Source organism: Pseudomonas sp. AC193 (genome assembly GCF_979258075.1).
Genome location: NZ_OZ409832.1, coordinates 3,105,075 through 3,566,447, shown reverse-complemented (window position 1 = coordinate 3,566,447; position 461,373 = coordinate 3,105,075). Strand labels below are relative to the sequence as shown.

The window sequence follows — 461,373 nt, the reverse complement described above, 5'->3', positions numbered from 1 at the left end:
ATCGCTCAGCTGGCTGACCTGCGTACCCGCATCGCCAACGTGAAGATCAACGATAAGTCGCAGGCGTTCAACACTGCGCGTATCGAAGCGCTGGAACTGCAAAACCTGCTGGAAGTGGCTGAAGCTACTGCCATCGCTGCCGAGGTTCGTAAAGAGTCGCGCGGTGCTCACGCCCGTGAAGACTTCGAAGACCGTGACGACGAAAACTGGCTGTGCCACACCCTGTACTTCCCGGGTGACAAGCGCGTCACCAAGCGTGCCGTGAACTTCTCGCCGAAGACTGTTCCGACTTTTGAACCTAAGATTCGGACTTATTAAGGGTGGCCGCCATGTTGCAAGTCAGCGTATATCGTTACAACCCTGATCAGGACGCCGCGCCGTTCATGCAGGAATTCCAGGTCGATACCGGTGGTAAAGACCTGATGGTGCTGGACGTACTGGCCCTGATCAAAGAGCAGGACGAAGGTTTCTCCTATCGTCGCTCTTGCCGTGAAGGCGTTTGTGGTTCCGACGGCATGAACATCAACGGCAAAAACGGCTTGGCATGCATCACGCCGCTGTCTGCTGTTGTAAAAGGTAACAAGTTGATCGTTCGTCCGCTGCCAGGTTTGCCGGTTATCCGTGACCTGGTTGTCGATATGAGCATCTTCTACAAGCAATACGAGAAGGTGAAGCCTTACCTGCAGAACGACACGCCGGCTCCGGCCATCGAGCGTCTGCAGTCGCCAGAAGAGCGCGAAAAGCTCGACGGTCTGTACGAGTGCATCCTGTGCGCTTGCTGCTCGACCTCTTGCCCGTCCTTCTGGTGGAACCCGGACAAGTTCCTGGGTCCAGCTGCACTGCTGCAAGCTTATCGCTTCCTGGCAGACAGCCGTGACACCAAGACCACCGAGCGTCTGGCTTCGCTCGATGACCCGTTCAGCGTATTCCGCTGCCGGGGCATCATGAACTGCGTCAACGTATGTCCGAAAGGCCTGAACCCGACTAAGGCCATCGGTCACATCCGTAACATGTTGCTCTCGAGCGGCGTGTGATTCAGCTGATGTAACCGCTGTACCGTAGAGGCTGTGGCGCGGGCTTCAACCCGCGTCATGGCTATAACCAGAGCAGTAGCCACAAGCTGCGGCTCTTATTTTGAAGAAATGAGACAAGCAGGGGCATCCGGGCTGGTACCCGGACTATCAGCGTGATCCTAGGTGGCTTGTTTTAGTCGCTGCATTCGGACTTCTGCAAGTTTGCTCGGTGTCGTCGCCGATGGTGTTCCCCTAACCGAGGGTGACCAAGCATGCAAGAAAGCGTGATGCAGCGCATGTGGAACAGCGCCTACCTTTCAGGTGGAAACGCTGCCTATGTGGAAGAGCTTTATGAGCTCTACCTGCACGACCCTAACGCTGTGCCAGAAGAGTGGCGCACCTACTTTCAGAAGTTGCCCGCCGACGGCAACTCTGCCACTGATGTTTCGCACTCCACAATTCGCGATCATTTCGTGCTGCTGGCAAAGAACCAGCGCCGCGCCCAACCGGTTTCCGCCGGGAGCGTGAGCAGTGAGCACGAGAAGAAGCAAGTTGAAGTGCTGCGATTGATCCAGGCCTACCGTATGCGTGGCCACCAGGCAGCCCAGCTTGACCCGCTGGGGCTGTGGCAGCGTCCTGCACCTGCAGACCTGTCGATCAATCATTACGGCTTGACCAATGCCGATCTTGATACGACCTTCCGTGCCGGCGACCTGTTCATCGGCAAAGAGGAAGCGAGCCTACGCGAAATTCACGAAGCGTTGCAGCAGACATATTGCCGCACCATCGGCGCTGAATTTACGCACATCACCGATTCCGAGCAGCGCCAGTGGTTCCAGCAGCGTCTGGAAAGCGTGCGTGGTCGTCCGACGTACTCCGCCGACATCAAGAGCCACCTGCTTGAGCGCGTGACTGCCGGTGAAGGCCTGGAAAAATACCTGGGCACCAAATACCCGGGCACCAAGCGTTTCGGTCTGGAAGGCGGCGAAAGCCTGATTCCGATGCTCGACGAATTGATCCAGCGTTCCGGTTCCTACGGCACCAAGGAAGTCGTCATCGGCATGGCCCACCGTGGTCGTCTGAACGTACTGGTCAACACCTTCGGCAAGAACCCGCGCGAGCTGTTCGACGAGTTTGAAGGCAAGAAGAAGGTCGAGTTGGGTTCCGGTGACGTTAAGTATCACCAGGGCTTCTCGTCCAACGTGATGACCGCCGGCGGTGAAGTTCACCTGGCCATGGCGTTCAACCCGTCCCACCTGGAAATCGTTTCCCCGGTGGTAGAAGGTTCGGTTCGCGCCCGTCAGGATCGTCGTAACGACCCGACCGGTGAGAAGGTTCTGCCGATCTCCATCCACGGTGATGCTGCTTTTGCAGGTCAGGGCGTGGTCATGGAAACCTTCCAGATGTCGCAGACCCGCGGTTTCAAAACCGGCGGTACCGTGCACATCGTGATCAACAACCAGGTTGGTTTCACCATCAGCAACCCGCTGGACTCGCGTTCCACCGAGTACGCCACCGACGTTGCCAAGATGATCCAGGCGCCGATCCTCCATGTGAATGGTGATGATCCGGAAGCCGTGCTGTTCGTGACCCAGCTGGCCATCGATTACCGCATGCAGTTCAAGCGTGACGTGGTGATCGACCTGGTCTGCTACCGTCGTCGCGGCCACAACGAAGCTGACGAGCCAAGCGGCACCCAGCCTCTGATGTATCAGCAGATCACCAAACAGCGCACCACCCGTGAGCTGTACGCTGATCGTCTGACCCAGGGCGGTGTGCTCGACGCAGAGCGTGTTCAGGCGAAAGTCGACGAATACCGCAACGCGCTGGACAACGGTCTGCACGTCGTGAAGTCGCTGGTCAAAGAGCCGAACAAAGAGTTGTTCGTGGACTGGCGTCCGTATCTGGGCCACGCCTGGACTGCGCGTCACGACACGCGTTTCGATCTGAAAACCCTGCAAGAACTGTCCGCCAAGCTGCTGGAAATTCCGGACGGCTTCGTGGTGCAGCGTCAGGTCGCGAAGATCTACGAAGACCGTCAGAAGATGCAAGCCGGCGGCCTGCCGATCAACTGGGGTTACGCCGAAACCATGGCGTACGCAACCCTGGCGTTCGAAGGTCACCCGATTCGCATGACTGGTCAGGACATCGGCCGCGGTACGTTCTCGCACCGTCACGCTGTGCTGCACAACCAGAAAGACGCGGGCACCTACATTCCGCTGGCGCACTTGTACGACGGTCAGCCACGCTTTGACCTGTACGACTCGTTCCTGTCGGAAGAAGCGGTACTGGCATTCGAATACGGTTACTCGACCACCACGCCAGACGCGCTGGTGATCTGGGAAGCCCAGTTCGGTGACTTCGCCAACGGTGCACAGGTTGTTATCGACCAGTTCATCACCAGCGGCGAGCACAAGTGGGGCCGTCTCTGCGGTCTGACCATGTTGCTGCCACACGGTTACGAAGGTCAGGGCCCTGAGCACAGCTCGGCACGTCTTGAGCGTTACCTGCAACTGTGCGCCGAGCACAACATTCAGGTGGCTGTACCGACCACGCCAGCACAGATCTACCACTTGCTGCGTCGTCAGGTGATTCGTCCGCTGCGCAAACCGTTGATCGTGCTGACGCCGAAGTCGCTGCTGCGCCACAAGCTGGCCATCTCGACTCTGGAAGATCTGGCCGAAGGTTCGTTCCAGACCGTGATCCCGGAAATCGATACTCTGGACCCGAAAAAGGTCGAGCGTGTTGTTCTGTGTAGCGGCAAGGTCTACTACGACCTGCTGGAAAAACGCCGTGCCGAAGGCCGTGAAGATATCGCCATCGTGCGTATCGAGCAGCTGTATCCATTCCCTGAGGACGACTTGAAAGAAGTCCTGGCTCCGTACACCAACGTCAAAAATGCCGTTTGGTGTCAGGAAGAGCCGATGAACCAGGGCGCCTGGTACTGCAGCCAGCACCACTTGCGTCGCAGCATCGGTAACCTCGACAAGTCTCTCGTACTTGAGTACGCGGGCCGTGAGGCTTCTGCTGCCCCCGCTTGTGGTTACGCATCGATGCACGCCGAGCAGCAGGAAAAACTCCTGCAAGCCGCGTTTACCATTTAATGCCTTCGCGCACCTGAAACCGAATTTAAGGAACTACAGATAATGGCTATCGAGATCAAAGCCCCCACTTTCCCGGAATCGGTTGCCGATGGCACCGTTGCCACCTGGCACAAACAACCGGGCGACGCCGTCAAGCGTGACGACCTGATCGTCGACATCGAGACTGACAAAGTCGTACTGGAAGTTCTGGCTACCGCCGACGGCGTGCTGGGCGCAATCGTCAAGAACGAAGGCGACACCGTTCTGTCCGACGAAGTGCTGGGCTCCATCGAAGCGGGCGGCGCTGCTGCCGCTGCTCCAGCCGCCGCCGCTGCTCCAGCCGCTGCTGCCGCTGCACCGGCTGCTGCCGAAGGCGAAGACGATCCTGTTGCTGCACCGGCTGCGCGCAAGCTGGCTGAAGAAAACGGCATCAACATCGCCTCCGTTGCCGGCACCGGCAAGGGCGGTCGTGTGACCAAGGAAGACGTAGTCGCTGCTGTTGCTGCCAAGAAAGCCGCTCCGGCTGCCGCGCCTGCCAAGGCTGCTGCGCCTTCGGCTGCCGCTCCGGTGTTCGCTGCTGGCGACCGCATCGAGAAGCGCGTACCGATGACCCGCGTGCGTGCCACCGTGGCCAAGCGTCTGGTTGAAGCTCAGTCGAACATGGCGATGCTGACCACTTTCAACGAAGTCGACATGACTGAAGTCATGGCCCTGCGTTCGAAGTACAAGGATCTGTTCGAGAAGTCCCACAACGGCGTACGCCTGGGCTTCATGTCGTTCTTCGTTAAAGCAGCCACCGAAGCGCTGAAACGCTTCCCGGCTGTTAACGCATCGATCGACGGCGCGGACATCGTTTACCACGGCTACGCTGACATCGGCGTTGCCGTTTCCAGCGACCGCGGTCTGGTTGTTCCGGTTCTGCGTAACGCCGAACTGATGAGCCTGGCTGAAATCGAAGGCGGCATCGCAACATTCGGCAAAAAAGCCCGTGACGGCAAACTGTCGATGGACGAGATGACCGGTGGTACCTTCACCATCACCAACGGTGGTACCTTCGGTTCGATGATGTCGACCCCGATCGTCAACCCGCCGCAGGCAGCGATTCTGGGCATGCACAACATCATCCAGCGTCCTATGGCCATCAACGGTCAGGTCGTTATCCGTCCGATGATGTACCTGGCACTGTCCTACGATCACCGTCTGATCGATGGCAAAGAAGCTGTGACCTTCCTGGTGACCATCAAGAACCTGCTGGAAGATCCGGCGCGTCTGTTGCTGGATATCTAAAAACAGCGGCAAGCTTCAAGTTTCAAGCCACAAGCTCAAAGCGAGCGGGGTGGGCTTGGAGCTTTTTGCTTGCGGCTTGTAGCTTTATTGCTAAAGAGGATTTTTTGAATGTCGCAGAAATTTGACGTAGTAGTGATCGGTGCTGGCCCTGGTGGCTACGTGGCTGCCATCAAGGCGGCGCAGCTGGGTCTGACCACTGCCTGCATCGAGAAGTACACCGACGCTGAAGGCAAGCAAGCCCTGGGCGGCACCTGCCTGAACGTAGGCTGCATTCCTTCCAAAGCGCTGCTCGACAGCTCCTGGAAATACAAGGAAGCGAAAGAAAGCTTCAACGTTCACGGTATCTCGACCGGCGAAGTCAAAATGGACGTCGCTGCGATGGTTGGCCGCAAGGCTGGCATCGTCAAGAACCTGACCGGCGGCGTTGCCACTCTGTTCAAGGCGAACGGCGTTACTTCGATCCAGGGCCACGGCAAACTGCTGGCTGGCAAGAAAGTCGAAGTCACCAAGCCAGACGGCTCGGTTGAAGTCATCGAAGCTGAAAACGTGATCCTGGCTCCAGGCTCGCGTCCAATCGACATTCCACCGGCTCCGGTTGATCAGAACGTCATCGTCGATTCGACTGGCGCTCTGGAATTCCAAACCGTACCTAAGCGTCTGGGCGTGATCGGCGCTGGCGTGATCGGTCTGGAACTGGGTTCGGTATGGTCGCGTCTGGGTTCGGAAGTGGTTGTCCTCGAAGCACTGGACACCTTCCTGATGGCAGCGGACACCGCTGTTTCCAAGGAAGCGCTGAAAACCCTGACCAAACAAGGTCTGGACATCAAACTGGGCGCTCGCGTGACCGGCTCGAAAGTGAATGGCGACGAAGTCGTTGTGAACTACACCGATGCCAACGGCGAACAGACCATTACTTTCGACAAGCTGATCGTAGCCGTTGGTCGCCGTCCGGTGACCACTGATCTGCTGGCTTCCGACAGCGGCGTGACCCTCGACGAGCGCGGTTTCGTGCACGTTGACGATCACTGCGCGACCACCGTACCGGGCGTTTTCGCCATCGGTGACGTGGTGCGCGGCATGATGCTGGCGCACAAGGCATCGGAAGAAGGCATCATGGTTGTCGAGCGCATCAAGGGCCACAAAGCCCAGATGAACTATGACCTGATCCCTTCGGTTATTTATACTCACCCGGAAATCGCGTGGGTGGGTAAAACCGAGCAGGCCTTGAAAGCTGAAGGCGTTGAAGTTAACGTCGGCACCTTCCCGTTCGCCGCTTCCGGCCGTGCCATGGCCGCCAACGATACCGGTGGTTTCGTCAAGGTCATCGCTGATGCCAAGACTGACCGCGTATTGGGCGTGCACGTGATTGGCCCGAGCGCTGCAGAACTGGTTCAGCAGGGCGCGATCGGTATGGAATTCGGCACCAGCGCTGAAGATCTGGGCATGATGGTTTTCTCCCATCCGACCCTGTCTGAAGCCTTGCACGAAGCTGCTTTGGCGGTGAATGGCGGCGCCATCCACATTGCCAACCGCAAAAAGCGTTAACAGACAATAAGAAACCACGGCGGTAACGGCCCGTCGTGAGCCTTGCGAGCAAGTCTCACCGCGGAATGTCCGCTGGACGCAGTCTTGCGTAGTTGCACCGGGTATCCGGAAAGGCTACGCAAGCAGCAGTCACAGGTGGCGCGGCACTCATATGAGCGCAGCGCCGAATGCGCAGTACCTAACGAAGACGGTAAAAAGCATGAATCTTCACGAGTATCAGGGTAAGCAGCTGTTCGCTGAATACGGCCTGCCAGTTTCCACTGGTTACGCAGTAGACACCCCGGAAGCAGCAGCAGAAGCTTGCGACAAAATCGGCGGCAGTGAGTGGGTTGTCAAAGCCCAGGTCCACGCTGGTGGTCGCGGTAAAGCGGGCGGCGTTAAGCTGGTTCGCAGCAAAGAAGACGCCAAAGCCTTCGCACAGCAGTGGCTGGGCAAGCGTCTGGTGACTTACCAGACTGACGCCAATGGCCAGCCAGTCACCAAGATCCTGGTTGAATCGTGCACTGATATCGCTAAAGAGCTGTACCTGGGCGCTGTCGTTGACCGTTCGAGCCGTCGTATCGTGTTCATGGCTTCCACCGAAGGTGGCGTGGACATCGAGAAAATCGCTCACGACACTCCAGAAAAAATTCTGAAAGCCACTATCGATCCACTGGTTGGCGCTCAGCCATTCCAGGGTCGCGAGCTGGCATTCCAGCTGGGTCTGGAAGGCAAGCAGGTTGCTCAGTTCGCCAAGATCTTCGTAGGTCTGGCCAAGCTGTTCAAGGATCACGACCTGGCTCTGCTGGAAGTGAACCCGCTGGTGATCAAGGCTGATGGCGATCTGCACTGCCTGGACGCCAAGATCAACATCGACGCCAACGCAATGTACCGTCAGCCTAAGCTGAAGACTTTCCACGATCCGTCGCAAGACGATCCGCGCGAAGCGCACGCTGCCAAGTTCGAACTGAACTACGTAGCACTGGAAGGCAACATCGGCTGCATGGTCAACGGTGCTGGCCTGGCCATGGGTACCATGGACATCGTCAACCTGCATGGCGGCAAGCCAGCCAACTTCCTCGACGTAGGTGGTGGCGCTACCAAAGAACGCGTAACTGAAGCGTTCAAGATCATCCTGTCCGACACCAACGTCGCTGCAGTACTGGTCAACATCTTCGGCGGCATCGTTCGCTGCGACATGATTGCCGAAGGCATCATCGGCGCTGTGAAAGAAGTCGGCGTGAAAATCCCGGTTGTTGTTCGCCTTGAAGGCAACAACGCTGAGCTGGGCGCTAAAGTACTGGCAGAAAGCGGTTTGAACATCATCGCTGCTACCAGCCTGACCGACGCTGCTCAACAAGTTGTCAAAGCTGCGGAGGGCAAATAATGAGCGTCCTGATCAATAAAGACACCAAAGTTATCTGCCAGGGTATTACCGGTTCGCAAGGTAGTTTCCACACCCAGCAAGCCATCGAATACGGCACCAAGATGGTTGGTGGCGTTACTCCTGGCAAAGGCGGCACCGAGCACCTGGGTCTGCCAGTGTTCAACACTGTTAAAGACGCAGTAGAAGCCACTGGTGCTACCGCTTCCGTGATCTACGTTCCGGCTCCTTTCTGCAAAGATTCGATCCTGGAAGCGGCATTCGGCGGCATCAAGCTGATCGTTTGCATCACCGAAGGCATTCCTACCCTGGACATGCTGGACGCTAAAGTTAAGTGCGACGAGCTGGGCGTAGTCCTGATCGGCCCTAACTGCCCAGGCGTTATCACTCCGGGCGAGTGCAAGATCGGCATCATGCCAGGTCACATTCACTTGCCAGGCAAGGTCGGTATCGTTTCGCGTTCCGGCACCCTGACCTACGAAGCTGTCAAGCAGACTACTGACGCCGGTTTCGGTCAGTCGACTTGCGTCGGCATCGGTGGTGACCCGATCCCGGGTTCGAACTTCATCGACATCCTGAAGCTGTTCCAGGAAGACCCGAAGACCGAAGCGATCGTGATGATCGGTGAGATCGGCGGTTCGGCTGAAGAAGAAGCGGCTGCCTACATCAAGGCACACGTGACCAAGCCGGTTGTTTCCTACATCGCTGGTGTGACTGCTCCTCCGGGCAAGCGCATGGGCCATGCTGGCGCAATCATCTCTGGCGGCAAAGGCACTGCAGACGAGAAATTCGCTGCACTGCAAGACGCAGGCGTTAAAACCGTGCGTTCGCTGGCAGACATCGGCAAGGCCCTGGCCGAGCTGACCGGTTGGGCTGTCAAGTAAGCCTCGCGCTTAGCTGACGCTCCACCAAACAAAGGCCACCTTCGGGTGGCCTTTGTCGTTTCTGCAATTTGGAAGATCAAAAGATCGCAGCCTTCGGCAGCTCCTACATTGAAATACTTCCATCCTCATGTAGGAGCTGCCGAAGGCTGCGATCTTTTGATCTTTGCCGTACCAACGAAAAATAGATACGTAAACGCGACACAGAAACGTCGCGTATCGGATAGTTCGCCCTCTAACAGTGCGTTTGCAGGCCAAATTCGTTAGGCTAGCAGCCATTTTTGCGTCTGCCGCCCACAAGGCATGCAACGCGCTTTAAGGGTCAGTCCCATACGGATCGACAGCATTTCCCTAATTACACAGGGCAATCCCCCTCTAAATTCCGATTCAGTAGTGTGGTATTACCTTAATGAAAGTTTTGAAAGGTCAGGACATCCTGGCACTTGGCTTTATGACATTTGCCCTGTTCGTTGGGGCCGGCAACATTATCTTCCCGCCTATCGTTGGCCTGCAGGCCGGACCTCACGTCTGGATGGCTGCGCTGGGTTTTCTGATCACCGCAGTGGGTTTGCCGGTGATCACCGTTGTTGCACTGGCCAAGGTCGGTGGATCGATGGATGCGCTGAGCAGCCCGATCGGTAAAGTCGCGGGCGGCATTCTTGCCGCTGCGTGCTATCTGGCCGTCGGCCCGCTGTTTGCCACTCCGCGTACCGCCACCGTGTCCTTCGAAGTCGGTTTGGCGCCGTTGACCGGCGAAAGCCCGCTGGCGCTGTTCCTCTACAGCTCGGTGTACTTCCTGCTGGTGTTCTTCATCTCGCTCTACCCGGGCCGTTTGCTGGACACTGTTGGCCGTTTCCTCGCGCCGCTGAAGATCATCGCGCTGGCCGTGCTCGGTATCGCTGCATTCGCCTTGCCGGCGGGTGACGTCGGCCACGGCACGCCGGAATACGTGGCGGCACCGTTTTCCCAAGGCTTCATCAATGGTTACCTGACCATGGATACCCTTGGCGCGCTGGTGTTCGGCATCGTCATCGTCAACGCGATCCGCTCCCGTGGCGTCGAGTCGCCTAAGTTGATCACCCGTTACGCGATCATCGCCGGTTTGATTGCCGGTGTCGGTCTGGCGCTGGTGTACATCAGCCTGTTCCGTCTGGGTTCCGGCAGCCATGAAGTGGCCGTCGGTGCAACCAACGGCGCGGCGGTCTTGCACGCATACGTGCAACACACCTTCGGTTCGCTGGGTAGCGGCTTCCTCGCGGTACTGATCTCGCTGGCGTGTCTGGTGACGGCAGTAGGTCTGACCTGCGCCTGTGCCGAGTACTTCAGTCGTGTGCTGCCACTGTCGTACAAGACCCTGGTGATCATTCTGGCGGCGTTTTCGCTGCTGGTGTCCAACCTCGGTCTGACCAAGTTGATCGCGTTCTCCATTCCGGTGCTCACCGCGATCTACCCGCCGTGCATCGTGTTGGTGGCGCTGAGCTTCTGCAAAGACTTCTGGCATGAACACGGTCGTATCCTCGGCCCGGTGATGCTGGTGTCGTTCTTGTTCGGCAGCATCGACGCACTGAAAGGCGCTGGTCTGGCTGACTGGATGCCGACGCAGCTGTCGCACCTGCCGCTGAGCGAGCAAGGTCTGGCGTGGTTGGTGCCGTGTGTGATGACTTTGGTGGTTGCAGTGGTTTGCGATCGCCTGCTGGGCAAGCGCAGCGAAGCGGTTGCCTGAGGTTGGCTGACCCGCCATAAGCGGGTCTTCAACGCTTAAACAGAAATGCCCCGTATCAATCGATACGGGGCATTTTTTATGGGCGTCAGGCAGTGTCTTTTTCCCCGATGCAGCGTCGAAGCACTGCACAGCTTTTGGTGGGAGCGGGCTTGCTCGCGAATGCGCCGTGTCATTCAGTATTTAGATATCTGAGAGACCGCTTTCGCGAGCAAGCCCGCTCCCACAATGGGTCCGCATCAACATCACAGGAAAGCGAATGTCGTTCATCCAGGCCAATCTGATCCACTTGCTCGCCGCGTGCTGGTTTGTCATCTGCTGGGGCGGTTACACCCGTTATGCCACGTGGAAGGGCCGCGACACCGCGTGCCTGGCCAGCGTGCTGCACTTGTACCGAGAAGACTGGATGCGCCGCATGCTGTTGCGCGACAACCGCATCGCCGACGCCAGCGTGATCGGCAATCTGGAGCGCAACGCCTCGTTTTTCGCCTCCAGCACGCTGATCATCCTCGCCGGTATTCTCACCGTGCTCGGCGCCTCCGAGCGGGCGGTGTCGTTGCTGGCGGACATCCCGATGGTGCAGCAAGCGTCGCAAGGCATGTCGGAAATCAAATTGCTGTGCCTGGCGATGGTGTTCGTCTACGCCTTCTTTACCTTCAGTTGGTGCATGCGCCAGTACAACTTCGCGGCGGTGCTGGTCGGTTCGGCGCCGATGATCGGCGAGCGTCATGTCTCCGAACAGGAGCGTAAAGCGTTCGCGGCACGGGCGGCGCGGGTGATTTCGATGGCGGCCAACCAGTTCAACTTCGGTCTGCGCTCTTACTACTTCGGCATGACCATGCTCGCGTGGTTCGTCAGCCCGTGGCTGTTCATGTTGTTGAGCACTGGCGTGGTACTGGTCTTGTACCGTCGCGAGTTTCATTCCGACGTTCTCGACGTAATGGTCTATACCCCTACAGAGGCGCCCATTCCCGAGGCGAACAAAGAGGCCGCTTGATGAGTATTCCGTTCTGGTGTGTGTTTATCAGCGCTTTGCTGATTTATGTGGCGCGTATGCCGGTGGCCAAGGCGATGAAAGAGCAGGGCGGTTACAACAACCACTTGCCGCGCCAACAACAGGCGCAACTGACCGGTTACGGCGCGAGGGCGCTGGCGGCGCATCAGAACAGTATCGAAGCGTTCATGTTATTTGCCGTGGGTGTGTTGATGGCGCACACCACGCAAACGGTAGGATGGCTGATCGATACATTGGCGATCATCTTCGTCATCGCCCGCATCGTCTATTTGTGGTTCTACCTAGCTGATCTGCCAGCACTACGTAGCCTGGTCTGGTTCATCGGCTTAGTGTGTTCACTGCTGCTGATGATTAGTCCGACTTTTAGAACTGTCTTGTTTTAAGCGCCATTGCCATTAAATCCCAGACAAAAGAAAACCCGCACTAGGCGGGTTTCCTTTTTCAGCGGTAAAAAGCAGATTATTGCTTTTTAGCAGCTTCGTCTTGCGCGGCAGCGTTCGATTCAGCCTGAGCTTTGGCAGCTTCGGCGTTTTCTTTCGCAGCGTCGTTCACTTTATCCTGAGCTTTGTTCATGTCTTGCTGAGCTTGTTCAGCATGTTGGTTGGCATCTTGAGCTTTGTCCTCGGATTTTTTATCGCAGGCAGCGAGACCGAGGGAAGCGGTCAACATCAAGGCAATAGCAAAAGTCTTACGCATGGGGTGTTTCTCCTTATGGAAAATAACTACTGGCCTTAAGAGCTTTGCGCTACAGGTTAAGTTCCTCATTTGTTTCAGATATATAAGTTTGTTTTGCCACGGAACTTTTGGCCTGTTGGCTACTACTGGCCAATGGCTTTAACGAGAGTAATTATCATATGGCTGAAAACCCCGTTTTTGAGCGCGCGACGCGATTTCTTTCAGCGTTAAGACACTGTCAGGTACTGGGTTTGCGGGTACATGAAGCCTCCAGCGAAGGGCTTACGGTGATCCTGCCTTACAGCTCACGAATTGTCGGAAATCCGCAGACCGGAGTGATCCACGGCGGGGCAATCACCTCGTTGATGGACACCGCTTGCGGGATGTCGACATTGTGCGTGTTGCCGGAATTCGAAGTCTGCCCGACCCTCGATTTGCGCATCGACTATATGCACGCCGCCGAACCGAACAAAGACGTCTATGGCTTCGCCCAGTGCTACCGGGTGACCACTGACGTGATCTTTGCTCGCGGTTTCGCCTACCAGGACGATCCTGCACAACCCATCGCCCACGTCGTCGGCACTTTTATGCGCATGGGCAAGGGTTTGAAAGGCACCAAAGACTTCGGCGGCGTGATCAAGGGAGCAGGGCAATGAGCGATGATCTGAAACAGCAGCTGCAACTCGCTCACGCTCAAGGTGATTACGCGCCACTGTTGAAGCTGATTCCCTACGCGGGTTTGATCGGCGTCGAATGTTCGCGGGTCGGCGATGAACTGCTGTTCAAGTTGCCAGCGAACAAGGACAACATTGGTAACCCTTTACTGCCCGCGATCCACGGCGGCGTGATTGCCGGGTTCATGGAACTGGCTGCGGCGCTGCACCTGTTGATCTTCACCGAAGCACCGGGCGTGCCGAAGATTATCGATTTCTCCCTCGATTACCTGCGCGCCGGGCAATTCCGCGACACGTGGGCCAAATGTCAGGTGTGCCGGCAGGGGCGTCGCGTCGCCAATGTCGCAATCACGGCGTGGCAAAGCACCGAAGGCGAGCCGATTGCCACCGCTCGCGCGCACTTCAAAATTGATGAGCCCTTGAAATCCTGAACAGCGCCCCAAACTCACAAGACAACCCGCCGTCGACCATTTCGGGTCGCGGCCACTGCCATCTGATTGGAGTTTGATGACCATGAGTGTGGAAACTCAAAAGGAAACCCTGGGCTTCCAGACCGAGGTGAAGCAACTGCTGCACCTCATGATCCATTCGCTGTATTCCAACAAGGAAATTTTCCTTCGCGAATTGACCTCGAACGCCTCTGACGCTGTCGACAAGCTGCGCTTCGAAGCCCTGGCCAAGCCAGAGTTGCTCGAAGGTGGCGCTGATCTGAAAATCCGTGTGAGCTTCGACAAAGACGCCAAGACCGTCACCCTCGAAGACAACGGTATCGGCATGAACCGTGACGATGTGATCACCCACCTGGGTACCATCGCCAAATCCGGCACTGCCGATTTCATGAAAAACCTTTCCGGCGATCAGAAGAAGGATTCGCACCTGATCGGTCAGTTCGGTGTCGGTTTCTACTCCGCGTTCATCGTTGCCGACCAGGTTGACGTGTACTCCCGTCGCGCCGGCACTCCAGCCAGCGAAGGCGTGCACTGGTCGTCGAAAGGCGAGGGCGAGTTCGAAGTTGCGAACATCGACAAGCCAGAGCGCGGCACCCGTATCGTTCTGCACCTCAAAGCTGCTGAAGACGAATTCGCCGATGGCTGGCGTCTGCGCAACATCATCAAGAAGTACTCCGATCACATCGCGCTGCCAATCGAGCTGCCGAAAGAAGTGGCACCTGCTGAAGGTGAGGAAACACCAGCGGCCGAGTGGGAAACCGTCAACCGCGCCAGCGCCCTGTGGACTCGCCCTCGCACTGAAGTGAAGGACGAGGAATACCAGGAGTTCTACAAACACATCGCTCACGACTTTGAAAACCCGCTGGCCTGGAGCCACAACAAAGTCGAAGGCAAGCTCGAATACAGCTCGCTGTTGTATGTGCCGGCCCGCGCACCGTTCGACCTGTACCAGCGTGAAGCGCCGAAAGGCCTGAAGTTGTACGTGCAACGCGTGTTTGTCATGGATCAGGCCGAGTCGTTCCTGCCGCTGTACCTGCGCTTCATCAAAGGCGTGGTCGATTCCAACGACCTGTCGCTGAACGTGTCGCGTGAGATCCTGCAGAAAGACCCGATCATCGATTCGATGAAAACTGCGCTGACCAAGCGCGTGCTGGACATGCTGGAAAAACTGGCGAAAAACGAGCCTGAGCAATACAAAGGCTTCTGGAAGAACTTCGGTCAGGTCATGAAAGAAGGCCCGGCAGAAGACTTCGCCAACAAAGAGAAAATTGCCGGTCTGCTGCGTTTCGCATCGACCAACGGCGACGACGGCGAGCAGATCGTCGGTCTGGCCGACTACCTGGCCCGCGCCAAGGAAGGTCAGGACAAGATCTACTACCTCACCGGCGAAACCTACGCGCAGGTCAAGAACAGCCCGCACCTGGAAGTCTTCCGCAAGAAAGGCATCGAAGTGTTGCTGCTGACCGACCGCATCGACGAGTGGTTGATGAGCTACCTCAGCGAGTTCGACGGCAAGACGTTTGTTGACGTGGCACGCGGTGACCTCGATCTGGGAAATCTGGACTCGGAAGAGGACAAGAAAGCTGCAGAAGAAGTCGCCAAGTCCAAAGAAGGTCTTGTTGAGCGTCTGAAAACCGCGCTGGGCGATTCCGTGGCGGAAGTCCGGGTATCCCATCGTCTGACTGATTCGCCGGCCATTCTGGCCATCGGCGAGCAGGATCTGGGTCTGCAAATGCGTCAGATCCTCGAAGCCAGCGGTCAGAAGGTTCCGGATTCGAAGCCGATCTTCGAATTCAACCCAAGCCACCCGCTGATCGAGAAACTCGATGGCGAGCAGAGCGAAGAGCGTTTTGGCGACCTGTCGCACATCCTCTTCGATCAGGCAGCCCTGGCTGCCGGCGACAGCTTGAAGGATCCGGCCGCTTATGTGCGCCGTCTGAACAAGCTGCTGGTTGAGCTGTCGGTTTAACCAAGTCGTAGAAAAACCCGCTTCGGCGGGTTTTTTCATTCTGGTGTTTAGCAAATCAGGAGTCAGAAATGAGCCAAGTCACAGTACGTTCCGTGGTCTATCAGATTGACGGCCAGCCTTATGAAGGTCGTCTGGCGTTCGACGCCGAGCACAAAGGCGCGCGTCCGGGTTTGTTGATGGCGCCGAACTGGATGGGCGTCAACGCGGGCGCGGAAGAAATCGCCAAGTCGGTGGCGGCCAAGGGCTACGTGGTGTTGATTGCTGACGTCTATGGTCAGGCCGTGCGTCCACAGAACGCTGATCAGGCGGGTGCGGCGATGATGCCGTTGAAGAATGATCGCGCACTGCTGCGTACGCGGATGCAGGCGGCGTTCGAGCAGTTGCAGAAGCAGGGCGAGGCGGCGGTTGATACCTCGAAACTGGCGGTGTTCGGTTTCTGCTTTGGCGGTTGCTGTGCACTGGATCTGGCGCGCACCGGTGCGCCGGTGAAAGCGGCGGTGTCGTTCCATGGCACGCTCGATTCGCCGAACCCGGCGGATGCGCAGAACATCAAAGGCTCGGTGCTAGTGCTGCACGGTGCTTCCGACCCGTTGGTGCCGAAGGAACAATTGCCGGCGTTTGAAGATGAGATGAACGCGGCGAATGTCGATTGGCAGTTGCTCAGCTACGGCGGTGCGGTGCACTCGTTTACTGACCCGCATGCGAACGTGCCGGGCAAGATGATGTACGACGAGAAAACGGCCAAGCGCGCGTTCAAGTCGATGCATGATTTGCTGGATGAAGTGTTCAAAGGCTGATTATTCGGCGTCTGCACTGGCCTCTTCGCGAGCAAGCCCGCTCCCACATGAAATTTGTGGTGGATTTAAAAACTCACAAACACCACCGATCCAATGTGGGAGCGGGCTTGCTCGCGAAGGCTGCTCATCAGGCGGTACAAATCTCAGGGTAATTCAATCCGTTCGACTTCCCCCGGCACCGTCGGCCAATCCCCGGCCGCCCATTTACGCCGCGCTTGATCAATCGCCGCCGGATCGCTCGCGACAAAATTCCAGTTGATCCGCCGAGGCCCGTCCAGTGGCGCGCCGCCAAACACCACGGCGTGCACATCACTCTCGGCAAACAAACTCATCTCTTCCCCCGCCGGCAACACCACCAACGCATGCGGCTCAATCGCTTCGCCGTTCAACTGCGCATCACCACGCAGCACATACACCGCCCGTTCTTCATGCTCGGTCGGAATCAGCAGTGTGGTCGCCGTTTGCATCTGCACTTCGGCATACAACGTAGGAGAAAGCACCGGCACCGGTGATTCCAGGCAAAAGCCTGACCCGGCAATCATGCGAATCTGCACACCAAGGTTATCGCTGACCGGCAACGTCGCCGCGGGGTGATGGCTGTAATGCCCCGGGCCTTGTTCGTGATCCTTGGGCGAGGCTAGCCAGATCTGCAAACCGTGCATCGTGAAGCTCTGTTCCCACAACGGCTCCGGCGTGCGCTCAACGTGAGCGATTGCGCTGCCGGCGGTCATCCAGCTGACATCGCCGGCGCTGACCACCTGGTCGGAGCCGAGGCTGTCCTTGTGCTGGATCTGCCCCTGGAACAGGTAGGTGAGGGTCGACAGACCGATGTGCGGGTGCTGTCGGATGTTCATGCCTTTGCCCGTCGGATAAACCGTCTCGAGCATGTGATCAAAAAACACGAAAGGCCCGACGCTGCGGCATTTGGCTGACGGCAACGGGCGCAGAATCGGCTGGCCTTCGACGTCTTCGGCGCGCGGGCGGATGATCAGAGGTTGCGTGTCCATGGTGCATTCCAGGCTGAGCGGGTGATGCCAGAAGCATAACCCGCCGCTGGCATCAGGAGGATTACTGGCTGTCGAAGCCTTGTGGTGCGTGGGTTTCGATGGTGACGTCGCTGGTGGTCATCAGCTTGTGAATCGGGCAGCGGTCGGCGACGCGCAGCAGTTCTTCACGTTGAGCATCGGTGAGCACGCCTTTGAGGGTGAGGGTGACGTGCAGGACGTATTTGCCTTTCTGCTCTTCGCTGTTGTCGCGTTTGACGTCGACGCCCACACCGGTCAGCGGGATGTCTTTCTTTTTTGCGTACATTTTCAGGGTCAGGGCTTTGCAGGCGCCCAGCGCAGCGTCGAAATAATCGTGCGGCTCTGGCGCCGTGCCTTCACCGCCGGCAGCAGCCGGGACGTCGGTGAACAATTCGAGATCATCGATTTTTACGGAGTGACGGAAACCTTCGGCAGAGACGGTATTGACGGTGATGGTCATGTGAACCTCGCTATCGGTGGGAAATAGTACTTCGATCAAAAAGGATCTTGCAGTTATAGAGCATTGTCGCCGCTGAACGTTTCACTTTCCGGCTGGCTGAACCCCGGTGGCTGCGCTGGGGTCTAGTCTGTGCCTACCTGCCGGAGATTACTTGTGTCCTTGTTTCGTTTGAGTCTTGCCAGCCTGTTGCTGATTGCCGGTGCCGTCCACGCGCGGGATTACACCTACAGCGATGCGCACCTGCATTACGTGGATTTTTTCCAGGAAACCGCTGGCATGCCGAAATTGCTGACAGCGATGAAAGACAATTCCGTCGAGCACGTGATGATTTCCGGCATTCCGGTGGCGAAGAAATGGCACGAAGATGAACCGAAACGTCCACGCTATTACGCCGGTGATGACGCCGATGCCTATTGGTACAGCGCCACTGATGTGATCGTCGCCGATGCCGTGCAAAAACTGCCTGCTGAGCAGCGGCCGTACTTTCATCCGTTCCTCTCCGGCTTCAATCCGAACGACAAGAACTCCGCCGCGCACATTCAGCGCATGCTCGATCTGTACCCGGGGCTGTGGCAGGGCATTGGCGAAGTGTTTACCCGTCATGATGACCTGACGGCGCTGACCTCCGGCGACACCCCGCGCGCCAACAATGAGGCGATGACCAAGATCTATCACTTGGCCGCCGAGAACGATTTGCCGGTGATGTTGCACTCGAACATCACCTCCAAGCGTGAGAAAAATCCGCTTTATCTGTCGGAAGTCGAAGAGCCGCTGCGCAACCATCCGCACACCCGGTTTATCTGGGCGCACGCCGGCACCAGCGCCGAGATTCATCGGCATCAGACACAGATGGATTTCTTGCTGCCAACGCTGACGCGCATGCTGGAGGCCTATCCGAATCTGTACATCGACCTGTCGTGGAGCATGCTCACCCCGTATCTGCTGGATGAGCAAGGCAAGCCGCGCAAAGAGTGGCTGGCGCTGGTCGAGCGCTACCCTGAGCGCTTCATGCTGGGCTCGGACGTCGTAGGTCGATTCAACAAGCTGGGTAAGGAAATGCACAGCTTCAATCCGTTCCTCGACGCATTGCCTACAGAGGTCGCGCATAAAGTCGCGCGGGATAACTTCCTGGCGATCTTGCCGAAAACTTCGCCCAAGTCAGGTATTGATCGCTGAAACGTTATTGCCAAGTGTTCGAAGTATTAAGGCGTTTTGATATCACCATTTCGTCTTACGCAAATTCGCAAAGGTCCGATACCTTCTGAAACAACCAGCTGCAGGGTTGATGCAGCGCTTTTGGAAGGAACCAGAGCAATGAGTATCCGTAGTCTCAATATTGCCCCGCGCGCTGGCCTGGGTTTTGGCCTGTTGGCGCTGATGGTGTTTGCCCTTGGGGCGTTCGCCCTGCTGCAAATGGCGAACATGCGTGCGCAATCCGACGAGGTCGATAACAACTGGCTGCCCAGTGTGATGGCGGTCGGCGAGATGAGTCAGGACATGCTGCGCCTGCGTGCGCTGACCATGCGCCTGCTGCTCAATCGCGATCCGCAGGCGCTTGAGCAGAACGTCGCCAAGCTCAATGAGCTGCGCGGCGTGCTCAGCGAAGCCCAGCAAACTTATGACGTGCTGATTGTTCTGCCGGAGGAGCGCGCGTTGTTTGATCGCTTCAAGGTCGCCGAACACAAATACCTGGAATATCAGGCGCAAGTCATGCAGCTGTCCGCGCAGAACCGCGTGGAAGACGCGGCGAGCATTCTCAACGGCCAGATGAGTCCATTGGCCGATGAAATCGCAGTCATTCTGCGCGAGCTGGTCGAGCTGAATAAGCACAACGCCAATCTCGCCACCGAGGCCGCTCGGCTGGTGTTCACCAATTCGCGGGTGTGGGTCGGGGTGATGATCGGCATTACCGCGCTGATCACCATCGGTCTCGCGGTGATGCTGACACGCAGCATCGTGCTGCCGCTGGCGCAATCGCTTGGAGTGGCGGAAGTGGTCGCTGCTGGCGACCTGACCGGCGACATCACTGTCAGCGGCAAGGATGAACCGGCGCGGCTGCTGCAAGCGTTGCAAAGCATGCAGCACAACTTGCGCGACACGATCCGGCGAATTTCCGAATCCTCCAGCCAACTCGCCTCGGCCTCGGAAGAGCTGAGCTGCGTCACGGAAGACGCTACGCGCGGGTTGCATCAGCAGAGTCTGGAAATCGAACAGGCGGCGACGGCGGTGAATCAGATGACGGCAGCGGTTGAGGAGGTTGCCAGCAATGCGGTGGCGACGTCCGAAGCTTCGCGTGAATCGGATCGCATTGCTCAGCATGGACGTGAACAGGTGCAGCAGACCGTGTCATCGATTGAGTTTCTCGCTGAAGACGTGACCAACAATGCCACGCAGGTCGAGAATCTGGCGGACAAGGTGCATGGCATCAGCAAGGTGCTGGACGTGATTCGCTCGATTGCCGAGCAGACCAATTTGCTCGCGCTGAACGCGGCGATTGAAGCAGCGCGGGCCGGTGATGCCGGGCGAGGGTTTGCGGTGGTGGCGGATGAAGTACGAGCACTGGCGCATCGCACGCAGCAATCGACGCACGAGATCGAGCAGATGATCAGCGGGATTCAGCAAGGCACCGATTCGGCGGTTAATTCGATGCAGCAGAGTAATGTCCGGGCGCGATCGACACTGGAGCTGGCGAAAGCTGCCGGGGTAGCGCTGGAGGAGATTGCCTCGGCGTTTACGCTGATCAACGAACGCAATCTGGTCATCGCCAGTGCGTCGGAGGAGCAGGCGGCGGTGGCGCGGGAGGTGGATCGTAATCTGATGAATATCCGTGATCTGGCGATGCAGACCTCGGCGGGGGCGAATCAGACGAGCGCGGCGAGTCAGGAGTTGTCGCGGTTGGCAGTGGATTTGAACAGCATGGTGGCGAAGTTTTCTGTCTGAATGTGGGGTGAGTCTGGGGTTGCCCTCACCCTAACCCTCTCCCAGAGGGAGAGGGGACTGACCGTGGGATGTTGGAGAGTTACACCGACTTGATCTTGCTTGGGTGAATCCATAATCGACTCGATCTTTCAGGTCGATGTACAGCGCCAGACATCTCGGTCGGCTCCCTCTTCCTCGGGAGAGGGGACTGACCGGGGGATATTGGAGAGATACACCGACCTGATCCTGCTTGGTTGAATCCATAATCGACTCGATCTTTCAGGTCGATGTACAGCGCCAGACATCTCGGTCGGCTCCCTCTCCCTCGGGAGAGGGCTGGGGTGAGGGGCGAGCCAGGCACAAATCCCCAAGCCAACCCGCAGGCAAAAAAAAGCCCCGCATCGCGGGGCTCTTTCATCGTGCGTCGAATCAGCTGCCTTTAACGGCTTTGCCGTTGACCGTGCCGTCGAGGAGCATGATGTTGTACTCCTTGCCGTCGGTTTCAACCTGTTGCAGGCGAACCAGCAGGTAATCCCAATCCTTGGCGAACCACAGGACGGTGATGCGCTTGCTTTGTGTCGGATCGCGAACGCGCTCGACCTTGATCGCATCGATCTGGCCAGCCTTGGTTTCGACTTTCTCCGAACCCAGCACGCGGAAGTCGTAGGTATCGACTTCGCCATCATCGACTACCTGATAGCTCATGCTTTTCTTGCCGGCAGCCACATCATGCTGCAGCGCCAGTTGGTAGGTGGATTTGTCGACCATGCCACGGTTCAGCGGGATCTTCACCGCGTCGCCGCGATCAGTGCCGGTCACCAGTTTGTTGGCCCAGTCGAAGTCCAGATCAGCTTTTTTCGCTTTGCCCAGACCGCCACGTTCGAAGTGGTAGGACTGTGGCAGCAAGGTGTCCTTGTCCAGGGTCAGGGTGCTTTCTTCGCTCAGGCTGGCGATCATCATCGATGCCTTGAAGCTGAGTTTCCAGACGCCGTTGGCTTCCTTGGTCAAACTGCGCGAGGCGGTGCCGCTCATCGGCAGCTGTTTCCAGTCGGCGGTGTAGCTGGCGGAGAACGGTTGAAGGTCTGCTGCCTGTGCGAAGGGCAGGGCAAACAAGGCGCAAGCGAGAAGCAGGGCGCGACGCATAAAATCTCCTAGTGTCGAATCAAGTGGCCGCTGGCCGCGAGTAACTGGCCATCCAGTAAAGCACCGTCCGTACCGAGGGCCAGCCGGCCTTCAGCAAACCAGCGTATGGCCATCGGGTAGATCAGGTGTTCCTGAACGTGTACCCGCTGCGCCAGACTCTGCGGCGAATCGTGCAACTCTACCGGTATTACTGCCTGTACGACCAGTGGTGCGCCATCGAGTTCCTCGGTGACGAAGTGCACGGAGCAGCCGTGCTCCGTGTCGCCGGCTTCCAGCGCGCGCTGATGAGTGTGTAACCCTTTGTATTTGGGTAGCAGCGACGGATGGATGTTGAGCAGGCGTCCTTGGTAATGGCGAACGAAATCAGCGCTGAGAATGCGCATGAAACCGGCCAGTACCACGAGTTTGGGTTGGAATTCGTCGATCAGTTTGATCAGGGCAGCATCGAAGGCCTCACGACCTTCGAATGCCTTGTGATCCAGCGAGCGGGTAGCAATACCCGCGTCTCTGGCGCGTTGCAGGCCGTACGCGTCGGCGCGGTTGGAAATCACCGCAGCGATGCGAACCGGGCTGTCGCCGGCTCGCGTGCTGTCGATCAAAGCCTGCAAGTTACTGCCGGTGCCGGACAACAGCACCACGACATCACAGGGTGCGGACATTAATGAGCCTTAAGATTCTGCAGATCAACCTGAGCTGCGCCTTCGGCGGCAGCAGCGATCTGACCGATCACCCAAGGCTGCTCGCCAGCGTCACGCAGGGTGTTCAGGGCGACTTCAACGTGCTCCTGAGCCACACAGATGACCATGCCAACGCCGCAGTTCAGTACGCGGTGCATCTCGGTTTCGTCAACGTTGCCTTGCTCTTGCAGCCAGTCGAACACGGCCGGGCGAGTCCAGCTGGCGACGTCAACAACAGCCTGAGCGCCTTTTGGCAGAACGCGCGGGATGTTGTCGAGCAGGCCGCCACCGGTGATGTGGGCCATGGCTTTGACGGCGCCGGTGTCTTTGATCAGCTTGAGCAGCGGCTTCACGTAGATGCGGGTCGGGGCCATCAGCAGGTCGGTCAACGGTTTGCCGTCGAGCTGGATGTTTTCGATGTCAGCACCGGAGACTTCGATGATCTTGCGGATCAGCGAGTAGCCGTTCGAGTGCGGGCCGGACGATGGCAGCGCGATCAGTGCGTCACCGGTGGCGACTTTCGAACCGTCGATGATTTCAGCTTTTTCCACAACGCCGACGCAGAAGCCGGCCAGGTCGTAGTCTTCGCCTTCGTACATGCCTGGCATTTCAGCGGTTTCGCCGCCAACCAGCGAGCAACCCGACAGTTCGCAGCCAGCGCCGATGCCGGTTACCACTTGGGTCGCGGTCTCGACATTGAGTTTGCCGGTGGCGTAGTAGTCGAGGAAGAACAGTGGCTCAGCGCCGCACACCACCAAGTCGTTGACGCACATGGCGACCAGGTCGATGCCGATGCTGTCGTGCTTGTTCAGGTTCAGTGCCAGACGCAGCTTGGTGCCGACGCCGTCGGTGCCGGAAACCAGCACTGGCTGCTTGTAGCCGGCCGGGATTTCGCAGAGGGCGCCGAAACCGCCCAGGCCGCCCATGACTTCCGGGCGCGCAGTGCGCTTGGCGACGCTCTTGATGCGTTCGACCAATGCTTCACCGGCGTCGATGTCTACACCGGCGTCCTTGTAGCTCAGGGAGGGTTGCTTGCTCATGATCCAGGCCTTTAGGGGAGGGGATTCAGGGGTAACGACCGAGTTCAGCGGGAACATCGAAATCGAGGGGGCGAGTGCCTCACGCGAGTTTCGAGGGGCCCGGCTGTTGCCGGTCTGCGAAGGCGCGCGATTTTATCAGGCTTGAGGGGCAGCGGCCATCCTCGCACCGACGGGCAGGGCCATTATCTCGGGAAATTTTTTGCAATTAAGGCGTATCACTGCCTGTATAAGGTGTGGCAATTAACCGTCTATCGTTATCACTACGTAAAAACTTACCGCCGCCGTGTGAATGTTTTGCGAGGGTCAAGGGTCACAGCCTTGCTTAACCGGTTCACGCGGCCTGTTCCAGCCGCTCCTGTCGACGGGAATTTTCCATGCTTTTTCGTAAATTGTTGGTTGTGGGTTGTTTGTCTGTGGTCAGCCTGGCGAGTCATGCCGAAAACCTCAAAGGTCTCTATCAAGTCAGTCAGCCGGTCACCAGCCAGGCGCCGGAGGAGCGTGATCGCGCCACTCAAGCCGCACTGGACACGTTGGTGTTGCGCCTGACCGGTGACCCGAAAGCTGCGCAAAATCCCGGGCTGGCGGATATTCGCAAGAATCCGCAGCAGATCATCACTCAGTTCGGCTTCGACGCCGGGCCGCCGGAGGTGCTCAAGGTCAACTTCGATCCGAACGCTACCGAGCAGGCCTTGCGCCGCGCCGGGCTGTCGATGTGGGGCGCCAGTCGGCCGTCGATCCTGAGCTGGTGGCTGAACGAGTCAGCTGACGGCACGTATCTGGTGGGTGATGGTCAATCGACTGCCGGGCCGTTGCGTGTGGCGGCTCAGCATCGTGGTTTGCCGCTGCGTTTGCCGTTGGCGGATCTGAGTGAACAACTGGTCGCGACTGCGCCGGCGCTGGAAGGTACGGATCCGGGGCCGTTGCGCGGGGTTTCCGAACGCTACAACGCCGATGCCTTGCTGGCCGTGCATGCGCGCGAAGAAGGCGGGCAGTGGCAGGCGAAATGGCATTTGTGGCTGGGTGAGCAGAAAGAGGCCGGCACGGTGCAGGGCGCCGATCAGGCTGCTGTGGCCGATGCGGTGATGCTGGCGGTGGCTGAGCGTCTGGCGCCACGTTTTGTTGCCAAGCCTGGTGCGTCGGGGCAGCAGACTCTGGAAGTGCAGGGCATGAATCTTGAGCATTATGCGGCGCTGTTGCGGTTACTCGAACCGTTTGGCGTGCGTCTGCAGAGTGTCGATGGCGATCGCATCGTCTATCGGGTCAATGGCAGTGCCGACCAGATGCGCGCGCAGTTGTCGCTGGCGAAGTTGCAGGAATTGCCGGCCGAAGCGCCTGCGCCGGTCGCGCCGCCGCAGCCTGCGGTGGCAGGTGCAGCACCGGTCGCGGCTCCGGCCCCGACACCGGCAGCACCGTCGTTACGGTTTCGCTGGTAAGTCTTTCCTTATATAGAAGCAGGAGTGGTTCATGGCCGATACGCGGCGTTGGTTCTGGCTCGGTGGGGTTGTCCTGCTTTGCGCGTTTGTATGGTTGCTGCACCCGATCCTCACGCCGTTTCTGGTGGCGCTGCTGCTCGCGTATCTGTTCGATCCGCTGGTGGATCGCCTGGAGAAGCTTGGGCTGTCGCGTACGTGGGGCGTGATCGCGGTGTTTGCTTTGTTCACCCTGATCGTCACCACGCTGTTGCTGGTGCTGGTACCGATGCTCGCCAAGCAGTTGCTGCGTTTGTACGAACTGGCGCCGCAAATGCTCGACTGGCTGCAACACACGGCGCTGCCGTGGGCACAGGCGAAGCTTGGGCTGTCGGACGGTTTCTGGAAGTTCGACAAGGTCAAAGCGGCCATCAGCGAACACATGGGACAGACCACCGACATCGTCAGTGTAGTGCTGAGTCAGGCCACGGCGTCGAGTCTGGCGTTGATCGGTCTGTTGGCGAATCTGGTGCTGATCCCGGTGGTGAGTTTCTACTTGCTGCGCGACTGGGACGTGATGATGGCCAAGATCCGCAGCCTGCTGCCACGTGATCGCGAAGAGCGCGTGGTAGCGTTGGCCGGTGAATGTCATGAGGTGCTGGGCGCGTTTGTGCGTGGTCAGTTGCTGGTGATGCTCGCGCTGGGCGTGATCTATGCGGCGGGCCTGATGATCGTCGGTCTGGAGCTGGGGCTGTTGATCGGCCTGATCGCGGGTCTGGCGGCGATCGTGCCTTATATGGGCTTCGTGATTGGTATCGGTGCGGCGCTGATTGCCGGTTTGTTCCAGTTTGGTGGCGATTTGTACCCGATGGTCGGCATCGTTGCGGTGTTCATGGTCGGTCAGGCGCTGGAAGGCATGGTGCTGACACCGTTGCTGGTCGGCGACCGCATCGGCCTGCACCCGGTGGCGGTGATCTTCGCGATTCTGGCCGGTGGCGAGCTGTTTGGTTTTACCGGTGTACTGCTGGCGCTGCCGGTGGCAGCGGTGATCATGGTCTTGGTGCGCCATATGCACGATTTGTATAAAGACTCTGATATGTACAGCGGAGTGGATGAGCCGGAGTTGTAATCACGACGGACAGCCCGGCGGTGCGCCGGGTTGGCCCGTGTCATGCAGGTGATTGCGTCAGAGAAACTGTCATAAAACCAGTGTGTTAACGCAAACCTTTGATTTTGCTTGGGGTCTGCTGCATTGTGCGCTCCGCCTCACGGGTATAAACTTCGCAAACTTTACACAGAGGCCACTAACGGTTCCTTGAGAACTGTTCAGTCAGCATGAAACCGATTCAGCTGCCCCTAGGTGTACGTCTGCGTGACGACGCCACCTTTATCAACTACTACCCAGGCGCCAATGCCGCTGCACTCGGCTATGTCGAGCGCCTATGCGAAGCCGACGCCGGCTGAACCGAAAGCCTGATTTATCTTTGGGGCAAGCACGGGGTAGGGCGTACGCATCTGTTGCAGGCTGCGTGTCTGCGCTTCGAACAGATGGGCGAACCGGCGGTGTACCTGCCGTTGGCCGAGTTGATGGATCGCGGTGTGGAAATCCTCGACAACCTTGAACAGTACGAACTGGTTTGCCTGGATGATTTGCAGGTGATTGCCGGCAAGGCTGACTGGGAAGAGGCGATGTTTCACCTGTTCAACCGCTTGCGTGACAGCGGTCGACGGTTGTTGATTGCGGCGGCAACCTCGCCGCGTGAATTGCCGGTCAAACTGGCCGACCTCAAATCGCGCCTGACGCTGGCGCTGATTTTCCAGATGCGCCCCCTCTCCGATGAAGACAAGTTGCGTGCTCTGCAATTGCGCGCGTCACGTCGCGGTCTGCACCTGACCGATGAAGTCGGGCATTTCATTCTGACTCGCGGTACCCGCAGCATGAGCGCGTTGTTTGATCTGCTCGAACAGCTCGATCAGGCCTCGCTGCAAGCTCAGCGCAAGCTGACAATTCCCTTCCTTAAAGAAACTCTCGGTTGGTAGCCAGCCCTTTGTCTCTGCGGCTTTTAGCACGTTTCGGCATATTTCAGGCGTCAGAAAAAGCGCTTTCCTGCACCGGGTGCAGGCCGCGTAACGAGTGAAATGGGCTTAAGCGCTTAGATGTAAACGAGAAACCGAGAAGTCACAAAAAGATCGATTGAATTTGCAAATGAGGTTGATAGCGGGCATAGTCTCGGCTTCTTTACAACTATCAGCCACGGTCGTGCCCATGCTAAAGCGCTTCGCACCCCTCGTGCCTCTCGCACTCGTCACCCTGTTGTACGGTTGCGCTGCTCATTCTCCAGTTCAAGAGCAGCCTCAACAGGTTAAAAATTCTTCCACTGCTCAGTCTTCCGTTATTTATCAGGAAGAGCTGGCTACCGAAAAAGAACTCGCAGACTTCAGCGGCAGCAAGCCGTATGAATTGCCGGTTCTGGCCGACAGCATTCTCGAACGCGGCATGTCCCTGATCGGTACCCGTTACCGTTTCGGCGGTACCTCTGAAGCCGGTTTCGACTGCAGCGGTTTCATCGGTTACCTGTTCCGCGAAGAAGCCGGCATGAATCTGCCGCGCTCCACCCGCGAAATGATCAACGTAGACGCACCACTGGTCTCGCGTAGCGATCTGGAACCGGGCGATCTGCTGTTCTTCGCCACCAATGGTCGTCGCGGTCGTGTCAGTCACGCCGGGATCTACCTGGGCGACAACCAGTTCATTCACTCCAGCAGTCGTCGTAGCGGCGGTGTTCGCATCGACAACCTCGGTGACAGCTACTGGAGCAAGACCTTCATCGAAGCCAAGCGTGCACTCGCCATGGCCCCGACCGTGTTCACCGCTCGCAAGTAATTCCCCCGTTGTCGCCGCGTTCGCGGCGACAAAACGGTTCCCGGCAAGGGAGTAGACCTATACTTTACAAGGTGAAGTTAAAGTCTTACTTGAAGTTTGCCGCGTAGCCGCTAGAATCCTGAATCTATATTGATGGCAAACCGCCTGCGTGCGTACGCAGGCGGTTTTGTTTTCTGCCCAATCGGCAGAATTAGCCGCAGCCAGATCAGGATGTTCTGCTTATGACCACGTCGGCCCGCCTCGTTTTGATCGCCTTCGCAGCGCTGCTCAGCGCTTGCGCCAGTCGCACACCGCCGCCTGCGCCGGTGGTTCGCGCCCCGATCGTGTTCGCCCCCTCAGAATCTTTTTCGCCTGCTGCTGAAGACGTGCTGTTTCGCGCGCTCGGCCTGGTTGGCACGCCGTATCGCTGGGGCGGCAATACGCCGGATTCGGGATTTGATTGTAGTGGCCTGATCGGCTTTGTTTACCGCGACGCGGCGGGTATCAACCTGCCACGCACCACGCGCGACCTGATCGTGATGCAGGCACCGAATGTCGGTAAGGAAGGCTTGCAGACCGGCGACCTGATCTTCTTCGCCACCAATGGTGGTTCGCAGGTCAGTCATGCGGGGATTTACGTTGGCGAAGGACGCTTCGTGCATGCGCCGGCAACGGGTGGGACGGTGAAGCTGGACAGTCTGTCGAAAGCGTATTGGCAGAAGGCTTATCTGAGTGCGAAGCGTGTGTTGCAGCCGGAGCATCTGGCGCGTAACCCGTAATCAGGCCAACACAAAACCCAATGTGGGAGCGAGCCTGCTCGCGAATGCGTAGTTTCAGTCACCCTTGAGTCGACTGATAGACCGCTTTCGCGAGCAGGCTCGCTCCCACATTTGTTATGTGTACGGCGCTAAGTTATTTGGTAGAAGATACTCGCCAAACCTTGTTGCCCACATCATCCGCCACCAGCAAGCCACCTTGCTGATCGATCACCACGCCCACCGGGCGACCCAGCGCGTTCTCATCTTTGTCGAGAAAACCGGTCAACACATCCACCGGTGTCCCACTCGGTTTGCCGCCGGCAAACGGCACGAAAATCACTTTATAACCACTGTGCGGTTTACGGTTCCACGAGCCGTGCTGGCCGATAAACGCGCCTTCCTTGAACTGCGCCGGCAAGGTGTTGCCTTCGGCGAAGGTCAGGCCCAAAGACGCCGTGTGCGGGCCGACCGCGTAATCCGGGGCGATGGCTTTGGCCACCAGATCCAGATTCTGCGGATTCACTCGAACATCGACATGCTGGCCGTAATAACTGAACGGCCAGCCGTAAAAGCCGCCGTCCTTCACCGAGGTGATGTAGTCCGGCACCAGATCGCTGCCAATCTCGTCACGCTCATTCACCGCCGTCCACAGCGCGCCGCTGGTAGGCTCCCACGCTAAGCCATTGGGGTTGCGGATGCCTGAAGCGAAGATCCGGTGATTACCGGTCGCGCGATCCACTTCCCAGATCGCCGCGCGGCCTTCTTCTTGATCCAGACCATTTTCGCCGACGTTGCTGTTCGAGCCGACGGTGACGTACAGCTTGCTGCCGTCCTTGCTGGCGATGACGTTTTTCGTCCAGTGATGGTTGAGCGTGCCGCCGGGCAAGTCAGTCACTTTGATCGGCTGCGTTTTGATCTCGGTCGCGCCGGGCTCGTAGTTGAAGCGCAGCAAACGATCGGTGTCAGCGACGTACAAGTCATTGCCAACCAGTGTCATGCCAAACGGCGAATTGAGGTTCTGCAAAAACACCGTGCGCGTTTCGGCGACGCCATCGTGGTCAGCGTCGCGCAGCAAAGTGATGCGATTCGGGCTCGGTACGCCGGCGCCGGCCTTGCCCATGACTTTCTTCATCACCCAGCCTTTTATGCCTTTGCTGTCGTCCGGTTTCGGCGGGGCATTGGTTTCTGCCACCAGCACATCGCCGTTGGGTAGCACGTACATCCAGCGCGGATGATCGAGGCCTTCGGCAAACGCTGCGACTTGCGTACCGGCCGCCGCTGTCGGTTTGCCACCTTCGGGCCAGCCAATCGCCGGGGCGATGTTCACGGTGGGGATCAGGGTTTTGTTCGGTTCGGGCAGTTTCGGCGAAGGGCCGGTGCCGTCGGAGACTTGCAGGCTGGAGGTTTCACCACACGCGGCGAGCCCTCCGGCCAGAGCGATGACAAAAACGAGCTGGGGCTTGCGCATGACTGATCTTCCCTATGAATGCGTTCTTAATCATAGAGGAGGGCGCAAGCCCGATGGTTCAACCTCAGCCGCGAGCCTCTTTGAACAGCACGGCGATGCCGGGGTGATAGTTGCCGGCCTCGCTGCGCAATTTGCGGTAGGCGTAGGGGAAATACCAGGCGACCGCGCAAGTATGTTCCTTTTGCAAGTCGTCGACCATGTCCTGCAGTTCTTCGGGGCTGGCACTCTGCTGGGCTTTTTGCGGGGCGACGAACAGACAGCCGAGCTTGAGATCGCTGGCGAAGCTGATGCGTTTGGCATCGCTGGTGATGTCGAGAAGTGCCTGAGTCAGGTTGAGGTTGTTCACTCGCGGCCAGCGCTGCGTGGCCTGAAGGTAAGCGCGGTCTTCTGGCCCTGCGATGAACAGATCGGCGCGGGCATTGCGCTCGCCGTCTTCGTTTTGCTTGCGCGTGGCGGTGTCGTTGAGGGTGACCAGTTCGGCCATCCAGGCCGCCGCGGTCAGCAAGCCGAGATTGGCTTTCTCGTCATGCCAGTACGGCGTGTCGCTGTCGCCGCGCACGGCGTTGTAACGGTCGATACAGTCAAACCAGCGTTCAAGCATCGGGCGCAGGAATTCCAGGCGCGGGTTGCTGATGATCATGCCTTGCATCGTCATCATCCTTATTCTTGTGAGTTGCTTTTATGGAAAAGCATGGCTCTTTGATATCATTTGTAACAGCCTTGCACAAGATTGCCGCCCGATAATTGATCAACGGCAGATAATCGTCCGTCAGCCCCCTCTTTAATTGACGCTCCACCCCCAACCCTCTAACCTTCGCGGCTTGTTTCAGGTGCTCTGTGACCCGCGTCGACAGAGTGAAACAGGGAAGCCGGTGAGGGTTGCCTTCAAGCGAAGAATGATCACGATCCCGGCGCTGCCCCCGCAACGGTAAATGAGTAAAAGCTGCGCCATGAGCCACTGCCTCGACAGAAGCGGGAAGGCGCGCAGCCAGGCCAATGCCGCTCATGAGCCCGGAGACCGGCCTGATCCATCCAGCGGCATCACGGTGGGCGATGCCAGGCTTTTTGCCGTCTATTCTTGTGCCTGCCCGCCGTTATCCAGCCTCAACGGAGAGCTCCCCATGACTGATTCCCCCGAGCGCGACGAACGCCATCTGGCGCGTATGCAGCGCAAAAAAGCCGTGATCGACGAACGCATCGCCAACTCGCCCGACGAGTGCGGCCTGGTGCTGGTGCTCACCGGCAATGGCAAAGGCAAAAGCAGCTCGGCGTTCGGCATGCTGGCCCGTGCCATGGGCCACGGCATGCAGTGCGGCGTGGTGCAATTCATCAAGGGCCGCAACAGCACCGGCGAAGAATTGTTTTTCCGCCGCTTCCCCGAACAAGTGCGCTTCCACGTGATGGGCGAGGGCTTCACCTGGGAAACCCAGGATCGTCAGCGCGACATCGCCGCCGCCGAAGCTGCGTGGGCCGTGTCCCGCGAACTGCTGCGCGATCCGTCGATCGGTCTCGTAGTGCTTGATGAACTGAACATCGCCCTCAAACACGGCTACCTCGATCTCGACCAGGTGCTCAGCGATTTGCAGGCACGTCCGCCGATGCAGCACGTGATCGTCACCGGTCGTGCGGCCAAGCCGGAAATGATCGAAATGGGCGACACGGTCACCGAAATGGGCATGCTTAAACACGCCTTCCAGGCCGGCATCAAAGCGCAGAAAGGCGTCGAACTTTGAATCAACCACGTCACTGCCCGGCGGTACTCATCGCCGCGCCGGCCTCCGGTCAGGGCAAGACCACCGTCACCGCCGCGCTCGCCCGTTTGCATCGCAATCAGGGGCGCAAGGTGCGCGTGTTCAAATGCGGCCCGGACTTTCTCGACCCGATGATCCTCGAGCGCGCCAGCGGTGCGCCGGTGTATCAACTGGACATGTGGATGGTCGGCGAGCAGGAAAGTCGTCGGCTGTTGTGGGAAGCCGCCGCCGAGGCGGATCTGATTTTGATCGAAGGCGTGATGGGGCTGTTCGATGGCACGCCCTCCAGCGCTGATCTGGCGCGGCATTTTGGTGTGCCGGTGCTCGGCGTGATCGACGGCACAGCGATGGCGCAGACCTTTGGTGCGCTGGCGCTGGGACTGGCCAAGTATCAGCCGGATCTGCCATTTGCCGGCGTGCTGGCCAATCGTGTTGGCACCTTGCGCCATGCGCAGTTGCTCGAAGGCAGTCTCACTGAAGGTTTGCGTTGGTACGGCGCGTTGTCGCGCGAGACCGGTATCGAACTGCCGAGCCGGCATCTTGGTCTGGTGCAGGCCAGCGAATTGAATGACCTTGATGTGCGTCTCGACGCCGCCGCCGAAGCGCTCGCCAGCAGTTGCGAGGTAGCGCTGCCACCGGCCGTGGAATTTGCCGCGCCTGACGTGATTGCTGTCGAGCCGTTGCTGAAAAATGTGCGCATTGCCGTCGCCCGTGATGAGGCGTTCGCCTTTACTTATGGCGCGAGTCTGGATCTATTGCGTGCGATGGGCGCCGAGTTGAGCTTCTTCTCGCCGATCCGCGATACGCAATTGCCTGAGGCGGATAGCGTGTATCTACCGGGTGGTTATCCGGAATTGCATCACGTCGCGCTGTCGCAGAACACCGCGATGGTTGCGGCGATCCGTGCGCATCATGCGGCGGGGAAACCGTTGCTCGCTGAGTGTGGCGGGATGTTGTATTTGCTCGATTCGTTGACTGATGTTGAAGGCATACGCGCGGAATTGGTCGGGTTGCTCAAGGGCGACGCGGTGATGCAAAAGCGTCTGGCCGCGTTGGCGTTGCAAGCGGTAGATCTGCCGGAAGGCTCGTTGCGTGGGCACACGTATCATCATTCGTTGACCACGACTGAACTGACGCCGATTGCTCGAGGTTTGAGTCCAAATGGAGGGCGAGGGGCTGAGGCGGTTTATCGTGAGGGGCGGATGACGGCTTCTTATGTGCACTTTTATTTTCCGTCGAATCCGACTGCGATTGCCGCATTGTTTGCGCCAGATCGTGAGGCCGCCTTCGCGAGCAAGCCCGCTCCCACAGTTGAAACGGTGGTGACTGAAGCAATGCAATCCCCTGTGGGAGCGGGCTTGCTCGCGAAAGGGCCATGACAGACAACGCATTTTCAGAGGCGGAACGCGAAGCGGTGTATCGGGCAATAGCCGAACGCCGCGACATGCGCCATTTCACCGGCGGCAGCGTCGAACCGGATCTGCTACGCCGACTTCTGGAAGCCGCCCACCAAGCCCCAAGCGTCGGCCTGATGCAGCCCTGGCGCTTCATCCGCATCAGCGACCGCACTTTGCGCAGCCAAATCCAGCACCTCGTCGAAGAAGAACGCATCCGCACCGCCGAGGCCCTCGGTGAGCGCAGCGACGAGTTCATGAAGCTCAAAGTCGAAGGCATCAACGACTGCGCCGAAGTGTTGGTCGCGGCGCTGATGGATGATCGCGAAAAACACATCTTCGGCCGTCGTACGTTGCCGGAAATGGACATGGCCTCGTTGTCCTGCGCGATTCAGAATCTGTGGCTGGCCTCGCGCGCCGAGGGTTTGGGCATGGGCTGGGTCTCGCTGTTCGAACCGCAAGCGCTGGCGGATTTGTTGAAACTGCCGGCAGGCGCCAAGCCGCTGGCGGTTTTGTGTCTGGGCCCGGTCAAGGAATTCTATCCGGCGCCGATGCTGGTACTCGAAGGGTGGGCGCAGGCGCGGCCGCTGAATGAGTTGCTGTATGAAAATTATTGGGGAGTGAGTCAATGAGTGTGGCGTTGTTGAGTGTCGCCGCGGTGGCGCTGGATGCGCTGCTCGGTGAACCGAAACGCTGGCATCCGCTGGTGGCGTTCGGCAATTTCGCCGGGCGCATCGAGCAACGTTTCAACGGTGAAGGGCGCGGCTGGCGCAGTCATGGCGTCACCGCGTGGGTGATCGCCGTGCTGCCGCTGACACTGCTGGCGACGGCGTTTTCCTGGGCGCCTTATGTCGGTTGGATCGTCGAGATTCTCGCGTTGTATTGCGCCCTCGGCATGCGCAGCCTCGGCGAGCATGTCGCGCCGGTCGCTGCGGCGTTGCGCGCGGATGATCTGGACGAGGCGCGCACGCGAGTCGGCTATCTGGTCAGTCGTCAGACCGATGAACTCGACAGCACTGCGGTCGCCCGTGCCGCCACCGAATCAGTGCTGGAAAACGGCAGCGACGCGGTGTTCGCCGCACTGTTCTGGTTTGTCGTGGCCGGTGCGCCCGGCGTGGTGCTCTATCGCTTGAGCAATACGCTCGACGCGATGTGGGGCTATCGCAACGAACGTTTCGAACGCTTCGGCTGGGCGGCGGCAAAAATCGACGACGTGTTGAACTACATTCCTGCGCGTCTGGTGGCATTGACCTACGCAGTGCTCGGCAAAACCCGACTCGCCTTGAAGTGCTGGCGCACACAGGCGCCGAAGTGGGACAGCCCCAACGCCGGCCCGGTGATGGCCGCAGGCGCCGGTGCGCTCGGTGTGGAGCTGGGTGGCCCGGCGATTTACCACGGCGAACTGCACGAGCGTCCGCAACTGGGCGAAGGCGCTCCCGCCAACGCCGATTCCATCGACCGTGGCTGGCAATTGGTGCAGCGCGGGGTATGGTTATGGTTGCTGATTCTCTGCGTGGGGGCTGAATTCTATGCTTGAGCACGGTGGCCGGCTGCGCAAGGCTGCACTCGATTACGGTATCGCCGAAGCCGACTGGCTCGACCTGTCCAGCGGACTCGCGCCGTGGCCATTTCCGATCCCGGAAATCCCCTTGCGTGCCTGGGCCCGTTTGCCGGAAACCGATGACGGTCTGGAACAAGCCGCGTGCGATTACTACGGAGCAAACCAGGTACTGCCGGTGGCCGGTTCGCAGATGGCCATTCAGTTGCTGCCGCGTTTGCGTCGCGCCGGCAAGGTCGGCGTGTTATCGCCGTGCTATGCCGAACACGCTGAAGCCTGGCGCCGCAACGGTTACATCGTGCGCGAAGTGCAGGAGCAGGAAGTCGAGTTCTATCTGGACAACCTCGACGTGCTGGTGGTGGTCAATCCGAACAATCCAACCGGCCTGAGCCTGACCCCGGCGAAGTTGCTCGACTGGCATGCGCGACTGGCGCAGCGCGGCGGCTGGCTGGTGGTCGATGAAGCGTTCATGGACAACACGCCGCAGTTGAGCCTGGCGGCGCACGCGCATCAGGTCGGACTGATCGTGTTGCGTTCGTTCGGCAAGTTTTTCGGCTTGGCCGGTGTACGTTTGGGCTTTGTATTGGCCGAGCGCAAATTGCTCCGTTTGCTCGCCGAACAGGTCGGGCCGTGGGTCGTCAGCGGGCCGACGCGGGTGCTCGGTCAAGCCTGTCTGCAAGACACTGAAAATCACAAACGCCAACGCATTCGCAGCGATGAAGCGAGCGAACGGCTGGCGACGCTGCTTGAGCGCTACGGCTTCAAACCGCAGGGCGGCTGCGCGTTGTTTCAGTGGCTGATCACTGATCAAGCGCAAACGCTGTACGAATTCATGGCCCGACGCGGCATTCTTCTGCGCCTCTTCACGCACAACAGCAGCCTGCGTTTCGGCTTGCCTGCCGACGCGGCGGAAGAGGCGCGTCTCGAACAGGCTTTCATCGCTTTTACCAAGGACAAACCATGACCACCCTGATGGTGCAGGGCACCACATCCGACGCCGGCAAAAGCACGCTGGTGACGGCGCTGTGCCGCTGGGCGACGCGTCAAGGCGTCGCGGTTGTGCCGTTCAAACCGCAGAACATGGCGCTCAACAGCGCCGTGACGGCGGACGGTGGCGAGATCGGTCGCGCGCAAGCGGTGCAGGCGCAAGCGGCGTTTCTCGAACCGCACACCGACATGAACCCGGTGCTGCTCAAACCGAACAGCGACACCGGCGCGCAAGTGATCATTCATGGTCGTGCGGTGACGTCGATGAACGCCGTGGCCTATCACGACTACAAAGCCATCGCGATGAAAGCAGTTTTGGCTTCTCACGAGCGACTCAGCGCCGCGTATCCGCTAGTGATGGTTGAGGGCGCGGGCTCGCCGGCCGAGATCAATCTGCGTGCCGGCGACATTGCCAACATGGGTTTCGCCGAAGCGGTGGATTGCCCGGTGCTGCTGATTGCCGACATCAATCGCGGCGGGGTGTTTGCCCATCTGGTCGGCACGCTGGAGTTGCTCTCGCCGAGCGAACAGGTGCGGGTCAAAGGCTTCATCATCAACCGTTTTCGCGGCGACATCGCCTTGCTGCAACCGGGCCTTGATTGGCTGGAGGAGCGCACCGGCAAACCGGTGGTGGGCGTGTTGCCGTACGTGATGGATCTGCATCTAGAAGCTGAAGACGGTATCGATCAGCGCCAGACCGACAAGGCTGAGCAAGTGCTGAAAGTGCTGGTGCCGGTGTTGCCGCGCATCAGCAACCACACCGATTTTGATCCGCTGCGTTTGCATCCGCAGGTCGACCTGCAATTTGTCGGACCGGGGCAGGCGATTCCTGCGGCCGATCTGATCATCCTGCCGGGCTCGAAAAGCGTGCGCAGCGATCTGGCGTATTTGCGCGCCAATGGCTGGGACACGGCGATCAATCGGCACTTGCGCTACGGCGGCAAAGTGCTGGGGATTTGTGGTGGTCTGCAGATGCTCGGTGAGCAGGTGCATGATCCGCTCGGTCTCGAAGGCGCGCCCGGTTCGAGTGCGGGTCTAAGTTTGCTGGCGTTTGCAACGACGCTTGAAGCCGAGAAGCAATTGCGCAATGTGCGTGGGCGGCTGGCGTTGGAAGATGCCGAAGTCAGTGGTTATGAAATTCATGCTGGCGTGACGACCGGGGCGGCGCTGGAGAATGCGGCGGTGCATCTGGATGATGGTCGTTGCGACGGTGCGCAGAGCGTTGATGGGCAGGTGTTTGGCACGTATCTGCATGGCTTGTTTGAGTCGCCGGCGGCGAGTGCGGCGCTGTTGCGTTGGGCCGGGTTGAGCGATGTGCAGGAAGTGGATTACCACGGGTTGCGCGAACGCGATATCGAGCGCTTGGCGGATTTGGTCGAGAAGCATTTGGATACCGATCTGTTGCGTCAGCTCTGTGGGATTTGAGCTGCCTGTGCCGGCCTATTCGCGAGCAAGCCCGCTCCCACATTTGGAATGCGGTCACCTGTGGGGAGGCGTGCGGGCCTCATCGCTGGCAAGCCAGCTCCCACAGGTTTTGATGCCGGCAGCCTATTTTGTGAACACCCTTGAACCCTGTGGGAGCGGGCTTGCTCGCGAAAGCGTCAGCCGCCCCAACACATAAAATTCAGGATGCCTCCATGCTCCAACTAATCCTCGGCGGCGCCCGCTCCGGCAAAAGCCGTCTGGCGGAAAAACTCGCCACCGACAGCAACCTCTCGGTCACCTACATCGCCACCAGCCAACCGCTCGATGGTGAGATGAACGATCGCGTTGCCCACCATCGCGCCCGTCGCCCAGCCGAATGGGAGCTCGTCGAAGAGCCCCTGGAACTGGCTCGCGTCCTGCGCGAATCCGCCCGCGCCGAGCGTTGCTTGCTGGTCGATTGCCTAACCCTGTGGCTGACCAATCTGCTGATGCTGGAAGACGCCGAACGCCTCGTCGCCGAACGCGAAGCCTTGCTCAACTGCCTGGCCACGCTGCCGGGGGAAATCATTTTTGTCAGCAACGAGACCGGAATGGGTGTCGTGCCGCTGGGCGAATTGACTCGCCGCTACGTCGATGAAGCCGGTTGGCTGCATCAAGCTCTGGCTGAGCGCTGTCAGCGTGTTGTCCTGACCGTCGCCGGCCTGCCCCTGACTCTGAAAGGATCTGCGCTATGACCCACACCTGGTGGCTGAACCCGTGCAAACCGGTGAACGCCGATATCGTTGAGCAAGCCGCCGCGCGCCAACAACAACTGACCAAACCGGCCGGTTCGCTGGGGCAGCTGGAAGCAGTGGCGGTGCAATTGGCCGGTCTGCAAGGCCAGGTCAAACCGACACTGGAGCAGATCTGGATCGCGATTTTTGCCGGCGACCACGGCGTGGTCGCTGAAGGGGTTTCGGCGTTCCCGCAGGAAGTCACCGGGCAAATGCTGCTCAACTTCGTCAGCGGCGGCGCGGCGATCAGCGTGCTGGCGCGTCAGCTCGGCGCGCAGCTGGAAGTGGTCGATCTGGGCACCGTTAATCCCGCGCTGAACCTGGCGGGTGTGCGTCACTTGAATATCGGTGCGGGCACAGCGAATTTCGCTCAGGGCGCGGCGATGACCCAAGCCCAAGGTGAACTGGCGTTGCAGGCCGGTCGTGACAGCGTGCTGCGAGCGAGAGCGGCCGGCGCGCAGTTGTTCATCGGCGGCGAAATGGGCATCGGCAACACCACGGCCGCCAGCGCGCTGGCCTGTGCTTTGCTCGATTGCCCGGTGGTGCACCTGACGGGCCCCGGCACCGGGTTGAATGCCGAAGGTGTCAGCCATAAAGCCCAAGTCATCGAACGCGCACTGGCGTTGCACGCGGCCCAGCGCGGAGATGCGTTGCAGACGCTGTTCAATCTTGGCGGTTTCGAAATCGCGGCGCTGGTCGGTGCGTATCTGGCGTGCGCGCAGGAAGGCGTTGCGGTGCTGGTCGACGGCTTTATCTGCACGGTCGCGGCGCTGGTCGCGGTACGCCTGAATGCGGCGTGTCGCGAGTGGCTGCTGTTCGGTCATCGCGGTGCTGAACCAGGCCATCGTCATGTGCTGGAAACCCTCGGCGCCGAGCCATTGCTGGAACTCGGTCTGCGTCTGGGCGAAGGCAGCGGTGCGGCGCTGGCGGTGCCCCTGTTGCGTCTGGCCTGCGACCTGCACGGGCAGATGGCGACATTCGCCGAAGCGGCGGTGGCGGATCGCCCGGCATGACCTTGCGCCTTGATCTGCTGCGTCACGGTGAAACCGAATTGGGTGGCGGCTTGCGCGGCAGTCTTGATGATGCGCTGACCGAAAAAGGCTGGACGCAGATGCGCGCGGCGGTGGTCGAGGGCGGGCCTTGGGATCGTTTGGTCAGCTCGCCGTTGCAGCGTTGCGCGCGGTTTGCCGCTGAGTTGGGTGAGCAATTGAATCTGCCGGTGCACCTCGACAAAGATCTGCAGGAGCTGCATTTCGGCGCGTGGGAAGGGCAGAGCGCGGCGGCGTTGATGGAGACGGATGCTGACGCGTTGGGCCTGTTTTGGGCCGATCCATATTCATTCACGCCGCCGCAGGGTGAACCGGTTAGCGACTTTTCTACGCGAGTGTTGGCAGCAGTGGCTCGGCTGCACAGCGCATATGCCGGTGAGCGAATTTTGCTGATCAGCCACGGCGGCGTCATGCGTTTATTGTTGGCGCAGGCGCGAGGTTTGCCGCGTGAGCAATTGCTCAATGTTGAAGTAGGGCACGGCGCATTGTTTGCGCTGACGGTCGAGGCCGACGGTTTACTCAAGGAAGGTCACTGACATGTTGCCGCTGTGGATCGCCCTGCAATTTCTCAGCAGCCTGCCGATTCGTCTGCCGGGGATGCCTGAGCCGGAACAGCTTGGGCGTTCGCTGCTGTTTTATCCGCTGGTGGGATTGTTGTTTGGTGTGATCCTGTGGGCGCTGAATCTGGCATTGGCGGGGGCGCCGTTGTTGCTGCATGCGGCGTTGCTGCTGACGGTTTGGGTGTTACTCAGCGGCGCGTTGCACCTTGATGGTCTGGCGGATAGCGCCGATGCCTGGCTCGGTGGGTTTGGTGATCGCGAGCGCACGCTGACGATCATGAAAGATCCGCGCAGCGGGCCGATTGCCGTGGTCACGCTGGTGCTGGTGTTGTTGCTCAAGTTTGCCGCGTTGCTGGCGTTGATCGAGCAAGGGCATGGGCTGGTGTTGATCATCGTGCCGGTGCTTGGGCGGGCGGCGCTGCTGGGGTTGTTTTTGACCACGCCGTATGTGCGTGCGGGTGGGTTGGGGCAGGCCTTGGCAGATCATTTACCGCGTCGGGCCGGGTGGTGGGTGCTGGGCTTCAGTGCGTTGGTCTGTGTGCTGATTGCCGGGTTCAGCGCCGTTGTTGCGGTGGTGATTTCTGTCGCGGTGTTTGTCTGGCTGCGGCGGGTGATGATGCGGCGGTTGGGCGGGACGACGGGCGATACGGCGGGGGCGTTGTTGGAGTTGTTGGAGGTGGGGGTGTTGGTGGGATTGGCGTTGGCCTGATAGATTTTTATCGTTCATGCCGGCCCCATCGCGAGCAGGCTCACTCCTACAGGGGAGCGCGGTCAACTGTAGGAGTGAGCCTGCTCGCGATAGCAATTTTCCAGGCACTAAAAATGTTCAGGGTAAACTCATCTGTAACTTGATTTAACACAGTCGCGGGTATATACACGCATCATGCTTACCTCTCAGTGTTTGTGCACCAACCTGCGTCGCGCCGCGCGTGGCGTCAGCAGGCATTACGACGGCGCTCTCGACGGCTTCGGGATCAACGTTGCGCAGTATTCTTTGCTGTGCAACCTGCAACGTCTCGATCAACCGAGCATCTCGGAACTCGCCGAAGCCATGGGGCTGGATCGCAGCACCCTCGGGCGCAATCTGCGCGTGCTCGAAGGTGAAGGCCTGGTGGCGCTGGCCGAGGGCGAAGACATGCGTAACCGCATCGTCCGGCTCACGGAAATCGGTGCGCAACGTCTGGCAGATGCACTGCCGGCCTGGGAGGCGGCGCAGCAGCGCTTGATCGATCGACTGGGTGCCGAGAAGCGTGAAATTCTGCTCAAATTGCTGGATGAACTGGCCTAATCGCCGGTTTTTCCGACCTCAAGCGGGTATATACCCGCGACTGGAGAATAATAATGACATCGATGTGGCGTACGTGCGGTTGGGTGTTGGTCGGCAGTGCGCTGATTCTTGCGTTGTCATTGGGCGTGCGGCACGGCTTCGGTCTGTTTCTGTCGCCGATGAGCGCGCAGTTCGGCTGGGGCCGCGAGGTGTTCGCCTTCGCTATCGCTTTGCAGAACCTGATCTGGGGTTTGGCGCAGCCATTCACCGGCGCGCTGGCTGACCGTTTCGGCGCGGCGAAAGTGGTGCTGGTCGGCGGCGTGCTCTACGCCGTGGGCCTGATCTGCATGGGCTTGTCGGATTCGGCGGTGACGCTGTCGCTGAGTGCTGGTTTGCTGATTGGCATCGGCCTGTCCGGCACCTCGTTCTCGGTCATCCTCGGCGTCGTCGGTCGTGCAGTGCCGCCGGAGAAACGCAGCATGGGCATGGGCATCGCCAGTGCTGCCGGCTCGTTCGGCCAGTTCGCGATGTTGCCCGGTACCCTCGGCCTGATCGGCTGGCTCGGTTGGTCGGCGGCGCTGCTGGTGTTGGGCCTTCTGGTGGCGCTGATTGTGCCGCTGGTGAGCATGCTCAAGGACAAACCGCTGCCGGTGCTCGGTCATGAGCAAACTCTGTCTGAAGCCTTGCGTGAGGCCTGTTCGCATTCGGGTTTTTGGTTGCTGGCGTTCGGCTTTTTTGTCTGTGGTTTTCAGGTGGTGTTTATCGGCGTGCATCTGCCGGCGTATCTGGTTGATCAGCATCTCCCGGCCAGCGTCGGTACTACGGTGCTGGCGCTGATCGGGCTGTTCAATATCTTCGGCACTTACACGGCTGGTTGGCTTGGCGGGCGCATGTCGAAACCGCGTTTGCTCACGGCGTTGTATCTGTTGCGCGCAGTGGTGATCGTGCTGTTCCTCTGGATGCCGGTGACGACCACCTCGGCCTATCTGTTCGGCATGGCGATGGGCTTCTTGTGGCTGTCGACGGTGCCGTTGACCAACGGTACGGTGGCGACCTTGTTTGGTGTGCGCAATCTGTCCATGCTCGGCGGCATCGTGTTCCTGTTCCATCAGCTCGGCTCGTTCCTCGGCGGCTGGCTGGGCGGGGTGGTGTATGACCGAACCGGGAGTTATGACTTGATTTGGCAAGTGGCGATTCTGTTGAGTCTGTTGGCGGCCGCACTGAACTGGCCGGTGCGCGAGCGTCCGGTGGCCCGCCTGCAAGCCGCAGCGGGCGCCGCATGAGCCGATTCTGGCCACGTCTCCTCTTTGCCGCACTCGGCGCCGCATTGTTGGCGCTGGTGTGGTGGGGCTGGCATCAGGGCGGTCTGGCGTTGATGCAACTGGGCATGAGCATTTGCTAGAAGCAGGCGTGGCGAGTAACGTCGAAGTCTGACGACTTCTCAAGGATGTACGACATGCTGATGCGCTGGTGTGCGGTTCCCGCGTTGCTGATGGCGTTGACTGGCGTGGCCCAGGCCGCTGACTGTCCGGAATTGCTGCAAGGCTCGCTGCCCAAATTGCGCGCCAAGGATTCCATCGACCTGTGCAAACAATACGCAGACAAACCGCTGGTGGTGGTCAACACCGCCAGTTTCTGCGGTTTCGCGCCGCAGTTCGAAGGCCTTGAGGCGCTGCATAAGCGTTATGAGGGGCAGGGGCTGGAAATGCTCGGCGTGCCGTCCAATGACTTCAAACAAGAGTCCAAGGACAGCGCTGAGACCGCCAAGGTCTGCTACGCCAACTACGGCGTGACGTTCGCCATGACCGAACCGCAGAAAGTCCGTGGCGATGACGCTACGCATATGTTCCAGGTATTGGCTGCGCAGAGCAGCGCGCCGAAGTGGAATTTCTACAAATACGTGGTCGATCGACAGGGCAAAGTGATCGCCAATTTCTCTAGCCTGACCAAACCGGATGATCCGGAATTCATCGCCGCGATCGAAAAAGCCATCGCCTCAAAACCCCTGAAACCCTGACCTTCAGCGGGTTTACCCAAATCCTGTAGGAGCTGCGGCACGCTGCGATCTTTTGATCTTAAAGGTCAAATCAAAAGATCGCAGCGTGCCGCAGCTCCTACAAAGTTTTGCTCGCAGGCACAAAAAAGCCCCGCTTTCTGTAAAGAGAGCGGGGCTTTTCAGTGGGCGAGGGGTTAACCCCGCCCGGCAGCATCAGAAGCGATAAGTCGCGCCAACACCGAAACCGTTTGCCGAGTTTTCATACTTGGCGTCGTAGGTCTGGCCACGATCGTTTTCGTTGCGGATCTTGATCGACTCTTCTTTCAGGTACGAGTAAGCGACGTCGATGGTCAGGTCTTCGGTCGGGCTCCAGCCAGCACCGATGCTGAAAATCGTACGGTCGCCAGTCGGAATACGTGGCGAACGGTCGACGTTGTTGGTCGGCGACTGGTCGAAGGTCAGACCGGTACGCAGTACCCATTCCTTGTTCAACTGGTACGAAGTACCCACGGCGTAAGCCCAGGAGTCGTGCCAGTTCTGGTCTTCGGTGATTTCACCGAACTGACCGGCCAGTGCAGGCTGCACGCCCGAGTTCTCGACGGTGATTTTCTTCAGCTGGCTCCAACGGGTGAAGGTCGAACCGGCGTAGACATTCCACTGATCGTTGATCGCCTGGGTCACCGAGAAGTCCAGGGATTCAGGCGTAGTGATCTTCAGCGAAGCGTCGTACTTCTGGTTCGGGTTCGCGCCGATCAGGCCGAGCACGCCGTAGTTGACCTTGGTGTTGCCTTCGAGCTTGTAGTCGACTTTCGAGTGGTAGGTCATGCCCAGGCGCGTAGTGTCGGTGGCTTGAACCAGCACGCCGATGTTGTAGCCCAGTGCGGTGTCGTCACCCTTGATCTTGACCTTGCCATCTGGCGCGGCCTGAGTGATCGACAGGTTGGATTCCAGCGAGCCGTCGATACGGTTGATGGTCGGGCCGAAGCCGATCGACACCACGTCGTTGAACTTGTAGCTCACGGTTGGCTGGAAGGTGATGACTTGTACTTCGGACTTGCTGCCGAAGTAACGGCCGGCAAAGCCGTTTTCGTAATCGGTGATCAGGCCGAACGGCACGTAAACGCCGAGGCCGAATGCCCAATGATCATCGATTGGTTTGACGTAGAAGCCCATAGGTACGGAGGTGAAGGGCACCATGTCGCCTTTGTTGCTGCCGCCGTTAGGGCTGGAGCTGGCGTCGCTGATATCGGTTTTTGCGTCGAGGAATGCAACACCGCCAGTGACTTGTTCGCGCGTGATGCGCGACATGCCGGCAGGGTTACCATAAACAGTGCTTGCGTCGTCGGCAGAAGAAGATCGCCCGGCGTACCCAGTCCCCATCCCGCTGATGCTGTGTTCGTTGATGGCAAAGCCAGCTGCGAAAATCTGGGTGGATGCCATGGTAACGGCGAGGCTAAGGGTGGTTTTGAGCATTACTTTTTTCATTATTAGAACTCCTGGTGATCACCGGGGCGAAAATTACCAACATTTTCGCTCCGGCGCTATAGTCCGTATGCCTTGAGTTAGAGCGGTTTTGTAGGACAATCCGACCAGATTCGCGACCCGTTACACGATCTTGCGAAACCGGTGGGTCAACAAGCGACCTGATTCATCGGTGAAACACAGGTCTGCCAGGCGTAGGTGAAATCGCGCAGACGACCCTGAGGCTGAAACGTCTGACGCCAGATGCGCGCCATTCCGAGTAAATCAGCCGGGTCGGGGAGGGTGGGGTTTTGTTCTTCTACCAACAGCCAGGCGATGGCGGTGGCGTAACGCAGATTAACGGTTAATTCCAGGTGCGGCCCGCTGAGGAAAGCATGCTGACTGGCAAGGCCGCGAACCAGGCTTGCGCGCTCCGGATCGAGTGCCAGGTAATCATCCCAAAGGGCTTGATGACGATGCTCGGCAATGCGGTAGAGGCCGTGGCCACGGCGGTCATGCAGGGCAGAACCCAGGGCTGACTGACTGGCGGCGATGCCCAGCAACAGGGCTTCGGCAGTTGCGCAGTGGCGTCCCAGGTAGATCAACGTAGGACGGATCACATAGCGGCACAGTTCGCTGGCAGCGATACCCATAAATCCCTCGGTTCTTGTTATTAATGGCGAGTCCTGAAGGGGGGCTTGGCAGCTGTGGATCGGTTCAGGCTCGCCGCAAGCGGATCACGCCGCTTGAGTTGAAGTGTAGTGTCATATTCGCGACGTAAAGGCCTGTTTTTAAAATATTTCCGGCTGCGCGGAATATCCGTTATATCCGATGGTGCTTAGCCGCTGAGGGGTAAAAGCGAAACATCGGGCAATAAAAAGCCCCGCATTTTGTGCGGGGCTTTTGCTTTTGCAGCCTTTTCGGCTTTCAGGCAACCAGTGCCTGACGGGTACGATCGATCACGGCCTGCAGCGGTTCAGCGCTGGAGTACTGATCGGGGTAAAGACGCTCGCTGTGGCGGGCGATACCGTGTTCGTTGACCAGTGTGAAGCTGAAGCAGCCTTTGCGAGCGGCCATGATCAGGCAGTTCATCGGAGCAAAAGCGTTGGTTAGGGTGCGAATGGCATCCTGAGTATGGATTTGAGTAGACATAGTTATTAGGTGTTCCTACAAATGACACGGATAAGAACCGTGCAACGTTAAAACGTTCCAGTGACGACGACCACCATTGGTCGAACGAAGAACCCGACTGGAACAAAGCAGCCAGTTTGAAGCGCTGATAAGTTGGCGCGCTTGGGCTGGCAGGTAGGTACTTAGGAGGGCAGGCAACACATCAAGGGCAAAGGTTCTGGGCCCGGGGTGAAGATCCTGATCAATTTGCAGGTTGGTTCGGTCAGAGTAAGTGGCCTTCGCAACACCCTTTGCATCATTCAAAGGCTGTGTTGTCGCAAGATTTACCTGGAAACCATCGAGGGGTCGCTCCCGCTTTTTTCGGCGATTGGCTTCTTGGTAGAAGGTTGACCGTGGGGATGTGTTCGACCGGAATTGACTTTCAGCTTGGTACTAACGCCGCGGATACTAACGGATAGAAAAGTACAAAGCAAACCCAATGCTGAAAAAGATTGCAGGCGGCTACGGATTCTGCTTGTCGATCCGGCGGATCGCCCCGTATTGGCCCACATTAAGACCGTCGGTCGGTGAAACAATTTTCATCAAGCGCCGCGCCAGACAGCCTTATCCCCAGGGAAGGGTGGAAAACGACCCGAAAAAGCGCACCCCTATAACCGGGTAACAGGTACTTGTGCACATTAGTTGCGCGGACTGTCACAGCACTGTCACATCAATCCTGACCCCGATGGCTGCCTGCATCGAAAGTTTAAGTCAATGAAAAACATCGGTTTTTTTTGTTGGTGAAAAAATCGTCAGTTTGACTGCGAGCCCCATTCCACAAGGGTTTGCGAGGGTTCAAGGGCGGTTGTCCACTGAGTTATCCACAGCTTCTGTGGATTGTCCCGAGCGCTTGCTCTAGCACGGGCGTGCCGGGTTTTTTTCGGACTTTACCTGTAAGAAAAAGAGAGTAGAGTGGCGCGCCTTCCGATCTGTCCCACAGTGCTTTATGAAGTTTCGCTCAGTATCAGACTCTGTCACCTCAGAACCCCCTCGTGTTACCCCGCCCAAGCGATTTTCTGTGCGCGTGGCCGAATGGCTGCTCGACAGCCCGCGCCTGAGCGACAGCCACAACGCCAAACACCTTGCCGGCCGCCTGCTCAAGCAGCCTGCGCGCGAAGGCGTGGTCGCTGCGCAAAGCCGTCTCGGCCAATTGATGTGCCGCGAGTGCGGTAACGCCCGCGACCGCCGCATCGGCCAGGATCTGTTGCGTTCGGCTGCCCGTGCCGGCGACCGGCGTGCGCAGCAGGAACTCGGTCTCATCGAAGACTGAGCTGTCCAAGACCTGACACCTTGGTTAACCTTCAGGCTTTATTGGATGGGCAGGAATCTCTATGGCGATGGACTTGACCAGCGTATTGCTCGGTCTCGCGGCAGCGGGGTTGCCATTGCTGGCGCTGGCCTGGCAACTGCAGCGCCGGGCGAGCAACGGCCAAGCCGACGTGGCCCTGCTCGAAGAGCGGCTGGCCATGGCGCAACTGGCGCAGGACGGCCTCAACGCTCAGCTTGAGGCGAGCCGCGATGAAGTCGCTGATCTGGGCCAGGCCAACGCCGCGAAACAGGCGGAACTGGCGGCCCTGCGCCGTGAAGTCGAGTTGCTGCAGATCGAGCGCGACGACGCCCGCGATGCGTCCCACGCCTGGAATATCGAACGTGCCAGCAAAGAAGCCGAACTGCGCCGTCTCGACGCGCAAGCCGCTTCGTTGAACGCCGAGCTGCGTGAGCAACAGGAAAGCCATCAACAACGCCTCAGCGACCTGCAAGGTTCGCGCGATGAGCTGCGCGCGCAGTTCGCCGAACTGGCCGGCAAGATCTTCGATGAGCGCGAGCAGCGTTTTGCCGAAACCAGTCAACAGCGCCTCGGCCAGTTGCTCGATCCACTGAAAGAACGCATTCAATCCTTCGAAAAACGTGTGGAAGAAAGCTATCAGGCTGAAGCCCGCGAGCGCTTTTCGCTGGCCAAGGAGCTGGAACGTTTGCAGGCGCTCAACCTGCGTCTGAGCGACGAAGCGACCAACCTGACCCGTGCCCTCAAGGGCCAGAAAACCCAAGGCAACTGGGGCGAGCTGATTCTCGAACGGGTGCTCGAACACGCTGGTCTGGAGAAGGGCCGCGAGTATCAGACACAGGTGAATTTGAAAGGCCCGGACGGCGAGCGTTTCCAGCCCGACGTGGTGATTTATCTGCCGGGCGACAAGCAGGTGGTGGTCGACTCGAAAGTCAGTCTGACCGCGTATCAGCAATACGTCGCCGCCGAAGACGACACCCTCGGCCAGATCGCGATCAAGCAGCACGTACTGTCCCTGCGCAATCACGTCAAAGGTCTGGCCGGCAAGGATTACAAGCGTCTGGAAGGCCTGCACAGCCTCGATTTTGTTTTGCTGTTCGTGCCGATCGAAGCAGCGTTCTCGGCGGCGTTGCAGGCTGAACCGTCGCTGTTTCAAGAGGCGTTCGACCGCAACATCGTGATTGTCAGCCCGACCACATTGCTGGCGACATTGCGGGTCATCGACAGTCTGTGGAAGCAGGAGCGCCAGAGCCAGAACGCCCGGGAAATCGCCGAGCGTGCCGGATGGCTGTACGACAAGTTCGTGCTGTTTATTCAGGATCTGGACGAGGTCGGCAATCGTCTGCAGCAACTGGACAAAGCCTACAGCTCAGCGCGCAACAAACTGACAGAAGGGCGCGGCAATCTGGTCAGCCGCAGTGAGCAGCTCAAACTGCTCGGGGCGCGAGCGAGCAAGAGCTTGCCGGCGGATCTGCTGGAGCGGGCGATGACCGATGTTGATGGCTTGGTCGAACTTCCCGAGTAACCTCAAAAGCTTCGCGAGCAGGCTCGCTCCCTCTATTTGTAATGCATTCCAATGTGGGAGCGAGCCTGCTCGCGAAGAGGCCAGTGCAGCGCATACATATTTAGAGCGGCACATACCGACTCAACAACGCCCGCAACGCCGCCGGTTTCACCGGTTTCGCCAGATAATCCAGACCCGCCGCATGCACCTGCGCCACCGTTTCCGGCCGCCCATCCGCACTGATCACCACCCCCGGCACCGGCTCGCCCAACGTCGTGCGCAACCACGCCATCAACTCTGTCCCGGTGTCGCCGTGATCGAGGTGGTAATCCACCAGCGCCAGTTGCGGCCGCACGCCATCCTTAAGCAACGCCGCACATTCCTCGCGATTGCGCGCCGTCCACACCTGACAACCCCAGCGGCTGAGCAAACTGTTCATGCCAATCAAAATGCTGTCTTCATTGTCGATACACAGCACCTGCGCGCCGCCCAGCAACTTGCCGTTCAACTCGACAGCGGCGCTGGCCGGCACGGTTTGCGTCGGGGCCAATGGCACGCTGACGCTGAACACACTGCCGCGCCCCGGCCACGAACGCACACGCAACGTATGGCCGAGCACGCGGCACAAGCCATCGGCAATCGCCAAGCCAAGCCCCAAACCTTTTTCGGCGCGGGTCTGGTGGCTGTCGAGGCGTTTGAATTCTTCGAAAATCACCTGCAGCTTGTCCTCCGGAATCCCCGGCCCGCGATCCCACACTTCCAGCGACAATTCTCCCCCGCGCCGACGCACGCCGAGCAGCACCGGGCCTTTGGCATAGCGGAACGCATTGGTGAGGAAGTTCTGCAAAATCCGCCGCAGCAATTTGCTGTCGCTGTCGATGCGCAGGTGACTGCCACGCACGCGGAAGGTCAGGCCCTGTTCTTGCGCCAGTGCCTTGAATTCGGCGCCGAGAATATCGAACAGCTCATTGAGCGCAAACGGCTTGCGATCCGGGTTGATCTTGCCATTTTCCAGGCGCGAGATATCCAGCAGATCGCTGATCAAGTCTTCGGCTGAACGCAGCGAACTGTCGAGGTGCTGCACCAGTTTCTGCGCCTCGCTGCTCAAGCCATCGTCCTGGTGGGAGAGGGCGGCGGAGAACAGGCGGGCGGCGTTCAACGGTTGCATCAAGTCATGGCTGACCGCCGCGAGGAAGCGGGTTTTCGACTGGTTCGCCGCTTCGGCGGTGCCCTTGGCTTCGGTCAGCGCGACGTTGAGTTGCGACAGTTCCTGCGTACGCTCGCTGACCCGTTGCTCCAGCCCCTCGTTGGCCTCGGTCAGCGCCTGCTCAGCTTCGCGGAACGCAGTAATGTCGGTGAAACTCATGACGAAACCGCCGCCCGGCATCGGGTTGCCGATCAACTCGATCACCCGACCGTTGGGGAACAACCGTTCAGAGGTGTGCGCGCGGCCCTGACGCATCCAGTGCAAGCGACGGGCAACGTGTACTTCGGCTTCGCCGGGGCCGCACAAGCCGCGCTCGGCGTTGTAGCGAATGATGTCGGCAATCGGCCGGCCAACGCTGATCAAACCGTCCGGGTAGTTGAACAGCTCCAGATAGCGTCGATTCCACGCCACCAGTTTCAGCGATTGGTCGACCACGCTGATGCCTTGGGTGATGTTCTCGATCGCGCCTTGCAGCAGGGCGCGGTTGAACTGCAACACTTCCGACGCTTCGTCGGCGATCCGGACTACGTCCTCCAACTGCATTTCCCGACCTTCGATAGCGGCTTTTACTACAGCGCGGGTCGAAGAAGCGCCAAGCACACCGGCCAACAAGCGCTCGGTGTGGGCGATCCATTCGCCATCGGCGTTCTGGTTCGGGTTGAAGCCTTTGCCCTGACGGTAGGCGAAACGAATAAAGCTCTGCCGCGCGCGTTCTTCACCGACAAACCGCGCCGCCAGTTGCAACAGATCGTCGATTTGCACCGCCAGCATCGAGCGTGCGCTCGGCCGCGCGCTGATCTCCTGACCGATAAAACGCCCGGCCTGCCAGTGTTCCGATACCCGCGTGCGCGACAGCACCGAGACCCACGCGAACAGGGTGAAGTTACCGGCCAGCGACAGCACCACGCCTTGTGTCAGTGGGGTGATTGGCAAATTCAGCGGATTGCTGTGCAACCATGCCAGCCCCGGAAAACTGCTCAGGGACAAGCCCAGGCTGTGCGCGGCAATCGGCAGAATCAGCGTGTAAAACCACAGGAAAGTACCGGCAGCGAGACCGGCAAAAACCCCGCGCCGGTTAGCCTGTTTCCAGTACAGCGCGCCCAACATGGCCGGGGCCAATTGGGTGACAGCGGCGAAGGCAATCTGGCCGATGGTCGCCAGGCTCGCGGTGGAACCGAGCAGGCGATAGCTGACATACGCCAGCAACAGAATCACCACGATGCTGACGCGGCGCACCGAGAGCATCCACTGACGGAACACTTCGAACGGGCGCTCGGCGTTATTTCGGCGCAGCAACCACGGCAACAGCATGTCGTTGGAGACCATGGTCGACAACGCTACGCTGGCGACAATCACCATGCCGGTCGCCGCCGAAGCACCACCGATAAACGCCAGCAGTGCTAGCGCCGGATGGGCTTGAGCCAACGGCAAACTGATCACGAAGGAGTCGGGGAGTACGTCGCTCGGTAACAACATCTGACCGGCGAGGGCGATCGGGACTACAAACAGCGCGGCCAGTGCGAGGTAGGCCGGGAACACCCATTTGGCCAGTCGCAGATCCTGCGGGTCGATGTTCTCCACCACGGTGACGTGAAACTGCCGGGGCAGGCAAATGATCGCCATCATCGCCACGCCGGTCTGCACCACCATCGACGGCCAGTTAATGGTTTCTTTCCAGTATTCCTCGAGGCGCGGGGCGAGCATTGCCTGGTTGAACAGGTCATCGAAACCGTCGTACAGACCGAAAGTGACGAAGGCGCCGACCGCGAGAAAGGCAAACAGTTTGACCAGCGATTCGAAGGCAATCGCCAGCACCATGCCGCGGTGGTGCTCGGTGGCGTCGAGGTTGCGCGTACCGAAGACGATGGTGAACAGCGCCAGCACCAGCGACACGATCAGCGCGGTGTCCTGGGCGCGGGTGCCCATGGCGTCGGCGCCGGCGCCGATCAACAGGTTCACGCCGAGGACGATGCCTTTGAGTTGCAGGGCGATGTAGGGGAGGACGCCGACCAGGCAGATCAGCGCGACGACTACCGCCAGCGATTGCGATTTGCCGTAACGCGCGGCGATGAAGTCAGCGATGGAGGTGATGTTCTCCTGTTTGCTGATCATCACCATTTTCTGCAGCACCCATGGCGCGCCGAGCAGCAGCAGGATCGGCCCGAGGTAAATCGGCAGGAACGACCACAATTGTTCGGCAGCCTGACCGACCGCGCCGAAGAATGTCCAGCTGGTGCAATAAACCGCCAGCGACAGGCTGTACACCCAGGCACGCATCCGCGGCGGCAAAGGCGCGCTGCGACGGTCGCCGTAGAAGGCGATAGCGAACATGATGGCCATATAGGCGAGGGCGACGGCGGCGATCAGCCCGGTGGACAACGACATGCAACACTCCCGACAGAGACTCCCCGGCAACCCTGTCCGGGCCAACAGTCTCGCATGAGTGCGGCGGTTAGTCAGTGTCGACCAAGGTCGTGGCGTGGCGGGGTGTCGCAGGGGTGGAACCCGTCAGTATTAGCGGTGACCGGGCGGGCCTCTTCGCGAGCAAGCCCGCTCCCACAAGGGGAATGCATTCCAAATGTGGGAGCGGGCTTGCTCGCGAAGGCGTCAGTCCAGACGCAGCGCAATATCGATCAGATAATGCAGCTCATCCACTTCAAGCGCCGCCGCCGAAAACAGTATCCGGAACACCACCGGCGCCACCACCAGGTTGATCAGCCGATCAACACTCGGCGCGGTTTCATCGGGATGCCGCGCAATGATCGTCTGCAACTGCGCACCAATGATCGTCACGCAATACCCCGGCGTCGCGCTCGCTTGCACGTCGCGCATCATGTTGCGGCCGGGCTCGGAGCTCATCTCGTCGAGATACTGTTCAGCCCACGCCCGAATATCACTGCGCAAACTGCCCGTTTCTGCCGGCTCGCTGTCCGGGCGCATGCGGGCGAGGGCGACGTCTGCGAGCAACGCCGCCAGATCCCCCCAGCGTCGATAAATCGTCGACGGCGTCACGCCTGCACGTGCGGCGATTTGCGGCACGGTCACGGTCGAGCGCTCCTGCTCTTGCAGAAGCGCGTGGACTGCCGAATGAATCGACTCTTGCACCCGGGCACTGCGGCCGCCGGGGCGTAAACCTTCTTTAATAGCCATGCGGCAGACCTTAACACAAAGAATTTGCTTTAAGCGCGAGGCGGTAGCACACTCCGCAAAAGCAAAAAATTAGCTTTTGCGGAGTGTGCCCATGATTAGCCCCTTGAATAACGTCGTTTCAAACCGCTCCAGCCTGTGGTTTCTGGCGATCACCTTACTCAGTTTTCTCGCCGCTTCCACCGCGCCGACGCCGTTGTATCACCTGTATCAGGATCAACTGCATTTCTCGGCGGTGGTGCTGACGCTGATCTTCGGCGTCTATGCGCTCAGTCTGTTGGCGGCGCTATTAACAGTGGGTTCGCTGTCCGATCACGTCGGGCGCAAACCGGTGATTTTTACCGCCGTGCTGCTCAATGCCTTGGCGATGCTGCTGTTTATCTATGCCGACAGCGTCACGTGGCTGATCAGCGCGCGCGTCCTGCAAGGTTTCGCCACCGGCATGGCCACTGCGGTGTTGAGCGCGACGTTGCTCGATACGGATCGCCAACAAGGGCCGTTGATCAACAGCGTCGCGCCGCTGTTGGGAATGGCGTTGGGCGGTTTGGGTTGCGGTTTGCTCGCGGAATTTGCTCCGGCGCCGTTGCAGTTGACCTATTGGTTGTTGCTCGGATTGTTTGTATTGCAGGGGATTTATGTCTGGCGCCTGCCGGAAAGCGTCTCGCCGCAAGCCGGGGCCTGGGCGTCATTAAAGCCGACGCTGCACGTGCCGGCTCAGGCCCGTTCAACATTGTGGCGAGTGCTGCCGTTAAACACCGCGACATGGGCGCTTGGTGGTTTTTACGCCTCGCTGGCTCCGTCATTGGTACGCACGGCCACCGGTTCGACGTCCAACCTGATCGGCGGCTCGACCGTAGCGGCATTGACCCTGACCGGTGCGTTGATGATTTTCACCTTGCGCAATCGCAGCGCCAAACAAGCCTTGCGGCTGGGCGCGAGTTTGCTGCCGATCGGTCTGGTGCTGATCTTGCTCGGCGTGCACAGCGCGAGTCTTTCGCTGTTCTTCCTCGGCACGCTGGTCGCCGGTTGTGGGTTTGGCTCGGGCTTCCTTGGCGCAGTGCGCAGCCTGGTTCCGCTGGCATTGCCTCACGAACGGGCCGGTTTGATGTCGGCGTATTACGTGCTCAGCTACCTCGCGTTCTGCCTGCCGGCATTGTTGGCCGGTTATCTGGCTCGCACCTATGGCTTGCTGGCGACCACAGATGGTTACGGCGCAGTGCTGATCGTGTTGGCGGTGGGGGCTTTGTTGCTCAGCCTGCGCGCTAACGCAGTCAAGGTGTGCAGCGCTCCCTGAGTTTCGGTTAGCCTTGCTTGGCCATTCTTCTCTCGGATCGATTCATGAAGATTATCCGCAGCAAAACCTTTACCGCCGACCGCGCCTGGGGCGCGCTGGATATCGCCAATATGAACGGCATCACCACGCGCCTGCACTGGACGGATCAGCCGTACAAATGGCACGTCAACGATGGCGAAGAAGTGTTCGTGGTGCTCGATGGCCAGGTGCAGATGCACTACCGCGAAAATGGCGAAGAAAAACAGGTGCAGCTCGACGTTGGCGACATCTTTTACGCCTCGGTCGGCACCGAGCATGTCGCGCATCCACAAGGCGCGGCGCGGATTCTGGTGATCGAAAGCGAAGGCAGCGTCTGACTGCTTATTGGTAAAACAGATAACAGTTAGAGATATTACCCGTTATATAGATATTCGATTTGGATCTACCATGAATTCCACCTCACCTGAGGACAGGAGTTCATGATGATTTGCCCCAACAGCGCCAAACCCGGCATCAAGCCGTTCAGCCAACTTCAGCATCCGCGTGAAGTGATCCGCCAATTCACACCGAACTGGTTCGCCGCGACCATGGGTACCGGTGTGCTGGCATTGGCGTTGGCGCAACTGCCGGTGGCGATCCCCGGTTTGCACGCCGTGGCCGAAGGGCTGTGGTTGTTCAACATTCTGTTGTTCACGTTGTTTACCCTGGCTTATGCCGCTCGCTGGATTCTGTTCTTCGATGAAGCGCGGCGGATTTTCGGGCATTCCACGGTATCGATGTTCTTCGGCACCATCCCAATGGGCCTGGCGACGATCATCAACGGCTTTTTGGTGTTCGGCCTGCCGCGCTGGGGCGACGGGGTGATTCATCTCGCCGAAGTGCTGTGGTGGATCGACGTGGCGATGTCGCTGGCCTGCGGCGTGTTGATTCCGTACATGATGTTTACCCGTCAGGAACACAGCATTGATCAGATGACCGCCGTTTGGCTGTTGCCCGTAGTCGCCGCAGAAGTGGCGGCGGCCAGCGGTGGTTTGCTCGCACCGCATCTGACCGATGCCCACTCGCAACTGGTGATGCTGACCACCAGCTACGTGCTTTGGGCATTTTCCCTACCGGTGGCGTTCAGCATTCTGACAATCCTTCTGCTGCGCATGGCCCTGCACAAACTGCCTCACGAAAACATGGCCGCTTCGAGCTGGCTGGCCCTTGGCCCGATCGGCACCGGTGCGCTGGGCATGTTGCTGTTGGGCGCTGATGCACCGGCGATCTTCGCTGCCAACGGTCTGCCGGGCATCGGCGAAATCGCATCGGGCATTGGCCTGGTCGCCGGCATCACGCTGTGGGGCTTCGGGTTGTGGTGGATGTTGATGGCGCTGCTGATCACCGTGCGTTATCTGCGTGACGGCATCCCGTTCAATCTTGGCTGGTGGGGCTTCACCTTCCCGTTGGGCGTTTATTCGCTGGCAACGTTGAAGCTGGCGAGCACCTTGAATCTCGGCTTTTTCAGCGTGGTTGGCTGTGTGTTGGTGACGTTGCTCGCGATCATGTGGCTGATCGTCGGTAAACGCACCGTGCAAGGCGCGTGGCGTGGCGAGCTGTTTGTTTCACCGTGCATCGCCGGTTTGAAGAAATAACCTGAAATATTTAGCTAAGGTGTGGCCTGGATTGCGGTTTGTGAATCCAATAGACAGTATCCAGACCACCCCCCAGCAAAATCAGGGAAACACGGAAGATGAGTCACTCCTCACAGTTCAACCTGCTGCGCACGCGACGGTTTTTACCGTTCTTCATCACGCAATCGCTCGGCGCGTTTAACGACAACGTGTTTAAACAGTCGTTGATCCTCGCCATTCTCTATCGGCTGACCATCGAAGGTGACCGCTCGATTTGGGTCAACCTCTGTGCGCTGCTGTTTATTCTGCCGTTCTTCCTGTTCTCGGCGCTGGCCGGGCAGTTTGGCGAAAAGTTCGCCAAGGACGCGTTGATCCGTCTGATCAAACTGGCGGAAATCGCCATCATGGCGGTGGGATCCGTCGGATTCTTGTTCGATCATCTGTCGCTGATGCTGGTGGCGTTGTTCGCCATGGGCACGCACTCGGCGTTATTCGGGCCGGTGAAGTATTCGATCCTGCCGCAGGCATTGCGCGAGGATGAACTGGTCGGCGGCAATGGCCTGGTGGAGATGGGCACGTTTCTGGCGATCCTCGCCGGCACTATCGGCGCCGGGGTCATCATGTCTTCGACGCACTACGCGCCACTGGTGTCCGGCGCCATCGTCGGCATTGCCGTGCTGGGTTATCTCGCCAGCCGCAGCATTCCACGGGCGGCGGCGTCCTCGCCGGAAATGCGCCTGAACTGGAACATCTTCAGCCAATCGTGGGCGACGCTGAAACTCGGCTTGGGCCAGACCCCAGCGGTGTCGCGTTCGATCGTCGGCAACTCGTGGTTCTGGTTTGTCGGGGCGATTTATCTGACGCAGATTCCGGCGTATGCCAAGGAATGGATGCACGGCGATGAGACCGTGGTCACCTTGATTCTGACGGTGTTCTCGGTCGGTATCGCCCTCGGTTCAATGCTCTGCGAGAAGCTTTCCGGGCGTAAAGTCGAGATCGGTCTGGTGCCGTTCGGCTCGTTTGGTCTGACCGTGTTCGGGCTGCTGCTGTGGTGGCATTCCGGCGGGATTCCGGACAGCGTCACTGGCCATAGCTGGGTTGAAGTGCTGGGCTTTGTGCACACGTGGGCGGTGTTGATCGACATTCTCGGTCTGGGCATTTTCGGCGGCTTCTATATCGTGCCGCTGTACGCATTGATCCAGTCGCGCACCGCCGAGAACGAGCGCGCGCGGGTAATCGCAGCGAACAACATTCTCAACGCACTGTTTATGGTGGTCTCGGCCATCGTTTCGATCATGTTGTTGAGCGTGGTCAAACTGTCGATTCCGCAGCTGTTCTTGGTGGTGTCGCTGCTGAACATCGGCGTTAACGCCTACATCTTCAAAATCGTCCCCGAGTTCAGTATGCGTTTCATGATCTGGCTGCTCAGCCATTCCATGTACCGCGTCGAGCATCGCAACCTTGAGGCGATTCCTGATGAGGGCGCGGCGTTGTTGGTGTGTAACCACGTGTCGTTCGTCGATGCCTTGCTGATTGGCGGCGCAGTTCGTAGGCCGATTCGCTTTGTCATGTACTACAAAATCTACAACCTGCCGGTGCTGAACTTTATCTTCCGCACGGCGGGGGCCATTCCTATCGCTGGGCGGCAGGAAGATATCCAGATCTACGAAAAGGCCTTCACGCGGATTGCTCAGTATCTGAAGAACGGTGAACTGGTGTGCATCTTCCCGGAAGGCAAATTGACCGCTGATGGCGAGATGAATGAATTCAGGGGCGGGCTGACGCGGATTCTCGAAGAGACGCCGGTACCGGTGATTCCGCTGGCGTTGCAGGGGTTGTGGGGGAGCTTCTTCAGTCGCGATCCGAACAAGGGGTTTTTTCACCGGTTGTGGTCGCGGGTGACGTTGGTGGCGGGTTCGGCGGTAACTGTGGAAGCGGCGGAGCCGGCGAAGTTGCAGGTGTTGGTGGGGGAGTTGCGTGGGGCGGTTAGATAGTCGCTGATTTTTAGGGCCTCTTCGCGAGCAAGCCCGCTCCCACAGTTGACCGTATTCCCATGATGGAACGCGGTCTAATGTGGGAGCAACTGTCTTGATACCCTTTATTTTGAATGCAGGGTGATAGGCAGCTGATCTCCCACAGCCCATAGCCGTGCATTTTTTCCCAGAAACACCGCTCTATTTCAAGCCAACTGTTCCTTCCATGGCGTTCGATCCCGGATCATTGCGTTCAGTCTTATCAACAGCACACGCATGCAGGCGATCAGCGCTACTTTTGCGCATTTTCCTTTGTCGCGTAGGGTTTGATATCGAGCCTGAAACTCGGGCTGGCGCATAATCACGACCCAACTTGCCATGTACAGCGCGCGGCGAGCGGAAAATCTTCCCCCCTCAATGTGTCGAAGTCCTTTGTGTTTCCCGCTGTCGTCGTTGTAAGGGGCTATACCTGCCAAAGCTGCTATTTCGTGGCGTCCAATCTCACCCAGCTCAGGTAAATAGGCCATTAAACTGGCAGCCGTCACGAGCCCGATACCCTTGACCGAGCACAAGCGTGCAGCTTTATCACTGTCCAGTTTTTTCGCACTTTGACGGATCAGCTTTTCTATCGACTTTATTGCCTGGGTTAGATAATCGATATGGCTCTGCAACAAGGGTTTCACCAAATCTGCTGAAGCCGTTTTGATGCGTCGCAAATCGTCACTTTGTTGCTGAACAAAGTTTTCACGCTGCTGTACGAGCGCACGCAAATTATCCTGCTCAGGGCTAGAGACTCGACTGTTTGGCGACTTTATGACTTCTGCAAACTGCGCAAGAAGTCGTGCATCAATCGGGTCGGTTTTAGCGCGTTGGCCCATTGCACTGGCAAAGCTCTTGGCGCGGCGAGGATTGATTCGTATAACGTCGAACCCCCCGGCCTGAAGCGCTTTCATGACCTCTCGCTCATAACCACCTGTGGCTTCAAGCAACACGCGATTGACCTTATAGCAATTAAACCAATCAATAAGCTTGGGGAAGTCACTGATGCTATTGGAAAAACTCGCACCTACGTCTTGCGGGTTAATCCGAATCTCAAGAGTATCTTTGGCGACATCGATACCGGCGCAGGAAAACATGGCGGAATCCTCTTACACTCAAAGGTGAGAGCACTCTGGTTGGGCACCACGCTTGTACTGTTCGAGGTCGGCTCGTTCAACTGTTCGGGCTCAATAACCAGAGCGAGAGATGATTGGCAGCTTGGGCTCCCACACGTGCTTTAAGCACCCCGGGCATTCAGCTTGCCAACCATCCCTCTCATCCCGATTCTAACTCCTATGCAAGACACAAGCGGGCTTGCTCGCGAAAGCGGTAGAGGCCTAAGCGCTGACCTTAAGCCCAATCAACCCGGTAATGATCAACGCCACACTCGCCAGCCGAATCAACGCCATCGATTCGCCAAACAGTATGATCCCGGCAATCACCGTGCCCACAGCACCGACGCCCGTCCAGATCGCATACGCCGTGCCCAACGGCAATTCCTTCATCGCAAGGCCGAGCAGGCCAAGGCTGATGGCCATGGCCGCAACGGTCAGCGCAGTAGGAAGTGGACGGCTGAAGCCATCGGTGTATTTCAGGCCAACGGCCCAGCCGACTTCGAACAGGCCGGCGAAAAACAGAATGATCCAGGACATGAGAGACCTCCATCGATTGACGGGGTCGTCCCCAGATTAATGACTCGATCGAGCCGCGAGGTCGTCCTCGCGTTGCGCGATAGTTTGACCAGCATTAACCCGGGGATCAAGTTTCAGCTCAGTCGGCAGCCTGTTGCGCCAGCGCCTCGCGATCTTCCTTCTCGCTCATGCGGCGGAAGTAGGTCGACAGCAGCGCCCCGGAAATATTGTGCCAGACACTGAACAACGCGCTCGGCACTGCCGCCAGTGGCGAGAAGTGCGCACTGGCCAACGCAGCGCCCAATCCCGAGTTCTGCATGCCGACTTCCAGCGCCAGCGATTTGCGCTGAGCCAACGGCAGCTTGAACAGGCGACCGGTGAAGTAACCCAGCAGATAACCGAAGCTGTTGTGCAGTATCACCACGGCCATGATCAGCAGACCGGATTCGGCAATTTTTGCCTGGCTGGCGGCGACCACGGCAGTGACGATAATCACGATGCTGACCACCGACACCAGCGGCAACACATCCACCGCATGACGAACCTTGTCGCCAAGCAGACGCTGGGCAACCACGCCGAGAATGATCGGCAACAGCACCACTTGCAGGATCGACCAGAACAGCTCCATGAACGACACCGGCAACCACGCCGAAGCCAGTAGCCAGATCAGCGCCGGGGTCAGCAGCGGAGCGAGGAGGGTGGTAACGGCGGCGATGGCTACCGACAACGCCAGATCCCCACGGGCCAGCCAGGTCATCACGTTGGAGGAGGTGCCGCTCGGGCAGCAACCGACCAGAATCACCCCGACGGCGATTTCCGGCGGCAGGTGAAACACCTGGCAAAGCAACCACGCCACGCCGGGCATGATCACGAAGTGTGCAACCACGCCCAGCGCCACGCGCCACGGATGGCGGGCAACGGCAGCGAAGTCGTCGAGTTTGAGGGTCAGGCCCATGCCGAACATCACCAGCCCGAGCAACGGCACGATCGCGCTTTTCAGGCCGAGGAACCACGCCGGTTGCAGGAACGCGATGACCGCGAAAATCAGAACCCAGTAAGCGAAGGTATTGCCGACAAAGCGGCTGAGTGCAGCCAGTGCGCGCATGGCTTGTTCCTTATTGTTAGTTACACCACAAAACCAATTGTGGGAGCGAGCCTGCTCGCGATGGCGGTCGTTCAGTCAACATTGATGTTGAATGTCAGTCCCTCATCGCGAGCAGGCTCACTCCTACAGTTTGGACATCACAAGGGTTTAGATCCCCTGCGGAGTCTCTTCACCACCCAACGCTTCAACCAGCGCCGGCAGGAAGTCGCCGAAGGTCAGCATCATCAGGGTGAAGCTGGCGTCCAGTTGACCCAGTGCCTCGTCGCCACCGTCCTGTTCCGCTTGATCCTGCAACAGATCTTCGAACTTAAGACGTTTAACCGTCATCTTGTCGTCAAGCATGAACGACAACTTGTCCTGCCACGCCAGCGACAGCTGCGTGACGACTTTGCCGGTGCTCAGGTGCAGCTGGATTTCTTCGCTGGTCAGATCCTGACGTTTGCAACGAACGATGCCGCCGTCTTCGTGGGTGTCGCGCAGTTCGCACTCGTCCAGCACATAGAAGTCGTCGGCAGCTTTCTGCGTGGTGACCCATTCGGTCATGGTCGCGGTTGGCGACATTTTCACGCTCAGCGGACGGACGGGCAGGGTGCCGATCACTTCGCGCAGGGTCGACAGCAAGTCTTCAGCGCGTTTCGGGCTGGCCGAGTTGACCAGAATCAGGCCTTGTTTCGGCGCGATGGCGGCGAAGGTCGACGAGCGACGGATAAAGGCGCGCGGCAGGAAGGCCTGGATGATTTCATCCTTGATCTGATCGCGTTCCTTCTTATAGACCTTGCGCATCTGCTCGGCTTCGATCTCTTCGACCTTTTCCTTTACCGCGTCGCGCACGACGCTGCCCGGCAGAATGCGTTCTTCTTTACGCGCGGAAATCAGCAGGAAGTCACCGCTGACGTGTACCAATGGAGCATCTTCGCCTTTGCCGAACGGCGCGACGAAACCGTAGGTGGTCAACTCCTGGCTTGCACATGGACGCGCCAGTTTGGTGGCCAGTGCAGTTTCCAGCGCCTCGGCATCGACAGGCAGGTCTTGGGTCAGGCGATAGATAAGCAGGTTCTTGAACCACATGGGGTGAGTCTCTCCTTTATACAAAGGGGGGCATTATTGTCCTCGCCGTCTCATAGGCCAACCCTTCTGTAAGCCTTTGGAAGGCCTGAGAAAATTATTTAAAAAAGTGCTTGCCAGAGGTTGGGTCGCTCCGTAGAATGCGCGCCACACCGAAGCGAAGGGTGATTAGCTCAGCTGGGAGAGCGTCTGCCTTACAAGCAGAATGTCGGCGGTTCGATCCCGTCATCACCCACCATTCGTTTCTAGTGTTTAGCGCAGCGGTAGTTCAGTCGGTTAGAATACCGGCCTGTCACGCCGGGGGTCGCGGGTTCGAGTCCCGTCCGCTGCGCCATATTCGGTAACCTGGACCACTGAACGCCAGGTCACCACGGAAGAACCCGCCCAAGCGGGTTTTTTTCTGCCTCAAAGTTTGTACAGTTGTACCCGCGGGATGTGTCGTTTTACCGGTTTTCGGATTTATTTGAAAAAAACTTCAATTAAATCAACACTTTATGAAAACTTGTGGCATAATGCGTCCCGTAACGAAGCGAAGGGTGATTAGCTCAGCTGGGAGAGCGTCTGCCTTACAAGCAGAATGTCGGCGGTTCGATCCCGTCATCACCCACCATTCGTTTCAAGCGTTTCGCGCAGCGGTAGTTCAGTCGGTTAGAATACCGGCCTGTCACGCCGGGGGTCGCGGGTTCGAGTCCCGTCCGCTGCGCCATATTCGGAATCTGGAACACTGAACGCCAGAGTCCACAGAAAGCCCGCCTAGTGCGGGCTTTCTGCTGTCTGGGGTTTATGAAATCTCAGATTTGATGCTGACCTGTGGCGAGGGGATTTATCCCCGTTGGCTTGCGCAGCGGGCCCAGATTTTAAAAGCGGGGCCGCTTCGCAGCCCAACGGGGATAAATCCCCTCGCCACAGGTTATGTGCATATCTTTTTTAATGCGCGGCATTCTGGCTGTGGCGATAGTCGCTCACCGCTTCATACACCGCTTTACGCAGACGATTGATCCCGCCAATCGGCCGATGCGCTTCGATACCAAACCACGGATTGAACGACAGGTTGTCGCACGCCAGATTCAGCGCTGGGGTATCGAAGTCCTGCGCCGGCAAAGTAATCCGCGCCACCGTCTCGAAAGGCGAGTCCTGCTCACGCCATTCAATGCTGGTGTCTTCGATCGGCATGTACTTGTTGGCATCCTGACGCTGAATCTGCAGGACAAAACACGTTGGCACCCGATCCGTCGATAACTGCTGACTCAAAGCACTGCGCAGAAAGTTCGGCAGATCGTGATTCTGTTGAGGCAACGCGTACGCCGGGCAACTGTCCGGATCCGGCATCACCCGAAATTTCGCATTGGCCTCACCGAATTTGTACGGCGAGACCGAAAAATAAGTCGTCTGCGTCGGGCTGTCCGGCGGCGGTGCCAGCGTGGCCAGAGCAATAAACAGATGACGGATCTGCCAGGTGCGCGGATCCCACCCCGGAAAAAACGCCATGATCTTCTTGCCGTCAGCCTGCGCCGCCACATTCTGACGGTACTCGGCGACATCGCTGACAAAGAAGTTCGCATGACTGAACATCACGAAATCCTGTTCGCCTTGCGCCGGTCGATCGTCGAGCAAGGGTTTACCCGACACATCGAACAGCTTGATCGCCATACCGCGAGCATCGCGCAGGCTGTCGAATTGCGGATAAGCGTTGCCATTCGACAGACGAATCATCGCCTGCCAGGTTTTCCCCGGCTCACTGAACACGCCTTGGCGCAATTGTTGCGCCAATTCCGGCAATACTTTGACTTCAGCTTTCACGCAACCATGCGCTTTGGCATGGGCGTCGCGCAGATAACGCGTGGGCTCGCGGTGTTGATCGACGATGCGCACGGCGGTCTGGATCACGTCTTGCGTCATCGCGGCTTCGCCGGGTGGAATCTGCTCCAGCGCCGACACCGGCCCGCGGTGCTGCCAGGCAACCCACGCCGTCGCGATCGCCCAGCCGAGCAAGCCAATCACCAGCAGGATTAACACGGTTTTGCCAAGCAAGCGCCCCAGCCACAACCAGATTCGGGCGAGCAACGGCAATTTTTTCTTGAATGTCGGCATCGTCATGGCAATTGCGCCTCCAGTGGGCCGCCCAGCACTTTCAGGTATTCAAGCAAGGCCCAGCGTTCTTCGGGCTGCAACAGTCGGCCAATCACACCATTGCCACGTTCGCCGGCGCGGAATTCATGACCGCTGTTGTGGTTGCCACTGATGCGCGTATCAAACAGGAAGCCATTGGTGAACGCTTCGGTGCGATAACCCAGATGGCGAGGATCGTATTCGAAGGTGCCTTTATAGAAGGTGGTCGCGCGCTCATCCTGCGGCGAGAGCAATTGATAAACGCTTGGCACCGAACCGTTGTGCAGAAAGGGTGGGGTCGCCCAGACGCCAGCCAATGGCCGCGCCTTGTAAGCGACTTTTTCGCGCACGCCGATCGGCAGGCCGAAACCGTCCAGTCGAGGTTTTTCTTCCGGAGTGACGTTGGCTTCGCGGTAGGCGCGGTTTTCGACGAAAGCGGTGACGTAGGCCAGTCCCTTGGCGACTGACAGCTGGCTCAGATCCAGCGGTTCGGTGGGCGTCGGATGCAGTTTGACGTCCATTTTCTCAAGTTCTTTCAAATCCCATTGCAGCGCTGTCAGGTCGAAGCGGTGGGTGGCGATGTTGGTGGCGGCGTTAGGGTCAGTACCGATCACATCGAGCGGCAGCACGTGCAAATGCTGCACCCAACGCTCGCCTTCCTGAGAGACGCGCGGGACATGGCAACCGGCGCAGTTTTCCGCAAACAGCGCGCGGCCCTTGGCGGCCAGAGGTTGGTCGACGGCGCCAAGTATCTCTTCCGGCCAGGCCGTTGGCTGAAGTTTTTGCAGGGTTTCTTCGATCGTGTGCAGATCGCGCACGCGAACGCTGGAGGCGTAGCGCTCGTCGCCTTGCAGCGGTTGGCCGTTGGCATCGAAGAAATTCAAAGTGGCGCCAACGCCCAGCGCTTCGCCGATATTGCGCGCCATCGGCTGCTGCGCCGAGCCGTTCCACTGCACCCAATCGAACGTCCACATGTCCCACAACTGCGGGTAATCCACCGGCGCATTGGCCACGCGATAGTTGGCGGGGGAAATCGCATCGCCGAAGGTCGCGTTGGCGATTCGACCGAATGCATCGGCGCGCCCCGGGCCTTCTTCGGTGGGGTAGAGGCCGCGATGGGTGTCGTTCCAGGCGACTTTCAGGAACGTATCCAGCGAGGTTTTGAAGTCTTTGCGCAGTTGCTCGTGGCGCACGTCGTATTTATCGCCGAGCACGCTTCGGGCGAAGCGTTCGAATTTCCACGGGTTGTAGTAAGTCGCCGTCAGACTCGCGACCAATGCTTGTCCGAAACTGCCGCCGCGCAATGTAGGAACACTGGAAGGCAACACATGCTGCGCGGTGCCGCCGTCAATGCGCACGGCCTGGCCTTTGAAACGCAATTCGCCGGTGTGGCAAGCGGCACAAGTTATGTCGAGATATTGCTCGGAAGTAGCGGGGTTTTGATGCCGGGCGAAACCCACGGGCAGGTTGCCGGGATTGTTCGGCGTGGCTTGCTGTTTGGGATCGACCAGAAAACCGAAGCGCGCGAGGTATTCCGCAGAGGCGAAACGCTGCTCGGAGAAGGGCAGCTCCAGCGCTTGAAACCACTCATAGCGCAGGCCTTTGACCTGTGTGCCCTGAGGCGTGAAGTAATAGGTTTGCCGCTGTTCTTCCGACCATTGATTCAGGTAATGCACCTGCTCGGCCGGGGTGTAGAACGGTAATTTCGGGTTGGCGACGTAATACAAAACCACGGCGAGGACGAGGCCGAGCAGCACGATGATCAGGGTCAAAACACGGAATAAGCGGCGCAAGTTAAACATCCTTGTCGAATTATTGCGCTGTTATGCCTGAGGCTATGAGGGTGGGCAAGTGGCCATTACGCCAACTGTTGTGAGAAGTGGCATCAATCGTTGTAGGGCGTAGATGACAGAAGCTTCATCGTGCCTTTAGCCGAATGCGTTTCAATACCTGAACTTATCGCCGCTTTACTGCTCTCATGCCGGTAGCCATTGGTCGTGGCGGCCTGATAAGCTCGCGGCTTTACTCGATTGCCCTTTCGGCGCATGAACAAGGAAATAGCATGAAACAGCATCGGTTGGCGGCGGCGGTAGCCCTGGTTAGCCTGGTACTTGCGGGTTGTGATTCGCAAACCAGCGTAGAGCTGAAAACCCCGGCGCAAAAAGCTTCCTACGGTATCGGCCTGAACATGGGCAAGAGCCTGGCTCAGGAAGGCATGGATGATCTGGACTCCAAAGCAGTAGCCCAGGGCATCGAAGATGCCGTCGGCAAGAAAGAACAGAAGCTGAAAGACGAAGAACTGGTTGAAGCTTTCGCCGCGCTGCAAAAGCGTGCCGAAGAGCGTATGGCCAAGATGAGCGAAGAGTCGGCAACCGCTGGCAAGAAATTCCTCGAAGAAAACGGCAAGAAAGCAGGCGTGACAACAACTGCTTCCGGCCTGCAATACGAAGTCATCAAAAAGGCCGACGGCCCACAGCCTAAGCCGACCGACGTAGTGACTGTTCACTACACCGGCAAGCTGACCAACGGCACCGTATTCGACAGCTCCGTCGAGCGCGGCAGCCCGATCGATCTGCCAGTAAGCGGCGTGATCCCGGGTTGGGTTGAAGGTCTGCAACTGATGCACGTTGGCGAGAAGTACAAACTGTACATCCCTAGCGATCTGGCTTACGGCGCGCAATCGCCAAGCCCGGCAATCCCGGCCAACTCGGTTCTGGTTTTCGACCTGGAACTGCTGGCCATCAAGGATCCAGCCAAAGAAGACGCTGCTGCTGCCAAGTAAGCAGCTTCGGCTTCAACAACAACGCCTCGCTTAAGCGGGGCGTTGTTGCATCTGCAGGTTGGCGGGCGTAAACAGAGCGAACCGATGCCGGTCAGGGGAGTCATAGCTTTGAGGCTGCCCGCGCTAGACGCCCTGAGCCGCCAAGTCAATGAAATATTGGGGTTTTTTATGTGAGTAAAAAACGCCCGATCTGAGCGCGGCCCTTATAAACCGGGGCTCTCAGCGCCGAAATGCAGCTCTGTTCACAAGGTTATCCACAATTTGTGTGGATAACATTTCAACGGGAGGAATAGATGAAAGCTCCGTGGAATTTCGCTCGATTCCTGCCCCTGGCTGGCCGTTTGCTGGCCCGTGGTCGCCTGCCGACTTTATTGTTCGCCGTGGCCAGCAAAGGTGCCGCGCAAGGCAATCGCCTCGGCAAGCTCAAAGATGACCTGCGTTTGCTGCAGGCGCTGTGCCTGGCTTACTGGCGTGGCGAGTACCGCGCAATCAGTGGCAAGGCGTTGGTCTCGGTGGTGGCGGGGTTGATGTACTTCCTCAGTCCGGTCGATGCCATTCCGGATTTTATCCCGGTCTTTGGCATGCTCGATGACATCGCCGTGCTCGCCTGGCTGATGAAGACCCTCGACGAAGAACTCAACGCGTTCCGCCTGTGGCGCAGTCGTCAGCGTCCGGAAAAACTCGCGGTTGCCGAACGTCTGCCCGATACACCTGAACAACTGCAACTGGAAGGCCCGAAAAAGCCCTGAATAACCAAGACCTGCGATAGATAGATCGCCCCCGCGACCTTAGCCGCTGTTAGGATTACACTTCTAAGGAAAAGTGCCGACTCGCTAAGTGTTGTTGTCCTACGGGGTAGTCATGGATATTCAGATAATTGCACGCGATGGCGAACCCGAATACGCGGTTCTGCCATGGGCTCAATATCAGGCGTTACTCAAAGCAGCAGGTCTCAACGAAACACCGTCGCGTCCGGCCCCAGCGCCTGTCGCGGCCACTTCAGACCCGATTCTTCCAGGTCTGGATCAACTCCGCAGTTTGCGCGAAGGGAAGGGCATCGCCATCGAGGCGCTGGCCCGCACGGTAGGCATCAGCCCGTCTTATCTGGCCATGATCGAAAGTGGTGAGCGTGCGCCCGACGCCGCAATCCGCCGCAGCCTGGCCTGGGAATTGACGGTGCCAGGTTGGAGGGATGAATCGTGAGCGTACGCATCAGTCGACAACATTGGGACGGGTTGCTGGGGGAGCTGGATCAGGCGCGCCGACAGCGTCATCTGCTGACGTATCGCGCCTTGCTTGAGCGTCTGCAACTGCCGACACCGGCCATGCAAACCCTGACCGCTGCACTTGAACATCTCGCCGCGCTGGATGCCAAGGCTGAGCAACCGCTGCGCAGTTCACTAGTAATCAGCCAAGGCGCGAGCCGTCTACCGCGCACCGGTTTTTTTGAATGTGTTGAACGTCTGGGGCGTTTTTCCGGGCCGTCCGACGGAGTTGCCGCCGCGTCGTGGCACGCTTCCGAAGTGGTCAGAGTGTTCGAATACGAGTACCCGGAATCGGCGGAGGCCTGAGTGTTTTTACGCCTCAAGGCGCGGGCCAGTTACTGGCTGGCCCGTAGGCTGTTTCATTGGTCGTGGTGTGTTCGCCAGCCGCCCGTCTGGCGCTGGATGGAAGGGCAATTTGCGCGCATGGCCAACCTCGGCGATGTCGGCGCGCAAAGCTTTTACGGGCACATTCTGACCTTTCGCGGTGTGGGTCTGGGCGCGCGTGAAGAGGGCGTGCGACTGCTGCGTCTGGCGGCACTGGCCGGCGATGGCAAAGCGGCCTATCAGGTCGGCGTGATCAGCCTTGCCGGTACGCCGAGCAAGGCGCCGGATCCAGAGGAGGCTGCGCGCTGGTGGAGCATGGCCGCCAAGGCTGGGCACCCATTGGCCGAGCACAAACTGCAAGAATTGAGTTCGCGCGATTCCAGGCAGTAAATCTCGTCATTAATAAACAGGGCGTGAGGGAAACCTCACGCCCTGTTTGCGTTTTGGCTTCTTTTGTTTAGCTGTGGGTAAGCGTTTACAGATTAGTCCTACAACCATCGCCTACTTGGCCGACTTCTTTCCTGATTGATCCCCCGCACAGTTCCCGCGCCTATTTTTTTGCGCGAGGGAACGCTCATGTTCGACCCGATTAACCCGTCCAATTCGCGCTCTGACGTGCGCTGATGGACGCCATCGCTCGCATCGAGCAAGAACTCGACAGTTTTCCCGCCAGCCTCAGTCTCTACCGCGAACAGCTCAAGCACTGGGCCAGCCGTGCTGCGGACAAGGTCAGCCACGCGGCGGATCTGCCGTCGCTGATGGGCATGGAGCGGATCATCCGCTTCGGCGAAAACAGCACCGTTGTCAGCAGCACCGATAACGAGTTTTTCTCCGGCGTCGTCCAGTGCCCGAAGGACGGGCCGATGTTGATCGAGAGCAAGTTCGAGTCGGTGTACGACATTGCGCTCGGCAATATCACCGTCGATGTGATCGCCATGGACAGTGGCGAAGTCACCCCCGTAACCCTTGATGCGCAAGGCAAAGGCTTGTTCAAGGGCACAGCGGGCAAGTTCTATCGGGTGCTGGTGCACAGCGAGGTCACCACGGACCAGGTTGATGACCTGTTTAAAGCCTACGACGGCCTGACCCGTGAACTCGACGGCTGGCTGCGCGGTGAGTGGCAGGGTTTTAAACCGCAGTGGTCGCAGTCGGTGGCGACATCGGCAAGCAACGGCATGCTGGCCGGAAGTTGGGCTGCGATCGAGGGAGTGTGGGACAGCATCGGTTTGCTCTCGGACATTCTCAAGGATCCCGGGGCCTTTGCCGAGCGGTTGGGGGCTGGGGCCACGCAGTTAAAGGAGCTGGCGGAGACGGCTCCCGATGTCATGGAAAAGCTGCAACTGCTGATGAGCGATGAAGCGGCGCTGTGTTTGCTGCTGCGTACCGCCAGCCTTTGGCTGGAGATGCTGCCGCCCAGCGAAATCGCCGGCAAAACCGCCGAAGCGGCGTCAATGATGATCGTGCAGGTGCTGATCGATGTGCTGATCGGCGTCGTGCTGACGTTTGTCGGTGCGGGTGCCGGCATCGCTTATCTGACGCTGCGTCTGGCTGACCGCGCCGCGCAGTTGTTGTCAGCGTTGACGCGGTTGCTGAAGGCGATGTTTGCCATCGTCGAAGGCTTCATCAAGTACGTCGACAAATACAAAAAAGTCGCTGCACGCGGGATTGCCGCCGGGGTGAAAAAAGGCCGGATGCAGTTGCGTTGGGACGCCAAGCGCAACGCCTTGCTGAAGAAAGACGAGCACCACGATGACGCTCCGGATCAGGCGAAAAATCCCAACGGGGACAGCGCTGATTGTGTACCGCGTACCTGCACCAACGGCTGTCCGGTATCGATGGTCACTGGCGAGGAACTGCTGACGCTGACGGATGCTGTGCTCGACGGCGTGTTGCCGTTTGAATTCACTCGGTTGTATCGCACCAGTGCCGTGGAAATCGATGTCGGGCTGGGGTTCGGCTGGAGCCATTCGCTGGCGCATCGGCTGGAATTTGATGGCGACTCGGTTGTTTGGGTCGATCACGAGAATAGGCGCACGACGTTTCCGCTGCCGAGTGTTGAGCGGCCGGCGATTCACAACAGCCTGTCGCGGGCGGCGATTTTTCTTGGGGATGAGCCGGAGGAGCTGATTGTTGCGCTGGCCGGGGAAACGGCGCGGTTTTATCACTTTCGTGCCGGGCGTCTGACAGCGATCAGCGATGCGTACGACAACCGTTTACGCATCAGCCGCGATCGTCAGGATCGCATCAGTCGTCTCGACAATGGCGCGGGGCGGGCGCTGCAGTTGCGTTACGACCGTGCACAACTGATCGCGATCGACTATCAGAGTTTTCATCCAGCCGATTGCCTTGAAGAGGCGTGGCGTACCGAGCAAACCCTCGTCAGTTATTGCTATGACGCGCGTCAGCGTTTGCTCGCGGCGACCAATGCCGCAGGTGAAAGCGAGCGCTACGACTACGACGATGCGCACGTCATCCTGCAGCGACAGCTGACCGGTGGCGCGAGTTTTTTCTGGGAATGGGAGCGGGCTGGCAAGGCTGCGCGTTGCGTAAGGCATTGGGCTTCGTTTTCGCAGATGGACACGCGGTATGTCTGGGATGACGACGGCAGTGTGGCGGTGCATTACGTCGATGGCACCGAAGAGGTTTATGTCCACGATGACCGTGCGCGACTGGTGCGCAAGGTTGAGGCCGATGGCGGTGAGCAACTCAAGGCGTACGACGATCAGGGACGGTTGATCGCAGAACAGGATGCTTTGGGGTCTGTCACCGAGTACCGCTATGACGATGTTGGACGACTGATCGCGCTGATTCCTGCGGCGGATGCGCCGACTTCCTACGAGTATCGCAACGGTTTCCTGCATCGGCGTTCGCGTGGCGATGCGGTTTGGATTTATCGGCGCAATGCCGAGGGCGACATCACCGAGGCCGTCGATCCTGACGGGCAGGTGACTCATTACTACTACAGCGTGCGTGGGCAACTGGTGTCGATCCGGTATCCGGACACTAGTCGGCATTTGCTGGCGTGGAATGATCTTGGCCAACTGGTTGAAGAGACGTTGCCTGAGGGTGGCGTACGGCGTTTTTCCTACGATGCTTTGGGACGGCGGACGACCACGGTTGATCAACATGGCGCCGTTACGCGACAGCAGTGGGACGCCGTTGGCCGACTGGTTCAGACGACTTTTCCTACGGGCGCCACGCGTGCTTATAGCTACGGCGCTTACGGGCAAGTCACCGCCGAGCGTGATGAGCTGGGGCATGTCACCCGGTATGAATACGACGATGACCTGCATCTGGTCTCCCGCCGCATTAACCACGACGGCACGCGGGTTCAGTATCGCTACGACCATGCGCAACTGTTGCTCACGGAAATTGAGAACGAGTCCGGCGAAAAATATCGGCTGGACTACACGCCGACCGGATTGATCCGACAGGAAACCGGTTTCGATGGGCGCCGTACCGCTTACGTGTATGACCTCAACGGTCACCTGCTGGAAAAGACCGAGTTTGGCGATGACGACTCACGTTTAGTCACCGCATACGAACGCGATGGCGCTGGGCGTCTGCTGGTTAAAACCCTGCCGGACGGAGTGAAGGTCAGCTACCAGTACGACAGTCTCGGTCGCTTGATCGGTGTCGATAATGGCCAGAACCATCCGCTGGCCTTCGAATACGACCGACAGGATCGGCTGATCACCGAGCACCAAGGCTGGGGCACTCTGCGCTATGCCTACGACGCTTGCGGCCAGCTCAAGCGCATGCGTCTGCCGGACAACAGCAAACTCGATTACCACCATGCCAAGGGCGGCGCGCTGACCGCGATCGACCTCAACGGCGCACGCCTGACCACCCATCAGTTTGAATTCGGTCGCGAGCAAACCCGTCAGCAAGGTTTGCTGCACAGCCACTATCACTACGACGAACAGGGCCGCCTTCAGGCCCACGCCGTCAATCAACAATCCAGCCCACTGTACCTGCGCCACTACAGCTACGCGGTCAACGGCAACCTGGCGAGCATCGCCGATAGCCGCCACGGTCAGCGCAGCTATTACTACGACGCCCTCGACCGACTGACCCTCGTCCGCCACTCCCGCGACGAACTCCCGGAAACCTACGCCCACGACCCGGCCGGCAACCTGCTCATGCAGGATCGCCCCGGCCCGAGCCAGATCACAGGCAACCGCCTGTTGATGCAGGGCGACCGCCATTACGACTACGACGCCTTCGGCAACCTGATCCGCGAAAGTCGCGGCACCGCGCACAAACTCGTCACCGAATACCACTACGACTGCCAGCACCGCCTGATCGGCCTGACTCGCCCTGACGGTAAAACCGCGTCTTACCGTTACGACGCCTTCGGCAGACGCATCAGCAAAACCGTCGACGGCGCCACCACCGAATTCTTCTGGCAAGGCGACAACCTCGTCGCCGAAAGCAGCCAGAGCGAATACCGCAGCTACGTCTACGAACCCGGCACCTTCCGTCCGTTAGCACTGCTCGACGGCAAAGGCCCGAAAAAAGCCTGCCCGTTTTACTACCAGAACGACCACCTCGGCACGCCACTGGAACTGACCGATTACAGCGGGGAAATCGTTTGGTCGGCGCAGTACGACGCCTATGGAAAAGTCGCAGCGGTGACGTTGGCGGCTGAAGAGTATCTGGATCAGCCGCTGCGGTTTCAGGGGCAGTATTTCGATACGGAGAGTGGGCTGCACTACAACCGACATCGTTATTACGACCCGAGGTTGGGGCGGTATCTGACGCCGGATCCGGTGAAGCTCGCGGGTGGGTTGAATCAGTACCAGTACACGCCGAATCCCACGGGGTGGGTGGATCCGTTGGGGTTGAGTTGTAGCTGCCCCGGAGGCATTCCTGCTGATGGACCTTATAGCGAAATTGTTCCAGGTGGAGGATTAGAAGCCCATGAGACTCGCGGTGGACATGCTATTGCGAGACATGTAGATAGATCGGAGGCTCAACTCAGAGCTAGGCTAGTGGCCGAGCCGAACATACCTATTGCATCAACATTTCTAAATAGGTCAGAAGCTGAAGCTGCACTCTCGAATGTTATTAGAAACAATAAGGTGACAATTGATAATTTTGTGCAGGGTAATGCAAGAAAACTTGTAATTAATGAACAGGTGTCAGCTCCTGCAGGGGTGGGTGTAGTGAGGCAGAGCGGAAGGTTGGAGCCTTTGTCTAGCATTAGATTGGTGTTGCGGCGAGATGCAACTTCACCGCTTGGATACTTTATTTTGACGGGATTTGTAAATGACAATTGAAGATTTTCCTAGCCTGTTTCAGTTTCTCGGGGCCTATTTTCATGAGGACTGGATGTGTGAGTTTGACTCAGCAGATGAAGTCGTTAAATCTTTCATAGCGGACTCGGAATCTCGCATTCTTGAGAAGGTGGTAAAGGAAATCGACTCTCTTTTGGCGATGAAATTTTCAGAAAATGAAACTCGAGATTTTTTGCTGAAAAAAAATGGTTGTTGCTATTGCTATTGGAATGAGTGGCAAGACGGAAATTCGTGGTTGAAGCACATTTCTGTACTGTTTAGTGAGGCTTCGCATAATGATATTTAAGTGTTTCTAGGGTTGTTAGTGTTATTTGTAATTCATTGAATAAGAAAGTGGCTTTAAGAGGAGTGGGTAATTGTGGTTGAGCAGAGTCGTAAAGTTGGTTTGTTATCAAGGATTTTGTTTTGTTGTAAAGGTATAGGCTTGTTTGTGATGCAAAGGTCGAAGCTTCAGTTTCAGGAAGTTGAAGAGTCAGCTAGCCATGAGCGAGCATTAAATGAGGGGCCTGTTGCTAAAGTTAAAAAATTCCGAGGAGTTCATAGTTCTCGCTTTTTGAGTCACAGAGCACAAATGAATGCATATAACGAGGCGATGACGAGAGAGTCCAGAAAAATGCCTTGCTTCACGGGAGAGGACAGTATGGGAAATCTGGTAGTGCGAATGGAGACTGAAAATATTGGTGAAGGATATGAGCCAAATCCCGCAGATCCATCTGATCCACGCTACATCTCTGAAATGTATGGTTTTGAAATGAGATTTGATTTCGAGACGCAGGAGCCTTGGGCTCTTTATCCGATAGAGAAAGCATAATGTTGATGCATCCTTATCTTGATATTCCTTATCGTCCAAGGTTGTCTCACTTTCTCGGTGGGTTTGATACGTATGATCGCGAAGAAAGCTTGGGGGAGACGCTGTCTGCGTACGATCCTGAAAATCCATCAGACAGGAGTATTTTAATATCCAGGTACGTAATCAAGCGGTTTTCAAAACTGAGCTATCGTCATAAGTTCGTTTTGTTTGCTGTGTTGGGAGAGGCGCTTGAAGAAAGCGGTGATGTCTTTCAAGAGGTGCTGGAGCATGATCCATACTCTCACTCCTTGCTACCAGACGGCTGGGATGAGATGAGTGATCCAAAGGCATTTTTCGAAAGCATGTATTTTCAGTTGTCCGAAGCATGGATGGACGAGCTTTACAAAGCCATCCAGGAAGACTCATCAACTTGGTAACCGCGACTTGGTGCTCGCTGCAATTTTGTAAGTTTTGGGGGCATTCATAGGGTGAAGATGCTGGTTGCACGAATTCGGTTATGTCGAATCACCGATGTCCGAGTGTAAGTGCTTCTGCAGGTGGCTGTGGTAACAGGCTATCAATCAAATGCACGCTATACCCCGGAACATTCTTCGCATGATGCTTCGCTTGCGAAGCCATTTCCGCAAGCTGACTGGCATCAAGCTGTGCGCAGGCCTCGGGGTGTAGATGCACGACGCCAATGGATAGCGACAACAGCGGAAACTCCTGCCGCACGCCTTGGCGATTCGGCGCGATGAAGCAGCCTGCTTCAAGGTGTTCGGGGCGATAGAAGCGGCGGCATTGGCTTTGGAAGTCGTCGAGCAGTTGATTGAGTCGCTTGCGCCAGTCTTCAGGGCCGAGGACTAATAGGAAGTCGTCGCCACCAATGTGGCCAACGAAATCTCGGGTGGGGTCGACGCGTTCATTCAGGCATTGAGCCAAACACAACAACACTTCGTCTCCGCGTCCGTACCCGTAGATATCGTTGAAGGGTTTGAAGCTGTCGATGTCGACGTAGCAGATGACTGATTCTCGACCCTGTTGCAGCAAGCGGGTGAGGCACTGCTGAATCGGCACATTGCCAGGCAGCAAGGTCAGCGGGTTGGCGTAGCGTGCCTGTTGGATTTTCAGTTCGGTGATGAGTTTGAGCACGTCGATCACCCGGCCGAGACCGAGGTAGCTGCCGTTGAGGGTGATGATGAAATCTTCTTCGATCCGCTGACGGGCGCGGCTGGTGATGAGGCGGCTCACTTGCTGCAACGACTGACTCATTTCCACCGCGAGAAAGTCGTCATTCATCAATCGGCTAATCGGTTTACGCGCAAACAAGTCAGTGGCAAACGGTTTGAGCAGCGCATCCGATAAGGAATGTCGATGGACGATGCCACACGGCTGACCCTGTTCATCGAGCACGGCCAGTGAGTTGAGGTTGGCCTGGCGGCGGAAGGCTTCCAGCACGGTGGCGGTCGGTGTGTCACGCGCTACGGCGGGTTGGTCGTTGAGCAGTGCGCTGAGGTCGCTGCCTTCGTCGTTCAGCGCAACGCTGTTGCTGTCGTGTTTGGGCATCAACGTGCGGGCGTCGCGCGGTGGGTGTTCTTGTGGGCGGCCGAGCAAATAGCCTTGCACCAGGTCGACGCCCATTTCGGTGAGCACCGCGAGTTCTTCCGGCAGTTCGATGCCTTCGGCGATGACTTGCGCGCGGGAGGCTTTGGCGATTTGCAGGATCGAGCCGACGAATTCGCGTTTCAGCGCATCCTGATGAATGCCGTCGATGAAGTGCCGATCGATCTTCACGTAATCCGGGCGCAGCTCCGACCACAGGCGCAGGCTCGAATAACCGGCGCCAAGATCATCCAGCGCGATGGAGAAGCCCATCGCGCGGTAGTGATGCAGTGCGGTTTGCAGCAGCTGGAAGTCGTCGATGGGTGTTTGTTCGGTCAGTTCAATGACGACCTGGCTGGGTGGAATGCCGAAGTCCTGCAGTAGTTGCAGTGTGCGTCCCGGTTGATGCGCTGCTTCGAGTAATGACTCGGGCGAGACGTTGAGAAACAGTTTGCCCGACAGTTGCTGTTCATTGAAACGACGGCAAGCGCTTTGGCGGCAGGCGATTTCCAGCTCACTCAAACGTCCGGCCTGTCGCGCCACGGCGAACAAGGCAATCGGCGAGTGAAGAGGGCTGTTGGACGGGCCGCGTGTCAGCGCTTCGTAGCCGAGAATGCGGCGCTCGGAGAGGCAGATGATCGGCTGGAACAGGCTGTGCAATCCGCTTTGAGTCAGGATCGAGCTCAAGGCACTCAGCTGTTCGGTCGTGGTCATGGCAATCTCTGGCGATAAAAAAGGACTGGGAGCGCTCTCGTTGGAGAGTGGCTCCCAGTCCTTTATTGCACGACAGAATGATGACTGTTTGATGACGATCCGGGGATCGTCAGCATTAAATTGCCATCACTTACTTCTTCGCCACCTGATTGCTCAGCTTCAGGTAATCCAGCAGCACGCGCCCGGTTTCGCTCAGGTAGGCATCGTCTTCTGGTTTGACCTTGTCCGGCTCGGCGGCCGTGAGGGCGTCGTCGTCTTCTTTCTTCAGCTCTTTGAGCGGCTCTTCGCCTTTGGCTTTGCGACGGATGTTTTCCATCGCCAGTTGCTTGGCGTCGATGTCGGTGTGTTGCGCGCGACGCTCGGCTTCATTGAGGCTGACGGTTTTTTCTTCCATCAGTTTCTGCGCGAGTGCCAGCTTGTCACGGATGAACACGAACTCCGCGTCTTTCGCCGTGCGGGCGTCATGCTCGGATTTGAGCTGAGCCAGATACGGTTTGAACGGATCGGCCGCCGGTTTGATGGCCGCGCGGATGGTGTCCCACGGCATGGCTTCCGGCAGAGCGCTTTCGCCAATTTCCTTGGTGTCGATCAGCGACGGGTAGTCGATGTCCGGCAGCACGCCCTGATGCTGGGTGCTCTGACCGGAGACCCGGTAGAACTTGGCCAGGGTCAGTTTCAGTTCGCCATGGTTCAGCGGCTGAATGGTCTGCACGGTGCCTTTACCGAAGGTCTGGCCACCGATGATCAGCGCGCGATGGTAGTCCTGCATGGCGCCGGCGAAAATCTCCGAAGCCGAGGCGGACAAGCGGTTGACCAGCAGCGCCATCGGGCCTTTGTAGAACGCGCCCGGGTTTTCATCTTCGAGCACGTCGACACGGCCATCGGCATTACGCACCAGTACGGTCGGGCCTTTGTCGATGAACAGACTGGTCAGCTCGGTGGCTTCCTGCAGGGAGCCGCCGCCGTTGTTGCGCAGGTCGATGACCACACCGTCGACTTTTTCTTTCTGCAGTTCAGTCAGCAGTTTTTTAACGTCGCGGGTGGTGCTCTTGTAGTCCGGATCACCGGCGCGGAACGCTTTGAAGTCGAGGTAGAAGGCCGGAATCTCGATGACGCCGAGCTTGTAGTCCTTACCGTCCTGTTTCAGGTTGAGGATGGACTTCTTCACCGCCTGGTCTTCGAGCTTCACCGCTTCACGGGTGATCGGCACGATCTTGGTGGTCTGGTCGTTCGGCGCATTGCTCGCCGGAATCACTTCCAGACGCACGACGGTGCCTTTCGGGCCACGAATCAGTTTGACCACTTCGTCCAGACGCCAGCCAACCACGTCGACCATCTCTTTGTTGCCTTGGGCAACGCCGATGATCTTGTCCGCCGGGGCGACTTGCTTGGTCTTGTCGGCCGGGCCTGCCGGCACCAGACGCACGACTTTCACCTGGTCGTTGTCGCTCTGCAACACGGCGCCGATACCCTCGAGGGACAGGCTCATGTTGATGTCGAAGTTTTCCGCGTTATCCGGCGACAGATAGTTGGTGTGCGGGTCGTACGACATGGCGAAGGTGTTGATGTACGCCTGGAAGATGTCTTCCGGACGGGTCTGATCCAGACGCGCCAACTGGTTCTTGTAGCGCTTGGTCAGGGTTTCCTGAATCTGCTTCGGATCTTTGCCGGCGATCTTCTGGCGCAGGACTTCGTCCTTGACGCGTTTGCGCCACAGGTCATCAAGTTCTGCAGTGGATTTCAGCCAAGGAGCGTCCTTGCGATCGATCAGCAAGGTTTCCTTGGTGTTGAAGTCCATCTTGTCGACGCCTTTGTTCAGCTCGGCGATGGCGAAGTCCAGACGCGATTTGACGCGATCCAGATAGCGCTTGTAGATGGTGAAGCCGGCGTTGAGGTCGCCGCTTTTGAGGAAGTCGTCGAACTGCGTCTTCCACTTGTCGAATTCGGCGATGTCGCTGGCCATGAAATAGCTGCGCGACGGATCCAGCAGCTTGATGTAGCTGTCGTAGATGATCACCGAGCGCGCATCGTCGAGCGGCGGCTTGCTGTAGTGGTGACGCTTGAGCAACTCGACGACGTTCAGACTGGCGATGACTTCATCGCGATCAGGCTGCAATTTGTCCCAGCTGTTGGCAGCGAAGGTATTGCCCGACATCGGCAAAATACCGATACCGATGAATAGAGCGAGGGCGGTGCTTGGGAGCAGATGCTTCATGCTGATTCGACGCGGGGACAATTGATAACGCATATTAGGCCGTCTTTGAAGTCGCCGGTTCTACGAGAGCCGGTCGCATAATGCAAAAAGCCCGGCGCTACAGCTTCGGGCTCAGTCCAGACTCACTATGGAGGCACTGTGAAGGCATTGCAAGGCGTGGAAGGTCAAGTGGCGTGGGTTGAGACCCCGAGTCCTACATGTGATGTAGGACAAGTTCGCATTCGAGTGGCGGCAGCCGGCCTCAATCGCGCCGATTTATTACAGAAAGCTGGTCTCTATCCGCCACCACCGGGGGCGAGCGAGGTGCTCGGTCTGGAGTGTTCCGGGGTGATCAGCGAGGTCGGTGCGGGCAGTTCGTGGCAGGTCGGCGACCGGGTCTGCGCCTTGCTGGCCGGGGGCGGCATGGCCGAAGAAGTGGTGGTTGACGGGCGGCACGTGCTGCCGGTTCCCGAAGGCGTTTCGTTGATTGAAGCGGCGGCATTGCCCGAGGTTTACGCAACAGTCTGGCTGAATGTGTTTCAACTTGCGGCGCTCAAACCGGGTGAGAAAGTTCTCTTGCACGCCGGGGCAAGTGGAATCGGTTCAGCCGCCATTCAGCTGTGCAAGGCGTTTGGCAATCCGTGCTGGGTCAGCGTCGGTGCAGCCGAGCGTTTGGCTTATTGCGAGGCGCTGGGGGCTCAGGGCGGGGTGCTGCGCACTGACGATCTGGAGAGCCTGCGCGACTTCGGGCCGTTCGATGTGATTCTCGATCCGGTGGGCGGTAATTATTCGGCGCTGAATCTGAAGCTGATGGCGCTGGACGGGCGTTGGGTGCTGATCGGTTTGATGGGTGGCCGCGAGGCGAAACTGGATCTGGCGCAGGTGTTGGGTAAGCGCGTGCAGTTGCTGGGCTCGACGTTGCGTAGCCGTGATGATCAGTTCAAGGCGGATCTGTTGAGTGATCTGGGCCAACAGGTGTGGCCATTGTTTGCTGAGGGGCGATTGAGTCCGCAGTTGGCCAAGGCGTTTGCGGTGAAGGATGCCGAGGCGGCGTTTGCCGAGCTGGCGAGTAATACGGTGGCGGGGAAACTGGTGTTGGTGATTGACGAAAGTTTGAGCTGAGATCAGAGCAACGTCAAAAGATCGCAGCCTTCGGCAGCTCCTACAGGGGGATTGCATTCCAAATGTAGGAGCTGCCGAAGGCTGCGATCTTTTGCTTTTATTTCCAGAGATGGATGGGCCAGCCGGCTTTTTCGGCGTGCTCAAGCAGTACGGGATCAGGATTCACTACGTGCGGGAAATCCACTTTCAGCAGCAACGGCAGGTCATTGCGTGAGTCGGAATAGAAACTTGCGCCTTCGAGGTTCTCTTCTTCAGCATCCAGCCACTCCAGCAAGCGAGTGATCTTGCCTTCACGGTAGGTCAACGTGCCCACGGTTTGGCCGCTGTAAACGCCGTGTGCGACTTCCAGTTCAATCCCCAGAATCTCGTCGATGCCGAGTCGATCGGCAATCGGTCTGACCAGGTGCGTGCCCGACGCCGAGATCACCAGAATCCGGTCGCCGGCCTTGCGGTGCGCGGCGATGGTTTTGGTCGCGTCGCTGAAGATGATCGGTTCGATAAAGTCTTCAACCCACGGCCCGACCAGGTGCTCGACTTCTTCAGGCGTACGGCCGATCAGCGGTTCGAGGCTGAACGCCATGTACTCTTCCATGCGTAATTTGCCATGGCTGTAGGCGTCCATCAGTTCGTTGTTCTTGCGCATGAACGACTCGGGATCGACCCAGCCCAGGCGCCCCATTTGTTCGCTCCAGAGGGTGGCGCAGTCGCCGTGGATCAACGTTTCGTCCAGATCAAAAATTGCCAGGGCCATCAGTTCTCTCCGAGAACAGCTGCGAGCTACAAGCGTCGAGCTGCAAGAATTGGAATCAGCTGCGCCGCAGTCTACAACTTGAAGCTTGTAGCTCGAAGCGTGCAGCTGCTTTTAAGCGACTTCACACAGGGCCGTCGGATCGATGGAAAGCGCCAGACGCTGACCATCGGGATGCAGATCAGCCGCCGAGCGATTGAGCACATCCACCACCAATTCCACGCCGCGCGCTTCGATGCGATAGCGAATGACATTGCCGAGCAGGCTGTGGCTGCGGATCTGCGCGTCGAGTTCGCCGTTGAGGCTCAGTTCGATGGCTTCCGGGCGAATGGCGATGCGATGGTTGATCGGGCGCTGCAACAGCTTTGAGGCGGCTTCGGCGTCGAGCAGGTTGTAGTTGCCGATAAAGCCTGCGGCGAACACGTCGACTGGCGCGGTGTACAAGGTTTCGGCGTCGCCGCTCTGTACGATTTTTCCCTGATTCATCAGGAAAATGCGATCAGACATGGTCAGCGCTTCTTCCTGATCGTGTGTGACGAAGATCGTGGTCAGGCCGAGTTCGCGCTGGATCTGACGGATCTGTTCGCGCAGGTGTTTGCGAATTCGTGCATCGAGGGCCGACAGCGGTTCATCCAATAGCAACAAACGTGGGCGCGTGACCAGCGAACGGGCGAGGGCGACACGCTGGCATTGGCCACCGGAAAGTTGATGCGGGTAGCGGCTGGCGAAGTCGTTGAGTTCAACCAGTTTCAAAACTTCCGACACGCGTTTATGGCTGTCGTCGGCGTTGACCTTTTGCATGCGCAAACCGAATGCGACGTTCTGCTCGACGGTCATGTTGGGGAACAGCGCGTAGCTCTGGAAGACCATGCCGATCCCGCGTTTTTGCGGTGTCAGCGGCACAATGTCGACGCCATCCAGCAGGATCTGGCCGCCATCGACAGGCGTCAGGCCGGCGATGCAGCGCAGCAGCGTAGATTTGCCGCAACCGGACGGGCCGAGCAGGGTGACGAATTCGCCTTTGTTGATCTCGCAGTTAATGTCGCTGAACACCGGGGTGCCCGCGTAATTTTTCTGCAGGTGTTGGACGCTGACATAGCTCATTCGCTTTTGTCCTTGTTCAAGATGTTGGCGATCCAGGTCAGGACCAGCACGAAAAAGAAATACGAGATGACCAGCGCACTGGTGAAGTGGCCGCTGCTGTTGCGCATGTTGTTCAGATAAACCTGCAAGGTTTCGTAGCGCGTGCCGACGAGGATGTTGGCGAAAACGAACTCACCGAACAGGAACGAGAACGACAGCAGCAACGCGACCATCAGGCCTTTGCGCAAGTTGGGCAGCACCACCAGAATCGCTGCCTGAAAGGTGCTGGCGCCGAGCAGTTGCGCGGCGTCCATCAGGTCGCGCAGGTTGATCGCTTGCAGGTTGTTGGTGATCGCGCGGTACATGAACGGCAGGGCCACGGTGAAGTAGCAGCCGATCAGAATCCACGGCGTGCCGACCATCGCCATCGGCCCGGAACCGTAGAGCTGCAACAGGCCCACCGACGACACCACCGGCGGCACCGCGAAGGGCAGCAGGATCAGGATGTTCATCAGCGCATCGAGTTTCGGAAAGTGGTAATGCACGACGAACAGCAGCGGCAGAATCAACACCACTGACAGCACCAGCGCGCCGACGCAGACCAGCAATGACTGGCCGAACGCGTGAAGGAAGCGCGGGTCGCTCCACAACTGGATGTACCACTTGAAAGTGAAACCGCTGGGCAAAATGGTCGCCGACCAACTGCTGGCGATCGAGTAGACCAGCGTGCCTGCCAGCGGCAGCAAGAGGATCGCAAACAGCAGATAAACCACGACGCGGTGGTAGAGGCCGGCCGGGCCGGATTCAGCGCGAGACATGGTAGCTCCTCTTCAACAGCAGTTGATGCACGACGGTGACGATGGTCATCAGCGCCACCAGCACCACGGCCAGAGCGCTGGCCAGATTCGGGTCGAGGGAAATGTCGCCGGAGACCATCGCTGCAATCCGGATCGGCAGGACGTTGAAGTTGCCCGTCGTCAGTGCATACACCGTGGCGTAGGCGCCGAGGGCGTTGGCCAGCAGAATCACAAACGTACCGAGCAAAGCAGGTGTCAGCACTGGCAAACCGATGTGCCGCCAGAACTGCCAGCCGTTGGCGCCGAGCAACGCTGCGGATTCGCGCCAGTCTTCGCGCAAGGCGTCGAAGGCCGGGTAGAGCAGCAGCACGCCGAGGGGAATCTGGAAATAGGTGTAGAGGATGATCAAGCCGGTTTTCGAGTACAGGTTGAAATCCTGAATGATCCCGGCCTGCTTGAGCATGATGGTGATGCTGCCGTTGAAACCGAGCAGGATGATGAAGGCGAACGCCAACGGCACGCCGGCAAAGTTGCTGGTCATGTTGGCGAAGGCATTCACGAAGTTGCGCAGTTTTGAATCAACGCGGCGCAGGGAATACGCACCGAGCACGGCAATGATGATGCCGAACACACTCGACCAGAAACTGATTTCCAGGCTGTACTGGATCGCCTGCAAGTAGAACTTCGAACTGAAGATCTTGGTGAAGTTTTCGATGCCCCAACCGAACTCTTCCGATTGCAGGCTGTTGATCATTACCCAGACCAGCGGGGCGATTTCGAAGACGATAAAGAACAGCGCGAAGGGCACCAGGCACAGTGCCGCCAGCCATTTGCCGCGAGTCATGGCATTCACTTGAGCAGCTCCCGGCACACAGGTTTGTCGTGGGGCACGCCGAGCAGTTCGCAGACAGTGCCGCAGATTTCCGTCTGCTTCGGCGCGGCATCAGCGCTGAAGCTGAACGCGTCGCCGAGGACGAACAGCGGCACTTGGCGTTCTTCCGGCAGCAGGCCGTTGTGCGAGCGGTCGTTGTTCATGCCGTGGTCGGCGGTCACCAGCACTTGATAACCAGCGTCGAGCCAGCTCTGCAAATAGTCGGCGAGGATGATGTCGGCCGACCGCGCACTGTTGCGGTATTGCGAACTGTCGAGGCCGTGTTTGTGCCCGGCGTCGTCGATGTTCATCGGGTGGATCAGCAGGAAGTTCGGATCATGGCGCAGGCGCAGGTTTTCGGCGTCGGCGAACAGGTGCGAATCCGGATAGTGATCGTTCCAGTAGAAATGCCCGTGCTGGATCGGCAGCGACAGATTGTCGGTGTGCCGGTCGCGGGCAGCCACGAACGGTGAGCGGTTGTACAACTCGCTGACCCAGTGATACGCCGCGGCAGCGGTTTTCAGACCGGCATCGCGGGCGTAGTGATAAATGCTGCGCTGATTGGACAGGCGCGAGACGTTGTTGTGGACGATGCCGCTGTCGATCGGCGGCACGCCGGTGAGGATGCATTCATAAAGCGGTCGGGACAGGGCCGGCAGCTCGCACTCCAACTGGTAGAGCGCGGCGCGTCCTGCGCCAACATAAGCCTGCAGATGCCCCATGGCGTGGCGCGCGACCTCGTAGTTGAGACCGTCGAGCACGACAAGGATGACGTTGTGCTTCATAGGGGCAAAAACTCCGAAAACAAAACTGGAACCAACCCCTGTAGGAGCTGCCGCAGGCTGCGATCTTTTGATGTTGCTTTTAAAGGGCAAGATCAAAAGATCGCAGCCTGCGGCAGCTCCTACAGATGAAGGATTACTTCATCTCTACGATGACTTCTTCATTCCACTGCTGTGGCAGGGCTTTGGAGGTCTTTTCCCAGGCGTCGGCGTCTTTGATCGGGGTGACCTTTTTGTACTGCTCGTTTGGCAGCAGTTTGGCCTTCACGTCTTCCGGCAGTTGCAGGTGTTCGGCGCGGATCGGGCGGGCGTTGCCGCGGGCAAGGTTGGTCTGGCCGGCGTCGCTGAAGATGTATTCGCGGGTCAGCTTGGCGGCGTTCGGGTTTTTCGCGTACTTGTTGATGATCGTGGTGTAGCCGGAAATCACCGAACCATCCGACGGGATCAGCACGACGTAGTCATCCGGGTTGGCCATCTTGGCTTTGTAGCTCAGGCCGTTGAAGTCCCAGACCACACCGACTTCGATCTCGCCTTTTTCCATGGTGGCGATGGTCGGGTTGGCCATCGACAGGCGACCTTGCTTGGCGATGTCGGCAAACAGCAGCAGGGCAGGCTTGATGTTTTTCTCGTCGCCGCCATTAGCCAGTGCCGCAGCCAGAACGCCGTTGGCAGCTTGCGCGGCGGTGCTCACGTCACCGATCGAGACCTTGTATTTGCCGCCCTTGAGGTCAGCCCATTTGGTCGGCACTTCGGAGCCGTGCAGGAGCTTCTTGTTGACGATGAACGCAATGGTGCCGGTGTACGCCAGTGCCCAGTTGCCGTCCTTGTCCTTGGCCCAGTCCGGGACTTGATCCCAGGTGCTTGGCTTGTACGGTTGCACCACGCCTTGCTTGACCGCGATCGGGCCGAACGCGGCGCCGACGTCGCCGATGTCAGCGGTGGCGTTGTCTTTTCCGCCGCAAACTTGGCGATTTCCTGAGCCGAGCTCATGTCGGTGTCGATGTGTTTCAGGCCGTAGGTTTTGGCCAGGTCTTCCCAGGTGCCTTTCCAGTTGGCCCAGTCATCGGGCATGCCGACGCTGTTGACGGCGCCTTCCGCTTTCGCAGCGGCTTCGAGGGTTTTCAGATCGGTGCCGGCCGCCATGGCGGAGGTGCACAGTGCAATGGTCGAGCCTAACAGTGTTGCCAGGAAAAGCTGTTTCATTCCGAAGCTCCTTGGTCGTGTTCAACGCTGCGATTGCGGTGGTTGTTGGTCTAGGTCAGCAATACCTGAGCCAATTTAAGGGGGCTGGATGACACTTTGATGTCGGTGGCCTCGCGCCAGGCCTTTTATCTGGCCGATATCGGCAGGTGCCCGATAAGCGTAGACCATGCGCAAAGGCCCGGAGGGCAAGGGACTTGGCCGATGTATTGCAAGCCGTGAGGATGACCGTTCGGTAGTTTTGTCATCTATCGGTCATCTGTACTGCCTAGGCTTGCATCACTACAAAACGGTTTGATCGCCGTGCGGTTTTGCCCCGAAACAGTGCTGGTCTAGTCCAGATAGGTAACGTTGATGCGTGATGAGGCAACAAAAGCGGTGACAGCCATTGGCCAGGTGTTGCAGGAGCAGCTCGACCACGGTTTGTTGGCGGCGGGCAGTAAGTTGCCGGCCGAACGCAAGCTCAGTGAGCTGTTTGGCACCACGCGGATTACTGTGCGTGAGGCGTTGTTGCAGTTGGAGGCACAGGGGCAGATTTATCGTGAGGAGCGGCGCGGCTGGTTCGTTTCGCCGCCGCGTCTGGCCTATAACCTGATGCAACGCAGTCACTTTCACGCGATGGTCAGTGCGCAGGGGCGGGTGCCTTCGACCGAGGTGATTTCGGCGCGGCTGCAACCGGCGTCAGCGGCGGTGTGTGCGTGGTTGCAGTTGCCGGCGCTGTCCAGCGTGATTCAGATTTGCCGGTCGCGGCGGATTGACGGGCGGTTGGTGTTGTATGTGGAGCACTATTTGAATCCGCAGTTTTTTCCGGGGATTCTTGAGTTTGATTTGAATCAGTCGATTACTGAGTTGTATGCGCGGCATTACGATTTGCACTATGGGCGGGTGCGCTTTGAGATTGTGCCGACGTCTTTGTCGGTGGATGCGGCGGCGGCTTTGCGGGTGTCGGTGGGGAGTCCGGGGTTACGGATTGCTCGGGTTAATTATGATCAGCATGAGCGGTTGATTGATTGTGATCTGGAGTTTTGGCGGCATGATGCGATTCATGTGGGGGTTGATGTGGTTTGATCGTTTTGTGTGAATATCCGATTCTTCGGGGGTTGCTGATTATGGTTTCGCCCTTACGGCGAGTCCCTTTGGCAAACGCCCCAAAGGAACCAAAGGTCTGTGCCCTGACGTCCGGCCCTCGCTAAGGCTTGGGTTCCTTCGCTCCGGGTTCATCCGGGGGCATCGCCTACGGTTTGCTTCGCTGCACCTCCTCTCGATGCTTTCCCCGTATGAATCCCTCCACTCAGCCTCCCGACGGGCTCTAAGATCAAGATCAAAAGCAGGCGAGCTGACACTCGGCCTAATGGTTGGCGCGGTCAATGTGGGAGCGAGCTTGCTCGCGAAAGCGGCCTGACAGCCGACCAGTTTCTGCCCGGATGCACACGATCCAATTGTAGGAGTGAGCCTGCTCGCGATGACGACCTGACAGCCGACCAATCTCTCCCTGATTCAACACCATCCAATTGTGGGAGCGGGCTTGCTCGCGAAAGCGGCCTGACAGCCGACCAATCTCTACCTGATTCAACACCATCCAATTGTAGGAGCGAGCCCGCTCGCGAAAGCGCCCCCACAGTCACCGTCTCTTTACTTGTCTGTCTGCGCGTTGGCATACAAATAATCCGTCGCCAACGAGGCCAGTGTCCTCACGCCAACCACCAACGCCGACTCATCGACAAAGAACCCCGGATTATGATTCGGCGCGGCTTTGCTCATGTCTTGATCCCGCGGCGTCACCCCCAAAAACACGAACAACCCCGGCGCTTCTTTGGCAAAGAACGAGAAGTCCTCGGCCCCGCCCACCAGCGGCCCTTGCACCACGTCATCCTTGGCCGCCCACTTCAACGTCGGCAGCATTTTTTCGGTGAGTGCCGGGTTGTTGATGGTCGGGTCGTATTTTTCGATGATGGTGACGTCCGCTTTGGCACCGCCGCTTTCGGCGATTTTTTCGACGGTCTGGCGTACGTCGGCGTGGAGTTTCTGGCGGATGCCGTAGTCGTATGAGCGGATCGTCCCGGTCATGTCGACCGATTCGGGAATGATGTTGTAGCGCGTCCCGCCGTTGATGGTGCCGATGCTGACCACCGATGGAAACGACGAGATGTCGGTGCGGCGGCTGACCACGGTTTGCAGGCCGACGATGGTTTGTGCGCCGACGGTGATCGGGTCGATGCCGTCCCATGGGCGGCCGGCGTGGGTTTGTTTGCCGAGGATTTTGATGCGCAGGTCGTCGGAGCTGGCGAGGGTCGGGCCGGGGCGGTAGGTGATCTGGCCGGCGGGGACGCCGGCCCAGACGTGCAGACCGAAGACGGCGTCGGGTTTCGGTGATTTCATCACGCCTTCCTCGACCATCATTTTCGCGCCCCAGGTATTTTTGCCGTCGGGGATGAAGTCGCTCGGGCCTTCTTCGGCGGGCTGGAAGTAGAACACCACGGTGCCGGGCAGGGTGTCGCGCATGCCGGTCAGAATTTTCGCCGTGCTGAGCAGGATCGCGGTGTGGGCGTCGTGGCCGCAGGCGTGCATCACGTCGACTTCTTTGTCGAGGTAGGTGCCTTTGGCTTTCGAGGCGAATGGCAGGTCGGAGACTTCCTTGACCGGCAGCGCGTCCATGTCGGCGCGCAGGGCAACAGTCGGGCCGGGCAGGGCGCCTTTGAGGACGGCGACCACGCCCGTGCGCGCCACGCCGGTTTTGACTTCCAGACCCATGGCTTTGAGTTGTTTGGCGACCAGTTCCGACGTGCGCTTTTCAGTGTTGCCGAGTTCGGGGTGGGCGTGGATGTCGCGGCGGGTTTCCAGCAGTTCCGGTTCGAGTTTTTGCGCCTGCTCGGCGATCTGCGTGCGCGTGCTTTCCATGGTGGCGGCGCCGGCGTGACAGGCGAACAGGGTGAGTAGAACGGCCTGGGCGATACGCGTCAGTTGCATCGGTTTCTCCTTAATTGTTGTTGTTCGGGCTTCCCTGCCTGTGACTGCAACTGCGCGCCTGAGTGCTATTCCTTAGGCTCGCCACCGCCGGCAGTGATCACTTGTACGCTCATGCGTGGGGTGGCCAGATCCAGTCCGGCTTCATCCAGATGCCGCTTCAGCGACAAGTTGAACGCGCGCGACACTTCCCACTGTTTGATCGGCGCCGTCTTGAACCGTGCACGCAAAATCGCGCTGCCGGACTCAAAACTCTCGACACCCTGAATCTCCAGCGGCGACCAGATATTGCGGCGTTGCAGGGGATCGGTGCGCATTTTCTGGCCGACTTCGCGCATCAGTTTGATCGCGTCGTCGATTTCCATGTTGTACGGCACCGCGACGCGGAAGATCGCGTAGCCGAACTCCCGGGAGTAGTTTTTGATGCTTTTGATTTCACTGAACGGGATCGTGTGGACAATGCCGTCGATGTCGCGCAGGCGCACGGTGCGGATGGTCAGGCCTTCGACGGTACCGAGGTGGCCGCCGACGTCGACGTAGTCATCGATGGCCAGTGAGTCTTCGATGATGATGAACAGGCCGGTGATCAAGTCGGCAACCAGCGACTGCGCACCGAAACCGATGGCCAGACCGATCACACCGGCACCGGCCAGCAGTGGCGTAACGTTCATGCCCATGTTCGCCAGCGCGACGATCAGCGCGATGATGAAAATCGCCACAAACAGCACGTTGCGGATCAGCGGCATCATCGTTTGCGCGCGGGCATTGGCCAGGCCTTTGCGCGAGCGGGTGAGGGCGTGGTGCACAGCCGTATCAGAAAGAATCCAGATCAGCCAGGCAAACAGCAGCGTGCCAGCGAGGCTGAACAGTTTGACGCTGACGTCATGCCCGTCGCCTTCTGCGAAAGTGATCAGCGACTTGCCCCAGACCCGCAGACCCAACTCGATAAACGCCAGCCACACCAGCAGATGGGCGAGGGTGTAGAAGAAGTTTTTCAGTCGTTCCGAATACAGCGCATGGCGTTTAGCCCCGCGCTGCGGTTTCAGCGAGTGGCGACGCACCAGGCCGTTGATCACCATGCACAACACCAGCAACACCGTGCAGATCATCGATTGGCGCAAAGCAGTGCTGGTGTCGCCGGCGGAGAAGAACGTCGCGAACAGCGAAATCCCCACCAGCACCAGCGCCGGGACGTACCAGAAGGTGCCAAGGATATCGATGGTGTCGCTGAGGGCGCGGCGGGTCAGGCGTCGCGACAGTGGCTGGTTGCGGATCAGGTGCGCAATCGGTCGGCGGAACCGCAGAATGAACAGGCCGGTTGAAATTGCCGCGAGGACGTTGGCGACGGTCGCGGCGGTGTGGGCCAGATGCACGCCGAGGCTTTCGATCAGACGCGGATCATTCAGCGCCTCACCGAACGCGGCGAAGCTGCCGATCAGCCACAACGGCCGGAACGCCTGATGACGCAGGATGTACAGCGCGCGATGGCGATGTGGGCCGTCGAGCAGGGAGAAAGCAATCACGCAGATTGCCGAGAAACAGGTGCCGACCACCAATGCGTACGCCAACACCATCGCCAGGCTCTTACCCAGCGAGGACGGCAAGGCGTAACTCATGTAAACGGTGATGACCAAAGCGATCAGCCACGGCCCGAGTTTGCGCAGGGCGAAGCGCAACATGTCGAGGGCTTTGGGATGTTGCGGCAGTTCTTCGGTCAGACCAAAACGCATGCGCACGCGGTGACTGAGCCAGATCAGCGCAGCGGCGAGCAGGCTCCAGACCATCAGAATCATGGCGAAACCGAAGATTACCGGCAGCCATTCGCTGGCCGGCATCATCAAGGCGCTGAATTCATCTTTGGCCAGATCGAACTCGGCAGACCAGCGATTGAGCGGGCTGTCAGCGCCGGTGAATTGTTTTTCGAAATTGGCGAGGGTGCCGCCGATCAGGCCGAGTACGCCTTCTTCAGGTGTGGTCTGGGCTTTTTTCGTGGCGTCGCGCAGTTTTTTCAGGTCGGTGAGCAGTTGCGCGCGTTGCTTGTCGTTTTCCAGCGACTTGATGACTTCGTCGAGGGATTGACCGAGGGGTTCCTGCGCTTCGGGCTGGGCCTTGTTGGTGTTGAGCAGGCCGGGCAGACCGACCGCCTGGGCAGGCGCCAGCGGCAGCAGCGTCATCAGGCAGACGAGGAACAGGCTGGGTAAAGCAAAAAGACGAGCAAACACTAGGCGGTCAACCTCGCAATGGGCGGATCGAACGAGTGTACGAGCCCGCCTGCTGCAATGCGAGCCGGTGCGCGGTTATTCGTTGAGTTTGGCGAGGATCTTGTAAACCACGGTGGCGAGGATCAACAGCATGCCGACCCACATGGCGAAAACACCGGCATTCTTGTCGCGGAAGTTGAAGCCGATGGCCAGCAGGAGCATTCCGCACAGGATCGGAATGAGCATGGCGTGAAACGAAGACATCGTGATCATGGAGACAGCCTTGTCGAAAGGGATGATTAAAGTCTAGGTGGCTTTTGTTTGGGAGGTGCTGATGTGTATCAGAGTTGAGCCGGTTTCAGGATGAAATTTTGTCGTCAGTACCACCGCTTTCGCGAGCAAGCCCGCTCCCACATTTGAAATGCATTGCAATGTGGGAGCGGGCTTGCTCGCGAAGCTTTTAAGGCAAATCGCGGCAGGCGTAAAACGCGCTCAGCACTTTCACCAGATGCGCCAGGTCGTGGCTGCCGCACAGTTCGCGGATCGAGTGCATGGCGAAGGTCGGCAAGCCGATATCGACGGTGCGCACACCGAGGTGGCTGGCGGTGATCGGGCCGATGGTCGAGCCGCAGCCCATGTCGCTGCGCACTACGAAGCTTTGCACCGGCACTTCTTCGGCCATGCACAGATGGCGGAAGAAACCGGCGGTTTCGCTGTTGGTGGCGTAGCGCTGGTTGCTGTTGACCTTGATCACCGGGCCGGCGTTGAGTTTCGGGCCGTGGTTGGCGTCGTGCTTGTCGGCGTAGTTGGGGTGCACGCCGTGGGCGTTGTCGGCCGAGACCAGCAGGGATTTCTGGATGGTGCGAACGAACTCGTCACCTTCCGGCAGCAGACGGCGCAGGGTTTGTTCGAGCATCGGGCCGTCAGCGCCGCAGGCCGAGCAGGAGCCGACTTCTTCGTGATCGTTGCAGACCAGCACGCAAGTTTCGTCGGTTTCGGCGGTCAGCAGCGCTTGCAGACCGGCATAGCACGACAACAGATTGTCGAGACGCGCGCCGGCAATGAAGTCGCCGTTCAGGCCAATCACTGCAGCACTTTGTGTGTCGTAGAAGCTCAGCTCGTAATCGAGCACGACATCGGCGTTCAAGCCGTGTTCGCGGGCCAGTTGATCGGTGAGCACGGCGCGGAAATCGACGCGTTCGTCCCCAGCGAATTGCGCAAGGATCGGCGGCAGCTCGGTCTGCGCGTTGATCGCCCAGCCCTGATTGGCTTCACGGTTGAGGTGAATGGCCAGGTTGGGAATGATCGCGATCGGCGCCTTGAAGTCGATCAGTTGGCTTTCGACCCTGCCGTCGCGGCGGAAGGTGACGCGGCCGGCCAGCGACAGATCGCGGTCGAACCACGGCGCCAGCAGTGCGCCGCCATACACTTCGACGCCCAGTTGCCAGAAGCCCTGACGCTGCAGTTCCGGCTGCGGTTTGACGCGCAGGCACGGGCTGTCGGTGTGCGCGCCAACCAGACGGATGCCACCGTGCAGCGGCGAGGTGCGGCCCATCTTGATCGCGACGATCGAGGAGTCATTACGAGTAACGTAATAGCGGCCGTTAGGCTCGGTGGTCCACGGCTCGCGTTCGTCGAGGCGCACAAAACCGGCGGCCTCCAGACGTTGCACAAGACTGGCGGTGGCGTGGAACGGGGTAGGGGAGGCCTTGAGAAAGTCGATCAGGCCTTGGTTCAACTCTTCGCGCATAACAAGCTCCAGACAGCAATGGCCGGGAGTTTAACGCATCGGGAGGGGAATTCGATCCCTGTAGGAGCTGCGGCACGCTGCGATCTTTTGATTTTGATTTCCAAAAGCGGAATCAAAAGATCGCAGCGTGCCGCAGCTCCTACAGAGGGTGGGGTTGGTTAGCTCGGGCTGAACACGCGTTTTTTCAGGTAGCGCATGATGACTTTCTCGTCTTCCGGCTTGTCCGGGCGCGGTAGCTGTTTTGGCCAGCGGCTCTGGCTCAGGAGCTTTTTCTGCCGGCTCTCGTCCCAGCGCAGAATCTCCCGCGACGCACATTCCCACCACTCATGGCGACAGGCGCTGTAGTACGGATCATCCGGTGCGGCGCTGCCATACAACAAGTCTCGACCGACCTTGCGCAAGGCGCCGCTCTGGTTGCGCAGTTTCCATTTGATTTTCAGGCGCTGCCAGGCCGACGGGAACGGTTTGACTCGCGGCACATCGCGGCACAGATCCACCAGTCGCTGACTGAACGTTTCGCCATGCTGGGAGAAGAAGTACGTCTGCATCGCATGGAAAAAACGCTTTTCGGCGAAGTAGTGGTAGACGTGTTTCCGCGCTTCCACGACCCGGCGTTCACGCAGGGCATACGACAAGGCGATCTGCTCGATGGTGTGGATCTCGAAACCGCCGACCGTGCACTGGTCGATCATGCGGATCGATTCTTCGAACAGATCCAGATCGTTTTCGGTGACACCGCACAGGCCGCTGTTGTAGAGCTTGAAGCCGTTGTCCGGGGTCACGCCATACGCACTGAGGTCGCGCGCAAGCTTCAGATAGTCACTGCGCTGGTGCACGTCTTTCCAGTCGTACTCGAAGCGATCCATGACCGAGCAATCCTCTCCGATGGCATCGAGCAGACGGCTGGGATGATCAGTGAACAGCGTGTCGGTGTCGACGAACAGCGTCTTCTCCGCCCACTGCATGCCGGCGGCGATGGCGCAGGCCTTACGGCGATGGTGGTAGCCGTTTTTGCCTTGCCAGCGCGTCAGCGTCGCTTCGTCGAGGAACACCGTGTCGACCGGCCAGCCGGCGTAATCTTGCGGGCGATCAGTGAGAATCCTGATCGCCGGGAGCTGGCCGTTTTTCGCCTGGGACAACACCGTGAGGATGCTGAACTTGGCCTCGCGGCGGTAGACATCCTGATTGCCATAAATCAGGTACAACAACTGCTGGCGGGTTTTTTTCAGGGGTGTGGCGAGGGAATCAATACAACTCATCCGAAACAAAAATCCTTAAAAGCAGGACTGCTGATCAAGCAGTCCTTAAAACGGTGCCGGGCATTCGAAGCGCAAGCGTTCGCCGGTCTGGGGATGGGTGAAGCTCAACATACTCGCGTGCAGACACAAACGCGGCCAGGCGGCCAAGGCTTGTTCATGGGCGTAGAGTCCGTCACCCAGCAGCGGATGACCGATCGACAGCATGTGTACGCGCAACTGGTGCGAGCGGCCGGTGATCGGCGTCAGCTCGACGCGGCACCAGTCGCCGCAACGCTCGAGCACGCGCCAGAAGGTCAGCGCATGTTTGCCGAATTCGTGATCGACCACATGGCGCGGCTTGGTCGGCGGATCGTAGCGCAGGGGCAAATCGATGCTGCCACTGTCCAGTTCCGGCTGACCCCAGGCCAACGCGGTGTAGGCCTTTTCGGTTTCACGGTCATGAAACTGGCGCGACAGTTCACGATGCGTGTCGGCGTCACGGGCCAGCAGAATGATGCCGGAGGTTTCCCAGTCCAGACGATGGACGATGCGCGCTTCCGGGTAGCCGTTTTCCTGCAGACGGGTAATCAGGCAATCCTTGTTGTCGTCGGCGCGACCGGGCACCGAGAGCAGCAACGTCGGTTTGTTCACCACCAGTACAGCGGCGTCCTGATGGATGATGTGGATGTTGGACAACGGCATTAAAACAGCCTCGTAACAAATGCCAACGGCGGCTCGGGACTGCTGATAACCCTGTAGGAGCTGCCGAAGGCTGCGATCTTTTGACGTTGAAATATCAAAAGATCGCAGCCTTCGGCAGCTCCTACACGAGCATCAACAGCCCGAGCCGCCGCAGCGACTACCTGATCGACTCAGCGATCGGGCAGGGTGATGTTGAGTTCCAGAATCGAGCAACTGCCCTGGCTTTCCAGTGCAACATGTACGTCGTCGTTGCCGATGTTGACGTACTTGCGGATCACGTCGACCAGTTCCTTCTGCAAGGCTGGCAGGTAATCCGGCGTGCTGCGCTGGCCGCGCTCATGCGCCACGATGATCTGTAGACGCTCTTTCGCTACCGAGGCGGTACTTGGCTTTTTGTTGGCACGAAAGAAGTCAAAAAGGTTCATTACCTACCTCCAAACAGGCGCTCGAAGAATCCCTTCTTCTCGACATCGAGGAAACGGTGGGCTTTTTCTTTGCCCAGCAAACGGTCGACGGTATCGCTGTAAGCCTGACCGGCATCGCTCTGGTCGTCGAGAATCACCGGTACGCCCTGGTTGGATGCCTTGAGCACCGCCTGGGATTCCGGGATCACGCCGAGCAGGGTGACCGAGAGGATTTCCTTGACGTCTTCAACGCCCAGCATCTCGCCCTTTTCCACACGCTCTGGATGGTAGCGAGTGATCAGCAGGTGTTCCTTGATCGGGTCTTCGCCACGTTCGGCGCGACGCGATTTGCTCGCCAGCAGGCCGAGCATGCGGTTCCGAATCTCGTACCGAGGACACTTCCGGGTTGGTCACGACAATCGCTTCATCAGCGAAGTACATGGCCAGGTGCGCGCCTTTTTCGATGCCCGCCGGGGAGTCGCAGACGACGAACTCAAATTGTTCCTTGAGCTCCATCAGGACTTTTTCCACGCCTTCGACGGTCAGCGCGTCTTTGTCGCGGGTCTGGCTGGCGGCCAGCACGTAGAGGTTTTCCAGGCGCTTGTCTTTGATCAGCGCCTGTTGCAGGTTGGCTTCGCCATTGACCACGTTGACGAAGTCATACACCACGCGGCGCTCGCAACCCATGATCAAGTCAAGGTTACGCAAGCCCACGTCGAAGTCGACGATCACTGTTTTGTGGCCGCGCAGAGCGAGGCCGGTACCGATAGCGGCGCTGGTGGTGGTCTTACCCACACCACCCTTGCCGGATGTAACCACGAGAATCTTGGCCAAGGTGTTTCACCCCTAAGGAAGAAGGACTTTTTAGCCCCTGAAAAACATCTCTTGAAAACTACTGCAGTCGGACAGCCTTGGCTGGAATTCGGCTTTAGGCCTTTTTCCTACTTCGTTTGAGCCGTTTTCGCTACGTTTTAGAGATGCTTGGAAAATGCGGCAGTATCCGTTAAAGCCGAATGATGTTCAACACGTCGCCCGACAGGCTGACCTGTACGCCCGAGCCCCACATTGGATCGCGGCGCAAATCCTCGGAAACCTTGTAATGACCGGCGATGGAGATCAGTTCAGCGCTCAATTGCTGACAGAAAATCCGTGCCTTGGTGTCACCCTTCACGCCGGCCAGCGCACGGCCACGCATCGGGCCGTATACATGGATGTTGCCATCGGCAAGAAGTTCCGCCCCCGGACTGACCGAGGAGACCACGACCAAATCGCCACCCTGCGCGTATATCTGTTGACCACCACGTACTGGCGTGGTGATGACGCGGGTCTGTTTGACGGTCGGTTCTGGCGGCTTTTCCGGCTTCTTTTTGACTTCGGCTTCGGGCATCTCCAGCGGGCGTTCACGGGCACCGGACGGCGGCAGCACCGGAATGTCGATGGCGATGGCGGCGGCGATGTCTTCGATGCGGCTGGCGCGAATCGCCAAGGTGCGCAGGCCATGTTGGCGGCACACACGCATCAAACCTGGCAGGTCGACCGCGCCTTCGCTCGGCGGCAGTTTGTCCAGGGCCAGAACCAGCGGCGCGTTGCTGAAGAAATTCGGCGCCTGCGCAACTTTGGCGGCCAATTGCCGATCGAGGCTGTCGAGGTCGTTACGGGCCAGTTCCAGCACGGTAATGGCCAGCATGCTGCCCTTTAGCTGGAACACGGGATCTTGGTTTAACGGTTCGGTTTTGCTCATGTCGGCATACAACGGCTTGTCACTAAAAGTGCCGAGACTTATAACGAGAACGCCCGCAGGCCGCAAGCCGGGTCGAACGATGTAGAATGCGCGGCCACTGTATTTACGGAAGCTTTAATGGATCGCCCGCGTTTTCGAAAAGCATTTCTTGCTCCACGCTTCTGGCCGCTCTGGTGCGGCTTGGGGCTTTTGTGGCTGATCGTGCAGCTGCCGTATCCGGCGTTGCTGACCATCGGTCGATTTTTGGGTGCGTTGATGTATCGCTTCGCCGGCGACCGGCGGCGCATCGCCAAGCGCAATCTTGAACTGTGCTTCCCGGAAAAATCCGCGGCGGAGCGCAAACGCCTGCTCAAAGAAAATTTCGCTTCGACCGGCATCGCTTTTTTTGAAATGGCGATGAGCTGGTGGTGGTCGCGTGAGCGTCTGGCCAAACTGGCCCACGTCGAAGGGCTAGAGCATTTGCAGAAAGCCCAGCGCGAAGGCAAAGGCGTGATCCTGATGGCGGTGCATTTCACCACCCTGGAAATCGGCGCGGCGTTGCTCGGCCAACAGCACACCATCGACGGCATGTACCGCGAACACAAAAATCCGTTGTTCGACTTCATCCAGCGTCAGGGCCGTGAGCGGCACAATCTTGATTCGCTGGCGGTGGAGCGCGACGACGTGCGCGGCATGCTCAAGCTGCTGCGTTCCGGTCGGGCGATCTGGTACGCGCCGGATCAGGACTACGGCGCCAAGCAAAGCATCTTCGTGCCGCTGTTCGGCATTCAGGCAGCGACGGTGACGGCGACGACCAAATTTGCGCGGCTGGGTAAGGCGCTGGTGGTGCCGTTCACTCAGGAGCGTCTGGCGGACGGCAGCGGGTATCGGCTGGTGGTGCATCCGCCGTTGGAAGATTTCCCCGGTGAGACCGAAGAAGCCGATTGCCTGCGCATCAACCAATGGGTCGAAGGCGTATTGCGCGATTGCCCGGAGCAATACTTGTGGGCGCATCGTCGCTTCAAGAGCCGGCCACCGGGCGAGCCGAAGTTGTACGCCAAACGCGGTTGATTCACCCCATCCCCTAAGCACCACGGAGTGTTGCGATGAGCCCAGCGGAACCGGTCACAGGTTTGATTCTTTCCGGCGGCGGGGCTCGGGCGGCGTATCAAGTGGGTGTGCTGGCGGCGATTGCCGAATTGTTGCCGGTGGGCGCGGACAATCCGTTCCCGGTGATTGTCGGCACCTCGGCCGGCGCGATCAACGCGGTCAGCCTCGCCAGCGGCGCCAGCGATTTCCGCGCGGCGATCGAGCGGCTGACGCTGTTCTGGCAAGGCTTTCGCAGCCATCGCGTGCTGCGCAGTGACTGGCCCGGCGTGATCCGTCAGGCCAGCCGTTTTGTCAGCCACAGCCTGCTTGGCCTCGGTCGGCATCTGCCGGTTGCGCTGCTCAACAGTTCGCCGCTGCGCGACCTGCTCAACGAAAAACTGCACCTGCCCGGCATCGCCGAATCCATCGCACGCAAGCAATTGCATGCGGTGGCGGTGACGGCGTTCGGCTACGAATCGGGGCAGGCGGTGACGTTCTATCAGGGCGGCGGCACGATTGATTCGTGGCTACGGCATCGGCGCATTGGTGTGCCGACGCAATTGTCGGTCGATCACTTGCTCGCCAGCTCGGCGATTCCGTTGCTGTTCGCGCCGGTGAAAATCGGTGATGAATATTTCGGCGACGGCGCGGTGCGGCAATCGGCGCCGATCAGTCCGGCGTTGCACTTGGGCGCCAGTCGCGTGCTGGTGGTCGGGGTCAGCGGCAACCCGCGTGGCTTTGATCCGCAGCAGCCGCTGGAACGCACCTACACCGGGCAACAGCCGACACTCGCGCAGATCGGCGGGCACATGCTCAACAGCACGTTCATTGACAGCCTGGAAAGCGACATTGAGTTGCTGCAGCGGCTCAACCAGTTCAGTCATCTGATGCCCGCCGGCACGCCGACACGCGAGTTGGGCGTGGCGCCGGTGGAAGTGCTGGTGATTTCACCGAGTCAGCCGATTGATGAGATCGCGGCGCGGCATCGCCAGGAATTGCCGGCGGCGTTGCGCTTGTTTTTACGTGGGCCGGGGGCGACGAAGACGAGTGGGGCGGGGGTGCTGAGTTATCTGCTGTTTGAGGCGGGGTATTGCAGCGAGTTGATTGATTTGGGGCGAAGGGATGCGTTGGCCAAGCGTGAGGAGTTGTGCCGGTTTTTGGGGATATCTGAGGCGGTGGCTCCCGCCTGAAATCGGCGGTGAGGCATTCGCGAGCAGGCTCGCTCCCACATTGGAACTCGGTCGAATATGGGGAAGCTTTTAAAGCAAAAGATCGCAGCCTGCGGCAGCTCCTACATTGGAATGCGCTATCCCTGTAGGAGCTGGCGAAGCCTGCGATCTTTTGATTTTTATCAGAAGTGGAACTTCACCAGGAAGCTGGTCACGTTCTGATTGGTGGTGAACGCACGGGTGTCGTCGATCCCGTACTTGTCTTTCCAGTAGTCGTACTCAACACCGACGTACAGTTGCTTCTCGCCGAAATTCAGCGCCTTGCCCAGGTCGTATTTGACCTGTGGGTTGAAGTGCAGGTTGGCGTGGTATTCGCCACGGTTGTTTTCGTCGTTGTCGACGACCCAGTCCATGTAACCGTCGATCAGCACGTTCGAGTCGCCGACCGGGATGGTGTACGGCCAGACCGGGGTGATCTGCCAGACGTTGTCACCCGGGCGCGAGCCTTCGGTGTGGCGCTGGTAGAAGTTCAGCTGGAAGTAGTCGAAGCCCGGGATGGCCAGGTCGAAACCTCGACCGATCAGGTAGGACTCGGTGTCACCCTCGCCGAACTCGTAGGTCATCGCCAACAGGACGTCTTTGATCGGGCCGAATTCGATCTTCTGGTCGAGTACCTTGCCCAGCGAGATGCGTGGCTGGAACTCGCCGTAGTAGGTGTTTGGGCCGTTGTTGAAGTCCTTGTCACCGTTGTAGAAGATCTTGTCGACGAACAGGAAGTTGTCCCCATACTTCCACGCATCGGCGTGCTCGAAGGTGACGGTCTGCTGGATCGCAGGGTTGACCTTGAAGTCCTTACCGTAGAGGTAGGTCAGGCTGTTGTTCTGCCACTGCAGCAGGCCATCGGCCATGGCCTGGCCGCCGGCCAGCATCGATCCCGCAAGCATCAGGCTGGTGCACGTACGTTTCATTCGGTTGCTCCCAAAGTAGGTGTTCCACGTTTATTTTTTTTAAGATCGGCGCTCTGGTGTGGCGCCTTTTTTCGTTACTGCAAAAGTCATCCAATCGGTCAGCTTTGCTGGTGTTAGCAAGAGCTGGGCCAAGGCTTTTCGAAAAGCAAAAAAACGCCCGTCGGCTGCTGCAAAACAGTCGATTGAGCGTGTTTTCGGGATGCCTCGGTACTGGCCGGGGCCGGGATAAGTTGGCCCGTCGGTCAGGAATTAAATCCGGGCTTTTTTTTAGACCGAATTCATGAGGCCGCGGAGAATACTGACTCCTCGGCCAGCTCTCAAGTGCCCCGCAACAGAGCACCGACGACAGGTATGGGGCACGGTTGCGGGTCATCTTAAAAATGCACCTTCACCAGCAGGCTGGCGGTGTTCTGATTGGTGTCGAGGTTGTGGCTGCTTTCGACGCCGTATTTGTTCTTCCAGTAGCTGTATTCGGTGCCGACGTACAGCTGCTTCTGACTCCAGCCCAGGGCTTTGCCGAGGTCATATTTGATCTGCGGATTGATGTGCAGGTTGGCGTGGTAGGTGCCGCGCGAGTTCTCGTCGTTGTCGACCACCCAATCCAGATAGCCATCGATCAGCACGTCGGAATTGCCCACGGGAATGCTGTAAGACCAGCCGGGGGTGATCTGCCACACGCCGTCGCCGGGGCGCGGGCCTTCGGTCTGGCGGCGGAAGATGTTGAGGGTGACGTAGTTGAAGCCGGGCACCTTGAGGTCGAAGCCCGGGCCGATCAGGTAGGCCTCGCTTTCACCTTCGCCGTACTCGTAGGTCATCGCCAGCAGCACGTCTTTGATCGGGCCGAACTCGATCTTCTGGTCGAAAATCTTGCCGAACGAGAAGCGTGGGGTGAATTCGCCGTAAAAGGTGTGCGGGCCTTTGTTGCGGTCTTCTTCGCCGTTGTAGAAGATTTTGTCGACGAAGAGAAAGTTGTCGCCGTATTTCCACTTGTCGGCGTGCTCGAACGTGACCGTCTGCTGGATCGACGGGTTGATCGCGAAATTCTTGCCGTACAGGTAGCTGAGGCTGTTGGTTTGCCACAGCAGTAAATCGCCAGCCATGGCTTGACTCGCGGCCAGCAGGCCACCACCCAACAGCATGTTTGTCTGTGTACGAATCATCTGTTGCTCCCTCTTGTTTTTATTGTTTGAGGCGCAGAGCTGTTGCTTGCCCTTGTAGGAGCGGGCTTGCTCGCGAATGCGTTCTTCCAGTCAACGGATGGGTTGAATGTCATACCGCTTTCGCGAGCAAGCCCGCTCCCACATGGGGATATCTTTGTTGCGTTTAGTGCTGGTGTGCGTGGCAGTCGTTGATGGCCGCGCGCTCTTTGCCGCCGAGAATATTGAACAGCAGGTTCAGCGTCAGCGCGCTGAGCGTTGCCATGGCGATGCCGCTGTGAGTAATCGGGCTCATCCACATCGGCAGGTGCGCGAAGAACTCAGGACGCACCACCGGGATCAGGCCCATGCCGATGCTCACCGCCACCAGCAACTGGTTGCGACGGTCACCGATGTCGGCTTCTTGCAGAATCTTGATACCGGTCGCGGCGACCATGCCGAACATCGCAATCGCTGCGCCGCCGAGTACTGCCGGTGGAATCGATGCCACCAGGAACGCGGCTTTCGGCAGCAGGCTCAGCACGATCAGCAAGCCACCGGCAACGATGGTCACCGAGCGGCAGCGCACGCCGGTCATCTGCACCAGGCCGATGTTTTGCGCGAACGAGGAGTGGGTGAAGGTGTTGAAGAAACCGGCGACAAACGAGGCGCCGGCATCACACAGCAAGCCGCGACGCAGCATGCGCGGGCAGACTTCCTGGCCGGTGATCTTGCCCAGCGCGAGGAACATCCCGGTGGACTCGACGAAGATGATCACCACCACCAGACACATTGACAGGATCGGCGCGAGTTCGAATTTCGGCATGCCGAAATGCAGCGGGGTAACGAACTGAATCCATGGCGCATTGGCCATGCCGCTGAGGTCGACCATACCGATCAAGCCGCACAGGATGTAGCCGAAGCACATGCCGATCAGTACGGAAATGTTGACCCAGAAACCGCGCATGAAACGGTGCACCAGCAGAATGGTGCCCAACACCAGGGCGGCGATGGCCAGATAAATCGGTGAACCGAATTGCGTAGCGCCTGCACCGCCGCCCGCCCAATTCACGGCGACGGGGAACAGCGACAAACCGATCGAGGTGATGACCGTGCCGGTCACCAGAGGCGGGAAGAAGCGTACGACCTTGGACATGAATGGCGCGATGATCATGCCGAAGAAACCAGCGGCGATCGTTGCGCCGAAGATGCCTTGCAGGCCGATACCGGGCATGCCGGCCATGGCGACCATGCTGCCGACCGCGGCAAAACTGGCGCCCATCATCACCGGCATGCGAATGCCCATCGGGCCGATGCCCATGGATTGCACGATGGTGGCGACACCGGCGACCAGCAGGTCGGCGTTGATCAGGAAGGCAATTTCTTCACGACTCAGGCCAGCGGCCTGTCCAATGATCAGCGGCACCGCGATGGCACCACCGTACATCAGCAGAACATGTTGCAAACCGACCAGGATCAGTTGCAAAAGGGGCAATCGCTGAATGGCGGGTGCGTCGGGGATGCGCGCTTTGGACAGCTCGGACATGCAACACCTCAGATCTTTTTATTCTTGTGATTGAACAGCTGCCGGGTTGCTCGCAGCTGTTTCTTTGCATCAGGTAAAACCGCGTTGCGGCTATTCGCGGGCAAGCCTTGCTCCTACAGGATTCAGGTGATCCTGGTAGGAGCAAGGCTTGCCCGCGAAGCTTTTGCTTAGTTGGTCTGGGCTCCCTGCACAATCCAGGCGCCGATCAGGTCACGTTCCTGCTGGGTCATCTGTGTGATGTTGCCCAGTGGCATGATCTGACTGGTGACCGCTTGTGCCTGAATCCGCGCCGCGTTCTGGCGGATCTGCTCAGGGGTGTCGAACATCACACCCGCTGGCGCTGCGCTGAACAACGGACTGGTCGGCTTGGCCGAGTGGCAAACCGCGCAGCGTTCTTGAATCACGCTGTGCACTTTGTCAAAGCCAGGGCCGGCGTTGGAGGCTTGTGCCGGTGCAGCAGGTTCGGCAGGGGCTGCCGGTGCCGCTTCAGCCGGTTTCGCGCCACCACCCAAAGCCGTTTCCGGCAGCGGTTGGTACTCGATTTTTGCTGGAGCCTTGGCCACTTCCGGAGCGGTCGACATCGGCGTTGGGCCGGTGACGTACGCCAGCGTGATCATGCCCACCGCTGCCACTGGCAGAGTCCAGGCAAACTTGTGGCTGTCGTGACGGGTGTTGAAGTAGTGACGCACCAACACGGCCAACACCGCGATCCCGGCCAGGATCAACCAGTTGTACTGGCTGCCATAGGTGCTCGGGAAGTGGTTGCTGATCATGATGAACAGCACCGGCAGGGTGAAGTAGTTGTTGTGACGCGAACGCAGCAAGCCTTTCGCCGGCAGCGCCGGATCCGGCGTGCGGTTCTCGGCAATTGCCGCCACCAGTGCGCGTTGCGCCGGCATGATGATGCGGAACACGTTACCGACCATGATGGTGCCGATGATCGCGCCGACGTGCAGGTACGCACCACGACCGCTGAACACTTTGCTGAAGCCATACGCCGCGCCGATGATCAGCACGAACAGAATGAAGCCGAGCAGAGCAGGGCGTTTGCCCAAGGCCGAGTCGCACAGGAAGGAGTAGATGAACCAGCCGAGGAACAGCGAGCCGATACCGATGGCCACGCCTTCAGGGCCGCTCAGTGTGCTGCCCGGAGCCAGCAGGTAGAGCGTCGGATTGGAGTAGAACACCACGCACAGCAGCGCGATACCCGACATCCAGGTGAAGTAGGCTTCCCATTTGAACCAGTGCAGGTTCTCCGGCATTGCCGGCGGGGCCAGTTTGTATTTTTCGAGGTGATAGATACCGCCACCGTGGATCGCCCACAGGTCACCGGCCAGACCGGTTTTCGGGTTGACGCGGTTGAGGTTGTTCTCCAGCCAGACGAAGTAGAACGACGCGCCGATCCAGGCCACGCCAGTAATCATGTGAACCCAGCGCACGCTCAGGTTCAGCCATTCCAACAGATGTGCTTCCACAGTCTTTACCTCTCGCCTGTCACTCTTGTTGTCGAGTGATCAGACCTTCTCTTATTGGTGGGGGGCGAGGAACAGACGCTCTTCCTCTTTGAAAAAATGCTCATCGCAGTTATTGCCTGTGCCACTGCGATCAACCACCAGGAAGTCATCCCGCTTTTCGATCGTCAGCACCGGATGGTGCCAAACGCCGCGATGGTAATTAATGCCCTGCCTGCCGTTGGTGACGAAGGCGCGGACCAAGCCTGATACAGGTTCATCGCCAACTGGCGCGACCACGATCAGAAAGGGGTTGCCGAGCAGCGGTATGAAAGCCTGGCTGCCCAGCGGATGGCGTTCCAGCATGCAAACGGTCAGCGGCATGTCCTGCGCGTCGGCGCGGAAGATGCTGATGATCGCGTTGTCCTCAGGCTGAGCGGTTTCGACCGTCGCCAGTTTATGGAAGCGCATGGTCGAACCGTTGTTGATCATGAAGTGATCGCTGCCGTCGGTTTCGATCACGTCACCGAAAGGGGCGAAGGCTTCTTTGGTCAGCGGTTCAATCGTTAGTGTGCGCATGCTGTTCTTCTTATCCGAATTCTGTGTTGACTGTTCTGACGCTTTCGCGAGCAGGCTCGCTCCCACCTTTGGAATGCAATCCCTTGTGGGAGCGAGCCTGCTCGCGAATGGCTTCACTGCTTATTTAGCGACCTTGCCGAGAACGCGCAGGCGGCTCACGCCACCGTCCGGGAACACGTTCAGGCGGATGTGGGTAATCGGGCCCAGTGCTTTGATCTGCTCGACGAAGGTGTGCTCGGCGTGCATTTCCAGCTTTTGGCTTGGCAGCAGATCGCGCCAGAACAGCGACTGGGTTTCGATCTGGCTGTCAGTACCGCCTTTCACGAACGCGCCCTGGATCGAGCAAGTGTCCGGGTAGTTGCCTTTGAAGTGCAGGGTGTCGACGACGATCTTCTCGATCTCGCCCGGGTGACCCAGCGCGACGATGACCCAGTCATTGCCCGGCGTACGACGACGTGCAGTTTCCCAGCCGTCGCCCATGTTGATGCCACGGCCCGGGTTGAGGATGTTGCTCATGCGGCCGAAGTGTTCGTCGGAGCAGGCGAGGGCGCGGCCACCGTTGAGGGCTGCTGCCAGATCGACTTGCTCGTTGTCGCCAACGGCCGACCAGTCGCGATGCGGCACACCGTACACGCGCAGACGGGCAACACCGCCGTCCGGGTAGATGTTGAAGCGCAGGTGGCTGAACGCTTGGTCGTTGCTGATTTCGTGGTAGTGGTGGCTGTTGCCCTGCAGCTCGACGGCCGACAGCACTTCAGTCCACTGGGTGTTTTCGTCAGGCTCGCCCGAGGCCAGGAAGCACGCTTCCAGCGAGGCCGATGGCGGGAAGTTGCCGGTGAAGAATGAAGTGTCGATGTCCACGCCTTTGATCGAGCCCGGTACGCCCAGACGGATCACTGCGCTGTCGAAGCCTTCGAAGCGCTTGCGGCGCGATTCCCAGCCGTCCATCCACTTGCCGTTGTCATCGAACACGCCCTCCTTCCATACGGCCGGGGTCGGTTGGAACAGACGATTGGCGTCTGCGAACCAGTCATCGGTGACCGAGATGATTTTGGTGCCCAGACGGGCATCGGCCAGGTTGACGAACTTCTCGAAAGGTACGGCGTAAGCTTTCATTCTTCTTGTCTGCCTTTAAATAAGTGGCTGGGGATGCTTGCAGGGCCCTGGGAAACACAAGCGTTCTAGAGGTTTCTCGGGCCAGGCTCGCTATAGGGTCAGTAAACGGAACAGGGCAATCTTGTTGATCTCCGCCAGCGCGCATTTGAACTCGGTGTCTTGCGAGTTGTGAATGCGCGTTTCGAACGCCGCGAGGATCTGATGCCGGTTGCTGCCTTTTACCGCCATGATGAAGGGAAACTTGAACTTGGCTTTGTAGGCGTCGTTCAGCTCGGTGAAGCGCTGGAACTCTTCGGCCGTGCATTGGTGAATACCGGCGCCAGCTTGTTCATTGGTGCTGGCTTCGGTCAGTTGGCCCTGGACGGCAGCTTTGCCGGCCAGGTCCGGGTGAGCGTTGATCAGGGCCAGTTGACTGGCGTGATCGGCGCTCAACAGGATGTCGCTCATGCGCTGGTGCAGGGTTTCGATCTCGTCGATCGAAGCGTCCACGCCCAGGTCGTAGGCCTTCTCGGCCACCCATGGCGAATGTTCGTAGATGTCGGCGAAAGCTTTGACGAAAGCGTCGCGGCTCAGGGTCGACGGTTGCAGGGTTTGAAAGCGGCTCATTTGGCGGCCCCTTGGTACGGCTGGGTTTCGTGCCAGTGACGCGCGATGTCGACGCGACGGCTGAACCACACCTGTTCATGACTTTTGGCGTATTCGATAAAGCGCTTGAGCGAAGCGATGCGACCCGGACGGCCGATCAAGCGGCAGTGCAGACCGATCGAGAGCATTTTCGGTGCTTCAGCGCCTTCGGCGTAGAGCACGTCGAACGCGTCTTTGAGGTATTCGAAGAAGTCGTCACCCTTGTTGAAACCCTGCACTTGCGTGAAGCGCATGTCGTTGGTGTCGAGGGTGTACGGGATCACCAGATGCGGCTTGCCCGTCGGGTTGTTCGGTTCCCAGTAGGGCAGGTCATCGTCGTAGGTGTCGCAGTCGTAGAGGAAACCGCCTTCTTCCATGACCAGGCGACGGGTGTTCGGGCCCGTGCGGCCGGTGTACCAGCCCAGTGGGCGCTCGCCGGTGATTTCGGTGAGGATGCGGATCGCTTCGAGCATGTGCTCGCGTTCCTGCGCTTCGTCCATGTACTGATAGTCGATCCAGCGGTAGCCGTGGCTGCAGATCTCGTGGCCGGCATCGACCATCGCGCGGATCACGTCCGGGTGGCGCTGGGCGGCCATGGCGACGGCGAAGATGGTCAGCGGAATGTCGAATTCCTTGAACAGTTTCAGGATCCGCCAGACGCCGGCACGGCTGCCATACTCGTAAAGCGATTCCATGCTCATGTTGCGCGCGCCTTGCAGCGGCTGAGCAGCAACCATTTCAGACAGGAAGGCTTCGGATTCTTTGTCGCCGTGCAGAATGTTGCGCTCGCCGCCTTCTTCGTAATTGAGTACGAAGGACAGGGCGATGCGGGCATTGCCCGGCCAGTGTGGGTGAGGAGGGTTACTGCCGTAACCGATCAGGTCGCGTGGGTAGTCAGCGCTCACTGCAGTCTTCCTTCTTATTCATGACTTGTTCAAAGTCGGGATTTTGTGGCGGCCTGGCGGTGAGTGAACAGGCTGGCGTCACAGCGATGGGCTGATTGTATACAACTTTAATCGCAATTTGTAAGCCTGAATTTTCGCATTTTTCACCGACTGTCATCTTTTACTGCTGTTGGCGTGAGCCTGCAAGAAACCTGCCTGACCCGTCAGCTTATGGATAGGAGGTTCAATGAATAGGCGCGTTGCTGGCAGATCAAGGGGAAACGCCCGAATGGCGGGGGTGATGTGAAAAATGTCGTTTTTATTGTGTACAATTTTTTTGAAAAGTGTCTTAATCAGTCGCTCGCCGCAGCTTTTCGTGCTCCGAATCGGTGCGGTCTCCTTTTCAACTGACTTCGGGAGGCGCGAAGTCTGACTGCTTCCACGCAGGCAGGCGCGCAGAATCAATGGGACGTTTGACAACACACGTTTTGGACGCTGCACACGGTTGCCCGGGCAGTTCGATCAAGGTCGAGCTGTACCGCGTTGAAGGTTCGCAACTGGAATTGGTCGCCAGTGCGATTACCAACAGCGATGGCCGGGTCGATGCACCGCTGCTGCAAGGCGATGATTATCGAACCGGCGTTTATCAGGTTCAGTTCCACGCGGGCGATTACTACCGTGCCCGTGGTGTTCAGTTGCCGGAACCGGCCTTTCTGGACGTGGTTGTGCTGCGCTTCGGCATCTCTGCCGAACAGGATCACTACCATGTTCCGTTGCTGATTTCGCCGTACAGCTATTCCACGTACCGGGGCAGCTGACCCCCAAGCAGCTGCCCCCACCGGGAAGCGACTGCGCATATAGCTTCTTTGGTCTTTCGCCCGCCCACACTGCGGGCTTTTTTTCGTCCTTGAGAAAGTGGTGTCTGGTCTGACGCCTTCGCGAGCAAGCCCGCTCCCACAGGTGGAACGCATTCCAAATGTGGGAGCGGGCTTGCTCGCGAAGCTTTTGCTGTTAGCGGCTCAACAGGGACGCAGCACCCGCACCACTGAACAACCCGGCACTGATCCGGTTAAACCAACTCTGCCCCTTGCCACTGCGCAGATACCGCGCCGCCCCATGCGCACCCAGCCCGTAAGCCAGTTTGCAGCACAGATCAAGCACCACCCAGGTGGCAATCATGATCAGCAACTGCGGCAGGAACGGTTGCTGCGCGCTGAGGAACTGCGGCAGAAACGCGGCGAAGAACAGGATGTCCTTCGGATTGCTCGCGCCCAGCACAAACGCGCGCCCGAACAAGGTGCGAAAGCGCGGAGTCGGTGCAGCCTGAGGCACTTCTGCGCCTACCGATGGCTGACGCGATTGCTGCCAGCTCTGCCAGGCGAGGTAGAACAGGTACAGCGCACCGACGATTTTCAGCGCACTGAACAATTGCTCCGACGCCAATAGCAGGGCGCCCAGTCCCAAAGCCGAAGCACTGAGCAAACAGATCGATGCAATCACGCCACCCAAAAACGCCGGGTAAGAACGGCGCAAACCGTAATTCAGACTGTTGCTGATCATCAGCAATGACAGTGGCCCCGGAATCAGGATCACCACCAACGCAGCGCCGCTGAACAGCAGCCAGGTTTCCAGACTCATCACTTTCCTCCTTTTTTGTTGTACTGAAAAATGCACAAAAGCCCCACCCGTGAGGGTGAGGCCGTTTTGAAGCCTGAACCGCGTAGCGCTTACAGGAAGATGAACTTGGCGATGAAGATCGCGCAGAGCACCCACAGGCTCACGGAGATTTCCTTGTACTTGCCGGTACCGGCCTTCAGCGCCACGTAGGTGATGAAGCCCAGTGCGATACCATCGGCGACCGAAAAGGTCAGCGGCATCATGATGGCGGTGACGATTGCCGGGATGGCATCAGTGGCTTCGTCCCACTCGATGTGGGCCATGCCGCCCATCATCAGCATTGCTACGTAGATCAATGCACCGGCGGTGGCGTAAGCGGGAATCATGCCGGCCAGCGGTGCGAAAAACATTGCCGCTATAAATAGCACACCTACGGTCACTGCGGTAAGACCAGTCCGACCACCAGCGGCCACACCGGCAGCACTTTCTACATAACTTGTGACGGGCGGAACGCCGACTACCGCACCGAATACGCTGGAAGCACTGTCGGCTTTCATCGCGCGGGAGAGGTTTTCGATGCGACCGTCCGGGCCGACCAGATTGGCGCGTTGGGCAACGCCCATCAGCGTGCCGGCAGTGTCGAACATGTGTACAAAGAGGAAGGCCAACACCACGCTGATCATGCTGACGTTAAACACGCCGGCCACGTTCATGGCCATGAAGGTCGGCGCCAGGCTTGGCGGCGTCGACATGATCCCTTCGTAATGCACAATGCCCAGACCCCAACCGGCGAGGGTTACGGTGATGATGCTGATGAGGATCGCGCCGAAGATTTTGTGGTAGCTGAGGATCGCAATCATCAGGAAGCAGATGGCGGCGAGCAGCGGGCCGGGCTCACGCAGGGAGCCAAGCTTGATCAGGGTTGCCGGGCTGTCGACGACAATGCCAGCGGTTTTCAGGCCGATCAGACCGAGGAACAAGCCCACACCGGCACCCATCGCATAGCGCAGGCTGACCGGAATACTGTTGAGCAGCCACTCACGGATCCGCGAGAAGGTCAGGATCATGAACAACACGCCGGAAACAAACACCGCACCCAGCGCGGTTTCCCAGTTGTAGCCCATGGTGCCGACCACGGTGTACGTGAAGAACGCGTTGAGGCCCATGCCCGGCGCCAGGCCGACTGGCCAGTTGGCGTACAGGCCCATCAACAGGCAGCCCAGTGCGGCGGCGATACAGGTGGCGACGAACGCCGCACCGTGGTCAATCCCGGCATCGGCCATGATGTTCGGGTTGACGAAGATGATGTAAGCCATGGTGATGAAGGTTGTCAGACCGGCAATCAGCTCGGTCTTCACCGTGGTGCCATGCAAGCTGAGTTTGAACAAGCGCTCCAGCAGGCCAGTGCGTAATGGCGGCGAGAGATCCAGCGTCGATGCTTCGGATTTGCGGCTTTCCACAGCGAGTACTCCTCAAGAGTTTTATTGTTATTTCCAGGGCCGGACCCATGAGGGGTGGCAGCGGCCCTTTGAGGCACTTGCGAATTTGTTGACCATGCGGTCAGGAACTCGCACGCTGTGGATTATGCTTTTGTGTACAAATAAAGCAAATATTGTTTTTGGTTTTGTTTACGAAAGTTCCATTGATAGGGATATATCGTCTGTTCGGACGTCTTCGCGAGCAAGCCCAGTCCCACATTTGAAATGCGTTCCCCTGCGGGAGCGGGCTTGCCCGCGAAGAGGCCGGCCCATTCAATCGAAAACTGTCTGACTTTCCCCAAGGGCCAGATTCACCGCCAACCACCCATTCACCGCCGCCTCCCCAGCCTCGGCAAACACCCGCTCCAGCAGCTTCACCTGCTCCCACATTTGAAATGCGTTCCCCTGTGGGAGCGGGCTTGTCCGCGAAGAGGCCGGCCCATTCAATCGAGAACTGTCTGACTGTTCCCCAGCGCCAGATTCACCGCCAACCACCCGTTCACCGCCGCCTCCCCGGCCTCGGCAAACACCCGCTCCAGCAGCTTCACCTGCTCACGCCGCAACGCCTGCTCAAACTTCGCGCCTTCCGCCGTCAACTCCAGCAGCCGTTTTCGCTTGTCTGCCTCCGACGCCACGCTGTCGACCAGGTGCATTTCCTGCAACTGCCGCAACGGCATGTTCAGCGCCTGCTTGCTCACGCCGAGCAAGCCAAGCAATTCCTTCACGCTCAAATTCGGATAACGCGCGATGAAAAACACGATGCGCTGATGCACCCGCGACAACCCGCGGCGCTCAAGCATTTCGTCAGCCTTGGCGGTGAACGCCTGATAACCGAAGAAAAACGCTTCCATCGCCTGCTGCTGGCTCGCTGGGTTTTTAAGGTCAAGCATGTTGACGTACTCGCTCAAGCTGTCGTAATTTCAGTCAACCAGTTTGACTCATTTTAAACCACCCTCGCTACCGGTGACCTCCATGGCTTTTTCCGAACGTGTCTCGCGCCTTAAAAGTTCTTTGATCCGTGAAATCCTCGCCGCCGCCCAGCGTCCTGAGGTGATGTCGTTCGCCGGTGGCTTGCCCGCCGAAGCCATGTTGCCGAAAGTCGAATGGGCGGACATGCCGCTGGCGCTCGGCCAATACGGCATGAGCGAAGGCGAACCGGCGTTGCGCGAAGCGTTGGCGGCGGAGGCGAGGGCGCTCGGTCTGGAATGCGAGGCGAGTCAGGTATTGGTGGTCAGCGGCTCCCAGCAAACCCTCGATCTGGCGGCCAAGCTGTACATCGACAAAGGCACGGAGATTCTGCTCGAAGCGCCGACCTATCTGGCCGCACTGCAAATCTTCCAGTTGTTCGGCGCCGATTGCCTGACCGTGCCACAAGAGTCCGACGGCCCGAACCTGGTGCAATTGCGCAATCGACTGGAGCAGCATCGTCCGGCGTTCATCTACCTGATCCCGACTTTTCAGAATCCATCAGCCGTGCGCTACAGCGAAGCCAAACGCGCAGCAGTCGCCGCATTGCTCGATGAATTCGGCGTGACCTTGATCGAAGACGAGCCCTACCGCGAACTGACCTTCGACGGCGGCAGCGCCAAACCGATTGCCGGACGCTTGCAGAAATCCAGCTGGATCTACACCGGCACCGTGTCGAAAACCCTGCTGCCGGGTTTGCGCGTTGGCTACTTGATCGCCAGCCCGGATCTGTTTCCGCACCTGCTTAAACTCAAGCAATCGGCGGATCTGCACACCAATCGCATCGGCCAGTGGCAGGCGCTGCAATGGATCGGCACAGAGAAATATCAGCAGCATTTGAGTGAGTTGCGTGGGTTCTATCGCCAGCGACGCGATGCGTTTCAATCGGCACTGGAAACGCACTTTGCCGATTTGGCAGATTGGAACATGCCGCAGGGCGGGCTGTTTTTCTGGCTTACGTTGAAGCAACCGCTGGATACGCGAACGCTATTGAATGAGGCGTTGGCCAATGATGTGGCGTTTATGCCGGGCGAGCCGTTCTTCCCGGAGCCGGATAATCATCATGGGCACTTGCGTTTGAATTTCAGCCATATCGATCCGGCGCGACTGGATGAAGGGTTGAAGCGGCTGGCGGCGGTGGTGCGGCAGGCGCAGATAAATAAAGCGGCGTGATAAAAACAAATAAACCGGCTCAAGGGCCGGTTTATTTTTGTCTGGGATTTGCTGTGTCTGTGCGGGCCTCTTCGCGAGCAAGCCCGCTCCCACAGGGGAATGCATTTCAAATTGTGGGAGCGGGCTTGCTCGCGAAGGCGTCAATCAGCCCACCACATAACCATCAGACCGCAGCAAATCGCTTATCCAGATAATCAATAATCACCTTCGACTCATACATCCACGTCGTCTGCCCATTCTCTTCAATGCGCAGGCAAGGCACTTTGATCCGGCCGCCCTGTTCCAGCAGCGCCTGGCGATCCTGTTCATTATTCTTCGCATCCTTCAGCGCCACCGGCACATTCAGACGACGCAACGTACGGCGGGTTTTCACGCAGAACGGGCAGGCGTGAAACTGATACAGGGTCAGATCTTTCGCGGCGGCATCTACCTGAGCCTGAGCAGCGGCGGGGCGCTTTTTCTTGCCCGGACGGGTGAGGAAGTCGATGAAGATAACCAGTTGGCCGAGGCCGACACGAAGCGCTTTGACGAACACGTTGAAAGCCTCACGGTGCAGATTGAGAAAGGCGCGCAGCTTACCCGATTTTTCACGGGCGAAAAAAAACCGGCGATGAATGCCGGTTTTTTTCGTGCGGCGCGTTACTTGATCAGGCTGAGAAACTCGCTGCGGGTGGCAGCGTTCTCACGGAACTCACCGAGCATCACCGAAGTGATCATCGACGAATTCTGCTTCTCGACACCGCGCATCATCATGCACATGTGCTTGGCCTCGATCACTACGGCAACGCCCAGTGCGCCGGTTACTTGCATGATGGCGTCGGCGATCTGGCGGCTGAGGTTTTCCTGAATCTGCAGACGACGCGCGTACATGTCGACGATGCGCGCAACCTTCGACAGGCCCAGCACTTTGCCGCTCGGGATGTACGCAACGTGCGCCTTGCCGATGAACGGCAGCATGTGGTGTTCGCACAACGAGTACAGCTCGATGTCCTTGACCAGCACCATTTCGCTGTTGTCGGAGCTGAACAGGGCACCGTTGGTGACCTCTTCAAGCGTTTGTTCATAACCGCGGCAGAGGTACTGCATGGCTTTGGCGGCACGCTTCGGCGTGTCGAGCAGGCCCTCGCGGGAGACGTCCTCGCCCAGTTGGCCGAGAATCGCGGTGTAATTCTGTTCCAGGGACATGAAACTACCTGTGGGGGATTTTCGCAAAGGGCAAGGGTACGGTGGCGGACACGACCCTGCAAGTTCGGTGTAACGGGATTATTCGTCGCGACCTTCCATCATCGTGCGCTTGAGCATCACGTACACCGCACCCGCGCCGCCATGTTTGGCCTGACACGAGCAGAACCCGAGCACCTGTGCATGCTGACGCAGCCAGGTGTTGACGTGGCTTTTGATCATCGGGCGTTTGCCGTCAAGCCGCACGGCTTTGCCATGAGTGACGCGGACGCAGCGGATTTCAAATTTGGTCGCTTCTGCAAGAAACGCCCAAAGGGTTTCGCGAGCCTTTTCGACGCTCATGCCATGCAGATCGAGGCTGCCTTCAAACGGAATCTGACCGACCTTGAGCTTGCGCATCTGACTTTCCTGCACGCCGTCGCGCGACCACATCAGCTCGTCTTCCGGGCCGACGTCGATCACGAACTGATCGGACAGACCATCAACAGTGGTGGCGTCGGTGCGCACGGTGGCGGATTGGCGCAGCTTGGCGATTTGCGCGCGGTCAGTCTTGGGCTTGCCGGTGTCGGCGCGGTCGTGCTTGATCGGCTTGACGCCGCGCAGCTCGTTTTTGAACAGGGAAAAATCGTCGTCTTGCATGTCAGCCTCCGCGAAGGGCGGCCAGTTTACCCAAGTCGAAACAAAACGGCCCGGCAAAAAGCCAGGCCATTGTTCAATCGTGTTTTTTCATCAGGTGCGGGGACATGTTCAGTTCCCGCGATTGCCGTGCGCGACGGCGGCAGCGGCGCCACAGGGCGACACCGAAATACAGAAACAGCAAACCGACCGCCAGAATGATTGCCGAACCCATCGGCGTGGCATTCAAATCACCGAGCGCCGGCGGGCGCCCCAGCAGGCTGGCGGCACCGGCCATCGCCAGCAGCACCCCGAACGTCGCCAGAATGGCAGCGATCGCAGCGCCGAATCGAAAACGCCAGTTACTTTGGCCTTTGGGCCGCAAGCGGCGAGCGTCAAATCCATCGGATAACTTCATTCCGACCTTCCTCAATGGTATCGGCCCTTCGACCGGGAGTTGACGATGTTGTTCCTGAGGCTAAGGCAATTGCGGCAAATGAGAGGGTTTTGCGGATGAGCGGCCATGCGCGCCGCTCATCTGAGCTCGAATCAGATCAGATCCTGAGTCAAGGCGAGGGTGGCGAAGTTGTCGGCCATGATCGCCATTTCGGCTTCCTGTACCAGTTCGGCACTGAGCACACGGCCCTTGAACGGCAGGTCACGGGTGGCGCAGGCATCTTCAACCAAAGTGCAGCGGAAACCCAGGTTCTTCGCGGCGCGCACCGTGGTGCTGACGCTGGAGTGGCTCATGAAACCGCAAACGATCAGATCCAGCGAACCAAGGTTTTGCAGGCGATCGAGCAACTCGGTGCCGTGGAACGCGCTCGGCAGCAGTTTGCCGATGATGGTTTCGTCGCCCTGCGGTTCGAGGCCCGGGATGAACTCACCGCGCTCGCCTTGCGGGTCGAACAGACCACCAACGGTGCCGAGGTGACGCACGTGCACGATCGGCCGACCGGCTGCACGGGCTGCGGCAACCACTTGTTTGATGTTCGCGACGGCCGCGTCCATGCCTTTCAGGGCCAGCGGGCCACTGAGGTATTCCTTCTGGGCATCGATGATGACCACGGTGGCATGGCTCAGAGTGGCCGCTGCGTAACCGCGGCCGCTGAGTTGAAACATCGTTTTTGGAACGGACATTCTGGGGCTCCTTGGGGTGGGGCTTTTGCGGCATTGTCCTCTGGCTGAGCGATTCTGTGAATCGCTACCATCGTAGGCACCGTCGATTGTGGCCTGCAGCCCCGTCACGTTACACGTTCTGTTCAGTGGCTGATGCAAAAAAAAGAAAACTCCTACCGTCGCTCGAAGTTTTTCCTGCGTCGTTGTTACGCGTTTTGGCTGGTAGAATCGCCAGTCGTTTTTTCTGGAGTTCTGCCCCGTGATCACTTCCCGACTTCGTACCCTGCGCGACCACATCCGTTGGGCCGTCAGCCGCTTCCATGGGGAGGATCTGTTTTTCGGCCATGGCACCGACAATGCGTGGGACGAAGCACGCCAGTTAGTACTCGGTGCCTTGCACCTGCCATGGGAAATCGCCGACAGCTACCTCGATTGCGCGCTGGAAGACGACGAACTGGTCAACCTGCAGCGCCTGCTCAAGCGCCGCATCGAAGAACGCATTCCGACCGCGTACCTGTTGGGCGAAGCGTGGTTCTGCGGCATGTCGTTCATTGTCGACGAGCGTGTGTTGATTCCGCGTTCACCGATTGGCGAGCTGATCGAAAACCGCTTCGCGCCGTGGATCGGCACCGAGCCTGCGCGCATTCTCGACCTGTGCACCGGCTCCGGTTGCATCGGCATCGCTTGCGCCTACGAGTTCCAGAACGCCGAAGTGGTGTTGGCGGATCTGTCGTTCGAAGCGCTCGAAGTGGCCAATCAGAACATCGAGCGCCACGGCGTCGATGAGCGTGTGTACACGGTGCAGGGCGATGGTTTTGATGGCTTGCCGGGTCAGCGTTTCGACCTGATCGTGTCGAACCCGCCTTATGTCGATGCGGAAGATTTCGCCGACATGCCGGATGAATATCAGCATGAGCCTGAGCTAGGTCTGGCCTGCGGTGATGATGGCTTGAATCTGGTTCGGCGGATGCTGGCTGAAGCGGCGGATCACCTGACCGAGAAGGGCTTGCTGATCGTTGAAGTGGGCAACAGCCAGGTGCACGTTGATGCGTTGTACCCGGAAGTCGACTTCGCCTGGCTGGACTTCCAGCGCGGCGGGCATGGCGTGTTCATGCTGACCGCAGAGCAGTGCCGCAACCACCAGGCCCTGTTCGCTTCCCGCGTCTGACCCTTAAAAGCTTCGCGAGCAGGCTCGCTCCCACCTTTGGAATGCACTTCCTTGTGGGAGCGAGCCTGCTCGCGAATGGCCGCGACTCGGTCTCAAGTCGTTATCGGTGCGTCGCAATCCAGATCAACAACCCCGCCTGAAACACCGCAAACGCCACCAGACAAGTAATCGTAAAGCGCAACCCGGCGTCTTCACGCTTGAACTTGCCGACTTTCTCTTCCTGCTTCTTCAGCTTCACTTCCTGCTCAGCCAGATTCTGCTCAGCCTGCTGGAGCATCTGCGCCGCTTCAAGAATCTCGACGATCTGCAGCTTCTCGCTGTTCCAGTCACCGAGCAAATCGCCGACCTGCACTTCCTTGACGCTGCCCTTCAAATGCTGGGCATCGGCGTAGACCACATCAAAGCCGTGCACGCGCAGGAAATGATCGCGACGCAGGCGCGTGTCTTCGTTCAGCGCGTCCTTGTTGTTCAAATCCATGCCGTTGACGGTGTAGGTCGGCCAGCGCTTCTTCGCCCAATTGATGCCTTGCGCGGCCATGTAACGGCCAATGCCACGGTTCAACGGTTCGATCTGCAAACCGCTGTCCGGGCCGAAATGCACACGCTTGGTCGCGTGATCAACCCACACATCCAGTTGGTTCTGCTCTTTGCGCACCCGCTGGCCCGGCAGCTTGATCGCCATGCGCATCAGGCTGGTTTCTTTGCTGTTGCGCTCGGCGTAACCGAATTCGACAAAGCGCAGTGGCCGCCCGCCGGTGTTGCGGTCGGTCTGCAGCGGGGCCAGGCGGAGCATCTTGTGGTGCTCGACGTGGACGTCCGCCCACGGCAGCTCGGCCGCTGGCGGTGCGTCTTTTTCAGCGGCGGTGTCGGGTGAAGTCTGGGTATCAGTCATAACGGCGAGATCCTGTCCAAGCCCTGCTTGTCGCCAGCCGTTGCGCTGGCGACAAAGGCTTATCGGCCGTTTTTTGCGGTACTGGAGGGCAAAAGCGTTTAACGGGTGCGAAGTCCGTCAATAAAACTGAGGATTGTCGCGCCTAACTCGGCCGCGAGTGGCAAGTTTGGATCCTTGTAGGAGGCCAATTGCCGCTTCATGTCGTTATGCACAATGCGCAACACGTGGTTCATGCCCTCGATCACCACCAGTTCGGCATCCGGTTTGGCAGCCTTGAGCCGCTTGGCGTCGTCAACGCTGACCTGAATATCGTTCGTGCCCTGAATGATCAGCGCCGGCATTTTCAATTGCGCGAAGTCTTGCGCCGGATCCTGACGGAACAGCGAAATCAGATAGGGCTGCACGCTCGGGCGGAAGATCACCTGCAACGGCTGCGGCACGTTGTCATCGGTGCGACCGGCCTTGAGGCTGTCGAGCAGTTCGTTACTGCGCAGCATCAACGCGGGCGGCAGGCTCCGTGCCAGTTGTTCACGAATCACTTGATCGACCGGTCGGGCACTCCCCGACAGAGAGATCACCGCCGCCGCATCGACTTTCGGCGCGGCGAGACTGGCGATCAACGCGCCTTCACTGTGACCGAGCAGAATCAGCGGGCCGAAGCGCGGATCAGCCTTGAGCTTCTGTCCCCACGCCACGGCATCGGCGGCATAAGATTCGATCGACAAATTGCGCTCGTCGGGCGTCGCCGGCAGGCTCGCGGCCACTCCACGTTTGTCGTAACGCACGCTGGCGATGTTGTGTTTGGCCAGCACCCACGCCAGCCGTTTAAGGCTGTCGTTGCGGCCGCCGTCGGGGTTGTTTCCGTCGCGGTCTGTAGGGCCGGAGCCGGAAATGATCAGGACAACCGGCACAGGCTTGTCGGACTTTGGCAGCAACAGCGAGCCGAAAAGTTCGCCGCTGCCGGTATCCAGAGTGACCGGGCGTTGTAAGACCGTCGCTTGGGCAAAGCCCGTAAACAAGGTAAGACTCAAGAGCAAAACTCGCAGCATCATCACGCCATCATTGGTCAAGGTGCCGGTTGGACTCGCCAACACCGCTAAGGTTCGAGGATGAACTACTCGGTTAGCCTGCGTATACTGGCGCGCATCACGAATTTGGGTTTGATTTCACGGAGCGTCCTGCATGTCCGGCAATACCTACGGCAAGTTGTTCACTGTCACCACCGCTGGCGAAAGCCATGGTCCGGCGTTGGTCGCCATTGTCGACGGCTGCCCGCCGGGCCTGGAGATCTCCCTCGAAGACCTGCAGCGCGACCTCGATCGCCGCAAGCCCGGCACCAGCCGCCACACCACCCAGCGTCAGGAAGCCGACGAAGTCGAAATCCTTTCCGGCGTGTTCGAAGGGCGCACCACCGGTTGCTCGATCGGCCTGCTGATCCGCAACACCGACCAGAAGTCCAAGGACTACTCGGCGATCAAGGATCTGTTCCGCCCGGCCCACGCCGACTACACCTATCACCATAAATACGGCGAGCGCGACTACCGTGGCGGTGGCCGCAGCTCGGCGCGCGAAACCGCGATGCGCGTGGCGGCCGGTGCAATCGCGAAGAAATACCTGGCCAGCCAAGGCATCGTTATCCGTGGCTACATGAGTCAGCTCGGCCCGATCGAAATCCCGTTCAAGACCTGGGATTCGGTGGAGGAGAACGCCTTCTTCAGCCCCGATCCGGACAAAGTCCCGGAGCTGGAAGCCTACATGGATCAATTGCGCCGCGACCAGGACTCGGTCGGGGCGAAGATCACCGTCGTTGCCGAAGGCGTGATGCCGGGTCTGGGCGAGCCGATTTTCGATCGTCTCGACGCCGAACTGGCCCATGCGCTGATGAGCATCAACGCCGTCAAAGGCGTGGAAATCGGCGCGGGTTTCGCCTCGGTCGCCCAACGCGGCACCGAACACCGCGATGAAATGACCCCGCAAGGTTTCCTCAGCAACAATGCCGGCGGCATTCTCGGTGGTATTTCTTCCGGTCAGCCGATCGTTGCGCATCTGGCGTTGAAACCGACGTCGAGCATCACCACCCCGGGCCGTTCGATCGACATCCACGGCAACCCCGTCGACGTCATCACCAAGGGCCGTCACGACCCGTGCGTCGGCATCCGCGCCACGCCGATTGCCGAAGCAATGATGGCCATCGTGTTGATGGATCATCTGCTGCGCCACCGTGGCCAGAACGCCGATGTGCGCGTGAGCACGCCGGTGCTGGGTCAGCTTTGATGGCAGGCTCTAAAGCCGTCGCGGCATAACTGGCGTGGCGGCGCTCCCTTACTGGCGGCTGTCCAGTTTCTATCTGTTCTATTTCGCCTTGCTGGGTTCGACAGCGCCGTTTCTGGCGCTGTACTTCGATCACCTCGGTTTCAGTCCGGCGCGAATCGGTGAACTGGTCGCGATCCCTATGTTGATGCGCTGCGTAGCGCCAAACATCTGGGGCTGGCTCGGCGACTACACCGGCAAGCGCCTGGCCATCGTGCGCTTCGGCGCCGTGTGTACGCTGCTGACCTTCTCGTTGATTTTCGTCAGCAAAACCTACGCCTGGCTGGCAATGGTCATGGCGCTGCACGCATTCTTCTGGCACGCGGTGCTGCCGCAGTTCGAAGTCATCACCCTCGCGCATTTGCAGGGGCAGACCTCGCGGTACAGCCAGATTCGCCTGTGGGGTTCGATCGGTTTCATCATCACCGTGGTGGTGCTCGGTCGTCTGTTCGAATGGCTCAGCCTCGACATCTACCCGGCGGCGCTGGTGTTGATCATGGCCGGCATCGTCCTCAGCAGCTTGTGGGTGCCGAACGCGCAACCGCCGCAAGGCAATCGGCCGAGCGGCGAGGGTTTCCTCAAGCAGCTGCGCAATCCCGGCGTGCTGGCGTTTTATGGCTGCGTGGCGCTGATGCAGATGAGCCACGGCCCGTATTACACCTTTCTGACCTTGCACCTCGAACGACTTGGTTACACGCGCGGCACGATCGGCATGCTCTGGGCCGTGGGCGTGGTCGCCGAAGTGCTGATGTTTATGGCGATGAGCCGGATTCTCGCGCGGTTTTCTCTGCGCCGCGTATTGCTGGCGAGTTTTCTGCTGGCGGCGCTGCGCTGGTTGCTGCTAGGTTCGTTCGCTGAATTTCTCTGGGTGCTGTTGTTCGCGCAGGTTCTGCATGCGGCGACCTTTGGCAGTTTTCACGCTGCTGCCATCGCTTTCGTGCAACGTAGCTTCGGCGCGCGCCAGCAAGGGCAGGGCCAGGCACTGTACGCGGCACTGGCCGGCACCGGCGGCGCGATGGGCGCGTTGTATTCCGGTTACAGCTGGAATGCCCTCGGCGCGACATTGACCTTTAGTATTGCCAGTCTCGCGGCGCTCGCCGCTGCCGTTATCATTGCCACACGTATGCAAGAGGACAGGCCATGAGCCTTACGCGTGAACAGCTCGCCCAGCAAATCGTCGACGCCGGGCGTTTTCTTTATGGTCGCGGCTGGTCGCCGGCCACCAGCAGCAATTACTCGACGCGTCTGTCGCCGAGTGAAGCGCTGCTGACGGTGTCGGGCAAGCACAAGGGCCAGTTGGGTCTGGACGATGTGCTCGCCACCGACCTTTCCGGCAATAGCCTGGAGCCGGGCAAAAAACCGTCCGCCGAAACCCTGCTGCACACTCAGCTGTATAGCTGGCGGCCGGAGATCGGCGCGGTGTTGCACACCCATTCGGTCAACGCCACGGTGTTGTCGCGCCTGACGCCGGAAGACTTTATCGAGTTCGAAGATTACGAACTGCAAAAAGCCTTCAGCGGTGTTTCGACCCATGAATCGCGGGTGCGTGTGCCGATTTTCGACAACGATCAGGACATTGCGCGCCTCGCCGCCAAGGTGCAGCCTTGGCTCGACGCCCACCCTGATTGCGTCGGCTATCTGATTCGCGGCCACGGCCTCTACACCTGGGGCGCGCAGATGAACGACGCGCTGCGCCAGATCGAGGCCTTTGAATTTCTGTTTGAGTGCGAGTTGAAAACCCGCAGCGTCATGAACCGCCAAGGCTGACTTCACCAGAAGTAGCCCATTTGCCTGATGAAATGCTGTGCCCGACCGGTCTGCAAGAACCGGACGGCAAGGCCGATACCGAGGAATTGCCCCAATGAGCAGCCTGTCCGTCTATCACGTCTCCAGCCCCGACACTCCCAACAAAGTGCTGACCCACTTTGAAGACATCGCCTCGACCCTGGCCGAGCAGGGCGTGCGCTTCGACCGCTGGCAAGCCGCCGCCAAGATCCAGCCCGGCGCTACCCAGGAAGAAGTGATCAGCGCTTATAAAGAGCAGATTGACCGACTGATGACCGAGCGCGGTTACATCACCGTCGACGTGATCAGCCTGAACAGCGATCACCCGCAAAAAGCCGAATTGCGCGCCAAGTTCCTCGAAGAACATCGCCATGGCGAAGACGAAGTACGATTTTTCGTCGCCGGCCGTGGGCTGTTTACCCTGCACATCGACGATTACGTCTACGCCGTACTCTGCGAGAAGAATGATCTGATCTCGGTACCGGCCGGCACCAAGCACTGGTTTGATATGGGCGAGCATCCGCACTTTGTCGCGATCCGCCTGTTCAACAACCCTGAAGGCTGGGTTGCCAACTTCACCGGCGAAGACATCGCTGGCCGTTTCCCGCGACTGGAGGACTGATTCGATGTCGATCAAAGCCATTGTCACTGACATCGAAGGCACCACCAGCGCGGTGAGTTTCGTCTTCGACGTGCTGTTTCCGTACGCGGCCAAACACCTGCCTGACTTTGTGCGGCAGAACGCCGATCGTGCCGATGTCGCCGAGCAACTCGACGCAGTGCGCCGTGACAGCAATGCGCCGCAGGCCGATGTTGAGCGGGTTGTTGAAATTCTGCTGAGCTGGATCGAGGAAGACCGCAAGGCCACGCCGCTCAAGGCTTTGCAAGGCATGGTCTGGGCCCAGGGTTATCACGCCGGGCAGTTGAAAGGGCACGTTTACCCGGACGCGGTTGAAGCGCTGCAACGCTGGCACGCGGCGGGTTATCAACTGTTTGTGTATTCGTCGGGTTCGATTCAGGCGCAGAAGCTGATTTTCGGTTGTTCCGAGGCGGGGGATTTGACGCCGCTGTTCAGCGGGTATTTCGACACCACGTCGGGCCCCAAGCGTGAGGCGCAGTCGTACACCAACATTCAGCAAGCCATTGGCGTAGAGCCCGAGGAAATTCTATTCCTCTCGGACATCGTCGAAGAACTCGATGCCGCACAAGCAGCCGGCCTGCAAACCTGCGGCCTCGCCCGCGAAGGCGGCGAGCTGGGCAACCACATCACCGTCGACACCTTCACCGGCATAGAACCCGAAGCCTTCTAACCACACAAAACCCCTGTAGGAGCTGCGGAACGCTGCGATCTTTTGATCTTGTTTTTAGAATCAGGATCAAAAGATCGCAGCGTTCCGCAGCTCCTACAAAGAGTTAGCGATCGTAGTTGAGATCGCGATCGCAATAGAGTGCGCGATGGCAGTAGGGATCGCGCACAAAAAACAGGCCGTGAAGCGAGAGCTCCACGGCCTGTTTTGTTTAAAGCGTTTTACAAATTACAGCGAGTGATACGTCGGCAGGGCAAAACGCTGTTGGCTTTGCAGCATTCCGATTTGTGGCAGCTCACTGGCTTGTTCAGCCAAGTCACGACGGATCGCGCTGATCGCCCACGACAGTTGGTCGCCGGCATGCAGTTGTTGATAAGTCAGTGCGCGTTTGAACACTTTGCCGTCGCTGCTGCGCAGGGTCAGCAGGATCCCGCCATCAGGACGTGGCGCAGTGGTGACGTCGAAGTTGGAGAACAGGGAGGTAAATTTCTCTTGGATCAGGCTCATGTCTTTCAGCTCCGTATGCACTTGAATGGCAAGCATGCAGAGGAGGTTGCAGAGTTTGTGCCAGCATTTGATTAAAAAAATATCGTTATAAATCAATAGTTTGAAAATTATAATTTTTGAAGGCGTCGTGCAATCTGCATGAGTGGCCATCGTGCATCCTGCATTTTGCGGGATCGTGATCATTTCTACGGAACCAAACGTTGACCCGGAGATCAGCTCCGCGCTCGCCACGTCAGCGGATACAAAACATTGCAAAAACCGCGTGTACAGCCTGAGAAGCGCTGACGTATTTTCGATCTCGACTGGCGCCCGAATGCGTCGGTTGCTTCAAGGCACAGCCCGAAAAATAAAAACATCGACCTGCACGCCAAGGTCGAACGGGGAGCTTCCATGCGTCACGCGCCAAGCGACACGATTACCTGGAGCATGATGCTCCGCAAACTGCCGATGATTGCCAAAGCCATCCCGCGGGTGGTCAAAGGCATGAAGGTGGCCAACGTCACGGATCCGACCCAAAGCTGTGGCCTTGGCTGGACGTTCGAACAAGCAACCCTGCGCAACCCCGACGGCCCGGCGTTACTGCACGGCGACGTGGCGCTGACGTACTCACAAGTCAACCAGTGGGCGAACCGCATCGCTCACTATCTGAGCGGGCAGGGCATCGGTAAGGGCGACGTGGTCGCGGTGTTTATCGAGAACCGTCCGGAGTTGCTGGTGACGATTTTGGCGTTGGCCAAGGTCGGCGCCGTCAGTGCGCTGCTGAACACGTCGCAGACCCGCGACACGCTGATCCACAGCATTAATCTGGTAGCGCCGGTAGCGATTGTCGTTGGCGAAGAGCTGGTTGCGGCTTATTCAGCGGTGCGCGAGCAAGTGGCAATCACCTCGCCACGCACCTGGTTTGTCGCCGATCAGGACACTTACAGCCATCCGGGCATTGCGCCCGACGGCTTCGTCAATCTGATCAGCGCCAGTGCCGACGCCTCCAGCGAAAATCCGCCGAGCAGCCAGCAGATCTTCTTCGACGACCCGTGTTTCTACATCTACACCTCCGGCACCACCGGGCTGCCGAAGGCCGGGGTGTTCAAGCACGGGCGCTGGATGCGCAGCTCCGCCAGCTTCGGCATGATCGCCCTCAACATGGGCCCCGACGACGTCGTCTATTGCACCTTGCCGCTGTACCACGCCACCGGCCTCTGCGTGTGTTGGGGCTCAGCGGTAAACGGCGCTTCAGGCTTCGCGATCCGGCGTAAATTCAGCGCCAGTCAGTTCTGGAACGACGTGCGCCGCTATCGCGCGACCACCATCGGATACGTCGGCGAATTGTGCCGTTATCTGGTCGATCAACCGGCCAGCGCCGACGACAACCGCCACGAGGTGCGCAAGATGATCGGCAACGGTTTGCGCCCCGGCGCCTGGGCCGAGTTCAAAACGCGCTTTGCGGTGGATCACATCTGTGAGCTGTACGCGGCCAGCGACGGCAACATCGGCTTCACCAATATTCTCAACTTCGACAACACCATCGGTTTTTCGCTGATGGCCTGGGAGTTGGTGGCTTACGACCACGACAGCGGCGAGCCTCTGCGCAGCGACAACGGCTTTATGCGCAAGGTCGACAAAGGCGAACAGGGCCTGTTGCTGGCGCGGATCGACGAGAAAGCGCCGCTGGACGGTTACACCGATCCACAGAAAACCGCGAAAGTTGTACTGCAGGATGTGTTCGCCAAAGGTGACCGATTCTTCAATACCGGCGATCTGCTGCGCAACATTGGTTTCGGTCATGCGCAATTTGTTGATCGACTCGGTGACACCTATCGCTGGAAGGGCGAAAACGTCTCGACCACCGAGGTTGAAAACCTGCTGCTGCAACATCCGCATATCTCCGAGGCGGTGGCCTATGGCGTGGAAATCCGCAACACCAACGGCCGTGCCGGCATGGCCGCGATCACGCCAGCGGAATCCCTCGCGACCCTGGATTTCGCCGAGTTACTGACTTTTGCTCGGGAGCGCATGCCGGCGTACGCGGTGCCGTTGTTCCTGCGGGTGAAGGTGAAGATGGAAACCACGGGGACGTTCAAATACCAGAAAACCCGCCTGAAGAATGAAGGCTTCGACCCCGGCCAGACGGGCGATGACCCGATCTACGCATGGCTGCCCGGTACGCAGACTTACGTTCGCGTGACCGATGAAATATTGGCGGGCATTTATCAGGGCAAGCATCGTTATTGAATCTGGCTATAGGCCGACTTGAGAAAAAGGGGGTGACAGTTTTCCTCGCGCTCGGGAAACTGTCGGCTTTCCGATTGACCGAAAGTGGAGTTGCCCATGTCCGAACAAAGCCGCCAGATGACCCCTGAAGAAGCCGCCGAATTCACCGAGCAGGTTTTCAACAAGGCGCGCGACGGTGATGCAGAGATGCTTGATCGCCTGGTCAGCGCCGGTTTGCCGGTCAACCTGAAGAACAGCAAGGGCGACACGCTGCTGATGCTCGCCAGCTACTACGGCCATATCGACGCGGTGAATGTGCTGCTTAAACACAAAGCCGACCCGGAAATGCGCAATGGCAACGGCCAGAGCCCGATTGCCGGAGCGGCATTCAAAGGTGATCTGGCGGTGGTCAAGGCGTTGGTCGAGGCGGGTGCCGAGATCGAAGGTTCGTCGTTTGATGGCCGGACGGCGCTGATGATGGCGGCGATGTTCAACCGCGTTGAAATCGTCGATTACTTGCTCGGCAAAGGCGCCGACGCGCAGGCCAAGGACGCCAACGGCGCAACGGCGCTGGACGCGGCGCGCACCATGGGTGCGGTCGATACCACGGCGCAGCTGGAAAAATTGTTGGGTTGATAAAGTCAAAAGATCGCAGCCTGCGGCAGCTCCTACACTGATCCCTCTGTAGGAACTGCCGCAGGCTGCGATCTTTTGCGTTGTGCGCTATCCTCCGCGCCCTCAAATTTCACCTTCCACAGGATCCGCCCTCATGAAAGCCGCACTCGTCGAACTCATCAGCAAAATCAGCTCCGGCTGCATGGCCGAGGACGAGATCCTGAAAGTGGCCGATGAAGCGGCGCAAGCCTACGCCGATGCCGACGCCTTCCTGGCAGCCAACCCGGACATCAACTACGACGACACTTTCCCGATCCCGTTGGGCGAGTGGGTCGTCGTCGGCAGCCTGCCGGAAACCGTGTTGTTCCAGGCCGACACCTACGTTGACCTGTTCGCGCAGATCGTCGCCTCGTTCGGCCCGGGCGTGGATTTCAATCTCAAGCCCAAGCAACTGGCGAAAACCGAAGCCCTGACCGCGCTCAACCGCATTCAGGTGCAGATGAGCAGCATGAACAAGGAAAACGGCGGTTACACGCTGATGAACTTCAGTCAGTTGCTCGACGATGAGCTGCAAATGGTGCTGGTCTTCGGCAACGACGTGCCGCGCGTGCTGGAGTTGTGCGCCGAAGTCGGCATCACGACTGCACCCGCGCTGGAGGCGTTGAAGATCGCCGTTCACGTCTGAGTGCAATAAAAGGGAACCCTGCGCGTGACCGTCTATCCTAAAAGTGCATGCCACTATTCTGGAGCGACACCATGGGTTCCACGTTCAACGGTCTGATCGGCCTGATCATCCTCGCCCTCGACATCTGGGCCATCATCAATGTGCTGAAAAGCGGCGCGACCACCGGGATGAAAATCGTCTGGGTGCTGCTGATCATCCTCCTGCCAGTGCTGGGCCTGATCATCTGGGCAATCGCCGGGCCACGCGGTAACGTCCGGATCTGAATCAGCTAACACCGCAATACCCCTGTAGGAGCTGCCGAAGCCTGCGATCTTTTGATGTTGATTGTAAAAAACAAGATCAAAAGATCGCAGCCTTCGGCAGCTCCTACAGGGATTGTGGTTGTGAGGTTCGACCTGTCATCTTCGGCAACGTAGAATGCGCGCCTTTCCCGGGCAATCGTCCCCACGATTGGCGCCCGCGCATTCATCGGAGCACTTGACCATGACCGTCACCAAAACCAGCGAGTACCTGGAAACCCTCTACGAAGGCTACGGCCAGCGTTTTCGCATGGAAAAACTGCTGCACGAAGTGCGCACCGAACACCAGCATCTGGTGATCTTCCAGAACCCGCGCATGGGCCGCGTGATGGCGCTGGACGGCGTGATCCAGACCACCGAAGCCGACGAATTCATCTACCACGAAATGCTCACCCACGTGCCGATCCTCGCCCACGGCAGCGCCAAGCGCGTGCTGATCATCGGCGGCGGTGACGGCGGCATGTTGCGCGAAGTGACCAAACACGCTGGCGTTGAACACATCACCATGGTCGAGATCGACGGCACCGTGGTCGACATGTGCAAAGAATTCCTGCCGAACCACTCCAGCGGCGCTTACGACGATCCACGTCTGAACCTGGTGATCGACGACGGCATGCGTTTCGTCGCCACCACCACGGAAAAATTCGACGTGATCATCTCCGACTCCACCGACCCGATCGGCCCGGGCGAAGTGCTGTTCTCGGAGAACTTCTATCAGGCCTGCCACCGCTGCCTGAACGAGGGCGGCATCCTCGTGACCCAGAACGGCACACCGTTCATGCAGATCGACGAAGTGAAAACCACCGCCGGTCGCCTGAAGAGCCTGTTCCCGGACTGGCACTTCTATCAAGCGGCCGTACCGACCTACATCGGCGGTTCGATGACCTTCGCTTGGGGCTCGACCAACCCGGCCTACCGCAAACTGAGCCGTGAAACCCTGCAACAGCGCTTCATCGGCAGCGGCATCGTCACCCGCTATTACAACCCGGAAATCCACATCGGCGCATTCGCCTTGCCGCAGTACGTGCTGCAAGCGATCAACAAGCCAAGCAACGACTAAAAGAACACTGCAAAACCCCTGTGGGAGCGGGCTTGCTCGCGAAAGCGGACTGTCAGCCAACAAATTTGTTGGATGACAAATCGCATTCGCGAGCAAGCCCGCTCCCACATTTGTTTGCCCCGCACGGTAGATGTCGTTTTTTTCATCTTCGCCCGCTGTAATCCTTTTGAACCAACTTTCTGCGTAAACAGTCGAGATAGTTGTAAGCCCATTTGCGGGTTTGATCGAGGAGGCACCGATGCAAAAGTGGAAAGTCACTTTCGTGGACGATCATGGTGAAATTGTCGATGAGGTGTTCGAACGTGCGGAATGCCCCAGTGACGATGAGGCCGCACAACTGATCAAGGCACGGCTCCTGCCCGTGGCCGCCGAGCTGGATCTCAACGATCTGGAAGGGCGCACCGCCGATGCTGGCGTGAAAAGTCTGAAAACCCAGAACAGCATCGAAATCCGCAGCATCACCCCTATCTGACATTCTTCTTGTCACCTTCACCACCAGGCCTTGGCAGCAGCTCTATCTTGGGGCTACTCTGCAAGCGAGATCAGCGAACGGATCGCTAAGGTCTGGTCTTGTCAGCTACATGCTTGTTTCCCGCGTTCAACGACGTTGTCGCAGTACTTTGGCCAAAGGCCCGGGGCGGGAATACGGAAAGTCTATCCATCTATGCGAGGGGGACGATTCATGAGCACAGCCTATCAAGAAGACATCAGCAGCAATGTTCTGCGCCGCATGAAAGAAGGCGGTTTCGATTTTTCCCGATTCCATCCCATCGAGTTCTACGCGATTTTCCCGGACGAGGAGCGGGCGCGCAGGGCAGCAGGCAAATTTCGCGGTGAATCCATCAATGCCCAGGTCAGCGTGCGTGATGACGGTGCGTGGGCGCTGGAATTAAGCAAAGTGATGTACGCGACGTATGACGATATCGGCGACTTTGAACAGGGCTTTTCGGCGGTGGTCGAGCCTCTGGGCGGAATAATCGAAGGGTGGGGCGTGAAACAGGAGGTGCGTAGCCGCCACCGGTTGAATTGAATATTTATAGATAGAAGATCAAAAGATCGCAGCCTTCGGCAGCTCCTACACAGATTCATGTAGGAGCTGCCGAAGGCTGCGATCTTTTGCTTTTGCTTTCAAAACATTTCCAAAAGGCAAAAAAAAGCCACCGGAGAGGGTGGCTAAAAGGGAAGACCGATAAGGAGAGGAAACCGGTCAGGGTTAAGGCTGGGCGGGCTGCCGGGGCAATCCCAATCAATTGAGCTGACCACTTCGCGGTGCGGGGAGCGGCGAAGTTTTGCAGCGAATGCGCGGATTATCCGCAGCCGATCCCGGGCAGTGAAATCAACTCTGACTATGCTGCTAATAGGCGATGCAGTGCGTCGCAATGAAGCGGGGGCAATCAGGTTGGGGCATTTGCCGCACAGGAATGGTGCGGCGCCTGCGGCGTGAATATCCAACCGATTGAAATCAAAGCGTTTATGCCGATGGCACGGGCCTTGCGAAGGCCTGTATGTCCGGGTGACAAGGAGTACGGCATGATCCGCACCTATTTTGATGAGATGTACGATGCCGGCGGCCAGGTTCGCCCGCATTATCGGGAGTTCGCCCGATGGCTGGCCGACACGCCTGACGAGCTGCTGGCCCAACGGCGACGCGAGGCCGATCTGCTGTTCCATCGCGCCGGGATTACTTTCACGCTCTATGGGGACGAGCAGGGCACCGAGCGCCTGATTCCTTTCGACACCATTCCGCGCAGCATCCCCGCCAGCGAGTGGCGGATCGTCGAGCGCGGCTGCATCCAGCGGGTCAAGGCGTTGAACATGTTCCTCGCCGACCTTTATCACGAGCAGCGCATCATCAAGGCCGGGATCATTCCCGCCGAACAGGTGCTGGCCAACGAGCAATACCAGTTGGCGATGCAAGGCCTGGATCTGCACCGCGATATCTATTCGCACATTTCCGGCGTCGATCTGGTGCGCGATGGCGACGGCACGTATTACGTGCTCGAAGACAACCTGCGTACGCCGAGCGGCGTCAGCTACATGCTCGAAGATCGCAAAATGATGATGCGATTGTTCCCGGAGTTGTTCGCCGCGCAACGCATCGCCCCGATCGATCACTACCCGAACCTGTTGCTCGACACGCTGAAAAGCTCCAGCCCGATTGATGACCCGAGTGTGGTGGTGCTGACGCCGGGGCGCTTCAACAGTGCTTTCTTTGAGCACGCGTTTCTTGCCCGGGAAATGGGCGTGGAACTGGTCGAGGGTGCGGATCTGTTCGTGCGTGACGACAAAGTCTTCATGCGCACCACCGACGGCCCGAAAGCAGTGGACGTGATTTACCGCCGCCTCGACGACGCTTTCCTCGATCCATTGGCGTTCAACCCGGACTCAATGCTCGGCGTGCCGGGGCTGCTGTCGTCCTATCGCTCCGGCAACGTCGTGTTGGCCAATGCCATCGGCACCGGCGTGGCGGACGACAAATCGGTGTACCCGTTTGTCACCGACATGATCCGTTTCTATCTCGACGAAGAACCGATCCTGAAAAACGTGCCGACCTGGCAATGCCGCAACCCGTCTGAACTTTCCCACGTGCTGGCCAATCTTCCAGATCTGGTGGTCAAGGAAACCCAAGGCTCCGGCGGTTACGGAATGCTGGTGGGGCCGGCGTCAACGAAAGCGGAAATCGATGCTTTCCGCGAACGCATCAAGGCCAAACCCCACGCGTACATCGCGCAACCGACGTTGTCGCTGTCGACCTGTCCGACCTTTGTCGAAAACGGCATTGCGCCGCGCCATATCGATTTGCGCCCGTTTGTCTTGTCCGGTCGCGAAACCCGTGTGGTGCCCGGCGGTTTGACCCGTGTGGCGCTGCGCGAAGGCTCGCTGGTGGTGAACTCATCACAGGGCGGCGGAACCAAGGACACCTGGGTGGTCGAGGATTGAAGGAAGCTTGCCATGTTAAGTAGAACTGCCTCGGATCTGTATTGGATGTCGCGTTACCTGGAGCGGGCGGAAAACCTCGCGCGGATGCTCGATATCAGTTATTCGCTATCACTGATGCCGCAGGACGGACGCGGCGACGGTTTGCACGAACTAGCCATGCCGCTGTTGATCACCGGCACCCTTGAGGATTATCTGGAGCGTCACGGCGCATTGCATGCCGAACGTCTGCTGCATTTTTTTGCCCTCGATGCGGCCAACCCGGCGAGCATCTACAGTTGCCTCGGCGCCGCACGGGCCAGTGCCCATGCAGTGCGCGGACGCATCACGGCGGACATGTGGGAGAACATCAACTCGACGTGGCTGGAGATTCGCGGGATCGCTGAACAGGGCCTCAGCCGCTACGGCATGAGTCGCTTCTGCGAGTGGATCAAGGAGCGTTCGCACCTGTTTCGTGGCGCGTCCTACGGCACGATCATGCGCAACGATGCATTTCGTTTTATTCGTCTCGGCACCTTTATCGAACGCGCGGACAACACCCTGCGCTTGCTCGATGCCCGCTACGAAATGGCTGGCGATCAAGCCGAAGCGGTCAGCGACGGCACGGCCCACGCCTATTACCAGTGGAGTGCATTGCTGCGTGCGCTGTCGTCCTTCGAGGCCTACACCGAAATCTATCGCGACGCGCCCGGCGCCCGGCATGTTGCCGAGTTGCTGCTGTTGCGCGCCGACGTGCCGCGCTCACTGCGCGCCTGCACCGAAGAGATCGACCAGATTCTTGCGCAACTGCCCGGTGCCAACGGTCGTCCCGCGCAACGCTTGGCCGCCGAGATGGACGCGCGCCTGCGCTACACCGGCATCAACGAAATCCTCGAGGAAGGCCTGCACGCCTGGCTGACCGAATTCATCCCGCTGGTGCGCCAGTTGGGCAACGCCATTCACAGTTCCTACCTGGAGGCTGCATGAGACTTTCCATAAGCCACGAGACCACCTATCACTACGAAGATAAGGTGCGGGCGAGCATCCAGTACCTGCGGCTGACCCCCCACGACAGCGAGCGTCAACATGTGCTGAGCTGGCAACTCGACCTGCCGCGCCCGGTGCGCGCGCAACTCGATCCGTTCGGCAACATCCTGCACGTGCTAACCATGGACGAGCCGCACGAAGCGATCATCATTGGCGCGCGCGGGCAGGTCGATATTGATGAATTGCGCGAGGCTGAGCATGAGAGCCAGTCGGCGCTGCCGTTTCTGCGCTTTACCCGGTTGACCGAGGCCGATGAAGCGCTTCGAGCGTTCGCTGAAAGATCCTGCAAGCAGCGGCGCGATCGCACAGCGCTGATTGATTTGATGCACGGTTTGAATCAGCACATGACCTACACGCCGGGTTCCACCGAAGTCGACACCAGCGCCGCTGAAGCCTTCGCCGGACGCGCCGGGGTTTGTCAGGATCACACCCACGCGTTCCTCGCCTGCGCGCGCAGCCTGGGCGTGCCGTCGCGTTACGTGTCGGGGTATTTGTACAGCGAGGATTGCGAACATCTGGCCAGCCATGCCTGGGCGGAAGCGTGGCTGGATGACGCGTGGTACAGCTTTGACGTGACCAACGAACTGGCACGGCCGGAACGGCATTTGAAACTGGCGGTGGGCCTCGATTACCTCGACGCCTGCCCGGTACGCGGTATGCGCCGGGGCGGCGGCTGCGAGCAGATGCACGCGAAAGTGTTCGTCTCACCGACCCCGGTCATCTCCGTGCAACAACAATAACTGGCATCACACCAAACTCTGTGGGAGCGAGCCTGCTCGCGAAAGCGATCTATCAGTCAGCAATGCAGTGACTGACACGCCGCTTTCGCGAGCAGGCTCGCTCCCACAGGGGTTTGATATCAGGGCTTAACCTTGCGCCCCGCCATGTGTTTCAGATAACCCACCAGCAATTCCAGATCCCCGTCCGGCAACACCTCCGCCGAAAACCCCGGCATCTTCGCCTGCGGCCACTGGCGCAAACTCTGCGGATCACGAATGTAGCGCTTCAAGAAATCCGCCCCGAAATACTCCGTCGGACTGTACGGAATATTCAGATCCGGCCCAAACTGCGCATCCCCCGCACCATTCAACCGGTGACATGCCAGACAATTCTTCTGAAACAACGCAAACCCAAGATTCACCGGATCATCTTTCTTCAAAGCCGGATCCGGTAGCAGAGCAGGGAAGCGCTCGGCCACCGGCGCCATGCGCTTGATGCTCGCCACTTCAAACGGCCACTGCTCGGGGCTGATATTGCCCGCCTGCGGATTCGTCCACACCAGATAGAACGGCCCGGCGCTGTGTTTATCCTTCGACAACGGCGGCCACGGATGGGCCGGGTCTTCAATTGCCAGCCACGCGCGCGCACCTTCACGGTTGAGCAACGGCGCCGCCGCCAGCTCTGCGGCAAAACCGTCCAGCGCCACCGCTTGCAGATGATCTTCAGCCTTTATTCCCGTCAACAACGCCGCCACCGGCACAGCGCGATAGACCATGTCCTTCTTGTAGGACACATCGTTTTTGATGGTGATGTTTTGCACCTGAGGATGCTTGAGCAATTCCTCGGTCTGCCAGGTGCGGCTGTGCTCGCCCAGTTGTAAGTCCAACTGTGCGGCAGACAGAGGCATGCTCAGCAGCATGGCCCCGAGTACGAAGAGCGTTTTCAAATGATCGCCGTCCATGTCGTGGAAATGCGCAAAGGTTGGCACAGCCACGCTGGCCCGGGTAGCGGGCCAGTCACATTTTCAGTGGCGATAGATAAACCCGCCGCTCGATTCAGCCGATGACCTTGGTCAGATTCGGCAAAATCAACAACAGCGTCGTGGCGAAAAGAATGAGCCCTGCTTGACGAACTTTCGGTTGTTTGAACATGGCTTGACCGCCTTTATTGTTATTTCCTGATGCCTGCCTGCATATCCATGACGGCAAGCGCTGCACTTCCTGTTGAAGGACGCCGGCCTCGGCAAAACCCGACGACTCTGACGTACATGTACTACCTTAGGGCCCGCGTCACGCTTGGCTTAGATCCATTTCATATGGAGTTGCTGCCAACGGCGATTAAAAAGGCATGAGGCGTATTGCCAGCTTCTGCGCCGCCCGCTTGCTAGACAACTCCGTGACCTGAACCGGTTCACCCGACGGCCAATGACCGTCCGTCTGAGCGTGTCCGTCAACCGCATTGAGCGCTGTGGTCATTGAATCCGTGGCCGTCCGGGACAAGAGTGCAAGCACAAGAAATCACTCACCGCACAGGTTCGAGGACGTCATGACCCAAGCTTTGATTTTCGATGCGCTACGCACGCCACGCGGCAAAGGCAAGGCCGACGGTGCTTTGCACAGCGTCAAACCGGTGAATCTGGTAGCGGGGCTGTTGACCGCTCTGCAGCAACGCACTGCGCTGGACACCAGCCAGGTCGATGACGTCGTGCTCGGTTGTGTCACGCCGATTGGCGATCAAGGCTCGGACATCGCCAAAACCGCCGTGCAAGTGGCTGATTGGGACGTCAGCGTGGCGGGGGTGCAGATCAACCGCTTCTGCGCGTCCGGGCTTGAGGCAGTGAACCTTGGCGCAATGAAAGTGCGCTCGGGTTTTGAAGACCTGGTGGTGGTCGGTGGCGTCGAGTCGATGTCGCGCGTGCCGATGGGCAGCGATGGCGGCGCCTGGGCACTCGACCCGCAGACCAACCTGCACAGTCACTTCACCCCACAAGGCGTCGGTGCCGATTTGATCGCCACGCTCGAAGGTTTCAGCCGTCACGACGTCGATGCCTACGCGCTGCACTCGCAACAGAAAGCCGCGCGGGCCCGGGCCGATGGTTCGTTCAACAAGTCGCTGGTGCCGGTGCAGGATCAGAACGGCATCATCCTGCTCGATCACGATGAATTCATTCGTGCTGAATCGACGCTGGAAGGGCTCGGCAAGCTCAAGCCGAGTTTTGAAATGATCGGGCAAATGGGGTTCGACGCGACGGCGCTGCGGGTCTACAGCCACGTTGAACGGATCAATCATGTGCACACACCCGGCAACAGTTCCGGGATCGTCGACGGTGCGGCGTTGATGCTGATCGGCTCCGAAGCCAAGGGCCGCGCGTTGGGCCTGCAACCTCGGGCGCGAATTGTCGCCACGGCAGTCACCAGCACCGACCCGACCATCATGCTCACCGGCCCGGCGCCGGCCACGCGCAAGGCTTTGGCCAAGGCCGGGCTGCGCGTGGAGGACATTGACCTGTTCGAGGTCAACGAAGCGTTTGCCTCGGTGGTGCTGAAGTTCATCAAGGACATGGCCGTCGACCCGGACAAGGTCAACGTCAACGGCGGCTCCATCGCCATGGGCCATCCGCTGGGCGCCACCGGTTGCGCGATCCTCGGCACCTTGCTCGATGAACTGGAAGCGCGGCACCTGCGCTATGGCCTCGCGACGCTGTGCGTCGGCGGCGGCATGGGCATTGCCACCATCATCGAACGTCTCTGAGCCCCCGAATTCAAGGAACCTTGTTATGAGCGAAGCCATTCGTTACGAAAAAGGCCAGGACGGCATCGTCGTGCTGACCATCGACATGCCGGGCCAGAGCGCCAACACCATGAACGCCGTGTACCGTGAGGCCATGGCCGCGTGCGTGGCCCGTCTGGTGGCGGATAAAGACAACCTTGCCGGTGTGATCATCACCTCGGCGAAGAAAACCTTCTTTGCCGGCGGCGACCTCAACGAACTGATCAAAGTCGGCAAGCCTGAAGCCAAAGCTTTCTACGACATGGTGCTGACCCTCAAAGGCCAATTGCGCACCCTGGAAACCCTCGGCAAACCGGTGGTCGCAGCGATCAACGGCGCGGCGTTGGGCGGCGGCTGGGAAATCTGTCTCGCCTGCCATCATCGCGTGGCGCTGGACGACGCCTCGGTGCAACTCGGCCTGCCGGAAGTGACGCTGGGCCTGCTGCCGGGCGGCGGCGGGGTGGTGCGCATGGTGCGCATGCTCGGGATCGAGAAGGCGCTGCCGTATCTGCTCGAAGGCAAAAAAGTACGTCCGCAACAAGCGTTGCAGGCCGGTTTGATCGATGAGCTGGCGGTGAATCGCGATGAACTGTTGGCCAAGGCGCGCGCGTGGATTGTTGCCAATCCGACGGCGGTGCAGCGTTGGGATGTGAAGGGTTATCAGATTCCCGGCGGTACGCCATCGAATCCTAAAGTCGCGCAGATGCTGGCGATTGCACCGTCGATCCTGCGCACGAAAACCCAAGGCACACTGCCGGCGCCGGAGAAGATTCTGTGTGCGGCGGTGGAAGGCGCTCAGGTCGATTTCGATACCGCGCACCTGATCGAAACCCGCTACTTCACCGAACTCACCACCGGGCAGATTTCGAAAAACCTGATCGGCACGTTCTGGTTTCAGCTCAACGAGATCAATGCCGGCGGTTCGCGGCCGCAGGGTTTTGCACCTTATAAAACGCAGAAGGTCGGCGTGCTCGGTGCCGGGATGATGGGCGCGGGGATCGCGTTTGTCAGTGCTTCGGCGGGTATCGACGTGGTACTCAAGGACATCAACCTTGCAGCTGCCGAGAAAGGCAAAGCGCACTCGGCCGCGTTGCTCGACAAAAAAGTTGCCCGTGGTCAGATGAATGCAGCCCAGCGCGATGAAGTGCTGGCGCGGATCAAACCCTCTGAAAGCGATGCCGATCTGGCCGGTTGCGACCTGATCATCGAAGCGGTGTTTGAGGATCGCGAGCTCAAGGCCAAGGTTTCTGTGGCTGCGCAAAAAGTCGTGGGCGCCGACGCCGTTATTGCCTCCAACACGTCGACCTTGCCCATTACTGGCCTTGCCAGTGCCGTGCCGGATCAAAGCAAATTCATCGGCCTGCATTTCTTCAGTCCGGTGGAAAAAATGCCCCTGGTGGAAATCATCAAAGGCGCGCAAACCAGCGACGAAACCCTCGCGCGCGGCTTCGATTTCGTTCTGCAAATCAAGAAAACCCCGATCGTGGTCAACGACAGTCGCGGTTTCTTCACCTCGCGGGTTTTCGGCACCTTCACTAATGAAGGTATTGCCATGCTCGGTGAAGGCGTCAGTGCGCCGATGATCGAGACCGAAGCACGCAAGGCCGGGATGCCGGTCGGGCCTCTGGCAATTTCCGACGAAGTTTCCCTCAGCCTGATGAGCCATATCCGCAAGCAAACGGCCAAAGACCTACAGGCAGAAGGGAAACCGCTGATTGAGCACCCGGCCTTCGCCGTGATTGACTTGCTGCTCAACGAATACAAACGTCCGGGCAAGGCTGCTGGCGGTGGTTTCTATGAATACCCGGCCGGTGGCCAGAAGCATTTGTGGCCGGAACTGAAAACGCGCTTCGAGAAAGCCGACGGGCAGATTTCCCCGAAGGATGTGCGTGATCGCTTACTGTTCGTGCAAGCCATCGAAACCGTGCGCTGCGTGGAGGAGGGCGTGTTGACCTCGACGGCGGACGCCAACGTCGGCTCGATCTTCGGCATCGGTTTTGCGGCGTGGACGGGCGGCGCGTTGCAGTTCATCAATCAGTATGGGGTGAAGGATTTCGTCGCCCGCGCGCAGTATCTGGCTGAGCAATACGGCGAGCGTTTCGCACCGCCGGCGCTGCTGCTGGATAAAGCGGCGAAAGGTGAAATGTTCTAACGGGGCGAGCATTCCGGGGCTTGCCTTGTCAGGGTGTTTCAAGGCAGGCTCTGGGGTGTTCATTATTCCCATCACGTGTCAGGTATTTTTTATGTCGCTACGCATCTGCATTCTGGAAACCGACATCCTGCGTCCCGAACTGGTCGATCAATATCAGGGTTACGGGCAGATGTTTCAGCGCCTGTTCTCGCAGCAACCGATTGCCGCCGAGTTCACCGTCTACAACGTGATGCAAGGCGAATACCCAAGCGACGAACAGACTTTTGATGCGTACCTGGTCACCGGCAGCAAGGCCGATTCGTTCGGTACCGATCCGTGGATTGAAACGCTGAGGGAATACCTGCTGAGCCGTTACGAGCGTGGCGACAAACTGCTCGGCGTGTGCTTCGGCCATCAACTGTTGGCGCTGCTGCTGGGCGGCAAGAGCGAGCGCGCGACGCAGGGCTGGGGCGTTGGCACCCACAACTACAAACTCGCGGCCAAGGCGCCGTGGATGAGCCCGGTGCGTGAAGAACTGACGCTGCTGATCAGCCACCAGGATCAAGTGACGTCGTTACCGGAAAACGCCACCGTCATCGCCTCGAGCGATTTCTGCCCGTTTGCCGCGTACCACATCAACGATCAAGTGCTGTGCTTCCAGGGCCATCCAGAGTTCATCCACGATTACTCGCGGGCGCTGCTGGATTTGCGTCAGGAAGCGCTGGGTTCGCAGATTTACAGCAAAGGCGTGGCCAGCCTGGAGCAGGAACACCATGGCGCTACGGTTGCGGAATGGATGATGCGGTTTGTGGCGCACAAACCTGAGGTCGCTTAACAGCAGATCAAAAGATCGCAGCCTTCGGCAGCTCCTACACTGAAACCCTGTAGGAGCTGCCGAAGGCTGCGATCTTTTGCTTTTTTACAACCACCCAGACTTCTTGAAACTCGCCCACAAACTCACACACCCCACCGCAATAAACCCCAGCACCCCGAAGTAACCGTAATGCCAGCTCAGCTCCGGCATGTTCTGGAAGTTCATCCCGTAAATCCCCGCCACCGCCGTCGGGAAAGCCAGAATCGCCGCCCACGCAGCAAACTTGCGCTGCACCACGCTCTGCCGTGACGCCTCCAGTAACACACCGATCTCGATGGTCTGGCTGGCAATGTCGGCCAGCGTGCTGAGGTCTTCCATCTGCCGCGTCACGTGAATCTGCACATCACGGAAGTACGGGCGCATGTTCTTGTCGATAAACGGGAAGCTGAGCTTCTGCAGTTCCTCGCCGATCTCCACCATCGGCGCCGCATAGCGACGCAGGCGCACGACATCACGACGCAAGCCATGCAGCTTCTGGATATCACGCTCATTCAATGCGCTGCACAGCACGTTGCGCTCCAGCTCATCGATCTCGGCATGGATCGCTTCACCGACCGGCTGGTAGTTCTCGATGACGAAATCGAGCAGCGCATAGAGTACGAAATCTTCCCCATGCTCCAGCAACAGCGGACGCGCCTCACAGCGTTGGCGCACATGTGCGTAGGACGCCGAGTGACCGTTACGCGCGGTGATGATGTAGCCCTTGCCGGCGAAGATGTGCGTTTCGATGAATTGCAGCACGCCGTTTTCACGGATCGGCGAGTAGGTGACGATAAACAAAGCGTCGCCAAAGGTTTCCAGCTTCGGTCGGCTGTGTTTTTCCAGCGCATCTTCAATCGCCAGTTCGTGCAGGTTGAACTGGCGTTGCAGGTTGGACAGCTCCTGAGCGTCCGGCTCTTCGAGGCCGATCCAGACAAAGTGGCCGGTTTTTGCGGCCCAGGCGGCGCCTTCGTCTAGGGAAATATTGGTGACTTTCTTACCGGCGCTGTACACAGCAGCAGCAACAACTCGACCCATGGTGGTGATTCACTTCTTCTTGGCAGGTGGCAGGAATACAAGGCTTCAGCTTAGCCGTGTCGCTACTTGAGAGTCAGTGAAATCTGCACCGTTCATTCGGCAAAAGAAAACCCGCACAAGGCGGGTTTGCTTTCAGGCGGCTTGCAACTGCCGATCCATTGATTCGATGCACTCGCGCATCTGCTCGCGGCACTGCTCGATAAGCATGGGCATGTCGTCCATGGTCAGTCCGGCTGTAGGAATCGCCGGCAGTGAGCGTATGAGAATTTCCCCGCTGTTCCAGCGGTTCAGACGCATGTGCTTGATGTAACTGCTGACACACACCGGCACGATCGGCACACCAGCGGCAATCGCCATCTGAAACGCGCCTTTCTTGAACGGCAGCAACTCTTCGCCGAGGTTGCGCGTGCCTTCCGGGAATACCCAGATCGAGGTGTTTTCGTTTTGCAGAGTGTTGGTGGTGGTGAGCATCGATTGGCGCGCCTTGTGCGCATTGCCACGGTCGATCAACACATTGCCGGCGAGCCAGAACAATTGCCCGAACAACGGCACCCACTTCAGGCTCTTCTTGCCAATGCACACCGTGCGGTAGGGCACGACGTTGCCGAACACAAACAGATCGTAGTTGGACTGATGGTTGGCGATGATCACGCAACTGGCAGGTTTGTTCATCAAACCGCTGACGTCGGTTTTCACCCGCAGACGCAAAATGCACATGGCCGGCAATGCATAGAGGCGCGCACACAGACGGCTGTTGTCCGGATTGAACGGACGGCATATGCCGAGGATCACCCCAAGCACGCCAGCCAGAATAAAGTGCAGGCTCATCAATAACATACGAAACACGAACAGCATTTTCAGGCCCCACCGGCGCAAAAGGTGGCGCAGTGTACGGATGTGCACTGTTTTCGGCAATTGCCACTATAGAGTCCGGAGATAGGCGATGTTTAAGCGCATGTTTCCGAATAGCTTGTCAGACCCGTCCTAGAGCAGCCACGGCGTTTTCAACCGAGCGCGCAAGAAAAAGCCCGACACGCGGGTCGGGCTTTTCTTCGACGCAGGATACGGGGGTTAACCCAGATGCTCCTGATCCTGAACAATCGCGTTGTCCAGGGTTTCCAGCAGCGCTTTGCGCACCTTCAGCTTGGTGTTCTTGTGCGCGAGCATGTTGATCTTCTTCAACTGACGCGCGGCGGCGAGGGCGGCGCCTTGCAGCTCTTCGGCAGAAACCACCTTGTCGAGGAAACCGGCGTCCACCGCGCTTTTCGGGTCGAACATCTCGCCATTGATTACCGACCGGTGGAATGCCGAACGACGCAGACGATCACGCGCCAGCTCGATACCGGCGTGGTGCATGGTCATGCCGATCTGCACTTCGTTCAGACCAATGCTGAACGGGCCGTCGACACCGATGCGGTAGTCGGCTGACAACAGCAGGAATGCACCCTTGGCCACGGCGTGACCCGGGCAAGCGACGATCACCGGGAACGGGTGAGAAAGCAGACGACGGGCGAGGGTGGAACCAGCGGTCACCAGCGCCACGGCTTCTTTAGGGCCAGCGGTCATCACTTTCAGATCGTAGCCGCCCGACAGAATCCCCTGCTGACCGGTAATGATCACGATGGCACGATCAGTCACCGCCTGATCCAGCGCCGCGTTAAACGCCGCAATCACGTCCGGGGAAATGGCATTGACCTTGCCGTTGCTCAAGGTCAGGGTCGCGATGCCGTCTTCGAGGTGGTAGGCAATCAACTCACTCATGACGCGATTCCTTGTAAGAAAGATGAGCAGACGTTACCCACCACCGCAGGCCAGGTAAAGCGCCGTGACTGACCCGCCGGTCACCGAATCCCGGCTGATCCAGCGCCGCACGCCATTCTGCTTCTATATAGAAGGGCCGCGCCCACCGAAGATTGGCCGGTTTGCCATGGGCCGTCGGCAGGGCAAACGGCTTTTTCTCTTAAGCGCATGAAAATCTTAAAAAAAAGTTTGCCATCGGAAAAGCTTTCGACTACATTAGCGCGCCTCGACAGACAGAACATGTTTGAAGAGATACGGTGAAGTGTCCGAGTGGCTTAAGGAGCACGCCTGGAAAGTGTGTATACAGGAAACTGTATCGAGAGTTCGAATCTCTCCTTCACCGCCACATTTAGAAAGCCCTGTGAATTCAGTTACTTAGAGTTCGCGGGGTTTTTCGTTTGTACGTAGCAATTGTACGTAAAGAATCTCTCCGTTTAGCTCTCCCCATGTGGGTACACCGCGTCTGAACTCTGGTAACGCTTGAGCAGCCCTTTTAGAAAGTCTGTCACCCGAGCGTCATCCGCCAGAAACGCTTCCACTTCTGCTCGCTCATCCTCTGTCAAATCTGCCAGTGCATCCTCAGCCTCGCCCCTGTCTTGAGCGCAGATATCCATCCACGTATTATCGTCTTCCTGCGTGATGCCGTAGTGCTCCAGTAGCCAGTTATAAGCTTCAAACTCCCCACCAAAACCGGGTTCGCCCCACACACGCTCCATCTCTGCCAACACTCCGTCGAACAACTCGTCCTTAGTCATAGGCCCTTCCTAATCGGCTGCTATATCCGTATTGGTGTATAGCAGATTGCTCGTGGGATTGGCTGAGATCATGGCCCACGCAAAACCTTCCACAGCTTTCGTCCTACGTTCATCTATGACCTGCGGGATGCTGGCGTGCAAGGCTTGCTGATCAAACGAATCGTTGGGCATGAAGACAGCTCGGTGATATTCGGCGTCTATGGCAACTGGATACCGTTGAAGGCGATGGTGGATGCTTTAAAACACATCACCTGATCAACCCACAACACAAGCGTGTGACTGAAGAGGTTTCAGCACTCCATCAAGGGCGCGCTCAACACCGCTATCAGATGGCCGAGAGCCAAGTTTCCTTCATGGTTTTTGACGCATTAAAACCTATCGAAAACCCTCTCAAAACCCCCGTAAAACCTCAGCATATGCAACCATATTTAAGCTTGCTGACTCGCTCTCCCCAGTGTTTGCTGGAAGAAGAGGAGGGGGTATCAAGCAAGGGGCGTATTCCGCCCCAGAAACCAGTTTTGAAAGTCTTCTAGCTCATTACCGTAACCCGTCAAACAGGTTGCGGGCCCTCGTATTCGTACTCAGTGGAAGTCAGGATCACTGTCGTAGCTCTCAGCGTTGTATTCGTCCTGAAGTGCTCTAGACGGCCTAACACCCACTTCAACGTTTGCCCAGTCCCTGACACTCTTCGCTACACCATGAAAGCCCGGAAATAGTGTTGAACCATCAACCCCAAAACGAGAGCACAGATTCAATAAGTCTGGGGCTTCACTGACAGGCAAAGTTATCTTGATGAGTGGATTATGGGCGCCACTCACTTTGTAAATCTCTTCTACGTCCTCTAGCGCTTCCACTTGGTAGAAGTCGTTGGAGCTGTATTCCTTGACGTTGTGCGTCGTAAATAAGCCTGACTGAGCTGCCTGATTCTTACTTGTGCCGCCCGGTGTCCTAATCACCTTTACGGTCGTCCAATGTTTGGCATAAGTTGTATCGAGTGCCCAGATGGCGATACGTGCAGTTCGAGTGTCAATCTCAAAGTTTGCTGATGACGCAGCAAAGTAACACGCAACAAAAGCTCTCTCTGTCCAATCTAATAGGCGAGTAGGCACATCATAGTGTTGTGCAACAGCCATGATTTCGTAAAGGTCGGGAGAGGGCCAAGGTATGTGAGGGCTTATGAATGAGTTCAGCCCATCGTGAAACACGCTTTTCAGTTGTTCTGTGTAACCGGGAACAATCAGGCCGGACTTGTCGCAGCCATCTAAGAATCTCTTGAGAATGTCCAGCTCCAGGGACACTTGCCCAGAGCTTGAGGTGTCAAACATCCTCCTTGGTGAGCCATAGGCAAATGACCCGGCGCCGCTCCTGCATACAGATGGAGTGAGCTTGTATCTGTCATCTGGCTGCCCTCTGAAGATGTATCGGCCAATGTCCCATGCAGGATTTAGTGGAGACACGTAGTCAAACAACTGGCGTGCTGTGCTGAAGGGTTTCTCAAGGGGTGTCATCGTTCCCTGATCCTGTTGGCCGGTGAGGTGGTCGAGTGTACTGGCCTTTTGTCCTGCAACCAATCGCTACAGCATCCGTCGGATGAAGTCAATACATTACTCTTGACGTAGGTGGCGATCTGCGAGTATGATTCCACCTCGCCAATAACGGCGACCAACACCAGCCCGGCGACAGCGCCGAAGGAAGTGACCCGCATTTTGAACTGACCGTAGGAGGCCACTCATGCACAACGCAATTCCCTTCGTTCTACACCTCATCCCCGGCACCATCGCTGCCAACCAAGACTTCAAGCCAAAGGTCAAGCGTGGCCCCAAGCCCAAGGTGACGCATAACCCCATTGCTCATTTGATCCGTATGGCAGTTGCCGACAATATGTCCTTCGTCGATGACGCGGTGATGGCTGGCCTTTACATCGCGGTAGGTGATAGCAACGGGAAGTTGAACGTACGTCTACGCCATCTTCGAGAGGTGATTTGTCTGGATATCATTTCTACGGCTGAAATTCTGCCTCGATTCTTGAACAATACTGCTGAGCCCATTTCAGAACGTACAGCCCAGTATTTGGCAGCGGGAGCGCGGGTTGCCCTTGGTGGTATCGAACGTTACCTGAACCGAAACCCACTCTTGAAAGCTCGTCTTCAGGCTCAGTGGGATACGCAGCAACGTGACCATGGTGAGTGTGCCCATGGTGACTGGGATTTCGCCTCGGATAGCAGCTTGATTAGCAACGTACTAACTGACTGGGACGATTCGTACTGGCAGGAAGGGAGCACTGCCTGAATTACCGCAGGATACAGAAATAGGAGCTGGCTCACGCCATCTCCGGAATTACCGCAGGATATAAGATAGTGGCACTTATGGAGTTTAGCTCGCACCTTGAAAGGTTACCCCCCCCAGTCGGTACGACTGAGCTTGAAACCACTCGAACGTCAGTTCAAAGATGATCCATTTGAATGGTATACGAATAAGCAACACAGATAAAACAAACCAAATTTAAAGAGAAATCACTACTGACAGGCCATCCTGTCGTGGCAACCCTGACAACCTGCGGTGTCCTTTCTGCACCAACAAAAGAAGATCAAGAGCAAGATCACAAGCGAAAAGCTGGATTTGTGTGATCTTTGTTTGTTACTGAAGTACATTCGAAGGAATGTCGGCGGTCACGCCGGAGCTGAGTACAGTTGAAAACTGACGTTTTCGGTGCAGAGACATTGGTGCTACCACACTTCAGCGGAGCTGGGACGGTATCAAGCTTAAGCTCCGCTGTACGTGCGCAACAACTATCGAAGGTAGAAGTACAGAAACACCACCACCAGAATCACAAAGATCACTCGACCTTGAAACACATCAGAGTTTAATTGATCATTCTTGATCTGCTTGTAAGTGTCGGTATCACTCAAGCCTTGCGTCTTGTAGTGCATGATCTGATTGATTCGTTTGTCTAGCTTCTTGTTGTGTGCGTCATTGCTTCGCATGGTTATGCCCCAGACAAAGAGCCACAACCCACAAGTGGGGATACACATCAGCAGGTGCAGGATGTGATTGGTTCTCTTTTTCTGGTTGGTCAGTACAAACAGTTTTTCGTTCATGTCCTGCCCCTACTCAATCTGTGATCAACGCAACCAACCGTTCGCTGTCATGGCGGTTTTCCCGCTGGGGAGCTGGATCAGTGCAGATTTGTCGCCATTCTTAGGCCCTTCGATAAAATTGACCTTGGTAGCATTTGAAATCGTTCGGCACTTTCCGGAACCGATCAAGCGTTCAGCCTGATCTTCGTCCTGATCAAGCGACGCCTCTACAAGCTTTGTCCAGTCCCCGGCTTTGAAGCAAACCATCGAACCAGCAACGAGCATTCGCTTTGGGTAGGTGTCAGCCATGGCGGCGGTAGATGCTAATAGGGGCAGTAGGAAGAGCAAACGAGTAACGGTGTTCATCAAGCATTCCTTGGTACGGAGGGTAGAGACCACAATATCCCAAATTCAGATATCTGAAAACCAGATATAGGTTGAAGGCTGCTCATATCGCAGTTTTCCAGCCATGCCCAAGACGATCTACAAACCCGAACACGCAGTCCTGCTGACCCTACTGAAGAAACACAGGAAGGCGGCTGGCCTGACTCAAGTACAGTGTTCAAAGGCTCTGGGACGTCCACAGTCGTTCATGAGTGACGTTGAGAGCGGGACACGCCGCTTGGATATCGTGCAGCTTCGCGACTTGTGTGAAGTCCTGGGGATTGGTCTTACCGAGTTGGTCGTAGAGTTTGAAAAGTCATTGTGGGATGAACGACAGAACGACAGCCCCCGTCAGCTGGAACCTTGCGGAACTAGCAACCTAAGCTAGCGTTAATATGTCGCCAGAATGGCGATAAGCCATTAGGAGCAGCATATGGTTAACAAGCGTGGCAGGGACTCAAAGACCGGGGAGTTTATCCCTATCGACGAGGCAAAACGGCGTCCGAACACCACAACTGTAGAGACGATCCCACTGCCGAAGAAACCAACGAAACCAAAGGGTAAGTAGCATCACGGTGAGGGTACCATGAGGCGCCCTCACGCCCTCAATGACGCTGTCTATGCCAGACAACGTAGATGCATAAACCGCTACAGCAAATGTGCTAACCCTCCTGCTGCATAACCAGTAGGCGCTAGCCGCTTCAATCGAAGAAGTAGCTCTATGGGCTAAAGCCAGTGGTTCTAGCAAAGCCCATGTGCACGCCGTCGCTGAGGTGGAGACCCGACTACGGCTCATGATCCGTTAACTGCTGAAGTTGACCCGCCAGTCTGGATAAAAGGTGGTGATTGGGTTGTCGACCGAGTCTGGGTCATCTAATGCTCGGCGGACTTGGCTCGCTATCTCTGCTTTATATATCTCAAGTCTTGGGACAAGTGTATAAATGTCTGACGTATCTATCTTTATTGTTCTGATTTGGCTAAGGTCAAATGGTATTCTGTCTGATGCGCGAATCACTTGGACAACAGGCAGACGAGCTGCATGTCTAATCGCAAGTTCATAGAAGACATTGGGGTTGTGAAACGACAAATCGACGATTACAAGTCGGGCTTTCAATAAGTATTCAATGATCTGCCTAGTGATAGTGCCTGGCTTTTCAATGGTGTCTGCTCGCACGACCTTAAGTCCGAGATTATCAAGTGCCGGTTCGATTATAGAGCCGAGAAACAAGTCAGCATGCTTTCGTTGTTCACTACCATCTTCGCCGATAGGAGTTACGTAGAAGCATATCGATTCAAACTGAGCACTCTCAGATGTCATCAACCCTGAGCTTGCAGTAGACTTCTCACTGTACGCTGGCTGAGATGCCGCTACTGCGCTCATACTGCTGCTAGGAAGAGTGTCAAGCAGGTGGTCAACTCCAACAAGCCTTTCAGCACCTGAGAGAACTTGCAGCAAACCAGTAAAGCGACAATTTACGATGAATGTATCTACAGCTTCATCAGCTAAGTCTTGAGGCACATCAAATTCAACTATCGAGTCTATCAAAGCTGCTTTGGCGGGTAATTTGTTGCCAGAGAACTTCTGATACAGCTTCGAGAACGGTTCAACGCTATCGATTGCTAATTTAATCTCTGCCTTGACGATTTCTCTTCTTGGAAGATCATCATTCAAGCAGATTAGCCCCTCAGGAGTTAGTTCCAAAAGTTCAGAAGATGAACTACCCTTGAGTAATCCATACTTGCTGGCATTGACAATGAGTTGCCTGCTCGGCCCGCTTTCTGGAGCTTTGCCTAGATGGTCAAAAATGCTGAGGCGGCGTACCGGCTTCCCACTGCCATACTCGTATACGCCGCGAGCAAACTGTAATGCTTCCTCGAATGAAGCTGCCGGGAATGATCTTATCACCCGTTTACGTTTCACCGCTGCCTCGACGCGAGCATTTGCTTCTTCCTGAGGGGACGGTTCGCTCTCTTTAGTCATCGCTTCCATTCCAGAGTCTATTTCGTGGGTAAGCCATGCTCAGCTGTGGCCGCTGCTGCCATGGTGTATGTCGAACTCATTGGAAATCTGTATACATGGCGCTGGTGATTTAATCCAGCACGGACGGTGGCAAATAGCCGCTACATCGCTCGGAGGTGCGGTCTAGGAATGCTAGATTCGAGAGCATCCGACGCTTAAGTGATCAAAGCGTGAGGAATTAACGCCTGTATTCATTTAAGCAGGGTCTAGCGCACACGCTTCGTGCATACGCCAGAACTGACAAAATCGTGTGCATTAGGGTTGCATCTGATAATGCACACAGATAAACTGGTCACATCTAGAGTCATAAGCACACAGAGACCCTGACATGACCAACATCGCCTACATCCGAGTTTCGACTGTTGACCAGAACACTGATCGTCAGCTTGACGGCATGACGTTTGATAAGGTCTTCACCGACAAGCTGTCAGGCTCTGACACAAACCGCCCTCAGTTACTCGCCATGATTGAGTGGGCACGTGCAGGAGATGTTGTCCATGTGCATTCGATTGACCGTCTAGCTCGCTCCATGGCTGACCTGCTCAAGATCGTTGCCGACTTCAACGCAAAGGGCGTACACGTGCACTTCCATAAAGAGGCAATGGTATTCACTGGCGACGATTCGTCCATGCAGAAACTCATGCTTAACATGATGGGCAGCTTTGCCCAGTTTGAACGTGAAGTGATGAAGGAGCGCCAGCGGGAAGGTATCGCCAAGGCCAAGGAGAAAGGCGTCTACAGAGGTCGAGTGAAAACAGTCGATGATGCTGCGATCCTGGCCCTGCTGAACACTGGCAAGTCTGTGCGTGCTGTCGCCGCTGAACTGGATATCAATCCATCCACTGTGCAGCGTGCAAAGAAGTTGGCCCAAGCCCCTGCTTGAGGAGCTCTGGCTCCACGCCAGTAGTAGACATTCTACCGGAATGGATTCGCCTCAAAGCTACGTCAATCAAGGCTTGCAGCCTGTTTCAGCTGACGCACTCCAACGCCAACAGGCGAGTGCAACAACCCCGACACGAACGTATAGCCCGCCATTGTGCGGGCGTTCTCTTACTCTCAACTCTGTGTCGTCAATGCACTCAATCTCAAACCACCTTGCTGCACTGACAAGCCATGCCAGTACAACAGAGCACCACCACAACACGCTTTCCTGAATGCCCCTCCAAGCCCCCCCCCCTCAGACAGCCACAGAAGGTAGTCCGGGCGTAGGCCATCATCTTATTTTTGGTTCCCTTTGGAGTGATCCTATTGAGGCTGCTGCTCGCTGCTTGATAGCTCTGGCTTTAACGCTATTATTTCTCCCCGCCTGATTTGAGACTTTTCGAAGAGTGCAAGTTCTCTCCCGGCGGCGGGGGTGTTTTTCCTCTGGAAATACTCTCGCCATAGAAAGCCGTGAATGGCAGAATGCCACACATCAATCATGGACGTGAGGTAGCACCCTTGAAGGCTTCAATCGCTATTGCAGGGACTCTAGCTGTCTTATTCTCGGGAAGTGCGTTATCTGCAAAGGCTCCATCGAAGCCAGTTGAGACGCCGAAAGATTTAAGCATCCAGAAAGATGTCGTGAGCGATGGGTACTTCGCCCAAGGAGAGTGCGACAAGTATATCGCCAACCTGCCCTTGCCAGAGCAGGACATCATGCGAAAGGTCAGCCCACAGATTGAAATCGAAGAATCGATATACTTCGTTTCGGGAAACGATACAATCATTGGGGATTATCAAGGCTTATTTAAAGGCACAAACTACATCTTCAATCCTAAGCTGATCGAGTCTAGAGAGCTTCTTAAAAACAAGCCTGACCTCCATGAAGATTACTCAGATGAAACCTATTCCAAGGATAAGGTTGAGGCAGCTATAAAGGAATGGCAGGTTATTGCGAACCGTCATGCCAAAGAGCCTAACAACTCCAAACCGACTAGGCACTATCTCTTTTGTCGGATTGCTGCGGTCGCTGTAGGGAGGGGGATATATGCAGATCGATTTCTACCATATGTAGCCTCCATCAACTCAAGGGTGAAGGAAGCTGAAATCGGCTACTTCAATATCTCCGCTGACAGCACCTATTACGGCCCATCCGTGAACACTGGCAATCGATTTGCTGAACCCAAGAAATGGGAAGGTTCTAGATTCTTTGTTATTCGTGCATCCTTTAAAAACTTAGACACTGAGTCCCGTCTACCGTCAGAAGGTAGCCTGTTTATCAACTACAATGGCAAAGATTACGAGTTTGATTCTGTTGAACCTGTAATGCTGGAAGGCTTCAACATCTGGTTTAAGAAGGTCAACCCGCTCATCACAATGAAGACGAAGATAGTCTATCGCATCCCAGACGAGATACACGGCGAAGTGTTCTGGCGTCCGGGACGTAACTCGAATGGCACGAAACTGTGGTTAGGCTTTATCAAGGCTGCTCAGAAGACCTGATCGAAGGACAGCCCGCAACTTGGCGGGCTTAGTAGCGCTAGAAAATAGTCCAGCCTCTGACGTTATGGAAGCTGAGGTATTTCCCAAGCTGTTCCTCTAAAACCAAGATGTCTTTCGCCATGGCTTCAAGTGCCTCTCCGTTTCGCTTTATAAGTATGCTCTCCCTATCCAAGTCAAACTTGCCGTCTTGACGATACTCATCATATGCTCTGACAGCACCGGTTCCCTTTTGTATCTTGCCTAGGGTTTCGTAAATCCCATCTTTGGAATTGAAGAGAAACTTAGTCTCTCTATAGGCGTGTGTTAGCTTTTCTGCTTTCTGCTTGAGGTTAACCCGCTTATCAGAGTGTGCGTACTGATAGTATTCCAGAGCCGCTAGGTAGACATTGAATCGCTTGTTATAGAGGTCAAGTTTTGTTTTAGCACTAGCGATTCTCATCTGCGACCAAGCCACTGCTAACGTCGCCACGCCAACTACTGCCACCACGCCGCTAATGAAAATTGTGGCAGTTGGAGTTGGGGCCGCACCGACAGCCCCACCACCTGAAAAAAACACGCTACAGAAGCTGCAATAGTCCATGTTACGTCCTTAGTCCTGCTTCAGAGGTTTGGCGAATTAGCTGCCTTTGATCTCAAGGGCAGGCAGTTTAGAAATTGCCGCAAGCTTCTGTTTCGTGCTCGCACCCTTCGAATACACGTCGTGCGTCACTGTGCCTGTTTCATGTCCAACTAACTCTTTAGCCAAAGCGTCTGGCACGTCTGCCCTGATCAACTCAGTGACAACCGTGTGCCTGAAGCTATGGAAGACGTGAAGCTTACTAAAACCTGCTGCTGTGCGAAGTCTGCCAAACGCCTTGGATATCGCGTGTGAGCGTTTGCCGTACTTGTCGGCTGATTCTGCGGGAATGAGGAAGGTGTCAGTGGTGTCCTTGACCAGACGCTCCACGGTGGATAACAGGCTGGGATGAACCGGCACGACACGCTTGCTCGCCTTGCTTTTACTCCTTGGGAAGTCGAAGCAACGGACACCGTCAAGGGTAATCACGTTGTCTTTACCAAGTCGGCAAAGCTCTTCAATCCTAGCTCCCGTATACCAGCCGAGTGCGATGAGGTCTGCAAGCGGTTTATCCCCGTTATTCAGTGAGGCTTCATGCAGCTTGAGGGCATCAGCACGCGTATAGATTTCCCTGTCTTGGCCTGCTGTCTCAGCGCCTCCACCCTGTGGCAGTTCATGGCCTACGAATGGGTTTACCTTGTCCTTGTATTCTTCACGCCAAGCGGGGTCATACTTCATCGCCCACTTCCAGAACGCTGTACCCGCCATGAGGTACTGACCCAACGTAGCTGGGGCGCGATCCAGCGATTTCAGCCATCCATCAATCGTGTCGAAGGTCAGGGGAAGCCCGTCTTTCTTAAGGAAGTCTGACAGACGCTCCATCTTGCCAACTTGCTGGTCGATATGCTTCGCAGCGCCTCCACGGCTCTCCCTGAACTCCCGGAACGTCTTGAGACGGGCCGTGGTGATTGGTGACCGAGGTTTACGAATACCATCACCAGCCGCAATGGCGTTGATTTCATCTCGTTGGTCTGGGGTTGGGGTATACCGCGTCTCATAACGTTGAGCCACAGCAGCTTTGAACGCTTTGCCTATTTCATCACTGAGCTTGAATTGCCCCATTGGCACTTGGCTGGCCCTCTGCACCCACTCCTTCATCACGCGCTCCAACTCGGGGTTGGCTTGTATGAACTCCTGCATCTCAGCATGACTGGGGATAGGAACAGGCAGTGGCATATCTACTCCAACCCTCGCTGCTTTCGACCATTTGGTAACAGTGTCTACAACCTCTAGGGAGGCAACGAACGAGTCTTGCCAATCTTGGGGGAGGGGATTGCCAGAGCGGGCCGCTTTGATTTGGGCTTTCCATGTGTGGAGGATCGGCAGTCGTCTTTCCATGGCCTCCTTTCGAGAGCCTGTGCCCAGTGATCGGGATAGAATTTTACGACCATCGAAAGCTTTCTGAACGTCTTTTGGAACGGCCAGACGTACATGGAAAGTGCCGCCCTGCAACTCAAGATTGTGTGACACGCTCAGCCCCGAATAAGTCAATTGTACGTAACGATTGTACGTAAAATCTCGATAAAGGCTAGGTAATACGGGTGCTTAGGGGGTTGAGGATGGGCAAAATCGAATCTCTCCTTCACCGCCACATTCAGTACACAAAACCCCTGATTTCGAAAGAAGTCAGGGGTTTTGTGGTTTCTGGCGTCTGGAATTTATTGGACAGCTGATTGGATGTCGAGATCAGTAGGCCGACTGGCACCGCCGTCAGGTTGCGCTGATCACTGATCGGACGTTTGAGCCTGGTAGATTTCGATATTGCCGTGTTTAACCTGTTGATACACGGTGTATGGCAATACCAACGTATCTGTCACACCGGAGACTGCCAGATCTATCAAAACCAGCGGGGCTGAAGGGCGACCCTTCCAGGATTTTATCGGCAGATCGGGGGCGTGCAGGATGCAGAAGTCGTAGCCGACGCCGCTGTAAACCCGTGAAATTGAATCGCAGTATGTTTGGCGTTGTTTTAGATCATTTCCTGCGACGGTGTCTTCCTGCACGACACTGCTGATCGTGCCGCAGCCAGTAACGGCTAGCGCTAATAGCAGTAGGGTGATGGTTTTTATTGTCATGCTCGCAATCCTTGGCAATGAGACGAGGGTGCCAGATTAGCGTGTTTGATTGGTGTAGGCCATTCGTCGGGCATTGGCCAATCTGAACCACAAGTCCAGTAATGACCGGCTAGTCTCAAAAGCCTTGGAGGTCGATATTTTTTCAGGTAAAAAAGTTTTGCCGGTGTCGATCCGCATCGCAGGGGCGAAGGTATGACAGAGCCGTATATCGAAGACGATGGCGCCGAGTTTCCGTTTAACAACTGCGTTCGTTGTGGCCAGACCGAGTATCAGTCCGGTTTCGGAGAGGATCCGGTTCACACCGGCAAGATCAAGTCCACGGTGCCGAAAGGGCCGAAAGCGAAGTTTTTACCCAAGGTCACGGCACGCGCCCGAAAATGATTCTCCGCCAACCAACCCCGTCTAAGAACGGGGTTTTTTATGCTCAGAGATTTGATTTCGGACTAGACCTACAGACGGTCGTCAGGATCTGTGTTTCTTTCACAAACTTTTCACGTTCGCTTAAGTAGGGTGAAGCCATCCGTTAGAAAGCAAGTCTCCAGCCCGTCTCCCCAGCGGGCTTTTTTTTGCCCGTCATAAAACCTTTTTTGAAATCACTGTCCAATCGGCGCCCATTGCGCGGATGCGTCCGCTTTTTTCTGGACTTTGCCGCTGTGACGGCATTCAATCGCGCCCCTTTTTGTTTCTCTGTCTTTGAGGTTTTCGTCATGCGTTTAACACTGCCCGCTCTGGTTCTCGGCGTTCTGTTTGCTCAAGGTGCAATGGCTGCCGGCGATGGCACCGCTGCATTGGGCGGCGGTCTGGGTGGCGCGTTGGGTAATGTCGTCGGTCAGAAAATGGGCGGCAGCACCGGTGCAGCGATTGGTGCAGGTGTAGCGGGCGCGGCCGGTAGCGCAGTGGCCGCACGCAAAGGCAGCCGGACGAAAGCGGCAATTGGTGGCGGTGTTGGCGCGGCGGGCGGTTCGGTGATCGGTAACAGCCTGGGCGGCCGAAATGGCGCCACCATCGGTGCTGGTCTGGGCGGCGCGGCGGGCGGTGCCGTCGGCAGCAACTTGGCCAAAGGCCACAAGCGTCACTGAGATTGATCGCTTGCAGACAAAGCCCGGCTCGATGCCGGGCTTTTTCATGGCTGAACGATTTTCCCGCAAACCTCTCCAATCTCACATAAGCCCTTGCTTGGGCGAATTGTCCCGATTCGGGAACTGTGAGGTACACATGCGATTGTCATTATCTGCACTGTTTTTCGGATTGCTCGTGGCGCAAGGCGCAATGGCCGCTGGCGATGGTTCGGCCGCCGTGGGCGGTGGGCTCGGTGGCGTGCTGGGCAACGTGGTCGGCGGACAACTCGGCGGCAGCACCGGTGCGGCAGTCGGCGCAGGTGTCGGCGGCGCGGCCGGCGGTGCGGTTGGAGCGAATAAAAACAATCGCACTGAAGCTGCCATCGGCGGTGGCCTCGGCGCGGCGGGTGGCTCGGTGATTGGTAATAGCGTCGGCGGATCAACCGGTTCGGCTGTCGGTGCAGGATTGGGCGGCGCCGCGGGTGGCGCGGTCGGTAATAACCTGGGTGACGACGGCGGATCTCATTCCGGTGGGGGTCACAAGCACAAGAACAAGCATAAGAACCGCCATCATTGATTGATGGAATGGTTTAACGGAAACCCGGCGTTTTGCCGGGTTTTTCGTGTTTGCCGGTCAGACGCTGGAACGATTGGCTGTAGGACTTTTCGAACGTCTACACTCCGCGGAAATGATGAGGTTCGCCATGACTCCTGAAACCGAAGGCAAGGAAGAGAAAGGCCCGAGCGGGCTACCGTTTATCAATGATCCGGGGAACGAAGATCCGGGGTCGCTGATGGATGATGCGACGGTGCCGCTGAATGATTCGGATGAGGCGGATATGGAGTATGAAGAGGATGAGGATGAGCAGTGACTGTTCTGCGAGTCGAACTTGATATTGCGTTGAGCTCTATAGGGCCTAGGATTTTAGGCCCTTTGGTTCTGGAAACTAGTTAACGACCATAAGGTTGATAGCCGCAAAGGGCTTGTAGAAGGATGAATGGACGTTGACGAACAGATTTTTATCTGTGCTCAGTTGATTCAGATTTACTGAGGATGTAAAGATTGTCCGAGGCTGACATCTTCTCTATTCGACCAAGTGCGATGTATTCGTTAAATTCGTTCTCAACTATTTTTTGGTCACAGTATTTTTTATATTTCAATGGTCTATCACTAGCGTAAATGTATAGCCGCCACACATCGAAGCCGTCGATTCTATCATTTGATCCGTAATCGAAATCCACTGATTCCGAAGAGAAGTGAATAGCGCATCCGATACCGTGGAGCTCGTATTCAACTCCATTTGTTATTTCTCCACAGCGTTCGATTTGTTTGCTCCGCCAAAGTCTTAAAATATTGCGGGTGCCAAATTTTTTACGTAATAGCTCCGTGCCGTAGTCTACTTTCGAAAGAAAGTCGGTAATTAGCTCTTCAAGCGACGTGTCGGTATTTTTCATCTTCTTCTGTGATGCTCCAGTCGGTCGTGCCCTACATTTTCAGCAGATTCGATTACTTCTTCGATAGTGTTAAGGGTGCCCTTGTGTTCTCTGATGTTGGTGATCAATTGCATAGTTATCGGCGTTGCTGTTTGTCTTGCAGCTGCTGCACGGTGGTGTCCATCCAGAATATAAAGGGTGCCTTGATATTCCGCTACGTCTATGGGAAAGCTACTGTCGTATCCATCAGCTCGCATTTTTTTTCCTAAATCTTCGACCCGTTTAGTTGATCCTTTTCCCGAGATTGCATGTGTACGCTTCAATGGTTTTGGGTCAACACCATGGATCAAACTTGGTAATTGCGGGTCGCCTTCGCCTACCTTAGCCTCACCAATCCCCCCCGGCACCTCACACCCAGGCCTATTCGGCGGCGGACAATTGGAGTTCAACCCCAACGGATCCACCCACCCAATCGGATTCGGCGTGTACTGGTACTGATTCAACCCACCCGCCAGCTTCACCGGATCCGGCGTCAGATACCGTCCCAATCTTGGGTCGTAATACCGATGTCGGTTGTAATGCAGCCCACTCTCCGCATCGAAATACTGCCCCTGAAACCGCAGCGGCTGATCCAGATACTCCTCAGCCGCCAACGTCACCGCCACGACTTTCCCGTAGGCGTCGTACTGCGCCGACCAGACGATTTCCCCGCTGTAATCGGTCAGTTCCAGCGGCGTGCCGAGGTGGTCGTTCTGGTAATAAAACGGGCAGGCTTTTTTCGGGCCTTTGCCGTCGAGCAGTGCTAACGGACGGAAGGTGCCGGGTTCGTAGACGTAGCTGCGGTATTCGGTATCGCTGCTTTCGGCGACGAGGTTGTCGCCTTGCCAGAAGAATTCGGTGGTGGCGCCGTCGACGGTTTTGCTGATGCGCCGGCCGAAGGCGTCGTATTGGTAAGACGCGGTTTTCCCGTCAGGGCGAGTCAGGCCAATCAGGCGGTGCTGGCAGTCGTAACGGTATTCCGTGACGAGTTTGTGCGCTGTGCCGCGACGTTCGCGGATCAGGTTGCCGAAGGCGTCGTAGTCGTAATGGCGGTCGCCCTGCATCAACAGGCGGTTGCCTTTGATTTGGCTCGGGCCGGGGCGATCCTGCATGAGCAGGTTGCCAGCCGGGTCGTGGGCGTAGGTTTCCGGGAGTTCGTCGCGGGAGTGGCGGACGCGGATCAAACGGTCGAGGGTGTCGTAGCCGTAGGTGCGTTGGCCGTGGCGAGTGTCGGCGATGTACGAAAGGTTGCCGTTGGCGCTGTAGGCATAATCGCGGCGATACATCGAATCGCGTTTATGGCCTACGGCATGGGCGAGCAGTCGGCCCTGTTCGTCGTAGGAGTATTCGCTGAGCAGCAGGCCTTGCTCGCGTCGTTGTTCGCGACCGGACTGATAGACGTGGCGGGTGAGCGGGGCGCCGTTGAGGTCAATGCCGGCGAGGGCGCCACCCTTGGCATGTTGATAGTCGAGTTTGCTGTTGTCCGGCAAACGCATGCTTTTCAGCTGACCGCAGGCGTCGTAGGCATAGCGCAGAGTGCCCCAGCCCTGATGCTCGGTGATCAGCCGATCCTGGCGGTCGTATTCGAAGGCCAGCGGATGGTTCTGGCCATCATCGACGCTAGTCAGGCGCCCTAACGGGTCGTACTGATAACTGACCTTCACCCCATCCGGCAGGGTTTTCACCAGCAGACGCCCGGCGCCATCGCGCTCATAAGCGGTGACTAACCGTGAGTCGTCATCGCCAAACTCGGTCTTTTCCAGCAGGTGACCGTTGAGGTCATAAACGTAAGCAGTGCGCCCACCATCGAAACCCGTTTCCTGTCGGATTAATCCGGTCGGCGTGTAGTCCAGCCGATATTTCTCACCCCACTCGTTTTCGATCTCCGTGAGCAACAGTTGCGCATGGTCGTAGCGATACTGAACCCGCGTGCCGTCGTGGTTAATGCGACGGGAGACCAGATGCAGGTCATCGTCGTATTCATACCGGGTGATATGCCCCAGCTCATCACGCTCGGCGGTGACTTGCCCGTAAGCGCCATAGCTGTATGCGCGCGTGGCACCCGTAGGAAAAGTCGTCTGAACCAGTCGGCCAACGGCGTCCCACTGCTGTCGGGTAACGGCGCCATGTTGATCAACCGTGGTCGTCCGCCGTCCCAAAGCATCGTAGGAAAAGCGCCGTACGCCCCCCTCAGGCAACGTCTCTTCAACCAGTTGGCCAAGATCATTCCAGGCCAGCAAATGCCGACTAGTGTCCGAATACCGGATCGAAACCAGTTGTCCACGAACGCTGTAGTAGTAATGAGTGACCTGTCCGTCAGGATCGACGGCCTCGGTGATGTCGCCCTCGGCATTGCGCCGATAAATCCAAACCGCATCGCCACGCGAACGCCGATGCAGGAAACCGTTGCGATACTCGTAGGACGTTGGCGCATCCGCCGCAGGAATCAGCGCGATCAGTCGTCCGACATCGTCATAGCGGTACTCGGTGATAGAACCCAGCGCATCCTGTTCAGCGACCAACCGTCCCTGATCGTCGTACGCCTTGAGCTGTTCGCCACCGTCGGCCTCAACCTTGCGCACCAGACGCGCACGGTCGTCGTGGACGTAAACCTCTTCAGTGCCATCGACGTAATGCACCGCCACACTGCCGTCGTCATCCCAGACATAACGCGTGTCCATTTGCGAAAACGACGCCCAGTGCCGCACGCAGCGCGCAGCCTTGCCGGCCCGTTCCCATTCCCAGAAAAAACTCGCACCACCGGTCAGCTGTCGCTGCAGGATGACGTGCGCATCGTCGTAGTCGTAGCGCTCGCTTTCATCTAATGCATTGGTTGCCGCCAACAAGCGCTGACGCGCGTCGTGGCAATAGCGAACAAGGATTTGCTCCGTCGCCCATTCAGCGTTTTGCAAACTTTGGTAATCGACCGCGATGAGTTGCGCGCGGTCGTAACGCAGCAATAAGGAGCGACCTGCACCGTTATCCAGTCGCTGAACCCTGTCAGACCGATCGCGATGCACCGTCAGTCGATTGCCATAGGCATCGCTGATCGACGTCAGACGCCCAGCCAGAAAGTGGTAAAACCGCGCCGTTTCCCCAGCCAGCGCTAGGATCAATTCCTCCGGTTCATCCCCGAGAAAAATTGCTGCCCGCGACAAACTGTTGTGAATAGAAGGCCGCTCAACATTCGGCAGCGGAAACCGTGTGCGCCTATTCTCGTGATCGACCCAAACTACCGTGTCGCCATCAAATTCCAGCCGATGCGCCAGCGAATGGCTCCAGCCAAACCCCAGGCCGACATCGATTTCCACCGCACTGGTGCGATACAACCGGGTGAATTCAAACGGCAACACGCCATCAAGCACGCCATCAGTCAGCGTCAGCAGTTCCTCACCCGTGACCATCGACACCGGACAGCCGTTGGTGCAGGTACGCGGTACACAATCAGCGCTGTCCCCATTGGGATTTTTCGCCTGATCCGAAGCGTCATCGTGAGGCTCATGACGCTCCATACGCGTATTGCCATGTGCCTTGTCCCGTGCAATCGGCGCCGGGTTTGGCACCGTCAACACCACTTCATCTGCCTGCCGAATGTTCAGCGGAATCGACGGCGTCGGTTTCAACTGCACTTCACGCGCACTCAGCATCAACGGTCTCAGCGTGCTCGCATGTTGGGTCAGCTCCGGCGCAGAGGTCAGCTCAGCCAGGCGCAACGCCGAGGCCGCCAGCCATTCCCGCGCTCGCGGCGATTTGATCTTTGCCAGCACTTTGCTGCTCAAGCGCAGCGGCACGCCGACGCCACCCGACACGCGCATCAGCAGGAAACTGATCAACAGTTCGACGCGCACCTCAGCCACGACTTCGGCCAAATACTGCGGCGGCAGCATCTTCAGCCAACTGGTGAACGCGGCCAGATGAATGAACATCAGCGGCTCATCGCTGAGCATCAGCAGTGCATTGGCAATCGCGTCGCTGGAGGTTTGCAGCAGGGCTTCAAGCTCGGCGGCGCTGAGGTATTCCAGGAGCTTTTCGCTGTTGGCCTGCAGATCGGCGAGGAGGGCGAACAGTTGCTTGATGTCATCCCAGACACCGTTCAGCGCTTTCTCGAAACCGCGCCAATCCGCCTGTTGCAACTGCCGGTAACGGTCAGAAAATCCGGCGTTGGAAAACTCCGCCCACAACGGCTGAAAACCTGTCCACTCGGCACGCAACCAGCGCTCGAGGTCACCGAGAATGCTTTCGTAGGAGTCATACAACTCACGAACATGCGCAGTGGAAACATCGGGAAAGAAGGTGATGCGATAACGCTGGCCCCGATCGCAATCGGTCACCTGCAATATCCCGCTCGGGCCGATCGTATGGCGCAGCGCTTCGCCGAAGGTCAGGACACCGTCGACGTCGCCAATCACCGGTTCGAGCGTCACCGGGGTGTTGCCGATCGGTACGAAGCGGGCGGCTTCGAACATGTGTACCAGGGTCAAAGATCCGCTGGCGGGGCACATGACTACGGATGAGCTGATCGGTTTGCGGGATTTGATCGGGGCGCTGAGGCGTACGTCGTTGCCGACGGTAAACACCTGCTCGACATCCAGCGCTGTGCCCGTCCAGTATTGTTCGGCCCAGGCTTCGTAGTTATTTAGGCACAGGCGAAATTCGCCGATCAGGGTTTCGAAATCCGGGTGATCCGGATTCAGTGCGGCAACTATCAGCAGGCCAATGCTGTTGTTCAGGGCCAGTAGCCGATCGGGTTGAAACATTCGCAGTCGCTCGCGCACATCAAGGAGGAGCACGGACTTTGCGGGGGATCAGAAAGGAAAGAAGTCGGCCAAGTAGGTGATGCCTGTAGGACGTTTCGCTAAATATTCGCGAGTAGTTCATCGGCGCAACAGACATTGCCCGTTGCTCAATGTCTGTCGCGCTCGTTATGCTGCTGAACCCTTTAATCAGATCCGAGCAGCGGCGCGATGCCGCCTGGGATGTCTTTGAAAACGGATCCGATGATGAATGCACCGCTGAAGGCGTTCGGCCCGATCAAGGCCGTGATTTTCGATATGGACGGTTTGTTGCTCGACACCGAAGGCATTTACACCGAGGTCACGTCGCTGATTGCCCAGCGCTACGGGCGCACCTTCGACTGGAGCGTCAAACAGAACATCATCGGTCGCGGTGCCAACGATCTGGCCAATTACGTGGTGCAGGCGCTGGATCTGCCGATCACCGCCGAAGAGTTCCTGGAGATCCGCGAGCCGTTGATGCGTGAGCGTTTCCCGAAAGCGCAGGCGATGCCGGGCGCTGAGGAGCTGATTCGGCACCTCAAGGCGCACAACATTCCGATCGCGGTGGGCACCAGTTCATCGCGTCAGTCGTTTGGTCAGAAAACCACGCTGCACCAAGAATGGTTTGCGCTGTTCGACTTCATTGTTACCGCCGACGATCCGGAAGTCGGCGCGGCGAAACCGGCGCCGGATATCTTTCTCACCGCAGCGCGACGTCTGGGCGTCGCGCCTGAGGATTGTCTGGTGTTCGAGGATTCGCCGTTTGGCGTGACCGCTGCGAAAGCCGCCGGCATGACCGCGATTGCTATTCCGGACGCCGCCATGGCTGATGAAAAATACGCACACGCGGACGGGATTCTTCGTACGTTGAAAGCCTTCACCCCGAGTGCTTGCGGTTTACCGGCGCTGGAATGGGCGTAAACGCTTGAGACAAAAAAACGCCGTCGCTCTGTGAAAAGAGCGGCGGCGTTTTTCGTTACGGCGACTTGGAAATATCAGGCGCCAAAACCACCGTCGATGGTCAGGCTGGCACCAGTGATGTAACCGGCTTCCGGTCATGCCAAGTAGGCGACGAAGCTGGCGATTTCTTCGGCTTTACCGTAGCGGCCGACGGCCATCAGCGGGATCAGGCTTTCGGCGAAGTCGCCGTGCGCGGGGTTCATGTCGGTGTCGACCGGGCCGGGTTGCACGTTGTTGACGGTGATGCCGCGTGGGCCGAGATCGCGGGCCAGGCCTTTGGTCAGGCCGACCAGCGCCGATTTGCTCATCGCATATACACCGCCGCCAGCGAAGGGCATGCGGTCGGCATTGGTGCTACCGATGTTGATGATGCGCGCACCTTCGCCCATGTGTTTGGCGGCTTCTTGCGAAGCGATGAACACGCTGCGAATGTTGATCGCCACGGTCTGGTCGAAGTCTTCCAGTTTGAAGTCTTCCAGCGGTGCGACCGCCAGCACACCGGCGTTGTTGACCAGAATATCGACGCGGCCAAACGCTTCGACAGTGGCGCTAACGGCGTGGCGGATGGCGGCGGCGTCGGCGCTGTCGGCCTTGATCGCCAAGGCTTTGCCACCGTTGGCGGTGATGCTGTTTTGCAACTCTTCGGCTTTGGCGATGGAGCTGACGTAAGTGAAGGCTACTGCAGCGCCTTCAGCGGCCAGACGTTTGACGATGGCAGCGCCGATACCGCGGGAACCGCCTTGAATCAGAGCGACTTTACCGCTGAGGTGTTGAGTGGTCATGTTCGATCTCCAGAGTGTTCAAGGCGGGAATGCCTTGCTATTGGTGGCGAGTATCGACTTGGTATCGACAACTGTGTAGACCATGATTGCTATAGTCTGTGTAAACCAGAAGTTTATAGTGGTGATCATGGAAACCTTCAGCAGCATCGAATGCTTCGTGCGCAGTGCCGAGGTTGGCAGCTTTGCCGAGGCTGCTCGGCGCTTGAGTCTGACCCCGGCGGCCGTTGGCAAAAGTGTTGCCAAACTTGAGGTGCGGCTCGGTGTGCGGCTGTTCCAGCGTAGTACACGCAGCCTGACGCTGACCGAGGCCGGGCAGCTGTTTTTGAATCAGGTCAGCGGCAGCCTGACCACCATTCAGAATGCCGTGGCCAATCTGTCCAGTGTCGAAGGGCTGCCGGCGGGAACGCTGAAAGTCAGCATGGGCGCCGCGTTTGGTTGTTTGCACATCGTGCCGATGCTCGGTGAGTTTTTGCAGCGATATCCAGCGATCAGTCCGGACTGGCATTTCGATAATCGCCAGGTTGATCTGATCGGGCAGGGCTTTGATGCAGCCATCGGTGGTGGCTTCGATCTGCCGCAAGGGGTGATCGCGCGCAAGTTGAGCCCGGCGCACCGGATTTTGGTGGCGTCTGCCGATTATCTACAGGCCAATCCCGAGATCACCGAGCCGGACGATCTCAGCCATCACGACGGGATTCTGATCCGTTCGCCGCAAACCGGACGCGTGCGTTCCTGGCAGTTGACCGGGCGCGATCCGCAGAACTGTCGGCCATTGATGCTCAAGGCGCGCATGACCCTGAGCGATTCCGAAGCCGCGTGCGCAACGGCGGCGCAAGGGTTGGGGATCGCGTTGGTGAGCATGCCGTTTGCGGTGGGGTATCTGGAGTCGGGAAGGTTGCAGCGGGTGTTGCCGGAGTGGTTTGTCGATGATGGCAATATTTCCATTTACTACGCCGAGCATAAGTTGTTGCCGGGGAAGACCCGGGCGTTTGTGGATTTTTTGATTGAGCAGTTTGCGGAGCGGGGGTTGGTGCGGCGGTTTAGTGCTATATGAGTAAGGCATCTGGCCGAGGTGCGGCCATCGCGAGCAGGCTCACTCCTACATTGGAATGCGCCCCCTGTAGGAGTGAGCTTGCTCGCGATGAACGATAACGCGGTCTACCGGGCAAACCGCCCCGGCCAGCCAATGATGTTCTTCGGCCGCGGCGTCGCATAAGTCCGCACCTTCGACGTCGACAACCCCAACCGCACCAGTGATTCCGCAATTGTCACCGCCGCCGTCACGCCATCCACCACCGGCACGCCGGTACGACGACGAATCTGCTCATCCAGCCCGGCCATTCCGCCGCAACCCAGGCAAATCACCTCGGCCTTATCCTGCGTCACCGCTAGTTCGGCCTGATGCACGATCGCTTCCAGCGCACGCTGCGGTTCGTGTTCCAGCTCCAGAACCGCCAAACCACTGGCCCGCACCGAAGCGCAACGATCCCACAGCCCCGACAATTTCAGCCGATCCTCGATCAGCGGGACGGTGCGATCCAGCGTCGTCACCACCGAATACGCGTGGCCCAAAAACATCGCAGTGCTCGCCGCCGCGTCGGTGATGTCCACCACCGGCACGTTAAGCAATTCCTGCAAACCTTCGCGACCATGTTCGCCGTAACCGGCCTGAATCACCGCGTCGAACGGCTGGTCGTAGGCCATCACCCGATCCATCACGGCAATCGCGGCGAGGTAGCTTTCGAAGTTGCCTTCAATCGAGTCGGCGCCGAAAAACGGCGTCAAGCCAACGATCTCGGTACCCGGTGACGCGACGGCCTGCGCCGAGCGGGCGATGGCTTGGGTGATGGACTCGGTGGTGTTGACGTTGACCACGAGAATACGCATGGGAAATCCTTATAGCGGGCAGTTCTGCGGCCCGACATCCGGGCCGCGAGGGAAATTAATGGCAGACGTTGTCGACCGCGATCGACTCGCCGCTGACGTCGGCGTAGTGCGCTTCGCGTTTGGCGATGATCAGGTAGAGCATTCCGGCGATGCCGGCACCGATCAGCCAGGAGAACGGCGAGACGCTGTGGAAGCCCGGCACCAGCGCCAGCACGATGGCGATCAGCGCCGCTGGAATGAACGCGGCAACGGCGCGCAGGTTGACGCCACGGCTGTAGTAATACGCGCCGTTCGGGTCTTCGCTGTAGAGCTGCGGCACGTTGATCCGGCCTTTGCGGATCAGCCAGTAGTCGACCATGATCACCCCGTACAACGGGCCGAGCAGGGCGCCGAGGCCGGACAGGAAATACACGATCACCAGCGGGCTGTTGTAGAGATTCCACGGCAGGATCAGCACGGCGATGGTCGCGCTGATCAGCCCGGCGCGGCGGAAGGTCAGGTACTTCGGCGCCAGGTTACTGAGCACGAAAGCCGGGGCGACGAAGTTGGCCATGATGTTCACCGCCACGGTGACGATCAGGAACGCCAGGCAACCCAGCACCAGAAAGAACGTGTTGGGAATCGAGGCGATGATTTCCGTTGGGCTTTCGATGATTCGGCCATTGATCTGAAATTGCGCGCCACACAGCAGGACGGTAATCGCAGCGAACACCAGAATATTCACCGGCAAACCCCAGAAGTTTCCTACCTTGATGGTCTTGCGGCATGGCGAAGAGCGGGCGAAGTCGCAGAAATTGAGGATCAACGTGCCGTAGATCGCCAGCCACAACGCGCCGCCGGCAAAAATGTTGCGCCACATCTCGCCACCGGTCAGCGGATCGCGGGTCGACCAGGCGATGGTCGCGTTGGCCTGGAAGTACATCCATGCGGCGAGGGCGGCGACGGTCAGCAAAATCACCGGGCCGGCGAACGCCTCGTAGCGACGCACCATTTCCATGCCGTAGGCGAGAATCGCCAGTTGCACGAACCAGATCGCCACGAACGATGCCCAGCCCAGCGTCGACAGACCGAGGATCGAGTTGTGGTCGTATTCGGCGAAACCGGGATGCACCGCCGTGAGCAGTACTCGTAGGACTACTGACGCCAGATACGTCTGAATCCCGAACCAGGCGATGGCGATAACCGCCCGGATCAATGCAGGAATTTGCGCACCGTGAATGCCGAAACTGATCCGGCTGATCACCGGAAACGGCATCCCGGTTTTCTGCCCCATGTAACCGGACAGGTTCATGAAGAAGTACACCAGCGCCGCGCCGATCCCTAGCGACAGCAAAATCTGCCAGCCACCCAGGCCCAACGCGTACAAGCCGATGGCGAAGGAATAGTTGGCGATGTTGTGCACGTCGTTCGTCCACAGGGCGAAGATGCTGTATTCGCCCCAGCGTCGACCTTCGGCCTTGGTCGGCGCGAGGTCGCTGTTATGCAGGCGGGGGCTAAGTTGTAACGGTTCGGCCAGACCGTCGTAGGACGACGGTTGATCGAGGGCAGAGGCGGGCAGATTCAGCGCGATGTTATTGGAGAGACTTGTACGCATTCCGGCAGGCTCCTGATGTTCAGCGCCGCGATGACTGTGCTTAAGCCGTCAGGCTCGACAAATCTTCGTCGTGGCAGTGAAACATCACTGGTTACGGGGCATCTGCAGCCTGTACGGGATAGGGCGCTTCAGGCTTGCGGATCGAAAGTGTGTTTATGTTTTGCAGTTTTGTATACAAAACATGTATGCACTAAAGCCAGATTTGTGCCAATTACTGATCTATGGGCAGCGTTGCTCATTTCGAAAAGTTATCGATGAGCGCTAAGTCACTGAAATGTGGTGATTAAAAATTGACCGTTTGAACAGGTATTTATTTTCGGCGGGGGATTTGGGCGGGGAGCAAAAGCGTGGGGATTTCGGAGGGGATGTAACCTTTCGGGGCGCGGAAACAAAAAGTGCACACACAAATGGCACCGATGGTGACAGTCGTGTGTACACATTTTTTTGAGGCCTGCACAAACCAATGTGGGAGCGGGCTTGCTCGCGAAGGGGCCGTATCAGTCGACCTATTAGTTGACTGGCACACCGCCTTCGCGAGCAAGCCCGCTCCCACAGGGGAATATCGCTGGATTCGGGAATCAGGCCTTGCTGATGATATTCCCCGCATGCAGCCCACACTCTTTCTGCGTCGCTTCTTCCCACCACCAGCGGCCTTCGCGCTCGTGCTGATTTGGCAGGACAGGGCGGGTGCACGGTTCGCAGCCGATGCTGATGAAACCGCGTTCATGGAGGCTGTTGTACGGCAGCTCGAGCATGCGGATGTAACCCCAGATCTCTTCGCTGGTCATCTGCGCCAACGGGTTGAACTTGTACAGGGTGCGTTCCGGCGTGGAGAACGCCGTGTCGATTTCCATCACTGCCACGGCACTGCGCGTGCCCGGGCTCTGGTCGCGACGCTGGCCGGTGGCCCAGGCTTTGACGTTAGACAGTTTGCGGCGCAGCGGTTCGATCTTGCGGATGCCGCAGCATTCGCCGTGGCCGTCCTTGTAGAAACTGAACAGGCCTTTTTCCTTCACGAACGGTTCCAGTTTCGTGTAGTCCGGCGACACCAGTTCGATGTCGATCTTGTAGTGCTCGCGCACTTGATCGATGAAGCGGTAGGTCTCCGGGTGCAGGCGGCCGGTGTCGAGGCTGAACACCTTGACGTTCTTGTTGAGCTTCCAGGCCATGTCCACCAGCACCACATCCTCGGCGCCGCTGAAAGATATCCACAGGTCATCGCCGAACTCGGCAAAGGCGAGTTTGATAATGTCTTGCGCGGATTTGTTGGCATAGGTCGTGGCGAGTTCCACGACGTCGAACGTTGCACTCATCAGGGCGGCTTCCTACAGGTCGGTGGCGCTGGGCGCTCTATATGGGGCCGATGGTAACAAAAAGCTGCGCGGCTCGGGGCGCGCTGTGCGTTGCGCGAGTGGAATTGAGTCGCTAGAGTTCGGCCTCGCTCGACTCAAATAATCAATACAAACGGGAGTGTCTTGTGGAAATTGCTTGCCTGGATCTTGAAGGGGTGTTGGTGCCGGAAATCTGGATCGCCTTCGCTGAAAAAACCGGAATCGAATCCCTCAAGGCCACCACCCGGGACATTCCCGATTACGACGTGCTGATGAAGCAGCGTCTGCGCATCCTCGACGAGCACGGCTTGAAGCTCTCCGACATTCAGGAAGTGATCGCTACGCTGAAGCCGCTGGACGGCGCGGTGGAGTTCGTCAACTGGCTGCGCGAGCGCTTTCAAGTGGTGATTCTGTCGGACACGTTTTATGAGTTCTCGCAGCCGCTGATGCGCCAGTTGGGCTTCCCGACGTTGCTGTGCCATCGTCTGATTACTGACGAAACCGGGCGGGTGACCAGCTATCAGTTGCGTCAGAAAGATCCGAAGCGCCAGTCGGTGCTGGCGTTCAAGAGCCTGTATTACCGGGTGATTGCGGCGGGGGATTCGTATAACGATACGACGATGCTGGGTGAGGCGGACGCGGGGATTTTGTTCCATGCGCCGGAGAATGTGATTCGCGAGTTTCCGCAGTTTCCGGCGGTGCATACCTTTGCTGAGTTGAAGCAGGAATTCCTTAAGGCTTCTAACAGAGAGTTGAGTTTGTAGTCGTCTGGAAGGGCGCCTTCGCGAGCAAGCCCGCTCCCACATTTGGAATGCATTCCAAGTGTGGGAGCGGGCTTGCTCGCGAAGCTTTTAAAGATTTTGCAGGGTTTCGAGGAGGATTCTGACTTTGGTGATCGACTCCTGATACTCAGCCTGCCAGTCCGAATCGGCAACAATTCCGCCACCGCCCCAGCAGCACACCTGCCCATCCTTGACCAACAGACTGCGAATCGCGATGGAGCTGTCCATCTCGCCGCGCACGTCCAGGTATAGCAACGAACCGCAATACAACCCGCGCCGGGTCGGCTCCAGCTCATCAATGATCTGCATCGCACGAATCTTCGGTGCGCCGGTGATTGAGCCGCCGGGGAAGCTGCCGGCGATCAAATCCAGTGCGTCGCGGTCGTCCGCCAGTTCGCCGGTGACGCTGCTGACCAAGTGATGCACGTTCGGATAGCTTTCCAGACTGAATAACTCCGGTACCCGCACCGAACCAATGCGGCAAGTGCGGCCGAGGTCGTTGCGCAGCAGGTCAACGATCATCAGGTTTTCCGCGCGATCCTTGGGGCTGGCCAGCAGTTCGGCGGCGTTGGCGGCATCTTCGGCTGGGGTCAGGCCTCGGGGGCGGGTGCCTTTGATTGGCCGGGTTTCCACTTGGCGCTGGCTGACTTTGACGAAGCGCTCGGGCGACAGGCTCAACACCGCGCCACCGTCAGGCAGGCTCTGGAAACCGGAGAACGGTGTCGGGCAGGCTTCGCGCAATGCGCAATAGGCCAGCCACGGATCGCCTTGGCACTCCGCGCGGAAGCGTTGAGCGAAGTTGACCTGATAGCAATCGCCGGCCTGGATGTAATGTTGAATGCGTTCGAAGGCCTGACGGTAATCGTCGGCCGAGAGGTCAGCGGCCATCGGGTTGTTGAGCTTGAACGGGGTTAAAGCACTAACGACTGGCTGCGTGAACAACAAAATCAGCCGCTGTTGCTCGCTGTCGATCACGGACGGGTGAAAGACCAATTGGCTGGTTGACGTCTGGTGATCGCTGATCAGCGCCCAGTCGTACAGGCCGAAACGTGCGTCAGGCAATTGCAGATCATCGCGGGCCTGGCTTGGCAGGTTTTCCAGATGCCGGCCGAAGTCGTAGCTGAGGTAACCGATCAAGCCGCCGGCGAATGGCAACTCGAAACCCGCCGGTAAATCCGCCTCGCCCAAGTGCTGCAAATTGTCGCGCAACCGCTGGAGGAAATGACTGCCGCTCTCGTCCGGCAATACGGCCAGTTGTTCCAGCGGCCAGGCGCTGAGCAGGTCATAACGACCGCGGTCGGCACTCGGCCGGCCGCTGTCGAGCAGCACGGCGCCGGGCGCGTGGCGGATGGCCGCGAAATAGTCGGCGGGATTGGCACGGTAGGGCAGCGGGTGTACGGAACAGGTCAACATGGGCGGGGCAGATCGGCCGTTGAGGCGGGGTGGGGATTGTAGTCCTCTGCGGGAATTGCTCCTAGAGGGGATGTCGGGGATTGGCGGATTGGCGGCAGGGTCAGGTCTTGTGTTGAAAGGAAATTCGCCTTCGCGAGCAAGCCCGCTCCCACAGGGAAATGCATTCCAAAGTGGGAGCGGGCTTGCTCGCGAAGGCAGCGACTCGGTTTCGGATCAACCTTCCACAGCAGGAATATGCCCAAACATTTCCTGAGTAAACGCCACTCGCTCTTCAGCCGTCTCGACCACCCCACGCGCCTTCAGCTCTTCCAGCCGCGCCTCAACCGCATGGGTACGCAACGTCAGCCCACAGTCGTTAGCGATCTGAATATTCAACCCGGGCCGCGCATTCAGCTCGAGAATCAGCGGGCCTTTCTCCTGATCCAGCACCATATCCACCCCGATATACCCCAGCCCGCACAGCTCATAACAGCCCGCCGCGAGTTTCATGAAGCCGTCCCAGTAGGGCAGTTGCACGCCGTCCACCGCGTTGGTGGTGTCGGGGTGTTTGGTGATGATGTTGTTCAGCCAGGTGCCGCGCAGGGTCAGACCAGTCGCCAGATCGACACCGACGCCAATCGCGCCCTGGTGCAGGTTGGCCTTGCCGCCGGATTGCCGGGTCGGCAAACGCAACATCGCCATCACCGGATAACCCATCAACACGATGATGCGAATATCCGGCACGCCTTCATAACTGATGCTTTTGAAGATCTGATCCGGGGTCACGCGGTATTCGATCAGCGCACGGTCGCGGTGGCCACCCAGCGAGTACAAACCGGTGAGAATGCTCGAGATATGATGCTCAAGCTCTTCGTGGTCAACAATCTTGCCCGAGACCGTGCGATAGCGGCCCTCGAAACGGTCGGCGACGACGATGATACCGTCACCGCCCGCGCCCTGAGCGGGCTTGATCACGAAATCGCTGCGCCCGCCGATGATCTCGCCGAGCTTGTCGATTTCCTTCTCGGTGGAAATCACGCCATACAATTCCGGCACGTGAATGCCGGCCTCGATTGCGCGTTCCTTGGTGATGATCTTGTCATCGACGATCGGGTACAGGCTGCGCTTGTTGTACTTGAGCACGTAGTCAGCGTTACGCCGATTGATGCCCATGATGCCGCGCGCTTCCAGCGCCTTCCAGGTCTTCCAGAAACCGAACATCAGGCGTCAGCCTTCTTCAGGAAAGCCTTGAAGCGCACCAGTTCGGTCAGGCGGTAGCCGCGATAACGACCCATCGCCAGCATGAAGCCGACCAGAATCAGCAGGATCGCCGGGAAGGTGAACACGAAGTAAACCAGCTCAGGCACGGTCATGATCAGGTGCGCCAGGGACGCCGCGAACAGCGTGCCGATCGCAACTTTCATCGCATGGCTGGCGCCGCGTTCTTCCCACGTAATCGACAGACGTTCGATGGTCATGGTCAGAATCACCATCGGGAACAGCGCCACCGACAGACCACGTTCCAGACCGAGTTTATGGCTGAACAGACTGATCGCCGCGATCAACACCACGACAAAGGTCAGCACCACCGACAGTCGCGGCAGCATTTGCAGCTTCAGGTGTTCCAGATAGGAACGTAATGACAGGCCCAGCGCCGTGATCACGGTAAACAGCAGAATGCCGAAGCCCAGTTGCGTCTCGCGGAAGGCGAGGGCGATCAGTACCGGGGTAAACGTGCCGAGGGTCTGCAGGCCGATCAGGTTGCGCAGGATCAGAATCACCAGCACGCCGATCGGGATCATCACCATGATCATGAAAGTCTGCTGGGTCTGCAGCGGCAAGCCGTACAGCGAGTATTCGAGGAAGTTGGCGTCGGTGTTTTCGTCGGTCAGCTTGGCCAGACGAATCGCGTTCATCTCGCTGTTGTTCAGGCTGAAGGTCACATTGGCTTTCTTGCCGCCGTCGACGGTGATCAGGTTTTCATCGCCGGTTCACCACAGCAGGCGGTCGGTCGGCAGGCCTTGCTCGCCGGTTTCCGGGTTGAAATACAGCCAATCGTTGCCGTTGAAGCTGCGCAGCCACAGTTCGGGCATTTGCGGTTGATCAGCGACGAGGCGGATCGTGTGGACTTTTTCCACCGGTACGTGGGCGATGGACAGCAGCAGTTCGACGATTTTGGCTTTGTGCGCAGTCGACGGATCGCCGGCCAGCAGCAGTTTCACGTTGTCGTCGTTGAGGTTGTTGACGCGTTTGATCGCTTCGCCGATGAAGGTTTCAACATCGGCCGAGTGTTGGCGGATCGGCGCGAGCAGGGCCTCGGCAGCGATTTTTTCCGGGCCTTCGATGGCGATGCTGTCGCGGAAGGTCGGGCCTTTGACCTTGGATTTTTCCGCGGTGTAACGCTTGGTCAGCACCAAACGGTAATAAAGAGTCTGGTTGCCCTTGGCGCGACGTGCCGACCAGGTGACCTTGCGGTTACCGTCGACACGGTTCACGGCGACGCCGTAGTTATTGGAAATAAAACTTTCATTGAGGCTGACGTAATCGCGGCTCAGCGGCGGCACGAACATCTGGATCTTTACCGGATCCTTGGTGCTGGCGACGAACTCGACTTTGGCGTCGATGTTCCACAAGTCGTCGGTCGCATCTTCGGTCACCGGGATGCCGAGCACGAAAATCTGATAGGCCGTAACCGAAACGCCCAGTAACACCAAAATGGTGATCAGGATTTTCAGGTGGAAGGTTAGAGAACGCATGGAAATTACTCGGCGGTATGAGCGGCGATGGTGCAGGCGGGTTTGCCGGCAGCGTATTTAAGACTGGGGTCGACCAGCGCGTCGAAGCGTTTCAACGCTTCGGAGCCGATCAAAAGCGGGTATTGGAACGCACTTCGGTCGGTCAGGTTCACTTCGATGCTGCGCATCGCCGTGCCCATGCAGATATCGAGCTCGATTACCGGACGGGCGGTGTACTTCTCGCCTTCTTCCGGGTCGTAGTCGCCGGCGCGGCGTTTGATTTTGCTGACGCGGGCCAGTGGCCGTTCGATCGGGTGCGAATGCGCCGCGTCGATCGCCAGGTAGAAACGTACCCAGGACTCACCGTTGCGTTTAAAGCGTTTGATGTCGCGGGCACTCAGCGAGGCGGTTTTCGCGCCGGTGTCGAGTTTGGCCGCGACTTCGAGATTGATGCCGTCAAGCGAAGCGTATTCGTTGAGGCCGTACACGGTTTTTTCCCCCGCGGCGGCGAGGCCGGGCAGGCAAAACAGGGCAAAGAATGTGGGAAAAGGCTTGAGTCTCATAAATCCTGGTGCGCAGCGTTCCGTGGTCGGTTCAGGTGCCTGGCAAGACTTGCGCAAGCGCCTGCGTGTGCCTGGCAGCTTTTTATGACAAGCCGTACAAATGGCCAGCAAATGCGGGCGGCATTCTAGCACGGTGGTTTTATGGCGCCAGCGCTGGGGGCGGTCTATACAAGATCCAAAGATCGCAGCCTGCGGCAGCTCCTACACTGATCCCTGTAGGAGCTGCCGAAGGCTGCGATCTTTTAAGGTTATTAGACGATTGTCGACAATACCCATTTATCCTTTGACTGATTCGGCTGAATTAGCTAGTTTTTGCCGCATTGGATTTAAAGGTGTCGACAATCATGCTGGATCAACTCGATCCCCCGGTCATCAACGGTGACGATTCCGAGACGCTCTCGGAAAACGTCTTCCGGCGTATTCAGGCGGCCATCGTCAAAGGCGAGATCGCCCCGGGCAGCAAAATCTCCGAGCCGGAACTGGCGCGCACGTACGGCATCAGCCGTGAACCGTTACGTGAGGCGATTCACCGTCTCGAAGGCCAGCGCCTGTTGGTGCGCGTCCCGCATGTCGGCGCGCGCGTGGTCTCGCTCAATCATGCCGAGCTGATCGAACTCTACGAAATCCGCGAATCCCTCGAAGGCATGGCCTGCCGTCTGGCGGCCGAACGCATGAGCGTCGAAGAAATCGACGAACTGCGCCGGGTGCTGGAAACCCACGAGCGCGACGCCGCGTTTCAGGCCGGCGTCGGCTACTACCAGCAGGAAGGCGATTTCGACTTTCACTACCGGATCATCCAGGGCAGCGGCAACCGCACGCTGACTCAAATGCTCTGCGGCGAGCTGTATCAACTGGTGCGCATGTACCGCATCCAGTTTTCCACGACGCCGAACCGCCCACGCCAGGCCTTTGCCGAACACCACCGGATTCTCGATGCCATCGCCGACCGTGACGGCGAGCTCGCGGAATTGTTGATGCGCCGCCACATCGGCGCCTCGAAACGCAACATCGCCCGTCATTACCAGGACGGCGCCCACAATAAGACAGCCACTGAACGAGGTGAGTCATGAGTTCCAAGCACAGCACTCCAGGCCAGCGTTTCCGCGATGCGGTCGCCAGCGAGCATCCATTGCAAGTGGTCGGCGCGATCAACGCCAACCACGCGCTGCTGGCCAAGCGCGCCGGTTTCAAAGCGATCTACCTGTCCGGTGGCGGGGTGGCCGCAGGCTCGCTCGGCGTGCCGGATCTGGGCATCACCGGTCTGGATGACGTGCTGACCGACGTGCGCCGCATCACCGACGTTTGCGATCTGCCGCTGTTGGTCGATGTCGACACCGGTTTCGGCTCGTCGGCGTTCAACGTCGCGCGCACGGTGAAGTCGATGATCAAGTTCGGCGCGGCGGCGATTCATATCGAAGATCAGGTGGGCGCTAAGCGCTGTGGCCACCGTCCGAATAAAGAGATCGTCAGCCAGCAGGAAATGGTCGACCGCATCAAAGCCGCCGTCGATGCCCGTACCGATGACAGCTTTGTGATCATGGCGCGTACCGATGCGCTGGCGGTGGAAGGTCTGGAATCGGCACTCGATCGCGCCGCCGCGTGCATCGAGGCTGGCGCTGACATGATCTTCCCGGAAGCCATCACTGAACTGGAGATGTACAAGCTGTTCGCCAACCGTGTGAAAGCGCCGATCCTGGCCAACATCACCGAGTTCGGCTCGACGCCGCTGTACACCACCGAGCAACTGGCCGGCGCCGATGTGTCGTTGGTGCTGTATCCGCTGTCGGCGTTCCGCGCGATGAACAAGGCTGCGGAAAACGTCTACACCGCGATCCGCCGCGATGGCACGCAGCAGAATGTCATCGACACCATGCAGACTCGCATGGAGCTTTACGATCGTATTGATTACCACACGTTCGAGCAGAAGCTCGATGCGTTGTTTGCTGCGAAAAAATGAAGATCAAAAGATCGCAGCCTGCGGCAGCTCCTACATAGATCCCTGTAGGAGCTGACGAGTGCAACGAGGCTGCGATCTTTTCGCCACACTCCCTAACAAATTCAAGATTGGAGATAGAAATGGCCGAAGCAAAAGTACTCAGTGGCGCCGGGCTCCGTGGCCAGGTTGCCGGGCAAACCGCACTGTCCACCGTGGGCCAGGCCGGTGCCGGGCTGACCTATCGCGGTTACGACGTGCGCGAACTGGCAGCCGATGCGCAATTTGAAGAAGTCGCCTACCTGCTGCTCTACGGCGAGCTGCCGACCCAGGCGCAACTCGACGAATACCAAGGCAAGCTGAGCAAGCTGCGCGACCTGCCGCAAGCGCTGAAGGAAGTGCTCGAACGCATCCCCGCCGACGCCCACCCGATGGACGTGATGCGCACCGGTTGCTCGTTCCTCGGCAATATCGAGCCGGAGAAAGATTTCTCCGAGCAGCGCGACAAGACCGACCGTTTGCTCGCCGCATTCCCGGCGATCATGTGCTACTGGTATCGCTTCAGCCACGACGGCAAGCGCATCAACTGCGTGAGCAGCGAGCCAACCATCGGCGGCCACTTCCTGCACCTGCTGCACGACAAAAAGCCGAGCGAACTGCACGTCAAAGTCATGAACGTCTCGCTGATCCTTTACGCCGAGCACGAATTCAACGCCTCGACCTTCACCGCCCGCGTTTGCGCCTCGACGCTGTCCGATCTGTATTCCTGCGTGACCGCCGCCATCGGTTCGCTGCGCGGCCCGTTGCACGGTGGCGCCAACGAAGCGGCGATGGAAATGATCGAGCGCTTCTCGTCGCCGGAAGACGCGATCAAAGGCACCCTCGGCATGCTCGAACGCAAAGACAAGATCATGGGCTTCGGCCATGCGATCTATAAGGACAGCGACCCGCGCAACGAAGTGATCAAAGGCTGGGCGAAACAGCTGGCTGATGAAGTCGGTGACAAGGTGTTGTTCCCGGTTTCCGAAGCGATCGACAAGACCATGTGGGAACAGAAAAAACTCTTCCCGAACGCCGATTTCTACCATGCCTCGGCGTACCACTTCATGGGCATTCCGACCAAGCTGTTCACGCCAATCTTCGTCTGCTCGCGCCTGACCGGCTGGGCTGCGCACGTCTTCGAACAACGCGCCAACAACCGCATCATCCGCCCAAGCGCCGAGTACATCGGCGTCGAACAGCGCAAGTTCGTGCCAATCGAACGTCGCTGAATGGTGACGCTGCCACACAGGTAACTGGATAAACCGGAAACCCATGTGGGAGCGGGCTTGCTCGCGAAAGCGGTGTATCAGTCGACACATTCGTTGAGTGACATTCCGCATTCGGGAGCAAGCCCCCTCCCACAGTTGACCGAGTTGAATTCATTGCCGGTGTCGCGCCCACCCTTTGCAACCACCGTGACCCGAGTCCTGACCCGATGAACACAGAATTCCGCAAAACCCTGCCCGGCAGCCCTTTGGATTATTTCGACGCCCGCGCGGCGGTCGAAGCGATTCAGCCCGGCAGTTACGACACCCTGCCGTACACCTCCCGCGTGCTGGCGGAAAACCTGGTGCGTCGCTGCGACCCGGCCACGCTCACCGATTCCCTCAAGCAACTGATCGAACGCAAACGCGACCTCGACTTCCCGTGGTTTCCGGCGCGTGTGGTCTGCCACGACATTCTCGGCCAGACCGCGCTGGTCGACCTCGCTGGTCTGCGCGACGCGATCGCGTTGCAAGGTGGCGACCCGGCGCAGGTCAATCCGGTGGTGCCGACGCAACTGATTGTCGACCACTCGCTGGCCGTCGAGGCCGGTGGTTTCGATGCCCAGGCGTTCGAGAAAAACCGCGCCATCGAAGACCGTCGTAACGAAGACCGTTTCCACTTCATCAACTGGACGAAAAAGGCTTTCAAGAACGTTGATGTGATCCCGCCGGGCAACGGCATCATGCACCAGATCAACCTGGAGAAAATGTCTCCGGTGATCCAGGTGCGTGAAGGCGTGGCGTTCCCCGACACTTGCGTTGGCACCGACAGCCACACGCCGCACGTTGATGCGTTGGGCGTGATCGCCATCGGCGTTGGCGGGCTAGAAGCCGAGAGCGTGATGCTCGGCCGCGCCTCGTGGATGCGTCTGCCGGAAAGCGTCGGTGTTGAACTGACCGGCAAGCTGCAACCGGGCATCACCGCCACCGACATGGTGCTGGCGCTGACCGAATACCTGCGCAAACAGAAAGTCGTCGGCGCGTGGCTGGAGTTCTTCGGCGAAGGCGCCGCTGCGCTGACCCTCGGCGACCGTGCAACCATCTCCAACATGGCCCCGGAATACGGCGCCACGGCAGCGATGTTTTACATCGATCAGCAGACCATCGATTACCTGAAACTCACCGGCCGCGAAGACCAGCAAGTGCAGCTCGTCGAGCAATACGCCAAGCTGACCGGCCTGTGGGCAGACAGCCTGAAAGGCGCGCAATACGAGCGCGGTTTGACTTTCGATCTGTCTTCGGTGGTGCGCAACATGGCCGGCCCGAGCAACCCGCACGCTCGCGTCGCGACCTCGGATCTGGCGGCCAAAGGCATCTCCGGTCAGTGGGAAGAAGTGCCCGGGCAAATGCCTGACGGCGCGGTGATCATCGCCGCCATCACCAGCTGCACCAACACCAGCAACCCGCGCAACGTCATCGCTGCGGGTCTGCTCGCGCGCAACGCCAACAAGCTCGGCCTGACCCGCAAACCGTGGGTGAAATCTTCGCTGGCCCCGGGTTCGAAAACCGTTGCGCTGTATCTCGACGAAGCAGGGCTGACCACTGAACTGGAGCAGCTCGGTTTCGGCGTCGTCGCCTTCGCCTGCACCACGTGCAATGGCATGTCCGGCGCGCTCGATCCAGTGATCCAGCAAGAGATCATCGACCGCGATCTGTATGCGACTGCGGTGCTCTCGGGCAACCGCAACTTCGACGGCCGCATCCACCCGTACGCCAAGCAAGCGTTCCTCGCGTCGCCGCCGCTGGTGGTGGCTTACGCCATCGCCGGCACCATCCGTTTCGACATCGAAAAAGATGTGTTGGGCGTGGTCGACGGCAAGGAAATCCGCCTGAAAGACATCTGGCCAAGCGACGAAGAAATCGACGCCGTGGTGAAGTCTTCGGTCAAGCCTGAGCAATTCCGTCAGGTCTATATTCCGATGTTCGCCGTCCACGAAGACACCGGCCCGAAAGTCACGCCGCTGTACGACTGGCGCGAGATGAGTACCTACATTCGCCGTCCGCCGTACTGGGAAGGCGCGCTGGCCGGCGCGCGTCCGCTGAAGGGCATGCGCCCGCTGGCGGTGCTGCCCGACAACATCACCACCGATCACCTGTCGCCATCGAACGCGATCATGCTCGACAGCGCCGCTGGCGAATACCTGGCGAAAATGGGCCTGCCGGAAGAGGACTTCAACTCCTACGCAACGCACCGTGGCGACCACTTGACCGCACAGCGCGCGACCTTCGCCAACCCGAAACTGTTCAACGAAATGGTCGTGGAAAATGGCAAGGTCAAACAGGGTTCGCTGGCGCGTGTCGAGCCGGAAGGCAAGGTCATGCGCATGTGGGAAGCCATCGAAACTTACATGGAGCGCAAACAGCCACTGATCATCATCGCCGGCGCCGATTACGGTCAGGGTTCGTCCCGCGACTGGGCGGCGAAAGGCGTGCGTCTGGCCGGTGTCGAGGCGATTGCCGCTGAAGGTTTCGAACGCATTCACCGCACTAACCTGGTGGGCATGGGCGTGCTGCCGCTGGAGTTCAAAGCAGGCACCGACCGTCACACCTTGGCCATCGACGGCAGCGAAACCTACGACGTGATCGGCGAGCGCAAACCGCGTGCGGATCTGACGCTGGTGATCCATCGCAAGAACGGCGAGCGCGTTGATGTGCCGGTGACTTGCCGTCTGGATACCGCTGAAGAAGTGTCGATCTACGAGGCCGGCGGCGTGTTGCAACGCTTCGCTCAGGACTTCCTTGAAGAGTCGGCGGTTGCCGTTTAAATCTACTGATGCAGGCGTGAGATCTCGGTCTCACGCCTGTGGATAAGGAGCACCATGGCTCACGCACCACAAATAAAGATCCCCGCCACCTACATGCGCGGCGGCACCAGCAAAGGCGTGTTTTTCAGCCTCAAGGATTTGCCCGAAGCGGCGCAGATTCCCGGGCCCGTTCGCGACGCTCTGCTGCTGCGCGTGATCGGCAGCCCCGACCCGTACGACAAGCAAATCGACGGCATGGGCGGCGCCACTTCGAGCACCAGCAAAACCGTGATCCTGTCGAAAAGCCTCAAGGCTGATCACGACGTCGATTACCTGTTCGGTCAGGTCTCCATCGACAAGCCATTCGTCGACTGGAGCGGCAACTGCGGCAACCTTTCGGCAGCGGTCGGCTCGTTCGCCATCAGCAATGGCTTGGTCGAGGCCAGCCGCATTCCGCACAACGGTGTTGCAGTGGTGCGCGTGTGGCAGGCCAACATCGGCAAAACCATTATTGCCCACGTGCCGATCACCAACGGCGAAGTGCAGGAAACCGGTGATTTCGAACTCGACGGCGTGACCTTTCCGGCCGCCGAAGTGCAAGTCGAATTCATGGATCCGGCGGCGGAAGAAGAGGGCGGCGGTGGCTCGATGTTCCCCACCGGCAACCTGATCGATGAGCTGGAAGTGCCGGGTGTCGGCACGTTCAAAGCGACGATGATCAACGCCGGCATCCCGACGATTTTCGTCAACGCCGAAGACATTGGCTACACCGGCACCGAGTTGCAAGGCGCGATCAACAGCGATCCGAAAGCATTGCAGATGTTCGAGACGATTCGTGCGTATGGCGCGCTGCGCATGGGCCTGATTGCCAATCTGGATGAAGCGGCGAAACGGCAACACACGCCGAAAGTCGCGTTTGTTGCCAAGCCTGCGGATTATGTGGCTTCCAGTGGTAAGGCGATTGGCGCTGGTGATGTCGATTTGCTGGTGCGCGCGTTGTCGATGGGCAAGTTGCACCACGCGATGATGGGCACGGCGGCAGTGGCGATTGGTACGGCGGCGGCTATTTCCGGCACCTTGGTGAACCTTGCGGCGGGCGGCGTTGAACGCAATGCCGTGCGCTTTGGGCATCCGTCCGGGACGTTGCGGGTTGGTGCTGAAGCCAGTCTGGAAAACGGCGAGTGGATCGTCAAAAAAGCCATCATGAGCCGCAGTGCTCGGGTGCTGATGGAAGGCTACGTGCGCATCCCGGGCGATTCCTTCTGACCCAACACCGGACGCCTCCCCCCGGCTTGCTTCACCTGTAGGAGCTGCCGAAGGCTGCGATCTTTTGATCTTTGTTTTTAAGGTCAAGATCAAGAGATCGCAGCCTTCGGCAGCTCCTACAGGGATTGCATTTCAACAATAAGAAATTGTTAGCCCTGAACCGAGGTCCCATCAACGAACCACTTCACGAGTGAATCGAACATGAGCGCCAACGTCGACCTGAACAACCGCCCCGACTACGACCGTGTCCTGCAGGACATCGCCGATTACGTCCTCACCTTCAAAGTCACCTCTGCCGAAGCCCTGGATACCGCCCGCAACTGCCTGATGGACACGTTAGGCTGCGGCCTGCTCGCACTGCGTTTTCCCGAATGCACCAAACACCTCGGCCCGATCGTCGAAGGCACCGTCGTGCCGTTTGGCGCACGGTGCCCCGGCACTTCCTATCGTCTCGACCCGGTCAAAGCCGCGTGGGACATCGGTTGCATCGTTCGCTGGCTCGACTACAACGACACCTGGCTCGCCGCCGAATGGGGGCATCCGTCGGACAACCTCGGCGCGATTCTCGCGGTGGCCGATCATCTCTCGCAAAGGCGCGTGGCCAATGCTGAAGCGCCGCTGACGATCCGCGATGTGCTCGAAGCGATGATCATGGCCCACGAGATTCAAGGCGTGATCGCCCTGGAAAACTCCTTCAACCGCGTAGGACTTGATCACGTCATTCTGGTGAAAGTCGCCTCCACCGCCGTCACCGCCAAACTGATGGGCGCCAATCGCGAACAACTGTTGTCGGCGTTGTCCCACGCTTTCGCCGACGGCCAAGCGCTGCGCACTTATCGTCATGCGCCAAACGCCGGCTCGCGAAAATCCTGGGCGGCGGGGGATGCGTCGAGTCGTGGCGTGCGCCTGGCCGACATCGCCATGCGCGGCGAGATGGGCATTCCCGGGGTGCTGACGGCAAAACAGTGGGGCTTTTATGACGTGCTGTTCAGCCACAGCAACAACGATCTGGCGCTGAAACCCGAAGACAAACGCGCTTTCAGTTTCTCGCGCGCGTTCGGCAGTTACGTGATGGAAAACGTCCTGTTCAAGATCAGCTTTCCTGCCGAATTCCACGCGCAAACGGCCTGCGAAGCGGCGGTGACCTTGCACCCGCAAGTGCGCAATCGTCTGCACGAAATCGACCGCATCGTCATCACCACTCACGAATCGGCGATCCGCATCATTTCCAAAGTCGGGCCGCTGGCCAATGCTGCTGACCGTGACCACTGCATCCAGTACATGACCGCCGTGCCACTGGCCTTCGGCAATCTGTTCGCCGAGCAATACGAAGACGATTTCCACAAGGCGCACCCGATCATCGATGTGCTGCGCGAGAAAATGGTCATCATCGAAGACCCGCGTTTCACCCGCGAATACCTGGAGCCCGACAAGCGCTCGATTGCCAACGCCGTGCAGGTGTTTTTCAAGGATGGCAGCAGCAGCGAAAACGTCGTCGTGGAATACCCGATCGGCCATCGTCGCCGCCGCGCTGAGGGCATTCCGTTGCTGGAGGACAAGTTCAAAGCCAATCTGGCCACGCGTTTTACCGGTCAGCGCGGCGGCGAGATCTTCGCACTGTGCAAGGATCAAACCCGACTCGAGTCCACCCCGGTAAACCGCTTCGTCGACCTGTTCGTGATCTGAAGGTACAAACCCGCTCCCTGTAGGAGCTGCCGAAGGCTGCGATCTTTTGATCTTGTTTTTAAACATCAACGTCAAAAGATCGCAGCCTGCGGCAGCTCCTACACGGACGATTTTCGCCATTTTTCGATGGGCAATTTGGTGATTGCAAAACCGCTCAACAAAATCGCCGAATAGATCATCAGCTCCCGGGACAGGGTTTGCCCCTCGTACCAGGCGCCGATGATCACGGCGAACACCGGGAAAATGATAAACACGAACGACAGGATGATCGGGCTCAGGCGTTTCAGCAGCAGAAAATAAACGATAAACCCGCCCACCGAGGCCACCAGCCCGAGGTAGAACAGCGCGCCCCACGAGCGTGCCGTGATGTTCTCGAACACCGGTGTTTCGACGTTCAATCCGACAATAAATAACATCGCCCCGGAAATGCCGATCGGCAGCGTGTTGTAAGTGATCACGCTGATCGCGCTGCCGTGTTTTTTCGTCACCACGTAGCACAGCGCATGCATCACGGCGGCGCAGAGAATCGCCAGCACCCCCAGCCATTCGGCCTGATCCAGATGCAAACCCTGACTGCGAATAATCATGAAAAGACTGCCAAAACCGATGGCAATACCGAGCATCTGCGACGGGTAGATTTTCTCGCGCAGAAACAGCGCGGAAAACAGCAGGATAAATACTGGCATGCAGCTGAACAGCAACGCAGTCAGGCCTGACGAAACATGCATTTCGCCGTAATTCAGCAGGTAGTAGGGCAGGCTGAAATACGACAGCGTGACGAACACAAAAAACCAGCGGCTCTGCCGAGGGAACAGCAGCGGTTCTTTACGCAACAACGCAAAGCTCAAAAACAGTGGAAATGCGATGAGAAAGCGCAGCCCGGCCGCGGTCAGTGGCGGCACACTTTCTACAGCAATCTTGATCCCCAGCCACGTCGTGCCCCAACTCAGGCAGACGATCAGAAACAACGTGCTGGTGATCAACCCGGCAAGCCAGGGTTTGCTGATGCTTATCGGTGTGCTGACGGCGGTCGACATGATGTGTGCTCCGAGCGGCGGAATTGACCTGGTCGCAGAAAAGGTCTATCCCTGATTGAACCTGTTTTCAGCACGCTATTCGGGGCGCGAATGACTGTCAAAGTAAGTATTGCCATGGTGTCAATCCTCCGTGATGGCCTCACTCGCGGCGTCGGCGTGAAGTACCAGCGCCTCGCCGATGCAGTGGAAAAGGCTATCGCTGAAGGCGTGATCGACGCTGGCTGCAAATTACCGCCGCACCGATTGTTGGCTGATAGCCTCGGCGTCACCATCGGTACGATCAGCCGCGCCTACGGTGAGCTGGAGCGTGTGGGATTGGTCGTCGCCCGTGTAGGCGATGGCACTTACGTGCGTCAGAGAGGGATGGAACGGCCGCAGGACAAAGGCTTTCGCAATGTCAGCGATGAGCCGCCCGCCTGTTTCGACATGAGCCGCAATCAGCCGATTCCGGGGCAGGAAGCGGCGTTTATGAGCCAGAGCCTGCAAGCATTGGCCAATGATTCGCGAGTGTTGCAGCAATTGACTGGATACAGCGCAGAAGGCGGCATGGCGCGGCATCGGCAGGCGGGGGCGGTGTGGTTGCAGCATGACGCGTTTGTGCCGCACGCCGATCAGGTGTTGTGCGTCAACGGCGGCCAGCACGGTTTGTTGTGTGCGTTGATGGGGTTGCTCAAGGCCGGCGACACCGTGGTGACCGAGCATTTGTCCTACCCCGGATTGCTCAGTGTCGCTCGCCAGCTCGGGATAAAACTGATCGGCGCGGCGATGGATGACGAAGGGCTTTTACCGGCAGCGCTGGAGGAAATCTGCCGTCAGCATCGCGTTTCGGCGCTGTATTGCACGCCGACCATCCAGAATCCTACAGCGGCGGTGATGTCCGTCCCACGGCGCGAGGCGATTGCCGATGTGTGTCGTCAGCACAATCTGCTGATCCTCGAAGACGAAGCCCACGCCGTGCTGGATCGTCAGCGGCCTTTGCCGCTGAGTTATTTCGCCCCGGAGCGTTCGGTGTTGATTGGCAGTTTGAGCAAGGCTGTTTCGGCGGGATTGCGCGTCGGTTATCTGCATGCGCCGCAAGCGTTGATCGGGCGGTTAAGTTCAGCCATTCGCGGTACATGCTGGATGGCCAATCCGCTGGCGATGGAGGTGGCGAGTCTGTGGATCGAAAACGGCTTGGCCGAGCGCTTGCTGGATGAGCAGATTGACGAGATTGGCCGGCGTAAGGCGTTGGTGGTCGGGGCGCTGGAGGGCTTGAATTACAAGACGCACAGCCACAGTCCGCATTTTTGGGTCGAAGTGCCGGAAGGCTGGCGGGCGTCGCAGATTGCGGCGGAGTTGAAGGAGAATAATTATCTGGTGGCAACCGCAGAGGCGTTTGCGGTCGGGCATGCGGCGGTGGCGCAGTGTATTCGGGTGAGTGTGTGTAATTCGGTGGGGGATGATCGGTTGTTGCTTAGCGGGTTTGAGGCTCTGGCGCGGGCATTAACCGAGACCGTGTAATCGTTCTTCGCGAGCAAGCCCGCTCCCACATTTGGAATGCATTCCAGTGTGGGAGCGGGCTTGCTCGCGAAGGCGTCCGGACAGGCACCAAAAATCTACTTGAACCGCCGCTCCACGCCTTTCTCCACCAGAATCTTCGCCGAAATCTCTTCCACCGAAAAATGCGTCGAATTGATGTGCGGAATGTTTTCGCGGCGGAACAGGTTCTCCACTTCGCGCACTTCAAATTCGCACTGCGCATAACTCGAATAGCGGCTGTTGGGCTTGCGCTCGTTGCGGATCGCGGTGAGGCGATCCGGGTCGATGGTCAGGCCAAACAGCTTGTGCTGGTGCGCACGCAGGGCGGCGGGCAGGGTCAGGCGCTCCATGTCGTCTTCGGTCAGCGGGTAATTGGCCGCGCGGATGCCGAACTGCATGGCCATGTACAGACACGTCGGTGTTTTACCGCAGCGCGACACGCCCACTAGTATCAAATCGGCTTTGTCGTAATAGTGCGTGCGCGCACCGTCGTCGTTGTCGAGGGCGAAGTTCACCGCCTCGATACGCTCCATGTAATTGGAGTTGTGGCCAATCGAATGCGACTTGCCGACGGTGTAGGAAGAATGCTCGGTCAGTTCCTGCTCAAGCGGGGCGAGGAAGGTCGAGAAAATATCGATCATGAAACCATTGGACGTTGCGAGAATCTCACGAATGTCCTGATTGACGATGGTGTCAAAGATGATCGGGCGAAAGCCGTCGGTGTCAGCGGCTTTGTTGATTTGTTGTACCATGGCCCGCGCTTTTTCAACGCTGTCGATGTACGGTCGCGTGAATTTGCTGAAGGTAATGTTTTCGAACTGCGCCAGAAGGCTTTGACCCAGGGTTTCGGCTGTGATGCCGGTGCCATCGGAGATAAAGAAAGCAGATCGTTTCATTTGCACCTTGGGCCTTAAGCTAATGAGCATTTCTGGATATGATAGGCGCGATTTGTTGGCCGCCAATGGCCAGCATTCTCACTTATTTTCCAGGTTCAGGCCATACAACCGGCCAACGCTCCCCCGAGCAGCCGGTTTCTGAGCTTTTCCAACACAGTTAGTGGAGAGATCACCTTGGTAGAGTACGTAGTTTCCCTCGATAAGCTCGGCAAACACGATGTTGAGCATGTGGGGGGCAAGAACGCATCCCTGGGCGAGATGATCAGTAACCTGGCAGGCGCCGGTGTTTCGGTCCCCGGCGGCTTCGCCACGACGGCTCAGGCCTATCGTGATTTCCTCGAACTGAGCGGCCTCAACGACCAGATCCACGCGGCCCTCGACGCGCTCGACGTCGACGACGTCAACGCCCTGGCCAAAACCGGCGCACAGATCCGTCAATGGATCATGGAAGCCGAATTCCCTGAAAAACTGAATGCCGAAATCCGCACCGCGTTCGCCGCGCTGTCGGCTGGCAACCCTGACGTGGCCGTGGCCGTGCGTTCTTCCGCCACCGCCGAAGACTTGCCGGACGCTTCGTTCGCCGGTCAGCAGGAAACCTTCCTGAACATCCGTGGTGTGGAAAACGTTATCCGCGCCGCCAAAGAGGTGTTCGCATCGCTGTTCAACGACCGTGCGATTTCCTACCGCGTGCACCAGGGCTTCGACCACAAACTGGTCGCCCTGTCGGCTGGCGTGCAGCGCATGGTGCGTTCGGAAACCGGCACTGCCGGCGTGATGTTCACCCTCGACACCGAATCCGGTTTCCGTGACGTCGTGTTCATCACCGGTGCCTACGGCCTGGGCGAAACCGTCGTACAAGGCGCGGTGAACCCGGACGAATTCTACGTACACAAGGGCACGCTGGAAGCCGGTCGTCCGGCGATCCTGCGTCGCAACCTGGGCAGCAAAGCGATCAAGATGATCTACGGCGACGAAGCCAAGGCCGGTCGTTCGGTCAAGACCATCGACGTCGACAAGGCTGAGCGCGCACGTTTCTGTCTGTCCGACGCTGAAGTCAGCGAGCTGGCCAAGCAAGCGATGATCATCGAGAAGCACTATGGCTGCCCGATGGACATCGAGTGGGCCAAGGACGGTGACGACGGCAAGCTGTACATCGTGCAGGCCCGTCCGGAAACCGTGAAGAGCCGCACTCAGGCCAACGTTATGGAACGTTACCTGTTGAAAGAAACTGGCACCGTGCTGGTTGAAGGTCGTGCGATTGGCCAGCGCATCGGCGCCGGTAAAGTGCGCATCATCAAAGACGTTTCCGAAATGGACAAAGTCCAGCCGGGCGACGTGCTGGTTTCCGACATGACCGACCCGGACTGGGAACCGGTGATGAAGCGCGCCAGCGCCATCGTCACCAACCGTGGAGGCCGTACTTGCCACGCGGCGATCATCGCCCGTGAACTGGGCATTCCGGCAGTGGTTGGTTGCGGCAACGCCACCCAACTGCTGAAGGATGGCCAGGGCGTGACCGTTTCGTGCGCCGAAGGCGACACCGGTTACATCTTCGAAGGCGAACTGGGCTTCGACATCAAGAAAAACTCCGTGGATGCCATGCCGGAGCTGCCGTTCAAAATCATGATGAACGTCGGCAACCCGGATCGCGCCTTCGACTTCGCGCAACTGCCGAACGCCGGTGTGGGCCTGGCCCGTCTGGAGTTCATCATCAACCGCATGATCGGTGTGCACCCGAAAGCGCTGTTGAACTACGACGGTCTGCCGCAGGAAATCAAAGACAGCGTCGACAAGCGCATCGCCGGTTACGACGATCCGGTTGGCTTCTACGTCGACAAACTGGTCGAAGGCATCAGCACCCTCGCTGCAGCGTTCACGCCGAAAAAAGTCATCGTGCGCCTGTCGGACTTCAAGTCCAACGAATACGCCAACCTGATCGGCGGCAAGCTCTACGAGCCGGAAGAAGAAAACCCGATGCTGGGCTTCCGTGGTGCCTCGCGTTACATCAGCGAATCGTTCCGCGATTGCTTCGAACTCGAATGCCGCGCGCTGAAACGTGTGCGCAACGAGATGGGCCTGACCAACGTCGAAATCATGGTGCCGTTCGTCCGTACCCTCGGTGAAGCAAGCCAGGTCGTCGATCTGCTGGCTGAAAATGGCTTGAAGCGCGGTGAAAACGGTCTGCGCATCATCATGATGTGTGAACTGCCATCCAACGCGATCCTCGCTGAAGAATTCCTCGAATTCTTCGACGGTTTCTCGATCGGCTCCAACGACCTCACTCAGCTGACGCTGGGTCTGGATCGCGACTCGGGCATCATCGCGCACCTGTTCGACGAGCGTAATCCGGCGGTCAAGAAGCTGCTGGCCAATGCGATTGCCGCGTGCAACAAGGCCGGCAAGTACATCGGTATCTGCGGTCAGGGCCCGTCCGACCACCCGGATCTGGCCAAATGGCTGATGGAGCAGGGCATCGAAAGCGTGTCGCTGAACCCCGACTCCGTGCTGGAAACCTGGTTCTTCCTGGCCGAAGGTCAAGCGCAGGCTTAATGAGTATGTAAGCGGCCCGCTCCCCTTGTAGGAGCAGAGCTTGCTCGCGAAGACGGACTGACATTCAACAACGATGTCGACGGATACACCGCTTTCGCGAGCAGGCTCACTCCTACAAAGGGCAGGGCTTTGAGATTGAAGTAGGGCGGGCTCCTGTAGATGCCGCCCTTTTTTGTGCAAGAGCATTATGCAAAGCAGCAGCAACCTATTTCCTGTCGCCCTGATCAGCGCCGAGCGGCGCGGCGATCTGAGCGAAGACGTTTATCGTTTAAAACCCGGCAACAGCCCGGATTGGTCCGTGGAGATCGCCGTCACCCGTTTGGGCATGGCCGACGACACCGCGCCCCGTGGCGTGCCGGTGATTCTGTTGCACGGCAGCTTTTCCAATCGGCGCTTCTGGTTTTCACCGAAAGGCCTGGGACTCGGCGCGTATCTGACGCGGCTGGGTTTTGATGTGTGGATTCCGGAGATGCGCGGCCACGGTCTGTCGCAGCGCAATGAGGAATACCGACGCAATCGCGTTTCCGACTATGCCAAATACGATCTGCCGGCGATTGCCGCGTTCGTGCGTGAGCAGAGCGGTCAGATTCCGCACTGGATCGGCCATTCACTCGGCGGCATCACCTTGGCCGCTGCGCTCGGGGGTGAATACCTCGGCGAGCCGGCAGTTGCCTCTGCGGCGTTTTTCGGCACGCAGGTCAGTCGCACGTATTGGCCGCTGAAAATCCCGCCGGTGGAGTGGAGCGGGCGCTTTATTCTCAAGCGTTTCGCGCAGTTGTCCGGCTCACGCCTCAAGCGCGGCCCGGAAGACGAGCCGATCGGTCTGGCCATCGAGAGCATGCGCTGGTACGGCTTGTTCGGCCGCTTTGGCGACAAGGACAAGGATTGGTGGGCAGGCTTGGCCGAGGTTCAGGTGCCGGTGCTCGCGGTGACAGCAGCTGGTGACCATCAGGATCCGGCGTGGGCGTGTCGCAAGCTGTTCGAGCAGCTCGGCTCCGAGCACAAACAATTCATCAATCTCGGGCGCGAGCAGGGTTTCAACGACAATTTCGGCCATGTCGAAATGTTGGTGAGCAAAGCCGCGCAAGCTGAAGTGTGGCCGCTGGTGGCGCGTTGGTTGAAGGATCAACAGACGCCGTTGCTCGGCGAGAAGGCGGATCTGGCCGCTGCGGTCTGAATCAGAGGCTCTGAAAAGGGCATTTCGTTCAGGCCGGCTTGCGGCTAAGATATGACGCATTGTGCGGTTCTGGTCATTTTTAGCGGCTGTTTAGCTATTACGTTTCAGCGTATGTTCAGGTTCAGTCAGCGACCATGGCATGGACTAAGGTAAACAGCGGCCGCCGGAACTCGTCTCTATAGCGTGCGTCATCCTTGATCGTCTTCCTTTTTACAGGAGTTTTTCGATGAACCATTACCTTACGCCTGACCTGTGTGACGCCTATCCGGAGCTGGTGCAGGTGCTGGAACCGATGTTCAGCAATTTCGGTGGCCGTGATTCGTTCGGCGGCGAAATTGTGACCATCAAATGTTTCGAAGACAACTCGCTGGTCAAGGAACAAGCCGAACTCAAGGGCAACGGTAAAGTATTGGTCGTGGATGGCGGCGGTTCGCTACGCCGTGCGCTGCTGGGCGACATGATCGCCGAGAAAGCCGCGAAGAACGGTTGGGAAGGGCTGGTGATCTACGGTTGCATCCGTGACGTCGACGTCATTGCGCAGACCGATCTGGGCGTGCAGGCGCTGGCCAGCCACCCGATGAAAACCGAAAAACGTGGCCTCGGCGACCTCAACGTCCCGGTGACTTTCGCCGGTGTGACGTTCCACCCGGGCCACTACATTTATGCGGACAACAACGGCGTGATCATCTCGCCGAGCCCGCTGCAAATGCCTGAATAAGGCTTCGACAAAGGGATGCGGATGTTCGAGGAAGAAAACGCGCAATGGGGGCTGGTGCATGCCCTCGTGCTGGACGGTAAAGGCGGCGCGCGTTCGATAGCCCGGACTGAGCTCGACGATTTGCAGTTGCAGGCGCATGAAAGTCTGTGGCTGCATTGGGATCGCAGCCATCCGCAAACCCAGACCTGGTTGCGCAAATCCAGCGGTCTCAACGAATTCACCTGCGACCTGCTGCTGGAAGAAAACACCCGGCCGCGTTTGTTGCCACTGCCGGATTCCGAGCTGTTGCTGTTCTTGCGCGGGGTCAACCTCAATCCGGGCGCCGAGCCGGAAGACATGGTTTCGGTGCGGATTTTTGCCTCAGCTCAGCGCGTGATTTCCCTGCGTTTGCGTCCCTTGCGTGCAACGGATGAGTTGCTGGCGCAATTGGCGGACGGCACAGGCCCGAAAACCGCTTCTGAACTCATCCTTTATCTGGCGCAATTCCTCACCAACAAGGTGCAGGATCTGGTCACTTGCCTCTCGGAAATCGCCGATGAGGAAGAAGAAAAGATGGATGCCGACGAACGGTATACCCCCGAGCACGGAGCGATTTTGCACATCCGGCGCAGGGCTGCCGGACTGAAGCGTTTTCTCGCACCGCAGCGGGATATTTTCGGACAGCTCACGCGGATAAAACTGCCGTGGTTTGTCGAAGATGATGCCGACTACTGGAACGAATTGAACAACAGCCTGACGCGATATCTCGAAGAGCTCGAATTGACCCGGGAGCGCGTGGGGCTGGTGCTGGAGGCTGAAGACCGGCGTTTGAGCGAGCGCATGAATCGCACGATGTACCGCTTCGGCATCATCACCTGCATCTTTTTGCCGATGAGTTTTATCACCGGTTTGCTGGGTATCAATGTCGGCGGAATTCCGTTCTCCAGCAGCCCTTATGGCTTCCTGATTGCCTGTTTGACGGTGCTCGCCCTGGCCTTCGGTCAGTGGTGGTTGTTCCGCCGATTGCGCTGGGTGTGACCATGCAACATGTGACCCGACCAAATCTGCCCGCGTCTTTCACAGACATCACGAGAGGTGCGTATGCACGATCCGTTTGAACAGTCTTTGCGCGACATGCTCAACGCCTCACCGTCCGGTCGTGACGACGATGCGTGCTTGGGCCGCGTACTCAAAACCGCCAACCGCCAGGTCGGTGCCGGTGATCTTTTCAGCCTGCTGGGCCGCTGGCTGCCCGCGCTGATGATCGCCCTGAATAATGGATCGGCGCATGTCTCGCCGGTTTCCCGTCTTCGTAAACCTACCGCTCGCACTGCTGATAAGGCTGATTGAATATGGAACTTGATCTCTGGACTCAGAGCCTCGTCACTGCAATGACTGCGTTGTGGACCAAAGTCGCTAACTTCATTCCGAACCTGTTCGGCGCACTGGTGGTGCTGCTGTTGGGTTTCGTCGTGGCCAAACTGCTCGACACCTTGTTGTCCAAACTGCTGGCCAAACTCGGCCTCGATCGCCTGATGGGCGGCACCGGTCTGACCAAGTTGATGTCGCGTGCCGGCCTGCAAGTACCGATCTCGACCCTGATCGGAAAAATCGTTTACTGGTTCGTTCTGCTGATATTTTTGGTTTCTGCAGCAGAATCCCTTGGACTTGAGCGAGTTTCAGCTACGCTGGACATGCTGGCGCTGTATTTGCCAAAGGTATTCGGTGCCGCGCTGGTGTTGCTGGTCGGTGTTTTGCTCGCACAATTGGCCAATGGCCTGGTGCGCGGGGCGGCAGAAGGCGTAGGCCTCGACTACGCTTCGGGGCTGGGGCGGATTGCGCAGGGGCTGGTGATCATTATCAGCATCTCGGTGGCGATCAGTCAGCTTGAGGTCAAGACCGACCTGCTGAACCATGTGATTGTCATTGTGTTGATTACCGTTGGTCTGGCGGTTGCGCTGGCCATGGGTTTGGGAAGCCGGGAAATTGCCGGTCAGATTCTTGCGGGAATCTATGTGCGTGAGTTGTATCAGGTTGGGCAACAAGTGCGTGTTGGCGAGGTCGAAGGGCAGATCGAAGAGATCGGCACGGTTAAAACCACATTGCTGACCGATGAGGGTGAGCTAGTCTCTCTTTCCAATCGGATCCTGCTGGAACAGCATGTGAGTAGCCGCTAATCCGGCAAACCCTGCTAATGTATGCCGCCGCTAAATGCCAGCTGATGCTGGCTGCGGCGGACATTGACCTGACTGTCGGCACGACTTGTTTTGAATAAAGCCCAAACGCTATCCACGCGCTACGACCCCCGCGAGCTCTCTGATGAGGAGTTGGTCGCGCGCTCGCACACCGAGCTTTTTCACGTGACGCGCGCTTATGAAGAACTGATGCGGCGTTACCAGCGAACATTATTTAACGTCTGTGCGAGATATCTTGGGAACGATCGCGACGCAGACGATGTCTGTCAGGAAGTGATGCTGAAGGTGCTGTATGGCCTGAAGAACTTCGAGGGGAAATCGAAGTTCAAGACATGGCTATATAGCATCACTTACAACGAATGCATCACGCAGTATCGGAAGGAACGGCGAAAGCGTCGCTTGATGGATGCTTTGAGTCTTGACCCCCTGGAAGAAGCGTCTGAAGAAAAGATGCCAAAACCCGAGGAGAAGGGCGGACTCGATCGCTGGCTGGTGTATGTGAACCCGATTGACCGTGAAATTCTGGTGCTACGATTTGTCGCAGAACTGGAATTTCAGGAGATCGCAGACATAATGCACATGGGTTTGAGTGCGACAAAAATGCGTTACAAACGTGCTCTAGATAAATTGCGTGAGAAATTTGCAGGCATTGCTGAAACTTAGTTCAGCGCAAATATCTCTTACGTGTAGGCAAGTTCTGATAGACTTGCCGCCGAGTTGTCCCCCGGTTTGCGGGACTGCTTCACAATCACCAGATGGGGATTTAACGGATGAAACTGAAAAACACCTTGGGCTTGGCCATTGGTTCTCTTATTGCTGCCACTTCGTTCGGCGCTCTGGCACAAGGCCAAGGCGCAGTTGAAATCGAAGGCTTCGCTAAGAAAGAACAATTCGACAGCGCTCGTAACTTCAAGAACAACGGCAACCTGTTCGGCGGTTCGATCGGTTACTTTCTGACCGACGACGTTGAACTGCGTCTGGGCTACGACGAAGTGCACAACGTGCGTTCCGACGACGGCAAGAACGTTAAAGGCGCTAACACCGCTCTGGACGCTCTGTACCACTTCAACAACCCAGGCGACATGCTGCGTCCATACGTCTCGGCCGGTTTCTCCGACCAGAGCATCGACCAGAACGGTTCGAACAGCCGTGACCGTTCGACCTTCGCTAACGTTGGTGGCGGCGCCAAGCTGTACTTCACTGACAACTTCTACGCCCGTGCTGGCGTTGAAGCTCAGTACAACATCGACAAAGGCGACACCGAGTGGGCTCCAAGCGTCGGTATCGGTGTGAACTTCGGTGGCGGCTCCAAGCCTGCTGCTGCTCCAGTTCCAGCACCAGCTGAAGTTTGCTCCGACAGCGACAACGATGGCGTTTGCGACAACGTTGACAAGTGCCCGGACACCCCAGCCAACGTAACTGTTGACGCTGACGGCTGCCCAGCAGTTGCTGAAGTTGTTCGTGTTGAGCTGGACGTTAAGTTCGATTTCGACAAATCTGTTGTTAAAACCAACAGCTACGGCGACATCAAGAACCTGGCTGACTTCATGAAGCAGTACCCATCCACCACCACTACTGTTGAAGGTCACACTGACTCCGTCGGTCCTGACGCTTACAACCAGAAACTGTCCGAGCGTCGTGCAAACGCCGTTAAGCAAGTTCTGACCAACCAGTACGGTGTTGAATCGTCCCGCGTTCAGTCTGTTGGCTACGGCGAATCCCGCCCAGTTGCTGACAACAAAACTGAAGCTGGCCGCGCTGTAAACCGTCGCGTAGAAGCGCAGGTTGAAGCTCAAGCTAAGTAATTAGCTGCCGCTCTGAGGAAAGCCCGGCTTAGGCCGGGCTTTTCTTTGTCTGCGATTTGAGTTTCAGGCTTTAAAGATCGCAGCCTTCGGCAGCTCCTACAGGGCGTACGCAGGCTTTAAAGATCGCAGCCTTCGGCAGCTCCTACAGGGCGCATGCAGGCTCAATGTAGGAGCTGCCGCAGGCTGCGATCTTTTGATTCTCTGCGAAACCAGCCACTGCGCCGATGACCAGTATCGCAGGGCTCTTCAATTGAAATCTGTAGGCCGCTTCGCTCATTGCCGTCAGATCGGTCCGGCATTCACGTTGATGAGGCAGAGAGGCGTTTTCGATCATCGCCACCGGCGTATCCGCTGCCATTCCTCCGGCCAATAGCTGATCACGAATCTCGTCGAGCTTGGCCACGCCCATGTATACCACCAACGTCGTTCCGCCCTGCGCCAGCGCCTGCCAGTTCAACTCGCTGTCATCTTGCGTGTGCGCCGTCACCAGCGTCACGCCGCGCGCGACACCGCGCAGCGTCAGCGGGATGTCGCACTGAGTCGCACCGGCCAGCCCGGCGGTGATGCCGTTAACCAATTCCACCTCAACACCACGCTCACGCAGCCACTGCGCCTCTTCGCCGCCACGGCCGAAAATGCACGGATCGCCGCCCTTGAGCCGCACCACGCATTTGCCGTGACGGGCATAGCGCAGCATCAAGCGATGGATAAAGGCCTGCGGCGTCGAACGGCAGCCGCCGCGTTTCCCCACGGCGATAATCCGCGCGTCCGGGCAGTGTTCCAGCACCGCGTCATTGACCAGATCATCGATCAGCACCACATCGGCTTCGCGTAACGCGCGCACGGCTTTGAGGGTCAGCAATTCGGGATCGCCGGGGCCAGCGCCCACCAGCCAGATTTTTGCATTCATGGAATCTTTCCTCATCAGATGACCGCGACCGGCTGCACATTGGCAGCCAGCAGACGTTTTATTTCCGGGACGCAGGAACCGCATTGCGTGCCGCACCCCAGTTGATTTTTCAAACCTTGCAGATCGAGGCCTTGGCGAATGCCGGTGCACACCGCGTCGAGGCTGACGTTTTTGCAGTTACACACCGTTTTCGCCGTCATCATTGGTGCTCCGGCATTACCCGGTGGCACACTCATCGGCGCCAGCAGCCAGCGGCGCAGTTGCTCGTCGGCGCGACCTTCCAGCCACAGGCCTTGCAGCCAGTGCTGTGCGAGGGTTTCGCCGGCCAGACGAATTGCGGTGATCCGGCCATTCTCGATGCGCACGCGTTTGCCGATCGCGCGGCGTGGGTCGTCATAGGCCAGCACCGGGCCATCGATCAGCGACAGGCAGCGGTCGATTGCACCCAACAACTGTGGATCCGGTGCTTCGCTGCTGGCAGCGCGTATCAGCAACGCCGATCGTTCACGTCCGACAAGGCTGAGACTCACGTAGGAAAACGCCTCACAGAGTGGCCGTAGCGTCTCGAAATGCTGTTGAACATTGCCTTCGATGAGTGCGAACAGTTGCCACGGCAGATTCACCGCTTCCAGGCGCACGCCGCTGTGTTTCAGTTCCGGTTGTTTCGACAAAGGATCGAACGCCGGCAAGGTCAGGCTGTTGACGCCGCCCTTGAGAAAACGATCGCCCCAGTGCATCGGCAGAAAGGCCTGGCCCGGACGCACACTGTCATCGCTGCCAACCGCGACGATCACCGCTCCGCGTCGGCTTTTCAGATTGACCAGATCACCCGGCTGTAAGCGATGCCGACGCATTTCGTCGGGGTGCAGGCTCAACACTGCTTCGCTGACATGACCGAACAACTGCGCTGCCGTGCCGGTACGGCTCATGCCGTGCCACTGATCGCGCAGGCGTCCGGTGATCAGCGTCAGCGGGAAGCGTGCATCACGTTGTTCCTTGGCGGCGCGATACGGGTCGGCGATGAACTGCGCACGACCATTTGCCGTAGGAAAAATACCGTCGACGTACAGCCGCGCCGTGCCTTGCTGCGCGCCGACGGGGAAGGGCCATTGTTGCGGGCCGATCTGGTCGATCAAGGCATGGCTGATTCCGGATAAATCCAGATCACGACCACGGGTCAGCCCTTTGAACTCATCGAACAACTGCGCAGGCTGTGTGAAGGCAAACAGGCTCGATGCTTGTGGGCGCAGACGTTTCTCCAGACGTTGTGCGAAATCCACCGTAATCGCCCAGTCCGGTCGTGCTTCACCGGGTGGGAGAATGGCTTTGCGTACGTGGGAAATGCGCCGTTCGGAGTTGGTGACCGAACCTTCCTTCTCGCCCCAACTCGCGGCGGGCAACAGCAGGTCGGCGAAGGCTGCCGTCTCGGTGGTGCGAAAGGCTTCTTGCAACACCACAAATGGGCATGCCTCAAGCGCTGCACGCACCGAGCTTTGATCCGGCATGGATTGCGCAGGGTTGGTACAAGCGATCCACAGCGCTTTGATCTTGCCGTTGCGCACCTGCTCGAACAGTTCGATAGCGCTGAGGCCGGTGCTGTCTGGCAATTGATCCACGCCCCAGTAAGCCGCCACTTCGGCGCGGTGCTCAGGGGTGGCGGCATCACGATGGCCCGGCAACAGATTGGACAGGCTGCCGGTTTCCCGTCCGCCCATGGCATTCGGCTGACCGGTCAGAGAGAAAGGCCCTGCACCGGGGCGGCCGATTTGTCCGGTGGCCAGGTGCAGATTGATCAGTGCGCTGTTCTTCGCGCTGCCGGCGGTGGACTGGTTCAAACCCATGCACCATAACGACAGAAAACTCGGCGAAGTGCCGACCCATTCCGCACATTGCTGCAATTGCTCGACACCGATCCCGCACAGCTGCGAAACCATTTGCGGGGTGTAATCGCGCACCAGACTTTTCAGTTCGGCCAGGCCATCGGTGTGTGCCTTGATGAAGTCGCGGTCGATCCAGTCTTCCCACAACAACAGGTGCAAAATCCCATGGAATAAAGCGACATCGGTGCCCGGCAGAATCGCCAGGTGCAGATCCGCGAGGTCGCAGGTGTCGGTGCACCGTGGATCGATGACGATGACTTTCATCTGTGGACGCAGGGATTTCGCCTCTTCCAGACGACGGAAAAGTACCGGATGGGCGTAGGCCATGTTACTGCCGACGATCATCACGCAATCGCTGAGCTCCAGATCTTCATAGCTGCACGGCGGCGCATCGGCGCCGAGGCTGCGCTTGTAGCCGACCACTGCCGAAGACATGCACAGTCGCGAATTGCTGTCGATGTTGTTGGTGCCGACCAAGGCCCGCGCCAGTTTGTTGAAGGCGTAGTAATCCTCGGTGAGCAATTGCCCGGAGATATAAAACGCCACACTGTCCGGGCCGTGTTCGGCGATGGTCTCGGCAAAGACATTGGCGGCGTGTTCCAGCGCCGTGTCCCAATCGGTGCGGCTGCGCGCCAGACTTTTGCCCAGGCGTAATTCTGGATACAGGGCACGGGCCGCGAGGTCGCCGGTGAGGTGCAGGGTCGAGCCTTTACTGCACAGTTTGCCGAAGTTGGCCGGATGCGCCGGATCGCCGCTGACGCCGAGGATGCGCTCGCCGTCATGCTCGATCAGCACGCCGCAGCCGACCCCGCAATAACAGCAGGTCGAGGCGGTCGTCTGGCGGTTCATCAGATAGCGTCCCGCAGAGCCAACTGCACGCGCCCGTTCTCGACCCGTGCCGGGTGATGGTGCGCGCAACCGATGTCCGGCGCCTGGGCTTCACCGGATTGCAGGTCGATCTGCCAGTTGTGCAGCGGGCAAGCGACGCGTTTGCCGTAGATCAGGCCTTGCGAGAGTGGTCTCGCCCTTGTGCGGGCAGCGGTCGTCGAGGGCGAAAACTTCGTCGTCGCTTGTACGAAAAATCGCGATGTCACCTTTCGGCCCGGCAATGATCCGCGAACCGAGGGCGTTGATTTCTTCAAGGGCACAGATATCGAGCCAGTTCATGCTGGCACCTCCAGATTTTTCACCGGGATTACGTCGAATTCTTTCTTCAATTGCGGCTCGGCCAGACGTTCTTTCCACGGATCCTGCTCGAACGACAGGGAAAATTGCAGGCGCTCGTTCAAGGCTTTACGGCGCTCCGGGTCTTCCAGCACGGCTTTCTTGATGTGCTCCATGCCGACCCGTTGCAGGTAGTGCACGGTGCGTTCGAGGTAGAAGGCTTCTTCGCGATACAACTGCAGGAAGGCACCGTTGTATTCGCGGACTTCTTCGGCGGTTTTCAGCTTGACGAAGAACTCGGCGACCTCGGTTTTGATCCCGCCGTTGCCACCGATGTACATCTCCCAGCCGGAATCCACGCCGATAATTCCTACGTCCTTGATCCCCGCTTCCGAGCAGTTGCGTGGGCATCCGGAGACAGCAAGTTTCACTTTGTGCGGCGACCACATGTTGAACAGGTCATGCTCAAGCTCAATGCCCAGTTGCGTCGAATTCTGTGTGCCGAAACGGCAGAACTCACTGCCGACGCAGGTCTTCACCGTGCGAATGGATTTGCCATAGGCATGGCCGGAAGGCATGTCGAGATCCTTCCAGACACCGGGCAAGTCCTGCTTTTTGATGCCGAGCAAATCGATGCGCTGCCCGCCGGTGACCTTGACCATCGGCACGTTGTATTTGTCGGCGACGTCGGCAATCCGCCGCAATTCCGAAGGATTGGTCACGCCGCCCCACATCCGAGGCACCACCGAATAGGTGCCGTCCTTCTGAATGTTGGCGTGCGCACGTTCGTTGATCAGGCGCGATTGCGGGTCGTCCTTGGCTTCGCCGGGCCAGGTGGAAATCAGGTAATAGTTGAGCGCCGGGCGGCAGGTCGCGCAGCCGTTCGGCGTGCGCCAGTTGAGGTAACTCATGGTGCCGGCGATGGTCAGCAGGTGTTGCTCGCGAATGGCCTGGCGGATCTGTCCGTGGTTGAGGTCGCTGCAACCGCAGATGGCTTTTTCGCTTTTCGGTTTGACGTCGGCCGCGCCGCCAACGGTGTTGATCAGGATCTGCTCGACCAGCCCGGCGCAGGAGCCGCAGGAGCTGGCGGCTTTGGTGTGTTTCTTCACTTCATCGACGCTGAACAGGCCGTGTTCCTGAATCGCTTTGACGATGGTGCCTTTGCACACGCCGTTGCAGCCGCAGACTTCGGCGGTGTCAGCCATGACCATGGCTTTGTCCTGGCCCTGATGTCCTACGTCGCCCAAAGCATTTTCGCCAAACATCAGGTGATCGCGGATCTCGCCGATGGCGTGATTCTCACGAATCTGTCGGAAATACCAACCGCCATCTGCCGTATCGCCGTACAGACACGCGCCGACCAGCACGTCATCCTTGATCACCAGTTTTTTGTACACGCCGCCGATCGGGTCGGAGAGGGTGATGGTTTCCGTGCCTTCGCCGCCCATGAAGTCGCCGGCGGAAAACAGGTCGATGCCGGTGACTTTCAATTTGGTCGAAGTCACCGAGCCCTGATAACGGGCGAACCCCAGTTGTGCGAGGTGGTTGGCGCAGACCTTGGCCTGTTCGAACAGGGGTGCAACCAGGCCGTAAGCGATGCCGCGATGGCTGGCGCACTCGCCGATCGCGTAGATGCGCGGGTCGTAGGTTTGCAGGGTGTCGTTGACCAGGATCCCGCGATTGCACGGGATGCCGGCCTTTTCCGCGAGTTCGGTGTTGGGACGAATGCCCGCAGCCATCACCACCAGATCGGCGGGAATAATGTCGCCGTTCTTGAATTGCACCGAGCCGACCCGACCGTTGCCCGCGTCGTGCAGGGCTTGGGTTTGTTCGCACAGACGGAAATGCAGGCCTCGGGATTCGAGGGCGCTTTGCAGCAACTGGCCACTGGTTTTGTCCAGTTGCCGTTCAAGCAGCCACTCACCGATGTGCACCACGGTGACGTGCATGCCGCGCAGCATCAGGCCGTTGGCGGCTTCGAGACCGAGCAAACCGCCACCGATGACGACCGCGTGTTTGTGGGTTTTTGCCGTGTTGATCATCGCCTGGGTATCGGCGATGTCGCGGTAACCGATCACGCCGTGCAGGGTGTTGCCCGGGATCGGCAAAATGAACGGCGTCGAACCGGTGGCGATCAGCAGACGATCGTATTCGGCCTCGGTGCCGTCGTCGGCGATCACTCGGCGTTTGACCCGGTCGATCTCCACCACTTTGCGGTTGAGCAGCAACTTGATGTGGTTTTCCAGGTACCAGTCGAGGTCGTTGAGGACGATCTCCTCGAAGGTCTGCTCACCGGCCAGCACCGGCGAGAGCAGGATGCGGTTGTAGTTGGTGTGCGGTTCGGCGCCGAAGACGGTGATGTCGTACAGCTCGTTGCTCAGTTTGAGCAGCTCTTCGAGGGTACGAACCCCGGCCATGCCATTGCCGATCATCACCAGTTTGAGTTTTTTCATCAGGTTCTCCGGGGAGCTGCGGCTGGCCTCTTGTGGGCAGTCAGGCCGTGCTCGAGAAATTTTGCGCAAACAAAAAAAGGCGTCCCGCTAGTTGCCTAGCGAGGACGCCTTTGTCCTGGTCCCGTTCTCTCGGGAAGCGCAGCCTTCGTCGTTGAAGGTTGGGCTTTATGTGTGTGTTGGGTGGGGTAATGCAGTGGTTGTGCCAAGTGGCGGTGGGGGCGGGTTTATTGGGGGGTGGCAGGTTTTGAAGGTGATTTTTTGCACTGAATGGAGGCGGGTTGCTCGTTCGTGGGGCGTTCAGGCGGGTGGATTTTTGGTGATTGGGCTGACGCCTTCGCGAGCAAGCCCGCTCCCACAATGGATCTGTGTCGTTCACAAAACCCCTGTGGGAGCGGGCTTGCTCGCGAATGGCGCGACGCGGTGTCAACGATGAAACAACAAAACCAGCAGCACCAGATTCCCGAGCAAGGCCAGCAACGCCATCGTCCGCCACACCTTCAACGGCTCTCGCTCCAGTAACGGCCGAGGCCGCACGCTCAAACTGCGTCGCTCGCCCTGTTCCAATACCAGCAACCATTCTTCCGCTGTTTCAAAGCGTTGCTGCGGATCAGCCGCCACGCCGCGCTGCAGACTCTGCGCCAGCCATTCCGGTAAATCCGGTCGATAACGCCCGGCACTCACCGCCAGTCCAAATCGCGGCCGCTGAAACGCTTCGATCTCGCCATAAGGAAAATACCCCGTAAGCAGGAAATACAAGGTCACGCCCACCGCATACAAGTCCTGCTGCGCACTCGGCGGATCACCGCGAAAGCCTTCCGGGGCGATATAACTCGGCGTCCCCGGCAACGTCGACGGCGCGTCTTCGGACAGTCCCGGGCAATACGCCAGGCCAAAATCCAGCAGCCGCAGCTCACCGTCATCCCCCCAATGCAGATTCTCCGGTTTGATGTCCCGATGCAGAATCTGCCGCCGATGCAGCAGCCCGACTGCACGCAGCAGGCGTTCGGCAATGTCTTGCCATTGCGCCAACGGTAAAGCCCCGCTGTTTTTAAAAACCTGCGCCAGCGTCTTGCCGGAATATTCCCGCATTACGTAGTACAAATGCTGACGCTGATTGCACGGATGGACTTCAGGAAAATGCCGTCCGGCCACACGTTTCAGAAACCATTCCTCGGACAACAGCGCTTGCCCGGCACAGGAATCATCAGCGGAACGTGTGGGCAGGGTTTTCAACAGCCACGTCTGACCTTGGCTATCCAGCACGCGATACAGCAACGATTGCTGGCTCTGCGCGACGATGCCTTGCACCTGCCAGCCTTCAAACGACTGACCGGGTTTCAGCGGCGGCGGCAGTGGCCATTGCTGCAAATGCATCAGCGCATCGCCAAAACTCGCCTCGCCAACCGCATCGACCCGCACCAGCAAAGCGCTGGCGTTGTCCTGACTGCCGGCCAGATGCGCGGCGTTGACCAATGTTTGCGCCGCGCAGTGCAGATCCGGCTGATCACGCAGGATCGCCGCAATCGCGGTATCGCCCAGGGTTGACCACACGCCATCACTGAGCAGTAAAAAGCTTTCGCCGTCACGCAATTCACCGTCGAGAAAATCCAGCACCAAATGTTGATCCAGCCCGAGCGCACGCTTGAGCACATGCTGCATGCCCGGCTGCTCCCAGACGTGATCCTCGCTGATGCGCTGCAACGCGTCGGCGTGCCAGCGGTATACCCGGCAATCTCCTACATGGGCGAGGGTAAAGCGCCGACCGCGCATGACCAAAGCACTGACAGTGGTGAGTAACGGCTGCCCACCGCCATTGGCCTGCAACCAGCGATTTTGTGCGAGCAGCAAGCGGTCGAGAGCCTGCGCCACGCTCCAGGTTTCCGGGGTGGCGTAATAGTCGAGCGCCAAGGCCTGCAAGGTCGAGCGCGCGGCGAGGCCGCCATCGGCGCATTGGCTGACGCCGTCGGCGATGGCGAACAGGTAACCCTTGCTCGCCGCCAGCGCCGGGGCCGGCGTGACCAGGCGCACAGCGTCCTGATTCTCCGTGCGCGGCCCGGTGGCGCTGGCTTCGGCGAAACTCAGTTGCAGGGCCATCGACGCCTCAGACCCGCGCCGCCGTCACCGCTGCCGAACCCCACGTGGTTCTCCAGCGACGCTTGACGCCGTGCAGGCCAAACCACGCCAACACGCCAAGGCTGGCGAACAACCACAGCGCCAGTTGATAGCTGCCGGTGCTCTGCTTGATCGCACCCATGCCCGCCGCCAAGGCGAAACCGCCAATGCCGCCGGCCATGCCGATCAGCCCGGTCATTACGCCGATCTCCAGACGAAAACGCTGCGGCACCAGTTGGAAAACCGCACCGTTGCCTGCCCCCAAACCGAGCATGGTGCAGACGAAAAGCGCGAGTGCCGCGTAGGAACTTGGCAGGTTGAAGCCAACGGCAGCGATGCAGATGGCGGCGACGGTGTACATTGCCAGCAAGGTGCGGATGCCGCCGAAACGGTCAGCCAGTGCGCCGCCCAATGGGCGCATCAAACTGCCGCCGAACACGCAAGCGGCGGTGTAGTAACCAGCGGTCACCGGGCTCAAACCGTATTGATCGTTGAAATAGCCGGGCAGGGCGCTGGCCAAGCCGATAAAGCCGCCGAAGGTGACGCTGTAGAAGAACATGAACCACCAACTGTCGCGGTCGCCGAGGGCTTTGAAGTAGTCGGTCATGGCTTTGGCTTTTGGCCGTTCCGGCGCGTTTTTCGCCAGCCAGGCGAACAGCACCAGCGTCAGGATCAGCGGAATCAGGGCGAAGCCGAAAACATTGCTCCAGCCGTAAGCGGCGGCGAGCACCGGGGCGAGCAGCGCGGCGAACACGGTGCCGGAGTTGCCCGCGCCAGCGATGCCCATGGCTTTGCCCTGATGTTGCGGCGGGTACCATTGCGAGGCCAGCGGCAGGGCGACGGCAAACGAAGCGCCGGCCATGCCGAGGAACAGGCCGAGGATCAGCGCTTGTTCGTAACTGTGGATGCCGATTTTCCAGGCGCCGAACAGTGCGCAGATGACGATGACCTGGCCAATCAGCCCGGCGGTTTTCGGCGACAGTCGATCGGCGAGCATGCCCATGATGAAGCGCAGAACGGCACCAGCGAGGATCGGCGTGGCGACGACGAGGCCGCGTTGTTGTGTGGTCAGGTGCAGGTCGGCGGCGATCTGCACCGCCAAAGGGCCGAGCAGGTACCAGACCATGAAACTCAGGTCGAAATAGAGGAAGGCCGCGAACAATGTCGGGGTGTGGCCGGATTTCCAGAAGCTTGAATTCATCGCGCACCTCAGCTGAAAAGAGTCTCGAAAGGAGTCATGCAACAGCAGGTGGGGCGCCGCACGGCCGCACCACCGGCCCCGGTCTGTGGGGCCAAAACGCAAAAACGCCGCTACCTGCTGCGCCGGGTGGGGCGAACGGGTGAGCGACGTCTTTGTCGTGGGTGGGGCAACCGCCGTTGGTTACCTGAGGGAATGCTTAGCGAGATTTGTGCCAACAGCGGGAAATCAAAAGCCCCTCACCCTAGCCCTCTCCCGGAGGGAGAGGGGACTGACCGAGGTGTCTGGCGTCAAACATCGACCTGAGAAACCGAGTCGATTATGGATTCACAGCAGAAATCGCAGGTCGGCGTAAATCGCGAGCATCCCCCAATCAGTCCCCTCTCCCTCCGGGAGAGGGCTAGGGTGAGGGGCTTTTCAGAGGTGGAAACACCTCAACCCAACAACTCACTCATGGCAATAATCTGCTCCGCCACTTGAATCAGTTTCTGCTGCCGGCTCATCGCCTGTCGCCGCATCAGCGTGTACGCCTCTTCCTCATTGCAGTCCTTCATCTTCATCAACAGACCCTTGGCCAGCTCAATACGCTTGCGCTCCGCCAGTTGCTGATCCCGCGCCTGCAACTGCGCACGCAACGCCTGATCACTCTCAAATCTTGCCATTGCCACATCGAGAATCGGCTGCAACCGCTGGGCGTGAATGCCTTCGACGATGTAGGCACTGACCCCGGATTTGATCGCCTGACGCATCACCCCCGGGTCATGTTCGTCGGTAAACATCACGATCGGCCGTGGCTGGTCGCGGCTGACCAGCACCACTTGTTCCATGACATCGCGGCTCGGTGACTCGGTATCGATCAGGATCACGTCCGGGCGCACCGTTTCGACGCGCGCGGGCAGGTCGATGGTCAGGCCGGATTCGTCGATAACTTCAAAACCGGCTTCGGTCAGCGCCGCTTTCAGGCGTCCGACTTTTTTCGCGGTGTCGTTGATCAGCAGAATGCGCAACATGTTCGCGTCTCCTGTCAGCGGCGGGCGAGAAGGGCTGAGTCGTCGCTCATGGCGTGCAGTTTGAAGCTGCGCGCATAAGCGGCCGGGTCGCTGCCGTCCCAGATTTTGCCGTCGAGCAACTGGCTGCTGCGCATGTCGGTACCCCACGCGGCGACGCCGACTGCGGTGGCAGCGTCGCGATACAGATCGAGCTGCTGAACCTGACGGGCGACGGCCAGGTAATCCGGATCCTCGCGCAGCAAACCCCAACGACGGAACTGGGTCATGAACCACATACCGTCGGACAAGTACGGCAAATTCACCTCGCCATGGCCGTGGAAACGCAGCGCATGAGGATCCTGCCAGCGGTTGCCGAGGCCATCGGCGTAATCACCGAGAAAACGCGGTTCGATGCACGCTACTGGCGCATCGAGGTATTCCGGCGCGCTGAGCAACTGCGCGGTGCTGCGGCGGTTTTCCGGGCTCTCTTCAATGAAACGGCTGGCTTCAAGTATCGCCATCACCAACGCGCGCGCGGTGTTCGGGTACTGATCGACGAATTCGCGGGTGCAGCCGAGGACTTTTTCCGGGTGATCGGGCCAGATGGTCTGGCTGGTGGCGAGGGTGAAGCCGAGATCCTGCTGTACCGCGCTGGCGGCCCACGGTTCGCCGACGCAAAAACCGTCGATGCGCCCGGCCTGCAAGTGCGCGACCATTTGCGGTGGCGGCACCACCACGCTGTCGACATCCTGCAGCGGATGAATGCCCTGACTCGCCAGCCAGTAATAAAGCCACATCGCGTGGGTGCCGGTGGGGAAGGTCTGGGCGAAGGTGAGTTTTGCGCGGCTTTGGTGCACGTGGCGATCCAGCGCGTCAGGACTGGTCACGCCGAGGTTCTGCAAGCCGTGTGAGAGGTTGAGGCTCTGGCCGTTTTGATTGAGGCCCATCAGCACGGCCATGTCGGTCGGCGCGACACCGCCGATGCCCAGGTGCACCGCGTAAATCAGCCCGTACAAACTGTGCGCGGCATCGAGTTCGCCGCTGACCAGTTTGTCGCGCAAACCTGCCCAAGAGGTCTGGCGCTTGAGGTTCAGGGTCAATCCGTAAGGCTGAGCAAAGCCTTGCGTGGCCGCGACCACCACCGAGGCGCAATCGCTCAGGGCCATGAAGCCGAGGTTGATTGCACTCTTTTCCGGAGCATCGCTGCCGTTGACCCAGGCCAGCGGCCCTACCGAAGGTTCATTCATCCAACGCTACCTCGAAAAAAAACGCCGCCGCGGACTTTGCGCAGGCAAACCCCGGGACGACGCCATTGTCCTTGCCCGCACGCCGCCATTGGCCTGCAAGCTGATAAAGATGCCGGTGCAAGGCATATGCCACTCGCCGCGATTTGCGCGTGCGCCTCGCGCGGTGGGGCGATGCCCGGCTATAATCGCCGCCTCTTTTCGCCGCCCGAGTCAAAGCCGCCCATGTACACCCTGGCCCGTCAGATGTTGTTCAAACTTTCCCCGGAAACCTCCCACGATCTGTCGCTGGATCTGATCGGCGCGGGCGGACGTTTGGGCCTCAACGGCTTGCTGTGCAAGGCGCCGGCAAACGTCCCGGTGACCGTCATGGGCCTGGAATTCCCCAACCCGGTCGGTTTGGCGGCCGGTCTGGACAAGAACGGCGCAGCCATCGATGGCTTCGCGCAACTGGGTTTCGGTTTTGTCGAAATCGGCACCGTGACCCCGCGTCCACAGCCGGGCAACCCGAAACCACGGATTTTCCGTCTGCCGGAAGCCGAGGCGATCATCAATCGCATGGGGTTCAACAACCTCGGTGTCGATAATCTGTTGGCGCGCGTTGCGGCGGCGAAATACAAAGGCGTGCTGGGCATCAACATCGGCAAAAACTTCGACACGCCGGTTGAGCGTGCAGTCGATGATTACCTGATCTGCCTGGACAAGGTTTACGCCCACGCCAGCTACGTGACCGTCAACGTCAGCTCGCCGAATACCCCGGGCCTGCGCAGCTTGCAGTTCGGTGATTCGCTCAAGCAGTTGCTCGCCGATCTGGCCACGCGCCGTGCCGAACTGGCGTTGCGTCATGGCAAGCATGTGCCGCTGGCGATCAAGATCGCGCCGGACATGACCGACGAAGAAACCGCGCAGGTGGCGCAGGCGCTGATCGACACCGGGATGGACGCGGTGATCGCGACCAACACCACCCTGAGCCGTGTCGGCGTTGAAGGCATGGAACATGGCGACGAGGCGGGCGGTTTGTCGGGTGCGCCGGTGCGTGAGAAGAGCACCAATACGGTGAAAGTGCTGGCGGGCGAGTTGGCTGGGCGGTTGCCGATTATTGCTGCTGGCGGGATTACTGAAGGCAAGCATGCGGCGGAGAAGATTCTCGCGGGTGCGAGCCTGGTGCAGATTTATTCGGGCTTCATCTATAAAGGCCCGGCGCTGATTCGTGAATCCGTAGACGCAATCGCCGCCCTGCGCAAATAACCCGACCCGACCCGGTCAATGTAGGAGCTGCCGAAGGCTGCGATCTTTTGATCTTGATTCTAAAAAACAAGATCAAAAGATCGCAGCCTTCGGCAGCTCCTACAGGGGTAGTTGCCCGCCGATCGAAAGGTGGGTGACAGTCGAGTTTTCGGGCATAAAAAAGGGCTCCTCGAAGGAGCCCCTGGGCCGTAGCCCGCCGTCCGGGAAGGACGTGCATGGTAAGTCGTTACAAATTCAGATTGTCGTGTCGGAGTAAGTGCCCTGTGTCAGCCGACGGCGTGAAGTTCGTTGAGTCTATGGATTCCCGCAGTGCCGGTCATACCGTCCCAGTTGTCGCCGCGTCCTTCTCGCCAGCCGTTAATCCAGGCTTGACGTACTGACGGTAGAGTAAATGGGCAAAGCTCACGGGATTTGCCACCAACGCCATATTGATATCCGCGCAAAAATGCTCTTTCCAACGGATCACGCTTAAGTCTTCTCATAGGGTGTTGCCCTCACTTGTTGACTGTTTGTGTCGCGTCGACCTCAATCGAGGTCTGGCAGAAAAAACTCTGCCGTGGTGCGGCTCGCTGCCGGCGTGGCGAGCCAAGGTGTTGACGCCGTTGCGACGTCAACCTGTGGTCAGTTCTAACCAATGAGTCACAGCGATGGAATGACCGTTTTGTCATAAGGACGTAACGAAAAGGGTGCTATAGCGATAAGTAACCGCGTATTTATTGAACGTTTATTGAGCAAACCCCGGTATGATCGGCCCCGCGCTGGATGATGGCCTTAATTCTTTAGTGAGAATGACCCACGTTTGCGCTGGGGTACTATTCGACGAAGGGTCGCTTTAAGACTTTTTGTTACTCCAACTTTTTTATCTGTCCTTGCATCTAAGCTCTTTTAACCCGAGCAGCGGGGATGGAACGGCACACCTTCGTGCCACGCGGGCGTTCTTTTAGAAAAGCGCCTGATTGAAAACCGGATCGGCAATGCGTTGCCGATTCACTAGCCAAAGGCTTTGGAAATACCATGTCCGACAGTTTCGAACTCTTCCTCACTTGCCCTAAAGGCCTTGAAGGCCTGCTCATCGAGGAAGCCGTCGGGCTTGGCCTTGAAGAAGCGCGCGAGCACACCTCCGCCGTGCGTGGCATGGCGACCATGGAAACCGCTTATCGCCTGTGCCTCTGGTCGCGTCTGGCCAACCGCGTGTTGCTGGTGCTCAAACGCTTCCCGATGAAGGACGCCGAAGACCTCTACCACGGCGTCCTCGACGTCGAGTGGCAGGATCACATGCTTAGCGACGGCACTCTGGCCGTTGAATTCAGCGGTCACGGCTCAGGCATCGACAACACCCACTTCGGCGCGCTGAAGGTCAAAGATGCCATCGTCGACAAACTGCGTACGCCGCAGGGCGACCGTCCGTCGATCGACAAGCTCAATCCGGATCTGCGCATTCACCTGCGTCTGGATCGCGGCGAAGCGATTCTCTCCCTCGACCTCTCCGGCCACAGCCTGCACCAGCGCGGCTATCGCTTACAGCAGGGCGCGGCGCCGCTGAAGGAAAACCTCGCGGCAGCGATCCTGATCCGTTCCGGCTGGCCACGCATTGCGGCCGAAGGCGGCGCGCTGGCTGACCCGATGTGCGGTGTTGGTACGTTCCTCGTCGAAGCGGGGATGATCGCCGCCGATATGGCACCGAACCTGCGTCGTGAGCAGTGGGGTTTCACTGCCTGGCTCGGTCACGTGCCAGCGCTGTGGAAAAAACTGCATGAAGAAGCTGCTGAACGCGCCGCTGCCGGTCTGGCCAAGCCACCGCTGTGGATTCGCGGTTACGAAGCCGATCCACGTTTGATTCAACCGGGTCGCAACAACGTTGAGCGTGCCGGTCTGAGCGAGTGGATCAAGATCTACCAAGGCGAAGTCGCCACTTTCGAGCCGCGTCCGGATCAGAACCAGAAAGGTCTGGTCATCTGCAACCCGCCGTACGGCGAGCGTCTCGGTGACGAAGCCAGCCTGTTGTACCTTTACCAGAACCTCGGCGAGCGTCTGCGTCAGGCTTGCCTGAACTGGGAAGCGGCGGTGTTCACCGGCGCGCCGGATCTCGGCAAGCGCATGGGCATCCGCAGCCACAAACAGTATTCGTTCTGGAACGGCGCGCTGCCGTGCAAGCTGCTGTTGATCAAAGTCGTGCCGGATCAGTTCGTCACTGGCGAGCGTCGTACGCCGGAACAGCGTCAGGCCGAGCGTGAGCAAGCGGCTTACGATCAAACCCCGGACGAGCCGCAAGAGCGCAAGTTCAACAAGAACGGCAACCCGATCAAACCGACGCCAGCCCCGGCACCGGTGATCGAGCAGCCGCGCTTGAGCGAAGGCGGGCAGATGTTTGCCAACCGTCTGCAAAAGAACCTCAAGGCGATGAGCAAGTGGGTCAAGCGCGAAGGCATCGATTGCTACCGCGTCTACGATGCCGACATGCCTGAGTACGCGATGGCGATCGATCTGTATCACGACTGGGTGCACGTGCAGGAATACGCCGCGCCGAAGTCGATCGATCCGGAAAAAGCCTCGGCACGCATGTTCGATGCGCTGGCGGCGATTCCGCAGGCGCTGAACGTCGACAAGAGCCGTGTGGTGGTCAAACGCCGTGAGCGCCAGAGCGGCACCAAGCAATACGAGCGTCAGAGCGCGCAGGGCAAGTTCAACGAAGTGACCGAGGGCGGCGTGAAGTTGCTGGTCAACCTCACCGACTACCTCGACACCGGCCTGTTCCTCGATCACCGCCCAATCCGCATGCGCATTCAGAAAGAGGCCGAGGGTAAGCGTTTCCTCAATCTGTATTGCTACACCGCGACCGCCAGCGTGCACGCGGCCAAGGGCGGCGCGCGCAGCACCACCAGCGTCGACCTGTCGAAAACCTACCTCGACTGGGCGCGCCGCAACCTGTCGCTGAACGGCTTCTCGGACAAGAACCGACTGGAGCAGGGCGACGTGATGGTCTGGCTGGAGAGCTGCCGTGAAGAGTACGACTTGATCTTCATCGATCCGCCGACCTTCTCCAACTCCAAGCGTATGGAAGGCATCTTCGACGTGCAGCGTGATCAGGTGCAGTTGATTGACCTGGCCATGGCGCGTCTGGCGCCGGGCGGCGTGTTGTACTTCTCGAACAACTTCCGCAAGTTCCAGTTGGAAGAGAACCTGACCGAGCGTTACGCGGTCGAGGAAATCAGCGCACAGACCATTGATCCGGATTTCGCTCGCAACACCAAGATCCACCGCGCCTGGAAAATAACGGCTCGTTGACGCTTCGCCAGACTGGATCCACAGAGCCTTGATTTTTAAAGGCTCTTGGATCCAGTCAGCGCTAGCCAAATTAATGGCTAATAGCTATAACTCAACCCATGGCCAAGGGGTTTTTCCCGGAACATTGGCGTAGTGAGTTGTCCTTATGTCGTTGCACCCCGTGCGCCCGAAGATACTGGGCTTTATCAGCGAAGAAGTCTCGGCCTGGCTGGTCGCGCTGCTGGTATTGCTCGCCGGTGGGATTCTCACGGGGCTGCTCGCCTGGGCCACGCACAACGAATTTCACCAGCAATTGCGTCAGCGTTTTCAGCTGCTGACCAATGAACGTTACAGCCGCATCGAAGAACGCTTCGAGGATCAAGAGCAACGCCTCGACGGTCTGCGTCGTTTCTTCTCCAATTCTGAATCGGTGTCCCGCGCCGAATTCGACGGTTACACCCAACCTCTGTTACTGCGTACTCAAGCCTATTCGTTCGCCCTCAAGGTCAGTGGCGCCGAGCGCGCGGCGTTTGAGCAGCGCGTGCGGGATGACGGCCTGGGCGATTTCACCATTCGCGAACTGAATGCCCATGGCGAGTTGCAACTGGCCGCGCCTCGCGATCAGTACGTGCCGGTGCTGTACAGCCAGACCCAGAGCAAGCTCGGCTCGCCGCTGGGTTACGACTTGCTCGCGCAACCGATGCGCCGTGACACGCTGATGCGTGCCGATCAGTTGAACAATCTGGCGGTGTCGCAACCGTTGCACCTGGTCAGCACCGAACCTTCCTACGCGCGCGGGGTGTTGTTAGTGGCTCCCGTCGTCCACGAGGGTGAGCAGCAGTCGTTTGGTTATGTCGCGGCGGTGATCAGCATGCGCCAGCTGCTCGCCGACGGCTTGCCGGACGCGTTTCATGACTATCTGTCGGTGCGCATTCTCGATCTGTCGACCAATGATCAGCACGAAGTGTTGTTCGAATCGACCAATGAGCCGGTGCCGAGTGATTTGTCCGCGACTCGTCTGTTGCGTCTGGCCGATCACGACTATCAGGTCGATATCCTGCCGAGTGAAGCGTTTATGCAGGCCAACCATTCGTCGGTTGGCAGCATCGTGATTCTCGGTGGACTGCTGAGCGTTTTACTCAGTGCGCTGCTGTATGTGCTGGTCAGTCAGCGTCAGCGCGCGGTGCGCATGGTCGAGCAACGCACCGAGGAACTGCACGCCAGCGAACAGGAATTGCGCGGCACCCATGGTCAGTTGCGCGGTGTGCTCAACGCGGCGACACAAGTGGCAATCATCGCCACCGACCTGCGCGGCGTGATCAGCACGTTTAATCCCGGCGCCGAGCAAATGCTCGGTTACTCCAGCGCCGATGTCATCGGCCACATGACTTTGGAAAACCTGCATCTGCCGCGAGAACTCGCCACGCGTTCGGCGGAGTTGAGCGCGCGTTACGGCAAAAGCATTCCGACTTGCCACGCGATGCTGGTTGAGGGCGGCGAAGTCGGCGGCCATGAAGCGCGCGAGTGGACGTTGGTGCGCAGCGATGGCAGTCATCTGCCAGTGAACATGCTCGCCACCCCGGTGCTCGACGAGCAGGGGCTTTGGGTCGGGCATCTGGCGATCTGCATCGACATCACCGAGCGCAAGCGTGTGCACGAGGCGCTGGCGGCGCGGGATGTGTTGTTGAAGAAACTCAGCGCCCATGTACCCGGCGGTATTTACCAGTTCAAGATGGAATTCGACGGGCGCTTCAGCGTGATTTACGCCAGCGACGGCATTCGTGAGATCTACGAACTGGAGCCGGATGTTCTGCTACTGAATGCCGAGGCGATCTTCACCCGCATTCATCCGCAGGACACCACGCGGGTGCGCGCTTCGATCCGTGAGTCGGCGGACAACCTCAGCCCGTGGCGCGAGGAATACCGCGTGCAACTGCCTGAGCGAGGTTTGCGCTGGGTGCGCGGCGAGGCGACGCCGGAAGAGCTGCCGGGCGGCGGAGTGTTGTGGCATGGCTACATCTCCGACATTTCCGACCTCAAACGCGTCGAGGAAGAACTGCGTGCGCTGTCGGTGACGGACTCGCTGACCGGCATTCATAACCGTCGTTATTTCCAGGAACGCCTGACCACTGAAATGGCCCGGGTCGAGCGTGGCGGCGGCGAGTTGTCGGTGATCATGCTCGACATCGACCACTTCAAACGCATCAACGACCAGTACGGGCATGCCGTGGGCGATCGGGTTTTGCAGGCGGTGTGCGAGCGCATTGGTCACCGGTTGCGGCGTACTGATGTGTTCTGCCGTTTGGGCGGCGAGGAATTCATGGTGCTGTGCCCGGACATCGACGGCGAGCACGCGCACATGCTCGCGGTTGAGCTGTGGCAGGGCTTGCGGGGCGCGCCGGTGGATGTGGTCGGCGTGGTGACGGCGAGTTTCGGCATCGCCAGTTGGCGCACGGGCGAGGGCGCGGATGCGCTGCTGCTACGTGCGGATTCCGGGGTGTACGCGGCAAAACAGGGCGGCCGCGATCGGGTTGAGCAGATGAGCTAACGGCTCAACACTTGCTTCTGCAGAAGATCAAAAGATCGCAGCCTTCGGCAGCTCCTACAGGGTAAATTTCACCTGTAGGAGCTGCCGAAGGCTGCGATCTTTTGCTTTTTTGCTTTTAGAGGACTGACGCAGTCTGCGGCAGCTTCGGCTGGCGATACAGATCCAGCAGCACCTGATCCAGCACCGACGAGGCGCCAAACGGGGCTTTGTCGTTGAGGATCGCCACCACCGCCCAGGTATTGCCATTGACGTCGCGGCTGAAGCCGGCAATCGCCCGCACGGTGTTCAAGGTGCCGGTCTTGACGTGCGCCTCGCCGCGCATTGCGGTGGTTTTCAGGCGTTTACGCATGGTGCCGTCGGTGCCGGCGATCGGCAGCGAGCTGATGTATTCAGCGGCATACGGGCTGTGCCACGCGGCTTGCAGCATGTTTGCCATTTCACGGGCGCTGACGCGTTCAGCGCGGGACAGACCGGAGCCGTTCTCCATCACCAGGTGCGGCGCGGTGATGCCTTTCTTCGCCAGCCACTGACGGACGACGCGTTGCCCAGCTTTGGCATCATCGCCGTCGGCGTCGTTGCGGAATTTCTGGCCGAGGCTCAGGAACAGCTGCTGGGCCATGGTGTTGTTACTGTATTTGTTGATGTCGCGAATGATCTCGGCCAGATCCGGCGAGTAAGCGCGAGCCAGCAGTTTGGCGTTGCTCGGCGTGGTCGCCAGACGATCGCGGCCCTGAATGCTGCCACCCAGTTCTTTCCAGATCGCGCGCACGGCGCCGGCGGTGTAGGTCGCGTGGTCGAGCAGCGACAGATAAGTCTGCGAGCTGCAGCCTTCGCCCAACTGGCCGCCAACGGTCACGGTCACGCTGCCATCGGCTTGCGGCACCGGGTTGTAGCGCACGCCGCCGGTGCATTGCTTCGACGGCAGGGCTTTGACGGTGTTTTCGATGTGGATGCTGGCAATCGGCGGCTCGACCGAGATCAGTACGCGGCCACCGTCGTTGCGCGCGACAAAGCGCAGGGCTTTGAGGTTGACCAGCAGCGAATCCGGCTTGACCAGGAACGGCTTGTTCTCGTCATTGCCGTCATCGTTGAATTCCGGCAGTTGCGGCTGGATAAAGAAGTTGCGGTCGAGCACCAGATCACCGGTGATCTGCGTCACGCCGTTGGCGCGCAGGTCGCGCATCAGCAGCCAGAGTTTTTCCATGTTCAGCTTCGGATCGCCGCCACCCTTGAGGTAGAGGTTGCCGTTGAGGATGCCGCCGCTCAGTGTGCCGTCGGTGTAGAACTCGGTTTTCCACTGATGATTGGGGCCGAGCATTTCCAGCGCCGCGTAGGTGGTCACCAGTTTCATGGTCGAGGCCGGATTGACCGACACGTCGGCGTTGAACACGGTCGCCGTGCCCGGGCCGTCGAGCGGCACCATCACCAGCGACAGGGCGCTAGGCTGCAATTTGCTCGCCTTGAGGGCTTTTTCGACGTTCGGGGTGAGGGAAGTATTGATGGTGGCAGCGGAAACAGGCAGGGCCAGAGGCAGAAGAAGGCCGGCGAGAAACAGTGGACGCAACGATTTGATCATATGAAATAAAACCCTACAGCCGAGGGGAAAAAGACGAGGACATGGATGAAAAGGCCCGTCAGTGGTCACGAAAGTGTCGGCATTATGCCCCAAGGTGTAACCGATTGTGGCTTCCTCGGGGTGGCGATTCGTTGATTTTTTTACAGGCGGTCGGCCTCTGTGTCCAGAGAGGCGGGCAAACGATTGCTGAAACTGGTAAAGTGCCCGCCGTATTTACTTAAGAGGATTGTTCCAATGGCGACTAACCGTTCCCAGCGTCTGCGCAAAAAACTGTGCGTTGATGAATTTCAAGAGCTGGGTTTCGAACTGAACCTGGACTTCAAAGAAGACTTGTCCGAAGAAGCCATTGACGCTTTCCTCGAAGCATTCATCAAAGAAGCCATGGAAGCCAACGGTCTGGGTTATGTTGGCGGCGACGACTTCGGTCTGGTTTGCCTGCAGAAGCGTGGCTCGGTCAACGAAGAGCAGCGTGCTGCCGTTGAAGCCTGGCTGAAAACCCGCTCCGAGCTGACCAAGTATGAAGTCAGCCCGTTGCTGGACGTTTGGTATCCGGAAAAGCCGATCAACGCGGCTAAGTGATACTGAAAAAAACGGCGACCTGAGGGTCGCCGTTTTTTTTCGTCGATCAAAAGATCGCAGCCTCGTTTCACTCGACAGCTCCTACCGGGGAGCGCGATCTCCTGTAGGAGTTGCCGAAGGCTGCGATCTTTTAGGCCTTGCGCCAGTTCAAAATCAGCAGCGTCAAAACCCCCGCAACAATCCCCCAAAACGCCGACCCAATGGAAAACAGCGTCAACCCCGACGCCGTGACCATAAAGGTAATCAGCGCCGCTTCCCGCTCCTTCACCTCAGCCATCGCAATGCTCAAACCATTGATGATCGAGCCAAACAGCGCCAACGCCGCAATCGACAACACCAACTCTTTCGGCAACGCTGCAAACAACGCGGCCAATGTCGCGCCGAACACCCCGGCAATCCCGTAGAAAATCCCGCACCACACCGCTGCCGTGTAGCGCTTGTTGCGATCTTCATGGGCGTGCGGCCCGGTGCAAATCGCCGCGCTGATCGCCGCGAGGTTGATGCCGTGGGAGCCAAACGGTGCCAACAACAGCGAGGCGATGCCGGTGGTGGTGATCAGTGGCGAGGCGGGGACGGTGTAGCCATCGGCGCGTAAAACGGCGATGCCGGGCATGTTCTGCGAGGTCATCGCCACCACGAACAGCGGGATGCCGATGCTGATGGTCGCCGCCAGCGAGAAATGCGGCGTCGTCCACACGGGTGTCGCCACTTCCAGATGAAAACCGCTGAAATCCAGCAATCCCATGAAGCCCGACAGTGCGGTGCCAATCAGCAGCGCAGCGAGCACCGCATAACGCGGCGACAGGCGCTTGACCACTAAATAGGTGAAGAACATCCCCAGCACCAAACCCGTACGGTGCTGCGCAGCGACGAAGATTTCGCTGCCGATCTTGAACAGAATCCCCGCCAACAACGCCGCCGCCAAGGACGCCGGGATCTTTTTTACCAGCCGTTCGAAGCTGCCGGTCAGGCCACAAATGGTCACCAGCACGGCGCAAGTGATGTAGGCGCCGATGGCTTCGCCATAACTGACGCCGCCCAGGCTGGTGATCAGCAACGCCGCGCCGGGTGTCGACCAAGCGATGGTGATTGGCGTGCGATAGCGCAGCGACAGGCCGATCGAGCACACCGCCATGCCGATCGAAATCGCCCAGATCCACGAAGATATCTGCCCGCTGGTCAGGCCCGCCGCTTGCCCGGCCTGGAACATCAACACCAGGGAACTGGTGTAACCGGTCATCATCGCGATGAAACCGGCGACGATCGCTGATGGTGACGTGTCGGCCAGAGGGCGCAGTTGCGTGTGCGTGGCGTCGTTCATGACGGCGGTGTTCCTTCTACAGATAGTATTCCCCTGTAGGAGCTGCCGAAGGCGGCGATCTTTTGATTTTGTTTTTTAGAAGCAAGATCAAAAGATCGCAGCCTTCGGCAGCTCCTACGTGAGACGGGCGGCGGATTTCGGGATCAAGCCTAAACTCAATCGTAACGGATCGTTGCAATACAGCCGAACTCACAAACAGCCGTACAGTCGTGTTGCCACCATCCATTGTGTACAATCGCGGTGTTTTTTACGCGATACTTGCCAGCGACCTACTGTGCCGTATTACAGTCACGGTCTATTCGCCGCAGTTCTCCCGACTCGAGTGCCCATGAACGAACAGTTGCAACCCCTCAAGAAACAACCGCGAGCAGGCAAAGCCGGCCGCAGCGGAACCCAGGACGATATTGTCTACGCGCATATCTTCGAGGCCATCCTCGAACAGCGTCTGGCGCCCGGCACCAAGTTGAGCGAAGAAGCGCTGGGGGAAATCTTTGGGGTCAGCCGCACCATCATTCGCCGCGCGCTGTCGCGTCTGGCCCATGAAGGCGTCGTGCTGTTGCGGCCGAATCGTGGCGCCGTCGTCGCCAGCCCGAGTGTCGAGGAGGCGCGTCAGGTGTTCCTCGCCCGTCGTCTGGTCGAGCGCGCGATCACTGAGCTGGCGGTGCAACACGCCACCGCCGAGCAGATCGCCGAGCTGCGGCAGATGGTCAACGATGAGCGCGACAGCTTCTCGCGCGGTGATCGTGGCGCCGGTATTCGTCTGTCGGGCGAATTCCACCTGAAACTGGCGGAAGCGGCGATGAACGCGCCGTTGATCAGCTTCCAGCGCAGCCTGGTGTCGCAGACATCGCTGATCATTGCCCAGTATGAAAGCGGCAACCGTTCGCACTGTTCCTACGACGAACACACCCAGTTGATCGACGCGATTGAAAAGCGCGACGGCGATCTGGCGGTGCGTTTGATGATGCATCACATGGATCACATTGACAGCAAGCTCAACCTCGACGAAGAAAGCGCGTCGGATGATTTGCATGCGGTGTTCTCGCATTTGTTGCAGACCAAGAAGCCAGGGCGCTCGAGCGCCAAGCTCTAAGTGATACCGAGTCGCGGCCTTCGCGAGCAAGCCCGCTCCCACATTTGAAATGCATTCCCCCTGTGGGAGCGGGCTTGCTCGCGAAGGCGATCTGACAGGCAACAAAAATCCCCCGGGGTGAACACCACCGGGGGATTTTTTATGCCTGGGAAAAAGCTTAGCGCTGATGCACCAGCGCACCCGCCGCATACGTCTGCTGCACCGTACGATCATCACCCAGCGTCATCAACACAAACAACGACTCGGCAATGTTGTTGGCTTGCTTCAAGCGATAGCTCAGCAGCGGCGTCGCGTTGTAGTCCAGCACCAGGAAGTCAGCGTCGGAACCCGGTTGCAGGTTGCCGATCTTGTCTTCCAGGCGCAGTGCCCGTGCGCCACCCAGCGTCGCCAGATACAGCGACTTGAACGGGCTCAACCGCGCGCCTTGCAGTTGCATCACTTTGTACGCTTCGTTCAGCGTTTGCAGCAGCGAAAAACTGGTGCCACCGCCGACGTCAGTGCCCAAACCGACGTTGAGTTTGTGCTTCTCGGCCATCGGCAGATTGAACAAGCCGCTACCCAAGAAGAAGTTCGATGTCGGGCAGAACGAGATCGCCGAGCCGGTTTCCGCCAGACGCGCGCATTCGTCGTCGCACAGGTGTACGCCGTGGGCGAACACCGAGCGCTCGCCGAGCAATTTGTAATGGTCGTAAACGTCGAGGTAGCCCTTGCGCTCCGGGAACAGCTCCTTGACCCACTCGATTTCCTTGAGGTTCTCGCTGATGTGGGTCTGCATGTACAGATCCGGGTATTCAGTCAGCAGTTGCCCGGCGAGGGTCAGTTGCTCCGGGGTGCTGGTCGGTGCGAAACGCGGGGTGACGGCATAGTGCAGACGACCCTTGCCGTGCCAGCGCTCGATCAGCGCCTTGCTTTCGACGTAGCTGGATTCGGCAGTATCGGTCAGATAATCCGGCGCGTTGCGGTCCATCATCACCTTGCCGGCGATCATGCGCAGATCGAGCTGCTCGGCCTTTTCAAAGAACGAATTCACCGACTGCGGATGCACGCTGCCGAACACCAGCGCGGTGGTGGTGCCGTTGCGCAGCAGTTCCTTGATGAAGATGTCCGCGACGTCGTCAGCGTGGGATTTGTCGCCGAACTGGCTTTCGCACGGGAAGGTATAGGTGTTCAGCCAGTCGAGCAGTTGTTCGCCGTAGGCGCCGACCATGCCGGTTTGTGGCAAGTGAATGTGCGTGTCGATGAAGCCCGGGGTGATCAGGGCGTCCTGATACTGGGTGATTTCGATGTCCGCCGGCAGGGTCGGCAGCAAATCACTGGCGTGGCCAAGGGCGCTGATCTTGCCGCCATCGACCACCAGCAGGCCATCCTCGAAATACTCGTAGGAGGCTTCGATCCCGACTTCGGCGGGGTCGGCAATGCTGTGCAGGATGGCGGCGCGGTAGGCTTTGCGAGTCAGAGGCATGAGGGTTCTCTAATCAGTTTGAGGCTTTGAGTTTGGCGGCCTGACTGCGCCGCGAAACCGGCAGCAGTTTGGCAATCGGTTCGGCGCTGGCAGTCTGCTGGCCGAAGTTGGCGTTATAGGTGGCGATGATTTCGCCGGCGATGGAGATGGCGATTTCCACAGGCAGTTTGCCTTTGACTTCGCCAATGCCCATCGGGCAGCGCATGCGTTGCACGACGCCACTGTCGAAACCGCGATCACGCAGACGGTGTTCGAACTTCGCGCGTTTGGTCTTCGAACCGATCAGGCCGAAGTAGGCGAAGTCGTTGCGTTTGAGAATCGCGGCAGTGAGTTCAAGGTCGAGCTGATGATTGTGGGTCATGACGATGCAATAACTGCCGGCGGGCAGGTCATCGATTTCATCCACGGGCTCTTCGGACACGATTTTACGCACGCCGTGGGGGATGTGTTCGGGGAATTCGGCATCACGCGAATCGATCCAGCGCACCCGGCAGGGCAGGCTGGCGAGCAGTGGCACCAAAGCCCGGCCAACGTGGCCGGCACCGAACACGGCGATTTGCGCCTGTACCTGGCCCATCGGTTCGAACAGCAACACGGTGGCGCCGCCGCAGCACTGGCCAAGGCTGGCGCCGAGGCTGAAACGCTCCAGATGGGTGTCCTGCTTACCGCTGGCGAGCATCTCGCGGGCGATCTGCATGGCTTTGTATTCCAGATGCCCGCCACCGATGGTGTCGAAGCTCTGGTTGGCGCTGATGACCATTTTCGAACCGGCGTTGCGTGGCGTCGAGCCGAGTTCTTCGATGATCGTCACCAGCACACAGGGCTCGCCCTGGTTCTGCAGGTCGGCGAGGGCGTCGATCCAGTTGTACATGTTCACCTCGACATCTTCGTTGTCTGTTCGGGCCTCTTCGCGAGCAGGCTCGCTCCCACATTTGGAATGCATTCCCCTGTAGGAGCGAGCCTGCTCGCGAATGGCCGCGCCTCGGTCTTTAGAGCGGAGCCAGCTCGGTTTCAGTCGCAACCGCTTTCACGGTCTTCAACTGCCGCATCTGCTCACAACCCCACAACACCCGCTCCGGCGTCGCCGGCGCATCAATCTGCGGCTGATGCTTGTAATCCCCGAGGCTCGCCACGGCATCCTTGATCGCACACCACGACGCAATCCCGAGCATGAACGGCGGTTCACCGACAGCCTTGGAATGGAACACCGTGTCTTCCGGGTTCTTGCGGTTTTCCACCAGTTTCACACGCAGATCCAGCGGCATGTCCGCCACCGCCGGAATCTTGTAGCTGGCCGGGCCGTTGGTCATCAGCTTGCCTTTGTTGTTCCAGACCAGCTCTTCCATGGTCAGCCAGCCCATGCCTTGAATGAAACCACCCTCGACCTGACCGATGTCGATGGACGGGTTCAGCGAGGCACCGACGTCGTGAAGAATGTCGGTACGCAGCATCTTGTACTCGCCGGTCAGGGTGTCGACGATCACTTCGCAGCACGCCGCGCCGAAGGCGAAGTAGTAGAACGGACGGCCACGGGCCTGGCTGCGGTCGTAGTAGATTTTCGGGGTCTTGTAGAAGCCGGTGCTCGACAGCGACACCTGATTGAAATACGCCTGCTGGATCAGCGCTTCAAAGGTCAGGATGTGGTCACGAACGCGCACATGGCCGTTGTGGAATTCGACGTCTTCTTCAGTGACTTTGAAGTGACGCGCAGCGAATTCCACCAGGCGTTTCTTGATGATTTCAGCCGCGTTCTGCGCCGCTTTACCGTTCAGGTCAGCACCGCTAGAGGCGGCGGTCGGCGAGGTGTTCGGCACCTTGTCGGTGTTGGTCGCGGTGATCTGCACGCGATCGATTTCCACCTGGAACACTTCGGCCACGACCTGCGCGACTTTGGTGTTCAGGCCTTGGCCCATTTCTGTGCCGCCATGGTTCAGGTGGATGCTGCCGTCGGTGTAGATGTGGATCAGCGCGCCGGCCTGGTTCAAGAAGCTCGCGGTGAAGGAAATGCCGAATTTCACCGGGGTCAGCGCCAGGCCTTTTTTCAGGATCGGGCTGTTGGCGTTGTAGCGACGGATCGCTTCGCGACGCTCGTAGTACTGGCTGCTTTCTTCCAGTTCGGCGGTCATTTCCTCGAGCATGTTGTGCTCGACGGTCTGGTAGTAATGGGTGACGTTGCGCTCGGTCTTGCCGTAGTAGTTGGCCTTGCGCACCGACAGCGGATCGACGTTCAAGTGACGGGCAATCGCGTCCATCACTTCTTCGATCGCGACCATGCCTTGCGGGCCACCGAAACCACGGTAAGCGGTGTTCGATGCGGTGTTGGTCTTGCAGCGGTGACCGTTGATGGTCGCGTCGCCGAGGTAGTACGAGTTGTCCGAGTGGAACATCGCGCGGTCAACGATCGACGCGGACAAGTCCGGCGAGCAGCCGCAGTTGCCGGCCAGATCCATGTTGATCCCGTGCAGGCGCCCGGTGCTGTCGAAGCCAACGTCGTATTCGACGTAGAACGGGTGACGCTTGCCGGTCATCAGCATGTCTTCGACGCGTGGCAGGCGCATCTTGGTCGGCTGACCGGTGAGGTGCGCAACCACCGCGCACAGGCACGCCGGGCTGGCGGCCTGAGTTTCCTTGCCACCGAAACCACCGCCCATGCGGCGCATGTCGACGACGATTTTGTTCATCGACACGTCGAGCACTTCGGCGACCAGTTTCTGTACTTCGGTCGGGTTCTGCGTCGAGCAGTAAACGATCATGCCGCCGTCTTCGGTCGGCATCACCGAGGAGATTTGTGTCTCCAGGTAGAAGTGTTCCTGACCGCCGATGTGCAGCGTGCCTTGTATGCGGTGTTCAGCAGTGGCCAACGCAGAGGCTGAGTCGCCGCGCTGGTGGGTGTGGCTGTCGAGCACGAAGTGGCGTTTGCGCAGCGCCTCAACCACGTCGAGCACAGGTTCGAGGTCTTCGTATTCGATGATCGCGGCCATCGCCGCTTTGCGCGCGGTTTCCAGATCTTTCGCCGCAACGGCGAGCACCGGTTGACCAACGAACTGCACGTCATCGATGGCCAGCAACGGGTCGCCCGGCATCAGCGGGCCGATGTCTTTCAGGCCCGGCACGTCTTCGTGGGTGATGGCGATGCGCACGCCTTCGAAGGCGTAGCACGGCGAAGTGTCGATGCTGATGATTTTCGCGTGGGCGCGATCCGACATGCGTGCATACAAGTGCAACTGGTTGGGAAATTCCAGGCGGTCATCGATGTACTGCGCTTCACCGGACACGTGTTTGGCGGCGCTGTCGTGTTTGACGCTGCGGCCGACACCGGAGGTCAGATCCTTGGCGAACAATTCAGCCAGTTCAGCTTGAGTTTTCTCTACGCCGTGATGGTTAGACATAAGCGGTCACCCGAGTCTCGATGTGCGGTGTTTGCAGTTCGATGAAGTATTTACGCAGCAGGTTTTGCGCGCTGAGCAGGCGATATTCCTTGCTGGCGCGGAAGTCCGAGAGCGGCGTGAAATCCTCCGCCAGTGCGGCGCAGGCCCGTTCGACCACAGCGTTGTTGAACGGCGCACCGATCAGCGCAGCTTCACAGTGGGCTGCGCGTTTCGGGATCGCGGCCATGCCGCCAAACGCCATGCGTGCATCGGTGATCACACCGTTTTCCACACGCAGGTTGAATGCGGCGCAGACGGCGGAGATGTCATCGTCCAGACGCTTGGAGACTTTGTAGGCGCGGAACAACTGCTCGGCGCTGGCGCGCGGCACGATGATCTTCTCGATGAACTCACTTTCCTGACGGGCCGTGACTTTGTAATCGATGAAGTAATCGTCGAGGTTCAGGGTGCGACGGGTTTCGCCTTTGCACAGCACAACCTGCGCGCCGAGAGCGATCAACAGCGGTGGCGAGTCACCGATCGGCGAGGCGTTGCCGATGTTGCCGCCGAGGGTGCCCTGGTTGCGGATTTGCAGGGACGCGAAGCGGTGCAGCAGTTCACCAAAGTCCGGGTACTCGGCGTTCAACGCTTCGTAGCAGTCGGAGAGGGCAGTGGCGGCGCCGATTTCGATGCGGTCATCGAAGGTTTCGATGCGCTTCATTTCCGCGACGTTGCCGACGTAGATCATCACCGGCAGGGTGCGGTGGAACTGGGTGACTTCCAGCGCCAGATCGGTACCGCCGGCGAGCAGTCGCGCTTGTGGATAAGCGTCGTAGAGGTCGGCCAGATCGGCGACGGTCAGCGGCACCAAGCAGCGTTTGTCACCACTGTTCAGTTCGCCGATATCGGTCGGAGCGATAGCTTTCAGACGAGCAATGGTGTCCGCTTCGCGGGCATCGAACTGATCCGGTTGCTTGCCGCAGCAGGATTGCTCGGCAGCCGCCAGAATCGGCCGGTAGCCAGTGCAACGGCAGAGGTTGCCGGCCAGTGCTTCGTGGGCTTTGGCGTGATCGGGTGCATCGCTGTTCTTTTGCAGGGCGAACAGCGACATGACGAAGCCGGGAGTGCAAAAACCGCACTGCGAGCCGTGGCACTCGACCATGGCTTTCTGCACGCTGTGCAGTTCACCTTTGTGCTTGAGGTCTTCGACGCTGATCAATTGTTTGCCGTGCAGCGACGAGACAAAGGTCAGGCACGAGTTGAGGCTGCGATAGCGAATGTGTTCGCGGCCATCGTCATCCGTCTGCAACTCGCCGACCACTACGGTGCAGGCGCCGCAGTCACCGCTGGCGCAACCTTCTTTAGTGCCGGATTTACCAACGTGTTCACGCAGGTAATTGAGCACGGTCAGATTCGGGTTCAGGGCGTGCTCGCTACGGAGTTCCTGGTTAAGTAAAAACTGGATCACGGAAGGCCTCGCAGACTCATTATTGTTGTTAACCGACTTGAGCCGAATTTAGCAGGTCTGACTTTTCGGTCAATGGTTTTCTGACTTAAAGGTCAGGAAAATCCGTTTCGTCGATCAACAACGTGTCTATTCAGTATTGACCTTCATTGGTCAGCCTGGTTTTTTGTTTGGTTTTCTGAAGAAAACTGCGGGAATCGTGCCAAAAACCGCTGAGTGGGCACTCCGCCATGAGCCCGCATTTGCGCTACACTGCGCCGCTTGTGCAGATCGATAGAGTTTGAAGGACAACCATGACGTTCAAGGCGCCGGACAGCCTCGCCGAGCAAATCGCTCACCACCTCGCCGAACGCATCATTCGTGGCGAAATGAAGCCGGGAGAGCGCATCCAGGAACAAAAGGTCACGCTGGCCCTCAATGTCAGCCGCGGCTCCGTTCGTGAAGCCTTGCTGATCCTTGAACGCCGCCACCTGATCGCGATCCTGCCGCGCCGTGGTGCGCACGTCACCGAAATGACGCCGCATAAGGTGCAGAGCCTGTGCACGCTGATGAGCGAGCTGTACATCCTGCTCGGCAACTCGGTGGCCAATGGCTGGCAAGTCCAGTCGGACATGGCGCCGTTCGTGCAGATCCAGCAGCGCCTGACCGCCAGCTACGAGCGTCAGGACATCCGCAGCTTTGTCGATGACAGCTTCAGCGTGATGCGCGCCGCCTATCCGTTTGCCAACAATCCTTACCTGCAAGAAACGGTCGAGAACCTGCAGCCGGCGATGAGCCGCGCCTACTTCCTCGCCCTCGAACAGCGCAAGGCGGAAATGAGCGAGTTCCTCGAACTGTTCGAACGCCTGCTGGCCGCCGTGCTTGCCCGTGATTTGCCGCAGATCCGCATCGTGCTCACGGCTTACGGCCAGCGCAGCTGCGATCTGGTGGTTGCTGCCTTGACGGGCGCTTAAGCGTGCGGCTCAAGTGCATCAAACTGGCGGGATTCAAATCCTTCGTCGACCCGACCACGGTGAACTTCCCCAGTAACATGGCGGCGGTCGTCGGGCCGAACGGTTGCGGCAAGTCGAACATCATCGACGCCGTTCGCTGGGTGATGGGCGAAAGTTCAGCGAAAAACCTGCGTGGCGAGTCGATGACCGATGTCATCTTCAACGGCTCGACCAGCCGCAAACCGGTGAGTCAGGCCAGCATCGAACTGGTTTTCGACAACTCCGACGGCACCTTGCTGGGCGAGTACGCGGCCTACGCCGAAATCTCGATTCGCCGCAAAGTTACCCGCGACAGCCAGACCACGTATTACCTCAACGGCACCAAATGCCGTCGTCGCGACATCACCGATATCTTCCTCGGCACCGGTCTCGGCCCGCGCAGCTACTCGATCATCGAGCAGGGGATGATCTCCAAGCTGATCGAATCCAAGCCCGAAGATCTGCGCAACTTCATCGAAGAAGCCGCCGGCATCTCGAAATATAAAGAGCGCCGTCGCGAGACCGAAAACCGCATCCGCCGCACCCACGAAAACCTCGCGCGTCTGACTGACCTGCGTGATGAGCTCGAGCGTCAACTCGAACGCCTGCACCGTCAGGCCGAAGCGGCGAAGAAGTACCAAGAATTCAAAGCCGAGGAGCGTCAGCTCAAGGCGCAACTGTCGGCCCTGCGCTGGCAGGATCTGAATGATCAGGTCGGTCAGCGCGAGTCGATCATCGGCACACAGGAAATCAGTTTCGAAGCCTTGGTCGCCGAGCAGCGAAATGCTGACGCGGCCATCGAACGCTTGCGCGACGGTCACCATGATCTGTCCGAGCGCTTCAATCTGGTGCAAGGGCGCTTCTATTCGGTCGGCGGTGACATCGCCCGGGTCGAACAGAGCATCCAGCACGGCCAGCAACGACTGCGGCAGTTGCAGGACGATCTGAAAGAAGCCGAGCGTGCCCGCCTCGAAACCGAATCGCATCTGGGCCACGACCGCACGTTGCTGCTGACCCTCGGTGAAGAGCTGGACATGCTCACCCCCGAGCAAGAAGTCACCAGCGCGGCCGCCGAAGAAGCCGCCGCTGCGCTGGAAGATTCCGAAAGCGTCATGCACGGCTGGCAGGAGCAGTGGGACGCTTTCAACCTGACAGCAGCCGAACCGCGCCGTCAGGCTGAGGTGCAGCAGTCGCGCATCCAGCAGCTGGAAACCAGCATGGAGCGCCTCGCTGACCGACAAAAGCGTCTCGGCGAAGAGCGCGCGTTGCTCTCGGCCGATCCGGAAGACGCGGCGATCATGGAGCTCAACGAGCAGCTCGCCGAGTCCGAAGCGACCCTCGAAGATTTGCAGACCAGCGAAGAAGCGCAGGTCGAAAAACTTGAACAACTGCGCCAGGAATTGCAGCAAGCGCTGACCGCGCAGCAGCAGGCGCAGGGCGATTTGCAGCGCCTCAATGGTCGGCTCGCATCCCTTGAAGCCTTGCAGCAAGCCGCGCTCGATCCAGGCACCGGCACCGCCGAGTGGCTGAAGGAGCACAACCTCGCCGAGCGTCCGCGTCTGGCTGAAGGTTTGAAGGTCGAGGCCGGTTGGGAACTGGCGGTGGAAACCGTGCTCGGCGCCGATCTGCAAGCGGTGCTGGTCGACGACTTCAGCGGCTTTGATTTGTCCGGTTTTACGCAGGGCGATTTGCGCCTGCTCAGCCCGGCCAGCGATGGCGTGCGAGTGGCGGGCAGCTTGCTGGATAAAGTCGACGCGCAGATTGATCTGTCGCCGTGGCTTGGCCAAGTCAAACCGGTCGACAGCCTTGAGCAGGCCTTGGCCTTGCGCGGGCAGTTGAGTGCCGGTGAGAGCTTGATCAGTCGCGACGGTTATTGGGTTGGTCGGCATTTTCTTCGCGTACGTCGGGCCAGTGAAGCGGAGAGCGGCATGCTCGCCCGTGGCCAGGAAATCGAAGCGCTGCACCTCGAACGCGAAGAGAAAGAAACCACCGTCGAAGCCATGGAAACCCGTCTGCAAACCCTGCGTGCGCAACAGCGTCAGCAGGAAAACGGTCGCGAACATTTGCGTCGTTTGCTGCAAGACGAAGCGCGCCAGCAAGGCGAACTGAAAGCTCAGTTGTCCGCCGGCAAAGCCAAGGCTGAACAGTTGACCTTGCGTCGCACCCGTCTCGATGAAGAGTTGATCGAACTCGGCGAACAACGCGAGCTTGAGCACGAACAAGTCGGCGAAGCGCGCATGCACTTGCAGGAAGCGCTGGATGCCATGGCGCTGGACACCGAGCAGCGCGAGTTGCTGCTGGCCCAGCGCGACAGCCTGCGCGAACGCCTTGATCGCGTGCGTCAGGAAGCGCGGCAGCACAAGGATCATGCACATCAATTGGCCGTGCGTCTTGGCTCGTTGCGCGCGCAGCATGACTCCACGCGTCAGGCGCTCGAGCGTCTGGAAATGCAGTCCGAGCGCCTGACTGAAAAACGCGAACAGTTGAGTCTGAACCTGGAGGAGGGCGAGGCGCCGCTGGAAGAGCTGCGCCTGAAACTCGAAGAGCTGCTCGACAAGCGCATGACCGTCGACGAAGAACTCAAGACCGCGCAGATCGCTCTGGAAGACGCTGACCGCGAATTGCGCGACGCGGAAAAACGCCGGACTCAGGCTGAACAACAATCGCAATTGATTCGCGGCCAACTCGAACAGCAGCGCATGGAATGGCAAGCCCTGACCGTGCGCCGCAAGGCCTTGCAGGATCAATTGCTCGAAGACGGCTACGATCTCAACGGCGTGCTCGCGACATTAACCGCGCAAGCCAGTGAACGCGAAGCCGAAGAAGAACTCGAACGCATCAATGCGCGGATTCAACGCCTGGGCGCGATCAACCTCGCGGCCATCGACGAATACACGCAGCAGTCTGAGCGTAAGCGCTATCTGGATGCGCAGGACGCTGATCTGGTCGAAGCACTGGAGACGCTGGAAAACGTTATCCGCAAGATCGACAAGGAAACCCGTAACCGCTTCAAAGATACCTTTGATCAGATCAATGGCGGTTTACAGGCGCTTTTCCCAAAAGTTTTCGGTGGCGGGCGCGCGTATTTGGAACTGACGGGCGAAGATCTACTCGATACAGGGGTAACGATCATGGCGCAGCCGCCAGGGAAGAAGAACAGCACCATCCATTTGCTCTCCGGCGGGGAAAAAGCCCTGACCGCGCTGGCACTGGTTTTTGCGATCTTCAAGTTGAACCCGGCGCCGTTCTGCATGCTCGATGAGGTTGACGCGCCGCTGGATGACGCTAACGTTGGACGCTACGCACGCTTGGTCAAAGAGATGTCGCAGACCGTGCAGTTCATCTATATCACCCACAACAAAATCGCCATGGAAATGGCCGAGCAGTTGATGGGCGTAACGATGCATGAACCGGGTTGTTCGCGACTGGTGGCCGTGGATGTCGAGGAGGCAATGGCGATGGTGGACGCCTGAGCCCGCACGCTGTCGGAAAGGTATTAGAGGGTTGTAGGACTTTTTTACCGACTTCGACTTGCTGGCCAATCGACATATTCGTGCAAGCCAATGAGACAGACGGTGTAAAGTTGCCTTTGGTCGTGCTAGTTTAATGTCAAATTTTCGTATACGTGGGCAAAACGCCTGTCAGAACATAGAGTTGGCGCCACGTTTTAAAGCGGTTTGCACAGTGTAAACCCCTTATTTTTCAGCATTTTTTATAGAGGCACGGGATTACATGGAAATCGGTCTGCGCGAGTGGCTGATCGTCATCGGCATCATAGTGATAGCCGGTATTCTTTTCGATGGCTGGCGCCGTATGCGCGGCGGCAAGGGAAAACTGAAGTTCCGTCTTGACCGAAGTCTGTCCAACCTGCCGGACGAGGACACCAGCGCTGAGCTGTTGGGCCCGGCCCGCGTGCTGGACACGCATAAAGAACCGCAGCTGGACGAACACGATTTGCCGTCGGTGAGCATGCCGGCCCGCGAAGCACGCGAGCCTCGCGATTCCGGCAATAAACGTGGCAAGCGTGGCAGCAAAGGTTCGGCGCAGGGTGACTTGAACCTCGATCTGGATCTGGATGACGGCCCGAGCTTCAGCAGCCGCGACGATGATTTCGCCGACGACAACAAGCCTGCAGCGGCCGTGGTCGAAAAAGATCAGCCGCAAGCTGAAGAAGTTTTGGTGATCAGCGTGATCTGCCGTGACGCTGCCGGCTTCAAAGGCCCGGCGCTGTTGCAGAACATTCTGGAAAGCGGTCTGCGTTTTGGCGAAATGGATATTTTCCACCGTCACGAAAGCATGGCCGGCAACGGCGAAGTCCTGTTCTCCATGGCCAACGCGGTCAAACCGGGCATCTTTGATCTGGACGACATCGACCATTTCAGCACACCGGCGGTGAGCTTCTTCCTCGGCCTGCCAGGCCCGCGTCATCCGAAGCAAGCCTTCGACGTGATGGTCGCCGCAGCCCGCAAGCTGTCGCAGGAACTGAACGGCGAGCTGAAAGATGACCAGCGCAGCGTGCTGACCGCGCAGACGATCGAGCACTACCGTCAGCGCATCGTTGAATTCGAACGCCGCGCATTGACCCAGAAGCGCTAAGGCCAGATCAAAAGATCGCAGCCTTCGGCAGCGCCTACAGAGGATCGCGATCCTGTAGGAGCTGTCGAGTGCAACGAGGCTGCGATCTTTTAAGGATGAAACTGGAGCAGCCTCGGCTGCTCTTTTGCTTTATGAGAGAACACCCATGACCGCCGCCAAAAACCGCATTCTCGAGCTGCGCGCTGAACTCGATCAGCACAACTACCGTTACCACGTCCTCGACGAGCCGAGCATTCCGGATGCCGAGTACGACCGGTTGTTCCACGAGCTCAAGGCGCTGGAAGCGGCCAATCCGGAACTGATCACCAGCGACTCGCCGACCCAGCGCGTCGGCAGCGTGGCGCTCACCGCGTTCACTCAGGTGCGTCACGAAGTGCCGATGCTCAGCCTCGGCAACGCCTTCGAAGAAAGCGACATGCGCGAGTTCGATCGCCGCGTCACCGAAGGTCTGGATCTGCCGGTCGGCGATCTGTTCGGCGGCAGTGCGGCGGTGGAATACAGCTGCGAGCCGAAGCTCGATGGCCTGGCGGTCAGCCTGCTCTATCAGGACGGCGTGCTGGTACGCGGCGCCACACGCGGTGACGGCACCACAGGGGAAGACATCAGCGTCAATGTGCGCACCGTGCGCAACATTCCGCTGAAGCTGCACGGCGAAGGCTGGCCGGCGACCCTCGAAGTGCGCGGTGAAGTGTTCATGTCCAAGGCTGGCTTCGAGCGCCTCAACGCCTCGCAACTGGAAGTCGGCGGCAAGACCTTCGCCAACCCGCGCAACGCCGCCGCCGGCAGCTTGCGTCAGCTGGATTCGAAGATCACCGCCAACCGTCCGCTGGAATTCTGCTGCTACGGCATCGGCCAGGTTTCCCACGACATTTCCGACACCCACATCGGCAACCTCAAGCAGTTGCAGAAGTGGGGCATGCCGATCAGCCACGAGCTGAAACTGGCCAAGGGCATCGACGAGTGCCTGGATTACTACCGCGACATCGGCGCACGCCGTAACGCGCTGACCTATGAAATCGACGGCGTGGTGTTCAAGGTCAACAGCATTGCCGATCAGCGCGAACTCGGCTTCCGCGCCCGCGAACCGCGCTGGGCGATTGCGCATAAATTCCCGGCGATGGAAGAACTCACCGAGTTGCTCGACGTTGAATTTCAGGTTGGCCGCACTGGCGCTGTTACGCCGGTCGCGCGGTTGAAACCGGTCAAGGTGGCCGGCGTCACCGTGGCCAACGCCACGCTGCACAACATGGACGAAGTCGCGCGACTGGGCTTGATGATCGGCGACACCGTGATCATCCGCCGTGCCGGTGATGTGATTCCGCAAGTGGTGCAAGTGGTGCTTGAGCGTCGTCCGGACAACGCCCGCCCAGTGGCGATTCCCGAGAGCTGCCCGGTGTGCGGCTCGCACGTCGAGCGCACACAACTGATCAAGCGCAGCAAGGGCAAGGAAACCGTCAGCGAAGGCGCGGTGTATCGCTGCGTGGGTCGACTGGCCTGTGGCGCGCAACTGAAGCAGGCGATCATCCACTTCGTCTCGCGTCGGGCGATGGACATTGAAGGCTTGGGTGACAAGAGTGTCGAGCAATTGGTCGATGAAGGTCTGGTCAGTTCGCCGGCCGATCTGTATGCGCTGAAGTTCGACGACATCGTCGATCTCGAAGGTTTTGCCGAGGTCTCCAGTAACAAGCTGTTGGCGGCCATCGAAGACAGCAAGCAGCCGGGGCTGGCGCGTTTCATCTATGCGCTGGGCATCCCCGATGTCGGCGAGGAGACCGCCAAGGTGCTGGCGCGCTCGCTGGTTTCGCTGGAGCGCGTGCAGCAGGCGCTGCCGCAAGTGCTGACGTACCTGCCGGATGTCGGTCTGGAAGTGGCGCACGAGATTCACAGCTTCTTTGAAGATGCGCATAACCAGCAGGTGATCACCGAATTGCTGGGGCATGGTTTGCAGATTCAGGATCAGGGCGAGTTGGGCGCAGAATTCGCGGCCAGCACCACGCTCGGCGGTTTTCTCGACAAGCTGCACATTCCTTCGGTCGGCCCGGGTGGCGCGCAGAAACTGGCGGACAAGTTTGGTTCGCTGGAAGCGGTGATGAACGCTGACTGGCTAGACATGCGTCAGGCGTTGCCGGAGAAACAGGCGAATTCGGTGCGCGGGTTTTTTGCGGTCGCGGAGAATCGGCGACTGGCTGAGGCGTCCGAAAAACAGCTGCGTGATTTCGGCATGCACTGGCAGAGCGAGAAGAAAGTCGTCGAAGGCTTGCCGTTGTCCGGCGAGACCTGGGTGCTGACGGGCAAGGTCGAGTTGATGAGCCGGGATGTGGCTAAAGATCACCTCGAAAGCCTGGGGGCGAAGGTTGCTGGTTCGGTCTCGGCGAAAACTCATTGCGTGGTGGCCGGCCCCGGTGCCGGATCGAAACTGACCAAAGCCAATGAGCTGGGCGTAAAAGTGATGGACGAAGAAACCTTTATCGCCTTCCTCAAAACCCATGGCCTTCAGGTCTGACACAAAACCCATGGGCTTCAGGTCTGAAACAAAGCCCATGGCCTTCATGGTCTGAAACAAAAACCATGGGCTTCAGGTCTGACGCAAAACCCTGTGGCGAGGGGATTTATCCCAGTTCGGCGACGCAGTCGTCGCAAAACCATACAACGCGGTACATCTGACTAACCGCGTTGTATGGATTTGGGGTCGCTTCGCAACCCAGCGGGGATAAATCCCCTCGCCACAATGGTGCTATCACTTGGTTGCACTGTTATGGGTGGGAACGATGTTGTCATGGGAATGATCTAGTCTCTGCAAGCCCCAGGGAGAGATCGCCATGCACCGTTTTTTCGAGCAACTGAGTTCTCGCATCATCGCGCCGTTCATGGGCGAATCTTCGCGCAACAGTAAAGTCTGGCCGTGCCGCTGCGGCCAGTCGTTGTTCTTTCGCAACAGCCAGTGCCTGGCCTGCAATGCCTTGCTCGGTTATCAGCCGGAAGAAAGCCGCATCACCTCCCTGTCGCCCGGTGTGGAGAACGGCACGTGGACGCTGGATGCTGATCCTGACGCAGGTCCGTTTCGCCGCTGCGCCAACCTCGACACGCCCGCCGCGTGCAACTGGCTGCTGCCGGCCAACGTCGACAATGCCTTGTGCGTCGCTTGCAGCCTCAATCGCACCATCCCCGACCTGTCCGACCCGGAAAATCCCGAACGCTGGCGCAAGGTTGAAATCGCCAAGCGCCGCCTCGTCGCGCAACTGATCACCCTCGGCTTGCAGGTCATCCCGAAAACCGTGGATGAAGACAGCGGCCTCGCTTTCGATTTCATCGGCGTCGACCTCGAAGGCAATGCGCCGATGACCGGCCACGCCAACGGCCTGATCACCCTCGATATCAAAGAAGCCGACGACGCCCACCGCGAGCGGGTGAGGGCGCAGATGCATGAACCGTATCGCACGCTGCTCGGGCATTTTCGGCACGAGGTCGGGCACTACTATTGGGATCGGCTGATCGCCAACGGCCCGTGGCTCGATTCATTCCGTAACCTGTTCGGTGACGAGCGCGCCAGTTACGCCGAGGCGCTCGATCGTCATTACCAACACGGCGCGCCACTCGACTGGCCGCAGCACTACGTCAGTGCCTACGCGACCATGCACCCGTGGGAAGACTGGGCGGAAACCTGGGCGCATTACCTGCACATGATGGACGCGGTGGACACGGCGCTGGGTTTTGGCATGAGCGCGCGGGAAATGGATTTCGATTATCAGCCGTTTCCGAGCAGCACGCTGTACGACCCGCAACATCCCGGTGGCGAGGCGTTCCTGGCGTTTGTTAATGCGTGGATCGAGTTGGCCGGCATGCTCAATGAATTGTCACGCAGCATGGGTCAGCCGGATTTTTACCCGTTCGTGCTGCCGGCGGCTGCGATTGCCAAGCTGCACTTTATTCATCTGGTGATCCAGCAGGCGGGCGGCAGGGCAGACGAGGTGCTGGCCATCTAACGTCAAAAGATCGCAGCCTTCGGCAGCTCCTACAGGTGAATGCGGATCCATGTGGGCACTGCCACAGGCTGCGATCTTTATGTCCTTGAACCAGTTCATTTTTTTAATCTGGACAGAACGGTTGTAACTTCGTCTCAGATAGGTACAATGGCGCGGCTCGCCGACAGGCAAGCGTCGTTATGGTGACCCCATCGGTTCCCCCGCAACGATTACCCGTGAACCTGGTCAGAGCCGGAAGGCAGCAGCCACAGCGGGAACATTGTGTGCCGGGGTGTGGCTGGTGGGGTCGCCACCTTAACGAACAATCAAACGCTTCAACCAGAACTGCATGGGTTTCACCCACTGCGGTTTTTTTGTGTCTGCGATTAAGCGGTTCACACAGATCCCTTGTAGGAGTGAGCCTGCTCGCGATGGCGTCCTGTCTGCTATAAATGTGTTGGCTGATACACCGCCATCGCGAGCAGGCTCACTCCTACAGGGGTTAGCGATCGCTCTCAGGGTGGCCGGTGTAAAGCCGGATAATCTCATCAATCTCCCCCGACATTTTCATCCGCAACAACGTGCGCAAGATCCGCTGCACCGGCACCTTCGGGTCATTTCTCACATAACAACCGACCTTCTGCTCTTGCAACACCGCCACCGCTTGCAATTGCTTTTCCGGCGTCAGTCGCTGATTAAACCAGTCCAGCGTCCACTGATTGCTCACCGCATAGCGATAACGCCCGGCCAGCAACTTCTCCAACACCTGCTCCTGATTGCGCGCATCTTCGCGGTGCAAGTGATCGGTATCGAACAGTGGTTGCAGGGTAGGGTAGATGTAGCCAAGCACGGTGCCGATGGATTGGCGGGGCAGGGTGGCAGGGTTGATGCTGACTGGCTGATCCTTGCGACTGACCAACAGATCACGCTGAAACAACAGCGGCAGACTCCAGATGTAATCCCCCGACTGATTCGGCAGCCACGACTGTGCGGCATAGCAGCGAACATCAATCTCGCCGTGCTCCATGGCGCTCTGCACCCGGGCGCGCGGCAGCACGTGAAACTCGGCCGGCGCGCCGACCTGGGTGGCGAGGCTGAGCATGATGTCGTAGAGGATGCCCTGGGTCGGGCGGCCGCGTTCGTATTGCACCATCGGCATCGCCCAACTGTCGGGCATGGCAAAGCGCAGCGGTGGCTCTGCGGCCGCCACGCTCAGGCTGAATCCCAGCAGTGCCCCCACGGCCCAACGCATAAACGCTCCGGTAATTCCCTGTCCTGAGCCGATAAAAGCCTCTGCTGATGGAGCTTAGCCACATTAGACGAGGACATCGGATGCAATTTTGCCCTTGCTCCGCTAGCATTAGCCGCTTCTGCTTCCTTCGCTGCGACGGTTTTCGATGAGTTATCAGGTTCTTGCACGTAAATGGCGTCCGCGCTCGTTCCGCGAAATGGTCGGCCAGACCCATGTGCTCAAAGCTCTGATCAATGCCTTGGACAGCCAGCGGCTGCACCACGCGTACCTGTTTACCGGTACTCGCGGGGTGGGTAAAACCACGATTGCGCGGATCATTGCCAAATGCCTGAACTGTGAGACAGGTATCACTTCCAGCCCGTGCGGCGAGTGCTCGGTGTGCCGTGAAATCGACGAGGGCCGCTTTGTCGACCTGATCGAGATCGACGCCGCGAGCCGCACCAAGGTCGAAGACACCCGCGAGTTGCTCGACAACGTGCAGTACGCGCCGAGCCGTGGGCGCTTCAAGGTCTACCTGATCGACGAAGTGCACATGCTTTCCAGCCATTCCTTCAATGCGCTGCTGAAAACCCTCGAAGAACCGCCGCCGTACGTCAAGTTCATCCTGGCGACCACCGACCCGCAGAAACTTCCGGCAACGATTTTGTCGCGCTGCCTGCAGTTCTCGCTGAAGAACATGACGCCGGAGCGCGTGGTCGAGCATTTGACCCACGTTCTGACCGCCGAAAGCGTGCCGTTCGAAGACGACGCGCTGTGGCTGCTCGGTCGCGCCGCTGACGGTTCGATGCGTGACGCCATGAGCCTGACCGATCAGGCCATTGCTTTCGGTGAAGGCAAGGTGCTCGCCACCGACGTGCGGGCGATGCTCGGCACGCTGGATCACGGTCAGGTCTTTGACGTTCTGCATTCGTTGATTGAAGGCGATGCCAAGGCATTGCTTGAAGCGGTGCGCCACCTGGCCGAGCAGGGCCCGGACTGGAACGGCGTGCTCTCGGAAATTCTCAACGTGCTGCACCGCGTCGCTATCGCTCAAGCGCTGCCGGAAGGCGTCGACAATGGGCATGGCGATCGCGATCGCGTGTTGGCGCTGGCGCAAGCCTTGCCGGCCGAAGACGTGCAGTTCTATTACCAGATGGGCCTGATCGGCCGCCGCGATTTGCCGCTGGCGCCGGATCCGCGCGGCGGTTTCGAAATGGTGCTGCTGCGAATGCTGGCCTTCCGGCCGGCTGATACGGCGGACGCCCCGAGGCAACCGCTAAAGCCAGTGGGGATCAGCCAGGCCACAGTTGATTCCGCAAATTCAGTGGCTGCCGCGCCTAAACCTGCGCCGGTGGTTGCTGCGGCTGTTGCCCCGACGCCGGCTCCTGTAACAGCACCTGCGCCGGCTCCAGAGCCTGCGCCGGTTGCTCCAGTTGCTCCAGTTGCCGAGCCAGAGCCAACGCCCGTCGTCGCCGAAGCCGTTGTCGATCTGCCGTGGAACGATCCGGTAGAAGCCGAGGCCGAGCCAGAACCCGAGCCAGCTCAGCAACCTGCCGTCGAGCCCATGCTGGAAACCGCCGCCGAGCAACCCGAGTTGCCGCCGATGCCGTTGCCGACCCCGGACAGCGTCGTCCCTGACGCACCAGAGTGGGCCGCTGCGCCAATTCCAGAGCCTTCAGTCGCCGACGTCGATGCCGCCACGCCGGGCACCGACATGGACGACGAGCCGCCGCTGGACGAGGATTACATCGAGCCGGACATGGACTCGGCGTACAGCTACCTCGACGAACTGGCCAGCGAACACGCTGCCGATCCAGAGCCGGAACCCGAACCTGAGCCCGCAGCGGCGCCAGCCACCGGTCTGGCCTTGCAATGGCTGGAGCTGTTCCCGAAACTGCCGATCTCCGGCATGACCGGCAGCATCGCCGCCAACTGCACCTTGATCGCGGTTGATGGCGATCATTGGCTGATGCACCTCGATCCGGCGCACAGTGCGCTGTTCAACGCCACGCAGCAGCGACGTCTGAACGATGCGTTGAACCAGTTCCACGGTCGTACGCTGACGCTGACCATCGAGCTGATCAAACCCGAGCAGGAGACCCCGGCTCAGGCCGCCTCCCGTCGCCGGGCCAACCGTCAGCGCGAAGCGGAGGAGTCGATTCATGGCGATCCGTTCATCCAGCAGATGGTTCAGCAGTTTGGCGCGGTGGTGCGACACGATACTATTGAACCTGTCGACGCCTTGGTCGCCCAAGGCTAATAACTGAAGGTGCCCGGCCTCCATGGCCGGGCGCTGTTTTGATCCAAGTACTTTTGAGGTGATTCCCATGATGAAAGGTGGCATGGCCGGCCTGATGAAGCAGGCGCAGCAGATGCAGGAAAAAATGGCCAAGATGCAGGAAGAACTGGCCAACGCCGAAGTCACCGGTAAGGCCGGCGGCGATATGGTCACCGTGGTGATGACCGGTCGTCACGACCTCAAGCGCGTCAGCATCGACCCGACCCTGCTGCCGGGTCTGGACGAAGATGACCGTGAAGTGATCGAAGACCTGGTCGCCGCCGCCGTCAACGACGCCGTGCGCAAGATCGAAGCCAGCAGCCAGGAAAAAATGGGCGGCATGACCGCCGGCATGAACCTGCCTGCGGGTATGAAACTGCCATTCTGATTCGCCAACCGGCGGCAGATGAGCTACAAAAAATGCCAGGCATTGCGCCTGGCATTTTTGTTTCTGCCTCATTAACACCGCACCCTGTAGGAGCTGTCGAGTGAAACGAGGCTGCGATCTTTTGATCCTGTTGTTTTCACAAGCAAGATCAATAGATCGCAGCGTGCCGCAGCTCCTACATGAATGTCGTACGAAACATCGAACACCCCACCGCCTCAACGGTCTGCTCCCTATACCCGCTGAATTCATCATTCACAGGAGACGCTGACATGTCCGACCCTCTTACCCTCAATCAACGCTTCGTCCTCGCCTCGCGTCCGGTTGGCGCGCCGACCCCGGAAAACTTCCGTCTCGAACGCGAAGCGCTGCCCGATCTGCAGGACGGCCAGATACTGCTGAAAACCCTCTACCTGTCCCTCGACCCCTACATGCGTGGGCGCATGAGTGACGCACCGTCCTACGCCGCGCCCGTCGAAATCGGCGAGGTGATGACAGGCGGCGCTGTCAGTCGCGTCGAAGACTCGCGTCATCCAAAGTTTCATAAGGGTGATCTGGTGGTCGGTGCCACAGGCTGGCAAAGCCACAGCATCAGCGATGGCCGCAACATCATCCCGATCCCGTCCGGGTTGCCGAGCCCGTCGATGGCCCTCGGTGTGTTGGGCATGCCCGGCATGACCGCGTACATGGGCCTGATGGACATCGGTCAGCCGAAAGAAGGCGAGACCCTAGTCGTCGCTGCCGCGTCCGGTGCCGTCGGTTCGGTGGTCGGCCAGGTGGCGAAGATCAAAGGCCTGCGCGCGGTCGGTGTCGCCGGTGGTGCCGAGAAGTGCAAATACGTGGTCGAGGAGTTGGGCTTCGACGCCTGCATCGATCACAAGGCTGACGACTTCGCCGAGCAACTGGCCAAGGCGTGCCCGAATGGCATCGACATCTATTACGAAAACGTCGGCGGTCACGTATTCGACGCGGTCGTGCCGTTGCTCAACCCCAAAGCGCGCATCCCGCTGTGCGGCCTGATCGCCGGTTACAACGCCTCTGAAGCCCCGAAAGGCCCGGATCGTCTGCCGATGCTGCAGCGTACGTTGCTGACCAAACGCGTACGCATTCAGGGCTTCATCGTCTTTGATGACTACGGCGATCGTCAGCCGGAATTCATCAGCGCGATGGTGCCGTGGGTGCGCGATGGCAAGGTCAAATTCCGCGAAGACGTGGTCGATGGCCTGGAGCAGGCGCCGGAAGCGTTTATCGGTCTGCTGGAGGGTCGCAACTTCGGCAAACTGGTGGTGCGGGTCGCCCAGGACTGAGTATTTGACGCTGGCCAGAGGCGCGGGTATAAACCGCGTCTCGTTGTTTTGTCGGACTTTTTACCCATGAGCTTCAGCCCTTTGATTCGCCAACTGATCGACGCCCTGCGCACCTTGCCCGGCGTGGGTCAGAAAACTGCCCAGCGCATGGCGTTGCAGATGCTCGAGCGTGATCGCAGCGGCGGTCTGCGTCTTGCTCAGGCCCTCAGCCAAGCCATGGAAGGGGTCGGGCACTGCCGCCAATGCCGCACGCTGACCGAAGACGATCTGTGCCCGCAATGCGCCGACACCCGCCGCGACGACACGTTGCTGTGCGTGGTCGAAGGGCCGATGGATGTCTACGCCGTCGAGCAAACTGGCTTCCGTGGCCGCTATTTTGTGCTCAAGGGGCATTTGTCGCCGCTGGACGGTCTCGGGCCTGAGGCGATCGGTATTCCGCAACTGATGGCGCGGATTGAAGAGGCGGGGACGTTTGCTGAAGTGATCCTTGCGACCAATCCTACGGTTGAGGGTGAAGCCACAGCGCATTACATCGCGCAGTTGTTGCAGCACAAAGGCCTGATCGCTTCGCGGATTGCTCACGGCGTGCCGTTGGGTGGCGAACTGGAACTGGTCGATGGCGGCACGCTGGCGCATTCGTTTGCCGGGCGGAAACCGATTTCCCTCTGAATCCTGGGTTGCTTGCTCGCGAATGGCTCACCTCGGTCTACCTGATTCACACAATTCTGTTGAAAACCAAGCAAGCGCTCGGTTAAGTTCGGCGAACCCTTCCGTGGAGCTCGCCCATGCCTGCCTTTCAGGAATACTTCGATCCCAGCCATCAATTAGTCCGCGACAGTGTCAGACGTTTCGTCGAACGCGAAATCCTGCCGGACATTGACCAGTGGGAAGAAGCCGAAAGCTTCCCCCGTGAGCTGTACCTGAAGGCTGGTGCCGCCGGCATCCTCGGCATCGGCTATCCGGAAGCGCTCGGTGGCAGCCATGAAGGCGATCTGTTCGCCAAGGTCGCCGCCAGTGAGGAATTGATGCGCTGCGGCTCTGGCGGCCTGGTAGCGGGGCTCGGCTCGCTGGATATCGGTCTGCCGCCCATCGTCAAATGGGCTCGCCCTGAAGTGCGAGATCGCGTCGTGCCACAAGTGCTCAGCGGCGAAAAGATCAGCGCCTTGGCAGTTACCGAGCCCGGTGGCGGCTCTGACGTCGCCAACCTGCAAACCCGCGCCGTGCGTGACGGCGACGTCTATCGGGTCAGCGGCAGCAAAACTTTCATCACCAGTGGCGTGCGCGCGGATTTCTACACCGTCGCGGTGCGCACCGGCGCGCCAGGCTTCGGTGGCATCAGCCTGTTGATGATCGAGAAGGGCACGCCCGGTTTCACCGTGGGTCGTCAGTTGAAGAAAATGGGCTGGTGGGCGTCGGACACGGCTGAATTGTTCTTCGACGATTGCCGTGTGCCTGTAGGAAATCTGATCGGCGCCGAGAACATGGGCTTCGCCTGCATCATGGGCAATTTTCAGAGCGAACGCCTGGCCTTGGCGCTGATGGCCAACATGACCGCGCAACTGGCGCTGGAAGAAAGCCTGAAGTGGGCGCGCGAGCGTGAAGCCTTTGGCAAACCGATTGGCAAGTTTCAGGTGATCAAACATCGACTGGCCGAAATGGCTACGGCACTGGAAGTGTCGCGCGAATTCACCTACCGGCAAGCGGCGAAAATGGCGGCGGGGCAGAGTGTGATCAAAGAGATTTCCATGGCGAAGAACTTTGCCACGGACACCTCGGATCGGATTACCACGGAGGCGGTGCAGATTCTTGGTGGGCTGGGGTATATGCGCGAGAGTCTGGTGGAGCGGCTGTATCGGGATAACCGCATCTTGTCGATTGGCGGCGGGACGCGGGAAGTGATGAACGAGATCATCAGCAAGCAGATGGGGCTGTAAGTTTGATGGTGTGGCTACTGGCCTCTTCGCGAGCAAGCCCGCTCCCACAGGGGATTTGTGAACGACACAGATCCAATGTGGGAGCGGGCTTGCTCGCGAAGGCGGCTTAAAGGGCGCTACCTATTTATCGGTCAACGCAAACTGCGTCAGGCAAAACGTCGGGATGCCCATGTCCTGCAGACGCTGCGAACCTTGCAGCTCCGGCAGGTCAATAATCGCCGCCGCCTCATGCACCCGCGCGCCCATGCGACGAATCAGGTTGGCCGCCGCAATCAGCGTGCCGCCGGTGGCGATCAAATCATCAAACATCACCACCGAATCGCCTTCGCACAGGCTGTCGGCGTGCACTTCCAGAAACGCTTCGCCGTATTCGGTCGCGTAACCTTCAGCGAGCACGTCCGCCGGCAGTTTGCCTTGCTTGCGGAACAGCACCAGCGGCTTGTTCAACTGATAGGCCAGTACCGAGCCGATCAGAAAACCGCGCGCATCCATCGCGCCGATGTGGGTGAAATCGGCTTCCACGTAGCGGTGGGCGAAGCTGTCCATCACCAGGCGCAGGGCCGTGGGCGATTGGAACAGCGGGGTGATGTCGCGAAAAATCACGCCTGGTTTCGGGAAGTCGATCACGGGGCGGATCAGGGATTTGATGTCGAAGGAGTCGAAGACCATCGTCGAGGTGTCCTGGCAGGGCTGCAAACGGCGCAGTATACCCGCGGCTGAAACGCTTCGCTCAACCGCGGATCGAGATCAGCCTTCTAACGAACCACCGGCCAGCGCGCAGAGCTGGATCGGGTCGAGGATGTGAATCTCCTTGCCCTCGGCGGCGATCAGCTGGTTTTGCTGGAAGCGGGTGAACACGCGGGATACGGTTTCCACCGCCAGACCCAAGTAGTTGCCGATTTCGTTACGCGACATTGCAAGGCGGAATTGATTGGCCGAGAAGCCGCGAGCGCGGAAGCGTGCGGACAGGTTGACCAGGAAGGTGGCGATGCGCTCGTCGGCGGTTTTCTTCGACAGCAGCAACATCATTTGCTGGTCATCGCGGATTTCGCGGCTCATCACGCGCATCAACTGACGGCGCAGCTGCGGCAATTGCAGGGCCAGTTCGTCGAGGCGTTCAAAGGGGATTTCGCAGACCGAGGTGGTTTCCAGTGCCTGAGCGGACACCGGGTGTTTCTCGGTGTCCATGCCGGACAGGCCGACCAGTTCGCTTGGCAAGTGAAACCCGGTCAGTTGTTCTTCGCCGGAATCGCTCAGGCTGAAGGTCTTCAGGGCGCCGGAGCGTACTGCAAAAACGGAATCGAATGTGTCGCCCTGGCGGAACAGGAACTCACCCTTTTTCAACGGGCGGCCACGTTTAACGATCTCGTCCAGCGCATCCATGTCTTCCAGATTCAGAGAAAGTGGCAGGCAGAGAGGGGCCAGGCTGCAATCCTTGCAATGGGCCTGGTTATGAGCGCGCAGTTTAACTGGCTCGGACATTTCTTTAATCCTTGTGGGAAAACACACATAAGACGTAAGGGTAACCCACAAGAGGACGTTCAGGCCAGTGCGTGGCGCGTCTGGCCTGCTGGCAAAATGTCGCTGTCCGGACTGGTTCATTTTGGTGGGCGCTCAGATCACCCGGGAAAAACGCTGGCGGTTTTGCTGCTCCAGGTAAGCGTCAAACACCATGCACACCGAACGCACCAGCAAGCGTCCCGCCGGCAGAATCGTGATGCAATCACGTTCCAGAGTGATCAAGCCATCGTTGGCCATGCCTTGCAGTTGTGGCCATAGCGCGCCGAAGTAACCCTGAAAATCGATGTTGAACTGCTGCTCGATCTCGGCGAAATCCAGACTGAAGTTGCAGATGAGTTGCTGAATCACCGCGCGTCGTAGCCGATCATCGGCGTTGCACACCAAGCCACGGCTGGTCGCCAGTTGCGCGGCGGCGAGGCTGTTCTGGTATTCGTTCAGATCGCTGCTGTTCTGGCAGTACAGGTCGCCAATCTGGCTGATCGCCGAAACTCCCAGACCAATCAAATCGCAATGGCCGTGGGTGGTGTAGCCCTGGAAGTTGCGTTGCAGGGTTTCCTCCTCCTGAGCAATCGCCAGTTCGTCATCGGGCAGGGCGAAGTGATCCATGCCGATGTAGCGGTAACCGGCGGCGATCAATTGTTCGGTAGTGCGCTGAAACATCTCCAGTTTCTGCGCCGGGCTCGGCAGTTCGCTGGTGTTGATCCGCCGCTGCGGCATAAAGCGTTCCGGCAAGTGCGCGTAGTTGAACACCGAGAGCCGATCCGGTTGCAGGCTGATGACTTCCTCGACGGTACGGGCGAAGTTGTCCGGGGTCTGTTTGGGCAGTCCGTAAATCAGGTCGATGTTGATCGAGCGAAATTGCAGGGTGCGCGCCGCATCGATCACCGCGCGGGTTTCTTCCAGACTTTGCAGGCGATTGACAGCGCGCTGTACGGCCGGATCGAGGTCTTGCAGGCCAATGCTGACGCGATTGAAACCGAGTTCTCGCAGCAGGCCCATGGTCGACCAGTCGGCTTCGCGCGGGTCGATTTCGATACCGTAATCGCCGGAATCGTCATCCAGCAGATTGAAATGCTTGCGCAGGTGCGCCATCAACTGACGCAGTTCATCGTGGCTGAGAAAGGTCGGGGTGCCGCCGCCGAAGTGCAGTTGCTCGACTTTTTGTGCGGGGTCGAGGTGGCAGGCGATCAACTGGATTTCCTGCTCCAGACGTTGCAGGTACGGCAGGGCGCGGCCGCGATCCTTGGTGATGACCTTGTTGCAGGCGCAGTAGTAGCAAATGTTTGCGCAGAACGGCACATGCACATACAGCGACAACGGGCGCAGGGCCTTGCGGCTGTCGCGCAGAGCGTGAAACAGATCGAACGAGCCGACCTGACTGTGAAATTGCACGGCCGTCGGATACGAGGTGTAGCGCGGTCCCGCGAGATCGTAACGGCGAATCAGATCAGAGTCCCAACGAATGGCGTCGAGCATGCGGGCATTCCCCCGGATAGGCTGGCAGTGTGGGGGGAGTCTATCGGGGTGCGGCGATGAGGCACTTGATTTGCATCAAGGGTGGTGGGTGATGCAGAGGGGCTGTGATGATGAGATTTATTGTGGCGAGGGGATTTATCCCCGTTCGGCTGCGCAGCAGTCGCAAAACCTGACTGCTGGGTATGGCGGGAGAATGCAAGGGGCCGCTTCGCGACCCAGCGGGGATAAATCCCCTCGCCACAATGGATCTGTACAGGAATTTCATTGGGGTTGATTCAGTGGCCCATCAACCAATGTTGATGCGGGCCGGGCAGGGTCGAGACGCCGAACAGGATGACCAGCAGCCCACCCGCTATACGCACGCTGCGTTTGCGCAATAGCGCAGTAACGCGTTCTGCCGCAAGGCCCGTGGCGAGCAAGACCGGCCACGTCCCCAAGCCAAACGCGAGCATCAACAACGCACTGTCCAGCGCATTGCCCTGACTCGCCGACCACAGCAACGTGCTGTAAACCAGTCCACACGGCAGCCAGCCCCACAACGCGCCGAGCAACAACGCACGCGGCACACTCGACACGGGCAACAAACGGTTAGCCACTGGCTGAATGTGCCGCCACAACCCGCGTCCGAGGCTTTCGATCCGCGTCAGCCCGCTCCACCAACCGGCCAGGTACAAACCCATGGCGATCAACAACAAACCGGCCAGTACGCGCATGAACATCGCCGCAGGACTGTTGGCAACCGCCCAGCCCGCCAGACCGATCAGCAATCCCGCCGTGGCATAACTGAGAATCCGCCCGAGGTTATACGCCAGCAGCAGTCGAAAACGCCGACTGCGTTGCTCCTTGGGAATCGCCAGGGTCAGCGCGCCCATCAAGCCGCCGCACATGCCCAGGCAATGGCCACCACCAAGCAAGCCGAGGATCAGCGCCGAGACCAGCAGTGGCGCCAGTTCAAGCATGGGGTGGGGCCTTGTCGTCCGGTTTGGTCGCGTTGACTTCGTCGACGGCGGCGGTGTGTTGCGGATCCTGATCGTCGAACAGGATGCTGTGGGCCGGGCCGTCGAGGTCGTCGTACTGACCGCTGTCCACCGCCCAGAAAAAGATGTAAACGGCGATGGCCACGATCAGCAGTGCGGCGGGGATCATCACGTAGAGAGCTGGCATCTGTACTCCATGCCCGCGCGGCTCAGGCCGGCAGCGGGCGGGTTTCCGAACGGGTGCTGGCGTGCGGCGAACCCGGCAGGCGAGTCAGGCGCAAAGCGTTGAGCACCACGGTCAACGAACTGATCGACATGCCGACCGCGGCCCACACCGGCGTGATCCAGCCGAGGGCGGCGAACGGCAACATGAGGCCATTGTACAGCGCCGCCCACAGCAGGTTCTCGATGATTACCCGACGCGTGCGCCGCGCCAACGTGAAGGCCTGAACCAGCGCGTCGAGGCGGTTGGACAGCAGCACCGCATCGGCGCTGGTTTTCGCCAGATCGGTGGCCGAACCCATGGCCACGCTGATGTCGGCCGCCGCCAGTATCGGCACGTCATTCACACCGTCGCCAAGCATCAGCACCTTGCGACCTTCCTTGTGCAACTGTTGCAAGACTTGCAGTTTGTCGTCAGGACGCAAACCACCACGGGCCTCGTCGATGCCCAATTCGGCGGCGACGCTGGCGACCATCGGCGAGCTGTCGCCAGACAACAGCAACGTGCGCCAGCCGCGCGCTTTGCACGCCGCGAGCAGGGCGGGGGCGTCATCGCGCAAGCGGTCATCAAGGACGAACCACGCCAACGGCCCCTGTGCGTCGCCCAGCAGCAGCCATTGGCCTGCTTCGTCCGGCATCGTCGGTACTGCCGCGCCGCTGAGGGCGCAGACAAATTGCGCCTGACCGATGCGCAAACGCTGCTCGCCTACCAGGCCTTCGAGACCGAGCCCCGGTGTGCTGTGAACTTCCTCTGCCGCCAGCGGTGCGCGACCGAAAGCTCGGGCAATCGGGTGTTCTGAACGGTTTTCCAGCGCGGCGGCGAGGCTCAGGCATTGCTCGCTGTCCAGTGCGCCGAGCGGGCGGATCGAACGCAATACCAAGCGGCCCTCGGTGAGGGTGCCGGTCTTGTCGAAAATCACTGTGTCGATCTGATTCAGGCCTTCCAGCACATGGCCGCGCGTCAACAGCAAACCGAGTTTGTGCAGGGTGCCGGTGGCGGCGGTGAGGGCGGTCGGCGTCGCCAGCGACAGCGCGCACGGGCAGGTCGCGACGAGCATGGCGAGGACGATCCAGAACGCGCGCGAGGAATCCAGCTCCCACCAGAGCAGGCCGATGACGGCAGCGGCGATCAGTGATAACAGCAGGAACCATTGCGCGGCGCGGTCGGCGATTTCTGCCAGTCGTGGTTTCTCCGCCTGGGCGCGGTCGAGCAGGCGGACGATGGCGGACAGGCGCGTGTCTTGCCCCAGCGCCTGCACTTCAACCGTCAGCGCCCCTTCGACATTAAGAGTGCCGGCGGTGACCGCATCGCCCAGCGTGCGCGGTTGCGGCAGGTATTCGCCGGTGAGCAGCGATTCGTCGATGCTTGATTGGCCATCAATGATCTTGCCGTCGGCCGGGAGGATCGATCCGGCTTGCACCAGAATCTTGTCGCCCGTGCGCAGTTCGCTGAGCAAAATGCGCTCGCTCTGGCCGTCACCGTCCAGACGCAGGCACGACGCGGGCAACAAATTGACCAGTTGGGCCGTGGCAGCGGCGGTACGCTCGCGGGCGCGGCGTTCCAGATAACGCCCGGCGAGCAGGAACAACGCAAACATACCGACCGCATCGAAGTACAACTCACCGACCCCGGTGATTGCCGTCCAGATCCCGGCGATGTAGGCGCTGCCGATAGCCAGCGACACCGAGACGTCCATGGTCAGGTGGCGGGTGCGCAAATCGCGCATTGCGCCTTTGAAGAACGGCGCGCAGCTGTAGAAGACGATCGGTGTGGTGAGGAACAGCGCGACCCAGCGCAGAATCGTGTGCAGCTCAGGGCTGAGGTCGATGTTGAATTCTGGCCATGTGGCCATCGTCGCCATCATCGCCTGAAACCACAGCAATCCAGCGACGCCGAGCTGGCGCAGGGCGAGACGGTTTTCGCTGGCGAGTTGTTCGCTGGCGCGGTCGGCCTGATACGGGTGGGCGGCGTAACCGATGTGGCGCAGTTCGGCGAGGATCTGGCTCAGCGGCAATTGCGCGTCGGCCCAGCTCACGTGCAGGCGATGGTTGGACAGGTTCAGTCGTGCTTCGGCCACGGCAGGCAGGGTGCGCAGATGTTTCTCGATCAGCCAGCCGCACGCGGCGCAACTGATACCTTCCATTAACAGCGTGGTTTCGGCCAGATCGCCTGCATGGCGCACGAACGGTTGTTGCACGTCGGCGCGGTCGTACAGCGCCAGTTCGTCGGTCAGTTGCACCGGCAGCGCTTCGGGGTTGGCCGAGGCTTCGCTGCGATGCTGGTAATAACTGTCGAGGCCGCCGGCAACGATGGCTTCGGCCACGGCCTGGCAGCCCGGGCAGCAGAATTCGCGGGATTCCCCGAGTACGACAGCGGTGAAGCGGCTGCCCGACGGAACGGGCAGGGCGCAGTGGTAGCAGGGGGTTGGGGTCGTCATCAAATGTTCACTAATACTGCTGAATCAACACCATCCCTGTAGGAGCTGACGAGTGCAACGAGGCTGCGATCTTTTGACCTTTTGAAGCAAGATCAAAAGATCGCAGCCTGCGGCAGCTCCTACACAGGAATTGCTTACTTTTTCAGGTCTTCGGCGCCCTGGAGGGGTTCATCACCCAGCAGCAGATCCTTGTCGTGGCTGACCAGTTCTTCTTCGAACATGCGCCACACGTGGTCATCCTGACTGCCGAGCAACTCAACAAAACGACGCCCTTCAACCTTGTCGTTCAGTTGTCCGAGGTAACGGCCGGTTTCAGATTCGCTGCGGGTCAGGACGATCTTGCGATCCTTCTCCGGCTGGGTCGGCGAGATCAGGTTCAGCTCCAGTGTCTTCGGCTGACTGTCACCGCTCAAACGCAGATCAACTTCGCCGGTAACGCCGTCCAGATGCACGTTGGCGCGCATCTTCAGGTTCTGCGCGAGCAACTCACGATCCAGCGAACGGTTGATGCCTTTGCCGGCCTCGTAGTAGTTGTCGTTCACCAGGTTGTCCGGGTTGTTTACCGCGATGGTCACCATGGACAAGGTCAGGGTCACCGAGCAGGCCAGAATCCCGATGATGATCCATGGCCAGAGGTGCTTGTACCAAGGGCTTGCGGCGTTTGCTGCGGGCATGTTCAGTTCTCTCAACGGATTTGTGGGCCGATGAATCGGCTCTTGGCTTCAACGTGTACGCTGTTGTCATCGGCATCCTTGAGGATGAATTTCACCTCGTTGGTGCTCGATGGCAGTTGTTCGGGGGCGCTCGACAGTTCGACCGGCATGCTGAAAATTTCCCCGGCCGGCACCTTGATCTCGCGTTTGCCTTGCAGGCGCAGATCCGGCAGACCGCTGGCTTCCAGCACATAGGTGTGGTCGCGCTGATCCTTGTTCATGATCTTCAGGCTGTAGACGTTTTCGATCCGGCCTTCAGCGTTTTCGCGGTACAGCACGCGATCCTTGCTGACGTCGAAACCAACCAGCGAGCGCATGAAGAACGCGGTCACCAACAGGCTGATCATCGCCAGCAACACCACGGCATAGCCGATCAGGCGCGGTCGCAGTTTATGGGTTTTCTGCCCGGACAGGTTGTGCTCGGTGGTGTAACTGATGAGGCCGCGCGGATAATTCATCTTGTCCATGATGCTGTCGCAGGCGTCGATGCACGCGGCGCAACCGATGCACTCGATCTGCAGACCGTCGCGAATGTCGATGCCGGTCGGGCAGACCTGAACGCACATGGTGCAGTCGATGCAATCACCGAGGCCCTGGGCCTTGTAGTCGATGCCTTTCTTGCGCGGGCCACGGCTTTCGCCCCGGCGCGGATCGTAGGAAACAATCAGCGTGTCTTTATCGAACATCACGCTCTGGAAGCGCGCATACGGACACATGTAGATGCACACTTGCTCGCGCAACCAACCGGCGTTGCCGTAGGTGGCGAGGGTGAAGAAACCGACCCAGAAGTACGACCAGCCATCGGCCTGGCCGGTGAAGAATTCAAAAACCAGTTCGCGGATTGGCGAGAAGTAACCGACAAAGGTCATGCCAGTGACAAAACCAATCAGCAGCCACATCGCGTGTTTCGCGGCTTTGCGCAGCAGTTTGTTGGCGCTCATCGGCGCCTTGTCGAGTTTGATGCGCTGGTTGCGGTCGCCTTCGGTGACCTTCTCGCACCACATGAAAATCCACGTCCACACGCTTTGCGGACAGGTATAACCGCACCAGACGCGACCGGCGTACACGGTGATAAAGAACAGGCCGAACGCGGCAATGATCAACAGGCCGGACAGCAGAATGAAATCCTGCGGCCAGAAGGTGGCGCCGAAGATGAAGAATTTGCGCTCGGGCAAGTTCCACCACACCGCCTGATGGCCGCCCCAATTCAGCCAGACCGTACCGAAATACAGCAGAAACAGCGCGGCGCCGCCCATCATCCGCAGGTTGCGGAACAGGCCGGTGAAAGCGCGGGTGTAGATTTTTTCTCGTGAGGCGTAAAGGTCAACGCTGTTGTTCGCGTTTTTGCTCGGTGGTGTGACGTCGTGTACCGGAATCTGGTTGCTCATCATTGCATCCCACGGCAGTGGAAAAATGCCTCGGTCGATACGTGCCAACCGCGGTCAAAAGGGGGTATTGCAGTGGCGCAATGATACGCCTGTCGCTCTAGCTCAAGGGTGCGACCTTTGGTCGCGTTGGGGGAAGAGCGTGAATGGTGTAGCGATTGCAGCAAAGCATGATGCAGGTCAATTGACTATAGACGATGGCTGTTGCCGGTATCGTGACAGCTGAGGAGGGCAGTGCAGGCACTGCCCCGTTTTCACTCACCGATCAAGGCAGTCGGCCACCGCCGAGGCTGTCGAGGCCGCCACTGCCACGTTTTTTATCAATCTCGTTTTCGTCGTCAATCTAGCGTTTTTTTCTGTTCAGGTCTTCTGAGCCAGTCAGTGGCGCGAGTGTGCTGTCCACGGTCGGAAGTCCGGAATTCAGGGTTTTGTCTGGTTCGGTCATTACTCAGCATCCTTGTCTGATTAATTGAGGGGGTATTGCATGGCGGTACTTCTGAAGAACTCAGACGTTATCGCGTGTCGGCCAACGTGCCTATCGAATTTCAATTGCCAAATATGAGCGGGCGACTCGCCACCTCGGTCAAGCCGTGCATCGACGTGATTGCTGCGAGCGCAGGGTAATGGTGGCATTGACCGGCAGGATCCGCACATTCAAGACTGGCGTTCTTGGGGGCATCAAGAAGAGCTAAAAGCGTAAGTCTGCTTTTTGTTGTTTCAGGGGGTGGCAGAAATAAAAGTTATTAATGTTGTCCGTACTTAAGGTTTTCACTGGCGTGTGCTTGCAGTAGTTTTATTGAAGTGGCCAGTCAGGCTTTTAATTCAATAAGCTCATACGAGAAGGATCTCTCATGCAACAAGTCAAGTTGTGGCGGTGCAGTGTTTTAACGTTTTTGCTGATGGCAGTAACGATTGGGGCTCAAGCTGATGAGCGTTCCCCCAATCGACTGATTTTTACATCTGATCCGCAATTTCCATGGACTGAAAGTTCCGATAATGGTGGGGAAGAATCGGCGTCGGATCGTGACAAGCGCTCTCGCTGGCTGATAGAAACCCAATACTCGGACGTTGCCAGTTACCGAAAGTTTTTCAACCGGGAGTGGCGGCCGATTCCGGTCATGATCAATGGTGACTTGACGGCGTTCGGTCACAGCGGTCAACGCTCCACTACCCAGGAGATTCTGGATAAGCACCTGGGGGGGGATTACGATTACGGTCTTGGTAATCATGATTACGAAAACAATATCAATGATTGCAGTGTTCCGGAGAACAACTGTGCTGCCGGTAGCATTTCGGATATGAAGGATAAGTATTGGGGGAAGGTCGATACGTTTGATCTTGCAGCCCGAGATATTAAAGGCAGGAAGACATTCTATGGCAGTCTCGCTTACTCAAAAAATTATGGTGATGTGCACCTGGTGCAGTTGAATAATGAGCCGACCTATACGGTGTCGTTCTCTTCCGGTTTTCCTTTGTTTAAAGTTGATTATGAAATAACGAGTGCACTCGATTGGCTTGAGCGTGATCTGAAAGCTGCTCGTGCGCAAGACAAGATCATTCTTTTAAACCTGCACAAACCCAGTGGATGGGCGGGTAGCGAGGAGCAGATTGATCGATTCAAGGCCATGATTGATAAATACGCAGTGACTGCCGTGTTTGCCGGGCACTTGCACACGCGCCCGGGGTATTACTTCTATTACAGTAGTCAGAATTTCGGGCGTGTCCCGGTCTACCTCAGTGGCGGTGCATCAAATTCGACTTACCTGATCGCTGAGTTTGCCGATGATCGCAAGAAGCTGAACGTGTTTCAGGTCAACGGTAACAATTGGCCGCGGCGTGAGCTGATCGATACCATCGAGGTCTTAAAGTAAAGCGAGGCCGGCAACAAAAAGGCCCCGCCAATTCACATTGGCGGGGCCGTTTTTTGTTTCAAGCGTAAGCCTTACTCGGCGTTCGCTTCCGGGGCTTTTTCACCGTGGGACAAGCTGTAAACGTAAGCGGCCAGCAAGTGAACCTTGTCGTTCCCTTGCAGTTGTTCCTGCGCAGGCATCTGGCCCTGACGGCCGTAACGGATGGTCTGCTGCAATTGCGCGAAGCTCGAACCGTAGATGAACGCGGCCGGGTGAGTCAGGTTAGGTGCGCCCATCGCTGGCGTACCTTTGCCTTCCGGGCCGTGGCACGCCACGCAGTTGCCGGCGAACAGTTTCTGGCCGTTGGCGACATCCGCTTTGGTGCCTTCCGGCAGCTTGCGACCATCGAGGTTGCTCACCACGAACGCGGCAACGTCAGCAACGCCTTGCTCGCCGATCACTTCAGCCCAGGCCGGCATCACTGCGTGACGACCGCCCATGATGGTGGTCTTGATGGTTTCCGGCTCGCCGCCCCAGCGCCAGTCGGCGTCGGTCAGGTTCGGGAAACCGTAAGCGCCCTTGGCGTCGGAACCGTGGCACACCGAGCAGTTGGAGGCGAACAGACGGCCCCCCATTTTCAGTGCTTGCGGATCCTTGGCGACTTCTTCGATCGGCATGGCGGCGAACTTGGCGAAGATCGGACCGAACTTGGCGTCCGAACGGGCCATTTCCTTTTCCCATTCGTGCACGCCGGTCCAGCCGGTCTGGCCGTTGGCGAACGCGGTCTGCTTGTCGTTATCGAGGTAGTTGTACCCCGGCAGCAGGCCTTTCCAGTTGCCCAGACCCGGGTACAGCACCAGGTAACCCAAGGCAAAAATGATGGTGCCGACGAACAGCATGAACCACCATTTTGGCAGCGGGTTGTCGTACTCCTCGATCCCGTCGAAGGAGTGCCCGACCGTCTCTTCCGTCTGCTCGCTGCGCTGGCCCTTGCGGGTCGACAGCAGCAGCCAGGTCAGGGAAAAGATCGTACCGAGACTGAGGACTGTGACGTACAGACTCCAGAATGTAGTCATTCTTTGTTACTCCTAGAAGCTTGCTCGACGTGCTTGATGGCTTCGGGATCATCCGCGAAAGGCAGCAAGGTCGCGTCTTCAAACTCCGACTTGCGCTTGGGGCTGAACACCCACAGCGCCAGACCGATGAAGGCCACCATCACAACAACGGTGCCCAGGCCACGAATCATCCCGATATCCATCTAAATCACCGTTTGCTTTTGATGATGGTGCCCAGGCCTTGCAGATAGGCCACCAGCGCGTCCATTTCGGTTTTGCCCTTCACGGCATCCTGAGCACCGGCGATGTCTTCGTCGGTGTAAGGAACGCCGAGCGTGCGCAAGACTTCCATTTTTTTGGCCGTCTCCTTGCCGTCGAGCTTGTTTTCCACGAGGAACGGGTACGCCGGCATTTTCGACTCAGGCACCACGTTGCGCGGGTTGTACAAGTGCGCGCGGTGCCAGTCATCGGAGTAACGCGCGCCGACACGGGCCAGATCCTGGAACCAGTACGTTTGGAACCCCACAGGAACGGGTGATCCCAGACGCTTTCACCGGCCACCGAGTAGTGGCCATAGCGTTCGGTTTCAGCGCGGAACGGACGGATCATCTGCGAGTGGCAGCCGACACAGCCGTTGGCGATGTAGACGTCGCGGCCTTCCAGTTCAAGGGCGGGGCGTGGCTTCATGCCTTCGACCGGCTTGTTGGTGACGTCCTGGAAAAACAGCGGAACGATTTGAGTCAGGCCACCGATGCTGACGGCGATGACCATGAAGAAGGCCAGCAGGCCAATATTCTTCTCGACAGCTTCATGCTTCATCAGTGAGCTCCAACGACAGCGATCTGGGCGGCGGCTTCAGCTTCAACAGCGTTCGAGGCGCGCACGGTGCGCCATACGTTGTAAGCCATCAGGAACATGCCGCTGGCGAAGAAAGCACCGCCCAAGGCACGCACGATGTAACCCGGGTGGCTGGCTTGCAGCGCTTCAACGAACGAGTAGGTGAGGGTGCCGTCATCGTTGATTGCACGCCACATCAGGCCCTGAGTGATGCCGTTGACCCACATCGATGCGATGTACAGCACGGTGCCGATGGTCGCGAGCCAGAAGTGCGCGTTGATCAGGCCGACACTGTGCATCTGCGCACGACCGAACAGTTTCGGGATCATGTGGTAGATCGCGCCGATCGAGATCATCGCCACCCAGCCAAGAGCGCCGGCGTGTACGTGGCCGATGGTCCAGTCGGTGTAGTGCGAGAGCGAGTTGACGGTCTTGATCGCCATCATCGGCCCTTCAAAAGTCGACATGCCGTAGAACGCCAGCGATACCACGAGGAAGCGCAGGATCGGGTCGGTGCGCAGCTTATGCCAGGCGCCCGAGAGGGTCATCATGCCGTTGATCATGCCGCCCCAGCTCGGTGCCAGCAGGATGATCGACATCGCCATGCCCAGCGATTGTGCCCAGTCCGGCAGTGCGGTGTAGTGCAAGTGGTGCGGGCCGGCCCAGATGTACAGGGTGATCAGTGCCCAGAAGTGCACGATCGACAGACGATACGAGTAGATCGGACGTTCGGCCTGTTTCGGCACGAAGTAGTACATCATCCCGAGGAAACCGGTGGTCAGGAAGAAACCTACGGCGTTGTGGCCGTACCACCACTGGATCATCGCGTCGGTCGCGCCGGAGTAGGCGGAGTAGGACTTGAACAGATTCACCGGCAGGGACGCGTGGTTGACGATGTGCAGCATCGCCGTGACGACGATGAACGCGCCGTAGAACCAGTTACCCACATAGATGTGCTTGGTTTTGCGCTTGGTGATGGTGCCGAAGAACACCAGACCGTAGGTGACCCAGACAATGGCCAGCAAAATGGCGATCGGCCATTCCAGTTCCGCGTATTCCTTGGTGGTGGTGTAACCCAGCGGCAAGGTAATGATCGCGCCGACAATGACCGCTTGCCAGCCCCAGAAGGTGAAGGCCGCGAGGCTGTCGGAAATCAGTCGCGTCTGGCAGGTTCGCTGCACGACATAGTAGGAAGTGGCAAACAGTGCACAACCACCGAAGGCGAAAATCACCAGGTTTGTGTGCAACGGGCGCAGGCGTCCAAAGCTCGTCCACGGCAGACCGAAGTTCAACTCCGGCCAAACCAGTTGCGAGGCGATGAAGACACCGAGCCCCATGCCAAGGATCCCCCAGACCACCGTCATGATGGCGAACTGGCGGACTACCTTATAGTTATAAGCAGTCGGACTGATTGCTGTGCTCATTCTAAGGTTCCACGGTTTGGGTGTTTTATTAGGATTAAAATCGGCCGCAAGTATGCAGAGAGCAGGGGGTCATTGCAACGCGCCATGACCTGGGTCAATGCTTTCCAACGCTGATTCTGCGGCCTTTCCATGCGCCGCGTAAGGACAAAAATGCCCTTGAAAAAAAAGTCGCTGCGGATGAAAAAAGCGAGGGGTTCAGGTCGCTTGTAACGAGGTGTGTTCAAACGGCCGGTTTGGGTGACGAATGGCAATCGGCGCGACAGCCGGTATCTACTGGCCTTTGCGGCGAATCTGTCAGCCAATTCATCGAACACAACGCTCAGGATCGACCTGCAACCGGCATGAGCCAGTCCGCATCGAGCAAGCTTAGACCCGAATTCGGGGAACCGAAAGGCGAGGCTGTTAAGGGGTGCGACAATGCGTCGCAAAGGGGTGGGAAACTGCCGCACGGAGAATCGTGCGGCAGAGGTGTACGCAATGCTTACTTCTGGTTGTCTTCAGTAATCAGTTTTTCTGTATTCAATCCGTGGCTGAGGCTGTACACATAAGCTGCCAGCAATTGCACTTTATCGTTGCCCAAAAGCTCGTTTTGTGCGGGCATGTGACCCTGACGACCATGGCGAATGGTCTGCTCGAGTTGGGTCAGGCTGGTGCCATAGATAAATCCGGCCGGGTGCGTCAAATTCGGCGCGCCCATGGCTTCGGTGCCTTGGCCGGTCGCCCCATGACAGGCTACGCAGGTGGTGCTGAACGCCTGCTGGCCCGCTTGCAGGTCGGCCTTGCTGTCGGCGGGCAGTGGCAACTTGGCCAGATCATGACGCACATACGCGGCCACGTTCTTCACCCCGGCCTCGCCCAACACTTCGCCCCACGCCGGCATCGCCGCGACCCGGCCACCCATGATGGTGGTCTTGATGGTCTCGGCGTCGCCGCCCCAACGCCAGTCGCTGTCGGCGAGGTTAGGGAAGCCGAACGCGCCTTTGGCGTCCGAGCCGTGGCACACCGAGCAGTTGGAAGCGAAGAGGCGGCCACCCATTTTCAGCGCCTGCGGATCCTTCGCCACTTCTTCCACCGGCATGGCGGCGAACCTGGCGAAGATCGGCCCGAACTTGGCGTCAGCCTTGCTCATTTCCTTTTCCCACTCGTGAACGCCGGTCCAGCCGTCCTCGTAACCCGGGAGGATACCTTTCCAGTTGCCCAGACCCGGATACAGAATCAAATAGCCCACGGCAAATACCAGCGTGCCGGCGAAGAGCATGAACCACCACTGCGGCAGCGGGTTGTCGTACTCCTCGATGCCGTCGAAGCTGTGGCCCATGGTCTGGTCGACGCTGCCTTTGGTCTCGCCCCGGCGGGTGCCGATCAGCAACCACGTCAGGCCGATCAGGCTGCCGATGGTCAGTACGCAGATCCACGTACTCCAGAAGGTGGTCATGGCCGGGTACTCCTTGGTTCAGGTGCTTGGGTTGTTTCAAATGCCGGGGTAGTTTCGGGCTGTGGCTCGTCGGCGAACGGCAGCAGACGTGCTTCAGCGAACTCCGGGGTGCGCTTGCGGTTGAACACCCACAAGGTCAGGCCGACGAAGGCGACGAACACCACGACCGTGCCGAGGCCGCGAATCAGGCCTGCACTCATTTCAATGACCATGGCTCACCTCTTGCTCTTGATCGCAGTGCCAAGCACTTGCAGGTAGGCGACGAGCGCGTCCATTTCGGTCTTGCCCTTGAGGCTGGCCACCGCGCCGGCGATGTCATCGTCGGTGTACGGCACGCCGAGGGTGCGCATGACTTTGATCTTGGTTTCGGTGTGGCTGCTGTCGACCGCTTGCGTGACCAGCCATGGGTAGGCCGGCATTTTCGATTCCGGTACGACGTTGCGCGGGTTGTACAAGTGCGCACGGTGCCAGTCATCCGAGTAGCGCGCGCCGACCCGGGCCAGATCCGGCCCGGTACGTTTCGAGCCCCACAGGAACGGGTGATCCCAGACGCTTTCACCGGCCACCGAGTAGTGTCCGTAACGTTCGGTTTCGGCGCGGAACGGGCGGATCATCTGCGAGTGGCAGCCGACGCAACCTTCACGGATATAGATGTCGCGGCCTTCCAGTTGCAGCGCGGTATAAGGCTTCATGCCTTCAACCGGTTTATTGGTGACGTCCTGGAAGAACAGCGGGACGATCTGGGTCAGGCCGCCGATGCTCACGGCAAGCACCATGAGCAACATCAGCAGGCCGACGTTCTTTTCAATCGTTTCGTGTTTCATGGCGGACTCCTCAGGCCATCTGCGCGGCAGCGACGACGTCAGCAGGCTGCGAGGCCCGCACGGTGCGCCAGGTGTTGTAAGCCATCAGGAACATGCCGCTGAGGAAGATCGCCCCGCCAATCAGCCGCACGATGAAGCCAGGGTGGCTGGCCACCAGGGTTTCGACGAAGGAGTAGGTCAGCGTGCCGTCCTCGTTGATGGCGCGCCACATCAGACCTTGCGCGATGCCGTTGACCCACATCGAGGCGATGTAGAGCACGGTGCCGATGGTCGCGAGCCAGAAGTGCGCGTTGATAAGGCCGATGCTGTGCATCTGCGCTTTGCCGAAGATTTTCGGGATCATGTGGTACAGCGCGCCGATGGAAATCATCGCTACCCAACCGAGCGCGCCGGCGTGGACGTGGCCGATGGTCCAGTCGGTGTAGTGGGAGAGGGCGTTGACCGTTTTGATGGCCATCATCGGACCTTCGAAGGTCGACATGCCGTAGAACGCCAGCGAGACCACGAGGAAGCGCAGGATCGGATCGCTGCGCAACTTATGCCAGGCGCCCGAGAGGGTCATCATGCCGTTGATCATGCCGCCCCAGCTCGGTGCCAGCAGAATCAGCGACATCACCATGCCCAGCGACTGTGCCCAGTCCGGCAGAGCGGTGTAGTGCAAGTGGTGCGGGCCGGCCCAGATGTACAGGGTGATCAGTGCCCAGAAGTGCACGATCGACAGACGATACGAGTACACCGGGCGCTCGGCCTGTTTCGGCACGAAGTAGTACATCATCCCGAGGAAACCGGCGGTGAGGAAAAAGCCTACGGCGTTGTGCCCGTACCACCATTGCACCATCGCGTCGGTTGCACCGGCGTACACCGAGTAGGACTTGGTGAAACTCACCGGCAACTCAAGGTTGTTGACGATGTGCAGAATCGCCACGGTGATGATGAACGCGCCGAAAAACCAGTTGCCCACGTAGATGTGTTTGGTTTTGCGCTGCATGATCGTGCCGAAGAACACGATGGCGTAGGCGACCCAGACAATGGTGATCAGAATGTCGATCGGCCATTCCAGCTCGGCGTATTCCTTGGAGCTGGTGTAACCCAGTGGCAGGCTGATGGCCGCCAGCAGGATCACCAGTTGCCAGCCCCAGAAGCAGAACGCGGCGATTTTTGGTGCAAACAATTGGGTTTGGCAGGTGCGTTGCACCGAGTAAAACGAACTGGCGAACAGCGCGCAGCCGCCGAACGCGAAGATCACCGCGTTCGTGTGCAGCGGGCGCAGGCGGCCAAAACTGGTCCAAGGCAAATTGAAGTTGAGTTCGGGCCAGACCAATTGGGCCGCGAGAAAAACCCCGAGCCCCATGCCGACGATGCCCCACACCACCGTCATAATGGCGAATTGGCGGACCACCTTGTAGTTGTAGGCGGTACTGATAGAAGTGTTCATGGTTCCCCATCCACGGTTCAGCCGAAGTGAGCCCGCGCAAAAGACGCGGCGAATCCTTCGTCTGGAGTTATAGGCAGACTAAAAGCGAGGCAAGCATGGACAAACAGCACAAGGCCAGTATTGACGGGGATCAATGGGCGCAATGCGTGCGTGATCATGGGTGGCTTTGGGATGCTGCTCATGGGGAAGCTGCGGCGACGTTGATCCTGGCTCACGGTGCTGGTGCGCCGATGGACAGCGACTGGATGAACGACATGGCTGGGCGCCTTGCTGCTCTTGGGATTAACGTGTTGCGCTTTGAGTTTCCGTATATGGCGCAGCGGCGCGTTGACGGTGGTAAACGTCCGCCCAATCCGGCGCCGAAGCTGTTGGAGTGCTGGCGTGAGGTGTTTGCTGTAGTGCGACGTCATGTCACTGGGGTTTTGGCGATTGGCGGGAAGTCGATGGGGGGGCGGATGGCGAGTCTTTTGGCTGACGAATTGGGCGTGGATGCGTTGGTGTGTCTGGGGTATCCGTTTTATGCGGTGGGGAAGCCGGAGAAGCCTCGGGTTGAGCATTTGGCTTCTTTGCAGACGCGGACGTTGATTGTGCAGGGGGAGCGGGATGCGCTTGGCAATCGGGAGGCCGTGGAGGCGTATGCGTTATCGCCGAGTATCAAGGTGTTTTGGCTGGTGGCCGGGGATCATGATTTGAAACCGCTCAAGGCTTCAGGTTTTACCCATGAACAGCATTTGGCCAGTGCCGCGCAGAAGGTGGCCGAGTTTCTCAAGGGTTAACCGAGATCCCGAACCGCATAAAGATCGGCTCCCTTTCCCCTTCGCCCCCTTGGGGGCGGTCCGACGTTTCGGGAGGGCTGGGGTGAGGGGGATCGATTTCAGCTGCGACATATTTTTTGAGTACATATCCATTGCTGCGGTAACGGCCACTTACGGTTTCGCCCTTACGGCGACTCACTTTTTTACAAGCGCCTAAAAAAGTAAGCAAAAAACGCTTGCTCCTACGTCCGGCCCGCTCGCTGGGGCTCGGGGTTCCTTCGCTCCGGGATCCATCCGGGCGCATCGCCTCCGGTTTGCTGCGCTGCACCTCCTCTCGATGTGTTTGGCTGCGCCAAACGGTCGCTGCGCTCCCACCCCCGGGATGAATCCCTCCACTCAGCCTTCCGATGTCGCTTGTGGATCAAGATCAAAATCTGCAGCCGAGCTTGCGCTCATCCTGTTGAGTGGGGCGGCTGCGCCGCGAATTCCATGTAGGAGCTGCCGAAGGCTGCGATCTTTTGATTTTGTTTTTGTAGGAGCAGAGCTTGCTCGCGAAGGCGGCCTGATAGCCGACCTGTCTCTTGCTGAACGCACCGGATCCCACTGTGGAGCCAGCCTGCTGGCGATGGCGACCCGCCGAATCTCTATCAGATGTACTCAATCCGTGTGGGAGCTGGCTTGCCAGCGATAGCGACCTACCAGCCAACCCATTCCTAACCCGTGTAGCAAATCCCACTGTGGGAGCGGGCTTGCTCGCGAAAGCGGTCTGCCTGGCACCATCAATTTCAGCCAAGCAATAAAGAACCGGAAGCCTTCGCTGTGTGGTTCTTCAAAATCAAAAAAATCGCAGCCTGCCAGTGATCACAAATTTATCGAACACTTTCTGCCCATCACGCGCGGCTTGCCGAACATCAAGGAATGTCAGTTCATCACGGACATCTTTTTTGTTGGGTTTGTCGGTTTTTCGGGTGGTGGCCATCGGAGCCTCCGAAGGATGTGTATTCATGCTGACCAGCTTATGTGAATTAATTTTGAGCGGCAAACAGTAGAACCCTGCTCAGAGATGGGCAAGTCGGCGGATTCTGATCGAGTTGTAGGACATGGAGCGCAGATGTGTAGGCACTGGAATATCGTCCTTTGATGGCTGCGATGGCGCGGGATGCATTTTCAGGTTGAGCGATTTTGTTTAATCGTTTCAGAAAACGGGTTGAACATTTTTCGGCATTTCGCGTTGTTAAACATGATTGCTGACAGATGTTTAAATTACACAAACCGTTACGCCACAAGCCCTACAACGCCTTGCGCCTTTACCTACGCGTACGCCAGAATCCGCCGGCATACACGACTATAGGCCGGGTTATATCGTTTCCCTGTCACTGAAATACAGTGATCGGGTTTGGTAGCCCGTTTTGAGTTGTGGATGTTGCGACACCTCCAATGCGGTCTCTTTTTTGAGCGCCGCTTTTTATGGTGGGCATGCGTGGGGCTCATTCGTGAGCGCCGGGTTTCCCAATTCGACCGGTCTACCAACCCGCGCATGGCCGCCACCCGCCGTTTGGTAGCGAGGGTGATGGCTCTCATTTTTCGAATTGGAGTTTCATCTATGTTCAAAGCCACGCCAAACCCCCCGGACGTCGAACCAATCCCGTACGACCCAACCCTCGAACCACAAAAGATAAAAGAAGCAACCGACCGCGCCATCAACTTCTATCTCAACCCCGGTCGATTGAAACTCTCAGTCCCTTCCCGCAAGACCAGCAAGATCTTCCTCATCGACCCCGCCGTGGACGAAGAAACATTACTCGTCGAAGCCTGCGAATCGCTAGCAGCCGCCAGTGACATGGCGCGTGAAATCGGCGATGTCGTCGACAACACACAACGCCGAGCCCTGTTGATGCTGCATCAGGTGATCATGCTGAGTGAGCTCATGGTCAATCGAGTCTTGGATGGCCGTCGCTTGCCGCACTAGCGATCCCGCCACGATCCCTTGTAGGAGCTGCCGCAGGCTGCGATCTTTTGATCTGCTTTTTAACAATCAAAAGCCGATCAAAAGACCGCAGCCTGCGGCAGCTCCTACACGGTGTCATTTTTTCGCAGTGCTTCGAGGAGTTTCAGCTTATGTCCGAAACCACAAAACCGCTGGTCACAGATCCGGCTTCACCGTACGAATCATTCGCTTCAAAGAAGCTCCACGCCGCCGCCGAACGCACCCTCGACCATTACCTCGCACCCGCGCAGATCATGGCCACGCCTTATAGTCCCAGCAGCATGTTCATGGTCAATCCGCAAACCGACACTGAATCCTTATTGGCGAATGCCTTTGAGTCATTGGCCTCGGCCACGGTCATGCTCGGTGACTTCGCCGGGATGTTGGAAGGCCCCAGCCGCAATACGCTGTTGGGCATTGCGCAGGTTGTGATGCTGGGGGAGTTGGCGGTGAATCAGGCACTTGAAAACGTTGTGCCACGCGATTAACTGTCGACAATCGCTACGCAGGAGTATGACTTCTGCGCAGCGCTGTCCTCTAAACGCATCGCGGGCATTGGTTAAGTGTCTTGCGCGCGGATGTGAAGAAATTACGGATGTAGCAGCGTCAATTCGAAGTGGCCACTGGGTGCCAAACGGTAACCATCAGATTTAAAGGTGGCAATGAAGTCACCTGTCACCGTTCGTTTTGCTCGATTCAGTCTGATTGTCAGTTCCGCATTATCCGCCTTGACCACCCGGACACCGGAAAACCCGGGAGGCGCTGGAATCCAGTGACTGTGGGACGCATGAAATCTGTCGTCGGCGCCAAGTTTGTAGGTGTACTCCATAAGATCCTGATCGAGGTAGGGAACGCTCAAAAGAAAACCGAAGTAGTTCTCTTCCTCGTCCGAGCCGATGCTGGCGGAGAAAACCCAGCTTTCTTCGCCCGTCACTTCAAATTTACTGTAGTAAGCCACAGCGGACTCTGCATAGATTGGCTCTGATCCTAAGCTCCAATGGAAGTCTTCAGTGGTAGCCACAATATTTTTTTGCTTCGGAATGAAAACGCTCTGTGCGCTCATAGTGAAATCCTTCTCGTGAACATGGATGAAAGACAGGCTGTTCAGCCTGCCTGTTCATGATGTTCTTCTGGTGCAAGGCGTCTACTGTAAGACCTGACAGCTAGACAAGGTCGCGAAGGTCTGAATCAACTGCTCGCTGTCTGTCATTTTTTGGACGCTGGCCATGACAGCCCTCACCCTAACCACTCCCCGAGGGAGAGGGGACTGACCGAGGTAAATGTGCGAGGTGCGCCGACTTGAGATTCCATGTCAAACTCAAATTCTGAAATGCACACAGATCGGCTCCCTTTTCCATCGTCCCTTTGGGGGGAATCCGACACAACAAAAAACCCGGAAGCTCTCGCCATCCGGGTTTTTGTTATCGCCAGTTCAATCAGCGGTTAAACCGCTCCACCAACGAGTATTGCGTATTCGCCGTCTTCGTCAGCTCTTCACTCAACAATGCCGAGTTATGTGCCTGTTCCGACGTCTGATCTGCCAGTTCTGAAATGTTGCTGATGTTGCGGCTGATCTCTTCCGCCACCGCACTTTGCTCTTCCGTCGCCGCTGCAATCTGCGTGGTCATGTCGGTGATGTTAGCCACCGCTTCACTGATCCCGACCAATGCCTGATCCGCTTCCAATACCCGCGCCACACCTTCTTCGGCCTGACGATGCCCGGCTTCCATGGTTTGCACAGCGCTGGATGCAGTCTGCTGCAACTTGGCGATCAAGGCGTGAATCTGCCCGGTCGATTCGCTGGTACGTTGCGCCAACTGGCGAACTTCGTCAGCCACCACGGCAAAACCACGGCCCATCTCACCGGCACGCGCCGCTTCGATCGCGGCGTTCAGAGCGAGCAGGTTGGTCTGATCGGCGATGCCTTTGATCACATCAACCACGCCGCCGATTTCGTCGCTGTCCTTGGCCAGTTGAGTGACGGTCAGGCCGGTTTCGCCGACAACTACCGACAAGCGCTGAATGGCTTCGCGGGTTTCCCCGGCAATGTCACGACCACGACCGGTCAGGCGATTGGCTTCCTGCGTCGCGTCAGCCGTGCGCTGCACGTGGCTCGCGACTTCTTGCGTGGTCGCGGCCATTTGGTTAACGGCGGTGGCGACTTGTTCGGTTTCCACGCGTTGACGTTCCAGACCGCTGGAGCTGTTGTGCGCGAGGACGTCGGACTGTTTGGCCTGATCGGTCAGGTGTTCGGCGGTGTCCTGCAAGCGGGTCAGGCAGGTTTTCAGGCGTGCTTCCTGGCTGAGGATCGACATTTCCAGACGCGCTTGCGCGCCACGGCTGTCGGTGTACATCTGTGCGATCAGCGGGTCGGAGGTGGTCTGTTCGGCCAGACGCAGCAGGCGTTTCAGCCCACGCTGCTGCCATTGCAGACCCATCAGGCCCAGCGGCACCGACAAACCGGCGGCGAGGGCGAAGCCCCAGTGCGAATTGAGGGTCGCGCCGATCACGAAGCTCAGTTGGCTGACCAGAATGAACGGCAACCAGTCTTGCAGTACCGGTAGCCATTTATCGCTGGACGGGATCGCCGACTTGCCTTGGTTGATGCGTTGGTAGAGCGCTTCGGCGCGGCGGATCTGTTCGGCGGTGGGTTTGATCCGCACCGACTCGTAACCGACCACCTGATTGCCGTCGAACACCGGTGTCACGTAGGCGTTAACCCAGTAATGGTCACCGGTCTTACAGCGATTCTTGACAATGCCCATCCATGGCAAGCCTTGTTTCAGTGTGCCCCACATGTGCGAAAACACCGCGGCCGGGACGTCGGGGTGACGAACCAAATTGTGCGGCGCGCGGATCAGTTCTTCACGCGAAAACCCGCTGATTTCAACGAAAGCGTCGTTGCAGTAGGTGATCACGCCCTTGGCGTCGGTTGTGGAAATCAACCGCTGCTGAGCCGGGAACGTCCGTTCGCGTTGTGTGATGGGCTGGTTATTACGCATGGTTTTTCAATCCGCAAGGCTTTGAAAGGTTGTCGGCGGTCGCGGCGTTTTATTGAAATTATTTTTCAGATTTAAGAATGGCGTCGCAAAACGGCCATTGCTTCAACCGGCGAGCATCGGATAGGTGAACAGCGCGAAGTGCAGCAGATTCAGGCCGAAATGCGTGGCAATCGCCGCGCCCAGTCCGCCGAAACGGTAGGCCAGGCCATAACCGACACCGGCCAGACTCGCGAGCAACACCCACTGCCAACCGGCACCCAGATGCACCAGGCCGAAAATCAGCGAGGCGAGCAGCAGGGCGAGGTTTTCGCCGTAAGGCAGGTTTTTGAAACGACGGCTGAGACCGCCCTGTATATAGCCGCGAAACAGCGCTTCCTCGACCAGCGTCACCAGCAGTAGATTGTTCAGCACCCATAACCAGGCCTGATCGGGCCACTTCGGCGCCCACGCGATCACGCCGAGCAATACCGCGCCGCCGAGGGCGAGGATCACGCTCAAGGTCAGGGCGACGACGGTGGCGTAGACCGTCAGTCGCAACGAGCGCCGCGCGACAATCCATGGGCAGACCAGCAACAGCCAGAAGCCAATCAACGGTTTGTCGAGATTGAGATACATCGCGAATGGCACGGCGTCATCGGTGAAACGTTGCGGATCGATCACTCGCGCGCTGGAGAAGCCCGGCAACCAGTGCAGCGCCAACGCCAGCGCCAGCACGATGAATAGACCGTGACCGAGAAACCGCCCGACCGGCACCTGTTGCTGGCGCACGGCAAAGCCCGCGAACATCAATAGCCCAAGCGAGATCAACGCCAGCCAGCCGAGTTGGCCATGGCTCAACGCCAAACCGTAGCCGAGGCTGAGAAGGGCCAGATAGAGCCATGGCAAAGCCTTCATCGAAAGTCCCTGTGCACATTTTGTGGAAGGGCTTTCTACACGGGCGAGGGCGTGGGGACAAGTGAAGTGTGGCGGCAAACCGGACACACAACCTGTAGGAGCTGCCGAAGGCTGCGATCTTTTGATTTTGGCTTTTCAAGATCAAAAGATCGCAGCCTTCGGCAGCTCCTACAGGGATTTGTGTAGGGCTAGGGATCAGTGCAGGTTGAGTTTGCCTGCCGCACGTTCGGTAATTTCCGTGCGTAACTTCAACGAAGGCGCTGCGCGCAGGCGGGCCTCATCGACGACAGCCCTCGGCGCCGTCTCCGGGCTGCCCGAGTCAAACGGCGGCGCCGGCGCATATTCCAGCTGCAACTGCACCAGTTGCGCGGTATCCGCACCCACCAACTCTTCAGCCAGCACCAAGGCAAAATCAATCCCCGCCGTAATCCCGCCACCGGTAAACAGGTTGCCGTCACGCACCACGCGATCCTTCACCGCAATCGCCCCCAGCGTCGGCAGCAGATCGTGATACGCCCAGTGCGTGGTCGCGCGTTTACCCTTCAACAATCCCGCCGCCCCCAGCACCAGCGACCCGGTGCACACCGACGTGACGTATTTCGCCTGAGCAGCCTGACGCTTGATGAAATCCAGCGTCGCTTCATCCTCCATCAACACGCCGACACCGCCACCACCCGGCACACAAATCACATCCAGATCCGGGCAATCTTCAAATGTCGTGGTCGGTTTGAGCAGCAAACCGGTGCTGGCGGTGACCGGCATCAGATCCTTCCAGATCAGATGCACCTGCACGTCCGGCAGCGAAGCGAGCACGTCATAAGGCCCGGTCAGGTCGAGTTGCTGAACCTGCGGAAACAACAGAAAACCGATCTGCAGCGTCATCGTTCTTGCTCCATGAAAAGGGGTGGACGGCTTCACTGTAGGCGCGTAGGTTCTGGCGCATACGCCAATAACCCCACGAATTACGCCAAATGCCCAAAACCATCCACGTACTCGCGTTTGCCAACATGCAGATCCTCGACGTTACCGGGCCCTTGCAAGTGTTCGCCTCGGCCAACGACATCGCCCGCCAGCGCGGCTTGCCGATTCCCTATGCGCCAACGGTGATCGCCAGCGGCGGCGGGGCGGTGATGTCGTCGGCGGGGCTGGCGGTATTGGCCGAACCGTTGCCGCAAGAGGCGAGTGACACGTTGATCATCGCCGGAGGTTGGGGCATTTATCCTGCGGCCGAAGACGTGCCGCTGGTGGATTGGGTGCGCGAGCATGCGGCGAAATGCCGGCGGGTTGCCTCGGTATGTACCGGCGCGTTTCTGCTGGCGGCCAGTGGCTGGCTTGATGGTCGCCGCGTGGTTACGCACTGGACTCGTTGTGAACAATTGGCCCAGCAACATCCGAAACTGCAAGTCGAGGCCAATCCGATCTTCATCAACGACGGCCCCGTTTGGACGTCCGCCGGTGTCACCGCCGGCATCGACCTGGCACTGGCGATGGTCGAAGAAGATCTCGGCAGCGACATCGCGCTGGACGTCGCCCGGCATCTGGTGGTGTTCCTCAAACGCCCCGGCGGTCAGTCGCAATTCAGCGTGACCTTGTCGCTGCAAAATCAGGGCAATCGTTTTGATGAGTTGCACGCCTGGATCGCGGAAAACCTCACCTGCGACCTCGGCATCCCGACCCTCGCCGAACAAGCCGGGATGAGCGAACGCAGCTTCGTCCGCCACTACCGCGCCGACACCGGCCAGACCCCGGCGCGGGCGATCGAATTGATCCGCGTTGAAACCGCTCGGCGATTGCTCGGCGACACTGGATTACCGGTCAAACGCATCGCCGCCAATTGCGGGTTTGGCAGTGAAGAGACATTGCGCCGCAGTTTCCTGCGCGCCATCGGCGTGACGCCGCAGGCTTATCGCGAGCGGTTTTCGGTCAGTGCTGCAACAGATCCAGTAATGCCTTGAGGGTTTGTTCGGGGGCTTCTTCGGGAATGTTATGCCCGACACCGGACAACACGCGCCGCTCATAAAAACCAGTGAAATGCTCCGCGTCTTCATCCTCTTGTGGTGCAGGGCCGACACCGTCGTCGGCACCGCACAAAGAAATGCTCGGCACGCTAATGGCCGGTTGTCGAGTCAGCAAATCTTCCATCGATTCAAACGCCGAATCTCCCGCGACATACATGAAACGGTGGCGATAGGAGTGGATTACCACGTCAACGAAATCAGGGTTGTCGAAGGTTGGCGCACTCAGGGGATAACGCTCGGCGCTGCGCGACCAGGTCGGTGACCACAGCTTCCATAGCAATTCACAAAACTCCCGACGATTTTGCTTCAGGCCCTCAACGCCACGTGGCGTGTGGAAGTAATACTGATACCAGAGCCGATGTTCGGTCTCGGGATCCAGCGGTCGAATCGAGTTCGGGATGTCCTGCAGGTTGTAGCCATCACCGGTCACCAGGCCGCGCACCCGTTCCGGAAATAACGCCGAGACGATGCATGCCGCGCGACCACCCCAGTCATAACCGCAGAGCGTGGCTTGTTCGATGGAGAGTGCATCCATCAAATCCAGCAAATCCTGAGCGAGTGCGGCTTGCTGGCCTGAGCGCAGTGTTTTTGCATCGTTGAAGCGAGTCGGCCCGTAACCGCGCAGGTACGGAACGATGACTCGGTAACCCTGAGCGGCGAGGAGCGGCGCGATCTCGTCGTAAGCGCGAGGGGAATAGGGGAAGCCGTGAAGCAGGATCACCGGCACACCGGTTTCCGGGCCATGCACCTCATAGGCAATGGTCAGGCTGGCGGTTTTGCAGAACAGAATCGCTTTTCCACTCATACCGGGCTCCTGTTATCCGAACAGCACCTTCTGCCAATGATCTTCACTGATGATGGCGATCGGCACGCCGCTGTCTCTTAGCTCAACGGCTTTTTTGATCTTCGTACCATAGCTGCTGTGCAGCCACTGTTCATTGCCGATGCTGCCGATCACCAGATAGTGGATTTTCTTGCTGAGACCTGCACCAATCAGTCCGCCGCGTTCTACGATCAACGATTCACACGCTTTGCGCGGCCCGTAAGCCATAACACCGGTAAACAGAAAAACGCGATCGGCACAGTCCAGCGACGGGGCTGGATTATCGAGCGGCAGGTTGTTGGGCATGCTGAAGGTTGGTGCTGCGCCCACTGGCAGACCGGCGAATTGGTGAAGTATCTCCAGCAATTCCACAGACTCGTCGGCATCCAGCACGCCATCGCTAAGCATGCCTTCAAGACGCCTGTAGAGAGTATTGACTACCGGATCTTCCAGGTGCACCCAGTGCGTTTCGATCCAGGTTTTTAGAAACTCGGCTTCCTGCTGGTTAATCTTGCCGTCGGCGGCAAGCCCTGCAGCAATACCTGCAAGCGCATCCGCCGAACGTCTGTCGATCCGCGCTTCGTGAAAGAAACGGCTGTTTTGAAATTCCTGATGTAAATCGACCATCGATGCTTCTCCTTAAGCCTCAGTTTCCGCCACCTGATTGAAATACTTCGTCCGATCCGGCGTAAACGTCACCACCATTTTCGTCCGCGAGCACGTCAGCGCGCGTTCCTCCCGCAAATCAATATCCAGATCCTCCCCACGCAAGCCTTGCCACTGTGCGAGGTATTTCAGTGAGCCGAATTTTTCGAGTTTTTTCAGGCTGCGGCTGACGCCTCCTTTCCAGCCGAGTACCGGGAGTTCGTTGGCGAGGCATTTGTCAGCGAGGTCGGGGAAGCGGGTGGCGCGCTGGCGGCCGATTTCCCAGCATTTGATCAGGCCTTTGTCGGCGTCTTCCCAGAGTTGGGTGCGGGTCAGGCCGCTGCGCAGCGGCGAGGTGATGGGGCGCTGGACGTGTTGGGTCATTCCGGTTCCTTGAAATTCGGGTTTTGTTGGACAGCTCCGCTGTGCCCGTTGGGTTTGATGGTAGGGGGGGATGTAACGGCTGGCAACAGGGTATTTCAGGGTGTGAGTGCGGGGTGTGGGGGAGGCAATGTTGAACGGCTGTAGTCCGTGGGCTGGCTCAAACTGTGGCGAGGGGATTTATCCCCGTTGGGCTGAGCAGCAGCCCCAAAGTCAGAAAACTCGGTACTTTTGGGGAAATGAGTTGGATGGTTTTGGGGCTGCTTTGCAGCCCATCGGGGATAAATCCCCTCGCCACAGGGGATTTGTATTGGCTGATTAAATGTTGGTGTCAGTCCTACAAATGCGGATGTTTGTGGGGTATTTCCTACAGCCCCCGTCGAACATCACGGCTGCCATTCACTCTTTTCCCCATTCAACTTGCGATCCAGAAAACTCGCCGCGCTGATCAACGCCAAGTGCGTCAGCGCTTGCGGCGTGTTGCCCAGATGCCGCCCATGGCTGTCGAATTCTTCGGCGTACAGCCCCAACGGATTGGCGTATCTCAGCAATTGTTCAAATTCCAGATGCGCCTTTTCCACCTGCCCTGCGCGGGCGAGGCATTCGACGTACCAGAATGAGCATGCGGCGAACGCGCCTTCGGTGCCGGACAGTCCATCAATATTGGCGTCATCGTTGCGATAGCGATAAACCATGCCGTCGCGCACCAGATGTTTTTCAATCGCCTCCAGTGTCGACAACCAGCGCGGATCCTTGGCACTGACGAAACGCACCAGCGGCATCAACAGCATCGAGCCGTCGAGCGCGGTGCCGCCCTTGTACTGGACGAAATGTCCGCGCTCTTCGTCCCAGAAGTTGTCCCAAATATCGGCGTAGATCGCCTGCCGGGTCTGATCCCATTGCGCGAACGGTGCCGGCAGCGAGCGTTTCGAGGCGAGACGAATTGCCCGATCCAGCGCCACCCAGCACATCAATCGTGAATGCAGAAAATGGTGCTGTTCGCCGCGCATTTCCCAGATGCCGACATCGGTGGTCTGCCAGGTTTCGCAGACCTGATCGACCACTTCGCGCACATGCTTCCAGCCTTCGTGGGAAATCGCGTCACCGTACTTGTTAACCAGATACACCGCGTCCATCAGCTCGCCAAAGATGTCGAGCTGGATCTGGTCGTAAGCGCCATTGCCGATACGTACCGGTTTTGCGCCGCCGTGCCCGGACAGATGATCCAGTTCGGTTTCCGGCAACTCCTGTTGCCCATCGATGGCATACAAAATGTTGAGTTTCATCGGCTGCCCGTGGCAATCACTGACCCGTCCGCGCAGCCAGCCCATGTAGGCGTTGGCTTCGCCGACGAAGCCCAGTCGCATGAACGCGTAGACCGTAAACGAAGCATCGCGGATCCACGTGTAGCGGTAGTCCCAATTGCGCTCGCCGCCCGGTGTTTCCGGCAGGCCGAAGGTCGCAGCAGCGAGGATGGCGCCGTGTTTGCGCGAGGTCAGCAGCTTGAGCGCGAGGGCCGAGCGGTTGACTATTTCTCGCCAGCGTCCGCGATAGATCGACTGGCCAAGCCAGTCGCGCCAGAACTTCAGCGTGCGCTCCATGCACAGTTGCGCGGCGCCTTCCTCGAAGCGTGGATCGTCTTCGCCACCGAGCAGGAATGCGGCGGTTTGATCTTGCTTCAAGGTGAATGAAGCGACCGCTGCATTGGCGTCTATCTGCAGCGCTTGATCCGAAGCCAGGCGCAGTGACGGCTGACCTTCGGCGCTGAAAATCACCGTTTGCTCATCCATCCTCGCACGCGTGTCGGCCCGCGCGTAATCGTGGCGCACCGCGCAGCGCACGTGAAAAGTCGCCTCGCCGCTGACTACGCGAACCCGACGGATAAGCACCGGCAAATCATCCTCGCTGTCGCCCACCGGCAGCAGATCGGTGACTTCCACCACCGCACGTTCGCTCAGCCAGCGGGTTTGCAAAACGTTGGTGTCGGGCAGGTAAATTTGCTCGCGTCGCGCATCGGGCAAGTCCGGCGTGATCTGGAAAATCCCCGCTTCCGGCGTGTCCAGCAAAGAACAGAAAATCGACGGACTGTCGAACTCCGGCCAGCAGAAAAAATCCACGCTGCCGCGATCGTTGACCAGCGCTGCACTGCGCATGTCGCCGATGATGCCGTGGGCGTCGATGGGGCTTTGTCGTTCCAGGTGATGCTCAGCCATTGCCGCGAAACTCCGGATAGAGGCTCATGCCGCCGTCGATAAACAGGGTGGTGCCAACGATGTAATCGGAGGCGTCGGAAGCGAGGAAGACCACCGCGTTGGCAACGTCTTCGACATCACCGATACGGCCGTAAGGAATTAGTTTAAGCAGCTCTTGTTCAGCATCGCCGGTGGTCGCGGCGGCATTGATCGGCGTGCGAATCGCCCCCGGCGCGATGCCGTTGATGCGAATGCGTTGATGGCTGACTTCCTGCGCGAGGGTTTGCATCAACTGATCGACGCCACCCTTGGACGCCGCGTAATTGACGTGGCCGGCCCAAGGAATGCGTTGGTGCACCGAACTCATGTGGATGATCTTGCCGGCGGCGCGGGAGACGCCTTCGCGGACGCCCTGACGATTGAAAATCCGCAGCGCGGCGCGGGCGCAGAGGAACTGCCCGGTGAGGTTGACGCCAATCACCGCGTTCCAGTCGTCCAGCGACATATCCACCGCCGGCGCGTCTTTCTGCATCCCGGAATTGGCGATCAGAATGTCCAGCGAGCCGAAGGCATCGAGGGATTGGGCGAATAGTCGTTCGACATCGGCTTCCTTCGAGACATCGGCACCGATGGCCAGCGCCTGACCGCCGTCGGCGATGATCTGCCGGGCCAGTGCTTCAGCGGGCTCTGATTGACGGTTGTAATTGATGACCACCGCAGCACCGGCAGCGGCGAGGGCTTTGGCGGCAGCGTGGCCGATGCCGGAGCTGGCGCCGGTGATCAGGGCTACTTGTCCGGTGAGGGAGATGTGCATGCGATGGCGCGCCTTGAGTGAGGGCCTATTTAGCTGACTGGTCTGGGGCGTTGAGAGTTCAGAGGCGAGATCAAAAGATCGCAGCGTGCCGCAGCTCCTACAGGAGATCGCATTCATGTAGGAGCTGCGGCACGCTGCGATCTTTTGATCTAAAAAGCCTTCACATTCCACCAACAATTCCCCACTTCCACGCCACCCGGCCCTATGGCAACTTGGCGGCCCTTGATGAGGCTGCAGTCCATGGCAAACCCCTACCGCGAATTGTTCAACGCCCCCGGCGCACGAAATTTTGTCCTGGCCGGGATGATCGCGCGCATGCCGATTTCCATGACGGGCATCGGCGTGATCACCATGCTTTCGCAGTTGAAGGGTGGTTATGCGCTGGCCGGTGGCGTGGCGGCGACGTTTGCCTTGGCCACGGCGTTTTGCGCGCCGCAGGTGTCGCGGCTGGTCGACCGTTTTGGTCAGCGCCGCATTCTGCCGGTGTCGGCGTTGATCGGTGGCGGGGCGCTTTTGCTGTTGTTGCTGTGCACGCGGTTGCAGGCGCCGGTCTGGACGCTGTTTGTGTTTGCCGCGCTGGCCGGTTGCATGCCGAGCATGTCGGCGATGGTGCGGGCGCGCTGGACTGAGATCTATCGCGGTCAGCCGCAATTGCAGACGGCGTATGCGCTGGAGTCGGTGCTGGATGAGGTGTGTTTTATCGTCGGCCCGCCGCTTTCAGTTGGTCTGTGCGTCGCGGTCTTCCCCGAGGCCGGGCCTTTGGCCGCGTTGTTGGCGCTGGCGATTGGTGTCACGGCGTTCGTCGCCCAGCGCAGCACTGAACCGGCGGTGCATCCGCGTGAGTTGCAGCATCAGGGTTCGATCATTCGCTCGACCGACATTCAATTGTTGCTGGCGCTGATGATCGCCATGGGCATCATCGTCGGCGTAGTCGATGTGGTCAGCGTCGCGTTTGCGCAACAACAGGGGCAGCCGGCGGCGGCGAGCATTGTCTTGTCGGTGTACGCGATTGGCTCGTGCATGGCCGGCATCGCGTTTGGTGCGATGCGCTCGAAACTGCCGCTGCCACGCTTGTTTTTGTACGGCGGCGTGTCGACGGCGGTGACGACGTTGCCGCTGTTGTTGGCGAGCAATATCGTCGGGCTGGCCATGGCGGTGTTTGTCGCTGGTTTGTTCTTCGCGCCGACGTTGATTGTGGCGATGGCCCTGGTTGAGCGCATCGTGCCGCCGGCCAAGTTGACCGAAGGCCTGACGTGGCTGGTGACGGGGTTGAGTATCGGCGTGGCGATTGGTGCGGCGGGCTCGGGGGCGTTGGTCGATGCCTTTGGCGCGCGCAGCGGGTTCTGGCTGGCGATTGTCGCGGGCGCGGTGGTGCTTGGCTCAGCCGTGCAGAGTTACCGCCACCTTAAATAACCCCGCGATCTCTGGATGGTTGGGGGAGCCTTTGTGGCGAGGGGATTTATCCCCGTTGGGCTGCGCAGCAGCCCCGAAGTCAGAGTGCTCGGTACTTCTGGAAAAATGAGTTGCATGGATTAAGGGCTGCTTCGCAGCCCAACGGGGATAAATCCCCTCGCCACAGGGACGGTGTAAGCGGCGTGGATTGCGCTTTGAGGCGGGATTCGAGTTACCACCCCCGACCCGAATTCACCCAGAAATTCACCGACAACGACGTCGACACCGACTCCACCTGATGGAACCAGCCCTCCGGCAAGAACAGCAAATCCCCAGCCTCCAGCGTCACCCGCAAAAACGTCACGTCGCGCGCCTTTGGGAAGCGTTGATAGTCCGGCGCATCCGGGTTGAAATCGCAGCCATCGAGTCCACCCTCCGGTGCTGTCGACCACGTGCCCAGGGCTTCACGGTGATGCGGCGCGGCGAGGGTGAAGGTCTTCTGCCCCCAGACCTGCGCGAACAAATTATCGGTGTCGTCGCGGTGCAGCGGCGTCAATGTGCCCTTGGGCCCGATCCAGATTCGCGGCGGAATAAACAGCGACGCATCGAAGTAGGCCGGGTACTTGATCTGCTGCATCAACGCCGCCGGCAAGATGTTGTTGCCCATGTAGGCGGGCGGCTCACCGTCCGCGCCTTTGACCGCCGGACTGTCCAGCGAGGCGATGAAATCGGCCATCGACGTCGAACGAAAATCCCGTTCGGTGGAGAAGGTTTTCTTCACGTAATCGCCATGGCGGGTGATGCCTTGCAGCTCGGCGAAATGCACCAGCGATTCTTCGCGGCTGAGTTTGAACAGCGGCCAGTCGTGCAATGCGTTGCTGATCACCACGGGAATGCCGTGGGGCAAATAACGGCTTTTGAACTCAGTCACCGATAGCTCCTCGCGGGCACGCCGTTCGACGTTGACCTGGGTCGGCAGGCTGGCGGTGAGCTTTTCGCTGAAGCGCGGCGGCGTCGGGTAGCGCTTGTTCATGTCGACTTTTTCAGCGACCGCACCGCCACCGTTTCGAGCATGGTCGATGATCTGCGGCAGCATCGTCGCCAGCCCCATGTTGCCGCCAATCTTCAGGCGACCGCTGGCGAACAGCTCTTCGACATTGGCCATGCCGGCCATGATCCCGAGGAAATCCTGTTCCGCGACTTCGATGGTCACGTCCGGGCTCGCATGGCGCCCGACCTCGGTGCGGCTGCTGGCCTTGACCTCAGACCAATAGGCCAACTGCGGGCTAAAAACGAATTGGAAAACACCTTCAATACCGACGGCGCCGGCATTGGCGAACAGTTTGCTCAGGATGCTCTGCAGATCCACGGTGAATCCTCGTTATTGGTTTTATCTGAACGGATAACGAGCACCTGTGTGGGCGATTTAGCCGGCGTCGACTAATTTGCCCGGGCAGTGAACCGTTTCTCTCTACAGACGAATTTTTTTGAGGGAAGTGTGGTGACCCAGCTGACTTTGCTGTGCCTGCCGTATTCCGGTGCCAGTGCGATGGTCTATAGCCGCTGGCGACCGAAGTTGCCGCAATGGCTGCAGCTCAAACCGGTGGAGCTGCCGGGGCGTGGTGCGCGCTTTGACGAGCCGCTGCAGACCGACATGCGCGCCTTGGCGATGCAATTGGCCCGGGAGTTACAGCCAACATTGAAGACGCCTTATGCGTTGTTCGGTCATAGCCTCGGTGCGTTGCTGGCCTGTGAGATGGCCCATGCACTGCGGGCCCTGGGTTGCCCTGAGCCGGTGGCGTTTTTCGCGTCCGGCACGGCGGCGCCGACCCAGCGCGCCGACTACGATCGCGGATTTGCCATCGCCAAGACCGACGCCGAACTGATCGAGCAACTGCGCACGCTCAATGGCACCAGCGAAGAAGTGCTGGCCAATGACGAGTTGATGAGCCTGACCCTGCCGATCCTGCGCGCCGATTTTCTGCTGTGCGGCAAATTCGAGCCGCAGCAGCGACCACTGCTCAACTGCCCGGTGCACGTGCTCGGCGGCAAGGCTGACCGCGCAACTACTGAACAATTGATCGGCTGGAGCAAGGAAACCTCGGGCAGTTTCTCCGTAGACATGCTCGCCGGCGGGCACTTTTTCATCCATGAACACGAAGCCAAAGTGCTCAAGGTGATCAAAGACCAGCTCGATGTACACCATCGCCGCCACGCCATGGCCGCGACCGCCTAAGCACTGCAAATCAGATGTGGGAGCGGGCTTGCTCGCGAATTCGGCGTGTCAGACAAAAAAGATGTCGACGGATACACCGCTTTCGCGAGCAAGCTCGCTCCCACATTTTTGATTTGTGTGGCTGAAAAATCTCCGCTGTACCTCCCGTCTAACAGTTGTTCTCAGTCGCTAATTTTCCGGTCTGCATTCGTTTTATAGGGACGACTACCGAGCAGTTGATCGGCTCGAGGTCAACTCGACATACACCATCGCCGCCACCGCCTAAGCACTGCAAATCAAAAATGTGGGAGCGAGCTTGCTCGCGAATGCGGCGTGTCAGACAAAAAAGATGTCGACGGATACACCGCTTTCGCGAGCAAGCTCGCTCCCACATTTTTGATTTGTGTGGGCTGAAAAATCTCCGCTGTACCTCCCGTCTGACAGTTGTTCACAGTCGCTAATTTTCCGGTCTGCATTCGTTTTATCGGGACGACTACCGAGCAGTTGATCGGCTCGAGGTCAACTCGACATACACCATCGCCGCGACCGCCTAAGCACTGCAAATCAAATGTGGGAGCGGGCTTGCTCGCGAATGCGGCGTGTCAGACAAAAAAGATGTCGACGGATACACCGCTTTCGCGAGCAAGCTCGCTCCCACATTTTTGATTTGTGTGGGCTGAAAAATCCCCGCTGTACCTCCCGCCTGATAGTTGTTCTCAATCGCTAATTTTTCCGGTCTGCATTCGTTTTATAGGGACGACGTGCCTTTGTGCTGCCTGCCTACTGATCCGGATGCCAAGAAATGAATGCAGAAGACTCCCTGAAACTTGCTCGCCGGTTTATCGGGTTGCCCCTGGAAAAGCGCCAGATGTTCCTCGCTGCCTTGCAGAGGGAAGGGGTGGATTTTTCGCGGTTTCCGATTCCGGCCGGGGTCGAGGCCGAGGATCGGCAGGCGCTGTCTTATGCCCAGCAACGCATGTGGTTTCTCTGGCATCTGGATCCGCAGAGCGGCGCGTACAACCTGCCGGCGGCGGTGCGCCTGAGCGGGCGGCTGAATCAGCCGGCGCTGAAGCAAGCGTTCGCCAGCCTGATCGAGCGCCATGAAACCTTGCGCACGGTGTTCCAGCAGCAGCCCGATGACAGCCTGCTGCAAGTGCCGCTGCAACAACCGCTGGAGATCCAGCGCGTCGACCTCAGCGATTTACCCGCTGCCGAACGCGAATGGCGCGTAGCTGCAGCAGCCGAAGAGCAATCGCTGCTGCCGTTCGATCTGGCCAACGGCCCACTGCTTCGCGTGCGTCTGTTGCATCTGGCCGAGCAGGAACACGTGCTGCTGCTGACCCTGCACCACATCGTTTCCGATGGCTGGTCGATGAACGTGTTGATCGACGAATTCTGTCGCTTTTACGATGCCCACGATCAGGGGTACGTGGCCGAGCTGGCGCCGATGCCGGTGCAGTACAGCGATTACGCGCTGTGGCAGCGGCGTTGGCTGGAGGCGGGAGAGCAGCAGCGTCAACTCGATTACTGGCTGGCGCAAATGGGCGACGAGCATCCGGTGCTGGAGCTGCCGCTCGACCGTCCGCGTCCGGTTCTGCCGAGCAATCGCGGCCGTCGCCACGAGCACGTAGTGGAGGCGGCGCTGGTCGAGCAATTGCGCGGCGTCGCCCGGCAGCATGGCGTCACGCTGTTCATGCTGTTGCTCGGCACCTTCAATATTCTGCTGCACCGTTACACCGGGCAGACCGACCTGCGCATCGGTGTGCCCATCGCCAACCGTAACCGCCGCGAGATCGAAGGCCTGATCGGATTCTTCGTCAACACTCAGGTGCTGCGCGTGCAACTGGATGGCCAGACACCATTCGCGGATCTGCTCAGCGCGCTCAAGGAAACTGCGCTCGGTGCTCAGGCGCATCAGGATCTGCCGTTCGAACGGCTGGTCGAGGCGCTGAAACTGGAACGCAGCCTGAGTTACAACCCGCTGTTCCAGGTGATGTACAACCATCAGCCGGAAGTCGCTGACGTCACCACCCTCAAGGTCGGCAGCGGTCTGGAACTCGGCGTGATCGAATGGGAAAGTCGCAGCACCCAGTTCGACCTGAGCCTGGACACCTACGAAAAGGGCGGCCAGTTGCACGCTGCGTTCACCTACGCCAGCGACCTGTTCGACGGCACAACCATCGAACGCATGGCGCGGCACTGGACACATCTGCTGCACAGCATCGTCAGCGATCCACAGCAACGGGTCGGCGAGATCGGTTTGCTGCAAGCGCAGGAGCTTGAGCAACTGACTCAGGACTGGGGTCGTCACGACACAACATGGCCGAGCGAGCGCCCGGTGCATGAGCTGTTCGAAGCGCAGGCCGCGCAAACACCTGATGCCATCGCGCTGATTTTCGACGGTCAGCAACTCACTTATGCACAGCTCAACGCCCGCGCCAATCGTCTGTCTCGCACATTGCTGGCGCAGGGCGTCGGCCCGGAAGTGCTGGTCGGCGTTGCGGTTGATCGCGGGCTGGAGCTGATCGTTGCCATTGTCGCCGTGCTCAAGGCTGGCGGCGCGTATGTGCCGCTGGATCCGCAATACCCGCGCGACCGCTTGCTGTGCATGATCGAAGACAGCGGCAGTCGTTTGCTGCTGACGCAAAGCCATTTACTCGAACGTCTGCCGGTGCCGCACAACGTGCGCAGCCTGTGCCTCGATCAAGCCGAAGCGTGGGAATTTACCGACGACAGCAATCCGCAACGCGCGGTGTGGGCGGATAACCTCGCCTATGTGATGTTCACGTCGGGCTCCACCGGCCGCCCTAAAGGCGTCGGTATCAGCCACGGTGCACTGAGCAAACACGCCTTCGCTTCGCAGCATTACTACGCCTTGAGCGCCGCCGATTGCGCGCTGCAATTCGCCACGTTCAACTTCGATGCCTTCGGCGAGCAACTGTTTGGCCCGCTGACCTGCGGCGCCTCGGTGGTGCTACGCGGCAACGAAGTCTGGGACAGCGAAACCCTGTACCGAAATATCGTTGCACACGGCATCACGGTCATGGACTTGACCACCGCTTACTGGAACATGATTGCCAAGGAATTCGCCGCCGCCGGCCCGCGTGATTACGCCGCGCTGCGTCAGGTTCACAGCGGTGGTGAAGCAATGCCGCCGGAAGGTGTGCAGGCCTGGCGGGTGGCCGGGCTGGAGCACGTCAAGTTGCTCAACACCTACGGCCCGACTGAGGCCACCGTCACCGCAACCACGCTGGATTGCAGCGATTACGTGTTCGGTCGTCAGCCGTTGCCGCTGACCATGCCGATAGGTCAGCCATTGCTGGGACGTCATGCCTATCTGCTGGATGCTGACGCTCAGCCGACGCCGATTGGCGTGGTCGGTGAACTGCTGATTGGCGGTGAGTTGCTGGCGCGGGGTTACTTCCAGCGCGCGGATCTGACCGCTGAACGTTTTGTCCCAGATCCATTTTCCACCACGGGTGCGCGTCTTTACCGCACCGGCGACCTTGCGCGTTTCAACGCCAATGGCCAGATCGAATACGTTGGCCGCGTTGACCATCAAGTAAAAATCCGTGGCTTCCGTATCGAACTGGGCGAAGTCGAAGCGCGTCTGCTAGAACTCGATGCCGTCAAAGAAGCCGTGGTGCTGGCAGTGCAGGGTGGCAGCAGCCTGCAACTGGTAGCGTACGTGGTGCCGAAAGACACCGCTGTGGTTGCCGCTTCAACTGAGGCCCAAGGCGCCGCGCGCGAAACGATCAAGGCGCAGCTCAAAGACAGCCTGCCGGATTACATGGTGCCGACGCAGCTGTTGTTCCTCGGTGCATTGCCGCTGAGCCCCAACGGCAAACTCGATCGCAAAGCCCTGCCGGCGCCGGACGCCAGCCAGATGCAGCAGGCGTTTGTCGCGCCGCGCAGTGCGCTGGAACAGAAAATCGCAGCCATCTGGCAGGACGTGCTCAAGCTCGAACAGGTCGGTCTGACCGACAACTTCTTCGAGCTGGGCGGTGACTCGATCATCTCGATTCAAGTGGTCAGCCGTTCGCGTCAGGCCGGGATTCATTTCAGCCCGCGCGACCTGTTCCAGCACCAGACCGTGCAAGGTCTGGCCAGCGTCGCCCAGCAAGGCAACGTCGCTGTAAGCATCGATCAAGGCCCGGTCAGCGGTGAGTTGCCGCTGCTGCCGATCCAGCAGACGTTCTTCGCCGAAGACATTCCTCAGCGTCACCACTGGAACCAGGCGGTGCTGCTGCGCAGTCATCAAATTCTGAATGCCGAGGCGCTGTTGCAAGCGCTGAATGCCTTACTGGTGCAGCACGATGCTTTGCGGTCGCGCTTCGTTGAAAGCGCTGAGGGTTGGCGTGCAGAAGTGGCGCCGGTCGCGGCGGATCCTGAGCTGTTGTGGACGGCTGACCGTGTCGACGCTGATGATCTGCAAGCGCTGTACGCCAAGGCCCAGCAAAGCCTGAACCTGCAAAACGGCCCGCTGTTGCGCGCGGTACTGGCGACCGTCGCCGATGGCGGTCAGCGTCTATTGCTGGCCGTGCATCACTTGGCGGTAGACGGTGTTTCGTGGCGGATTTTGCTCGAAGATTTGCAACAGGCTTATCAGCAAGCAGTGCAAGGCACGAGCATCAAACTGCCGGCCAAAACCAGTTCGTACAAGGCTTGGGGCGAGCATCTGCAAGCCTATGCCGCGACTGAAGCGGTGCAGGCCGAGCTGCGTTTCTGGCAGCAACAACTCGACGGCGCGGCGCTGGATCTGCCGTGCGACAACCCGCAGGGCAGCTTGCAAAGTCGCCACGCTCAGGTGCTGCACAGTCGCCTCGACAAAACCTTCACCCAACAACTGCTGCAACAGGCGCCGGCGGCTTATCGCACGCAGGTCAACGACCTGTTGCTGACGGCGCTGGCGCGAGTGATCTGCCGCTGGAGCGGACACGCCGACACGCTGATTCAACTGGAAGGCCACGGTCGCGAAGACCTGTTCGACGACGTCGACCTGACCCGCACTGTCGGCTGGTTCACCAGCCTGTTCCCGGTGCGCCTGACCCCGGCGGATTCGCTGGCGGACGCGATCAAGCAGATCAAGGAACAACTGCGCGCGATCCCCAACAAGGGCATCGGTTTTGGCGTGCTGCGTTACCTCGGCGACGACGCGGCGCAAGCCTCGCTCAAAGCGCTGCCGCTGCCGCGTATTACCTTCAACTACCTCGGCCAGTTCGACGGCAGTTTCGATGTCGAGGAGGGCGCACTGTTCAGCCCGGCCGGTGAGCGCGCCGGGCTGGAACAAAGTCTCGATGCGCCGCTGGACAACTGGCTGGGCGTCGAAGGCCAGGTGTACGACGGTGAACTCGACCTGCGCTGGACGTTCAGCCGCGAGCAGTTCAACGAGGCGACCATCGCCCGTCTGGCCGACGAATACACTGCTGAATTGCAAGCGCTGATCAGCCATTGCTGCCTGCCGGAAACCATGGGCATCACGCCGTCGGACTTCCCGTTGGCGCACATCGCTCAGGCACAACTGGATGCGATCGCAGTGCCAGCCGCCGGCATCGAAGACATTTATCCGCTATCGCCGATGCAGCAAGGCATGCTGTTCCACACCTTGTATGAACAGGGCACCGGCACTTATATCAACCAGCTCTGCGTCGATGTCGACGGCCTCGACCCCGAGCGTTTTCGTGCGGCGTGGCAAGCGACCATGGACGCCCACGACATCCTGCGCAGCGGTTTTATCTGGCAGGGTGAATTGCAGGAGCAACTGCAGATCATCCATCGCCGCCTCGAGTTGCCGTACGCCTTGCTCGACTGGCGCGCGCGCCCTGACATCGCTCAGGCACTGAAGGATTTCACGGCTGCCGATCTGGCGCAGGGCTTCGATTTGACCGCGGCCGGCCTGCTGCGCGTAACGCTGATTCAAATCGCCGATCAGCGTCATCACTTGATCTTCACCAACCACCACATCCTCATGGACGGCTGGAGCAGCGCGCAGATGCTCGGCGAAGTGCTGCAGCGTTATGCCGGCCAGCAACCGCCGCGTCCGCTGAGCCGTTACGCCGATTACATCCAGTGGCTGCAACGTCAGGACGGCGCCGTCAGCGAAGCGTTCTGGCTGGCGCAACTGGCCGACTTCCACGAACCGACCGTGCTCGCGCAAGCGGCGGCGGGTGGCGGTGAGGTGCGTGCCGAGCGCGGGCATGCGCTCAAGCATTACGCGCTCGACGCAGCGCGTACGCAACGCCTGAACGAGTTTGCCCGGCAGCAGAAAGTCACCGCCAACACCTTGGTGCAAGCCGCGTGGTTGCTGCTGTTGCAGCGTTACACCGGCAGCGCTTGCGTGGCGTTTGGCACCACCGTCGCCGGGCGTCCGGCGGAACTGGTTGGCATCGAGCAGCAAGTCGGTTTGTTCATCAACACCTTGCCGGTGATCGCCGGTTCGCGTCCGGATCAAAGCGTAGCCGCATGGCTGGCGGCGGTGCAGGCGCAGAACCTCAGCCTGCGCGAGTTCGAACACACGCCGCTGGCGAACATTCAGCGTTGGGCCGGGCAGGGCGGCGAGTCGTTGTTCGACACGCTGCTGGTGTTCGAAAACTTCCCGATTTCCGAGGCGCTGCAACACGGCACCGCGCAAGGCGTGGTGTTCGGCGAAGTGGCCAACCAGGATCAGACGCACTACCCGCTGACGTTGGGCGTGACGCTGGGTGAAACCCTCGCGCTGCACATGAGTTTTGATCAGGCGCATTTCAGTGTCGCGACTGTCGAGCGTCTCAGCGCGCAACTGCTGCACCTGCTGGAGCAATTCGCCGAATCTGCCGAGCGCAGCCTCGGTGAAATCGCCTTGGCAACGGCTGAGGAACACACCCGGCAGATCCTCGAAAACCAGCCACAGGCGTACCCGGTCGAACTCGCCGTGCATCAGCGCTATGCCCGATTGGCGGCGCAACAGCCGGATCGCACCGCAGTGATTTTCGACGGCAAGCATTTCAGCTACGGCGACATCGATGCCCGCGCCAACCGTCTCGCTCATGAGCTGGTGGCACGTGGCGTTGGCGCCGAAGTGCGCGTCGGTGTCGCGCTGCCGCGCAGCGAAGGTTTGATTGTCGCGCTGCTGGCGGTGCTCAAGGCCGGCGGCGCTTACGTACCGCTGGACACCAGTTACCCACGCGAGCGGCTGGCGTATCTGATGGAGGATTCCGGTCTGGCGCTGTTGCTGACCGATTCGCGGGTGACGGCGCAATTGCCGATCGCTGACACCCTGACCGTGCTGGAACTCGATCACCTCGACCTCAGCGCTAACCCGGCGCAGGCACCGATCGTGGCGCTGGATCCGCACAACCTTGCGTACGTGATTTACACCTCGGGTTCCACCGGCAACCCGAAAGGCGTCAGCGTCAGCCACGGCCCGCTGGCCATGCACTGCCTGGCCATCGGTGAGCGCTACGAAATGCGCGGCAGCGATTGCGAATTCCACTTCATGTCGTTCGCTTTCGACGGCGCCCACGAGCGCTGGCTGACCAGCCTGACCCACGGCGGCTCGTTGCTGATTCGCGACGACAGCCTGTGGACGCCGGAGCAGACCTACAACGCGATGATCGAGCACGGCGTGACCGTGGTCGCGTTCCCGCCTGTGTACCTACAACAACTGGCCGAACACGCCGAACGCGACGGCAATCCGCCCAAGGTGCGTATCTACTGCTTCGGTGGCGATGCGGTACCGAACGCCAGTTTCGAACGGGTCAAGCGTGCGCTGAATCCCGAGTACATCATCAACGGTTACGGCCCGACCGAAACCGTGGTCACGCCGCTGATCTGGAAGGCCGCTCGCGACGAACCGTGCGGCGCCGCGTACGCGCCGATTGGTAGCCGCATCGGTGATCGCAGCGCCTACGTGCTGGACGCCGATCTGAACCTGCTGCCGCAAGGCATGGCCGGTGAGTTGTATCTGGGCGGCAGCGGTGTGGCGCGGGGTTACCTGAACCGCCCGGCGATGACCGCCGAGCGTTTTGTCGCTGACCCGTTCAGCCGTAGCGGCGGCGTGCTGTATCGCACCGGCGACTTGGTGCGCCAGCGCGCTGACGGCACGTTCGATTACCTGGAACGTATCGACAATCAGGTGAAAATCCGTGGCTTCCGCATCGAACTCGGCGAGATCGAAGCCAGTCTGCAAGCCCTTGATGGCGTGCGCGAAGCGGTGGTTGTGGCGCAGGAAAGTGCCGCCAGCAAACGCTTGGTCGCCTACGTGGTCAGCGACTCGCCGCGCGAAGATTTTGCCGAGCAATTACGTGAGCAGCTCAAAGCAACGCTGCCGTCGCACATGGTTCCAGCCTACGTTTTGCGTCTGGAGCGCATGCCGCTGACCCCGAACGGCAAGCTCGATCGCAAGAACCTGCCGAAGCCGGATGTCAGCCAATTGCAGCAAGTCTATGTCGCGCCGCAAAGCGCGCTGGAGCAGCAACTGGCGACCATCTGGCAGGACGTGTTGAAGCTGGAACGCGTCGGCCTCAGCGATAACTTCTTCGAGCTGGGCGGCGATTCGATCATCTCGATTCAAGTGGTCAGCCGCGCTCGTCAGGCCGGTTTGCGCTTCACCCCGAAAGATCTGTTCCAGCATCAGACCATTCAGGCGCTGGCCGCCGTGGTGCAAACCGGCGAGCCGCTGCAACTGATCGATCAACAACCGGTGACCGGTGCAACGGCGCTGCTGCCGATTCATCAATGGTTCTTCGCCCAGCCGATCCCTGATCGTCATCACTGGAACCAGTCGGTGATGCTCAAACCGACCCAGGCACTCGACGCGCAAGTGCTCGAACAAGCACTGGACGCACTGGTAGCGCATCACGACAGTCTGCGTCTGGACTTTGCCGAACAGGCGCAAGGATGGTCGGCGCAGTACCGCGATGTCGCGACGCAAGCGGGCGAAACCGTGCTGTGGCAAGTCGAGGTCGCCGATGTCGCGGCGCTCGAAGCGCTGGGCAATCAGGCGCAGCGCAGCTTGCAACTGAGTGACGGTTCGCTGATTCGCGCGGTGCTGGCGAACCTCGCTGATGGCACTCAACGCTTGTTATTGGTGGTTCACCACTTGGTGGTCGATGGCGTGTCATGGCGGATTCTGTTCGAAGATCTGCAGAGCGCTTATCGGCACATTCTGGGGGGTGCGACTGTGCAACTGCCGGCCAAAACCAGTGCGGTCAAAGCCTGGGCCGAGGCGCTGCAAGACTACGCCGCGAGCGCGCCGTTGCAGGCCGAACTGGGTTTCTGGCAGCAACAGCTGCGAGGCGCTTCGACTGAGTTGCCTTGCGACAACCCGCACGCCGGTCAGCAACACAATCAGGCGCAATCGATCCGCACGCAACTGGACAAAACCCTGACCCGCCAGCTGTTGCAGGAAGCCCCGGCGGCCTACCGTACGCAAGTCAACGACCTGCTGCTGACCGCGCTGGCGCGGGTGATGGTGCGCTGGACCGGCGACGACAGTGTACTGGTGCAACTGGAAGGTCATGGTCGCGAAGACCTGTTCGACAACGTCGATCTGACCCGCACCGTTGGCTGGTTCACCAGCGTGTTCCCGTCGCGATTGGCGCCGGTCGCCGACCTCGGCGCTTCGCTGAAGCAGATCAAGGAGCAACTGCGCGCGATCCCCAACAAAGGCATCGGTTTCGGTGCCCTCGCGCACCTTGGCGACGCCGCTGCACAGCAAGCGCTGCAAGCCTTGCCGAAACCGCGCCTGACCTTCAACTACCTCGGCCAGTTCGACGGCAGCTTCGATGCCGGCGACGACGCCTTGTTCGTGCCGACCAGCGAATCCGGCGGCGAAGAAGTCAACATGGCCGGCCCGCTGGGCAGCCCGTTGGCGCTGGACGGCAAAGTCTTCGGCGGTGAGCTGGATCTGAGCTGGACGTTCAGCAGCGAGATGTTTCACCCGGCGACGATCCAGCGTCTGGCCGACGATTACCTGCAAGAACTCACCGCACTGATCGCGCATTGCTGCGACAGCGCCAATCGTGGCGTGACCCCTTCGGACTTCCCGCTGGCGACGCTGACGCAGGCGCAACTCGACGTGTTGGTGCAACAGCCGCAGTCCGTCGATGACATCTACCCGCTGTCGCCGATGCAGCAGGGCATGCTGTTCCACACCTTGCTCGAACAGGGCGGTGGCGACTACATCAACCAGATGCGTCTGGACGTCGACGGCGTTGATCCGCAGCGTTTCCGCGCGGCGTGGCAAGCGGTGGTCGATGCGCACGACATTCTGCGCAGCGGGTTCTTCTGGCAGGGCGATCTGGATCAACCCGTTCAAGTTGTGCAGCGCCATCTGGAGGTGCCATTCCGCGTGCTCGACTGGAGCGCTCAGACTGATCTGGACGCGGCACTGCAAACCCTTGCCGATGACGAGCGCGCACAAGGCCTGGATTTGAGCGCTGCGCCGTTGATGCGCCTGGTCTTGGTGCGCATTGCTGCCGATCGTCATCACTTGATTTACACCAACCATCACATCCTGATGGACGGCTGGAGCAGCGCGCAGTTGCTCGGCGAAGTGTTACAGCATTACAGCGGTGAAGCGGTGGCGCGGCCGAGTGGGCGTTATCGCGATTACATTGGCTGGTTGCAAAAACAGGACGCCGGTGCCGCGCAAGCCTTCTGGCTCCAGCAATTGCGTGAACTGGATGAGCCGGTGCGTCTGGCGCAGGTGTTTGCGGCGCCGACGCAAAACGTCGAGCCTCACGCTTATGCGCAGCATCGGGTGCAGCTGGATTCGGAACAGACTCAGCGGTTGAGCGACTTTGCCCGCGATGCAAAAGTGACGGTCAACACGCTGGTGCAAGCGGCCTGGCTGCTGCTGTTGCAACGTTACAGCGGCAAATCCTGCGTGGCTTTCGGCGCGACGGTGTCGGGGCGTCCGGCGGATCTGCTCGGTGTAGAACAGCAGATCGGCCTGTTCATCAACACCTTGCCGGTCATCGCCAGCCCGCGTCCGGAGCAGCGTCTCGGCGACTGGTTGCACGGCGTGCAGGCGCAGAACCTTGCATTGCGTGAGTTCGAACACACCGCGTTGTTCGACATTCAGCGCTGGGCGGGATTGGGCGGTGAGGCGCTGTTCGACACTATTCTGGTGTTCGAGAACTACCCGATTTCCGAGGCGCTGGAACAGAGCTCGCCGCAAGGCCTGCGTTTCGGTGCCGTGGATGATCTGGAACAAACCAACTATCCGCTGACGCTGTCGGTCAGTCTCGCTGCCGAACTGGCGGTGCAATTCAGCTATCAGTGCGCACAGTTCGCTCCTGCTTCGGTCGAGCAAATGGGCCTGCACCTGCAACGCTTGATGCTGCAAATGATCGACGGCAGCGAACGTGCACTGGGTGAATTGAATCTGCTCGACGCCGCCGAAACCGATCAGCAACTGTTGGCGTGGAATGCCAGCGCAGCGCCTTGGCCCGAGTCGCGTTGCATCCACCGGTTGATCGAAACGCGCGCCAGCCAGACGCCTGACGCGACAGCGCTGGTGTTCGGTGAGCAATGTCTGACTTACGCCGAGCTGAATGCGCAGGCCAACCGTCTGGCCCATCGCCTGATTGCCCAAGGGGTTGGCCCGGATCGTCTGGTCGGCATCGCTTTGGAGCGCGGCGTGGAGATGATCGTCGGCTTGCTGGCGATCCTCAAGGCCGGTGGCGCTTACGTGCCGCTGGATCCGCAGTACCCGAGCGATCGTTTGGCGCACATGATCGAAGACAGCGGTTTGCAGTTGTTGCTGACTCAAGCGTCGTTGCTGCAAGTGCTGCCAATTCCGGCCGGTGTGCAGACGCTGGTGCCGGGCTCCCTCGAAGAGCCGATCAGCGCTGCACAGGCGGCCAATCCGCAGGTGGCGGTCGACGGCGATAACCTCAGCTATGCGATCTACACCTCGGGTTCCACCGGCAAGCCAAAAGGCGTGATGGTGCGCCACGCGGCACTGGTCAATTTTGTCGCGAGCATGGCCCGTGAGCCGGGGCTTGTGGCGACTGACCGCGTGCTGTCGCTGACCACGTTCTCCTTCGATATCTTCGGGCTCGAGTTGTACGGCGCGCTGTTCAGCGGGGCTTGCGTGGTGCTGGTGGACAAGCAGAGTGCGCACGACCCGCAGGCGCTGCTGCAGATCATCGATCAACAGCAGGTCAGCGTGGTTCAGGCGACGCCGTCGACCTGGCGGATGTTGCTTGATCATCCACAGGCTGCACGGCTCGCGGGGCGTAAATGCCTGTGTGGCGGTGAAGCGCTGGCCGAGGATCTGGCCGCACGTCTGCTCGAGGTCGCCGGGCAAGTCTGGAACCTTTACGGGCCGACGGAAACAACGATCTGGTCAGCGGCTTATCAACTGACGGCCGAGCAGCGCCAGCCTTACCTTGGTGGGCCGATTGCCAACACCACGCTGCACATTCTCGGCGAACACTTTGCGCCAAACCCGGCCGGTGTGATCGGTGAATTGCTGATCGGTGGCGATGGTCTTGCGCGGGGTTATCACGAGCGGCCGGCGCTGACCGCCGAGCGCTTCCTGCCCGATCCGTTCGGCAACGGTGCGCGGCTGTATCGCACCGGTGACCTGGCGCGTTATCGCGCTGACGGGGTGATCGAGTACCTCGGGCGCGTTGACCATCAGGTGAAAATTCGTGGCTTCCGCATCGAGCTGGGTGAAATCGAAGCCTGCCTGTTGGCGCAGCCGTCGATTCGCGAAGCTGCGGTGGTGGCGCAGGAAGGGCCGGGTGGCTTGCAACTGGTGGCCTACCTGATTGCGGCGAAGCCACAGGACGCCGAGCTCGCAGCCCTGCGCGACGCGTTGAAATCGGCACTGGCACCGTTACTGCCCGACTACATGATGCCGGCGCACTGGATGTTGCTGGAACGTTTCCCGCTGACCCCCAACGGCAAGTTCGACCGCAAGGCGCTGCCGCTGCCGGACGCCAACCAATTGCTGCGCGCCTACGTGGCGCCGGATGGGGCGCTGGAACACAGCGTCGCCGCCATTTGGCAAGACGTGCTCAAACTCGACCGGGTAGGGCGCGACGACAACTTCTTTGAACTGGGTGGACATTCACTGTTGGCGACTCAGGCCACCGCGCGACTGCAACTGGAGCAAGGGGCGGCGGTGCCGCTGGATCTGCTTTTCGGCACCGCATCGCTGCGCGAGTACGCCGAACAACTGGCTGTTCACCTGACACCTCACTCCAGCGAAGACCTGAGTGAGATGCATGATTTCCTGGCAGACCTGGAGACCCTTTGAAAATGACTCAGCTCGATAACCTGTCTCTGGTTCAGCGATTCATCCGTTTGCCGCTCGCCCAACGGCAAGCGTTTCTGCAAAAAATGCAGAGCAAGAACATGAGCTTTTCGGCGTTGGGGATTCCCCCGGTGCGCGATGAGTTTGAAACGATTGGCTTGTCGTTCGCGCAGGAGCGTCAGTGGTTCCTCTGGCAACTCGACCCGCACAGCGCCGCTTACCACGTGCCGACGGCGTTGCGTTTGCGCGGTGCTCTTGATCTGTCGGCATTGCAGCGCAGTTTCGATGCCTTGCTCGAACGCCATGAAGTGCTGCGCACGGTGTTTGTCGATGGCGCGGACGGCCCGATTCAGGTAGTCCAGCCGCGACTTAGTCTGCCGCTGACTCCGCAGGTGCTGGACACGCCGCCCGACGATGCAGGCCTCAAGGCGTTGATCGACGCTGAAATCGCCACGCTGTTCGACCTGCAACAAGGCCCGTTGCTGCGGGTCAAGCTGCTGCAAATCGCGCCGGATGATCATGTGCTGGTGCTGACCCAACATCACATTATTTGCGACGGTGCTTCGGCGCAGATCATGGTCGATGATCTGGTCAAACTCTACGCCGCGCACAGCAGTGGCCAGCCAGTCAACCTCGCGGCTTTGCCGATCCAATACGCCGATTACGCGATCTGGCAGCGCAAGTGGATGGAGGCCGGTGAGCTGGAGCGGCAACTGGCGTACTGGACCGAGCGTCTGGGCGATGGCGGCGAAGTTCTGCCATTGCCCACGGATCGTCCGCGTCCGGCGGTGCAAAGTCATCGCGGCGCGCGTCTGGATCTGAGCATTGGCAGCGAGCTGAGCGAACGTCTGAAACAGTTGGCCCAGCGCGAGGGTATGACGTTGTTCATGGTCTTGCTGGCGTCGTTCCAGGCCTTGCTGCATCGCTACAGCGGTCAGGCGGATATCCGCGTCGGCGTGCCGGTGGCCAACCGTAATCGGGTCGAAACCGAAGGGCTGATCGGCTTCTTCGTCAACACCCAGGTGCTGGACGCTCAGGTGCAGGGCAACATGCCCTTCAAGGCATTGCTGGCGCAGGTCAAACAGGCGTCGTTGGGCGCGCAAGCGCATCAGGATCTGCCGTTCGAGCAACTGGTGCATGCCCTCGCACCAGATCGACAATCGAGCCACAACCCGCTGTTCCAGGTGATGTTCAACCATCAGGGCGGCGTGGCGGCGCAGGCGTTGCAACTGCCGGGGCTGCAAGTCGAAAGCCTCGACTGGAGTTCGCACACCGCCCAGTTTGATTTGACCCTCGATACGCATGAGGCTGACGGCGCACTGGCAGCCACCCTCAGTTACGCCACCGACCTGTTCGATGCTGCCACCGTGCAGCGCATGGCCGGGCATTGGCTGAACCTGCTGCACGGCATCGTCGCCGATCCGCAGCAACGCATCGGCGAATTGCCGTTGCTGGACATCAGCGAACAGCAACAGAACATCGCCCAATGGAATCCGAATCCACGGAGCTTCCCGACTGAAGCCTGCGCGCATCACTTGATTGCAGAACAGGCGCGCCTGCGTCCCGATGCCATCGCCGTGCGTTTCAACGAGCAGACCCTGAGCTACGGCGAACTCAATCGTCAGGCCAACCGCCGTGCTCATCAGTTGATCGCCCTCGGCGTCGGCCCGGACGTGCTGGTCGGTCTGGCCGCCGAGCGTGGTCTGGAAATGATCGTCGGCCTGCTGGCGATCCTCAAGGCTGGCGGCGCGTACGTGCCGCTCGACCCGACCTATCCGCAGGATCGTCTGGCCTACATGATCGAGGACAGCGGCATTCAACTGCTGCTGAGCCAGGCTGCGCTGGCCGGTCAATTGCCAGTGGCGGACGGCGTGCAGATCTTGCTGCTGGACAGCGATGTCAGCGCATTTGCCGACACCGATCCACAGGTGACGATGGCGTCGTCGAACCTCGCTTACGTGATTTACACCTCCGGTTCCACCGGCAAACCCAAAGGCACGTTGCTGCCGCACCAGAATATTTTGCGTCTGTTCGAAGCCACCGAGCCGTGGTTCGGTTTCGCCCCGACAGACGTCTGGAGCCTGTTCCATTCCTACGCGTTCGACTTCTCGGTGTGGGAGATTTTCGGTGCGTTGCTGCACGGCGGCGAACTACTTGTGGTGCCGTACGATGTCAGCCGTTCGCCGCAGGACTTCCATGAATTGCTCTGCGACGCTGGCGTCACCGTGCTCAACCAGACGCCGTCGGCGTTCAAGCAATTGATGCACGTGGCTTGCGCTGATGCTCGGGCGAATGCCTTGCGTTACGTGGTGTTTGGCGGCGAAGCGCTGGACGTGAAATCCCTGCGTCCGTGGTTCGAGCGCTTCGGCGATGCTGCCCCGCAACTGATCAACATGTACGGCATCACCGAAACCACCGTGCACGTGACGTATCGTCCATTGTCGGTGGCGGATCTTGAGCAGGACGCCAACAGCCCGATCGGCGAGCCAATCGCCGACCTGTCGTGGTACGTGCTCGACGGCGAACTCAATCCGGTCGCCAAGGGTTGCATCGGCGAGCTGTACGTCGGCCGCGCCGGTCTGGCACGTGGTTATCTGAACCGTGGTGACCTCACTGCACTGCGCTTTATCCCCGATCCATTCGGCGAGAGCGGGGCGCGTCTGTACCGCACCGGCGACCTCGCGCAATACCGCAGCGATGGCGTGATCGAGTACGTCGGACGTATCGACCATCAGGTGAAAATCCGTGGTTTCCGTATCGAGCTCGGCGAAATCGAAGCACGCCTGAATGCCCTCGATGCCGTGCGCGAAGCGGTCGTGCTGGCGCAGGACGGGCCGAGCGGACAGCAACTGGTAGGCTACGTGATTGCCGCGCACAGCGTCGACAACGAAGCCGATTTACGCGAACAACTGAAAGCTCAACTCAAGACCGATCTGCCGGATTACATGGTGCCGACGCACCTTCTGTTCCTCGAACAATGGCCGCTGACCGCCAACGGCAAACTCGACCGCAAAGCGCTGCCGCAAGCGGACGTCAGTCAAGTTCAGCTGGATTACGTCGCGCCGCAAAGTGCGCTGGAACAACAGATCGCGGCGATCTGGCAGGACGTACTGAAACTTGAGCGTGTCGGCCTGACCGACAACTTCTTCGAACTCGGCGGCCACTCGCTGTTGGCCACGCAAATGGTTTCGCGCATTCGCCAGACCCTCGGCCTCAACCTGCAACTGCGCCAGTTGTTCGAAAACGCCAGCCTCAAAGCCTGCGTTGCAGCGCTGGAACAAACTCAAGTGGCCAAGCCTGCGAGCATCCCTCGGGCGCCGCGTGATCAAGTACAACTACCGTTGTCGTTTGCCCAGCAGCGTCAGTGGTTCCTCTGGCAAATGGAGCCAGCGAGCGCGGCGTACCACATTCCGGCAGCGCTGCGTATTCACGGCGCGCTGGATCTGAACGCGCTGCAACGCAGTTTTGCCGAGCTGATCCAGCGCCACGAAAGCCTGCGCACGACCTTCGTGCAGGTCGATGAACAAGCGTTCCAGGTGATTCATGCCGAACAGGCGCCGATCCTGCTGCCGGAGATTCTTGACTGCACCTCGGGCAATGCTGCCGAGCAGACTCAGGCCTATGTGCAGCGCCAGATCAGCCAGCCATTCGACCTGCAAAACGGCCCGCTGCTGCGCGTTGGTTTGTTGCAAGTGGCGCGCGAAGAACATGTGCTGGTGTTGACCCAGCATCACATCGTCTCCGATGGCTGGTCGATGCAACTGCTGGTGCAGGAATTGATTCAGCGCTACGCCGCGTATAGCCAGGGGCACTCGGTCGAGTTGGCCGAGCTGCCGATTCAGTACGCCGATTATGCGGTCTGGCAGCGCCAATTGATGGCGGCCGGCGAGCGTGAGCGCCAGCTCGATTACTGGACTGGCGTACTCGGCGGTGAGCAGCCTTTGCTGGAACTGCCGACTGATCGTCCGCGTCCGGCGCGGCAGAGTTTTGCCGGCGCACGTCTGGCCATCGACCTGCCGCCGCTGCTCAGCCAGCAACTGCGGCAACTGGCCCAGCGCGAGGGCAGCACGCTGTTCATGCTATTGCTAGCCTCGTTCCAGAGCCTTTTGCATCGCTACAGCAATCAGTCGGACATTCGCGTCGGCGTGCCGATTGCCAACCGCAACCGGGTCGAGACTGAAGGCCTGATTGGCTTCTTCGTCAACACTCAAGTACTCAAGGCCGAGGTCGATCCGCAGCAGCGTTTCAGTGCTCTGCTGGCGCAGGTCAAACACGCCGCCATCGGTGCCGAGGCGCATCAGGATCTGCCGTTCGAACAATTGGTCGAGGCGCTGCGCCCGGAACGCAATCTGAGTCACAGCCCACTGTTTCAGGTGTTGTACAACCATCAGAGTGCCGGGCGTCAGGCCCTGCCGGCGTTGCCGGGGCTGGTCATCGACGCGCAGGATTGGGACAGCCAGACCGCGCAGTTCGACCTGACCCTCGACACTCTTGAGGCAGATGGCCAACTCAGCGCCGCACTGACCTACGCCACCGACCTGTTCGACGCCGCCACGGTGCAGCGCATGGCCGGGCATTGGCTGAACCTGCTGCACGGCATCGTCGCCGACCCGCAGCAACGTATCGGCGAACTGCCGTTGCTGGACGCCAGCGAACAGCAACAGAACATCGCCGAGTGGAACCCGAATCCACGCAGCTTCCCGAGCGAAGCCTGCGCGCACCAACTGATTGCCGAGCAGGCACGTCTGCGGCCTGACGCGGTCGCCGTGCGTTTCAACGAGCAGACCCTGAGCTACGGCGAACTCAATCGTCAGGCCAACCGCCGTGCTCATCAGTTGATCGCCCTCGGCGTCGGCCCGGACGTGCTGGTCGGTCTGGCCGCCGAGCGTGGTCTGGAAATGATCGTCGGCCTGCTGGCGATCCTCAAGGCTGGCGGCGCGTACGTGCCGCTCGACCCGACCTATCCGCAGGATCGTCTGGCCTACATGATCGAGGACAGCGGTATTCAGTTGCTGCTGAGCCAGGCTGCGCTGGCCGGTCAATTGCCGGTGCCGGACGGCGTGCAGACCTTGCTGCTGGACAGCGACGTCAGCGCATTCGCCGACACCGATCCGCAAGTGATGATGGCGTCGTCGAACCTCGCCTATGTGATTTACACCTCCGGTTCGACCGGTAAACCCAAAGGCACGTTGCTGCCGCACCAGAATATTTTGCGTTTGTTCGAAGCCACCGAGCCGTGGTTCGGTTTCGCCCCGACAGACGTCTGGAGCCTGTTCCATTCCTACGCCTTCGACTTCTCGGTGTGGGAGATTTTTGGCGCGTTGCTGCACGGCGGCGAACTACTTGTGGTGCCGTACGATGTCAGCCGTTCGCCGCAGGACTTCCATGCGCTGCTGTGCGACGCCGGGGTCACCGTGCTCAACCAGACGCCGTCGGCGTTCAAGCAATTGATGCACGTGGCTTGCGCTGATGCTCGGGCGAATGCCTTGCGTTACGTGGTGTTTGGCGGCGAAGCGCTGGACGTGAAATCCCTGCGTCCGTGGTTCGAGCGCTTCGGCGATGCTGCCCCGCAACTGATCAACATGTACGGCATCACCGAAACCACCGTGCACGTGACGTATCGTCCATTGTCGGTGGCGGATCTTGAGCAGGACGCCAACAGCCCGATCGGCGAGCCAATCGCCGACCTGTCGTGGTACGTGCTCGACGGCGAACTGAACCCGGTGGCCAAGGGCTGCATCGGTGAGCTGTACGTCGGCCGTGCCGGTCTGGCGCGTGGTTATCTGAACCGTGGCGACCTCACTGCACTGCGCTTTATCCCCGATCCATTCGGCGAGAGCGGGGCGCGCCTGTACCGCACCGGCGACCTCGCGCAATACCGCAGCGACGGCGTGATCGAGTACGTCGGGCGTATCGACCATCAGGTGAAAATCCGTGGTTTCCGTATCGAGCTCGGCGAAATCGAAGCACGCCTGAATGCCCTCGATGCCGTGCGCGAAGCGGTGGTGTTGGCGCAGGACGGGCCGAGCGGTCAGCAACTGGTCGGCTACGTGATTGCCGCGCACAACGTCGATAACGAAGCCGATTTGCGCGAGCAACTGAAGGCACAACTCAAGGCCGATCTGCCGGATTATATGGTGCCGACGCACCTTCTGTTCCTCGAACAATGGCCGCTCACCGCCAACGGCAAGCTCGACCGCAAAGCGCTGCCGCCAGCGGACGCCAGTCAAGTTCAGCTGGATTACGTCGCGCCGCAAAGCGAGCTGGAGCAACAGATCGCGGCGATCTGGCAGGACGTGCTGAAACTTGAGCGTGTCGGCCTCAGCGATAACTTCTTCGAACTCGGAGGCGACTCGATCATCTCCATTCAGGTGGTCAGTCGTGCACGCGCGGCGGGCATTCGTTTCTCGCCGAAAGATCTGTTCCAGCATCAGACCGTACAGGCGCTGGCTTCAGTGGCGCAGACCGGCACTGACCAGCAAGCAATCGATCAGGCCCCGGTTCAGGGCGCTGCGTTGCTGTTGCCGATCCAGCAAGCGTTCTTCGCCGAGGCGATTCCCGAGCGTCACCACTACAACCAGTCGGTACTGCTGAAACCGGCCAGCGCGTTGCGAGCCGAGCTTGTCGAACAAGCCTTGCAGGCCCTGGTGCAGCATCACGATGCCTTGCGTCTGTCGTTCAGCGAAAGCGCTGAAGGCTGGCGCGCCGAGTACCGTCAAGCGGCGTCGGAAAACCTGCTGTGGGTGCGCGAAGTCGCCGATGCAGCGGCGCTGGAAACCCTGGCCAATCAGGCCCAGCGCAGTCTGGATCTGCAAGCCGGGCCGCTGTTGCGCGGGGTGTTGGCGAACCTCGCCGATGGTACTCAACGGCTGTTGTTGGTGATCCATCACCTGGCGGTGGACGGTGTGTCGTGGCGGATTCTGTTCGACGATCTGCAAACCGCTTACAACCAACTGCACGCCGTGCAGGCTGTGCAACTGCCGGCCAAGACCAGCTCGGTCAAAGCCTTCGCCGAACAGTTGCAGGGCCACGCCCGCAGCGCCGAACTGCAAGAACAATTGGCCTACTGGCAGGCGCAGTTGAGCGACGTGCAGGGCGACTTGCCGTGCCTCGATCCAGAGGCCAGCGCGCTCAATAGTCAGGCTGTCACCGTCGATACGCGACTGGACAAGCAACTGACCCGACAACTGCTGCAAGAAGCCCCGGCGGCGTATCGCACGCAGGTCAACGACCTGTTGCTGACCGCGCTGGCGCGGGTGATTTGCCGCTGGAGCGGGCACGCCAGCACCTTGATCGAGCTGGAAGGCCATGGCCGCGAAGAATTGTTCACCAACATCGACCTGACCCGCACCGTCGGTTGGTTCACCAGTATGTTCCCGGTGAAATTGACCCCGGCGGCTGACCTCGCCGATTCGATCAAGTCGATCAAGCAGGGCTTGCGCGCGATTCCCGATAAAGGCGTCGGTTTCGGTGCGCTGCGTTTTCTCGGTGACGACGCCACTCGTGCAGCGTTGCAGGCGCTGCCGCAACCGCGCATCACCTTTAACTACCTGGGCCAGTTTGACGGCAGTTTCGATGAAGCGCAGGGCGCGTTGTTCAGCCCCGCCAGCGAAGGCGCCGGCGACGAGCAGAGCCCGCTGACCTCACTCGGCAACTGGCTGACCCTCAATGGTCAGGTGTTCGACGGTGCGTTGAATCTGGGCTGGACGTTCAGTCGTCAGCAGTTCGATCCGGCGCTGATCCAGCAACTGGCCGATGACTACGCCGCTGAACTGGCGCTGCTGATCGCGCATTGCTGCGAGCCGAGCAATCAGGGCATGACGCCGTCGGACTTCCCGTTGGCCGACTTCACTCAGGCGCAGCTTGATGGTCTGGCACTGCCGGCGCGTGCGGTGGATGACATCTATCCGTTGGCGCCGATGCAGCAGGGCATGTTGTTCCACAGCCTCTATGAAAACGGTAGCGGGCATTACATCAACCAGATGTGCCTGGACATCGAAGGCCTCGATCCACAACGTTTCGAAAATGCCTGGCAGGCCGCCGTCGATGCCCACGATATTCTGCGCAGCAGTTTTATCTGGCAGGGCAGCGAGCGCCCGCTGCAAGTGGTGCACAAACAGGTGCGCGTGCCCTTCACGTCGCTGGACTGGAGCGCTCGCGCCGATGTCACGTCAGCACTCGCTGAACTGGCTTCGGCAGAGCTGGCGCAGGGCTTTGATCTGGCCTGCGCACCGTTGTTGCGTCTAGTGCTGGTGCAGACCGGCGCGCAGCGTTATCACCTGATCTACACCCATCACCACATCCTGATGGATGGCTGGAGCAATTCGCAGTTGCTCGGCGAAGTGCTGCAGCGTTATGACGGCCAGACCTTGCCGCGTCAGGCCGGGCGCTACCGCGACTACATCAGTTGGCTGCAAGGGCGCGATGCCAAGGTCAGTGAAGCGTTCTGGCTGGAGCAACTGCGCTCGTTCGAGGCGCCGACCCGTCTCGCCGAAACCCGTTTCGGCGTTGACGAAGCGGCGTTCGCCAGCAGCCACGCCAGTCACTACCGCTGGTTGGACAAGGTGCAGACCCAAGCCCTGAGCGATTTCGCGCGTACGCAAAAAGTCACCCTCAACACCGTCATTCAGGCCGCCTGGCTGATGCTGCTGCAGCACTACACCGGGCATGCCACCGTGGCTTTCGGTGCGACCGTGTCCGGACGGCCGACCGAGCTCAGAGGCATCGAGCAGCAGATCGGCCTGTTCATCAACACCTTGCCGGTCATCGCCAGCCCTCGGCCGGAGCAATCGGTGTCGGCCTTGTTGCAACAGGTGCAGGCGCAAAACGTCGCCCTGCGCGAGCACGAGCACACGCCGCTGTTCGAGATCCAGCGCTGGGCCGGGCAGGGCGGCGAGGGCTTGTTCGACACCTTGCTGGTGTTCGAAAACTACCCGCTGTCGGACGCGTTGCAAGCGCAGGCACCGTCTGGGTTGAGCTTCGGCACCGTGGACAATCAGGAACAGACTAATTTCCCGTTGACCCTGGCCGTTAATCACAATGACACCCTGAGTCTGCACTTTACTTATGCCCACGCTGCTTTCCCTACACACACCGTCGAGCGCCTGGCTGAGCAGGTGGCACACGTGCTCGCGCAGATGGTGAGCACGCCAGCCGGCCGCAGCCTTGGCGAGATCGACTTGCTGGGCGATGTCACGCGCACGCTGTTGTTGCGCGACTGGAACGCCACGACTGTCGCTACGGCCGAGCACCATCAGGTGCAGCAATGCATCGAAGCGCAGGCACGGCTGACGCCGGATGCGGTGGCGCTGGTGACCGAGCAGACCACGCTGACGTATGCGCAACTCAATGCCCAGGCCAACCGTTTGGCCCATGCCTTGATCGAGCGCGGCGTCGGCCCCGACGTATTGGTCGGTCTGGCGATGTCGCGTGGTGTGCAAATGGTGGTCGGCTTGCTGGCGATTCTCAAGGCTGGCGGCGCCTATGTGCCGCTGGATCCGGCGTATCCGCAGGATCGTCTGACCTACATGATCGAGGACAGCGGCATTGTCCTGCTGCTGACTGAAACCAGTCTGCAACCACGTTTTGCCGATGTCGCAGTGACCACGCTGTTGCTCGATCAGCCGGCGCATTGGCTGGATGCTTACAGCGAGCGCGATCCGCAGGTGCTGATCGATGAGCACAACCTCGCCTACGTGATCTACACCTCCGGCTCCACCGGCAAGCCGAAGGGCGTGACCCTGCGCCATGGCGGCCTGAGCAACCACATGCAGTGGATGCAGGAATGCCTGCAACTGACGCCTGCGGATCGCGTCCTGCAAAAAACCGCGATCAGCTTCGATGCGTCGGTCTGGGAATTCTGGCTGCCGCTGATGAACGGCGCGCAACTGGTGCTGGCCTCGGCGCAATTCAATCTCGACCTGACCACGCTGTGGGCCGACGTCGCACGCCTGCGCATCAGCGTGCTGCAAATGGCGCCGTCGCTGTTGCAAGCGTTGCTGCCGCTGGCGACGCGTGAGCAACTGGCTTCGTTGCGCCTGTTGCTGTGCGGTGGCGAGGCCCTGAGTGCTCACCTTTCGCGTCAAGTGCTGGCGCTGTTCGACGGTGAGTTGCGCAATCTCTACGGCCCGACCGAAGCGACCATCGACACCAGCAGCCACACGGTGCCGCGCACGGTCGCAGACGACGCGCGAATCATGCCGATCGGGCGCCCGATCAACAACGTACGCACCTACGTGCTGGACGCGGCGCTGCAACCTTGCGCCATCGGTGCGACGGGTGAGTTGTACATCGCCGGTGATTCTCTGGCCCGTGGTTATCACCAGCGCGGCGCACTGACTGCCGAACGCTTTATTCCTGATCCGTTCGCCGGTTTTGGCGGTCGTCTGTACCGCACCGGCGACCTGGCGCGCTATGCCGAAGACGGCGTGATCGAATACATCGGTCGTATCGACCATCAAGTGAAGATTCGCGGTCTGCGCATCGAACTCGGTGAAATCGAAGCGCGCTTGCAAGCGTTGCCTGAAGTGCGTGATGCGGTGGTGCTGGCGCGGGAAGAACTGAGCGGGCCGAACCTGGTCGCGTATCTGGTCAGCCACGACAACAGCCTCGACGCGGCGCCTCTGGCCGAACTACTCAAAGCGCAATTGGCCCGGCAGGTACCGGATTTCATGGTGCCGACCCACCTGATCTTCCTTGACCAATTGCCGCTGACGCCTAACGGCAAACTCGATCGCAAGGCCTTGCCGGCACCGGACACCCGCGCGCATCAGTCGGTTTATCTGGCGCCGCAGAGCGAGCTGGAATGCAAGGTCGCGGCGATCTGGCAGGACGTGCTGAAAATCGACCAGGTCGGGCTGGCTGACGACTTCTTTGAACTCGGCGGGCACTCACTGCTGGTGGTCAATGTGGTCTCGCGCCTGCAACTCGAACTGGGCCTGAAGCTGACGCCCCAACTGATATTCCAATTCCCGGTGCTGGGTGCGTTTGTCGCGCAACTCGAGCAGTCCGGCGAGCAAATGAGCACGTCGAAATTGAGCAAGCTTGAAGCGCTGCTTGATGAATTTGAGGAGGTTTGATGGACACCGCTGTCGCACAACGTATTGCCAGGCGCTTCATAACGCTGCCGCTGGAAAAACGTCGCCTGTACTTGCAGAAAATGCTCGAAGAGGACGTTTCCCCGGCGAACCTGCCGATTCCGCCTGTCAGTGCCGAGTTCGACACCTTGTCGTTGTCTTTCGCCCAGGAACGCCAATGGTTCCTGTGGCAGCTGGATCCCGAAAGCGCGGCGTACCACATGCCCACGGCCCTGCGTTTGCGCGGGCCGCTGGACGTCGCTGCACTGGAGAAGAGTTTCAATGCGCTGGTGGCGCGCCACGACAGTCTGCGCACCACCTTCGTGCTCAACGGCGAGCACGCTGTGCAGCAAGTCCACGCGGTTTCGCCAGTGCAGCTGCAAGCGCAAGTGCTGGCGCAGAGGCCGGACGACACGCAACTGCGCCACTTGATCGAAGAAGAAACCCGCCAACTGTTCGACCTGCAACAAGGGCCATTGCTGCGCACACGTCTGCTGCAACTGGCACCCGACGATCATGTGCTGATCGTGACCTTGCACCACATCGTCTCCGATGGCTGGTCGATGCAGGTGATGGTCGAGGAACTGGTCAAAGGCTACGCCGCGTTCATTCAAGGGCAGGCGCCGGTGTTGCCCGAGTTGCCGATCCAGTACGCCGACTATGCGATCTGGCAGCGCCACTGGATGGAGGCGGGCGAGCGTGAGCGTCAACTCGAATACTGGATCGCGCGCCTCGGCGGTCAGCAACCGGTGCTCGAATTGCCGAGCGATTTTGCCCGCCCGGCGGTCATGAGTTATCGCGGTGCCCGTCTGGAATTGGACATCGACGCGGCGTTGGTCAGCGGCCTCAAACAGATGGCGCAGCGCGAAGGGGTCAGTCTGTTCATGATCCTGCTGGCCTCGTTCCAGGCTTTGCTGCATCGCTACAGCGGTCAGAACGACATCCGCGTCGGTGTGCCGACGGCCAACCGTAATCGGGTGGAAACCGAGCGCCTGATCGGCTTTTTCGTCAACACTCAAGTACTCAAGAGCGAGGTCGACAGTCAGGACGCGTTCAGCGCATTGCTGCAACAGGTCAAGCAGACTGCGCTGGGCGCGCAGGCGCATCAGGATCTGCCGTTCGAGCAATTGGTCGAAGCGCTGCAACCCGAGCGCAACCTCAGTCACAGTCCGCTGTTCCAGGTGATGTTCAATCACCAGACCCAAGGCCTGTCGACTGCAGCGCCGGTGGGCGGTTTGAAAGTCGAGGGTTTGCGTTGGGATAGCCACAGCGCGCAGTTTGATCTGACCCTGGAAACTGTCGAGCACAGCGACGGCCTGTCGGCGGCGCTGATCTACGCCACCGACCTGTTTGGCGCCGACACCGTTGCGCGCATGGCCGGGCATTGGCAGAACCTGTTGCGCGGGATTGTCACCAACCCTGGCCAGTCCATCGGCGAACTGCCGCTGCTGAGCGCCGCCGAGTATCAAGCACAGCTCAACGACGGTAACCGCAGCGTCGCGCCGGCACCTGAAAAAGGCTTCGTTCATCAGCTGTTTGAAGCGCAAGCGGCGCGCACCCCCGATGCTCCGGCGTTGGTGATTGATGGCCAGCGCTTGAGCTACGCGCAGCTCAATGCCCGGGCCAATCAGTTGGCGCGCAAGCTGCAAACCCTCGGTGTGGCGCCGGATGTGCTGGTCGGCATTTCGGTCGAGCGCAGCACGCACATGCTGGTGGGCCTGCTGGCGATCCTCAAGGCGGGCGGCGCCTACCTGCCGCTGGATCCGGCGTTCCCGCAGGATCGTCTGGCGTACATGATCGACGACAGCGGCATCGATTTGCTGTTGACGCAGAGCTCGCTGCTCCGCCAGTTGCCCGTGCCGGACTCGCTCACCACGCTGGTGCTGGATCAACAGGGCGATTGGCTCGACGGCTTTGCCGGCGAGGATCTGCCGACACGTCTGCACGGCGAACATCTGGCCTACGCGATCTATACCTCCGGCTCGACCGGCCAGCCGAAAGGCGTGATGGTTCGCCACGCTGCGTTGACCAATTTCGTCGCCAGCATGGCCAAGGCGCCGGGCATGGTGGCGCATGACCCGCGCGCTGTCGTTGACCACGTTCTCCTTCGATATTTTTGGCCTGGAAATCTATGTGCCGCTGATGGTTGGCGCCTGCATTGTCCTGACCGGGCAGGAGGTCGCGCAGGATCCGTACGCGGTGCTGGCGCTGATTGCTGCCGAGCAGGTCAACGTGGTGCAAGCAACACCGTCGACCTGGCGCATGCTGCTCGATAACGAAAACGCCGCGCAACTGCGCGGTTGCAAGTGCCTGTGCGGTGGCGAAGCACTGCCTCAGGAACTGGCGGTGCGCATGCTCGCCCTCGGCGGTGAAGTGTGGAACCTCTACGGGCCGACCGAAACCACGATCTGGTCGGCGTTGCATCCGCTGCGCTCGCAAGATGCACAACCGTGGCTGGGCGGGCCGATCGACAACACCACGCTGTACATCGTCGGTGCCGATTTGCTGCCGGTGCCTTATGGCGTGGCCGGCGAGTTGCTGATCGGCGGTGAAGGCCTGGCGCGCGGTTACTTCCAGCGTCCGGCGCTGACGGCCGAACGGTTTGTGCCGCACCCTTATGCCGCGATGGGCGAGCGTCTGTACCGCACCGGCGACCTCGCACGGCAGCGTGCCGACGGCATCATCGAATACCTCGGCCGCATCGATCATCAAGTGAAAATTCGTGGCTTCCGCATTGAATTGGGCGAGATCGAAGCGCGTCTGCTCGAACAGGACGCCGTGCGCGAAGCCGCCGTGCTGGCCCAGGATGCGCCGGGTGGTCAGGCGCTGGTGGCTTACATTGTGCCGGCCGCCGACCTCGACACATTGGATGCCGACGCACAAAGCCGTTTGCGCGACAGCCTCAATGCACGCCTCAAGATCAATCTGCCGGATTACATGGTGCCGGCGCACATGGTGCTGCTGGCGCGGTTCCCGCGGACGCCGAACGGCAAGCTGGATCGCAAACAGTTGCCCAAACCCGATGCCAGTCAATGGCGCAAAACCTATGTGGCGCCAGAGACGCCGGTGCAACAAGCGGTAGCGGCGATCTGGGCCGAGATTCTCAAGGTCGAGCGCGTTGGCCTGAGCGACAACTTCTTCGAATTGGGCGGTCATTCGTTGCTGGCCACGCAAGTGGTGTCGCGCATCCGCCAGCAACTCGAGATTCAAGTGCCGCTGCGCCTGCTGTTCGCCCACAACAGCCTGCAAGGGTTTGTCCAAGCGATGGACTCGGCGTCGACCGAGCAGGAATCGGTGATCAGCCGCGTTCCGCGAGAACAGCCGCTGGCCTTGTCTTTCGCGCAACAGCGGCAGTGGTTCCTCTGGCAACTGGATCCGACCAGCAGCGCTTATCACATCCCGGCGGCGCTGCGCTTGCGCGGCGCACTGGATCCAGCGGCGTTGCAACAGAGTTTCGATGCGCTGGTCGAGCGTCACGAAAGTTTGCGCACCCGCTTCGTGCTGGACAACGAACGTCCGGTGCAAGTGATCGAAGATGCTGCTGCCGTGACCATTGCGCTTGCATCGGTCGATGCCGCGCTCGACGCGCAAGGCCTGCGCGGGTTGATCGAAGCCGAAACCCGACAACTGTTCGATTTGCGGCGTGGGCCGCTGCTGCGGGTCAAACTTCTGCAATTGGCAGCTGACGACCATGTGCTGATCCTGACCCAACACCACATTGTTTCTGATGCCTGGTCGATGCAAATCATGGTCGATGATCTGATGCAGTTGTACGCCGGTTTCAGTCAGGGTCAACCGGCTGCGCTGACGCCGTTGCCGATCCAGTACGCCGACTATGGCCACTGGCAGCGGCAATGGCTGGAGGCGGGGGAGCAGCAACGGCAATTGGATTACTGGACGGCGCAGTTGGGCGGCGAACAGCCGATTCTTGAATTGGCCACCGATCATCCGCGTCCGGCACAGCAAAGCTATCGCGGTGCGCGTCTGCCGATCAGCCTGGAACCGGCGCTGGCTGAAGGCCTCAAGCGTCTGGCAAAAGAGCGCAACACCACGCTGTTCATGCTGTTGTTGGCGAGCTTCCAGACCCTGTTGCATCGCTACACCGGGCAAAACGATATTCGCGTCGGCGTACCGATCGCTAACCGTAACCGGGTCGAGACCGAGCGCCTGCTGGGCTTCTTCGTCAACACTCAAGTGCTCAAGGCTGAGATCGACGGCAACCTGGGTTTCGACCAGTTGCTTGATCAGGTCAAACAGCGCGCATTGGGCGCGCAGGCGCATCAGGATCTGCCATTCGAGCAGTTGGTGGAATTGCTCGCACCCGCTCGTAACCTGAGTCATACACCGTTGTTCCAGGTGATGTTCAACCATGCCAGCGATGCGCGTCGCGCCGTTTCGACGTTGCCAGGCCTGAGCCTCGAAGAACTGACCTGGGACGCTGGCACCGCGCAGTTCGACCTGACGCTGGACACCTTCGAGTTCGATGAAGGCATCAGTGCGGCGCTGTCGTATGCCAGCGATCTGTTCGAACCTTCGACCATCGCTCGTCTCGGCGAACATTTCCTCAACCTGCTGCGCGCTATCGTCGCGCAGCCGACCCGACGCATTGGCGAACTGCCGATGCTCGACGCGGCGCAGCGCCGAGTGATCGTCGAGGACTGGAACCACACGTTTGCCGACTACCCGAACCAGCAGCCGGTGCATCATCTGATCGAAGCCCAGGTCGAGCGTGATCCGCACGCGCTGGCGCTGGTGTTCGAAGGGCAATCACTGTCTTACCGTGAGCTGAACGAGCGGGCCAACCGTTTGGCCCATGCCTTGATCGCACGGGGCATCGGCGCGGATGTGCTGGTGGGCATTTCGCTGCATCGCAGTCTGGAAATGGTGATCGGCTTGTTAGCCATTCTCAAGGCTGGTGGCGCTTACGTGCCGCTGGATCCGGAGTACCCGACCGAACGTCTGGCGTACATGATCGATGACAGCGGGATTCAGTGGCTGCTGACGCAGCAGGCGCTTCTCGACACCTTGCCGATTCCCGATCGCCTGCAGACGCTGTTGCTCGACGCCGATGACGCGTGGCTGGGCGACGCCGCATCAAGCAATCCGACGCCGGCGCTGACCGCGCACAATCTGGCGTACGTGATTTACACCTCCGGCTCTACCGGCAAGCCAAAAGGCGCCGGCAACAGCCACGGCGCGCTGACTAACCGTTTATGCTGGATGCAACAGGCCTATGAGCTGCGCGCTGGCGACAGTGTGCTGCAAAAGACGCCGTTCAGTTTTGACGTGTCGGTGTGGGAGTTTTTCTGGCCGTTGATGACCGGCGTACGTCTGGTCGTCGCGGCACCGGGCGACCATCGTGATCCGGCGAAACTGATCAGCCTGATCGAGCGCGAAGCGATCACTACCCTGCATTTCGTGCCGTCGATGCTGCAAGCGTTTGTCCTCGATGCCAATGTCAGCCGCTGCACCAGCCTGACCCGCATCGTTTGCAGCGGTGAAGCGCTGCCGGTCGATGCGCAGCAACAGGTTTTCGCCAAGTTGCCGAATGCCGGTTTGTATAACCTCTACGGCCCGACCGAAGCGGCCATCGACGTGACCCATTGGACCTGCCGCGATGAAGGTCGCGATGCGGTGCCGATCGGCGAACCGATTGCCAACCTGATGACCTACATTCTCGACGCCGAACTCAATCCGGTGCCGAGCGGCGTCAATGGCGAGCTGTACCTCAGCGGCCTGGGCCTGGCGCGCGGCTACCACCGTCGTCCGGAATTGACCGCCGAACGCTTTGTCGCCAGTCCGTTTGTGGCCGGCGAGCGCCTGTATCGCACCGGCGATCTGGCGCGCTATCGCCCGAACGGTGTGATCGATTACATCGGTCGCATCGACCATCAGGTGAAAATCCGTGGTTTCCGTATCGAGCTGGGCGAAATCGAAGCGCGCCTGCTGGAACATGACGCCGTGCGTGAAGCGGTGGTCGTCGCGCAGGACAGCCGCAGCGGCAAAGTCCTCAGTGGTTATGTCGTCGCCACGGAATTTGACGCGACGGACTGGCCGTCGATGCGCGAAACCCTGCAGGCGCATTTACGCCAGACCCTGCCGGAACACATGGTGCCTGCGCACTTGACCCTGCTGCAGAGCATGCCGCTGAGCCCCAATGGCAAGCTCGACCGCAAGGCACTGCCGGCACCTGACGTGGCTGAAGCCCAGCAAGCTTTCGTCGCGCCGATCAATGCGATCGAAACAGCTTTAGCGCAGATCTGGCAAGCGGTGCTCGGCGTGGCTCAAGTCGGTACGGCAGACAATTTCTTCGCCCTCGGTGGCGACTCGATCAACTCGATTCAAGTGGTCAGCCGCGCCCGACAGCAGGGCATAGGCCTGACCCCGAAAGACCTGTTTTTGCATCAGAACATTCAAGCGCTGGCCCGCGTGGCCACGGCGACTGAGGATGCGGTGATCGACCAAGGCCCGGTCACCGGCGACAGTCCGCTGGTGCCGATGCAGCAGTGGTTTTTCGCCAGTGATATTCCGCACCGCGAGCACTGGAACCAGTCGGTGATGCTAACGCCGCGCGAGGCGCTGAACGTCGCGCACTTGCAGCAAGCCCTCGCAAATGTAGTGGCGCATCACGATGCCTTGCGTCTGCGTTTTGTGCAGGCGAGCAATGGCGCCTGGCAGGCCAGCCATCAGGCGCTGGCCGAGCAGGTGTCGGAAATCTGGCAACGCTTAGCCGAGGGCGCTGACGAAGTTGTCGCAATCGCCGATCAGGCCCAACGCAGTCTCGATCTGCAAAACGGCCCGTTGCTGCGCTGCACATTGATTGCCGTGCAGGACGGCAGCGAACGTCTGCACCTGGCGATCCATCACCTGGTGATGGACGGTGTGTCGTGGCGCGTGCTGCTGGAAGATTTGCAGAATGCTTATCGTCAGCTCAGTGCCAATCAACCGGTGACGTTGCCGGCAAAATCCACGGCGTTGAAAACCTGGGCCGAGCAGTTGCAGGCTTACGCGCACAGCGAAACGCTGAACAAGGAACTCGACTACTGGAGCCGTCAACTCGATCAGGCCTTGCCGGAGTTGCCGCGCAGTCGTCCTGAGGGCAGTCAGGCGTCGGTGCATGGTCGTTCGGTCAATACGCGTCTGGACGCCGAGCAGACCCATCGTCTGCTCAAGCAGGCGCCGTCGGCGTATCGCACTCAGGTCAACGACCTGTTGCTCAGCGCCTTGGCGCAAGTGATTTGCCAGTGGACTGCGCAGCCGGCGTGTCTGGTGCAGCTTGAGGGGCATGGTCGCGAAGAGCTGTTCGATGGCGTCGACCTGAGCCGCACGGTGGGCTGGTTCACCAGCCTGTTCCCGGTGTTGCTGACCCCGGCGAAACAGCCAGCCGAAGCGATCAAACGCATCAAGGAACAACTGCGCGCGGTGCCGGAGAAAGGTCTGGGCTATGGCGTGTTGCGCTACCTCGGTGCGGACGCTGTCCAGCAACGTCTGGCGCAATTGCCGCAGGCGCGGATCACCTTCAACTACCTCGGCCAGTTCGACCAGAGCTTCGATGAGCAGGCACTGTTTGTGCCGAGCGAAGAGGGCAGCGGGGCCGGGCACGGCGACGACGTCGCCTTGAGCAACTGGCTGACCATCGATGGCCGGGTGTTCAACGGACAGTTGTCGCTGGACTGGACGTTCAGCCGCGATGTCTTCGACGAAGCGGTGATTCAGCAACTGGCCGATGCCTACGCGGTAGCGCTGGAACAATTGATCGAACACTGCTGCACCCAGGAGCACTTGGGCCTGACACCGTCCGACTTCCCGCTGGCGCGTCTGACCCAGCCGCAGCTGGATCGTCTGCCGGTGCCCGTGGCGCAGGTGGAGGATATTTACCCACTGTCGCCGATGCAGGACGGCATGTTGTTCCACACCTTGGCCGACGACAGTTCCGGTTTGTACATCAACCAGATCAGCCTGCCGGTGCACGGTCTGGACACCGAACGCTTTGCACAGGCGTGGCAATACGTGATCGGCCGCGAAGACATTTTGCGCACCAGTTTCCACTTCCCGGAAGGCTCGAATACCCCGGTGCAGATCGTCCATCGTCAGGTGGAGTTGCAACTGACGGTGGAAGACTGGCGCGTGCGAGACATCAATGAAGCCGCCGTCACCGAACGAGCGACCGCCGATTATCTGGCCGGTTTCGACCTCAGTCAGGCGCCATTGCAGCGCGTCTTGCTACTGCGTCTGGAAGACGATCGCTACCAGATGATCTGGACCTGCCATCACATCCTGATGGATGGCTGGAGCAGTTCGCGGTTGTTCGGCGAAGTCATGCAGTTCTACAGCCACGGCCAGGTGCAGGGCCGTAATGGTCGCTATCGTGAATTCATCGAGTGGCTGCAACGTCAGGATCAGGGGTCGCTGGAAAGTTTCTGGCGCAGTCGCCTCGAACCGCTGGAGCAGGCGACGTCGCTGAATCAGGCGATGTTCCCGCGGCATGTCGAGGAACTGCCGGGGCACGAGGCGATTTATTCACGGTGGGACGCGGCGCAAACCGCGCGTTTGCAGCAGGCTTGTCGTGCCTTGCAAATCACCCCGAACACGTTGATTCAGGGGGCGTGGTTGCTGTTGCTGCAACGCTTTACCGGGCAGAACACCGTGGTATTTGGCGCGACCGTTTCCGGTCGCCCGGCCGGTTTGGCCAACGCCGACAATATTCTTGGCCTGTTCATCAACACCTTGCCGGTGATCCAGACCTTGCGGCCGGAACAGCCGCTGGATCAGTGGCTGCAGCAACTGCAGGCTTACAACACCGATATTCGCGAGTTTTCCCATGCACCGTTGGCGGACATTCAGCGCTGGTCGGGGCTGGGCGGGCAGGGCTTGTTCGACAGCATCATCGTCTTCGAGAACTACCCGATCGACGAGCGTCTTAGCGAGCAGCAGGACAGCGGTCTGAGCTTCGGTGAGTCACGCAATCATGACGTGACCAATTTCCCGATGGACCTGGCAGTCAATCTCGGCGAGCAACTGTCCATCGAGTATCTGTTCCTGCGTAACGCATTCAGCCTTGAGGCGGTGGAGCAGATCCGTCGCACGCTGGAAGACACCCTTGAAGCGATGATCGCCGCGCCGGGCGTGTGCATGGGCAACCTGCAGCGTTTGTCCGCGCAGCAATGGCAAGCGTTTGAACAATGGAGCGCAGCGCCTGAGGCGAGTTATCAGGCGCAGTTGCTGCCCGAATTGATTGCCCGCCATGCGCAGTTGCGGCCTGAGGCCACGGCACTGGTCTGCGGTGACGCTACGCTGAGTTACGCTGAGCTGGAGCGTCGCGCCAACCGTCTCGCCCATCGTCTGATCGAACTGGGTGCCGGGCCGGAAGTGGTTATCGGGGTGGCGCTGGAGCGTTCGGTGGAAATGGTCGTGGCGTTGCTGGCGGTGATGAAAAGCGCTTCGGCGTATGTGCCGCTGGACATCGATTATCCGCCGGAGCGTCTGGCGTTCATGATCGAAGATTCGGCGATGGCGCTGCTGCTCACCCACACGCAGGTGCAAGATCGCTTGCCGGTGGTCGAGGGGCTGGCGCGTCTGGCTATCGATGAATTCGACGACAGCGCTTACCGCGACACACCTCCGGTCAGCGGCTTGCTCGCGGGCAATCTGGCGTATCTGATTTACACCTCCGGCTCGACCGGACGGCCGAAAGGCGTCGCGGTGGCGCACGGGCCGATGAGCATGCATTGCCAGGCCATCGCCGAGCTGTACGACATGGACGAGCGCACCCGTGAGCTGCATTTCATGTCGTTTGCCTTCGACGGTGCCCACGAGCGCTGGCTGAGCACGCTGTTCAGCGGCGGCACGCTGGTGATTCGCGACGCCAGTTTGTGGACACCGGAACAGACCTTCGAGGCCTTGCATCAGCACGCGATCACGATTGCCTGTTTCCCGCCGGCCTACCTTAAACAACTGGCCGAATACGCCGCGCACAGCCAATTGGCGCCGCCGTCGGTACGCGTATATTGTTTCGGCGGCGACGCGGTGCCGGATCAAACCTTTGAGCAAGTGAAAGCCGCGTTGCGTCCGCAATTCTTTACCAACGGTTATGGCCCGACCGAAACCGTGGTCACGCCGATGCTGTGGAAGGTGCCGGTCAGCGAACGCTGTGAAGCAGCGTATGCGCCGATCGGACGTGCTGTTGGCGAACGTGCGTTGTACGTGCTCGACGAAGATCTCAACCCGCTGCCGCCGGGCATCGCCGGCGAGCTGTACATCGGCGGCCAGGGTATCGCCCGTGGCTACTACCAGCGTCCGGATCTGAGCGCCGAGCGTTTCGTGCCCGACCCGTTCGGGCCGCCGGGCGATCGTCTGTACCGCAGTGGCGATCTGGTGCGCCAGCGTGCCGACGGTGTGCTCGATTACGTCGGGCGCATCGACCATCAGATCAAGGTGCGCGGGTTCCGTATCGAACTCGGCGAAATCGAAGCCAGTCTGCGTCAGCTCGCCGACGTCAGCGATGCCTTGGTGATCGCCCGCGACAGTGCCTCGGGTAAACAACTGATCGGTTATGTGGTGACGCCGCAGGGTGTGTCCATCGGTGATCGACTCAAGTCCGAATTGCGTGCGCAACTGCCGGATTACATGGTGCCGGCGCAGGTGATCTGTCTCGCCGCGCTACCGGTCACGCCGAACGGCAAACTCGATCGCCAGGCCTTGCCGGAACCCGAGTTCAAAGGCGCGGAGTATGTGGCCGGGCGCACCCGTGACGAGCAATTGCTGGCCGAGGTCTGGGCCGATGTGTTGCAAGTCGAGCGGGTGGGCATTACCGACAACTTCTTCGAACTGGGTGGCGACTCGATCCTCAGCCTGCAAGTGGTGTCGCGGGTGCGCAACCACGCGGAGCTAAAGATGGATCTGAAACTGCGCGACCTGATGCGTGGGCAGACCATCGAAGCGATTTTCGAACAGCGTTCAAGCGCAGTGGCGAGCGTGGTTGAAGACGTGACGCAGGTGGCGGCGGAAGGGCAGTTCAACCTGATTCCGATCCAGCAATGGCTGTTCGATCAACGCATGAGCGAGCCGCATCACTACAACCAGGCGTTGATGTTGCGTGCGCGGCAGGCACTGAATTTGCCGGCGCTGGAAATGGCCCTGCGCGCAATGATGCAGCAACACGACGCCCTGCGTCTGCGCTTCAGCGATGTCGGCGCGCGTCATTATCAGCATTACCAACCGCTGGCGGAGATGCAGGCGCAATGGGCCAACGAAGCGTTGCTGTGGCAGCACGAAGTGGCCGATGAAGCCGAACTGGAACTGTATGCCGAGCAGGTGCAACGCAGCCTCGATCTGCACAATGGGCCGGTGTGGCGCACGGCGCACGTGACGTTGCCTGATGGCGAAAGCCGTGTGCTGATGGTCATTCACCACTTGGTCATCGACACGGTCTCATGGCGTTTGCTGTTGCAGGATTTGCAGGTGGCTTACGAGGCGTACAGCGCCGGTGGCTCACCGAACCTGCCGATTCGCACCAGCAGCTATCGCGCCTGGGCCGAAGGCTTGCAAGCCTACGCAGCGGATTATCCGTCGGAGGAAAAGGCTTGGTGGCTGGCGCAGATCGACCAGCCCGGCAGCGAGTTGCCGTGCGATAACCCGCGCGGCAAGAATCAGGTGCAATACCAGTCGGTGGCGCATTTGGGCTTGTCGGAACAACACACCCAGCAACTGCTCAAGCAAGTGCCGGCGGTGTATCAGACGCAGATCAACGATGTGCTGCTGGCGGCGTTGAGCCGGGTGTTGTGCCGCTGGAGTGAGCAGTCTTCGGTGCTGATTCAGCTTGAGGGCCACGGCCGTGAAGATCTGGTCAAGGACATCGACTTGAGCCGCAGTCTGGGCTGGTTCACCAGCATGTTCCCGGTGCGCCTGATGCCGGGCGAAAACGCCGACATCGGTACCTCGGTGCGCGCCGTGCAGCGGCAATTGGCGGCGGTGCCGAACAAAGGTCTGGGCTACGGCGTGCTGCGTCACATGAGCGGCGGGGCGATGGCCGAGACCTTGAGTCAGGCACCGCAGGCACGCGTGACCTTCAACTATTTGGGGCAATTCGACCAAAGCTTTGATGACAAAGCCATGCTGGTGCCGGCGGCAGAAAGCTACGGCAGTTGCTACAGCCCGCATGCTGCGCTGGGCAACTGGCTGGAAGTGGTCGGTCAGGTGTACGACGGCCGCCTGGCCTTGCGCTGCATTTACAGCACCCGTCGTTACCGCGCCGAGACCGTCGAACAGCTGATGCGTGAGTATCAGGCGGAACTGGAGGCATTGATCGAGCACTGTGTCGCACAAGCGGCCTAAGTATTGGCCCTGATCCATCGTTATACATAGAGGAGCCCTTGCGGCTCCTCTTTTGTCTGTGGCTTTTTCATAAGGAAACCTGCGATGTCCCTGCATCCGGAACTCAATGCCTTCCTCGACTTGGCCGAAGAAAGCCAGGCCGATGGCCCCGGCCCGTTTCATTTGTCGACGCCGGCTCAGGCCCGGGAAGCCTTCGAGCGCACCACGGTGCAGTTGCGCTGGGGCGCGCCGACGGATGTCAGTGTCGTGACGGTGCTGTACACCGCGCGTGATGGCGCCAGTCTGGAGCTGCGTTTATATCGGCCCGCCAGTGCGCAGGCCGAGGCGCTGCCGGTGCTGGTGTATTTCCACGGTGGCGGTTATGTGGTCGGCAGCCTGCAATCCCATGACGGCGTGTGTCGCGAGTTTTGCGCGCGTACGCCGTGCGCGGTGTTGTCGGTGGGTTATCGCGTGGCGCCGGAACACAAATTTCCAACGCCGGTTAATGATGGTGCTGATGCCTTGGCATGGCTGGCGCAGCACGCCGTGGCTGAAGGTCTGGACATCAATCGCGTGGCGTTCGGTGGCGACAGCGTCGGCGCGACATTGGCGACAGTGTTGGCCCTGCAAGCGGCGCGCGATCCGGCTTCGCTGGCAATCACGCCTTGTCTGCAACTGCTCTGCTATCCGGTAACGGACGCCTCCACCAGCAGCCCCTCGACCGAGCTGTTTGGCGAAGGTTATCTGCTGGAAAGCGAGACGCTGGAGTGGTTCTACCGGCACTACGCCAACGACGCGGCGGATCGTCTCGACTGGCGCTTCTCACCGCTGCTGGCGACGGATTACCAAGGCATGGCCCCGGCCGTCATCGCCTTGGCTGGCCACGATCCATTGCTCGACGAAGGCCGCGCTTATGCCCGGCGTCTGCAAGAGCACAGCGTGACCGTGGAGCTGATCGAATACACAGGTTTGATTCACGACTTCCTGCGTCTGCAGAGCGTGGTGCCGGACATCGATAACGTCTACACCCAACTCACCCAAAGCCTGCGCACAGCCATCTCGCACTAATCACACCCCCCGTAGGAGCTGCCGAAGGCTGCGATCTGTTGATCTTCAAAAGCAAAAGATCGCAGCCTTCGGCAGCTCCTACAAAAAGCGGTTTCAGGGCATAAAAAAACCGGGCAATCGCCCGGTTTTTTTGTCGGTGGGGTGGCTTACCAGTCGTAAGACACTTCAACCGATGCCACGCGCTCCTGGCCGTAGTAGCAACCGAACGAGTAGTTGCAGTCCGAGATGTACTCGCGGTCGAAGATGTTCTGCACGTTCACGCTGGTCTGCACGCCGCGCAGGCTTGGTGAGAGTTTGCCCATGTCGTAGCTGACGGTGGTGTCGTAGACAACGTAGGACGGCACGTCGAACGAGTTCGCCGCATCACCCGGTTTGCGACCGGTGTAGCGGGCGCCGACGCCGAAGGTCAGACCGTTGAGCGAAGCCTGGGTGAAGTGATAGTTGGCCCACACCAGCGCCGAAACAGGCGACTGTGCTTCGCTGCGGTTGTCTTCGTTGCCCCAAGTGTCTTTGGTGTAGAACGAGTCGAGGTAGCTGGCGGCCGCCATCACGTCGATGTTGTCGAAGGTCGATTTGACTTCCAGTTCGACACCACGCGAGCGCACCTCACCCGACTGCGCCTGGTATTGCGGGTACTCGGTGTCGCCGGTCAGCACGTTCTTCTGTTTGATCTGGAACACCGAAGCGGTGATCAGGGTCTGGTCGAACGGCTGGTATTTCACACCGATTTCGTATTGCTCGCCTTCGGTCGGCTCAAAGCCTTTGCCACCGCGCTCAGGCGCTGCAGTGCCGAGGGTCGGCAGGAACGATTCCGAGTAGCTGACGTACGGCGCGAGGCCGAAGTCGGTGACGTAGGTCAGGCCCACGCGGCTGGTGAATTTGTGGTCACGCTTTTCTTCGACGGTGCGTGCCAGCAGATCCTTGTTTTCCACTTCGGCCCAGTCCTGGCGGCCACCGATGGTGAGGATCCACTTGTCCAGTTTGATCTGGTCTTGCAGGTACACACCGGTCTGGCGAATGGTGTTGTCCCATTTGGTGTCCAGTTGCGGCGTGACGCTGCTGGTGTCGTAGTTGTTGTTCGCGCCGTAAAGGTTGATCGGCAACACGTTGTAGGCGTTGTAGCCGTCGTACTTACGGTTGAAGTGGCGATAATCCACGCCCATCAGCGTGGTGTGTTCCAGCGCGCCGGTGTTGAATTTGTATTCCAGATTGTTATCGACGGTGTACGCGGTGTTGTGCTGTTTCCAGTTCAGCTTGACCCGGTTGGCCTGGGTGTAGTCGGTCACGCCGGCGTCATCGGTGACGAAGCTGCGCAGGTAGAAACCTTTGTAGTCATCGCGCACGTCGGTGTAACGCGCGGTGGATCGGTACTTCAAATCTTCGGTGAGGTTGTGCGTGAAGTCGTAGCCGAAGACGTACTGGTCGCGTTTGTAGTCGTTGTATTTCGAGTCGCCGGAGAAGAATTCGCGGTCGATGCGCTCGCCGTTCGGGCCGCGCTTGAGCGAGCCGATCATCGGCAGCGCCTGATAGTCTTCCAGACCGTCGTCACGCTGGATCTGCGCGAGCAGGGTCAGCGAGGTGTCGTCGTTTGGCGTCCAGGTCAGGCTCGGCGCCAGCAACATACGCTCGCTGTGGGTGTGATCGACCTGTTGGCCGCCTTTTTTGCCAACACCAACGACGCGGTAGGTGAACTCTTTCTGATCGTCGATCGGGCCGCTGGTGTCGAATGCGCCGTTGACCCGATCGTAGCTGCCGGCCCCCAGTTTGACCTGGCTGCGCTGCTCGGTGGTCGGACGCTTGGACACCATGTTGATGATGCCGCCCGGCTGGTTCTGACCGTATAGCACCGAGGACGGGCCTTTGAGCACTTCGATGCGCTCAAGGGTGTACGGATCGATCTGCGGTGCGCCGCCGAGGCTGCCGGCGTACGGCAGGTAGGCACCGTCGAGGTACAGCGGCGTCGGTGCAAAACCACGGCTGGTGATTTCGTCGGCGATGGCGTTGCGGTCGGTGAAACCACCGACGTTCAGGCCCGGCGTGTAGCGCAGGGCCTGGGTCAGGTTGCGTGCGCCCTGGGTCTGCACTTGCTCGGCAGTGATCACGTTGATGGTCTGCGGGATTTCCAGGATCGGCGTGTCGGTCTTGGTACCGGTGGCGCTGCGAGTCGCGACATAGCCGTCGACCGGGCCATAGGCGGATTCAACCGCTCGGCCATTGATGTTGGTCGCGCCCAGCTCCAGCGAGTTACCGCTCGATCTGCCGCGCACGGTGACGGTGTTGTCCTGCACGGTGAACATGACGCCGGTCCCCACCAGCATCTTCGACAGCGCTTGCGACGGCGACAACCGGCCGCTGACCGGTTGGCTACGCAGGCCCTGTACGTCATCAGCGCTGTACAGCACTTGCATGTTCGATTGCGTGCCCAATGCCTGCAGTGCGCTTGCCAGCGATTGCGCAGGGATATTGAAATTCACTTCTTCAGCCTGAACGTGGGCGCTGAACGGCAAGGCGAGGGCCATGCTGAAGGCGGTAGCGCTGAAGCCAGGTTGCAACATGCGACGCATGATCAGCGCCTTGGTAAAACGTGGAATCCCCGGAATTGCTGGCATTGTGTTTCACTCTTGCAGGTTTTAATTGGGTTGTAGTTGTTATCGATTCTTAATTAGACGCACGAGCCGCAGAAAACCAGAATGAGAATCGTGGCTATTTACGCCGTTTGCAGTTCCGTGATGACTTTTCCCGCTTCCATTCGCACCAATTGGTCGGCGATGTCGAAATAACGGTCATCGTGGGAAATGACGATGATGGTTTTGCCCAGACGCTTCAGGTCGGGCAGCAGCTCGGTGTAGAAAATGCGCCGGAAGGTCGGATCCTGATCCGCCGCCCACTCGTCGAACACCAGCACCGGACGCTCTTCCAGCCAGGCATTGACCAATGCCAGACGTTTGCGCTGACCGGTCGACAGGTCGGTGGTGGTGAACGAGCCGTCACGCACGCTGACCTTGTGCGCGATCTCCAGGCGTTGCAGGTATTGGTTGGCGTCGTCGGGGATGTGCGTGTCGCCCTGCACCACGTCGTCGAACAGGTAGTAGTCGGCGAAAATCGTCGTGAACAGTTGGCGGTAGTCGTCGCGGGTGAGGGCGGTGACCACTTGCTCGTTGAGGCGGATTTCACCCTGCTGCGGCGCGTAAAGTCCCAGCAGCAACTTGATCAGGGTGGTCTTGCCGCAACCGTTTTCACCGACAATGAAAACGATGTCGCCCTGATCGATCTTCAGGTTGACCGGGCCCAGGCTGAACGGCGTGGCGCCTTCGACCGCCGGGAAGCTGTAAGCAACATCGGTCAGTTCGAGGCTGTGCACCGGGGTTTTGCGATTGCCCTGATCGCTGAGCAACAGGTGCGGCTCTGGCGAGGAGAACTGTTCCGACAACTCGGCGATGCGGCGGAAGGCGATCTGCGCGCGGCTGACAATTGGCAGCGTGCCAATCAAATGCTCCAGCGGCCCTTTCATGTACAGCAGCACCAGCACGAAGCCGCTCATCACCGCTTTGTCCGTGCTCGGCCAAAGTGATTGCAGGGCCAGCGCCAAACCGATCACGACAAAGAACAGCATCGAACCGAAGGTTTTTGCGACCACGAAAATATTCACCGAGCGAATCTGCGTGTCGCAGATTTTGTCGGCGGTGTGCTCGATACCCGAGACGAACATGCGATGACGACGTGGGCGATGAATGCGCAGTTCCTTGGCGCCTTCAGCGATGGCGTTGTAGTGCTTTTGCAATTCGTCTTCGGAATCGCGAGCCTCCATGAAGCCTTTGATGCCGTGGCCGCGAGCGATGTACTGAACAACAGTGCCGATAATGATCGCCACCACCATCATCAGAAACATCGGCCACGACAGCATCGCCAGATAGCCCATGCAGCCGAGTGTCACGGTGAGGGAAATGGCCAGCGGCGCGAAGGCAAAGGCGAAATCGCTGATGGTGTCAACGTCATGAGTCAGCACCGGAATCAGCCGATGGCTGCGATAGCGCTCGATCTGTTCGATCGGCGCCGAGAGCACCTTTTCACCCAACTCTTTGCGCAGTTTGGCGATGATTTTCTGGCCGACGTAATTGGTGCCGATGTCGGAGAAAATCGAACTGACCAGTGCCAGCAGGCACAACCCGGCGAACGCGGCGACCACGGTGTTGGTCAGGCCGCCCTCGGCATGCAGCACATTGTTGATCGTCGCCAGCAGCACCGTGACGCTCAGGCCGCCGACCATGCCCAGCAGGATCGAGCCGGCAACAATCAGACGAAAGGGTTTGAGCAGGGTGAACAATTCATTGATCACCCCGCGTGTTGGTTTGCTCATGGAGGTTCCCTGCTTGAAAGAACGGCGAAGGCCGACATCGGTCGCGGGCTTCGCCTGGGTGCGTAGAGGGCGGGGGCGCGTCGCAATGGATCGCGCCCACCTGTAAAACGACTGGAGGGGTGGTTAATTTAAGGGGCGCTGCGGTTACAGATCGCGAGCGACCCGGAAGCCGATCCAGTCGCCGCGATCACCCGGCACCAACGCGTTGCGGTTGCCGGAGCGGGAGAACACCGGCGCCTCGCCCCAGTCATTGCCGCGAATGCGCTTGAATTCGCACTTGCCGGTCAGCCAGGCGCTGCCGTCGCTCGGTGCGCCGACGTAGTTTTCGTTGTAGCAATCGGCCGTCCATTCGTAGACGTTGCCGTGCATGTCGTACACGCCAAACGCATTCGGCGCGAAGCTGCCGGCCGGGGCGGTGAAGTTGTAGCCGTCGGCGGCGCCATAGGTGTTGGCGTGCTTGGCGATGCTGTATTCCTTGCCTTCATCGAACGGGAAGGGGAACGGCCCGCTGCTGCCACCACGGGCGGCGTATTCGCGCAGGGATTCGCTGACCAGTCGGTATTGTTTGCCGGTCTTTTTCGACAGCCACGCGACGTAGGCATTGGCCTCGGCGAAGTCCATGCACACCGCCGGGTGGCGGTCGGTGTATTGCTTGCGCGGGTCGCTGCCCTGATAGTCCGGAATCCCCGCTTTGCACGCGCGGCCCGGGCGGTCGTCGCCGTCCGGCATCTGGTAACCGGTGTCCTTCAGGTAGGCGAACCATTCGCCCTTGAGCACCTGAAAACGGCTGATGGCCAAGGGTTTGGCGAACGTCACCGGGTGCATCGGGCTTTCATCGGGCTCGCGGCCGACTTCGTCATCCGGGGTGCCCATGGTGAAGGTGCCGGTGGGCAGCACGACCATTTCCGGGCAGTCCTTGCAGTCCTTGAACACTTTGCCCGGCGCGGGTGGCGTGGCGGCCTGAGCGGCGCTCGGCATGAGGCCGGCGGCGAGGGCGGCGAGCACCAGAGCGGGCAGGGCTTTCAGGGAAAAACGAGGTAACTCAGTGTTCATTTCGCGTCTCGCTAAAAAGGAAAAAGAGGGCAGGCTCACACGGCCTGGTCGAGGATGCTCAGCAAGCGGTCGATCTGCGCTTCGTTGTTGAGTAGCCCCGGTGCGGTGCGGATCACCGGGCCGACGTCACGCTCGACGGCATCAGCAACCACACGGTTGGCCATCAGGTGCGCGGCGATCTTGTCGCTGTCCTTGCCCTTGACCCGGAAGAAGGTGAAACCGGCAGAAAACTCCGGGCTCAACGGCGTCACCAGTTCGATCTGCGGGCGTTGCAGCAGACGTTTTTTCAGGTAGCTGTTGAGTTCATGAATGCGCGCCTGCACCTCGGCTTTGCCCAGTTGCAGGTGCAACTTGAACGCCTCGGTCAGCGCCCAGCGGTGTTCGAAGGCGTGATAGCCGCCCGGGGTCATCGTCGTGGAAAAGTGCTCGGCCTCGGAGAAGGTCGGGATGATCGGCGTGACGTATTTCACCTCCGGCGTGCGGCTGCAAACGATGCCGGTGCCACGTGGGCCGAACATCCATTTGTGTGTGCCGGCGATGAAGAAGTCGCAATTCATCGCCGGGAAACTCAGGTCTTCAACGCCAAATCCGTGCACGCCGTCGACCACATAAATGATCCGGTCAGCATCGCTGCGCCCACGGTTGTGTTTGTCGACCAGCGCGCCGATCGCGCCGAGCGGCAGCTTCACGCCGCTGCCCGAATGCACCCAGCACATGCCCAGAACGCGGGTCTCGGGGCGGATGCTGCGGTCGATGTTGGCGAGCAGTTGTTTCTCGCTGATCGTTTGCGGATCGTCGAACAAGCGAATCTTGCGCACCTTGGTGCCTTCACGTTCGCTGCGCAGTTCCAGAATCGTGTGGGTGGCGTAGTGCTCGTGTTCGGTGGTGAGGATTTCCTGATCGGCGCGCACGTGCACGCCGCCATAAATCATGGTCAGGCCTTCGGTGGTGCTGCCGGTCAGGGCGATCTGCTTGGCATCGGCTTGCAGGTATTGGCCGGCCCAGACGCGCACATCGTGTTCGCGCTGTTCGATCACGCCGACATCCCAGTCCATCGCCAGCCCCGGGTTTTTATCGAGTGCGGCGCGGTGCATTTCAATGGCGTCGCGCACCGGTTTCGGGTGGCTGGTGATGAGGAAGTTGGAGAAGTGCAGGTACTCGGGATCTTGATTGAACAGCTGCTGCAACTGCGCCCATTTATCGCGCGGCAACGGTGCGATCGGCGTGGCGGCAGCAACGCTCGGCAGGCTCGCGCCGAGTGGCAGCGCCGCCGCGAGGATTCCGGCCTGCTTGAGAAAATCACGACGATTGCTCATGGCTTGACGGTGTCCTGAGCAGCGGCCACTGCAGGTCTTGCGGATTTCTCGACCTGATCCCAGACGCGCAAAAAGTTGCCGCCCCAGAGCTTGGCGATGTCGGCTTCGGAGTAGCCGCGCGAGAGCAATTCGGCGGTGACGTTGCGGATCTCGCCAACGTTCTCCCAGCCTTTGACACCGCCGCCTTCGTTGAAGTCGGAGCTGATGCCGACGTGATCGATGCCGATCTTGCGCACGGTGTAATCGATGGCGTCGCCCAAATCTTTGAGGCTGGCTTTCGGTTCCTCTTCGAGAATCGCGTAGAGCTGACCGGCGTACTCGCCAAACTTCTGCTCCGACCACGCGGCGATGATCGGATCGCCCGGCATCAGCGCCATGGCCAGGTTTGGCAGCGGCGGCAGATCGTAGCGTTTGCGCAGTTCGTTGAGCTTGTCCTGAGTGCTTTGGGTCAGCGGGCGCAGGTACTGCGAGAAGCCGACGATCTGCACCACGCCGCCACTGTTTTTGATCAGCTGCAATTCCTTGTCGCTGAGGTTGCGCGGGATATCCACCATCGCCCGTGGTGCGGAGTGCGACGCCACCAACGGGGTGCGGCTCAGTTGCGCGACTTGCTCCAAAGCCTTGGTCGACATCTGCGAGACGTCGATGATCACGCCCAGATCGTTGAGGCGTTTGACCGCTTGCTTGCCCAGATCCGAGAGGCCATCGAGGGCGTCCGGCGAATCGTTGAAGAACGGCAACGGCCGCGACGAATCAGCCCAGTCGTTGTTGCCGATGTAGCTGAAACCGAACATGCGCATGCCGCGCGCCGTCCATAGATCCAGCAGGTTGAGGTCGTGGCCGAGCGGGTAGGCGTTGAGCATGCTGATGAAAATCGCAAACTTGCCTTCGCCATGCAGGCGACGGAAATCAGCGGGGGTGTAGGCGATCCCGACCTGATTGGGGAAGTCGCGCACCATGCCTGAAATGATCTTGTAGCGGATCTCTTGTTGATTGCGCGCCTCGTCGACGAAACCGGCGGTGGGTTTGTGCGGGGCGTTGGCGCCGTTCCAGATTTCCGGCCAGCCGAAAATCGTCAGCGCCGCGCCGGAAAGGCGACCACGGTTGGCTTTGACCAGGTCGAACTGGCCGCTGCCGTCCTTGTCGACCTCGTTGCCGGTGGTGCCGAAATCCTGGGTGACGGTGATGTGGCTGTCGAACGAGAGCATGCGCTCGTGCAGCGCTTCGGCCTGCTGCATGACTTTGTGCGGGTAGCCGGGATTGTCCTTGAACCAAGTGTCCCACACCGCAAAAGCAGCGCCGGCGCTGACCGCCAGAGCCAGCGGCAGGCCGATGAAAAGAGCCTTTTTCGAACGTGGTTTTGTCATTGCCATCTCAGTCAGGTTCGCCGTCGAGGTGCAGGCGCAGAGGCCTTTGCTATCTGGGAAGAACGAGTGGATGGCGGGGAAATTTAGCGGGAGGCGGGCAATCAATAACTGAGTGTGAGGTTCATTGTGGCGAGGGGATTTATCCCCGTTGGGCTGCGAAGCAGCCCCAAAACCCACACACGCGGTATGTCAGACACTCTGCGTTGTAAGGTTTTGCGAGCGCTTCGCACTCGAACGGGGATAAATCCCCTCGCCACAAGGGTGTCCATTCCGGGAAGTCGGTGCAGGGCTTAAATTTGCCGATCCAGCAAACGTTCTAGCTTGGATAAAGCCTGCTTCAGGGCTGACACAGGTAGGGCAATGAGGATTTCTCGACGATGGTTCATGGCAGGCCTGGCGTTGACCGGCGCTGCCGTTCCGGCGGCTTATTTCGGGCACCGTGAATGGACGAAGCCGGATCCGACGATCACCCCCGGTGAGGCGTCCTTCGATGTCGCCGACGTGGCCGGGCAGCGCCTGTCCAATGCCTTGCGCGGGGTCTGGGACATTCGATTTACCGGCATTGACGCCGGCCTCGATGGCTTGCCGGCTGAAGGGCTGGAAGTGTTTCTCGACATCGGCCAGAAGGGCTGGGGCGTCAATGGCTTCCTCGACACTGCCGAGCGCCTGCGCAGTGACGAAACACCTCGTTACCGAATTCTTGGCGATCTGGCCGGGACAGAGGCCTCGAAACTCAGTTGGCGGTTGCTCGGCACGGACGGTCGCGTCGATTACGAACTGAACATGATCCTCGATGAAGTCTGGGCTGACTTCGGCAATGCCGGCAGCGGCACCCTCAGCGGCACCGTGCAACGCCTCGATCGCCCGTTGGCCTTACCCGCGCAGGACAATCGCTTCATCGCCGTCAAATGCCTGTTCCCCGAAGCCCGCCAGCGCACGCCGTTGAATGCGCCGCTGCTGGCATGGCTGGTGTCGCCGGAACATCGCCTGTTCCATCAAGTCTGGCACGCCACCCGCGACAAATGGCACACGCTGCCCGAAGACAAACGCAATGCCCTGCGCGGCCTCGGCTGGCAGCCCGGGCCGCGTGACCAGGAGCGGGATGCGCGTGGCACGCACAAGGATCGCAACGGCTCCGGCATCGATTTCTTTTTCATGCACCGGCACATGCTCGGCACGGCGCGCTCGATGATGGATTTGCCGTCGTGGCAGTTCTTCCCATTGCCGCAACCGGAGCTGATCCGTGATCGCCAGGGCTTCGCGCGCTACTTCGACAACCACGACGGCACTTCGCTGCCGCCGACCTGGCTGGCGGCCGAAGATGACGAATACACCCAATGGGTCAGCGACCTGAAAACCGCCGAGACCTATCAAAGCAATTTTGAAGTCTGGGAATCGCAGTACCGCGATCCGCAATATCTGTCGAAGCTCACTTTGGGCCAGTTTGGTTCAGAAGTAGAGCTGGGCCTGCACGACTGGCTGCACATGCGTTGGGCGTCGGTGCCGCGTGACCCTTCCAACGGTCAGCCGGTGCCGCTGGCGCGTGATCTGGATGACTTCGCCGCCCGCTGGTTCGCCGCGGAAAACGATTTCCTTGGCGACCCGTTTTCATCCCATGTGAACCCGGTGTTCTGGCATTTTCATGGCTGGATCGATGATCGCATCGAGGACTGGTATCGCGCGCACGAGCGCTTCCATCCGGGCCAGGTCACGCGCCTTGAGGTCAACGGCGTGAAGTGGTTTGCCCCGGGTCGCTGGGTGGAAATCGCTGATCCATGGCTGGGGCCGGATACGCACGGTTGCAGCACTACGCCGGGCTTGCAGATGGGCCGATCAGTGGAGATGGATCCGGAAACCATGAAACTGGCCCTGCGCATCACCTTCGGCGAAGACGAAAACAAACTCGCCAACCTGTTCCGCCGCGTGCCGCAACGCCCGTGGTATGCGCGCAATCTCAAGCCGAAACAAACTTCGGCTTGAGACCGCGTCATCGTTCTTCGCGAGCAGGCTCGCTCCCACATTGGATCTCATTCCTACTGAAGGAACTCGGTCAAATGTGGGAGCGAGCCTGCTCGCGAAAGCGGCCTGACAGGCTGCGCAATTACAAAACCCGCCACCCACCCCCAAGCGCCTTATACAGCGCGATGCTCGCCTGCACCCGCGACAGCCGCAGTTGCACGTTCAGATCCTGCGCTGCATACAGCGTGCGCTGAGTTTCCAAAACCGTCAGCAAGTCTTCGGCCCCGGCCTGATAACGGCTTTGGGCGATGTTGAAAGCGGTCTGCGCCTGACTCAGTTCTTCGCTCTGCCACTGGCGTTGTTCGTCCAGCCCGCGAATGCTGTTGAGGGCTTTTTCGACGTCGGCGAAGCCGTTGATGATCGCGCCGCGGTAGGTTTGCAGCAGCTCATCCTGACGCGCCGTGGCCTTGTCGCGCTCAGCGCTGAGGCGGCCGTTATTGAAGATGGGTGCGACCAGCCCCGCAGTCAGGTTGTAGAAAGGACTGCGGATCAAATCATCAAACTTGTCAGCGCCCGAGCCGAGCTGCGCCGTCAATGTGACAGTGGGCAACATCGCGGCGCGAGCGACTTTGACGTCAGCCTCGGCGGCCGCCAATTGTGCTTCGGCGCGAGCAATGTCCGGGCGATGGGTGAGCAAATCGCTCGGCACACCGCTGGCAATCCCCGGCCATTGCAGGCGATCGAATGATTCCTGATTGGCCGCGAGTTGCTGCACCGGTTGGCCGAGCAGGGCGGCGAGGCTGATCAACGCATCCTGCGCCTGTTGTTGCACCAGCGGCAGTTGCCGTTGCTGGGCGGCGACCAGGCTTTTCTGCTGCGCCAGTTCCAGCGCTGTCGCCGAGCCAGAATCAAAGCGCGTCTGCACCAGTTTCAGCACGCTTTGCGCGTTGGCCAGATTCAGTTCGGCAATGCGGCTCTGCTCACGCAACGACAAGGTTTGCGCATAAGTATTGGCAACGCCGCTGAGCAACGTCAGCTCAACGGTCGCGCGATCAAATTCGCTGGCCTGCAACGCAAATTGCGCACTGTCGCGAGACGCCTGTTTACCGCCCCAGAAATCGATCTCATACGTCGCGCTCAAATTGGCATCGAAATAGTCCACGGCTTTATTGCTGCTGTCGGCATCCAACTGGCTGTAACCCTTGCCGCGCAACAGTTTCTGCCGATTGGCATTCAGTCCGGCCTTGACCTCCGGCAGCAACGAGCCGCCAGCAATCACCGTGCTGGCCTGCGCCTGCTGAACGCGCGCCACCGCAGCGGCAAGGTCAAAACTGCCGACGCGAGCCTGTTCGATCAGACGATCCAGCTCCGGGCTGCCAAACTGTGTCCACCATTGCGGGTTGTTGCGGGCGACGCTGGCGCTGTGTGGCGATTGCCACGCAGCGGGGGCTTGCACGCCGCTGTCCGGGCGCTGAACGGGACTGCCGCAGGCGCTGAGGAGCAGGCACACGGTCAACAAACTGAGGCGCGGTTTCATAGATCGATCATTCACTGGTAAGGGCCGTGACCGGGTCGAGCCGGGCAGCTTTGCGGGCCGGCATGAAGCCGAAGACAACACCGGTCACAAGGGCGCAACCGAAGGCGCCGAGCACCGCGAGCAACGAGAACGCCACGGCGATATCGCTGAGGATCAACACGCCGCCAACGATCAGCGCGAGGGCGATCCCGGCGATGCCGCCAACCACCGAAAGCATTACCGCTTCGGTGAGAAACTGGCGGAGGATGTCGCGTTGACGCGCGCCGGTGGCCATGCGAATACCAATCTCGCGGGTACGTTCGCGGACGGTCATCAGCATGATGTTCATCACACCGATACCGCCGACCAGCAGCGAGATCGCGGCAATCGAGCCAAGCATCAGCGACAGGGTGTTTTGCGTGCGCGCTTCGGCCTGAATCATCGCGGCGTTGTTGGTCAGTTCGAAATCCTTTTTGCCGTTGTGCAAGCGCAGCATCAGCTGTTCGATGGCGTGTTCGGCCTCTTTGACCTTGCGCGCATCGGTGGCGGCGATGGCCACGTATTCCGGATCGTGGGTGCCGAACAGGCGCACGCTGGCCGCCGAATAGGGTACGGCGATGCGGTCGTCACTGTCGGAATCACCGGAGCTGGCGCCTTTTTCCGCGAGCACGCCGACCACCTGAAACGGCACGTTTTCGATAAGAATGTATTGGCCGATCGGGTTGGCCACGTCCTTGAGTAATTTGTTGCGCACCTTATGGCCGATCACCGCGACGGCCGAGGCGTTTCGCTCGTCCTGCTCGGTGAAGTAACTGCCTTCCACCACCGGCCAATTGAAGATCGCCGGGAAGTTGGTGTCGTTGCCGCCGACGTAACTCAAGTGGTCGGCGTTGCCATAACGCACGCCGGCCTCGGTGCCGATCACCGGCATGATGCGTTGCACTTGCGGCAGGCTCGCCAGCGCGCGGACATCGTCGAGGGTGATGATTCCCGGTGGTGTGCGCGGGTTCGGCGCCGAGCCGCTCAGGTACAGAATGTTCGAACCGAACGCGCCCATTTGCGCCATGACCTGACGCTTGCTGCCTTCACCGACGGCGAGCATCACCACCACCGAGGCCACGCCGATGATGATGCCGAGCAACGTCAGCGCGGTGCGGAAGCGGTTGATCCACATCACTCGCCACGCCGCGTGCAGGGCGTCGACCAGCTCGCCCTTCCAGGCGCCAGTGGCTTCGGCACCTTCGCTCAGACGCTTGCGCAAGTCGACCGCTTGCAAGGCGCCGGGGTTGGCGCTGGTCTGGGCGTCGGGATTGTCTTTGGCGCTGTCGCTGATGATCAGGCCGTCGCTGATTTCGATGATGCGTTTGGCCCGCGCCGCCACTTCGCGGTCGTGGGTGATGAGAATCACCACATGGCCCTGACTGGCCAGTTCGTCGAGCAGCGCCATGACTTCTTTGCCGCTGTGGCTGTCGAGGGCGCCGGTCGGTTCGTCGGCGAGAATGATGTGGCCGCCGTTCATCAAGGCGCGGGCAATCGACACCCGTTGCTGCTGACCGCCGGACAACTGATGCGGACGGTTGCCGGTGCGTTCGGCGAGGCCGAGACGGTCGAGCAGGGCGGCGGCCCGGGCATGCCGTTCGGTGGCCGGAGTGCCGGCATAGATCGCCGGCATTTCGACGTTTTCCTGGGCCGAGCCGGATGGAATCAGGTGATAACCCTGAAACACGAAACCGAAGGCTTCACGGCGCAGCCAGGCCAGTTCATCGCTGTCGAGGCCGGCGACGTTTTCCCCGGCGAAACGGTATTCGCCACAGGTCGGTCGATCGAGGCAGCCAAGGATGTTCATCAGCGTCGATTTGCCGGAGCCGGAGGCGCCGACAATCGCGACGAATTCGCCAGCGTGGATCGACAGGTCGATGCCGCGCAGCACGTGAACTTCAGGCGCGTCGCCGCCACCGTAGGATTTGCGAATGTCCTGCAGGTCGATCAGGGGCGTTTGCATTCAACCCCCGCTGCCAGTGGCCGGGCCAATCAGCAAGTGATCGCCTTCACTGAGGCCATCGAGAATCTGCACCTTGAGCCGGTCACTGATGCCGGTGCGCACTTCGCGCGATTCGATGTTGCCGTTGGCAGCGACTACTTGTGCGGTCTGCCGGTCAGCTTTGACGCCGCCTTGCAGGGCGGCGACTGGCGCGGTGAGCACGTCCTTGGCCTGATTGGCGACGAAGAACACCTGCGTGGTCATTTCCGCCATCAGCGCGTTGTCGGCGTTATCGACATCAAGCAGAACGGTGTAGAGCACCACGCGCGCGCTGCCGCTTTTGCTGGTGCTGGTCGGGCTGCCGCCGCCCTGGCTGGTTTGATCGAGGGGTTTGGGCGGCACCGGCAGGATCTGCCGCACGGTGCTGCTCCAGCGCCGATTACCGCCGCTGAGCGTGGTGAAGTAAGCGCTCATGCCCGGTTTGACGTGACCGATATCCGCCTCGGAGACCTCGGCCCACACGGTCATCGGCGACAGTTTGGCGATGCGCAGAATCAGTGGCGTCTGTTGCTGGGCGTTGAGGGTCTGGCCTTCGCGCGCATCGAGAGCGACCACGGTGCCGGCCATTGGCGCGTAAATGCGCGTGTAGCCGAGTTCGGCCTGATCGCTGCGCAAGCTCGCTTCGGCCTGGCGGATCTGCGCCTGGAACATGTCGATGCGCGCTTGCGTGGCTTTCAGTTCGGCGCGGGCGGTTTGCACGTCTTCTTCGCGGGTTGCGCCGCCGGCAGCGAGGTTTTGCTGACGCTGATATTTCTGCTGCGCGAGCTCATGCTGCGCGCGCTGTTCCTGCAATTGCGCCTTGAGGTTTTCGATCGAGAAGCGCCCGGCGTCGAGTTTGGCCTTTTGCGTCGACGGGTCGATTTCCACTAGCAACTGGCCCTCTTTGACCACATCACCGACTTCGACGTGAATCTTTTGAATCTGCCCGGAAGCCTGCGCACCGACATCCACATAGCGTCGCGGTTGCAGGGTGCCGAGGGCGGTGACGCTGCTTTCTATATCGCCCCGCGACACTTGCACGGTGGCGAATTTATCCCGGCCCGGCGGCAACATTTGCCACGCGGCATAGCCGACGACGGGGATCAGACAAAGGACTACGAGCAGGGCGCGTCGGGCGGGGCGGGGACGTTTCATGCAGGGTTCCGGCCAGTGGAATTCGGCCCGTCATCCGGCCGCCGCGCACAGAGGGGGCAGCGCTGAACGCTGTCGCGGGGCGCGACAGACACGGGGAGCTGTCCTGTAAACGAGGAAAGAGCGGCGGAATTTAAGCGCTGACACACGAAGTAACAGCTATAGCGCAGCACTATTTATCGGGCAACGGCAAACACCACTTTAAATCTATATGAGAATTACTATAAATTACGCACCTCAAGTTGCCACTATCTTGCTACTGCGTTTCACGCCGTCGTCAATCGGTGTGCTCAAGGACAGAAACCGCACGTTTGCGGCCGGGAGTCATGTTGGAAAACTACTATCGCGAGCTGGTGTGTTTCCTTAACGCCAAGCTCGGCAATCGTCAGATTGCCGAAGATGTGGTGCATGACGCCTATCTGCGGGTGCTGGAACGTTCCAGCGATACCCCGATCGAGCAACCGCGTGCGTTTCTTTATCGTACGGCGCTGAACCTGGTCATCGACGACCATCGGCGCAACGCTTTGCGCCAGGTCGAATCACTCGATGTGCTCGACAACGAAGAGCGCTATTTCACCCCGTCGCCCCACAGCACTCTTGATCACGGCCAGCGTCTGGAAATGCTCCAGCGCGCGTTGGCAGAACTGCCGCCGCTGTGTCGCGACAGTTTTCTGCTGCGCAAGATCGAAGGCCTGTCGCACCCGGAAATCGCCGAACAGCTGGGCATTTCCAAGGCACTGGTGGAAAAACACATCGTCAATGCGATGAAACATTGCCGCGTGCGGATCAAACAATGGGACGCCCATTGAGCCGACTTCGTTAAATTTTATTTCACTGTCCTCGTTCCTACTCAACAGACGACCTGCTGTCCTGCTCAAGGCCGGTCAGGTCACTTAGGCTCTCCATGCCCCTTGTTGAGGGGTTCCTCCAGAGGACACTGGAAATGACTCAGGCAATTGCATCGCCCATCGTTCACGACCTGATCGGCGTCGGTTTCGGCCCTTCGAACCTGGCGCTGGCCATCGCTCTGCAAGAGCGCGGCCCGATCCATGGCGAGCTGGATGTGCTGTTCCTCGACAAGCAGGCCAATTACAGCTGGCACGGCAACACCCTGTCGACGCAGAGCGAGTTGCAGATTTCCTTCCTCAAGGATCTGGTGACCCTGCGCAATCCGACCAGCCCCTACTCGTTCGTCAACTACCTGAAGGATCACGGCCGTCTGGTCGACTTCATCAACCTCGGCACTTTTTACCCGTGCCGCATGGAGTACAACGACTACCTGCGCTGGGTCGCCGGCAAGTTCACCGAGCAGAGCCGTTACGGCGAAGAAGTGCTGACCATCGAGCCGGTGCTGCACAACCATCAGGTTGAAGCGCTGCGCGTAATTTCCCGAGGCAGCGACGGCCAGCAACATGTGCGCACCACCCGTTCGGTGGTGGTCAGCGCCGGCGGCACACCGCGAATTCCCGAGGCGTTCAAAGCGCTGAAGGGCGACAGCCGTGTGTTCCACCATTCGCAATACCTGTCGCAAATGGCCAAGCAGCCGTGCGTGAACAATCAGCCGATGAGCATCGCAATCATCGGCGGCGGGCAGAGCGCGGCGGAAGCGTTTATCGACCTGAACGACTCGTTCCCGTCGGTGCAGGTCGACATGATCCTGCGCGGCTCGGCACTGAAGCCTGCGGACGACAGCCCGTTCGTCAACGAAGTGTTTTCGCCGGAGTTCACCGACCTGGTGTTCCAGCAGAACAGCGCCGAGCGTGAGCGTCTGGTCAACGAGTACCACAACACCAACTACTCGGTGGTCGACATCGACCTGATCGAGCGCATCTACGGCATCTTCTATCGCCAGAAGGTCTCCGGGATTGCCCGTCATGCGTTCCGCACCCTGACCACGGTCGAGAGTGCTACTGCGACTGAAAACGGTATCGAGCTGGCCGTGCGCAACAACGCCACCGGCGAAGTCACCGTGCGCAACTACGATGCCGTTGTTCTGGCCACCGGTTACGAGCGGCAGATGCACCGCAAACTGCTGGCGCCGCTGGAAGAGTACCTCGGTGATTTCGAGGTCGACCGTAATTACAAACTCATCACCGACGAGCGCTGCAAGGCCGGCATCTACATGCAGGGCTTCTGCCAGGCCAGCCATGGTTTGAGCGACACCTTGCTGTCGGTGCTGCCGATTCGTGCGGACGAGATCGCCGGCTCGCTGTATGAGCATGGCAAGAATCGTGGGCATCGGTCGATGGCGGATCTGCTGTTGGCGACTGCCAGCTGATTTTTTAGCGCCTCACATACCGCCTTCGCGAGCAAGCCCGCTCCCACAGGGGATTTTCAGTGAACACAGATTTTGTGTCAGATGAAGATCCAATGTGGGAGCGGGCTTGCTCGCGAAGAGGCCAGCAGAAGCACCGAAAATTCTGAATCCTGAACCCTTCCTGAACATCCCCCACATTCCCCAACGCACTGCCTTTTGCGGGTTTACTCTGCAATCATCGGGGCGTAAGCTTCGCGCGTTTTCATCAATAGCGGAGACCCACAGTGGGTACTTGTTCGAGTGACAGTTGTCGGCCGGTCTCGGTAACCGGCAGATTCTCGGCAAGATAACGCGCAGACTTTCTCTGTCGTTGTCTCGCCGTAAAAGCGAGCAGCGGCATCCCGTGCATGACCCGTCCTGGGCCATGGCTAGACGTCCTTCTCATCGACGCTGAACAGAGCGTGGTTTCGACTTTACTGTCGTGATCGCAGCCCTATCGACACGCCTGTCTTTTCTGACCGGCGCGCCAAGCCTTGCCGTGCCGGTTTTTCCGGCGGACGAGGCGCGGCCGTACCTGCTTGACGGTTTCCCGGCTGACCACAGGGGCAACAGCCATGAAACTTACGCTCAAGGAATTTTTCGCAGGCTTCCTGCGCACCCGCCACATCGCCCGGCACTTTCGTCGCCTGGCGCTGCTGGAATCGATCAACGACACCACGGTCAGCCGTGAAGTCCCACCTACTTTGGCCAACACTCTGGTCGATGCCGCGCATTGCGACAGCGGTGTGCTGCTGTCGTCATTGGGCACGCATTCCGATGGCCTCACCGATTTCGAAGTCGATGCGCTACGTGCGCAATACGGCCTTAACGAAGTCGAACACGAGCAGCCGCTGCCGTGGTGGACTCACCTGTGGCACTGCTACAAAAACCCGTTCAACCTGCTGTTGACCCTGTTGGCGGTGATCTCGTGGCTGACCGAAGACCTCAAGGCCGCCGTGGTGATTTTCTCCATGGTGGTGCTGTCGACGCTGCTGCGCTTCTGGCAGGAAAGCAAATCCAACCAGGCCGCCGATGCGCTGAAAGCCATGGTCAGCAACACCGCGACAGTGATGCGCCGAGACGCGCCACGCAGCGAGTTGCCGATCAAACAATTGGTGCCAGGCGATCTGATCGTGCTCTCGGCCGGCGACATGATTCCTGCCGATTGCCGTGTGCTCAGCGCCAAGGATCTGTTCGTCAGCCAAGCGGCGATGACCGGTGAATCGATGCCGGTGGAGAAGTTTCCACGTCAGGCTGATCGCGACACGCGCAATCCGCTGGAGCTGGACAACATCCTGTTCATGGGCACCAACGTGGTGTCCGGCACTGCAGTGGCGGTGATCCTGACCACCGGCAACAGCACCTATTTCGGTGCGCTGGCCCAGCGGGTTGGCGCAACCGATCGCGCGGTCACTTCGTTCCAGCAAGGCGTCAACAAAGTCAGCTGGCTGTTGATCCGTTTCATGTTCGTCATGGCGCCGCTGGTGCTGTTCATCAACGGTTTCACCAAGGGTGACTGGACTGAAGCACTGCTGTTCGCGCTGTCGATTGCTGTCGGTCTGACTCCGGAAATGCTGCCGATGATCGTCACCTCGACGCTGGCCAAAGGCGCGGTGTTTCTGTCGCGCAAAAAAGTCATCGTCAAACGCCTCGATGCGATCCAGAACTTCGGCGCGATGGACGTGCTGTGCACCGACAAGACCGGCACGCTGACTCAGGACAAGATCTTCCTCGCGCGCAATGTCGACGTCTGGGGCGCTGATTCCGATGACGTGCTGGAAATGGCCTACCTCAACAGCTACTACCAGACCGGCCTGAAAAACCTGCTGGATGTCGCGGTGCTGGAACACGTGGAAATCCACCGCGAACTGAAAGTCGGCACGGCGTTTCGCAAGGTCGATGAGATCCCGTTCGACTTCAATCGTCGGCGTATGTCGGTGGTGGTCGAAGGGCGTGGCCAACCGCATCAGCTGATCTGCAAAGGCGCGGTGGAAGAAGTGCTGGCGGTGTGCAGCCGCGTGCGTCACGGCGACGTCGATGAAGCCTTGAGCGATGAATTGCTGACCAAGATTCGTCAGGTCACCGCAGCATTCAACGCTGAAGGCTTGCGCGTGGTGGCCGTGGCCGCTCGCTCGATGCCCGAAGGTCGCGAGATTTACAGCCTGGCCGATGAACAGGAACTGACGCTGATTGGTTACGTGGCGTTTCTCGATCCACCGAAAGAAAGCACTGCGCCCGCGCTGAAAGCCTTGGCCGAACATGGCGTGGCAGTGAAAGTGCTGACCGGCGACAACGAACTGGTGACCGCGAAGATCTGCCGTGAAGTCGGCCTCGCGCAACAAGGCCTGCTGCTGGGCAACGACGTCGAGCGCATGAGCGATGCCGAACTGGCGGTGGCGGTAGAGACCACCAATGTCTTCGCCAAACTGACGCCGTCGCACAAGGAGCGCATCGTGCGCATCCTTAAAGGCAATGGTCACGTGGTCGGGTTCATGGGCGACGGCATCAACGATGCGCCAGCACTGCGCACCGCCGACATTGGTATTTCGGTGGACAGCGCAGTGGATATCGCCAAGGAAGCGGCTGACATCATTCTTCTGGAAAAGAGCCTGATGGTGCTGGAGGAGGGCGTGCTCGAAGGGCGGCGCACCTTCGCCAACATGCTCAAGTACATCAAGATGACCGCCAGCTCGAACTTCGGCAACGTGTTCTCGGTGCTGGTCGCCAGTGCGTTTATTCCGTTCCTGCCAATGCTGCCGATGCACCTGCTGGTGCAGAACCTGCTCTACGACATTTCGCAGATCGCCATTCCGTTCGATAACGTCGACGAGGAAATGCTGAAAAAACCACAACGCTGGCAGCCGGGCGACGTCGGGCGCTTCATGCTGTTTTTCGGCCCGATCAGTTCGATCTTTGACATCACCACGTTCGCCTTGATGTGGTACGTCTTCGATGCCAACACCCCGGATCACCAGACGCTGTTCCAGTCCGGCTGGTTCGTGGTCGGGTTGCTGACCCAGACGCTGATCGTGCACATGATCCGCACGCCGAAGATTCCGTTCCTGCAAAGCCGCGCAGCCATGCCGCTGCTGGTGATGACCGGAATCATCATGGCGGTCGGCATCTTCCTGCCGATGGGGCCGCTGGCGCACTACTTCAAATTGCAGGCGCTGCCGTCGCTGTACTTCGTGTTCCTGCCGGTGATCCTGCTGGCGTACATGGCGCTGACCCAAGCGGTGAAAGGCTTCTACATCCGCCGCTTCGGCTGGCAATAATGCTGCCCCTGTAGGAGCTGCCGCAGGCTGCGATCTTTTGATCTTGTTTTTACAAGGCAACAGCAAAAGATCGCAGCCTTCGGCAGCTCCTACAGGGGCTCGTTTCAAGCAGGCCCCACAAGGGGGTTTGTGTTTTTTCAGGGAGATGACGATGCAAGCCATCAACAACCTCAACCTCGATTCGCTGCTCGACACCCTCGTCAGCCTCAGCGCCGCGTTCATCCTCGGTGGCCTGATCGGTTTTGAACGGCAATACCGGCAACGCACCGCCGGCCTGCGCACCAACGTGCTCGTCGCCGTCGGCGCAGCGATTTTCGTCGACATGGCCAACCGTCTCGCCGGCGCTGAAGGCGCGGTGCGTGTGGTCGCTTACGTGGTCTCCGGCATCGGTTTTCTCGGCGCCGGGGTGATCATGCGTGAAGAGGGCAACGTGCGCGGTCTCAACACCGCCGCGACGCTGTGGACGTCTGCGGCAGTGGGCGCCTGCGCCGGCGCCGACCTGCTCGCCGAAGCCGTGCTCGGCACGCTGTTTATTCTCGCTGCGAACACCTTGCTGCGGCCGATCGTCAACAACATCAACCGCCAACCGCTGGACGTGGTGTCGGCGGAAGTCACCAACATCGTCTACGTTATCGCCCGGCGCTCGCAGCAAACGGCGGTGTTCGCGTTGCTCGAAGCGGAGCTGGAACGCAGTAATTACCCGGCCAGTGATGTCGACGTGCATGCCTTCGGTGCGGACGAAATCGAGATCGAGGCGACATTGGCGACAACGTCGGTGGACGGCGATGAGCTGGACGCACTGGTCGCGCGGATCTCGACGTCAGCGTTGGTGGTGCAGGCATTCTGGAGTCCGAGTACCACCGAATAGCGGCACTTTGTTGGCGCCGGCCTGGCGTGGCCGAGCGCGTGAATCAAGGGATTACCGCCAGTCTTTTTAGGACGCGTCCTACAGAATCTTCCGTTTGGCCTCCGTAGGCTTGCATTCATTTGAAGCCGTCTAACCCGTGAGGTTTACGATGAACAACAAAGCCCTGCGCATCCTGATCGCCGATCCGCAACATTTTCACCGCATGAAAATCGAGCGTGCATTCAATGGCCTCGGCTACTACCGCGTGGCACCGGTGCAGAGCCTGGTCGACCTGCTGACCCTGGTCGATTACGGCTGCGAACCCTTCGACATCGTGGTGATCAACGCAGAGATGGCCGCGGGCTCACTGGATCTGCTGGGGTTTTTCCTCGATAACCCGCATGTTCGCCACGCCTTGATCTACAACGAACCTACTGCGCCATCACGGGCGATCCCGGGTTTTGCGCAGGATAATGTGCAGATCAGCCATTGCGTGTTGCCGAATGCGCGAATGATCGAGCAGTTGGCGGCGCTGGCCGATGCGCCAAAACCTGGAGCCTGCGCTGACTTGACGCGTGTTCCAGCGTTGAAACGTCAGGCTTAGACACAAATATTCAATGGCCGCAACTGTCAAACCTGACAGGTAGATTCGCCGCCATTCCCGTGCAACAGTCAATGCGCAGCCACCCTGTCCGTCAACGCGACAGCGGGGCGCCATTGTCTGGTCTTGCCATCGGGAGTGTTCATGAAGTCAGCGCTGGTCGTCGAAGATCATCCGGTGGTGTTTGCCGCCGTCAGAATCGTGCTGCAAGCCGAAGGCTTCAAAGTTATCCACGAAACCTCCAGTGGTCTTGAGGTTTTGGCATTGATCCGCCAACACCAGCCGGATCTGCTGATACTCGATCTGAATTTGCCTGGCCTGGATGGTCTCGAAGTGCTGGCGCGGATCAAGGCCAATGATCTGAACTGTCGGGTGTTGATCTTTACCTCGCGTGAAGCGCGTTTTTATCAGGAGCGCTGCCTGCGTGCTGGCGCCATGGCGTTTGTGCCCAAGACTAATCAGCTGGAGCAGTTGCACAAGGCGATTCAGGCGCTGATGTCGGGGTACACCTACTTCACGGCATTGCCTGATCAGGCAAACGCATCGAACGCTCTGCACTACACCGAGAAGCAGATGATCGATCAGCTTTCCGATCGGGAGCTGAGCATATTCGTGCAACTGGCGCGAGGAGCGCCCAACAAGACCATCGCCGAAGACATGCACCTGAGCCACAAGACTGTCAGCACCTACAAAACCCGATTGATGACAAAACTGGGCGTCTCCTCCGGCGTTCACTTGCGTGATTTCGCTAAGCGCAATCACTTGATCTGAGAGCCCGCACATGCGCATCGGCCGCTGGGTTGTGATTGCATTGGCGGCGTGGGCGCTGACCGCGTCGGCCGAAACGGCGCCAACGATGTTGGAGATCCTTACGCGAACCCGGCTGGAGAATGTTCAAGTACGGCTCGACGGCACCGACCGGCAATGGCTGCGCCAGCACCCGGTGTTGCGCATGGGCATTTCCGGGCCGGATTACCCGCCGTTCGAATTGACCCGCAACCACCATCAACTGGAAGGGCTCAGCGCCGATTACGCTGATCTACTCGCGCAACTGCTGAATATGCGTGTCGAAGTGCTGCGTTACGCCAATCGGGAAGCGGCCATTACCGCGCTCAAACGGGGCGAGCTGGACGTACTCGGCACCTCAAACAATTTTGAACTGGCTGACCCTGAACTGGTGCTGTCTCGCGCATACGCCGAAGATCAGCCGATGCTGGTGACCCGGCTCGGAGAAGCGCCGCTGGCCGATCATGTCGGCAAACGCCTGGCCATGGCCGAAGATTATTTGCCACTGGCGACCGTGCAGGGCTTTTATCCACAGACGCATATTCAGCTTTACCACTCGGCCATGGACGCGCTCGGCGCCGTGGCCTTCGGCAGAGACGATGCCTACCTCGGCGACTTCATCAGTGCCAACTACCTGATCAACACCAATTACCGCAACGACGTGCAACTGGCCGGGCCGTCGGGGCTGGATGCCAACCCGTTCGGCTTCGCGCTGCGCCGCACGGATGCGCGATTGAAGCGGATCATCGACAAGGCGCTGGCCGCCATTCCTCTGCTCCAGCGCCAGATTATCGAACAACGCTGGAGCGCCGGGCGCGCGGAAATGGCCGAGCAGTCGCAAGTACGCCTGAGTGCTAAAGAACAGCGCTGGCTCGACCAGCATCCGCGTGTGCGGGTCGGCGTTATCGATGATTTTGCGCCGCTGTCGTTTTTTGATGCCGAAGGTCGCCTCAGCGGGCTCGCGGCGCCGTTGTTGAGTCTGATCAGTCAGCGCAGCGGCCTGACGTTCGAGGTGGTGCGCGGTCGCTCGCTGGATCGCCAGATCGAGCAATTGAAGGTTGGCGAGCTCGATGTGCTGCCAGTGGTGACGCCGAGCAGTGAGCGTGAAGCCGAATTGCGCTTTACCCGAGCGTATCTGAGCAATCCGTTCGTGCTGGTCACGGCAGCAGGTGTGGACAGCCCGCGCAGCCTCGATGATCTGGCCGGCAAACGCCTGGCGATTTATCGCGGGCATCCGTTGCGCGGGTATTTGCTCGAGCATGCACCGCAAGTGAAGTTGGTCGAAGTGCCCAGCCCGGCGGCGGGCATGGACATGATCGGCAAGGGCCAAGCGGACGCGACCCTGAGTTCGCTGCTGGTGGCGCGTTATCTGATCGCCCGTCATTACCGTGAGCGCGTGCGCATTGTCACCACAGTCGGTGATCAACCCGCCAGAATCGCCTTGGCCACGGTGCCGCAGGCGGCTGAGCTGCAGTCGATTCTGAACAAGGCATTGCTGAGCATCGCACCACAGGAAATCGATGAACTGGTCGGCCGCTGGAGCCATGACATGGTGGTCGATGACAGCTATTGGCTGCGTCATCGCGGGGAGATTTTGCGCGGTTTTATCGGCGCTGCGGTGTTGCTGCTATTGGCGCTGGCGTGGATCGGTTTTCAGCGCCGGCAGATCCGTCAACGACAGCAATGGTTGCAGCAATTGCAGGAGGCCAAGGACGTGGCCGACGATGCCAATCGTGCGAAAACCACGTTTCTGGCGACCATGAGCCATGAAATCCGCACGCCGATGAACGCCTTGATCGGCATGCTTGAACTGGCCCTGAAACGCGCGGAGGAGGGCGTGACTGATCGTCTGGCGATTCAGGTTGCATCCAGTGCCGGGCAGCAATTGCTGGCGCTGATTGGCGACATTCTTGATATTGCGCGGATTGAATCGGGGCATTTATCGCTGGCGCCCGAACGCGCGAATCTGCGTGAACTGGTGGGATCGGTGTGCCGGGTGTTTGAAGGGTTGGCGCGGCAGAAACGGTTGCTCTGGCACCTTGATCTAGAGGCTGGCAGTGACGTTGATGTGCTGATCGACCCGACGCGGTTCAAGCAGGTGCTGTCCAATCTGATGAGCAATGCGATCAAGTTCACCGAGACCGGCGAAGTGAGTTTGCAACTGCGCGTGAATGCTTTGGAGGCCGGACAACTGGCGGTCTGCGTGATTATCGAAGACAGCGGCATTGGCATCAGCCCTGAAGACAGGCAGCGTTTGTTCAGTCCATTTGTGCAGGCCGGCAATGACCCGCATGCGGCGCGCAGTGGTTCGGGGTTGGGCTTGGTCATCAGTCGCAGCCTGTGCGAAATGATGGGCGGCGAGTTGCAACTCGAGAGCAAACCCGGCGTCGGTACGCGAGTCACCGTTCGGCTTGAGGTGGCGTTGCTGGAAGCGCTCGAACAAAACCATGCGCCCACGCCAATCGCCTCCGAACCCGTGCAATCGCTGAGCATTCTGGTGGTGGACGATCACCCGGTGAACCGCTTGTTGCTGTGTTGGCAACTCAGTGAGTTGGGGCACCGGACGGTCGACACTGAAGACGGCGAGCAGGGCTTGAAACTGTGGCGCGAGCAATCTTTTGACGTGCTGATCACCGACTGCAACATGCCCCGGCGCAGCGGTTATGAACTGGCGCGCGCGATTCGTCAGGACGAAGCGCTCGCAGGTGTCGGTCGACGTTTGATTATTGGTTTTACGGCCAATGCGCTGGTCGAGGAAAGAGCTCGTTGCCTCGCAGCGGGCATGGACGATTGCCTGTTCAAACCGATTCGTTTGCACGATCTGAGTGTGGCGTTGAGCGGCGCCAGCCACATTGAGCGAGGTATCGAGCGATCAGAGAATCCGCCGCAGGCTGAGTTCGACCTCAGCGCGCTGGAGCAGTTGGCGGGGAATAACCGCGCCCTCATCGTTCACCTGCGCAAAGAAGTACTGAACAGCCTGCACGCCGATTTGCTGCGCCTCGACGATCTGTTGCAAACCCCTGACCGTGGCGGCCTGCGCGATCTGGCCCATCACATCAAGGGCGGTGCACAAATGGTCGGCGCCGCGCGCGTGGTGTCGGCGTGTACCGACCTCGAACACGCCTGCCGCGATGCTGAAAGCGCAACGCTGGGGGTTAGCGCCAGCGCATTGCGCGAGGCCATGCAAGGTCTCGCGCAACGGCTTCAGGCCTGAGCGATCAGTCCCAGATGGGTGCGATGCCTTTCGGGCTGGTCAGACGATGGCCGCGCTCCAGCGTGGCGATTTGCGCCATGTCGGCATCGCTCAGCTTGAGGGCGGTGGCGCCGAGGTTGCTGTGCAGGTTGGCGCGCTTGGTCGACGACGGAATCACCGCGTACCCCGATTGCATGGCCCATGCCAGCGTGACTTGTGCCGGAGTGGCTTGCAGGCGTGCAGCGATCTGCTCGATCACCGGATCCTTCAAGACTTCACCGTAAGCGAGGGTCATGTACGAGGTGATGTGAATGCCCTGGCTTTTGGCGAACTCAGCCACCGCGCGGTTTTGCAGGTACGGGTGCAGTTCGATCTGGTTAGTGGCGATATTGTCGGCGCCGACGGCTTTGATCGCTTGCTTCATCAGGTCGATGGTGAAGTTGGATACGCCGATCTGCCGGGTCAGGCCCAGACGTTTGGCTTCCAGCAGAGCGCCCATGAATTCTTCGACGGGTACCTGATCTTCCGGCGATGGCCAATGGATCAGCGTCAGGTCGAGGTAGTCGGTTTGCAGTTTCTGCAGGCTCTCTTTGAGGCTGTCGATCAGGCGATCCTTGGCGAAGTTGGCGATCCAGATTTTGCTGGTGATGAACAGGTCTTCGCGGGGGATGCCGCTGGCGGCGATGGCTTGGCCGACGTCGGCTTCGTTTTCATAAATTTGCGCGGTGTCGATGACGCGGTAACCGAGTTCGAGGGCGGTGCTCACCGAGTCAATGACCACCTGGCCTTGCAGGCGAAAGGTACCGAGGCCGAAAGCGGGAACAGACATGAAGGACTCCAAGGGATTGCAGTGGGAATGCGGTCGAGTATCCGCGTGTGCATCCTTGAGAAAAACCGCTGCTGGGGCAAAGCAGTGTTGAGCAGAAGTCATGAATCACATTTGAGTTTTGTGTTGTCTGGACTGGCCTCTTCGCGAGCAAGCCCGCTCCCACAGGATTTGGGGGTGTACCCAACATTCATTACCAACATAACTCCCTGTGGGAGCGGGCTTGCTCGCGAAGGACGCGCCGCCGATTCAAGCAATGTCGCTGCGCGCAAACTCTTCCCCAAGAAAATCAATCAACGTGCGCACCGACGGCAACAACCCCCGCCGCGACGGAAAGATCGCATGCACCACCCCACACTTCGGTGCCCACCCCGGAATCAACTCCACCACGCGCCCGGCGGCAATGTCCTCGCGCACCACCACACTCGGCAAATGCGCCACGCCGACCCCGGCAATCACTGCCTGACGTAATGCAATCAAATCATCAGTAACCATGCGCGGCGTGTGCCGGATCAGCGCCGTGTTGTCATTCGGCCCGAGCAGTTCCCACTGATACTCACGCTGCGCCGCGCCCCAATGCAGGCTCGGCAAACCGTTGAGGTCAGCGGGCGAGGGCGGTGACGACAGGCGTTCGACAAACTGCGGGCTACCGACCACCGACTGCATGCTGTTGCCCAGCACCTTCATGACCATGTCGGTGTTTTCCAGCGGCGGAAAGCGCACGCGCAAAGCGATATCGAAACCTTCGTGAATCAGGTCGACGCGACGATTGGTGCTCTCGATGAACAACTCAACCAGCGGATACTTGAGCATGTAGCGCGTGAGCATCGGCCCGACCCACGAGTTGAGCAACGCCGTCGGGCAACTCAGGCGCACCAGACCCTGCGGCTCGGAGCGGTTGCGTTCGATCAGTTCGGCGGCGCTTTCGGCTTCGATGCGCATGGCCAGACAACGCTGGTAATAGGCCTGGCCGATTTCAGTCAGCGAACAATGGCGGCTGGTGCGGTGCAGCAGGCGTACACCGAGGCGTTCTTCCAGCTCGGCAATTCGTCGGCTGAGCTTCGATTTGGGCATGTCCAGCGCACGCCCGGCGGCGGCGAATCCGTGGTGTTCGACCACTTGGGTGAAGTAGTAAAGGGTGTTGAGGTCTTCCACCATCGTTCTCCAGATAGAACGCTAAGGCTGATTTTTGCAGTCTAGTGCATTAATGGTCATGGATTTAAGCTTAATCCATCGCATCACTCACCCCAATTGGAGACAACCATGAAAAACATCATCGGTATCTACACCAGCCCACGCGGCCATTGGGTCGGCGATGGTTTCCCGGTTCGCACGCTGTTTTCCTACGACAACCTGGGCAAACACATCAGCCCGTTCCTGCTGCTCGATCACGCTGGGCCCGCCGATTTCACCCCGACCACCGAACGGCGTGGCGTTGGTCAGCATCCGCACCGTGGTTTCGAAACGGTGACTATCGTTTATGACGGTGAAGTGCAGCACCGCGATTCGACCGGCAGTGGCGGCGTCATCGGCCCGGGCGATGTGCAATGGATGACGGCGGCGTCCGGGATCCTCCACGAGGAGTTTCACTCGGATGACTTCGCCAAAACCGGCGGCAAACTGGAAATGGTGCAGCTTTGGGTCAACCTGCCGGCCAAGGACAAAATGGCCGCGCCGGGCTATCAGACCATTCTCGACAGCGACATTCCGAGCATCGCGCTCAAGGACAACGCCGGCAGCCTGCGTCTGATCGCCGGTGAGTTCGATGGCCACACCGGCCCGTCGCGCACGTTCACGCCAATCGACGTGTGGGATCTGCGCCTGAACGCCGGCAAGTTGCTGACGCTGGATCTGCACGAAGGCCGCAACACCGCGCTGGTGGTGTTGAAAGGCTCGGTGCAGGTCAACGGTGTGGAATCGGTGCGCGAAGGGCAGTTGGCGCTGTTCGAACGTGATGGCAAGCAACTGACCCTCGAAGCCAGCCAGGACGCGGTGGTGTTGTTGCTCAGCGGCGAGCCGATCGACGAACCGATCGTCGGCCACGGCCCGTTCGTGATGAACACCGAGCAGGAAATCCACCAGGCCTTCGCCGACTTCCAGTCCGGCCGCTTCGGCCAGATGCACGCTTAACGCACAACCACTCCGCTCTACACAGGACGCGTAGGCCGGTTCGAAGGCCAGGGATGGCTGTTGCCTAAAGAAAAGAGGACACGCACATGAATACTGTCAATGCCGCGAACTTCGACGGCCAGAAACCGACCATCGATGCCAGCGATGCAGCCATGCTGCTGATCGACCACCAGAGCGGTCTGTTCCAGATCGTCAAGGACATGGACGTGCCGCAACTGCGCGCCAACGCCGTAGCGCTGGCGAAAGCGGCGACCCTGCTGAAGATGCCGGTGATCACCACCGCCTCCGTGCCGCAAGGGCCGAACGGGCCGTTGATTCCGGAAATTCACGAAGCCGCGCCGCATGCGCAATACGTGGCGCGCAAGGGCGAAATCAACGCGTGGGATAACCCGGAGTTTCACGCGGCAGTCAAAGCCACTGGCAAGAAAACCCTGGTGATCGCCGGCACGCTGACCAGCGTCTGCCTGGCGTTCCCGTCGATCGCTGCCGTGCACGAAGGCTACAAGGTCTTTGCCGTGGTCGATGCCTCCGGCAATCACTCCAAACTGGCCACTGATCTGACAGTTGCCCGTTTGGCCCAGGCCGGGGTGGTGCCGATCGACATCATGGCTACGCTTTCCGAGCTGCAAGGCTCGTGGAACCGTCCCGATGCCGAGCAGTGGGCGGCCGTCTACGCCCAGGCCATGCCGCATTATCAATTGCTGATCGAGAGCTACCTCAAGGCTCAGCAAGTCGCGAACGAACACGAAGTGCTGGATTCCCAACGCTGATCGAGTCTCCTGAGGCCGGCCCCCGTCGGCCTCTACACCCCGCGAGGATTACTGCAATGACCACTCAATACAAACGTCTGGACAAGAACAACGCTGCGGTGCTGCTGGTCGATCACCAGGCCGGGCTGCTGTCGCTGGTGCGCGACATCGATCCGGACAAATTCAAGAACAACGTGCTGGCGCTGGCCGATCTGGCCAAGTACTTCAAACTGCCGACAATCCTCACCACCAGTTTCGAAACCGGCCCCAACGGCCCACTGGTGCCTGAGCTGAAAGCGCTGTTTCCGGATGCGCCGTACATTGCCCGTCCAGGCCAGATCAACGCTTGGGATAACGAAGATTTCGTCAAGGCGATCAAGGCGACGGGCAAGAAGCAACTGATCATTGCTGGCGTGGTGACCGAGGTCTGCGTGGCATTCCCGGCACTGTCGGCGATAGAGGAAGGTTTTGATGTGTTTGTGGTCACCGATGCCTCGGGCACGTTCAACGAATTGACCCGCGAATCGGCGTGGAATCGTATGTCCACGGCGGGCGCGCAGTTGATGACCTGGTTCGGTCTGGCCTGCGAGCTGCACCGCGACTGGCGCAACGACGTTGAAGGGCTGGGCACGCTGTTCTCCAACCACATCCCGGATTACCGCAACCTGTTCACCAGCTATAACAGCCTGTCTAACGACAAATAACCCAGGCCACCCGCAAACCCCTGTAGGAGCTGCCGCAGGCTGCGATCTTTTGACTTTGTTTTTGAAGATCAAAAGATCGCAGCCTGCGGCAGCTCCTACAGGGTTTTGTGGGTTTTTTGCGGGTGTGTTCATGCTGTGAAATCAATTACTCCTACACTCTCCCCAATCTGTGCGATCTTCTCGCGATTGGCCCCCGTCGGAGTTGTTTGATGCTGTCTCTGCTGACCGAACACCCGTTGTTTTGCTCCTTGGTTCCTGATCCTCCTTGATCTCGGTCTGTGGCGCCTGATCAGTTCCCGTGGCAGCGAGTGGAAACTGCTGGTGCGCGTGCTGATTTTTACCCTGTTCAGCATCTTGCTGTTCAACGAAGGCCTCAACCCGATGGAGCCCGCGCCGTGGGCCGACAACGTGCCGTTGCACCTGGCGGCGACCGGGTTGCAGATTGGCTGGTGGCTGTTCGGCGCGCGCACCCTGACGGTGTTGATCGGCGCGGTGATGATGCAACGGGTCGGCCACACCGGGCGGTTGTTGCAGGATTTGCTCGGCGCGGTGATTTTCCTTATCGCGATTATCGCGGCGCTGGCCTACGTGCTCGATCTGCCGGTCAAAGGCGTGCTGGCGACGTCCGGCGCCTTGGCGATCATCGTCGGTCTGGCCTTGCAGAGCACGCTCAGCGATGTGTTTTCCGGGATCGTCCTCAACACCACCAAGCCTTATCAACTGGATGACTGGATTTCCATCGACGGCACCGAAGGTCGGGTCACCGACATCGACTGGCGTGCCACGCGCCTGCAAACCAGTCAGGGCAGCATGGCGGTGATTCCCAACTCGCTGGCAGCCAAGGCGAAGATCATCAACTTCAGTCGGCCGAGCAATATGTTCGGCGTCGCGGTCAGCGTGCAGGTCAGCCCGCATGCGCGGCCCAGTTCAGTGATCGAATCGCTGGAGCGGGCGATGCAGGGTTGTCGGCAACTGCTCGACACACCGGCGCCGAGCGTAGCGCTGAAAAGCTCCGGCAGCAGCGGTGCGGAATACGAGATCAGCGGTTTCGTTGCGTCGATGGGCGAGAAACGCGTGGTGCGCAATCAGCTGTTTGATCTGGCGTACCGGCACTTGCAGGCGTCCGGGGTCAATCTGCTGTCGAGCGATGAAAGCAGCGCGCCGAGCAACCTGTCGCGGCCACGGGCATTGCTCGACAGTTCGCCGATTTTCTCGACGCTGCGTCAAGAAGAGAAAGAAACCTTCAGCCAGAACATGACCCTGCAAAATTTCCGCACTGGCGAGACGATCTTGGAGGCGGGGGAGGTCAGCGATCACTTGTTCATCATCGAGTCGGGCGTGGTCACAGTGACGCTGACCCGCCACGGCACGCCGTTCGAGTCAGGGCGCATGGGCCCGGGCGAAGTGATCGGCGAGGCGGGCATCCTTTCCGATTCCTCGGTGCCAGCCAAGTTTGCCGCGAAAACCTTCTGCGCCCTTTATCGCATCGAAAAGACTTACCTGAAGCCGTGCCTCGATGCTCGTCACGACATCAGCGATGCGATGAAAACCTTGCTCGATTATCGCCTGCACAAGGCGCAATCGCTGACCGAGGAAGCGCCGGTGGTGGTGGCGAAAAAAGGCTTCCTGCAATGGCTGCGCAGTCGCGCCTGAATGTTTTACGCGTAGGCGGCGAGTTTCTGTTCCAGGTGCGCGCGCACTTGCGGCCATTCGTCGTCGATGATGCTGAAACGCACCGAGTTGCGTTTGCGTCCGTCCGGCATGATCCGTTCATGACGGACGATACCTTCCTGCTGCGCGCCGAGACGCAGGATCGCGTTACGTGACTTCTGGTTGTTCTCGTCGGTGGTGAACTGCACGCGCACGCAATCCAGCACTTCGAAGGCGTGGCGCAGCATCAGGTATTTGGCTTCGGTGTTGACGAAGGATTTCTGCCAGCTCGCCGAGATCCAGCTGCTGCCGATTTCCAGCTTGCGATTGATCGGATCGATCTTCCAGAAGCGTGTTGAGCCGATCACCTCGCCGGTGTCCTTCAAGACGATGACAAACGGCATCACCGTGCCGGCCTCGCGGCCGTCGAGGGCCTTTTTCAGATAGCTGTCGACGGTGCTGGCCGATGGCACGACGGTCACGGTGAGGTTCCACAATTCGCCGTCGGCAGCCGCATGGAGCAGGGCGGCGGCATCGGAATACTCAAGCGGGCGCAGAAGGATGCGCTGACCTTGCAGCGTGGTTGGCATGGGATTCAGGTCTCGGCAGAGCGGGCGAAGGGCGAGCGCCTATTACGCCGCAGCGAGCGGATCCGATGCAACCGCTGCGATGTTCACGCGGTCACAATTTTCACAGCCCACGGGCAGGAGCCTCAGCCGATGAAAAACCTGCGGATCGCCACCTACAACGTCAACGGTTTACGCGCGCGTTTGCCGAATCTGCTGGACTGGCTCAAACGCGAGCAACCCGACATCGCCTGCTTGCAAGAACTCAAATCGGTCGATTCGGCATTCCCCGCCGCCGAGCTGGAAGCCGCCGGTTACGGCGCGATCTGGCAAGGTCAGGCGGCGTGGAATGGTGTGGCGATTCTTGCCCGAGATGCGCAGCCGCTGGAGAGCCGTCGCGGTTTACCGGGCGATCCCGACGACAAGCACAGTCGCTACCTGGAAGCGGCGGTGCACGGCGTGCTGGTCGGTTGCCTGTACCTGCCTAACGGCAATCCGCAGCCGGGGCCGAAATTCGATTACAAACTGGCGTGGTTCGAACGGTTGATCAGCTATGCGAAAGACCTGCAAAGCAGCGATCACCCGGTGGTGCTGGCCGGTGATTACAACGTCGTGCCCACCGACATGGACATCTACAACACCCGCTCATGGCTCAAGGACGCGCTGCTGCAACCCGAGAGCCGCGAGTGTTATCAGCGTTTGCTCGATCAAGGCTGGACGGATTCGCTGCGGCATCTGTATCCCGAGGATCGCCTCTACACTTTCTGGGATTACTTCCGCCAACACTGGCAAACCAATTCCGGTTTGCGCATCGATCATCTGCTGCTTAATCCGGCATTGAGCCCGTATCTGCACGAGGCCGGCGTAGACGCGTGGGTGCGCAATGAACCGCACGCCAGTGACCATGCGCCAACGTGGATTCGCATCGGCTCACGCAAAAAGCGCTAGCAGGCGATTGGCGAAATCAATTGTCGAACTCAGTGGCTGATCCCGTATACATGGCGACCATCAACGCAGTGAACTGCGGCCCCATGCAAAAGGATTGAGCAATGAGCGAGCCACGCCTGACGAACCTGAAGCTGTACCTGCAACGTTTGGGTTTTGATGCACCGCCAGCGCCGACGCTGGAAAACTTGCGGCTGCTGCAATGGCGCCACACCGGGGTCTTTCCTTTCGAGAATCTGGCGACGATTACTGGCGCACCGGTGCTGATCGATTTGCCGTCCATCGAAGAGAAAATCCTGCTCGGCGGTCGCGGTGGCTACTGCTATGAGCTGAATAATCTGTTCTTCACCCTGCTGCTTGAGCTGGGCTTCGACGCTCGCGCCATCAGCGGCCGCGTGGTGATGAATCAGCCGGAAGGCAGCTGGACGGCGCGCACGCACCGCTTGAGTCTGGTCACCCTCGACGGCGTGCGCTACATCACCGACGTCGGTTTCGGCGGCATGGTGCCGACGGCGCCGCTGCTTCTCGATACCGAGGCAGAACAAACCACCCCGCACGAATTCTATCGCATCGACAAACAAGCCGATGGCTACATGCTGCAGGCCAACGTTGCGGGCGAATGGCGATCGATGTATCTGTTTGATCTACAGCGCCAGGAAGACATCGATTTCACCATCGGCAACTGGTATGTCTCGGCCCATCCCGACTCTCCGTTTACCCAACGCCTGATGGCGGCGCGTACCGGTGATGGCTGGCGCAAAACGCTCAACAACGGTAGTTTCGCCCTTCATCGCATGGGCGCAAGCAGCGAGCGGCGCGAAATCACCGAGGTGGCGGCATTGATCGAATTGCTGGAACAGGAATTCGGCATTCACCTGCCGGACGTGCCGCATACACGGCATTCCCTCGAACGAATGATCGTACCGGCCAAAGCCTAAGGCTTGGCATCCGGTTCCAGCACCCGACGAATTTCCCCGGCCGCTGCCGACAATTTTTTCTCAAGACTCTTGAGGTCGGCGGCGGTAATGCCTTTGCTGAGTTGCAGCGGATCGTCCTGGTCGTGCTTTTCGGCATCGAGCAAGGCATGGCGCAGCGTGTTGTTGATCACTGTCTGATAACCAAACCCCTCGTTCTCCGCCACCGTGCGCGCGGCGTCGATGACGGCATCGTCGAGCATGATGGTGATCCGGGTTTTGCCCTTGGTCGACGCCACAGCGCCGCGTTTGCCTTGGGAGAAGTCATATTCGTCTTTCATTGGTTAAATCTCTTTAACAAAATACTCAAAATCATTATGCATATCTAATATGCATAAAAAAGACTGCGACCGCACCGTCGGTCGCCATGAACACTTCAGCCTAGTGGGCGTTGGCGCAGATGCAGGCAGGGATGTGTTGCCGGATTTGTGGGCGTTGCGAGGCGCGGGCTAGAAGCTTGGATGGCTACCTATCCATTTTGTGACTGACAAGTTGTATACAACTCTATGGACATTTGTCCTGAGTATTGAATACAGTGTGCGCATAACAAAAACCAGGGAACCCCCCACCATGAAAACGCCCCATGTTTCACACCAACGGCCCGAGGACGAAAATCTCGGGGTCGGCGCGAATATGGCTTACGGCCTGCAACATGTTCTGACCATGTACGGCGGTATCGTTGCGGTGCCACTGATCATCGGTCAGGCGGCCGGCCTGTCGCCGGCAGACATTGGTTTGTTGATTGCTGCTTCATTGTTTGCGGGGGGGCTGGCGACGCTGCTGCAAACCCTGGGTCTACCGTTTTTTGGCTGTCAGTTGCCGCTGGTACAGGGCGTGTCGTTCTCCGGCGTGGCGACCATGGTCGCGATCGTCAGCAGTGGCGGGGAGGGCGGCTTCCAGTCGGTGCTTGGCGCCGTCATTGCGGCATCGCTGATCGGCTTGCTGATCACGCCGGTGTTCTCGCGCATCACCAAGTTCTTCCCGCCATTGGTCACCGGTATCGTGATCACCACCATCGGTTTGACGCTGATGCCGGTGGCCGCACGCTGGGCGATGGGCGGCAACAGCCACGCGCCGGACTTCGGCAGCATGCAAAACATTGGTCTGGCGGCGGTGACGCTGGTGCTGGTGTTGCTGCTGAGCAAGGTGGGCAGCTCAACCATCTCGCGTCTGTCGATCCTGTTGGCCATGGTGATCGGTACGATATTGGCGGTGTTCCTCGGTATGGCGGATTTCTCCAATGTCACCACCGGGCCGATGTTCGGCTTCCCGACGCCGTTCCACTTCGGCATGCCGACCTTCCACTTCGCCGCGATCTTGTCGATGTGCATCGTGGTCATGGTGACGCTGGTGGAAACCTCGGCGGACATTCTGGCGGTCGGTGAAATCATCGGCACCAAGGTCGATTCCAAGCGTCTGGGCAACGGTCTGCGTGCGGACATGCTGTCGAGTATGTTTGCGCCGATCTTCGGTTCGTTCACCCAGAGCGCTTTCGCCCAGAACGTTGGTCTGGTGGCGGTGACCGGGATCAAGAGCCGTTATGTGGTGGCCACTGGCGGCGTATTCCTGGTAATTCTTGGCTTGCTGCCATTCATGGGTCGGGTTATCGCTGCGGTACCGACTTCGGTACTCGGCGGCGCCGGTATCGTGCTGTTCGGTACTGTGGCAGCGAGTGGTATTCGTACGCTGTCGAAGGTTGATTATCGCAACAACGTCAACCTGATCATCGTCGCCACCTCGATCGGTTTCGGCATGATCCCGATTGCCGCGCCGAACTTCTACGATCAGTTCCCAAGCTGGTTTGCGACCATTTTCCACTCGGGCATCAGCTCGTCGGCGATCATGGCGATCCTGCTGAACCTGGCGTTCAACCATTTCACCACTGGCAACTCCGATCAACAGTCGGTGTTTGCGGCGGCGGAAGAGCGGACTCTGCGTTATCGCGATCTGGATGCGCTGCGCGAAGGCGATTACTTCAGCGACGGCAAGCTGCATGACTGCGACGGCAATGAAGTGCCGGTGATCGAGCCGGATGATCACGACCACGGCCATGGCGCGCCGAAAGTGCAGGTGAAAAGCAGCGAGCATGTCTGACGCTGTAGGTGAATGAAAAAGGGTCGATCTGTTAATCAGATCGGCCCTTTTTGTTTGAAGATCAAAAGATCGCAGCCTTCGGCAGCTCCTACAGAGATCGGTGTTCTGCGATCTTTTGATCTTTTCGAGCGCCCACAAAAAAGCCCCTGAATCTTTCGATTCAGGGGCTTTGCTATTTGGCTCCACAACCTGGACTCGAACCAGGGACCCAATGATTAACAGTCATTTGCTCTACCAACTGAGCTATTGCGGAATTGGTGCGTATGTTACTGATTCAAAAAGAGAAGTCAAGCGCCGATTGTGAAATTGAACGATTTGCCGGGATGAATGGTGGTTTGTCAGCGATTGGCGGTTACCAGATTCTCGCCAGAGGTCTACCATGGCCGCCCGGAAGTGGTAACACGCGCTACCGGCCATCCGCCGAAAAGGTAAGCGCCATGCATCACTTGATTTGTCAGTCCCGCAACAACGAGGTGTTCGCATGAGCATCGCGCAAATCAGCCTGCCCAAAGGCGTCGGCCCTCACGCCGAAAAACTCCTCGATGCGATCACTCAGGCCGGCACCGCTGAAGAACTGAATCGCGCTGGCGGCAAGGCTGAAGGTTTTGTCCTCGGTCTGGAAAGCGCCAAGGCGATCAAGAGCCAGATCGCCGAATCGCTGTACGTCGCGTATGACGATGCCGCCAGTCAGCGCGCGACCGAATTGGCTTAACTGCCGAAGGTAATGGTGCCGAGCATCAGTTTGGCGTAAGCCGCCGTTGCTGCCAGTTGCACCAGCCACAGCACCAGACCGCCAAGAAACACCCCGGCCGCCACTTGCAGCACCAGGCTTTTTTCGCGTTTGGCCGAGGCGCGGGGGATGAAATCATCCAGATCGTCACGGTCGGCGCGCAGGTTGTCGTTTTTCATTGGGCTTCTCACAAGGTTCTCGGATGTACACAAAACCCTGTAGGAGTGAGCCTGCTCGCGATAGCAGTGTGTCAGACAGTGATGCTTCGGCTGACAGGGCGCTATCGCGAGCAGGCTCACTCCTACAGTTTTTGATTTGTGTGCAGTTTAGAGGGAATGTTGCATTCCTTCGGACAAATAAAAAACGGGAAGCCCCAAGGCTTCCCGTTTTTCATCACGCAGCGTTATCAGATGACCTGAACGATCGCGTCCGTCACAGCCTTGATGTTGCTCTGATTCAGCGCAGCCACGCAGATACGACCGGTATCCAGTGCGTAAATGCCGAACTCGTTACGCAGGCGATGCACCTGTTCAGTGGTCAGGCCCGAGTAGGAGAACATGCCGCGCTGACGACCCACAAAGCTGAAGTCGCGGCCCGGGGCTTTCTCGGCCAGCAGGGCAACCATCTGCTCACGCATGCCGCGAATGCGCAGACGCATTTCCGCCAGTTCCGCTTCCCACTGCGCACGCAGTTCCGGGCTGTTCAACACGGCGGCGACGATGCTTGCACCGTGAGTCGGCGGGTTGGAGTAGTTGGTGCGGATCACGCGTTTGACTTGCGACAGCACGCGCGCGCTTTCTTCTTTCGATTCGCTGATGATCGACAGGGCGCCAACGCGCTCGCCGTACAGCGAGAACGACTTGGAGAACGAGCTCGAGACGAAGAAAGTCAGGCCGGATTCAGCGAACAGGCGCACAGCGGCGGCGTCTTCGTCGATACCGTCGCCAAAACCCTGGTAAGCCATGTCGAGGAACGGCACGTGACCTTTGGCTTTAACCACTTCCAGCACGTTGTTCCAGTCCGCCGGGGTCAGGTCGACGCCGGTCGGGTTGTGGCAGCAAGCGTGGAGGATAACGATCGAGCCGTTCGGCAGAGCGTTGAGGTCTTCGAGCATGCCGGCACGGTTAACGTCGTGGGTGGCAGCGTCGTAGTAACGGTAGTTCTGCACTGGGAAACCGGCGGTTTCGAACAGCGCGCGGTGGTTTTCCCAGCTCGGGTCGCTGATCGCCACGACGGCGTTCGGCAGCAGTTGCTTGAGGAAGTCAGCACCGATTTTCAGGGCGCCAGTACCGCCGACGGCCTGAGTGGTGATGACGCGACCGGCGCTGATCAGCGGCGAGTCATTGCCGAACAGCAGTTTCTGCACGGCCTGGTCGTAGGCAGCGATGCCATCGATCGGCAGGTAACCGCGCGAAGCGTGTTGAGCGACGCGAATCGTCTCGGCTTCAATAACGGCGCGCAGAAGTGGAATTCGCCCCTCTTCGTTGCAGTAAACGCCAACGCCCAGGTTGACCTTGGTGGTCCGGGTATCGGCGTTGAATGCTTCGTTGAGGCCCAGGATTGGATCGCGGGGTGCCATTTCGACAGCGGAGAACAGGCTCATTATTACGGCGGCTCTGAATGGATAGTGGAGGGACGTGTGGCGCTCCAGCCGAATGCACTAGAGCGGTGCACAAACGGGGAGCTAGTATAGAGGCCATCTGCGAGCAATGGCGACAGGCGATTCGGCTTTTCAGGTAAGTTTTTGCGATTATTTCTTGACCGTTAGTCGATTGGCCGTGTCAGAGACTTTACCGGATGTAGGACGTTTGCCTTGAAAGCAGAGGCAATCGCCACCACATTGAGCACAATCCAGGTTTTTTCTTGCGCGACACCGGTCGTTTGCGGTTGTCCCCGTGGTGCTCCGCTTTGCGCGGAACGCCGCGATCCCAGAGGTGTATATGTCCGAATTCCAGCTCGTCACTCGCTTTGAGCCCGCCGGCGATCAGCCGGAAGCCATCCGCCAATTGGTCGAGGGTATCGAAGCCGGGCTGGCGCACCAGACGCTGCTCGGTGTGACCGGCTCGGGCAAGACCTTCAGCATCGCCAATGTCATCTCGCAGATTCAGCGCCCGACGCTGGTGCTGGCGCCGAACAAAACCCTCGCCGCGCAGTTATACGGCGAGTTCAAGGCGTTCTTCCCGAACAACGCCGTTGAATACTTCGTTTCCTACTACGACTACTACCAGCCCGAAGCCTATGTGCCGTCGTCCGACACCTTCATCGAGAAGGATGCATCGATCAACGACCATATCGAGCAGATGCGCCTGTCCGCGACCAAAGCGTTGCTGGAGCGAAAAGACGCGATCATCGTCACCACGGTGTCGTGCATCTACGGTCTCGGTAGCCCGGAAACCTATTTGAAAATGGTCTTGCACGTCGATCGCGGTGACAAACTCGATCAGCGCGCATTGCTGCGCCGTTTGGCCGACCTGCAATACACCCGCAACGACATGGATTTCGCCCGCGCGACCTTCCGTGTGCGCGGCGACGTGATCGACATTTACCCGGCGGAATCCGATCTGGAAGCGATCCGCATCGAGTTGTTCGATGACGAGGTCGAAAGCATTTCTGCGTTCGACCCGCTGACCGGCGAAGTCATCCGCAAGATGCCGCGCTTCACCTTCTACCCGAAGAGCCACTATGTGACGCCTCGGGAAACCCTGCTCGACGCCATCGAACACATCAAAGTCGAGTTGCAGGAGCGCCTCGAATACCTGCGCAGCAACAACAAACTGGTCGAGGCTCAACGCCTTGAACAACGCACCCGTTTTGACCTGGAGATGATCCTCGAACTGGGTTATTGCAACGGCATCGAAAACTACTCGCGCTATCTGTCCGGACGTCCGGCCGGTGCCGCGCCGCCAACCCTTTACGATTATCTGCCGGCGGATGCCTTGCTGGTGATCGACGAATCCCACGTCAGCGTGCCGCAGGTTGGCGCGATGTATAAGGGCGACCGTTCGCGTAAGGAAACCCTCGTCGAATATGGTTTCCGTTTGCCTTCGGCACTGGATAACCGGCCGATGCGTTTCGATGAGTGGGAAGGGGTGAGCCCGCAGACCATTTTCGTTTCGGCGACGCCGGGCAACTACGAAGCCGAGCACGCCGGGCGCGTGGTCGAGCAACTGGTGCGTCCGACCGGGCTGGTCGATCCGCAGATTGAAGTGCGTCCGGCGCTGACGCAGGTCGACGATCTGCTGTCGGAAATCTCCAAGCGCGTAGCGATCGAAGAGCGCGTGCTGGTCACTACGTTGACCAAGCGCATGGCCGAAGACCTCACCGATTACCTTGCCGATCACGGCGTGCGCGTGCGCTATTTGCACTCAGATATCGACACGGTTGAGCGCGTCGAAATCATCCGCGATCTGCGCCTTGGTACGTTCGATGTGCTGGTCGGCATCAACCTTCTACGAGAAGGTCTGGACATGCCAGAAGTGTCGCTGGTGGCGATTCTTGATGCGGACAAGGAAGGTTTCCTGCGCTCCGAACGTTCGTTGATCCAGACCATTGGCCGCGCGGCGCGGAACCTCAATGGCCGGGCGATTCTCTATGCCGACCGCATGACCGGTTCGATGGAGCGCGCGATTGGCGAGACCGAACGTCGTCGCGACAAGCAGATCGCGTTCAACCTGGAAAACGGCATCACCCCGAAAGGCGTGTTCAAAGACGTCGCCGACATCATGGAAGGCGCCACCGTGCCCGGTTCGCGCAGCAAGAAGCGCAAAGGCATGGCCAAGGCTGCCGAAGAGAACGCCAAGTACGAAGCCGAATTGCGTTCGCCGAGCGAGATCACCAAGCGTATTCGCGCGCTGGAAGAGAAGATGTATCAGCTGGCGCGGGATCTGGAGTTTGAAGCGGCGGCGCAGATGCGCGATGAGATTGCCAAACTGCGCGAGCGGCTTTTGGCTGTTTGATCAATACGCCCTGACTTCAAACCTGTAGGAGCTGCCGAAGGCTGCGATCTTTTGATCTTGTTTTTAAAAGCAAAGTCAAAAGATCGCAGCCTTCGGCAGCTCCTACAGGATTGAGTCGGATCAGTGAGATTCGCCGGCCTTTAGCCCCGCCGGGAGCTTTTTGGTCAGTAGAATCGCCAACATACTGACCCCCAGCGCAATCCCGACAAAGTGAAACGCATCGTTGTAAGCCATGATCGCCGCCTGCTGATGGACGATCTCACTCAACTTGCCCAACGCCGCCGTGTCACTGCCAAACCGATCCGTCATCGACGCCAACCGCTCGGCCACCTGCGGATTGGTCGGCACCACCGCCTCGCGCAAATAATCGAAGTAGGTCTTGGTGCGCGCATCCAGCAGCGTCGCCAGCAAGGCAATGCCGATCGCACCGCCAAGGTTGCGCAGAATGTTGAACAGGCTCGACGCTGATCCCGCGTCCTGCGGCAGGATGTACGCCGTGGCAATTAGCGAAATCGTCACCATAATCAACGGCTGCCCCAGCGCCCGCACAATCTGAATCTGATTGAACTGCGGCCCGGCAAAATCCGGGTTGAGCACTCCCGACGAAAAACTCGCCAGACCAAACAGTCCAAACCCCAGCGTGCACAGCCATTTCGGTGAAATGATCTTCATCAGCTTCGGTACCAGCGGAATCAGAAACAGCTGCGGCACGCCCATCCACATGATTACTTCGCCGATCTGCAGGGCGTTGTAGTTCTGGATCTGCGCCAGGTACAGCGGCAACAGATAAATCGAGCCGTACAACCCGACACCCATGCCCAGGCTGGAAATACTCGATAAACCGAAATTGCGATTACGCAGAATGCCAAGGTTGATCAGCGGATTGGGTTTGGAAATCTGCACGATGACAAAGGTGATCAAACTCACCAGCGCAATACTGCCCAGCGTCACGATCAGGCTCGATTCCAGCCAGTCCTTGCGATGGCCTTCCTCGAGAAAAACCTGCAAGCAACCGAGGCCGATGCCCAGCGTGAGAATGCCGGTGTAATCGGTGCTTTTGAGCAATTCCCAGTGCGCTTCTTTCTTTTCCAGCCCGTACATCAACCCGGCGATCATGATCAGGCCCGGCGGGATGTTGATATAGAAGATGTATTCCCAGCCCCAGTTTTCCGTGAGCCAGCCGCCCAGCGTCGGGCCGATTGACGGCGCAAACGTCGCGGTCATGGCGAACATCGCCATGCCTTTGGCGCGGTGGTGTTCGGGGAGTTTGATCAAGGTCAGGGTGAACGCCAGCGGGATCAGTGCGCCGCCGGTGAAGCCCTGCATCGCGCGGAAGACGATCATGCTCTCCAGGCTCCAGGCCATCGAGCACAGCAGCGATGAAACCAGAAAGCCCAGCGACACCCAAACCGCCAGTCGTCGCGCCGAGAGCAACTGCACCAGCCACGCGGTGAGCGGAATCATGATGATTTCCGCGACCAGATAGGAGGTGGAAATCCACGAACCTTCTTCCAGCGTCGCCGACAGCGCGCCCTGAATGTCTTTCAGCGAAGAGTTGGTGATCTGGATGTCGAGCACGGCCATAAAGGCGCCGAGCATTACGCTCATCACCGCGATCCAATCGCGCCGGGTCGGTTCGCCGACCGGGCGGATCAGCGAATCACCGGCCATCTTCAGGGGCGTCTTTGATGTTCACAGTCGCGGTGACCGACATGCCCGGACGGATTTTGCCGTGCAGCGGGTTATCGGCTTTGAAGGTCAGTTTCACCGGAATCCGTTGCACGACTTTGGTGAAATTGCCGGTGGCGTTGTCCGGTGGCAGCAGGCTGAACTGCGCGCCAGATGCGGCGAACAGGCTCTCGACCCGCGCTTCGATCGGCGTGTCGCCGTACGCATCGAAGGTCAGCTCGGCTTTTTGACCGGGCTGCATATGGCCGATCTGAGTTTCCTTGAAGTTGGCCTGCACCCAGATGTCTTCGTCCGGAACGATCGACAACAGATAGGCGCCGGCCTGCACCACTTGACCGTTGCGCGCGGCACGCTGGCCAACGAGGCCGCTGATCGGCGCGTGGATTTCGCTGCGGGTCAGGTTGAGTTCGGCTTGCGCAATATCGGCGTGGGCGTTGGCGATCTGTGCGTCGAGGCGTTTGATTTCAGCGTTCAGCGCATTGACCTGCTGGCGCTGACCTTGCGCGTCAGCCTGTGCTTTAGCCACTTGCGAACGAGCAATGTGGGCGTCGGCGGAGAGGGTGGTCACGCGTTCTTCGGAAACGTAACCGGGTTTGCGCAGGGTTTCAGCGCGCGACAAATCCATCTGCGAACGGCCAAGCGTCGCTTGGGTGGTCGCCACTTGCGCATCGCTGGCGGCGATCAGGCTCGATTGTTGGGTCAGTTTGCTTTGCGCTTGCAGGCGTTCGGCTTCGCGGGTGGCGAGGGCGGCGTTGGCGCGGTCTACCGCGAGGCGGAAATCATTCGGTTCGAGGCGTACCAGCAACTGGCCTTTTTCCACGTGCTGATTGTCCTGCACCAGCACTTCATCGATGCGCGCGCCCAATTGGCTCGAGACACGAGTGATCTCGCCCTGGACATAGGCGTTGTCGGTGCTTTCATAAAAACGTCCCTTGAAAAACCAGTGGGCGAAGAAGCCCCCGGCAATCAGCAGGACGAGCAGCAGGAAAATAAACAGGCGACGCTTGAGTTGGGCAGGCATGGGGCAAACTGTAGTCGAGGAATTGTAAGGAAAGTTATCAGCAGGCAAATTTGGCATACAGCCGATAAACGGTAAATGCCATCTGCTGATATTCCGCCATTCATCACGGCTTACGGGCCTTACAGACGCAAACTTGGCTTAAATGCCCTGCCCGCTGGAGCGGGGCGGGTGTCGCCTGTTACCATTCGCCGCTTGATTGTTTTGCTTTTCATTATTTTCGAGACATGCCATGACCACCGTCCGCACTCGCATCGCGCCATCGCCTACCGGGGATCCCCACGTAGGTTACCGCTTACATCGCATTGTTCAACTACTGCTTTGCCAAGCAGCATGGTGGTGAGTTCATCCTGCGGATCGAAGACACCGACCAGTTGCGTTCGACCCGCGAGTCCGAACAGCAGATCTTCGACGCGCTGCGCTGGTTGGGTATCGACTGGAGCGAAGGCCCGGACGTTGGCGGCCCGCACGGCCCGTATCGCCAGAGCGAGCGCGGCGACATTTACCAGAAGTATTGCCAGCAACTGGTCGAAATGGGGCACGCGTTCCCATGCTTCTGCACCGCCGAAGAGCTGGATCAGATGCGCGCCGAGCAAATGGCTCGCGGCGAAACGCCACGCTACGACGGCCGCGCGCTGCTGCTGTCGAAAGAAGAAGTTGCAGCCCGTCTGGCCGCTGGCGAACCCCACGTGATCCGCATGAAAGTGCCGAGCGAAGGCGTTTGCGTGGTGCCGGACATGCTGCGTGGCGACGTCGAGATCCCGTGGGATCGCATGGACATGCAAGTGCTGATGAAGACCGACGGCCTGCCGACGTACTTCCTCGCCAACGTGGTCGACGATCACCTGATGGGCATCACCCATGTGCTGCGCGGCGAAGAGTGGCTGCCATCGGCACCAAAACTGATTCTGTTGTACGAATACTTCGGCTGGGAACAACCGGAGCTGTGCTACATGCCGCTGTTGCGTAACCCGGACAAGAGCAAGCTGTCCAAGCGCAAGAACCCGACCTCGGTGACGTTCTACGAGCGCATGGGCTTCATGCCGGAAGCGATGCTCAACTACCTCGGCCGCATGGGCTGGTCGATGCCGGACGAGCGCGAGAAGTTCTCGCTGCAGGAAATGGTCGACAACTTCGACCTCAAGCGTGTCTCGCTGGGCGAGCCGATCTTCGACATCGAGAAGCTGTCGTGGCTCAACGGCCAGTGGCTGCGTGATCTGCCGGTGGAAGAGTTCGCCAGCCGCTTGCAGACCTGGGCGTTGAATCCGGAATACATGATGAAGATCGCGCCGCTGGTGCAGGGTCGCGTTGAAACCTTCAGCCAGGTTGCACCGCTGGGCGGATTCTTCTTCGCCGGTGGCGTCAATCCGGATGCCAAACTGTTCGAATCGAAAAAGCTCTCGGGCGATCAGGTTCGTCAGTTGATGCAGTTGATCCTGTGGAAACTGGAAAGCCTGCGTCAGTGGGAGAAAGACAACATCACCGCAACGATTCAGGCAGTGGTTGAATCGCTGGAATTGAAATTGCGTGACGCGATGCCGCTGATGTTTGCGGCGATCACTGGTCAGGCGAGCTCGGTGTCGGTGCTCGATGCGATGGAAATCATTGGCCCGGATCTGACCCGCTTCCGTCTGCGTCAGGCGATTGACCTGCTGGGCGGCGTGTCGAAGAAAGAAAACAAAGAGTGGGAAAAGCTCCTGGCCGCTATCGCCTGATAGCCTAACCCCCCTGTAGGAGCTGCCGAAGGCTGCGATCTCTTGATCTTGTTTTCAAAAGATAAAGTCAAAAGATCGCAGCCTGCGGCAGCTCCTACAGGTCTGTGTGACATCCCGAGTCCCGAATTTACGGGGGGAGGGCGGTAAGTGATTGTTATGCCGACGAAAAACTTTGAAAAATTTCAAAAATAAGTTTGACAGGCTTTCGATACGCCCTTAAGATTCGCCCCGTCCTCAGCGATGACATCAACGATGAGGGGCTATAGCTCAGCTGGGAGAGCGCCTGCATGGCATGCAGGAGGTCAACGGTTCGATCCCGTTTAGCTCCACCAATTTTACACTTCGAGGTCTGGCCACACCGGCCTTGAAGCGATCAGCACTCAGTGTTGGTCTGTTGTATAGAAGGGTTTGCGTCCCCTTCGTCTAGTGGCCTAGGACACCGCCCTTTCACGGCGGTAACAGGGGTTCGAGTCCCCTAGGGGACGCCAGTTTTACAGAAGTGATGTTGCAAGATGTCACTCCGCCGCGAGGCGATAAATCGGGGCTTTAGCTCAGCTGGGAGAGCGCCTGCATGGCATGCAGGAGGTCAGCGGTTCGATCCCGCTAAGCTCCACCAATTTTACAGTTCAAGGTCTGGCCACACCGGCCTTGAATCGATCAGCACTCAGCACTGATCAGTTGTATAGAAGGTTTGTGTCCCCTTCGTCTAGTGGCCTAGGACACCGCCCTTTCACGGCGGTAACAGGGGTTCGAGTCCCCTAGGGGACGCCACGATTACCCGCTCTGCGGGATTTTATAAGGGTCATTCAATTATTGAATGGCCCTTTTGTTTGTCTGGCGTTTGGCCAATCCTCCTATTTCCTAAACTGTGCTTCAGACCAGCGGTCACATTCTTGACTTGCAGATTATTATTATGCGAATAATATTCTAGTCGTAATATTCGGAGGCAACGATGAACGATAAAAAAGCTCAAACCCGCGAACGCATCCTCAAGGCTGCCAGCGCTGCACTGATCCAGCGCGGCCCGGCAGACCCTAGCGTGGGCGAAGTGATGGGCGCAGCCGGCCTGACGGTTGGCGGCTTCTACGCGCACTTCGAAAGCAAGGACGCGATGATGCTCGAAGCGTTCAAACAGCTGCTTGGCCGCCGCCGCGACTTGATTGCCGACATGGACGCCGAATTGACCGGTGAAGAACGCCGCGCGCTGGTGGCTGCGTTCTACCTGTCGCGCAAGCACCGTGATTCCAGCGAAGCGGCTTGCCCGATTCCGGCGTCGATTGGTGAGCTGGGGCGTCTGCCGGAATCGTTCCGCATCGCGCTGAACGAACACCTGGAATTGATGATTGCGCAGTTGGCGTCCAGCCCTGAGGACACCGACAAAGCCCTGGCCGACGTGGCCTTGATGGTGGGTGGTCTGGCTCTCGCAAGAGCGCTCGGCCCTGGAGATTTATCCGATCGATTGCTGCGCGCTGCCAAGTCGGCGGTGCGTTGACCTGAAGGCAACACGCCTGAGGAGAGAGCGATGAGCACGTTGAAATGGGTTCGTGGCGTTAATAGCACCTTAGGCTGGTTTGCACCGAAATTAGTGGCGAGCAAAATGCGCCTGGCGTTCATGACGCCGCGCGCGCTGCCATTGCGCGATTGGGAATTGCCGATGCTCGCCAGTGCTGAGCGCATCACTTTGCGTTTTGGCCTCTCGGCATTGCGCTGGGGCCAAGGCCCTGCGGTGCTGCTGATGCACGGCTGGGAAGGGCGGCCCACTCAGTTCGCCGCGCTGATCACGGCGCTCGTCGATGCCGGTTACACCGTCGTTGCGCTCGATGGCCCGGCACACGGTCGCTCACCGGGGCGTGAAGCCAACGTCGTCCTGTTCGCCCGCGCCATGCTCGAAGCTGCCGCCGAATTGCCGCCGCTGCAAGCGGTCATCGGTCACTCGATGGGCGGCGCCAGCGCGATGCTCGCCGTGCAATTGGGCTTGCGCACCGAAACCCTCGTCAGCATCGCTGCGCCGGCGCGCATTCTTGGTGTGTTACGCGGGTTCGCTCGCTACATGGGCATGCCACCGCGAGCACGTTCGGCCTTCATCCGTCAGGTCGAGCAGGACGTCGGCATGCGCGCCGCGACCCTTGACGTTGCCCACTATCAACTGGATATGCCCGGCCTGATCGTGCATGCCGAGGACGACAATTTCGTCTCGGTCAAAGAGTCGCAGTTGATTCACGAATCCTGGTTCGACAGCCGTCTGCTGCGCCTTGAGGGCGGTGGTCATCAGCGCGTGCTCGCCGACCCGCGCGTGATTGATGGCGTGTTATCACTGCTCGCCGGCCGTAGCCTTCAGGCGCGCCAATCGGCGTGAGCTCCGTTACACTGCCCCGGTTGAATAACTGACCGGGAGTGGGGCATGGGCTGGGATCGGGCAACACCGTTTACCATTGATCTGCAAGTAGGCGCCGAAGACATCGACGGGCTGGGCCACGCGAACAACGCGGTCTACGTAACCTGGCTCGAGCGCTGCGCCTGGCGCCACTCGCAGCGTCTGGGGCTGGATCTGGTTGAATATCGACGACTGGATCGGGCGATGGCCGTGGTGCGCCACGAAATCGATTATCTGGCAGCGGCTTATGAAGGCGATGAGTTGCAGCTGGCAACGTGGATTGTCGATTGGGATCAGCGCTTGAAGATGACCCGGCACTTTCAGTTGATCCGCCCGAGCGACAACACCACGCTGCTGCGCGCGCAAACCACGTTTGTCTGCATCGAACTGTCCACCGGCAAGCCCAAACGCATGCCGGCCGAGTTTATCGAAGGCTATGGCCCGGCGATCCAGTCTCCCGAGTCAGCAAATATCTAAATGTGGGAGCGGGCTTGCTCGCGAAGGCGTCGTGTCAGTCAACATTCATTTAACTGATCCACCGCTTTCGCGAGCAAGCCCGCTCCCGCAGGGATCTGCGGATTTGTGCGATATCCAGTAAACTGCCGCACGTTTTTTCCTTAAGTAGTGTTTTCCCCATGCAAATTGCTCTGGCGCCCATGGAGGGGTTGGTCGACGACATCCTTCGCGACGTGCTGACCCGCGTTGGCGGCATCGACTGGTGCGTGACCGAATTCATTCGGGTCGACGATCAGTTGCTCACCCCGGCGTACTTCCACAAGTTCGGCCCCGAGCTGCTCAACGGTGCCCGCACCGCTTCCGGTGTGCCCCTGCGCGTGCAATTGCTCGGTTCCGACCCGGTGTGCCTGGCGGAAAACGCTGCGCTGGCCTGCGAACTCGGCTCCGAAGTGATCGACCTTAACTTCGGCTGCCCGGCCAAAACCGTCAACAAATCCCGTGGCGGCGCGGTACTGCTGAAAGAGCCCGAGTTGCTCAACCAGATCGTCGAACACGTCCGTCGTGCCGTGCCTGCGCACATTCCGGTGACCGCGAAAATGCGCCTCGGCTTTGACAGCCCGGACGGCTCGCTGGTCTGCGCCACCGCATTGGCTGAGGGCGGCGCCGAGCACATCGTGGTTCACGCGCGAACCAAAATGGATGGCTACAAACCGCCGGCGCACTGGGAGTGGATCCCGCGCGTGCAGGACGTGGTCAAGGTGCCGGTGTTCGCCAATGGCGATATCTGGAGCGTCGAAGACTGGCGCCGTTGCCGCGAAATCAGTGGCGTCGAAGACATCATGCTCGGTCGCGGTCTGGTGTCGCGCCCGGATCTGGCCAAACAAATCGCCGCGGCCCGTGCCGGGGAAGAAGTGGTTGAAATGACTTGGGCGGAACTGATGCCGCTGATCCAGGACTTCTGGTTGCAAGCCAAAGCACAGATGACCGCTCGCCAATCACCGGGCCGTTTGAAGCAATGGCTGGCCATGCTGACGCGCAATTATCCTGAGGCGACCGAACTGTTTACCGTGCTGCGCCGTGAGACCGAGCCGTATCATGTTTCGCGTTTGCTGGGTTTGCCGGTTGCCGAAGCCGCCTGAAAAAAATCTGCAAACAGTCTCTTGAAAACAATTCAGCGGTCCCTATCTAGGGGTTACGCGATGCCGAATTCGGGTCGCGGAGTCAAAAAAACTTGCTGATTGTTTTCAGGAGATTTGAACCATGAGTACTGCATTTTCCCTTGCGCCACTGTTCCGTTCCTCGGTGGGCTTCGACCGTTTCAACGACCTGTTCGAAACCGCCCTGCGCAATGAGCCAGGCAGCAGCTACCCACCTTACAACGTGGAAAAATACGGTGACGACCAATACCGCATCGTTGTAGCGGCAGCCGGTTTCCAGGAAGAAGACCTGGAACTGCAAGTCGAGAAAGGTGTGCTGACCATCAGTGGCGGCAAGCGTGATGCCAACGAAGGCGTGACCTTCCTGCATCAGGGCATTGCCCAGCGTGCTTTCAAGCTGTCCTTCCGCCTCGCCGATCACATCGAGATCAAGGCAGCGGATCTGAGCAACGGCCTGCTGAGCATCGACCTGCTGCGCGTGATTCCGGAAGAAGCGAAAGCCAAACGCATCCCGATCAATGGGGGGCAGAAGCCGGCGTTGCAGCACTGAGTCATGTACTGCAACACAATCGCCTGAACGGACGATGAGCCGCTGAATGAAGGCCCCGATACGTCGGGGCCTTTTTTGTGGGCGAAAGAAACCCGACGCAACGTTTGCTGCTGCTGTTGCGGCTCTTTACAATCCGCGCCAACAAGGCCGGCACTCCCTAATTCCCGCTGGCCCCGGAGCCTTTGTTCATGGACGAAATGGAACAGCGCTGGCTATATGCGCTTTCTGCGCCTTTGGTCGCCCTCAATCCCGACGCCGATTACACCGCACCCACCTATTGCTTCGACCTCAAACATGTCGATGTCGAAGGCGGTTGGGGCGTCACTACGCGCGAACAACTGTTGGACATGCTGCGTACTGCCGATGACGGCCACGCTACGCAGTTGAACGAAGCCTATCGGCAGTGGGAGCGGTGTCTGCCGTCCGAATGGCAGGCCTTGCTCGCAACACTCGACACCCGCCAGCGAGCTTTCTACGAATTCGCCAGTCGCACATTTGGCGAGTGTGGCTCAGGTGGCATCCGTGCCTGGGCCCTTGGCCGCATGGGTTTTCTGCTGCGCTCTGCGGTGCTGCACGGCTGGATCGATCTCACCGAAAGCCTTTGGCTGCACGGTCGCATGGCAGCCCGCGCGCGCTACTACTACGACAGTTGGACGAGCTACCTGAACGGCTTTGTCTTCGGCAAAGCCTTCTGGCATTGCCTGGGCAACAAGGATGAAGAGCTAGAGCACGAATATGACCGGCAAGGCGATTACATAGGCACCACCGTGGTCATCAGAAAGCTTGATCGTGATGCGCGCGCGCTGTTCGCGCAATTGCCGTGGGATATGCCCCTGCATCTACCCGAGCGGCCTGATTCGCTAGGGGAGTTCGACTGGTCATGAGCTGCTGGATTCGCTTGGGTATCGAGCCCACCAAAGACAACAACGTGATTCGCGGCGCCTATCGCGCGCGTCTGCCGCAGCACCACCCGGAAACCGATCCGGAAGGTTTTCAGGCGCTGCGTGAGGCCTACGAACTGGCATTGCGCTTTGCCCGCGAGGAAGTCGCCGAGCCGGATCAACCGGTTGCCGATGAGGTCAGTCCTGCCGATCAGACGATGGCCGACTTTGAAGCATTGCTGCTTGATCCAGCACGTCGCTTCCACCCGGCGGCCTGGCAGGCATTCAACCTTGAACTGGACCGTCTGCCGCTGGAGGTGCTGGACGACGTTTGCTGGTCATTGCTGCGCGAGTTGCTCGACGCCGGCCCGATTTCCCATGTTTGCGCCCGTTTGTTGGCCCAGCGCCTGGGCTGGGCAAGCCGCATGCTGGATCTGGATTTCGACAACGCGCGGCATGTCGACGAGTTTTTGCAGCGGATCAGCGCGGCGGATCCGTTCGACACCTCGTTGATGAGCCATTGGCCCGCTGTCGCGCAGTTGGAAACATTCTGGTACGTGCGCACCCTGAATCACCTGCACCGCGAAGCATCGCTCGACGACTACCGTCATTTCGCCGGCCTGCACACCTGCATCCCGCTGCCTGTTGATGACGGGTTGTTGCAACGCCTGGCCATACAGTTCAGTCAGGCTGATATCGCCAACAAAGACTTTCTCGACATTATCAGCGAGCAGCATCGGCTTGCGCCTGAAGATGTTGACTGGCTGTATCTGTTGGCCTGTCAGCGCAGTGCGCTGGGAATGGAAGAGTTGGCACTGCAGGCGTGGGTGCGGCTCTGGCGCGAACATCAGCATCCAAAAGCGGCTACGTGGTTACTGGCATTGTGTGCGCGCCACCAGCCTCAGCGATTGCCGCTGCTGATTCAGGCTTTTGATCGTCTGGAAAACTTCCGTGACTGGTCCGAGGATCTCAGCGATGTCACCCAAGAATACGGCAGTCCATCGCAGCGTCCGGAAACACTCGGGCGTTGGTTCCGGGCCAGGCAGCTCGAGTTGCAGGACATTGCCGGTGCATTTGTCGAATGGCGTATCAGTGGTGACGAGCTGCCGTTGTTGGCGACGCTGATCATTGACAATGATGACCGGGCGCTGCAAACGCTCTACCAGCATGCCTGGGCTTTGCACCGTGGTGATGTGCCATTGCTGCAACGCATCATGGAGGCACCTGTGCCGGCGGATGTGCTCGATCAACTGGTGCTGGAGGGCTTGCAGTATCAGGCCGGGCAGCAGATCTGCTGGTTGACCCAGGCACCGATTCCTCAGGCCCTGGAAGCGTTTCTGGCTAGCGACTCGGCATCGACACCCCCGCCGGGGCTGGAAAAGGGCGAACCGCTTGAGCTCAGTCTGCTGTGGATGCGCCGTTTACGCGCTTACGACGCCCGATCGCTGGCGCGGCTTGCCGAAGCGTTCAGTCTGGACAAACGTGATGAACGGCTCGCGGGGCTTAAGTTGCAAGTGCAACTGGCCGCGCACGGCATGCTGCTGCCGGCCATTGATAGCCATTCTGATGTCTGGGAATGGCATCGTCAGGCGATTTACCTGCTGGCCACCCTCGACGATCCGACGCGTTGGCTGGACGCGCAATCGGCACACTGCGTCGACACCATGAACATTGCGCGCGAACACCCGTTGGCCCGTTTGCAGCCGCTGCTCTGTCGCCTGAATCGCGAGCAGGGCAGTGCCAGTGGCCTGCTCGGCTGGCTGCAAGCGGTTGATCCGGTGCACTCGCTGCTCGCGCGTAAGTTGTTCAGTGTGCATGAGGCGCTCGACAGCACCCGACTGTTGGGAAATGACCGTCTGTTCGAGTGCATGCGCAGCGACATCGCCAGCTTCAACGAGGATTTGCTCGGGCGCATGCTCTTGGGCGGCGTCCTTTACCACGATCCGTTGCTCACTGCGCAACAGCGCAAATACCTGCTGGGAAGTATCACTGAGGTGGTCAATCCTCAAGACTGGTTCGACGGCTTCCGTCACAGTCTGATCAAGGGTGAGCCTGTTCATCCGCCCCGTGAGGCTCTCACGGAGGAGGGTATCAGCGACGCCTTTTACCTGGCACTGGATGTGCTGAAGGATCTCGTGCGTTTTGGCAATCTGGGCGTGCCAAGACAGAAAATCCTGTTACGCATGCAGCGGGCCAAGGATGACCCGGAGAACGGACTCGGTCTGCGCTTCGCATTCAGCGCATTGCTGTCGTGGTCGGAGCGTTTGCTGCTAGCCAAGGCAGAGACCCGTCCAACTCCCGCCAGTGCGTTCTGGCGCCTGGGCACCCGGCTGGGACGCGGGGCGTTTATCTGGCAAGTGATTGGCGCGTTGCTGGTAACGCCCGTGGCGGCGTTGCTCAGCGGTACGCCTGTGTCCGGCATCGTCGTGTTGCTGCTGGGCCTGGCGTTCCTGCTAGGTGCGATCCTGCGCCGTTTGCATGACATGGGGCGGGGCATTCCGATGTTGCTGATTTTGGTAATCCTGTCGCCGGTATTGCCATTCCTGCCGCTGATACTATTCGGTTTTCCCGGAGAGACGCTGCCCAATCGTTATGGCGTGCCGCCGGACAGTGGCGGTGAAGACACCCTGTCCGGTGGTTTGCAGGCGACCTTGCGGCGACTCATCGGCTAGAGGCGCAACTCATCCAGTGCCTTGTTGAGTTGTGAGCGGTGGTTGGCGATTTCTTCCGATCGCTGGCTGCCCAGCACCGTATTGAAACTGTCCAGCCAGTCGGCAATCCGCTGGCGCTCTTCGCCCAGACTTTGCGTCCACGCCCGTTCCAGTCGAGCCAGCAGGGTTCGGTTGGGCAAAGTGTCGCGGGGGTGAATTTTCAGCGTACTCAAGCGTTCATGACTGGTTTGCCGCGATTGCGCATCGAGTCCGGTCGGGCTGCGGTCAATGCTGTGGCTGTGGCGTTCGCCCGTCTCAGGCAGGGTGACGTCAACTTCGAGCAAACCGTTGATGTCATAACTGAAGCGCACATCCAGCGCCTGGATATCATCCCTGGGCGTCAGCGTGACATCGAAAGCATCGATAAAGATGTTGTCGCGCACCCACGGACGTTCGCCCTGATAGACCGCAATACGGATCACTTCCTGTCGAGGAGAGGTTGTGTGGTAACGCTCCACCCTTGAGGTCGGGATGATGGTGTTGCGCTCGATAATGGGCGAAAACGCGCCTTTGATGCCTTCTCCACGCATGGTCGAAATGCCCAGCGTGTAGGGGCAGACATCGGTCAGGATCAACTCTTCTACTGCACCGTCACGCGCCTTGCACGCCGCTTGCGTCGCCGCGCCGAGCGCCACAATGGTATCCGGATCAAGATGCCGATAAGGCAGGCGCCCGAACAGCGTGGCAACCATTTGCTGCACCGCCGGCATGCGCGTGGCACCGCCGACCAGCACCAGGCTGTCGAGGTCGCGCGGCTTGAGGCGGGCATCGCGCAGCGCCTGTTCGATCGGCGCACGCAAACGGGCCAGCAGCGGTTCCCAGATCTTTACCGCAGCCGCTTCGTCCAGCGACCACTCGAACGCCTTGTCGCCATGGCGCCAGCTCAGTTGTTGAATACCTTCACCGAGTTTGCATTTGAGCTGCTCCAGCGCATCACCGAGGCTGGCCATGCTTTGCGCATCGACCATGGTTGGGGTCAGTTGCCAGTGTTTCAGGCAGGCCTGCAGCAGCGCGGCGGTGAAGTCTTCGCCGCCGAGAAAGTTGTCACCGGTCGACGCGTGTACTTCGATCAGTGGTAACGCATATTCCAGCACGGTGACATCGAAGGTGCCGCCGCCCAGATCGAAGATCAACGTGCGCTCGAACTTCTGCTCATGCAGCCCGTACGCCATGGCCGCGGCAGTTGGCTCGTTGATCAGGCGTGTCACTGCGAGCCCGGCCAGTTCAGCGGCAAACAGCGTGCGTTTGCGTTGTTCGTCACTGAAATACGCCGGCACCGAAATCACCGCTTCTGTGACCGGATGGCCGAGAAACGCTTCGGCGTCCTGTTTGAGTGAGCTGAGCACCAGCGCCGACAGCTCTTCCGGACTGAAAGCGCGGGTGCCGAGTTCGACCTTTTTATCGCTGCCCATGAAACGCTTGAACGCCGCAGCACTGCGCTCCGGGTGGGTGGTCAGACGGGCGCGGGCGGCTTTGCCGACCAGAACCGTGTCGTCTTCATCGAGGCTGATCACCGAGGGCGTGAGCACATCGCCAAGGGCGTTGGGGATCAGTCGGGCCTGACCGTCCTGCCAAACAGCGATCAGGCTGTTGGTGGTGCCAAGGTCGATGCCCAGCAAAGCCGGGCGGGGGAGGGATGCATCCTGCATGAAAGATCTCGAAACGGCGCAAAAACGCGACCCTACAGGTTGGCGCAAACCATGGCAATTGCCTGACAGTTGCATCCGGCGCTGTCATGCGTGTTATTCCAGCAACACCTTCAAATCATCCAGCGCCACCGGCCGGCTGTGCAGATAACCCTGATACAAATGGCAACCTAATCCCTGCAAAAACGCCAACTGCTCCGGCGTCTCCACTCCTTCGGCGATCACTTCCAGCTCCAGACTGCGCGCCATTGCGACGATTGCGCGGATGATCTCGGCATCGTTCGGATCCGTCGTCGCATCACGGATAAACGACTGATCGATTTTCAGGGTGTCCACCGGCAAGCGCTTGAGGTACGTCAGCGACGAATACCCTGTGCCGAAATCGTCCATGGCGAAGCTCACGCCGAGTTTTTTCAGGCGGCGCATTTTGCTGATGGTGTCTTCCAGATTCTGGATGACGATGCCTTCGGTGATTTCCAGTTTCAGCAGCGAGCAGGGCAAGCCGTGGCTGATCATGCTGTGTTCGATGCGTTCGACGAAGTCGTTCTGGCGGAACTGGCGCGGGCTGATGTTCACGCACAGGCTGAAGTTGAGCGGGTCGACCAGTTTCAGTCCGATCAGCTGTTTGAAGGCGTCGCAGGCTTCGTCGAGGATCCACGTGCCGACTTCGAGAATCAGGCCGCTGTCTTCCAGAACCTTGATGAATTCGGTGGGCGACTGCGCGCCAAGTTCCGGGTGGTTCCAGCGCACCAGTGCTTCGGCGCCGATGATCTGGTTGTTGCGGGCATCGATCTGCGGCTGGAAGTGCACATTGAATTCACCGCGCGACAGCGCCAGACGCAAATCGGTCTCCATGCGCAGCCGCTCGCTGGCGGCTTTCTGCATGGTGTTGTGGTACATCTGCGTGGTGTTGCGCCCGGAATCCTTGGCCCGATACAGCGCGATGTCGGCGCGTTTGAGCAGATCGGTCGGGGTCGAGCCGTGATCGGGAATCAGCGCCACGCCGATGCTCGGCGTCACCTGCAGGCGCTGGCCATCGAGGAACATCGGTTCCGAAAGCAATTCGCGGATGGTGTCGGCCAGTTCGCGCACTTGCGCACTGACTTCGTTGCGCGAACCTTCCAGGCCGCTGAGCAGCACCACGAACTCATCACCGCCGAGGCGCGCGACGGTGTCTTCCATGCGCACGCTGGCTTCAAGGCGCGCGGTGATGATCTTCAACACCGTGTCGCCGACCGGATGGCCGAGGGAATCGTTGATGTGCTTGAAGTGATCGAGATCGAGAAACAGCAAGGCGCCGCGCAGGTTGTGGCGTTTGAGCAGGGCGATCTGCTGGCTCAGGCGATCCATCAGCAAGGCGCGGTTGGGCAGGTTGGTCAGTGGATCGTGATAAGCCAGATGGCGAATTTGTGCTTCGGCATTTTTCAGCAGACTGACGTCGCGGGCGGTCAGCAGCAGGCACGCGGTTTCGTTGAGGGTGATCGGTTCGACCGAAACTTCGACCGTGAGCATTTCCCCGCGCTTGTTGCGTCCAAGCATTTCCTGATGGTGGACGCGGCCCTTGATTTGTAACTCGGCGAGTAGCGCCGAGCGCTGTTTCTCCTCGGCCCAGATGCCTACTTGATACACGGTTTTACCGACGACCTCTTCAGCGCGATAACCGGTAAGCCGGCAGAAGCCGTCGTTAACTTCCAGATAGCGCCCGGAATCACGTTCGGTGATGGTGATCGCGTCGGGGCTTGAGTGAAACGCCTTGGCGAATTTCTCTTCGCTGGCCTTCAGTGCAGCCTCTGAACGTTGTTGCTGAGTAATGTCGCGCAGGGTGGTGACGATGCACGGTTGATCGCCGACGCTGATCTGCCGGCTGGAAATCACACAGGTCAGCGACTGGCCGTCCTTGTGCTGAACGATGATCGCGACGTTGCTCAGGCCCTGTTCGCGGATCACCCGCTCAATGCGTTGCAGACTTTTTGCCGAAGCGTCCCACAGGCCGATTTCTTCGGCGGTGTGGCCGATTACGTCGCCGGCACTCCAGCCGAAAGTTTGGGTAAAGCTGTTATTGATCTCGATGAACTCGCCGCTGTCCTGGCGCGTGACGCAGATCGGGTCGGGGCTGACCTGGAACAGCGTGGCGAATTTTTCTTCTGAGGCGACCAGGCGCTGTTCGCGTTCGACTTGATCGGTGATGTCGAGCAACGTGCCGGCCATGCGCAGCGGCGCGCCGTTGTCGTCGCGGTAGAGGCGGGCGCGGCTTTCCAGATAGCGCGAGCTGCCGTCCGGCAGTTGCACGCGATAGGTCAGTTGATAATTGCCTGCCGGGCCTTCGCGCAGGCTGCGGTAGGCGTCGCGCATGCTGTCGCGTTCTTCGCCGGGCACGCCTTCGAAAAACTCGTCAAACGATTCATGGAACGGTTTCGCTTCAAGCCCGTGTAACTGCGCGGCGCGCGCCGAGCCGTAAAGCATGCCGCTAGGGATGTGCCAGTCCCACGTGCCGAGTTGCGCCGAGTCCAGCGCGAGGTCGAGACGTTCCTGGCTGTCCTTCAGCGCGTGTTCGGCAGCTTTGCGTTCGGTGGTGTCGAGGAAGGTGCTGAGCAGATAGGGTTGGCCTTCCAGTTCGACCTTCTGCGCGCTGAGAATGCCGTCGTGGATTTGGCCGTTGCTCGCACGGAACTGCACTTCCATGGCGATCAGTTCGCCTTTGGTGTTGGTCTTCTTGACCAGTTCGGCGCGTTGTTCGGGATGCACCCACAAACCGAGTTCCAGCGTGGTGCGGCCGATGGCGCTCTGCACCGGCCAGCCGAACAGGCTTTCAAAATACTGATTGGCCTCGCTGATCAGTCCGTCTTCCTGACGGGTGAGCAAAACCATGTTGGGACATAGGTGAAATAGTGTGGCGAAACGTTTCTCCGAGCTGCTCAGCGCTTGCTCGCGTTGGCGCTGGTGGGTGATTTCGCGAATCACCCCGATCATTCGGGGGCGGCCGTTTTTGTCCGGCAGCAGACTGCCGCTGATCTCCAGCCAGTGCAGGCTGCCGTCGGGCCATTGGATGCGGTGGTGCATCGCTTGCTCCAGCGGCGCACCGGCAATCACCGCGTGGAAGGCGCGCACGGTTTTCGCGCGATCTTCCGGAGGCAATAAATCGAGATATTCAAGGTCGGCCGGCAGCGGCTGGCGTGGATCGAAGCCGAACAATGCCTGCGTGCCCCGCGACCAACTGATCTGCCCGCGCTCAATGTCCCAATACCAGGCGCCGAGCCGGGCGCCGTTGAGCGCCGCAAGCAATTGCGGCGCACTTTCCCAGCTCTGCTCGGAATGCCGTGGATCAATTGCCTGAATGCGCGGCATCGGCGGGATACGGTCAACAGATTTCGGCATTGGTTACGGGCCTTGAGCTGGTTTATGCGTTAGGCACAGGGAAACGCGGCTCTATAGGAGTAGCACAAGTCAGCCGAGAGTCCCTGGCAGATCGATTTGTGCGTCCAGCAAGGCCATAAAGGCGCGAGCCGCGTTCGATAGCGTCCGTTCAGTGTGCAAGATATAGCCTAGCTGGCGCCGCAGCTGTATGCCCGGCAAAGCGATGCTTGCCACCTGATCATCGAGCATCGTGCGCGGCAGCACGCTCCAGGCCAGGCCGATCGAGACCATCATCTTGATGGTTTCCAGATAGTTGGTGCTCATGGCGATGTTCGGCGTCAGGCCCTGAGCCTCGAACAGTCGTTGGACAATATGGTGAGTAAATGTGTTGCCACCCGGGAAAACCGCCGGATGGCCGGCAATGTCCGCCAGGCTGACGGCGCCGTTGCTGATCAGCGAATGCTCCGGGGCGACCACGAAATCCAGCGGGTCGTCCCACACCGGCGTGGCTTTAACCAGCGCATGCGGCTCTGGCGCCAGGGTGATCACCGCCAACTCGGCGCGGCCATGGAGAATTTCTTCGTAGGCCACTTCCGAATCGAGGAACTGAATATCCAGCGCGACCTGTGGGTAACGGCGGGTGAACTCCCTTAATAGCGGTGGCAAACGGTGCAGGCCGATGTGGTGACTGGTCGCCAGGGTCAGGCGCCCGCTGACTTCGCCGGTCAGGTTGGTCAATGCGCGGCGGGTGTCATCGAGCACATTGAGAATCTGGTAGGCCCGTGGCAGCAGGGCGCGGCCGGCTTCGGTCAGGCCGACTTCCCGGCCGAGGCGATCAAACAGACGCACCTTCAGTTGCTGCTCCAGACCGGCGATACGTTTGCTGATCGCCGGCTGCGTCAGGTGCAAGCGTTCGCCGGCGCCGGAGAAGCTGCCGGTCTCGGCGATGGCAATAAAAGCGTTGAGGTTGGCCAGATCCATGGTGGTATTCCAGTTGGTTATCCAAAGCATAAAAAATATGAATTTGAGTTATTTAATGTAACCCCATAGGATCGACCTCACAAGCCAAAGGGTTATTGAAACGTTCAAGGCCCGGGGCATAGAAACAAGCTGATGAGGAACCGTCTGATGGCCGGCAAAACGCTCTACGACAAGCTCTGGGATTCGCATTTGGTCAAGCAGCGCGACGATGGCTCTGCGCTGATCTACATCGATCGTCACATCATTCACGAAGTGACTTCGCCGCAAGCCTTTGAAGGTCTGCGTCTGGCCGGGCGCAAGCCTTGGCGCATCGATGCCAACATCGCGACCCCGGATCACAACGTACCGACGACGCCAGAGCGCAAGGGCGGCATCGAAGCCATTGCCGATCAGGTCTCGCGTTTGCAGGTTCAGACCCTCGACGACAACTGCGATGAATACGGCATTGTCGAGTTCAAGATGAACGACGTCCGCCAAGGCATCGTCCACGTGATCAGCCCGGAGCAGGGTGCGACCTTGCCGGGCATGACCGTGGTCTGCGGCGACTCGCACACCTCGACCCACGGTGCGTTCGGCGCTCTGGCTCACGGTATCGGCACTTCCGAGGTCGAGCACGTGCTCGCCACGCAGTGCCTGGTCGCCAAGAAAATGAAAAACATGCTGGTGCGCGTTGAAGGGCAATTGCCGTTCGGCGTGACCGCCAAGGACATCGTCCTCGCGGTGATCGGCAAGATCGGCACCGCCGGCGGTAACGGCCACGCCATCGAATTCGCTGGCAGCGCGATCCGCGATTTGTCCGTTGAAGGCCGCATGACCATCTGCAATATGTCCATCGAAGCCGGCGCCCGCGTAGGTTTGGTGGCAGCGGATCAGAAGACTGTCGACTACGTGGAGGGCCGTCCATTTGCTCCGAAAGGCGCGGAATGGGACATGGCCGTCGAGTCCTGGAAAGACCTGGTCTCCGACGCCGACGCCAAGTTCGACACCGTGGTTGAGCTCGACGCTACGCAGATCAAGCCGCAAGTCAGCTGGGGCACTTCGCCTGAGATGGTTTTGGCCGTTGATCAGAACGTGCCGGATCCGGCCAAAGAGATGGATCTGGTCAAACGCGACTCGATCGTCCGTGCCCTGAAGTACATGGGTTTGACCGCCAATCAGGCGATCACCGACATTCAACTGGATCGCGTGTTTATCGGCTCCTGCACCAACTCGCGCATTGAAGACTTGCGCGCTGCGGCGGTCATTGCCAAGGGCCGTAAAGTCGCATCGACCATCAAGCAAGCGATCGTGGTGCCGGGTTCGGGTCTGGTTAAGGCGCAGGCAGAGGCCGAAGGTCTCGACAAGATTTTCCTCGAAGCCGGTTTCGAATGGCGTGAGCCGGGTTGCTCGATGTGCCTGGCGATGAACCCGGATCGTTTGGAGTCCGGCGAGCATTGCGCCTCGACCTCCAACCGTAACTTCGAAGGCCGTCAGGGCGCCGGTGGCCGTACCCACCTCGTCAGCCCGGCCATGGCGGCGGCGGCAGCGGTGAACGGTCGTTTCATCGACGTTCGCGAATTGATTTAAGGAGCGCAGCATGAAAGCTTTTACTCAACACACTGGTCTTGTCGCGCCTTTGGATCGTGCCAACGTCGACACTGACCAAATCATTCCGAAACAGTTTTTGAAGTCGATCAAGCGCACCGGTTTCGGCCCGAACCTGTTCGATGAATGGCGTTACCTCGATGTCGGGCAACCGTATCAGGACAACTCCAAGCGTCCGCTGAACAAGGACTTCGTCCTCAACGCCGAGCGTTATCAAGGCGCCAGCGTGTTGCTGGCCCGCGAGAATTTCGGTTGCGGCTCCAGCCGTGAACACGCGCCATGGGCGCTGGAAGAATACGGGTTCCGCAGCATCATCGCGCCGAGCTATGCCGACATTTTCTTCAACAACAGCTTCAAGAACGGCTTGTTGCCGATCATCTTGAGCGACGCTGAGGTTGATGAGTTGTTCAAGCAGGTCGAGGCTGAGCCGGGTTATCAATTGCAGGTCGATCTGCAAGCGCAGACCGTGACCAGCCCGAATGGCAAGGTGTACAGCTTTGAGATTGATGCGTTCCGTAAGCATTGCCTGTTGAACGGTCTGGACGATATCGGGCTGACCTTGCAGGACGGTGATGCGATTGCGACGTTTGAGGCCAGGCATCGGGTTAGCCAGCCGTGGTTGTTTCGCGACGCGTGATTGATGCGGAATTGATGTAGTCAGGGCTGGCCTCTTCGCGAGCAAGCCCGCTCCCACATTTGGAACGCATTCCCCTGTGGGAGCGGGCTTGCTCGCGAAGACGGCAGCCCAAACAACGCAAATACAGGAAGTGACCATGACCAGCACCGCCCAACACACCCAGGTCGTACAAAAGCAATTCGGTGAGCAGGCCGCCGCCTACCTGAGCAGCGCCGTTCACGCTCAAGGCACCGAATTCGCGCTGCTACAGGCTGAGCTGGCCGGGCAGGGCGAGGCTCGTGTGCTGGACTTGGGTTGCGGCGCCGGTCACGTCAGTTTTCACGTGGCATCGCTGGTCAAGGAAGTGGTCGCTTACGACCTGTCGCAGCAAATGCTCGACGTGGTTGCCGCCGCTGCGATTGATCGCGGTATCGGCAACATTTCCACGGTCAACGGTGCCGCCGAGCGTCTGCCGTTTGCCGATGGCGAGTTCGACTTCGTGTTCAGCCGTTATTCGGCGCATCACTGGAGCGATCTCGGTGTGGCCCTGCGCGAAGTGCGTCGAGTGCTGAAGCCGGGCGGTGTGGCGGCGTTCGTTGACGTGTTGTCACCGGGCAGTCCGTTGTTCGACACTTACCTGCAAAGCGTCGAAGTGCTGCGCGACACCAGCCATGTGCGCGATTATTCTGCCGCTGAATGGTTGCGCCAGGTCAGCGAGGCCGGTTTGCATGTGCGTAGCACTACGCGTCAGCGCCTGCGTCTGGAGTACACCACCTGGGTTGAGCGCATGCGCACACCCGAAGTGATGCGCGCCGCGATTCGTCAGTTGCAGCAGTCGATGGGCAACGAAGTGCGCGAATATTTTGAGATTGATGCCGACGGCTCGTTCAGTACAGATGTGATCGTATTGATGGCTGAGCGATAAGAATTTTTCCGGGCGCGCCTCAGATGGCGCACCGACTGAAGACACGAGGAAAGCATGAGCAAGCAGATTCTGATTCTCCCAGGTGACGGTATTGGTCCGGAAATCATGGCCGAAGCGGTCAAGGTGCTGGAACTGGCCAACGACAAATACAGCCTGGGCTTTGAGCTGAGCCATGACCTGATCGGTGGTGCGGCCATCGACAAGCACGGCGTGCCGCTGGCCGACGAAACCCTCGACCGTGCCCGCGCTGCCGATGCCGTACTGCTGGGCGCCGTCGGTGGCCCGAAATGGGACACCATCGAACGTGATATCCGCCCTGAGCGCGGCCTGCTGAAAATCCGTGCGCAACTGGGCCTGTTCGGCAACCTGCGTCCGGCGATTCTGTACCCGCAACTGGCCGAGGCTTCGAGCCTGAAGCCGGAAATCGTTGCCGGTCTGGATATCCTCATCGTTCGTGAGCTGACCGGTGGCATCTACTTCGGCGCGCCACGCGGCACCCGTACTCTGGAAAACGGCGAGCGTCAGTCCTACGACACGCTGCCGTATAGCGAAAGCGAAATCCGCCGCATCGCCCGCGTCGGTTTCGACATGGCCATGGTGCGTGGCAAAAAGCTCTGCTCGGTGGACAAGGCCAACGTGCTGGCGTCCAGCCAACTGTGGCGTGAAATAGTCGAAGAAGTGGCCAAGGATTACCCGCAGGTCGAACTGAGCCACATGTACGTCGACAACGCCGCGATGCAACTGGTGCGCGCGCCGAAGCAGTTCGACGTGATCGTCACCGACAACATGTTCGGCGACATCCTGTCCGATCAGGCGTCGATGCTCACCGGTTCCATCGGCATGCTGCCGTCGGCGTCGCTGGACACCAACAACAAGGGCATGTACGAGCCTTGCCACGGTTCCGCTCCGGACATCGCCGGTAAAGGCATCGCCAACCCGTTGGCGACCATTCTGTCGGTCTCGATGATGCTGCGTTACAGCTTCAATCTGCAGGATGCTGCCGATGCCATCGAAAAAGCCGTCAGCGTCGTGCTCGACCAGGGTCTGCGCACGGGCGACATCTATTCGGCCGGTTGCACCAAAGTCGGTACGCAGGAAATGGGCGACGCAGTAGTCGCCGCGCTGCGGAATCTGTAATCTCTCGGGCCCGCTGCGAAATTCAATACAAAGCAGCGGCCCACTTTTCAAGAAGGTGTAGTTGCGATGAAACGTGTAGGTCTGATCGGTTGGCGCGGAATGGTCGGTTCCGTGCTCATGCAGCGGATGCTGGAAGAGCAGGATTTCGATCTAATCGAGCCGGTGTTTTTCACCACTTCCAACGTCGGTGGCCAAGGCCCGTCCGTGGGCAAGGACATTGCTCCGCTCAAGGATGCTTACAGCATTGATGAGCTGAAGACCCTCGACGTGATTCTGACCTGCCAGGGCGGCGACTACACCAGCGAAGTGTTCCCGAAACTGCGCGAAGCGGGCTGGCAGGGTTACTGGATCGACGCGGCTTCGAGCCTGCGCATGAACGATGACGCGGTGATCATTCTTGATCCGGTGAACCGCAAGGTCATCGATCAGCAGCTCGATGCAGGCACCAAGAACTACATCGGCGGCAACTGCACTGTCAGCCTGATGCTGATGGGCCTGGGTGGTCTGTTCGAAGCCGGTCTGGTCGAGTGGATGAGCGCCATGACCTATCAGGCGGCCTCCGGTGCCGGCGCGCAGAACATGCGTGAACTGATCAAGCAAATGGGCGCGACCCACGCCGCTGTCGCTGATCAACTGGCCGATCCGGCCAGCGCGATCCTCGACATCGACCGTCGCGTTGCTGATGCCATGCGCAGCGAAGCGTACCCGACCGAAAACTTCGGCGTACCGCTGGCCGGCAGCCTGATCCCGTGGATCGACAAGGAACTGCCGAACGGCCAGAGCCGTGAAGAGTGGAAAGCTCAGGCCGAGACCAACAAGATCCTCGGTCGCTTCAAGAGCCCGATCCCGGTCGACGGCATCTGCGTGCGCATTGGTGCGATGCGTTGCCACAGCCAGGCGCTGACCATCAAGCTGAACAAAGACGTACCGATCGCCGATATCGAAGGGCTGATCAGCCAGCACAACCCATGGGTCAAACTGGTACCGAATCAGCGCGATATCAGCATGCAGGAGCTGAGCCCGACCAAGGTCACCGGCACCCTGAATGTGCCGGTTGGCCGTCTGCGCAAGCTGAACATGGGCTCGCAGTTCCTCGGCGCGTTCACCGTTGGCGACCAACTGCTGTGGGGCGCGGCGGAACCGCTGCGTCGCATGTTGCGGATTTTGCTCGAGCGTTGATTGCTTGAAGCAATGAAAGAGCCCGTGCCTTGAAAGAGGTGCGGGTTTTTTTATGCCCGAAGTTTCTCGGGTGACTGTGCCGGCCTCTTCGCGAGCAAGCCCGCTCCCACATGGGAATGCATTTCAAGTGTGGGAGCGGGCTTGCTCGCGAAGGCGTCCGAACGGCCACCACAAATCCCGCAGAAATTGCCTGCATGGCGGTCACCCGGTAAAGTGCCGCTCCCCCCGTTTCGCCAGAGGCTCGCACCATGACCCAGACCCTAGATATTGCCGTAATCGGCGCCACCGGTACTGTCGGCGAAACCCTCGTACAGATTCTCGAAGAGCGCGACTTTCCGGTCGGCAGCCTGCACCTGCTGGCCAGCAGCGAATCCGCCGGTAGCTCGGTGCTGTTCCGCAACAAAAACGTGCGCGTGCGTGAGGTCGACGAGTTCGATTTCAGCAAGGTCAAACTGGTGTTTTTCGCCGCTGGCCCGGCCATCACCCTGAGTTACGCCGCGCGCGCTCACGCTGCCGGTTGCTCGCTGATCGACTTGTCCGGCGCCTTGCCGGCCGATCAGGCGCCGCAAGTGGTGCCGGAAGCCAACGCCGCGGTGCTCGCCCATCTGAAAGCGCCGTTCCAGGTCAGCAGCCCGAGCCCGTCAGCCACCACGCTCGCCGTGGTATTGACGCCGTTGCTTGATCTGATCGACCTGCAATACGTCAATGTCAGCGCCAGTCTTGCGATGTCCGCGCAAGGTCGTGAAGCGGTGACTGAGTTGGCGCGGCAAACCGCCGAGCTGCTGAACATGCGCCCGCTGGAGCCAACCTTTTTTGACCGGCAGGTAGCGTTCAACCTGCTGGCTCAGGTCGGCACGCCGGACGCGAACGGGCACACGCTGCTGGAAAAACGTCTGGTGCGCGAGCTGCGCCAGGTGCTGGCGCAACCTTTATTGAAGATTTCCGCAACTTGCGTTCAAGCCCCGGTGTTTTTTGGCGATAGCTTTAGCGTGACCTTGCAGTCGAAGAAGGCCGTCGACCTGGAAAAGGTCAACGCGGCGCTCGAAGCAGCGCCGGGGATTGAGCTGGTTGAGGCCGGTGATTATCCGACTGCGGTTGGTGACGCAGTAGGGCAGGACGTGGTCTATGTCGGGCGCGTGCGCAGCGGTGTCGACGACCCGGCGGAACTTAATCTGTGGCTGACGTCAGATAACGTACGCAAAGGCGCGGCCCTTAACGCTGTGCAGGTGGCTGAATTGTTGATAAAAGACCTGCTGTAAAAGATACTTGGCAACAATTTGTCGACTGATTCTAGGTGAGCGCTATGCTTGCCCGGAGCAGTTGAAAACGTGTCACCCTCCGGGACTTTCCGGGGCATCAAAGAAATGATCGCGCGCGACATCTGTCGTCGTCGCGCGCAATGCCTTACGGCAGCGACAATCAATATCTTCTCGCTGGCCGAGGAACGTTCAAACAAAGGATGAGGCTATGGTTCAAGTTCGCAAACTGGTGTTAGCAATAGCGGCCGCCTCGGCGCTGTCCTCCGGTATGGCGCATGCCCTCGGGCTCGGGGAGCTGACCCTGAAGTCGACCCTGAACCAGCCGCTGGTGGCTGAAATCGAGCTGCTCGACGTCAAGGATCTCACCGCTGCCGAAGTGGTGCCGAGCCTGGCTTCACCCGAAGATTTTGCCAAGGCCGGCGTTGATCGCCAGGCCTTCCTCAATGACCTGACGTTTACCCCGGTGCTCAACGCCAGTGGTAAAAGCGTACTGCGCGTGACGTCGAGCAAGCCGCTGTCCGAGCCGATGGTGAAATTTCTCGTGCAGGTGATGTGGCCGAACGGCCGTCTGCTGCGCGACTACAGCGTACTGCTCGATCCGTCGAAGTTCTCGCCGCAGACGGCTGATGCCGCTGCACAACCGGCGCCGTCGCAAACCGTCACCGCGCCAACCACTGGCGCCACGCACTCGACTCAATACACCACGACCGCCCGCGATACCCTGTGGGAAATCGCTGCGAAGGCGCGTAATGGCGGCTCGGTGCAGCAGACCATGCTGGCGATTCAGGCGCTGAACCCGGACGCCTTTATCGGTGGCAACATCAACCGCTTGAAAACCGGTCAGGTGCTGCGTCTGCCGGATTCGACACAAAGCACCGCGCTGCCACAAACCGCCGCCATTGCAGAAGTCGCTGCGCAGAACGACGCCTGGCGCTCGGGCCGTCGTTACGTGGCCAAGCCTGGCACCGGCCAGCAGCAGCTGGATGCGACCAATCGTGGTCGTGGCAATAGCGGCGCTGCGCCAAATACCAGCGACAATCTGAGCCTGGTGTCTGCCGAAAGCGCCAAGGCGCGCGGTAAAGGCCCGGCCGGCGATGCCAAGGCGCTGAGCAACAAACTGGCGGTCACGCAGGAAAGCCTCGACACGACCCGTCGCGACAACGAGGAATTGAAGAGCCGCGTGTCCGATCTGCAAAGTCAGATGGACAAGCTGCAAAAACTGATCGAGCTGAAGAACAATCAACTGGCGAAGCTGCAGGCTGAAGGCTCGGGCGCTGCGCCAGCGGCTAACGCTGCAAATCCAGCGGTGCCTGCGATCACTGCAGATTTGGCTGCGACACCGCCTGCAACTCCGGCAGAAGCGGCCGCATCGCCAACGCCGGAATCGGCGATTGCACCGCCAGTTGATGCGCCGGTAGCGCCGACTGCCGAGCCAAAACCGGTTGTCGATGATGAGAAAACCTTCAACGAGCTGCTGACCAATCCTGTCCTGTTGGGACTGATCGGTGGCGGTGCGGTGGTTCTGCTGCTCCTGCTGTTGCTGCTGGCGCGTCGCCGCAAAGCTCAGCAGGAAGCCGAGAAACACATGCGCATGGCGCGTGCGTTGTCCGAAGAACAAGAGTTCTCCGCCGAACAGGATCTGCCGGAAAGCAGCTTCGAAGGCCTGGAAACACCAGCCGCCAGCGTCACACTCAACACCCCGGCTCCGGCGCCAACGCCTGCCCCGGCAGCGGTCGTCGCGCCAGTGGTCATGGCCACGCCGATTGCTGCGCCGCTGGTTTCTCCAGCCGCCGAGCGTTCCGATGACGTCCTCGACAAAGCGCAATCGCACATCAACGCCGGTCGCTTGAATCAGGCAGCGGCGTTGCTGGAGGAGGGCGTCAGCCTCGAGCCGCAACGCAGTGACCTGCGTCTGAAACTGATGGAAGTCTACGGTCAGCAGGGCGATCGCGATGCGTTCGTCGCTCAGGAACGTCAACTGGTGGCCAATGGCGATAACTTCGCCAAGGTCGAAGAGCTGAAAAGCCGCTTCCCGGCCATGGCCCTTGTCGCTGCTGGTGGTCTGGCCGCTGCTGCAGTGGCTGCCGAATTGGACGCGCAATACGTCAAAGATTTGCTGCTGGATGAGCCGGAAGCACCTGCTGCTGCCCCGGCACCGGCGGAAGATGATCTCGACAGCGCGTTTGACCTGAGCCTGGACGATCTCGACAACATCACACCGATCGAGCCTGCGCCTGTTGTTGAGCAGCAAACGCCGGAAGCACTGGCCGAACTCGACGAATTCCCGGCGGATGACGACCTGAGTTTTGAATCGGTTCTGCAACAGCAGACCGACATCAAAGAAAACCTGGACGACCTGTCGGACTTCGACCTGGATCTGGATCTCGGCGCCGAACAATCGCCAGCCACTCTGGCCGAAGACGACTTCCTGCTGGATCTGGACGATGGCGTGAAAGACCTGTCGCCGGTTGAACCGCCCGTCGTGGCTGACGTACCGCAGGACGATCTGGAGCTGCCGGCCGATTTCGATCTGTCGCTGGCGGACGAGATGGATTCCAATCCACCGGCCGAGCCTGATGCGTTCGCGGCGGAGCTGGATGACGTCGACGCTGAACTGGATCGTCTGTCGCAGAACATCGCCGAGCCGACGTTTACTGAGGCGGATGCGGCGCTGGACGCTGATCTGGGCGAAGACGATTTCGACTTCCTCTCCGGCACCGACGAAGCGGCGACCAAACTCGATCTGGCTCAGGCCTACATCGACATGGGCGACAGCGACGGCGCGCGCGACATTCTCAACGAAGTGTTGACCGAGGGTGACGAGAAGCAGCGGGGCGAGGCCAAGGACATGCTTTCGAGCTTGTAATCAGTCCAGCGGTAAACGAAACGGCAGCCCATAGAGGCTGCCGTTTTTGTTTGGGTTTTCAAGATCAAAAGATCGCAGCCTTCGGCAGCTCCTACAGGGGAATGCGGATTTCTGTGCAGGAGCTGCCGAAGGCTGCGATCTTTTGATCTTGAGGCCTTATAATGCCCGCCTTTGCAAAAACAGCAGGCTGTCCCACCTTGGCAAACATAGATAACCCGGTCGCCGAAATGGCCCCCGACGGCTTTTACCGCGTTGCGCTGGGCGTTGAATACAAAGGCTCGCGCTACAGCGGCTGGCAGCGCCAGTTGACGGGTGTGGCCACGGTGCAGGAAGAGCTCGAAAAAGCCCTGTCGAAAGTCGCCAACTCGCCGGTTTCCTTGCAGTGCGCCGGACGTACCGACGCCGGTGTGCATGCCTGCGGGCAAGTGGTGCATTTTGATACCACGGTCGATCGCTCGCTGAAAGCCTGGGTCATGGGCGCCAACATCAATCTGCCCCACGACATCAGCGTCAGTTGGGCGCGGGTGATGCCGGCGCATTTCCATGCGCGGTTCAAAGCCATCGCCCGCCGTTATCGCTACGTGATCTACAACGATCAGATCCGTCCGGCGCACCTCAACGAAGAAATCACCTGGAACCACCGCCCGCTCGACGTCGAGCGCATGGCCGAGGCCGCGCAGCACTTGATCGGCACCCATGACTTCAGCGCGTTTCGTGCCGGTCAGTGCCAGGCCAAGTCGCCAATCAAGAAGATGCATCACCTGCGCGTCACCCGCCACGGCAAGATGATCGTCCTCGACATCCGCGCCAACGCCTTCCTGCATCACATGGTGCGCAACATCGCTGGCGTCCTGATGACCATCGGTGCGGGCGAGCGGCCGGTCGAATGGATGAAGGAAGTGCTGGAAAGCCGTGAGCGCCGCTCCGGTGGGGTGACAGCGCATCCGTACGGCCTGTATCTGGTGCAGGTCGAGTACCACGATGAATTCCCGTTACCCGAGCGTTTTATCGGGCCACATTTCCTTACGGGATTCACGGAACTTGACGGCTGACGCCCTCGAACGCTTTTGTTACCATCCGGGACTTTCCCGGATTTTGCCTTGGAGTTTTTCTCGACATGTCAGCCGTTCGCAGCAAGATCTGCGGGATTACCCGCATAGAAGATGCGCTGGCCGCCGTCGAGGCCGGGGCGGATGCGATCGGATTCGTGTTTTACGCCAAGAGCCCGCGCGCAGTGTCCGTGCAGCAGGCGCGGGCGATCATCCAGGCGTTGCCGCCGTTCGTGACCACCGTAGGCCTGTTCGTTAATGCCAGCCGCTGCGAGTTGGGGGAAATCCTCGATGCGGTGTCGCTGGATCTGCTGCAGTTCCACGGTGATGAAGTCGCTGAAGACTGTGAAGGCTGGCATCGTCCGTACATCAAAGCGTTGCGGGTCAAGGCTGGCGACGACATCGCTGCAGCTGTAGATGCCTACCCAAGCGCCAGCGGTGTGTTGCTCGACACCTATGTTGAAGGCGTACCTGGCGGAACCGGTGAGGCGTTCGACTGGTCTTTGATTCCGCAAGGTTTGAGCAAGCCGTTGATTCTGGCCGGTGGCCTGACCCCGGAAAACGTCGCGGGCGCCGTGGCCCAGGTAAAACCCTACGCCGTAGACGTCAGCGGCGGGGTAGAGGCGAGCAAAGGCATCAAGGATCACGCAAAAATTCGAGCATTTATCAAAGCAGTGCGCAGCAATACATCGTCGATGTGACGGCTGGCAGTCTGCCGCCGTCCATCAATGCACTTGCACAAAGCAAGCGTGGCTGAGGGTTGTCCGGATTGCACGCAGGTCATGTTTCGCGCTGACCGTGGCGGTTCACCAACCATCGCCGCACACATGAATTTAGCTCAAGGGCATACGCGGGGTTGCGAATCGAAAGGTTCGGGCCGCCGGTACTGGAGAAAGAAAGCATGAGCAACTGGTTAGTAGACAAACTGATCCCTTCGATCATGCGTTCCGAGGTCAAGAAGAGCTCGGTGCCTGAAGGTCTTTGGCACAAATGCCCGTCTTGCGAGGCTGTGCTGTATCGTCCGGAGCTGGAAAAGACCCTGGACGTTTGCCCCAAGTGCAACCACCACATGCGCATCGGCGCGCGTGCGCGCATCGACATCTTCCTCGATGCCGAAGGTCGCAACGAACTGGGCGCCGATCTGGAGCCGGTTGACCGTCTGAAATTCCGTGACGGCAAGAAGTACAAGGATCGCCTGGTGGCTGCACAAAAGCAGACCGGCGAGAAAGACGCGCTGATCTCGGTCAGCGGCACCCTGCTGGGCATGCCGGTGGTGGTTTCGGCGTTCGAATTCAGCTTCATGGGCGGTTCCATGGGTGCCATCGTTGGTGAGCGTTTTGTCCGCGCTGCCAACTACGCGCTGGAAAACCGTTGCCCGATGATCTGCTTCGCCGCTTCCGGCGGTGCGCGCATGCAGGAAGCACTGATCTCGCTGATGCAGATGGCCAAGACCTCGGCGGTGCTGGCGCGTCTGCGTGAAGAAGGCATTCCGTTCATCTCCGTGCTGACCGACCCGGTCTACGGCGGTGTTTCCGCGAGTCTGGCGATGCTCGGCGACGTGATCGTCGGTGAGCCGAAAGCCCTGATCGGCTTTGCCGGCCCGCGCGTTATCGAACAAACCGTGCGTGAAAAACTGCCGGAAGGCTTCCAGCGCAGCGAATTCCTGCTGGAACACGGCGCGATCGACATGATCATCCACCGTCAGGAACTGCGCCCGCGTCTGGGTAACCTGCTGGCACAAATGACTGGCAAGCCGACGCCGAAATTCGTCGCCGCGCCAATCGAGCCGATCGTGGTTCCACCGGTACCTGCTGGCCTATGACCGAGCGCACCCTTGGCGAATGGCTCGCCTACCTTGAGCAGTTGCATCCGTCGGCCATCGACATGGGCCTGGAGCGTTCGCAACAGGTAGCGTCCCGCATGGGGCTGGGCCAGCCGGCGCCTCGGGTGATTACGGTCACCGGCACCAACGGCAAAGGTTCGACCTGCGCATTCGTGGCTTCATTGCTGCGTGCGCAGGGCCTGAGCGTGGGTGTCTACAATTCTCCGCACCTGCTGCGTTACAACGAGCGGGTGCAGCTCAATGGCGTCGAAGCCACTGACGCACAGCTGTGCGAAGCCTTTGCTGCGGTCGAGGCCGGGCGCGGCGACACTTCCCTGACCTACTTCGAAATGGGCACCCTGGCGGCGTTCTGGCTGTTTCAACAGGCAAAACTCGACGCTGTGGTGCTGGAAGTAGGGCTGGGCGGGCGTCTGGACACGGTCAACGTGGTCGATGCCGACATCGCGCTGGTCACCAGTATTGGCGTCGATCACGCCGATTATCTGGGCGACACCCGCGAATCCGTGGCTTTCGAGAAGGCCGGGATTTTCCGTCAGGGCAAACCTGCCTTGTGTGGCGATCTGAGTCCTCCGCAACCGTTGCTCGACAAGGCGCGCGAACTGGCCTGTCCGTTCTTCCTGCGCGGGCGTGATTTCGATCTCGGTATCACCGATCAGCACTGGCAGTGGCGCGGTACCGATGCGCAGGGTCAGGCTGTCGAATTGCACGACTTGCCGCTGCTCGATCTGCCGATGGAGAACGCCGCGCTGGCGTTGCAGGCTTATCTGTTGCTCGGTTTGCCTTGGCATGCCGAGCAGATCATTGCCGCCTTGCAGGCGACTCGCGTGGTCGGGCGTCTGGATCGCCGTTCGTTCGAGTGGAACGGCAAGCGCCTGAATGTGTTGCTGGATGTGGGGCATAACCCGCACGCGGCCGAGTATCTGGCCCGTCGGCTGGCCTCGCGGCCACCGGTCGGCAAGCGTCTGGCAGTGTTCGGTTTGTTGGCCGACAAGGATCTGGATGGTGTTGTCGGCGAATTGAATGATAGTGTCGAGCATTGGGCTGTCGCGCCGCTGGATTCGCCGCGCGCACGTCCGGTGGCTGAATTAAACGCGGCATTGCAGAACCTTGGTGCGTCGGTCACGTCTTACGACAGTGTCGCCGCCGCCCTGGACGGTCAATGCGCAGTGGCGACAAGCGACGACGAGATTCTGTTGTTCGGATCATTTTATTGTGTCGCCGAGGCCCTTGAATGGTTGGCCCGGCGCTCCACGGAGGAAGCGGCAAATGGCTTTGCTGGATAAAGCGTACAAGCAGCGCATGGTTGGCGCTCTGGTGCTGGTGGCGTTGGCGGTGATTTTCCTGCCGATGCTGTTTTCGCGTCAGGACGAACAGCGCCAGGTTGTCGTGGAAGCACCTGCTGCCCCGCAAGCCCCGGCCGTGCCGCAAGTGCAGGTCGAGCCGGCCGCCGTGCCTGAGCCGCAAGCCTTGCCGCAAGAGCCTGTGCCGACGGACGAAGAGGTTGCCGAGCAAGAAGCGCCTTCGGCACCGATCGCCGCCGCACCGGTAGTGCCAGCGCAGATCGTCAAACCGACCACGCCGCCGCCAACCTCGAAACCGATTCCTGCGCCTGCTCAGCCGATTACTGCCGGCCCGAGCGCCGCAGTGAGCAAGCCGGACACCACGCAAAGTCGCGTCGATGCCAACGGTCTGTCGGTGAGCTGGTCGGTGCAACTGGCTAGCCTGTCGAGCCGTGCCAGCGCCGAAAGCCTGCAGAAAACCCTGCGCAGCCAGGGTTACAACGCCTATATCCGTACGGCCGATGGCAAGAATCGGGTGTTTGTCGGCCCGCTGATCGAGCGCGCTGAAGCCGATCGTTTGCGTGATCTTTTGAGCCGTCAGCAGAACCTCAAGGGTTTTGTCGTGCGCTTCCAGCCTGAGCGCGGTTAAAAACTATCGCCTCGATTGAAATGCACTGACAATCGCAGCTTACCGAGAGGCATGCGCTCTGCTAAAATGCGCCGCCTTATCCGTCTGTAGGCTGCACTGTGCCATTTACCTGGGTTGACTGGGCGATCGTTGCAATCATCGCCATCTCCGCTTTGATCAGTTTGAGCCGCGGCTTCGTCAAAGAAGCATTATCGCTGGTGACCTGGATCATCGCAGGAGTCGTCGCCTGGATGTTCGGTGGTTCATTGTCCGAGTACCTCGCCGGATACATCGAAACCCCATCGGCTCGCGTGATCGCGGGCTGTGCCATCATGTTTGTCGCCACACTGATCGTGGGCGCAATGATCAATTATCTTATCGGCGAGTTGGTACGCGTCACCGGGTTGTCCGGGACCGATCGATTCCTCGGCATGGCCTTCGGCGCAGCGCGTGGCGTGTTGCTGGTGGTTGTGGCGATCGGGCTGTTGAGCCTGGGGCCGGTACAGCAGGACGGGTGGTGGAAAGAATCCCAACTCGTTCCCAAGTTTCTATTGGTCGCCGACTGGTCCAAAAACCTGATCCTCGGGTGGAGCAGTCAGTGGCTTGCCAGCGGAATCAGCGTACCCGCTGATATTCCGTTCAAGGAGCAACTCTTGCCGTCGGCGAAAACGCCTCAGTGAGTATTGTTCAGTTCAGATCCATTAAGTAGGGGTTGCGTCGCATGTGTGGCATCGTCGGTATCGTCGGTAAGTCGAACGTCAATCAGGCGCTGTATGACGCGCTAACCGTGCTCCAGCACCGCGGCCAGGACGCTGCCGGTATCGTGACCAGCCATGATGGCCGGTTGTTCCTGCGCAAGGACAATGGCCTGGTGCGTGACGTGTTTCAACAGCGTCACATGCAGCGTCTGGTCGGCCACATGGGTATCGGTCACGTCCGCTATCCAACCGCGGGCAGCTCGACCTCGGCCGAAGCCCAGCCGTTTTACGTCAACTCGCCTTACGGCATCACCCTGGCGCATAACGGTAACCTGACCAACGTTGAACAGTTGGCCAAAGAGATCTACGAGTCCGATCTGCGTCACGTCAACACCAGTTCCGACTCGGAAGTGCTGCTGAACGTGTTCGCTCACGAGCTGGCCCAGCGCGGCAAGCTGCAACCGACCGAAGAAGACGTGTTTGCCGCCGTGACCGACGTGCACAACCGTTGCGTCGGCGGTTACGCGGTGGTCGCGATGATCACCGGCTACGGCATCGTCGGTTTCCGTGACCCGCACGGCATCCGTCCGATCGTGTTCGGTCAGCGTCACACCGACGAAGGCGTCGAGTACATGATCGCCTCGGAAAGCGTTTCCCTGGACGTGCTCGGTTTCACCCTGATTCGCGACCTGGCGCCGGGCGAAGCGGTCTACATCACTGAAGAGGGCAAGCTGCACACCCGTCAGTGCGCGACCAATCCTTCGCTGACCCCGTGCATCTTCGAACACGTTTATCTGGCGCGTCCGGATTCGATCATCGACGGCGTGTCGGTTTATAAGGCCCGTCTGCGCATGGGTGAAAAACTCGCCGAGAAAATCCTGCGCGAGCGTCCAGAGCACGACATCGACGTGGTTATCCCGATTCCGGACACCAGCCGTACCGCGGCACTGGAACTGGCGAACCACTTGGGCGTGAAATTCCGCGAAGGCTTCGTCAAGAACCGTTACATCGGCCGTACCTTCATCATGCCGGGCCAGGCAGCGCGCAAGAAGTCGGTGCGCCAGAAGCTCAACGCCATCGAGCTGGAATTCCGCGGCAAGAACGTGATGCTGGTCGACGACTCGATCGTGCGCGGCACCACGTGCAAGCAGATCATCCAGATGGCCCGCGAAGCTGGCGCGAAAAACGTCTACTTCTGCTCGGCTGCTCCGGCGGTGCGCTTCCCGAACGTGTACGGCATCGACATGCCAAGCGCTCACGAACTGATCGCGCACAATCGTTCGACCCAGGACGTGGCGGATCTGATCGGCGCTGACTGGCTGATCTATCAGGACTTGCCTGACTTGATCGAAGCGGTCGGTGGCGGCAAGATCAAGATCGAGAGCTTCGATTGCGCGGTGTTCGACGGCAAATATGTTACCGGCGACGTCGATGAGGCGTATCTGGACAAGATCGAGCAGGCGCGTAACGACTCCTCGAAGATCAAGACCCAAGCGGTCAGTGCGATCATCGATCTGTACAACAACTAAGTTTCTACCGGCCCTGAGGGGCCGGTTTTGTATCTGACTTTCTATTTTCGAGAACAGCGCAAGGAGTGACAGCATGAGTCAGGAATGGGATGCCGGTCGGCTGGACAGCGACCTTGAAGGCGTAGCGTTCGATACCCTGGCCGTACGTGCCGGTCAGCACCGTACGCCGGAAGGTGAGCACGGTGATCCGATGTTCTTCACCTCCAGCTACGTGTTCCGCACTGCCGCCGACGCGGCCGCGCGCTTTGCCGGCGAAGTGCCGGGCAACGTTTACTCGCGTTACACCAACCCGACCGTGCGCGCGTTCGAAGAGCGGATTGCCGCGCTGGAAGGCGCCGAGCAGGCCGTTGCCACCGCAACCGGCATGGCCGCGATTCTGGCGGTGGTGATGAGCCTTTGCAGTGCTGGCGATCACGTGCTGGTCTCGCGCAGCGTGTTCGGTTCGACCATCAGCCTGTTCGAGAAGTACTTCAAGCGTTTCGGCGTGGAAGTCGACTATGTGCCACTGGCCGACCTGTCGGGTTGGGATGCGGCAATCAAGTCGAACACCAAATTGCTCTTCGTCGAGTCGCCGTCCAATCCTCTGGCTGAGCTGGTCGATATCGCCGCGCTGGCAGAAATCGCGCACGCCAAAGGCGCGATGCTGGTGGTCGACAACTGCTTCTGCACGCCAGCCTTGCAGCAGCCGCTGAAAATGGGCGCGGACATCGTCGTGCATTCGGCAACCAAGTTCATCGACGGTCAGGGCCGTTGCATGGGCGGCGTGGTCGCCGGTCGCAGCGAGCAGATGAAAGAAATCGTTGGTTTCCTGCGCACTGCCGGGCCGACCCTGAGTCCGTTCAACGCGTGGATCTTCCTCAAAGGTCTGGAAACCCTGAACCTTCGGATGAAGGCGCACTGCGCGAATGCCCAAGAGCTGGCTGGATGGCTGGAGCGGCAGGACGGCATCGAGAAAGTCCATTACGCCGGTCTCAAGAGCCATCCACAGCACGAACTGGCCCAGCGTCAGCAGAAGGGCTTTGGTGCGGTGGTGAGCTTTGAGGTCAAGGGTGGCAAAGAGGGCGCGTGGCGCTTTATCGATGCAACTCGACTGATTTCGATCACCGCCAACCTCGGCGACAGCAAAACCACGATCACCCACCCAAGCACCACTTCTCACGGCCGCTTGGCGCCGCAAGAACGTGAAGCGGCGGGCATTCGTGACAGCCTGATCCGCATTGCGGTCGGTCTGGAAGACGTGGCGGATCTGCAAGCCGATCTGGCGCGCGGTCTGGCAGCGCTGTGATCGAGTTGTCGACCCCGAAATCCGGTACCCATGGCCGCGTTGCGCTGGTCACGGGTGCCGCGCGCGGTATCGGTCTGGGGATTGCGGCGTGGCTGATCAGCGAAGGCTGGCAAGTGGTGCTGACGGATCTGGATCGTGCGCGCGGTTCGAAAGTGGCGAAGGTGCTGGGCGAAAGTGCCTGGTTCATCGCCATGGACGTTGCTGATGAGGCTCAGGTCGCGCTCGGTGTAGCGGAGGTGTTGGGGCAGTTTGGTCGTCTCGATGCGCTGGTGTGCAACGCGGCGGTGGCTGATCCGCACAACATCACTCTGGAAAGCCTTGATCTGGCCTACTGGAATCGTGTGTTGGCGGTGAACCTCAGTGGGCCGATGTTGCTGGCCAAGCACTGCGCGCCGTACCTGCGCGCTCACAACGGTTCGATCGTCAATCTGGCTTCGACCCGTGCGCGGCAATCGGAAGCCGACTCTGAGGCGTACGCGGCGAGCAAGGGTGGGTTGTTGGCGCTGACGCATGCGTTGGCGATCAGTCTGGGGCCGGAGATTCGCGTTAACGCGGTCAGTCCGGGCTGGATCGATGCGCGCGATCCTTCTGCGCGTCGAGCGGAGCCTTTGGCTGATGCTGATCATGCTCAGCATCCGGCGGGCAGGGTAGGGACGGTCGAAGACGTGGCGGCGATGGTTGCGTGGTTGCTGTCAAGGAATGCCGGGTTTGTTACCGGGCAGGAATTCGTCGTCGATGGCGGTATGACCAAGAAGATGATTTACACAGAGTAAGAAGCGAAGCCGCGAACGTGTAGGAGTGAGCCTGCTCGCGATAGCAGTTTCATGGATGTTACTTTCTCAGGGATTGAAGCAATTTCGTCTTTTTTAGAAAAACTTCAATCCTGCTATTGACTTAGGTTCGCTACCTGCGTAAATTTCGCGGCCTCGGAGATGCAAACGGGTGATTAGCTCAGCTGGGAGAGCGTCTGCCTTACAAGCAGAATGTCGGCGGTTCGATCCCGTCATCACCCACCACTCCCGAGAAACTTGCGTAAGCAAGAACGTAGGCTGAAAGTGCCTGCACCGACGCGCAGCGGTAGTTCAGTCGGTTAGAATACCGGCCTGTCACGCCGGGGGTCGCGGGTTCGAGTCCCGTCCGCTGCGCCATATTGTACAAATCAGACTTGTCTGGTTTGCGATTGAAAAGCACCGAAGCTTTCAATCAAAACGAGTTACTTGAGCGCAAGCTCAAAGCGATACGCAGCGGTAGTTCAGTCGGTTAGAATACCGGCCTGTCACGCCGGGGGTCGCGGGTTCGAGTCCCGTCCGCTGCGCCATATCTGCTTCAAGGATCACTGAACGCCTTGAAGCACCGAAAGCAACCGTTGGTTGATTCGGAATCGATAGCAAAGACCCTGGTCGAAAGACCGGGGTTTTTTGTGTCTGAAATTTGACCTCCGCTCCCATCACGCAACCCGGCTCCTCGTAGGAGCTGCGGCACGCTGCGATCTTTTGATCTTGATCGTAAAAAACAGGATCAAAAGATCGCACCCTCGTTTCACTCGACAGCTCCTACAAGGGATGCCTGTAACCATCCTGCGGTGACACGTCGCATTGTCTTTTTTGATTCTTTAGTCAGAAATTTGTATCTGGTTGTTTGCTGCGAGCGCAGAAACCTTTAAAGTTAACCTTTCGGTCAGCTTTGCACTGTCATTTCGTCCTTCGTTTAGCCAAGAAGGGCTTCTGCAAGACTCGAGATTCCCCAGTAGATAACCAGAAGGGCGGATGTATAACCGCCCAGAGGATGATCCATGTCCAACCGTGAAATAACCCGGCGCTCGTTCCTCCAGGGCGGGCTGGTGGCGGGTGTGAGCGTCACGCTTACGCCGCTCAGCACCCAGGCGCTGGCTGCCTTGATGGAAAACAGCGTGACCGTGCCGTCCGAAAAATGGCTCGGCAACAATGGCAAAGCGCGCCAGCGTAACGATGCCTTGTCGAAAGTCTGCGGCAGCAAAGTCTTTGCCCGCGACATCCGTTCCAAGGACATGCCGGGCTGGCCCGAGCAGCAAGGCCACGCCATGCTGCTGAAAACCACCAAGGCCGACCATATCTACGCAGGCTACGACCTGTCGTGGCTTGGCGCCGATCTGCAGCCTGACCGCATCGTCACCGCTGCCGATCTGGACAAGGACGGTATCGTCTTCCCTGAGGAACATGCGCCGGATCCGCTGCTGCCTGAAGGCAAAGTGCCGATGTTCATCGGTCACCCGGTAGCGATCCTGATCTGGAACGACTTCGAGCGTTTCCGTCAGGCCAAGAACAAACTCAAATTCAATGACAAAGCGATTCGTTACGGCGCCAAAGTGCCGTTCTACGAAGGTGATCCCTACGGCAGCTTCCGCTACGTGCGCGTGGGCGGCCCGACCTCGGCAGATGAAGACGAATTCGCCAGCCTCAAGGATTCGATCCTGTTCCCGATGCTGAAAAACCGTCGCCCGGTGTGGAATTCCCAGCCGAACCTGCACGGTAATCTCACCGAGCGTGGCCTGTTCTACGCCGATCGCATGAAGGGGCAGATCAACACGCCGCCGGACAACTGGCTGGTGTTCGATGAGCGCTACAAGACGCCGTCGATCGAGCCGGCCGCCATGGAGCCGGACAACGGCAACGGCTGGTACGACCCGAAAACCAAGACCCTGCATTTCGTGGTGGCTACCCAGTGCCCATTGGAAGCGGCGACCGAGACCGCGAAAATGATTTCGCCGTCGCGCTTCGGCCTGGACAACCTGAACATGCACCCGGGTTACACCGTGGGTTACGGTTCCAAAGACCACAACATCTTCGTTTACTACGCAGCCCTCGCTGCGCTGTACGGCGCCGGTGTGCCGGTGCGTCTGGCGAACGACCGTTACGAGCAGTTCCAGAGCGGCATCAAGCGTCACCCGTTCGACATTCGCTACCAGTTGGCCGTGGACAAGAACGATCAGACCTTCAAGATTTTCCTCGCCGACATGAGCGTCGACGGCGGTGGCCGGATCAACTACAGCCCGTCAGTAGCCGCTGTGGGCGCCACGGCTGCGCAGTCGATTTACTACATGCCGCAGAACGACCTGCAAGTCACCGCGTATCACTCGCGTGGTGTTGAAGCGGGTTCGATGCGCGGTTACGGCACCCTGCAAAGCATGGCGGCGACCGAAATGATGGTCGACGAAATCGCCGATCGCCTGAACGTCGATGCCATCGAACTGCGCCGCAAGAACGCGCTGCGTTCGGGGATGAAAAACACCCAGGGCGCGATCCCGGCCGGTGCTCTGCGTTTGCACGAGATTCTCGACAAGGCCGCTGCACACGAAGTCTGGAAAAACCGCGACGCGATCAAGAAACAACGCGAAGCCGCTGACCCGGATAACTGGTACGGCGTTGGTTTCGCCATCTGCCAGAAAGACTTTGGTACCGGTTCTGAAGCGCCGATGGCCAGCATCGAATTCACCGCTGACGGTCGCATCACCTTGCGCCACATCGGTATCGAAATCGGCACCGGCATGTCTACGTCGCAAGCCTTGGTCGTCGCCGATTTCCTCGGCAGCCCGGCCCACGAAGTGAAGACTGGCGAAACCGAATGGAAGGAAATGCAGCTGATCACCAGCGGCAACCCTTACATCATGAGCCAGGCCGACCAAGATAACCTGCTGCGCAACCCGCGCTGGGTTGGCAAGTTGGCCTCGGCGTCGTCCGCGACCAACTCGGCTTACTACTTCAGTCACGCCACCCGTGAAGCAGCCCGCGTGTTGTTCAACAACGGTTTGTGGCCGGCGGCCATGGAGATCTGGCGTCAGGGCCCTTACGGCGGCCAAGCCAACCCATACGTTGTGCGTCGCGAAGATGCGCACTGGGTGGATGGCAAGCTGACTGCCAACGGCATGCAGCCGCTGACCTTCGAAGAATTGGCCAAGCACGCTCACGAGCGTGGTCTGGTCACCGGCGCCACCGTTCATGCGTTCAACCGCTGGAGCTGGGCTGAGGCCGAATACAGCATCGACGGCGTGCGCGAGCGTCTGCCGCTCGACGGTCTGGCGGTGAAATACGGTGATGGTGCGCCGAAAGCCAAGAAAGCGTTGATGACCACGTCTGGTTTCCATCTGCTGGATCGCCAGAACATCAACTACCCGGTTGTTCAGTTGAACAACGCTGCCGTGACTTACTACAGCCCGGTCGCCACGCTGGTCGAGCTGAAGGTCAACAAAGGCTCGCTGGATGTTGAAGTGCTCAACCACCATTCGTGGGTCGAGTGCGGTCGTGTGTTGGTTGAAGAATTGGTCAAGGGCCAGCTCGAAGGCGGTATCGCCATGGGCATCGGTCACGCTCTGATGGAAGAGATGCCGCTGTACGAGGGCGGGCCGGGGGAGGGTGACTGGAACTTCAACCGTTACCGTCTGCCGATGGCGCGTCACGTTGCCGTGTGGAAACAGACGTCGGAGATTCTCCCGGCACTGTCGCCGAGCGATCCGTCCAAAGGCATCGCTGAAGTGGTGATGATCCCGGTTGTCGGGGCCATCGGTAACGCCGTGGCGCATGCCATCGGTAAACGTGTTCGCGATCTGCCTATCACTCCAGCGCGCATCAAGGAGGCCCTCAATGGCTAACCGTCCGCTTCAACTGACCCTCAATGGTCAATCCGTCGGCCCGGTGGACATCCCTGATGACCTGCCGATGATCGACTACCTGCACGAATACAAAAACCTCACCGGCTCGCGTCTGGGCTGCGGTCAAGGTATCTGCCACGCTTGCGTGGTGATTGTCGATAACCCGGACGGCACCAGCGAAGAAGTGCGCACCTGCATCACCGGCGCGCATTACTTCGAAGGCAAGAAAGTCCGCACCATCGAATCCCACGTCAAGCGTGACGAAGCGGGCCAGGTCACTGAGCTGAACCCGATCCAGCAGCGTTTCGTCGATGAGTTCGCGTTCCAGTGCAGCTACTGCGCGCCAGGCTTCGTCAACGCCGCGACCGTGCTGGTCGAGAAGCTGCAACGCCAGCCGACCGTGCAAAGCAAACTCGAGCAAGTCATCGAAGACAGCCTCGGCCATCACATCTGCCGTTGCACCGGGTACGTGCGTTACTACAACGCCACCCGCAACGTGCTGACCGATCTCGGCCTGGTCAAGGAGGGTTAAGCATGAAGCTTTTTCTGACCCGACTGACCCTGGCGGTCGGTCTGGCTGCGCCGGTGTTGTTTGCTCACGCCGATGATCAGGTCAAACGCGGCGAGTATCTGGCTCGCGGCGCTGACTGCATGGCGTGCCACACCGCACCGGGCGGCGCGCCGTTTGCCGGCGGGCTGCCGATCGTCTCGCCGTTCGGCACGATCTACGGCACCAACATCACGCCGAGCAAAGAACACGGCATCGGTTTGTACAACGATGACGAGTTCTTTGCAGCGCTCACCGAAGGCAAGCGTCGCGACGGTGCGAACCTGTACCCGGCGATGCCGTACACCTCGTATCACCTGATGCCGCGCGAAGATTCAGACGCGATCCATGCGTACTTGAAAACCATCGAGCCGATCGAGCGCGCTGCACCGGTCACCAGTCTGAGCTTCCCGTTCAACGTGCGTCTGGGCCTGATGGGCTGGAACGTGCTGTACGGCAAAGCCCTCAAACTGGAGCCGGCCGAAGGCAAAAGTGAAGCGTGGAAGCGCGGCCAATACATGGTCGAAGTTCTCGGCCACTGCGGCGAATGCCACACGCCACGCGGCCTGCCGGGCGCGATGGAACTGGACAAGCGCCTGACGGGCGGCATCCTCAATGGTTATCTGGCGCCAAGCCTGCTGGCCACTGATCTGGCCGCGCGCGGCTGGAACGAACAGGATCTGAGCACGTTCCTCAAGCACGGCATGAGCGCGCAAGGCACGATGTTCAACGAGATGTTCCCGGTGTTCCACAACAGCACTCAGGGTTTGAGCGATCAGGATCTGGCGGCGATGGCGACGTTCCTGCTTGGCGACAAACCGCCGGCAGCCAAAACGCTGGTTGAAGTGCCGGTCGAGAAACTCAGCGCCAGTGCCCAGCGCGGTCAGCAGGAATACCTGAACGTCTGCGCCGGTTGCCATGCGGTCGGTGGCGAAGGCAAACCGCACATCGCGGTGGCCATGCGCGGCAACACCACGCTGCGTCTGGAAGACCCGCGCAATCTGTTGCGCGTGATCGAGGACGGTATCGGCGAGCAGAAATTCTCTGGCTTCGAGCGCATGCAGCCGATGCCGGGTTTCGCCGACAAACTCAAGCCTGAACAACTGACTGATCTGCTCAACTATCTGCGTCAAGGTTGGGGTGGTCAGTCGGCTGAACTGGCAGTGAGCGACGTGCAGAAGCTGCAAGCTGACGCACCGTCCATCGAGCACAAGGCGCACTGACATGCAGCATCTCGATCTGCAAGTGGTTCGGCGAGCGCTGGAGTGGTCGGTGGCGGGGCAGCGCATTTGGCTCTGCACCGTGCTGACCACCTACGGCTCGGCGCCGCGCGCGCCGGGTTCGCTGCTGGCGGTGAACGAAGGCGGGCAGTGGATCGGATCGCTGTCGGGTGGCTGCGTCGAGGAAGACTTTCTTGAGCGCGTCGCCGAAGGTGCATTTCTCGATGCGATCAACGTCGTGCGTTATGGCGAAGGCGACGATCCGCGCTCGCGGGTCAGCCTGCCGTGCGGCGGCATTCTCGATGTGCTGGTTGAGAAATTTGACGCTGACTGCGAGGTGCAGGCGCATCTGCGTGAGTTGGAATCGGCGCTGCTTGGTCAGCATCGTTTGATTCGCGAGGTCGATCTGGCCAGCGGTGCGCGCAGCCTGTTCGCTGATCGCGAGCAGGGTGCGCGCATCGAGCGTGAGATTGATCGGGTGCGTATCCGCATCGGCGCGGCGCAACGTTTGTTGCTCGCCGGTTACTCCAGTGTGGCGCAGGCGTGTGCCGAGTTTGCGGTCGGTCTCGGCTTTGAAGTGATTCTCTGCGACCCGCGCGATGAAGTGCTTGAAGGCGTGGTGCTCAATGGCGTGGAAATTCGTCGGCAACTGCCATCGGTGTTCATTGCCGATGGTGGCTGCCACCGTGATACGGCGGTGGTGGCGCTGACCCATGATCCGCGCATTGACGATCTGGCGATGATGGAGGCAGTGCGTACCGAAGCGTTCTACATTGGCGTGATGGGTTCGCTGCAGACATCGCAGAAACGCTTTGAGCGCCTGCGTCGGATTGGCGGGCTGGGGGAGAGTGAGTTGGCGCGAATTCATGCGCCGATCGGGCTTAACCTTGGCAGCAAGACGCCGGCGGAGATTGCGTTGGCGGTACTCGCCGATATCCTGCGGATTCGTAGCGGCATCGCTCGCGACCAGCTCTGATTAACTGGTAGATGCATTTGTGGCGAGGGGATTTATCCCCGTTGGACTGCGTAGCAGTCCCCTTCCATATAAGAGGGGGCGCTTCGCACCCCAACGGGGATAAATCCCCTCGCCACATTGGTTTCTACAACCCGGTCTAAAAACCGTACTTATCCCGCAACCCGTAATACCAAGCCCCCAACGCCGCAAACGGCGTGCGCAACATCTGCCCGCCCGGGAACGGGTAATGCGGCAAATCCGCAAACGCATCAAAACGCTCAGCCTGACCGCGCAATGCCTCAGCCAACACCTTGCCCGCCAGATGCGTGTACGTCACGCCATGACCGCTGCAGCCCTGCGAGTAATAGATATTGTCACCCAGCCGCCCAACCTGCGGTAAACGCGACAAGGTCAGCAGGAAATTTCCTGTCCAGGCGTAATCAATCTTCACATCCTTGAGCTGCGGAAACGCCTTGAGCATTTTCGGACGGATGATCGCCTCGATGTTCGCCGGATCCCGGGCGCCGTAAACAACGCCGCCGCCGAAGATCAGACGCTTGTCGCCGGTCAGTCGGTAATAGTCGAGCAAGTAGTTGCAGTCCTCGACGCAGTAATCCTGCGGCAACAGCGCTTTCGCCAGCTCATCACCCAGCGGCTCGGTGGTGATCACCTGCGTACCGCACGGCATCGACTTCGCTGCCAGTTCCGGCACCAGATTGCCGAGGTAAGCGTTGCCCGCGACGATGATGAACTTGGCCCGCACCTTGCCCTGCGGCGTATGCACCACCGGGTTAGCGCCGCGCTCGATACGCACAGCGGGCGATTGCTCATAAATGCTGCCGCCCAACGACTCCACAGCGGCCGCTTCACCCAGCGCCAGGTTCAGCGGATGAATGTGCCCGCCGCTCATGTCGAGCATGCCGCCGACATATTGATCACACGCCACCACTTCGCGAATGCGGCGTTGATCGAGTAGCTCGAGCTGCGTATGGCCAAAGCGCTCCCACAGGCGCTTCTGCGCTTCCAGATGACCCATCTGCTTGGCAGTCAGCGCGGCAAACACGCCGCCGTCCTTCAAGTCGCACTGAATGTTGTACTTGGCCACACGCTCACGAATGATCCGTCCGCCCTCAAACGCCATCTGCCCGAGCAGTTGCGCCTGCTTCGGGCCGACGCTGCGCTCGATCACATCAATGTCACGGCTATAACTGTTAACGATCTGCCCGCCATTGCGCCCCGACGCGCCGAAACCGACCTTGGCCGCTTCCAGCACCGTCACGCGAAAACCGTTCTCCAGCAGAAACAGCGCCGAGGACAGCCCGGTGTACCCGGCGCCGATCACACAGACGTCCGTCTCCACGTCATCCTGCAAAACAGGGCGGGGCGGTACGGCATTGGCCGACGCAGCGTAATAGGACTCTGGGTAAGGGGTGTTCGCCATCCTGCAGCCTCTGTTTAATATATTTTACGAGTGCATCGATCCTACCCGAGTTGAAAAACCTCCGCCAGCCACCGGAAAATCCTCGTCGCCGACTCGAAATTAAATATTTTGCATATTCATAGGGTTAGGTGAAAAAAAGGTGTTGACACCCCTCCGGAATTCCGTAGAATGCCGCCTCACAGCAGGCACGTAGCTCAGTTGGTTAGAGCACCACCTTGACATGGTGGGGGTCGTTGGTTCGAGTCCAATCGCGCCTACCAAATAAAATCCGCTCTGCTGGGCGGTCTAGAAGGGCTCACCGAAAGGTGGGCCCTTTTTTGTTGGCTGCGATTTGCAAAACTTTTGCAAAGCCCGTTTTGGAGCGAGGATCTTCGCCAATTCTGGCTGCTGCCACAGACAGATCCAGTCGATTATTTACTCTACGCTGCAAACCCAACGATGGTTATGCCGGTAGGGCGCTCGGATGAATGCAACGTCTGATACCAGAGTCATGCCGCGTTGCTGGAGTGCTTCGGTCAGTTGTACGAGTGTCTCTGCTTCGATAGTCATTACTGCACCTCGTCAGATTTACTGCGTTCACAATTCTTGACCGAATGCCGAATCAGGTAATTCATTTTTTCTGCCTGAGTGAGTTGTTCGGCGTGGAAAGTGATTAATTCGAATGCAGTCGACCTTTCCAAGGAATCTGCTCCGGGGTTGCTCGTAGTAACTGGGCCAGTTGTGAATCTATAAATTCGAACCAATCCTTGGTAAGCGATCACCATTCGTCGCCGAGGCCATGAAAAATAATTCGTATATTGAATGGGTTACCGTTTTATTTAACCAACCGGTTATCAAGAACACCTTGTTACAGACTGTGAATTTCAGTAACATCTGCCCCGCGTTCACCACCACGGTTTATGCATTTTTAAATCCCAAGCTTCCATCAGCTGCTTGGGATTTTTTTTGCCTGCGATTTGGCTTTTCCCTTATTCGTGCGCAAGGACGTAACAAGTCCTACAGACCTGTGCGAGCAACCCCCTACTTTTTCGACTACTACTGACTGGCCGATTTCCGACTCTTACTGATGGGAGTGTCTCGATGCTGGTTCACTGGTTTCTTGCAGCGGTTCATCTACTGGCGTTTGCGCTGGGCTTCTGGGCGGTTCTGACGCGCGGGACGGCGTTCAGTCGACTCGCTGGCGGAACCGGAGAGGCGAAGCGGGTTTTGCTCGCTGACAATCTATGGGGCGTCTCTGCGTTGATCCTGCTGATCACCGGCGGGATGCGTGCCTTCGGTGGGTATGAAAAAGGCACCGACTATTACCTGCATCAGCCGCTGTTCCATCTGAAGATGACGTTGTTTGTGCTGATTCTGCTGATGGAGCTCGCGCCGATGATTACGTTGATCAAATGGCGGATCGCTTTGGCAAAGGGCAAGCCGATTGATACCGGGCGGGCAAAAATCTATGCACGAATCAGTCACGCTGAAGCGCTATTGCTGGTGCTGATAGTTGTCGCCGCAACAGGAATGGCGCGAGGGGTGACGTTCGGCTAGGAGAGCGGATTCCCCGTGCTCTCTCGGAAACGTCCGACATCCAACCTTAAGATTGGCGGGTAGTATCGGATTCAACAGAGGGCAGGGTGGATCAAGCGGGGCGGGAAAGCATATCAAGCGCCGTGGCCAACGAAGTGGGGGTGGATGGCAGGACGGCGCATGAATCTTTAGCCAGTCATTGCGTTCGGGCAAGCTAACTGGCTACTGACTGCTGTGAGGCTCAGGGCGTTTGTGGCTTGTCCGGTGCGGTCAGGCCAGCTTGAATGCGCTGATAGATCTCTTCACGGTGTACGGCAACGTTCTTTGGAGCGTTGATACCGATGCGAACCTGTTGGCCGCTTACGCCCAGAATGGTGATCGTAATGTCATCACCAATGTTTATGCTTTCACCGACTTTGCGGGTGAGTATCAGCATGGTCTTCTCCTTGATTGCTTTGTAGGGCACCTGATTCAGACAGTGCAGAGGTCGGTGGTACGTATAGATTAGTGCGAAGTCTCACAGTTTGGGTGCCTCTTTCTGACGCGCAGATGCGGCATTAATTCCCAGGGCGTAACTATACAGAGGCTGCAATCATCATTCTCGTTGTTTTGTGCCCATTTTGCGGGGCTCGCGAAGTATTTTTGAATGTTAAGATCGCGCCTTTGAGAATTTCGAGGAAAGCGTTGTGCGCAAATTGGTCTGGATGGTCGCGGCACTGGTATTGGCCGGGTGTGGTGAAGGCAAAAACGTTGAGGCACCGAAACCACAAACGGCAGCAGTGACGGCGCCAGCAGCGGCGGCTGCACCGCAATGGGATCTCGAAGTGCGCGGCGAAACCCCGCAAGCGGTCAGCGACCTGAGCGGCTGGTTGATCGAGCACGCTTTCATCCCGACGGTGATCAAAGACAGCAGCGGCAAACCGCGCATTCTGATCGGCCCGTTCAACTCGCAAGCCGACGCCGAAGCGCGAAAAGTAGAAGTGGATGCGGCATTGGTAAAAGCCAAGAAACAAAATATTGAGTCGGTGGTGATCGAACATCCGATCACGCCGTAAGCCTGCCTTTCAGCGGAGCGCCCTAAAGGACGTCGCAGGTGACTCGTCTTATACGAGTCAGTCACGATTTCCCAAAGGAGCTCCGCATGGCCTCCAACCCCTACAAGCTGTTCGATGTCACCCTGCAACGCAAAACCCAACTGAGCCCGCACATGATGCGGATCACCCTGGCCCATCCCTCGGTCAACGACATGGCCACTTGGGCACCGGATCAGCGGGTAAAACTGTTTTTCCCTGCGGCCGACGGTTCGCCGGCCAGACTGGCTCAAGGTGAAGGCTGGTACGCGCGCTTCAAGGCCATGATCGCCGATCGACGTCCGGCGATGCGCACTTACACCATTCGCCATTTGCGCGCCGAACAAGGCGAAGTGGATATCGATTTCGTCCTGCACGGCGAAACCGGCCCTGCCTCGCGTTGGGCGCTTCGTGCGCAACCGGGGGATTCGATGCAGATCCTCGCGCCCGACCGGCGCTTCTCGGCCAATGACGCCGGGGGCTTCGAATGGAAGCCGCCGCAAGGCCTCAATCAGGTTCTGCTGGTCGCCGACGGCACCGCATTGCCGGCTGCCATGGGCATTCTTGATGTGTTGGCCGCGAAAGCCGCTCCGCCCCAGACTCAAGCGTTCTTTGAAGTCGACAGCGCTCAGGACATGCTGCCAGTTCCCGATTGGCCGGGGCTGACGGTACAGTGGCTGATCCGCGAGAAAACCACCGCTGGCACATTGATGGTTGAGGCGGTGCAAAAAGCCGTTCCACCCATCCACACCTCATCCATCGGTCGGACTGTCGAACTCGCCGACGTCGATATCGACAAAGAAATACTCTGGGAAATCGCCGAAACCGCCGCCGAAGGTTTCTACGGCTGGATCGCTGGAGAAAGCGCGGCAGTGATGAGCTTGCGCAGGTACCTGATCAAAGATTGCGGTATCCCGCGCGAGTCGCTCAATCTGATGGGCTACTGGCGCTTCAATAAGGCCGGCAGCTAGCCGTAAAAAAGGCCTCGAACATCACGTTCGAGGCCTTTCTTTTGCGCGTTCGATCAACCGCAGGCTTTCATATTCACCGGGCCGACAAACTCATTGCCGCGCCCCATCACGCACGCCACGCTTTGATTGCGTTGACGCTCCCAGTCTTGCACCGGGTAGGTCTTGTCCCACGCTTCATACAATTGCCGATCCTGTTTCGAAATGCGTAAGCCGTATTGCTTGCTCATATAGAAATAGGTGCGGGCGATCATGCCGCGAATCGAAGGGCGGGGCATGACCTTCTTTGCTTTGAAATCGACCTGGGTCAGGCAGGAACCGTATTGACCGGATTGCACCGGCAGCCAGCCGTAGCTGAAGTTGCTGCGGTCACCGTTGACCTCGCCAATGCTCGGCACCAGGTTGTGCAAATCGGCTTCGGCTTTCTGATAGGTCGGGTCGTAGCGCGTGCAGTTCTTGCGGCCGCCATCCTGCCAGCATTGGCGCTGATGGCCAATCTGCCAGGCCGGGACGATGTGTTCCCATTCGATGCGCGACGCACGCTTGGCGTTCTTGCGGGGGACGTAACCGCAGGCCTTCAAATCCACTTTGTTGCCGGAGTACTTGCACCCGCAATAAAACTCCGTGGACTGTGGCGCGTAGAGCTTCCACGCTGCCTTCTTGGCTTCAGAAAACGTGCGTGGCGCTCCGGCCTGTGCGCCAAAAGCGATGAACGACAACAACAGCAAAACAAAACAGCGGACACTCATTGAATCAATCTTCCTTCGGCACAACCCAAAAAATCTGCACGCCACCATCGTCGCGATAGGCGAGGGTAACGTTGTCGTTCTCGTCGATTTCCTCAAGCAAACGCTCCCAGTCATCCATCGGCTCGTCCGGCAGACGGAAGATCAGTGCGGCTTTGGCTTTTTGTGCGGTAGGGGAATTGATGATCTTTTGAACGCGCATACCCATGCGTTCAAAGGCGTCAGGAGCATCAGGGGAGGTGGCCACGAGGTTATCCTTATTAAGCTGTACGTGCATACAGTATTTAACTGTAGGCATTTTCGCAACTGCTTAAAATTCAAGAAAATCCTCTGACAGCGGTTTTTTGATTTTAATGTGAGGCGAGTCGATTTTTTTGTAGGAAAAATGCAGAAGGGTCGTAAGCGTCACACCACTCGCCCGGTAAACGAGTGGTGTGAAGTGTGCCCGATCAAGAGAAGACCGGGCGAAGGTCAATCAGTATTCCCAGAACATCCGTTGCAGCTCTTTGCTGTCGTTGGTTTTAGTCAACGCGACCATCGCCAGGATGCGGGCTTTCTGTGGGTTCAGGTCGTGAGCAACCACCCAGTCGTACTTGTCGTCAGGCTGTTCGGCGTTGCGCAGAACAAAACCGCCGGCGTTGACGTGGGACGAACGAATGATTTGCACGCCTTCCTTGCGCAGCTCTTGCAGCGCTGGCACCACGCGGGAAGACACCGAACCGTTGCCGGTACCGGCATGGATGATTGCTTTGGCGCCGGATTGGGCCAGGGCTTTGTAGGCCGTATCGCTTACGTTGCCGTAGGAATAGGCGATTTCTACGTCAGGCAGGCTCTTGATGTTCTTGATGTCGAATTCCGAATCCATGGTGTGACGCTTGGCTGGCAAGCGGAACCAGTAGGATTTGCCTTCAACGACCATACCCAGCGGGCCCCAGGCGCTTTTGAATGCTTCGGTCTTGATGTTGATCATTTTGCTGACGTCGCGACCCGACTGGATCTCGTCGTTCATGGTCACCAGTACGCCTTTGCCGCGCGCGTCTTTGCTGCTGGCCACGGCCACGGCGTTGTACAGGTTGAGCATGCCATCGGCGGACATGGCGGTGCCTGGGCGCATCGAACCGACAACGATGATCGGCTTGTCAGTCTTCTCGACCAGGTTCAGAAAGTACGCGGTTTCTTCGAGGGTGTCGGTACCGTGGGTGATGACGATGCCGTCGACGTCTTTGCTGTCAGCCAGTTCGGCGACACGACGACCGAGTTGCAGCAGGTTGTCGTTGGTGATGCTTTCGGACGCGATCTGCATGACTTGTTCGCCACGCACGTTCGCCAGTTTGCTCAGCTCGGGAATGCCGGCGATCAGTTGCTCGATACCGACCTTGGCCGCCTGATACGTCGCGCTGTTGGCAGCGCTGGCGCCCGCGCCGGCAATGGTGCCGCCCGTGGCAAGCACTACGACGTTGGCGAGTTTGGTCTGGATTTCGACTTCTTTTGCCTGAAGGGCGGTGGGCAGGAGCATGAGGAGGGCCAAAGCGCCCGGAACCAAAGTGTTGAAAGCAGATTTCATTATTTTTCTCTCTAGTAGTGAGACGGTGCTGATGCAAGTTCATCTAGATGCGCCCCGGCCGATCTGGATGCCGGAGTGCAGGGTAGGGAGCAGGATCTGTACCATTCGTACTGTGCGGGAGAAAAATGTTTAAGTTTATGATTTATATCAGTATTTATTCGATCGATAACGTGTCGTAACCAAGTGCATATCCGGCTTTCCGAACAGAACGGACTTTTATGTTCGGCTCACCGAAAAGCTCGGCGATGTTGATTGCCTGTCGGGAGTCCGTCGTTTCCAGCGTCTTATTAAAGAAAGCGTCAGGCAGGCCGATGCCTGTTCAAGGAATCCATTTTTTCAGGAGTTTCACATGTCACTGACAGTCGGTTTTGCCAACCCCGGCGCGGTCACCATCGGTGGTAAAACGGCGGCAACGATCGATGCGCTGGCCAAAGCGGATGCAGAAGCGTCACCCAATGCAGTGGGCAAGGAAGAGGCTGATAGCAAAACGGTGAGAACCGGTGGGCCGGCGCAGGAAGAGAGCAAGGCTGACAGCGGCGGCAATCAAAGCGTCACCATAAAACTGCTGCTCAAGCGCATGCAGGAACTGCAAAAGCAGTTGCAGGAACAGCAGCAGCAACTAGCCGCCGCGCAAGCCGCGAAGTATCCAACTCCGGAAGCCAAGACCACCGCGGTCATGTCGATTCAGGGGCAGATCGCCGATACCAACGCAGCGCTTATGGAGGTAGCGGCCAGCCTGGTCAAAGAGATGGCCAAGGGTTCGAGCACCGGCAGCGTGGTCAATACCACGGCATGAGAAGAGGGCGAGTCCGATGACTTGCCCTGCAGCAAAATACTGATTTCTGTTTGTTGACAAATGTCGGCGGGATTCGCATAGTTCGGTCTACGCAAACGTTTGCGCGGCTTTATTGGCTGGTTTCCCTTGTAGGGAAGACCACGCAGCTTACGCCAGCGCAACCTTTGCTCACAATAATCATAAGATCGGAGTGAACCCATGAAGCTGCCATTCGCTGGACGTCTTCTTGCTGTCGCTATGCTGGCTGCCACCGCCGCCGCGCTACCTGTCTCCTCGGCGTTCGCCGAATCTGTCGAAAAACCTAAAGTCGCACTGGTCATGAAATCCCTGGCCAACGAATTCTTCCTGACCATGGAAGACGGCGCCAAGGCCTACCAGAAAGAACACTCCGCCGATTTCGACCTGATCTCCAACGGCATCAAAGATGAAACCGATACCGCCGGCCAAACGCGCATCGTCGAGCAGATGATTCTCGCCAAGGTCAACGCATTGGTGATCGCGCCTTCTGACTCCAAGGCCATGGTGCCGGTAATCAAGAAAGCCGTCGACGCCGGTATTACCGTGATCAACATCGACAATCAGCTTGATCCGGCTATCGTCAAAAGCAAAAACATCAGCGTGCCTTTCGTAGGCCCGGACAACCGTAAAGGCGCGCGTCTGGTCGGTGAATACCTGGCCAAGCAGCTCAAGGCCGGTGACGAAGTCGGCATTATTGAAGGTGTGTCGACGACCACCAACGCCCAGCAACGAACCGCGGGCTTCAAGGACGCGATGGACGCGGCGCAGATCAAAGTGGTGTCGCTGCAATCCGGCGACTGGGAAATCGACAAGGGCAACAAGGTTGCCGCCTCGATCCTCAGCGAATACCCGGACGTCAAAGCACTGCTGGCCGGTAACGACAGCATGGCCGTTGGTGCCGTTTCCGCCGTACGTGCCGCCGGCAAGGCTGGTCAGGTGCAGGTCGTTGGTTACGACAACATCAACGCGATCAAGCCGATGCTGAAGGACGGTCGTGTGCTCGCCACCGCTGATCAATACGCTGCCAAACAAGCTGTATTCGGCATCGAGACCGCGCTGAAAATTATCAAAGGCGAGAAAGTCGACAGCGGCCCGAATGGCGTGATCGAAACGCCGGTAGAGCTGGTCACCAAGTAAGTCTTCTGGCGGCACAACGGCGCTCGTCCGTCCGGGCGAGCGCATGGAGAGTTTTTATGTCAGTTTCCGCCCCGAACGCTGTCCTCTCGGTCAGCGGTATCGGTAAGACCTATGCGCAACCGGTGCTGACCGGCATCGAGTTGACGCTGATGCGCGGTGAAGTGCTGGCGCTGACCGGCGAGAATGGCGCCGGCAAAAGCACCTTGTCGAAAATCATTGGCGGACTGGTCACCCCGACCACCGGCCAGATGCAGTTTCAGGGCAAGGACTATCGCCCGGGCAGTCGTACTCAGGCCGAAGAGCTTGGCGTACGCATGGTCATGCAAGAACTCAATTTGTTGCCGACCTTGTCGGTGGCGGAGAACCTGTTTCTCGACAACTTGCCGAGCAACGGTGGCTGGATCAGTCGCAAGCAACTGCGTAAAGCGGCGATCGAAGCGATGGCGCAAGTCGGCCTCGACGCGATCGATCCGGACACACTGGTCGGCGAGTTGGGCATCGGTCATCAGCAGATGGTTGAAATCGCCCGCAACCTGATCGGCGATTGCCATGTGCTGATTCTCGATGAGCCGACCGCGATGCTGACGGCGCGCGAAGTCGAAATGCTTTTTGAGCAGATCACCCGATTGCAGGCGCGCGGGGTCTCGATCATCTACATTTCCCATCGCCTCGAAGAGCTTGCCCGTGTGGCGCAGCGCATTGCCGTGCTGCGTGACGGCAATCTGGTCTGCGTCGAGCCGATGGCCAATTACAACAGCGAGCAACTGGTCACGCTGATGGTCGGCCGCGAACTGGGCGAACACATCGACATGGGCGCGCGCAATATTGGCGCGCCGGCGTTAACGGTCACCGGCCTGACTCGCTCCGACAAGGTTCGCGATGTTTCCTTCGAGGTGCGTGCCGGCGAGATCTACGGGATTTCCGGATTAATCGGGGCAGGGCGCACGGAATTACTGCGGCTGATCTTCGGTGCGGATCTTGCCGACAGCGGCACCATCGCCCTCGGTTCGCCCGCCAAAGTAGTCAGCATGCGTTCGCCGGTTGATGCCGTGCGCAACGGCATCGCGCTGATCACCGAAGATCGCAAGGGCGAAGGTCTGCTGCTCAGTCAGTCGATCAGCGCCAACATCGCACTGGGCAACATGCCGGAAATTTCCAGTGGCGGCGTCGTTAATAACAGCGATGAAATCGCCTTGGCCAAGCGTCAGATCGACGCCATGCGTATCCGCAGTTCGAGCCCGACACAGCTTGTTTCAGAGTTGTCCGGTGGCAACCAGCAGAAGGTCGTGATCGGCCGTTGGCTGGAGCGTGATTGCTCGGTACTGCTGTTCGACGAGCCAACCCGAGGCATCGACGTCGGCGCCAAATTCGACATTTATGCATTGCTCGGCGAATTGACTCGCCAGGGCAAAGCGCTGGTGGTGGTCTCCAGCGATCTGCGTGAGTTGATGCTGATCTGCGACCGCATCGGTGTGCTGTCGGCGGGGCGCCTGATCGACACCTTCGAGCGTGACAGCTGGACTCAGGATGATTTGCTTGCCGCCGCATTCGCCGGCTACCAAAAACGTGATGCGTTGCTCAACGAAGCGGCGCCTAGGGATCTCCCATGAAAACTGCATCTCCTGCCAGCAAACGTAGTGGCAATTTCTACGGTCTGGGCACTTATCTGGGCCTGGCCGGGGCTTTGCTGGCGATGATTGCTCTGTTCTCGGTCTTGAGCAGCCATTTTCTGTCCTATAACACTTTCAGCACGTTGGCCAACCAGATTCCGGACTTGATGGTGCTGGCGGTCGGCATGACGTTCGTGCTGATCATCGGCGGCATCGACCTCTCAGTGGGTTCGGTGCTGGCGCTGGCGGCGTCGACAGTCAGCGTGGCGATTCTCGGTTGGGGCTGGGGTGTGTTGCCTTCGGCGTTGCTCGGCATGGCAGTGGCAGCACTGGCCGGTACCGTCACCGGTTCGATCACCGTGGCCTGGCGCATTCCGTCGTTCATCGTCTCCCTCGGTGTGCTGGAAATGGCTCGGGGTCTGGCCTATCAGATGACCGGGTCGCGCACCGCGTACATCGGTGATTCGTTCGCCTGGCTGTCGAATCCGGTGGCGTTCGGTATCTCGCCGTCGTTCATCATTGCCTTGCTGGTGATCATCATTGCCCAAGCAGTTTTCGACCCGCACTGTGTTCGGTCGCTACCTGATCGGCATCGGCACCAACGAAGAGGCCGTGCGCCTCGCCGGGATCAATCCGAAGCCGTACAAGATTCTGGTCTTCAGCCTGATGGGGTTGCTGGCCGGTGTCGCGGCGCTGTTCCAGATTTCGCGTCTGGAGGCGGCGGATCCGAACGCCGGTTCCGGCCTTGAGCTGCAAGTGATTGCGGCCGTGGTCATCGGCGGCACCAGCCTGATGGGCGGACGCGGTTCGGTGATCAGCACGTTCTTTGGCGTATTGATCATCTCGGTGCTGGCGGCCGGTCTGGCGCAAATTGGCGCGAGCGAGCCGACCAAGCGCATCATCACCGGTGCGGTGATCGTCATTGCCGTGGTACTCGACACTTATCGCAGTCAACGCGCCAGTCGACGGGGCTGAGAAAGACTTATGGCAACGATCAAGGATGTGGCGGCGCTCGCGGGGATTTCCTACACGACCGTGTCCCATGTGGTGAACAAAACCCGGCCAGTCAGCCAGGAAGTGCGGCTGAAAGTCGAGGCGGCGATCAAGAGCCTCGACTACGTGCCGAGTGCCGTGGCGCGCTCACTGAAAGCCAAAACCACCGCGACGATCGGCCTGTTGGTGCCGAACAGTCTTAACCCGTACTTCGCCGAGCTGGCGCGGGGCATCGAGGATTATTGCGAGCGCAACGGCTACTGCGTGATCCTCTGCAACTCCGACGACAACCCGGAAAAGCAGCGCAGTTATTTACGCGTGCTGCTGGAAAAACGCATCGACGGTTTGATCGTCGCCTCCGCCGGGGGTGACAGCGGTCTGGCGCAAGGCTTGGCCGGTGTTAAAACGCCGATGGTCATCGTCGACCGAGGACTTGACGGTGTCGACGCGGATCTGGTGCGCATCGACCACGAATACGGCGCTTACCTCGCGACTCGCCATCTGTTGGAGTTGGGCCATCGCGACATCGCCACCATCGGCGGGCCGGCGACTACCAGCGTGGCGCAGATGCGTCAGGCCGGTTATTGCCGAGCGCTGAAAGAGGCCGGTATCGAAGTCCGGCAGGAACGCATGCTGGAAAGCGATTTCACCAGCACCGGCGGCTACAACGCGGCGGCGATCCTGCTCGAAAGCAATCCGCCGAGCGCAATTTTCGCCGGTAACGACATGATCGGTATCGGCGTGTTGCGTGCGGCGGCTGAGCGCAACGTGCGCGTGCCGAGCGAGTTGTCGGTGATCGGCTTCGACGATATCCAGATGAGCCGTTACGTGTACCCGGCGCTGACCACCGTCGGCCAGTCGATCCTGCAACTGGGCGAGATGGCGGCCGAAGTACTGCTGCGAAGGATTGCCACCCCGAATCTGGGCACCGATCAACGCATCGTGACCCCGAGTATTGTCCTGCGCGAATCGACCGCGCCGCTGTCCGGCGTGTTCACCGAATACCGCTGAAACCGAATTGACGAGTAGTGATGTATGCCAGCAAATGTAGTGGTAATAGGCAGCCTGAACATGGATCTGGTGACCCGGGCGCCACGCCTTCCCGTCGGCGGTGAAACGCTGATCGGTCATTTCTTCGCCACGGTTTCCGGCGGCAAGGGTGCCAATCAGGCCGTCGCTGCTGCCCGGTTGGGCGCGCAGGTGGCGATGGTCGGTTGCGTGGGCAACGATGACTATGGCGTGCAATTGCGCGACGCCTTGCTGGCCGAGCAGATCGATTGCCAGGCCGTAAGCGTTGTTGAGGATTCCAGCGGTGTGGCGTTGATCGTGGTCGATGACGACAGTCAGAACGCCATTGTTATCGTCGCCGGTGCCAATGGCGCGATGACGCCTGCGGTGATCGACCAGTTCGATGCGGTGTTGCAGGCGGCTGACGTTGTCATCTGCCAGCTGGAAATTCCCGACGCAACAGTGGGCCATGCGCTCAAGCGTGCCCGCGCACTCGGTAAAACCGTGATCCTCAATCCGGCACCGGCTAGCCGCCCGCTGCCCGCTGACTGGTTCACCGCCATTGATTACCTGATTCCCAACGAAAGCGAAGCGACCGCGTTGAGCGGATTGCCGGTGGACTCGCTGGAGTCCGCAGAAAAAGCGGCCAGCCACCTGATCGCCATGGGCGCGGGCAAAGTCATCATCACCCTCGGCGCGCAAGGTTCGCTGTTCGCCAACCGTCAAAGCTTTGAGCATTTCCCGGCGCCGAAGGTGAAGGCCGTGGACACCACGGCGGCGGGGGACACCTTTGTCGGTGGTTTCGCCGCTGCGCTGGCCGCTGGCAAGTCCGAGGCCGAAGCGATTCGCTACGGGCAGATTGCCGCCGCGCTGTCGGTCACTCGCGCTGGCGCGCAACCGTCCATTCCCACCCAATCCGACGTACAGGCGTTTAAACCCGCATGAAAAAGACTCCTCTGCTCAACGTCGCCCTGTCGCGACTGATCGCCTCCCTGGGCCATGGCGACATGGTCGTCATCGGTGACGCCGGGCTGCCGGTGCCGTCGGGTGTCGAGCTGATCGATCTGGCGCTGACCCATGGCGTGCCGGATTTCGTCAGCACGCTGAAAGTCGTGCTCAGCGAGATGCAGGTGGAAAGCCATGCGCTGGCCAAAGAAATTTTCGACAAGCAACCGACGGCGCTGAATACGCTGGACGCGTTGAATGAAGAGGGCGCTTTGGGGCGCCGCGATCTGCTCAGTCATGAGCAATTCAAGGTGCTTAGCCGACAGGCGCGAGCGATTGTTCGTACGGGCGAATGCCAGCCGTACTGCAACATCGTGCTGGTCGCCGGGGTCACCTTCTAACTTTTGATTTCACCAGCACAAGGAATGCGCCATGCAACGCTATGCTCAGAAACTGCACCATTTGCTCCGGAGTCTGCTGCTTTTGTCCGTCATCACTGCCACCGGCGCTCAGGCGGCGGAAAAAATCGACCTGATCATCGACACCGACCCGGGTGCTGACGACGTGGTCGCTTTGCTGTTCGCACTGGCCTCGCCAGAAGAACTGAATATTCGCGCGCTGACCACCGTCGCCGGCAACGTGCGTCTCGACAAAACCTCGCGTAACGCACGTCTGGCCCGCGAGTGGGCAGGACGAGAGGATGTGCCGGTTTACGCCGGTGCGCCAAAGCCGCTGATGCGCACGCCGATCTACGCCGAAAACATCCATGGCAAGGAAGGCCTGTCGGGTGTCACCGTGCATGAGCCGAAAAAAGGCCTGGCGCAAGGCAATGCTGTCAACTACCTGATCGATACCCTGAAGAGCGCCAAGCCGCACAGCATCACCATCGCCATGCTCGGCCCGCAGACCAACCTGGCGCTGGCGCTGATCCAGGAGCCCGAGATTGTGCAGGGCATCAAGGAAGTGGTGATCATGGGCGGTGCGCACTTCAATGGCGGCAACATCACCCCGGTGGCCGAATTCAACCTGTTTGCCGATCCGCAAGCGGCTGAAGTGGTACTCAAAAGCGGCGTGAAACTGACCTACCTGCCACTGGACGTGACCCACAAGATCCTCACCAGTGACGCACGCCTGAAGCAGATCGCTGCGCTCAACAACAATGCGAGCAAGATTGTTGGCGACATCCTCAACGAGTACATCAAAGGCGACATGGAGCATTACGGCATCCCGGGTGGCCCGGTGCATGACGCTACCGTCATCGCTTACCTGCTCAAGCCTGAGCTGTTCACCGGTCGTTCGGTGAATGTCGTGGTTGATAGCCGTGAAGGCCCGACTTTCGGCCAGACCGTTGTTGACTGGTATGACGGCCTGAAAGCGCCGAAGAATGCTTTCTGGGTTGAAAACGGCGACGCGCAGGGCTTCTTCGACTTGCTCACCGAGCGCCTGAAGCGCTTGAAATAAGTCTTAAGCCCGCAGGTGCAAGCCTGCGGGTGTTTACCCTTTCTCTGCGTGCTCGACCTGTTCGCTCGGGTAACGCTCAAAAATCTGCTTGATGAATTGCTTGGCCGCTTCCGTGCCCAACTCTTTGACCAATAGATCGATGCCAATCAGCGCCAGCTCTTCTGTCGTCCCCGGACTATAGGAGCTGTGTCCGTCTGCCCATTTGGCTTTGATGTCGGCATCGATGCTGATGGTGGTCATGAGGTGCGCTCGAAAAGTCGGGAAGTCTGTGTGCCGAGTTAACCATTTTGTCGGGCGTTTGGCACTGCGACTTAGGCATGAGCGGAGCGCTATGCGACACTTGGTCTTTTCCGGCTTTCCAAGGATCGTGCTGTGCAGATCGATTTGAATACCCCTGACGGCCTTACGCTCGACGCGGTGCGCCAGTTGCTCGCTTCAGCCAGTGATGACGAACACACGCAACTGCGCGTAACCAAGGGCGGCATCGCTTACCTTTCTTCGGGCATTACCGGTGGGCAGGATATCGACGGGCTGTTATTTCGCCTCGAAACCTGGGCCAAAGGCTCGGGCTACGTCGGCAACGTCGCGGCCAGTGATGAGGTGTGGGTGATGCAGATTTTCAACGCGCTCAAGGACAACTGGCCGAATCCGCCGTTTGACTACATCGACGTCTATTGAGTGCCGTTAATATTCAGTCACGATTGATTGATGAAGACATGAACGCCGCTCAGGCACACTCGGCGTTTTTCCGATCGTGGGGCAGGGTGATGGCATCGGCCGTGAAACCAAACGCCGGAATGGCGGTCGCACGATCTCAGCTTAACTTTTTGAAATAAGGAGGCTTCATGCCTTTGAAGTTCGCGACACTGGGTGCACTTATGGCCGCTGCCATGTTGGCCGGTTGCAGCACGACCTCCAGCGAGTCGGCAAAGGATTCCGTGGCGACCGAAGCGGGTCACAGCCGCTGTGATGCTTCGGCAGCGCAATTCACCATCGGCAAGAAAGCCTCGCCGGAACTGCTGGAGCAAGCCCGCACCAAAGCAGGCGCGCAGAATGCCCGCTTCCTCAAGCCGAACGACATGATCACGCTTGAGTACCGTTCCGATCGCTTGAACCTGAACACCGACAACAACCTGGTGATCACCCGCGTCAACTGCGGCTGAGTTCACAAGGCTTTTGTTGCAGGCATAAAAAACCCCGTCACATGGACGGGGTTTTTTTAGTGCGCCGAGAAATTACTCTGGGCGAACCTGTGCAGCTTGCATACCCTTTTGGCCTTTCTCAGCCACGAAGGAGACGGTCTGGCCTTCTTTCAGGCTTTTGAAACCGTCGGATTCGATAGCTTTGAAGTGTACGAACAGGTCGTCACCGCCACCTTGAGGAGTGATGAAGCCGAAGCCTTTTTCATCGTTGAACCATTTAACGGTGCCGGTTTGGCGATTAGACATGGTGTATCTCCAAGAAACATATATTTTCAGTAGTGCTGTGCTGCTCAGGCCAACTGGGCACACCGGAGTATCATAGTCGAAATGTTCGCTTTGGTAGCCCCCCGGACGTGCTGTTTGCCAATCAGTCGTGTTTTCTTTACTGCCTGTTTCGGCTGGAAGCCCCGGTTTACAAGGGTTTGCGCGGAACGTAAAGACAATAAAAAAACCTGTAAAACCTGCATAAATCGTCCGAAAAGGCTCAAATTCAGCCCTTTTTAGAGGCGCTGAGCCTATTCAAAAGACTTTTTTGATCACTTTTTCGCCGGGGTATTTGCCTTGCATTTGGCGATTTGGCCCAGCGCTTTCTGCTGCAATTCAGGAGTAGCCTTGTTGTCCATCAGCGCCTGAATGTCGCTGGCCGGATAAGACTTGATGGCGTCAGCGCCGCAAGCACAATGAGATTTCGCTGCCGCAGCACCGATTTGTTGGGTCGCAGCCTGTGTGCACTGCGCCATGTACTTTTCGCGCTCGCCCTTTGGCCAATCGGCGTGGGCGCTCAGCGGCAGCAGCATAACGATAGGGGCGACGACGGCGAACAGGGTATTCAGACGCATGCGAGGATGCTCCTTGTGGGTCAATGTCTTGTTATCTGAGGGCTGAAAGGCCGATCAAGTTCAGCACTCTGGCATAAAAACGGACGATTTGCCTTCTGATCAAACAGAGGCATAAGTGACCGCTCATCTGTGCTAGCATGCCGGGCTCAAGCGTTCTCAGGCGCCGGATGACCCACAGTCCCGGACGCGGTCAACGTGCGAATATTTCTGATTTGAATCCCAGTCACTCTGGTTCGGTTTTCCGGTTGGCCGCAAGGCTCCTGCCGCTGTAAGGCAGGCGTTCGTCATTGAATGGCCTGGATCGGATCTTGTACTGGCTCATCCCAACCCACGTGACCTTTGGTAGGGGTCACCACTAGGAGAGGAGGCGCCATGCCAACTATTACTCTTCCCGACGGCAGTCAACGTTCATTCGATCACCCGGTTTCCGTAGCCGAGGTTGCCGCATCCATTGGTGCTGGCCTGGCCAAAGCCACACTGGCCGGCAAGGTCAATGGTCAACTGGTCGACGCCAGCGACATCATCAGCAGCGACGCGACCCTGCAAATCATTACGCCAAAGGATGAAGAGGGGCTGGAGATCATTCGCCACTCTTGCGCTCACCTGGTGGGGCATGCGGTCAAGCAGCTGTACCCGACTGCAAAAATGGTGATCGGCCCGGTCATCGACGAAGGCTTCTATTACGACATCGCCTTCGAACGTCCTTTCACTCCGGACGACATGGCTGCGATCGAACAGCGTATGCAGCAGCTGATCGAGAAAGATTACGACGTCATCAAGAAAGTCACTCCGCGCGCCGAAGTGATCGAAGTGTTCAAGGCCCGCGGCGAAGACTACAAGCTGCGTCTGGTCGAGGACATGCCGAACGAACAGACCATGGGTCTGTACTATCACGAAGAATACGTCGACATGTGCCGCGGCCCGCACGTGCCGAACACTCGCTTCCTGAAATCCTTCAAACTGACCAAGTTGTCGGGCGCCTACTGGCGTGGCGACGCCAAGAACGAGCAATTGCAGCGCGTTTACGGCACCGCTTGGGCAGACAAGAAGCAGCTGGCGGCTTACATCCAGCGCATCGAAGAAGCTGAAAAGCGCGATCACCGCAAGATCGGCAAGCGTTTGGGCCTGTTCCACACCCAGGAAGAATCCCCGGGTATGGTGTTCTGGCACCCGAACGGCTGGACGCTGTACCAGGTGCTCGAGCAGTACATGCGCAAGATCCAGCGTGACAACGGCTACCTTGAGATCAAAACCCCTCAAGTCGTTGACCGCAGCCTCTGGGAAAAATCCGGGCACTGGGCCAACTACGCCGACAACATGTTTACCACGCAGTCGGAAAACCGCGACTACGCCATCAAGCCGATGAACTGCCCATGCCACGTGCAGGTGTTCAACCAAGGCCTGAAGAGCTACCGCGAGCTGCCGATGCGTCTGGCCGAATTCGGTGCCTGCCACCGTAACGAGCCGTCGGGTGCGCTGCACGGCATCATGCGTGTGCGTGCGTTCACTCAGGACGACGCCCACATCTTCTGCACCGAAGAGCAGATGCAAGCCGAATCCGCTGCATTCATCAAGCTGACCATGGACGTTTATCGCGACTTCGGCTTCACCGACGTCGAAATGAAACTGTCCACTCGTCCGGAAAAACGCGTCGGTTCCGACGAGCTGTGGGATCGCGCTGAAGCCGCATTGGCTGCAGCCCTTGATTCTGCGGGCCTGCCGTACGATCTGCAGCCGGGTGAGGGTGCGTTCTACGGTTCGCTAAGATCGAGTTTTCGCTAAAAGATTGCCTCGGTCGTGTCTGGCAATGTGGTACCTTGCAGCTCGATTTTAACCTGCCTGTCCGTTTGGGCGCTGAATACGTCTCCGAAGACAACAGCCGCAAACATCCAGTGATGTTGCACCGTGCGATCCTCGGTTCCTTCGAGCGTTTCGTCGGTATTTTGATCGAGCACTATGAAGGTGCATTCCCTGCGTGGCTCGCGCCGACCCAGGCGGTGATCATGAATATCACTGATAAACAGGCAGATTTTGTTGCAGAAGTTGAAAAAACTCTCAGCGAAAGCGGATTTCGTGCCAAGTCCGACTTGAGAAATGAAAAGATCGGCTTTAAAATCCGCGAGCATACTTTGCTCAAGGTTCCCTATCTCTTGGTAATCGGAGATAAGGAAGTCGAGATGCAGACTGTCGCTGTGCGTACTCGTGAAGGTGCTGACCTGGGCTCGATGCCCGTCGCCCAGTTCGCTGAGTTTCTCGCGCAAGCGGTTTCCCGGCGTGGTCGCCCAGATTCGGAGTAATTATTATTAAGCGTGAAATGAGACAAGATAAACGAGCTGCACCGAAAGCCCCGATCAACGAGAATATCTCGGCACGCGAGGTTCGGTTAATTGGGGCTGAAGGTGAACAGCTTGGGATTGTGTCAATTGAAGACGCGCTTCTTAAGGCTGAAGAGGCCAAACTGGATTTGGTGGAAATTTCCGCCGATGCAGTACCCCCTGTTTGCAAACTGATGGACTACGGCAAATCGATCTTCGAGAAGAAGAAGCAGGTTGCCGCGGCCAAGAAAAACCAGAAGCAGATTCAGGTTAAAGAAATCAAGTTTCGTCCAGGGACGGAGGAAGGGGATTACCAGGTAAAACTGCGCAACCTGGTACGTTTCCTGAGTGATGGGGACAGGGCCAAGGTATCCTTGCGATTCCGCGGCCGTGAGATGGCCCACCAGGAGCTGGGGATGGAACTCCTCAAGCGGGTTGAAGCTGACCTGCTCGAGTACGGTTCGGTCGAACAGCATCCTAAGATGGAAGGACGCCAGCTGATCATGGTCATCGCCCCGAAAAAGAAGAAGTAATCAACAGGGCACGGCAGGCCTTCTGATTATGTTTATCAACTGAATGCGGAGTATCCGAACATGCCAAAAATGAAAACCAAAAGTGGTGCTGCTAAGCGGTTTCTGAAAACTGCTAACGGTATCAAGCACAAGCACGCTTTCAAGAGCCACATCCTGACTAAAATGTCGACCAAGCGTAAGCGTCAACTGCGCGGTAGCAGCTTGCTGCATCCGTCTGACGTGGCAAAAGTCGAGCGCATGCTGCGCCTTCGTTAATTTTAGTCAAGAATAGAGGAAGTAACTCATGGCTCGTGTAAAGCGTGGCGTCATTGCCCGTAAGCGTCACAAAAAAATTCTGAAACTTGCTAAAGGCTACTATGGTGCACGTTCGCGCGTATTCCGTGTTGCCAAGCAAGCGGTAATCAAGGCAGGCCAATACGCCTACCGTGACCGTCGTCAGAAAAAACGTCAGTTCCGCGCTCTGTGGATCGCTCGTATCAACGCTGGTGCTCGTGTTAACGGTCTGTCCTACAGCCGTTTCATCGCTGGCCTGAAAAAAGCGTCCATCGAGATCGACCGTAAGGTTCTGGCTGATCTGGCAGTGAACGAAAAAGCGGTGTTTGCTGCGATTGTCGAGAAAGCTAAAGCCACCTTGGCTTAAGTACCCCCGACAATCACCCGGCCTCACTTCCGTGGGGCCAGGTGGTAAACGTCTTAAATAGGGGAAGAGCCTTCAAGCTCTTCCCCTATTTTGTATCTGGAGTCTGTACATGGAAAACCTGGATGCGCTGGTCTCTCAAGCACTAGAGGCTGTGCAAAGCGCTGAAGATATCAATGCCCTGGAGCAAATCCGGGTTCAATACCTTGGCAAAAAGGGTGAATTGACTCAGGTGATGAAGACCCTGGGGAATTTGCCGGCAGAAGAGCGTCCGCAAGTCGGCGCCCTGATCAACGTTGCCAAGGAACGTGTTACAGGCGTTCTCAATGCGCGCATGGCACTGTTTGAAGAAGCCGAACTGGCTGCCAAACTGTCCGCCGAATCCATTGACGTGACATTGCCGGGCCGTGGCCAGACCTCCGGTGGTCTGCATCCGGTTACCCGCACTCTGGAACGTGTTGAACAGTTCTTCACCCGCATCGGCTACGGCATTGCCGAAGGCCCTGAGGTCGAAGACGACTATCACAACTTTGAGGCGCTCAACATCCCAGGCCACCACCCGGCCCGGTCGATGCATGACACCTTCTATTTCAATGCCAACATGTTGCTGCGCACCCATACCTCGCCGGTACAGGTTCGCACCATGGAATCGAAGCAGCCGCCGATCCGCATCGTCTGCCCAGGTCGCGTGTATCGCAGCGACTCCGATATCACCCACTCGCCGATGTTCCACCAGGTCGAAGGCCTGCTGGTTGATCGCGACATCAATTTTGCCGATCTCAAAGGCACCATCGAAGAATTTCTGCGGGTGTTCTTCGAGAAAGAACTGGCCGTACGTTTCCGTCCTTCGTACTTCCCGTTCACCGAGCCATCCGCTGAAGTCGACATGGAATGCGTGATGTGCAGCGGTAAAGGCTGCCGCGTCTGCAAACAGACCGGCTGGCTGGAAGTGATGGGCTGCGGCATGGTTCACCCGAACGTGCTGCGCATGTCCGGCATCGATCCGGAAGAGTTCTCCGGCTTTGCCTTCGGTATGGGCGTCGAGCGTCTGGCCATGCTCCGTTACGGCGTGAACGACTTGCGTCTGTTCTTCGACAACGACTTGCGGTTCCTCGCGCAATTTCGCTAGTCGTAACGAATTCTTAGGAGAGCAGGATGAAATTCAGTGAACAATGGCTGCGTGGCTGGGTTAGCCCGCAGGTAGATCGTGATGAGCTGGTTGCTCGTCTGTCGATGGCCGGTCTTGAGGTCGATAGCGTTACGCCGGCCGCCGGTGTATTCAGCGGCGTGGTTGTGGGCGAGGTGCTGAGCACCGAGCAACACCCTGATGCCGACAAATTGCGCGTTTGCCAAGTCAGCAATGGCGCGGAAACCTTTCAGGTCGTGTGCGGTGCGCCAAATGTGCGTCCGGGCCTGAAGATTCCGTTCGCCATGATCGGTGCCGAGCTGCCGGGCGACTTCAAAATCAAGAAAGCCAAACTGCGTGGCGTTGAGTCCAACGGCATGCTCTGCTCGCAAGCTGAGCTGCAGGTTGGTGAAGGCAACGACGGTCTGATGGAACTGCCGGCCGATGCGCCAGTGGGCGAAGATTTCCGCGTGTACCTGGATCTGGAAGACGCCAGCATCGAGGTTGACCTGACCCCGAACCGTGGCGACTGCCTGTCCTTGGCCGGTCTGGCCCGTGAAGTTGGCGCGCTGTATCACGCTCCGGTCACCCGTCCAGTAGTGCCGGCCGTATCTGCCGTGCACGACGAAGTGCGTTCGGTCGAAGTGTTGGCGCCTGCTGCATGCCCGCGCTACCTCGGTCGCGTGATCCGTAACGTCGACCTGTCCAAGCCTACGCCGCTGTGGATGGTTGAGCGTCTGCGTCGTGCCGACGTGCGCAGCATCGACGCTGCCGTCGACATCACCAACTACGTGATGCTCGAGCTGGGTCAGCCGCTGCACGCTTTCGATCTCGCCGAAATCAATGGCGGCATCCGTGTGCGCATGGCGGAAGAGGGCGAGAAGCTGGTACTGCTCGACGGTCAGGAAGTCAGCCTGCGTAGCGATACGCTGGTGATTGCCGACCATACTCGCGCTCTGGCGATTGCCGGTGTGATGGGTGGCGAGCACAGCGGTGTGTCCGCGACCACTCGCGACGTGTTTCTGGAAAGTGCTTTCTTCGACCAGATCGCTGTCGCGGGTAAGGCTCGTTCCTACGGTCTGCACACCGATGCGTCGCACCGTTACGAGCGTGGCGTTGACTGGCAACTGGCCCGTGAAGCCATGGAGCGCGCCACAGGCCTGCTGCTGGAAATCACTGGCGGCGAAGCCGGCCCGATCATCGAGACCGTCAGCGAGCAGCACCTGCCGTCGATCGCGCCGATCACCCTGCGTTCGCAGCGCATCACCCAGATGCTCGGCATGGAAATGGATTCGGCTCAGGTTGAGCGTCTGCTCAGCGGCCTGGGTCTGGGCATTACTGCCGACGGCGCTGACCAATGGCGCGTAGAAGTGCCAAGCCATCGCTTCGACATCAGCCTTGAAGTCGATCTGATCGAAGAACTGGCCCGCCTGTACGGTTACAACCGTCTGCCGGTTCGTTACCCGCAAGCGCGCCTCGCGCCGCAAGCCAAGGCTGAAGCGCGTAGCGATCTGCCGGAACTGCGTCGTCTGCTGGTGGCTCGTGGTTATCAGGAAGCGATTACCTACAGCTTCATCGATCCACGCCAGTTCGAACTGTTCAATCCAGGCGTTGAGCCGCTGTTGCTGGCCAATCCGATTTCCAACGACATGGCTGCCATGCGCTCGTCGCTGTGGCCGGGTCTGGTCAAGGCGCTGCAGCACAACCTCAATCGTCAGCAAGATCGCGTGCGTCTGTTCGAAAGCGGTCTGCGCTTCGTCGGTCAGCTCGAAGGTTTGAAGCAAGAGCCGATGTTGTCGGGTGTTGTCTGCGGTAGCCGTCTGCCGGAAGGCTGGGCACAAGGTCGCGACACCATCGACTTCTTCGACGTCAAAGCTGACGTGGAAGCGGTACTGGGTTTTGCCGGTGCACTGGATTCGTTCACTTTCGCACCGGGCAAACACCCGGCGCTGCACCCGGGTCAAACCGCGCGCATCGAGCGAGAAGGGCGTGAAGTCGGTTTCATCGGCGCCATTCACCCGGAACTGTCGAAAGCCTTGGGTCTGGATCGTCCAGTCTTCGTTTTCGAACTGGTTCTGGCTGAAGTGGCACTTGGTAAAATGCCGAAATTCCACGAGTTGTCGCGCTTTCCTGAAGTGCGTCGTGACCTTGCATTAATTGCACACAAAGACGTCGCAGCTTCGGCTGTACTGGACGTAATCCGTGAAAATGCAGGCGAATGGCTCACAGATCTCAGGCTGTTTGACGTATATCAGGGTAAAGGCATTGATCCTGATAGAAAAAGCCTTGCAGTTGGCTTGACCTGGCAGCATCCATCGCGCACTCTTAATGACGATGAGGTGAATTCGACGACGCAAAATATCCTCACCTCGCTCGAACAAAGGTTGAACGCCACGTTAAGGAAGTGACGTATGGGGGCTTTGACGAAAGCTGAGATGGCGGAACGTCTGTATGAAGAGCTGGGCCTGAACAAGCGGGAAGCCAAGGAATTGGTAGAACTGTTTTTCGAGGAAATCAGGCACGCTCTTGAAGACAACGAGCAGGTCAAATTGTCCGGTTTCGGCAATTTCGACCTTCGGGACAAACGCCAGCGGCCTGGCCGCAACCCGAAAACGGGGGAAGAAATCCCGATCACGGCTCGCCGTGTGGTCACCTTTCGTCCAGGGCAGAAGTTGAAGGCCCGAGTTGAGGCTTATGCTGGAACCAAGTCATAACGACGAACTACCCGTCATCCCGGGCAAACGCTACTTCACCATCGGTGAAGTCAGCGAGCTGTGTGCCGTAAAGCCACACGTGCTGCGCTACTGGGAGCAGGAGTTTCCTCAACTCAACCCCGTCAAACGCCGCGGAAACCGCCGGTATTATCAGCGCCAGGACGTGCTGATGATCCGGCAAATCCGCGCGCTCCTTTACGATCAAGGTTTCACCATCGGCGGCGCACGCTTGCGCCTGTCCGGCGATGAAGCCAAAGACGACACCACCCAATACAAACAGATGATTCGCCAGATGATTGCCGAATTGGAAGACGTGCTGGTGGTTCTCAAGAAATAAAAAGCTGCTTTTGTATACTTCCAGTTTTCAAAAGCTTGCGATATATTCTTGAGCGCTCTTCGAGGTGAAGGGTGAGATGAAAAACCAGTCGGGGCGTAGCGCAGTCCGGTAGCGCACTAGCATGGGGTGCTAGGGGTCGAGTGTTCGAATCACTCCGTCCCGACCACATAATTCAATGACTTAGGCCAATTTTTACAGCATTGGCCTTTTTCATGCGCGTGACATTTGCGTGACTTCTCCATTTCTCACGCCTGCTTCCTCTTCAAGATTGTCAGTACCGGCCCACGCGAATCGGTTGCTGATACCATGTTTGCAGCCTCAATCAGATGTCCGAGCTCGGCGCCCGAGTAGTGACTGGTGATGCTGCCGTTCTTGTGGCCCAGAAGTGCCTTTCGGTCTTCCTCGGTTACGCCCGCCGCTCGAAGGCGACGGCCAAACGTGTGCTTCAAATCGTGAATCCTGATCGACAGATAGCCAGGGTGAGCGGGGCGAAGGTTTTCCTCCTGCCAGAGTTTCGCCGCTCTCACTCGCGCCTTCTTCCAAGCCGAGTCGTTCATCCGGTGCATTGCGTTGCCGTTGTAAGGAAAAACCCATTCCTTGCTCAGGCTGCGCTGCTGATCAATGATCGACTTAGCTACGCTGTTCAGCACCACTAGGCGCTCGTCGCCATTCTTCACGCCAGACCGTTCGTGTCTGCCGCCAAAGTCAGCCGGGATCAGGAACACACTGGTGCCGAGCTCCGGCACCGAAATCTCCCAGTCCCACCTAAGCTTGCAAACTTCCTGCTCGCGACAACCGGTGTTCACTTTGAACAGCGCCATCGTCTGCAGGTGGGCCGGCAACTCCCCGAAAAGAATCGACTGCTCCTCCCACGACATCGGATAGGGCTTGCGACTCGATTTCTTCTCTTCCAGCTTCGTGAGCATTGGCACGCTATCCAGCCACGGCCGTCGCTCATCGTCTCGCCACTTCCTGGCACACAACGACAAAACCCGAACCACACGCTCGATCGAGATATTCACCGTTCTGTTGCTCACGCCTTTCTTCACCTTGCCATCCGGCAGCGTTTTGGTCGCCAACCTGTCCTTAATGAAAGGCCCTAGGGCCTGGTCATCAATATGGGTCAGCGGCATGTCGCCGATGAATTCGTCCAGCTGTGAAAGGTGGTGAGCCGAAAGCTTGATCGAAGGCTGATCCTTGAATTCGACCAAAAAACGCATCGCCGCATCCCGCCACGTTCTGACCTGCCGAACGCCGTAGACCTTCTCCTGCCGGATCTGCTCCAGTCGATGTATCAGGTAGCGCTCTGCTTCTTGCCGGTCACTTGTTCCAGTAGATTCGTAAAGTCTTTCGCCGTTGATCTTCTTGTCGATATGCCAGAGACCTTTCCTTTGGGAGAGGCCTGTGATCGTTTTTCGCGCCATTGTGTTTCTCCTTTCTGGCGCTCGCTGCGGGGCAATTGTTGCTCCCTCGCGCCCTTTTTATCAATTGCCTTGGCTGCCACATAGGACGATGCCCACGCATCAAGCTCCTGGCGATCGAAGCCAACACCGCGCTCCCCGATCGGGAACTCATTCACGAACGGCCTGACGATTTCGTTAAACAAAGGCAAATTCATACTCAAGTAGGCAGGCGCCTCGCCGGCGCGGATAAAGCGTGGCTGCAATTTTTGTGCGCCCATACAGCATCCTTTTCCCCTGCTGGGGCAGTTAATTGGTGATGCTCCATGCCGCGCGTGGCGACAGAAGGTGGTGATGGGTTATGCGGAAAGCAGGCCTTTCGCTATTGCTTCAGCCAGGCACTGCTTGCGAAACTCTCGAGCTTTTTCGATTGCTTGCTGTTTGCTGGCGGCCTTCCAGGTGGGGCCGACTTGGATGAACTTGCCGCGCAGCTTTCCGCACCAGTGCTTCACGAAATCGCCGTTCTCGATCTGGCAGATGGTGCCGGCCGATGCTTTCGGTACCGTTGCGTAATCCACCAGCTTCTGGTCGTACGTTAATTCGGGCATGAGGATTCCTCGCCCGCCGTACACCGGCAGGCTGTTGTGGTTTGTAAAAAGGGAGCTACGGTTATGACTCCAAGGCCAAACCGTAGAGGGAAGTTATGCGTGAAGAACTGCAGGTAGATTTCGATGGGCAGACCTATAAGGTCGCTTACTCGGTTGACAGAGGTTTGATTACTGTCTGGGCACCGGCTAATTCGAAGTCAACTCAAATAGGTGGCTCGCCGCCCGAAGGAATTGCGCGAATCATTGGGAAAGAGCTGTTGGAAGATGCCAAGAGCAAAGGGCTTTTGTAGGTCGGGTTACTTCTCCATGAGTTCGGCGGGAACCTTCACCGCGGCCCCGCGCTTGGCGAAGACCACGGCGCGGAACACTGCGATGGTTCGGGCTTCGCCGGGCTGGCGATTGAATGGATCGTCCGTCGCGTCGGCCAGCCATGGGTGCAGGTGGCCAACATCAACCCAGACGCCGTACTTCGTGATCAGTTGTTCGGCGTCGGGCTGGGCGAACAGTTGAAGCTGTCCAGCAACTGGCTGCTGCTCACCCTCGATCGCGTTGATTGCCCAGTCCAGCGCCTTGCCGGCCAGTTCCTCGGTGCGGACGCTGACCAGGCGGTTCATGGCCACGGCCCCTTGTAAATGAGGTAGGTCATGTAGAGCGGGGCGCAGATCATTGCGTCACCTCGCGTCTTGCCCACCAGCAGACCGGGCCATCGTCGGTGTCGTGAATCGCCAAGCAGAACCAGCCTTCGCCATCAGGTCGCTCAGGCTCCCAGTAACTGAAATCGGGGTCGCCGGCCTCGAAGTAGCGATCGGCAATTGCCTCTTCGGCGTATTCGAGCCGCACTTGGGTAACGGTCAAACCCTGCTCCGCTACCCAGGCCTTGCACTTGTCGCCGTCACCCTCGTCGAAGTCGGGCATATCCGGATGTTGGAACGAGCCCATTTCGTCGCGCACGACCGGTACTGGCTGGATCAATTTGATTTCTTCAGACATGACTTCGTCCTCACCGCTATAGCGGCTGACTTTGAAGGGGGAGGGAGTTACTGGTATTTGCTGCTGATGCGCTGGGCGATGTCTTCGAGCTTTTCGGCCATGTACCACATGTCGTTGTTGTCACGGCGGGAAACGACAGGGGAGCGTTGAACGTTGCGGCCGATGAGAATCTTCGCAGCCAGCAGGATCAGCCAGGCTTCGGCCTTGCGGCGGATGAAGCGTTTCATGGCTTCACCATTTCGTCGGGGTCGTACCCGAACCGCCGGCAGAGCGCGTGGGCGACACCGGATCCGCAGCAGAAAGCGTCCTTCATCGCGACCCAGCGCTGCGTGCCGCGCCGGCTGGTGCCGGTCACCATTCGAACGGCTGTACGGATAAGTTCGTGTTCGCTGAACTCGCAGCCCGACAGGGTGATCATGCGACTCTCGGCCAGTTGGGTGCCAAGCTCGTCAAGCCGCTGATCCGCTGCGTTCAGGCGCAGCTGCAGGGCGTCACGCTCTTTGATTGCCTGCGCATGCTTGTCGCGCCAGTGCAGTACCGCGACGAATTCTTCAGCCGTTGTGACTGGTGCGGTCGGTTTGTTTTCTGTAGGCATGGGGTACCATCCGGCATAATGATTAAGTAGCAGGTTTTTTGGCAGCCAGGTTTAGCCGTGACTTTGTGCATTGGAATGTGGGGGCGTTATGTTTGATGATATTTTTAAAGCGAAGGTTCGGGAGTTAAAGAGCCTATTTGTGGCAACAAGTAATCTATATCACAACGGCGAAAAAGGAGGCTTTCGGGAGCAGTTTGTTAAAAGCCTTCTCGAAGCGTTTCTTCCTTTTCAGTTTGGTGTTGGGTCTGGAATAATTGTGGATCGCTGGGGTCGCCAGAGTCCGCAAGTTGATATCATTGTTTATGATAAAATGAATATGCCGCCGCTCCTAAATAGAGGTGATCACGGTATTTATCCTCTCGACTCTGTTTTGAGAGCTATGGAAATAAAAAGCGTCGTGGATGCCAGTTCTATTCGCCAGTTTTCAAATTTAGTTTTAGCGTTGCATCCTGATAATCCAAGTGGTTTGAAGCTCGCTTCTCCGGGAAACCTTCCTGGAGGAAGAGGGTACTACCCGCTTTGCGGTTTGTTCGGTTTTAGAACCGAGATAAAAGATTTAAAATCGGCTTATCGAAAATCAGAAATATTGTTGGATAATCCAGCGCTCTTGTATGTTGATGGGGCTGGGTATTACAACTGTAAAACTCAGAAGTTTGAGCATTATCTAGATAGCGATGATGGTATCAAAAAATTTATCGGCACATTTATCGCTAGGATCGGAGAGGCAGCTAAGTCGAGAGCGGAATTTAAACCAGCTGACTGGTTTGATTCATAACTCACCAGCATCTAATTTTGCTGCCCGCCGAAGGTGATTTTTATGCCGCTAACTGTTGATATAGCTCAATTATGTCTGCGGCGTTGGCTGCGACCAGTGCCTCGGCTTCGTCTGGACAGACGCTGTTGCCGATCAGCCGCACCTGGTCGACCTTCTTGATGTCGCGCCATTCCTCGACGCCGGTGACCGGGTCGACGAACAGACCGCGATCGATGATGTAGTCCTTGTCGAAGCCTTGAGCGGCCTTGAGCTCAGGCGGTTGCAGCATGCGCAATGTGATATCGATCAGCACATAGCCGTCGACCATCACCATTTCAGCCGGGTCTTTGAAATGCTCCGGCAGGTATTTGTGCATGAAGGCAGCGCAGCGCCGGGCGCCTTCCATTTGCTCAGGAGTCAGCGTGTCGGGCACCTGCACCGTCTCGACGACCGCAACGCGATCTTTCGTCGGCAGCGTGTGCATCGGCTCATTGAGCGAAATACCGTCCTTCTCGTTGCCGTAATACTTCACTAGGTAAGCGCTCACCAGGCGCTGATTGGCGCCGGACTGGCAGATTGTCGATATCGGATCGTAAGCCGATCGGCCGTCGCCTTTGTAGAAGCCGCCGTTGGCCTGTTCAAAGAACGCTGTGACGATGCCGTGCCGAGCAGCGCCAGCCATAACCGTCTGCGCTGGATCGTCAGGGGAGCCGCCCACTGCGTTTTGCCCGAATGCGGTCATGTGTGATGCTGCCATCGCGAAGTGACCCCCTTTGACTTGAGCGCCCTGCGTACGCAGCGGCTCCTGCACGTCGAAGTTGCGCTGAGCTGATCCGTTCGCGCATTCGGTGAGGAAGGGCGCCGCAACGGGCTGCACCAGCGCGTGGTGAGTGCCGCCCGCGCTGATCGTGGAAAGCGCTTCGTCGGTGCCGTGCGTGCTGGTGTGCGCCGATGAGGTGCCGCGCATCGGCACGATGAAAGGCTTCGCACTGGTGAGCACATGAAGCCAGCAACCCTTGGCCACGCGGCGCATGGTGTTCTCGGCCATCGGCTTCTCACGAAAGATCGTGCGGCCGAGGTTGCTCCAGTCGATGCATTCGGCCGCGGAGCGCCATGGCAATTGCTTCGCCGCTGGCCGCTTGTGACGCTTCGGCGCCGGCCAAACGATCGGCTTGCCGTCGCTGCGAGCCACAAGATAAAGCCGCTTGCGGATGGTTGGGGTACCGGCGTTCGCCGCGATGCGCTCCCGCCACTCAGCGTTGTAGCCCATTCCGCGTACCAGAGCGTCCATCGGCACAAACTCTCCGATCGCCTCAATGATTTCCGGCATGTCCGGGTGATCAGCGGGTAGGCCGGTGCTGATTGCGGCAATGAACGCTTTGAAGGTACGACCGCGCTCGGACTTGATGGGCTGGCCGTCATCGTCGATTGGGCCCCAGTCGCAGAATTCTTCAACATTTTCGAGGAAAAGCAGTCGCGATTTCGTCACGAACAACCAGCGGATCACTACCCATGCAAGCCCGCGAACCCCGCGATCGCGTGGCGCGCCACCTTTGGCCTTGCTGTGGTGACGGCAATCTGGCGAGGCCCAAATGATCGCCACCGGCTGGCCTCCGGTGGCTTCGCGAGGGTCGACCTCGAATACGTCCGCGACATAATGCGCTGTCGTCGGGTGGTTGGCGCGGTGCACAGCCAAGGCGATTGGATTGTGGTTTACCGCCACATCCGGCTCCCGGTATGCCCGGGCGATGCCGGTGCTTGCACCACCGCCGCCGGCGAACAGGTCGACCACCAGTTCCTTTTCGAACGGCAGACCCATGCTCGGCTGTCCATGGATGAACTGAGGCAATTTCTGTTGTGCGGACATAGGGAATCCTTGTCGGTATATTTGGCCGAATGATTTTTAGGGGTGAGCGTTATGATTTGCGCACTTTGTAGGGAAGAAAAAGGCAAGCTTATCGATAGCCACTTTATGCCAGCGGCGGCTTACCCTCATATTCGAGGAACCGAAGAAACGGGTGATGGGCCACCCGTATTGATTAACTTGCGAAAAAAAATCGCTATCCAAACAGATAGGCAAGTCAAGCGCCCGTTACTTTGTATCGAGTGTGAAGACCTTTTCTCGAAAAATGGCGAAAAGAGGATGGGCCAGCTTTGGGCTACTGCATCCGGGTTCCCGTTGCTGAACCTGTTAAATTCCGAGGCAACAATCTCTAAAGGTGAGAGATTCGATATGTACGACAGTCGGTTGCTGGACACAGGCGTTGTGGACTCGATTTTCTACTTTGCGGTGAGCATTTTTTGGAGGGCGCAGGTATGGGATTGGGGCTATGAAGGGGACGCTTACAAACGCGCACTCGGGAATCATTACGAATCAAAATTCAGAAGCTTTTTGTTAGGCAAGGAAGCATTGGATAACGTGTTGTTGTTCATTGATGTGAACTCCGATTTAGATACTTCAGCCGTAATGACGTTTCCTATTTCAGGGAGGAGTGGGCCGGATCGACTGCACTCATTCAGTCTGCTTGGCTTGAAATTCACCATGTATGTTGGCCGATCAATAAGCTCTGTGGCTCGAACTCCATTCGAGTTTCATAACACACAAATCATGTTTGTTTCTTCAGACCTTAAAAAGTCGGCCGCATTTCAGAAACTGGCAGGCAGAGTTCAATCAGAAGTGGAGGCGAAAGGGAAATTGAAAGCCAGTCCTGCGAATAAAGTCGACCATGTCGAACTGGCGGCCACCTCGTGCGGTGTTGCTCCAGTCGACCATCCGGTCAATACCGTGTGTTATGGCGTTGACCTTGTCGGCGTATCTGACTGTGGGGGTCGGTTACGGTGGCAAAGAAGGTGGCGGCGCCGCGCTTGCTGGCGATGTTGTGAATAGGCCTAGGGCATCCTCGCCGGCTGGCGTGATTAGTTGAAATGGGGTATTTGTGTTCGGCCCGGCATGGAGCCGGATGCGGGAGGTGTATGTGGTCGGTATTAGTCAACTTAGCGAGTATCACCAAGCGTACAAAGTCGCCTTGGAAATTCTTCAAAATTGGGATGACGAGGATGAACCCACCCTATTGAGGCGCTTTGAGTTCTTTGCCCGTCGCATAAAACCCCTCGTGGATGAGACAGATCCAGGATGGAGCAATTGCCGAGCTTTAGGCCGCCATATGACCTTTATGGAGAGAAACCTTGGGCGTGGCGAGAAAGTATTTAGCAAAAGTGATGCTTTCGATATTGTTTATAGCGACCTACCTGTGTTCGCCGACTTCCTATTACTCCAAGCATCCACCCCGGATCATTTAGATTCTCGCCTAGCGCAAGCAACATCAAGGCTTTTCGAAATTGAAGACTACGCCTCAGTTATTCGTGCAACCTTTCCAGTGCTATCTTCTCGGCTTCGAAGGATATTTGGAATTCCCGATGGAACTGATGGCGAAAACTTGGTGAACGATATTTTCACTAGAAGCCTAGGCTCCAATCCAGTAGTGCTACCGCAGGAGGAAAAAACAGCCTATCGCAATTTGGTAGCGGGTTTTTATGCTTCATATCGGAACAAGTTAAACCACAGCGACTATCAGCCAACATTTTCTCAAGCGCGGGGCGTAGTGGAGATGGCAAATACGTTGATTTATGCGAATAAATAGTGGCGACAATATTGGTCGCTCACTTTATACATGGTGGGATTTCCCGAATAAGGTTTTGTATGCTGTGACAATTAGTCTTGCAAACCCTTATGCCTTTTGGCTTCCTGCCATGTTCGCCAAGCTCGGCGCATAAAATAATTTAAAGGGAGTAAGTTTATGCCCTGGTATAAAACCGGAACGGTTTCTGTCGTCCAAAATTCCAATGCAGTACTCGGCTCCGGCACAGCATTCATCGCAAACAGCCGTGTCGGTGATGCCTTTCGCGGCCCGGACGGTGGATGGTACGAAGTCACCAACATCGCCAGCGACACTGCTATGTCGATATCGCCTAACTATCGCGGCGCTACTGCTGCTGTCGGCAGCTATGCACTGGCGCCCATGCAAGGTTACGTCAAGGAGTCAGCTGATGCACTGCGAGGCTTGGTCAACACGTACGGCGCCAAGTTGGCCGCACTGGGCACCACCGGCAACTACGACATCTTGCCAGTAGGGAAAGGTGGGACTGGCGGGACTGACCAGCCGACTGCACGCAATGCATTGGGTGCCGCAAAGTCTGGTGCAAACTCGGATATCACCGAGCTGAACAGCCTGACAAAAGCGATCACAGCGGCGCAGGGTGGCGTTTCCCCAGGCTACATCGATGGATTGCTCCCAACTTGGGTAACCACCACATCCATTACCATCAGCTCCGGGTCGGCCTACGTGCCGTCTCTGGGCAAAGTGCTGTCGATTGCCAGCCCGATTACGCTTACAGGCCAATCTGGGCTTACCCCTGACGCTTTCTATTACTTCTACCTGTACGACAACGCCGGCACACCGGCTATTGAGCGAGTCATTACCTACCCCGGCGATCCTTATTTCGGTAAAGCACGGCCGAAGCTGGGTGATTCATCGCGCCGGTTGTTGTTTGCGCTGAGGACAAGCTCAGCGGGGTTGTTTTACCCGTTCAAGATGCTCAGCACAGACATGCTTTTGTATGCAGCAACTACAGGAGCTGCGCCCTTCAGGGTCTTGGCAGGAGGCCACTTCCACTTCCTATACCACTATCTCATTAGCCTCGGTAGTTCCAATCTCGACTCAAACAGCGTGCCTCAGGGGGGCCGCAAACGTGGCCGTGGGTCTGCTTGCTATGCCAGGCATAGATTCCCCTGCCATGACTGCATTCGATGTTGGTTCTCGATACCAGCTCGATTTCGCGACTGACTCGCAGCAGCGTATTCAGTACTGCACCGCCAGCCCAGGAGGATCTCTTTTTATCGACGTTACTGGCTATGGGATGGATAGATAATGCCTTACGCAATTACAGATTCAGGCTGGCGCCAGGTAACACCAGATATTGAACTTGCTGTGGGCGAGACCTACGTCGAATCGCTTCCTGGCTGGCTTGTCGAGGTTGCAGCAAAGAATGAGTCGGTGGGAATGGCTCAAAACATGGCCACACAGCTGCGATCAGTAGCTGATGAAAAAATCAGTCCTTTACAGGCGGCCGTCGATATCGAAGAGATCAGCGAAGCCGACCGTGTGGTGTGGAAAGCATGGAAACGTTACCTGATTGCGCTGAGCAAAACGCCGGAGCGCCCCGGCTGGCCTGAGACGCCTGATTGGCCGGTACTACCTGATATTTGAAGCCCGCCATCGAGAGGGTATTTTTTTGCCTGGAGAAACTGATGACCGAATCCGAAAAAGACCGCGACATCCTCGCCCGAACGTTTTGGGGCGAGGTCGCGGCGAACCGCTTCCTGGCTGACCGGTTAGTCCAGTGCTGAACGCGGGCTAGAAGATGAAGTTCTTGCCTTTATTTTTTCGGAAAATGCTGAGCCTATAGATCGTAGAGGGGCCTCAATGAACCTGTAACTAAATTCGGATAAGGCTAATGTCATTGTTAGGAATGAGACAATATATAAAATTGTATGCGGGGTGTCGAAATTTGTAGGTGTTGGGTCGTTGAAGTCGTTAAAAAATATTTGACGGGTTGATGATAAACAAATCATGTGCGTCAAATAAATAGCGTATGATCGTGATCCGATGTAGTTTGATATTTTATTTATCAAATAATTTTTCGTGAAGTAATTCGCATTGTAGCTGGCAATCCACACCAAAAAAGCTGAACCTAGAGCAGTTATTCCCATAGCAAATGGAAGCGGTGGGTTAGGTCGTGTCAATGCAGCGAGAATGGCAATCACGCCGACAAGTAATGCAGTGGTAATAAATCCATTTCTAAGGAATTTTGGCTCAATTCTTTTGTGTGAGTCAGAACCGTGCCAGAGAGCAAGTAATACTCCGAAAGAAATTGCATCGGTTCGAAGTGCCCATAGTTCGGGTGTTGGTTTTATTAGTTGTCGGGTGATAAAGAACTGAGCCAGTATGATTGCGGCAAAAAATAACGGCATCCAGCGCTTTCCAGAAAGCACAGCAATTATAGGGAGTGCTAAATAAAATTGGTTCTCTAGAGATAGGCTCCAGTAAATTCCAGTGTCCCCTAAAGTTCCCGCATCTCTAGCAGACGCGTAGATGATGTTAAAGTACTGAAGTGCCGCAGCGGTAGCAGATGGTAAAATTTGCTCAAATCCTAGAAATACTCCTTTTTTGCTGAAGAAATAGGAGAGAGTCAAGCATATTCCTATCCAGAAGAGCGCCGAAGGCATAAGTCGCCAAAATCTCCTCACCCAAAAAGGTATTGAGAAACCAAGTAGCGAAGATAATGATTTTGAGTTTGGTATTTCGTTCTTGATTGAGTTTGTGATTATGAATCCGGAGACGCAAAAAAATATATCTACGCCAAAGCCGAATCGAAAGTTCTCAAGCACTAGCCAGTATATTGATTTTGGTGAAAGTATAATTGCTATGTGTGCAAAAATGACAAGTATAATCGCAAGCGCTCGAAGTGCTTCAATATCGCTATTTTTTTTAATTTTCAAATGATTGATTGTTTGCATTGTGCCAGCTCTTAATCCTTGGCGGAGTTATATTCTTAAGTGTTGATCAGGATTTATTGGGAAACATTCTACATAAAATCCTTGTTGATGCGTCATGCCCGCCAAGCCGCGGGCATTTTTTGCATGCGCTCAACACGGGCTAAGGCTCAGCACTTGGTCGCGACGCTTTTGGATTCTTACGAGCCTTGGATTTCCGAGAGCGACGCATCGGCCCATGATAGCTGCTCGTGTTCCCATGAGTATGCTATTAGATTTTCAGTGGTGTCCTAGGAATGAGTTTTTCTCGCAATGAAAGGAACCTTATTTCAAAAATAGAATAGACCAAAAATGCAGTAAATAGTGTACCTGCTATGTAGCACATCCAAAGTATAAGCGCTCCATATCCGTGCGCCTCTCCCGGGAAAAAATATTTAATCGCAAAAATAACTGGTAAGTTTGTTAGATATGCAGAATACGACCACTTGGCGATCCGCGATGTTACTGCATCTATCGCACTGGGGATTCTGAGGTTTAGGAAGGCAATTATGAGGCCCGCACACCCGATAGATGCAATATTGAATAAAAACACTCTCAGGAAATTGCTTGAGTTGAGATACGAGTCGGGGGTGCTAGCAATATAGGCAGACACTAGAAAAAGCGGTGAGGCAATAAGAGCCCATCGCGAGATTGTTGTTCTCGATAGAGTGCTTTTTGTGAGGATGAGAGCGCAAAGCACGCCGATCATTAAGGCATCTAGTCGTAGTAGTGAGGTACTTCTTATACTACTTAGTGTTGAGTTGTACTCGAATACCATTCCTGCACGTGCTGCGGTTGACAGAATAATTATCGACAAGGCCGCCGCCAAAATTGCCTTTGATAAATTACGAGTTAGTGTCATGAAGGTAATTATGATAATTGGTGTCAGTAGATAAAAAATCTCTTCAATTGCTAAGCTCCATGCCTCACCAAAAAAGTCCGGGTGTGGATTAACCAAGTTTTGCGTGAAGGTGAAATATTGCAGGAGGTTTGGTAGTTCGGCAGGTCTAATGTTAAAAGAGAAATAAGCGTTAAACGCTATAAACAAAAAATAGTTAGGCAGGGTTCTCAGCCATCTTCTACTCCAGAAACTTGGTATCCATCCACTGATGGAGCTTGAGCGCTCTATCTCTTTGATCATTATTGAACCTATCAGGAAGCCTGAAAGAACAAAAAACAACTCTACTCCCAAGAAGCCGCCAAATTTAAAGGACTGAGCCCATGGGGCTATAGGTGTTAAAAGCACCCGCCCGTGAGATAGGAGGACGAGGAATATGGCAATGCTCCTACACACATCAAGCCATCTAATACGTGATTTGTCGATCATGAAAACGCCCAAAAAGTAAACATTTAAGGAGTACAGCAGGCACAAGGATTGCCAATACCCCCTAATCCGATGCTGTGCATTCTACCCAAGACAAAGCGGTCGGGATGCATTTTCACCTGGAGAAAACTGATGCCAGCTACAGAAATCCAGATTGTCGCCATCCTGCCGAATTCGGCGAAGGTCGCAGGCAAGTTCGCGCCCGCGCTGAATGCAGCGATGGAGAGATACCAGATCAATACGCGCCTTCGCATGGCCGCATTCATCGCTCAAGTGGGGCATGAGTCGGGTCAGTTCCGCTACGTTCGGGAGCTGGGTGGCGACCAGTACCTGAGCAAGTACGACACCGGATCGCTGGCGGAACGCCTTGGCAACACGCCAGGGGCTGACGGTGACGGCCAGAAGTACCGCGGGCGCGGCCTGATCCAAATTACTGGGCACGACAACTACTTGGCTTGCAGCATGGGGCTGTTCGGTGATGCTCGGTTGCTCCGTATGCCTGAACTGCTCGAGCAAGCCGAGTGGGCGGCGAAGTCGGCGGGGTGGTTCTGGAATTCGCGGAAGTTGAACGACCTAGCTGACATTGGAGCGTTCGAAACCATTTCCCGTCGAATCAACGGCGGGATCAATGGCCTAGCCGAGCGCGAGGCCTTCTATAAGGCAGCGCTGAAGGTGCTGGCATGAGCTCGTCCTACAAGGTTCTATCGGGTGATGGCGGAAGCCCAACCTTCTGGTGTCCTGGCTGCGATGGCGCACACGCCATTCAGCATGGCGCCGGGACAGGCCCGCGCTGGGGCTGGAATGGCAGTGTGGAAAGGCCGACTTTCACGCCTTCGATCCTAGTCAGATATCCAGCCAACCCTGACGCCATTGAAGAGTTCAAGGAGTGGCGTACGGAGCGTGTCTGTCACTCGTTCGTTACCGATGGCCGGATCCAGTTCCTAGACGACTGCACCCATGCTCTCGCCGGACAAACGGTCGATCTGCCGGACTGGGAGGGCTGAGCATGACGACCTACCTAAAAGCAGGTTTTGTTCTGCTGCTAATCGCCCTGGTGCTGGGCGCGCTGTTCGGCGCCTATCACCACGGCGTGACGGTCACGGATGAAAAGTGGCAGTCGGAATGGACTGCCCGCGATGCAAGGGACGCCGAGGCGAGGGCACTAAATGAGGCCGTCGAGCGCACTAAGGAGCAGTCCTACCAACAGTCCATCAATAAGGCGGTTCAAGATGGTCAACGCACGATCGATCAAGCAACTACTGATGCAGCTACCGCTCGCGCTGCTGCTGACGGCCTGCGCGGAGCAGCCGACAACCTTGCCCGTCGACTCGCAGCCAGTGAAGCCAGCGGCAATACCTGCACTTCCTCCGCAAGCAAGGCAGATGCCCGTGCCGCCAGCGTGCTTGCCGACGTGCTCAAGCGCGCTGACCAGCGAGCGGGCGAGCTGGCTGCAATTGCTGATCAAGCCAGAGCTCGGGGGCTGACCTGTGAGCAAGCCTATGACGGAGTGGCCAAAGGCTCGATGAGCGAATGGTCTTGATTGCGTATGTTGCCGACGCCGCGATCCGCCATGAACCATTAGAACGCCTCAGTCGGCTCTACCTGGAGCGGCACCAACTGTGCGGCGTGTTCCTTTGGGGATTCTGTGGCCTCAAATGCCTGCACAACAATCCATTGGCGCTGGAAGTTGCGATCCTGGAGCTGACGCTGCTGGTCGAAAACAGCAAGGCCATACCGAGGCACGGAAGAACGTCGCGGCGCCCTGCAGGCGATCGGCGAGAACGGGAGGGGCGTATTTGGCGGGGCCTGGCGAAGCTGATCCTTCAGCAACGTGGTGACAGTTGAGTGGGCCCCGCGCTACCCTCAGCGTCTAGCTGGTTCCGTGAACTTGCTTACGTCTATGGATACCTACACCGCCTTGCCTGAGGGAAAATGTTGATAGTCAACTACGAAAACAGACTGATAGCTTTTTTGGATGTCCTTGGCTTCTCGGCTCGCCTCGAAAGCGAAGACATTGCGTCACTACATCAGCAGTACGCTTCTTTCATAGATGAAGCAAAAAACGCGACATTTTTCGCTGTTCAGGGTGACAACACTGGCCGAAAAAACTTCGAATTTTCTCAGTTTCTCTTTGATTCGATTGTTCTGGTGTCATGCCCGATTGACGATGTTTACAACGTAAACAATTTCGTTAGCGCAGTGTCATTGCTCCTTGAGCTTGGATTCAAAAACAAGCTTCCGATTCGGGGAGCCATAAGCCAAGGTAACTTCGTATACGACGAGGAAAGAAATATTTTCCTCAGTGAGCGATTCCCTGAACTGGCTAAATTTGAGCTCAAACAAGAGTGGGCGGGCTGCACCGTTCTTAGGCACGCTGAGAAAGTCATTGTCGACGCGGCGCTGGGCGTTTCTGATATATCTCATATACCTAGCGACCAGACTAGAAACCAGTTATTTCATCGTTACAACGTACCGCTTAAGGGCGGAAACACCTTCGACGCCATCGTCCTTAATTTTTTATTCTTCTTATCCGAGAAGGAAATTCTCGAGGGGATAGACTATCTCATAGACGGAAAGAAAGAACACAACGCTGCATATTTTGAGTTTCTGAACAGCTTGCCGCTTTCAGCCCAGAAACTGGGGCAAGAATTTTATCCGGCGGTGTATTGTGCTTTTGTGGTGACCCGCAGTGGCATGAGGGTGAAATTTGTAGATGCCAATGGCGCTCCCTGCGTTCCGGGGGTCAAAGAAATTCAGTGGGTAGCTGTGGGCCATTAAAATATTAGTAAAGGACGCTTCCATTGGCGCCCTTATCGTTGTGCTGCACACTATCATTTGCCTTTCCTGCCGAGTGTCTGTATGAGCATTCGTCAATCGTGAGGATGGTTGCAGTCGGCAGAACGCCGAGGAAGGGCCCAAAAAGGCTCAGTGACTTTTCGAGTGACTTTGTAAAACACGGTTGCGCACTGTTGGGCATCGTTGCAGCGAGCGCCTAGCGCGAAGCCTTATGTTTGGCGGGTTCCAGCGATCTCTGCATGCATGGGGTGCTAGGGGTCGAGTGTTCGAATCACTCCGTCCCGACCATAATTCCTGAGTAAAATCAGACAGGTAAGCCGATTAAATAAATCGGCTTTTTTGTGTCTGTCATTAAGGTTTCGGCGCTTTCTTAATGTCCTCCGAATCACTCGACGTCGCAGCATCCTTCGCCGTCTCATGGGATTGCGCGCCAGCATTCCCACCTGATGACTCCTCACCCTTTTTGCTGTCCTTTTCGTCGTTGGCTTTCGAGCTTTTCGACTGATTGACCCCCGGCATGGCGGTCGGCGGCGCAGCGGATCCCGCCGTGTTTTGTTCACTTGCCAAGACGTAAACAGGGCCGGCCACAAGCAGGCTGGCGAGCGACAGAGCGGCAATTTTCTTGTTCATGGTCTGAGCCTTCCACGCTGGGGATGTACCGCATTGGAAGTGTCTCGCAGGCAAAGGTGCGTCGCGTAGGACGAGCGGTACACATCACCGTCCTTTTATCTGTCTGAAAAAATCCTCAATAGGCGGCAAATTGCTGGCCCCCTGTTCGGAAACATCCGGTCAAAATCGCCTTTTTTCAAAAGGTTAGGTTGGCTATATGCGGACGATTGCCATCACCGTTGCAACGCTTTCCCTGGCTGCTTTTGCCTCGACCGTCGAGGCCAAAGAGATAAGCAAAAGTCATCAGTTTGCCTGCACCTGGGGTTCGGACATGGCTGCCGGAGCGCAGCAGTCCAAGCTGTCTGGCGTTTCTTTATATGGCGCGCGCAAACAATTGCAGGTGCGCAAGTTTAAGCAACCGTGGATGCGCATGACCGCGATGGGGATCACCGAGCAGACCTACAACAGCAGCTCGAAGCTCAAACCGGCGGCGATCAAGCAAATTTATTACGAACAGTGCATACGCCACGAATTGGCCCAGCGTTAACGCAAAAAGCCCAACCTGAACCGGTTGGGCTTTTTCATGCCTCACACAACGTCAGTGTCACTTTTCGCTTTCGCAATTGACCATCCACGACACGCCAAAACGATCGACCAGCATGCCAAATCGCGCGGCCCAGAAGGTCGCTTCCAGTGGCATATCGACGCGACCATCCTTGGCCAATGCGTTAAACACGCGCTCGGCTTCGGCGATGCTGTCGACGTTCAATGAAATCGAGCAGCCGCTCATGCCTTGGGTCGGGCGGTCGGGCGTGGTGTCCGAGGCCATGATCATCTGATCACCGACCTTCAGGCAGGTGTGAATCACCAGATGGTGATGCTCTTTGGGCACGTGCTCGGCGGCGGGTGTTTCGCCGAAGGTCATCATCGCCTCGAGCTTTCCCTGCAAGGCTTGTTCGTAAAACGTGAACGCTTCGCGGCAGTCGCCGTTGAAGATCAGGTACGGGTTGATTCTCATGTCTCTGCTCCCGGCAGTAGCGCGGAGAGCGGCGGTTATTCGCCAGGTTCCGCGTTGGGCGGTTAAAACATAGCAGAGCGTTGGACGTCAGGAAGGGCGGAGCTTTCCAGATGGATTCGTTCTCAAAAACGTCTGGTTTAGCACTGTCTGAATCCAGGTCAGGAATCGCCTGAGCTTTTTAACAAAGCAGGCCCTGCCATGCGGGGAGCGGGTTTGGATTGCATCAGGCTGTCCAGCGCTTTGCGATAACTTTGACCGCCGAGCGCCATGCTGTTGTTGTGCGTTGCTCCTGGCACCAACAACAGGCGCTTGGGTTGTTGCGCTGCGTTGAACAGTTGCTCACTGAAACGCGGTGGCACGAAAGCGTCGGCCAGACCGTGTACGACCAGCAAAGGCATATGAATGTCGGCGATCTTGTCGATCGAATCGAATTTCTGCGAGAGCAACCAGCGCACCGGTAGCGAGGTGTTGGCCACAGACGCGGCGACGTCCGCCAGTGTGGTGAAGGTCGATTCAATCACCAATCCACGAACCGGCAGCGGTGTGTGATTAAGCTCGGCGTCCTGGCCAAGTTCTGCAGCCAGATCGATCGCCACTGCGCCGCCAAGAGAGTGGCCGTAGATCAGGCGTTTGTTCGGATCCGGTTGCAGCAGTTTGAAGCGCTCCCAGGCGACGCGGGCATCTTCGTAAACGCTGCTTTCCGACGGCAGATCACCGTGGCTCTGGCCGAAACCGCGATAGTCGATGGCCAGCACCGAGTAACCCGCTGCGCGCAATTGCTCAATGCGGAACAACTGCCCAGTCAGGTTCCAGCGCACGCCGTGCAAATAGAGAATGGCCGGGGCATTGGCTTTTTCCGCCGGCCACCACCACGCGTGAATGTTCTGCCCGGCCTTGAAGCTTTTTGGCTGCAGGTCGAGTTCCTGCACGCTGCCGGGCAAGCCGTGATACCAGCCGGCCGTGCCCGGTTCGATTCGAAACAGCAGTTTGCGTTCGGTGTGTTCGAGCACGGCACAACTCGTTGGCACGCCGATAATCAGCGCAGCCATGCAGGCGAACGCCAGACGGCGGCGTCGCAGACGAGTCATGAAGGCCTGGAACATTAAACGTTTCACCACGCAGACAAAGAACGCTTTTTACCAGAACCCTCGGTCTGCGCGTGACAATTTCGACCAGCGCCCGTGGGCAACGATTACAAAATGCTGCAACGGCTTAAATCACCTGCAACACGATTTTGCCGATATGGTCGCCGGCCTCCATGTGCGCGTGGGCCTGGGCCGCGTCGGCGAGCGGGTAGACCTTGTCGATGATCGGCAGGCAGCGCCCGGCAGCCAGTGCCGGCCAGACGTGCTCGCGCAGTTGGCTGGCGATCTCGGCTTTCTCCGCCGCAGTGCGGGCACGTAGCAGCGAACCGGTGATGACCGCGCGTTTGGCCATCATTGCCAGCAGATCGAAGTCATTGGCACGGGCGCCGCCGAGGAAGCCGAGCATCACCAGCCGGCCGTCCATCGCCAACGCGCTGACATTACCGTTGAGGTACGAGCCACCCATGATGTCGAGAATCGCATTCACGCCTTTGCCGCCTGTCTTCTCGGCGATCACCGCGGCGAAATCCTCTTCGCGATAGTTGATCGGCTGGCCGCCGAGTTTGCTGATCGCCGCGCATTTATCCGCGCTGCCGGCGGTGGCGAAGGTTTCGATGCCGAATTCGCGGCAGAGCATCAGCGCGGTGGTACCGATGCCGCTGGTGCCGCCGTGAATCAGTACGCGCTGGCCACGGCTGGCGGCACCGAGCACGAACAGATTGGCCCACACGGTGAAGAAGGTTTCCGGGATCGCTGCCGCTTGAATCCAGTCGATGCCGTCGGGAATCGGCAAAGTCTGGCCTGCTGGAACCGCGCAGTACTCGCCGTAGCCGCTGCCGTTGGTCAACGCACAGACCCTGTCGCCCACGGCAAATTGGCTGACGCCGGCGCCCAGTGCCACGACTTCACCAGCCACTTCGAGCCCGGGCACCGGTCCATACCGGGCTTCATCGGATATTTGCCGGCACGTTGCAAGGCATCCGGACGATTGACCCCGGCGGCGTGTACGCGGATCAGTACTTGGCCTTCAGCGGCGACTGGCAACGGTACGCGTTTGGGTTGCAGGACTTCCGGGCCACCGGGTTCGGTGATTTGAATTTGGGTCATTTCGTTAGGCAAAGACATGCAGATTCCTCTCAGCAAAGGTTTGTGTAAATGGGAGTGCTGCGTCGATCAATAAATTCAGGTCAATCCCCGCACCCCTGTAGGAGTGAGCCTGCTCGCGATGGCGTCGGGGCAGTCGATGCAGGGTTGCCAGACACACCGCGTTCGCGAGCAGGCTCACTCCTACATTGGATTGTGCGTGTCCAAAGGTTCATGGCTAACTCCAGGATCAGCGCCACCGCAATCGCACCAGCAGCAATCACAAACAGCAACGCGTGATGGCCGCCCGTGGCATTGAACAGCGCCGAATAGGCAAACCCGGCCAGCGCCTGAAACGTGGCAAACGACACCGTGGCGCGGCTCCAGGCGATTTGCTGGCGATGATGATTCGGCACCAGCTCATGCACCCGAGCCAGGGCCAGCGGCACGATGCCCGGCGGGAATGAACCGAGAATCACCGCGAGCAGCGCCAGTGCCAGAAAGGAATGCGACACCGCCAGCAGCCCCAGCGTGATCGCCTGCACGACGAGCACCAGCCGAATACTTTTACGTGCGCCGAATCGATCCGCCAGAAAGCCATAACTCACCGGCCCGACAATCGCGCCCATGCCATACATCACCCACACCAACGCGCCGACATGCGCCCCGGCACCGAGTCCGCGCGCCACGTAATCCACCAGAAAAACCATCGCCGGCACCAGACCCGCCGCCATGAAGGCGTATTGAGCGAACAGCAGATAAACGCCGGGCGGAGTCGCTTGAGTCGCCGCCATATCATGCGAGACGGTCGGCTGCGGCAGATCCGCAGGCCAGCCGAACCAGCTCAGCGCCGTCAGTACCAGCGATAAAGTGCCGAGCCCCAGCCAAGTCGCCTGCAGACCCAAACTCAACAGCGGCGGCACAATCGTCCCCGATCCGGCAATGCCCAAACCGATCCCCAGAAAAATCGCGCCACTGGCCAGCCCTTTGCGCGCGGCCGGCACATGCGGCAGCACGGTCGCAGCTACCAGCACCATGATCGCGCCACCGGCAATCCCCGACAGCAGCCGCCAGCCGAAAAACCAGCTCACTGACAGCGGATAGGCACAGGCGAAAAATGCCGCTGTCACCGCGAACATCATCAGGCGCAGCGCATTTTTGTTGCCAAGTTGCCGCGCCACAGGACGGCCGAGCAGGGCACCGATCAAATAGCCGACAAGGTTGGCGGCGCCGAGGTACACGACGTCGTTGGCAGAAAACCACTGCACCTGAATCAGCGCAGGAATCAACGGTGTGTAAGCAAACCGCGCCAGGCCGATGCTGACCAGGCTGGCGCAGAGTCCGGCGAAGATCGGCAGCCAGAGGCCGGTGGATGATGAAGTACGCATGAGAGCGATCTCGAGGAAGGTATATGGCGCTGAGGATATCGGCTATCGTTGCTGCATTCGCGCAGCGATTAAGCGGTGCGCCGATGCGGATTTGCATCATCAGGAGACAGCATGAATTGGGATGATGCGCGGGTGTTTCTCGCGGTTTGTCGCGAGTCGACGTTACGCGGCGCAGCGCGGGTGCTGGGAGTTGATCAAGCGACAGTAGGGCGACGCATCACTGCGCTGGAAAAGTCCCTGAGTGCGACGTTGTTCCTGCGCACCTCCGACGGTTACGCGTTGACGGCGGTGGGTGAGGCCGCGCTGAAGAACGTGGAGAAAATGGAGCATTCGGCGCTGGAACTTGAGCGGCAGATTCAGGGGCTCGACGACCGCCTGACCGGCAATGTGCGCGTCAGCACCACCGATTCGCTGGCCATCGATTTTCTGATTCCGGCCATTGCCCGCCTGCACGAGTTGCACCCGGACGTACGCGTGCAACTGGACGCGTCCACGCAGATTCTCAGCCTGGCCAAGCGCGAGGCGGACATCGCCGTACGCAATACGCGGCCGGACAATCCGGATCTGATCGCCCGGCGGATTGCCCGCTGGCCGGTGGGTCTGTTCGCTTCGCAAGCGTACGTCGATGCCAAGGGCATTCCGCAACCGGGCTCGGCGTTCGAGGGGCATGATCTGGTGGTCTATCAGCCGTATTTGCAGGGCAACAAAGACCTGACGCTGGTCTCTGAACCGATGACTCGCGGGCGGATTGTTGCCGGCCTCGGTTCCAGCCTGTTGGTGCGCCGGGCAATGGCGGCCGGTCTCGGTGTAGGAGAAATTCCCGTGTACATGGGCGAGCGCGATGGTCTGGTCAGGCTCTGGCCCGAACGTACACGGCCGTTACCGTATGACGTGTGGCTGGTGACCCACGCGGATCTGCGCCATACCGCGCGGGTGAGGGCGGTGATCGAGCAGATTGTCGGTGTGTTTGCAGCTGAGAATGACTAGATGCAAGGGCTACGTCTTCTGACGAAACGGCCTACAAAACAGGCAGAATCGGCTGGCTTGTCAGCCGACTGGGCGAGTTCTATCGTTACGACAGCTCGGTGAGAGGCCAAAGGCTCGCACTGATGTGGAGTACCAGGGACGGTATCGGTAGACCCAGGAAGGTGTCGAATTGAAAACTACGGAACTCAGTCAAAACTTAATTAGTGACCTGTCGAGACAAGGTCGGAATACCCAAACCATGAGTGCAATCAGTCGCGAAGAATTCAATGCAAAGATAGAAACCATCGAAGCCAGAATGGATGCTCGGCTTGAGGGTGTGTCGGCGAGATTCGATGCCTTTCTTTCGGCCCAGGCCGAGCGGGACAAGACTCAAACCGAGCGGGATAGACGCTATGATTTGATGTGGGCCGGAGTGCAAAAAATCGCCGAAGAGTCGAAAGAAGCCATCAAACAGGCCTCGACTGTGAAGGCTAATTACTGGGCAGCGACTGCCGTACATTTTTTCGGAGTGATCACCATCGTCGTGGCCGCGCACTTCGCCAATCAAGCCGCCGTGCTGACTACCCTGCAGACTACGCTAGCAGCGATCCAACTGGGCAAAGACATCAGCGTGCAAAAGCCTGCCTCATTGCCAATACCGGTACCGCCACAATAAAAAACGGCCTTCAAAGAAGGCCGTTTCTGTTGGCGTTGAAATACTGCTTATGGCATCTGCGGCAATTCCTGCGGCCGCAAGTCAAACACCAGCACCTCGGCGTCTACGCCATTGCTCAAGGTCAGTGTCTGTTCCTCACGAACCCGCACGCCATCGCCTTCCTGCAATTGCACGCCATTGAGTTCAACGCTGCCCCGTGCCACATGCACGTAAGCATAACGGTCAGCGGCCAGTTTCAGTGTGGCGCTTTCCTTGCCATCGAACAGGCCGGCATACACTCGCGCATTCTGGCGCACTTTCAGCGATCCATTTTTGCCGTCCGGCGAGATGATCAACTGCAGGCGACCGCGTTTTTTCTCGGCGCTGAAGTGCTCCTGCTGATAACGCGGTTTGGCGCCACTGACTTCCGGCACGATCCAGATTTGCAGGAAGTGCACAGGCTTGGTCGCCGAGTGGTTGAACTCGCTGTGCGCCACGCCGCTGCCGGCGCTCATCAGTTGCACATCGCCGGGGCGGATGACCGAACCGGTGCCCAAGGTGTCTTTGTGTTCCAGCGCGCCTTCCAGCACGTAGGAAAAAATCTCCATGTCGCGGTGCGGGTGTTGGCCGAAACCCTTACCGGCAGCAACGCGGTCATCGTTGATCACCAGCAGGTCAGAGAAACCCTGTTCACGCGGGTCGCGGTAGCTGGCGAAGGAAAAGGTGTGGAACGACTTCAACCAGCCATGATTGGCGAGGCCACGATCGGAGGCTTTGCGAAGAGTCAGCATGATGAAATCTCCTTACGGGACGTTAATTCGTCCGAGTGAGGAGAAGGTTACTGGTAATTGCCAAGTGCAATAAGTAGATGAAAATTGAAAGACTGTCCTGGTCAGGTTGACAGTTTTGCGCGGTGGTTCACGCATTTTTTCCGACGTCTGCGCTGCAGTTGGCCATAATGCCTCGCGTATCCGGTGCGTCTTTCTTTCTTTGAACTCAGTGAAATATTCCATGAAAACCGTGGCAATGGTGCTGTTCCCCGACTTTCTTCTGCTGGACATGGCCGGGCCACTGGAAGTGTTTTCGGTTGCCAACCGCTTTTTGAAGGCTGAAGCACATTACCAATTGACCACTCTGGGTACCGAGCCCGGCCCCCTGCGTGCTTCAAATGGCGTGTTGGTACATGCCGACCGCCATATTGAGCAGACAGACGAGTACTACGACTTGCTGTTGGTGCCGGGCGGCCCCGGTGCCTACAACGACAAGTCTCCGCCGTTGCTCAATTGGTTGAAGGGCGCGGTCAGTCGGGCCGAGCGTTACGGGTCAATCTGTACCGGTGCATTTGTGCTGGGACACGCCGGGTTGCTCGACGGCTATCGCGTCACCACCCACTGGAATTACACCGAACGTCTGATCAAGGGATTTCCCAAGGCAGACGTCGCGACCGATCAGATTTTCGTCGAGGATCGCAACCTGATCACTTCGGGCGGGGTCACCGCGGGCATCGATCTGGCGTTGGCCGTAGTCGCTCAAGACCATGGCAAGACGCTCGCGCAGAATGTCGCCAAAGTGTTGCTGGTCGTCATGAAACGCCAAGGTGGTCAGGCGCAGTTCAGCCCATTGATGGCAGCGGTTGCGCCGCAGGAAACGCCGATTACCCGCGTGCAGAATTACGTCCTTGAACACCTCGACGAGGCTTTCACCATCGAGCGCATGGCAGGGTTGGCGAACATGAGCGCGCGGCATTTCGCGCGCCTGTTCAGCCGTGACGTCGACATGACGCCGATGGAGTTCCTGCAAAGTGCGCGCATCGATTGCGCGCGAAACCTGCTGGAAACCAGCGACTTGCCGCTGAAAACCGTGGCTTACAAAAGTGGTTTCGGCAGCGTCCGCCATATGCGTTTTCTGTTTGCAGAAAAGCTCGGTCTGACCCCTGCGCAGTACCGCGAACAGTTCAGCTAGAGCGGTTCTGTCCGTTTCGCGCACCCGGAAGTCCGTGTTGCGCCCCGCGTGGCGGTTGAACCGTCACTTGAGGCTGCCAAGATAATGGCATGAACAGCCCCATCGATTTGACCTCGGCGTCAGTGCTGCATTTTGGCCCTTACGCGTTTCACTTGCGCCAGCGGCTGATCCTGGAAGGGGATCGGCAATTACGCATGGGCGGGCGTGCGCTGGACATTCTGCAAGTGCTGGTCGAGCGCGCCGGTCGAGTGGTCAAGAAGGAGCACTTGATTGCGCTGGTCTGGCCGACGTCGGTGGTCGAAGAGATCAATTTGCGCGTGCACATTGCCGCGCTGCGCCGGGCGCTGGGTGACGGTGAAAATGGCCAGCGCTACATCGTCAACGTGCCGCAATGCGGTTACAGCTTCGTCGCCCCGGTGCAGGGCGACAATACCGCGCAAGTGGTGTTCGAAACCCTGCAGGCGCCCCAGCACAATCTGCCGGCACGACTGACGCCGGTGACCGGCCGCGATTCGTTAGTCGGTTCGATGGTGCGGCAACTGCCACTGTGCCGGTTGATGAGCGTGACGGGCCCGGCCGGGGTCGGGAAGTCCACGGTGGCTTTGCGCGCGGCCGAGTTGTTGCTGCAGCACTTTCGCGATGGCGTGTGGCGTGTGGATCTGGCGCTTGTCGACGATGGCACGGCGCTGTTTGATCACGTTTTGCAAACGCTAAATACCGATCTCGCCACGTTGGCCAGTCGTCATACGCTGTTGCTGCTCGACAACTGCGAGCATCTGCGCGACGCCTGCAAGTTTCTGGTGGAGAAGCTGTTGAATGCGGCACCGCACTTGTCGATCCTCGTGACCAGCCGCGAAGCGCTGCAAGCCGATCTGGAAACCGTGCAGCACCTGCCACCGCTGAGCCTTCCCCCGTCGAGCGCGCTGGACAGTGTCGAAGAAACCATGGGTTATTCGGCGGTGCAGCTGTTTGTCAGCCGCGCCCGCGCGCGTCAGCAGGGGTTTTGCCTGCGGCTGCAGGATCTGGAAGTCGTGCGCGATATCTGTCGACGCCTCGACGGTTTGCCGTTGGCGATAGAACTGGCGGCAGCGCAAATTGATGCGCTGGCGCTGGTGGGATTGCAGGCGCAGTTAGGCAATTGTCTGCAGTTGCAGGGCCGTCGTACTGCTGAGCCAAGGCATCAGACCCTGCAAGCCGCGCTGGACTGGAGCTATCAGCGCTTGAGCGAACAACAGCAGCGGGTGCTGCAACGTTTGTCGGTGTTCAAAGTGGCTTTTACGCTTGAGGCGGCGCTGGCGGTGATCGCCGAGGCACACGGGCAGTTGATCATTGATCAAATGGTGCAGAAGTCGTTACTAACGGTAAAGCGCGGGGAGGGGGCGTTGCATTATCGAATGCTCAACACCACTCGGTTGTACGCGCGGGCAAAACTCATCAGCGGTGATTTTGAACATCGCCATCTTCATTTTCTGCGGCGGTCATCCCGGATTTCAGGCTTGCGTTTGATTGCGCAACTTGTCGAGTAGCTGGCGCACTTTGCGCAAGTCCGGGGTGGCGTAGCCTTCGGTGAAACGTTCGAAGATCGGGGTCAGCAGATCAAGGGCTTCCTGGTAGCGCGATTGTTGCTGCCAGAGCCGGGCCAGTGACATGGCGCTGCGTAGCTCCCAGGCCAGTGCGCCTTGGGATTGGGCGATGGACAGGGCCTGGAGCAGGAGATGTTCTGCTTCTTGGGATTTTGTGGTGATCGGGCTAATGCCTTCGCGAGCAAGCCCGCTCCCACAGGGATCTATGCCTGACACAAATCCAATGTGGGAGCGGGCTTGCTCGCGAAGAGACCAGTCCAGACACTGCAAATCTTCAGCCAAAAGCTGCTCCGCCCGAGCCCGCAATATCTCCGCCGTGCTCCAACCCGCCGCACCACTGCGCGCCCGCTCCAACAACGCGTCATCCACAAAACCACTGTCCAGCGTCACCATGATTTCCCGGATCAACCCGCCACCCTCCGCCCGCACAACCGTCGCCGTCTCAGCATCAATCACCTGCGCGTAATGCCGCCCCCACGTATGAAACAGCAGCACCGAATGCTTCTGCGATTGCTCCAGCAGCAGACGCAACAAGGCCCGCGCGTTTTGTTTGTCACCGTTGTAATGCGCGATCAGACAAGTGGCCAGCGCCAGGGTGTAGCAAATCGAGGTGCCATGATTGATCTGCACCGCGATGTCCAGCGCCTGCCGCGCCGTGTGCCACGCCTGTTCGGGAAAACCCTGCAACCACAACACGCGGGCGAGTACGGTCAGCGAAGCGACGCTCTGGTCGTATTGCACGCCGAAACCGTGGGTAAAGCGATTGAGGTGACCGCTCTGCGCCATGCGCTGAATCACTTGTTCGGCGTGGATGCGCGCCTGCGTCTGGTCGCCGGCGTAGTGCAGCGCCAGCACGCGCAAACGGTGAGTACTTAATGTCAAAAGCGGATCACCGTGCAGGCCGAGGCGATCGAATTGTTCGCTCTGCTCAAGGGCCATTTGATAATGCCCACAACTGAGGTTGACCGCCATGTGCCCCGAAACCGCCCGCAGTTGCCCGGCGACATCGCCATGCTGATGGGCCAGCGCAGTGGCACTGGCGAAAGCCTCAATGGTTTCCGGGGTGCCGCCCCAAGTGTGATAACAGGCGCTGCCGAGTGCGAGATTCAAGGCAATTTGCAGACGCGGGCACGGCATCTCGGCATCCTCCAGCAAAGCCAGCGCCTGACGCACGTAACCGCCGTATTCCTTGAGCAGCGACAGTTCCTGCCATAACGGCGCGGAAGCGGCGGCCAATCGAATCGCCAGCTCATCCGGGCCGTCACCGTTCAGGCTCCAGTCCAGCGCCGCGCGCAAATCTTCCAGACCTCGCGCATAGCGCTCGATCCACAGCGTGGTCGGCGTGTGTTCCCAAGCGCTCTGCGCCTGATGCATCAGCGCCAGACAGCGCTCCGCGTGGCGCTTGCGGGTCTGTCCAAGCTCGCCCGACATATAGAGCTTTTCCAGGGCATAACGGCGGGTGGTGTCGAGCAAACGGTAGAACACCTCTTCATCGCCGACTTCAACGTTCAGCAGTGATTTGGCGACCAATTGCGTGATCGAGCCAAACACTTCACCGGGCGTGAGGTGCTGGCCACCAATGACTGCCGCAGCGGACTCTAGCGTGAAGCCGCCGCGAAACACCCCCAGCCGGCGCAAGCAGGTTTGCTCACAAGCGGTGAGCAAATTGAAACTCCAGTCCAGCGTGGCCCGCAGTGTGACGTGACGATCCTGATTGTCCGGCGCCACGGGCGGCAAACGCCCCTGCAACTGCTTCGACAAACCGCTCAATCCCAATTCGCCGATTTGCGCGGCCGCCAACTCCAGCGCCAGCGGAATACCGTCGAGGCGTCGGCAGATTTCAATCGCCAGCGGCAGTTCGGCTTCGCTGATTTCAAAGTTTTCGCAAGCGGCCATGGCCCGTTCGACGAACAGTTGCAGCGCGGCAAAACTCAGCGCCTGCGCGCGGTCGAGGACGATGTCCGGCGGGCATTCGAGGGATTCCAGCCGCTGCACATACTCGCCCTCGGCGCGCAGGCTTTCGCGACTGGTCGCCAGAATGTGCACCTGCGGCGCGCCGCGCAAAATGCTCTCGCTGAGCAGGGCGACGGCGTCGATCAAGTGCTCGCAATTGTCGATCACCAGCAGCATTTGCCGATCGCGCAGGGCGTTGATCAGACTGGCCTGCGGGTCGTGATCGTTGAGCAACGTGTCGAGGAGGGCGGCCAGGTGCGAGTAGATCATTCGCGGGTCGGACAGCGGTGCCAGATCGAGCAAGCGAATGCCGTCGCGATAATGCCCGATCAATTGCTCGGCAACGCGCAGGGCAACCGTGGTTTTGCCGATTCCGCCGGGGCCGACCAAGGTGATGCAGCGCTGACGCGGCAATTGCGTCATCAGGCTGTCGACCAGCATTTGACGGCCGATCATCCGCGTGCGCCGCAGTGGCAGGTTATGTCGCCCAACGTGCGTGCCAGCGGGTTGTTGATCGATGTTCTGTTGCAGAATCGGTGCGACAAAGCTGTAACCCCGCTGCGCCACGGTGACGATGTAGCGCTGACCGGCCTGACCATCGCCGAGTGCTTTGCGCAAGGCGGCCATGTGCACGCGCAAATTGATGTCTTCGACAACGCTGTCCGGCCACACTCCGGCCATCAACGCCTGCTTGCTCACCACTTCGCCGGCGTGCGCCAGCAAAATCAGGAGAATGTCCATGGCCCGGCGACCCAGACGCAACGGTTGCTCACCCTCCAGCACCAGCCGTTGTGCCGGGTAAATCCGATAAGGGCCGAAGCCGATGGCCTGATTTGACGGAAGACTCAACCACTCACTCCTGCGGTGCTGCAGCGGACAGGACGAAACAGCACTGGGCGAGCGCGCAGGGCGTCTGTTTCGCGGTGTCCGGGCATAATCCTCAGGTTTGAGCATCGGTGCAACGGCTGGTGTGAGTGGTGGGTTCAAAACTTCATGACAGTGGGCGAGGACTTCTTGGTTCACGCATGACCTGGCAGCGCCAGGCGAACGGGTTGATCCCTTCGCTGCGAGTAAAAATATGGCAGAAATGCGCCTGATCGCAGAAACCGCATTCCAGGCTGATTTGCGTCAGGCTCAGGTCGGTGTGCTGGATCAACAGTTTGGCGCGGGCGAGGCGTTGGCCGCGTATCCAGTCTTGTGGCGACACGCCGGTGCTGCACTTGAACGCCCGCGAAAAATGACTGCGCGACAGCGAGCACGCCTGCGCCAGTTCGGTGACTTCCAGACTTTCGCCGAGACGGTCGAGGATCAGTTGCTTGACCCGCCGCACCCGTTGCGGGCTGAGGCCACCGGTGCGTGGCACGACGGGTTCGCAGGCAGGGGCGAGGGCGACGGTTTGCAGAGAATGAGCCATGGCCAGGATCCGTGTCGGTGGGGAACGCACACTCGGCGCTTTCCCTCAGGTCAAAAAACAACGCTGCGCAGGCCATCGATTGTTGTGCGCGGGCTGGCCGCTGACGAGTTAATCGTTGTTAATTCGCCTAACAGACCCGCGCTGGATGGGCCGTTGATCGAGTAAAGTGCGTAGCACTTGCGTCTGGCTGGCCATACAAGGAAATCGAGCCCATGAACCGTAACGATCTGCGCCGCGTCGACATGAACCTGTTGGTGATATTCGAAGCACTGATGTTCGAAAAGAACCTGACCCGCGTGGCCGAAAAACTGTTCATGGGCCAACCCGCCGTCAGCGCCGCGTTAGGCCGTTTGCGCGATCTGTTCGATGATCCGTTGCTGCTGCGCAACGGTCGCGCCATGGAGCCGACGGCGCGCGCGCTCGACATTCTCAAAGAACTGCAACCGGCCATGGACGTGATCTCCGGCGCCGTCAGCCGCGCCAAGGAATTCGAGCCAGCAAGCAGCTGCGATGTGTTCCGGATCGGCTTGTCGGACGACGCGGAATTTGGCCTGTTCCCGCCGTTGTTGCGTCAGCTTCAGGAAGAGGCACGGGGCATCGTCGTCGTGGTGCGCCGCGCCAACTACCTGCTGATGCCGGCGCTGCTGGCGTCCGGCGAGATCTCCGTCGGCGTCAGTTACACCACCGATCTGCCGGCCAACGCCAAACGCAAAAAACTCCGCGACATCCCCTGCAAAGTCCTGCGCGGCGACGACCGCCCAGGCCCGCTGACGCTCGACGAATACTGCGCACGCCCGCACGCGATGGTCTCGTTCTCCGGCGACTTGAGCGGCAACATCGACCTCGACCTGGCCAAACTCGGCCGCAGTCGCCGCGTCGTGCTCGGCGTGCCACAGTTCAGTGGTTTGCGCGCGTTGCTGGCGGGTACAGAAATGATCGCCACCGTGCCGGATTATGCGGCGTGCGCGCTGGTTGAAGGCTGTGCGTTGCGCGCCGAAGACCCACCGTTTCCGATTGATGCGGCGCAGTTGTCGATGGCGTGGAGCGGGGTGCATGACAACGATCCGGCGGAGAAGTGGTTGCGGTCGCGGATCAGTCAGTTCATGGCGGCGCCGCTGGATATCCCAACGGTCTGACTCCTTTCGCTGATCTCACAAACAACAAAAATCCCCCTGTAGGAGTGAGCCTGCTCGCGATAGCGTCAGTTCTGCCGATACCTGTATTGACTGAAACACCGCTATCGCGAGCAGGCTCACTCCTACATTTGTTGGGTGTGAGCCCGGCGTTGTGGGTGTTTTAAACACCGCTGTTTAAGCAACACCAGCAGACACTCTTTCAGGCTACACAACCTTGCGCCTTTGCCTACAGCTAAGACAGAATCCGCCGGCTTGTGCGCTTGTGGCCCGGTCTCTATCGTTTGGCGGTCGCTGAAATATTCAGCGATCGGGTTTAGCGACTCGGATCAAAAAAGTGCATCAACGCTCCATGCTTCGTTGCGGGCTATCGTCTGCACCTCGCTATGGCGGCTGTATGCGGGAGACCTTCGGGTCTACCGGGTTGCCTTTTTTCCGGTTCGCTAACCTGCATACGGTCGCCACCCATCCTGTTTAGCGACTGGACGTGGTGATCCCTGCGCTAAAAAGGAGATTCACCATGTTCAAAGTCACACCCAACCCACCAGACATCGACCCCACATCTCCCTACGCATCCATCGATTCCAGAAAACTCCACCAAGCCGCCGACCGCGCCCTCGACCATTACCTTTGCCCACCCGGCTCTACGCCGCCTCCACGTAAAACCCGTGCTATGTACGCCGTCACCGCCGACACCAAAAACGAAGATCTACTGACCGACGCCAGCGAAACCCTCGCCTCAGCCAAAACCATTGCCCAGGACGTCGCCCACCTCTTGCCCGCAGCGCAGCGCCGGGCGTTGTTGGGAATTGCGCAGTTGATCATGCTCGGCGAGCTCGCGGTGAATCGGGTGCTGGATAACCTCAATCCACCTGCCTGAACACATCCCCTGTGGGAGCGGGCTTGCTCGCGAAGGCGTCGGGTCAGTTGATAAATACTTTGAATGACACACCGCCTTCGCGAGCAAGCCCGCTCCCACAGGGTTTTGCGGTGTGCTGAATATCTCGGCACGCTGGTGAACTGAGCACACCCGTTCAATTTTTCCCTTCCCGGCATCGGCATTATTCAGGTCGATGAAGTTTCCAGGATGGGGTAATGAACGCTTTGCAACGCGATGAACGGGCACGCGACGTCGGTTTGCTGTTTCTGCGGGTCAGCGGCGGGTTGTTTTTGCTGTGGGTACACGGCTTGCCCAAGCTGCTGGATTTCAGCGCGCAATTGCAGCTGATCGAAGATCCGTTCCACCTCGGTTCGCACCTCACCCTGATGCTGGCGATCTTCGCCGAAGTCGTCTGTCCGCTACTGATCGTCGCCGGGGTACTGGCGCGATTGGCCTGCGTGCCTATTCTCTTTGTTCTGCTGGTGGCGTTGTTGGTCGTGCATCCGCAATGGAGTGTGGCCGAGGGGCAGTTCGGCTGGTTGCTGTTGATCCTGTTTGCCACTGTGTTTATCGCCGGGCCGGGACGGCTGGCGCTCAACGTCCGTTTGCCCGGAGTGCTGCGTTATGCCTGAAGTCCTGAGTCCAAAAGCACCGGGGTCTGATGAGACCGTGACGCTGATCGTCAAGCACCGGGTCAAAGCCGGGTTTGAGGCGGCGTATGAAGCCTGGCTGCGCAATATCGTGCGGGTCGCGGGGCAGCGGGAAGGGCACTTGGGGGTTGATGTGGTGCGCGGTAAATGTGCCGGTCTCGACTTCTACACCTGCGTACTGCGCTTTTGCTCCACCGACGCCATGCAATCGTGGCTGGAATCGCCGCAGCGTCAGGCGCTGGTCGATGAAGCTGCGCCGATGCTTGCCGATGGCGACCAGACCGAAGTCGCGCCGGTCAACGAGTTCTGGTTCTCGCCGCTGGCCGAAGCCGCTTCGCCACCGCCGCGCTGGAAACAAGCAGTGATCACGCTGCTGGTGATTCTGCCGCACACCTTGCTGGTGCCGCTGATCTGGGGGCCGCTGCTCAGATTGCATCCGCTGCTTTCCAACTACGTGGTCGCCACGTTCCTGATCACTCTGACCATCGTCGTGTCGGTGGTGTACGTGTTCATGCCGCGCGTCACGCGCTTGTTCGCGCCGTGGCTCGAAGCCAGTCAGGCCCATGTACACCTCGATTCCCAAGAAACCTCGCCACGCTGAGCGCGCGGGGTTTGCTTCTTTTTACTTTGCTTGAGGAACTGCGATGAGCGCCGATCTGATTCTGTTCAATGGCCAATTTCATACCGTAGACCGCACCAAACCGCTGGCCAGTGCCGTGGCGATTACCGATGGCCGTTTCGTGGTCGTCGGCAACGACAACCAGGCCATGGCCCTGCGCGGGCCGAACACGCAAGTGGTCGATATGCACGGCCGCTGCGTGATCCCCGGACTCAACGACTCGCACTTGCACCTGATCCGTGGCGGTTTGAACTACAACCTCGAACTGCGCTGGGAAGGCGTGCCGTCGCTGGCCGATGCGCTGCGCATGCTCAAGGATCAGGCTGACCGCACGCCGACCCCGCAATGGGTGCGCGTGGTCGGTGGCTGGAACGAATTCCAGTTCGCCGAAAAACGCATGCCGACCCTCGAAGAAATCAACCAGGCCGCGCCGGACACCCCGGTGTTCATCCTGCATTTGTATGACCGCGCGCTGCTCAACCGCGCCGCGCTGCGTGTCGCCGGTTACACCCGCGATACGCCGAACCCACCGGGTGGCGAGATCGTTCGCGACAGCAATGGCAACCCGACCGGCATGCTGGTCGCGCGGCCGAACGCGATGATTCTCTACTCGACGCTGGCCAAAGGGCCGAAGCTGCCACTGGAATATCAGGTCAATTCGACCCGCCAGTTCATGCGCGAACTCAATCGCCTCGGCCTGACCAGCGCGATCGATGCTGGCGGTGGTTTCCAGAACTACCCGGACGATTATCAAGTCATCGAGCAACTGGCCAAAGACGACCAGTTGACCGTGCGCATCGCCTATAACCTCTTCACGCAGAAACCGAAAGAAGAACTGAGCGATTTCCAGAACTGGACTGGCAGCGTCAAGTTGCATCAGGGCGACGACTACCTGCGCCACAACGGCGCCGGCGAGATGCTGGTGTTCTCCGCAGCGGACTTCGAAGACTTCCTCGAGCCGCGCCCGGACCTGCCGCAGACCATGGAAGAAGAGTTGGAACCGGTGGTGCGCCACCTGGTTGAACAGCGCTGGCCGTTCCGTTTGCACGCGACGTACAACGAATCGATCAGCCGCATGCTCGACGTGTTCGAGAAGGTCAATCGCGACATTCCGTTCAACGGTTTGCCATGGTTCTTCGACCACGCTGAAACCATCACCCCGCAGAACATCGAGCGGGTGAAAGCGCTGGGCGGCGGCATTGCGATTCAGGATCGCATGGCGTTCCAGGGTGAATATTTTGTCGACCGCTATGGCAAGCAAGCCGCCGAAGCGACCCCACCGATCAAACGCATGCTCGCCGAAGGTGTCCCGGTCGGCGCGGGTACCGATGCGACGCGGGTTTCCAGCTACAACCCGTGGACGTCGCTGTACTGGATGGTCAGCGGCCGCACCGTCGGCGGGCTGGCGCTGTACGAAGAAGGTTTGCCGCGCACCACCGCGCTGGAACTGTTCACCCACGGCAGCGCCTGGTTCTCCTCGGAGCAGGGCAAGAAAGGCCAGATCAAGGTCGGCCAACTGGCGGATCTGGCAGCGCTGAGCGCGGACTTTTTCCATGTCGAGGAAGAAGCGATCAAGTGGATCGAGTCGGTACTGACCGTGGTTGGCGGCAAGATTGTTTACGCTGCTGGTGACTTCGAAGACCTCGGGCCGCGCTCGATTCCGGTGCTGCCGGACTGGTCGCCGGTGGTCAAAGTCCCGGGCCACTGGCGGCCGAACTCGCCTTTGCAGGCGCAGGTCCACCAGTGCAGTGGCCCTTGCGCCGTGCACACCCACAGCCATGAAAAGGCGCGGATGTCGAACGCGCCGGTCAGCGACTTCGCCGGGTTCTGGGGCGCGTTCGGCTGCTCCTGCTTCGCTTTCTGATTCTCCCCCAAAGCGCCGGCCGACCGGTCGGCGCTTCACGCTTCATCCATCCGTCCATCAGGAGTTTTCCCATGAGCGTTCCTTACACACGTCTGAACAAAGATGATGCGGTTGTACTGCTGGTCGATCACCAGACCGGCCTGATCTCGCTGGTACAGGATTTCACCCCGAACGAATTCAAGAACAACGTGCTGGCGCTGGGCGACATCGCCAAGTTCTTCAAACTGCCGACCATCCTCACCACCAGTTTCGACGCCGGCCCGAACGGCCCGATCGTGCCTGAACTGCGCGAGCAGTTTCCGGATGCGCCGTTCATTCAGCGTCCGGGGCAGATCAATGCGTGGGACAACGAAGACTTCGTTAAAGCGATCAAGGCGACCGGTCGCAAGCAACTGATCATCGCGGGTGTGGTGACTGATGTTTGCGTGGCTTTCCCTACTTTGTCGGCGATTGCTGAAGGGTACGAAGTGTTTGTCGTGACTGACTCGTCGGGCACCTTCAACACCACCGTGCAGCAGGCGGCGTGGGCGCGGATGTCGGCGGCGGGTGCACACCTGTTGAACTGGTTCTCGGTGGCGTGCGAGCTGCAGGGTGATTGGCGCAACGATATGGAAGGTTTGGCGCATTTGCTGTCGGAGCGGTTGCCGAACTATCGCAACTTGATTAACAGCTATACCAAGTTCACCGCCAAGTAATTGGGTGTGAGCTGGAAGAGCCCCTCACCCTAACCCTCTCCCGGAGGGCGAGGGGACTGACCGAGGGGTTCTTGCGAGGCACGCCGACGTGCAATACCGAGCCGAACTTCAATTTTGAAAAGCTTGAAGATCGGCTCCCTTTCCCCTCGCCCCCTTGGGGGAGAGGGCTGGGGTGAGGGGGAGGCTTTTGATCTTGATCTTGTCGCCTCAACGCTTTTGAAGCCACCCCAAAAACCCGCCTTTCCGCACCGCCACCGGTTTAGCCATCAACGCGAGGCGACTGTTCTGTTGACGTACCGCCTGCAATTTATTCAACGCCCGACCCACCTCCGTGCGCTGTTCCATGCACTGACGAGTGAGGTTCTTGTCGAGACGATAAATGATGCTCGACGTCAGCGCGGTAAACGTAGCCTGCGACGGCGTATCAGCCAGAATACTCTGCTCACCCATGACCTCACTCGGCCCCATGCGCCCGGCTTCAGTCTGCTCATTACCATCCGGCACCGTCGCACTGACCACGCCCGTGGCAATCACGAACAGACTGTCCGGTACTTCATCCAGCCCCAGCACCACCTGGCCTGCTGTGTACTGCTGAGCGACCATCGATTCCGCCAGACGATCACGCTCATCGCTGCTCAGCGAGCGGAAGATTTTCACTTCATCAAGCAGCGCACGTGCGCGGGTCGACGGTTCGATCACGCCGTCCGGATGCCGCGAAATCCCTGCTGCTTCGAGATGCCGGTGGGCGAGGTCGAACAGTTGATTGCGCACTTCGCCTTTCTTGCCCAACTCGGCAATGAAACCGCTGGCGACGTATTCCGACATGGTTTCGCCGGCCTCTTTCAGCACGGCTTTTGGCGCCGGACTCAGCAACAGCGAGCTGCTGCCTTGCAGCGTACGATCCAGTGCATCGAGCACCCGGCGCGGACGAATGTGATTGGGCACCTGAATGCTGATCGACACGCCATGCATGTTGTTCGGGCGGCTGAGGTTGACGATCTTCGCCTTCGCCGCCACCGAGTTGGGCACTACGGCCATGGTGCCGGCGCTGGTCAGCAGATGCGTGGCACGCCAGTCGATGTCGAAGACCTTGCCTTCGACGCCGTCGATCATCACCAGATCATCGACCTGATAAGGCTTGGTGGTGTTGAGGACGATCCCGGAAAACACATCGGCCAAGGTACTTTGCAGCGCCAGACCGACGACGATAGCGACCACCCCGGAGGTCGCCAGCAAGCCTTTGACCGGCAGTTCCAGCACGTAACCGGCGGCGGCAACGATGGCCACGAGAAACACCAGCGCGCCGATGACATCCTGCAGCAAACGACCGCTGTGGCCGATGCGGCGCATCAGCGCCAGGCCGATCACTTCCGTCAAAACTCGCGCGGCGTACAACCACCAGAGAATCCCCAACGCCGTTGCACCCAGTTGCGCGACGCGGTCATCGGCGAACAGCGGGGCTTGCAGCGGGCTGACACCTGCGTTGATCACCAACGCGGTGAAGGCCAGAAACAGCGCCAGCCGCACAGCCACTCTTGGCGCACGATGGGTGAACGGCGTGAAGTGCCAGAGCACCGCGTCGAGCAGCAGCAGGGCGGCGCTGAGGGACAGTAGGTGGGTGTAGAAGAATGTCATGACCGAAGCTCCGCAGTGCTTGCCAGTAAAAAGATCGCAGCCTGCGGCAGCTCCTACAGAAGATTGCATTGCAATGTAGGAGCTGCCGCAGGCTGCGATCTTTTGTTTTTAAGGATTCAGATGAGTCTTCAACTCAGCCGCCGCCTGACGCACCGCTGCCTTCACTTCAGGAATCTGGCTCAGCGGGTTGAGCAAACCAAAGTCATGGATCATCCCGTTGTAACGCACAGAGGTCACCGCCACGCCGGCCGCATCGAGGTGCCGCGCGTAGCCTTCGCCTTCATCACGCAGCACGTCGAATTCGGCGGTCTGCACCAGTGCAGCAGGCAAACCTTTGAGCTGTTCGACGCTGGCGTTCAACGGCGAGGCATGGATCTGCGCACGCTCGGCCGGGTTGGTGGTGTAGTTGTCCCAAAACCACTGCATCATGCCTTTGGTGAGGAAATGGCCCTCGGCAAATTGCTGGTACGAACCGTCGTCAAACTGCGCGTTGGTCACCGGCCACATCAACAGCTGGAAGCGCAGTGCCGGGGTTTTCTGTTCCTTGGCCATCAACGCCACAACCGCCGCCATGTTGCCGCCGACGCTGTTGCCGGCCACCGCCAGACGCTTGCCGTCGACACCGATGTCTTTGCCGTGCTCAGCCACCCATTTTGTCGCGGCATACGCCTGGTTGATCGCGGTCGGGTACTGCGCTTCCGGCGACGGCGTGTAATCGACGTACACCGCGACAGCGCCAGAGCCCACCACCAAGTCACGAATCAAGCGCTGGTGCGTCGGGTAATCACCGAGCACCCAGCCGCCACCGTGGAAGAACATGAACACCGGCAACTCACCTTTGACCTTGGCCGGACGCACCACTTTCAGGTTGATCGTCTGGCCGTCGACCTTGATCGTCTTGTCGCTGACTTCAACACCGGACAAGTCCACCTTCACCGAAGCCTGCGCACCGGTCAGCACCGCACGGGCGTCTTTCGGGCTGAGTTGCTCAAGGGGTTTGCCACCGCCAGCGGCGAGGGCGTTGAGGAAGGCCTGGGTGTTGTGTTCGACACCGGAGGTCTCGGCGGCGAATGCGTTGCCGATGGACAGGGCGAGGAGGGAAGCGGCGAGGGTCTGTTTAATGTTCATGTTCAATTCCATTTTCGAATGTGGGATGTAGGAGCTGCCGCAGGCTGCGATCTTTTGATCCTGTTTTTGCCTTTTACCCGCGTCACCGCAGATCAAGATCAAAAGATCGCAGCCTGCGGCAGCTCCTACGTGTTCAGGGTTGTTTTCAAACCGTGAGCACAGATTAATGAGCTGCTCGAAAGTGAAAAAGCGGCTATAAAGCGTTTAACTGTCCACCAGAGAGTGACAATGAACCCGTTCGAAGACATGCGTATTTTTTGCCAGGTCATGGACTCTGGCAGCTTCACCGCCGCGGCTGATCAACTGGGGCTGTCCAAGCAGTTCGTCAGCCGGCGTTTGATGCAGTTGGAAGAACGCCTCGGCGTGCGATTGTTGAATCGCTCGACCCGGCGCCTCGACGTTACGCCGTTGGGTCAGAGCTACTACGAATCGGCCTTGCGCCTGCTGGGCGAGGTCGAACAGGTCGAGCAGGGCATCGCCGGGCAGACCGCCGAGCCGCGCGGAACGATTCGCGTGAGTGCGCCGCTGTCGTTTGCCGTCGCGCATCTGGGTTGTCTGCTGCCGATGTTTTTGCAGCGTTATCGCGAGGTCACGGTGGAGGTGGATCTGAGTGATCGGCCGGTTGATTTGCTGGGCGAGGGTTATGACCTGGCGCTGCGCATTGGTGTGCTGGAAGACTCGACGTTGATCGCCCGGCGCATCGCGTCGATCGAACGGGTGTATTGCGCCAGTCCGGCTTACCTGGCTGAACGCGGGACGCCGTTGAAACCGGAAGAACTGCTCAACCACGATTGCCTGCCTTATGGCCATGGGCGTTCGGTGCAATGGCGGTTTAATGCGGGGCAGGGTAAGCCGATGTTGGTCAATGTCACCGGGCGCATGCGGGTGAACAACGGCGAGTTGCTCAGGGATGCGGCGGTGCAGGGAATGGGGATCACGTATTTGCCGACGTTTATTGTTGGCGCAGCGTTGAAGGATGGCCGGCTGGTGCCGGTGCTGGATGATCTGCGTCCGGAGCCGCTGACGTTGTCGGCGGTGTATCCGCAACATCGGCAGGCCTCACGCCCGGTGCAGGCGTTGGTCGAATTCCTGCGCGAACGCCTGAACCAGAACAACGTCGCCCTCTAAACCTTACAGTGGATTTTTCAAACCCTGTAAAACCAAGTGGGAGCGGGCTTGCTCGCGAAAGCGTCGTGTCAGTTAACCCATTATTGGCTGACCCAACGCCTTCGCGAGCAAGCCCGCTCCCACAGGGTTCTTCGGTGTCTGAAATATTCGTGCAACCCGAATCAACGCTGCTGCCGACTCAAACACTCCAGCAAACAACCGGGATCCAGCACCTCGTCATTCACATAAATCCCGCGCTCGGCATCGTACGTGCGAATAAACACCCGCACCGTCGCATCCGCCACCGTCGGCAGTTGTGACTCGTAGAACTCATGGTCACCCGGGATCACCACAAAATCCTGCGGCGCCGCCTCTTCATAAGATCGCGGCGGCGTCGCATTCAATGAATACGGGGCAGGGTGGGCAAAGGGCTGGTTCGGCCCGTAGTACACAAAATTGTTGTCCAGCGCCTGCGCCTGAGTGGCAGCAAGCAGAAAACCCATCAACAACAGCCGTTCGAGCATCAGCATGGCGGCACCTGCGAGTGCGGTATTCCCCAAGGCTATTAACTATAGCTGCCCACGCCACTAACGCCCGATCCACATCGGATCCCTGTAGGAGCTGCCGAAGGCTGCGATCTTTTGATCTTTAAAAGCAGGATCAAAAGATCGTCCGAACGCGGCCCGAGCCTGCGGCAGCTCCTACACGGTGTGGCTTACAAGTTTGCAACAATCGGGATTGGCGGGGTGATCTAGACTCGGTTTCGCTCAATTACGAGCATCGTCCGGAGTGCGCCATGGAAGTGCCTAATAACAAAACCGCCATCGAGAGCAATCGACAGGCGTGGAACGATTCCGCCCGCCATCATGAGGATTCGCCTGACTGGCAGGACTTGCTCAGCGAAGTTGCGCAGGCGGATTTCTCTTGTCTTGATGAGACCTTGAGCGGGTTGCTTGAGGTCGACGGTCAGGATGTGATTCAGCTGTGCTGCAACAATGGCCGCGAGAGTCTGTCGCTGTTTGCCCACGGTGCGCGGAGTGTGGTCGGGGTCGATCAGTCGGCGGCGTTTCTCGATCAGGCGCGTGAGCTGAACCGCCGTTCACCGCACAACGCCGAGTTCATCGAGACCGATATCCATCATTTGCCGGCGTCCTTGCACAACCGTTTTGACGTGGCGCTGATCACCATTGGCGTGTTCGGCTGGATGCCGGACATTGGCGAGTTTTTCCGTCATGTCGTCTCGACGCTGAAACCGGGTGGGAAACTGGTGATCTATGAAACCCATCCGTTTCTGGAAATGGTTGATCCGGATGCGGAAGATCCGTATCAGCTCGCCAGTTCGTATTTCCGTACCGAGCCGTTTGTGCAGGAAGAGCCGATTGTGTATGTCGGTAAGGTCGAGCAGCAGGCAGCGAAGTCGTATTGGTTTGTGCATACGCTGGGGGATATTTTCAGTGGCGCGATTGCGGCGGGGCTGAATATTGCGCACTTCAAGGAGTATGCGCACTCGAACCGGGAAGAGGTGTATGACCAGTATTTGAATCAAGAGGCGCAGATGCCGATGTGCTTTACCTTGGTTGCTACCAAGGTCTGAATGCTTTAGTGAGTCGACCCACATTGGCTATGCGCCATACACAAATCCCTGTAGGAGCTGCCGAAGGCTGCGATCTTTTGATCTTCAAAGTCAAAAGATCGCAG

At 58.9% G+C, this 461,373-nt stretch carries 378 protein-coding genes, 15 tRNA genes, 1 other RNA gene, 15 pseudogenes and 1 riboswitch (1 of these 410 cut by a window edge); of the genes and pseudogenes, 237 read left to right on the top strand and 172 right to left on the bottom strand.

Going from position 1 to position 461,373, the window contains the following annotated elements:
• The 10 genes from sdhA to ACZZ0D_RS16000 all read left to right on the top strand — a co-directional run.
• Positions 1–318, top strand: the final stretch of a protein-coding gene (gene sdhA / locus ACZZ0D_RS16045) for a succinate dehydrogenase flavoprotein subunit (protein WP_008077944.1). Its footprint begins 1,455 nt before the window's first position; only the last 318 of its 1,773 coding nucleotides appear in the window; its start codon lies off the left edge, out of view; it ends in the stop codon at positions 316–318.
• Positions 319–329: 11 nt separating this feature from the next.
• A complete protein-coding gene (locus ACZZ0D_RS16040) occupies positions 330–1,034 on the top strand; it encodes a succinate dehydrogenase iron-sulfur subunit (RefSeq protein WP_053118486.1) in 705 nt (234 codons plus the stop codon).
• Positions 1,035–1,285: 251 nt separating this feature from the next.
• Positions 1,286–4,117 carry a 2-oxoglutarate dehydrogenase E1 component gene (locus ACZZ0D_RS16035; RefSeq protein WP_053118487.1) on the top strand — a complete coding sequence of 944 codons (2,832 nt, stop codon included), beginning with the start codon at positions 1,286–1,288 and terminating at the stop codon, positions 4,115–4,117.
• A gap of 42 nt (positions 4,118–4,159) precedes the next feature.
• Positions 4,160–5,383 (top strand): 2-oxoglutarate dehydrogenase complex dihydrolipoyllysine-residue succinyltransferase, encoded by a 1,224-nt coding sequence (gene odhB, locus ACZZ0D_RS16030; protein WP_064117361.1) that lies wholly within the window; start codon positions 4,160–4,162, stop codon positions 5,381–5,383.
• Positions 5,384–5,491: 108 nt separating this feature from the next.
• Positions 5,492–6,928 carry a dihydrolipoyl dehydrogenase gene (gene lpdA, locus ACZZ0D_RS16025; RefSeq protein WP_053118492.1) on the top strand — a complete coding sequence of 479 codons (1,437 nt, stop codon included), beginning with the start codon at positions 5,492–5,494 and terminating at the stop codon, positions 6,926–6,928.
• Between the two features lie 199 nt (positions 6,929–7,127).
• On the top strand, positions 7,128–8,294 hold the full coding sequence (sucC, locus tag ACZZ0D_RS16020; protein ID WP_007919879.1) for an ADP-forming succinate--CoA ligase subunit beta: 1,167 nt from the start codon (positions 7,128–7,130) through the stop codon (positions 8,292–8,294).
• Positions 8,294–9,175, top strand: a complete 882-nt coding sequence (gene sucD / locus ACZZ0D_RS16015; protein WP_008082972.1) for a succinate--CoA ligase subunit alpha — start codon at positions 8,294–8,296, stop codon at positions 9,173–9,175. The genes sucC and sucD overlap by 1 nt, the downstream gene beginning before the upstream one ends.
• Before the next feature lie 406 nt (positions 9,176–9,581).
• Positions 9,582–10,895, top strand: a complete 1,314-nt coding sequence (gene brnQ / locus ACZZ0D_RS16010; RefSeq protein ID WP_053118494.1) for a branched-chain amino acid transport system II carrier protein — start codon at positions 9,582–9,584, stop codon at positions 10,893–10,895.
• A 256-nt stretch (positions 10,896–11,151) separates the two neighbouring features.
• Positions 11,152–11,889 (top strand): DUF599 domain-containing protein, encoded by a 738-nt coding sequence (locus tag ACZZ0D_RS16005; RefSeq protein WP_159815062.1) that lies wholly within the window; start codon positions 11,152–11,154, stop codon positions 11,887–11,889.
• Positions 11,889–12,290, top strand: coding sequence for an MAPEG family protein (locus ACZZ0D_RS16000; protein WP_463553757.1), 402 nt, complete (start codon positions 11,889–11,891; stop codon positions 12,288–12,290). Before ACZZ0D_RS16005 ends, ACZZ0D_RS16000 begins: the two co-directional genes overlap by 1 nt.
• Before the next feature lie 76 nt (positions 12,291–12,366).
• Here the strand turns inward: ACZZ0D_RS16000 and ACZZ0D_RS15995 are convergent, their stop codons facing one another.
• A complete protein-coding gene (locus ACZZ0D_RS15995) occupies positions 12,367–12,603 on the bottom strand; it encodes a hypothetical protein (protein ID WP_053118505.1) in 237 nt (78 codons plus the stop codon).
• Between the two features lie 158 nt (positions 12,604–12,761).
• Here ACZZ0D_RS15995 and ACZZ0D_RS15990 point away from each other — a divergent pair, with 158 nt between their 5' ends.
• From ACZZ0D_RS15990 to ACZZ0D_RS15975, 4 genes are all read left to right on the top strand, one after another.
• Complete coding sequence (locus tag ACZZ0D_RS15990; RefSeq protein ID WP_463553756.1) at positions 12,762–13,238, top strand: PaaI family thioesterase; 477 nt, start codon at positions 12,762–12,764, stop codon at positions 13,236–13,238.
• Positions 13,235–13,687 carry a PaaI family thioesterase gene (locus ACZZ0D_RS15985; protein ID WP_053118509.1) on the top strand — a complete coding sequence of 151 codons (453 nt, stop codon included), beginning with the start codon at positions 13,235–13,237 and terminating at the stop codon, positions 13,685–13,687. Before ACZZ0D_RS15990 ends, ACZZ0D_RS15985 begins: the two co-directional genes overlap by 4 nt.
• A gap of 82 nt (positions 13,688–13,769) precedes the next feature.
• Positions 13,770–15,674: a molecular chaperone HtpG gene (gene htpG / locus ACZZ0D_RS15980; protein WP_463553755.1), complete on the top strand. Its 1,905-nt coding sequence runs from the start codon at positions 13,770–13,772 to the stop codon at positions 15,672–15,674.
• A gap of 68 nt (positions 15,675–15,742) precedes the next feature.
• Positions 15,743–16,471, top strand: a complete 729-nt coding sequence (locus tag ACZZ0D_RS15975; protein ID WP_463553754.1) for a dienelactone hydrolase family protein — start codon at positions 15,743–15,745, stop codon at positions 16,469–16,471.
• A gap of 143 nt (positions 16,472–16,614) precedes the next feature.
• Here ACZZ0D_RS15975 and ACZZ0D_RS15970 read toward each other — a convergent pair whose 3' ends face one another.
• A complete protein-coding gene (locus ACZZ0D_RS15970) occupies positions 16,615–17,478 on the bottom strand; it encodes a pirin family protein (protein WP_463553753.1) in 864 nt (287 codons plus the stop codon).
• 61 nt (positions 17,479–17,539) lie between these two features.
• Positions 17,540–17,956, bottom strand: a complete 417-nt coding sequence (locus ACZZ0D_RS15965; protein WP_053118518.1) for an OsmC family protein — start codon at positions 17,954–17,956, stop codon at positions 17,540–17,542.
• Positions 17,957–18,085: 129 nt separating this feature from the next.
• Here ACZZ0D_RS15965 and ACZZ0D_RS15960 point away from each other — a divergent pair, with 129 nt between their 5' ends.
• The 3 genes and pseudogenes from ACZZ0D_RS15960 (at position 18,086) to ACZZ0D_RS15950 (ending at position 20,896) form a co-directional block, all read left to right on the top strand.
• On the top strand, positions 18,086–19,132 hold the full coding sequence (locus ACZZ0D_RS15960) for an amidohydrolase family protein (protein WP_463553752.1): 1,047 nt from the start codon (positions 18,086–18,088) through the stop codon (positions 19,130–19,132).
• 138 nt (positions 19,133–19,270) lie between these two features.
• Positions 19,271–19,798 (top strand): annotated as a pseudogene (locus ACZZ0D_RS15955) (MCP four helix bundle domain-containing protein); the annotation flags it as partial.
• Positions 19,799–19,852: 54 nt separating this feature from the next.
• Positions 19,853–20,896 carry a methyl-accepting chemotaxis protein gene (locus ACZZ0D_RS15950; RefSeq protein WP_463554814.1) on the top strand — a complete coding sequence of 348 codons (1,044 nt, stop codon included), beginning with the start codon at positions 19,853–19,855 and terminating at the stop codon, positions 20,894–20,896.
• A 408-nt stretch (positions 20,897–21,304) separates the two neighbouring features.
• Here ACZZ0D_RS15950 and ACZZ0D_RS15945 read toward each other — a convergent pair whose 3' ends face one another.
• Genes ACZZ0D_RS15945 through purM form a run of 3 tightly spaced genes read right to left on the bottom strand, consistent with a single transcriptional unit; the run spans position 21,305 to position 23,735 of the window.
• Positions 21,305–22,018 carry a DUF3108 domain-containing protein gene (locus tag ACZZ0D_RS15945; RefSeq protein ID WP_053118524.1) on the bottom strand — a complete coding sequence of 238 codons (714 nt, stop codon included), beginning with the start codon at positions 22,016–22,018 and terminating at the stop codon, positions 21,305–21,307.
• Positions 22,019–22,026: 8 nt separating this feature from the next.
• Positions 22,027–22,677 carry a phosphoribosylglycinamide formyltransferase gene (gene purN, locus ACZZ0D_RS15940; protein ID WP_463553751.1) on the bottom strand — a complete coding sequence of 217 codons (651 nt, stop codon included), beginning with the start codon at positions 22,675–22,677 and terminating at the stop codon, positions 22,027–22,029.
• Positions 22,677–23,735 (bottom strand): phosphoribosylformylglycinamidine cyclo-ligase, encoded by a 1,059-nt coding sequence (gene purM, locus ACZZ0D_RS15935; RefSeq protein ID WP_053118528.1) that lies wholly within the window; start codon positions 23,733–23,735, stop codon positions 22,677–22,679. The genes purN and purM overlap by 1 nt, the downstream gene beginning before the upstream one ends.
• A 374-nt stretch (positions 23,736–24,109) precedes the next feature.
• Here purM and ACZZ0D_RS15930 point away from each other — a divergent pair, with 374 nt between their 5' ends.
• The 5 genes and pseudogenes from ACZZ0D_RS15930 (at position 24,110) to ACZZ0D_RS15910 (ending at position 28,786) form a co-directional block, all read left to right on the top strand.
• Positions 24,110–25,168 (top strand): DUF2066 domain-containing protein, encoded by a 1,059-nt coding sequence (locus ACZZ0D_RS15930; protein WP_212550933.1) that lies wholly within the window; start codon positions 24,110–24,112, stop codon positions 25,166–25,168.
• A 31-nt stretch (positions 25,169–25,199) separates the two neighbouring features.
• Positions 25,200–26,273, top strand: a complete 1,074-nt coding sequence (locus ACZZ0D_RS15925) for an AI-2E family transporter (RefSeq protein ID WP_053118532.1) — start codon at positions 25,200–25,202, stop codon at positions 26,271–26,273.
• A 206-nt stretch (positions 26,274–26,479) separates the two neighbouring features.
• Positions 26,480–27,184, top strand: a pseudogene (gene hda / locus ACZZ0D_RS15920) (DnaA regulatory inactivator Hda).
• Between the two features lie 226 nt (positions 27,185–27,410).
• Positions 27,411–28,028, top strand: coding sequence for a C40 family peptidase (locus tag ACZZ0D_RS15915; protein WP_463553750.1), 618 nt, complete (start codon positions 27,411–27,413; stop codon positions 28,026–28,028).
• A gap of 221 nt (positions 28,029–28,249) precedes the next feature.
• Positions 28,250–28,786, top strand: coding sequence for a C40 family peptidase (locus ACZZ0D_RS15910; RefSeq protein WP_053118536.1), 537 nt, complete (start codon positions 28,250–28,252; stop codon positions 28,784–28,786).
• A 133-nt stretch (positions 28,787–28,919) separates the two neighbouring features.
• Here ACZZ0D_RS15910 and ACZZ0D_RS15905 read toward each other — a convergent pair whose 3' ends face one another.
• Both ACZZ0D_RS15905 and ACZZ0D_RS15900 read right to left on the bottom strand, forming a co-directional pair.
• Positions 28,920–30,233 (bottom strand): PQQ-dependent sugar dehydrogenase, encoded by a 1,314-nt coding sequence (locus ACZZ0D_RS15905; protein ID WP_463553749.1) that lies wholly within the window; start codon positions 30,231–30,233, stop codon positions 28,920–28,922.
• A 64-nt stretch (positions 30,234–30,297) separates the two neighbouring features.
• Positions 30,298–30,882 (bottom strand): hypothetical protein, encoded by a 585-nt coding sequence (locus ACZZ0D_RS15900; RefSeq protein WP_463553748.1) that lies wholly within the window; start codon positions 30,880–30,882, stop codon positions 30,298–30,300.
• Between the two features lie 162 nt (positions 30,883–31,044).
• A riboswitch (cobalamin riboswitch) is annotated at positions 31,045–31,274 on the top strand.
• 80 nt (positions 31,275–31,354) lie between these two features.
• Between ACZZ0D_RS15900 and cobO the strand changes: the two genes are divergently transcribed.
• The 14 genes from cobO to ACZZ0D_RS15830 all read left to right on the top strand — a co-directional run bounded on the left by cobO (position 31,355) and on the right by ACZZ0D_RS15830 (position 43,014).
• A complete protein-coding gene (gene cobO / locus ACZZ0D_RS15895; RefSeq protein ID WP_003223053.1) occupies positions 31,355–31,966 on the top strand; it encodes a cob(I)yrinic acid a,c-diamide adenosyltransferase in 612 nt (203 codons plus the stop codon).
• On the top strand, positions 31,963–33,363 hold the full coding sequence (locus tag ACZZ0D_RS15890; protein WP_463553747.1) for a cobyrinate a,c-diamide synthase: 1,401 nt from the start codon (positions 31,963–31,965) through the stop codon (positions 33,361–33,363). Before cobO ends, ACZZ0D_RS15890 begins: the two co-directional genes overlap by 4 nt.
• Entirely contained in the window at positions 33,360–34,010 is a 651-nt protein-coding gene (gene bluB, locus ACZZ0D_RS15885) for a 5,6-dimethylbenzimidazole synthase (RefSeq protein ID WP_463553746.1), read from the top strand. Before ACZZ0D_RS15890 ends, bluB begins: the two co-directional genes overlap by 4 nt.
• Positions 34,007–34,915 carry an adenosylcobinamide-phosphate synthase CbiB gene (gene cbiB / locus ACZZ0D_RS15880; protein ID WP_463553745.1) on the top strand — a complete coding sequence of 303 codons (909 nt, stop codon included), beginning with the start codon at positions 34,007–34,009 and terminating at the stop codon, positions 34,913–34,915. Before bluB ends, cbiB begins: the two co-directional genes overlap by 4 nt.
• Positions 34,908–35,900 (top strand): threonine-phosphate decarboxylase CobD, encoded by a 993-nt coding sequence (gene cobD / locus ACZZ0D_RS15875; protein ID WP_463553744.1) that lies wholly within the window; start codon positions 34,908–34,910, stop codon positions 35,898–35,900. Before cbiB ends, cobD begins: the two co-directional genes overlap by 8 nt.
• Positions 35,897–37,348 carry a cobyric acid synthase gene (locus ACZZ0D_RS15870; protein ID WP_463553743.1) on the top strand — a complete coding sequence of 484 codons (1,452 nt, stop codon included), beginning with the start codon at positions 35,897–35,899 and terminating at the stop codon, positions 37,346–37,348. The genes cobD and ACZZ0D_RS15870 overlap by 4 nt, the downstream gene beginning before the upstream one ends.
• A 212-nt stretch (positions 37,349–37,560) precedes the next feature.
• A complete protein-coding gene (cobU, locus tag ACZZ0D_RS15865; protein ID WP_463553742.1) occupies positions 37,561–38,082 on the top strand; it encodes a bifunctional adenosylcobinamide kinase/adenosylcobinamide-phosphate guanylyltransferase in 522 nt (173 codons plus the stop codon).
• Entirely contained in the window at positions 38,079–39,134 is a 1,056-nt protein-coding gene (gene cobT / locus ACZZ0D_RS15860; protein ID WP_463553741.1) for a nicotinate-nucleotide--dimethylbenzimidazole phosphoribosyltransferase, read from the top strand. The genes cobU and cobT overlap by 4 nt, the downstream gene beginning before the upstream one ends.
• A complete protein-coding gene (gene cobC / locus ACZZ0D_RS15855; protein WP_463553740.1) occupies positions 39,131–39,706 on the top strand; it encodes an alpha-ribazole phosphatase family protein in 576 nt (191 codons plus the stop codon). The genes cobT and cobC overlap by 4 nt, the downstream gene beginning before the upstream one ends.
• 1 nt (position 39,707) lies before the next feature.
• The gene (locus tag ACZZ0D_RS15850; RefSeq protein ID WP_463553739.1) at positions 39,708–40,439 is read left to right on the top strand and encodes an adenosylcobinamide-GDP ribazoletransferase; all 732 of its coding nucleotides are present in this window, start codon (positions 39,708–39,710) and stop codon (positions 40,437–40,439) included.
• 174 nt (positions 40,440–40,613) lie between these two features.
• On the top strand, positions 40,614–41,018 hold the full coding sequence (locus ACZZ0D_RS15845) for a MarR family winged helix-turn-helix transcriptional regulator (RefSeq protein ID WP_463553738.1): 405 nt from the start codon (positions 40,614–40,616) through the stop codon (positions 41,016–41,018).
• A gap of 53 nt (positions 41,019–41,071) precedes the next feature.
• Positions 41,072–42,280 (top strand): MFS transporter, encoded by a 1,209-nt coding sequence (locus tag ACZZ0D_RS15840; RefSeq protein ID WP_282358135.1) that lies wholly within the window; start codon positions 41,072–41,074, stop codon positions 42,278–42,280.
• Complete coding sequence (locus ACZZ0D_RS15835) at positions 42,277–42,399, top strand: hypothetical protein (protein WP_400651029.1); 123 nt, start codon at positions 42,277–42,279, stop codon at positions 42,397–42,399. Before ACZZ0D_RS15840 ends, ACZZ0D_RS15835 begins: the two co-directional genes overlap by 4 nt.
• A gap of 54 nt (positions 42,400–42,453) precedes the next feature.
• The gene (locus ACZZ0D_RS15830) at positions 42,454–43,014 is read left to right on the top strand and encodes a glutathione peroxidase (RefSeq protein WP_053118563.1); all 561 of its coding nucleotides are present in this window, start codon (positions 42,454–42,456) and stop codon (positions 43,012–43,014) included.
• 192 nt (positions 43,015–43,206) lie between these two features.
• Here ACZZ0D_RS15830 and ACZZ0D_RS15825 read toward each other — a convergent pair whose 3' ends face one another.
• The 3 genes from ACZZ0D_RS15825 to ACZZ0D_RS15815 form a co-directional block, all read right to left on the bottom strand.
• Positions 43,207–44,478, bottom strand: coding sequence for an OmpP1/FadL family transporter (locus ACZZ0D_RS15825; RefSeq protein WP_463553737.1), 1,272 nt, complete (start codon positions 44,476–44,478; stop codon positions 43,207–43,209).
• Between the two features lie 146 nt (positions 44,479–44,624).
• Positions 44,625–45,107, bottom strand: coding sequence for a hypothetical protein (locus tag ACZZ0D_RS15820; RefSeq protein ID WP_053118572.1), 483 nt, complete (start codon positions 45,105–45,107; stop codon positions 44,625–44,627).
• 274 nt (positions 45,108–45,381) lie between these two features.
• Positions 45,382–45,606, bottom strand: a complete 225-nt coding sequence (locus ACZZ0D_RS15815; RefSeq protein WP_003214941.1) for a hypothetical protein — start codon at positions 45,604–45,606, stop codon at positions 45,382–45,384.
• 964 nt (positions 45,607–46,570) lie between these two features.
• On the opposite strand from ACZZ0D_RS15815, the gene ACZZ0D_RS15810 reads away from it, so the two are divergent.
• Both ACZZ0D_RS15810 and ACZZ0D_RS15805 read left to right on the top strand, forming a co-directional pair.
• Positions 46,571–46,894, top strand: coding sequence for an SEL1-like repeat protein (locus tag ACZZ0D_RS15810; RefSeq protein ID WP_082341407.1), 324 nt, complete (start codon positions 46,571–46,573; stop codon positions 46,892–46,894).
• A gap of 175 nt (positions 46,895–47,069) precedes the next feature.
• Positions 47,070–48,434, top strand: coding sequence for a DNA recombination protein RmuC (locus tag ACZZ0D_RS15805; RefSeq protein ID WP_178124210.1), 1,365 nt, complete (start codon positions 47,070–47,072; stop codon positions 48,432–48,434).
• A gap of 100 nt (positions 48,435–48,534) precedes the next feature.
• Here the strand turns inward: ACZZ0D_RS15805 and ACZZ0D_RS15800 are convergent, their stop codons facing one another.
• A complete protein-coding gene (locus ACZZ0D_RS15800) occupies positions 48,535–52,005 on the bottom strand; it encodes a hybrid sensor histidine kinase/response regulator (protein WP_212544279.1) in 3,471 nt (1,156 codons plus the stop codon).
• Between the two features lie 222 nt (positions 52,006–52,227).
• The gene (locus tag ACZZ0D_RS15795) at positions 52,228–52,770 is read right to left on the bottom strand and encodes a TetR/AcrR family transcriptional regulator (protein WP_463553736.1); all 543 of its coding nucleotides are present in this window, start codon (positions 52,768–52,770) and stop codon (positions 52,228–52,230) included.
• Between the two features lie 91 nt (positions 52,771–52,861).
• On the opposite strand from ACZZ0D_RS15795, the gene ACZZ0D_RS15790 reads away from it, so the two are divergent.
• The 4 genes from ACZZ0D_RS15790 (at position 52,862) to ACZZ0D_RS15775 (ending at position 57,647) form a co-directional block, all read left to right on the top strand.
• Entirely contained in the window at positions 52,862–54,061 is a 1,200-nt protein-coding gene (locus tag ACZZ0D_RS15790; protein WP_463553735.1) for an MFS transporter, read from the top strand.
• A 44-nt stretch (positions 54,062–54,105) separates the two neighbouring features.
• The gene (locus ACZZ0D_RS15785) at positions 54,106–54,417 is read left to right on the top strand and encodes a cupin domain-containing protein (protein WP_212550946.1); all 312 of its coding nucleotides are present in this window, start codon (positions 54,106–54,108) and stop codon (positions 54,415–54,417) included.
• Between the two features lie 105 nt (positions 54,418–54,522).
• On the top strand, positions 54,523–55,674 hold the full coding sequence (locus tag ACZZ0D_RS15780; RefSeq protein ID WP_463553734.1) for a TDT family transporter: 1,152 nt from the start codon (positions 54,523–54,525) through the stop codon (positions 55,672–55,674).
• Between the two features lie 98 nt (positions 55,675–55,772).
• Positions 55,773–57,647: an MFS transporter gene (locus ACZZ0D_RS15775; protein WP_463553733.1), complete on the top strand. Its 1,875-nt coding sequence runs from the start codon at positions 55,773–55,775 to the stop codon at positions 57,645–57,647.
• Between the two features lie 185 nt (positions 57,648–57,832).
• On the opposite strand, the gene ACZZ0D_RS15770 is transcribed toward ACZZ0D_RS15775, so the two are convergent.
• The 4 genes from ACZZ0D_RS15770 to rdgC form a co-directional block, all read right to left on the bottom strand.
• Positions 57,833–58,762, bottom strand: a complete 930-nt coding sequence (locus ACZZ0D_RS15770) for an IS110 family transposase (RefSeq protein ID WP_463552436.1) — start codon at positions 58,760–58,762, stop codon at positions 57,833–57,835.
• A gap of 240 nt (positions 58,763–59,002) precedes the next feature.
• Entirely contained in the window at positions 59,003–59,317 is a 315-nt protein-coding gene (sugE, locus tag ACZZ0D_RS15765) for a quaternary ammonium compound efflux SMR transporter SugE (protein WP_008077894.1), read from the bottom strand.
• A 118-nt stretch (positions 59,318–59,435) separates the two neighbouring features.
• Positions 59,436–60,401: a bile acid:sodium symporter family protein gene (locus ACZZ0D_RS15760; RefSeq protein ID WP_463553732.1), complete on the bottom strand. Its 966-nt coding sequence runs from the start codon at positions 60,399–60,401 to the stop codon at positions 59,436–59,438.
• Between the two features lie 147 nt (positions 60,402–60,548).
• Positions 60,549–61,469, bottom strand: a complete 921-nt coding sequence (gene rdgC, locus ACZZ0D_RS15755; RefSeq protein ID WP_053118594.1) for a recombination-associated protein RdgC — start codon at positions 61,467–61,469, stop codon at positions 60,549–60,551.
• Between the two features lie 159 nt (positions 61,470–61,628).
• Here rdgC and ACZZ0D_RS15750 point away from each other — a divergent pair.
• From ACZZ0D_RS15750 to ACZZ0D_RS15735, 4 genes are all read left to right on the top strand, one after another.
• Positions 61,629–61,704: transfer RNA gene (locus ACZZ0D_RS15750), tRNA-Val, on the top strand.
• 19 nt (positions 61,705–61,723) lie between these two features.
• Positions 61,724–61,800 (top strand) — tRNA-Asp (locus ACZZ0D_RS15745).
• 200 nt (positions 61,801–62,000) lie between these two features.
• Positions 62,001–62,076, top strand: a tRNA-Val gene (locus tag ACZZ0D_RS15740).
• A 19-nt stretch (positions 62,077–62,095) separates the two neighbouring features.
• Positions 62,096–62,172: transfer RNA gene (locus ACZZ0D_RS15735), tRNA-Asp, on the top strand.
• Between the two features lie 221 nt (positions 62,173–62,393).
• On the opposite strand, the gene ACZZ0D_RS15730 is transcribed toward ACZZ0D_RS15735, so the two are convergent.
• Both ACZZ0D_RS15730 and ACZZ0D_RS15725 read right to left on the bottom strand, forming a co-directional pair.
• Positions 62,394–63,563 carry a catalase family protein gene (locus ACZZ0D_RS15730; protein WP_463553731.1) on the bottom strand — a complete coding sequence of 390 codons (1,170 nt, stop codon included), beginning with the start codon at positions 63,561–63,563 and terminating at the stop codon, positions 62,394–62,396.
• Positions 63,560–65,368 carry a di-heme-cytochrome C peroxidase gene (locus ACZZ0D_RS15725; protein ID WP_463553730.1) on the bottom strand — a complete coding sequence of 603 codons (1,809 nt, stop codon included), beginning with the start codon at positions 65,366–65,368 and terminating at the stop codon, positions 63,560–63,562. Before ACZZ0D_RS15725 ends, ACZZ0D_RS15730 begins: the two co-directional genes overlap by 4 nt.
• Before the next feature lie 269 nt (positions 65,369–65,637).
• Here ACZZ0D_RS15725 and ACZZ0D_RS15720 point away from each other — a divergent pair, with 269 nt between their 5' ends.
• The 9 genes from ACZZ0D_RS15720 (at position 65,638) to ACZZ0D_RS15680 (ending at position 74,473) form a co-directional block, all read left to right on the top strand.
• Complete coding sequence (locus ACZZ0D_RS15720; protein ID WP_053118601.1) at positions 65,638–66,357, top strand: FKBP-type peptidyl-prolyl cis-trans isomerase; 720 nt, start codon at positions 65,638–65,640, stop codon at positions 66,355–66,357.
• A 293-nt stretch (positions 66,358–66,650) separates the two neighbouring features.
• The gene (locus tag ACZZ0D_RS15715) at positions 66,651–67,106 is read left to right on the top strand and encodes a YkvA family protein (protein WP_053118602.1); all 456 of its coding nucleotides are present in this window, start codon (positions 66,651–66,653) and stop codon (positions 67,104–67,106) included.
• Positions 67,107–67,218: 112 nt separating this feature from the next.
• Positions 67,219–67,560, top strand: a complete 342-nt coding sequence (locus ACZZ0D_RS15710) for a helix-turn-helix domain-containing protein (RefSeq protein ID WP_053118605.1) — start codon at positions 67,219–67,221, stop codon at positions 67,558–67,560.
• Positions 67,557–67,928 (top strand): hypothetical protein, encoded by a 372-nt coding sequence (locus ACZZ0D_RS15705; RefSeq protein ID WP_003223109.1) that lies wholly within the window; start codon positions 67,557–67,559, stop codon positions 67,926–67,928. The genes ACZZ0D_RS15710 and ACZZ0D_RS15705 overlap by 4 nt, the downstream gene beginning before the upstream one ends.
• Positions 67,929–68,336 (top strand): tetratricopeptide repeat protein, encoded by a 408-nt coding sequence (locus ACZZ0D_RS15700; RefSeq protein WP_463553729.1) that lies wholly within the window; start codon positions 67,929–67,931, stop codon positions 68,334–68,336. It begins immediately after the preceding gene.
• Positions 68,337–68,569: 233 nt separating this feature from the next.
• Complete coding sequence (locus tag ACZZ0D_RS15695) at positions 68,570–73,228, top strand: RHS repeat-associated core domain-containing protein (protein WP_463553728.1); 4,659 nt, start codon at positions 68,570–68,572, stop codon at positions 73,226–73,228.
• Positions 73,218–73,532, top strand: coding sequence for a contact-dependent growth inhibition system immunity protein (locus ACZZ0D_RS15690; RefSeq protein WP_463553727.1), 315 nt, complete (start codon positions 73,218–73,220; stop codon positions 73,530–73,532). The genes ACZZ0D_RS15695 and ACZZ0D_RS15690 overlap by 11 nt, the downstream gene beginning before the upstream one ends.
• 72 nt (positions 73,533–73,604) lie before the next feature.
• Positions 73,605–74,057: a hypothetical protein gene (locus ACZZ0D_RS15685; protein ID WP_463553726.1), complete on the top strand. Its 453-nt coding sequence runs from the start codon at positions 73,605–73,607 to the stop codon at positions 74,055–74,057.
• Positions 74,057–74,473, top strand: coding sequence for a hypothetical protein (locus tag ACZZ0D_RS15680; protein ID WP_463553725.1), 417 nt, complete (start codon positions 74,057–74,059; stop codon positions 74,471–74,473). Before ACZZ0D_RS15685 ends, ACZZ0D_RS15680 begins: the two co-directional genes overlap by 1 nt.
• An 88-nt stretch (positions 74,474–74,561) precedes the next feature.
• On the opposite strand, the gene ACZZ0D_RS15675 is transcribed toward ACZZ0D_RS15680, so the two are convergent.
• Together ACZZ0D_RS15675 and ACZZ0D_RS15670 are read right to left on the bottom strand one after the other, a co-directional pair.
• Complete coding sequence (locus ACZZ0D_RS15675; RefSeq protein WP_463553724.1) at positions 74,562–76,352, bottom strand: bifunctional diguanylate cyclase/phosphodiesterase; 1,791 nt, start codon at positions 76,350–76,352, stop codon at positions 74,562–74,564.
• Between the two features lie 130 nt (positions 76,353–76,482).
• Complete coding sequence (locus ACZZ0D_RS15670; RefSeq protein ID WP_212544292.1) at positions 76,483–78,567, bottom strand: carboxy terminal-processing peptidase; 2,085 nt, start codon at positions 78,565–78,567, stop codon at positions 76,483–76,485.
• A 138-nt stretch (positions 78,568–78,705) separates the two neighbouring features.
• Between ACZZ0D_RS15670 and ACZZ0D_RS15665 the strand changes: the two genes are divergently transcribed.
• On the top strand, positions 78,706–79,668 hold the full coding sequence (locus ACZZ0D_RS15665; protein WP_463553723.1) for a zinc-binding dehydrogenase: 963 nt from the start codon (positions 78,706–78,708) through the stop codon (positions 79,666–79,668).
• 97 nt (positions 79,669–79,765) lie between these two features.
• Here ACZZ0D_RS15665 and ACZZ0D_RS15660 read toward each other — a convergent pair whose 3' ends face one another.
• From ACZZ0D_RS15660 to ACZZ0D_RS15635, 6 genes and pseudogenes are all read right to left on the bottom strand, one after another.
• Positions 79,766–80,419, bottom strand: a complete 654-nt coding sequence (locus ACZZ0D_RS15660; protein ID WP_053118621.1) for an HAD family hydrolase — start codon at positions 80,417–80,419, stop codon at positions 79,766–79,768.
• Positions 80,420–80,530: 111 nt separating this feature from the next.
• On the bottom strand, positions 80,531–81,520 hold the full coding sequence (locus ACZZ0D_RS15655; RefSeq protein WP_159814905.1) for an ABC transporter ATP-binding protein: 990 nt from the start codon (positions 81,518–81,520) through the stop codon (positions 80,531–80,533).
• Entirely contained in the window at positions 81,517–82,317 is an 801-nt protein-coding gene (locus tag ACZZ0D_RS15650; protein WP_008083711.1) for an ABC transporter permease, read from the bottom strand. The genes ACZZ0D_RS15655 and ACZZ0D_RS15650 overlap by 4 nt, the downstream gene beginning before the upstream one ends.
• Entirely contained in the window at positions 82,304–83,140 is an 837-nt protein-coding gene (locus ACZZ0D_RS15645) for an ABC transporter permease (protein ID WP_178124209.1), read from the bottom strand. The genes ACZZ0D_RS15650 and ACZZ0D_RS15645 overlap by 14 nt, the downstream gene beginning before the upstream one ends.
• A 5-nt stretch (positions 83,141–83,145) precedes the next feature.
• A complete protein-coding gene (locus tag ACZZ0D_RS15640) occupies positions 83,146–83,952 on the bottom strand; it encodes an alkaline phosphatase family protein (protein ID WP_282357454.1) in 807 nt (268 codons plus the stop codon).
• Between the two features lie 133 nt (positions 83,953–84,085).
• Positions 84,086–85,152: pseudogene (locus ACZZ0D_RS15635) on the bottom strand (ABC transporter substrate-binding protein).
• 351 nt (positions 85,153–85,503) lie between these two features.
• Here ACZZ0D_RS15635 and ACZZ0D_RS15630 point away from each other — a divergent pair.
• Positions 85,504–86,217: a UTRA domain-containing protein gene (locus ACZZ0D_RS15630; protein WP_064121017.1), complete on the top strand. Its 714-nt coding sequence runs from the start codon at positions 85,504–85,506 to the stop codon at positions 86,215–86,217.
• 564 nt (positions 86,218–86,781) lie between these two features.
• Here the strand turns inward: ACZZ0D_RS15630 and ACZZ0D_RS15625 are convergent.
• From ACZZ0D_RS15625 to minC, 9 genes and pseudogenes are all read right to left on the bottom strand, one after another.
• Complete coding sequence (locus ACZZ0D_RS15625) at positions 86,782–88,116, bottom strand: amidohydrolase (RefSeq protein ID WP_400651436.1); 1,335 nt, start codon at positions 88,114–88,116, stop codon at positions 86,782–86,784.
• Between the two features lie 65 nt (positions 88,117–88,181).
• The gene (locus ACZZ0D_RS15620) at positions 88,182–90,335 is read right to left on the bottom strand and encodes a mechanosensitive ion channel family protein (protein WP_463553722.1); all 2,154 of its coding nucleotides are present in this window, start codon (positions 90,333–90,335) and stop codon (positions 88,182–88,184) included.
• A gap of 75 nt (positions 90,336–90,410) precedes the next feature.
• Positions 90,411–90,587, bottom strand: coding sequence for a hypothetical protein (locus ACZZ0D_RS15615; RefSeq protein WP_172680090.1), 177 nt, complete (start codon positions 90,585–90,587; stop codon positions 90,411–90,413).
• 187 nt (positions 90,588–90,774) lie between these two features.
• Positions 90,775–92,064, bottom strand: coding sequence for a M18 family aminopeptidase (locus ACZZ0D_RS15610; RefSeq protein WP_463553721.1), 1,290 nt, complete (start codon positions 92,062–92,064; stop codon positions 90,775–90,777).
• A gap of 158 nt (positions 92,065–92,222) precedes the next feature.
• Entirely contained in the window at positions 92,223–93,323 is a 1,101-nt protein-coding gene (locus tag ACZZ0D_RS15605; protein ID WP_463553720.1) for a hypothetical protein, read from the bottom strand.
• Positions 93,324–93,368: 45 nt separating this feature from the next.
• On the bottom strand, positions 93,369–94,004 hold the full coding sequence (locus ACZZ0D_RS15600; RefSeq protein ID WP_034151766.1) for an RluA family pseudouridine synthase: 636 nt from the start codon (positions 94,002–94,004) through the stop codon (positions 93,369–93,371).
• 170 nt (positions 94,005–94,174) lie between these two features.
• Positions 94,175–94,429, bottom strand: coding sequence for a cell division topological specificity factor MinE (gene minE / locus ACZZ0D_RS15595; protein WP_003223146.1), 255 nt, complete (start codon positions 94,427–94,429; stop codon positions 94,175–94,177).
• A pseudogene (minD, locus tag ACZZ0D_RS15590) lies at positions 94,429–95,242 on the bottom strand (septum site-determining protein MinD). The gene minE and the pseudogene minD overlap by 1 nt, the downstream one beginning before the upstream one ends.
• Positions 95,243–95,411: 169 nt before the next feature.
• Positions 95,412–96,149: a septum site-determining protein MinC gene (minC, locus tag ACZZ0D_RS15585; RefSeq protein ID WP_053118637.1), complete on the bottom strand. Its 738-nt coding sequence runs from the start codon at positions 96,147–96,149 to the stop codon at positions 95,412–95,414.
• 117 nt (positions 96,150–96,266) lie between these two features.
• Between minC and ACZZ0D_RS15580 the strand changes: the two genes are divergently transcribed.
• Complete coding sequence (locus tag ACZZ0D_RS15580) at positions 96,267–97,199, top strand: lipid A biosynthesis lauroyl acyltransferase (RefSeq protein WP_053118640.1); 933 nt, start codon at positions 96,267–96,269, stop codon at positions 97,197–97,199.
• A gap of 35 nt (positions 97,200–97,234) precedes the next feature.
• A complete protein-coding gene (locus ACZZ0D_RS15575; RefSeq protein WP_463553719.1) occupies positions 97,235–98,407 on the top strand; it encodes a patatin-like phospholipase family protein in 1,173 nt (390 codons plus the stop codon).
• 161 nt (positions 98,408–98,568) lie between these two features.
• Here ACZZ0D_RS15575 and ACZZ0D_RS15570 read toward each other — a convergent pair whose 3' ends face one another.
• The 8 genes from ACZZ0D_RS15570 to puuE all read right to left on the bottom strand — a co-directional run bounded on the left by ACZZ0D_RS15570 (position 98,569) and on the right by puuE (position 106,711).
• The gene (locus tag ACZZ0D_RS15570) at positions 98,569–99,354 is read right to left on the bottom strand and encodes an outer membrane protein OmpK (RefSeq protein WP_463553718.1); all 786 of its coding nucleotides are present in this window, start codon (positions 99,352–99,354) and stop codon (positions 98,569–98,571) included.
• A 374-nt stretch (positions 99,355–99,728) separates the two neighbouring features.
• Complete coding sequence (locus ACZZ0D_RS15565) at positions 99,729–100,514, bottom strand: outer membrane protein OmpK (protein ID WP_053118648.1); 786 nt, start codon at positions 100,512–100,514, stop codon at positions 99,729–99,731.
• Positions 100,515–100,677: 163 nt separating this feature from the next.
• The gene (locus tag ACZZ0D_RS15560) at positions 100,678–102,036 is read right to left on the bottom strand and encodes a nucleobase:cation symporter-2 family protein (RefSeq protein ID WP_463553717.1); all 1,359 of its coding nucleotides are present in this window, start codon (positions 102,034–102,036) and stop codon (positions 100,678–100,680) included.
• A 167-nt stretch (positions 102,037–102,203) separates the two neighbouring features.
• On the bottom strand, positions 102,204–103,511 hold the full coding sequence (locus ACZZ0D_RS15555; RefSeq protein WP_212544302.1) for a urate hydroxylase PuuD: 1,308 nt from the start codon (positions 103,509–103,511) through the stop codon (positions 102,204–102,206).
• A gap of 51 nt (positions 103,512–103,562) precedes the next feature.
• A complete protein-coding gene (locus ACZZ0D_RS15550; RefSeq protein WP_053118654.1) occupies positions 103,563–104,066 on the bottom strand; it encodes an ureidoglycolate lyase in 504 nt (167 codons plus the stop codon).
• A gap of 120 nt (positions 104,067–104,186) precedes the next feature.
• Entirely contained in the window at positions 104,187–105,182 is a 996-nt protein-coding gene (alc, locus tag ACZZ0D_RS15545; RefSeq protein ID WP_008080896.1) for an allantoicase, read from the bottom strand.
• Positions 105,183–105,272: 90 nt separating this feature from the next.
• The gene (gene uraD, locus ACZZ0D_RS15540; RefSeq protein WP_008080897.1) at positions 105,273–105,788 is read right to left on the bottom strand and encodes a 2-oxo-4-hydroxy-4-carboxy-5-ureidoimidazoline decarboxylase; all 516 of its coding nucleotides are present in this window, start codon (positions 105,786–105,788) and stop codon (positions 105,273–105,275) included.
• Complete coding sequence (gene puuE / locus ACZZ0D_RS15535; protein WP_034151757.1) at positions 105,785–106,711, bottom strand: allantoinase PuuE; 927 nt, start codon at positions 106,709–106,711, stop codon at positions 105,785–105,787. Before puuE ends, uraD begins: the two co-directional genes overlap by 4 nt.
• Before the next feature lie 443 nt (positions 106,712–107,154).
• Here puuE and uraH point away from each other — a divergent pair, with 443 nt between their 5' ends.
• Entirely contained in the window at positions 107,155–107,508 is a 354-nt protein-coding gene (uraH, locus tag ACZZ0D_RS15530; RefSeq protein WP_008031462.1) for a hydroxyisourate hydrolase, read from the top strand.
• Positions 107,509–107,701: 193 nt separating this feature from the next.
• Here the strand turns inward: uraH and ACZZ0D_RS15525 are convergent, their stop codons facing one another.
• The 4 genes and pseudogenes from ACZZ0D_RS15525 to ACZZ0D_RS15510 all read right to left on the bottom strand — a co-directional run bounded on the left by ACZZ0D_RS15525 (position 107,702) and on the right by ACZZ0D_RS15510 (position 110,675).
• Positions 107,702–108,328, bottom strand: a complete 627-nt coding sequence (locus ACZZ0D_RS15525) for a LysE family translocator (protein ID WP_008080903.1) — start codon at positions 108,326–108,328, stop codon at positions 107,702–107,704.
• A gap of 89 nt (positions 108,329–108,417) precedes the next feature.
• Positions 108,418–109,767, bottom strand: a complete 1,350-nt coding sequence (locus ACZZ0D_RS15520; RefSeq protein WP_463553716.1) for an NCS2 family permease — start codon at positions 109,765–109,767, stop codon at positions 108,418–108,420.
• Between the two features lie 291 nt (positions 109,768–110,058).
• Positions 110,059–110,169: pseudogene (locus ACZZ0D_RS15515) on the bottom strand (MarR family transcriptional regulator); the annotation flags it as partial.
• 59 nt (positions 110,170–110,228) lie between these two features.
• Positions 110,229–110,675 (bottom strand): MarR family winged helix-turn-helix transcriptional regulator, encoded by a 447-nt coding sequence (locus ACZZ0D_RS15510; protein ID WP_122598921.1) that lies wholly within the window; start codon positions 110,673–110,675, stop codon positions 110,229–110,231.
• Between the two features lie 82 nt (positions 110,676–110,757).
• Here ACZZ0D_RS15510 and ACZZ0D_RS15505 point away from each other — a divergent pair, with 82 nt between their 5' ends.
• Positions 110,758–111,924: an aminotransferase-like domain-containing protein gene (locus ACZZ0D_RS15505; protein ID WP_426618012.1), complete on the top strand. Its 1,167-nt coding sequence runs from the start codon at positions 110,758–110,760 to the stop codon at positions 111,922–111,924.
• Between the two features lie 163 nt (positions 111,925–112,087).
• Here ACZZ0D_RS15505 and ACZZ0D_RS15500 read toward each other — a convergent pair whose 3' ends face one another.
• The 5 genes from ACZZ0D_RS15500 to ACZZ0D_RS15480 form a co-directional block, all read right to left on the bottom strand.
• Positions 112,088–112,459: a glutaredoxin family protein gene (locus ACZZ0D_RS15500; protein WP_159815716.1), complete on the bottom strand. Its 372-nt coding sequence runs from the start codon at positions 112,457–112,459 to the stop codon at positions 112,088–112,090.
• 104 nt (positions 112,460–112,563) lie between these two features.
• Positions 112,564–113,109, bottom strand: a complete 546-nt coding sequence (folE, locus tag ACZZ0D_RS15495; protein WP_212551373.1) for a GTP cyclohydrolase I FolE — start codon at positions 113,107–113,109, stop codon at positions 112,564–112,566.
• A gap of 78 nt (positions 113,110–113,187) precedes the next feature.
• On the bottom strand, positions 113,188–113,745 hold the full coding sequence (locus ACZZ0D_RS15490; RefSeq protein WP_159815712.1) for a Smr/MutS family protein: 558 nt from the start codon (positions 113,743–113,745) through the stop codon (positions 113,188–113,190).
• A 73-nt stretch (positions 113,746–113,818) separates the two neighbouring features.
• Positions 113,819–114,139: a hypothetical protein gene (locus tag ACZZ0D_RS15485; protein WP_007914024.1), complete on the bottom strand. Its 321-nt coding sequence runs from the start codon at positions 114,137–114,139 to the stop codon at positions 113,819–113,821.
• Positions 114,140–114,270: 131 nt separating this feature from the next.
• Positions 114,271–114,861 (bottom strand): cysteine hydrolase family protein, encoded by a 591-nt coding sequence (locus ACZZ0D_RS15480; protein WP_463553715.1) that lies wholly within the window; start codon positions 114,859–114,861, stop codon positions 114,271–114,273.
• Between the two features lie 238 nt (positions 114,862–115,099).
• Between ACZZ0D_RS15480 and prmB the strand changes: the two genes are divergently transcribed.
• Complete coding sequence (gene prmB / locus ACZZ0D_RS15475; protein WP_053118677.1) at positions 115,100–116,008, top strand: 50S ribosomal protein L3 N(5)-glutamine methyltransferase; 909 nt, start codon at positions 115,100–115,102, stop codon at positions 116,006–116,008.
• Between the two features lie 100 nt (positions 116,009–116,108).
• On the opposite strand, the gene ACZZ0D_RS15470 is transcribed toward prmB, so the two are convergent.
• Entirely contained in the window at positions 116,109–116,900 is a 792-nt protein-coding gene (locus ACZZ0D_RS15470; RefSeq protein WP_463553714.1) for a hypothetical protein, read from the bottom strand.
• A gap of 98 nt (positions 116,901–116,998) precedes the next feature.
• Positions 116,999–117,952, bottom strand: coding sequence for an alpha/beta hydrolase (locus ACZZ0D_RS15465; protein ID WP_212544437.1), 954 nt, complete (start codon positions 117,950–117,952; stop codon positions 116,999–117,001).
• 130 nt (positions 117,953–118,082) lie between these two features.
• Between ACZZ0D_RS15465 and aroC the strand changes: the two genes are divergently transcribed.
• The 5 genes from aroC (at position 118,083) to mtnC (ending at position 122,305) form a co-directional block, all read left to right on the top strand.
• Positions 118,083–119,174 (top strand): chorismate synthase, encoded by a 1,092-nt coding sequence (gene aroC / locus ACZZ0D_RS15460; protein WP_008080929.1) that lies wholly within the window; start codon positions 118,083–118,085, stop codon positions 119,172–119,174.
• A 34-nt stretch (positions 119,175–119,208) separates the two neighbouring features.
• The gene (locus ACZZ0D_RS15455; protein ID WP_401240426.1) at positions 119,209–120,354 is read left to right on the top strand and encodes an MFS transporter; all 1,146 of its coding nucleotides are present in this window, start codon (positions 119,209–119,211) and stop codon (positions 120,352–120,354) included.
• Positions 120,351–120,977: a methylthioribulose 1-phosphate dehydratase gene (locus tag ACZZ0D_RS15450; protein ID WP_008080933.1), complete on the top strand. Its 627-nt coding sequence runs from the start codon at positions 120,351–120,353 to the stop codon at positions 120,975–120,977. Before ACZZ0D_RS15455 ends, ACZZ0D_RS15450 begins: the two co-directional genes overlap by 4 nt.
• A 94-nt stretch (positions 120,978–121,071) precedes the next feature.
• Positions 121,072–121,617, top strand: a complete 546-nt coding sequence (locus ACZZ0D_RS15445) for a 1,2-dihydroxy-3-keto-5-methylthiopentene dioxygenase (RefSeq protein ID WP_463553713.1) — start codon at positions 121,072–121,074, stop codon at positions 121,615–121,617.
• A gap of 4 nt (positions 121,618–121,621) precedes the next feature.
• On the top strand, positions 121,622–122,305 hold the full coding sequence (gene mtnC, locus ACZZ0D_RS15440) for an acireductone synthase (protein ID WP_463553712.1): 684 nt from the start codon (positions 121,622–121,624) through the stop codon (positions 122,303–122,305).
• A 225-nt stretch (positions 122,306–122,530) separates the two neighbouring features.
• Here mtnC and ACZZ0D_RS15435 read toward each other — a convergent pair whose 3' ends face one another.
• Positions 122,531–122,809, bottom strand: a complete 279-nt coding sequence (locus ACZZ0D_RS15435; protein WP_053118700.1) for a DUF3509 domain-containing protein — start codon at positions 122,807–122,809, stop codon at positions 122,531–122,533.
• A 390-nt stretch (positions 122,810–123,199) separates the two neighbouring features.
• On the opposite strand from ACZZ0D_RS15435, the gene ACZZ0D_RS15430 reads away from it, so the two are divergent.
• The 10 genes from ACZZ0D_RS15430 to ACZZ0D_RS15385 all read left to right on the top strand — a co-directional run bounded on the left by ACZZ0D_RS15430 (position 123,200) and on the right by ACZZ0D_RS15385 (position 132,379).
• Entirely contained in the window at positions 123,200–125,038 is a 1,839-nt protein-coding gene (locus tag ACZZ0D_RS15430) for a long-chain-acyl-CoA synthetase (protein WP_463553711.1), read from the top strand.
• 96 nt (positions 125,039–125,134) lie between these two features.
• The gene (locus ACZZ0D_RS15425) at positions 125,135–125,653 is read left to right on the top strand and encodes an ankyrin repeat domain-containing protein (protein ID WP_400648569.1); all 519 of its coding nucleotides are present in this window, start codon (positions 125,135–125,137) and stop codon (positions 125,651–125,653) included.
• A gap of 133 nt (positions 125,654–125,786) precedes the next feature.
• Positions 125,787–126,317 (top strand): hypothetical protein, encoded by a 531-nt coding sequence (locus ACZZ0D_RS15420; protein ID WP_463553710.1) that lies wholly within the window; start codon positions 125,787–125,789, stop codon positions 126,315–126,317.
• A gap of 71 nt (positions 126,318–126,388) precedes the next feature.
• Positions 126,389–126,580, top strand: a complete 192-nt coding sequence (locus tag ACZZ0D_RS15415) for a PLDc N-terminal domain-containing protein (RefSeq protein WP_007914053.1) — start codon at positions 126,389–126,391, stop codon at positions 126,578–126,580.
• A gap of 220 nt (positions 126,581–126,800) precedes the next feature.
• Positions 126,801–127,676 (top strand): polyamine aminopropyltransferase, encoded by an 876-nt coding sequence (speE, locus tag ACZZ0D_RS15410; RefSeq protein ID WP_008080944.1) that lies wholly within the window; start codon positions 126,801–126,803, stop codon positions 127,674–127,676.
• A 238-nt stretch (positions 127,677–127,914) separates the two neighbouring features.
• Positions 127,915–128,148, top strand: coding sequence for a hypothetical protein (locus tag ACZZ0D_RS15405; RefSeq protein WP_053118693.1), 234 nt, complete (start codon positions 127,915–127,917; stop codon positions 128,146–128,148).
• A gap of 210 nt (positions 128,149–128,358) precedes the next feature.
• Positions 128,359–128,706, top strand: a complete 348-nt coding sequence (locus tag ACZZ0D_RS15400) for a ribonuclease E inhibitor RraB (RefSeq protein WP_008080948.1) — start codon at positions 128,359–128,361, stop codon at positions 128,704–128,706.
• Positions 128,707–129,206: 500 nt separating this feature from the next.
• The gene (locus ACZZ0D_RS15395; protein WP_007914061.1) at positions 129,207–130,616 is read left to right on the top strand and encodes a circularly permuted type 2 ATP-grasp protein; all 1,410 of its coding nucleotides are present in this window, start codon (positions 129,207–129,209) and stop codon (positions 130,614–130,616) included.
• A 12-nt stretch (positions 130,617–130,628) separates the two neighbouring features.
• Positions 130,629–131,579: an alpha-E domain-containing protein gene (locus ACZZ0D_RS15390; protein WP_053116841.1), complete on the top strand. Its 951-nt coding sequence runs from the start codon at positions 130,629–130,631 to the stop codon at positions 131,577–131,579.
• Positions 131,576–132,379 carry a transglutaminase family protein gene (locus ACZZ0D_RS15385; RefSeq protein WP_053116842.1) on the top strand — a complete coding sequence of 268 codons (804 nt, stop codon included), beginning with the start codon at positions 131,576–131,578 and terminating at the stop codon, positions 132,377–132,379. Before ACZZ0D_RS15390 ends, ACZZ0D_RS15385 begins: the two co-directional genes overlap by 4 nt.
• Positions 132,380–132,498: 119 nt before the next feature.
• Here the strand turns inward: ACZZ0D_RS15385 and ACZZ0D_RS15380 are convergent, their stop codons facing one another.
• Positions 132,499–133,320, bottom strand: a complete 822-nt coding sequence (locus tag ACZZ0D_RS15380) for a c-type cytochrome (RefSeq protein WP_463554813.1) — start codon at positions 133,318–133,320, stop codon at positions 132,499–132,501.
• 584 nt (positions 133,321–133,904) lie between these two features.
• Between ACZZ0D_RS15380 and ACZZ0D_RS15375 the strand changes: the two genes are divergently transcribed.
• The 3 genes from ACZZ0D_RS15375 to ACZZ0D_RS15365 all read left to right on the top strand — a co-directional run bounded on the left by ACZZ0D_RS15375 (position 133,905) and on the right by ACZZ0D_RS15365 (position 138,094).
• Entirely contained in the window at positions 133,905–135,110 is a 1,206-nt protein-coding gene (locus tag ACZZ0D_RS15375; protein WP_212544317.1) for an acetyl-CoA C-acetyltransferase, read from the top strand.
• 25 nt (positions 135,111–135,135) lie between these two features.
• Positions 135,136–137,280 (top strand): 3-hydroxyacyl-CoA dehydrogenase NAD-binding domain-containing protein, encoded by a 2,145-nt coding sequence (locus ACZZ0D_RS15370; RefSeq protein WP_463553709.1) that lies wholly within the window; start codon positions 135,136–135,138, stop codon positions 137,278–137,280.
• A gap of 91 nt (positions 137,281–137,371) precedes the next feature.
• Complete coding sequence (locus tag ACZZ0D_RS15365) at positions 137,372–138,094, top strand: amidotransferase (protein WP_053116846.1); 723 nt, start codon at positions 137,372–137,374, stop codon at positions 138,092–138,094.
• 84 nt (positions 138,095–138,178) lie between these two features.
• Here ACZZ0D_RS15365 and ACZZ0D_RS15360 read toward each other — a convergent pair whose 3' ends face one another.
• The 3 genes from ACZZ0D_RS15360 to ACZZ0D_RS15350 all read right to left on the bottom strand — a co-directional run bounded on the left by ACZZ0D_RS15360 (position 138,179) and on the right by ACZZ0D_RS15350 (position 140,911).
• Positions 138,179–139,150: a magnesium and cobalt transport protein CorA gene (locus ACZZ0D_RS15360; RefSeq protein WP_053116847.1), complete on the bottom strand. Its 972-nt coding sequence runs from the start codon at positions 139,148–139,150 to the stop codon at positions 138,179–138,181.
• Between the two features lie 132 nt (positions 139,151–139,282).
• Positions 139,283–140,005, bottom strand: a complete 723-nt coding sequence (locus ACZZ0D_RS15355) for a 1-acylglycerol-3-phosphate O-acyltransferase (RefSeq protein ID WP_159815291.1) — start codon at positions 140,003–140,005, stop codon at positions 139,283–139,285.
• A 216-nt stretch (positions 140,006–140,221) separates the two neighbouring features.
• Entirely contained in the window at positions 140,222–140,911 is a 690-nt protein-coding gene (locus ACZZ0D_RS15350; protein WP_463553708.1) for a crotonase/enoyl-CoA hydratase family protein, read from the bottom strand.
• 64 nt (positions 140,912–140,975) lie between these two features.
• Between ACZZ0D_RS15350 and ACZZ0D_RS15345 the strand changes: the two genes are divergently transcribed.
• Together ACZZ0D_RS15345 and ACZZ0D_RS15340 are read left to right on the top strand one after the other, a co-directional pair.
• Positions 140,976–141,122, top strand: coding sequence for a hypothetical protein (locus ACZZ0D_RS15345; RefSeq protein ID WP_156316123.1), 147 nt, complete (start codon positions 140,976–140,978; stop codon positions 141,120–141,122).
• A gap of 84 nt (positions 141,123–141,206) precedes the next feature.
• A tRNA-Ser gene (locus tag ACZZ0D_RS15340) sits at positions 141,207–141,296 on the top strand.
• Between the two features lie 88 nt (positions 141,297–141,384).
• Here the strand turns inward: ACZZ0D_RS15340 and ACZZ0D_RS15335 are convergent.
• Positions 141,385–141,705, bottom strand: a complete 321-nt coding sequence (locus tag ACZZ0D_RS15335) for a hypothetical protein (RefSeq protein WP_463553707.1) — start codon at positions 141,703–141,705, stop codon at positions 141,385–141,387.
• Between the two features lie 75 nt (positions 141,706–141,780).
• On the opposite strand from ACZZ0D_RS15335, the pseudogene ACZZ0D_RS15330 reads away from it, so the two are divergent.
• Positions 141,781–141,960, top strand: a pseudogene (locus ACZZ0D_RS15330) (site-specific integrase); the annotation flags it as partial.
• Between the two features lie 326 nt (positions 141,961–142,286).
• Here ACZZ0D_RS15330 and ACZZ0D_RS15325 read toward each other — a convergent pair.
• Positions 142,287–143,213 carry an FRG domain-containing protein gene (locus ACZZ0D_RS15325; RefSeq protein ID WP_463553706.1) on the bottom strand — a complete coding sequence of 309 codons (927 nt, stop codon included), beginning with the start codon at positions 143,211–143,213 and terminating at the stop codon, positions 142,287–142,289.
• Between the two features lie 223 nt (positions 143,214–143,436).
• Between ACZZ0D_RS15325 and ACZZ0D_RS15320 the strand changes: the two genes are divergently transcribed.
• Complete coding sequence (locus ACZZ0D_RS15320; protein WP_463553705.1) at positions 143,437–143,994, top strand: hypothetical protein; 558 nt, start codon at positions 143,437–143,439, stop codon at positions 143,992–143,994.
• 500 nt (positions 143,995–144,494) lie between these two features.
• Here the strand turns inward: ACZZ0D_RS15320 and ACZZ0D_RS15315 are convergent, their stop codons facing one another.
• A complete protein-coding gene (locus ACZZ0D_RS15315; protein WP_463553704.1) occupies positions 144,495–144,803 on the bottom strand; it encodes a hypothetical protein in 309 nt (102 codons plus the stop codon).
• A gap of 24 nt (positions 144,804–144,827) precedes the next feature.
• Positions 144,828–145,148 carry a hypothetical protein gene (locus ACZZ0D_RS15310; protein WP_463553703.1) on the bottom strand — a complete coding sequence of 107 codons (321 nt, stop codon included), beginning with the start codon at positions 145,146–145,148 and terminating at the stop codon, positions 144,828–144,830.
• Between the two features lie 103 nt (positions 145,149–145,251).
• Here ACZZ0D_RS15310 and ACZZ0D_RS15305 point away from each other — a divergent pair, with 103 nt between their 5' ends.
• Positions 145,252–145,554, top strand: coding sequence for a helix-turn-helix domain-containing protein (locus tag ACZZ0D_RS15305; RefSeq protein WP_463553702.1), 303 nt, complete (start codon positions 145,252–145,254; stop codon positions 145,552–145,554).
• A 414-nt stretch (positions 145,555–145,968) separates the two neighbouring features.
• Here the strand turns inward: ACZZ0D_RS15305 and ACZZ0D_RS15300 are convergent, their stop codons facing one another.
• Positions 145,969–147,156, bottom strand: a complete 1,188-nt coding sequence (locus ACZZ0D_RS15300) for a hypothetical protein (protein WP_463553701.1) — start codon at positions 147,154–147,156, stop codon at positions 145,969–145,971.
• A 358-nt stretch (positions 147,157–147,514) separates the two neighbouring features.
• Between ACZZ0D_RS15300 and ACZZ0D_RS15295 the strand changes: the two genes are divergently transcribed.
• Together ACZZ0D_RS15295 and ACZZ0D_RS15290 are read left to right on the top strand one after the other, a co-directional pair.
• Complete coding sequence (locus ACZZ0D_RS15295) at positions 147,515–148,069, top strand: recombinase family protein (RefSeq protein ID WP_463553700.1); 555 nt, start codon at positions 147,515–147,517, stop codon at positions 148,067–148,069.
• A gap of 557 nt (positions 148,070–148,626) precedes the next feature.
• Entirely contained in the window at positions 148,627–149,610 is a 984-nt protein-coding gene (locus ACZZ0D_RS15290; RefSeq protein WP_463553699.1) for a hypothetical protein, read from the top strand.
• A gap of 37 nt (positions 149,611–149,647) precedes the next feature.
• On the opposite strand, the gene ACZZ0D_RS15285 is transcribed toward ACZZ0D_RS15290, so the two are convergent.
• The 3 genes from ACZZ0D_RS15285 to ACZZ0D_RS15275 form a co-directional block, all read right to left on the bottom strand.
• Positions 149,648–150,190: a hypothetical protein gene (locus tag ACZZ0D_RS15285; protein ID WP_463553698.1), complete on the bottom strand. Its 543-nt coding sequence runs from the start codon at positions 150,188–150,190 to the stop codon at positions 149,648–149,650.
• Positions 150,191–150,226: 36 nt separating this feature from the next.
• Positions 150,227–151,696, bottom strand: coding sequence for a tyrosine-type recombinase/integrase (locus ACZZ0D_RS15280; RefSeq protein WP_463553697.1), 1,470 nt, complete (start codon positions 151,694–151,696; stop codon positions 150,227–150,229).
• 254 nt (positions 151,697–151,950) lie between these two features.
• On the bottom strand, positions 151,951–152,301 hold the full coding sequence (locus tag ACZZ0D_RS15275; RefSeq protein WP_400753678.1) for a YceK/YidQ family lipoprotein: 351 nt from the start codon (positions 152,299–152,301) through the stop codon (positions 151,951–151,953).
• A gap of 192 nt (positions 152,302–152,493) precedes the next feature.
• Here ACZZ0D_RS15275 and ACZZ0D_RS15270 point away from each other — a divergent pair, with 192 nt between their 5' ends.
• The 4 genes from ACZZ0D_RS15270 (at position 152,494) to ACZZ0D_RS15255 (ending at position 154,231) form a co-directional block, all read left to right on the top strand.
• Positions 152,494–152,682 carry a hypothetical protein gene (locus tag ACZZ0D_RS15270; protein WP_053116851.1) on the top strand — a complete coding sequence of 63 codons (189 nt, stop codon included), beginning with the start codon at positions 152,494–152,496 and terminating at the stop codon, positions 152,680–152,682.
• Between the two features lie 326 nt (positions 152,683–153,008).
• Positions 153,009–153,380: a bacteriocin gene (locus ACZZ0D_RS15265; RefSeq protein ID WP_463553696.1), complete on the top strand. Its 372-nt coding sequence runs from the start codon at positions 153,009–153,011 to the stop codon at positions 153,378–153,380.
• A 136-nt stretch (positions 153,381–153,516) separates the two neighbouring features.
• The gene (locus tag ACZZ0D_RS15260; RefSeq protein ID WP_053116853.1) at positions 153,517–153,936 is read left to right on the top strand and encodes a YMGG-like glycine zipper-containing protein; all 420 of its coding nucleotides are present in this window, start codon (positions 153,517–153,519) and stop codon (positions 153,934–153,936) included.
• A gap of 127 nt (positions 153,937–154,063) precedes the next feature.
• The gene (locus ACZZ0D_RS15255; protein ID WP_163005296.1) at positions 154,064–154,231 is read left to right on the top strand and encodes a hypothetical protein; all 168 of its coding nucleotides are present in this window, start codon (positions 154,064–154,066) and stop codon (positions 154,229–154,231) included.
• Positions 154,232–154,379: 148 nt separating this feature from the next.
• Here ACZZ0D_RS15255 and ACZZ0D_RS15250 read toward each other — a convergent pair whose 3' ends face one another.
• Positions 154,380–154,814: a DUF6896 domain-containing protein gene (locus tag ACZZ0D_RS15250; protein WP_463553695.1), complete on the bottom strand. Its 435-nt coding sequence runs from the start codon at positions 154,812–154,814 to the stop codon at positions 154,380–154,382.
• Positions 154,811–159,589 carry an RHS repeat-associated core domain-containing protein gene (locus tag ACZZ0D_RS15245; RefSeq protein WP_463553694.1) on the bottom strand — a complete coding sequence of 1,593 codons (4,779 nt, stop codon included), beginning with the start codon at positions 159,587–159,589 and terminating at the stop codon, positions 154,811–154,813. The genes ACZZ0D_RS15250 and ACZZ0D_RS15245 overlap by 4 nt, the downstream gene beginning before the upstream one ends.
• A 243-nt stretch (positions 159,590–159,832) precedes the next feature.
• Between ACZZ0D_RS15245 and ACZZ0D_RS15240 the strand changes: the two genes are divergently transcribed.
• On the top strand, positions 159,833–160,528 hold the full coding sequence (locus ACZZ0D_RS15240) for an HAD-IA family hydrolase (protein WP_463553693.1): 696 nt from the start codon (positions 159,833–159,835) through the stop codon (positions 160,526–160,528).
• A 134-nt stretch (positions 160,529–160,662) separates the two neighbouring features.
• On the opposite strand, the gene ACZZ0D_RS15235 is transcribed toward ACZZ0D_RS15240, so the two are convergent.
• Complete coding sequence (locus ACZZ0D_RS15235) at positions 160,663–161,349, bottom strand: 3-oxoacyl-ACP reductase family protein (RefSeq protein ID WP_463553692.1); 687 nt, start codon at positions 161,347–161,349, stop codon at positions 160,663–160,665.
• Positions 161,350–161,476: 127 nt separating this feature from the next.
• On the opposite strand from ACZZ0D_RS15235, the gene ACZZ0D_RS15230 reads away from it, so the two are divergent.
• Positions 161,477–162,403, top strand: a complete 927-nt coding sequence (locus tag ACZZ0D_RS15230) for a LysR family transcriptional regulator (protein WP_463553691.1) — start codon at positions 161,477–161,479, stop codon at positions 162,401–162,403.
• 104 nt (positions 162,404–162,507) lie between these two features.
• Here ACZZ0D_RS15230 and ACZZ0D_RS15225 read toward each other — a convergent pair whose 3' ends face one another.
• The 3 genes from ACZZ0D_RS15225 to ACZZ0D_RS15215 all read right to left on the bottom strand — a co-directional run bounded on the left by ACZZ0D_RS15225 (position 162,508) and on the right by ACZZ0D_RS15215 (position 166,143).
• Positions 162,508–163,236: an aspartate/glutamate racemase family protein gene (locus ACZZ0D_RS15225; RefSeq protein ID WP_159815281.1), complete on the bottom strand. Its 729-nt coding sequence runs from the start codon at positions 163,234–163,236 to the stop codon at positions 162,508–162,510.
• 55 nt (positions 163,237–163,291) lie between these two features.
• Entirely contained in the window at positions 163,292–164,830 is a 1,539-nt protein-coding gene (locus ACZZ0D_RS15220) for an NCS1 family nucleobase:cation symporter-1 (RefSeq protein WP_463553690.1), read from the bottom strand.
• Positions 164,831–165,408: 578 nt separating this feature from the next.
• Complete coding sequence (locus tag ACZZ0D_RS15215) at positions 165,409–166,143, bottom strand: phosphoadenylyl-sulfate reductase (RefSeq protein ID WP_463553689.1); 735 nt, start codon at positions 166,141–166,143, stop codon at positions 165,409–165,411.
• A gap of 164 nt (positions 166,144–166,307) precedes the next feature.
• Between ACZZ0D_RS15215 and thrH the strand changes: the two genes are divergently transcribed.
• The gene (thrH, locus tag ACZZ0D_RS15210; RefSeq protein WP_095047760.1) at positions 166,308–166,925 is read left to right on the top strand and encodes a bifunctional phosphoserine phosphatase/homoserine phosphotransferase ThrH; all 618 of its coding nucleotides are present in this window, start codon (positions 166,308–166,310) and stop codon (positions 166,923–166,925) included.
• Positions 166,926–167,012: 87 nt separating this feature from the next.
• Here thrH and pabB read toward each other — a convergent pair whose 3' ends face one another.
• The 4 genes and pseudogenes from pabB to rloA form a co-directional block, all read right to left on the bottom strand.
• A complete protein-coding gene (gene pabB, locus ACZZ0D_RS15205; RefSeq protein ID WP_463553688.1) occupies positions 167,013–168,356 on the bottom strand; it encodes an aminodeoxychorismate synthase component I in 1,344 nt (447 codons plus the stop codon).
• A 213-nt stretch (positions 168,357–168,569) separates the two neighbouring features.
• Entirely contained in the window at positions 168,570–169,556 is a 987-nt protein-coding gene (locus ACZZ0D_RS15200) for an alpha-L-glutamate ligase-like protein (protein WP_053116864.1), read from the bottom strand.
• Positions 169,556–171,091 (bottom strand): annotated as a pseudogene (rloB, locus tag ACZZ0D_RS15195) (osmotic stress tolerance membrane protein RloB). Before rloB ends, ACZZ0D_RS15200 begins: the two are co-directional and overlap by 1 nt.
• A 5-nt stretch (positions 171,092–171,096) precedes the next feature.
• Positions 171,097–171,633, bottom strand: a complete 537-nt coding sequence (rloA, locus tag ACZZ0D_RS15190) for a retropepsin-like aspartic peptidase RloA (protein WP_463553687.1) — start codon at positions 171,631–171,633, stop codon at positions 171,097–171,099.
• 347 nt (positions 171,634–171,980) lie between these two features.
• On the opposite strand from rloA, the gene ACZZ0D_RS15185 reads away from it, so the two are divergent.
• The 6 genes from ACZZ0D_RS15185 (at position 171,981) to prpD (ending at position 180,569) form a co-directional block, all read left to right on the top strand.
• Complete coding sequence (locus ACZZ0D_RS15185) at positions 171,981–172,703, top strand: GntR family transcriptional regulator (RefSeq protein ID WP_463554812.1); 723 nt, start codon at positions 171,981–171,983, stop codon at positions 172,701–172,703.
• Positions 172,700–173,590, top strand: a complete 891-nt coding sequence (prpB, locus tag ACZZ0D_RS15180) for a methylisocitrate lyase (RefSeq protein ID WP_007916432.1) — start codon at positions 172,700–172,702, stop codon at positions 173,588–173,590. The genes ACZZ0D_RS15185 and prpB overlap by 4 nt, the downstream gene beginning before the upstream one ends.
• A 119-nt stretch (positions 173,591–173,709) precedes the next feature.
• Positions 173,710–174,837 (top strand): bifunctional 2-methylcitrate synthase/citrate synthase, encoded by a 1,128-nt coding sequence (gene prpC / locus ACZZ0D_RS15175; RefSeq protein ID WP_053116868.1) that lies wholly within the window; start codon positions 173,710–173,712, stop codon positions 174,835–174,837.
• 206 nt (positions 174,838–175,043) lie between these two features.
• Positions 175,044–177,638: a Fe/S-dependent 2-methylisocitrate dehydratase AcnD gene (acnD, locus tag ACZZ0D_RS15170; RefSeq protein ID WP_463553686.1), complete on the top strand. Its 2,595-nt coding sequence runs from the start codon at positions 175,044–175,046 to the stop codon at positions 177,636–177,638.
• 54 nt (positions 177,639–177,692) lie between these two features.
• On the top strand, positions 177,693–178,883 hold the full coding sequence (prpF, locus tag ACZZ0D_RS15165) for a 2-methylaconitate cis-trans isomerase PrpF (protein WP_463553685.1): 1,191 nt from the start codon (positions 177,693–177,695) through the stop codon (positions 178,881–178,883).
• Between the two features lie 201 nt (positions 178,884–179,084).
• Entirely contained in the window at positions 179,085–180,569 is a 1,485-nt protein-coding gene (gene prpD / locus ACZZ0D_RS15160) for a 2-methylcitrate dehydratase (protein ID WP_463553684.1), read from the top strand.
• A gap of 98 nt (positions 180,570–180,667) precedes the next feature.
• Here the strand turns inward: prpD and ACZZ0D_RS15155 are convergent, their stop codons facing one another.
• Positions 180,668–181,606 carry a DMT family transporter gene (locus tag ACZZ0D_RS15155; RefSeq protein ID WP_463553683.1) on the bottom strand — a complete coding sequence of 313 codons (939 nt, stop codon included), beginning with the start codon at positions 181,604–181,606 and terminating at the stop codon, positions 180,668–180,670.
• A 90-nt stretch (positions 181,607–181,696) separates the two neighbouring features.
• Between ACZZ0D_RS15155 and ACZZ0D_RS15150 the strand changes: the two genes are divergently transcribed.
• Positions 181,697–183,106, top strand: a complete 1,410-nt coding sequence (locus ACZZ0D_RS15150; RefSeq protein ID WP_463553682.1) for an aminotransferase-like domain-containing protein — start codon at positions 181,697–181,699, stop codon at positions 183,104–183,106.
• Between the two features lie 95 nt (positions 183,107–183,201).
• On the opposite strand, the gene ppsR is transcribed toward ACZZ0D_RS15150, so the two are convergent.
• Positions 183,202–184,020, bottom strand: a complete 819-nt coding sequence (gene ppsR / locus ACZZ0D_RS15145) for a posphoenolpyruvate synthetase regulatory kinase/phosphorylase PpsR (RefSeq protein WP_053118702.1) — start codon at positions 184,018–184,020, stop codon at positions 183,202–183,204.
• 174 nt (positions 184,021–184,194) lie between these two features.
• Here ppsR and ppsA point away from each other — a divergent pair, with 174 nt between their 5' ends.
• From ppsA to ACZZ0D_RS15105, 8 genes are all read left to right on the top strand, one after another.
• Entirely contained in the window at positions 184,195–186,570 is a 2,376-nt protein-coding gene (gene ppsA / locus ACZZ0D_RS15140; RefSeq protein ID WP_463553681.1) for a phosphoenolpyruvate synthase, read from the top strand.
• A gap of 187 nt (positions 186,571–186,757) precedes the next feature.
• Complete coding sequence (locus ACZZ0D_RS15135; RefSeq protein WP_053118706.1) at positions 186,758–187,747, top strand: alpha/beta fold hydrolase; 990 nt, start codon at positions 186,758–186,760, stop codon at positions 187,745–187,747.
• A gap of 226 nt (positions 187,748–187,973) precedes the next feature.
• A complete protein-coding gene (gene rraA / locus ACZZ0D_RS15130) occupies positions 187,974–188,465 on the top strand; it encodes a ribonuclease E activity regulator RraA (protein ID WP_053118708.1) in 492 nt (163 codons plus the stop codon).
• A gap of 21 nt (positions 188,466–188,486) precedes the next feature.
• Positions 188,487–189,482 carry a zinc transporter ZntB gene (locus ACZZ0D_RS15125; protein ID WP_400754317.1) on the top strand — a complete coding sequence of 332 codons (996 nt, stop codon included), beginning with the start codon at positions 188,487–188,489 and terminating at the stop codon, positions 189,480–189,482.
• Between the two features lie 63 nt (positions 189,483–189,545).
• The gene (locus tag ACZZ0D_RS15120; RefSeq protein WP_053118712.1) at positions 189,546–189,794 is read left to right on the top strand and encodes a hypothetical protein; all 249 of its coding nucleotides are present in this window, start codon (positions 189,546–189,548) and stop codon (positions 189,792–189,794) included.
• Positions 189,795–189,796: 2 nt separating this feature from the next.
• Positions 189,797–190,621 (top strand): mechanosensitive ion channel family protein, encoded by an 825-nt coding sequence (locus ACZZ0D_RS15115; protein WP_007916401.1) that lies wholly within the window; start codon positions 189,797–189,799, stop codon positions 190,619–190,621.
• A 90-nt stretch (positions 190,622–190,711) separates the two neighbouring features.
• Positions 190,712–191,302: an RNA polymerase sigma factor SigX gene (sigX, locus tag ACZZ0D_RS15110; RefSeq protein WP_053118714.1), complete on the top strand. Its 591-nt coding sequence runs from the start codon at positions 190,712–190,714 to the stop codon at positions 191,300–191,302.
• Positions 191,303–191,409: 107 nt separating this feature from the next.
• Positions 191,410–192,444 (top strand): OmpA family protein, encoded by a 1,035-nt coding sequence (locus ACZZ0D_RS15105; protein WP_212544334.1) that lies wholly within the window; start codon positions 191,410–191,412, stop codon positions 192,442–192,444.
• Between the two features lie 142 nt (positions 192,445–192,586).
• On the opposite strand, the gene cobA is transcribed toward ACZZ0D_RS15105, so the two are convergent.
• The 8 genes and pseudogenes from cobA to ACZZ0D_RS15065 all read right to left on the bottom strand — a co-directional run bounded on the left by cobA (position 192,587) and on the right by ACZZ0D_RS15065 (position 204,397).
• Positions 192,587–193,354, bottom strand: coding sequence for a uroporphyrinogen-III C-methyltransferase (gene cobA, locus ACZZ0D_RS15100; protein ID WP_463553680.1), 768 nt, complete (start codon positions 193,352–193,354; stop codon positions 192,587–192,589).
• Between the two features lie 14 nt (positions 193,355–193,368).
• Positions 193,369–196,083 (bottom strand): nitrate reductase, encoded by a 2,715-nt coding sequence (locus ACZZ0D_RS15095; protein ID WP_463553679.1) that lies wholly within the window; start codon positions 196,081–196,083, stop codon positions 193,369–193,371.
• Positions 196,083–196,401: pseudogene (nirD, locus tag ACZZ0D_RS15090) on the bottom strand (nitrite reductase small subunit NirD). The gene ACZZ0D_RS15095 and the pseudogene nirD overlap by 1 nt, the downstream one beginning before the upstream one ends.
• A complete protein-coding gene (gene nirB, locus ACZZ0D_RS15085) occupies positions 196,398–198,851 on the bottom strand; it encodes a nitrite reductase large subunit NirB (protein ID WP_463553678.1) in 2,454 nt (817 codons plus the stop codon). Before nirB ends, nirD begins: the two are co-directional and overlap by 4 nt.
• Before the next feature lie 423 nt (positions 198,852–199,274).
• Positions 199,275–200,945 (bottom strand): protein kinase domain-containing protein, encoded by a 1,671-nt coding sequence (locus tag ACZZ0D_RS15080; RefSeq protein WP_463553677.1) that lies wholly within the window; start codon positions 200,943–200,945, stop codon positions 199,275–199,277.
• A 7-nt stretch (positions 200,946–200,952) separates the two neighbouring features.
• A complete protein-coding gene (locus tag ACZZ0D_RS15075; protein ID WP_053118728.1) occupies positions 200,953–202,164 on the bottom strand; it encodes a nitrate/nitrite transporter in 1,212 nt (403 codons plus the stop codon).
• 431 nt (positions 202,165–202,595) lie between these two features.
• On the bottom strand, positions 202,596–203,171 hold the full coding sequence (locus tag ACZZ0D_RS15070; RefSeq protein ID WP_007916390.1) for an ANTAR domain-containing response regulator: 576 nt from the start codon (positions 203,169–203,171) through the stop codon (positions 202,596–202,598).
• Between the two features lie 14 nt (positions 203,172–203,185).
• Complete coding sequence (locus ACZZ0D_RS15065) at positions 203,186–204,397, bottom strand: CmpA/NrtA family ABC transporter substrate-binding protein (RefSeq protein WP_463553676.1); 1,212 nt, start codon at positions 204,395–204,397, stop codon at positions 203,186–203,188.
• Between the two features lie 222 nt (positions 204,398–204,619).
• Between ACZZ0D_RS15065 and ACZZ0D_RS15060 the strand changes: the two genes are divergently transcribed.
• Positions 204,620–205,642: a quinone-dependent dihydroorotate dehydrogenase gene (locus ACZZ0D_RS15060; RefSeq protein WP_463553675.1), complete on the top strand. Its 1,023-nt coding sequence runs from the start codon at positions 204,620–204,622 to the stop codon at positions 205,640–205,642.
• A 266-nt stretch (positions 205,643–205,908) separates the two neighbouring features.
• On the opposite strand, the gene rmf is transcribed toward ACZZ0D_RS15060, so the two are convergent.
• Positions 205,909–206,124, bottom strand: a complete 216-nt coding sequence (gene rmf, locus ACZZ0D_RS15055; protein WP_003223300.1) for a ribosome modulation factor — start codon at positions 206,122–206,124, stop codon at positions 205,909–205,911.
• A 532-nt stretch (positions 206,125–206,656) separates the two neighbouring features.
• Here rmf and rlmKL point away from each other — a divergent pair.
• Together rlmKL and ACZZ0D_RS15045 are read left to right on the top strand one after the other, a co-directional pair.
• Positions 206,657–208,927: a bifunctional 23S rRNA (guanine(2069)-N(7))-methyltransferase RlmK/23S rRNA (guanine(2445)-N(2))-methyltransferase RlmL gene (gene rlmKL / locus ACZZ0D_RS15050; protein WP_053118734.1), complete on the top strand. Its 2,271-nt coding sequence runs from the start codon at positions 206,657–206,659 to the stop codon at positions 208,925–208,927.
• A 145-nt stretch (positions 208,928–209,072) separates the two neighbouring features.
• Entirely contained in the window at positions 209,073–211,454 is a 2,382-nt protein-coding gene (locus tag ACZZ0D_RS15045; RefSeq protein ID WP_463553674.1) for a sensor domain-containing diguanylate cyclase, read from the top strand.
• 115 nt (positions 211,455–211,569) lie between these two features.
• Here the strand turns inward: ACZZ0D_RS15045 and dacB are convergent, their stop codons facing one another.
• Positions 211,570–213,030: a D-alanyl-D-alanine carboxypeptidase/D-alanyl-D-alanine endopeptidase gene (dacB, locus tag ACZZ0D_RS15040; RefSeq protein WP_053118738.1), complete on the bottom strand. Its 1,461-nt coding sequence runs from the start codon at positions 213,028–213,030 to the stop codon at positions 211,570–211,572.
• Between the two features lie 234 nt (positions 213,031–213,264).
• Between dacB and ACZZ0D_RS15035 the strand changes: the two genes are divergently transcribed.
• The gene (locus ACZZ0D_RS15035; RefSeq protein WP_007916365.1) at positions 213,265–213,609 is read left to right on the top strand and encodes a YggL family protein; all 345 of its coding nucleotides are present in this window, start codon (positions 213,265–213,267) and stop codon (positions 213,607–213,609) included.
• Between the two features lie 130 nt (positions 213,610–213,739).
• Here the strand turns inward: ACZZ0D_RS15035 and ACZZ0D_RS15030 are convergent, their stop codons facing one another.
• On the bottom strand, positions 213,740–214,930 hold the full coding sequence (locus ACZZ0D_RS15030; RefSeq protein WP_463553673.1) for a benzoate/H(+) symporter BenE family transporter: 1,191 nt from the start codon (positions 214,928–214,930) through the stop codon (positions 213,740–213,742).
• A 328-nt stretch (positions 214,931–215,258) separates the two neighbouring features.
• Here ACZZ0D_RS15030 and ACZZ0D_RS15025 point away from each other — a divergent pair, with 328 nt between their 5' ends.
• Positions 215,259–216,023, top strand: a complete 765-nt coding sequence (locus ACZZ0D_RS15025; RefSeq protein WP_212544344.1) for a GntR family transcriptional regulator — start codon at positions 215,259–215,261, stop codon at positions 216,021–216,023.
• 157 nt (positions 216,024–216,180) lie between these two features.
• On the opposite strand, the gene guaD is transcribed toward ACZZ0D_RS15025, so the two are convergent.
• From guaD to xdhA, 4 genes are all read right to left on the bottom strand, one after another.
• On the bottom strand, positions 216,181–217,485 hold the full coding sequence (gene guaD / locus ACZZ0D_RS15020) for a guanine deaminase (protein WP_053118743.1): 1,305 nt from the start codon (positions 217,483–217,485) through the stop codon (positions 216,181–216,183).
• 13 nt (positions 217,486–217,498) lie between these two features.
• Positions 217,499–218,356 (bottom strand): xanthine dehydrogenase accessory protein XdhC, encoded by an 858-nt coding sequence (gene xdhC / locus ACZZ0D_RS15015; protein WP_122592563.1) that lies wholly within the window; start codon positions 218,354–218,356, stop codon positions 217,499–217,501.
• A 118-nt stretch (positions 218,357–218,474) separates the two neighbouring features.
• Entirely contained in the window at positions 218,475–220,874 is a 2,400-nt protein-coding gene (xdhB, locus tag ACZZ0D_RS15010; protein ID WP_463553672.1) for a xanthine dehydrogenase molybdopterin binding subunit, read from the bottom strand.
• On the bottom strand, positions 220,867–222,321 hold the full coding sequence (gene xdhA / locus ACZZ0D_RS15005; RefSeq protein ID WP_463553671.1) for a xanthine dehydrogenase small subunit: 1,455 nt from the start codon (positions 222,319–222,321) through the stop codon (positions 220,867–220,869). The genes xdhB and xdhA overlap by 8 nt, the downstream gene beginning before the upstream one ends.
• 290 nt (positions 222,322–222,611) lie before the next feature.
• On the opposite strand from xdhA, the gene ACZZ0D_RS15000 reads away from it, so the two are divergent.
• The 6 genes from ACZZ0D_RS15000 (at position 222,612) to ffs (ending at position 232,154) form a co-directional block, all read left to right on the top strand.
• The gene (locus tag ACZZ0D_RS15000; RefSeq protein ID WP_053118751.1) at positions 222,612–223,271 is read left to right on the top strand and encodes a GntR family transcriptional regulator; all 660 of its coding nucleotides are present in this window, start codon (positions 222,612–222,614) and stop codon (positions 223,269–223,271) included.
• A gap of 2 nt (positions 223,272–223,273) precedes the next feature.
• A complete protein-coding gene (gene smc, locus ACZZ0D_RS14995; protein ID WP_463553669.1) occupies positions 223,274–226,762 on the top strand; it encodes a chromosome segregation protein SMC in 3,489 nt (1,162 codons plus the stop codon).
• Between the two features lie 259 nt (positions 226,763–227,021).
• Positions 227,022–227,885: a cell division protein ZipA gene (gene zipA / locus ACZZ0D_RS14990; protein WP_463553668.1), complete on the top strand. Its 864-nt coding sequence runs from the start codon at positions 227,022–227,024 to the stop codon at positions 227,883–227,885.
• A 145-nt stretch (positions 227,886–228,030) separates the two neighbouring features.
• Positions 228,031–230,388: an NAD-dependent DNA ligase LigA gene (gene ligA, locus ACZZ0D_RS14985; RefSeq protein ID WP_463553667.1), complete on the top strand. Its 2,358-nt coding sequence runs from the start codon at positions 228,031–228,033 to the stop codon at positions 230,386–230,388.
• Positions 230,389–230,704: 316 nt separating this feature from the next.
• Positions 230,705–231,868 carry a zinc-binding metallopeptidase family protein gene (locus ACZZ0D_RS14980; RefSeq protein WP_463553666.1) on the top strand — a complete coding sequence of 388 codons (1,164 nt, stop codon included), beginning with the start codon at positions 230,705–230,707 and terminating at the stop codon, positions 231,866–231,868.
• 189 nt (positions 231,869–232,057) lie between these two features.
• An RNA gene (ffs, locus tag ACZZ0D_RS14975) (signal recognition particle sRNA small type) lies at positions 232,058–232,154 on the top strand.
• Positions 232,155–232,349: 195 nt separating this feature from the next.
• Here ffs and ACZZ0D_RS14970 read toward each other — a convergent pair.
• Positions 232,350–233,099 carry a substrate-binding periplasmic protein gene (locus tag ACZZ0D_RS14970; protein ID WP_463553665.1) on the bottom strand — a complete coding sequence of 250 codons (750 nt, stop codon included), beginning with the start codon at positions 233,097–233,099 and terminating at the stop codon, positions 232,350–232,352.
• A 145-nt stretch (positions 233,100–233,244) separates the two neighbouring features.
• Between ACZZ0D_RS14970 and dnaX the strand changes: the two genes are divergently transcribed.
• The 5 genes from dnaX to ACZZ0D_RS14945 all read left to right on the top strand — a co-directional run bounded on the left by dnaX (position 233,245) and on the right by ACZZ0D_RS14945 (position 238,982).
• Positions 233,245–235,338, top strand: a complete 2,094-nt coding sequence (gene dnaX / locus ACZZ0D_RS14965; RefSeq protein ID WP_463553664.1) for a DNA polymerase III subunit gamma/tau — start codon at positions 233,245–233,247, stop codon at positions 235,336–235,338.
• A gap of 67 nt (positions 235,339–235,405) precedes the next feature.
• Positions 235,406–235,744 (top strand): YbaB/EbfC family nucleoid-associated protein, encoded by a 339-nt coding sequence (locus ACZZ0D_RS14960; RefSeq protein WP_053118768.1) that lies wholly within the window; start codon positions 235,406–235,408, stop codon positions 235,742–235,744.
• Between the two features lie 269 nt (positions 235,745–236,013).
• On the top strand, positions 236,014–237,048 hold the full coding sequence (locus ACZZ0D_RS14955; protein ID WP_212550409.1) for an NADP-dependent oxidoreductase: 1,035 nt from the start codon (positions 236,014–236,016) through the stop codon (positions 237,046–237,048).
• 66 nt (positions 237,049–237,114) lie between these two features.
• Complete coding sequence (gene recR / locus ACZZ0D_RS14950; protein WP_400651643.1) at positions 237,115–237,717, top strand: recombination mediator RecR; 603 nt, start codon at positions 237,115–237,117, stop codon at positions 237,715–237,717.
• Between the two features lie 116 nt (positions 237,718–237,833).
• Complete coding sequence (locus tag ACZZ0D_RS14945; protein ID WP_400755166.1) at positions 237,834–238,982, top strand: acyl-CoA dehydrogenase family protein; 1,149 nt, start codon at positions 237,834–237,836, stop codon at positions 238,980–238,982.
• A 120-nt stretch (positions 238,983–239,102) separates the two neighbouring features.
• On the opposite strand, the gene ACZZ0D_RS14940 is transcribed toward ACZZ0D_RS14945, so the two are convergent.
• From ACZZ0D_RS14940 to ccoG, 8 genes are all read right to left on the bottom strand, one after another.
• Positions 239,103–239,651, bottom strand: a complete 549-nt coding sequence (locus tag ACZZ0D_RS14940; RefSeq protein ID WP_024012326.1) for an adenine phosphoribosyltransferase — start codon at positions 239,649–239,651, stop codon at positions 239,103–239,105.
• A 78-nt stretch (positions 239,652–239,729) separates the two neighbouring features.
• Positions 239,730–240,464, bottom strand: a complete 735-nt coding sequence (gene fnr, locus ACZZ0D_RS14935) for a fumarate/nitrate reduction transcriptional regulator Fnr (RefSeq protein ID WP_053118774.1) — start codon at positions 240,462–240,464, stop codon at positions 239,730–239,732.
• A 132-nt stretch (positions 240,465–240,596) separates the two neighbouring features.
• Complete coding sequence (hemN, locus tag ACZZ0D_RS14930; RefSeq protein ID WP_463553663.1) at positions 240,597–241,979, bottom strand: oxygen-independent coproporphyrinogen III oxidase; 1,383 nt, start codon at positions 241,977–241,979, stop codon at positions 240,597–240,599.
• Between the two features lie 275 nt (positions 241,980–242,254).
• Positions 242,255–242,938 carry a sulfite exporter TauE/SafE family protein gene (locus tag ACZZ0D_RS14925; RefSeq protein ID WP_463553662.1) on the bottom strand — a complete coding sequence of 228 codons (684 nt, stop codon included), beginning with the start codon at positions 242,936–242,938 and terminating at the stop codon, positions 242,255–242,257.
• Entirely contained in the window at positions 242,931–243,143 is a 213-nt protein-coding gene (gene ccoS / locus ACZZ0D_RS14920) for a cbb3-type cytochrome oxidase assembly protein CcoS (RefSeq protein ID WP_053118779.1), read from the bottom strand. Before ccoS ends, ACZZ0D_RS14925 begins: the two co-directional genes overlap by 8 nt.
• 22 nt (positions 243,144–243,165) lie before the next feature.
• Positions 243,166–245,616 carry a heavy metal translocating P-type ATPase gene (locus tag ACZZ0D_RS14915; RefSeq protein ID WP_463553661.1) on the bottom strand — a complete coding sequence of 817 codons (2,451 nt, stop codon included), beginning with the start codon at positions 245,614–245,616 and terminating at the stop codon, positions 243,166–243,168.
• Between the two features lie 134 nt (positions 245,617–245,750).
• Positions 245,751–246,290 (bottom strand): FixH family protein, encoded by a 540-nt coding sequence (locus ACZZ0D_RS14910; RefSeq protein WP_212544359.1) that lies wholly within the window; start codon positions 246,288–246,290, stop codon positions 245,751–245,753.
• A gap of 11 nt (positions 246,291–246,301) precedes the next feature.
• Positions 246,302–247,717 (bottom strand): cytochrome c oxidase accessory protein CcoG, encoded by a 1,416-nt coding sequence (gene ccoG, locus ACZZ0D_RS14905; RefSeq protein ID WP_053118785.1) that lies wholly within the window; start codon positions 247,715–247,717, stop codon positions 246,302–246,304.
• 848 nt (positions 247,718–248,565) lie between these two features.
• Here ccoG and ACZZ0D_RS14900 point away from each other — a divergent pair.
• Positions 248,566–249,585 (top strand): metallophosphoesterase family protein, encoded by a 1,020-nt coding sequence (locus ACZZ0D_RS14900; RefSeq protein ID WP_463553660.1) that lies wholly within the window; start codon positions 248,566–248,568, stop codon positions 249,583–249,585.
• 71 nt (positions 249,586–249,656) lie between these two features.
• Here the strand turns inward: ACZZ0D_RS14900 and ccoP (ACZZ0D_RS14895) are convergent, their stop codons facing one another.
• The 8 genes and pseudogenes from ccoP (ACZZ0D_RS14895) to ccoN (ACZZ0D_RS14860) form a co-directional block, all read right to left on the bottom strand.
• A complete protein-coding gene (gene ccoP, locus ACZZ0D_RS14895; RefSeq protein WP_053118790.1) occupies positions 249,657–250,640 on the bottom strand; it encodes a cytochrome-c oxidase, cbb3-type subunit III in 984 nt (327 codons plus the stop codon).
• Positions 250,637–250,822 carry a CcoQ/FixQ family Cbb3-type cytochrome c oxidase assembly chaperone gene (locus ACZZ0D_RS14890; RefSeq protein WP_003175465.1) on the bottom strand — a complete coding sequence of 62 codons (186 nt, stop codon included), beginning with the start codon at positions 250,820–250,822 and terminating at the stop codon, positions 250,637–250,639. Before ACZZ0D_RS14890 ends, ccoP (ACZZ0D_RS14895) begins: the two co-directional genes overlap by 4 nt.
• Positions 250,823–250,827: 5 nt before the next feature.
• A pseudogene (ccoO, locus tag ACZZ0D_RS14885) lies at positions 250,828–251,438 on the bottom strand (cytochrome-c oxidase, cbb3-type subunit II).
• Positions 251,438–252,880, bottom strand: a complete 1,443-nt coding sequence (gene ccoN, locus ACZZ0D_RS14880; RefSeq protein ID WP_053118794.1) for a cytochrome-c oxidase, cbb3-type subunit I — start codon at positions 252,878–252,880, stop codon at positions 251,438–251,440. The pseudogene ccoO (ACZZ0D_RS14885) and the gene ccoN (ACZZ0D_RS14880) overlap by 1 nt, the downstream one beginning before the upstream one ends.
• 481 nt (positions 252,881–253,361) lie before the next feature.
• Positions 253,362–254,315 carry a cytochrome-c oxidase, cbb3-type subunit III gene (ccoP, locus tag ACZZ0D_RS14875; RefSeq protein WP_400652518.1) on the bottom strand — a complete coding sequence of 318 codons (954 nt, stop codon included), beginning with the start codon at positions 254,313–254,315 and terminating at the stop codon, positions 253,362–253,364.
• A complete protein-coding gene (locus ACZZ0D_RS14870; protein ID WP_463553659.1) occupies positions 254,312–254,527 on the bottom strand; it encodes a cbb3-type cytochrome oxidase subunit 3 in 216 nt (71 codons plus the stop codon). Before ACZZ0D_RS14870 ends, ccoP (ACZZ0D_RS14875) begins: the two co-directional genes overlap by 4 nt.
• A gap of 3 nt (positions 254,528–254,530) precedes the next feature.
• The gene (ccoO, locus tag ACZZ0D_RS14865) at positions 254,531–255,139 is read right to left on the bottom strand and encodes a cytochrome-c oxidase, cbb3-type subunit II (RefSeq protein WP_053118801.1); all 609 of its coding nucleotides are present in this window, start codon (positions 255,137–255,139) and stop codon (positions 254,531–254,533) included.
• 10 nt (positions 255,140–255,149) lie between these two features.
• Positions 255,150–256,574 carry a cytochrome-c oxidase, cbb3-type subunit I gene (ccoN, locus tag ACZZ0D_RS14860; RefSeq protein WP_053118803.1) on the bottom strand — a complete coding sequence of 475 codons (1,425 nt, stop codon included), beginning with the start codon at positions 256,572–256,574 and terminating at the stop codon, positions 255,150–255,152.
• A gap of 95 nt (positions 256,575–256,669) precedes the next feature.
• Between ccoN (ACZZ0D_RS14860) and ACZZ0D_RS14855 the strand changes: the two genes are divergently transcribed.
• Positions 256,670–257,350 carry an alpha/beta family hydrolase gene (locus ACZZ0D_RS14855; RefSeq protein WP_053118805.1) on the top strand — a complete coding sequence of 227 codons (681 nt, stop codon included), beginning with the start codon at positions 256,670–256,672 and terminating at the stop codon, positions 257,348–257,350.
• An 814-nt stretch (positions 257,351–258,164) separates the two neighbouring features.
• Here ACZZ0D_RS14855 and ACZZ0D_RS14850 read toward each other — a convergent pair.
• Positions 258,165–258,308 carry a hypothetical protein gene (locus tag ACZZ0D_RS14850; RefSeq protein ID WP_463553658.1) on the bottom strand — a complete coding sequence of 48 codons (144 nt, stop codon included), beginning with the start codon at positions 258,306–258,308 and terminating at the stop codon, positions 258,165–258,167.
• A gap of 624 nt (positions 258,309–258,932) precedes the next feature.
• Here ACZZ0D_RS14850 and ACZZ0D_RS14845 point away from each other — a divergent pair.
• Both ACZZ0D_RS14845 and ACZZ0D_RS14840 read left to right on the top strand, forming a co-directional pair.
• On the top strand, positions 258,933–259,298 hold the full coding sequence (locus tag ACZZ0D_RS14845; protein ID WP_463553657.1) for a DUF6124 family protein: 366 nt from the start codon (positions 258,933–258,935) through the stop codon (positions 259,296–259,298).
• A 149-nt stretch (positions 259,299–259,447) separates the two neighbouring features.
• A complete protein-coding gene (locus ACZZ0D_RS14840) occupies positions 259,448–259,804 on the top strand; it encodes a DUF6124 family protein (protein WP_463553656.1) in 357 nt (118 codons plus the stop codon).
• Positions 259,805–259,905: 101 nt separating this feature from the next.
• Here ACZZ0D_RS14840 and ACZZ0D_RS14835 read toward each other — a convergent pair whose 3' ends face one another.
• The 4 genes from ACZZ0D_RS14835 to inhA all read right to left on the bottom strand — a co-directional run bounded on the left by ACZZ0D_RS14835 (position 259,906) and on the right by inhA (position 264,094).
• Complete coding sequence (locus ACZZ0D_RS14835) at positions 259,906–260,379, bottom strand: hypothetical protein (RefSeq protein ID WP_463553655.1); 474 nt, start codon at positions 260,377–260,379, stop codon at positions 259,906–259,908.
• A gap of 373 nt (positions 260,380–260,752) precedes the next feature.
• Positions 260,753–262,318, bottom strand: coding sequence for a methyl-accepting chemotaxis protein (locus ACZZ0D_RS14830; protein ID WP_053118810.1), 1,566 nt, complete (start codon positions 262,316–262,318; stop codon positions 260,753–260,755).
• A gap of 102 nt (positions 262,319–262,420) precedes the next feature.
• On the bottom strand, positions 262,421–263,212 hold the full coding sequence (locus ACZZ0D_RS14825; protein WP_463553654.1) for a lysostaphin resistance A-like protein: 792 nt from the start codon (positions 263,210–263,212) through the stop codon (positions 262,421–262,423).
• Positions 263,213–263,407: 195 nt separating this feature from the next.
• A complete protein-coding gene (gene inhA / locus ACZZ0D_RS14820) occupies positions 263,408–264,094 on the bottom strand; it encodes an isonitrile hydratase (protein WP_463553653.1) in 687 nt (228 codons plus the stop codon).
• Between the two features lie 89 nt (positions 264,095–264,183).
• Here inhA and ACZZ0D_RS14815 point away from each other — a divergent pair, with 89 nt between their 5' ends.
• Complete coding sequence (locus ACZZ0D_RS14815) at positions 264,184–265,167, top strand: GlxA family transcriptional regulator (RefSeq protein ID WP_053118818.1); 984 nt, start codon at positions 264,184–264,186, stop codon at positions 265,165–265,167.
• Here the strand turns inward: ACZZ0D_RS14815 and ACZZ0D_RS14810 are convergent.
• The 5 genes from ACZZ0D_RS14810 to ACZZ0D_RS14790 form a co-directional block, all read right to left on the bottom strand.
• Positions 265,136–266,035 carry an alpha/beta fold hydrolase gene (locus ACZZ0D_RS14810; protein WP_463553652.1) on the bottom strand — a complete coding sequence of 300 codons (900 nt, stop codon included), beginning with the start codon at positions 266,033–266,035 and terminating at the stop codon, positions 265,136–265,138. The genes ACZZ0D_RS14815 and ACZZ0D_RS14810 overlap by 32 nt on opposite strands.
• Before the next feature lie 12 nt (positions 266,036–266,047).
• Entirely contained in the window at positions 266,048–266,680 is a 633-nt protein-coding gene (locus ACZZ0D_RS14805) for a BRCT domain-containing protein (RefSeq protein WP_463553651.1), read from the bottom strand.
• A 12-nt stretch (positions 266,681–266,692) separates the two neighbouring features.
• Entirely contained in the window at positions 266,693–267,082 is a 390-nt protein-coding gene (locus ACZZ0D_RS14800; RefSeq protein ID WP_463553650.1) for a hypothetical protein, read from the bottom strand.
• Positions 267,083–267,465: 383 nt separating this feature from the next.
• Positions 267,466–269,292 (bottom strand): glycoside hydrolase family 15 protein, encoded by a 1,827-nt coding sequence (locus ACZZ0D_RS14795; protein ID WP_463553649.1) that lies wholly within the window; start codon positions 269,290–269,292, stop codon positions 267,466–267,468.
• The gene (locus ACZZ0D_RS14790; RefSeq protein WP_463553648.1) at positions 269,285–270,085 is read right to left on the bottom strand and encodes a glucose 1-dehydrogenase; all 801 of its coding nucleotides are present in this window, start codon (positions 270,083–270,085) and stop codon (positions 269,285–269,287) included. Before ACZZ0D_RS14790 ends, ACZZ0D_RS14795 begins: the two co-directional genes overlap by 8 nt.
• 240 nt (positions 270,086–270,325) lie before the next feature.
• On the opposite strand from ACZZ0D_RS14790, the gene ACZZ0D_RS14785 reads away from it, so the two are divergent.
• Positions 270,326–271,498 (top strand): MFS transporter, encoded by a 1,173-nt coding sequence (locus ACZZ0D_RS14785; protein WP_463553647.1) that lies wholly within the window; start codon positions 270,326–270,328, stop codon positions 271,496–271,498.
• A 211-nt stretch (positions 271,499–271,709) separates the two neighbouring features.
• Here the strand turns inward: ACZZ0D_RS14785 and ACZZ0D_RS14780 are convergent, their stop codons facing one another.
• Entirely contained in the window at positions 271,710–272,846 is a 1,137-nt protein-coding gene (locus ACZZ0D_RS14780; protein ID WP_463553646.1) for a cupin-like domain-containing protein, read from the bottom strand.
• A gap of 132 nt (positions 272,847–272,978) precedes the next feature.
• On the opposite strand from ACZZ0D_RS14780, the gene ACZZ0D_RS14775 reads away from it, so the two are divergent.
• The 6 genes and pseudogenes from ACZZ0D_RS14775 (at position 272,979) to ACZZ0D_RS14750 (ending at position 311,396) form a co-directional block, all read left to right on the top strand.
• A complete protein-coding gene (locus ACZZ0D_RS14775) occupies positions 272,979–273,713 on the top strand; it encodes a thioesterase II family protein (RefSeq protein WP_463553645.1) in 735 nt (244 codons plus the stop codon).
• A 781-nt stretch (positions 273,714–274,494) separates the two neighbouring features.
• Positions 274,495–286,944 (top strand): non-ribosomal peptide synthase/polyketide synthase, encoded by a 12,450-nt coding sequence (locus ACZZ0D_RS14770; protein ID WP_463553644.1) that lies wholly within the window; start codon positions 274,495–274,497, stop codon positions 286,942–286,944.
• 2 nt (positions 286,945–286,946) lie between these two features.
• Positions 286,947–298,019: a non-ribosomal peptide synthase/polyketide synthase gene (locus tag ACZZ0D_RS14765; protein ID WP_463553643.1), complete on the top strand. Its 11,073-nt coding sequence runs from the start codon at positions 286,947–286,949 to the stop codon at positions 298,017–298,019.
• Positions 298,019–300,094 (top strand): annotated as a pseudogene (locus ACZZ0D_RS14760) (condensation domain-containing protein); the annotation flags it as partial. The gene ACZZ0D_RS14765 and the pseudogene ACZZ0D_RS14760, both read left to right, overlap by 1 nt.
• Positions 300,090–310,349 (top strand): amino acid adenylation domain-containing protein, encoded by a 10,260-nt coding sequence (locus ACZZ0D_RS14755; protein ID WP_463553642.1) that lies wholly within the window; start codon positions 300,090–300,092, stop codon positions 310,347–310,349. The pseudogene ACZZ0D_RS14760 and the gene ACZZ0D_RS14755, both read left to right, overlap by 5 nt.
• Positions 310,350–310,433: 84 nt before the next feature.
• A complete protein-coding gene (locus ACZZ0D_RS14750) occupies positions 310,434–311,396 on the top strand; it encodes an alpha/beta hydrolase (RefSeq protein WP_463553641.1) in 963 nt (320 codons plus the stop codon).
• A gap of 146 nt (positions 311,397–311,542) precedes the next feature.
• On the opposite strand, the gene ACZZ0D_RS14745 is transcribed toward ACZZ0D_RS14750, so the two are convergent.
• The 5 genes from ACZZ0D_RS14745 to pvdM form a co-directional block, all read right to left on the bottom strand.
• The gene (locus ACZZ0D_RS14745; protein ID WP_082341413.1) at positions 311,543–314,005 is read right to left on the bottom strand and encodes a TonB-dependent siderophore receptor; all 2,463 of its coding nucleotides are present in this window, start codon (positions 314,003–314,005) and stop codon (positions 311,543–311,545) included.
• A 98-nt stretch (positions 314,006–314,103) separates the two neighbouring features.
• Positions 314,104–315,753 carry a cyclic peptide export ABC transporter gene (locus ACZZ0D_RS14740; RefSeq protein ID WP_463553640.1) on the bottom strand — a complete coding sequence of 550 codons (1,650 nt, stop codon included), beginning with the start codon at positions 315,751–315,753 and terminating at the stop codon, positions 314,104–314,106.
• Positions 315,754–315,897: 144 nt separating this feature from the next.
• Positions 315,898–316,806, bottom strand: a complete 909-nt coding sequence (gene pvdO, locus ACZZ0D_RS14735; RefSeq protein WP_212544384.1) for a dihydropyoverdine dehydrogenase — start codon at positions 316,804–316,806, stop codon at positions 315,898–315,900.
• Positions 316,807–316,841: 35 nt separating this feature from the next.
• A complete protein-coding gene (pvdN, locus tag ACZZ0D_RS14730; RefSeq protein ID WP_463553639.1) occupies positions 316,842–318,122 on the bottom strand; it encodes a pyoverdine-tailoring periplasmic protein PvdN in 1,281 nt (426 codons plus the stop codon).
• The gene (gene pvdM / locus ACZZ0D_RS14725) at positions 318,119–319,489 is read right to left on the bottom strand and encodes a pyoverdine-tailoring dipeptidase-like protein PvdM (protein WP_463553638.1); all 1,371 of its coding nucleotides are present in this window, start codon (positions 319,487–319,489) and stop codon (positions 318,119–318,121) included. The genes pvdN and pvdM overlap by 4 nt, the downstream gene beginning before the upstream one ends.
• 360 nt (positions 319,490–319,849) lie before the next feature.
• On the opposite strand from pvdM, the gene pvdP reads away from it, so the two are divergent.
• Positions 319,850–321,469, top strand: coding sequence for a pyoverdine maturation tyrosinase PvdP (gene pvdP, locus ACZZ0D_RS14720; RefSeq protein ID WP_463553637.1), 1,620 nt, complete (start codon positions 319,850–319,852; stop codon positions 321,467–321,469).
• Positions 321,470–321,590: 121 nt separating this feature from the next.
• Here pvdP and ACZZ0D_RS14715 read toward each other — a convergent pair whose 3' ends face one another.
• From ACZZ0D_RS14715 to ACZZ0D_RS14705, 3 genes are read right to left on the bottom strand one after another with little or no spacing between them, the layout of a single operon-like run.
• Positions 321,591–322,985, bottom strand: a complete 1,395-nt coding sequence (locus ACZZ0D_RS14715) for an efflux transporter outer membrane subunit (protein WP_463553636.1) — start codon at positions 322,983–322,985, stop codon at positions 321,591–321,593.
• Between the two features lie 7 nt (positions 322,986–322,992).
• A complete protein-coding gene (locus tag ACZZ0D_RS14710) occupies positions 322,993–324,966 on the bottom strand; it encodes a MacB family efflux pump subunit (RefSeq protein ID WP_053118862.1) in 1,974 nt (657 codons plus the stop codon).
• Positions 324,967–326,139: an efflux RND transporter periplasmic adaptor subunit gene (locus ACZZ0D_RS14705; RefSeq protein WP_463553635.1), complete on the bottom strand. Its 1,173-nt coding sequence runs from the start codon at positions 326,137–326,139 to the stop codon at positions 324,967–324,969.
• A gap of 323 nt (positions 326,140–326,462) precedes the next feature.
• On the opposite strand from ACZZ0D_RS14705, the gene ACZZ0D_RS14700 reads away from it, so the two are divergent.
• The 7 genes from ACZZ0D_RS14700 to ACZZ0D_RS14670 all read left to right on the top strand — a co-directional run bounded on the left by ACZZ0D_RS14700 (position 326,463) and on the right by ACZZ0D_RS14670 (position 337,155).
• Complete coding sequence (locus ACZZ0D_RS14700) at positions 326,463–326,945, top strand: sigma-70 family RNA polymerase sigma factor (RefSeq protein WP_053118866.1); 483 nt, start codon at positions 326,463–326,465, stop codon at positions 326,943–326,945.
• Positions 326,946–327,079: 134 nt separating this feature from the next.
• Positions 327,080–328,414: a lysine N(6)-hydroxylase/L-ornithine N(5)-oxygenase family protein gene (locus ACZZ0D_RS14695; protein WP_053118867.1), complete on the top strand. Its 1,335-nt coding sequence runs from the start codon at positions 327,080–327,082 to the stop codon at positions 328,412–328,414.
• Between the two features lie 593 nt (positions 328,415–329,007).
• Entirely contained in the window at positions 329,008–331,707 is a 2,700-nt protein-coding gene (gene mgtA / locus ACZZ0D_RS14690) for a magnesium-translocating P-type ATPase (protein WP_282354550.1), read from the top strand.
• Between the two features lie 151 nt (positions 331,708–331,858).
• Positions 331,859–332,575 carry an MgtC/SapB family protein gene (locus ACZZ0D_RS14685; protein ID WP_007913384.1) on the top strand — a complete coding sequence of 239 codons (717 nt, stop codon included), beginning with the start codon at positions 331,859–331,861 and terminating at the stop codon, positions 332,573–332,575.
• Between the two features lie 148 nt (positions 332,576–332,723).
• Positions 332,724–333,158: a chemotaxis protein CheY gene (locus tag ACZZ0D_RS14680; RefSeq protein WP_463553634.1), complete on the top strand. Its 435-nt coding sequence runs from the start codon at positions 332,724–332,726 to the stop codon at positions 333,156–333,158.
• A gap of 141 nt (positions 333,159–333,299) precedes the next feature.
• Positions 333,300–333,926, top strand: a complete 627-nt coding sequence (locus tag ACZZ0D_RS14675) for a response regulator (RefSeq protein ID WP_426617941.1) — start codon at positions 333,300–333,302, stop codon at positions 333,924–333,926.
• 10 nt (positions 333,927–333,936) lie between these two features.
• Positions 333,937–337,155, top strand: a complete 3,219-nt coding sequence (locus ACZZ0D_RS14670; RefSeq protein ID WP_463553633.1) for an ATP-binding protein — start codon at positions 333,937–333,939, stop codon at positions 337,153–337,155.
• Positions 337,156–337,159: 4 nt separating this feature from the next.
• Here ACZZ0D_RS14670 and dkgB read toward each other — a convergent pair whose 3' ends face one another.
• Positions 337,160–337,963, bottom strand: coding sequence for a 2,5-didehydrogluconate reductase DkgB (gene dkgB / locus ACZZ0D_RS14665; RefSeq protein WP_053118877.1), 804 nt, complete (start codon positions 337,961–337,963; stop codon positions 337,160–337,162).
• Between the two features lie 246 nt (positions 337,964–338,209).
• Positions 338,210–339,118 (bottom strand): LysR substrate-binding domain-containing protein, encoded by a 909-nt coding sequence (locus ACZZ0D_RS14660; protein WP_159812926.1) that lies wholly within the window; start codon positions 339,116–339,118, stop codon positions 338,210–338,212.
• Positions 339,119–339,223: 105 nt separating this feature from the next.
• On the opposite strand from ACZZ0D_RS14660, the gene ACZZ0D_RS14655 reads away from it, so the two are divergent.
• The 4 genes and pseudogenes from ACZZ0D_RS14655 to ACZZ0D_RS14640 all read left to right on the top strand — a co-directional run bounded on the left by ACZZ0D_RS14655 (position 339,224) and on the right by ACZZ0D_RS14640 (position 343,196).
• Positions 339,224–340,090, top strand: a complete 867-nt coding sequence (locus ACZZ0D_RS14655; RefSeq protein ID WP_400750477.1) for a pirin family protein — start codon at positions 339,224–339,226, stop codon at positions 340,088–340,090.
• An 86-nt stretch (positions 340,091–340,176) separates the two neighbouring features.
• Positions 340,177–340,860 carry an isochorismatase family protein gene (locus ACZZ0D_RS14650; RefSeq protein ID WP_008084027.1) on the top strand — a complete coding sequence of 228 codons (684 nt, stop codon included), beginning with the start codon at positions 340,177–340,179 and terminating at the stop codon, positions 340,858–340,860.
• A gap of 56 nt (positions 340,861–340,916) precedes the next feature.
• The gene (gene ycaC / locus ACZZ0D_RS14645) at positions 340,917–341,543 is read left to right on the top strand and encodes an isochorismate family cysteine hydrolase YcaC (RefSeq protein WP_053118885.1); all 627 of its coding nucleotides are present in this window, start codon (positions 340,917–340,919) and stop codon (positions 341,541–341,543) included.
• Positions 341,544–341,752: 209 nt separating this feature from the next.
• Positions 341,753–343,196 (top strand): annotated as a pseudogene (locus ACZZ0D_RS14640) (mechanosensitive ion channel domain-containing protein).
• A 5-nt stretch (positions 343,197–343,201) separates the two neighbouring features.
• On the opposite strand, the gene ACZZ0D_RS14635 reads toward ACZZ0D_RS14640, so the two are convergent.
• Entirely contained in the window at positions 343,202–343,783 is a 582-nt protein-coding gene (locus ACZZ0D_RS14635; RefSeq protein WP_159812930.1) for a GNAT family N-acetyltransferase, read from the bottom strand.
• A 129-nt stretch (positions 343,784–343,912) separates the two neighbouring features.
• Between ACZZ0D_RS14635 and xth the strand changes: the two genes are divergently transcribed.
• Both xth and ACZZ0D_RS14625 read left to right on the top strand, forming a co-directional pair.
• Positions 343,913–344,707: an exodeoxyribonuclease III gene (xth, locus tag ACZZ0D_RS14630; protein ID WP_159812931.1), complete on the top strand. Its 795-nt coding sequence runs from the start codon at positions 343,913–343,915 to the stop codon at positions 344,705–344,707.
• A gap of 101 nt (positions 344,708–344,808) precedes the next feature.
• Positions 344,809–345,642 (top strand): arylamine N-acetyltransferase family protein, encoded by an 834-nt coding sequence (locus ACZZ0D_RS14625; protein ID WP_463553632.1) that lies wholly within the window; start codon positions 344,809–344,811, stop codon positions 345,640–345,642.
• Here the strand turns inward: ACZZ0D_RS14625 and ACZZ0D_RS14620 are convergent.
• Positions 345,639–345,959 carry a BrnA antitoxin family protein gene (locus ACZZ0D_RS14620; RefSeq protein ID WP_463553631.1) on the bottom strand — a complete coding sequence of 107 codons (321 nt, stop codon included), beginning with the start codon at positions 345,957–345,959 and terminating at the stop codon, positions 345,639–345,641. The two genes, ACZZ0D_RS14625 and ACZZ0D_RS14620, sit on opposite strands and share 4 nt — an antisense overlap.
• 289 nt (positions 345,960–346,248) lie before the next feature.
• Here ACZZ0D_RS14620 and ACZZ0D_RS14615 point away from each other — a divergent pair, with 289 nt between their 5' ends.
• The gene (locus ACZZ0D_RS14615) at positions 346,249–347,772 is read left to right on the top strand and encodes a nucleobase:cation symporter-2 family protein (protein ID WP_053118894.1); all 1,524 of its coding nucleotides are present in this window, start codon (positions 346,249–346,251) and stop codon (positions 347,770–347,772) included.
• Between the two features lie 177 nt (positions 347,773–347,949).
• Here ACZZ0D_RS14615 and ACZZ0D_RS14610 read toward each other — a convergent pair.
• Positions 347,950–348,025: transfer RNA gene (locus ACZZ0D_RS14610), tRNA-Asn, on the bottom strand.
• 10 nt (positions 348,026–348,035) lie between these two features.
• Between ACZZ0D_RS14610 and ACZZ0D_RS14605 the strand changes: the two genes are divergently transcribed.
• Both ACZZ0D_RS14605 and ACZZ0D_RS14600 read left to right on the top strand, forming a co-directional pair.
• Complete coding sequence (locus ACZZ0D_RS14605) at positions 348,036–348,257, top strand: hypothetical protein (RefSeq protein WP_463553630.1); 222 nt, start codon at positions 348,036–348,038, stop codon at positions 348,255–348,257.
• On the top strand, positions 348,254–348,484 hold the full coding sequence (locus ACZZ0D_RS14600; RefSeq protein WP_028624759.1) for a hypothetical protein: 231 nt from the start codon (positions 348,254–348,256) through the stop codon (positions 348,482–348,484). Before ACZZ0D_RS14605 ends, ACZZ0D_RS14600 begins: the two co-directional genes overlap by 4 nt.
• Here ACZZ0D_RS14600 and ACZZ0D_RS14595 read toward each other — a convergent pair.
• Both ACZZ0D_RS14595 and ACZZ0D_RS14590 read right to left on the bottom strand, forming a co-directional pair.
• The gene (locus tag ACZZ0D_RS14595) at positions 348,481–348,681 is read right to left on the bottom strand and encodes a hypothetical protein (protein ID WP_053118898.1); all 201 of its coding nucleotides are present in this window, start codon (positions 348,679–348,681) and stop codon (positions 348,481–348,483) included. The genes ACZZ0D_RS14600 and ACZZ0D_RS14595 overlap by 4 nt on opposite strands.
• Before the next feature lie 227 nt (positions 348,682–348,908).
• On the bottom strand, positions 348,909–350,105 hold the full coding sequence (locus ACZZ0D_RS14590) for an amino acid aminotransferase (RefSeq protein ID WP_038363598.1): 1,197 nt from the start codon (positions 350,103–350,105) through the stop codon (positions 348,909–348,911).
• A 337-nt stretch (positions 350,106–350,442) separates the two neighbouring features.
• Here ACZZ0D_RS14590 and uvrB point away from each other — a divergent pair, with 337 nt between their 5' ends.
• Positions 350,443–352,458 (top strand): excinuclease ABC subunit UvrB, encoded by a 2,016-nt coding sequence (uvrB, locus tag ACZZ0D_RS14585; RefSeq protein WP_008083013.1) that lies wholly within the window; start codon positions 350,443–350,445, stop codon positions 352,456–352,458.
• 120 nt (positions 352,459–352,578) lie between these two features.
• On the opposite strand, the gene ACZZ0D_RS14580 is transcribed toward uvrB, so the two are convergent.
• Entirely contained in the window at positions 352,579–354,129 is a 1,551-nt protein-coding gene (locus ACZZ0D_RS14580) for an MDR family MFS transporter (RefSeq protein WP_249342531.1), read from the bottom strand.
• Positions 354,119–355,168 (bottom strand): HlyD family secretion protein, encoded by a 1,050-nt coding sequence (locus ACZZ0D_RS14575; protein WP_159812937.1) that lies wholly within the window; start codon positions 355,166–355,168, stop codon positions 354,119–354,121. The genes ACZZ0D_RS14580 and ACZZ0D_RS14575 overlap by 11 nt, the downstream gene beginning before the upstream one ends.
• Positions 355,169–355,397: 229 nt before the next feature.
• On the opposite strand from ACZZ0D_RS14575, the pseudogene gltX reads away from it, so the two are divergent.
• The 12 genes and pseudogenes from gltX to ACZZ0D_RS14515 all read left to right on the top strand — a co-directional run bounded on the left by gltX (position 355,398) and on the right by ACZZ0D_RS14515 (position 364,970).
• A pseudogene (gene gltX / locus ACZZ0D_RS14570) lies at positions 355,398–356,880 on the top strand (glutamate--tRNA ligase).
• Between the two features lie 256 nt (positions 356,881–357,136).
• Positions 357,137–357,212: transfer RNA gene (locus ACZZ0D_RS14565), tRNA-Ala, on the top strand.
• 80 nt (positions 357,213–357,292) lie between these two features.
• A tRNA-Glu gene (locus tag ACZZ0D_RS14560) sits at positions 357,293–357,368 on the top strand.
• Positions 357,369–357,420: 52 nt separating this feature from the next.
• Positions 357,421–357,496: transfer RNA gene (locus ACZZ0D_RS14555), tRNA-Ala, on the top strand.
• Positions 357,497–357,575: 79 nt separating this feature from the next.
• Positions 357,576–357,651: transfer RNA gene (locus tag ACZZ0D_RS14550), tRNA-Glu, on the top strand.
• Positions 357,652–357,832: 181 nt separating this feature from the next.
• Positions 357,833–358,372, top strand: a complete 540-nt coding sequence (locus tag ACZZ0D_RS14545; RefSeq protein ID WP_053118906.1) for a TetR/AcrR family transcriptional regulator — start codon at positions 357,833–357,835, stop codon at positions 358,370–358,372.
• Between the two features lie 30 nt (positions 358,373–358,402).
• A complete protein-coding gene (locus ACZZ0D_RS14540) occupies positions 358,403–359,236 on the top strand; it encodes an alpha/beta fold hydrolase (protein WP_463553629.1) in 834 nt (277 codons plus the stop codon).
• Positions 359,237–359,281: 45 nt separating this feature from the next.
• Complete coding sequence (locus ACZZ0D_RS14535; RefSeq protein WP_400750454.1) at positions 359,282–359,731, top strand: acyl-CoA thioesterase; 450 nt, start codon at positions 359,282–359,284, stop codon at positions 359,729–359,731.
• Positions 359,732–359,889: 158 nt separating this feature from the next.
• Positions 359,890–360,849: a tRNA dihydrouridine synthase gene (locus ACZZ0D_RS14530; RefSeq protein WP_463553628.1), complete on the top strand. Its 960-nt coding sequence runs from the start codon at positions 359,890–359,892 to the stop codon at positions 360,847–360,849.
• 121 nt (positions 360,850–360,970) lie between these two features.
• Entirely contained in the window at positions 360,971–361,417 is a 447-nt protein-coding gene (locus ACZZ0D_RS14525; RefSeq protein ID WP_463553627.1) for an Hsp20 family protein, read from the top strand.
• Between the two features lie 188 nt (positions 361,418–361,605).
• Complete coding sequence (locus ACZZ0D_RS14520; protein WP_463553626.1) at positions 361,606–362,301, top strand: DUF1266 domain-containing protein; 696 nt, start codon at positions 361,606–361,608, stop codon at positions 362,299–362,301.
• Positions 362,298–364,970, top strand: a complete 2,673-nt coding sequence (locus ACZZ0D_RS14515; RefSeq protein ID WP_463553625.1) for a DUF805 domain-containing protein — start codon at positions 362,298–362,300, stop codon at positions 364,968–364,970. The genes ACZZ0D_RS14520 and ACZZ0D_RS14515 overlap by 4 nt, the downstream gene beginning before the upstream one ends.
• On the opposite strand, the gene ACZZ0D_RS14510 is transcribed toward ACZZ0D_RS14515, so the two are convergent.
• From ACZZ0D_RS14510 to ACZZ0D_RS14500, 3 genes are all read right to left on the bottom strand, one after another.
• On the bottom strand, positions 364,967–366,658 hold the full coding sequence (locus ACZZ0D_RS14510) for an Hsp70 family protein (protein ID WP_463553624.1): 1,692 nt from the start codon (positions 366,656–366,658) through the stop codon (positions 364,967–364,969). The two genes, ACZZ0D_RS14515 and ACZZ0D_RS14510, sit on opposite strands and share 4 nt — an antisense overlap.
• 93 nt (positions 366,659–366,751) lie before the next feature.
• Entirely contained in the window at positions 366,752–370,030 is a 3,279-nt protein-coding gene (locus tag ACZZ0D_RS14505) for a sensor domain-containing protein (protein ID WP_053118921.1), read from the bottom strand.
• 69 nt (positions 370,031–370,099) lie between these two features.
• On the bottom strand, positions 370,100–370,990 hold the full coding sequence (locus tag ACZZ0D_RS14500; protein ID WP_053118923.1) for a LysR family transcriptional regulator: 891 nt from the start codon (positions 370,988–370,990) through the stop codon (positions 370,100–370,102).
• A gap of 147 nt (positions 370,991–371,137) precedes the next feature.
• On the opposite strand from ACZZ0D_RS14500, the gene leuC reads away from it, so the two are divergent.
• From leuC to ACZZ0D_RS14385, 23 genes are all read left to right on the top strand, one after another.
• Positions 371,138–372,556: a 3-isopropylmalate dehydratase large subunit gene (leuC, locus tag ACZZ0D_RS14495; protein WP_463553623.1), complete on the top strand. Its 1,419-nt coding sequence runs from the start codon at positions 371,138–371,140 to the stop codon at positions 372,554–372,556.
• Between the two features lie 10 nt (positions 372,557–372,566).
• The gene (gene leuD / locus ACZZ0D_RS14490; RefSeq protein ID WP_053118928.1) at positions 372,567–373,211 is read left to right on the top strand and encodes a 3-isopropylmalate dehydratase small subunit; all 645 of its coding nucleotides are present in this window, start codon (positions 372,567–372,569) and stop codon (positions 373,209–373,211) included.
• Between the two features lie 136 nt (positions 373,212–373,347).
• Complete coding sequence (locus tag ACZZ0D_RS14485) at positions 373,348–374,115, top strand: class I SAM-dependent methyltransferase (protein WP_463553622.1); 768 nt, start codon at positions 373,348–373,350, stop codon at positions 374,113–374,115.
• Positions 374,116–374,169: 54 nt separating this feature from the next.
• Entirely contained in the window at positions 374,170–375,252 is a 1,083-nt protein-coding gene (leuB, locus tag ACZZ0D_RS14480) for a 3-isopropylmalate dehydrogenase (protein WP_129394715.1), read from the top strand.
• Positions 375,253–375,318: 66 nt separating this feature from the next.
• Positions 375,319–376,431: an aspartate-semialdehyde dehydrogenase gene (gene asd, locus ACZZ0D_RS14475; protein WP_212550458.1), complete on the top strand. Its 1,113-nt coding sequence runs from the start codon at positions 375,319–375,321 to the stop codon at positions 376,429–376,431.
• A gap of 248 nt (positions 376,432–376,679) precedes the next feature.
• Complete coding sequence (locus tag ACZZ0D_RS14470) at positions 376,680–377,690, top strand: aspartate-semialdehyde dehydrogenase (RefSeq protein ID WP_463553621.1); 1,011 nt, start codon at positions 376,680–376,682, stop codon at positions 377,688–377,690.
• Between the two features lie 208 nt (positions 377,691–377,898).
• Complete coding sequence (locus tag ACZZ0D_RS14465; protein WP_463553620.1) at positions 377,899–380,556, top strand: FimV/HubP family polar landmark protein; 2,658 nt, start codon at positions 377,899–377,901, stop codon at positions 380,554–380,556.
• A gap of 227 nt (positions 380,557–380,783) precedes the next feature.
• Positions 380,784–381,608, top strand: a complete 825-nt coding sequence (gene truA / locus ACZZ0D_RS14460; RefSeq protein ID WP_463554811.1) for a tRNA pseudouridine(38-40) synthase TruA — start codon at positions 380,784–380,786, stop codon at positions 381,606–381,608.
• Positions 381,609–381,673: 65 nt separating this feature from the next.
• A complete protein-coding gene (locus tag ACZZ0D_RS14455; RefSeq protein ID WP_463553619.1) occupies positions 381,674–382,306 on the top strand; it encodes a phosphoribosylanthranilate isomerase in 633 nt (210 codons plus the stop codon).
• A 200-nt stretch (positions 382,307–382,506) separates the two neighbouring features.
• Complete coding sequence (gene accD / locus ACZZ0D_RS14450; protein WP_008083214.1) at positions 382,507–383,427, top strand: acetyl-CoA carboxylase, carboxyltransferase subunit beta; 921 nt, start codon at positions 382,507–382,509, stop codon at positions 383,425–383,427.
• Positions 383,424–384,731, top strand: a complete 1,308-nt coding sequence (gene folC, locus ACZZ0D_RS14445) for a bifunctional tetrahydrofolate synthase/dihydrofolate synthase (protein ID WP_463553618.1) — start codon at positions 383,424–383,426, stop codon at positions 384,729–384,731. The genes accD and folC overlap by 4 nt, the downstream gene beginning before the upstream one ends.
• Complete coding sequence (locus ACZZ0D_RS14440) at positions 384,715–385,377, top strand: SPOR domain-containing protein (RefSeq protein ID WP_463553617.1); 663 nt, start codon at positions 384,715–384,717, stop codon at positions 385,375–385,377. Before folC ends, ACZZ0D_RS14440 begins: the two co-directional genes overlap by 17 nt.
• Positions 385,378–385,475: 98 nt before the next feature.
• On the top strand, positions 385,476–386,036 hold the full coding sequence (locus ACZZ0D_RS14435; protein WP_053118946.1) for a CvpA family protein: 561 nt from the start codon (positions 385,476–385,478) through the stop codon (positions 386,034–386,036).
• Positions 386,037–386,077: 41 nt separating this feature from the next.
• Positions 386,078–387,583 carry an amidophosphoribosyltransferase gene (gene purF / locus ACZZ0D_RS14430; RefSeq protein WP_053118948.1) on the top strand — a complete coding sequence of 502 codons (1,506 nt, stop codon included), beginning with the start codon at positions 386,078–386,080 and terminating at the stop codon, positions 387,581–387,583.
• A gap of 73 nt (positions 387,584–387,656) precedes the next feature.
• A complete protein-coding gene (locus tag ACZZ0D_RS14425; RefSeq protein ID WP_463553616.1) occupies positions 387,657–388,868 on the top strand; it encodes an O-succinylhomoserine sulfhydrylase in 1,212 nt (403 codons plus the stop codon).
• Positions 388,865–389,641 (top strand): SDR family oxidoreductase, encoded by a 777-nt coding sequence (locus tag ACZZ0D_RS14420; protein ID WP_463553615.1) that lies wholly within the window; start codon positions 388,865–388,867, stop codon positions 389,639–389,641. Before ACZZ0D_RS14425 ends, ACZZ0D_RS14420 begins: the two co-directional genes overlap by 4 nt.
• 167 nt (positions 389,642–389,808) lie before the next feature.
• Positions 389,809–389,884, top strand: a tRNA-Val gene (locus ACZZ0D_RS14415).
• Between the two features lie 55 nt (positions 389,885–389,939).
• Positions 389,940–390,016: transfer RNA gene (locus tag ACZZ0D_RS14410), tRNA-Asp, on the top strand.
• Between the two features lie 93 nt (positions 390,017–390,109).
• A tRNA-Asp gene (locus ACZZ0D_RS14405) sits at positions 390,110–390,186 on the top strand.
• A gap of 474 nt (positions 390,187–390,660) precedes the next feature.
• Complete coding sequence (locus tag ACZZ0D_RS14400; RefSeq protein ID WP_463553614.1) at positions 390,661–393,492, top strand: xanthine dehydrogenase family protein molybdopterin-binding subunit; 2,832 nt, start codon at positions 390,661–390,663, stop codon at positions 393,490–393,492.
• Positions 393,485–394,024, top strand: a complete 540-nt coding sequence (locus tag ACZZ0D_RS14395) for a (2Fe-2S)-binding protein (protein WP_463553613.1) — start codon at positions 393,485–393,487, stop codon at positions 394,022–394,024. Before ACZZ0D_RS14400 ends, ACZZ0D_RS14395 begins: the two co-directional genes overlap by 8 nt.
• 2 nt (positions 394,025–394,026) lie before the next feature.
• Positions 394,027–395,262, top strand: coding sequence for a c-type cytochrome (locus ACZZ0D_RS14390; RefSeq protein WP_463553612.1), 1,236 nt, complete (start codon positions 394,027–394,029; stop codon positions 395,260–395,262).
• A gap of 1 nt (position 395,263) precedes the next feature.
• Positions 395,264–396,235: an XdhC family protein gene (locus ACZZ0D_RS14385; RefSeq protein ID WP_463553611.1), complete on the top strand. Its 972-nt coding sequence runs from the start codon at positions 395,264–395,266 to the stop codon at positions 396,233–396,235.
• A 136-nt stretch (positions 396,236–396,371) separates the two neighbouring features.
• Here ACZZ0D_RS14385 and ACZZ0D_RS14380 read toward each other — a convergent pair whose 3' ends face one another.
• Entirely contained in the window at positions 396,372–397,655 is a 1,284-nt protein-coding gene (locus ACZZ0D_RS14380) for an NAD(P)/FAD-dependent oxidoreductase (RefSeq protein ID WP_463553610.1), read from the bottom strand.
• A gap of 183 nt (positions 397,656–397,838) precedes the next feature.
• Between ACZZ0D_RS14380 and ACZZ0D_RS14375 the strand changes: the two genes are divergently transcribed.
• A tRNA-Val gene (locus ACZZ0D_RS14375) sits at positions 397,839–397,915 on the top strand.
• Positions 397,916–398,735: 820 nt separating this feature from the next.
• Positions 398,736–399,191, top strand: a complete 456-nt coding sequence (locus tag ACZZ0D_RS14370; protein WP_463553609.1) for a DUF2214 family protein — start codon at positions 398,736–398,738, stop codon at positions 399,189–399,191.
• 220 nt (positions 399,192–399,411) lie between these two features.
• Here the strand turns inward: ACZZ0D_RS14370 and csrA are convergent, their stop codons facing one another.
• On the bottom strand, positions 399,412–399,606 hold the full coding sequence (gene csrA, locus ACZZ0D_RS14365) for a carbon storage regulator CsrA (RefSeq protein ID WP_003179932.1): 195 nt from the start codon (positions 399,604–399,606) through the stop codon (positions 399,412–399,414).
• A gap of 250 nt (positions 399,607–399,856) precedes the next feature.
• On the opposite strand from csrA, the gene ACZZ0D_RS14360 reads away from it, so the two are divergent.
• Together ACZZ0D_RS14360 and ACZZ0D_RS14355 are read left to right on the top strand one after the other, a co-directional pair.
• Complete coding sequence (locus tag ACZZ0D_RS14360; RefSeq protein ID WP_053118968.1) at positions 399,857–400,225, top strand: sporulation protein; 369 nt, start codon at positions 399,857–399,859, stop codon at positions 400,223–400,225.
• 86 nt (positions 400,226–400,311) lie between these two features.
• Positions 400,312–401,211 carry a siderophore-interacting protein gene (locus tag ACZZ0D_RS14355; protein WP_463553608.1) on the top strand — a complete coding sequence of 300 codons (900 nt, stop codon included), beginning with the start codon at positions 400,312–400,314 and terminating at the stop codon, positions 401,209–401,211.
• A 53-nt stretch (positions 401,212–401,264) separates the two neighbouring features.
• On the opposite strand, the gene ACZZ0D_RS14350 is transcribed toward ACZZ0D_RS14355, so the two are convergent.
• The 3 genes from ACZZ0D_RS14350 to ACZZ0D_RS14340 form a co-directional block, all read right to left on the bottom strand.
• A complete protein-coding gene (locus ACZZ0D_RS14350) occupies positions 401,265–401,957 on the bottom strand; it encodes an endonuclease (protein WP_053118972.1) in 693 nt (230 codons plus the stop codon).
• Between the two features lie 4 nt (positions 401,958–401,961).
• Positions 401,962–402,231: a DUF1654 domain-containing protein gene (locus ACZZ0D_RS14345; protein WP_371262368.1), complete on the bottom strand. Its 270-nt coding sequence runs from the start codon at positions 402,229–402,231 to the stop codon at positions 401,962–401,964.
• Positions 402,232–402,429: 198 nt separating this feature from the next.
• Positions 402,430–403,518 carry an asparaginase gene (locus ACZZ0D_RS14340; protein ID WP_463553607.1) on the bottom strand — a complete coding sequence of 363 codons (1,089 nt, stop codon included), beginning with the start codon at positions 403,516–403,518 and terminating at the stop codon, positions 402,430–402,432.
• Between the two features lie 349 nt (positions 403,519–403,867).
• On the opposite strand from ACZZ0D_RS14340, the gene ACZZ0D_RS14335 reads away from it, so the two are divergent.
• The 8 genes and pseudogenes from ACZZ0D_RS14335 (at position 403,868) to ACZZ0D_RS14300 (ending at position 411,486) form a co-directional block, all read left to right on the top strand.
• Entirely contained in the window at positions 403,868–404,314 is a 447-nt protein-coding gene (locus ACZZ0D_RS14335) for a hypothetical protein (protein ID WP_401244483.1), read from the top strand.
• A 198-nt stretch (positions 404,315–404,512) separates the two neighbouring features.
• Complete coding sequence (locus ACZZ0D_RS14330; RefSeq protein ID WP_159814877.1) at positions 404,513–405,469, top strand: sugar ABC transporter substrate-binding protein; 957 nt, start codon at positions 404,513–404,515, stop codon at positions 405,467–405,469.
• Between the two features lie 56 nt (positions 405,470–405,525).
• Positions 405,526–407,079 (top strand): sugar ABC transporter ATP-binding protein, encoded by a 1,554-nt coding sequence (locus ACZZ0D_RS14325; protein ID WP_463553606.1) that lies wholly within the window; start codon positions 405,526–405,528, stop codon positions 407,077–407,079.
• Positions 407,076–408,054: pseudogene (locus tag ACZZ0D_RS14320) on the top strand (ABC transporter permease). The gene ACZZ0D_RS14325 and the pseudogene ACZZ0D_RS14320 overlap by 4 nt, the downstream one beginning before the upstream one ends.
• 9 nt (positions 408,055–408,063) lie before the next feature.
• Positions 408,064–409,083 carry a LacI family DNA-binding transcriptional regulator gene (locus ACZZ0D_RS14315; protein ID WP_053118986.1) on the top strand — a complete coding sequence of 340 codons (1,020 nt, stop codon included), beginning with the start codon at positions 408,064–408,066 and terminating at the stop codon, positions 409,081–409,083.
• Positions 409,084–409,107: 24 nt separating this feature from the next.
• Entirely contained in the window at positions 409,108–410,025 is a 918-nt protein-coding gene (rbsK, locus tag ACZZ0D_RS14310; protein ID WP_463553605.1) for a ribokinase, read from the top strand.
• Complete coding sequence (gene rbsD / locus ACZZ0D_RS14305; protein ID WP_212544422.1) at positions 410,022–410,426, top strand: D-ribose pyranase; 405 nt, start codon at positions 410,022–410,024, stop codon at positions 410,424–410,426. The genes rbsK and rbsD overlap by 4 nt, the downstream gene beginning before the upstream one ends.
• Positions 410,427–410,457: 31 nt before the next feature.
• Positions 410,458–411,486 (top strand): nucleoside hydrolase, encoded by a 1,029-nt coding sequence (locus tag ACZZ0D_RS14300; protein WP_053118992.1) that lies wholly within the window; start codon positions 410,458–410,460, stop codon positions 411,484–411,486.
• A gap of 33 nt (positions 411,487–411,519) precedes the next feature.
• On the opposite strand, the gene ACZZ0D_RS14295 is transcribed toward ACZZ0D_RS14300, so the two are convergent.
• The gene (locus ACZZ0D_RS14295) at positions 411,520–411,726 is read right to left on the bottom strand and encodes a hypothetical protein (protein WP_053118994.1); all 207 of its coding nucleotides are present in this window, start codon (positions 411,724–411,726) and stop codon (positions 411,520–411,522) included.
• A 132-nt stretch (positions 411,727–411,858) separates the two neighbouring features.
• On the opposite strand from ACZZ0D_RS14295, the gene ACZZ0D_RS14290 reads away from it, so the two are divergent.
• Both ACZZ0D_RS14290 and ACZZ0D_RS14285 read left to right on the top strand, forming a co-directional pair.
• Entirely contained in the window at positions 411,859–412,164 is a 306-nt protein-coding gene (locus ACZZ0D_RS14290) for a hypothetical protein (protein WP_159814881.1), read from the top strand.
• Between the two features lie 167 nt (positions 412,165–412,331).
• A complete protein-coding gene (locus ACZZ0D_RS14285) occupies positions 412,332–412,649 on the top strand; it encodes an I78 family peptidase inhibitor (RefSeq protein ID WP_400651562.1) in 318 nt (105 codons plus the stop codon).
• 72 nt (positions 412,650–412,721) lie between these two features.
• On the opposite strand, the gene ACZZ0D_RS14280 is transcribed toward ACZZ0D_RS14285, so the two are convergent.
• The gene (locus tag ACZZ0D_RS14280; RefSeq protein WP_003179963.1) at positions 412,722–412,934 is read right to left on the bottom strand and encodes a cold-shock protein; all 213 of its coding nucleotides are present in this window, start codon (positions 412,932–412,934) and stop codon (positions 412,722–412,724) included.
• A gap of 290 nt (positions 412,935–413,224) precedes the next feature.
• Positions 413,225–413,527, bottom strand: coding sequence for a hypothetical protein (locus ACZZ0D_RS14275; RefSeq protein WP_095047633.1), 303 nt, complete (start codon positions 413,525–413,527; stop codon positions 413,225–413,227).
• A 372-nt stretch (positions 413,528–413,899) separates the two neighbouring features.
• On the opposite strand from ACZZ0D_RS14275, the pseudogene thrS reads away from it, so the two are divergent.
• The 9 genes and pseudogenes from thrS (at position 413,900) to ACZZ0D_RS14230 (ending at position 421,355) form a co-directional block, all read left to right on the top strand.
• Positions 413,900–415,824, top strand: a pseudogene (gene thrS, locus ACZZ0D_RS14270) (threonine--tRNA ligase).
• Entirely contained in the window at positions 415,824–416,375 is a 552-nt protein-coding gene (infC, locus tag ACZZ0D_RS14265) for a translation initiation factor IF-3 (RefSeq protein WP_170947229.1), read from the top strand. The pseudogene thrS and the gene infC overlap by 1 nt, the downstream one beginning before the upstream one ends.
• A 60-nt stretch (positions 416,376–416,435) precedes the next feature.
• Positions 416,436–416,630: a 50S ribosomal protein L35 gene (gene rpmI, locus ACZZ0D_RS14260; RefSeq protein WP_002553160.1), complete on the top strand. Its 195-nt coding sequence runs from the start codon at positions 416,436–416,438 to the stop codon at positions 416,628–416,630.
• Between the two features lie 28 nt (positions 416,631–416,658).
• A complete protein-coding gene (rplT, locus tag ACZZ0D_RS14255) occupies positions 416,659–417,015 on the top strand; it encodes a 50S ribosomal protein L20 (RefSeq protein WP_007913489.1) in 357 nt (118 codons plus the stop codon).
• A gap of 109 nt (positions 417,016–417,124) precedes the next feature.
• Positions 417,125–418,141, top strand: coding sequence for a phenylalanine--tRNA ligase subunit alpha (gene pheS / locus ACZZ0D_RS14250; RefSeq protein WP_003226365.1), 1,017 nt, complete (start codon positions 417,125–417,127; stop codon positions 418,139–418,141).
• Between the two features lie 26 nt (positions 418,142–418,167).
• Positions 418,168–420,546, top strand: a complete 2,379-nt coding sequence (pheT, locus tag ACZZ0D_RS14245) for a phenylalanine--tRNA ligase subunit beta (protein WP_463553604.1) — start codon at positions 418,168–418,170, stop codon at positions 420,544–420,546.
• Positions 420,547–420,549: 3 nt separating this feature from the next.
• A complete protein-coding gene (ihfA, locus tag ACZZ0D_RS14240) occupies positions 420,550–420,852 on the top strand; it encodes an integration host factor subunit alpha (protein ID WP_002553164.1) in 303 nt (100 codons plus the stop codon).
• Positions 420,833–421,189, top strand: coding sequence for a MerR family transcriptional regulator (locus ACZZ0D_RS14235; protein WP_003179985.1), 357 nt, complete (start codon positions 420,833–420,835; stop codon positions 421,187–421,189). The genes ihfA and ACZZ0D_RS14235 overlap by 20 nt, the downstream gene beginning before the upstream one ends.
• An 89-nt stretch (positions 421,190–421,278) precedes the next feature.
• A tRNA-Pro gene (locus ACZZ0D_RS14230) sits at positions 421,279–421,355 on the top strand.
• 79 nt (positions 421,356–421,434) lie between these two features.
• Here ACZZ0D_RS14230 and ACZZ0D_RS14225 read toward each other — a convergent pair.
• From ACZZ0D_RS14225 to ACZZ0D_RS14215, 3 genes are all read right to left on the bottom strand, one after another.
• Positions 421,435–422,598, bottom strand: a complete 1,164-nt coding sequence (locus ACZZ0D_RS14225) for a tyrosine-type recombinase/integrase (protein ID WP_463554810.1) — start codon at positions 422,596–422,598, stop codon at positions 421,435–421,437.
• Positions 422,484–422,870, bottom strand: a complete 387-nt coding sequence (locus tag ACZZ0D_RS14220) for a hypothetical protein (protein ID WP_253756657.1) — start codon at positions 422,868–422,870, stop codon at positions 422,484–422,486. The genes ACZZ0D_RS14225 and ACZZ0D_RS14220 overlap by 115 nt, the downstream gene beginning before the upstream one ends.
• 78 nt (positions 422,871–422,948) lie before the next feature.
• Positions 422,949–423,197 (bottom strand): hypothetical protein, encoded by a 249-nt coding sequence (locus ACZZ0D_RS14215; protein WP_463553603.1) that lies wholly within the window; start codon positions 423,195–423,197, stop codon positions 422,949–422,951.
• A 95-nt stretch (positions 423,198–423,292) separates the two neighbouring features.
• Here ACZZ0D_RS14215 and ACZZ0D_RS14210 point away from each other — a divergent pair, with 95 nt between their 5' ends.
• Complete coding sequence (locus ACZZ0D_RS14210; protein ID WP_463553602.1) at positions 423,293–423,487, top strand: hypothetical protein; 195 nt, start codon at positions 423,293–423,295, stop codon at positions 423,485–423,487.
• A 6-nt stretch (positions 423,488–423,493) separates the two neighbouring features.
• Here ACZZ0D_RS14210 and ACZZ0D_RS14205 read toward each other — a convergent pair whose 3' ends face one another.
• From ACZZ0D_RS14205 to ACZZ0D_RS14190, 4 genes are read right to left on the bottom strand one after another with little or no spacing between them, the layout of a single operon-like run.
• A complete protein-coding gene (locus ACZZ0D_RS14205) occupies positions 423,494–423,811 on the bottom strand; it encodes a hypothetical protein (protein ID WP_463553601.1) in 318 nt (105 codons plus the stop codon).
• A gap of 49 nt (positions 423,812–423,860) precedes the next feature.
• Positions 423,861–424,187: a hypothetical protein gene (locus tag ACZZ0D_RS14200; protein WP_463553600.1), complete on the bottom strand. Its 327-nt coding sequence runs from the start codon at positions 424,185–424,187 to the stop codon at positions 423,861–423,863.
• A 47-nt stretch (positions 424,188–424,234) separates the two neighbouring features.
• On the bottom strand, positions 424,235–424,414 hold the full coding sequence (locus ACZZ0D_RS14195; protein WP_463553599.1) for a hypothetical protein: 180 nt from the start codon (positions 424,412–424,414) through the stop codon (positions 424,235–424,237).
• Positions 424,411–424,782 (bottom strand): hypothetical protein, encoded by a 372-nt coding sequence (locus tag ACZZ0D_RS14190; RefSeq protein WP_463553598.1) that lies wholly within the window; start codon positions 424,780–424,782, stop codon positions 424,411–424,413. The genes ACZZ0D_RS14195 and ACZZ0D_RS14190 overlap by 4 nt, the downstream gene beginning before the upstream one ends.
• An 88-nt stretch (positions 424,783–424,870) precedes the next feature.
• Here ACZZ0D_RS14190 and ACZZ0D_RS14185 point away from each other — a divergent pair, with 88 nt between their 5' ends.
• Positions 424,871–425,557 (top strand): DUF6602 domain-containing protein, encoded by a 687-nt coding sequence (locus ACZZ0D_RS14185; protein ID WP_463553597.1) that lies wholly within the window; start codon positions 424,871–424,873, stop codon positions 425,555–425,557.
• Positions 425,558–425,597: 40 nt separating this feature from the next.
• Here ACZZ0D_RS14185 and ACZZ0D_RS14180 read toward each other — a convergent pair whose 3' ends face one another.
• Complete coding sequence (locus tag ACZZ0D_RS14180; RefSeq protein ID WP_463553596.1) at positions 425,598–427,403, bottom strand: DNA cytosine methyltransferase; 1,806 nt, start codon at positions 427,401–427,403, stop codon at positions 425,598–425,600.
• Positions 427,404–427,445: 42 nt separating this feature from the next.
• Between ACZZ0D_RS14180 and ACZZ0D_RS14175 the strand changes: the two genes are divergently transcribed.
• From ACZZ0D_RS14175 to ACZZ0D_RS14160, 4 genes are all read left to right on the top strand, one after another.
• On the top strand, positions 427,446–428,423 hold the full coding sequence (locus ACZZ0D_RS14175) for a hypothetical protein (protein ID WP_463553595.1): 978 nt from the start codon (positions 427,446–427,448) through the stop codon (positions 428,421–428,423).
• A 73-nt stretch (positions 428,424–428,496) separates the two neighbouring features.
• On the top strand, positions 428,497–429,177 hold the full coding sequence (locus ACZZ0D_RS14170) for a TIGR02391 family protein (RefSeq protein WP_463554809.1): 681 nt from the start codon (positions 428,497–428,499) through the stop codon (positions 429,175–429,177).
• 156 nt (positions 429,178–429,333) lie between these two features.
• Positions 429,334–430,380, top strand: a complete 1,047-nt coding sequence (locus ACZZ0D_RS14165; protein ID WP_463553594.1) for a hypothetical protein — start codon at positions 429,334–429,336, stop codon at positions 430,378–430,380.
• Positions 430,381–430,464: 84 nt separating this feature from the next.
• Positions 430,465–430,803 carry a tail fiber assembly protein gene (locus tag ACZZ0D_RS14160; RefSeq protein ID WP_463553593.1) on the top strand — a complete coding sequence of 113 codons (339 nt, stop codon included), beginning with the start codon at positions 430,465–430,467 and terminating at the stop codon, positions 430,801–430,803.
• Positions 430,804–430,928: 125 nt separating this feature from the next.
• Here the strand turns inward: ACZZ0D_RS14160 and ACZZ0D_RS14155 are convergent, their stop codons facing one another.
• Together ACZZ0D_RS14155 and ACZZ0D_RS14150 are read right to left on the bottom strand one after the other, a co-directional pair.
• Positions 430,929–432,113: an acyltransferase family protein gene (locus tag ACZZ0D_RS14155; protein ID WP_463553592.1), complete on the bottom strand. Its 1,185-nt coding sequence runs from the start codon at positions 432,111–432,113 to the stop codon at positions 430,929–430,931.
• Positions 432,114–432,360: 247 nt separating this feature from the next.
• Positions 432,361–433,455 (bottom strand): acyltransferase family protein, encoded by a 1,095-nt coding sequence (locus tag ACZZ0D_RS14150; RefSeq protein ID WP_463553591.1) that lies wholly within the window; start codon positions 433,453–433,455, stop codon positions 432,361–432,363.
• Between the two features lie 129 nt (positions 433,456–433,584).
• Here ACZZ0D_RS14150 and ACZZ0D_RS14145 point away from each other — a divergent pair, with 129 nt between their 5' ends.
• The 5 genes from ACZZ0D_RS14145 (at position 433,585) to ACZZ0D_RS14125 (ending at position 436,230) form a co-directional block, all read left to right on the top strand.
• Complete coding sequence (locus ACZZ0D_RS14145) at positions 433,585–434,136, top strand: glycoside hydrolase family 19 protein (protein WP_463553590.1); 552 nt, start codon at positions 433,585–433,587, stop codon at positions 434,134–434,136.
• Entirely contained in the window at positions 434,133–434,456 is a 324-nt protein-coding gene (locus ACZZ0D_RS14140) for a ubiquitination-like system serine protease family protein (RefSeq protein WP_463553589.1), read from the top strand. Before ACZZ0D_RS14145 ends, ACZZ0D_RS14140 begins: the two co-directional genes overlap by 4 nt.
• 2 nt (positions 434,457–434,458) lie before the next feature.
• The gene (locus tag ACZZ0D_RS14135; protein ID WP_463553588.1) at positions 434,459–434,992 is read left to right on the top strand and encodes a DUF2514 family protein; all 534 of its coding nucleotides are present in this window, start codon (positions 434,459–434,461) and stop codon (positions 434,990–434,992) included.
• The gene (locus ACZZ0D_RS14130) at positions 434,983–435,297 is read left to right on the top strand and encodes a hypothetical protein (protein WP_463553587.1); all 315 of its coding nucleotides are present in this window, start codon (positions 434,983–434,985) and stop codon (positions 435,295–435,297) included. Before ACZZ0D_RS14135 ends, ACZZ0D_RS14130 begins: the two co-directional genes overlap by 10 nt.
• A gap of 87 nt (positions 435,298–435,384) precedes the next feature.
• On the top strand, positions 435,385–436,230 hold the full coding sequence (locus ACZZ0D_RS14125; protein WP_463553586.1) for a hypothetical protein: 846 nt from the start codon (positions 435,385–435,387) through the stop codon (positions 436,228–436,230).
• A 369-nt stretch (positions 436,231–436,599) separates the two neighbouring features.
• Here the strand turns inward: ACZZ0D_RS14125 and ACZZ0D_RS14120 are convergent, their stop codons facing one another.
• Positions 436,600–436,878, bottom strand: a complete 279-nt coding sequence (locus tag ACZZ0D_RS14120; protein WP_463553584.1) for a hypothetical protein — start codon at positions 436,876–436,878, stop codon at positions 436,600–436,602.
• A 196-nt stretch (positions 436,879–437,074) separates the two neighbouring features.
• On the opposite strand from ACZZ0D_RS14120, the gene ACZZ0D_RS14115 reads away from it, so the two are divergent.
• A complete protein-coding gene (locus ACZZ0D_RS14115) occupies positions 437,075–437,404 on the top strand; it encodes a hypothetical protein (protein WP_053119016.1) in 330 nt (109 codons plus the stop codon).
• 57 nt (positions 437,405–437,461) lie between these two features.
• On the opposite strand, the gene ACZZ0D_RS14110 is transcribed toward ACZZ0D_RS14115, so the two are convergent.
• The 4 genes and pseudogenes from ACZZ0D_RS14110 to ACZZ0D_RS14095 form a co-directional block, all read right to left on the bottom strand.
• Positions 437,462–437,875 carry a VOC family protein gene (locus tag ACZZ0D_RS14110; protein WP_053119018.1) on the bottom strand — a complete coding sequence of 138 codons (414 nt, stop codon included), beginning with the start codon at positions 437,873–437,875 and terminating at the stop codon, positions 437,462–437,464.
• Between the two features lie 158 nt (positions 437,876–438,033).
• Positions 438,034–438,978: an alpha/beta hydrolase gene (locus ACZZ0D_RS14105; RefSeq protein ID WP_426617910.1), complete on the bottom strand. Its 945-nt coding sequence runs from the start codon at positions 438,976–438,978 to the stop codon at positions 438,034–438,036.
• Between the two features lie 109 nt (positions 438,979–439,087).
• A pseudogene (locus ACZZ0D_RS14100) lies at positions 439,088–440,085 on the bottom strand (NAD(P)H-quinone oxidoreductase).
• Between the two features lie 62 nt (positions 440,086–440,147).
• Positions 440,148–441,431 (bottom strand): YbfB/YjiJ family MFS transporter, encoded by a 1,284-nt coding sequence (locus tag ACZZ0D_RS14095; protein WP_463553583.1) that lies wholly within the window; start codon positions 441,429–441,431, stop codon positions 440,148–440,150.
• Between the two features lie 111 nt (positions 441,432–441,542).
• Between ACZZ0D_RS14095 and ACZZ0D_RS14090 the strand changes: the two genes are divergently transcribed.
• Positions 441,543–442,418: a LysR family transcriptional regulator gene (locus ACZZ0D_RS14090; protein ID WP_212546170.1), complete on the top strand. Its 876-nt coding sequence runs from the start codon at positions 441,543–441,545 to the stop codon at positions 442,416–442,418.
• Positions 442,419–442,656: 238 nt separating this feature from the next.
• On the top strand, positions 442,657–443,073 hold the full coding sequence (locus ACZZ0D_RS14085) for a hypothetical protein (RefSeq protein ID WP_463553582.1): 417 nt from the start codon (positions 442,657–442,659) through the stop codon (positions 443,071–443,073).
• Positions 443,074–443,120: 47 nt separating this feature from the next.
• Here ACZZ0D_RS14085 and ACZZ0D_RS14080 read toward each other — a convergent pair whose 3' ends face one another.
• Entirely contained in the window at positions 443,121–443,843 is a 723-nt protein-coding gene (locus ACZZ0D_RS14080) for a pirin family protein (RefSeq protein WP_463553581.1), read from the bottom strand.
• A gap of 220 nt (positions 443,844–444,063) precedes the next feature.
• Here ACZZ0D_RS14080 and ACZZ0D_RS14075 point away from each other — a divergent pair, with 220 nt between their 5' ends.
• Both ACZZ0D_RS14075 and ACZZ0D_RS14070 read left to right on the top strand, forming a co-directional pair.
• Complete coding sequence (locus ACZZ0D_RS14075) at positions 444,064–445,014, top strand: GlxA family transcriptional regulator (protein ID WP_159815535.1); 951 nt, start codon at positions 444,064–444,066, stop codon at positions 445,012–445,014.
• Between the two features lie 89 nt (positions 445,015–445,103).
• Positions 445,104–446,540: an ATP-binding protein gene (locus ACZZ0D_RS14070; RefSeq protein ID WP_463553580.1), complete on the top strand. Its 1,437-nt coding sequence runs from the start codon at positions 445,104–445,106 to the stop codon at positions 446,538–446,540.
• On the opposite strand, the gene ACZZ0D_RS14065 is transcribed toward ACZZ0D_RS14070, so the two are convergent.
• Positions 446,505–449,399 (bottom strand): ATP-binding protein, encoded by a 2,895-nt coding sequence (locus ACZZ0D_RS14065; protein ID WP_463553579.1) that lies wholly within the window; start codon positions 449,397–449,399, stop codon positions 446,505–446,507. The genes ACZZ0D_RS14070 and ACZZ0D_RS14065 overlap by 36 nt on opposite strands.
• Positions 449,400–449,541: 142 nt before the next feature.
• Complete coding sequence (locus tag ACZZ0D_RS14060) at positions 449,542–449,964, bottom strand: helix-turn-helix domain-containing protein (protein WP_053119037.1); 423 nt, start codon at positions 449,962–449,964, stop codon at positions 449,542–449,544.
• Between the two features lie 212 nt (positions 449,965–450,176).
• On the opposite strand from ACZZ0D_RS14060, the gene ACZZ0D_RS14055 reads away from it, so the two are divergent.
• The 6 genes from ACZZ0D_RS14055 to ycaC (ACZZ0D_RS14030) all read left to right on the top strand — a co-directional run bounded on the left by ACZZ0D_RS14055 (position 450,177) and on the right by ycaC (ACZZ0D_RS14030) (position 455,805).
• Positions 450,177–451,100 (top strand): LysR family transcriptional regulator, encoded by a 924-nt coding sequence (locus tag ACZZ0D_RS14055; protein WP_463553578.1) that lies wholly within the window; start codon positions 450,177–450,179, stop codon positions 451,098–451,100.
• A gap of 517 nt (positions 451,101–451,617) precedes the next feature.
• Positions 451,618–451,977, top strand: a complete 360-nt coding sequence (locus ACZZ0D_RS14050; RefSeq protein ID WP_463553577.1) for a DUF6124 family protein — start codon at positions 451,618–451,620, stop codon at positions 451,975–451,977.
• 215 nt (positions 451,978–452,192) lie between these two features.
• Complete coding sequence (locus ACZZ0D_RS14045; RefSeq protein ID WP_159815775.1) at positions 452,193–452,609, top strand: DoxX family protein; 417 nt, start codon at positions 452,193–452,195, stop codon at positions 452,607–452,609.
• Complete coding sequence (locus ACZZ0D_RS14040; RefSeq protein WP_463553576.1) at positions 452,602–453,228, top strand: antibiotic biosynthesis monooxygenase; 627 nt, start codon at positions 452,602–452,604, stop codon at positions 453,226–453,228. Before ACZZ0D_RS14045 ends, ACZZ0D_RS14040 begins: the two co-directional genes overlap by 8 nt.
• Positions 453,229–453,271: 43 nt before the next feature.
• Positions 453,272–455,110, top strand: coding sequence for an amidohydrolase (locus ACZZ0D_RS14035; RefSeq protein ID WP_282354532.1), 1,839 nt, complete (start codon positions 453,272–453,274; stop codon positions 455,108–455,110).
• 71 nt (positions 455,111–455,181) lie between these two features.
• The gene (gene ycaC, locus ACZZ0D_RS14030; RefSeq protein WP_007913541.1) at positions 455,182–455,805 is read left to right on the top strand and encodes an isochorismate family cysteine hydrolase YcaC; all 624 of its coding nucleotides are present in this window, start codon (positions 455,182–455,184) and stop codon (positions 455,803–455,805) included.
• A 207-nt stretch (positions 455,806–456,012) separates the two neighbouring features.
• On the opposite strand, the gene ACZZ0D_RS14025 is transcribed toward ycaC (ACZZ0D_RS14030), so the two are convergent.
• Both ACZZ0D_RS14025 and ACZZ0D_RS14020 read right to left on the bottom strand, forming a co-directional pair.
• On the bottom strand, positions 456,013–457,440 hold the full coding sequence (locus tag ACZZ0D_RS14025; RefSeq protein WP_463553575.1) for a mechanosensitive ion channel domain-containing protein: 1,428 nt from the start codon (positions 457,438–457,440) through the stop codon (positions 456,013–456,015).
• A 108-nt stretch (positions 457,441–457,548) separates the two neighbouring features.
• The gene (locus ACZZ0D_RS14020; protein WP_463553574.1) at positions 457,549–458,568 is read right to left on the bottom strand and encodes an alpha/beta hydrolase; all 1,020 of its coding nucleotides are present in this window, start codon (positions 458,566–458,568) and stop codon (positions 457,549–457,551) included.
• Positions 458,569–458,796: 228 nt separating this feature from the next.
• Here ACZZ0D_RS14020 and ACZZ0D_RS14015 point away from each other — a divergent pair, with 228 nt between their 5' ends.
• On the top strand, positions 458,797–459,696 hold the full coding sequence (locus tag ACZZ0D_RS14015) for a LysR family transcriptional regulator (protein ID WP_159815779.1): 900 nt from the start codon (positions 458,797–458,799) through the stop codon (positions 459,694–459,696).
• A gap of 161 nt (positions 459,697–459,857) precedes the next feature.
• Here ACZZ0D_RS14015 and ACZZ0D_RS14010 read toward each other — a convergent pair whose 3' ends face one another.
• A complete protein-coding gene (locus tag ACZZ0D_RS14010; protein ID WP_463553573.1) occupies positions 459,858–460,205 on the bottom strand; it encodes a hypothetical protein in 348 nt (115 codons plus the stop codon).
• Positions 460,206–460,471: 266 nt separating this feature from the next.
• Here ACZZ0D_RS14010 and ACZZ0D_RS14005 point away from each other — a divergent pair, with 266 nt between their 5' ends.
• On the top strand, positions 460,472–461,269 hold the full coding sequence (locus ACZZ0D_RS14005; protein WP_463553572.1) for a class I SAM-dependent methyltransferase: 798 nt from the start codon (positions 460,472–460,474) through the stop codon (positions 461,267–461,269).
• The last annotated feature ends 104 nt before the right edge of the window (positions 461,270–461,373 follow it).

Coding starts and splice junctions, on each gene's coding strand:
- ACZZ0D_RS16040 (WP_053118486.1), top strand. CDS start 330: ATGTTGCAAGTCAGCGTATATCGTTACAACCCTGATCAGGACGCCGCG.
- ACZZ0D_RS16035 (WP_053118487.1), top strand. CDS start 1,286: ATGCAAGAAAGCGTGATGCAGCGCATGTGGAACAGCGCCTACCTTTCA.
- odhB (WP_064117361.1), top strand. CDS start 4,160: ATGGCTATCGAGATCAAAGCCCCCACTTTCCCGGAATCGGTTGCCGAT.
- lpdA (WP_053118492.1), top strand. CDS start 5,492: ATGTCGCAGAAATTTGACGTAGTAGTGATCGGTGCTGGCCCTGGTGGC.
- sucC (WP_007919879.1), top strand. CDS start 7,128: ATGAATCTTCACGAGTATCAGGGTAAGCAGCTGTTCGCTGAATACGGC.
- sucD (WP_008082972.1), top strand. CDS start 8,294: ATGAGCGTCCTGATCAATAAAGACACCAAAGTTATCTGCCAGGGTATT.
- brnQ (WP_053118494.1), top strand. CDS start 9,582: ATGAAAGTTTTGAAAGGTCAGGACATCCTGGCACTTGGCTTTATGACA.
- ACZZ0D_RS16005 (WP_159815062.1), top strand. CDS start 11,152: ATGTCGTTCATCCAGGCCAATCTGATCCACTTGCTCGCCGCGTGCTGG.
- ACZZ0D_RS16000 (WP_463553757.1), top strand. CDS start 11,889: ATGAGTATTCCGTTCTGGTGTGTGTTTATCAGCGCTTTGCTGATTTAT.
- ACZZ0D_RS15995 (WP_053118505.1), bottom strand. CDS start 12,603: ATGCGTAAGACTTTTGCTATTGCCTTGATGTTGACCGCTTCCCTCGGT.
- ACZZ0D_RS15990 (WP_463553756.1), top strand. CDS start 12,762: ATGGCTGAAAACCCCGTTTTTGAGCGCGCGACGCGATTTCTTTCAGCG.
- ACZZ0D_RS15985 (WP_053118509.1), top strand. CDS start 13,235: ATGAGCGATGATCTGAAACAGCAGCTGCAACTCGCTCACGCTCAAGGT.
- htpG (WP_463553755.1), top strand. CDS start 13,770: ATGAGTGTGGAAACTCAAAAGGAAACCCTGGGCTTCCAGACCGAGGTG.
- ACZZ0D_RS15975 (WP_463553754.1), top strand. CDS start 15,743: ATGAGCCAAGTCACAGTACGTTCCGTGGTCTATCAGATTGACGGCCAG.
- ACZZ0D_RS15970 (WP_463553753.1), bottom strand. CDS start 17,478: ATGGACACGCAACCTCTGATCATCCGCCCGCGCGCCGAAGACGTCGAA.
- ACZZ0D_RS15965 (WP_053118518.1), bottom strand. CDS start 17,956: ATGACCATCACCGTCAATACCGTCTCTGCCGAAGGTTTCCGTCACTCC.
- ACZZ0D_RS15950 (WP_463554814.1), top strand. CDS start 19,853: ATGATCGGCATTACCGCGCTGATCACCATCGGTCTCGCGGTGATGCTG.
- ACZZ0D_RS15945 (WP_053118524.1), bottom strand. CDS start 22,018: ATGCGTCGCGCCCTGCTTCTCGCTTGCGCCTTGTTTGCCCTGCCCTTC.
- purN (WP_463553751.1), bottom strand. CDS start 22,677: ATGTCCGCACCCTGTGATGTCGTGGTGCTGTTGTCCGGCACCGGCAGT.
- purM (WP_053118528.1), bottom strand. CDS start 23,735: ATGAGCAAGCAACCCTCCCTGAGCTACAAGGACGCCGGTGTAGACATC.
- ACZZ0D_RS15930 (WP_212550933.1), top strand. CDS start 24,110: ATGCTTTTTCGTAAATTGTTGGTTGTGGGTTGTTTGTCTGTGGTCAGC.
- ACZZ0D_RS15925 (WP_053118532.1), top strand. CDS start 25,200: ATGGCCGATACGCGGCGTTGGTTCTGGCTCGGTGGGGTTGTCCTGCTT.
- ACZZ0D_RS15915 (WP_463553750.1), top strand. CDS start 27,411: ATGCTAAAGCGCTTCGCACCCCTCGTGCCTCTCGCACTCGTCACCCTG.
- ACZZ0D_RS15910 (WP_053118536.1), top strand. CDS start 28,250: ATGACCACGTCGGCCCGCCTCGTTTTGATCGCCTTCGCAGCGCTGCTC.
- ACZZ0D_RS15905 (WP_463553749.1), bottom strand. CDS start 30,233: ATGCGCAAGCCCCAGCTCGTTTTTGTCATCGCTCTGGCCGGAGGGCTC.
- ACZZ0D_RS15900 (WP_463553748.1), bottom strand. CDS start 30,882: ATGCAAGGCATGATCATCAGCAACCCGCGCCTGGAATTCCTGCGCCCG.
- cobO (WP_003223053.1), top strand. CDS start 31,355: ATGACTGATTCCCCCGAGCGCGACGAACGCCATCTGGCGCGTATGCAG.
- bluB (WP_463553746.1), top strand. CDS start 33,360: ATGACAGACAACGCATTTTCAGAGGCGGAACGCGAAGCGGTGTATCGG.
- cbiB (WP_463553745.1), top strand. CDS start 34,007: ATGAGTGTGGCGTTGTTGAGTGTCGCCGCGGTGGCGCTGGATGCGCTG.
- cobD (WP_463553744.1), top strand. CDS start 34,908: ATGCTTGAGCACGGTGGCCGGCTGCGCAAGGCTGCACTCGATTACGGT.
- ACZZ0D_RS15870 (WP_463553743.1), top strand. CDS start 35,897: ATGACCACCCTGATGGTGCAGGGCACCACATCCGACGCCGGCAAAAGC.
- cobU (WP_463553742.1), top strand. CDS start 37,561: ATGCTCCAACTAATCCTCGGCGGCGCCCGCTCCGGCAAAAGCCGTCTG.
- cobT (WP_463553741.1), top strand. CDS start 38,079: ATGACCCACACCTGGTGGCTGAACCCGTGCAAACCGGTGAACGCCGAT.
- cobC (WP_463553740.1), top strand. CDS start 39,131: ATGACCTTGCGCCTTGATCTGCTGCGTCACGGTGAAACCGAATTGGGT.
- ACZZ0D_RS15850 (WP_463553739.1), top strand. CDS start 39,708: ATGTTGCCGCTGTGGATCGCCCTGCAATTTCTCAGCAGCCTGCCGATT.
- ACZZ0D_RS15845 (WP_463553738.1), top strand. CDS start 40,614: ATGCTTACCTCTCAGTGTTTGTGCACCAACCTGCGTCGCGCCGCGCGT.
- ACZZ0D_RS15840 (WP_282358135.1), top strand. CDS start 41,072: ATGACATCGATGTGGCGTACGTGCGGTTGGGTGTTGGTCGGCAGTGCG.
- ACZZ0D_RS15835 (WP_400651029.1), top strand. CDS start 42,277: ATGAGCCGATTCTGGCCACGTCTCCTCTTTGCCGCACTCGGCGCCGCA.
- ACZZ0D_RS15830 (WP_053118563.1), top strand. CDS start 42,454: ATGCTGATGCGCTGGTGTGCGGTTCCCGCGTTGCTGATGGCGTTGACT.
- ACZZ0D_RS15825 (WP_463553737.1), bottom strand. CDS start 44,478: ATGAAAAAAGTAATGCTCAAAACCACCCTTAGCCTCGCCGTTACCATG.
- ACZZ0D_RS15820 (WP_053118572.1), bottom strand. CDS start 45,107: ATGGGTATCGCTGCCAGCGAACTGTGCCGCTATGTGATCCGTCCTACG.
- ACZZ0D_RS15815 (WP_003214941.1), bottom strand. CDS start 45,606: ATGTCTACTCAAATCCATACTCAGGATGCCATTCGCACCCTAACCAAC.
- ACZZ0D_RS15810 (WP_082341407.1), top strand. CDS start 46,571: ATGAAGTTTCGCTCAGTATCAGACTCTGTCACCTCAGAACCCCCTCGT.
- ACZZ0D_RS15800 (WP_212544279.1), bottom strand. CDS start 52,005: ATGTCGTTGTCCACCGGGCTGATCGCCGCCGTCGCCCTCGCCTATATG.
- ACZZ0D_RS15795 (WP_463553736.1), bottom strand. CDS start 52,770: ATGGCTATTAAAGAAGGTTTACGCCCCGGCGGCCGCAGTGCCCGGGTG.
- ACZZ0D_RS15790 (WP_463553735.1), top strand. CDS start 52,862: ATGATTAGCCCCTTGAATAACGTCGTTTCAAACCGCTCCAGCCTGTGG.
- ACZZ0D_RS15785 (WP_212550946.1), top strand. CDS start 54,106: ATGAAGATTATCCGCAGCAAAACCTTTACCGCCGACCGCGCCTGGGGC.
- ACZZ0D_RS15780 (WP_463553734.1), top strand. CDS start 54,523: ATGATTTGCCCCAACAGCGCCAAACCCGGCATCAAGCCGTTCAGCCAA.
- ACZZ0D_RS15775 (WP_463553733.1), top strand. CDS start 55,773: ATGAGTCACTCCTCACAGTTCAACCTGCTGCGCACGCGACGGTTTTTA.
- ACZZ0D_RS15770 (WP_463552436.1), bottom strand. CDS start 58,762: ATGTTTTCCTGCGCCGGTATCGATGTCGCCAAAGATACTCTTGAGATT.
- sugE (WP_008077894.1), bottom strand. CDS start 59,317: ATGTCCTGGATCATTCTGTTTTTCGCCGGCCTGTTCGAAGTCGGCTGG.
- ACZZ0D_RS15760 (WP_463553732.1), bottom strand. CDS start 60,401: ATGCGCGCACTGGCTGCACTCAGCCGCTTTGTCGGCAATACCTTCGCT.
- rdgC (WP_053118594.1), bottom strand. CDS start 61,469: ATGTGGTTCAAGAACCTGCTTATCTATCGCCTGACCCAAGACCTGCCT.
- ACZZ0D_RS15730 (WP_463553731.1), bottom strand. CDS start 63,563: ATGACGATGCCGACATTCAAGAAAAAATTGCCGTTGCTCGCCCGAATC.
- ACZZ0D_RS15720 (WP_053118601.1), top strand. CDS start 65,638: ATGAAACAGCATCGGTTGGCGGCGGCGGTAGCCCTGGTTAGCCTGGTA.
- ACZZ0D_RS15715 (WP_053118602.1), top strand. CDS start 66,651: ATGAAAGCTCCGTGGAATTTCGCTCGATTCCTGCCCCTGGCTGGCCGT.
- ACZZ0D_RS15710 (WP_053118605.1), top strand. CDS start 67,219: ATGGATATTCAGATAATTGCACGCGATGGCGAACCCGAATACGCGGTT.
- ACZZ0D_RS15695 (WP_463553728.1), top strand. CDS start 68,570: ATGGACGCCATCGCTCGCATCGAGCAAGAACTCGACAGTTTTCCCGCC.
- ACZZ0D_RS15690 (WP_463553727.1), top strand. CDS start 73,218: ATGACAATTGAAGATTTTCCTAGCCTGTTTCAGTTTCTCGGGGCCTAT.
- ACZZ0D_RS15680 (WP_463553725.1), top strand. CDS start 74,057: ATGTTGATGCATCCTTATCTTGATATTCCTTATCGTCCAAGGTTGTCT.
- ACZZ0D_RS15675 (WP_463553724.1), bottom strand. CDS start 76,352: ATGACCACGACCGAACAGCTGAGTGCCTTGAGCTCGATCCTGACTCAA.
- ACZZ0D_RS15670 (WP_212544292.1), bottom strand. CDS start 78,567: ATGAAGCATCTGCTCCCAAGCACCGCCCTCGCTCTATTCATCGGTATC.
- ACZZ0D_RS15660 (WP_053118621.1), bottom strand. CDS start 80,419: ATGGCCCTGGCAATTTTTGATCTGGACGAAACGTTGATCCACGGCGAC.
- ACZZ0D_RS15655 (WP_159814905.1), bottom strand. CDS start 81,520: ATGAGCTATGTCAGCGTCCAACACCTGCAGAAAAATTACGCGGGCACC.
- ACZZ0D_RS15650 (WP_008083711.1), bottom strand. CDS start 82,317: ATGTCTCGCGCTGAATCCGGCCCGGCCGGCCTCTACCACCGCGTCGTG.
- ACZZ0D_RS15645 (WP_178124209.1), bottom strand. CDS start 83,140: ATGACTCGCGGCAAATGGCTGGCGGCACTGTGCCTGGTGCCCTTCGCG.
- ACZZ0D_RS15640 (WP_282357454.1), bottom strand. CDS start 83,952: ATGAAGCACAACGTCATCCTTGTCGTGCTCGACGGTCTCAACTACGAG.
- ACZZ0D_RS15630 (WP_064121017.1), top strand. CDS start 85,504: ATGCGTGATGAGGCAACAAAAGCGGTGACAGCCATTGGCCAGGTGTTG.
- ACZZ0D_RS15625 (WP_400651436.1), bottom strand. CDS start 88,116: ATGCAACTGACGCGTATCGCCCAGGCCGTTCTACTCACCCTGTTCGCC.
- ACZZ0D_RS15615 (WP_172680090.1), bottom strand. CDS start 90,587: ATGATCACGATGTCTTCGTTTCACGCCATGCTCATTCCGATCCTGTGC.
- ACZZ0D_RS15610 (WP_463553721.1), bottom strand. CDS start 92,064: ATGCGCGAAGAGTTGAACCAAGGCCTGATCGACTTTCTCAAGGCCTCC.
- ACZZ0D_RS15605 (WP_463553720.1), bottom strand. CDS start 93,323: ATGAGTTGTATTGATTCCCTCGCCACACCCCTGAAAAAAACCCGCCAG.
- ACZZ0D_RS15600 (WP_034151766.1), bottom strand. CDS start 94,004: ATGCCGTTGTCCAACATCCACATCATCCATCAGGACGCCGCTGTACTG.
- minE (WP_003223146.1), bottom strand. CDS start 94,429: ATGAACCTTTTTGACTTCTTTCGTGCCAACAAAAAGCCAAGTACCGCC.
- minC (WP_053118637.1), bottom strand. CDS start 96,149: ATGAGCAAAACCGAACCGTTAAACCAAGATCCCGTGTTCCAGCTAAAG.
- ACZZ0D_RS15580 (WP_053118640.1), top strand. CDS start 96,267: ATGGATCGCCCGCGTTTTCGAAAAGCATTTCTTGCTCCACGCTTCTGG.
- ACZZ0D_RS15575 (WP_463553719.1), top strand. CDS start 97,235: ATGAGCCCAGCGGAACCGGTCACAGGTTTGATTCTTTCCGGCGGCGGG.
- ACZZ0D_RS15570 (WP_463553718.1), bottom strand. CDS start 99,354: ATGAAACGTACGTGCACCAGCCTGATGCTTGCGGGATCGATGCTGGCC.
- ACZZ0D_RS15565 (WP_053118648.1), bottom strand. CDS start 100,514: ATGATTCGTACACAGACAAACATGCTGTTGGGTGGTGGCCTGCTGGCC.
- ACZZ0D_RS15560 (WP_463553717.1), bottom strand. CDS start 102,036: ATGTCCGAGCTGTCCAAAGCGCGCATCCCCGACGCACCCGCCATTCAG.
- ACZZ0D_RS15550 (WP_053118654.1), bottom strand. CDS start 104,066: ATGCGCACACTAACGATTGAACCGCTGACCAAAGAAGCCTTCGCCCCT.
- alc (WP_008080896.1), bottom strand. CDS start 105,182: ATGAAAGCTTACGCCGTACCTTTCGAGAAGTTCGTCAACCTGGCCGAT.
- uraD (WP_008080897.1), bottom strand. CDS start 105,788: ATGAGCCGCTTTCAAACCCTGCAACCGTCGACCCTGAGCCGCGACGCT.
- uraH (WP_008031462.1), top strand. CDS start 107,155: ATGGGACGTTTGACAACACACGTTTTGGACGCTGCACACGGTTGCCCG.
- ACZZ0D_RS15525 (WP_008080903.1), bottom strand. CDS start 108,328: ATGAGTCTGGAAACCTGGCTGCTGTTCAGCGGCGCTGCGTTGGTGGTG.
- ACZZ0D_RS15510 (WP_122598921.1), bottom strand. CDS start 110,675: ATGCTTGACCTTAAAAACCCAGCGAGCCAGCAGCAGGCGATGGAAGCG.
- ACZZ0D_RS15505 (WP_426618012.1), top strand. CDS start 110,758: ATGGCTTTTTCCGAACGTGTCTCGCGCCTTAAAAGTTCTTTGATCCGT.
- folE (WP_212551373.1), bottom strand. CDS start 113,109: ATGTCCCTGGAACAGAATTACACCGCGATTCTCGGCCAACTGGGCGAG.
- ACZZ0D_RS15490 (WP_159815712.1), bottom strand. CDS start 113,745: ATGCAAGACGACGATTTTTCCCTGTTCAAAAACGAGCTGCGCGGCGTC.
- ACZZ0D_RS15485 (WP_007914024.1), bottom strand. CDS start 114,139: ATGAAGTTATCCGATGGATTTGACGCTCGCCGCTTGCGGCCCAAAGGC.
- ACZZ0D_RS15480 (WP_463553715.1), bottom strand. CDS start 114,861: ATGTCCGTTCCAAAAACGATGTTTCAACTCAGCGGCCGCGGTTACGCA.
- ACZZ0D_RS15470 (WP_463553714.1), bottom strand. CDS start 116,900: ATGACTGATACCCAGACTTCACCCGACACCGCCGCTGAAAAAGACGCA.
- ACZZ0D_RS15465 (WP_212544437.1), bottom strand. CDS start 117,952: ATGATGCTGCGAGTTTTGCTCTTGAGTCTTACCTTGTTTACGGGCTTT.
- aroC (WP_008080929.1), top strand. CDS start 118,083: ATGTCCGGCAATACCTACGGCAAGTTGTTCACTGTCACCACCGCTGGC.
- ACZZ0D_RS15450 (WP_008080933.1), top strand. CDS start 120,351: ATGAGCCTTACGCGTGAACAGCTCGCCCAGCAAATCGTCGACGCCGGG.
- ACZZ0D_RS15445 (WP_463553713.1), top strand. CDS start 121,072: ATGAGCAGCCTGTCCGTCTATCACGTCTCCAGCCCCGACACTCCCAAC.
- mtnC (WP_463553712.1), top strand. CDS start 121,622: ATGTCGATCAAAGCCATTGTCACTGACATCGAAGGCACCACCAGCGCG.
- ACZZ0D_RS15435 (WP_053118700.1), bottom strand. CDS start 122,809: ATGAGCCTGATCCAAGAGAAATTTACCTCCCTGTTCTCCAACTTCGAC.
- ACZZ0D_RS15430 (WP_463553711.1), top strand. CDS start 123,200: ATGCGTCACGCGCCAAGCGACACGATTACCTGGAGCATGATGCTCCGC.
- ACZZ0D_RS15425 (WP_400648569.1), top strand. CDS start 125,135: ATGTCCGAACAAAGCCGCCAGATGACCCCTGAAGAAGCCGCCGAATTC.
- ACZZ0D_RS15420 (WP_463553710.1), top strand. CDS start 125,787: ATGAAAGCCGCACTCGTCGAACTCATCAGCAAAATCAGCTCCGGCTGC.
- ACZZ0D_RS15415 (WP_007914053.1), top strand. CDS start 126,389: ATGGGTTCCACGTTCAACGGTCTGATCGGCCTGATCATCCTCGCCCTC.
- speE (WP_008080944.1), top strand. CDS start 126,801: ATGACCGTCACCAAAACCAGCGAGTACCTGGAAACCCTCTACGAAGGC.
- ACZZ0D_RS15405 (WP_053118693.1), top strand. CDS start 127,915: ATGCAAAAGTGGAAAGTCACTTTCGTGGACGATCATGGTGAAATTGTC.
- ACZZ0D_RS15400 (WP_008080948.1), top strand. CDS start 128,359: ATGAGCACAGCCTATCAAGAAGACATCAGCAGCAATGTTCTGCGCCGC.
- ACZZ0D_RS15395 (WP_007914061.1), top strand. CDS start 129,207: ATGATCCGCACCTATTTTGATGAGATGTACGATGCCGGCGGCCAGGTT.
- ACZZ0D_RS15390 (WP_053116841.1), top strand. CDS start 130,629: ATGTTAAGTAGAACTGCCTCGGATCTGTATTGGATGTCGCGTTACCTG.
- ACZZ0D_RS15385 (WP_053116842.1), top strand. CDS start 131,576: ATGAGACTTTCCATAAGCCACGAGACCACCTATCACTACGAAGATAAG.
- ACZZ0D_RS15380 (WP_463554813.1), bottom strand. CDS start 133,320: ATGGACGGCGATCATTTGAAAACGCTCTTCGTACTCGGGGCCATGCTG.
- ACZZ0D_RS15375 (WP_212544317.1), top strand. CDS start 133,905: ATGACCCAAGCTTTGATTTTCGATGCGCTACGCACGCCACGCGGCAAA.
- ACZZ0D_RS15370 (WP_463553709.1), top strand. CDS start 135,136: ATGAGCGAAGCCATTCGTTACGAAAAAGGCCAGGACGGCATCGTCGTG.
- ACZZ0D_RS15365 (WP_053116846.1), top strand. CDS start 137,372: ATGTCGCTACGCATCTGCATTCTGGAAACCGACATCCTGCGTCCCGAA.
- ACZZ0D_RS15360 (WP_053116847.1), bottom strand. CDS start 139,150: ATGGGTCGAGTTGTTGCTGCTGCTGTGTACAGCGCCGGTAAGAAAGTC.
- ACZZ0D_RS15355 (WP_159815291.1), bottom strand. CDS start 140,005: ATGCTGTTCGTGTTTCGTATGTTATTGATGAGCCTGCACTTTATTCTG.
- ACZZ0D_RS15350 (WP_463553708.1), bottom strand. CDS start 140,911: ATGAGTGAGTTGATTGCCTACCACCTCGAAGACGGCATCGCGACCCTG.
- ACZZ0D_RS15335 (WP_463553707.1), bottom strand. CDS start 141,705: ATGACTAAGGACGAGTTGTTCGACGGAGTGTTGGCAGAGATGGAGCGT.
- ACZZ0D_RS15325 (WP_463553706.1), bottom strand. CDS start 143,213: ATGACACCCCTTGAGAAACCCTTCAGCACAGCACGCCAGTTGTTTGAC.
- ACZZ0D_RS15320 (WP_463553705.1), top strand. CDS start 143,437: ATGCACAACGCAATTCCCTTCGTTCTACACCTCATCCCCGGCACCATC.
- ACZZ0D_RS15315 (WP_463553704.1), bottom strand. CDS start 144,803: ATGAACGAAAAACTGTTTGTACTGACCAACCAGAAAAAGAGAACCAAT.
- ACZZ0D_RS15310 (WP_463553703.1), bottom strand. CDS start 145,148: ATGAACACCGTTACTCGTTTGCTCTTCCTACTGCCCCTATTAGCATCT.
- ACZZ0D_RS15305 (WP_463553702.1), top strand. CDS start 145,252: ATGCCCAAGACGATCTACAAACCCGAACACGCAGTCCTGCTGACCCTA.
- ACZZ0D_RS15300 (WP_463553701.1), bottom strand. CDS start 147,156: ATGGAAGCGATGACTAAAGAGAGCGAACCGTCCCCTCAGGAAGAAGCA.
- ACZZ0D_RS15295 (WP_463553700.1), top strand. CDS start 147,515: ATGACCAACATCGCCTACATCCGAGTTTCGACTGTTGACCAGAACACT.
- ACZZ0D_RS15285 (WP_463553698.1), bottom strand. CDS start 150,190: ATGGACTATTGCAGCTTCTGTAGCGTGTTTTTTTCAGGTGGTGGGGCT.
- ACZZ0D_RS15275 (WP_400753678.1), bottom strand. CDS start 152,301: ATGACAATAAAAACCATCACCCTACTGCTATTAGCGCTAGCCGTTACT.
- ACZZ0D_RS15270 (WP_053116851.1), top strand. CDS start 152,494: ATGACAGAGCCGTATATCGAAGACGATGGCGCCGAGTTTCCGTTTAAC.
- ACZZ0D_RS15265 (WP_463553696.1), top strand. CDS start 153,009: ATGCGTTTAACACTGCCCGCTCTGGTTCTCGGCGTTCTGTTTGCTCAA.
- ACZZ0D_RS15260 (WP_053116853.1), top strand. CDS start 153,517: ATGCGATTGTCATTATCTGCACTGTTTTTCGGATTGCTCGTGGCGCAA.
- ACZZ0D_RS15255 (WP_163005296.1), top strand. CDS start 154,064: ATGACTCCTGAAACCGAAGGCAAGGAAGAGAAAGGCCCGAGCGGGCTA.
- ACZZ0D_RS15250 (WP_463553695.1), bottom strand. CDS start 154,814: ATGAAAAATACCGACACGTCGCTTGAAGAGCTAATTACCGACTTTCTT.
- ACZZ0D_RS15245 (WP_463553694.1), bottom strand. CDS start 159,589: ATGTTTCAACCCGATCGGCTACTGGCCCTGAACAACAGCATTGGCCTG.
- ACZZ0D_RS15240 (WP_463553693.1), top strand. CDS start 159,833: ATGAATGCACCGCTGAAGGCGTTCGGCCCGATCAAGGCCGTGATTTTC.
- ACZZ0D_RS15235 (WP_463553692.1), bottom strand. CDS start 161,349: ATGACCACTCAACACCTCAGCGGTAAAGTCGCTCTGATTCAAGGCGGT.
- ACZZ0D_RS15230 (WP_463553691.1), top strand. CDS start 161,477: ATGGAAACCTTCAGCAGCATCGAATGCTTCGTGCGCAGTGCCGAGGTT.
- ACZZ0D_RS15225 (WP_159815281.1), bottom strand. CDS start 163,236: ATGCGTATTCTCGTGGTCAACGTCAACACCACCGAGTCCATCACCCAA.
- ACZZ0D_RS15220 (WP_463553690.1), bottom strand. CDS start 164,830: ATGCGTACAAGTCTCTCCAATAACATCGCGCTGAATCTGCCCGCCTCT.
- ACZZ0D_RS15215 (WP_463553689.1), bottom strand. CDS start 166,143: ATGAGTGCAACGTTCGACGTCGTGGAACTCGCCACGACCTATGCCAAC.
- pabB (WP_463553688.1), bottom strand. CDS start 168,356: ATGTTGACCTGTTCCGTACACCCGCTGCCCTACCGTGCCAATCCCGCC.
- ACZZ0D_RS15200 (WP_053116864.1), bottom strand. CDS start 169,556: ATGTTCGGTTTCTGGAAGACCTGGAAGGCGCTGGAAGCGCGCGGCATC.
- rloA (WP_463553687.1), bottom strand. CDS start 171,633: ATGAGACTCAAGCCTTTTCCCACATTCTTTGCCCTGTTTTGCCTGCCC.
- prpB (WP_007916432.1), top strand. CDS start 172,700: ATGAGTTCCAAGCACAGCACTCCAGGCCAGCGTTTCCGCGATGCGGTC.
- prpC (WP_053116868.1), top strand. CDS start 173,710: ATGGCCGAAGCAAAAGTACTCAGTGGCGCCGGGCTCCGTGGCCAGGTT.
- acnD (WP_463553686.1), top strand. CDS start 175,044: ATGAACACAGAATTCCGCAAAACCCTGCCCGGCAGCCCTTTGGATTAT.
- prpF (WP_463553685.1), top strand. CDS start 177,693: ATGGCTCACGCACCACAAATAAAGATCCCCGCCACCTACATGCGCGGC.
- prpD (WP_463553684.1), top strand. CDS start 179,085: ATGAGCGCCAACGTCGACCTGAACAACCGCCCCGACTACGACCGTGTC.
- ACZZ0D_RS15155 (WP_463553683.1), bottom strand. CDS start 181,606: ATGTCGACCGCCGTCAGCACACCGATAAGCATCAGCAAACCCTGGCTT.
- ACZZ0D_RS15150 (WP_463553682.1), top strand. CDS start 181,697: ATGACTGTCAAAGTAAGTATTGCCATGGTGTCAATCCTCCGTGATGGC.
- ppsR (WP_053118702.1), bottom strand. CDS start 184,020: ATGAAACGATCTGCTTTCTTTATCTCCGATGGCACCGGCATCACAGCC.
- ACZZ0D_RS15135 (WP_053118706.1), top strand. CDS start 186,758: ATGCAAAGCAGCAGCAACCTATTTCCTGTCGCCCTGATCAGCGCCGAG.
- rraA (WP_053118708.1), top strand. CDS start 187,974: ATGAACCATTACCTTACGCCTGACCTGTGTGACGCCTATCCGGAGCTG.
- ACZZ0D_RS15125 (WP_400754317.1), top strand. CDS start 188,487: ATGTTCGAGGAAGAAAACGCGCAATGGGGGCTGGTGCATGCCCTCGTG.
- ACZZ0D_RS15120 (WP_053118712.1), top strand. CDS start 189,546: ATGCACGATCCGTTTGAACAGTCTTTGCGCGACATGCTCAACGCCTCA.
- ACZZ0D_RS15115 (WP_007916401.1), top strand. CDS start 189,797: ATGGAACTTGATCTCTGGACTCAGAGCCTCGTCACTGCAATGACTGCG.
- ACZZ0D_RS15105 (WP_212544334.1), top strand. CDS start 191,410: ATGAAACTGAAAAACACCTTGGGCTTGGCCATTGGTTCTCTTATTGCT.
- cobA (WP_463553680.1), bottom strand. CDS start 193,354: ATGAATGCAAAAATCTGGCTGGTGGGCGCTGGCCCCGGCGATCCCGAA.
- ACZZ0D_RS15095 (WP_463553679.1), bottom strand. CDS start 196,083: ATGAACCGCCAGACGACCGCCTCGACCTGCTGTTATTGCGGGGTCGGC.
- nirB (WP_463553678.1), bottom strand. CDS start 198,851: ATGAAAAAACTCAAACTGGTGATGATCGGCAATGGCATGGCCGGGGTT.
- ACZZ0D_RS15080 (WP_463553677.1), bottom strand. CDS start 200,945: ATGGCCCTGCAACTGAGTTTCGCCGAAGCCAGCGCCACCGGGCCGCGC.
- ACZZ0D_RS15075 (WP_053118728.1), bottom strand. CDS start 202,164: ATGAATTCAAGCTTCTGGAAATCCGGCCACACCCCGACATTGTTCGCG.
- ACZZ0D_RS15070 (WP_007916390.1), bottom strand. CDS start 203,171: ATGTTGCGCATTCTGCTGATCAACGACACCGCGAAAAAAGTCGGACGC.
- ACZZ0D_RS15065 (WP_463553676.1), bottom strand. CDS start 204,397: ATGAATGAACCTTCGGTAGGGCCGCTGGCCTGGGTCAACGGCAGCGAT.
- ACZZ0D_RS15060 (WP_463553675.1), top strand. CDS start 204,620: ATGTACACCCTGGCCCGTCAGATGTTGTTCAAACTTTCCCCGGAAACC.
- rmf (WP_003223300.1), bottom strand. CDS start 206,124: ATGAGAAGACTTAAGCGTGATCCGTTGGAAAGAGCATTTTTGCGCGGA.
- rlmKL (WP_053118734.1), top strand. CDS start 206,657: ATGTCCGACAGTTTCGAACTCTTCCTCACTTGCCCTAAAGGCCTTGAA.
- ACZZ0D_RS15045 (WP_463553674.1), top strand. CDS start 209,073: ATGTCGTTGCACCCCGTGCGCCCGAAGATACTGGGCTTTATCAGCGAA.
- dacB (WP_053118738.1), bottom strand. CDS start 213,030: ATGATCAAATCGTTGCGTCCACTGTTTCTCGCCGGCCTTCTTCTGCCT.
- ACZZ0D_RS15035 (WP_007916365.1), top strand. CDS start 213,265: ATGGCGACTAACCGTTCCCAGCGTCTGCGCAAAAAACTGTGCGTTGAT.
- ACZZ0D_RS15030 (WP_463553673.1), bottom strand. CDS start 214,930: ATGAACGACGCCACGCACACGCAACTGCGCCCTCTGGCCGACACGTCA.
- ACZZ0D_RS15025 (WP_212544344.1), top strand. CDS start 215,259: ATGAACGAACAGTTGCAACCCCTCAAGAAACAACCGCGAGCAGGCAAA.
- guaD (WP_053118743.1), bottom strand. CDS start 217,485: ATGCCTCTGACTCGCAAAGCCTACCGCGCCGCCATCCTGCACAGCATT.
- xdhC (WP_122592563.1), bottom strand. CDS start 218,356: ATGTACAACTGGATCGACGCCCTCGCCGACCTGCAGAACCAGGGCGAG.
- xdhB (WP_463553672.1), bottom strand. CDS start 220,874: ATGTCTAACCATCACGGCGTAGAGAAAACTCAAGCTGAACTGGCTGAA.
- ACZZ0D_RS15000 (WP_053118751.1), top strand. CDS start 222,612: ATGACGTTCAAGGCGCCGGACAGCCTCGCCGAGCAAATCGCTCACCAC.
- zipA (WP_463553668.1), top strand. CDS start 227,022: ATGGAAATCGGTCTGCGCGAGTGGCTGATCGTCATCGGCATCATAGTG.
- ligA (WP_463553667.1), top strand. CDS start 228,031: ATGACCGCCGCCAAAAACCGCATTCTCGAGCTGCGCGCTGAACTCGAT.
- ACZZ0D_RS14980 (WP_463553666.1), top strand. CDS start 230,705: ATGCACCGTTTTTTCGAGCAACTGAGTTCTCGCATCATCGCGCCGTTC.
- ACZZ0D_RS14970 (WP_463553665.1), bottom strand. CDS start 233,099: ATGCGTTGGGCCGTGGGGGCACTGCTGGGATTCAGCCTGAGCGTGGCG.
- dnaX (WP_463553664.1), top strand. CDS start 233,245: ATGAGTTATCAGGTTCTTGCACGTAAATGGCGTCCGCGCTCGTTCCGC.
- ACZZ0D_RS14960 (WP_053118768.1), top strand. CDS start 235,406: ATGATGAAAGGTGGCATGGCCGGCCTGATGAAGCAGGCGCAGCAGATG.
- ACZZ0D_RS14955 (WP_212550409.1), top strand. CDS start 236,014: ATGTCCGACCCTCTTACCCTCAATCAACGCTTCGTCCTCGCCTCGCGT.
- recR (WP_400651643.1), top strand. CDS start 237,115: ATGAGCTTCAGCCCTTTGATTCGCCAACTGATCGACGCCCTGCGCACC.
- ACZZ0D_RS14945 (WP_400755166.1), top strand. CDS start 237,834: ATGCCTGCCTTTCAGGAATACTTCGATCCCAGCCATCAATTAGTCCGC.
- ACZZ0D_RS14940 (WP_024012326.1), bottom strand. CDS start 239,651: ATGGTCTTCGACTCCTTCGACATCAAATCCCTGATCCGCCCCGTGATC.
- fnr (WP_053118774.1), bottom strand. CDS start 240,464: ATGTCCGAGCCAGTTAAACTGCGCGCTCATAACCAGGCCCATTGCAAG.
- hemN (WP_463553663.1), bottom strand. CDS start 241,979: ATGCTCGACGCCATTCGTTGGGACTCTGATCTGATTCGCCGTTACGAT.
- ACZZ0D_RS14925 (WP_463553662.1), bottom strand. CDS start 242,938: ATGCTTGAACTGGCGCCACTGCTGGTCTCGGCGCTGATCCTCGGCTTG.
- ccoS (WP_053118779.1), bottom strand. CDS start 243,143: ATGCCAGCTCTCTACGTGATGATCCCCGCCGCACTGCTGATCGTGGCC.
- ACZZ0D_RS14915 (WP_463553661.1), bottom strand. CDS start 245,616: ATGACGACCCCAACCCCCTGCTACCACTGCGCCCTGCCCGTTCCGTCG.
- ACZZ0D_RS14910 (WP_212544359.1), bottom strand. CDS start 246,290: ATGCCCGCAGCAAACGCCGCAAGCCCTTGGTACAAGCACCTCTGGCCA.
- ccoG (WP_053118785.1), bottom strand. CDS start 247,717: ATGAGCAACCAGATTCCGGTACACGACGTCACACCACCGAGCAAAAAC.
- ACZZ0D_RS14900 (WP_463553660.1), top strand. CDS start 248,566: ATGCAACAAGTCAAGTTGTGGCGGTGCAGTGTTTTAACGTTTTTGCTG.
- ccoP (WP_053118790.1), bottom strand. CDS start 250,640: ATGACTACATTCTGGAGTCTGTACGTCACAGTCCTCAGTCTCGGTACG.
- ACZZ0D_RS14890 (WP_003175465.1), bottom strand. CDS start 250,822: ATGGATATCGGGATGATTCGTGGCCTGGGCACCGTTGTTGTGATGGTG.
- ccoN (WP_053118794.1), bottom strand. CDS start 252,880: ATGAGCACAGCAATCAGTCCGACTGCTTATAACTATAAGGTAGTCCGC.
- ccoP (WP_400652518.1), bottom strand. CDS start 254,315: ATGACCACCTTCTGGAGTACGTGGATCTGCGTACTGACCATCGGCAGC.
- ACZZ0D_RS14870 (WP_463553659.1), bottom strand. CDS start 254,527: ATGGTCATTGAAATGAGTGCAGGCCTGATTCGCGGCCTCGGCACGGTC.
- ccoO (WP_053118801.1), bottom strand. CDS start 255,139: ATGAAACACGAAACGATTGAAAAGAACGTCGGCCTGCTGATGTTGCTC.
- ccoN (WP_053118803.1), bottom strand. CDS start 256,574: ATGAACACTTCTATCAGTACCGCCTACAACTACAAGGTGGTCCGCCAA.
- ACZZ0D_RS14855 (WP_053118805.1), top strand. CDS start 256,670: ATGGACAAACAGCACAAGGCCAGTATTGACGGGGATCAATGGGCGCAA.
- ACZZ0D_RS14850 (WP_463553658.1), bottom strand. CDS start 258,308: ATGGCCACCACCCGAAAAACCGACAAACCCAACAAAAAAGATGTCCGT.
- ACZZ0D_RS14845 (WP_463553657.1), top strand. CDS start 258,933: ATGTTCAAAGCCACGCCAAACCCCCCGGACGTCGAACCAATCCCGTAC.
- ACZZ0D_RS14840 (WP_463553656.1), top strand. CDS start 259,448: ATGTCCGAAACCACAAAACCGCTGGTCACAGATCCGGCTTCACCGTAC.
- ACZZ0D_RS14835 (WP_463553655.1), bottom strand. CDS start 260,379: ATGAGCGCACAGAGCGTTTTCATTCCGAAGCAAAAAAATATTGTGGCT.
- ACZZ0D_RS14830 (WP_053118810.1), bottom strand. CDS start 262,318: ATGCGTAATAACCAGCCCATCACACAACGCGAACGGACGTTCCCGGCT.
- ACZZ0D_RS14825 (WP_463553654.1), bottom strand. CDS start 263,212: ATGAAGGCTTTGCCATGGCTCTATCTGGCCCTTCTCAGCCTCGGCTAC.
- inhA (WP_463553653.1), bottom strand. CDS start 264,094: ATGACGCTGCAGATCGGTTTTCTGTTGTTTCCGCAGGTTCAGCAACTC.
- ACZZ0D_RS14815 (WP_053118818.1), top strand. CDS start 264,184: ATGCCCAAAACCATCCACGTACTCGCGTTTGCCAACATGCAGATCCTC.
- ACZZ0D_RS14810 (WP_463553652.1), bottom strand. CDS start 266,035: ATGAGTGGAAAAGCGATTCTGTTCTGCAAAACCGCCAGCCTGACCATT.
- ACZZ0D_RS14805 (WP_463553651.1), bottom strand. CDS start 266,680: ATGGTCGATTTACATCAGGAATTTCAAAACAGCCGTTTCTTTCACGAA.
- ACZZ0D_RS14800 (WP_463553650.1), bottom strand. CDS start 267,082: ATGACCCAACACGTCCAGCGCCCCATCACCTCGCCGCTGCGCAGCGGC.
- ACZZ0D_RS14795 (WP_463553649.1), bottom strand. CDS start 269,292: ATGGCTGAGCATCACCTGGAACGACAAAGCCCCATCGACGCCCACGGC.
- ACZZ0D_RS14790 (WP_463553648.1), bottom strand. CDS start 270,085: ATGCACATCTCCCTCACCGGACAAGTAGCCCTGATCACCGGCGCCAGC.
- ACZZ0D_RS14785 (WP_463553647.1), top strand. CDS start 270,326: ATGGCAAACCCCTACCGCGAATTGTTCAACGCCCCCGGCGCACGAAAT.
- ACZZ0D_RS14770 (WP_463553644.1), top strand. CDS start 274,495: ATGAATGCAGAAGACTCCCTGAAACTTGCTCGCCGGTTTATCGGGTTG.
- ACZZ0D_RS14765 (WP_463553643.1), top strand. CDS start 286,947: ATGACTCAGCTCGATAACCTGTCTCTGGTTCAGCGATTCATCCGTTTG.
- ACZZ0D_RS14755 (WP_463553642.1), top strand. CDS start 300,090: ATGACCCGCGCGCTGTCGTTGACCACGTTCTCCTTCGATATTTTTGGC.
- ACZZ0D_RS14750 (WP_463553641.1), top strand. CDS start 310,434: ATGTCCCTGCATCCGGAACTCAATGCCTTCCTCGACTTGGCCGAAGAA.
- ACZZ0D_RS14745 (WP_082341413.1), bottom strand. CDS start 314,005: ATGCCAGCAATTCCGGGGATTCCACGTTTTACCAAGGCGCTGATCATG.
- ACZZ0D_RS14740 (WP_463553640.1), bottom strand. CDS start 315,753: ATGAGCAAACCAACACGCGGGGTGATCAATGAATTGTTCACCCTGCTC.
- pvdO (WP_212544384.1), bottom strand. CDS start 316,806: ATGAACACTGAGTTACCTCGTTTTTCCCTGAAAGCCCTGCCCGCTCTG.
- pvdN (WP_463553639.1), bottom strand. CDS start 318,122: ATGAGCAATCGTCGTGATTTTCTCAAGCAGGCCGGAATCCTCGCGGCG.
- pvdM (WP_463553638.1), bottom strand. CDS start 319,489: ATGACAAAACCACGTTCGAAAAAGGCTCTTTTCATCGGCCTGCCGCTG.
- pvdP (WP_463553637.1), top strand. CDS start 319,850: ATGAGGATTTCTCGACGATGGTTCATGGCAGGCCTGGCGTTGACCGGC.
- ACZZ0D_RS14715 (WP_463553636.1), bottom strand. CDS start 322,985: ATGAAACCGCGCCTCAGTTTGTTGACCGTGTGCCTGCTCCTCAGCGCC.
- ACZZ0D_RS14710 (WP_053118862.1), bottom strand. CDS start 324,966: ATGCAAACGCCCCTGATCGACCTGCAGGACATTCGCAAATCCTACGGT.
- ACZZ0D_RS14705 (WP_463553635.1), bottom strand. CDS start 326,139: ATGAAACGTCCCCGCCCCGCCCGACGCGCCCTGCTCGTAGTCCTTTGT.
- ACZZ0D_RS14700 (WP_053118866.1), top strand. CDS start 326,463: ATGTTGGAAAACTACTATCGCGAGCTGGTGTGTTTCCTTAACGCCAAG.
- ACZZ0D_RS14695 (WP_053118867.1), top strand. CDS start 327,080: ATGACTCAGGCAATTGCATCGCCCATCGTTCACGACCTGATCGGCGTC.
- mgtA (WP_282354550.1), top strand. CDS start 329,008: ATGAAACTTACGCTCAAGGAATTTTTCGCAGGCTTCCTGCGCACCCGC.
- ACZZ0D_RS14685 (WP_007913384.1), top strand. CDS start 331,859: ATGCAAGCCATCAACAACCTCAACCTCGATTCGCTGCTCGACACCCTC.
- ACZZ0D_RS14680 (WP_463553634.1), top strand. CDS start 332,724: ATGAACAACAAAGCCCTGCGCATCCTGATCGCCGATCCGCAACATTTT.
- ACZZ0D_RS14675 (WP_426617941.1), top strand. CDS start 333,300: ATGAAGTCAGCGCTGGTCGTCGAAGATCATCCGGTGGTGTTTGCCGCC.
- ACZZ0D_RS14670 (WP_463553633.1), top strand. CDS start 333,937: ATGCGCATCGGCCGCTGGGTTGTGATTGCATTGGCGGCGTGGGCGCTG.
- dkgB (WP_053118877.1), bottom strand. CDS start 337,963: ATGTCTGTTCCCGCTTTCGGCCTCGGTACCTTTCGCCTGCAAGGCCAG.
- ACZZ0D_RS14660 (WP_159812926.1), bottom strand. CDS start 339,118: ATGGTGGAAGACCTCAACACCCTTTACTACTTCACCCAAGTGGTCGAA.
- ACZZ0D_RS14655 (WP_400750477.1), top strand. CDS start 339,224: ATGAAAAACATCATCGGTATCTACACCAGCCCACGCGGCCATTGGGTC.
- ACZZ0D_RS14650 (WP_008084027.1), top strand. CDS start 340,177: ATGAATACTGTCAATGCCGCGAACTTCGACGGCCAGAAACCGACCATC.
- ycaC (WP_053118885.1), top strand. CDS start 340,917: ATGACCACTCAATACAAACGTCTGGACAAGAACAACGCTGCGGTGCTG.
- ACZZ0D_RS14635 (WP_159812930.1), bottom strand. CDS start 343,783: ATGCCAACCACGCTGCAAGGTCAGCGCATCCTTCTGCGCCCGCTTGAG.
- xth (WP_159812931.1), top strand. CDS start 343,913: ATGAAAAACCTGCGGATCGCCACCTACAACGTCAACGGTTTACGCGCG.
- ACZZ0D_RS14625 (WP_463553632.1), top strand. CDS start 344,809: ATGAGCGAGCCACGCCTGACGAACCTGAAGCTGTACCTGCAACGTTTG.
- ACZZ0D_RS14620 (WP_463553631.1), bottom strand. CDS start 345,959: ATGAAAGACGAATATGACTTCTCCCAAGGCAAACGCGGCGCTGTGGCG.
- ACZZ0D_RS14615 (WP_053118894.1), top strand. CDS start 346,249: ATGAAAACGCCCCATGTTTCACACCAACGGCCCGAGGACGAAAATCTC.
- ACZZ0D_RS14605 (WP_463553630.1), top strand. CDS start 348,036: ATGTTACTGATTCAAAAAGAGAAGTCAAGCGCCGATTGTGAAATTGAA.
- ACZZ0D_RS14600 (WP_028624759.1), top strand. CDS start 348,254: ATGAGCATCGCGCAAATCAGCCTGCCCAAAGGCGTCGGCCCTCACGCC.
- ACZZ0D_RS14595 (WP_053118898.1), bottom strand. CDS start 348,681: ATGAAAAACGACAACCTGCGCGCCGACCGTGACGATCTGGATGATTTC.
- ACZZ0D_RS14590 (WP_038363598.1), bottom strand. CDS start 350,105: ATGAGCCTGTTCTCCGCTGTCGAAATGGCACCCCGCGATCCAATCCTG.
- uvrB (WP_008083013.1), top strand. CDS start 350,443: ATGTCCGAATTCCAGCTCGTCACTCGCTTTGAGCCCGCCGGCGATCAG.
- ACZZ0D_RS14580 (WP_249342531.1), bottom strand. CDS start 354,129: ATGGCCGGTGATTCGCTGATCCGCCCGGTCGGCGAACCGACCCGGCGC.
- ACZZ0D_RS14575 (WP_159812937.1), bottom strand. CDS start 355,168: ATGCCTGCCCAACTCAAGCGTCGCCTGTTTATTTTCCTGCTGCTCGTC.
- ACZZ0D_RS14545 (WP_053118906.1), top strand. CDS start 357,833: ATGAACGATAAAAAAGCTCAAACCCGCGAACGCATCCTCAAGGCTGCC.
- ACZZ0D_RS14540 (WP_463553629.1), top strand. CDS start 358,403: ATGAGCACGTTGAAATGGGTTCGTGGCGTTAATAGCACCTTAGGCTGG.
- ACZZ0D_RS14535 (WP_400750454.1), top strand. CDS start 359,282: ATGGGCTGGGATCGGGCAACACCGTTTACCATTGATCTGCAAGTAGGC.
- ACZZ0D_RS14530 (WP_463553628.1), top strand. CDS start 359,890: ATGCAAATTGCTCTGGCGCCCATGGAGGGGTTGGTCGACGACATCCTT.
- ACZZ0D_RS14525 (WP_463553627.1), top strand. CDS start 360,971: ATGAGTACTGCATTTTCCCTTGCGCCACTGTTCCGTTCCTCGGTGGGC.
- ACZZ0D_RS14520 (WP_463553626.1), top strand. CDS start 361,606: ATGGACGAAATGGAACAGCGCTGGCTATATGCGCTTTCTGCGCCTTTG.
- ACZZ0D_RS14515 (WP_463553625.1), top strand. CDS start 362,298: ATGAGCTGCTGGATTCGCTTGGGTATCGAGCCCACCAAAGACAACAAC.
- ACZZ0D_RS14510 (WP_463553624.1), bottom strand. CDS start 366,658: ATGCAGGATGCATCCCTCCCCCGCCCGGCTTTGCTGGGCATCGACCTT.
- ACZZ0D_RS14505 (WP_053118921.1), bottom strand. CDS start 370,030: ATGCCGAAATCTGTTGACCGTATCCCGCCGATGCCGCGCATTCAGGCA.
- ACZZ0D_RS14500 (WP_053118923.1), bottom strand. CDS start 370,990: ATGGATCTGGCCAACCTCAACGCTTTTATTGCCATCGCCGAGACCGGC.
- leuC (WP_463553623.1), top strand. CDS start 371,138: ATGGCCGGCAAAACGCTCTACGACAAGCTCTGGGATTCGCATTTGGTC.
- leuD (WP_053118928.1), top strand. CDS start 372,567: ATGAAAGCTTTTACTCAACACACTGGTCTTGTCGCGCCTTTGGATCGT.
- ACZZ0D_RS14485 (WP_463553622.1), top strand. CDS start 373,348: ATGACCAGCACCGCCCAACACACCCAGGTCGTACAAAAGCAATTCGGT.
- leuB (WP_129394715.1), top strand. CDS start 374,170: ATGAGCAAGCAGATTCTGATTCTCCCAGGTGACGGTATTGGTCCGGAA.
- asd (WP_212550458.1), top strand. CDS start 375,319: ATGAAACGTGTAGGTCTGATCGGTTGGCGCGGAATGGTCGGTTCCGTG.
- ACZZ0D_RS14470 (WP_463553621.1), top strand. CDS start 376,680: ATGACCCAGACCCTAGATATTGCCGTAATCGGCGCCACCGGTACTGTC.
- ACZZ0D_RS14465 (WP_463553620.1), top strand. CDS start 377,899: ATGGTTCAAGTTCGCAAACTGGTGTTAGCAATAGCGGCCGCCTCGGCG.
- truA (WP_463554811.1), top strand. CDS start 380,784: ATGGCCCCCGACGGCTTTTACCGCGTTGCGCTGGGCGTTGAATACAAA.
- ACZZ0D_RS14455 (WP_463553619.1), top strand. CDS start 381,674: ATGTCAGCCGTTCGCAGCAAGATCTGCGGGATTACCCGCATAGAAGAT.
- accD (WP_008083214.1), top strand. CDS start 382,507: ATGAGCAACTGGTTAGTAGACAAACTGATCCCTTCGATCATGCGTTCC.
- folC (WP_463553618.1), top strand. CDS start 383,424: ATGACCGAGCGCACCCTTGGCGAATGGCTCGCCTACCTTGAGCAGTTG.
- ACZZ0D_RS14440 (WP_463553617.1), top strand. CDS start 384,715: ATGGCTTTGCTGGATAAAGCGTACAAGCAGCGCATGGTTGGCGCTCTG.
- purF (WP_053118948.1), top strand. CDS start 386,078: ATGTGTGGCATCGTCGGTATCGTCGGTAAGTCGAACGTCAATCAGGCG.
- ACZZ0D_RS14425 (WP_463553616.1), top strand. CDS start 387,657: ATGAGTCAGGAATGGGATGCCGGTCGGCTGGACAGCGACCTTGAAGGC.
- ACZZ0D_RS14400 (WP_463553614.1), top strand. CDS start 390,661: ATGTCCAACCGTGAAATAACCCGGCGCTCGTTCCTCCAGGGCGGGCTG.
- ACZZ0D_RS14395 (WP_463553613.1), top strand. CDS start 393,485: ATGGCTAACCGTCCGCTTCAACTGACCCTCAATGGTCAATCCGTCGGC.
- ACZZ0D_RS14390 (WP_463553612.1), top strand. CDS start 394,027: ATGAAGCTTTTTCTGACCCGACTGACCCTGGCGGTCGGTCTGGCTGCG.
- ACZZ0D_RS14385 (WP_463553611.1), top strand. CDS start 395,264: ATGCAGCATCTCGATCTGCAAGTGGTTCGGCGAGCGCTGGAGTGGTCG.
- ACZZ0D_RS14380 (WP_463553610.1), bottom strand. CDS start 397,655: ATGGCGAACACCCCTTACCCAGAGTCCTATTACGCTGCGTCGGCCAAT.
- ACZZ0D_RS14370 (WP_463553609.1), top strand. CDS start 398,736: ATGCTGGTTCACTGGTTTCTTGCAGCGGTTCATCTACTGGCGTTTGCG.
- csrA (WP_003179932.1), bottom strand. CDS start 399,606: ATGCTGATACTCACCCGCAAAGTCGGTGAAAGCATAAACATTGGTGAT.
- ACZZ0D_RS14355 (WP_463553608.1), top strand. CDS start 400,312: ATGGCCTCCAACCCCTACAAGCTGTTCGATGTCACCCTGCAACGCAAA.
- ACZZ0D_RS14350 (WP_053118972.1), bottom strand. CDS start 401,957: ATGAGTGTCCGCTGTTTTGTTTTGCTGTTGTTGTCGTTCATCGCTTTT.
- ACZZ0D_RS14345 (WP_371262368.1), bottom strand. CDS start 402,231: ATGCACGTACAGCTTAATAAGGATAACCTCGTGGCCACCTCCCCTGAT.
- ACZZ0D_RS14340 (WP_463553607.1), bottom strand. CDS start 403,518: ATGAAATCTGCTTTCAACACTTTGGTTCCGGGCGCTTTGGCCCTCCTC.
- ACZZ0D_RS14335 (WP_401244483.1), top strand. CDS start 403,868: ATGTCACTGACAGTCGGTTTTGCCAACCCCGGCGCGGTCACCATCGGT.
- ACZZ0D_RS14330 (WP_159814877.1), top strand. CDS start 404,513: ATGAAGCTGCCATTCGCTGGACGTCTTCTTGCTGTCGCTATGCTGGCT.
- ACZZ0D_RS14325 (WP_463553606.1), top strand. CDS start 405,526: ATGTCAGTTTCCGCCCCGAACGCTGTCCTCTCGGTCAGCGGTATCGGT.
- ACZZ0D_RS14315 (WP_053118986.1), top strand. CDS start 408,064: ATGGCAACGATCAAGGATGTGGCGGCGCTCGCGGGGATTTCCTACACG.
- rbsK (WP_463553605.1), top strand. CDS start 409,108: ATGCCAGCAAATGTAGTGGTAATAGGCAGCCTGAACATGGATCTGGTG.
- rbsD (WP_212544422.1), top strand. CDS start 410,022: ATGAAAAAGACTCCTCTGCTCAACGTCGCCCTGTCGCGACTGATCGCC.
- ACZZ0D_RS14300 (WP_053118992.1), top strand. CDS start 410,458: ATGCAACGCTATGCTCAGAAACTGCACCATTTGCTCCGGAGTCTGCTG.
- ACZZ0D_RS14295 (WP_053118994.1), bottom strand. CDS start 411,726: ATGACCACCATCAGCATCGATGCCGACATCAAAGCCAAATGGGCAGAC.
- ACZZ0D_RS14285 (WP_400651562.1), top strand. CDS start 412,332: ATGCCTTTGAAGTTCGCGACACTGGGTGCACTTATGGCCGCTGCCATG.
- ACZZ0D_RS14280 (WP_003179963.1), bottom strand. CDS start 412,934: ATGTCTAATCGCCAAACCGGCACCGTTAAATGGTTCAACGATGAAAAA.
- ACZZ0D_RS14275 (WP_095047633.1), bottom strand. CDS start 413,527: ATGCGTCTGAATACCCTGTTCGCCGTCGTCGCCCCTATCGTTATGCTG.
- rpmI (WP_002553160.1), top strand. CDS start 416,436: ATGCCAAAAATGAAAACCAAAAGTGGTGCTGCTAAGCGGTTTCTGAAA.
- rplT (WP_007913489.1), top strand. CDS start 416,659: ATGGCTCGTGTAAAGCGTGGCGTCATTGCCCGTAAGCGTCACAAAAAA.
- pheS (WP_003226365.1), top strand. CDS start 417,125: ATGGAAAACCTGGATGCGCTGGTCTCTCAAGCACTAGAGGCTGTGCAA.
- pheT (WP_463553604.1), top strand. CDS start 418,168: ATGAAATTCAGTGAACAATGGCTGCGTGGCTGGGTTAGCCCGCAGGTA.
- ihfA (WP_002553164.1), top strand. CDS start 420,550: ATGGGGGCTTTGACGAAAGCTGAGATGGCGGAACGTCTGTATGAAGAG.
- ACZZ0D_RS14235 (WP_003179985.1), top strand. CDS start 420,833: ATGCTGGAACCAAGTCATAACGACGAACTACCCGTCATCCCGGGCAAA.
- ACZZ0D_RS14220 (WP_253756657.1), bottom strand. CDS start 422,870: ATGGGCGCACAAAAATTGCAGCCACGCTTTATCCGCGCCGGCGAGGCG.
- ACZZ0D_RS14215 (WP_463553603.1), bottom strand. CDS start 423,197: ATGCCCGAATTAACGTACGACCAGAAGCTGGTGGATTACGCAACGGTA.
- ACZZ0D_RS14210 (WP_463553602.1), top strand. CDS start 423,293: ATGCGTGAAGAACTGCAGGTAGATTTCGATGGGCAGACCTATAAGGTC.
- ACZZ0D_RS14205 (WP_463553601.1), bottom strand. CDS start 423,811: ATGAACCGCCTGGTCAGCGTCCGCACCGAGGAACTGGCCGGCAAGGCG.
- ACZZ0D_RS14200 (WP_463553600.1), bottom strand. CDS start 424,187: ATGTCTGAAGAAATCAAATTGATCCAGCCAGTACCGGTCGTGCGCGAC.
- ACZZ0D_RS14195 (WP_463553599.1), bottom strand. CDS start 424,414: ATGAAACGCTTCATCCGCCGCAAGGCCGAAGCCTGGCTGATCCTGCTG.
- ACZZ0D_RS14190 (WP_463553598.1), bottom strand. CDS start 424,782: ATGCCTACAGAAAACAAACCGACCGCACCAGTCACAACGGCTGAAGAA.
- ACZZ0D_RS14185 (WP_463553597.1), top strand. CDS start 424,871: ATGTTTGATGATATTTTTAAAGCGAAGGTTCGGGAGTTAAAGAGCCTA.
- ACZZ0D_RS14180 (WP_463553596.1), bottom strand. CDS start 427,403: ATGTCCGCACAACAGAAATTGCCTCAGTTCATCCATGGACAGCCGAGC.
- ACZZ0D_RS14170 (WP_463554809.1), top strand. CDS start 428,497: ATGCGGGAGGTGTATGTGGTCGGTATTAGTCAACTTAGCGAGTATCAC.
- ACZZ0D_RS14165 (WP_463553594.1), top strand. CDS start 429,334: ATGCCCTGGTATAAAACCGGAACGGTTTCTGTCGTCCAAAATTCCAAT.
- ACZZ0D_RS14160 (WP_463553593.1), top strand. CDS start 430,465: ATGCCTTACGCAATTACAGATTCAGGCTGGCGCCAGGTAACACCAGAT.
- ACZZ0D_RS14155 (WP_463553592.1), bottom strand. CDS start 432,113: ATGCAAACAATCAATCATTTGAAAATTAAAAAAAATAGCGATATTGAA.
- ACZZ0D_RS14150 (WP_463553591.1), bottom strand. CDS start 433,455: ATGATCGACAAATCACGTATTAGATGGCTTGATGTGTGTAGGAGCATT.
- ACZZ0D_RS14145 (WP_463553590.1), top strand. CDS start 433,585: ATGCCAGCTACAGAAATCCAGATTGTCGCCATCCTGCCGAATTCGGCG.
- ACZZ0D_RS14140 (WP_463553589.1), top strand. CDS start 434,133: ATGAGCTCGTCCTACAAGGTTCTATCGGGTGATGGCGGAAGCCCAACC.
- ACZZ0D_RS14135 (WP_463553588.1), top strand. CDS start 434,459: ATGACGACCTACCTAAAAGCAGGTTTTGTTCTGCTGCTAATCGCCCTG.
- ACZZ0D_RS14130 (WP_463553587.1), top strand. CDS start 434,983: ATGGTCTTGATTGCGTATGTTGCCGACGCCGCGATCCGCCATGAACCA.
- ACZZ0D_RS14125 (WP_463553586.1), top strand. CDS start 435,385: ATGTTGATAGTCAACTACGAAAACAGACTGATAGCTTTTTTGGATGTC.
- ACZZ0D_RS14120 (WP_463553584.1), bottom strand. CDS start 436,878: ATGAACAAGAAAATTGCCGCTCTGTCGCTCGCCAGCCTGCTTGTGGCC.
- ACZZ0D_RS14115 (WP_053119016.1), top strand. CDS start 437,075: ATGCGGACGATTGCCATCACCGTTGCAACGCTTTCCCTGGCTGCTTTT.
- ACZZ0D_RS14110 (WP_053119018.1), bottom strand. CDS start 437,875: ATGAGAATCAACCCGTACCTGATCTTCAACGGCGACTGCCGCGAAGCG.
- ACZZ0D_RS14105 (WP_426617910.1), bottom strand. CDS start 438,978: ATGTTCCAGGCCTTCATGACTCGTCTGCGACGCCGCCGTCTGGCGTTC.
- ACZZ0D_RS14095 (WP_463553583.1), bottom strand. CDS start 441,431: ATGCGTACTTCATCATCCACCGGCCTCTGGCTGCCGATCTTCGCCGGA.
- ACZZ0D_RS14090 (WP_212546170.1), top strand. CDS start 441,543: ATGAATTGGGATGATGCGCGGGTGTTTCTCGCGGTTTGTCGCGAGTCG.
- ACZZ0D_RS14085 (WP_463553582.1), top strand. CDS start 442,657: ATGAGTGCAATCAGTCGCGAAGAATTCAATGCAAAGATAGAAACCATC.
- ACZZ0D_RS14080 (WP_463553581.1), bottom strand. CDS start 443,843: ATGCTGACTCTTCGCAAAGCCTCCGATCGTGGCCTCGCCAATCATGGC.
- ACZZ0D_RS14075 (WP_159815535.1), top strand. CDS start 444,064: ATGAAAACCGTGGCAATGGTGCTGTTCCCCGACTTTCTTCTGCTGGAC.
- ACZZ0D_RS14070 (WP_463553580.1), top strand. CDS start 445,104: ATGAACAGCCCCATCGATTTGACCTCGGCGTCAGTGCTGCATTTTGGC.
- ACZZ0D_RS14060 (WP_053119037.1), bottom strand. CDS start 449,964: ATGGCTCATTCTCTGCAAACCGTCGCCCTCGCCCCTGCCTGCGAACCC.
- ACZZ0D_RS14055 (WP_463553578.1), top strand. CDS start 450,177: ATGAACCGTAACGATCTGCGCCGCGTCGACATGAACCTGTTGGTGATA.
- ACZZ0D_RS14050 (WP_463553577.1), top strand. CDS start 451,618: ATGTTCAAAGTCACACCCAACCCACCAGACATCGACCCCACATCTCCC.
- ACZZ0D_RS14045 (WP_159815775.1), top strand. CDS start 452,193: ATGAACGCTTTGCAACGCGATGAACGGGCACGCGACGTCGGTTTGCTG.
- ACZZ0D_RS14040 (WP_463553576.1), top strand. CDS start 452,602: ATGCCTGAAGTCCTGAGTCCAAAAGCACCGGGGTCTGATGAGACCGTG.
- ACZZ0D_RS14035 (WP_282354532.1), top strand. CDS start 453,272: ATGAGCGCCGATCTGATTCTGTTCAATGGCCAATTTCATACCGTAGAC.
- ycaC (WP_007913541.1), top strand. CDS start 455,182: ATGAGCGTTCCTTACACACGTCTGAACAAAGATGATGCGGTTGTACTG.
- ACZZ0D_RS14025 (WP_463553575.1), bottom strand. CDS start 457,440: ATGACATTCTTCTACACCCACCTACTGTCCCTCAGCGCCGCCCTGCTG.
- ACZZ0D_RS14020 (WP_463553574.1), bottom strand. CDS start 458,568: ATGAACATTAAACAGACCCTCGCCGCTTCCCTCCTCGCCCTGTCCATC.
- ACZZ0D_RS14015 (WP_159815779.1), top strand. CDS start 458,797: ATGAACCCGTTCGAAGACATGCGTATTTTTTGCCAGGTCATGGACTCT.
- ACZZ0D_RS14010 (WP_463553573.1), bottom strand. CDS start 460,205: ATGCTGATGCTCGAACGGCTGTTGTTGATGGGTTTTCTGCTTGCTGCC.
- ACZZ0D_RS14005 (WP_463553572.1), top strand. CDS start 460,472: ATGGAAGTGCCTAATAACAAAACCGCCATCGAGAGCAATCGACAGGCG.